The sequence below is a fragment of the Pararhizobium capsulatum DSM 1112 genome, assembly GCF_030814475.1.
In the GTDB taxonomy this organism is placed as follows: domain Bacteria; phylum Pseudomonadota; class Alphaproteobacteria; order Rhizobiales; family Rhizobiaceae; genus Pararhizobium; species Pararhizobium capsulatum.
The window spans coordinates 57,672-519,044 of record NZ_JAUSVF010000003.1; the positions used below are offsets into that span (position 1 = coordinate 57,672).

Consider the following 461,373-nt stretch of genomic DNA (forward strand, 5'->3'; position numbering starts at 1 on the left):
AGACGTCGAAGCGCGGAGGGACAAAGATCAGATCCGGGCATTTGCGCGCCGCTGTCACTGAGGGCATTGCGGAATGGACACCAAACTTTCGGGCCTCGTAGCTAGCAGCCGCGACTACGCCGCGGGCGGCAGCACTGCCAACAGCCAACGGCTTGCCACGGAGCTCCGGATTGTCTCGCTGTTCCACCGACGCGTAGAAAGCATCCATGTCGACGTGTATGATCTTGCGAACGGTTGGTGCGGCGTCATCGCTCATCGGACGCTACTTCCACATGGTACGCATGCGAGCGCCGACATCGATCCTGATCTGACGGGCGCTGCGCTCGCTCGTTTGAGCGGAAACTTTCGGCCAGCTTGTTACTTCAAAAAACTGCAGGAGCGTTGCTGGAATGAATCGTGTCCTCGAGGCATAGACATGCCGATCGCCCTGCGTGTTCTGGCCATAGGTGAAGAACCGTTGCGGTATCACGAGCGTCAAACTGTCCCGTGCCCGCGTCATGCCGACATAGAGCAGTCGGCGCTCTTCCTCAATTTCCGCTGTTGTGCCGACGCCGAGATCAGAGGGAATGCAACCGTCGACCACGTTCAGCATGAACACTGATCGCCACTCCTGGCCTTTGGCAGAATGGATGGTGGACAGGATCAGATAGTCTTCATCCAGCAAGGGAACGCCGGCCTGATCACTGGTCGCATCCGGCGGATCAAGGGTGAGTTCGGTCAGGAAACGTTCTCGGCTCGGGTAGCCGCCGGCAATCTGCTCAAGCTGGAGCAGATCGGCTTTGCGCGTATCGGCATCCTCGTGAATCCTTTCCAGATGAGGCTCATACCAGATGCGGGCCACCTCCAGTTCGCGTGGCCAAGTGCCGCTGCTTTTCAGGAGAGAGGTAAGCAACGTCACGAAGGAGGGCCAATCCTCGCCGGTCTTGGGTGGGGGTGGAATTTCGGCCAGTGACTGAAGAGGCTCCGGATCTGTTGCTATCGTGTCGAGGATCTTTCCAGCCGTCTGTGGTCCAATGCCAGGCAGCATCTGGAGCAGCCGGAAGCCGGCGACCCGATCGCGAGGGTTCTGGGCAAATCTGAGAACAGCCAGGAGATCCTTCACATGCGCGCTGTCGAGGAACTTCAGGCCGCCAAATTTAACGAAAGGGATGTTGCGGCGTGTCAACTCGACTTCCAGCGCTCCGCTATGGCTCGACGCACGAAACAAGACGGCCTGCTGTTTCAGGGGAATGCCAACTTCCCGATTGGCCAAGACCTGTTCGGCGATGTGATTGGCCTGATCGGTTTCATCCTTGACCGTGACCAACCATGGTCGTTGTTCGGAAGCGCGATCTGTCCAGAGGTTCTTGGTGAAGCGTTCGCGCGCGAGATCGATAACGCCATTTGCGGCCGCAAGGATCGGCTGAGTTGAGCGGTAGTTCCTGTCGAGAGTGATGACGTCGGCCGGGATCGGCGAGAATACCTTTGGAAAGTCGAGAATGTTTCGGACTGTGGCCGCGCGAAATGAATAGATGGATTGAGCATCGTCGCCAACAACGGTCAGTCCGCCCCCATCCGGCTTTATTGAAAACAGGATTGATGCCTGGAGTTTGTTGGTATCCTGGTATTCATCGACAAGCACGTGATCGAACCGCTGACCGACATCCGCTGCCAATTCCGGATCGGACATCATCTGCGCCCAATAGAGAAGCAGATCGTCATAATCGAGCACGTTCTGCATCTGCTTCGCCTCGACGTAGGCCGCGAAAAGCTGCTTCAGTTGTTCTTCCCAGCCGGCCACCCAGGGATATGCCGATTTCAGCACCTCGACGATCGAGCTCTCCGAATTGACCACGCGCGAATAGATCGCAAGGCATGTACCCTTTGTCGGGAAACGACCGTCTGTCTTGGACAACCCCAATTCGTGGCGCACGAGGTTCATCAGATCGGCGCTGTCCTCGCGGTCATGGATCGTAAAGTCGACGTTGAGACCGATCTGTTCGGCATAGATTCTCAGCAGACGCGCGCCGATACCGTGGAAGGTTCCGGACCAGGCGAGGGCATCGGTCATGATCGCGGAGTTATCGCCGAGCACCTGCCTGCAGATGCGTTGAACACGACGGGCCATTTCGGATGAAGCTCTGCGTGAGAAGGTCATGAGCAGAATGCGTCGTGGATCAGCACCCTTAACGATCAGATGCGCGACTCGGTGGGCGAGCGTATTTGTTTTGCCTGAGCCGGCGCCCGCGATGATCAGCAACGGCCCGCTGGCTGCGCCTTGCGAGGTGCCAGCACCGTATTCCACTGCTTCTCTTTGGCGGTCATTCAGTTTGTCGAGGTAAGCTGTCATATCGAGGCGCCGTTTGGGCCACCCTCATAGGAGGCGGCCGATCTGTGACTTATATGTGAATGCGAACAAAAAGTGAACTTGCGTCCCGCTTTTTTTTCGAACTCAATTTGAAGTTTGGTCGTTCTCAGGCGGCCACCACTTCCACGACGTCGATGTTCCCATCGGCACACGGTTTCTGCCGAAGCCCTATAGAATAGACGATGTCCTTGATGTGACGTCGGAACTGATCTCCCGTCCGGCCGCGCCTTGGCAAGTCAAAAGCGTAGCCTGACTTGCAACGTGGCAACGGTTACGAACCTGTTTAGAGTGGAGCCGCTGTGAGGAACATGGCAACCGGCAAGCCTAATGCCGAGGCAGTTAAAGCAAGCATCGAGGCCATCTTTATCAATCGCGCTCGCCGCGCTCTTCCGTGATCCCATTCGTACGCCATACAGGTTCCTCCGCCTGGCAATCAACCACCCGAATGAACAGGAGTCGAGTCCAAGAACCTCGAATTTTGGGGAAGCAGACATCGCGACGATCGACGCGACAAAAGACGCTGTTGGGATCGTCCGATCACTAGACTCCTGGTTGCGGGCATGCAAATTTTAGGTGGGGCAGGGCGAATTCCATAGGCATAACCATGGTTCAGGGCTCTTGTTTGTGCGTTTCCGGAGCTGCGGCACCTTCAATGACTTCCACGACTGACTTTATTGCAGAACTCTTCCGTGCCGGAAACGAAGTGGCGAAGCTGAGCCATTCAAAGCGTAAAAGGCTGCTGGAGCGTGCCCTGACCACCGTGAAGGATATGCGCGACATCCTTGGAATTCCGAGCAGCGGGACGGACGCCGATCAACTTGTGCAACTCGCAACTTTCGTCGCAAAACTCGAACATCAGGGTGACAGCGAGGTCGGCCAGGCGTTCCTCACCGCGTCCACCTTGATCCGGGATCTTCGGATTGCCATGGACGAGAAGGTTGAAGTTATGATCAAGGAACTGCGGCTTCCCGAGGAAGCGAAGTGAGGCATTGGCAGCGTTCTAAAGTGTGCCAGCCTCCTGAATGAGCGGCCGGTTTACCGGACCTCTTATCCCTATCTTCAAATCGCCCTCTGTTTCGAATAATGCCCTGACCTGCATGCATCTTTTGGCCTGCAAGCGCGTTTCGGTGGACGCAACCGAAGGAGACAGGCCATGAGCAAGCGTGAGATGATCGATACAGGAACCGACAAGCGTTACGTCCGTCGCGACCAGGACGGTAAGTTCAAGGAGAGCGTCGAGGTGTCCCGATCATTGTCGGCAGATGCCCGCCATGATGCCAAGAACGACGCCAAGCCGGGTCAAGGTGACAAGGGCGACCGAAAGCACTGAGAGCGGTGAAGCTCGCCACATACAATGTCAACGGCATCAATGGCCGTCTCGATGTGTTGCTTCGGTGGCTCGCCGAGGCGAAGCCCGATGTCGTCTGCCTGCAGGAACTGAAGGCGCCGGACGACAAGTTTCCGCAGAGCGAGCTTGAGAAGGCGGGGTACGGGGCAATCTGGCATGGCCAGAAGTCCTGGAACGGCGTGGCAATCCTTGCTCGCGATCAGGAGCCGATTTTAACCCGGCGTGGACTACCGGGAGAGCCCGGCGACAGTCACAGTCGATACATCGAAGCAGCGATTGATGGAATTGTGGTTGGTTGCCTTTACCTTCCCAACGGCAACCCCGCGCCAGGTCCGAAGTTCGACTACAAACTGCGTTGGTTTGAGCGTCTGCATGACTATGCAGCGGAACTGCTCCACTTGGACATTCCCGTCGCCCTTGTCGGTGACTTCAATGTCATGCCGACCGAACTTGACGTCTACAAACCGGAGCGTTGGCGTGATGACGCCCTGTTTCGGCCGGAGGTCAGGGCGGCCTATTCGGAGTTGCTCGAACAGGGGTGGACGGATGCGGTTCGGACGTTACACCCCGACGAACATATCTACACCTTCTGGAAGTATCTCCGGAATGCCTTTGCGCGAGATGCAGGCCTTCGCATCGACCATTTTCTCCTCAGCCCGAGCTTAGCGCCGGTTCTGACACGCGCGGCAGTGGACAAACATGTTCGGGGCTGGGATCACACGAGCGACCACGCCCCAGTCTGGATCGAACTATCGAACGCATAGAGAGCCATACGGCCTGGAGGAACTGATGTCTGAACACCTGCGACAAGAAATGCGAGAACGGCTTGAAGACTTTGTCGATAGTTTCGTGGTGAAGGGTGCAAAGCCGCATGATGTCTTCGATGAGATCACATCCGCGGTGGAAGCGCTTCGTGAAGCCTATGATCGTGATCCCGATCCGATGAACGATACCGTCGTCGCGCCGCTGCTTGAAGAGCCGTCCAACGACTGGCCTGCAGCGGACGGAAAACCTCGGCCTGGCGGCAAGTGACATGGATGGGGTTGATCACTCCGGTGAACTGACGTCGGTGCTTGAGGATGTGGTGGCTCGGGTTCGCAAGGCAGCACCCGGCATCTACGATGAAGCCCTCGAGAAGGCGAAAGCGAGTGGTAAGCCCGCTCCTCGCAAGGGCGACTTCGAGTATTCTGGCATTGCGGTGTTTACGCGCTGTGGCGATGTGGCGTCGGCAGGAAATGCCGGCGTCGGGTTTCCCGTTCAGTCCATCTCGAAAGTGTTCGCCCTTGAGGTCGCGCTGGAAGCCATGGGTGAGAAACTCTGGAAACGGGTCGGCAGGGATCCGTCAGGCGATCCCTTCAACTCGATCATCGATCTCGAACGGGCCAAGGGCATTCCACGCAATCCGTTCATTAACGCAGGCGCGCTAGTCGTTTGCGATATTCTGACCGGAATTGGTGGCCGGTCAGGACCCAACCGGCATGTCGTCGACCTTGTCAAACGGATGCTCGACGGCGATGCTCCGCCACTCGATCAAGATGTGATGGAAAGCGATCGAACCGGGGGAGACCTGAACCGTTCCCTGATGTTCATGGCGCGACACCACGGTAATCTGAAACATCCAGTTGAAAAGGTGATGGACGCCTACATCCATCAATGCGCCATTTCGTTGGACTGCAGAGGCTTGGCAAAAGCCGGGCGGTTCCTGTTGCTCGACGATCCGGACGATGAGGATGGCGTAAAGATCGCGGCGGCGCGGCGGGCGCGACGAATCCTTTCGATTATGATGCTGTGCGGGCAGTACGACGGATCAGGCGATTTCGCCTATCGCGTGGGATTGCCGGCAAAATCCGGTGTTGGCGGCGGCATTCTGGCCATCGCGCCCCATATCGCGTCAATCGCTGTTTGGTCACCCGCGCTCGATCCCATGGGGAACAGTTGGCTCGGAACCTTGGGGCTGGAATTGTTGACATCGAAAACGGACTGGTCCGTGTTTGGGAAGTCCAGACGACTGCTGCGTGATGACGCCCGAAATCAGCGGTGAGCGTCGGCATGGTTGACGCCTTCGGACCTTCCCCTCCGCGAAGGAAAGCCCGGCGCGCGGCCGGGCTTCTAATCCTGATGTTGGAATCTCAGTGATGGTGCTCAGGCATGTCCTTGAGCTGATCCTTGGTCCAGGACGTGACAGCGTGGACGTCGCCATCTTCATCCCGCATGAAATCGAGGTCGCTGAGAGAAACGGCAACCGGCTTTGCCCCGATACCAAGGAACCCGCCGACATCGATAATGGCCTTGGTGCTCGTTCCCGAGCCATGGACATGATCTACGTTTCCGACCTTGTGGTCATCGGCGCCGTAGACGGTTGCGCCCTCCAATACGGCCGGTGTGAGCTCGGTGGTCGCGAGACGAACGTGATTGCTATGATCCATTGATGTTTCCTCCTTGTTTGTGGAGAACGGGAAACCCCGTTGGCGACAAACTGTTCCAACATCCCGCTATCATTGGTTCCGTGATCCCAACCAGATCGTCTTGCGCGACATCAGAGGCTTCCTATCTGTGATGAAATCCGAACTGGAGCAACGCGATGAGCCAACGGCTGACAGAGAGTGCTGGGCCTGAACGCGAGAAAACTTGTTCGGGTGAGACGGCCACATGTGCTTGTTGCCGCAAAGTTCGTTCCGCGTCGAACATGGATGAAGATGGCTGCGGAATTTGCGACGAATGTCTTGCGCCGTGAACAACGACGGCGTGGAGACCGGGCCTCGACCGCCTTCGACGTTCGTGTCCGCTCTTGAAATGATGCTTGAAGGGTATTGCGAGGGCCGCTTTGAAGGCCACCCGTGGAGCGTAACCGTCAAGCGATCGAATGATGGCAAGCGGATATGGCTCTATGGTAAAGAGCTAGGCGGCAAGGATACCGTGAGCTTCAATCTTTACAGGCTGTCGAAGACAGGTCCGCTTCTGAAACCCTGCGAGATGTCATCGTCGAAAGTGATCGACTTCGTCCTCGGTTTCGAGCGGGAGCCGCCGGTCTAAAGAGATCTCGCAGCCGGACCTGACATCGACGAATCCTTCTGCCGCTTTAGCGGGGATATCCACCCAAACCGCCGACCTCGGTATAGCGCGGCAAGACCATCATCTGATCATCGGCGAAGGGGCGCTGAAGCTTCTTGGCGTCCTTCCAGTCGGCCGTCAGCCAAAGTTCGCATTCTTCTCTGGTCGTCAGGAGCACAGGCATGGCCTTGGGATGGACCGGCTTGACGATGCTGTTGGGATTGGTGGTCAGGAAAGCATAGATGTCATGCTCGCCAAGCCTCGGCGCCTTGATCGGGCCGCGGGTACCGTGCCAGCGGGTATGGACACCCGCCAACATGAAGAGCGGCTGATCTTGGCTAAGCGCAAACCACCGCAGCGGCTTTTTGCCTGTCTCTGGATCAGGGTCTTGCTCATATTCGGAGAACGCGGTTGCCGGCACCAGACATCTGTTCTCGGGACCCAGCCACCGCTGCCAGTGGGGCAGCCAAGTCTTGCGGACATTGGTGACGCCCTTGTCGGGCTTGCCGTCGAGATGCTCCTCGGGCGTCGGCATGCCCCACGTCGACATGATCAGTTCGCGTTCACCCTCGGTGTCCATGCGGATGATCGGCCCCTGGCGATCCGGATGCACGGAGATCGACGGCGGCAGGTTACCCTCGCGGTATCGGGTTATGTCGATGAAGTCGCGAATGGCCTGCTGGTTCGATGTCAGATTGTAGAGATTGCACATGTGCAGTCCTCTTCCTCGCAGAAATCAGCCGTACCATCGACAATCTTCAGTTCCAGTTCAAGCTGTCCGATGCGCTCCAGCATGAGGGTCTCAAAGTTCAAGAGCACATCGGCGAGTTGCGCCAAGCCGTGGGTGGTGTCGCCAGCGCCGTTCACGGAATTGACGACCACCATGTCCTCATCAAGTGCCTCGACGTAGGAGCGGACGAGGTCGCATTCCTTTCGATAGAAATCGAGTCGAGACCCGAGGGCGGCTTGTTCAGCTTCATCCGGATACTGGCCGAATATAACCCCACCTTGGAGGGTGCGGTCCAGCGGCAGGATCGCCATGTCCGATTTACAGGTCATCTGAACTGCTCCCTTCAAAAGTCAGGTTTGCCTCAAGAAGGCATGGAAACCGCGTCTGGCACCGATCTTCGCCATCAGCGCAGATCATCTTCTCGCAACCGACAGCCAGGCGACGCCGCAGTTCAACGAAGCGGATGCTCGCGCCGTACTGCCTGACGAGCGTTTTCCGATCTAGCTCGATATATCGGTCGCACGCCCGGCATTCGGCCGTGATGATCGGGCTTCGAAACTCCCGCAACGTCAGCAAGCTCATCGATCAAGCTCCAAAAAAATATGCCCAGGTCTCACCTTCACCTACGGCAGTGATTCCATTTGCTGAATCCCTTGAGCTTCTGGTCCGGACCTCGTACGACGCCTCGCTATCGATCGGGGACCCAGTTGACTCGTTTAGGGCTTAGGAACAAATAGGGAACATATTCGCTTTTTGCCGAATTGGAAAGTGCCTTGACCTGTGACATCCATGCAGCAGACCGCCACCAACGCCACGATCTCGGAGCTTCGCGACCGCATTCAGCATCTCGAAGGCGGCCCGGTGCGTACTCGCAAGATGCTGCCCTTTGGTGTTCCGGCAATCGATGGCGTGCTTCCAGGCGGCGGTCTTGCTTACGGCGCGCTGCATGAGGTGGCGGGCGGGGGAACCGGCACGGTCGATGGCGCGGCCGCCGCCCTGTTCGTCGCCGGCATCGCCGCCAGAACCAGGGGCAAGATCGTCTGGTGCCTGACACGGCCGGACCTGTTCTTTCCGGCGTTGGCGCAAGCCGGTCTTCAAGCCAACCGCGTCGTGTTCGTCGAGTCCGACAAGGAGGAGGACGTGTTGGCAAACATGCAGGAAGCGCTCGGGTACGGCGGCCTCGGCGCTGTCGTCGGGGAGATTGTTCGATTGCCGATGACGGCGTCCAGGCGCCTGCAACTGGCCGCGGAAAAGACCGGAACCATCGGTCTTGCGGTCCGACGATGGCGACGCCAGAGCGAGGCCAACGACTTTGGCCAGCCGACGGCATCGACGACGCGGTGGCGCGTGAGCGTTCTGCCATCCGAAGAACTCCCCGTTCCGGGTGTCGGTCGTCCGCGCTGGTTACTTGAGTTGATGAGATCGCGTGCGGGCGAATGTGCCGAGTTTGCCGTTGGAGCCTGTGATGACAAGGGTCGTATCCATTTATCTGCCGGATCTGCCCACGGATCGCATTCGTCGAGCCGATCCCTCGCTGCCGGCTGACCAGCCAATTGCCGTGATCGCCAGGAGCGGTGCCAAACGATGGGTGTCTTCTGCGGATGTCGCGGCGAGGAAGGCTGGCGTTCGTGTGGGCATGGCGGCGGCCAAGGCTCAGGCCTTGTTCCAGGGTCTAACGATGATCGACGCCGATCCCGTCGCCGATGCTCAGGCGCTGGAGCGCATTACGCTCTGGGCCTTGACCCAATATTCCCCGATCGTCGCCATTGATGCATTGGATGGTATCGTCATGGACACCGAGGGCGCCGATCATCTGCAGGGTGGCGAGGAGTCGATGCTGATCGGGATTGCCAATCGCTTCCGTGGCAAGGCGCTGACGGCGCGGATAGCAATCGCTGACACCTGGGGTGCCGCCCATGCCTGTGCGCGAGCGATCAGACGGGAAACGGTGGTCGTGCCCCGCGGCGAGACTGTCCGCGCTGTGGAACGGCTACCGATCTCGCTGCTGCGGCTCCCCGAGAAGATCGTTGGCGATCTGAGGACACTTGGCTTCCAGAGCATCGGGGAACTGTCAGCGACGCCGCGCGCACCCCTGGCTCTGCGGTTTGGCCCGGAAATCGGGCGTCGTCTCGATCAGATGTTCGCACACCTCGCCGAACCGATCGATCCCATCCGCAGTCTGGAGTTTCTGGAGGTGAGCCGATCCTTTGCAGAACCGATCGGTGCTGCCGAGACCATCGACAAATATGTCGGTCGGCTGGTGGTCCAGCTTTGTGATGCGCTGCAGAGACAAGGCCTCGGAGCCCGCCGCATCGATCTGATCGTCGAGAAGGTCGATGGCACCCGTCAGGCGATCCGGGCAGGGACCGCCAAGCCGGCACGCGATGTTGCCTGGCTGACCAAACTGTTTCGCGACCGAACGGAGAAGATCGAACCGGGCTTTGGTATCGAGAAGCTGTCGCTGGTCGCGGTGATGTCGGAGCCGTTGGCGGAAACCCAGAGATCGTCTTCGCTGATTGAGGAGGATACGAGAGACATCGTCCCCCTCATCGATGTCTTCGGCAATCGAGGCTCGCGCGTCTACCGGGTCGCCCCGGTGGCATCGGATGTGCCCGAGCGCAGCCTCCACCGGATTGCCGCCGCATCAGACGACATCGATGTTTCCTGGTCTCATCACTGGCGTCGGCCAGTAAGATTGCTCCTGCATCCGGAGCTCATCGAGGTCATCGCCCTGTTGCCGGATCATCCGCCGGTCTCAGTCACATGGCGAGGCAAACGCCGCAAAGTGAAGCGGGCCGACGGACCGGAGCGGATTTTTGGCGAGTGGTGGCAGCGGACGTCGGAATGGGTCGCCGTCCGCGACTATTTCGTCATTGAGGACGATACCGGCGAGCGGCTGTGGATTTACCGATCCGGCGACGGTGTCGATGCGGCAACCGGCTCGCACCGCTGGTTCATCCATGGGATTTTCGCATGAGATATGCAGAGCTTCAGGTCACCACCCATTTCTCCTTCCTGCGGGGCGCGTCCTCGGCGCAGGAACTGTTCGCCACCGCCAGAGAGCTTGGCATCGAGGCGCTGGGCGTGGTCGATCGCAACAGCCTGGGGGGGATCGTCCGGGCGCTGGAAGCCTCCCGCGAAACCGGCATCCGTCTTGTCGTCGGCTGTCGTCTCGATCTGCAGGATGGCATGTCGATCCTCGTCTATCCGACAGATCGCACGGCATACTCGCGGCTGACCCGGCTGATCACGCTCGGCAAAAGCCGGGGCGGCAAGGACAACTGTGTTCTGACCTTCGACGACGTCGCGCTCTACGCGGAAGGATTGCTCGCCGTCCTGGTGCCAGATCTGCCGGATGAGACATGCGCAGTTCAGCTTCGCAAGCTGGCCGACGTGTTCGGCGACCGTGCCTATCTTGCGTTATCGCTACGCCGTCGTCCCAACGATCAGATGCGGTTGCATGAACTATCCAACCTGGCCGCCAAATTCCGTGTCCGCACGGTCGTCACCAACGACGTACTGTTCCACGAACCGGGACGCCGGCAGCTCCAGGATATCGTTACCTGCATCCGGACACGAACGACCATCGATGCAGTTGGCTTTGAACGCGAACGGCATGCCGACCGATACCTGAAGCCGCCGGAGGAGATGGAGCGTCTGTTTCCGCGTTATCCGGAGGCGCTGAGACGCACCATGGAGATCGTCGATCGCTGCACATTCTCGCTGGAAGAGCTGAGTTACCAATATCCTGAAGAAGCCATCCTTCCCGGAAAGACGCCGCAGGAATCCTTGGAGCACTATGTCTGGGAATGCGTGCCGAACCGGTATCCCGAAGGATTGCCCGACAATGTCCTGACGACCGTTCGCCACGAACTCGATCTCATACGGTCCATGAAGTATGCGCCGTATTTCCTCACGGTGTTCTCGATCGTTCGTTTCGCCCGATCGCAGGGAATCCTTTGCCAGGGGCGTGGCTCGGCTGCCAACTCGGCGGTTTGCTATATCCTCGGCGTCACCAGCATTGATCCTTCGACCAACGATCTGCTGTTCGAGCGGTTCGTCAGCCAGGAGCGCGATGAACCGCCGGATATCGACGTGGATTTCGAGCACGAACGGCGCGAGGAGGTCATTCAATGGATCTACAAGACCTACGGCAGGGAGAAGGCGGCGCTCTGTGCGACGGTGACACGATACCGGGCGAAGGGCGCCATCCGGGACGTTGGCAAAGCGCTGGGACTTCCGGAGGATCTGATCAAGGCCTTGTCATCCGGAATGTGGGCCTGGTCGGAAGAGGTCAGCGACCGCAACGTCAAGGAATTGAACCTTAACCCCGATGACCGGCGCCTCATTCTGACACTGAACCTGGCACAGCAGCTCATGGGCGCTCCGCGGCACCTTGGTCAGCATCCGGGCGGCTTCGTGCTGACCCATGACCGGCTGGACGATCTCGTGCCGATCGAACCGGCGACCATGGCCGACCGGCAGATCATCGAGTGGGACAAGGATGACGTCGAGGCGCTCAAGATGATGAAGGTCGACGTTCTCGCCTTGGGCATGTTGACCTGCATGTCGAAAGCGTTCGATTTGATACGACAGCACAAGGACGACGATCTCGATCTTGCCAGTATCCGTCAGGAAGACTCGGCCACTTACTCAATGATCCGGAAGGCTGACACGCTCGGGACGTTTCAGATCGAAAGCCGGGCGCAGATGGCAATGCTTCCGAGGCTGAAGCCACGGACATTCTACGATCTCGTCGTTCAGGTGGCGATCGTCCGACCGGGGCCAATCCAGGGCGATATGGTCCATCCCTATCTGCGGCGCCGCGAGGGCAAGGAGGATGTGGAGTATCCGACGCCCGAACTGGAGGCGGTGCTGGGTAAGACGCTCGGCGTTCCGCTGTTCCAGGAGTCGGCGATGCGTGTCGCCATGGTCTGCGCCGGCTTCACCGGCGGCGAGGCCGATCAGCTCCGCAAGAGCATGGCGACGTTCAAGTTTACGGGCGGCGTTTCCCGGTTCAAGCACAAGCTCGTCTCCGGCATGGTTCGCAACGGCTACACCCCGGAATTTGCCGAGAAGACCTTCAGCCAGTTGGAAGGCTTTGGCAGCTATGGCTTCCCTGAAAGCCACGCGGCGTCGTTTGCGCTCATCGCCTATGCGAGCAGCTACATCAAGTGCCACCATCCGGACGTGTTCTGTGCAGCCCTGTTGAACTCGCAGCCGATGGGATTTTACGCCCCTGCCCAGATCGTTGGCGATGCCAGGAACCACGGCGTCGAGATCCGGCCCGTCTGTATCAACAGCTCTCGGTGGGATTGCACGCTGGAACCGGTCGAGGGCAAGGATCGTTATGCGGTTCGGTTGGGTATGCGGATGGTGCGTGGGCTGGCCACCGTTGATGCCGCCCGGATCGTTACGGCACGGATGGAAGACACGTTCTCCTCGGTCGACGACATGTGGCGGCGGTCAGGCGTGCCGGCGGCCTCGCTCGTTGAACTGGCGGAGGCCGACGCCTTCCGACCGTCGTTAAAACTGGAGCGTCGTGATGCTCTCTGGGCAATCAAAGCGTTGAGAGACGAACCGTTGCCGTTGTTTGCGGCGGCGGCCGAGCGTGAGGCGAGAGCGATCCCAGAGCAAAAGGAGCCGGAGGTCGAACTTCGGCAGATGACCGAGGGCCACAATGTCGTGGAGGACTATGGACACACGGGGCTGACGCTCAGACAGCATCCCGTCGCTTTCCTGCGGAAAGACCTGGCAACACGGAGCATCGTCACCTGCGAGGAAGCGATGGCCGCACGCGACGGACGCTGGGTGATAACGGCCGGACTGGTGCTGGTGCGGCAGCGGCCGGGTAGCGCCAAGGGAGTGTTGTTCATCACCATTGAGGATGAGACCGGGCCGGCGAACATCGTCGTGTGGTCGAAGCTGTTCGAGCGACGTCGCCGCATCGTGCTGGGAGCGTCGATGATGGCAATTAACGGTCGTATCCAGCGGGAAGGGGCTGTCGTCCATCTCGTCGCGCAGCAGGTCTTCGATCTCTCCAGCGATCTGTCCGGGCTCGCCGATCGTAATACCGCATTCAGGCTGCAGACTGGGCGAGGCGACGAATTTGCCCATGGTTCTCCGGGAGGTCCAGACTCACGGGACCAGCCGAAGCCTGCCGTCCAGCCGAGAGATATTTTCATCCGGGATCTGCACATCGATACGCTGAAGGTGAAAAGCCGGAATTTTCAGTAGGCAGGATGGCATTTGAGCCTTATGGGAAATGATTTCCGCTTTGCGCCGACCTCTCAGTCGTAGCGGCAGACCTTACCATCGCCCGAGAGCAGACGTCCGATGGTTTGGACAATACTGCGTCTGGACACGATTTGCGGTCATCCAATCGACAGGGAAGGCCGCCCCTTTCCGTGGTAGTCACTCCAATCTCCGCAGGTCTGACTATCGGGCGAGGAGGAGCCACCTCAGAGCGTGACGATAACTCCCCCGGACAACCGCTGCCCCCGCTCCATCCTCGCGCAAGCTATCTAAGTGACTTTGGGTGATAACCCAACGTGTCGTTAACTTCTTGTTAACCATTCCCTCGCTACAGCCGTGCAACGCAAAATTAACAAAGTTGAATGATGTGTTAACCCAACCCCGCCCAATCCGTCTCAAGGGACGATCTTTCCTCGCGCTCGCCTTAAGCCCCGAGATGCCGGTCGATGATTGGCTGGTCCAGTTGGATAATCTCGCGGCCCGATCCGCTGGTTTCTTCCTTCGGAAACCAATCGTACTCGATTTGTCGAGCCTCGACATCGGGCAAGACGAGCTTCGAGATCTCGTGGCAAAGCTCGCGACGAGAAAAGTCCGAATCATGGGCATCGAGGGCGCGAAGGCTTCTTTGCTCGCTCCAGATCTGCCGCCAGCGTTGACCGACGGGAAAGGCACTTCCGACGTTGAAATAACCGCGGTCGAGGAGTCCTCTGCTCCGGCGGCGGCAAATCCCGCACCGACGGTCTCGGCACCATCACGCTCTAGTTCATCATTGATCGTAAGCCAGCCCGTTCGCTCGGGTCAGTCGCTTCACCACGCGGAAGGGGACGTCACTATCGTTGGTTCGGTGGCGTCTGGTTCCGAGGTCGTCGCCGGCGGCTCGATCCACGTCTATGGTGCCCTAAGGGGCCGCGCCATGGCGGGGACGATGGGCAACTCCACGGCACGGATCTTTTGCAGGAAGTTGGAGGCGGAGCTGATCGCGATCGATGGTTTCTATCTGACAGCCGAAGATCTCGAGCCGAGTTTGCGCGGCAAGGCAGTCCAGATTTGGCTTGAAGGCGAAACCATAAAAGTGGCTGCGGTGATCTAAATCGATGAGTTTGGAAAAAATGGAGATGATATGGGCAAGGTCATAGTCGTTACGTCTGGCAAAGGCGGCGTCGGCAAAACGACGTCCACGGCCGCGTTGGGTGCCGCGCTCGCGCAGAATGGCGCGAAGGTCGTGGTTGTGGATTTCGATGTCGGCCTCCGCAATCTCGATCTCGTCATGGGCGCGGAACGACGCGTCGTCTACGATCTCGTGAATGTCATCCAGGGTGAAGCGAAGCTCACGCAGGCCTTGATCCGTGACAAGCGCGTGGAGACACTGTTCCTGCTTCCGGCATCGCAAACCCGCGATAAGGACAACTTGACGCCCGAAGGCGTGGAAAAGGTCATCACTGCCCTTAAGAACGCGTTTGACTGGGTCATTTGCGACAGTCCGGCGGGTATCGAACGCGGAGCGACATTGGCAATGCGCCACGCGGATGTGGCCATCGTCGTCACCAATCCGGAAGTTTCATCGGTTCGTGACTCGGATCGCATCATCGGCTTGTTGGATTCCAAGACGCTGAAGGCGGAGAATGGCGAGACGATGGAGAAGCACCTTCTTTTGACCCGTTATGATTCCGCGCGCGCTGAACGAGGCGACATGCTGAAGGTTGATGATGTGCTAGAAATCCTGTCCATCCCCCTTCTTGGTATCATTCCGGAGAGCATGGACGTACTACGGGCCTCGAACGTTGGTTCTCCCGTGACCCTGGCTGACGGCCGCAGTGCCCCCGCAATCGCATACTTCGAGGCTGCCCGCCGGCTCAACGGCGAGGCGTTGCCGGTCGTTATCCCTGGAGACAAGCGAGGCTTGTTTGGGAAACTTTTCGGTAGGAGAGCTGCATGAATCTTCTGAGAATGTTTTCCCGGCAGCAATCCGGAGCGGCCGCGCGGGAGCGACTTCAAGTACTGCTGGCGCATGACCGCGCCTCCACGGGCGATTCCGAACTTGTAACAAAGTTGCGCGACGAAATACTCCGCGCGATTTCCAAGCATATGGAAGTCGACGCCGATAAGGTCAGCGTGAAATTGGAACGGGGTATCCCGGTGTCCACACTTTTCGTCGACGTCGAAATCCCCCATGATGCGGAAAGGAAGGCGGCCTAAGAGCCGCCCTCACAACGGCAAATTCTCTTTGGCGCCGCGCCAGCGTTTCAACTGATTTTGTCAGGGCCGAGGGACCGAATATGCGTTGAGCGGTAGGTTGTCAGTCCCGGTGCGCATCCCATGTGGAACGTTCGTTGGCGTTTGGCCATTTTGGGCCGTCAATTCAGTCGTAACAACGCTCGAACATATAAAAGCCGATGGTCTATTTTGCCTGTGACGCCAAGGAAGCCCAAGCGCGAGGCATCCTATGGTCACTAGTTCAACGGTCAGCAAGGGGGAGTTGGGGAACAGTTGCAGCCCCTTTTGCGAGATTTCGGCTGATCGCTCGAGGCCCTCTTTCGTGAAAAGGTTAAACTGGCTTTTGGCACGAAGATAATAGTCGTACTCGACCAGCTCGGTGCTGTCTATTCCCCAAGCCCGGCTATAGTCCGCTTTTCGTATGGCTCCCCACTCGCCGGTCATCGCTCAGACAATCTTGCCAGTCAGTTCATCCTGTAACGGGTCTGTCCCACTCTTGTCGAAGCGGTCTGCAATGACCGGCACTACCACGACCCCAGCGATAACGCCACAGCAACCCACCCTTACCCCCACGTTTCACAAATACGTCACATCCGAGGCTAATGGTCCCCGTGCAGTGCAGGTGGTGACCTCGCAGAATGTAGTCCTTACCCAGGATCCCTAACGTTGTCGTCGATCCCGCGGTTATTCTCCCAGGGGAGCGCCTCGCAACCTCGACCTGACGGTGTACGTCGACGAGGTCATCATCCTGGGAGACCTCGTCATGCCCGGGTGCAATCTCTTGGTCGTGACCCGAAAACTCCACATCACTGTGAACCCACAGGTCGCTCCCGGTCCGATACCGGCGGGGCCCATTGCGCAGCACATCCGTCACGCAGTTGGGTCGCACTACTCCTTGGTTTTTCATCCGACTTCCGAGAAGCGATACGTTCTCATATACTCGCGGTTATAAAATGACTAAGGAAGTGCCGCGGGCAGCTCTCGGCTATGCGTGATGGGCTTGGGCAACGCTGAGAACCGGCCAAATTCCAATCAACAAAACTAACCACCTGAGACATCACGATGGTTATATGAAGGCTACTACGTAAGCTTGAATACCCAGGCCAACATCTGCCATACGAGATTGGAAATATCATCCGTCACGACCACTGCTCCGTTCCGGCGCCTAATCTCTTGGTTGTCCCGTCAACAAAATCCATTCACCTTTAAAATCTTATGCGCCTCAATTGAGGCGCGAAGCTCTGCCTCGGAAGTGCGATCACCTTGATTGGCATCGGGATGGTGCATTTTAAGCCTTTCCTTATAGCGCTTCCTGATGTCCTCTGCCGTTGCCTCCGATGACAGACCAAGTGTCTCGAAAGCCTTTGCTTCGAGCACCTTGAGTTTTCGTTTCTGGGGCTCCGCTTTTTGCACCAGACGCTGTGCTGCGGTTTTGCGAGCATTCAAGGACTTTGCGGAGCCGGAGCGGACTGTAAAAGGGATGGGTATTTCAGTGGCTTCGGGGATGATGGTCCCGACAGTTGCGCGAGCACCGCTCGTCGCCTCTTTCTGGTAACGGGCAACGTTTGCGTCGGTTGGCGCGGTCGTGAAGCTATAGCCCTTGTTGTATTCTTTCACGTGCTCAAGGCAGAACAGCAGGTACAGGCCCTCGGCACCCGAACCAACAGGCGCGCGATACGCACCGGAACTGCCGCAGCCGTCCCATTGGCATTTCGGGCCGGCGGGTTCGGACGGGATAGCAGTTTTCCTGCGTGTAGATTTAAGGCCGACGAAAATTTTCTGATCAAGCGTCATGGGCCTATATGGACGGATCGCGATCTCAAGGCAAGGAGCTGAATTCCCGTAACGAATGTCATTGTCGGTGCTGAACTGGATTTGGTAACGATCGACATACCTGATACAAATGGCTGCATCTGCAGCGCAGTGCGAGTGCGTCCACGCATAGTTGGGAGCAGGGGCAGTAGATTCTAGGTTTTGTGATTTGGAACGAGCGGCCGAATGGGAAACATGTCCTCACCATAGTGGTGAAGGCGGGTCTGATGTCTGCGGCACAGCCAGCGGACGTCCAGCGGCTTATCATAGGGTCGTGATGTGCATCGACCGCATCAATACCGCAGACCTCGCAGACCTGCCGTTCCAATTGACCAGCTTTCACCGCTCTCTGAACCGCCAGGGGTCAATTCTTCGCTTCGCTTGACACGTAGCCGTGATTGGTAGCGGGAGTAAGATATTGGATCTCGGTTCGGAACATTCTTGTCGTTTGCGGAATTAAGGCTAGGCCAATGATGTAAGTGATCGCAAAGTTGAGTCTGCTGATCAACGTCTCCGCCGACATTCACAAGGTGATGCGACCACTCCGTGCCACTTCAGTTCTCGCTTTTGCCAACTACACAGGCCCAAATGTCCACAGTCATTTGTGGACAGACTTGTTAGATATTTTATTCGGAGGAATACCCATGCGGAATTTTGGCAGTCTGGTCCTCGTAGCCAGCGTATCCGCAACTTTCGCCGCTGTGCCGATCAGCATGGATTTGAAGAGTCCTTGGACGTTTTCCACGCCGGCTGCGCTCGCCGGCAACGGCAACGGCGGTGGCAAGGGTGGAGGGGGCGGTCACAGCGGCGGAGGTGGCAACGGCGGCGGCAGCGGGAAGAGCGAAACCCACGCGTCTGCGGGACACGAAAAGGCGGGCTCGTCTTCGCGCCACAAGAGCGGGACGAACCAATCCAACGACACGATTGCAACAGCCTTCGGCAAGCTTTTCGGTACGCACAAGGGGGAGGAAAAGCGCGCCGGGTCGAAGAAGTCGCTTTCTCAAACCACCAAGGGCTCGCCCAAAGCAGAGAAATCCATCTTGAAAGTCGCGAAACCCACACCGAGACCAGAGAACCGGGTCCTGGTGACCAAAGCCTACGGGCTAGGGGTGGATGCCTCCGATCTGAATGAAAAGTCCGCACTGCCTGCCAAACTCGGTAGGCTGAACTCGCTCAACCGGAACTACCACGCTTACCTTAACTCCGACGATCCGCACATGGCCGCCATCCGCGACTATGTCGTTGCCTACGCCCAGTTCGAGCTGGACAATGGCCGCCATGCGATCCCGACCGACCCGGCCCTGAGTGATGAGGCTCTGAGCGCGGCGCTGCTGTCGGCAGCCAATAAGGACATTGGTGTTATAGGACAGCCGGGCGACGTGATTGTGGCCGATCCGGAAGTAATGGCATGGGCGAAGACCGTTTTGGGCGTCGGACCTGCTGTTGGCAAGATCGACCAGGTGCGTAACGCGTTGGCAATCGAACAGCCGACGGACCACCCGCCAACGTGGGAGAGTGAAGCCGATCTGGTCAGAGAAGACTACGCGCTTGACGTGGATGCGCCCGATCTAAATGAACAATCCGGACTGGCTGCCAAACTCGGCAGACTAAACTCGCTCAACCGGAACTACCACGCCTACCTTAACTCCAATGATCCGCACATGTCCGCTATCCGCGACTATGTCGTTTCCTACGCCCAGTTCGAGTTGGAAAATGGCGACCAGGCCATCCCGTCCGATCCGGCCCTGAGCGACGACGCGCTGAGCGCGGCACTGCTGTCTGCAGCTAACAAGGACATTGGTACCATAGAGCGCCCCGGCGACGTGGTTGTAGTCGATCCGGAAGTGATTGCATGGGCGAAGGACGTTTTGGGTGTCGGACCGGCTGTTGGCAAGATCGACCAGGTGCGTGATGTCTTGGCAACCGAATAACGTAACCACGAACCGCAGATAGCCCAAGGCGAGGTCGATACGGCACGGGCAGAAACCGAGATGTCAGCAGAACGACCGAGCCACGTACCTGCACTTGAACAAGTAGCGAGATCCCAGCCTGCGGGCGATTTCGTTGAGGCAATCCCAAGCCCTTCCACGCGCGAAACTGTCGTCAGTCAAAAAACCAGCTCCCTTACTGCAGGGGGCCGCTTCATCAAGGGTTTGCCTAGAGGAACGGGGGCCACTAAGCCATTCGCTAGACGATCCAGTCGTTGATCTGGACGCTGTCAACCGACCCGATGCCTATTTCCCACCTTCGTATCCTGATTTGAACTCATCGACTACGGCAGTGATAGGTTTCGTGACGCCGTCCCACCACTCGCTTACCTCGGATGTCGCCTGGCCCACCTCCTCGCCGACAATCCGCACGCTAAGTGGCTTATTCTTCGCCAAATATTCCTCATGCATAGTAATGCGCGCGTGGAAGCGGTCTGCACATTCACGCAACTTGACCTTTGAGTTTGATAAGGTTGCCACTGCTTACAATCAGCACAGGCCTTCCGCCACTTATCATTGATGTCTTGGGTGAAGGTGTCGCTGCCGGTTGAAACCAAGCTGACCTGGTTGAGACAATCTATATCCGCCAACCTTTCAAACACAGTCGATTGGAGGCAGCATTGGGATGCTCGATACACGAGCGATTGCCTGCCTATCAGGCTCACTTGGAACCCGCATACCTGCCAGTTTTGCCATGGGGACACAATGATCGACAATGAACTGCTGCCTCTTCGTTGTCAGAGGCAAATCTGCGTGCCTGTTGCCAGGCCGCTCGAGCACAATCCACCATAGTGTTCTATCCGCTTCAAGAGTATTGAAAATTGCGTCAACCTCCGATCGTCGACAAGCGAGTGTGCACTCGCCCGATCGGCGCCGGCTTGAAGGCATGCCTTCATCGCCAAATCTTCTGCCTCGAGCTGGCCGAGTTCAACCTCTTCCGAAATTCCATTCTCCAGCAACGACATCAATGCCTGGGACTCACCATTGCGCCGACGAGTTTTTGGAATGTTGTTGTTCCGATGTGTTTGCCGGTTTCGTTGGTGACGATTGCGTTTGTTGCGTTGGCTGCGGAGAGGATGCGGACGGCGTCTTCGATGGTTGTGTCTGCTGGGATGACTGGCCCTTGCGGCGTGGTTGCGTCGATCGGATCCATGACGGCTTCGACCTGAATGACGCGGCCGCGGTTTACTTCGCGGACGAAGTTTTCGATGTATTGGTCGGCGGGGCGCAGCACGATGTCCTGGCTGGTGCCCTGCTGGATGACCTCGCCATCGCGCAGGATTGCGATCTGGTCGCCGAGGCGCAGCGCTTCGTCGAGATCGTGGGTGATGAACACCACCGTCTTGCGGATTTCCTTCTGCAGGTCGAGCAGGACGGTTTGCATGTCCATGCGGATGAGCGGATCGAGCGCGGAATAGGCTTCGTCCATCAACAGCACCGGCGCATCGTTGGCCAGCGCCCGGGCCAGGCCGACGCGCTGCTGCATGCCGCCGGAAAGCTGGTTGGGATATTTTTCCTCGAACCCCTTCAAGCCGACGCGCTCCAGCCAGCGCATGGCCGTCTCAATGCTTGCCTGGCGCGGGATGCCCTGGATCTCCAATCCGAAGATGGTGTTATCGAGCACGCTGCGATGGGGAAGCAGCGCGAACTTCTGGAACACCATGGCCGTCTGGTGCCGGCGGAACTCGCGCAGATCGGTCTCGTTCATCTTGACCACATCGACGCCATCGACCAGGACCTCGCCGGCGGTCGGATCGATCAGCCGGTTGATGTGGCGGATGAGGGTCGACTTGCCGGAGCCCGACAAGCCCATGATCACCTGAATCGAGCCGGCCGGCATCTCGATGTTGATATCGCAAAGACCGAGCACATGGCCGTGCTTCTCGTTGAGATTGGCCTTGCTCAGGCCATTCCGGACCGCCTCGATATGGGATGCGGCATTCGGTCCGAAGATCTTGTAGAGGTTGCGGATCTTGATGCCACCGAACAGGTGATCAGGGCGCTGATTAGCCATGGACGATCTCCCGGTGCTTCTGCAGGCGCTGGCCATAGGCCTGGCTCACCCGGTCGAAGATGATGGCGATGCCGACGATGGCAAGGCCATTGAAGATGCCGAGGGTAAAATACTGGTTGGCGATGGCCTTCAGCACCGGCTGTCCCAGCCCCTGCACGCCAATCATCGAGGCGATGACCACCATGGCCAGCGCCATCATGATCGTCTGGTTGATGCCGGCCATGATAGTCGGTAGCGCCAGCGGCAGCTGCACCTTGAACAGCTTCTGGCTTCCATCGGCGCCGAAGGCATCGGCGGCTTCGAGTACGTCGCGGTCGACGAGGCGGATGCCGAGATTGGTGAGGCGGATCATCGGCGGAATGGCATAGATGACGACGGCGATCAGGCCGGGCACCTTGCCGATGCCGAGCAGCATGACGACGGGGATCAGATAGACGAAACTCGGCATGGTCTGCATGACGTCGAGGATCGGGTTAACGATCTTCTGGGCTCGGTTGGAGCGCGACATCAGGATGCCGATGGGAAGGCCGATGGCGATCGACATCACGGTGCAGACGAAGATCATCGAGATCGTCCGCATGGTGTCGTCCCACATGTCGAAGTAGCCGATCAGGAGCAGCGTCACAAGACAGCCGGCAACGATGCGCAGGTTGCGGGTGGCGGCAAAAGCGATGGCAAGGATGATAAGCGTGATGATCGGCCAGGGCGTCTTCAGCATAAAACGCTCAGCATAGATCAGAAACTGCTGCAGCGGATAAAAGAAGCCTTCGATGATATCGCCGTAAGTGCGTGTGAACCCGCGAAAACCTTCGTCGATCGCCTTCTTGAGATTGCGAAGGTTGTCATCGTCCATATGCGGAAATTTGAAAAACCAGTCCATTCTGTTCCCCATCTGCAAAGAGCCGATCTGTTTTTTCTTGTTTCGGCGGTGAATGGTGCGATGCGCCGAAGGCGCATCGCATGATGTCGGTCGGTTCAGATCAGAGCGACCGTTCGATCTTCTCGGCGGCTTCTGGTGTCACCCAGGTCTTCCAGACGTCCTTGTTCTCTTCGAGGAAGTGCTTGGCGCCATCTTCGCCGCTTGCCTGGTTGTCGGTCATCCAGGACATCAGCTGGCCGAGCGTGTGGTTGCTCCAGGAGCGCTTGCCGAGATAGTCCATGACTTCGGGGCCGGCCTTCTCTGAGAAGGGCTTGGCCACCAGCGTTACGATGGTATCGATCGGCCAGGCATTCGGCTTGGGATCGGTGCAATCGGCAACGGTGTTGCAGCGCTTCCATTCGTCCGGATTGGCCTCGACGCCGTATTCGAGTTTGACCATCTCGTATTTGCCGAGCAGCGCCGTCGGCGCCCAGTAGTAGCCGACCCAGCCTTCCTTGCGCTCGTAGGCCTTGGCGATCGAGCCATCGAGCCCGGCCGCGGAGCCGGTATCGACCAGTGTGAAGCCGGCCTTCTCGGCCTCGAAGGCCTTGTAGAACTGTGCGGTGACGACCGTGCCGCCCCAGCCTTGAGGACCGTTATAGATCGCGCCCTTGGACGGATCTTCCGGATCGGGGAACAGTTCGGGATGCTTCAGCGCGTCGCCGATAGTCTTGATATCGGGATGGGCGTCAGCGAGATACTTCGGGATCCACCAGCCCTGGACGCCGCCATCGGGCAGCGGCGAGCCGACCTTGACGATGCGGCCTTCGTCCGTACCCTTCTTGACCACATCCGGAAGAAGGTCGACCCAGGCTTCCGGTGCGATATCCGGCTCGCCCTTCTCGGCCATTGAGGTGATGGTCGGAACCGTGTCGCCCACGGTGATCTCGGCGCTGCAGCCGTAACCTTCGTTCAGTATGATCTTGTCAAGATTGGAGATCACCTCTGCACTCTGCCAGTTCATGCTGGCAATCGTGATACTGCCGCACTCGGCAGCACTCGCAAACGAAACTCCGGAAAATACCCCAAATATAAGCGCACTCGATGCTAGCAACCTCTTCATTGTCGTTCCCTTTTCTTGTGCGGCTTTTCGAGGGACGGGGCGCCGCAAAACCCGCCTTTGACGGAGCTAGGAGGTTTCTCCCATGCTGACCGTTTTCTGGAATGCCGCCGTCAACCCTCGCGATACCGCAGTGTCGAGGCCGGCTTCACGCATTTCTTCGATCGCTGCCGCTGTGGTGCCGCGGTAATCGAGAAAGGTCTGGACCGTATCGGTGGGACAGTCGTCCCGCTGTTCCAGTAGCCTCCCGGCGCCGATGATCAACGTGTTGACGGCGCGCTGGGCCACCTGCCGGTCTAGGCCATGCCTCATGGCATCGAGCATCATTGCTTCGGCGAGCAGGGCGGGAAAGGCGGGGCCGGAGCCGGTGAGGCCTGTGAGATAATCGATATCGGCTTCGGTTCGAACCTCCTCCTGAACGCCGCACGTATCAAAGATCGCGCCAACGAGGTCTTTATCCGCAGCCTCGACGCCGTCTGCCGCAATCCAGGGCGTGTAGGACCGGCGAACTTCAGCGGCGGCATTGGGCAGCGTGCGAACCGCGCGTGTGGTTTGGTGACGGTCACAAAGCGCACTCAGGCGGATGCCCGCCATGAGGGAGATGACAAGCTTGCCTTCGGCATTCACCTTCAGGCCCGTCCAGTCGGCAGGACGAACCGAGAGAATGACAACGTCCGAGCGGTCGGTGAGGGCCTGATTGTCCGTGGTCCAGAAGGAGGCAGGAGAATGGTCAGGACGGCGACTGCGGTAGGACAGCGAGAGATTTTGGGGCTCGACGACGCCAGCATCCAGCATGGCACCGGCAAGGGCACCACCAAGCCAGCCCGCGCCACCGATCACGCCAATCCTCAAGCCAGTCCCTGTACCCACTTTGCCCTCATTCCGGGTTGTATCCATGCCGTGCGAAGAAGCGATCGAGTTCTCTCTGCTGGGGAATCTGGCCGGTATAAATCGCGATGTATTCGGGAATTCGCTTCATGCGCAGCGCGAGATCTTCGCTGGATTGCATGGAGATGTAGCCGATCTGCACCAGATAGGTCGTCCGTGCGCGAACATCTGCAGAGCTTTCGTCATGACCGAACCGCATGAACATGCGGCCGAGTGCTTCCATTCTCGTCTGGTCTGCTGCCTGCACTTCGGCGAGAATGTCAGACGATTGCAGGGCCCAGCTGCGCACTGCAAATTCGAATTGGGAATCGAACAATTGCCGGCTCACCCAGCAGTCGAAGACGTTCAGCATCGCCTCGGCAAGAGACTCCGCATAGGCTTCGGACTGTTTCACGAGGTTGCCGGTGTTCTTTTCCCTCCAGCGCGCGACGAGCGCGCCCAACAATTCCTCGCGATCCTTGAAGAACCAATAGAAGCTGGTGCGGGAGAGATTGAGCCGCTTGGCCAGCGGAAGGATTTTGACCGAATCCACGCCGGAATCGAGCAAGGAATCGTAGGCAGCTTCCAGCCACCCTTCCTGGGAACCACGCCAGCCGCTTTCACTTATCGCCTGTTCCATGATTGCCTCCTAACAAATGGATGGATGCGTGACAAGGGAAATGTACAGATATGTCCATATTCAAGACTGTTGTGTTTTGATCGTTGACACTTATGTACATTTTCTCTTACGCTTCTCACTAAAGCCCTTAAACCGGAGCCGTGGCATGTCGAACGATCCTCTCCTTCAGCCCTACCAGCTAAAGCATCTGACCCTTCGTAACCGTATTATCGTCACGTCGCACGAACCGGCCTATCCCGAAGATGGAATGCCGAAGGGCCGTTACCGCGCCTATACGGTGGAGCGGGCAAAAGGCGGCGTGGCGATGACGATGACGGCGGGTTCTGCTGCCGTTTCGAAGGACAGCCCTCCGGTCTTCAACAACCTGCTCGCCTACAAGGACGAGATCGTGCCGTGGATCCGGGAAATGACGGATGCAGTGCATGAAGAGGGTGCAGCGATCATGATCCAGCTCACCCATCTTGGCCGGCGCACGCGCTGGGACAAGGGCGATTGGCTGCCGGTTCTGGCGCCGTCTCATCATCGCGAGGCGGCGCACCGGGCGTTTCCCAAGAAGATTGAAGACTGGGACATCGAGCGCATCATCAAGGATTTTGCCGATGCGGCCGAGCGCATGAAGGCGGGCGGCATGGATGGCGTCGAGCTCGAAGCCTACGGCCACCTGATCGACCAGTTCACCTCGCCGCTCACCAACGAACTTGATGGCCCCTATGGCGGTTCGCTCGACAATCGCCTGCGCTTCTGTCTTGACGTCTTCAAGGCGATGCGCGAACGGGTTGGCGACGATTTCATCCTGGGTGTTCGTTATACGGCGGATGAATGTCTTCCCGGCGGGACGGACAAGGCCGAGGGTCTGGAACTCTCCCGTCGCCTGAAGGAAAGCGGCCTCATCGATTATCTCAACGTCATCCGCGGTCATATCGACACGGATCCGGGCCTGACCGACGTCATTCCGATCCAGGGCATGGCAAGCGCACCGCATCTGGATTTCGCCGGCGATATCCGCGCCGCCACCAAATTCCCGACCTTCCACGCGGCGAAAATTCAGGATGTCGCCACTGCCCGTCATGCGATCGCCGCCGGCAAGGTCGACATGATCGGCATGACACGCGCCCACATGACCGACCCGCATATCCTCCGCAAGATCATCGAGAAGCGCGAGGACGACATCCGCCCCTGCGTCGGCGCAAACTACTGCCTCGATCGAATCTATCAGGGCGGTCTCGCTTTTTGCATCCACAATGCGGCCACCGGCCGCGAAGAAACGATGCCACACCAGATTCCGAAGGCGGATGTACGCAAGAAGGTGGTGATCGTCGGTGCAGGCCCGGCCGGACTCGAAGCTGCCCGCGTGTCCGCGGAACGTGGGCATGAGGTCGTGGTCTTCGAGGCCCAGAACAGTGCTGGCGGCCAAATCCGTCTGACGGCGCAAAGCGAGCGTCGGCGCGAGATGATCGGCATTATCGACTGGCGCATGAGCCAGTGTGAAAAACGCGGCGTAACCTTCCACTTTAACACGTGGGCGGAGGCAGACACGATCGCCGCTGAAAAGCCGGATGTCGTCATCATCGCCACCGGCGGCCTGCCGCACACGGATGTGCTCACGAACGGTAATGAGCTTGTCGTCTCGTCCTGGGATATCATCTCCGGCGACGTGAAGCCCGGGACCAACGTGCTGATCTTCGACGATGCTGGCGACCATGCCGGCCTGCAGGCTGCAGAGTTTATCGCCAAAGCTGGCGCCAAGGTCGAGATCATGACCCCGGATCGCTCCTTTGCTCCGGAAGTCATGGCGATGAACCTCGTGCCTTATATGCGCTCGCTGCAGAAGCTCGATACCACCTTCACCGTCACATACCGGCTGGAAGCGGCGGAAAAGAGCGGCAATCAGATCATAGCTCATATCGGCAGCGAGTATGGCGGCGTTGAAAAGCAGCGGGTGGTCGATCAGATCGTCATCAATCATGGCACCATCCCGCTGGACGATCTGTACTTCGAACTGAAGCCCGGTTCAAAAAACCTCGGCGAAGTTTCCTATGATCATCTCATCAGCGGCGCACCGCAGACGGTGGAGCGCAACGCGGAAGGCACCTATCAGTTGTTCCGCATTGGCGATGCGGTTGCGGCCCGCAACACGCATGCGGCGATCTATGATGCGCTGCGTCTGGCCAAGGATATCTGAAGATGGCCGTGCGCCCACGCATTGCACAAACAATAACGCGGCCCGACAACTCTTGGGCCGCGGTGGTGTTGATCCCGTTTGCTAGCGATCGATGACCAGATCGCTCAACGGCTTCGAACAGCAGGGCAGGAAAAGACCGGCATCGATTTCCCGCTGCCGGATGCCGCCATTGTGGTTCATGTCCACCGTGCCGGAAAGCAACTTTGATTTGCAGGTTCCGCACACGCCATTCGAGCAGGAGGAGGGCAGCTTTACGCCCGATTTCTTCGCGCAGGCGAGCACGGTCTGCTCGCCGGAAACCTCTATCTTACGAGACTGTTTGGAAAACTCGACCTGGAAAGTACGCGTCTTGGCCTCTTCGGCAACCGGGAGGTCGATGTCGTCGATAACAGCCGCATCGAAGCTCTCCTCGATATAGTTCGATGGCGGCACACCGAGGTCGGCCGTGATTGCGCGGGCTGCGGCCATGAAGGGTGCGGGGCCGCAACAAAGGACTACGCGTTCGGCAATATCGGGCACGGCAAGCCGCATGTAGTCGCCGGATAGGCGCCCCGTCAGGCCGGACCACTGGGGTTCGCCGGAGACGGATTCCGGCAGAAACTGCAGGCGAAGGCCTTTCATCCGGCTAGCGAGGCCGGACAGCTCCTCGCGGAAAACCAGATCTTTCGGCGTCCGTGCTGCATGCAGGAAGATAACATCGACGGGTTCACACGTATCCGCCAGTTCCCTGACCATCGACATGACCGGCGTGATGCCCGAGCCACCCGACAGGAGCAAGTATTTCTTTGCCGCCGGTCGGATGAAGTGGCCGAGAGGGCCGTTTGCCTTCAGCCTGGAATTGACTGCAAGGTTGTCGTGAAGCCAGGTCGAAATCCTACCGCCGGCAACGCGTTTGACCGTCACCGAAAATGCCTGGGCCCGACAGGGGGAGGACGAGATGCTGTAGCAGCGGCTTTCCGGCTCACCGCCGATATCCAGATCGAACAGGAAGTATTGGCCGGCCCAGAATGCGAAGCGCTTTCCCTCCGGGGAAGCGAAGGTGAACGTCTTCACGTCATGGGTTTCCTGATGGATATCGACACAGATTAGATCTTCATCGATATCGCGGTTCCAGAGGGCCGCAAGCTTTCCGGCGGCAGGAAAAGCGCTTTTTTTAGTATCCATGGGCGCGCATCCGGTCGATGTACCATGTCGCGAACTTGTCGAGGTTGGTTTCGGTGAAGGGCGAATAGGGACCGGGAATGTAGGCTGGGTCCTCGACGCCGGCATGGTTGCGGGCAACAAGTTCGGCATCCTGGTCGGTGGTCGCCACCCAGACGCTGGTCAGTTTCTCAAGATCGTAGTCTACGCCCTCGACGGCATCCTTGTGGACCAGCCATTTGGTTCGCACAAGTGTCGTGTCCGCCGAAAGTGGAATGATGGTCGAGACGACGGCGTGATCGCCCATGAAATGCTTCCAGCTGTTGTGGCCCCACAGATGGGTGTCGCCAAGATCCTTCCGGGTTATAGAGCCCAGCAGTTTCGCCGAGGCTGCGGTGGCATCCGGTGTCTGGGATTCGCCTGCGCCGGAAATAATCAGCCGCTGCGTGCGAAAGTTTGTCGAGCAAAAGACCAGCTGCTCGACAGCTGCCGACGGGTAGCCGTCGTTTTCCCATTGCTCCGTCCGCTTGGCGTAGAGCTCAAAATGTTCTTCCGCTTGGGCGCGATCGTCGGGGCTCAGCGTCTCAGGATCGAAGCCGAAATCGAGATCGACGAAGGAAACGCAAAGTTCGGGATGGTTGGCGGAACAGTGGTAGCATTCCCGGTTGTTCTCGATCGTGAGCTTCCAGTTGCCATGCTCGATCACGTCGGTTTCGTAGGCAACCTTGGCATTGCGGACGTCATAGGGCGCAAGTCGCTCTGCCATGACATGCTCGAGGTGCCCGATGTCTTCCGGCGGATGTTCGGACAGGCAGATGTAGATCAGGCCGCCGATCGACTTTAACGTCACCGGCTTGAGGCTTCGACATTCCTTGTCGAAGCCCTTGCCCATGTGCGGTGCATGGCTGAGTTCGCCCGTCAGCTCATAGGTCCACGTGTGGTAGGGACAGACGAGCTTGGACACGATCGTCTTTCCCGCATCCAGCAGTCGCGAGCCGCGGTGACGACAGACATTGTGCACAACCCGGATCTGCCCGTCATCGTCGCGCAGAAGTATAAGGCTCGTCTTGCCGATGTCGATCACCGTCGCGTCACCCGCTTCGGGCACGTCGCACTCAAGACCGATGCAGATCCAGTGCCGGCGGAAGAACACGTCAAGATCGGCCTCGAAAACGTCTTCCCTGGTATAAAGGCCCGCCGGGAGTGAGTGCCCCAGAGCTCTCGCGTCCAAAAGCGACGAGATCGAAGACGCGAATGTCTGCAGCATGATTCCACCTTATGTTTTCGTCGGAATTCGAGGTTATTGCAGGGCAGTGTATTGCAGCGACACCGGCGTTCAACGGCACAAATATACATGTTTGACATTACCCAAAGTAATGCGAATATGATTGGAAGATAAGTGAGATCGCGTTGGCAAATCTAAGAAAAAAGCTCCCGCCTTTGACAGCGCTGACGGCATTCGAAGCAGCCGCCCGTTTATCCAGCTTCACGCGGGCGGCTGCCGAACTTGGCGTAACCCAGGCGGCCGTCAGTCGACAAATCCATCTGTTGGAGGAGGATTTCGGCTTCCCCCTGTTTCATCGGCTTCATCGCAGGATCGAACTGACGGAAAAGGGCAGGCTGCTTTCGACAGCAACGGGCGAAGCATTCAACCTCATTGCCGACACGGTAACGGAGCTGAATGCCGAAGGTCCGGATGACGAACTGGCGATTTCGGCCACGATTTCGTTTTCGCACTTCTGGCTGATGCCAAGAATTGCGGCATTCGCTCGGGCCCATCCTGCCGTCAAGCTTCGCATCATCACGCAGGACGCGAGAACGCGCCTCGATGTAAACGATGTGGATTTGGCCATCCGCTATGGAATGGGAACATGGTCGGACGGTCAGGCCGAACTGCTCTTTGACGATGAGGTTTTTCCGATCTGCAGCGCGGAATACGCGCTTGCGAATTCTCCGGTTGTTGTGCCAGATGATCTTGTCAGCCATCCGCTGATTTCGAGCGACACGGACGATCCCACGTGGACAGGCTGGGAGGAATGGCTCGCAGCCTTCTCTGTCAAGGTTCCCAAGAAAGGCCGTGGTCTTCGATGCAGTTTCTACACCGAGGCTATATATGCCGCGATGAACGGCCAGGGCGTCGCGCTTGGATGGAGCCGCCTCGTCGGCGACCTGCTTCAGCAAAATCGGCTGGTGCGCCTTGCTGATGTGTCCATCCGCCCCCGCGCTGCCTATTTTGTAGTTGTGCCGACCCGCAAACGCCAGAAGGAGACTGTTCAATTCTTCATAGAGTGGCTTCGTGCTGTTGCTGTTTGATAGCCTGAGTGGTCGAAACTACACGACCATGCCCCAACCTTTTGTAACGTTCTACGAGAACCACATCGATTTTCTAAATATTGGTTTTTACTACATCAACTGGATCGTAGGTTCGATACCTTTCAAGGCGCGAGACCTTCAGATGCTCATTTTGCCATCGCAATTTTCATCTCATCTGACCAGATTCTTGGCCGATAGTCTTCTAAGCTAATATGGACAAGGGTGAGCCTCGCTTCCAAGCGAACTTCGTCGTTACTCTCTGCATTGATCAGAAGTGTGACGCTGGTTTTTCCAATCCGGTCCACCGCAAGCGCGAAGCTCAATATTTCGCCAAGTCGACTGACCTGACGAAAATCGATGGAAAGAGAAACAACGGGGATCGCCGTTCTGTTTGTCACATGGATTTCAGCGAAACTTGTGCCGACCACCTTTGCAAACCAATCCTCGACGGTCGCGTTTAGCATCTCAACATAGCGGGGATAGGAAACAATTCCAGCAGGATCGCAGAGCGGTCACGGCCTAAGAGTATTGGCTCCATATCGCTTCGTTCTGGTAACGCTGCCGATGAGCCATTGGTAATCCCGAACTACCATGGTGACGAATACGATCGGAGAATGTCGCTGACGTCGATCGAGACGACACGCGAGATCCTCTCGCAGTCAGCCATAGCGAAGTATATCAAAATTGAGCGTCTGCCGGCCAGATGCGAAGTCCAAAGAGGATATCATGGCTTATATTCGCCAATATGCCTGCTGTGACTATCATCCGGTCGGGACGTGCAAAATGGGCGTTGATGAAGAGGCAGTGGTCGATCCGCAACTCCGCGTCAGAGGCGTACGCGGCTTGCGCGTCGCCGACTCATCTATCATGCCTGTCCTTTTAAGTGGCAATACGAACGGTCCAAGTATGATGATCGGAGAGAAGGCAGCCGATCTGATTAGGGACAATGTTTCGCGGACTGTCGTACAGGATCATCGGATTATGACTTAGCATTTGGCGCTAGATTATCAGTGCTGCAGGTTCGGTTCCCATCAAGGTGAAGACGACCGGCAGTGCCTATGCAGATGCGGAGATTGTTTACGCATCTTCATAGGCGATGTAGATCAGCTATTCATCCGACCGGCTATGCAGCTTGCCAAACCTGATTGAGGATTTTCGCCGCAAGCGCCGCTTTGTCCTGCGGCAGGAAACGACCGTAGTGCTGCTGAACGACATCCGGTGTGTCCTGGATGGCATTACTGGCTTGCTCGTACGACCCCGTCTGCTTAAGGATACGCGTTGCCAGAATATCCCGAAGATTATGCGGTCCGTGCGGCAGCAACCCCTTGATGGCGCCGCGCCCGGTATGGGGATTGTAGATCCCATAGCGTTGGATCACGGTTCGCCAAGCCTCATAGAATTTCGTCGAGTCGTACGCTGCGTCCAGACTGGTCGTCTTCACTGTCTTGACGAACAGGGTGCCAGGATCCTTTGCCGGACCAAGCAGCACACCGCGATGGCGATCGATATAGGCCTCGAGGTATTTGTAGAGGTCGAGCAGGTCCGGTAGGATCAGCCGGAACGGCTTTTGCCCGAAGAAGGATGAGGCTGAGTTCTTGAAGGCGACCGACGGGATGAGGACCTCCCATCCGTTCTCTCGATCGCTCCAGCGCAGCTCGCCGCATTTCATGTCTTCAAGCCGTCGCTCTGATGTCGGAAAATGCCCGCGTGGGCACAAGCGAAGCTGTCGAAGGTTCTTCTGGCGAAGTCCCAGATGCAGGCCGAGGCGAAGCAGCAGAAACGAACGGACAGCCTCTGCGGCCGGTCGGGGATAACGGTTTTCGTCCGGCATGCGCTTCAGGATCTCGTCTGTTATCTTCCGATATTCCGCGAGCGGGCTATCGGCTTCTAGGATCACCATGATCGGCTCGAACGGGTCGCGATGCACACGCATGACCCGCTGGATTTCCTTCGTGCGATTGGCGGCATGCCGGTGGAATGCATCGCATGCGCCGTGCCAGTCGCGCGCCGCAAACTCTATCTCCTCCGGCGCGATCAGCCCTTCGATTGGCTGAACCTTCTTCAACAATTCTGGATGCTGGCGTATCCAGCCGACTTCGGCACGGGTCAGCGCCATTGCCACCATCAGCATGTCTTCTTCCCACTTTGTATAAAAGCACGCCGCTGCTCGCGCCATTGCAGGTACCAATCCCAGAAGCCGGGAAAGATCAGTAGGCCAAAGGTCAGTTGACTGAGAGGAACGCCGCGTCCTTTGACAACGCCGGCGGGCGAGGCGGCGAGCGCCCCGAACATCAGCCCGAGATGCTCGATCTTCTGCGATGCCGTTTCCTCGCCCCATACGCCGTTGCGTTGAAATCCGATCGCCGTCAGCGTCGATGTCTTGAAGCGGATCAGATCGGCCATCTCCATAGCCAGCCGCGGCGGCGCATCGACGACGCCTGACAGAAGACTAGGATCTTCAAAGGTTTCCGTATTGTGGCTCGTGCTGTCTGGAATGATTTGCGATCGGGGTGACAGGGCTCCTCCGCCATATATGACGCCTGGAAACCGAATTGCATAACGCTGTTTGATCGCCGCCGCCTGGTAGCGGCGATAGTCGGTTGAGCCCGAGATGATCATGCGGCGCACCCATTCGATGATTTCCTCCCGCTTGGAGAATGGCAGGCTGCTGAAATCGTCCGGAAGATGCCAAGCGAGTCGTCGACGTTCCGCGGCACTGATGTCACCCATATCATGGCCGTAAAGGGAGCGGGATTGGTGCGGCAACTTCGCCTTGAAATAGCCTTGCACCAATTGATATCGCCGCTCGATGCGGGACAGGATCTCGAAGCTCTTCAGAGATCGGGGCACGCGCTCGCCCTGAACCCATGACAGCAGAGTTTATGGAATGGCCCGCCCCTTTCCCCAGCGTCTGTTATGATGCTGGCGTGTGAAAGGAAGAAAGGAACGGGCCAATGAACATAATGATCCTCGGAATTGATCTGGGCAAGAGCTCTTGCAGCGTAGTTGGTGTCGACGCAACCGGCGCGGTAGTCACTCGTCGGACGTTGCGTCGCCAGACACTGATTGATTACGTAGCGAAGCTCCCGGTTTGCGTGGTCGCAATGGAAGCATGCTGCGGTGCCCATCATCTGGGCCGCCTGTTTGCGAGACAAGGCCACGAGGTCCGGTTGATGTCGCCGGAGTACGTTCGCCCGTATATCAAAGCCCAGAAGAACGACGACCGGGATGCTGAGGGTATTGCCGAAGCTGCATCTCGACCAACCATGCGTTTTGTCGATCTTAAGAGCGAGGAGCAACTCGACATCCAGACGCTGCATCGCGTGCGTTCTCGCCTTGTGACCGAACGAACGACCCTCATCAATCAGCTTCGCGCGATCCTGCTGGAGCGTGGGGTAATCTTTCCGGTTGGGAGGCGAAAACTCGAGCTTGGCGTGGATGACATGCTTGCAGGGAGCAATGAGGTATTGTCGTCGCGACTGTGCCAGCTGGTTGGCGAGTTGCGTGCAGAATGGAACGAACTCGACACGAAGATCGCAGCCTTGAATACCGAATTTATTCAGTTGGCTCGCGATGATGCCGCTATGCGCAGGCTGACATCTATCCCTGGAATCGGTGTGCTCAATGCAACGGCCCTGGTCGCTGCGGTGGGTGATGCGAGCAGCTTCACCAAAGCTCGGGATCTGGGTGCTTGGCTCGGATTGGTCCCCAGACAGTACAGTACCGGCGGTAAACCCCGACTGCTTGGGATATCAAAACGGGGCAACACCTATTTACGCACTCTGCTCATTCATGGTGCTCGCGCGGCATTACCGTCGCTTTCAACGAGTGACACGCCTCTCGGGCGATGGCTGAAGGCCATGATAGAGCGAGGCGTACACCGTAACGCTGTGATTGTAGCGCTGGCAAACAAGCTGGCAAGGATAGCGTGGGCCGCCTTGCGCAAAGAAACAGCTTTTGACCGCAGTTACCCGATAGCTGCGTAATCGGATCGGCTACGCACTATGAAACGCGTAGCCCAACGAGGTTTGCAGGAAGGATCGTGAAGATGGCCTGACAGTCGAACGGCGTTTGGAAAGCCCGGTTGAAAAAATGGCACTGGGTGCCGAAGTGTTTATTGGGGCTCTGAACGTGCGGATGTCCATCTTGGCCATGAGCTTACTCATGAGACCGTATACGTTGACGCAGACTGATCAGCAAATCGTAGAATCCTCTTGCAAGCGGGGCGGGCCATACGTTTTTCATCGAAAGTCTCGCCCAGGCGAACGACGGCGCGGTAAAGTTGCCAATAGCTCTCGCCGAACCGGCGCATCTGATAAATGAGCGCATCCTGAAAGCTGGCCGGATCATCGATCGTATCGAACAATGGCTCAGGAAAAGGATTGATCGGTCTCGGTTGTGGCCCTTTGGGCACTGACGGAGATGGAGCCGGTGTCTTGTCGGAGAAATTTTGCCGCGGCCTGGAGCGCGTGGTGGTTTCCGACTTGCGTGGAACGGTAATGTGCGATTTTGCACGTGGTTTTTTGGACCGTATGTCCTCGGTGGCAGGTGCCGCTCCGAGCCAGCGGATAATCGCATCCAAACCTGGATGCAGCTGCTTCTTCAACTCTGCCGTCAATTCGCCTTCAATCCCGCATGCCTGGCCAATGGCCGTCCAGTCCATGCGACCATTCACGATCGGTGGTGGCTGGCGGTGGATGACAAGACCGATGAGATAGGGCCGAATGTTTTCCAGCACCCGCTTTGGGGCGATGGGCGCAATGCGCACCTCGCAGAAGTCCGAGATTTTTTGTTGAAAGTGATGAATTGAAAGATCGTGTTTTGCCATGCTCTTATTCCGTGCTCTCGGCCCCAGTGCCGAGAGCGGGCGGGAATAGGAGCGGACATTTAACAAAAGGTTTTTCGGCGGCTGTGAGCAGTTCCGCGCAGGTGTTCAAGAGCAGTTAAAACGAGACGAGAAATGGCGAAGACCAGCCCTACAAGCTATGGCATTTGTCATTCATTTGCATTATGATCCAGCGAAAGTGGAGATCGATATGGCTGCAAATGCACTAGTACAAACTCGTATTGATGCCGAGGTTCGGGATCGTGCCTCAGCAGTGCTGGGAAATATGGGGCTTACGGTATCGGACGCGGTCCGTATCTTACTCACCCGGACCGCCAACGAGGGCGCGCTGCCGCTGGAGCTTCTTTCAGGCAGCGAGGCTCATGACGCTTGGTTTCGCACCAAGGTACTTGAAGCGTTGAACGATACTCGGCCGGACGTCTCGGATGATGAAGTTGAGGCACTTTTTGCTGAACGTCGAGCGGCGGCCCGTCTTAACGTGGATGCTCGCAAGTCGTGAAGCTTACCTGGTCCGCCTTCGCGTTATCGGATCGCGACGCTATCTTCACATATATAGAAGCAGAAAATCCGTCAGCCGCCATTCTGGTTGACGAACGGATCGTTGCTGCCGTCCGCCGCTTGATAGATTTCCCCGCGAGCGGTCGTGTTGGCAGAATTGCCGGCACGCGCGAACTGGTCATTAACGGCACGCCGTACGTCGCGGCCTATGCAATTACCGAAACAACGGTCCGTATTCTTCGCGTCCTACATGGCGCGCAGGAATGGCCAGACACCTTGCCAACGAGCTAGACTTTGTTCTCGGTGCTGAGAAACAACAAGTCGTTGGTTCGAATCAAATCAAGGCGTGAAAAGCTTCTTATCAGTTTCCGGAATTTGTCCGCCCACCGGCGCTGAAATCCCCGCGAAGGTGCAATAGGTGGCGTCGCCTGCCGATACGGGTGGCTGATGCGTTCCGGGGCGCCAGCGGACGCAACTTACCCCAGCATTGAAATGTACAGTTCTTAGCGGAGATCAGCACACAGAGGTCCATATCCCATCAAGGCGTGAAAATTAGGACTTGAACCCCGTCGCTTGGTTCTCAGCCGTTGAAAAACGGCGAGGTCTTTGACCGCGGTCAGTCTTCGGTAGCTAGGGAAGGTGACAGCCCGTTGCCGAACACAAATTTGCGGGGGAAGCGCTCTGATAGGCCCCAATGACCTTGTCATCGCACAGCATCAGGGAAACTGACATGCAAACCCTACTCCAAACTGCCTGGTGTCGCCGAATTACTATTTCTATTAAACGGCCCTGACGATCATCTCGTTTAATAGCATGCCGGTGGGACTGGTGGGAAGTCCGAGGTCACGCACGCTGCTCATATGGTTGGCACCAATAATCGACCTCTTGGACACCGCCTGACCCTGCATCTCCAGCACCATCACAAAATCACTCGCCTGCTTGTGAAATGGAGGAGTTTCGTCCGCACCAACCGCGACTGTCACGCGACAGTCCCGGTCAAAGGTCTGTAACATCGGCGAAAAGGCCAAGACTTCCTCATCCGTGATGCCGATTTCGTCAGCCAAGAATGATTTCTGAAGCGGCTTGAGATCATAAAGGCCACCTAACAAAAACGCCGCAGCGAAACCTGACCGCTCTTCCTGCCTGTTGAACAGGAAGGTTGCGAGGTGAGCTCCGGCCGAGTGTCCGCTAACGGTCAGACGTGACGTATCGCCACCGTACGTGTGTATGGTGTCGACCACCCATCGCTTCGCGCGGCGCACCTGGTCAACCAAAACAGACATACGGACACTTGGCATCAGGGCGTAGTCGACGATGACAGCGATAGCCCCGGCATTCGTCACGGTGTTGGCAACGTAGGAATAGTCTCGTTTCGAGAACATTCTCCAGTAGCCCCCGTGAATAAACATATGGACGGGCAGATTTTCCCGTGAGCCTTCCGGGAAGAATATGTCGATGGTCTCGGAGGGACCGTCCCCATATTGAACGTCCGCTGCCATAGGTACCCTGTCGCGGGTTCGGGCGCTCGACGCGACAGTCTCCTCGACGATCGCGTCGAACTCGGCGACATGTGCTCGAATGCGGAACGGGTCATTTTCCAAAGTTTCCGCTCCTCGCGTTTTTAAAAGCTGGTAGCGATATATTTTGCTTCCATGAATTCGGCAATGCCGTGGTGCTGCCCGCCTTCGCGTCCGAGACCGCTCTGCTTGACGCCGCCGAAGGGTGCCGCGGGGTCCGAAACCAATCCTCTGTTTAGAGCGATCATCCCTGCTTCCAGGGCAGAGGCGACACGAAGTCCGCGACCCACGTCACGCGTATAGACGTAGGCGGCTAGACCATATTCTGTATCGTTGGCGCGGCGGACAGCTTCTTCCTCGCTCTCGAAACGATAGAGGGGTGCGACCGGACCAAAAATTTCCTCGTGTGCCATCTCGGAAGTGGTTGGAACATCGACAAGAACAGTTGGCGGGTAGAAGAAACCGGGACCTTCGGGTGGTTCCCCGCCGCACAGAACGCGCGCACCTTTCGTTTTCGAATCCTCGACCAGGCGGCCGATCTTTTCGACGGCTTTGCGTGTGATCATCGGCCCGCATTCGGTTATCCCTTCGATGCCCGCGCCGACCTTCATGGCGGCCATGCGTTTCGACAAGCCATCGGCAAAAGCGTCGTATATTCCGGACTGGACATAGAATCGGTTGGCGGCGGTGCAGGCTTCCCCGGCATTGCGCATTTTCGCAATCATCGCCCCTTCCAGCGAGGCTTCCAGGTCCGCATCGTCAAACACGAGAAATGGCGCATTCCCGCCGAGTTCCATGGAACAGGAGATCACGTGCCTTGCCGCTTCAGAAAGCAGATGGCGACCCACACCCGTCGAGCCCGTGAACGAAAGCTTTTTGACACGTGGGTCCGCCAATATCTCGGCGGTAACAAGACCTGGTGTGCTGGTCGTGATCACATTGACGACGCCCGGAGGAACCCCCGCTTCTTCATAGATCGCCGCAAGCGCATAGGCTGTCAGCGGCGTTTCACTGGCAGGCTTGAGGATGACAGTGCATCCGGCGGCGAGGGCAGGAGCAATTTTCCGGGTTGCCATAGCTGCAGGAAAATTCCAGGGGGTTATAAGCAGGCAAATGCCGATCGGCTGGTAGTCCACGATAATGCGGTTTGTCCCGGCGGGTGCGATCCCGAATTCCCCGGTAATGCGAACGGCTTCTTCCGCGTTCCATCGGAAGAATTCGGCAGCATAAGCGACCTCGCCACGTGCGTCGCGCAGGGCCTTGCCGTTTTCCATCGAAATCAAGGTCGCGAGCATCTCCGAGCGTTCGACCATAAGTTCGAAACAACGGCGCAGGATTTCGGAACGCTTGCGGGGAGGGGTCGCGCGCCACGAAGGTCCTGCGCCTGCCGCAGCGTCAACGCAGAGCCGCGCATCTTCGACCGTCGCGTCGGGGACTGCGGCGAGGCGTTCGCCAGTAGACGGATCGATAACATCGATTTCGAGGCCGTTGCCCGATGGCTGCCAGGCTCCGTTGATATACAGGCCGCGTGAAGCGGCAGAGATATCTGGCATGTGATGGGTCTGGGGTGTTTTCTGTGCGATGGTCATGTCGTTCCTCGATAATCAAATGGCGGAGGCGGCGAGATCGCCGTCATAGGCAGCACGAACAAGACGTTTCATCGCGTCAAGATCGAAAGGGCGGGGATTGTTCTTTATCAGCCTGTCGATGCCGAAGGCCTGCTCTGCGGTCCAATCGATCTTGTCGACCGGAAGACCCAGGTCAGCCAGTGTCCGGGTGATCCCAATCGCTGCGAATAGCCTACGTATCTCTTCGATCGCCGCTTTTGCCTGATCTTCAACGCTTCCGGAGGTATCAAGACCAAGAGCATTTCCGACCTCAGCCATTTCGACAGCAGAGACGGACCGGTTATAGTTCATCACATATGGCATCATGGTTGCCACGCCCAGGCCATGCGCCGTGTGCGTGAGGGCTCCCGCTGGGTATTGAATGGCGTGCGCTGCGGCCGTGCCGGCCGTGCCAAATGCACAGCCTGCAGCCAATGCCCCCATCATGACGTCGGCTCTGGCGTCCTCATCTGTCCCGTCCTTGCAAGCTTTCTCAAGGCTTCGCCCAAGAAGTTTGATCGCGAGAAGCGCAAAGTGGTCGGTGAGAGCACTTTTGCCGATGAATACATGTTTTTGTGCTAGCTCGTGGCCGTTGCCACGTCGCGCTGCGGTATACGCTTCGATCGCATGGGTAAGAGCGTCCGCGCCGGCGATGGCAGTCAACCGTCGCGGGCAGGTCATGGTGAGTTCCGGGTCGCAAATCGCTGACGTCGCTATCAGGTACGGGCTCGAAATACCGACCTTCAGTGTCCGCTCGGAATCGGAAATCACGGCAACGGGCGTCACTTCGGATCCAGTTCCAGCCGTGGTAGGAACGGCAATGATGGGAAGGATTGGCCCTGGAACTTTAAATTCGCCGTAGTAGTCCTGAAGGCGTCCGCCATGGCTTAGCAACAATGCCGCGCATTTCGCCATGTCCAAACAGCTCCCCCCGCCAATCCCAATCACCATATCGGGACTAAATGCTCTCGCCTGGTCGACGCAAACGGCCACCGTGTCTTGGGGTACGTCTGGCTCCACTGCATCGTAGACCACGACTTCGACAGATGCCGACTTCAACCCTGCAACCATCTCGGCGAAGATGGCCGTTGACGCAAACCGCTCGTCGGTACAGATGAGAGCCCTTTTCCCGAGCTTTGCAGCAACGGCCGGCAACGCGCCCCTTTGGCCCTTTCCGAACAGAATTTCGTGTGGAAGCCGGATGGCGGCGAAAAGTGTCATCTTGCATGTCCTTTGGAGAGCGCATCGCTAGAATAAGAGAGGTCGATCAGTTCCTGCCAGAGGCGGGGCGCGATCTCGAAGCCGTTAAGTAGAACGTCTCGACGCCTTGCCGCGGAACGATCGCCGGGCACCGTGACCGGAACAGTTGGATCTGCGGGTATCGAGGCGCGGACGAGGTCGAGAAAGGACGACAATCGAAGCAGCAGGTCCGGTTGGCTACCGATGTCGATCGCAATGAAGACATCCCCCTTGTTGCAGATGGCGGCTGCATCAAGGGTTCCGCGGACGTCAGGTGACAGCGCCGACCCCGCCAATGCGGCGACCATCAGCTCCAGCGCCATTCCCAGAGCGTAGCCCTTGGCGTCGCCAAATGGCGCAATCGCGCCCTTCTTAGCCTGCCGTGCGTCGGTTGTAGGCTGGCCGAATTCATCTCGCGCCCAACCCAAGGGGATCGACATCCCGTTGGCGGCGTGATGGTGGATTTTTCCCATGGAGACGATGCCTGTCGCAAGATCGACCACCATCGGCCGACCTGCCGTTGGAACAGCGATCGCCAGGGGATTGGTTCCGAGAACGGCGCGGGTACCGCCGTGGGGATGAACAAGCGCTTCGCTAGAGGAAAGAGCCAGGCCGATTTGGCCATGTGCAGCGATACTTTCAACGTAATGCGCCAGCATTCCCAAATGGTTCGAATTTCGAATGCCGCACACCGCGATCCCCGAGCTTCGAGCTTTATTGGTCAACTGTCGCAGGGCAGAGGTGGCCACCACCGGACCAAGTCCCTTAAGTCCATCAACCTCTAGGAATGATGGCGAGCGCCAACTTGCGTATCCTTCTGTTCGAGGATCGATAAGGCCGCGTTCGATGCGCGTCAGGATTCGAGGCAGCCGTTGGAGCCCATGGGAGGGATGGCCCTTCAACTCCGCCTCTACAAGGGTTTCAGCTTGTATTTCAGCTTTCGCAGAGGGCGTGCGACGTTCTTCCAAAAGCTTGGTCGCCAACCCCATCGCTTCGACGTGTGATACCCTCATAAACGCTCCGATATAAAATCCTATAGGATATGGGATTGCATATACGGCACCATCGTGCTAGCTGTTGGTCATGTCAAGAGGCAAGATATGCAAAGCAGAAATTCGATGAGCCTGACCGAAACGCCTGACCACAGTGGCTTTATCCAGCGTAGCAACAGCTTGGCTGGGAGCGTCTATGAGGCGATTTTCGCCCAATTGATGTCACTGAAAATTGCACCCGGCGCCCGGATCACTGTCGATAATATGGTGCGGGAGCTAAACGTCTCTCAGACACCGATCAGAGAGGCGCTCGGAAGGCTTGAGGGCGAGGGGTTGGTAGTCAAGACCCATCTGATCGGATATAGCGCCGCGCCACAAATTACCCGCCGAAGGTTCGATGAACTCTACGTGCTGCGTCTTCTGCTTGAGCCTGACAGCGCAGCAAGGGCTGCGGCGGCAATGGATGAGGCAAAGCTGGCGGTACTGCGAGAAGCTGCAGGCGTCATGGGTCGCCGCGAAGGCGCCGACGAGCGTATCCGCTACTCGACGTTCGCCCGTCAGGACGCCATCTTCCATGACAAGATCCTTGAGCTCGCCGGGAATGAACTCATCCGCGAAACGTTGAACCATCAGCATACCCATTTCCATATTTTCCGTCTGATGTTTCATTCAAGAGTGACCGAAGAGGCACTCGATGAGCACGAGGCCTTGCTGGCAGCGTTTGCTGCGGGCGACGCGTCAGCAGCAGAAAAAGCGATGCGGATCCACTTGGAGCATTCGCGCGACCGCCTGCTTCCGGCCTTCGAGTGAGGGCCACCATGTCGGCTGTTTTAAGTTTCCAACGGGACAAAGGCGACGTGTCGAACGGCGATCGCCCGCTGCTTCAGCCCGCCTTGCAGGCAGAGAGAATGTCAAAGAACTACGGCCCGGTGACAGTCCTTTCCGACGTTTCGCTTGATGTCTTTCCAGGCGAAATTCACGCCATCATCGGCGAGAACGGCGCGGGCAAGTCGACCTTTATGCGGCTACTGTCAGGTTACGCGGAACCGACGTCCGGAAAAATAACGGTCGAAGGTCAAGAGGCAGATTTCACAAAACCAGAACACGCACAGCAGGCCGGTATTGTCCTTGTGCACCAGGAAATTCTCCTCGCGGATGGACTGACTGTAGCAGAAAACCTTTTTCTCGGACGCGAACTCATGCGCAACGGGATGGTCGATGACCGGGCTATGCGACGAATTGCCATCGAGAAGCTCAGCGAGCTGGGCTGCAAGGTCTCCCCGAACGCATTGGTTCGCAACATTGCGCTTGCCGATCGGCAGCTCGTGCAAATCGCCCGCGCACTTCTCGATGACTACAAGGTCGTCATCTTCGATGAGCCGACCGCCGTTTTGACGGGCGACGAAGTCGAGCGGCTTCTTGGGATCATTTTGCAACTCAGGGAGCAGGGTGCCGCCGTACTCTACATCAGCCACCGTCTGGACGAGGTACAGCGCCTTGCCGACAAGGTGAGCGTGCTTCGGGATGGCAAGCTCGTGGGAACGTATCCTGGCACTGGCCTCACGCAAATGGACATGGCCCGCCTCATGGTCGGCCGTGATCTTGCTGCCCTTTACCCAGAGAAGCGCAATATAGCATCGGGATCCCCAGCGCTGGAGGTGCGAGGCTTGGTCGTGCCTGGCTACGCCAAAGACATATCGTTCAACGCGCGGAAGGGAGAAATCCTCGGGTTTGCAGGTATGATCGGTGCGGGTCGAACCGAGGTGTTCGAAGGCATCATGGGCCTGAGAGCCGCCAGTGGATCGGTCTCCCTCGACGGTAAGTCCATCGACATCCGCTCGCCCCGAGCAGCCATGGATGCCGGAATCGGCTACCTTACAGAAGACCGTAAAGGAAAGGGCCTTCTGCTTCACGAGCGGCTTGCGCCTAATCTCACACTTTCAGCGCTGTCGCGGTTCCATCCGGGCCTAGTGATGCGACGGGCTCGCGAGCAGACCGCGCTCGTTGACGCCGTGAACGAGTACGACATCCGACTGAAGACGCTCGGTGTGAAGGCGGGTCAGCTTTCGGGTGGCAACCAGCAGAAACTCCTGCTGGCTAAAGTTCTCATGACCAGTCCATCGCTCGTCGTCATTGATGAGCCCACACGTGGCATCGACATCGCCAACAAGGCGCAGATCTACGCCTTCATCCACCGCCTGGTCGGGGAGGGCAGGACCTGCATCGTCATCTCATCGGAAATGCAGGAGCTGATCGGCATCTGCGATCGAATCCTAGTGATGCGCGAGGGGCGTATCACAGGCGAGGTAACCGGAGCCCGCATGACTGAACACGAGATTGCGCTCCTGGCGACCAGCAATATGACGACAGCAGAGAGTCAGGGAGGAAAGACATGAGTGCGATTGTAGGATCGACGCGGCTTCGACAGGAACGGGAATGGAACATCGGCTGGGCAGATGTGGGACCGTTTCTGGCGCTGCTGGCACTACTGGTCATAGGCTTCGTCATCAATCCGGATTTTCTTTCAGCGACCAATCTTGGAAATGTAATCACCCGAAGCGCGTTCATCGCCATCATAGCCGTTGGCGCAACGTTCGTTATCTCGTCGGGGGGACTGGATCTCTCCGTTGGTTCGATGGCGGCCTTCATCACGGGCATCACCATCCTTTTCATGAACAGTATGGCACCCGAGTGGGGTCTCTCGGCAATTCCAGCCGGGATGGTCGTGGCGATCGTGGTTGGCACCGCTTGCGGTCTTATGAACGGTCTGATCGTCACTGTCGGCAAGATCGAGCCATTCATTGCGACGCTTGGGACAATGGGCATCTTCCGGGCCCTGATCACCTACATGTCGGACGGTGGCACGATCCCGATCGACCGCAGCCTGCGTGAGGCCTATCGCCCCGTCTACTTCGGTACAGTTGGTGGAGTGCCGCTTCCAATCCTGATCTCGATTGCGGTCGCAGCCGTTGCCTCATTCGCTCTCTACAAGATGAAGTACGGGAGAAAGTGTGCGGCGGTCGGGGCAAACGAAGATGTCGCCCGCTACTCCGGTATATCGATCATCAAAACCCGCACCATTGCCTATGCGATCCAGGGCGCTTGCGTCGCGATTGCTGCGATCTGCTACGTTCCCCGCCTGGGAGCAGCGACGCCCACAACCGGTGTCCTGTGGGAACTCCAGGTCATCACCGCCGTCGTTATCGGCGGCACGGCACTCCGCGGTGGCAAAGGTCATGTCTGGGGTACGGTAGCGGGTGCCGTCATTCTCGAGCTGATTGCCAACCTGATGGTCCTGTCGGATTTCGTCTCGGAGTACCTCGTAGCAGGGGTGCAAGGGGTCATCATCATCATCGCTATGCTCATTCAAAGATTTTCGAAATAATCCGTGTCCGGACCGCATGGGTGCTTAATTTTGGGTCCAATTCTGGGAGGAATGTATGTTTAAGAGTAAATTGATTGCGGCCGCGGCCATTGGCACCGTTTTAGTTGCGAGCCACGCGTTCGCAGCAGATAAAAAGGTGGTCGCCGTATCGATCCCGGCAGCCGATCACGGCTGGACCGCAGGCGTTGTCTACCATGCGCAGGCTGCCGCTAAGGAAATAAACGCTGCCTTTCCGGATGTTGAAGTGGTCGTAAAAACATCACCATCCGCAACGGCTCAGGTGAGCGCTTTGGAGGATCTCTCTGCGGGCCGCAAACTCGACGCCCTCGTTATCCTGCCATATTCCTCTGAGGAGCTGACGACCCCGGTCAAGGCCGTCAAAGACGCCGGAACCTTTATCACGGTCGTCGATCGTGGTCTGAGCGACGCCTCGATCCAGGACCTGTACCTTGCGGGTGACAACATCGCGGTCGGTCGCAATACTGCCAAGTACATGATCGATAAACTGGGCGGCAAGGGCAACCTCGTCGTTCTGCGCGGCATCCCGACCGTCATCGACGACGAGCGCATCAAGGGTTTCAACGACGCCATCCAAGGCACCGAACTGAAAGTCCTGGATATCCAATATGCGAACTGGAACAGCGACGAAGCCTTCAAACTGATGCAGGACTACCTCGCGAAGTATCCGCAGATCGACGCGGTCTGGGCCAATGATGACGACATGCTTCTCGGCGTACTCGAAGCTGTCAAGGAGTCTGGCCGTAAGGACATCAAGCTCGCGCTCGGCGGCAATGGCATGAAGGACATCGTCAAGAAAGTCATCGACGGCGACGCGATGACCCCGGTCGAGACGCCCTATCCGCCCGCAATGATCAAGACGGCAATCTACATGACCGTCGCAAATCTGATTGGCCAAGCGCCAGTACGCGGAACAGTCAAGCTCGACGCACCACTGATCACCCAGGAAAATGCGCAGGAATACTATTTCCCCGATTCCCCGTTCTAACCACTACCCTAAACCGGGGCGGCCCATGCCGCCCCACTGCATGCAGCAAGAGGAGCAGATAATGCCAGGCAAGAAAATACTGATGCTGACAGGTGAATTCACCGAGGAATATGAGATCTTCGTGTTCCAGCAGGCGATGGAAGCGATCGGACATACCGTCCACGTCATCTGCCCGGACAAGAACGCGGGTGACCTGATCAAGACGTCATTGCACGATTTTGAGGGCGACCAGACATACACCGAAAAGCTCGGCCACTTCTTCACTATCAACAAGACGTTCTCGGAAGTGGAAAAACAGCTGGACCAGTATCACGCGGTTTATGCCGCAGGCGGCCGCGGCCCGGAATACATCCGCACCGACAAGCGCGTTCAGGCTATTGTCCGGCACTTCCACGAGACAAAGAAGCCGATTTTCACGATCTGCCACGGTGTTCAAATTCTGATCGCCGTCGACGGCGTTGTGCGCGGCAAGAAGGTGGCGGCACTTGGGGCCTGCGAGCCTGAGGTGACGCTGGCCGGCGGTACCTATGTCGATCTCTCGCCGACTGAGGCCTATGTCGATGGCACCATGGTATCGGCGAAAGGATGGACTGCATTGGCCGCGTTCATCAGGGAATGTCTGAAGGTTCTTGGAACGGAAATCCGCCATAGCGAAGATGTGGCCAAGGCCGCCTGAGGCAACTCAGCAGACAATGTCTGATCATGAAATGGCCGCCGAGAAGGCGGCCATTTGATTTTACAATAGCCTCGATCATTCTGCCTGCGTTCTATTAAATATCATGCGTCTTGATCAATGATTGTGTCGTGGCAACTTTTCCGCAAGCTTGCGGAATTCCGGGGCGCCTTCGATGACGGCGCCATCGGACAATTGCGTCACGGTGCGACGATACAACATCTGCCAGGGCGTGGCATCGGCCGGAACGGCGGGAATGCCGTCTGCCTTACGCCGCCCGATCTCTTCCGGCTCGACCAGCATGTCGCAACGGCCCTGGTTGAAATCGATGCGGATGATGTCGCCGCTGCGCACATAGGCAAGGCCGCCGCCGGCAGTACTTTCCGGGGAGGCGTTCAAGATAGACGGGCTATCAGCCGTGCCGGACTGGCGACCGTCGCCGATGGTCGGTAGGCTGAGGACACCTTTCTTGATAAGATGATCGGGCGGCTGCATGTTGACGACTTCGGCCGATCCCGGCCAGCCGAGCGGACCGGCGCCGCGGATGACGAGGATCGTCCGCTCATCGATATTCAAGTCCGGATCGTTGATGCGCTTGTGATAATCCTCGGAGCCATCGAAGACCACCGCCTTGCCCTCAAAGACGCCTTCCTTACCGGGTTCGCTCAGATAGCGTTCGCGAAAACCGGCCGAGATAACACTCATCTTCATGATGGCGAATTCGAACAGATTGCCCTTCAACACCAGGAAACCAGCGCGCTCTTTCAGCGGGGCGTCGAAAGGCAGGATGACCTCGCGGTCGGTTGCCTCGCGGTCTTTCAGGTTTTCCGCCATGGTTTTGCCGGTCACCGTCGGACAGCCGCCTTCAAGCTTACCGACTTGCAATAGCTCCCACATGATTGCTGGAACACCGCCGGCCCGGTGGAACCGCTCGCCAAGATAAGCGCCTGCCGGTTGCACGTTGGCCAGCAACGGAATGTCAAAACCATGCGTCTGCCAGTCGTGGATGTGCAATTCGACACCGGCATGCTTTGCCATGGCGGATAGATGCGGCTGCGCATTGGTCGAACCGCCAATCGCGGAATTCACCCGGATCGCATTCAGGAACGCCTCGCGCGTCAGGATATCTGATGGCTTGATATTTTGGAGCACCAATTCCACAGCTCGACGCCCGGTGCGATAGGCCATCTGGCCGCGTTCGCGATAGGCAGCCGGAATGGCGGCGCATCCGGTGAGAGACATGCCGAGCGCTTCGGCCATGGCATTCATCGTCGAGGCTGTGCCCATGGTGTTGCAATGACCGATCGACGGCGCAGAATCGAGTGCCGACTGCAGGAATTCCTCGCGGGTGATCTCGCCAGCCGCATATTTGCGCCGCGACCGCCAGATGACGGTACCGGAGCCGACCAGATCGCTGTCGTGCCATCCGTCGAGCATTGGGCCGCCGGAAAAGACGATAGCCGGAATATCAACGGTCGAGGCAGCCATCAGCGCCGAAGGCGTGGTCTTGTCGCAGCCGGTCGTCAGCACCACGCCGTCGAGCGGATAGCCGTAAAGGATTTCCACCAGGCCGAGATAGGCAAGGTTCCGGTCGAGTGCGGCTGTCGGTCGCTTGCAGTTTTCAAACAGCGGATGGGTCGGAAACTCGATCGGGATACCGCCTGCATCGCGAATGCCGTCGCGGATGCGCTTTGCAAGTTCGAGATGGTGGCGGTTGCAGGGGTTGATATCGCTGCCTGACTGGGCGATGCCGATGATCGGCTTTCCGGAACGCAGCTCTTCCGGCGTCGTGCCGTAATTCATGAAGCGCTCGAGATAGAGCGCCGTCATATCGAGATGATCCGGATTGTCGAACCAATCCTGCGAGCGCAGGCGACGCGATGTCTTGTTTTCCTCAGCCATTCTCTTCCCTTCCGCCCTTGGCAGTATTCATCGCTTCCAGATGCAGCAGCAGCCCGCTGTGATCGGTGTCACCGCCACCACCCGCGACGAAGTCGAAAAGGAACCCCTTAAAACGCGTTGCGGATACCAGCGAAATCGCTGGCGTCGTCTCCCATCTTGCAAGTCCGGCATCATCCTACATGACCGGGACAAGCTTGACGATCGATGGCGGTTACACGCTTTGATGAAAATGAAAGTCCACTAGCGGGCAACGTCGGCCACGTAGAAATGACTGACGAAAAAAATCACGATAGGGAGTCGTGAGTCCAAATCCCTTCAAGCTGTCAGCGCCGATCAACGATCCAACTTCCAACCGGCGGGAACAGTTCGTTTCCGCAACGTGCGTCAACATTCCCATTGATTATGCGCTGCCGTTTTCCGCTTCGCAAATAAGCCCATACGGGTCGACACCGGTTCCTCTCTTGATCCGTCCGTATTCAGCGGGGTCCAGCCGCCATGCTCATCGAGGACTAAGACCACACGGAGTATCGCTTCGAGCCCATCCCGTCAGCTTCCTACGCGAGGATCCCATCCGCTGAAACATCGTCCGGATTGGCCCATCGTGTGTTCGGCACCGTTGAAAACCACCCCGGGCGCGAGGGATCGCGGTCGTAGAGATATCCACCGAGTGTTTTGAAAAGATCGGCATAAGTGCCGAGCTTTTCCCGGTCGATCTCGACGCCAAGGCCAGGTCCTGTGGGAACGGCGATCTTGCCGCCCATGTACTTCATCGGCCCCCCAATGATGATATCGTCGACAAGCTGGTGGTAATGCGCATCCGCCGTAAAAACGAGGTTTGGCAAGACGGCGCCGAGATGCAGCATCGTCGCGAGCTGAATACCGAGTTCGCCCGAGGAATGCACAGCGATTCCGAGCTGGAAAGTCTCGCAGACGGCGGCAGCCTTCACGCAGGCCCGAATGCCGCCCCAGAAGGTCGTGTCGAGCAAGATCACGTCGCAGGAAGGGCTCAGAATATTGGTCGCGAGCTGCTCGAAATTGACCACGACGGTATTGGTCGCAAGCGGCATATGGGTGTTCTCGCGCACCCGCCGCATGCCGTTCAGCCCCCAGGTCGGGTCCTCGAAATAGTCGTTGTTGAGATCCTCGATGCCCTTGGCAAAGCGGACAGCTTCCTCGACGGTGAAAGCGGCGTTCGGATCGTAGCGCACGCTGTCCGTTCCAACGGCCTTCGCCAGCTCTCGATAGACCTCAAGCTCGTAGCCCGGCGGAAAAACTCCGCCCTTCAATTTATGCGCGGTAAAGCCGTGCGTCTTCTTCAGGCTGAGCGCCTGTTCAATTAGCTGGTCGGCCGTGCGGACTTCGCCAGCGCCGGTATCCTTGTTTGGCAACCTGAAAAACAGGTAGCTGGCGAAGCCCACCTCGTCGCGCATCTTGCCGCCAATGATGTCGTAGGCCGGAATGCCAAGAAATTTTCCGATGATATCGATACAGGCGAATTCAATGGCCGCGTGCATCTGGGTGCGATTGTTATAAAGGCTGGCCGTCGGGTTGCAGATCTTGAAGCGGAGCTGCTCCAGCTCGAACGGATCATGGCCGACAAGGTAGGATTTGAGAGCGGCGAAAGCGGCCTCGGCGCTCTCGCCCCCACCGCCCATCTCGCCAAGGCCGATGATGCCGACGTCCGTCTCGACCTCGACAATGGTACGCACGAAACGGCCCCAATGGGCACCGTTGGAATGGCGAAGCGGCGCTTCGAGCGGCACCGTCACGGTGGTGGCGCGAATATCGGTGATGATGGGCCGCTTCATGTCTGGTCTCCTTTGAGAATGCTCATTCGGGAAGCACGATCCCAAGCTTGGCCATCGTGCCGCCGTCGATCTTGATATCTGCGCCAGTGATAAACCGCGCCTGGTCGCTGGCCAGGAAGGCGACGAGGTCTGCAATCTCGGAGGCCTTGCCTACACGCCCCAGCGGGTGGCCCTTGCCCCAGAGCGCAATCATCTCGTCCTGGCTGCGATCGCCCTTCCACTGGTCTGCCGCCCAACGGAGCATCGGCGTATCGACCGAGGCGGGGCAAACGGCGTTGACCGTAATGTTGTCGGCGGCATGGTCGAGGGCCATGGCGCGAACCAACGCATTGATCGCACCCTTGCTGGCGGTGTAGGCCGCTACTCCGGCCTGCGACGCAAAGGCCTGAACGGATGAGATAGCGACGATCGCACCGCCGCCACGCTTTTTCATCTCCGGTATTGCAAAGCGCGAGGCGAGATAGATGCCCTTGAGATTGACGTCGAAGACATCATCCCAGACATCCTCCGGCGTATCGACTACCGTGCCGTAACGCTGGATGCCGGCGCAGCACGCGAGAATGTCGAGGCCTCCATGCCGTGCGACGGCTTCGGAAACAGCCCGTTCCATGTCAGCAGCGGAGCGAACGTCACCCACAAGTCCCCAGGCATTTGCCCCGATTGCGGCTACGGTCTCGGCAACCGATGCGGCATCATTCGAGACCACCAGCACCTTGCCGCCGCCTTCGGCAAAACGCGCGGAACAAGCTCGGCCCATCCCGAGACTACCGCCGGTGACGACGATGCTCTTGCCGGAAAACCCCATTGAACCGCTCCTCGCCATGAACATCCCTCAACTAACATTCTACCATACCAGTAAGTCAATCGAATTTCGGAATTTTCGTCAACCGGCGAATTTCGGCTCGGGAATACCGAGGCCGGCGTCGGCGACGGCAATCAGGCTGCCTTCCACCGGGTGGGCGGCCAGATGATGCGGCGTCATGGTAAAGCGCGCTGAGGTCACGTAGAGCGTCGTCAGATCAGGCCCGCCAAAGGTGCAACTCGTCGGCCAGGAAACGGGAAGCTCGACAAGTGCGAGCAGTTCGCCTTGAGATGTAAAGCGGGCAACCGAGGCGCCGCCAACGACACGGCAATTCCAGAGCGTATCATCAGCATCCATGCAGGAACCATCAGGGAGCCCTCGTCCGAACCCTTGGACGATCGTCCGGCGATCGGACAGGCGCTTTGTCTGCGGATCGTAGGCAAAGGAATAGATCTCGTTCTCCAGTGTGTCGGCGAAGAGGAAGCGGTTATCTGTCGTCCAGCCCATGGTGTTGGTGATCCCGTATTCGCGCGGAGTGAGTTGCATCACGGTGCCGTGTACATCGATACGATAGATGGCGCCGGACTTGCCGGTCATGTCGCGTGGTGAGCCGTCGGGATGGAGATTGTTCTCCATGGTGGAGACCCAGAAGGAACCGTCAGGGGCAACACATCCCTCGTTCAGCCTGTTATTGGGCAAATCGGGCTCGGGAATGACGAAGGGCTCGAACGCGCCGCCCGGACGCCAGAAGCAGAGCTCCCTGGAGAGGCCGAGAATAAAGCCACCCTTTGCCCGCAGACCGATCGACGTCGGAAAATCGGGGGCCTGCCACGCGTCATGCTGACCGCTTTCCGGTTCCAGCCGGTGAATGCGCCTTCCACCGATATCGACCCAATACAACGCCTGCTCCTGCGCTGCCCAGATGATGCTTTCGCCGACAATATCCTGCGCGGTGAACTGAATACTCGTCTGCATGACCCCTCCCAAGGCGTCGAATAATTGCGATTGACAATAGCCAAGGCTCATCATAAATCAAGGATATGCCAAACCTATATGATAGGTGGGAGTTGAGCTTGATAGATTTGATGCCTGGTGCTGGTGACGGGTCGCTCGATAAATCGGCAGGCGAGGGGCTTCTGGGCGGCGTGATGAATGCCGTGAAGCTCTATATTCGCGAGCACGGCCTGCAGGTCGGCGATGAACTGCCAAGCGAGGGGGCGTTTGCCGAGCAGACCGGCGTCTCCCGCACCATCGTCCGCGAAGCCTACCGATCGCTGGCGGCGCTGACGCTGATCGATATCGGCAATGGCCGCCGGGCGCGGGTGGCCGCCCCCAAAGCGGATGTGCTGGCGATGATCACAGATCACGCCGTTCACACCGACCAGGCGACGATCCAGCAAATTTTCGACGTTCGCCGCACGATCGAGCGCAGGACCGTGGCGCTTGCAGCGCTGCGTCGCACAGACAAGGAGGCGGCGGAGATCGTCGGCCTTGTCGATGCAATGCAGCGCGACTTTGGCGATCCGCAAAAGGTGATGGAGCATGACATCGCCTTCCACGAGGCAATCGGCATTGCATCGCGTAATCCGATGTTTGCCCTGCTCGTGGGGTCCTTCCACCTCTTGACGCGTCACACCTGGCCGATCGGCTGGGCGAGCCGCGGCAGCAACGAAACGAGGCAGGAAAGTATCGACGGACACATGATCATTGCCCAGGCGATCGCAAACGGTGATCCGGCAAAGGGCGAGCAGGCCATGGTTGACCATTTTGACTTGACGGTGAAGGCGCTTCTGGCGGCCGGGGTGTATTGATCAATGAAAATTACGGCATTTGAAACCGTCCGCGTCCACGAATTCCCAAACATCCTCTGGGTCCAGATCCACACTGACGAGGGACTTGTGGGTCTTGGCGAAACATTCTTCATGGCTCAGACGGTCGAGGCCTACATCCACGAGGTTGTTGCCCCGAAACTTCTGGGCCGTGATCCATTGGAGATCGACCGGATTTCCAAGGACCTGACCGGTTATCTCGGCTTCCGCTCGACCGGCGCCGAGATGCGCGGGAATTCGGCCGTTGATATCGGCCTCTGGGATCTGTTCGGCAAGTCCACCAACCTGCCCATCGCCCAGCTGCTCGGTGGTTTTTCGCGCCGCGAGATCCGTACCTACAACACCTGCGCCGGCAACACCTATATGCGCGACGCCAAGGGGCAGCAGACCGCAAATTACGGCATCGGCGGTCCACGAAAGGACTATGACGATCTCAACGGTTTTCTGGAGCGGGCTGACGAGCTTGCCGAGGACCTTCTTGCCGACGGCATCACCGCCATGAAAATCTGGCCGTTCGATATCGCGGCAGAGAAATCCGGCGGGCAGTACATTTCCGGCCCGGATTTGCGCCAGGCGCTCGAACCTTTCGAGAAGATCCGCAAGCGCGTAGGCGATCGCATCGACATCATGGTCGAATTTCATTCCATGTGGCAATTGACGCCGGCCATTCAAATTGCCCGAGCGCTCGAACCCTATTCAACGTTCTGGCACGAGGATCCGATCAAGATGGATTCGCTCTCGAGCCTGAAACGCTATGCCGCTGCCAGCCGGGCGCCGTTGTGCGCGTCGGAGACGCTCGCCACACGCTGGGCCTTCCGTGATCTCCTGGAAACGGATTCCGCCGGTGTCGTCATGCTCGATCTGTCGTGGTGCGGCGGCATATCGGAGGCGAAAAAGATCGCCACGATGGCCGAGGCCTGGCATTTGCCCGTGGCCCCGCATGACTGCACCGGACCCGTGGTGCTTTCCGCCTCGACCCATCTGTCGCTGAACGTGCCCAACGCGCTCGTTCAGGAGAGCGTGCGCGCCTATTACAAGACCTGGTACGCCGATCTCACCAACCAGCTTCCTACCGTGACGAACGGGATGATCACCGTCCCGCCCGGTCCCGGCCATGGTGTTGATCTTGCACCCGATCTCGATCGCAAATTCAGCGTCAGCCGCCGGGTGTCGAAGCCTGACGTTTGAGGGCGGCATTGGTGCTATTGACTTGTATGGTAGTATGCTAGTAGCTTTTGAAGCAGATTGAACGAGGGGAGGCTGAGGATGGACAACGCAAAGCCGCTTCGGGTTCTGTCGGCGACAGGAGCCGTTGGGCCCCAAGTTTATCGCATACTGCGGGAGCAGATCATCCAGGCCGAGCTTTTACCGGGAGAGCGGATTTCCGAATCGGAGATCGCAAAGACCCTGTCGATCAGCCGTCAGCCGGTTCGCGAGGCTTTCATCAAGCTGTCGGAAGAAGGCCTCGTTCAGGTCCTCCCGCAACGCGGCACCTATGTCACCAAGATTTCCACGGCCTCGGTCATGGATGTCCGCTTTGTTCGCGAAGCAATCGAAGCCGACATTGTCCGTCATCTTGCCGCAGATCATGCGGCTGCGACCATCACAGAACTGCGCAGCCAGATCAGCCGGCAAAAACAGGTGCGGCAGAACGATCGTGCCGCGTTTCTGCGCCTCGATGAACTGTTTCATCATACGCTCGCCGCCGCCGCCGGCAAGGCCTATGCCTGGAGCGTCGTCGAAAGCGTCAAGGCGCAGATGGACCGCGTCCGGTTCCTCAGCGTCGATGACATGCAAATCGGCCGTCTGATCGAACAGCACGAGCGGATCGTCGATGCCATCGCAGCCGGCGACGTCGCGCAAGCCGAGGACGCCGTGCGGACACACCTGCGCGAAATCTTGAAATCGCTGCCGGAGATTGCCCGGTCACGGGCCGAATTCTTCGATGCGCCGGAGTGATCGGCGCCAGCAACCATTTTGATGTCACAACGGGAGGAAAAACATCATGATCCGCAAACTGATAGCAGGCACAGCCCTCGGGCTGACAATGATGGCGTCCGGCGCAAGCGCCGAGGGCCTCAACATCGCGTTCATCAGCCATTCGTCGGCCTCGAACACCTTCTGGCAGTCGGTCAAGAAGGGTTATGACGATGCCTGTGAAAAGATTGGTGCCAATTGCCAATTGATTCTTACCCAGACCGAGGGCTCCGTCGAACAGGCAGTCGCCAATCTGCAGGCGGCGATCGCTTCCAAGCCGGATGCAATCTTCGTCGCAATCGTCGACAACAAGGCCTATGACGCTGTCATCCAGGAGGCGGTCGATGCCGGTATTCTGGTGTTGGCGGTCAATGTCGATGACAGCGAAGGCGCCAAGGGCAATGCGCGCAAGGCCTTCATCGGTCAGGGCTTTACCGCCGCGGGCTATTCGCTCGCAAAGGCCCAGTCGGAGAACTTCCCGAAGGAAGGGCCGCTGAACCTGCTCGTCGGCGTCAATGCTCCGGGTCAGACCTGGTCTGAGCAGCGGGCCGGTGGCGTGACGAAATTCCTTGAGGAATACAAGGCCGAACACAAGGATCGGGAAATCAACATCACGCGTATCGATGCAGCGACGGACCTTGCCTTGACGGCGGACCGCATCGGTTCCTATTTGAACGCCAACCCCAGCACTACGGCCTATTTCGATACCGGTTACTGGCATGCCGGTGTTGCCAAGGTGCTGAAGGACCGCGGGATCGAGCCGGGTAAAGTCCTCCTCGGCGGCTTTGACCTGGTGCCGGAAGTGCTCCAGCAGATGCAAGCCGGTTATGTGCAGGTGCAGGTCGACCAACAGCCTTACATGCAAGGGTTCATGCCGGTCATGGAAACCTACCTCTACAAGACCGCCGGCCTGACGCCATCCGACATCGACACCGGGCAGGGCATTGTCACGCCCAAGGACGTGCCGACTATCCTTGACATGGCGAAGAAGGGCCTGCGCTGATTTCCGATTGTCTTTTGAAACAAACCAGCGACTTGTCTCTCCGGAGACAAGTCGCTGAACGATGAGTAGCAGCCCATGAAGCGGTTTTTGAAAATCTATCTGGATAAGCCGGAACTCGCCGGCCTCGCCCTTTTGATCATCCTGATGGTTATCTTCCAGGTGAAATCGAACAGCATCCTTCTGTCATTCGAGAACGTGCGCGGCATCATGGGCCTGCTGCCCGAAATGGCGCTCGTTGCAATTGGCGTTACCATCCTGATGATTTGCGGCGAGTTCGATCTTTCGGTCGGCTCGGTCTTCGCGCTGATGCCGATGACGATGGCGGTTGCCCTCACGTCCGGTGTACCGTTTACCGCGGCGGTGCTCATGGGTTTGCTACTGTGCGCCCTGATCGGCTTTATCAACGGCTACATCACCCTGCAGTTCACCATTCCGAGTTTTATCACAACGCTCGGCATGCTCTTCATTGCCCGCTCGCTGACCATCGTCATTTCCGGCGGATTCCCGCCCTTGCTTCCCGATGATCTGCCGACCTGGCTGTTCACCGACTATATTTGGCAGGGTGCCATCGTCCGAATGTCCTTCATCTGGTTCCTGGCAATCGCGTTGCTTGCCGCCGGCCTGCTGTCGCTGACGAATTTCGGCAACTGGATCCGCGCCACCGGCGGTTTCAACGAAGCGGCCGCGTCGATGGGTATCCCAGTCAAACGCGTCAAGATCATCTGCTTCATGCTGTGCTCGGTTCTCGCAGGGTTTGCCGGCCTGTTGCAGGTGCTACGTCTCGGTTCGCCGCTTCCGTCAATAGGGGAGGGGCTGGAGCTTCAGGCCGTTGCCGCAGCGGTCATCGGCGGTACGTCGCTTGCGGGCGGTATAGGTACCGTGTTTGGCGCGGTCATCGGCACCCTCTTGATCCGCACCATCGACAACGGCCTTGTTCTGTCCCGCGTCGATGCCAACTGGTTCAAGTTCGCAATCGGCGTGCTCACCATGTTCGCCGTCATTGCCAATGCCTGGATGGGCAAGATGTCCCGCAAGATCAAGGTGGAGGCGCACAAGTGACAGTCCCGATCATTGAATGCCGCAACCTGCAGAAATGGTACAGCGGTGTCCACGCCCTGAAGAACATCAACCTGACGATCAATCCAGGGGAATCGGTTGGCCTCGTCGGCGACAACGGCGCCGGCAAGTCGACGCTGATCAAGATCCTCTCCGGCGTCCATCATCAGGATTCGGGCGACATCCTCATCGAGGGTAAGAAGGTCGAGATCCGCAACCCGAAAGAGGCGATGCGCCACGGGCTTGAGACCATCTACCAGTACAATTCCATGGTCCCGACCATGTCGATCGCCCGCAATCTTTTTATTGGCCGCGAGCCGATAAAATGGTCTATCGGCGGCTTCGGCATCATGGACCAGAAGCGCATGCGTGATGAAAGCGTCCAGGCCATCGCCGATGTCGATCTGCATCTGCGTTCACCCGACGCCCTGGTCGGCGAGCTTTCCGGCGGACAGCGGCAGGGCGTCGCCATCGCCCGTGCCATGCATTTCAAGTCGAAGGTGCTGATCCTCGACGAACCGACCAATCATCTTTCGGTCAAGGAGACCAACAAGGTGATCGGCTTCGTGCGCGGACTGAAGGCACAGGGTCTCACGGGTATCTTCATCTCCCACAATATGCAGCACGTGTTCCAGTCCTGCGACCGCATCGTTGCCATGGCGCGCGGCGAAATCGTATTCGACCGGCCGACCGCGGCAACGTCGATCGATGAAGTCCACGAACTTCTGTGAGGTAGATATGACCGACCTGTCTGGTAAAACTGTTCTGTTGACCGGCGCTTTGGGGACCCTCGGCCGCGCCCAGGCCGAGCGTCTTGCCCGCAGCGGCACAACGCTGCTGCTGCTCGATCGGCCAGGTGCCGAGTCTGGAGAGGCCTTCGCAGCGCAAATTGCCACCATTCATGGCGTCAAGGCAATCTATGTCGGCGAGGACCTGAACAAGCTTGCATCCGCCGAGAAGCGGGTGGCTGAGCTGTCGGCGACCACCGGCGGCATCGATATCCTGATCAACAATGCCGCGCTGATCATCAACAAGCCGTTCGAGGAATTCTCCCTGGAGGAATACGAGGACCAGGTTCGGGTCAATTCTTCCGCAGCCTTCGCGCTGACCCGCGCTGTGGCATCGGCGATGAAAGTGAAGGGCTATGGCAAGATCGTCAACTTCTGCTCGCTGACGCTCAACGGGCGCTGGGACGGTTATGTGCCTTATGTCGCCTCAAAAGGCGCGATGCTCGGTTTGACAAAGTCATTGGCGCGAGAACTCGGACCGCATGGCATCCGCGTCAATGCCGTCTCGCCGGGTGCCGTCGTTTCCGAGGCTGAGGAGCGCGTCTTTGCCGACCGGCTGCAGCAATACAACGATTGGATACTTGAAAACCAATCCTTAAAAGCGCGAATTCAGCCGGAGCATGTCGCCAATCTTGTGCATTTCCTTGTCTCGCCCGTCTCTGACATGATCTCCGGCCAGAATATCGCCATCGACGGCGGTTGGTGATGACATCCATCAACCTCTCTAACGGTAGCGCCCGGATCACTGTCCGCCCCGACCTCGGCGCCGGTCTCAGTTGTTATGACGTGTTTGCCGGCAATGCGTGGCAACCGATCTTCCGCACTGCCGACCCGGCAACCCAGCATCCATTTCATCTGTCCAACATTCTACTGATCCCTTTTTCCGGGCGTGTTTCTGGCGGCGGCTTTATGTTCGACGGAACATTCCACCCGATAGACCGCAACATGGAATCGGAGAAATATCCAATCCACGGCAACGGTTTTTCCTCGGTCTGGATCGTGGATGAACAGGCTGACAACCATGTTATTTTGTCGCTTTCGGCAAAGGGGCCCGGCCCGTTTTGCTATGATGCATCGATGACTTACCGGTTGGACGGTATGGCACTCATCATGGAGTTGACCATCACCAGCCGCGCCAGCATCCGTCTGCCTTTTGGCGCTGGTTTTCATCCTTGGTTCGTGCGTGACCGCGAAACCTTCCTGACGGCTTCGGCTGACGGCGTCTGGCTGGAACGGGCCGATCACCTGCCGGAAATGTTCGACGCGGTTTCGAACCACGCAGATATGGATTTTAAAACGCGCCTCCGTCTGCCAGAGCGCTGGATCAACAACTGGTTCACCGGCTGGAATGGAAAAGCCCAGATCGACTGGCCTGCGCGTGGCATTGCCGCCGAAATTGAGGCCGGCGAAGGCCTCAACCAATATGTCGTGTTTTCTCCGTCCGCTGAGGCCGACTTTGTCTGTTTTGAACCAGTCTCTCATCCGGTGGATGCGTTTAATTTGCCTGGAGGCGGGCAAGCACATGGCATGATCGTACTCGAGCCTTCCGAGATCCTGACTGTGTCAAATGCGACAAGGCCTTTTTACCTTTCACGAGAATTGCACGCACCCATTGAGCCCAGAGCACACTTGGCGAAACGCAGAAAGGATCGCGTGCCCCTTGAGAGTGCGCCGCGGGCGTAATCAAAAAGTTTGGCGTTGAGTGAAGTGGGCATCGGGGACGGAGCATGCCGAGGTTCCAGTCTTAACCCTCCATTGCGTCCTTTCACTGAGGAATGTGGATTGTAAGACGTAATCACTTCCCATGCGGATCGGCGGAACGATTTCATTTCGCGCGCGATGCGCTCCAGAACTGTCGCAGCCGTCCCATTGGCATTTCGGCCGACAGGTTGGGACGAGGTAGCGGTTTTCCTGCGTGCAGATTTTAGGCCGACGAATATTTTCTGATCTAGCGTCATCGCGCCTATATGGACGGATAGCGATCTCAAGGCAACGAAGTGGAGTTCCCCGTAACGATTGTCATTGTCGGTGCTCAATTGAATGTGTCAACGATCGACATACCTGAAAGGCCGCAACAGCAGCGCCGGGCGAATGTCCCCCCATGCTCGGGAGCAGGGGCTGTGGATTCTAGGTTTCGCGATTTTGAGCGAGCGGCCGAACGGGAAACATGTCTTCGCCGTAATGGTGAAGGCGGGTGTGATGTCTTCGGCACAGCCAGCGGACGTCCAGTGGCTTCTCGTAGTGATCATGATGCGCATCGACTGCGTCAATGCCGCAGACCTCGCAGGCCTGTCGTTCCAATTGGCCAGCTTTCAGTGCCCGCTGGACCGCCAAATGGGCGCCATATTTTGCCGGATTTGCCCGACGCCAATCCGCCTGCCGGGTCTCACTTTCGATCATGATGTTGGCCCAGCCAAATTGTTACCCGTCGTACGTTGGCCGTTCCTTCGCTTCAGACCGAGGAATTGGAGCGTCCGAATGCACTATAGCGGCGACACGGTGAGGGGCAAGGCACCAGGACACTGATCGCCGACGCCGTCAAGGCGCAAATCGATGCCATCATAATCGGGATTTGCTCGACCGTCTGGACTGTGGGCGGGAAAATCGCTATTGGCGGGTACTTGATGCTGTGTTGAGCACATTGCTGAAGCAGCGGCGCGGACACCCCAAGGCTTTTCAACGTGAAAAAAATCCAACGCAGTTTTGCAGTCGAGTATAAATCCGGTCGGCGAAAACCCATTCGCAATACAAACTCAATCTGGGGTAACTTGGATCTCAAGTCCGTTGCGCAAGATGTGCAGGACGAGACAACCCCGTTCCCTGTTTTGAAACTGCAAGATAATAAATCCGGCGGCGAATTAACTTTACCTGAAACAGATCCTGCCGGGTCGTTGACACGGCCGATCGGGCAGCAGACAAATACTTCAGTTCCACGGGAGACGATCATGGCCGACGAATTCAGTACGACAACCAACTCTGAGGCTCCGGCCGTTGTCGAAGCACCGATTGCAGCGAAGAAACAGCGCAAACCCCGCGCCAAGAAGGTTGCCGCCGAAACGGTGGCCGTCGAGGCTGCTGCGGAACCAGTAGCTGTATCGACCAGCGCACCAGTCAAGCAGAAGCGGGGACGCAAGGCCAAGGCAATTGGAACTGCTGCAAGCAGTGCCAAGCCTGCGCCGGTCAAACGTGCTCCGAAGACGGCGCCAGCAGCGACTGCGGCCCCAACGGCGGCAATCGATGAAATCGCGGATCTTCTCCAGTTGGAAGAAGAGAACCAGAGACTGCGCAAGCTGCTTTCTGAAAAGCTTCGGGCAGAAAACGCCGATCTGCGCAAGCGGCTCAAGCTCGATTGAGCCGTAGCCGGCAACCAATTGCCGGCGGCATTACTCTGCTTGTCGAGATGTACACTTTGGTGGCGGTGGCTGCGGCCGCCAAAGTCGGCACTCGCAGTCAATATGCGGGAGCGAACGCGAGGTCGAAGAGATGGCGTCACCCTGGAAATTTCTTGCGCGACTTGTATCACCGCGACGGGAGCGACAAGAAGAAAACGGCACACACGACACCGTCAAGCCGGAGGTGTCGACCAGCAGCGAGCCACCAGAGACGGTCGACCCTAGCGGGCTGAACTCCGGGGATCAGCCCGCCAGCCAACAACCGCAATCGCACAGCCAATCCGATGTGGTTTCCACAGAGCCGAAGCTCGCCGCGGACACGGCAAGCCGTCTTCAGAACACTGGCGGCAGTGAACGCACCAAAACCATCGAGGTTGCTGAACCAGCTTCTTCGGAGAAAGGCGACTTCGGTGTCAAGGCAATACAGGACGCCTCGACGTCATCGCCCACTGGCGCAGTCACAAAGCGCAAGCTGAGCAAGCGTCGCAAACGAGCGGAAACAGTGGCTGTCGTTGCCTCCCCGGTCGTTCCCACTTTCTCCGACGACGCGATGGGCCTGGATGACGAGATCCGGTTGCTGCGGGACCAGCTGATAACAAAGCTTCGTCAGCAGAATGCCCAACTCAAGAAAATGCTCGGGCGGTTCGAACGCTGAATATGTTGAGAGCGTTGATCGTGCCTCGATCGGAAGCGCTGCGATCGGTATTCTCGGCGGTGGCTCGCGGCGGATCTCAACATTCGGCCGAGGAGGATTGGCGGGGAGGAATCTTGGGAAGCCGTCACCGGTTGATCAGATTTGTCCGTATTTAATCGGAATATAGCCTCGCACGCGCTTGGTGCGAGCCAGTGTGAGGAAATGGACAGCAGCATCTCGTTCTGTCCGGAACACATCACGCTTCTCACCACCCCGCTTTCCGATCCGCCCCCAGTAGCGAACAACCACGGCTTCGCCGAAGAGTGTCTGCTCGATCGCGAGTGAATAATACCGCGCCATGTTTCTGGTGTGGTCGATACGCTGACAGTAAAGACGAAACGGGTAGAGACCCAGCGTCGTCGGCGGTGGGCGGCGTCCGAAATCCGGAAGTCTCTCTACAGGCGGAAGACTCCGTCAGGATTGCGTTCCGTGGATATTTCCCAAGACCTTCATGAGTTCTTCGGGATGGTGACCAAAAGCGCGCGCCAAGAATGCCATTCCAGGACGAGGCAACAAATCAAGTCCTGCTCGCAACCCCTCTTGCCACGACGGCCCTCTTTGCCAGGCTTCCTCGAAGGCGTCGACAAGGATGGCCTGCTGGCGGGTCTCCACCAGCGCTTCGAAGAGCAGAGAGGTTTGGTATAGGTCCTTGTCTCGCTTTGCCCGTCCAACTGCGTCCGTGAGCCGCCTGGACGCCACGATAAGCTTGTGAACCGCATATCTCTCGGGAGCGGGGACGAGCACGCTCACGCCTTCTCTATGGAGGAGCACAGTTCGCACCGGCTCGTAAATAAGGTAATCGAGAAACCGCAGGTTCTCCGCGGACGCACCGCCCAGCGCGGGCATAGGCGATGGCTTGCCGATGTGATCGTCCGACCCCCGGTTTCCTGTGAGAAATTCGACCCGGTAGTTCGCTTTATTCACGAATGCTACCACTCTCGCTTTGTCGGCTTGGTGAGGGACCGCACGAAATGTGGGATCGACGGACTGCAGGACTTCCAGAATGGGCGGCAGGCTATCATCGACTTCCGCCGAGATCGCGAAGTCTTGCGCGTAGTCCGCATCAGCCGTTTGAAGTGAAGAGTTGGGGAGACGGATACCCAGAAGACCCGAGTAGCAGCCGAAAGCCACCGAGCCGATGAGAACGGCCCGCAGACGGAAAAGCCCCGCGTCCGCGAGCGCTTTTGTTACGTCGCCCGCAAACCGATCAGGGCCAGCCATGCCACTCCGTTTCAATGTCCCCACGAGCCGCCGGCGTTCCCGAATATCGTCCTTGATGTCCTTATGGGCCTGGACGCGGTTTGTGATTTCCTTGTCGAGTTCAGGGCCAACGTATCGCCGTTTGTCGCCATCGGGAGTGGGGAACTCGAAATACCAATATTTCTTGCCCTTGACGGGAACAGACACGAACCTGCCATCCAGAGGGAAATCAGCCTCGAACTGAGCGTCGAACGTTTTCGATGCCAGGTCAGCGAACATTGTTCGATATGTGAGTTCGATCTCTTTCATCCGACGACATCCTGCCGCTATAAGGTCCTCGCAAAAACCTTATAACACAAAAATTCGCTGCCGACATCACTCCGTTATAAGGACTTTTCAAACTCCTTATAACCTCGATCCTCCACCTAGGAACGACGAATATCTTCCAGGTTGTTTCACCCAAAACGAACCAAACTTAATGCCCGCCGCCGCAGTGCCGGCGAACTTGCCAGGCACAGCGGTATATCTCGCTCAGGTTTCGCCCGGCGGTTCGCCACAACGCACGACGGTGATGCGGTCATCCAGTCCAGGATAGGTGGTGAATTGAACGGCGATAGCTGTTGTGCCTCCAGCAGCGATACACCAAACCAATTCGCCATCCGGCGGGCCCGCGGGCCATGCTCTTTCTTGACTCTGAATGATTTGCGGCTCGAAATTGATCACCCCCGATAAGGGATACTTATCGGATGCCAAGCGCCCCGATCCTTCGAATATGTTATTGACGAAAAAGAACTCCCCCACTCCACCACGACAGGCCCGGCGAACTTCGTCTACCGTTCGAGCCAAAACTTCGGCGATTGGCTTGAAGCCGCCGCTCAAACCCAATATTCCGTAATTCATGACACCTTGGACTAATGGTAATGGATGAATCGATTTCGTTTCCGGCAGCACGTGACGGCCGCGACGCCGATCGCGCATTTGATGCCATTCTGAAGGAGATCCTCTCTGGCACGCTTCCGGCCGGCATGAAGCTGAACGAACCCGACCTTTCGCGGCGTCACGGGGTCAAACGCGGCCCATTACGCGAGGCAATGAGACGACTTCAGGGCCGCAATCTAGTGAGTTACACGCCGAATGCCGGCGCACGGATCGTCAAGCACTCGGCAGAAGACATCCTCCAAATATATCAGGTTCGCGAAGGACTGGAGAGCATGGCCGCTCGCCTCTGTGCCGAACATCTCACGGACGTGCAGATAGGGGACCTACGTGTCGCCGCCGCTGAGGGTCCCTTTCCCGAGGGACTGCGCCCCCGCAACCTCGAGGATCGCCAGAGTTTCCACCAGCAACTCGTGTCGCGTTGTGGAAATGCGATGATCGCCCGGGTTCTCGATGAAAGTTTCTTTCAGCTTTTGCGATTATGGAGGAGCAACCACTCATGGCTGCGCCATAGCGACGAAAATAGCCGTGCGGATCACATGCGCATCGCGGAGGCGATTTTCTATCGGGACGGAGATAGCGCTGAACTATTGATGCGCAACCATCTACGACGCCTGCGCCTGATCCTTGTCGAGAGGGTGCGAAACGGTAACGGTTTGGATTGAGGGGTCTCAGGGGCTTTCAAGCAGGATAGTCCGCAGGATGAGGAACAGGACGCCTCCGGCGGCCAGGAGGGAAAGCGGGCCGGAGCGCGTCTTCCATGACAGCACTGCGATGACCAGAGCCACAAACCACGCGAGATGTTGCCCCGCCGCATCGCGCAGCAGAACACCCGTGCTGCTGATGATCAGGCCGGCAGCGATTGGCGCCAACCCCGCAGCCAACGCCTTTGTCCATACCGCTGAACGATTGGAGTGCCAAAGGCGCGCAACGCCATAAGTCAACAGGCTCGATGGCAAGAAGATGGCGAGCGAGGCTGCAACTGCACCGGCGAGGCCGGCCACGTGCCAGCCGATCAATGTCACGACCAGCGTTGCCGGGCCGGGCGCCACCCTAGAAAGGGCGAATATCTCATTGAAACCCTCGGCGGTGAACCATCCATATTCAAGGCTCAGACGCTGAAGGTCGCCGATGATGCTCAAGCCGCCGCCGATGGTCATCATGGACAGTGGAGCGATTCGAGTCATGAGGAGGAAAACGCTTTCATCTTTTTCCATGGCGTAGCCTCCAATAGGCGAGCCCGATGCTGACCGGCCCCATGGCCCCGACGATAAGGACCAGCGGCACGTGCAAAAAGGCCCCGATCACCGTCAGCGTGAACACAAGTAATGATGCGACGTCAACGAGCGCATGGCGGGCAGCTCGAATACCCATGTTGATTGAAAAGCCTAGAGCGGCGGCAGCTACGCCGGCGAGGAACTGCGCCACCAGCGGCGCGTCGGCGGCTTTATGAATGAAGGAGCCGGCCGTCACGATGAGGACGGCCGGCGGCAGGATCGTTCCGAACACCGCGACGAGAGCGCCGATGGTGCCACGCAGGCTATATCCGAGCCAAAGCGTAAGGTTCACGACATTGACGCCGGGCAGTGCTTGAGAGAGCGCCAGCTTTTCGTGAAATTCCACCTCCGTTATCCACCGCTTCGAGACGACGAACTCGACTCGGATGAGGGAACTGACGCTGCCGCCGAAACTGGATGTGCTAATCTTGGCGCATGCACAGAAGAGCTGCCACAGGCTCGGTGGCGGAGTTTGGTCTTCTACAAGGAGCGGCAAGTCAAATCTTTCACTGTTTCAACTCGATAGCGCTGCGACCGGTGATAAAGCGCAGCATGACCAGCGCTGCGATACTCAGGGCCACGATGAGGAGCGCCATGGCGGCGGCGAGCTCGACCGCTCCTGTTTCTATATATTCCATGACCTTCGTCGACATGATCTGCGTGGTTGGCTGGGTCAGGATTGCCGACATGGACAACTCGCGCAGCGCCACGGCGAACACCAGAAGCGCCGCCGCCCACGCACTCGTCTTCATCAGCGGCACGCTGATATGCAGGAGGGTGCGCGCCCATCCGGATCCGAGCACCCGCGCCACTTCTTCCAGGTCTGTGGAAAGCTGCTTCAGCGCGGAGCGGAAAAGGACAAAGGAGACTGGTAGCATTTTCGCCACGTAGGCGATTCCGAGTATAGTAAAGGTACCATACAAAACATCGACGTACCCGAGCAGGACGGCGACAGCGAAGGCTATCGACGGAAAGCCGTAGGTGATCATAATGATCGCCGTGACGGCGCCGCGTCCGGATGCGGACGTCCGCTCGACAAACCAGGCGCTAAGAAACCCGACGACCATGCAAATGAAGGCGGTCGCTGCCGCGAGCACGAGGCTGTGCCATACTGTCGGGAATACCGATCTGCTGGGGTTAGCGATGATCTCAAAATTGCGTAGCGTCAGATTGGCAGCAACCAGCTCCAGGCCAAAAGCCTTGAGCAGCGAAAGCGCGGCAAGTGCCATGAGCGGCAGTACCCCGCTGGCGAAGATGACGGTAACACAGAACAGGAAAGCCGGAATGCGCAGGCGGCCTAGACGTTCGAGCCCGGCCGCGCCCTGTTTGCCCGTAAGCGTGCGATAACGGTTCAAGCCTGTCATACGCCGCTGCAACGCCAGACAAAAAAGAGTGATCAGGACAATCGGCAGCGAAGCTGCCGCTGCCAGTTCCAGCCGCGGGGGGAAAGAAATCATTGCATAGATTTTCGTCGTCAGCACCGAAAAATTCGCCATGGTACCGATCACCGCCGGCGCGCCGAAGGAGGAAATAACGTCGAGGAAGACTAGCATCGTGCCAGAGACGATGGCAGGTGCGACCAGCGGAAACGTAATGGTCGCGGCGACGCGCAGTTTGCCAGCACCCAGCACCCGTGCTGCCTGTTCTTGGCTGAGGTCGATGTTCGAAAGGGCTGCGGAAACGATGAAGAAGATCAGCGGGAAGAGGTGCGATACCTCGATGAAGACCAGCCCGCCGAAGCTCACCACGTTGAATAGGGGGCCTTCAATACCGAGGAGCCAGCGGGCTGCCTTGTTCAAGTATCCTGCGTTCGGCGAGGCGAGGAATATCCAGGCGATCACCGTGATGAAGGATGGAATCACGAAAGCGAGCGTCGCGCCGACGCGGATGAGCGACTTGAAGGGCATGTCGCTGCGTGCGACGAGCCAGGCGAGTGGCAGGGCGAGTATATTGGCGCCAACGGTTACGAGAAGGGCAAGCAGCGCGGTGTTGACGCTGGCTTTGACCATACCCGGCTGACGGAAGGCTTCGAATATAGTGTGTGGCGAAAATGCCCCCACCTTGTCCGTCAGGCTGAATTTCAAGAGCAATGAGACCGGATAAACGATCAAGGCGAATAGGACGACAATTACGGCGAGCAGCACGACGAGCTTGACTGGTTCGCCGCATTGCCGGCGAAGTTTATCCAATAGAAGAGGGTGGGGAGCGGGCAGGCGCAGGACATCCGTGGTCATGGCACAGCCCATACCGCTTCGGGATCGGGTATGACTACGACCTTGCCGTCACGAATGTCGGGGCGTTTGCGGGGCCTGGCGCGTAAGTGCGTCCCATTGGTCTCGACGCTCACCTCGTAACTATCGCCGAGAAAGGTCAGTTCCTTCACAGTAGCGGTTAGGCCCTGTCCCGCCGGCGCGAGGTTCAGATCCTCCGGCCGAATGACGACGGCGGCGGTATCGCCGATCCTGCTCGCGGCGATGAATTCGGAATGGGCACGTGCGATGAAGGTACCGCAGCGCTTAGTTTCGATACGCAGCCGGTTCTCTCCGACGTCCTTGCCGGTAATGTGGCCTTCAAGGAGGTTAGTCGCGCCAACAAAGGAGGCGACGAAGCGCGTCTCCGGCCAGCGGTAGATTTTCTCCGGAGTATCGAACTGCTCAATTCTTCCTTCGTTCATGACAGCGATGCGATCGGCCAGCGCCAGTGCTTCTTGCTGGTCGTGGGTCACGTACAGCATGGTTATGCCCTTTTCTGCATGCAGTCTCTGCAATTCCCGGCGCAGTTCCTCGCGTAAGCTTGCATCGAGGTTAGACAGTGGCTCGTCGAAAAGCAGAAGGCCCGGCTCCATGACAATTGCTCGCGCCAGCGCGACGCGCTGTTGCTGGCCGCCGCTCAGATCACCCGGAAACCGGTTCGCGTGCGCACTGAGTTGTACCAGTTCTAACACTTGATCTACTTTTTTGCGGATCGCTGCGCGATCGATGCCCGCGATCTTCAACCCGAACGCGACGTTTTCGAAGACCGACTTGTGCGGCCAGATGGCATAGCTCTGGAAGACCATGCCGAGCTGCCGCCGTTCGGTGGGAACGAAAACGCCGTTCCCCGCCACGGGCTTCCCCTTGATGACAATCCCGCCCTCATCCGGGTCGATGAAGCCTGCCACCATGCGCAGTGTGGTGGTCTTGCCGCATCCGCTCGGTCCCAGCAGTACGACGCATTCGCCGGGATCGATCGAGAGGTCGATCCCGGAAACGACGGCCTTGCCACCGAGCTGCTTGAAAAGTCCGTTTAAGACTAGGCGGGGAACGGAATGACGCTGCGCATGATTCGAAGGCGATAGCATATCAATCGCGCCCGAAGGTGCTCGCGAAGCGCTGGATGAACTCGTCGGCGCTTTTATCGTCGGAGAGGTCGTGCAGTTCGACACTGAAGGGATTGAAGCTGGCAAGTTCCGGTAGCCCTTCGATCGTCTTAGCCGTCGCGTTTGTTGGCCAATATTTCCCGGCGTCGGCCTGGATCGCCTGGCCCTCGGCGCTAGTCAGCACCTCGAGAAGAAGCTTTGCGGCGATGGGATGCGGCGCACCCGCGAGAATACCACTCGGCTGTTCGGCCAGCAGGGTGCCGTCGTTCAGACCGTAGAAATCGACAGACTGGCCTTTTTCCTTCGATACAAAAATGTTGAAGGAGGAAATCGTCGGGGCAACCACGCGCTCGCCGGAAGCAAGTGCGCGCACTACCTCCGAATTACCGCGTACGAAGAGGACGTCTTGGGTCGCAAGCTTTGCCAGATAGTCCCATGTGATCTCGCCATTCTGCAACAAAGCGAGGAAGAAGGTAAGGGTGTTGCCCGCTGTAGCCGGATCGGCAAGGACGATCTTGCCCTTCCATTTCGGGTCCAGGAAATCGGCAAGACTTGCCGGCAGCTCGCTGCGGTCGGTTATGGCTGTACTGTTGTAAGCTGCGGGAAGGAGGTAGACGCCCGTGGAGTAGTACGCGCCATCCTTGTCTGCATATCCGCCGAGCTGGGTGAAAGAGCTGACCTTATAGGGCGCGAAGCGGCCTTCGGCTTTCCACTTGGCGGCGACAAAGGGCTGGGTCGTTGTTACGACATCCGCGCGCACCACGCCGGCAGCTTTTTCCGCCTCAACCTGCGTAATGATGTCAGGCGCTTTTTTGGCGACGATAGTAAGGGTGATGTCGGGGAAGTTTTCGGCCCACAGAGCGTTGAGCCGTTCAGCTTCCTCGGTCCTCGCCGGGAAGTAGTAAACAACCTCGGTGTCTTTGGCGGCTTTTGCTTCCTGGTAAAGCGTCTCGAAGATCGGGGCTTCGAGTTTTACATCCTGAGCCTGGACGTGGCTGGCGCACATCAGGATTCCCGCGAACATGGCGGAGAAAGTGACTGGTCTCATCGGTGAAAATACCTCTCATAAACAATGCGCTAATGATCAATTTAAAAGCTACTAAGTCAATAGATTTTCTTACCAAATATTCAAAGATCGTTGACACATTGTTCCGCATTTTCTCGTTGTTGCGCATATTCTAGAACATTATTCAACTGTTACGGTAGAATGACCAGAAAGTGTTGACACATTTCCGCGTTCTCCCTATGGGATAGAGAACTAGCCGCCGCTCGGCGGCGTTCCAGAAAGCCAGATTGGAGTGTCGCATAATGTTGTCTGATGCAGTGACCCGAAACGAGCGGCCGGAAATTTCTGTCTATTGGAAGCCGGGATGTTCAAGCTGCCTCAAAACGAAAGAATTCGTTGAGGAGCAGGGTGTTGATTTCGAATCTGTAAATGTCCTGGAAGACGAGGACGCCATGCAGGAAATCTTTGCTTCGGGACTTCGAAGCATCCCTGCTGTCCGTTTCCGCGACAAATACGTCTACGCACAGAACCTTGATGACATCGCTGCGCTCCTCGGCGTTTCACGCAGCCACAAGAGGCTGGAGAATGCCGCTCTCTTCGAGCGGTGGGACGTACTCTTGATAAAGCTGCGCCGGATCGTCGGCAAATTCGACGAGGCGCACCTGCAGGAAAGAGTAATCCCCTTCCGAGATCGCTCCGTACGTGAATTAGCGATCCATGTCGGACAGATTGTGCATGCCTTTGTTGGGCAGATGGTGGAAGAGCTCATTGAGATCAAACCAGTCCACGGCTACGTCGATCCGGACATCGTCACGAAGGCGGACATTCTCGCCCATCTCGAAAGGACACACCGCGCGTTACAGGCGTGGCGTGAGAAGGGCGGGGACCAATCTCTACCCGAACGGATGCAGACCTATTACGGCAACCAACCCACAAGCCAGGTCATCGAGCGCGGCGTCTGGCACTGCGCTCAGCATGCGCGGCAGCTCGACATCATCACCGCAGGGCGACTCGGCGCCGAACTTGAGATCGGGCCGGAACTCTATGCCGGTCTTCCGCTGCCAAAGCGCCTTTGGGTCTGACCTCACAGAACTGAAAGCCCGCCATGTTGTACCTCTCTAACGATGACGTCGCTGTGCTTCTTAGCATGGACGAATGCATCGAAAGTTTCGAGCATGCCTATCGCGCAGCTTTCGAGCGGAGCGCCGTCAACGGCCGCCGTTCGGACATGATCGTTGGTACGGGCAACAAGGACACCGTTTATTCGCTGAAAATGGTCGGTGGCGTCGTCCCGAGTGCGGGAATCGGGGCCGTTCGAATCAATTCCGACATACTGAGCTTTCCGGAAACCGGCGGCCAGAGGCGCAAGGTTAAGGTGCCCGCCGCGGGCGGGCGCTGGGTTGGACTGCTTCTCCTGTTCAGCACGGAAACTGGCGAGCCTTTAGCGATCCTGCCCGACGGCGTACTGCAACGAATGCGCGTCGGCGCCTCCAGCGGACTCGCCATGCGCTATTTGGCGCGACCGGAGACAACTGTGGTCACCGTTCTGGGATCCGGCTGGCAGGCCTATGCACAGGTGCTGGCGGCTGCAGCCGTCAGGCCACTGCGTGAGATTCGCGTTTTCAGTCCCAACCACGACAATGCCCGCACATTCGCGGCCAATGTCGAGAACAAGCTGGAAATTCCCGTGAAGGCCTTCATTGCGCCGGAAATCGCTGTGCGTGGCGCCGATGCTGTTTTATGCGCCACCAATAGCATGCAGGCCGTCCTCCAGGAGGAGTGGGTGGAACCAGGCATGCACCTCGGGTCAATTCGCGACGGGGAAATCTCTCCGACTGCCTTGCTAAATGCCGACAGAATTGTCGTGCACGATCCTGGTAACATGGGCAGTGACCATCTCGTGGTCGCAAGCGGGATCGAGCACCAGGAAGGCCGGAAAGAGATCGCCACGGACCCGCGTCTTGCCTCCATCGCCGGAGCGCCGTCGCTGGCGGGGCTCGTTGCAAATGCGACGCCCGGGCGGAAGGGGCAGACCGAGGTCACCTGCTTCCTGAATTTTCACGGCCTCGGATACCAATTCGCCGCCGCCGGCGCGACGCTGCTCAAAAAAGCCCATTCGACGGGCCTGGGGCGAACGTTGCCGTTGGAATGGTTCACCCAGAACGTTCATTCCTGATCCTACATGCTTAAAGGTGTCCTTTGCTAGAAAACGATACTGGTTCGATCGCGCCGGGGGCTGCGCTCGCTGAGCGCATCGCCGACGTGCTGGCCGTGCTTCGGCTCGACAATATCCCCATGGAGGCGCGGGAGATCGCGGTTAACGATCTCATCGACATGGCGGGCCTTTGCGTCGCCACCCGTGACGCCGATTACATCCGTGTGCTGATAGAGGCGAGCGATGATGCAGGCAAATGCACCGCCATCGGTCATGCTCGCGGTTTCGACGCGGCCACCGCCGCCCTCATCAACGGCACCGCCACACATGGGGAGGATTTCGATGATACTCTGGAAGGTGCACCTATCCGCGTCGGCGCGATGGTGCTGCCCGCCGTTCTCGCTGCCGCGCAGCGCTTCGAACGAAGCGGCGCCGACACGCTAAAAGGAATTGTCGCCGGCCTCGAAATGGTCTGCCGCTTCAATACCATTGTGCCCGGCGCGATCCACAAGGCGGGTTTCCATCCGGTTGGGATTATCGGCGCGCTGGGCGCGACAGCTGGGGTAGGGGTCACACTTGGGCTCGACCGCAAACAACTGACGGACGCCTTTGGCATCGCCGGCAGCTTCGCTTCCGGAATTGGCGAATTCCTTACGGAGGGTGCATGGACCAAGCGTCTTCATCCCGGGTGGGCCGCCCAGTCCGGCTATCGTGCAGCGTTGCTCGGTAGGGCCGGTTTTTTCGGGCCTCGCACGGTTTTCGACGGACCGCGCAACGTCTTCAAGGTGTTCAGTCAGTCGGCGCCTGCCGACCGACACGCGGTCATCGCAGGTTTGGGCGAGAAATGGCTAATGCAGGCCATCGCCTTCAAACCATATGCTTGCGGCACGATGATCCACCCTTTTATAGATTGCATGTTGCGGTTGCGCGAAACCGGTATCGACGCGGATTCAATCGTCTCGATCGAATCCGAAACAAGTGAGGGTCTTGTGGACCGCCTTTGGGAGCCATTGGCGGCGAAGTATCGGCCTCCTTCCGGCTACGCAGCAAAATTCAGCATGCCCTTTTGCATGGCGGTGGCGTTCTTGGAAGGTGACGCGGGGCTTGAACAGTTCAGTGACGCCAAGGCGGCTGATTCCCGGGTACTCGAGCTCGCTGGCAAGATCCGCTACGTCATCGACTCCGCAAACGAATATCCGAAAAACTATACTGGCCATATCCGCGCCAGTCTTCGGGACGGCACTGAAATCGAATTTCGCCAGCCACACTTTCGGGGCGGCGTGCGCGAACCGTTGACACGTGACCAGTTGATCGGAAAGTTCCGTGGAAATATTGCCCATGGCCGCGGTTCTATCGAATACGGACAGGCACTGCTTGATTTCTGCCTGAATATCGCGAAGCATAAAGACCTGTCTGTGGGTCTTGCAGGGATCGGTCTGTGTGGAGAATCCGCTTGATAGGGCTACATCGTCAGCAGTATTTCAGCAATTTTAAGAGAGAAAATTCAACATCATGACCAACGATCTCATTCGTCCGGCCGATGATCTGCACGAAATTGTCGAGCGGAAACTCGTGGCCCTTGTCAGCTAAATGGAAAATGCAGACTGGAACGCCCTTGATGTCGCGCATGCAATCAACAACATCATTCAAAGCAAGTGGCTCCATCAGGCGGAGCGTCTTCAAGCAGCCCAGGATGCTTTGTCGGAAAATTTCGTGTCGGATGGAAATGAAGGTTAGCAGCACCGCCGTTGCCACAAGGGAAAATCTGATGATTGCTACGTTTCAGGTCATTGCTCTGAGTTCACTCGATCCACAGGGTGAGGATACCCGCGACGAGCCAAGGCTCAATTTCGCAGATGCTGTAATGGCTGCGCAGGAGTTGAAGGCGCAGGGGAAGGCGTTTCGTGTTGTTGTGGATGGCGAGAAAAGCGATCAACAAATGCAGACTTTTCGCGACCTCGGTGCACTTTCGTAATCAGTACAGTTTGTGTCGTGGCCATCTTCGCGATTCAAGATGTGTAATGACGGTTATGGGCGTGATGCCGAACTGTGTCGGTGGTTCGTTTCCCTTCAAGGCGAAGTAAGTGCATGGCAATGGCAGCTGTGCGCCGTCATTCACGCCGCAGGCGTCGCTTCTTTAAAACCGTCAGTCCGCTTGAAGGGGACCATGGTACCTGCCATCCCTTTGTCATGTGGCAGTGGGCAGCTGACCATATCGTTGCAGCGCGCGCCGCTCACGTTGAGGCAGTTGCCGTATACCACGATAGGCTCGCAGTTGTGGCCAAGGAACGAGACCGCGGCAACTTCGCCATGCGCCCCCGGACATAGAATATCAAGCCATGGAGAAGGCTCAGAGCAAAGGCACAAGACATGCCCGAGCCTCGCTTACGCCGCCCTCAAGCCGCAGGGGACAGAATGACCGGCCTAATGGCACGTCGGTGTGGAACCACTTTGGCCTCCGTCGTCGACCGCCACGTTGGGTGAGAAGTTCAGCGCAGGCGCAACCGATACCTTTGCCAGCACCGGTGATGATTATCGTTTTTCCTTTAAAGTCCGACACGAATGATCCTTCCGATACCTATTGCTCAGAACGCGATTCTTTGGTCGGTTTGCTTGTCGAACACATGAGCCGCGGCAGGATCGACGTCGAGCCGTATCGTGTCGCCTGGCTTCAGCGCGTGGCGCTCGCGAAAGGCGCACAAGACCCGTTTGCCCGCCAATTGGGCTGCCAGGAGAATTTCTGCCCCCGTCGGCTCGATCAACTCGACAGTCGCCGGCACGCCCCGATCGCCATGCGACATGATCCACTGGTCAGGACGAACCCCGTATATCACCTCCTGGCCGGTCGTCGCTCGCGTGCCGTGTGGAAGGGGAAGGGCCGACCCGTCAGCGAGCCGCGCTGAGTTCACAGAGAGATCGATTGTGGCCGGCAGCATGTTCATTGCCGGCGATCCGATGAAACCGGCGACGAAGGTGTTTGCGGGTCTGTCGTAAAGCTCCAGTGGCGCGCCGATCTGCTCCACCTTGCCGTCGCGAAGCACGACGATGCGGTCCGCCATTGTCATGGCTTCAATCTGGTCATGGGTGACATACACTGAAGTAGCGCCAAGGCGCTGGTGAAGAGCTTTGATCTCCGAACGCATATCTACGCGCAATGCGGCGTCCAGGTTCGAAAGCGGCTCGTCGAAAAAGAACGCCCTTGGGTTTCGAACCATTGCGCGCCCCATGGCGACACGCTGCCGCTGGCCTCCGGAGAGAGCTTTCGGATATCGGTCGAGATAGGGCGTAAGCCGCAACATATCGGCAGCCTTGTCAACCTTGGCGTTGCGATCCGCAAGGTTTTCGCCTCGCAATTTCAGTGCGAAGGCCATGTTCTCCCGAACAGTCATATGCGGATAGAGAGCGTAGTTCTGGAACACCATCGCCACGTCACGGTCCTTGGCGGCGATGTTGTCGACGCGATGTCCGCCCAGCTTGATCGTGCCGCCGGTGATGTCCTCAAGCCCCGCAAGTGATCGCAGCAGCGTGGATTTGCCGCAGCCGGAGGGTCCGACCAGGACGACGAACTCGCCGTCGGCTATATCGAACGAGATATTGCGCAGGGCGTGATAGGCGCCGTAATGCTTGTCGACCTGGTCAAGCTCGATCGTTGCCATGTGTCAATCCTTAGTCAGTTGTGGCGGCATGGCCGCAGATCATTCGAGATGGGTGCGAAGGCAGCTTCACCATGAGGTGTATCCTGCATCCGCAACGACGATGCTGCCGGTCATCAGGCTGGCGGCATCGGAGGCCAGGAACAGAACGACAGACGCAATTTCCTCGACCTCGCCCATGCGCTTCATCGGCGTCATGTCCATCCACTCCCTGTCCCATCCGGTTGTCTCCACGGCGGTCCTCGTCATGTCGGTCGCGATATAGGTTGGCGCGACGGCGTTGACGCGGACGCCTCGCTCGGCCCATTCGGCTGCAAGGGACTTCGTCAGCATGTGAACGGCACCCTTTGAGGCGTTGTAACCGGCCTGCGGCTGCGGCCGGTTGGCGATAATGCCAGACATCGAACCGATATTGACGATCGAGCCCTTGCCCGCCTTCAGCATCAGGTTTCCGAAGGCGCGATTGCTCCAGAACACACCGTTAAGGTTCACGTTTGCGACCCTCAGCCAGTCCGCATCGGACATCTCCTCCGCCGGGCTGTGCGCAGCGATGCCGGCATTGGCCACCAGGATGTCCACGCGACCAAGCTTGGTCGCGATCGCCGCCGCGACGCGGTCGGTTTCTCCGGAATCGGTTACGTCGAGACGAACGAATTCGGCCTTTCGCCCCATCGCGGCGAGCTTAGAGACGGCCGATTGACCGAGCTCTTCGTCAACATCAGTCAATACGAGATGTGCGCCGGCTTCCGATAGGGCATCGGCGCAGGCATAGCCGATGTTGCGCCCCGCGCCGGTGACGACCGCGACCCTTCCGCTGAGATCCAACTTGCGCAGGTACATGCTACGTCCCAAGCTCGATCTGGATTTTTACGGAAGACGGCTTCGGTCTCACGGCGTAATCGAATGCTTCGATAGAATCCTCGAAGGCGTAGGTATCGGTGATCAGCGCATCGACATTGATCTGGTTCGATCCCAAGAGCGCGACGATGCGCGGGTAGACATGGGCGTAGCGGAACACGTGTTCGATGCGCAGTTCCTTCGTCTGGGCGATGACGATATCGAGCGGGACCGGCTTCAGGGGCATGCCGACAAAGACGACGGCTCCGCCGGGGCAACTGTGGTGCAACGTGTCTGCGATCACCTCGGCCGCGCCGGAGCATTCGAAAACGACATCGACGCCCCAGCCGTCGGTTTCGCGGGCGATCACACTCTTCAGGTCCTGTGATCGGACATTGACGGTCATGACGGCAGGCCCGAGTTTGCGCGCTACGGCGAGCTTTTCGTCGACAACATCGGTAACGATGACTTTGGCGCAACCGGCCGACAACGCCGCGATCGCGGTCACCATGCCAATCGGCCCGGCACCCGTGACCAGCGCGATCGCGCCAGGTGTCAGCTTTGCCTTGGAGACTGCATGAAAGCCCACAGCCAGCGGCTCGACCATGGCGCCAGCGGCATAGGAAACATTGTCCGGAAGCTTGAAGGTGAAGGCCGCCGGGTGGACCACGCTCGGTCTCAGCACGCCATGCACGGGCGGCGTCGCCCAGAAGCGCACCGCGGGATCGAGATTGTAGAGACCTAGCCGCGACGCGCGGCTTTGCGAGTCGGGAATGCCGGGCTCCATGCAGACGCGGTCGCCCACTTTCAGGTTCTGGACAGCGCTGCCGACCTCTTCGATGATGCCGGCGGCTTCATGGCCGAGGATCATCGGCTCACGTACAACGAAGGGGCCGATCGCGCCGTGGGTGTAGTAGTGAACGTCCGATCCACAGACGCCCACTGTCTTGATGGCAATGCGCACGTCGGTGGGACCGAGCGCCTCCTTCGGGTCCAGGTCGCGAATGCGCAGTTCGTCTTTGCGTTCGAGAACGAGCGATCTCATGTCTTCAGCCCTTTCGGATTATGAATACGGCCAGCGCCAGGCAGAGCACCGTCGCCACCCATAGCGGCAACAGACCCTCTAGGAAACGCATCCAGAGAAGATGCACCAGGATCAGGATCACGACCGAGATGAAACCCCTGTCGAAGCCGTTCGTTCGGATCGGCAGGAACCCGTCGCGTTGGGTTTTTCGGGGTTGAGACCCAGCCATTATCTTACCCTTTCAATGCGCCAAACGTCAGGCCGGTGACGATGTGCTTCTGGACGAAGCCGAGCACGATCAGGGCCGGGAGCGTGGTCAGGAACGCCATCGCCGCCATCTCGCCCCAGTTCGTTCCGGTGACCGAGACATATTCCGCGAGCGCTGTCGTAACCGTCCTGGCGCCAGCCGACGACGTCAGGGTTGCTGCGAACAGGTACTCGTTCCAGGCGAAAATCCAGGTCAGGATGAAGGTGACGGCCAACCCCGGCCGAGCCAGCGGCAGGATGACGTGCAACAGCACCTGGCTGGTTGTCGCACCGTCCACCCGCGCCGCTTCGTCCAGCTCCAGCGGAATCCCGTCGAGCATGCCTTTCAAGAGCCAGATGGCGAAGGGCAGGTTGAAGACGCAATAGAGCAGGATGAGGCCGATCTTCGTGTCGAACAGCATGAAATCGCCGAACACGAACCACTTGGTGAACAGCAGGAAGAGCGGCAGCAGAAACACGGCTGGCGGCGCCATGCGGTTGGTGATCAACCAAAAAAACACGTTGTCACCGCCGCTGATCTTGTAACGCGACAGTCCGAACGCCGCGAGCAGGCCGAGGGCACACACCATCGCTGCGTTCGATGTCGCCACGATCATCGAATTCCAGAGATACTGCAAGAAGGTCGAGCTGTTCAGCACCGCCAGGAAATTATCCCAGTAAAGATCGTCGATGAGGAATGACTTGGAATAAAGCTTCACGCGAGGGCGCATCGAAACGACCAGCATCCACCAGACCGGAAGCAACGTCAGAATCGTCAGACATATCCAAAGGACGAAAGAGGCTATACCGGAGCGTCTCATTGTGCCCCTCCTTTGCGGCCGGTCATGGCGACGAACAGCAGCCAGCTCAGAACGATCGTGACGTAAAGCGTTAGAAGGGACATGGCCGCGCCGTAGCCGTAATCGGTCTTCGGAAAGACGTTGATCCAGATATGAAGGCCGATGAAGCGGGTCGCCTCGGCCGGACCGCCCTTGGTCAACATCCAGATTTCGTCGACAGAGCGCAACGCGTCCATCAGCCGGATGAAGACGGTTGTCAGCAGCACCGGCTTCAACATCGGCACGATCACGTACCAGAAAATCTGCAGTTTGTTGCCGCCGTCGATCTGTGCCTGTTCGAGCGGCTCTTTCGGTAAGGCGGTCAATCCAGCCATGAGCGACAGCGTGACGAACGGCGTCCAGTGCCACAGGTCCATGACGATCGCTGTGGCGAAGGCATGATAGGAATTAGTCGCGATGTTGTAGTCGATGCCGAACCACAGTTTCAGGTAGTAGGGCACGATGCCGAAGCCCGGAACGCAAAGCAGCCGCCAGGTAGCACCGACTGCAATGGGTGCGACGACGATCGGCAGTGTGTGGATCGTGCGAAAGAACTGCCGGCCCCACAGACGGTCTGCCATCAGCGCGCGGGCCAGGACGTAACCTAACAAAAGTTCGCTCACAACGACGAAGAAGGCAAAAACCAGCGTGCGGGTAAGCGAGTTCAGGAAGGTCGTGTCAAAAACCAGGCTACGATAATTCTGAAGGCCGGCCCAGCGCAGGGTTGGATCGACTGCGTTGGTATTCCAGTCGAAGAAGCCGACATAGAGAATGTAGATGAAGGGAATGAACCCGATAACGAACAGGATTAGCGTGGCTGGTGCTAGAAACAGCCATCCGATGTTGGATTGTCTCATCCTGAGCTCCGTCAGATCGTGCTTGAGTTTTATTCGCCCGACGACCAGCGTCGCGGGCAGGCCCGGCAAACCGTAGTCAGGACAGAAGGCGGCCACCTTACTGGCGACCGCCAACCGCCGGGAGGTGCGGTTTTACTTGCGGTAGCCGAGCTTCACAAGTTCAGCTTCGGCGGCGGTCGCGGCCTGGTCCAGCGCATCGTCCGGCTTGATCTCACCGACGATCGCTTTGTAGATGAACGGCGCGGCCACCTGCAGAACTTGCGAGTGGAACGGGAACGGCGGAGCACCCGCGAACAGCTTTCCATCCTCACGCATCAGCGTGTAATAGCCGTTCATCTTCTTGTCCTGATCGACGATCTTTGGATCATCGTAGGTCGAGTTCATGACGATGCGGGAGCCGGCCAGCGCCCAGTCGGTCTGCACGGAAGCCTGCCCGATATACTGCAGGAAGAGCAGCGAGGCGTCCTTGTTCTTGGACGAATGCGGGATGCCGAAAGCGCCACCATCGTAGTAGCCGATATAACCCTTGCCGGCTTCGGCTGCTTCCATGACACCCGCCTCGACCGGAGGCAGTGCCACGCCAACCTTACCGACGACGGTCGATTTGGTTTCGTCGGTCGCAATCCAGGCAGCGTTTTCACCGTAGACGAGACCTTGGGCCGCGCGGCCTGCGGCAAACGTCCCGGCAACCTCATCCCAAGTGGACGACGTCGATTCCGGCGGTGCATATTTCAGCAGATCGATCCAGTAGTTAAGCGCCTTTTTCGCGGCGGCGGAGTTCATCTGGCCGCCGTTCGCTTCGGTGGCCGCGAAGGTGGTGCCATCGATGCCCCAGTTGTAAACGCCGAAGGTTGGCGCTACCGACTCGAAGAATTCGTAGAAGGCGGCGGGATGGCTCGACGAGGCCTGTACGGTGGTCCCCCAGAGCTCCTTGTCTGCGCCGTATTCGGTAAAGAACTTAGCGACCTGGGTATACTCTTCATGCGTCGTTGCAGGCTTCAGATCCGCACCGGTGGAATCCTTGTAGGCTTTCTGGATCGCCGGATCATCGAAGAGATCCTTGCGGTAGAGGTAAGGCTTGATGAATGCTTCCATGGGAACACCCATCACATCGCCCGACTTCGGATCCTTGAAATAGTTCAGGAACGTGGTGAAATTCTCTGGCTTGAAGTCCGGCGAAGCGATCTTTGCATTTTCGGCGAGCGACTTGGTGATATCGACGAGGAAGTTGCGGGCCAGATACGTATATACGATGTCCTGCTCGATATAGACGAAGTCATAGATGCCGGTATTGGCTTCCATATCCTTGATCGCCTTGTCGTACATCTGGTCCCAAGATGTTGCCTCAAATTCGACCTTGATGCCGGTCTCTTCTGTGAATTTCGGACCGAGCACCTGCTCGACATATTTCGACGCTGGGGTCGATTCCGAGACGCCCCGGATGATCGCGCCCTGATAGGGTTGAGCGGCAGTCTTCCACCAGGAATCCTGCGCAAGAGCGGTCGAGCTCCAAAGGCCAAGCGAGATGATGCCGACGCCCACGGCTTTGACGAAACTGTTCATTGTTCTCCTCCATTTGGATCGCAAAATCGGTCCGGTTGTGCGTGCTTAACTCTCCTCCGACACGCTCAACGGACCTCAATATTTGTGGAAAGAAAGAGTAGACACAAGCGCGGCCGTTGCGCGATACTGATACTCTCATGCGCAACATACCGAAAATATCCATGAAATCTTGTGTGCATTGCACAATCTAATATTGATTGCCGACGCAACGAGCATAGTGGGAAGACCGGAAGGGGTCTGCAATGTCAGTTATTTCACCGACGGTCGCGAGATTTGAATATGTCCTGACGGGCGCGGACGAGTCCTTCCTGTGGCGCCGCGACGACTATCCATGGGAACGCAACGTCTGGAATTTCCACCCAGAGGTGGAGATCCACTATATTCCCAACGCCAGCGGCGTCCTGCTTGCAGGGGATCATGTCGGCGCGTTCACGCCAGGCCATATTTCCGTTATCGGCAGCAACCTACCGCACGACTGGGTGACGCCGCTCGGACCGGATGAGCGCATTCCAGGACGCGACATCGTCATCCAGTTTCTGCCGGCCAAACTTGAGCAGGCTTCGACCTTCCTGCCGGAGCTGGCGGGGTTGCATGACTTTCTCAGCCGCGCGCAGCGGGGGCTCTCCTTCAAGGGGCAGGCGCGGGAACAGGCGGAGGGGCTGATACTCGACATGGAGTTCCAGACCGGCTCCGTGCGGCTTTCGACCTTCTTGTCATTGCTCTCGCTGCTGCGGGACACTGACGAGTCCGATACCTTATCTTCAGAGGCTTATGTGCCAGACCTGAGCTATGGCTCGCTCGAAGCCCTGCAGCAGGTCTTCGCGTATCTCTTTGCCAATCTGTCGGAGGACATCCGGTTGCCGGACGTAGCTCGCATGGTTGGCATGAGTGACAGCGCTTTCTCGCGATTTTTCAAGAAAAACAGTGGCCACAGCTTCACCGACCACGTCAACAAGCTTCGTATCTGGAAGGCGGGTCAGCTGTTGACCGATACCTCTATGCCGATAACGGACATCTGCTTCGAGGTGGGCTATCGTAATCTTTCCAATTTCAATCGGGTGTTTCTGCGCCACCACAACTTAACACCGACACGATACCGAAAACTCTCCACCAACCGCAGAACCGTTCCGTTCCTCCAGACAGCGACAGACCATATGCGTGTGCGGTGAATGCGGAAAGATAGATTTTAGAGTTCTCGTCCGCTTGTGCATCGTTGTCGCCTGAAAATTGCCATTCCGCTTTCGTGAAGAGTTTCGGGCGCCGCGAGGCGTACGAAAGTCCCCGAGGAAGGAACCCGCGGACCCTAGTTGAGAAGCCTATGGAGATTTCAATCTGCGGCTCATGTGGGCGGTTGCAGGATCGCAGTCGGGGAGTGGAATGATGGATGGCGGCAGGTCGCTTCTTTGCGCACCCGTGCGGCTTTCCGAGCCTGGCCCAGGCTCGCCGCGACCCCTGTCTGATGCCATGATCGCCACGGTCGCATGCGGGTCGCTTGTCGGAGGCGTGAAGCCTGCGACTGAAATCTGGACCATGCCATGCCGGGTCATGAAGCCGTCTCCCGGTTCGTCGCCGTCGCATCCGGCGGTCCGCGCGGCTGCTTCCAGCGTTCGAACATCTCGATGACGATCATTCGTCCGCCGCAGGGCGGTGTTGTTGAGTTTTGCGTGCCCGAGCAGGACCTGGATGATCCGAATGTCCGTGCCGTCCTCCAGCAGGTGGGTGGCGAAGCTGTGGCGCAGCGTATGCGGCCCCACCCGCTTGGCGATGTCGGCGGCCTGGGCGGCCTCAACGACGATGCGATAGAGCTGCCGCGTGCTGATCGGCTTCATGGCGTGCTGTCCGGGGAACCGCCAGCCGTCGCGGTCCATCACGCCCTGCTGCCGCCCCACCTTCCACTACTGGCGCAGCAGGGTGAGCAGGTCCTCCGAAAGCATGGCATTGCGATAGCGCCCGCCTTTGCCACGTTCGACGCGCAGCAGCATCCGCTCGCTGTCGACGTCGGCGACCTTCCATGGAGACCTCTGCAACACGTAGGCCGGCGCCATAGGCGACCGACAATGCTGCCTGGTGCTTGAGGCAGGTGGTGGCATTGAGGAACCGGGTAACCTCGTCGCGGCTCAATACCACAGGCAGGTTCCGAGGAAGCGCCAGCCGGACGAGCCTGCGCGCCAAGTCCGGGCGGTCGAGGGTCTGGGTGAAGAAGAACCGTAGCGCCGACACGATGCTGTTCTTTGTTGGAACGGGAACGCCGTCCTCCTGCTGCTCGATCTGGAACCGGCGCAGGTCGTCGGCGGTCGCCGTGTCTGGTGAACGCCCGAGGAAGGTTGCCAGGCGACCGATGTCGCGGAGATAGTTGCGCTGCGTTTCGCGTGACAAACGCCGCATGTTCAGGTCGTCGATCAGCCGCTGGCGCAGCGGGCTGACGGGCGTGTCGAGACGGGGGTACTGCATGGTCAGGTTCCTTTGTTGAAGAAGCTCGTCATGCTCCGCCTCTGCCGGACGACGTTCAACCCAGGCCCAACCTCCAGCCTTTGCCCTCTATTTCAACCGCAGGCGCCCTCCCGCGCAGCGGGTTCGTTCACCGGCCCCCAATCAGTCATTCCCGAAAGCAAGTAGTTGCCTGGATTGGAATATTTTACTCAAAACATTGTCACCGAACGGCGGGTCGCCCCTTCGTATCCCATCAAGGCGGCCGTATGATTAATGTCACACGGCCGCCAGTGTCGTTTCCTTTCAAGCGAGCCCGGTGCTCAGCGGCTGAATACCGACTCGATAGCGCCGGCGGCCGCCTTGACCACGATGTCGGCTTCAGCGCGGGTGAGGCAGAGCGGCGGGGCAAAGCCGAGGATATCGCCCTGCGGCATGGCGCGGCCGATGACGCCGCGTTCGAGGAGGGCGGCCGAAACCTGCGGCCCGATCTTCCGGGAAGAGTCGAAGAACTCGCGATCGTCCTTGTCCTCGACGAACTCTACCGCTGCCATCAACCCGTCGCCGCGCACGTCACCGACGTTTTTGTGGCCGGCGACGGCCTTGGCGAGTTCGGCGCGGAAATAGGCGCCGGTGGAGCCGGCATTCTCGACCAGACCGAGTTCGTCGACCAGTTCGAGGTTGGCGATGCCGGCGGCGGCGCAGATTGGGTGGGCGGAATAGGTCCAGCCGTGGCCGATGGCGCCCATCTTGTCGGAGCCTTCGACCAGCACCTGCCACATTTTGTGCGAGACGATCGAACCGGACAGCGGCGCATAGGCCGAGGTCAGGCCCTTGGCGATGGTGATCAGGTCCGGCTTGATGCCATAGTGATCGGAGCCGAACATCGAGCCAAGGCGGCCGAAACCAGTGACGACCTCGTCGGCGACCAGCAGGATGTCGTATTTTTCAAGCACCGCCTGTATCTTCTGCCAGTAGCCGTCCGGTGGCGGAACGATGCCGCCGGTGCCGAGGATCGGCTCGCCGATGAAAGCGGCTATCGTGTCCGGCCCTTCCGCCAGGATCATCTCCTCCAGCTTGTCGGCACAATATTGCGAGAACTGTTCCTCGCTCATCGAGCGGTCCAGACGGCGGAAATAATAAGGGGCTTCCGTGTGCAAGATCGGCGCGCGCGGCAGGTCGAACAGGTTGTGGAAGAGTTCAAGCCCGGTCAGCGAGCCGGTCATGACGCCGGAGCCGTGGTAGCCACGCCAGCGCGAAATGATCTTCTTCTTTTCCGGGCGGCCGAGGATGTTGTTGTAGTACCAGATCAGCTTGATGTTGGTCTCGTTGGCGTCCGAACCGGAGAGACCGAAATAGACCCGGGACATGCCCTTTGGCGCCCGGTCGATAATCATATTCGACAGTGTGATCGAGGCTTCCGTGCCATGGCCGACATAGGCGTGATAATAAGCAAGGTTTTTCGCCTGCGCGGCGATTGCGTCCGAAATCTTCTGGCGACCGTAGCCGACATTGACGCAATAGAGCCCGGCAAAAGCGTCGAGGCTGGTGCGGCCGTTGGTGTCGGTGATGTAGGCGCCTTCGCCGCGGGCGATGATGCGCGTCGGCGTCTCGCCGCGCGCGTGCATGCCCATGTGGGTGGACGGGTGGAAGAAGTGGTCGCGGTCCCAGGCGGTCAATTCGTTGCTGTGTTCGGACATGGTCTTTTCCTTTGCTCGGTGTTCGGGGGGCGTCGACGAGCCTCAGGCGGCCGTGTCGATGCAGAGATATTTGAGTTCGGTGAAGGCCTCGAGGCCGTGGCGGGAGCCTTCGCGGCCGATACCGGACTGTTTCCAGCCGCCGAAGGGGATCGGGCCGCCGGTGATCTTCACCCGGTTGATCGCCACCATGCCATATTCGAGAGCCCGGCCGAGCCGCATCTGGCGCGCGCCATTCTCCGTGACGACATAGGCGACCAAGCCGTATTCGGTATCGTTGGCGCGGGCGATGACTTCGGCCTCGCTGTCGAAGGCGGAGACTGCCGCGACCGGCCCGAATGTTTCCTCATGCATGATCAGCGCATCGGCGGGCACGTCGGCGAGAAGTGTCGGCGTGTAGAACAACGGCCCGGCCTTGTGGCGCGCGCCGCCGGTCAGGAGGGTGCCGCCGCGGGCAAGCGCGTCGGAAACCTGTTCCTCGACCTTGGCAATTGCCCGCTCATGAATCAGCGGGCCGATCTCGATGCCTGCCTCCAGCCCCGTGCCGACTTTCAAGGCTTCGATACGGGTCTTGAAGGCAGCGTTGAAGGCTGATAGCGCCGGGCGCTCGACATAGATGCGGTTGGCGGCAAGGCAATCCTGGCCGGAGGTCGCGAACTTGGCATTGACGGCGATATCCACCGCCTTGTCGACATCGGCATCGGCAAAGACGATCAGCGGCGCATGGCCGCCGAGTTCCATCACCAGCCGCTTCATTGTCGGCGCGCACTGTCCGGCAATCAGCTTGCCGATCTCCGTCGACCCGGTGAAGCTCATCGCACGTACCCGGGCATCGCTGCTCATACGGCCGACGATGGTTGCGGCGTCGCCGGTGGCGACGTTGAACACGCCGGCCGGAATGCCGGCCCGCTCCCCAAGCTCGGCCAGTGCCAGCGCGGACAAGGGTGTTTCGGAGGAGGGGTGAACGACGACCGTGCAGCCGGCTGCCAGCGCCGCCGCTGCCTTGCGGGTAATCATCGCGCAGGGAAAGTTCCAGGGCGTGACGATGCCGACGACACCGAGCGCCTCGCGGCGCACGATCATTTCGGCTCCTGCCAGGTGGCTGGTGACGCTCTCGGCATTCAGCCGCTTGCCTTCCTCGGCATACCATTCGACGAAGGAGGCGGCGTAGTCGATTTCGCCTTCGGATTCCGTCAGCGGCTTTCCCTGTTCCAGAGTCATGATCAGCGCCAGGTCATCCTTGGCGGCGAGCATCAACTCGTACCAGCGGCGGAGAATTTTGGCACGGTCCTGCGGCAGCAGCGCCCGCCATTTCGGGAACGCGGACGCTGCCGCGCCGATGGCCGTGGTGGTCTCGTCCGCATCCAGGGCGGATACCCAGGCGAGCGGTGCGGCGGAGGCGGGATCGCGCACCTCGAGCGTGCGGTTCGCCCCATTGGCAATCCAGCGGCCGCCGACATAGGCCAGCGATTTCAGCAGATGCTTGTCCTTCAGGCGCTCTAGCGCCTCATGACAGGTGGGGCGTGCGAATACGGCGTTCATCTCCGGCTCCTCGTGTTTGCAAGTTGCCGGAAGTCTGGCAGCTTTCACGCGAGGAATGGTCTGTTGAGCCGGATGATAAGAGAGGATTGGTCCAAAGAAGGCAGCTGCCGCAGAGGAATCCTCTAGCTGTTCGGTGCTTCCGGCGCGGCCAAAAGCACCGACAGCGGCAACGCAGTTTCCTCCTTCACCGTCTTGGTGACGATGTAGGTGAAATAGCGGGCGATGCCGATTTCGCGGTCGAGCAGGCCGTCGACCAGACGCTGGTAGGCGTCGATATCGGCAGCCATGATCCTCAGGATATAATCGACCCCGCCGCCGACCGACCAGCAGGCGGTGATTTCGGGAATGGCGGCAACAGCGCGTTCGAAGCGATCGAAATCCGCCTGCCGGTGGTTTTCGAGGGTGACTTCCATCATGACGCTGGCGACTGGCGCCAGGCGACGGACCGCGACGCGGGCGTGGTAGCCCGAGACGATGCCGGCTTTTTCCAACTTGCGCAGCCGCATCCAGCAGGGGGTTGGCGACAGGCCGACTTCTTCTGCCAGCGCCACCTTGGTGATGCGGCCGTCACGCTGGACGGCCTCAAGGATGCGCAGGTCGATCGCGTCAAGTTTCATGCGCCTTCATATCCTGCCGGTGATGCAACAGCAATCATCCCTGATACCGCTCGTTGATGATCAAGCGGCGAAACTGGCGCTCACGCGTGCATTTCGGCTTCCATCTCCGCCATGTCCTGGAAACGGTCGGCGATGCGGGCATGCGCCCGACCGCTATCGCAGGTGCCGATCGCGACGACGATTTCGTCGGGTCCCGGCGCATCGGCGATCTGGAAGCTCGCGGTGAGGAAGTGCGAGCGCTTGCCGGATTCGGTCTTGTGCGTCATCGGCAACGACAGGAGCGCGCCGGGAGCCGCGCGCGTGTTGGTGAATTCCAGGTAGGAGGTACCGTGGACGGCGTCGCGGAAGACGTTTCCGAAGCGCAGAGTATGGATCAGGGCCGAGCCGTGCTCGATTTCTCCATTGACGCCGACGGCGGCGGTCTTGCCGAACGCCTCGACCTTTTCGGCTGGCATCAGAGCCAACAGGCGGCGTGTCAGTTCCTGGCCGAGCACCGGCGCCACGCGCAGGATTTCCGGCCGCAGGTTTTCGACGAAACCCCGTCCGGCCCAGGGATTACGCAGGATGGCCGCGACAACCACCATGGTGATGGGCCGTTCCGCATCCCTGCCGCCTTCGATGACGGTCTCCTCGATGAACGTGGCAATTTTCCTGACGCCGATATCCATGGTCGCGATCTTTCCGTTGATGATGTCGGCGAAACTAGTGAGCAGCGAGCCTAGAAATCTTCCTGCTTTTCGCAGGAACGGATGACTGCATTCTGCTCTGGAAAAGAGTAGAATGAAGGCTGAGTAACGGTGCAGACTTCAGCCTGCCCAGGGAGTACATGCGCAGCGTGGACCAGAAATCGCAGATCCTGTCATTGAGGGATGTCGCCAGCCAGATCAACAGTGGGGGCGATCTCACGGCTGTACTGCGCGACCTGATTATTGCCGCCTGCCGCCATGCGCATTGGGCATTGGGCTCGATCATGGCGATCGATGCGGCCCATGGTTATGCCCATGTCGTCGTGCGGCATGATCCGACGCTGATCCAACGGCAACTGCCGGACAAGTGGGAACTGGCGACAAGCCCCTCGCTGATTGCGCTTCAGCGCAACGAGCCTGTCTATATCCGCGATGCGCGAGAATCCGAGGAGTTTCCCGGCTATCGGCGCGAGGCGTTCGAGCGTGATTACCGCACGGTTCTGGTCATGCCGATGAACTGTGCCGATAGCGAGGGCCGGCCGATGGTGCTGAGCGTGATCGCGCGCCAGATCACCGAAGTCTCCGAAGACGATCTCGCATTCCTTGGCATGATCGTGCATCTGGGAGCGATTGCCGTCGAGCGGCAGCACCGGCTGGAGGCGGAGAAGCGCTCGTCCGACCGTCTGCAGAAAGCCTTGCAGGCGCATACGTCGCTATTGGAACATGTGCTGACCGACGGATCGGTCGCCTCGCTGTCGAGCATGATCGGCGCCCTCTTACCCAATCCGCTTGTTGTCATCGATTTCACCACCAACCAGGTGATACCTGGCCACTCTCCCAATCTTGGCCAGTTCGAGGATGCCGCCTGGCAGGAGGCGGCAGCGACGTCGCTGCGCCGGCCATTGATGCGCGCCGCGCGCGATGCGATCGATCGCGGCAGCAGCGAGACGGCCAATCTGTTTCTCGATGACGGAACGCGCCGGTTCACGATTTCGGCACGGATCGAGCCGCTGAATGTCGATGCCCAGCTGGTCGGTGCGCTGATCATCTTTCCGTCGTCGCGCGAATTCGGCGATTTGGACCTGCTGATGCTCGATAGCGCCAAGTATGCGCTCAATGTCCAGATGATGCGCAGTTTCATCCGCTTCCGGTTCGAGACCCGCACCCAGACGGAACTGTTTTTCGAAGTCGTCGAGCAGCGCTGGCGCAATGCCGGGGACCTGCTGCAGCGGGCGCAACGCCTCGGGCTCAATTTTGCAACTGCGCAGCAGATGATCGTCGTCGACTTTCCGGACCGCACGAAAAACCTTGGTGGCATCTCGATCGATGTCGAGCACAGCGTCGCACGCATATTGCAGCAGGCGACGATACCGGCGAACGTGATTGCCACCGACGGCGGGCTGGTCTGCCTCGTGCCCTTCGATGCCAGCAAGCGGCAGGAAAAGCTCAATAAGGTGATGCGCCGTGTCGCCGAGGATCTCGGGCGGTCCTTCGAGGAAGAACCGGTTGTCGTCGCTAGCAATCGCTGCAACGGCCTTGCGGATTATCCCGCAGCCTGGGAGCGATGCAGCCGCACGATCCGCATTGGCCGTTCCTTCGGTCGCACCGGCGCGCTGTCCGGGCAGGATTTCGGGCCGCTGCCTTTGCTGGTCGCGGCGTCCGATGCCGGCGATATCCGCGGGTTTGTCCATGACAGCGTCGGCGCCATCGCCGAGCATGACCGCGACAACGGCACGCCCTATCTCGAAACGCTATCGACCTATTTGCAGGAAGGCTGCCGCAGCCAGGCCTGCGCGGATACGATGGGCCTGCATGTGACGACGCTGCGATACCGCCTGTCGCGTATCCAGGAGCTGTTCGGCATCGATGTGGAGACGCCGGAAAAACGCTTTGCCGTCGAATTGGCGTTACGACTGCATGCCGTAATCGCCAATCGCAGCCCCGCCGAAAACTAGCCCTTACCACTGAATTCCTGCAGAGGCGTTCCGCGCATGCGGTCGCGAAAGCGTGCGTCTCGGTCCATTTTCTGCGTACTGCGGATCGGAGCAAGAGATTTCCATCCCTTCCTGCGGACAGGAGGAAGAACGTCCGATCCCTAGCAGCTAGCCTCCTCTCATCGAACTGGAATAAGGATGGCAGGAACGATGGCTGAGACAGCGGCAAGACCCGATACGGCAATCGACCCCATCGCCCTGCGCCGCGCTTTCGGCACGTTCGTCACCGGCGTCACTGTGATCACGACGCTAGACGAGGACGGCACGCCCCGCGGCATGACCGCCAATTCCTTCACCTCTGTATCGCTCGATCCGCCGCTGCTGCTCGTCTGCGTCGGGAAATCCGCGTCGAGTTTTCCGGCCTTCACGGCGGCCGCGGCCTTTGCCGTCAATCTCCTGCATGAAGGCCAGGTCGACGTCTCGGCAGCGTTCGCGTCGAAATCACCAGACAAGTTTCAGTCGGTCAATTATGACCGGGTGCACACCGGATCGCCGATCCTGACCGACAGCCTGACCTGGTTCGATTGCACGGTTCATACCCGCATCGATGCCGGCGATCACGTCATCCTCGTCGGCCAGGTGCAGGCCTTCGGCACCAGTCCTTCGGCGCCGCTCGGCTTTTGCCGCGGCCGCTATGCCAGCGTCAAGGATCCGCTGCCCGCCGGTTGGCTTGCCTCGCACGGCATGATTATCGGCTATCTCATCGAAGCGGAGGACAACTTGCTGCTGCGCTCAGACGGGAAGGGCGGCTGGGTCCTGCCGACGGCAAGACGGCGTAAGGCCGACAGCCGCCTGATGATCGACGATGGCGATGCGCTGAGCCTCGTTTCGGAAGACACGTTTCTCTATTCGGTCTTCGACGTCGCCGACAGCGACCCGGGTTACCTGATCTATCGCGCCCGGCTAGCGGCCGACGCGGCTGCTGCAGACTTGCCGGCCGGGCTGCAGTTCTTCCCGATCGACACTTTGCCCTACGACCTGATCCCCACCCACGAACTGCGCTCGATGCTGCGCCGCTACGTGCGCGAGCGGCAGGAAAAGCGCTTCGGCATCTACATGGACACGGGCGACGGCGGCCGGGTGGCGATGATCGACGGGCAGGCCCGCGCCTGGATAGCGTTCGCCCAGGATTAGCTCGCCCGCCAAGTCGCCGAGAATGAATTTGAAAGGCAGGACAGTTGATATGAAGACGACAGTCAAAACCATCGAAGGGTCGCGCCAGGGCCTGTTCATCGGCGGCCAGTTCGTGGCGCCGATGAATGGCCGCTATATCGACAGCTTCGACCCGACCACCGGCGAGCGCTGGTACGAACTCGCCGAAGCCGAAGCCGATGACGTCGGTGCTGCCGTTTCGTCCGCACAGGCCGCCTTTCGCAATCCCGCCTGGCGGCGAATGACGCAAACCGACCGTGGCCGACTGGTGCGCCGGCTGGCCGATCTGGTGCTGGAGCACGCCGACGAACTGGCCGATATCGAGACGCGCGACAATGGTAAGCTTCTCAAGGAAACACGGGCGCAGATGCGCGCCATGCCGGATGCCTACCACTATTTTGCCGGGATGGCGGACAAGCTGCAGGGCGAGACGATCCCGGTCAACAAGCTCGACATGCTCAACTTCAACCTGCGCGAACCGATCGGCGTCGTGGGCATGATCACGCCGTGGAATTCGCCCCTGATGCTTCTGACCGGCACGCTGGCGCCGTGCCTTGCCATCGGCAATACCGTCGTCATCAAGCCGTCCGAACACGCGACCGCCTCGACGCTGGCGCTTGCGGAACTGATTGCCGAAGCAGGTTTTCCCGCCGGCGTCGTCAACGTGGTCACCGGCACCGGAACGAGTGCGGGCGAAGCGCTGACGCGGCATCCGGGCATCGCCAAATACGTCTTCACCGGCAGCACCGCGACTGGCCGGCGGATTGCCGCAAACGCAGCGGAAAACCTCATTCCCTGCTCGATGGAGCTGGGTGGCAAATCCCCGCATGTCGTCTTTGCCGATGTCGATATCGAGCATGCAGTCAACGGCGTCGTCTCCGGGGTGTTTGCAGCAGCCGGGCAAACCTGCGTTGCCGGATCGCGGTGCTTTGTCGAAGCAAGCGTCTACGACCGTTTCGTCGAGGCGCTGGTTGACCGCACGCAACGCATCAGGGTCGGCCATCCGACTGTCGACGAGACCGATATCGGTCCGCTTGCCCTGGCCGACCAGCTTTCAAAGGTCGAGGGCTATGTCGCTTCCGGCGTGAAGGAAGGGGCAAGGGTCGCGGTCGGCGGCAAGCGTCCGCAATCGGGCGAGCTTGGGCGCGGCTGGTATTTCGAGCCGACGGTCATGACCGATGCGCAGAACGACATGACCTTCATGCGCGACGAACTGTTCGGCCCGGTCGTAGGCGTCATGCCCTTCTCGTCGGAAGAGCAGATGATCGAACTTGCCAACGACACCCGCTATGGCCTGGCCTCCGGCATATGGACCAAGGACATCGACCGCGCGCTACGCTTCGCCAACCAGATCGAGGCGGGAACGGTGTGGATCAACACCTATCGCTCGTCGTCCTTCATGTCCGCCAATGGCGGCTTCAAGGAGAGCGGCTACGGCCGGCGTGGCGGCTTCGAGGTGATGCGCGAGTTCTCGCGGCTGAAGAACGTCATCATCGATTATTCCGGCGCCATGCAGGACCCTTTCGTCATTCGCCTGAAGTGACCGGGCACACGAAACCCTAGGCCCGCGAGGGAGGAAAATTCTCATGAAATTCGCAGTCTCACTCACCATGGAACGTTTCTCGCCGGACGCGCCGATGTCCAGGGTCAAGAGCAACCTGCTCGAGCTTGCCCGGATAGCGGACGGAGGCGGCTTTGAAACATTGTGGACCGCAGAGCACCACACGATCGAATGCACCATTTCGCCCAATCCGTTCCAGACGCTGACCTGGCTGGGACAGCATACCGAGCAGATCCGGCTTGGCACCTCGACGCTGGTTGCGCCCTATTGGAGCCCGATCCGGCTTGCCGGCGAGGCAGCACTTTGCGACCACTTGACGGATGGCCGGCTGGAATTCGGCATTGCCCGCGGCTCCTATCAATATGAATTCGACCGCATGGCCGGCGGCATGCCGCAGCAGGAAGGCGTCGCCTATCTCAAGGAACTGGTGCCGGCCGTCCGGAAACTGTGGCAGGGCGATTATACGCATGACGGCCATTACTGGAAATTTCCGCTGGCGACTGCAGTGCCAAAGCCTCTGCAGCAGCCGCATCCGCCAATCTGGGTCGCGGCGCGCGATCCCGGCACGTTCGATTGGGCTATCAGCATCGGCGCCAATATCCTGTCGACACCGCTGTCTGCACCAGCAGCCGAAATCCAGGTTCTCGCCGACAAGTTCGAAAAGGCCGTCGCCGATCATCCGGAAGTTCCGCGGCCGCGCTTCATGATGCAGCGCCGGACCTGTGTCTACGACAAGACGGAAGACTGGCAGCTCGCCGTCCAACACAGCATGGACTACGGCCGGACCTTCGAGAATCTCATGCAGAATATCGGCGCGGTCCGGGATGGTTTTCCGGAAGCGGTTCCGTTCGAGAGCGTTAGGGGCAAGGACAACTACAATCCGGACAATATCTGCAAGAACCTGATGTTCGGCACGCCGGACGAAGTGATCGAGAAGCTTCTCGCCTATGAGGCGGCTGGCGTCGATCAATACTGCCTGGGCCTCACCTTCAACCTGCCGTTCGAACTGCAGAAGAAGACGCTGCGGCTGTTCGTCGATGAAGTCATGCCTTTCTTCGCTGCCCGTGAGCGGGACCGCCAGCGCGCAGTGGTTTCGGGACGCTGAGATGACGGAGCTTCGGCAACATACCGTCGGCGACGTGACGCTCAACTACCGTATCGACGGCGACGGTCCGGAGCCGCTGGTCTGCATCCACGGCGTCGGGTCCTCCCTGGAGGCATGGGGCGGCGTTGTGGCTGAACTCAAGGATCGCTTTACGATCCTGACCTTTGACCTGCGCGGCCACGGGGGCTCGACACGCATCAAGGGCCGATACGAAATCGACGATTTCGTCGATGAGGCGCTGGCGCTGGCGGCGCATGCCGGCTTCGAAACCTTCCATCTGGCGGGGTTCTCGCTCGGCGGGCTGATCGCGCAGCGACTGGCGCTCACCCATCAGGTGCGGTTGAGAAAACTTGTGCTTCTCTCCACAGTCGCCGGCCGCACGCCGGAGGAGCGCGAACGGGTTCTGACCCGGCTTGCAGCCCTCAGGATCGGAAATCCCGGCGCCCATCATGACGCCTCGCTATCGCGCTGGCTGACGGAAGCGTTTCAGGAGCGCAATCCGGAGATCATCGAGAGACTGCGCGCGCGGGATTCCGAGAACGATCCAGAATGTTATGCCTCGGCCTATCGTGTTCTGGCGGAAACGGATTTCGGCGGTTTTCTCGACCAGATCCGCTGCCCGACGCTGATTGCGACGGGCGAAGAGGATGCCGGCTCGAACCCGCGCATGGCGACCTACATGCACGATCGCATCCCCGGTTCGACGCTCGCGATCCTGCCGGGTCTGCGCCACTCCATTCTCATTGAAGACCCGGTGATGGTAGCGCGCCTGATGGGAGATTTCCTGACCGCAGAAGAGGTGATCCATGGATGATTCGCTACGACAGGCCGGCGAGGCCGTGCGACGCAAGGTGCTCGGGGACGATTATGTCGATCGTGCTCTCGGCAATGCCGACGATTTCTCCCGGCCTTTCCAGGATGTTCTTAACGAATATTGCTGGGGTGCGGCCTGGACCGACGACGGCCTCGACCTCAAGCAGCGCAGCCTTCTCAACCTTGGAATGCTGGCCGCCCTCAACCGCATGCACGAGTTCGGCATCCATGTCCGCGGTGCGATCCGCAATGGCATGAGCGACGACGAACTGCGCGCCGCACTCGTCCAGATCGCCGTCTATTGCGGCATTCCCGCAGGCGTCGAGGCTTTCCGCGTGGCAGGCAATGTCCGCGCTGAGATGCGCGAGAAGGGTGAGCTTTGATTTCCGCCGTTTCAAGCAAGCGGCAGCACAAACATGCTCCGGATCACCGGAAGACCGGGTGCATCCGGTGATGACTAGATGACGACCATGGCGGCGAGACCGGGAGGGTCGAGCCACAGAACCTATCAACAACAAAGGGAACAGACAGCATGAGACATCTCACCAGACTGACAGCGCTTGCAGCTTCGCTTGCCTTTACATTGTCGGCACTTCCGGCCAATGCCGGGGCGGTGCTGGACCGCGTTCTGGCGGCCAAGACGCTCAAGGTTGCGACGGATGCCAACTGGGCACCGCAATCCTTCATGAACGACAAGAACGAACTCGACGGCTTCGACGTCGATGTCGCCAAGGATATCGGCAAGCGCCTGGGTGTCAGCGTCGAATTCGTCACCCCCGGTTGGGATATCATCACCGCCGGCAACTGGTCGGGTCGCTGGGACATGCATGTCGGCTCGATGACACCCACTAAGGCGAGAGCGGAGATCTTCGATTTCCCCGGCATCTACTATTACACCCCGGCCGCCGTTGCCGTTCACAAGGACAGCAAGGCCGCGACGCTCGCCGATCTCAACGACAAGGCCGTGGGCACGACGGCGACGTCCACCTTCGAGGCCTATGCCAAGCAGGACCTGACGCTGGACGCCGCAGGCGCACCGGCCTTCAAATACGAGTTCAAGCCGAAGGACGTGAAGTCCTACAGCAATTCGACGACGGCGTTCGACGACCTGCGCCTGGGTGACGGCACCCGTCTCGATGCGGTCGTCTCGTCGCTGCCGAGCATCATCGATGCGGAAAAGGCGGGATATCCGATCAAGCAGCTCGGCGAACCCGTGTTCTACGAGCCGCTGGCCGTCGCAACCGAGCATGGCGATGCGGAGTTCGATGCGAAGATATCCGAGGCGGTGAAGGACATGCAGAGCGACGGCACACTCAGCAAGCTTTCGGTTAAGTGGTACGGCGTCGATTACACCGTCGTAAAATAACCACCCTCTCTGGCGGTCCGCAACCACGGGCCGCCAAACCGTCCGAAGGACAAGAGATGCTCTATCCTGATACAGTTGAAGCGGAAGTTCTCGTGCACAAGCCGTGGTTCGTCGCCATGATGTTCGCGATCATTCTGGCCGTCTTCCTCGCATTCAACCTGACTGGCACGGTGATGGGCGAGTTGATGCGCCCGGTGATCGGCGATCCCTTGCAAAGCGGGCTCTACGGACGTTTTGCCGTGGCCTTCGTCGTTGCGGTGATCTTTTCGCTGAACGTGGTGCTGATCGGCTTCGCACCGCTCAAGGTTCAAGTTGCCATCGTCTGGCTGGAGCTGCTGGGGCTGTTTCTCGCCTTCTTCGAGACCTTTCATCTCAGCTTGCCGTTCATCTGGCAAAAGCTGCCGTTCCTAATCACGCAGGGTGCCGTGACGACGCTCTATGTGTCCGCGATCTCGATCGTCATCGCTTCCGTCATTGCCATCCTTGGCGCCGTAGCGAAGCTCTCGACCAACGGCTTTGCCTATGCGATCGCTAGTTTCTACACATCCTTTTTCCGCGGCCTGCCGCTCCTGATGCAGGTCTATCTGATCTATCTCGGCCTGCCGCAACTCGGCTTCGTCATCGACGCGGTTCCCGCCGGCATTCTGGCGCTGTCGCTTTGCTACGGCGCCTACATGACCGAGATCTTCCGCTCCGGTATCCAGAGCATCGACCGCGGTCAGTGGGAAGCCTCGCGCTCGATCGGCTTCGGCTTCGGAATTACCATGCGTCGGATCATCCTGCCGCAGGCTCTTCCCGTCATCATTCCGCCGACCGGCAACCAGTTCATTTCTATGCTCAAGGACAGTTCTCTGGTGTCCGTCATCGGCGTCTGGGAGCTGATGTTCCTGGCCCGCACGCTTGGCCAGAAGACTTTTCAGCATATGGAAATGCTGATTTCGACCGCGATGATCTACTGGATCATGTCGATCTGCCTCGAACTCATCCAGTCCCGCATCGAGCGTCACTACGCCAGGAGTAAAGTCAGATGAGCATGGACCTGATCATCGAGGCTAAGGACGTCGCCAAATGGTATGGCGCGTTCCAGGTGCTGAAGGACATCAATCTGACTGTGAGGAAAGGCGAGCGTATCGTCGTGTGTGGACCGTCGGGCTCCGGAAAGTCGACGCTTATCCGTTGCTTCAACCGGCTCGAAGCCCATCAGCAGGGCGAGATCATCGTCAACGGCATCACCCTGCACGACAAGATGCGCAACGTTGCCGAGGTCCGCAAGAATGTCGGCATGGTGTTCCAGCACTTCAACCTGTTTCCCCACATGACGGTGCTGATGAACTGCATGGTCGGGCCGATGTGGATAAAGGGCCTGTCGGCCGCAGAAGCCGAGAAAACGGCCCTGCGGTTCCTGGAGCGCGTCCGTATCCCCGAGCAGGCCAACAAATATCCGGTCCAGCTTTCCGGCGGCCAGCAACAACGCGTCGCGATCGCCCGCAGCCTGTGCATGGAACCGGCCATCATGCTGTTCGACGAGCCGACCTCGGCCCTAGACCCGGAAATGGTCTCAGAGGTTCTCGACACGATGACGAGCCTTGCCAAGGATGGAATGACAATGGTCTGCGTCACTCATGAAATGGGCTTTGCTCGCGCGGTTGCCGACCGCGTCATCTTCATGAACTCGGGCCAGATCGTTGAGGAGGGCAACCCGCAGGCGTTCTTCACCAATCCCAAGCATGAGCGCACGAGGCTCTTTCTCAGCCAGATCCTTAAGCATTAGATGCGCAAGCGATTCGGTAGGGGATCAAAGGGTAAACGCCTGGTCCCTCTGCCGAGTATTGCGCACGTTTGTGAGTGCGGTGACGAATGCCCCAACAAGGCTCGCCTTCTGCATATCCGGCCGAAACAACAGACTGCCAAACGAACTTCTCTTAGATTCTGCGCTTGGGCCGGGCGAGCAATTTCTCTTCATCGGCTGGCATTCGCCTTTAGGGCCAACAAATCGATTGCGGCTTCGGCGCGGGCATCCTCCTTCGCATCCCATAGATGTCGCCATGTCAATCGGCGATTTTAAGGAAGGCGTTCAGGCTGCGGCGAGACTGCAAATCCTTATTGCAACAGCGAGCGAGCGTTCGAAGGCCGGCACAGGTAGAAACTCGAAACGGGAATGGAAGTTGTAGGCTCCGGTGAAGAAGTTTGGCGTCGGGATTCCGCGGGCTGACAAGACTGCGCCGTCGGTCCCACCCCGCATCGGGGTAATTTTCTTTTCGATTCCGAGTTGGTCCATCGCCTCGAACAGAAGAGCCGCGGCACGATTGTCTCCTGCAAGATGACTCAAGATATTGCGATAGGTGTCGGTGATGCGGCTACGGATGTCCCCGCCTGGATATCGCCATTGAATCAATTCGGCGACCTCTCTGATCCGAGCCTTTCGCCAATCGAAGCCCGCGTTGTCAAAGTCGCGGATCAGCGCGGTCAGCGTCGCTTCGGTATCGTTCGCCACCAAGTCCTTGAACCAGAAAAAACCTTCGCGGCCCTCGGTGTGTTCGGGCATATCGCCGCGGTCGAATTGTGAGATGAAATCGACTGCCATGAGCAGCGGGTTCACCAGGTTTCCCCTTGCCGACATGGGATGAGCGCTGATTCCTTTGAAGACAATCTCGCAGGACGCAGCATTGAAGGTCTCCAGCACGACCTCGCCGAGTTCGCAGCAATCGATCGTATAGGCGAACGCGCAGGGAAAGCGTGCCAGGTCAATTGCCTTGGAGCCGCGCAAGCCAATCTCTTCGTCCGGCACGAAGGCGATGAAAACGTCGCCGTGGCCGTCCAGCTGATCGAGCTGGCCGATCAGCGTCATGATGATAGCGATTGCGGCTTTGTTGTCGGCGCCGAGCACGCTGGTGCCGTCGCTGACGATGATGTCCTCCCCCTTCCAGGGAGTAAGCGCCGGATGCTCCGCGGCCCTGAGCCAGATATTCTCTCGGTGGTTGAGGCAAAGGTCGCTGCCTTCGAAGCGAAGGAGTTGGGGTTGGATAAAGGGCGAGAGGCCGACATCGACAGTGTCGAGATGGGCGATAAAGCCGATCGGGACCGCGTCACGTCTGGTGCCGCGTTTTACAGCCGTCACGATGGCATTTTCGTCCGCGATAACATCACTCAAGCCGAGTGTGCGCATCTCGTCCGCCAGCAAGTCGGCAAGGACCGCCTGTCCGGGCGAGGATGGCAAAGATTGGGAGCGCGCGTTGCTCTGGCTTTCTATTGCGGCATATCGAAAAAACCGGCTAATCAGTTCTTCGCGAAGGTCCATGATCGTGATTCCTGTCGATTGAGCTTGGCGGACCGCCGTCGGGCCTGTTTCGGGCGTTGCCGGGCCGGCCTGCAGTGTTGTGGCAGGAATACCGCAGGCGATAACCTGACCGGGGTCCGTCGGAAGGCTGCGTGCGTTCCAGCTATACCCGTAGGGTACCGATGTCTCCGGTGATGGAGATCTCGACGCCCAGTCTGGCAGAGTGTTCGGACAACCGGTGCAGGATGCGTTCCGCGCTCTTCCCAGTCGCCAGATGGGGTGCCAAGCGTTGCTCGAGTACCTTGCTGTACAACGCTTCGGCGCCACCGATAATGATCGGATGGAGTGTGATCTCGACGAGCTCATTATTAGCGCCAAACGAGCATTGTCCAATGACGCTTTCCCAAACCTCCGGTGCCGTCCAGGTCGAGTTTTCCGAGCGGACATGGAAAATGAAATTGCCAAGACTGTAGAATATCGGGCGGCCCCGATAGATGTCGATTGGTTGAAGGACCGGCGCCCCATGGCTGACGAACATGGCCGCACCCGCGTCGATACATTGCCGCGCAACACCGCTCACCCAATCCGGGACTTCGTGCCAGTTCGAGGCCCAGTGATGATGGTGCAGATAGGCAATTACCAGGCTCCCGTACGCTGCTGCAGTTGTAATCGCAGAGAGGTTTCTCTGAAGATCGGCCTCATTGATCTTGACACCGCGCCCAAATTTCTCCGAGCACTTGAACACCGCCCGCGAAATCGCGAGCTCATGCCGTGGCACAAGGCGTGGGGCATCGTCCGGCTGGCTATCATTGGCAAGATCGATGGCCGTATAACCGACCTTGTTGCGAATGGCTTCAAGCTGTGCAAACGCCGATGGGTCGACCTCGATCACTTGAGACAAGCCAAGGCGGTTGACGCCCGGCCGTGCTGGGCGATTCTGCTCCGCATTAGCGGCATACATGAAGTCCGGACCCGGGCCGCCATCCATGGCGACGATCGCAACTCGCCTCCCGCCGATCGTTGCGGTGCTAGCTTTCGAAACGTCCGTGAGGTCACGCCCGAGGCCTGCGTGCAGGAAACCACGCTTTTCCACCTCTTCCAGGGTCGACAGGACACCGGACGGGCCAAGGTCGAAAGCATGATTGTTCGACAGGGAAAGCCCCTGAAACCCCATGAAGCGCAGCGTATCGAGAACAGCCGCGTCACTTGCACCGAAGAAGGAACCCTTTAGTGGCCAGCCGCCGTGTTTTCCCATGATCGTGCCCTCGAAATTGGTGAAGGCGAGATCCATTCCCTGAAGCAGCGACTGAACCTGAAGAAACGCCGGATCGGACAGGGGGCGCATGTCCTGCTTGATGAGTGATTGGCCCGTGACGGCCAAAGTGAACCTGTCATTCATTGAATAGACTTTCTGCGGCAGTGATGCCGGCTGTTTCGAAATTTCGTCCAGTTCGAGCCGGGGACCGGCAGCGGGTCGGCCACCTCAGCAGGTGAAGCGGCGGGGTCGTGCGTTGATGAGCGCGCGTGTGTAGGGATTGTCCGATCGTGCGAAGATGAAATCGGCGGTTCCGAAGTCCTCGATCCGGCCGTCCTTGAAGATGTAGACTGAGCTGCACATCTCCTGGACGACGGCGAGGTCGTGCGAGATGAACACCATCGTTACCGCCTCCTCGGAAATAGTGTCTTTCAGCAGCCGGACGATCTCGGCCTGCACCGACACATCGAGCGCCGACGTTGGTTCGTCGGCGACAATGATCTCCGGTCTTGCGAGCAACGCGCGCGCAATGCACACGCGTTGCTTCTGACCGCCGGAAAGCTGATGGGGATGGCGGCTGAGCAGCCTGCGGGCAAGGCCAAGCCGATCCATCATTCGGGCTGCGCCATCGCGACTGTCATCCGGGCGCATCCTGGCGCCGAAGCGGATGCTCTCGTTGAGCGTTTCGGCAACGGTCATCCTGGGGTTCAACGACATCGAGGGATCCTGAAAGATCATTTGCACGCGACCGAGAAGACCGCTCCGCCGGCCGTTCCTTGAAACGTCAAAGATTTTATCGCCGATCGTGATCCTGCCACTGGGCGCCGTGTCGAGGCCGGCCATGATGCGGCCGAATGTTGTCTTTCCGCTGCCGCTCTCCCCGACGATCCCGGTGACGGTGCCGCGGGGCAGCCGCATCGCGATATTGCTAAGCGCGAACCCAGGCTTGCCTGCGCCGAGGCACCACCCAAAGCCGCCTGCGGAGAACTGCTTCGAGACGTCCTTGGCGATAAGGAACTGTTCGTGCGTGGCAGGTTGCTCGGAGCGATCGCTGTCGGGCAAGCCGTCGCCAGAATTCACGGATACTGCCGGTATGTGCAGCCTTGGGACAGCGGCAAGCAGCTTCCTCGTATAGTCATGGACGGGAGCATTAAGGACGCTTGCCGTATCGTCCTGTTCGACCATCTCGCCATGGCGCATGACGAGAACGCGGTCAGTGATCTCGGAGACCACGCCCATGTCATGGGTGATGAGAATGATCGAGATGCCGGTTTCGTCGACGAGGGCTCTCAAGAGTTGCAGGATCTGTTTCTGGACAGTCGCGTCGAGTGCCGACGTGGGCTCGTCGGCGATGATGATGTCAGGGGCAGCGGCCAGCGCGATGGCAATTACGATACGTTGCCTCTGGCCGCCCGAGAACTGATGCGGGTAGTTGCGATACCGTCGGTCGGGCTCGGCAATCCCGACGCGTCCCATCAGGTCGAGCACCTTGGCGCGGGCCTGGCGCTTCGAGAGTGCGGGGCTGGCCGAGAGGATCGTTTCCTCCACCTGTGCGCCAACGCTCATCAACGGATCGAGCGAGGCCGTGTGATCCTGGAAGATCGCGGAGATCCTCCGCCCTCGCAGGGCTTCCCGTTCGGCGGCCGTCATCGCGCTGAGCGACTTTCCCTCGACGGCGATTGTTCCGGACGTTAGCTGGAATTCCGGCGCAAGTAGACCGAGAAGGGCATTGCCGATAGTCGATTTTCCGGCACCCGACTCTCCGATGATACCAAGGATCTCACCGCGCTTAAGCTCGAAGGTGACGTCGGTGAGGATTGCCGTTGAACCCGGCGCCGATCGAAGGCAAAGGCTCAGGTTCTCGACCCGTAATAGCGGGGCAGTCTGTGTCTGGGCGATCATCGCGATTGGTTCCTTGGATCGAGGCTGCGGCGAATGTCTTCGCCCACCAGGTTGATGCTTACGATCAGGCCGAAAAGCGCTAGACCGGGAAACAGGCTGATCCAGTACTGGCCCGTCAGCAGATACTGGAAGCCGTTTGCGACGGCGGATCCCAGCGACGGCCTGTCGATCGGGACACCCAAACCGAGGAAGGAGAGGGTTGCCTCAAGCGCCACCGCGTGACCGACTTCGATCGGGATCAGGGTGATGGCCGGGCCAAGGCTGTTGGGGAGCAGGTGGCGCAAGATGATCCGGGCGGTCGGCATCCGCAGTAATCGGGCCGCATCCATGTACGACTTGCTGGCTTCGCTCAGTGCAACGCTGCGGGCGATCCGCGCATAGGTCGCCCATTGCGCGATGATCAAAGCCAAGATGATCCGGTCAACCCCGGGTCCGAGCGTCACGATGGCGATCAGGGCAATCAGGATTGTCGGCAGGCTGAGCTGCAGGTCGACGAGCCGCATGATGATGGCATCGACCCATTTCCCGAAATAAGCCGCGCTGACGCCGGCGGTCAGCCCGATTAGCGCGGCGATCGCAGCGCTCGTGAGCGAGACGACCAGGCTTATCCGAAGGCCGTAGAGGATCGTGCTGGCAATATCTCTGCCCAGCCCATCCGTCCCGAACAGGTAGGGAAACCCGCCGCTTCCAACCGTGCCGGGTGGCGAGGAGGCCTCCCATCCGTAGATCTGCAACGGATCGTAGGGATTTTGCGGCGCAATTGCGGGTGCTGCGACGGCAAGCAGGATGTAACTGGCAAGCAGGACCTTGGATGTGCTCAGAGCCGGACGTGACGGGCGTATCCGGAGCACCCTAAGAATGTGAGCTTTCATAACGATTCACCTTTGCGAGGAGAGGCGCACGCGCGGATCGAGCACGGCGTGGAAGAGATCGACGAGTGCGTTCAGCACAACAAATGCGACCGCGATGAAGGTAAGCGTCGCCATCACCACGGGCCGGTCGAGGAGTTGGATAGAGTCAATGAGAAGCTTGCCGACGCCTGGCCAGGAGAAGATCGATTCAACCACCACCGCGAAGGCGAGCATGGCGCCGAATTGTAGGCCGATGATCGTCACGATCGGCATGCTGATGTTCGGTAGCGTATGGCGCAGCAGGATCCGCCGGGGGGACAGCCCCTTGGCGCGGCAGAACCGCGTGAAATCGAGGTTTTCGACTTCAATCGTGCCGGACCGGGAAAGTCTGGCGATCAAAGCAATGTTGGGGATCGCCAGCGTCAGGGCCGGGAGTGCGAGGTGCCACGCGCCGCTACGGGTGATCAGGCTCCATTCCTGCCCGGCAAAGGCCGCCGTCGCACCCCTGCCGCCCGACGGAAACCAACCGGTCAGGATGGCGCCCACAAGGATTAGCATCATCGCCAGCCAGAAGGATGGGATGCTCAGCGCCGACACACTCGCCTTCAGCACCGCCCGGTCAAACAGCGTCCCGGGACGGCGGCCGGCGATGAGACCAAGTGCCGTTCCCAATGGAGCCGCGACCAGCATCGCAACGCAGGCAAGTTCCAGCGTTGCCGGCAGCTTGCTTATCATCAGCGTGAACGCGGGCTGGTGATAGATGTAGGAGGTGCCGAAGTTTCCCGCGACGACGTTGCCGATGAACACAAGGTATTGGCGCCAGATCGGTTGATCCAGTCCAAGCGCGATCGTCGCCAGGCGAATGTCTTCCGGCGTGGCGGTCTCAATGTTGACGACGTTGAAGACCGGATTGCCGACACTGTGAATGCCGATGAAGCCGATCAGCGACATGGCAAGAAGGAGGAGGAACGCCTGTGATAGCCTTCCCAGTGCAACGGTAACCAGGGCCATCATCAATTCTCCGTCGCCGTAAGCGTCTGCATCGCGGTCGTCCAGCCGCGCGGATGCATGACGTAGGAGCCGACCCGCGGGCCGAAGCCAACGATGTGATGGAAGTGGTAGAGCGGGATAATCGGCTGGTCGGCCATAACGAGCTCTGTGGCTTCAGCCAGTCCTGCGTTTCGCTCTGACCCCACCGCAATGCCCTCCGCCTCTGCGAGTTTCTTATCGAAGGCCTCATTGCGGTACTTTCCGAAATTGAGGGCACCGGTCCCGCGGGCCAGGTCCGGTGAGGCGAGCAGCGTATGCAGGATGATATCAACCGCTTCCCCGGACGTGCCGCCATACCAGACGGCATACTCGCCGGCGGCTCGCTTCGTATTGAAGACAGAGAAGGGGGCCGCCGCCGGCTGAGCAATAACGCCAATGCGTGCCCAGCTCTGCGCTATGGCTTGAAGGCTCTCGGCGTCGCCAGGATAGCGGCCGGCGGGTCCGGCCAGTGTGAGATTAAAGCCGTCTGGAAAACCGGCCTTGGCAAGAAGCGCCTTTGCTTCTTCGTAATCTGGCTCTCGCGGCTGGAGGTTTTCCGAGGTCCCGGGCAATCCAGCGGGGAAGACTTGGGATGCGGCGGTGCCATAGCCGGCCAGGATCTTGTCGACGAGAATGCCGCGGTCGAGGCCATGCGAAAGTGCACGGCGCACAAGCGGGTTCTTGAAGGGATTGGCGATCGCTTCACCCGACGTCGCCGTCACGCCGGGAAGGGTGTCCCGTGCGACATCAAACTGCACGAAGTTGATACGGGCAGCGCCAATGCTGGCAATCCTGGCGCCGCGCTGCTTGAGCCCCGCGACGTCACGCGCCGGAATGGCGTCGGCTACGTCGACTTCCCCTGTGCTGAGTGCTGCAACGCGCGCGGAAGGGTTCTCGATCACCCGAAATGTGACGTCGGCCCAAGCGGGCTTGGGTCCCCAATAGTGGTCGTTGCGGCTGAGTTTCAAATTCTCGCCGGAACTCCAGCTTTCAAACCGGTAAGGCCCAGTGCCGAGCGGAGGCACGTCGGCATTAAGTTGTTCCGTGGTCTGGAAACCCTGGGACGGACGGCGCATCACGAAAAGCGAGGAGAAAGACAGAGGCAGGGTTGGAACCTTGCCGTTTGTCTCGACGACGATCGTCAGGGGATCCGGTGCCGTAACGCTCTTGATGCCGCTTACATAGGACTTGAAGCCGCCGCTTGGAGTTTTGAGAACATCCCTGATACGCTCGATCGTGTAGATGACGTCGTTGGCGGTAAAGGGCGAGCCATCATGAAAGCGGACGTTGTCCCGCAACTTGAATTCCCATTGTGTGTCGGATAGGGCGCGCCAGGAAACAGCGAGACCGGGTTTTAGCTCAAGCCTCTCGTCCTGATAGACCAGCCGCTCGTAGATATGGGAGAGCAGCGAGGTATTCTCGTTGAGATTGGCGTAATGCGGATCGAGCGTCATCAGCTTGTAGGACGTGGCGATGCGAAGCCCTTTCGGCTCCTGTGCCTGCGCTTGCATCGATGAGGCACCCGAGAGCCCGATCGAGATCATCAATGTTGAAAGCAGCAGCCGAAATGATGGTCCCAGTTTCATTCGTCGTTCCTTTTTTTGAATATTGAGAGGGTCGGACCCGACGCGGCGAAGGTCTCTTCTCCGCATCGAATGGTGGTGGCGATTGATGGGAAATCGCGATCCGCGGGCCGCCTCGAAGGACTGCGCGGTGGCGTGTCGCCCGAAGGCGACCCGCGTGGTTGCCCGGTCAGCTCTTCTGAGGTGCAGGTTGGCTTCCGGGCGCAGGCAGATGGCTTGCACCCTGCGCCTGCTTGATGTTCAGGAGGTCGGTGATGACGCTGCGGATTTGCGGCCAGGGTTCTTCAAGGCTGACGGGGGAGGGCGCCCACTTGCTGGCGACGGCCAGGAGCTTGGCGCTAACACCGACAATTGACGCAGCTTGCGTGTTCCAAAGGGCGTCTGCCGCCCACTCCTCCAGGATTGACGCACGATCCTCTGCCTCGAGGGCATCGCTGTACTGCCGCGGCGTTGCGATTGGCACGGAACCATTGGCAGCATTGAGACGCGGTGAGCCGGCGGAAATGTACGATTTCTCGAGGAGCTGCTGCAATAAAGTTGCTTCGCTCAAACGCTGCCAGGACACGCACCACTGGCGCCATGCGAGAAGTGCCGGATCCGTGAAGGCCCCGTTACACGACGTTGCAAGCATTTCAAATGTGGGTAAGTCCACCGCCAGAAGGGATTGCACGTCATCCCAGGTGACCGTAGGCAAAGTTCTGCTATTGTCGGAATCAGCCATGATCCGAGCTCCTGACAGCTTAGGTTGTGGTCAGATCGAGCAGGTGTTGTCGCACCTGTTCGTTCACTCGGGCAATTTTTCCTACAAAATGATAGAAGTCAATCAGAAAGTTTATCTTGAGTAACGATCTTCTCACCGTGGAACAATGCCGAGGGGCACGAGCTATGCTTGGTTGGAGCCAAGCAGAGCTCGCTAAAGCAGCAAACGTATCTCGCCAGACTATTGCCGATTTTGAGCGGGGAGCTCACGTGCCAATAAGCAATAACTTAGCTGGTATCGTCTCAGCTTTTGGAACGGCAGGAATAGAATTCATCCCGGAAAATGGCGGTGGTGCCGGAGTTCGTTTCAAGAAGACAAACACCTGAAGCGTCAGGACCATTCGACAGTTTAACCGGTTTGGGGCCGACAGCGGACTGGAAGCTTCAAGAATGGTTAACCAAGATAGCGGACCCGCGAGCAACGGCAGCACAATACGCTGAGATGCCCGGATCTGTGGGAGAGTGTAGATCGCCTCCGTTTTCGTTGCTCGATATTGATCCGCTCGATCCAACCGGAAGGTTTTCTTGAACCCTTATGCTTGTGAGCATCATCCAAATTGGCGGGGTGCGGATAGACGTCACGGACGGCGCGAAGCGCTACGACATGATGGCCCACTTGTGGGACCGGTCCGAAATATCTGAAACCCACCGAAGTGGCCGCAGGATAATGACTTGAATTAATGGGGCTATGGTAGCCTTGCTCTCCTGAGAAGACGGTATTCAGGACGCCTTTTGTTCGACGAGAATTTTGGCGAGCGAGAGAAACTTTCCTTCCGGATATTGCTCGATATAAGCACGGATCATCGCTACATTCTCGCTGTCACGAACGCTTTCCCAGAACGTAACCTCGACTGCCGGGTCATCGACGGGCGTAGGCTCGCGATCAAGACGCGCCACGGCAAGATCGGAAAAGGTGCCGTTCGGGTAGCGTTCGAGGTAGAGACGCAACTCAGTGCCATCGTCATCCTCGCGGATGGACTCCCAGAAAGCGACCTCCGTCGGGTCATTCTCTGCAACCAAGGTGATATCGGTGCCTGGCGTATCGATTTGCCTGGCGGCAGATAAAATCGGATGATAACTCTCGTCGAACACAACTTTGAACACACGCACCGGGCGAGCGATGTTCTTGACGCTGTGCTCTCCCATATCCTCGAATATCACTTCGACACGATCACGAATGTGATCTCGAACGCCACGCGTCACGCAAATGCCGCCGATGTCGGAGAGCGTTTCAAGACGGGCTGCTATATTGACACCGTCGCCAAAAATATCGCCATTTTTGACCATCACATCGCCAACGTTGATGCCCATTCGAAATGTCATCCTGTTCTCCACAGGAATATTAACGTTCGCGCGCGCAATGGCGATCTGAATGGCGATCGCGCAGTTAACGGCTTGAACGACGCTTGGAAACTCTGCCAGCACGCTGTCACCTGCCGTTCCAAAGATTTTGCCATCAGCGCTTTCGATCAACGCATCGACGATGGTTCGATGACTTGTCAGCATCGCCAACGTCCGCTCTTCATCGATGTGCATAAGACGTGAATAGCCTTCTACGTCGGCAGCGAGGATAGCGGCGAGCTTGCGTTGAAGAGGAGGCGCTTCCAAATCCGTTCCAATCGAATCTCGACACTGCTTATCCCCATTAAGGGCTAACTACTCCAGTTGTTCCAGAGCATCTTTGTCGCTCTCGCCTGCTTGCCAAACCCTGATAAATTTGAGGCACATAAGCGCCCAAAAACGCCGTCATTTTCGTCCATAATGAGCAGCCAGGCTGGGGCCGACTGGGCGGCTTTGCGCATCGTTCCAGCAAAACAGCGGATTTGAGGATTGCTAGGCAGACTGCTGACCCCACGGAACTAAACCCTTCCGTCCTCGTTCTCTGTTCACGGGCGCGTGATCGTGCTCGTGAACAGAGGTATTCCCGATTTCCTCATAAAACGCCGCAACGTCGCCGACGGCCCGACCGCTTCACCTCAGCCGTGTCGCGCAATATCCATGTCAATAAACAACCCAAGGAGCCTATCATGGCCAAGAAGCCCAAGACGCTCGACGTCCTCTTCCACGACACCCTGAAGGACGTCTATTTCGCCGAGAACAAGATCGTCGCCACTCTCCCCAAGATGCACGACGCCGCCACGAGCAAGCAGTTCAAGGACGCCTTCACCAAGCACCTTGCCGAAACCAAGGTGCACGTCGAGCGCCTTGAGGAAGTCTTCAAGATCATCGGCGAGAAGCCTGAGCAGAAAACGTGCGACGCTATCATGGGCATCGTCAAGGAAGGCGCCGAGATCATGGACGAATATAAGGGCACCCCTGCCCTCGATGCTGGCCTCCTCGCCGCCGCGCAGGCCGTCGAACACTACGAGATGTCCCGCTACGGCACCTTGCGCACGTGGGCACTCGAACTCGGCATGAAAGATGCGGGCAAGCTCCTGCAGACCACGCTCGATGAAGAGCAGGCGACCGACCTAGCTCTGACCTCGATCGCGACGAAGGTCGTGAACCAGAACGCCGAAAAGGCCGCCTGACGAATCCGTCCGGTCAGCTTCGGCTGAGCGAATCTTTCTGCTTCGGTAATCGGTGGTTCGTCGATGCCGGTCCCATATCTGATTAAATCAGGATTCATATCGAATGACCGATTTCCAGGACATCAGAATTGTCGAGCTCGACGATGCCGCATCCGGGCCTTCCGAAAGCGGCCCGTTGATGAACATGGTGCTGAAGCTCTCGGCCGACGTCCCGAGCGACTGGAGGGAGAAGTTTACGGAGACGTGGGGACAAGGTGCCCTCGCGATGAGGCGAGCCGCGCTCGTTCAAGGCGACACTCTTACCTCGACCTGCATGGCCTACGAACTCCAGGATCAGATCGACCAGTTGAACGAAGTCATATCTGCGACCAACGACATCTATCGTGGGATTCTGGCCGAGGCGACTGCACGGCAAGATGCCGAACTCGGAGACTTGAAGGCCAACCTACGCTATGAATGAGGGTCGGCGACTGGATCATCGACCTTTATTTTTGGCATATCGGTGTGGTTCCTTATTTCGGGGGTGGTTGTGAGCGGTGAAGTACTTTCAACGACCAGGCCGGCAGGCGTTGTGAGCTATCAAACGCCGGAAAGCGATTTTCGTAACAGGATCTCCGGGCGAACGATTCTGATCTTGATCGGCGTCGCCGTCGTTCTTCGCCTCGGGCAGGAGATTTTCGTCCCGCTCGCCCTGTCCCTGCTTCTGGCTTTCACGCTAGCGCCCATCGTCTCTTTTCTTCGCAAGCGTTCCGTGCCGAAGATCGCGGCGGTCCTTCTCGCTGTCGTTTCGGCATTCTGCGCAATCGCCATGTTCAGCATCGTCGTGGCGACGCAGGTGGCCAATCTCGCCGAGAACATACCCACCTATCAAAGAAACCTCGTAGACAAGGTGCATTCCCTGGCTCAAGCGGGCGCGGGCAACGGCGTACTGGACCACCTCAGTAAAGCTGTGGAGCGCGTCGGGGCGGAGATACAGACGCGGGCAGTCGAGAGCCAGAACCCGACAGACCCGACGTCCACGGTGAGAGAACCCCTTCCTGTCGAGATCGTGACTCGTTCGGATCCTATTCAGACGCTCGGCAATCTCCTCCTCCCACTTATCAGTCCATTCGCCACAGCCGGCCTGATCGTGGTGCTGGTAATCTTCATGCTTCTCGAGCGGGAAGACCTACGCGATCGTTTCATCCGCTTGGTCGGCTTGGGAGACCTCCACCGGACTACCGCCGCCCTCCAGGACGCCGGCAAGCGGGTTGGAAAATACCTGCTTATGCAGTTGGTAGTGAACACACTTTATGCTGTGCCGATCTCCATTGGCCTCTGGGCGCTTGGAATACCCAACGCGATCCTCTGGGGCTTGCTGACGCTGGTACTGCGATTTGTGCCGTATATCGGCGCAATCATTGGGATGGTCCTCCCACTGTTCCTCGCGCTCGCCATCGCCCCTGGCTGGTCGCTGGTGATTTGGGTCGGCGTGCTCTACCTGGTGACCGAGCTGGTCAGCAACAACGTGGTGGAACCGTGGCTTTATGGCGCGCATACCGGACTATCGCCGCTTGCGATCATCATCTCGGCGATCTTCTGGTCATGGCTTTGGGGTCCGCTGGGCCTGATGCTCTCGACGCCGCTTACCGTCTGCCTTGTGGTTCTTGGACGACATGTGCCTCAGTTCGGCTTCCTCGACGTGCTGCTTGGCAACGAGCCGGTCCTTGAACCGCATGAGAAGCTCTATCAGCGCCTCCTGTCCGGCGATCCCAACGAGGCCTCCGACAACGCCGAGGAATTCCTCGAAGAGGACTATCTCGTCGACTACTACGACAAGGTAGGCATGCCTGCGCTTTTGCTGGGGGAATCCGACCGTCAACGCGGCGTCATGACGGAGACGCAGATCGCCTTGGTCGCGTCCAGTTCTCTGGCGCTGGTTGAGAACCTGTCGGATATTGCGGTCCAAGAAGAGAACGAGGAGGAAGAGGCCTCTGAAGATCCTTCCAAGTCATCGACCGTCCCCGAAACGGATCTTCCAGACGGAGAAGGTCGATCCGCGCTTTGCATCGGCGGCCGGGGTGGATTGGACGACGCCGCCGCCGCGATGCTTTCACAGGTCTTGGAGGTGCAAGGTGCTGTGGCGAGGGTGGCGTTCCATTCCGAACTGGTCGCCAGAGGCGCCTTGGCACTTCCTCTTGAGGGCGTCGACACCGTGATCGTAACGTTCCTGAACGGAAATTCCAAATCGCGCGCCCGCCAGATCGTCCGTCGTCTTAAACGGTTGAAGCCGTCTCTCCGCGTCGGGATTCTCATTCCCACCGCGAACGGCCAGGACTATCCTCTTATCGAGCCGTCGGAAATCGACGCCGATTTCGTATCCTCTTCGATCACTCAGGCCGCCGAGTTCGCCCTGACCCCCTCCGCACCGGTCAGCGTCAAGGTCGTGGCGCGGAAGATCGCCCGGAAGCGGTCGCCCCTTAGCAAGCCGTCCGAAGCGATATCAAAATGATGGTTTTGTCGTCTCTCGTCAGCAGGCGATTTGAAGCGTGTCATAGTTGATTGAAACAAATTGAACTTCGAGGAGGTGACGCAAGTTGTCCCCCGACCGGAGGTTTGTTGATGGCCAAAAAGCCCACGACGATGTCGCCTCCCGACATCGCGACGATCACGAACAAAAACTGCATCGGGCAAAGGCGGCGAACTTCCTCACCTTGTAGAAGACGGTGCGCCCGTCCTGACACTGCCAGGACGGACCGGTTGCTGACGATCAGAATAACCTTCGTGTCGGCGCTTCCCTTCGTGCAAATGAACGACAGCTTGCCTCGCGAGAGGCGGTATGCGCGACCTCGGACCAACGGCTTTGGCTTCCCTAAAGATCGATGAGTTGGTTCGGGTTTCCGTCCCTCATCGCTCAGGCGGGGGCTATCCGCCATCGCCCCCTGTCGGTTCCAGGTTAGACGAGAACTCGGCAGCGATACGCTTCGGAACCCGCTTCAAAACCGGGGAGGCTTGACGAAGGTTCGAGGAAACGACTCAAAAGTTTGGGGCGCAGGCAACGGCTTGGGATTGACGGACCTGAAATCAAGGTTGAGGAGATATCTCTTTCTAAGACAAATCGAGCCTGCAGTTTGAGGCTTTCAACATGGATAAAATGACTTCATGCGCTATCTCTTTGAGAAAGCGGAGCATTATATGAACGAAAGAAAACTTCACGACTTAGTCGCCACCTATAGAGCCGTGGTTGGCCAGCGGAGGTCGCGGGAAAGGGATGGCATTTTCATATGCGTGCCGTCGCCAATCGAACCACCAAACGCAGAGGGGTATTGGCAACGCAATATCCAGTCACTGCCAGCCGACGAGCTTCAAATGATATTTAAGTTTTTACCGCGGCTTTCATGAGGAAAAAGCGTCACGCTCTCAAGGTGCGGTCGCTTGGCGAAACTGAGAAAGCGGCAAATCAATATCGCTGGATAGCCCGGAAGGAAGCCAGTTCAGCAGTATGTCACCTTTAAGCTGCTCGACTACCGCCATCTTGATCAGTCTGTTTCCGAACCCGGTTCTCGACGGGGGCACCGTTTCAGGTCCGCCGGACTCGATCCAGGACAGGCGGACCCGATCGTTTTCGACTGCAGGAGGCCCAATGGTTCCGGAAACCGTTTCGAACGGTGTTGAAGTTTGAGAAAAATGAGATCCGAGATAGGGATCTCCGCGACATCAAATATTCATAGCGCCTCGACCGGCGGAGAAAGCAAGAGTGCCTAGTTTACGAAGTCTGCTCGTGATGCATTCCAGAAAAGCAGAATGACGGCTTGCAGGAACTAGAGCATCTAGTGCGAATGACCGAAACGACGGCGCGAAGCGGCCACACTCGTCAGTGTCTCCTACCCGCACCCCGTTTCGCTGAATAGGGACGATCGCGTCAACTAAACGGCCATCTAGATGTGCGCGGTGTTGGAAGCCAGGGGGGGATACACCAGCCGCACCCCTCACAGTCGCCTTCGTGGCAGCGGTCATTCAAAACAGAGATTCCAGCTCATCGACAATGCCAGGCTCGCTCTCCAACGCGATGCTCATAAGCACTTCATCACTGCCTACGCCGTCGTGCAGGAAGCCACAGCGTACTCGGCCGACCGTTTCGAAGCCGTGGCGGCGGTAGAACCGGATTGCGGCTGAGTTTTCGGCATTCAAGCCAAGCTCTAATTGTCGCACTCCACGCCCTTGCGCATGATTTGCGACGGCAATGAAAAGATCCGTGGCGATCCCTTTCCCGCGTTCTGCCCTGCGCACATAGACACTGGTGAGCGTCGCACGATGCCTCATTTTCCTCGGTTGATGAAACCTGAGCGCCATCATGCCGCAAGGCTCACCCTTCAAGAGTGCTACAAACACAGTCTGATCCAGCCGGCGGCGCCATTCTTCTTCGGGCAGATTGTTCCAGTCCTCGTGCAGACTCGCGAATGACGAAGGTTCGCGTAAAAGTGCCTCCAGGCGAATGGATCGGAACAATCCGACATCATCTACGGTGAGGCGTCTGATTGTTGCCTCGCTGATTGTTGCAGACACCGGCGCCTCCAATAAAACTCTGTTGCTGTCAGGATCTACGATCGTCTGATACGGCTTGCTGTTCCGGCAAACTTCCATTCTGGCGAGCCGGCGTGCACGGTTCCGTCTGCAATCTGCTGAGCCAGCGTTTCCCAAAGCGGATCGCCGACAAAGCTTTTAAGACCGCCGCACGCTTGTTCCAGTGGTTGGCTGCCGTAAAAACTGAGAAGATGGGGCAGGGGGCTGCTCTCCAGTTCCCGAAACGGCGACGGAGTGCCTGGCTTCAAAACACGATGCCCCCACACACCCGGGCAGTCATCGGCATTAATGGTTGCCAATAAATCCTGGGGGCCGATTTGCCTAAGCGCGCTTGAAAAGACATGGCGCATGAGCGGGTAGTAGACGGTCTGTTGGCATCCGCCGAGAACACGGATGCCGGGAAGAATCGAAGTCACCAGAAATGTTATGAACAGGTTCGGGACGATCTCTCGCCCGCGAAGTGCAGCAGCGAGCGCCACTGGTTCGAAACGCAGCTCTACCTCTTTACCGGGGCCAGCCGTGAGCATCCGGTTCCCCAGCCGCAACGGGAAAAGCTTTCCATTCGCGAGGCCCCAGAAAAAGTCCGTGGTGCTGCGCATCCATCCGGCCCAGGGACCGGCGTTGAGTTGGTCGATGGCCTCGATGATGGCGCCTGCTAGCATGCCATTTCCAAACAGCTGCCGCGACAGCCACGACCCAGGGTTTTCGAGATGATCGGCGACGAGGTCAGCCATGTCGGTGTCGTCCAGTTGAAGGAGTCGAGGCTGCGCCGGGAAAGCCCAATTCCAGAATGCCTGATTTCCAGCCTTGATTGCATCTGCCGCAGACGCGAACTCTCCTTGCGGCAATAGCGCCTTCAAGCGCACGGCGGACGGGTTTGCCGGGGTGCCCTTGGTGTTTCCCGTCAATTTGAAACTGTAATGGGCATTTAGTCCGCAGATGCTGTATGAATCCATCAGCCGTCTTGGCAGTCCGAAGACGTTGACCGGCTCGCCCTCAAGCAACAGCCATCCCGGACCCTTCTTCGGTTTTTCAATGAACTTTACCGTCGAGGCGCTGTACCAGATATGCCATGGCAGGTGATTCGCGGTTAATCCCAGCAGGCTGAAGAGGTGTGTGTAGAACGCATCCGGCTCGACCAGCAGATGGCAATGGGGACCGGTTTGAATAACAGGGGCCGCCACCAATTGTTGGGAGCATTGCTTTGCCTCCCGCGAGGTGGCTCCCGTACGCAGCGCAGCCCGTTCGATACAGTTCTGAAGGAAGACCATGGCCTCGTCGCGAGCAGAACAGCCCGTTCGATGACCGCCGAGGCGATAGACCGCCGAGGCGTAGGCGTCGAGCGGCTTGGCCCAATGTTGGTCCACCTGAGGAAAGAGATGCGACAACGTCTTCTTCAGGCTTGCCACGGTCACATCGGTTCGGTGGGATTGAGGCGCAGGTGGACTAGTATCCATGAATCCGCTTTCCTGTGTTCGTGGTGGCGTCAAGGCTAATGGACGGTCAACTGAAAGCCGGGCGCGAAGGCCGCCACTCCCATCGCTCACTTGTTGGTGTTTCTTGGGCAAACCGAATAGGCAGTTGTTCGTAGCAATATTCGGGTGGAATTGCTGGCTTCAGCATAGACTCCGTGAAGGCTTTGAGCGCGGTCGGCGAATTGGATGAGACGATCGTGTAGAAGTTGCCACTGTTCCAGGTCACAATGGAGTGACGGAAAAAGAGGCTCAGCGCAGTAATGGTGCTTTTCAGGTCAACCTGGAGCTTCCGCATCGTGTCGAGAACATCGCGCTGCTTGGCGAGGATATCGGCCTCGGAAAAGTAACGCGTTTTGAACTGCGCGTCTTTCTGGTGTTCGCGCAGCAAATAGGTTTCGCTATCCGGATGTGCAATCTTTTGCACTTGAACGAGCAACCCATCTTCCCGGATCCGCGGTGCGATGAATCCGAGCTGAGTTTCCCGATCAGGACCGTACATTTGAAAGGTGGTGTCCTCGAGCAGGATATCAAAGCCGTCCCTGAACGCGTGCAGGCTTTGATCGGAGGCGTAGCGTTGCGCATCCAGTTCGAAGAAAGGGCCGTGGAAAAAATGTGCGTGTTTACTTGCCCGTTTCGAGAAGAAACAGGCGCGGTTGCCGTCGGTCGGGCTGCAGCACAGGGTCTCCAGCCGGCCATCGCCAAGTCTGGCAAGAGCCCTCGCGAGTGTTCCTGCACCGGCGCCAAGTGAATAGAATGTTGCGGTACGACCGCTATGTCCCCACACATGCAGGCAATGGGCAAGTATGGCTGTGCCAAGCCGACATTCCTCTTCAAGCCGATAAGGGATGCTAGCAAATTATGCTTGTCGAAATGTCCCCACAGTCGCCGGTGCGTGTCCCAGAACGTCATGCATTTCAGATCGTACTCCAGAAGGTGCATGTCGGGCACTGGGATGTCTCTATCCGGCATTGCGCCGAGGCCGCTTGCCGTCCGCTCGAAGAACGGAGCGAAAGCATTGAGCCGCGGCGCATTGCGCCAGGCATTGACGGTCTGAATATCCACCATTGTGCAATCCTTTCCTGACTGAGGAAACAGCCGCCTCCACACTCATCAACGCATGACATGCCGGCATCCCGTTCGACTGCGAACAGTGACGACAGGACGATGGCCCTTTTGATCAGAGTTCCTCGAAGTGGAAATTGTCGCAATCTGGCGATTTCGGGAGATTGACGCGTACAGCGGGCGAGGGACGGTAGGCTGCTGGTCAGATACAGATTTTCTCCAGGAAGCTTGCCTTGGCGATCGTTTGATAGAGAGTGGTCGCTCCAAGTTTACCTCTCGCCGAACGCAAATAAAGGCGCACCGCGCTTTCGGAGATGCCGAGATCTGACGCGACGCGCTTGATAAGCCTGCCTTGCGCGAGAAGCTCAAGACATTGCTTTTCCCGCCTCGAAAGTGTCCTGTACGCGCAGCCAGAGCGGCGATTGGAGAGAAAGATTGCCTTCTCATGCAGACAATGGGCGAGGACGTGCAGATCGTGAATCCTGGAATTGCGTATCCGGGACCAAGCCGTTCCATCCGCATTGGAGGTTACCGATAATATGCTGCGTTCGCCGTTTGGCCCTCTTACCGGCAAACTCAAACCGTGTCGGCCTATTCCCCACGATCGTGCTTGCTTGAAGAAGACTTGCGCTTCAGCAGACCTCCGCTTGAGTTCTGACCAGTCGACCGGGAGAAACCCTGTCCGGCTGAGTTCGGTGACGGGGTCGACGACAAAATAGTTCCTGCTCAGGTAAATGTCGGTCCACTCAGGGGGATATGTGGTGCAGTAAAACGGGAAGGTGCGGGGACTGATCCCGTCGTTGACGATGAGGAATGTCATGTGGTCTAGCAGATATTGGCTGCGTATTTTGTCGAGAACCACGGCAAAGTGCTCGCTGCTTCCTATGCTTCGCAGGGCTCTCAGTGCCGAAGATATTTGGGGCATTTCCTGTCCGCTCTTGTTCAACTTGTGCTGTCACCGATGTTTCATTCGAAGCCCGATGCGAGCTGTCATCGCGGCGGTAATTTGACGAGATAGATTGGGGAACCGCGCTGTCCTGGCATGCAGTGACGCAGGTATCGACCAGATTTTCAATTCTCGCCAATTCTGGAGGTGAGCAGCTTGGTGGACAAGTTGGTGAATGCTACAAGCAATTCGCTAATGTTGATTGAGCGGTCCAGTACACCCGACGACGCGACCGTGCGTTGAACTACCGCACCCCGGATACAGGCGTTGTCTCCGACCTTCTTGCCGGCCCATCAAGGTGTAGGCGATCCCGAGGGGGCGCTACGCTCGTTTTGCGTTTCAGAATCAATGACTGAGATTGGCAGGGAATAATCGCCAAAAACATCGCCATCAATTGGGTTCTCCCTTGCTTCCGGCTCGATTTGCGTTACCGACGCAGGAAGCGCAACAGTAAGGAAGAAAAACCAGATGGAGTCCGGGCGGTCGAAGTCGATAGGTCACCAGATTAACTGGACAGCGCGTCTTTTCGCCAGAGAAATGGATCGGCGGGTAAAATCAATCGGACTTTCTTCAAGTCAACTCCCGGTCTTGCTTGCCCTCGCCGACGCTGAAATCCTCTCCCAGAAGGCTCTGGTTGCGCGCTCCGCCGTTGAGCAACCTGCGATGGCGCGGATGCTTGATCGGATGGAAAAAGAAGGCCTTGTGCGCAAGAAGCCTGACCCTTTCGACGGTCGTGGCTTCCTGTACAGCCTGACCGAAAAGTCTCGCCTGAAACTCCCCGTGGTCTTTAACGAAATGGTGGTGGGCAACGAAAAGGCGCTTCGTGGGATCAGCGAGGCCCAGGTCGAGTTGTTGTTGCAGACCCTGGTTCGTATGAACCTCAACCTCGCAGATCCGGATGTGACCCCGCCCGTGCCCGAAAAGAGTTAGTGTTCTTCCAGAGACGGTAGAGCACGCCTGATGACGCCCCTACCGTCAACACTGCCCCTATAATACGAGTTTGGCTACCTTTCTCAGTACGTCGCTCAGGTTTTCGGAGACCGCAGAGGGCGTGAGCTGCGTGCGCCAACAAACGAGCCCATCAGGACGAACGAGAGCTGCGCCCTCGACTCCAACACCGAAAGCATCCGCGAAGGAGATGGTATCGTTGATCAGGATGTCGCGTCCAATCCGAATGATCGCAAAAGTGAAACCCGTTTCATCGCTGGCCGCCTGTGCCGCACTCTCCCAGAGCGCATCCTCTGTGATGAAGACAAAGCCGCGTGTGAACAAGTCAATTGTCGATTGGCGGCGATGTGCATCGATCCAGAGATGAGGCGCACGCGTCCCGGGCTGCCCCGCCCATTCATCGGGATGCGCCGCAGCAGGAAGGCTACTGGCAGCATCGATGATAATGTCCGACCGATGAAGCTGTCCCAGTTCCATCGCCTTGTCGTCGTAGACCGTCTCGTTCGACAGGGTGTTGCCAACGTAGCGTGCATAGTCCGGCCGTGCGAACGTCTGTTGATGGCGTAGCCATCCCACTGGCTGCCGCTCCGCAGAGTACGTGTCGAGAAGCGTTGGTTTCGATGTGCCATCGAGGACGAGATCGAGCTTCCACGCGAGGTTCCAGACGTCGTCTATTCCTGTATTGGCACCGTAGCCACCGCGAGTCGGCGGAAGCTGATGCGCTGCATCTCCGGCAAGGAAAACGCGGCCCTTCGAATAGACATCAGCAATCCGTCCCGCCATCTCCCAGGCGCCTGATGTAATGATCTCGAAGGGCAGGTCGGCACCGAGCGCTCGGCGGATGTCAGACGCATATTCCCTGGAGCGCTTTACTTCGCCGCCGTAGAACATCAATACCCACCGACTGTCACCATATGTGGTGAGGAACGCCTTGAAGCCCTCCTGCTCTATCTCGAACTGCTGGAAACCCCGCTCGAGAAACTTATCGGCCGCCGGGCATTGGAACAGAACTGACCGGATGTTCATGATGTGGCCGACGCCATGCAGCTCGACCCCCAGCTCCTCCCGAACCGCGCTTCCAGCGCCATCTGCCGCGATCATGTAGTTCGCGCACAGTGAGTAGATGCGGTCGTTCTCCCGGTTTCGAACCGTCGCGACGATACCGTCGCTCCTGTCCTCGAAAGACAGAAGCTCCGTGCCCAGAAGAAGCTCAGCGCCCAACTCACCGGCGCGTTCCCGCAAGATCGGCTCCAGCTTGTCCTGGGCGAAACCCGCCATGCCGGCGGGCGATAATGCTCTTTCTTGTCGGGCTGGAATTGGCCCGCTGGAGGGCGTCCATCGGGCTTCATTCTTCACCTCGCCGACAAGGCTAGTGACAGTTGCCCGCCGCAGACGGAAGCTTGGGTCGGCGATGGGAATCCGGTCAGCTATGCCAATCGCTCGGTAGAATTCGAGGGTGTGCTCGGTGAAGCCCGTTGCTCGGGGATGAAGGGCGCTGCCGCCGTGCTTTTCAACGACGATTGTCTTTATGCCGCGCCAGGCAAGAAATGCCGCCGCGGAGAGACCCACAAGACTGCCGCCGATAATAATAACCTGGGTATCGTGGTGCATCTGTCTTCCTTTTGGAATGGCTTTGGGGCCACGTTGCCAAGGACGGCTGCACTGCTTCGATGGAAGTCGATTATGGACATGCCAACGGAGCGGACGCAGTACGTCCGGTTTCCGTCGTGGTCCGCGGCCCGAGGGCTGGATTTGGGCCACTGGCAATCTGCCAGCGACTGACCGGGGCTCACCAATAAACCGGTCCACCATTTTCGACTGCTTTGATCTACGGCGCTGCTCGGTCGTCGTCAAGTGCGGATACCACCGGTGGTGGATCGTCATCGATCGGATCTGCGCAGGTGACTGACACACCATGACAGCAAACAGACCGACTTCTAAGGTGCGACGACTCGCATGCACGACCATCGACTTATCTGGCGGATGCAAGCGGCTGGTGATCGGCAAAAGGCTTGCGAAACTTACATCCCTGGCTCAAGCGGATTGGATATTTTTGCGGGCACGGGAGAACCGACTCCTCCGGAGGGCCATCGATAAAAGATCGGCATCGCATTCAGCATGACTGATGCAGCCACCAAATATTCACCTGCCCGGCGGAAATATTAAATGTTTATTATGTATATTACATATCATATAACTCCATGCCCGAGATGTTGGTCGGAGCCCCTCGCTGACACTGCTGACATGACGTCGTGGTTGTTTGCCTTTTTGCACGGCTATTCAGGAGGCCACGAATGTCCCGCCCTAAGATCAAAACCGCACTCACGTCCGTATTGGCACTCGTTGCCTGCGTCTTTGTCATGTTCGCCTGTTTTGCCATAAACAGCATGAACACCGTGAACAACAACGTCGCGGAGCTCGCGATGGGATGGCTGCCCGGAATCGCGATTTCAAATGAAATGAACATTGCCCTATCTACGATGCGCCGCGATTACCTCAACCACATCATGGCGCTTGACGATGCCAGCCGTGGAGAAGCCGAATCAGCGATTAATAGCGGCGCAAGTCATTTCCTTGCGGAACTGGCCAAGAATGAGGAGCTATCGCATAACGACGCGGAGCGTGCGGCAGCCAACGACATCCGCACAAAGTTCAGCGCATTGCAGCAGCTCTCGGCGCCCATGCTGGCATTGTCCCAGGCAGGCAAGTTCAATGACGCCAAGATCTACCAACAAACGAGAGTGCGGCCCGCCGCATCCGAGCTGACCGAAGCGATCGATCAAATAGTCAAGATCAAATTCGCGGGAGCCGGGGAATCGTATGAAACAAGTAAGTGGGTGTTCCGAAGGACAATGAGCCTAACCCTTATCGCAGTAGCTATTGGCCTGGCGATCATCGCAGGAGGGGTGTATTTCAGTCGACGGGGTATCGCAATGCCGATAGAGGCCATCACGGTCTCTATGAAGGCGCTCGCAACCGGCAATACAGAAACTCCCATCCCCTATGAAGGACGAGCGGACGAGATTGGTGACATGGCCGCGGCGGTCGCGGTTTTCAAAGCGAACGCGCTTGAAACCACGATGCTTGAAACACAGGCGGCGCGCGAGCGCGCTTTGGCGGAGAAAGAGCGCGAACAGAATGCCGATAGCCAGCGCGTAAAAGCTGAGGAAATGCGACTTGCCACGGACGGCCTGGCACTGGGTTTGTCTCATCTGGCCAAGGGTAACTTGTCTTTTCAGCTAACCAGCGACTTCGCCCCCGATTTCGAAGCCTTGCGTGACAACTTCAATGCTTCAGCACTTCAATTGGCGGACACACTTCAGTCCGTTGCGGCGGCTGCATCATCGATCGACAGTGGATCTCGAGAAATCAGCCGTAGCTCAAACGATCTTTCAGGAAGGACAGAGCATCAAGCGGCCTCGCTCGAGGAGACAGCGGCAGCTCTCGACCAGATAACGACCAATGTCTCTAACTCTTCCCAACGCGCCGAGGAGGCGCGGCAAATCGCCGGCCAGGCCAATGCCAGCGCCATGCAGTCAAGTCTGGTCGTGGCGAACGCAATCAACGCAATGGAGCGCATCGAACAGTCCTCGAGGCAGATTTCAAACATCATCTCCGTGATCGATGAGATCGCTTTTCAAACGAATTTGCTCGCCCTCAATGCGGGCGTGGAGGCAGCGCGTGCCGGCGAGGCGGGCAAGGGGTTTGCGGTGGTCGCCCAGGAGGTGCGAGAACTGGCACAGCGCTCCGCTCTCGCTGCCAAAGAGATCAAGGATCTGATCCGCAATTCTTCCATTGAAGTTGAGGGCGGCGTCAAATTCGTTCGTGACACCGGCGATGCGTTAAACGTTATTGGAGACTATGTTGGCGCAATCAATCAACATATGGAGTCAATCGCCGTATCAGCGCGAGAGCAGTCTATTGGACTCGTTGAAGTCAACTCTGCCGTTAATCAAATGGACCAGGTTACGCAGCAAAACGCTGCGATGGTTGAGGAGATGAATGCCGCGAGTGCGACGCTCGCGCAGGAATCCAATCGCCTGAAGGCGCTTACATCTCAGTTCGTATTCACCCGGTTGGACGAGTCGAGACGGGCGCTTTCCGGACTGCGGGCCGCATAGTGAAAGCTGAGGGTGACAAGGGTTGATCGCTTCACAAGTTCCTACTGGCTACTGACGAACGGCGCATTGGCGCGATCTGCTCGATTGCGAAAGCCCAACTCGAACGACTGCTGCAGGCCTTGGATCATACGATCCCTCCACCTTGCAGATGCTGACGTCAATCCGCCTGTGCGGTAACTGGCGATGGTGTCTTCGGACACCACTCGCAAAATAATCACGGAACAGGCGGACGACACCTAGAAAGTTTTTTGGTTATATAGATTACATGTAATTGTAAGTTCAACCGAATGGGAGTATTACGTGAATACGATGGTCGTGTCCCGCAAGTGCGCAGCAAGGATCTACATCAACGGCAGCGGCCGACGACGTGACGAAACTCCAGCAGGATCTTGCCAGGAAAAAGGGACGAGGGACAGAACACAGAGGACGACGACAAAAAGGCGATCCTCCAAAAGGCAATCGCCGACCTTGAGGTGAAAATCGAGAAGGCGACCGCTGAGCAAGCCCGAGGCTCAGCGAGCAGCAAAAGCCGAATGAGGATCCGTCCGTGCAATCAAAAATTGCAGACGAGAGTGAGAGAATCGGGACGGTTAATTATGATGCGAAAACAGAATTCGGCGGGAGGGTTGCATTTGTGTGAGGGCGATGCAGATCGCGCTTACCTCTGCAGACCTGTGGTCAAATTGTGTTGATTCAATTGGGGGCTGGTGAAATGGTCAAGCGCATCGAAAAAAGTCAACTTCGCGCCGGCATGTTCGTTGAAGCGGTGGAAGGTTTCCAACGTGACACCCCATTCAGCGACCGTCGTTTCATGCTGACCCTTCCGTCCGATGTTGAGGCTATAAAAAGCAGCAATATAACCGGAGTCTTTATAAATCCGACGAAGGGTGCGGATCTAGGCGTCGCTGACGAGCCATGCGCTAACCCCATCGGTGTCAAAGGACTGCGTAAGCACAGACGCCAGGCTATGCCAACATCCCAAAAAATTGCTTTCAACGCGATCATGGAAACAACGGCTGCGTTGACAACCGTGTTCCGTGATGCCGTATCGGGCAGGGCGATGACGCATGAAATGGTCGTTCCGATCGTCGAGCAGGTCATCAACTCTATTGATGTTGATCCCTCCGTGCTGATCGCAATGACGCGACTAAAATCTCGGGACCAGACGACCGTCCTGCATTCGATAGCAGTGTGTGCACTCATGGTGAGGTTCGCACAGAGTTTAGACAGTGACAAGCCGACCGTCCTTACGCTGGGAATGAGCGGATTGCTTCACGATATCGGGAAGCTCCGCATTCCATTGAAAGTGCTCAACAAGGCCGGTCGGCTTTCAGAGGTAGAGATGACAATGATAAAACGGCATCCCTCGATTGGGTACGAGATGCTGTCACGCAAGCCAGGAATGCCCGTCGCCGTGCTGGATGTATGTCTACATCATCACGAGCGGATGGATGGAAAAGGGTATCCGGAAGGAAAGTCGGCTCGTGAGATCAGCGGGGCCGCCCGCATGAGTGCAATTTGCGATGTTTACGATGCTTTGACCTCGGCAAGACCGTATCGCGACCCGTGGGCGCCGGAACAGGCAGTTGCTTGGATGAAGGGAACAGATGGGATGTTTGACCGCTCCCTTTTATCCAAGTTCTTCGAGAATGTGGCAGGCATGTGAGTACTTTCTCAGTCTGGCGCCATCAGCTTAACATCGAGCTGCTGCTGCGCATGAATTGCATCAATAGACAGTGACAGGAATAGAGAAGTTCCATAAGCTATCTTATCTGATACGATATAACATAACGTTCAAACACTGGCGAAGAGATATCGAGCTCCCCAGCCTCCTCCCCGAGGCACCTTGGCTGCCGTCGGACAGGTCTCGGCGGCAGCCTCTTTTCTCGTGGGTATCGCTGTCTTCGTTTCTACCGAGACGTCAATGCTGACATTTGGCAGGACACTCGCTGACCGAGGTGCAACCTTACGCGAAGTTTGTCATGAAGGAATGGATACATTCGCCGCTTGAAAAGACCTGCCTCCGGTGGATTGCCCGAGGCAGGACCGTCGCCGAAATCGCTTCGATTGAGGGCAAAAGCGTCGCCGACATCGAGAGCTGCCTGCTAGGTGTGTTAGTCGCATTGAAGGCAAAATCAATAAAGGAGGCGCTTCAGAAAGCGGACCTCTGTGAGCCTGATTGACTTTATAGCTTCTACAGGCGCTCTTGCCACCGGCTCGAAAACGGAATCGACCTTTCTGCCGTGAGCGGCGGGAAGCAACTGGCACAAGCGTGAATTCGTGCGCAGAAGTGCGTCACCCGATGAAGGATCCCGCTGTCTTTTGATGGCCTCCTGGCACAGCGCCGGATCTTCCACGATCAACTCGTAAAGGGTCCGCTAGCAAGCTGCGGCCGCGTCAGCTTCGCCTCGCGGTAATCGCGCCCGTCGCCGGGCCTTTTGAGGAGCCATCGAGCGGGAGTTGGCCCGCTCCGGATGGAGCCGCTCAAATACGGCAAGCCGCAAAAGTCGGACCATACCGCCATGTATCTCGACCGCAACGGCAAGGTGCAGACGGCGCATTTCCGGATGCCCGAAGCAAAGAACCCGAAGGGCACGGCCGGTGCGGCCGCTGGCGGCTCGAACGAGGTGGATGACGGACCGATCGTCACGTCGAAGCCCCGGCCGGAAGTGACCCAGAAGGGCCACGACATGATCGGAGATTTCCGCACCGACGCGCTTCATGATGCACTCGCACGGGCGCCGATCGAAGACGACATATTGATGGCGCTGCTGGTGCTCGCTTTCGCGGAGGTGAACGTCCGAGTCGATTCCGGTGTGAACGACCCCGTGTTCGGGACAAAGCGGTTCTCGCGCCATGCCGTCCGACTGTCGACACGAATGGTAAGCTGGCCTTCGATATGGATACAGTACGTGTGACGGCCCGTTTCGCATTGATCGACGTCCTGTCTTGCCGCCGGGGCATGTCCAACAGTGGGCTCGTTTCCCGCATCGCCGGCAACGCGATCGGCGCGGATGCCTATCTGCCGAACATGGGCACGGAGGACTTTTTATTTTGCCTGTCACGGCAGTCTTTGGAAGCTTCGTGCAAGGAAACGTTCATCCTGCCGTGCTCGCGTGTCCGGGAGACGCGCGCGGCGCTGGTCGATCACTATAAGGACGGGCATTTCGTGCATCCGACAGCGCTTTTTGCGTCGGACGCGAAGGAACTCGCGGACCTCCTCAAGCAGGGCGAGATCGTGGAAGACGGCGGTACAGAGATCGAAGAGGCGTCCGGCGTCCCAAGTGAGACCGAGCAGCCGGATGGTGATGCGATCGGCGAAGAGCACGGTGATGATCCCGACACCGGAGGCGGAGATGAGACCTCTGACGAGGAGGTCACCGCCTACGGGGTCGCGGCGGAATAGTCGCCCTTTCTCCCCCGATCGAAGCCACCGCCGCCGGCCATCACCGGCAGCGGTCTTGTTTCCACACATTGTCATCACGGAGGGCACATCCACTAGCCCACGCCTGCTGCTTGCGACCATGGAGGCGGCCCATCGTCAGGCCCACCAGGAGCTCGAAGTCGTGCATCGGCAGATTGCCAACCGGGCCGAACGACTGACCATCACGCGGAAGGCGAAACCCTGGTCGCGTTGCAGAGACTGGTCCAACGGGACACGCTCCGACGAGCGGATGTTCCACGATCACCTCGATCGCCTGATCTTCGAACGTTGTGGCTAGATCGACGCCCTATCACGCAAGTTGGCCCGGCAGGAGGCGGACGCTGTTGAAGGTTCGCAAGAAGCTCGGCGTCGATGCAGCCCGCTAGGTTTTGTGAGCCGGATCATTTCGAGGGTCCCGTCCGGGATCCAGTCGCAGCAAACTTCGTGATGGTCGGCGGAGGTGGCGGGGTTCCCATGCATCCGATTTGCGGTTGGTTGCCCACCCCTTGTCGGAACGCCCTTCGGTTTGTCACGGCCGTAAGCCGGCGGCCGGTCGTTTCAAGGCCGCTTGCGCGCCGCGGAGCGGCCTCTTCCCCCTCCCTTCGCAAGCCGGCCCCGCGTCCTTCGCAGGGTCTTGACCCTGCTTGTCCGCAAGGCCGCCTCGCTCGCTCAGGGGCTTCGGACCTGTGAAAGCGCCCGCCTTTCGCCGGCTTTTCTCGACCGTACCGAAGGGCGCTCCGGCAAGGGGCCAGCGCGAGCCTTTGGAGAAAACCGGAAAGGAAACCTGATATGGCCAAGCCCGCAACCAATCGCCAGTCGCCCCGCGTCGTCCAGCTCCGCAAGGGCGCCACAATCGAAATGGTCCGGCTCACTTGCCCGGATGCCACGCAGGCGATGCGGATCGCTGAGAGCTATGGAACCGCGGTCGTCGACAGCGACTGCATACGCGACCTGCATGAGCGACTGATCATCGAGACCGCTGATAGCCTGTCTGATGGGCTCGGCGAAAGGGCGATGCAGATCCATCTTCAGCGCATGGTCGGCGCCTTCGTCGGATCGGCCCATGGCGCCGGGCAGTTCTACTCCCGCGCCGTCACCGAGGCGCGTGACGCGACCGCGAAGGCGGCCAACGATGCCCGCGACGAGGATCTCGACGGTCCCGTCGGCTACGATAGCGCAGCTCAGCGCAAGCGCGAGTTCGCCGCTGACATGGGTGTGCAGGCTCACGCGCTCCGAATGGCAGCCGAGGCTGCAGTCGCCGCCTATAGCCAAGTCGTCGGCGAGGCTTGGAGGCCCTTCGACCGCCCGGTCGACAATCCCGGCCAGGCACTCGACCGCAAGGCGGCCGAAGCGCAGCTGGCGGCTCTCGGTTGAGCCGTTGATAGAGCGGGGCTTCGTCCCCGCCGACATCGCCACTTCGATGTAGGTGGTCGGCCCCCATTTTTGGGCGCCGGCCTCTTCCCGTGTCGTGGCGAAAGGGAAGAAGAAGGGAGTGAATAGACGGTTGGCCATCGCGACCCCGCCCGGCTTCGGTCCTGCCGGGGCCGGGAAATCTGCGCAAGGGCTTGAGCCCTCCTCCACTTCGTTCCGGCGCGTACCGCGTGCGTGTCCCCCTGATGCCCCGGCTTTCGGACCGCCGTACGGGGTCGCGATTGGCGCGACCTCAGGAACGGAGGTCAGAAAAATGAGCAGGAAACAAGAAGGCCAGCGCGTCGACATCTACACTCGGATCACGGAGAGGATCGTCGAGGATCTTGCCAAGGGCGTCCGCCCCTGGATGAAACCCTGGAACGCCGCGAACGCATACAATCGGATCACCCGCCCACTTCGCCACAACGGTCAGCCCTATACGGGAATGAACACCCTCCTCCTCTGGTCGGAGGGTGTGGCGCGCGGCTTTTCGTCACCAATGTGGATGACGTTCAAGCAGGCACTGGAACTAGGCGCGGCAGTCCGCAAGGGCGAAAGCGGTGCCACCGTCGTATTCGCCAGCCGCTTCACCAAATCGGAGGACGATGGTCGGGGCGGCGAAGTCGAGCGGGAAGTCCCGTTTTTGAAGGCCTACACGGTGTTCAACATCGAACAAATCGACGGGCTTCCCGATCATTATCACCACCGGGCGGCGCCATTCCTCGATCCTGTTGAGCGGATCGAGCATGCCGATCGCTTCTTCCGCAATACCGGCGTGGTGATCCGGCATGGTGGCGGTCAGGCCTACTTCTCGCCGGCCGGCGACCTTATCCAGATGCCGAACTTCGAGATGTTTCGGGATGCGGCGAGTTACTATGCCACGCTCAGCCATGAGAGTGTCCATTGGGCAGGCGCACCGGATCGGCTGAACAGGGATCTCAGGCGTTATCACAAGGATCGATCAGAACGCGCTCGCGAAGAGCTGATCGCCGAGCTTGGCAGTTGCTTCCTTTGCGCGGATCTGGGGATCGTCCCGGAACTCGAGCCTCGGCCGGATCACGCCTCCTACCTTCAATCCTGGCTGAAGGTCCTTTCCGATGACCGGCGCGCGATCTTCCAGGCGGCCGCTCATGCGCAACGCGCGGCCAACTATCTGCACGGACTTCAGCCGGTCGTCGATGAAGAGCGAGAGGCCGCGTAATTGTCTTCTAGCCAAGGTACCCGGTGGGGCGGGAGAGCCCCGCCTTGCTGTGGGCACCCTTGTCACAACAGCGTTCGACGTGGCCAGGGAGGATCGGGTCATCGGAATGGTCCAGCCATCACGTCGATGCGGTGCAGATCCGGTCAAAATAGAATGCCTGCACAGTCAGCGAGGCATGTTGCTCCTCAGAGGCGATCCGCGCGAGGCCGTTGGGCTTACCCCTATGGTCGGGGATGATGGCGAGTGGCGAAACTTGCTTGACCAGTGCAAGACGACCCTTATGGCGGAGATGGCGAGAAGCGGCTGGCCGACCGTATTGCAGTAGGAGAGGCGGCAAACCTCCGACGATGACGGCCCGCCATCTCTGAAATCCTACCGATTTGGTCATTCCGGCGCGGCCACCACGTCCTCGATGTGGCATGTCTGATCGGAGAGCGGCTACGCCTCGATCGTGCTGCCGCAACGCCCGTCCGCAACTTTTTCCCCTGCGAAACCAGGTTCGCATTCCTCGCGCAGCAAGAAAGCCGCTTCCGACCGTCCTCCATTGCATTGCGGCCCCAAGGGGTGCGGTCCCGTTCGTCCCCGATCCTTTCGACAGCCATCGAGGTCGCGGTGGTCGCGACCCGAACAAACGGGAAGGATTTCAGAAATGGCTATCATCGGCAACTTCACCACCAACGGCAACGCAATCGTCGGCTCCGTTCGCACCTTGACCGTCGCGATGAAGGCTCGCCTCAACCCGATCGAACGCACCTCCACCGAAGCACCCGACTTCCGCATCACGGCGGGCCAAGCCGAAGTCGGCGCAGCGTGGAAGGCTGTCTCCAACGACGGGGAGGAATACATCTCGGTCAAGCTCGACGATCCAAGCTTCCCGGCCCCGATCAACGCCGCCCTGTGGCGGGCCGAAGTCGACGGCGACTACGTCCTCGTCTGGAACCGCCCGAAGCGCGAGGCCTGACCGGGACCGCCCCGCCGCAAGGCGGGGCTCACCCGTCAGCTGAAAGCGTTATCGGGCATCGAGCCGGGTTCCGCTTTCGGGTGCCACACTCAAGGGGGAATATCTGCTCAGTCCGCCCGAGCGTGCGCTCGTCTTTCACAAACGTCAAGGAGACGACGATGACTAACGAACTCGACCGCACGATCCTCGAACTCAAGGCGAGCTGCGCAACGCCCATCCGGACGAACGCCGCGAGATTGAAGCCGAACTCGAACTGGCAAAGGCTGAACGGTAGGTTATCGTAGCCGAGATGGAAGGCAGGGCATCGGCCGAGCCTCCGTTCTAACGGAGGCTCGGCCGCATTCTCCTTTCGGTCCCCTGCCATCGACATCGGGGATGTTGCCGCCCGGCTTGGCGCCCGCAACCCGCGGCCGCCAGAATTTTTCCCGCCGCCACGCGGCTCCTCGCGCATCAAAATTCACACTGCGGCAGGTCCTCCGCATCGCGGCCGTTCCGGTGCATCGCTCCTTTCCGGTCAGTGCCCGATCCCCACAATGACGCGTATCGAACGGATAAACATCATGCGCCAACTCGCCCAGTTCCTTGTTGCCACTGGCCGCCGTCCTCGCGCCCTTGGCAAAGTGGTCAGCCACTTCTTCCGCAGAGGCAAGCTCGGTCTAAAACTCGCGATCAAGATCCCGTTCTTCATCGAGATCGATGCTTCGTTCGAGACCGATTAGAACCGGCGCGAATGACACGCCGGAGGCCGCCTCAGTAGCCCTTTCTCTGCCAGCTGGAACGCGGAAAACAATCATAGTCAGCTCCGCAAATATCGGAGCGCTATTTTTGGGAGATAGCCGCGAGCGCGCTTTTGCTTCAACAGCTCAAGGAACAGCAGAACCGCTTCCTCTTCTCGTTCGAAAACATTCTTTTTCTCCTGCCCATGTTTGCCGATCCGTCCCCAACGCCGGGTCAGGCAGACCTCTCCGAAGATAGTCTGCTCGATCTCCATGGCATAGTACCGCGCCATGTTCTTGGCTGGGTCCGTCCGTTCGACATAGAGCTGATAGCGTTGCGAAATCATGTCCGGCATGATCCTCACACAGAGCCGCCACGTCCAACGACATATGTGAATCCTACAGGTGCGACCGATTCATTTTCGTGAAGAATGGCGATCGGGCGAGGTGCCGACGGGGCACAGCTCTAGTCGCGCTGCGACCGGAGCCCCCAAGCGTTCTCCGCCCAGTCGGGTCACGATCCTCTCACAAATAGAAGCATGCTCGCTGTCAACTGCCCTGGAAAGATCCGCGTCGGGCACCATCCCATGATCGGGCGAGCCCTTGATCGATCATGACATCGCCCAGTGAATTGCCCGCGTGAGACACGGTCCGAAGTTTCCGTCCATATCTGTCCTCGTCACGGAGCCCGGCCGACATCGAGAATTTCCCCGCGCGAGGGCTGATGAAGACATTCGGCCTCGTCGTACCCAAAGGCGCAGGACGCGTATCCGAGGACCATGTGCGCAACCTGCTGGCGACGAATGCCGGGCTCGAACAGATTATCAGGCCCTTGCTCGATGCCTGGAGAGGCATGCGTGCCCGCGCTGCCGAGTTGAGCAAACAGCTTGTCGACTCGGCCCGCGCGAGTGAGCAATGCCGGCTGCTTGCGTCAATTCCGGGTGTCGGCGCGGTGACGGCTTCCTCCTTCGTGGCAGCGATCGAGGATCCGGAAAACTTCAGAAAGTCGCGCGTTCGGTTGGCGCCTGGATCGGCCTGACCACCAGGCGCTATCAATCTGGAGAAGTCGATTACGATGGTCATATATCCCGCCGGGGCGACAAACATTTACGCGGACTGCTGTATGACGCGGCAACCGTGATCCTCACGCGCACCAGATCCGACAGCGCGTTACGTGTATGGGGCGTGAAGCTCAAGGAGAAGATCGGGTTCAAGCGAGCAGCCGTTGCGGTCGCGCGAAAGCTGGCCGTGATCATGCATGCAATGCTCCGAACGGGCGAGCTCTTCGAGCGCTCTAACTCTGCTGAGGCCTAACATGCACACAAGATACCAGGGCAGTGCCCCTGTGATCTGACTATTCCATGCTTTGCGTCCACGCTTTGGACGCGACGATCGTCCCTGTCGGGACGCGGACAGGATTATTCCGCTTAGAAGAGTTGCACCTGCTGTCATTCTGGCAGCTGAGTGCGTCCGATACATTGGAAGATCCGTTCCAAGAAGAACCATCCTGCGGCGGGTCGTCTCGACCGCGTAAACGACTCTGTATCCGACAAACGACATCGTCGCATTTCAAAGGCAAGACATATTCACCGAATGAAAGCATAGAACAAAACAAGCTTGACGGAGGTGCGATTAAACGACTCTTCATTTTCCTGGATCAGCCTTGCTCAGTTGCATTGCGCGCCGGCTTGGATCATGCAGGCTTTGGCGTATCCCCGATCATGTGAAACCTGTTCGTGCCGACGCATGCCTTCATGTCGTCGCGCCGGAACCAGATGGCGCGGCCGCATCGCAGCGGCGCATTGCCGGCCGTGAAGACGATCTGTTCGTCGGCGCGCATGCGCAGAACTTCATGAGGTTGAATCAATGGTCGAGCAGCGAGCTGTTTCGATCGCGTTCGAGATGATCCCTTTGCCTGAAAACTGCGGCTCACCTGGTCGATCTCGACCGTTGTCATGCCGCAGCGTCGGGAGATGTAGTCGGCGGTCTCGGGATCGTTGATCGCGGCGAACGAAATCCAGCTGGCGCTCTCGAACCACTTGCTTGCCGCGTCGCGACCGCCATAGGTCTCGCGCATCTGGCCAATCGACTGATAGATCATCGTGAGCGTGATCCCGTATTTGCGACCGGCGTCGCGTGCGGTTTCTATGATCCGCATATAGCCGAGGCGCGCGACCTCATCGAGGAGAAACAAGGCGCGCCCCTTGATCTGTCCATCGCGATTGTAGATCGCGTTAAGAAGCGAGCCGATGATGACTCTCGCAAGACCCGAATGGGTCTCCAATGTCTTGAGGTCAATGTTGATGAAGATATCCGTATTTCCTGCCGCGATGTCGCTGGTCGAGAACTTCCTCCCGGACACGAGTGCTGCGTAGTTCGGATAGGAGAGCCAGTGTGTTTCCTTGACTGCATTGGCATATACGCCAGAGAAGGTTTCCGGCGTCATGTTGACGAAGGCTGCGACGTTTTCCTTCACGAAATCCGAGCCCGAATTGTCGTAGATGTCTTGCAGCCGCTTGCGTAATGTCGGCTCAGGCTCGGAGAGGTTCATGCGTACCTGCCGAAGTGTCTGGTCTTTTTCCTCCGTGTGACCGGACAGGCAGACATCGGCGATGAGTGCCGTCAGCAGCTGGAGCGCCGATGCGCGAAAGAAGTCATCACGGACACCACGCGCGCCGCCGCTGTCGCTCATGATCCATGAGGCGACCGAGGCAATATCCTCTTCCTTGGTTCCGCCGAAACGTCCGACCCAATCAAGGACGTTAAAGCCAGTGTCCGGCTTCCTCGGATCGAGAATGAACACGTCCCTTCCCGCTCCGCCCCGATGCCAGGAGACCATCGGTGCGACCTCGTTCGATGGATCCAGCACGATCAGCGTACCGCCCCATTTGAGTGCCGTCGGGATCGTCACGGACGTCGTCTTGAAACCGCCGGAACCGGCAAAGACGATCCCATGCGACGAGCCGAACGAGCCATCGAAGCACAGCAGCGACGACTTGCCACCGACGCCCCAGGTCTCGGCGCTATCGGCTCGAAACGATTGGCTCCCGACGCTGTCTTTGTCGACCCGATAGCGCTCTCCGATGACGATGCCACCGGCATCGGGAAACAACTTTGCCGCCTCTGTGAGCTTCATCCAACCCGCTTCGCCGTGGAGTGCTCGCTTGCCCTGAATACGTTTCGGCTCGGCCCTTGCGAATGCCGCATTGCCGATGAGCGCGACGCGGAGCGCGAAGCAGGCGCATAGTAGCGCCGCACTCGCTCCGATCGACGTTGCAAGATCGAGAAAGGCCAAGACCGTGTTGTCGGCCGGTACCGACTTCATGAAAGAGGAAAGGCGCATTGTTTCGCGGACTGCTGCGACCAGGATTGTCCCACTCGATCCCGCGACGACGCCCCAACCTGCCTGCTTGATGTTGATCGAGCCGGCACTCGCGAACAGCAACAGAACTCCGATCGCCGCACTGGCTACATAGGGCAAGGCGATCCCCGCCCGCCCCCATGCCAGCCGCGCGGCCTCGGTCTTACCGAAGCCGGAAAGCCACTGCTCGATCCCGGTCATTCCGATGACGACCGGGATCATCAACGCCGCTGGCACGATGACGAGCGCAATCCTATTGATCGTCATTGCCGAAGGCCTCCACGCCGAGTCCGGTGAGCCTGGATCGCTCGCCATCATCGCCCTTGATGCGGCGGGCGGCATCGATGAGCGCGCCCAGCAACAGCGCTCGCTTCTCGTAGCGCAGCCCTGCCTTGACGATCAGGCCACCGAGCTCAATCTTTTCGCGCGTGTCCTTCTTGCGGGCGTCGGATGTCATCGTCCTCGCCATGCGCTCAAGCCTCGCCAGCACCGCCCGCATTCGGGCCAGACGCGACTGCCGCGATCGACGTTGCGCCGCTGCTAACGCTTGCACCATTTTTCCCTCCGGTCGTAGTACCCTGCCCTCCGCGAAACCGTTTGGTCAGTTGCTCAAACGCAGCCTGAAGTTCCGCCTCGTCGATCTCGATTTCGCCCAGTCCTGCCCTGAGTGCAATCCGTCCGATGCGTTCCGCTTCCCTTGTCTCGGCGATCTTGAGCTGTTCCTGTAGCTTGGCGATTTCGTCGCGGATTTTCGAGGATGGCTTCTTCATTCCGATTGTCTCCCTGGCTGAGAAAGCGTGTCTTTCGAAGCCAGTTTTTCGGAACAGCGTGCGGAACGCACTACTGTGAATCCTACAATCGCCAACGGCGATGCTTTCGGAAATGATCCCGGCCGTTCCGAAGGAGCGGCTTCCAAGGGCGCAATTATACGTCGCTGGCGCGACGTGTTGCTGAGAGAGAATGTTGGGGTCGCCGCTCCCGACGATCCCTTTGATTTCGTTCGCAACCGGGAGAGAACTCCGCCGTGGCCGTCCCTCACTTCTCCGTCAGCGTCGTCGCACGTGGCTCCGGCCGCAGCGCCGTCCTGTCGGCGGCCTACCGGCATTGCGCCAAGATGGAGTTCGAGCGGGAAGCCCGGACGATCGACTACACGCGGAAACAGGGGCTCCTGCACGAGGAGTTCGTGGTCCCTGCCGACGCGCCGGAATGGGTGCGCAGCATGATTGCCGATCGCTCGGTCGCCAGCACCTCCAAGGCTTTCTGGAACAAGGTGGAGGGCTTCGAGAAGCGATCCGACGCGCAGCTCGCCAAGGACGTCACCATAGCCCTGCCGCTCGAGCTGACGGCCGAGCAGAACATCTCGCTCATGCGCGACTTTGTGGAGCGCCACATCACCGCGCAGGGCATGGTCGCGGACTGGGTCTACCACGACGCCCCCGGCAATCCTCACGTCCACCTCATGACCACATTGCGGCCGCTCACCGAAGACGGTTTCGGTTCGAAGAAGGTCGCGGTGCTCGGCCCGGATGGCAAGCCAATCCGAAATGACGCCGGCAAGATCGTCTACCAGCTGTGGGCCGGTAGCACTAAGGATTTCAATGCGTTTCGCGACGGCTGGTTTGCCTGCCAGAACAGACATCTGGCGCTTGCCGGCCTCGATATCCGCATCGATGGCCGTTCCTACGAAAAGCAGGGAATAGAGCTTGAGCCAACCATTCACCTCGGGGTCGGCACCAAGGCTATCGAGCGCAAGGCGGAGCAATCCGACCACAAGTCGCAGACCTCGACTCCTAAACTCGAACGCATCGAGCTCCAGGAGCAGCGCCGCTGGGAGAACGCCCGCCGCATCCAGCGCCGTCCTGAGATCGTGCTCGACCTGATCACGCGGGAGAAGAGCGTTTTCGACGAACGCGATGTTGCGAAGGTGTTATATCGCTATATCGACGATGTCGCTCTGTTCCAAAGTCTGATGGTCCGGATTCTGCAAAGTCCGGAAGCGCTCCGGCTCGAACGCGAGCGGATCAACTTTGCGACAGGTATTCGGACATCCGCGAAGTACACCACGCGCGAGATGATCCGGCTTGAAGCCGAGATGGCCAATCACGCGATCTGGCTGTCCGGCAGCACCTCCCATTGCGTCCGTGAGCCGGTGCTGCAGGCGACCTTTGCGCGCCATTCCCGTCTGTCGGATGAGCAGCGAACGGCGATCAAACATGTGGCTGGCGGCGAACGGATCGCCGCCGTCATCGGCCGCGCCGGCGCCGGCAAGACGACGATGATGAATGCGGCGCGCGAAGCCTGGGAAACTGCCGGCTATCGTGTCGTCGGTGGTGCGCTTGCCGGCAAAGCAGCCGAAGGTTTGGAGAAGGAAGCTGGCATCGTTTCCCGCACGCTGTCGTTGTGGGAGCTTCGCTGGAACCAGGGTCGCAACCAGCTCGACGATAAGACCGTCTTCGTACTCGACGAGGCCGGCATGGTGTCGTCGCAACAGATGGCGCTCATCGTCGAAGCAGTCACCAAGGCCGGTGCCAAACTCGTCCTTGTCGGCGATCCGGAACAGCTTCAACCGATAGAAGCGGGCGCTGCGTTCCGCGCCATTGCCGATCGCATCGGCTATGCCGAACTCGAAACAATCTATCGTCAGCGCCAGCAATGGATGCGCGACGCCTCGCTCGACCTAGCGCGCGGTAACGTCGGCAACGCAGTCGATGCCTATTGCGCACATGGGCAAGTGAGGGGATCGGACCTCAAGGCACAGGCGGTCGAAAGCCTGATCGCCGATTGGGATCGCGACCACGATCCTTCGAAGACCAGCCTGATCCTCGCCCACCTTCGTCGCGATGTCCGGATATTGAACGAGATGGCCCGCGCCAGGCTTGTCGAGCGTGGCGTCATTGCAGACGGATTCGCGTTCAAGACAGAAGAAGGATCCCGCATGTTCGCGACCGGCGACCAGATCGTGTTCCTCAAGAACGAGGGCAGCCTTGGCGTCAAGAACGGCATGCTCGCAAGGGTGCTTGAGGCTGCACCCGGCCGGATTGTCGTCGAGATCGGCGAACGGGAACATCGTCGCCAGGTCACGGTTGAGCAGCGCTTCTACAACAACCTCGATCATGGCTATGCGACGACGATTCACAAAGCCCAAGGCGCCACCGTCGACCAGGTGAAGGTGCTTGCTTCCCTCTCGTTGGACCGGCATCTCACCTATGTGGCCATGACCCGCCATCGCGAGGATCTCGCCGTCTACTACGGCAGTCGCTCCTTCGCGAAAACCGGAGGGCTCATCCCGATCCTGTCGCGCCGGAACGCCAAGGAGACGACCCTCGATTACGAGAAGGCGTCGTTCTACGGCCAAGCGCTGCGCTTCGCGGAAGCGCGGGGCCTTCATCTTGTCAATGTCGCCCGCACGATCGCACAGGATCGCCTCCAATGGGCCGTCCGGCAAAAACAGAAACTCGCCTACCTCGGCGCCCGTCTAGCCGCCATCGGTGCGGCGCTCGGACTGGTCCGCGGCAGCAACAAGCACTCCATATCGGACACAATCAAGGAGGCCAAGCCCATGGTATCAGGCATCACCACCTTTCCGAAATCGCTCGACCAGGCTGTCGAAGACAAGCTCGCCGCCGATCCCGGGCTTAAGAAGCAATGGGAGGACGTCTCGACCCGCTTCCAGCTCGTCTACGCGAAGCCGGAAGCTGCCTTCAAGGCGATCTATGTCGATACCATGTTGAAGGACCAGTCGGTCTCGCAGTCCACCCTGGCAAGGATTGCCGGCGAGCCAGAGAGCTTTGGCGCGCTCAAGGGCAAGACCGGTTTTCTCGCGAGCCGTGGCGACAAGCAGGACCGGGAAAAAGCGCTCGCCAATGTGCCCGCACTTGCCCGAAATCTTGAACGTTATCTTCGTGAGCGGGCCGAGGCCGAATTCAAACATAAGACGGAGGAGCGCGCGGTCCGGCTCAAGGTTTCGGTCGACATCCCGGCGTTCTCTCCAGCCGCCAAGCAAACGCTCGAACGCGTGCGCGATGCGATCGATCGCAACGATCTTCCGGCTGGCCTCGAATACGCGCTCGCCGACAAAATGGTGAAAGCAGAACTCGAAGGTTTTGCCAGGGCGGTTTCCGAACGTTTCGGGGAACGGACCTTCCTGCCATTGGCTGCGAAAGACACTGATGGCAAGACCTTCGAGACCGTCACAGCAGGAATGACGGCCGGCCAGAAGGCGGAGGTCCAGTCCGCGTGGAACTCCATGCGGACGGTCCAGCAGCTTGCGGCTCATGAACGAACGACGGAAGCGCTCAAGCAGGCCGAGACTGTGCGGCAGACGAAGAGCCAGGGGCTCTCCCTGAAATGACCGAGGCTGCAACCCGCCGGTCGATGACCACGCAGCAACGACGAGCCATTGTGGTTCTGTCGATGGCGGCGGTGGCCGCCATCCTGCTGGCGGTGACTGCCATCGCCGGCGGGTACCGCATCAATCTGACACCGAGCGAGCCGCTCGGCCTGTGGCGCATCATCCCCCTTCATCGACCGGCTGCAGTCGACGACCTCCTGTTCATCTGCCCGCCGGAAACGGCGGCGATGCGGGCAGCGAGGGTACGAGGCTATCTCCGTTCTGGTTCCTGCCCGGGCGGCGTCGCACCGTTGATCAAGACAGTGATCGCCGTTGCAGGACAGCATGTCCAAATCGGCGTCAGCGTGAGCGTGGATGGGCGGGGGGTTTCCTCTTCCAGTCTCGCAATACGAGATGGAAAAGGCCGGCCGTTGACGCCCGTTCCGAGCGGCATCGTACCGCCAGGATATGTCTTCCTGCATTCCGCGTTCCCCGGCTCCTATGACTCCCGATATTTTGGCCCGGTGCCGATCTCCGGCATTCTCGGGATGGCGCAGGAGGTGTTCACCTATGTGCCGTGATTACCTTCGGCCGGCGCTGCTGATATTCGCTTCGATCGCGATTGGCGTGGTGGGCTGGAGCGGCCATGTGTTGCTTCTACCCGTCGCGCTTGGGTTTCCAGTTCTTTGGTCGATCGCGCGAACGAGATCGGTGGCGGCACTTGTCTCCGCCGGATATTTCCTGGCCGCATCACGTGGTTTGCCGCAAGGCGTGGCCGCCTTTTACTCGTCGGATATCTGGCCGGGCCTTTTGCTCTGGCTAGGTGCGTCTATGAGTTTCGTTGCTGTGCATTCGGCCCTCTGGACGAAGAACAGCGGAGCTCGTCCGCGTCGCTATCTCCTCGCGGCCGTCATCATGTCCGTCCCGCCCTTCGGTATCACGGGTTGGGCGCATCCTGTCACGGCGGCGGGTGTTCTGTTCCCAGGATGGGGATGGTGGGGAGTTGGCTTTATGACAGCCGGCCTTGCGAGCCTCGTAACCCGCATTTGGCCAGCTGTCGCCATCGCCGTTGCGGGCCTTTGGCTGTGGTCCGCCGCGATCTGGACCGATACTAAGCTACCGGAAGGCTGGCGCGGCGTCGACCTCGAATTGGGCGCTTCGCTCGGCCGTGAGGCCGGTCTTCACCGCCACCGTGACATCATCGCAACGGTGCGGAATGCGGCCAGTGATGGCGCACGCTTTGTGGTGCTGCCGGAAACTGCGCTCGGTTTCTGGACACCGACCGTGGCGCGGCTTTGGACGAGCGCGTCCGGCGATACCGATGTGACGGTCATCGCCGGCGCCACGGTGCTCGATGCCACCGGCTATGACAATGTCCTCGTCTCGATCGACAGGAATGGCGGAAGCATCCTCTATCGCGAACGCATGCCGGTTCCCGGCTCGATGTGGCAGCCGGGGCGTTTCTTGTTCGGGGAGAGTGGCGGTGCCAGGGCGGATTTTTTTGCGAACCCGGTCGTCGCGATCGGTGCCAGCCGGGCAGCACCGGTGATCTGCTACGAGGAACTGATCGTTTGGCCCGTCCTCCAATCCATGCTGCACGATCCTGACTTTATCATTGCCGTTGGAAACGGCTGGTGGACCGAAGGGACGTCGATCGTCGCCATCCAGCGCGCCGCTGCCACGGCATGGGCAAAGCTCTTCGCAAAACCGCTTGTTATTGCCTTCAACACCTGAGCGCAGAGGAGAAACAATGCTCGACGCCGCCCTGATAAAAGAATGCGCAGACCCTTCCCTCAAGCCTGCGATCGTCGAGCAGTTCGTGATGGCAGCGGGCTCGGGTGATCCCCTCGCCATTACCGTCAAATCGGGCGGCCGATTGATCCTCGTTCCGAAAGCGGCATCGGCCGAGCAGGCGATGGCGATCGTACGGCAATATGCTGGTCAGGCAGTCGTTCGCGTTGGGCTGACCCAGTTCCCCGCTGGCGTGGGAGTGAAGGAACCGACGGATCTGAAACCCGAGCTTGTCGATGCTTGCCAAAACCTTCGTAAAGGCACGGCGATGTTTGCCAAGGTCCTTAGGATCGTTGCGAAATGGTATGGCAACCCCATGAGCAAAGACGTCTTTCCGCAGATTTTTGAGGATGCGGTTTACGCATGGAAGACCGGTGAGTTCGAGGGCGTGAGTGTCTTTCAGGCGGAGGACCCTGGTGGGTCTAGTCCAATCAACCATGCGGACACCGTGGATAAGGTCCCAGGTGGTCCCGAGCGTTCCGATGCCGACGCTGATCTGAGTCAGGTGCCCAACGGCGATCTTGGCACCGCAGGGATACGGATCGATCTATCTCGCATAGCCGGCGCAAAATGAAATCCGTAAATTGGAACTGCGGTGCAATTGAGCCTGGGCTAGCTCGCGCTGCGAATGTAAAAAATCGCCGCGGCCTCGGCGCTGAAAGTCGTCTCAGGGTAGGTGGTTTCAGTGATATTGATGCAAAGAACACTGCAGTCATCATACCCATGCATGCTTTCGCACCGATGGCCGTCCAAATAGGACATCTGGTCGGCTTGCGATAGTTCCGCCCAGAACCCATCGGTCGCGGCCAACAGCGTATCCGCCGTCAGATCGACGTTCGTGACTTCCGGCGCAATGAACCCCCTGGAACGGAAGCTGCGGATGAGACGGTGGCGTGCGGGAAGTTTGGCGAGTTCAGGCAACGGCACCTTTGCCAAGGCATTCGCAAGCGTATGGGGTTCTGTTTGCCACTGAATTTCGGACCTGTCCGCTACTTTGCCGAAAAGAGAGTCACCAGCATGCAGGACCAGAACGGATTGGCTCTCGGCGGCATGCAGAATGACATAACTGGCGGAGCCTCTTGGAAAGTCCCCTATCAGACCTTGTTGGATCATACGCAACCGCTCGACCAAGCCATCGGGTGTCACGCCCACCGTTGTTCCGGCAAACCAATCCACCACTGCTCGGATGATGGCGCAGGCGTATTCGCCATTGCTTTGGCCAGTGGTGGAACCATCAGCGACAATTCCAAGAAATCCCGGCCGGGTCGATGCCTGCATGATCGCGGTTGTCAGGGGTCTTCGTGCCCTGACGGCTACGCCATTGAGCGTCAATGTGTATCGGGTCCACCGTTTCCGCAGCGGCTGATAGCAATGAAGCGCTCCCGAACAATATCCACGCGGCCGGTTGGTCCTCTGATATTACCCTCAAGGAAATCGTCAAAGTCGGGTAGCGCGATCAAGGCGGTAAAGCGCTCCGTTATATAGGTGCGGACGTCCTCACGAGTGCCCGAAATTTCCTCCAGAAGCGCTTCTCGTCCGTCGACGACGAGCAGGATATCTTCAGCGTCACGACTGAATAGCAGGTCATCATTTCCGCGACCTGCAAATGCTTCGAGCTTCGTGGCGACGAACAGGCCGGCGTCAAAACCTGTATTTCCAGACCTTTCGCGAGCGGATACGTCGTCGCGGTTTTGATGCCTTGAGCATCCCAACGATTGCTGAAACCAAGCATAGCTTCGTCGTCCGGCATGAAATCGACGTTAAGCGGCCCAAGCCGCATACGGCAGATCACCGTTTCATCGGCGCCTCGAAAAAGCCCTTCATCCGAAGCAGCTCCAATAACTGAGCCCATTCAGCAAATCCTGCCAAATCGACGATAAGGTCAATATCGTCGGTGGCACGAACGTCTTTAAGCGTCACCGGGTCAGTGATGAAAAGCGCGGTCGTGCATCCGCCCACAAAGACAAGCCGACCGCGCAGGTCATCGCCAAGCGCGATTGCCACAGTTCTTAGCATTTCGAGGGCTGGCCGCGTACAGTGATCATTTGGCGAGAAGCCTCGATTTTAACCGGTCACTAGCCAGTTCTGTTTCTCGTTGGTTTCCCAATCTGATTGCATCGACAAGTGCGAGATATTCGTAAAGCCGTTCGTCTTTCAAAACGGCTTCTGGAACGCTTCTGAACAGCGGATCGATGGATTGTCCCATCTCCTGAGCGCTGGCATATGGCCAGACGTAATTGTAGCTACCGGCGCTCATCAACAGGCTTTCGAGCATCGGCGCTGCGAAAGCCGTTGGGATGCCTCGCTGCATCGCTCCAGGATGTGCAGGAAAGACGAACTTCAGCCCATTGGTAATGAAATTGACAAGATTTCTGCGACGCGGTCGTGGTTCGTTTGACTTACTGTCTTTCCGTGCAATTCCAGAGGAAATGCTCCGATTGATCGACTGACCGACTTCGGTCTTGCTAATGCCGAGCAGAGCTTCCAGATTTCGAACGGAATAAGGATCGCCGCCCAGCGATTCCGATCGCAATTGGTCGGTGCCTTTTTCCAACTCTTGGTCCTGCAGGCTGATGAGCTTGAGGAGTACGACGATATCTTGGCTTTTCATTTTAACTGTCCGCTGTCCTAGGACTGAGGACAGTAAGCCACACCCCGTGCCGGTTGTCAAAACGACTGAAAACTGAGAGTAAGCCCGTCAGCGAGATTTTGTCACAAGCTCGGCGGGGTCAACACCCAGCGCCTCGGCTATCTGACCAAGGACGGTAACACTGGCGGAAACATCGGCGCGCTCAATCGCACCGATATAGCGCGCGCTGAGGCTGGAACGGTCCGCCAGTTCTTCCTGCGTCAATTTCTTGCCATGACGTATCCGACGCAAGTTGATCGCCATGATCTCCTTGAGATCCATGACGTAAGCGAGACCTGAATAGGAATAATCGTTCCAGGAACGATAGTTCCGATTCCGTGCGCCATGTGATATTGCTCCCCTGAGTCGATCATCCACTCCCTCCGGATATAATGTGTATGGTCTGCAAGACAGGCCGTGCACTTATGGCCAAAACTCTATAACGCGGACGAAGGCGTTGTTTCGCCCGGTCAGGAAATGAAGTTGAGGAGAAGCGGATGAACGATCTAAGCTCATCCGATGCAAGCGGCGAGAGAAACGAAAGCGAACCTCGCTACAGTTCGATGCAAAAGCCGGAACTGGAGGCACTGGCCGTCTCTGCGATCCTGGAACACCGCCGCCTTCTTGCGGCCGACGAAGCCGTATATGAGGAATGGACCCGCGCCAGCGCCGATCCGTCGGTTTCCGCCGCCGTTCTAAAGAGCCTGCAGGATGAGTATGTCGCGCGTCAGAAAAAATCCGAGGCCCAACAGGAGGTGCTGTCGGAAATCATCGATGCGCTCGGCTACGTCCCTGAGGTTGCCTCCGACGTCGATGATTGACGCTATAGTAGGCCGTGGTCCTTGGCGATCGCAACGAGGTGGGGCACGGTCGCCGCTTCGAGCTTCTCTCGCGCCTTATCCAGATAGTGTTGCACTGTCCTTGGATTGATCCCCGTAAGGATCGCGGTTTCGGGTGCGGTTTTTCCTTTCGCCGCCCATTTTAGGCACATTGCCTCTCTTGGTGAAAGCAACCGCTTCGGCGGAACAATTGTGGTCGCAGCAAGCATTTTGAGGCGGTAATGGATCGCCAGAACGGCGCGGATCGCTTTCTGGCAATCTTGAAGTTTTGACATGTCAGCCGTCTGCGCAGAGGATGCAAACGTCAGCATCATCGTGGAGCCGAAACTTCCTTCGACGGGTATCGTCACTCCACTGCGAATGCCGTGACCGATCGCCTGATCCCGAAAGCGCCTGAGTTCGGAGGCCCCCCGAGCGGGCCAATCGTCGGCCGTCCACGAAAAGATTTCCATGCGAGTCTTCGCTTCCCACACGACCGGGTCGATCCGGGAATACTGGCTTTCGAGGTAAACGCCCTGCCATTCCTCCGGATAGGAATTGAATGTGCGGATTTCCAATCCTTCAGTCTGCAGATATGCAAAACGCTCGAAGCCACATGCATGCGCAAATGTCTTCAGAGCACTTTTGATCATACGTTCGTCGTGCGCGGCTTCTGTCATATCGATGAGAGAGCGAAGGTCACTGTCCACTGACTTTTCTCCTGTCTTCTAGCGCAACTGCGGCCTCCCACGCGTCTCGCCACACTGGCGCCGCGAGTTACAGGGTGCCACGTTCGGCCAAACCGGGCCGTTTGGGACATCGCGGACCATGCTGCGAATTCTCTGTTCCCATTCGTTTCCGACGAAAACGCAGTTGCCTTCGATGCGAAGCACATCCACGGTCGTTGCAGATCATAGGTCTACTCAGCTTTTCCGAGTATTCAAGTCCTCACGAGCTATAACTTGATAATTGCAGCAGAGATTTTAGGCGCACGTTTTTTTGCTGCGCGGAATAGCGCTCCAGCGCGCTGAAATAGCGGGAGTCTGATGTTCCTGAGCTGGTTACCGGCCACTGTAGGTAGACGGAAAAATAACATCCTGATCGACCAGGACGTTGAACTTGTAGCCCGGCCGGATGCGGATCGTCGGCTGAACGTTCAGGTTCTTCGAGATCGTCTCTTCTGCTACCCGGCCGAAAGACTCGGCAAAATTCCGTCGTGCTGCATCCGATGCTGTATCCTGTGTCGCGAGGGTCGAACTCTCGGGCATCGACATATCTATCCCTGTTCCGATCAATGCCACCAGAGCTGCCGAGCCGAAAGTCTTCCACAGGTGGCGGTCGACCTTGTCCCGTAATCCGCCATATCCTTCGGCATCCGTGCCGGCCATGCCGCCGATTTGCAGGGTAGACCCATTCGGAAAAATGAGATCCGTCCAGACGACAAGAACCCGTTCTTGGCCGAAGGACACCTTCGAATCGTAGCGACCGAAGAGCTTTGCGCCCTGCGGAATAAGGAGGCGATAGCCGGTCGCGCTGTCGTAGACATTCTGGCTGACCTGAGCGGTAATGCGCCCCGGCAGGTCGGATATGAGGCCGGTGATCAATGTCGCCGGGATGACCGAACCGCGCTTCAATTCATTGGGTGATATCTGTGGCACGACCTGGTTGGGCAGGTAGCCGAGATCCTTGATGTCCTGATTGAAGAAGTCCTCCTTGGATGTCTGCCCGTTCTGATCGACGTTCTGTCCCATCAGACCGGATTTCATGGCGACGGCATAAAGGTCGGATGCACTGTTTGCCGCGACATTTGTCTGCTGACGGCCGGTCTCGTTGGTGGAGTTTGCGGCATTCTCGACGTCGGAGACGTCTACCTTCAGCGGCGAATCGAGCGCCGTGGCACGGGCCTGAAGACGCGCCATCCGTTGGCGCTGGGCCTCGCGTATGTATTGTTCATCCTGCTCTCGCTTCAGGCGAGCCTTCCACTCCTCTTCGGATTCGAGCCCTTGCCGGCGGTCTTGACGCTCAACCGACTGGCGCTCGACGACCGGTTCCTGCTTTTCCTTTTTCTCGACCACGACGGGTGTCGGCTGAAACAATTCCTGCTTTTCAGGCTCACCGATAATGCCATCCGTGACACCTCGCTTAAGCTGGTCGCCGAAATTGGTCGCAGGGCTGTTGGAAGCACTCTCGATGTCGCTACGGTTGAAGGAAAGCCCGCGCAGGGACAGACCAATCATGACGACGGCGACGAACAGCACGATGACGATGATGGCGACGATGATCGGAAGGCGGTTGAGGCGCCGCATGCCCTGCTGATCGGCGGCTTGGCTCGACGTGCCAAGCTGGAGCGACTGGACCATGGTAATCTCCGTCAATTGCGCTGCATAATCGAAAGCGGACTGGCCGGCACAGCACCCGCCGCTGTCGGGGTGTATGCGCGACCCAGAGCGATGGAAGGCGTCGAGATCTGCGCCAGCACCTGTCCGTCGAAGCCGTCGATTGCATGGGCAAGCTCGACCGGCTTGACGTCTTTGACGACTTTGCCGTCCGTGACGACCGTGTAGCCCCACCCCTTCAGGGCCGCCTCGAGGGCGGATGCGAACTCCGATGTGTTCGTCTCCATTTTGATCGTGGTCGCAGCACCGGCCGAGCCGATCTGTTCAGCCAGACGACTTGCCATGTCACCGGCGATGGCGCTTGCAGCCGGTCCGGTGACGGCCACAGGCGTGGAACTGATGGTCAATGCGTCGTCCGCCGATTGGCAACCGGAGAGCAGCGCGACCGCGATCAAGAATGCGAATAACTTCCGCATGGTTCAGCCTCCCCGCCGGATGGTGATCTTCTGCTGCCGCCAGCCGACACCGGAAACTAGGATCGCCTTGTCGATCGCATAGTCGACGGTCATCATGTCGTTCTTCATCCGGTAATTGACGATTCGATTTTGACCGCCGGATACGACGAAGAGCACCGGCGCGTCCTGGCCGGAGATCGATCTCGGGAATTGGATGTAGGTCTTCACCCCGTCCGAATAGATCCGCTTCGGTTTCCACGAAGCACCGCCGCTGATTGAATAGGAAAAGTTCAGCTTGTCCGGCGCGGTGCCCGGGATGCCGCCCGTTTCGAGACGGGCGTTGATGTCGGCGAGCTTGGTCGACACGTCTTCCGGATATTCGAAACCAATGCGCGCCATGTACTGGCTCGGATGGGACTTGAGCTGGATATGATAGGTGCGCCGCGATGTCGTAACGACCATTGAAGTGAGAAGGCCCGGCTCGGATGGTTTGACTATGAGATGGATCGCCTGCCCGCCTGTGGCCCCCGAGGTGGCCGGCTCTACCTTCCAGCGCACGGTGTCACCGACGAGGACGTCGCGAACGATCTCGCCCCCCTGAAGTTCGATGTCGCAGACCTGGAGGGGAGAGCAGACGACCGACGGCTGGGTCTCGCCGAACAGGAAGATGACCTTTCCGTCCGGACCTGTCGTGACCAGTCCCGGCGTGCCGCGCCATTTCCTGGAAAGATTTGTTCCCTTCACCTCGTTGCTCGTCATGCTTTGCGCCTGTGCGCCCGCCGCAAGCAAGAGTTCAGCCATGCAGCCGGCGGCTGCGATCAATCCCGTTTTTTTCATTGAAAGAATCCCTGCCCTTAAAGCTGCGCCGTCCAGTCGAAATCCCGGACGTAGAGGCCGATCGGATTAAGGCGGATCGTCGCCTCATCCTGCGGCGCCGTGAGCGTCACCGTTGCGATGCCGCGAAAACGGCTTGTACCGATCTCCTTGCCCTTGCGATCCCGCTCGTATTCCGTCCAGTCGATCTGATAGGTCTGGTTCGAAAGCGCCACGATGTTGTTGACCTCGACGGCAACTGTCGAGGACTTCGCCTTCTCGAATGGAGAGTTGCCTCGAAACCAGCCGTTGACCTTCTCGGTCGACGGATCGGACGTGCGAAGAAGGGCGTAGGTGCGGTCGATATATTGCTTCTGCACCACTGCATCCGGAGTGATCGAGCGAAAGCTCGTGACGAAGTTGCCGAGGGTGGCGCGCAGCACGCGGACATCGGCGTACTCGATTTGCTCGGGGAAGCCTGCCGTGACGGCAGTTCCGAGCTTGTCGACCTCGACGATGTAGGGCACCAGCCTCACCTGCGTGCTCAGATACATCGCGTAGCTGAAGCCGATGACGGCGATGACCAAGCCGATGACACCAACAATACGCCATGCGGCGGCGGCCTTTACATAGGAGCCGTAGCGTTCGCTCCATTCCTGGCGGGCGGCAAGATACGGGTTTTCCGAGGCGCGATTTACGGCCATTTCTTTTCCCTTGTTTTGATTACGGTTTGTAGTTGCGTTCGGTAAGAGGTTTTGGTCCGCTGTCACCGCCACGCTGTTCATCGAGCTTCGCGTTGGCCAACCCGAGAATGGACCCTGCATAGGCGCCGGGAGAACCGATCGCTTTTTCCTTCGCGGCTGATCCCGCAGCCTTTGCGCCGGAAGTGAAGCTCGCGCCGATGCCGCTCAGAGCAGCGCCACCGACCGAAGAGCCACCAGCGCGTGCGGCTTGTGCCGCCGCAAACCCCGCGCCGGCAGCGCCGGCGGCGAGGAAGCCAGCACCCGCGGCGAAAGACGCCGCTTGCCCACCGTGTCGGATTGCCTCCATACCACCGGAGACAGATGCGCCCTGCACAACACCCTGCATGATGCTCGGGACGTACATCGCGATAATGAAAACGACTACGGCAATTCCAGCGATGGCGAGAGCGGTTTGAAACTGGTCGCCGATATCGGGCTGGTTGGCGAGGCCGATCAGCACTTCGGAGCCGATGCGGGAGATCATGACGAGCGCCATGAGCTTCATCCCGACGGAGAAAGCATAGATCAGGTAGCGGACTGCAAAGTCCTTGGTATAGGACGAACCGCCAAGGCCGAGCATGATCATGCCCGCCAGAAGCCCGATATACATTTCGACCATGACAGACACGAAAATCGCTGCAACCAGAGAAAATGCGATGACCGTCACGACCATCGCGAACGCCGCCGAGATCGCCAGCGCATTGTCCTCGAAGAGACCGAACCGGACCTTCTCCGACATTTTCGTTGCCACTGCGAGACCGGCGTTGAACACGTCAGCTGGTGACGCCGTCCCTCCCCCTGCGCCGATCTGGAAGAGGCTATCAACAACCGCCTTGGCGAAGGCGGGTCCTTGCGCGAGCACGAAGGCAAAGAAACCAACAAACATGATCCGCCGCACCAGTTCGGCGAACCAGCTATCCAACGAGGCGGACTGGATTGCCAGCCAGACGGCGGCGATTCCGATCTCGATCGTTGCGAGGATCCAGAACAAAGATCTCGCAGCGTCCATCACGGTGGTTTCCCACCCCTTCGCTGCAGTCGTGATCTGGCTCTGGAGCGACGTCAATACCGACCCTTCCTGCGCAAGGGCCGGCTGGGCCGCGACCGTGGTAAAGGCGGCAAAGAGCACCGCGCCCCGTAGTTGATGAAGTTTCGTCGTAGCGCTCATTCTCTCACCATTCGACTTTCATCTTTTCGCCGCCGGCTGTCGGGTGGTCGCTCGACGAGCCGAAGAACTTTGCCCTGCGTTATTGAGCTTCGTGCTTTTCGGTGATCAAGATCCAAATGCCGGCGCTTGAGGCGGCCAGTATCGTTGCGATCGCAATCAGAATTGCTTTCGTTCTCACCATTCCACCTTCATTTTCTCGCCGCCTGAGGTGGAGGGAGCCGTCGCACTGAAGAATTTTTCCCGCCTCGCCTGTGCCAGATCCTTGTCGGTCTGTTCCGTCTGAAGCCATGTTCCCAACATTGTCATCTGTTGAGAGACGAGGCCGCGAAGCTTCTGCATCTGGGCAACCTGCTGAGCGGCGATCTCGTGGCCGACCTGCAAAGCCTTCATCTGGCCGTCCGCCGTCTCGGACATCGACCGCAGCGAGGACATCGTATCTTCCTCACTGTCGAACTGGTCGGCCGTGAGGCTCGCCGCCTTCAGCGAACTGGCGATAGTGTCACGGTTGGTGTTCGACCAGGATTGGTAAGTCGTGGAGAAGGTCGCGTTGTCTGGCAAATTCGTCTTGAGATCGGCATAGCTCTGAAAGCGCTGCTGAAGAACGTCGTCAGAGTTGCTCATCGAAAAGGCGATACCCTGCCCCTGGTCGACAATACTGCGCAGTTGATTGAGGTCGCTTTCAATCTGCCCCCAGACATGATCAGGAAGCTGCGCTGTGTTCTGCAGCATGTTCTCGTAAATTTTCAGCTGGTTCTGGATCTGCTCTGCAAGCTGGCTGATCTGGGTCAGCTGATTGTCGACCTGAATGCCGGAGCTTTTCATGAGGTCCACGAGCTGCGCATTGTTGGCGAGCTGCGTCCATTCGGTCGCTGCGCCGGTCGCCGTGCCGGCTTGCACTGAGCATGCGGCTCCGATCGTGAGAGCGGCGGCCGCCAAGCAAGTGAGCCATCTATTTGAGTAGCGATGCGGCATCGTGAACACCTTTCGTTTCAAGCCAGTGGATCGGCCAGTCGTGGCCATGTTCGGATTTCAATGTGCGGATGCGCTTGAGGTCCTCTTTGCCCGACGCGCCGACAAAGCTCAGCGCGACTGGCCCAAGTGACATGTTGAAGAGCCGCCGGCCTTCCGGCGTGGCGACGTAGCATTCGCGCTTCGGAGTCGCGGTTGCGACGATTTCGATCTGCCGCTCGTTGAAGCCGATGCGCTCGTAGAATTCTCGCGTGCCAGACTCGCGAGCGGCGCCATTCGGAAGGCAAATCTTGGTTGGGCAGGATTCCTTCAGCACGTCGATGATCCCGGATCGTTCGGCATCGGAGATCGACTGGGTAGCGAGAACGACTGCGCAATTCGCCTTGCGCAACACCTTGAGCCACTCGCGAATCTTGTCGCGGAATACAGGGTGGCCGAGCATCAGCCAGGCCTCGTCGAGCACGATCAGACTTGGGGACCCATCCAGACGCTTCTCAATCCTGCGGAACAGGTAGGTCAGCACTGGCACGAGATTGCGTTCGCCCATATTCATCAGCTGCTCGATCTCGAAAGTCTGGAAGGCGCCGAGTGTGAGGCCGTCCTCTTCCGCATCGAGGAGCTGGCCCATCGGGCCATCGACTGTGTATTGATGCAATGCGTCCTTGATTTCGCGCAGTTGCACGCCGCTGACGAAATCCGAGAGCGAGCGACCGGATGCACTCGCCATCAGTCCGACCTGCCGAGAGATGGCGTTGCGATGATCGGGTGTGATTGTGACACCCTGCAGACCGACCAACATCTCGATCCATTCCGTCGCCCAAGCCCGGTCGGCGTCACTTTTGAGATCGGAGAGCGGGCAGAAGGCCAATGCTCTCCCCTCTTCCGCATTGTCGCCACCAATCTCATAGTGATTGCCGCCGGCTGCGAGCGTCAGGGGCAGAAGCGAACTGCCTTTGTCAAAGGCGAAGATTTGCGCATGTTCGTAGCGGCGAAACTGTGCGGCGATCAGGGCGAGCAACGTCGACTTGCCAGAACCGGTCGGCCCGAAGATCAGCGTGTGGCCGACATCATCAACGTGCAGGTTCAGACGGAATGCTGTCGAGCCGCTCGCAACCTGCATCAAGGGCGGGGAACTCGGTGCGTAAAAGGGGCATGGCGCAACCGGGTTCCCGGACCAGACCGAGTTCAGCGGGATCAAGTCGGCGAGATTGCTGGTGTTGATCAGCGGCTCACGGATGTTGCAATACCAGTTGCCAGGCAAGCTACCCAGATAGGCGTCGGTGGCGTTAAGTGTTTCGATCCGAGCGCCGAAACCTTCCGCCTGGATCAGCCGCCGGATCGCTTCGGCCTTCTCCTGGAGTGCTTCGCGATCGCTGTCGAATAGCACGACCACGGGTGTGTAATAGCCATAGGCAACCAGCTGCGACGAGGCCTGCGCGATGGCGTCCTCGGTCTCGGCCACCATAGTCATCGCGTCTTGGTCGACGGATCGACTTTGTGTCTGGAATATCTGGTCGAAGAACGGCCGAACTTTCTGCTGCCATTTCTTGCGTGTGCGTTCGAGCTTTTGCCGGGCCTCCTCGGCATCAAGGAAAATGAAGCGCGATGACCATCGATAGGTCAGCGGCATCAGGTCTAGGCTGTTCAGAATGCCCGGCCAACTTTCGGCTGGCAGACCGTCGATTGCGACGACGCCCAGGAAACGGTTTTCGACCTTTGGCGTCAGTCCGTGCTCAAGTTCCGCGGTTGCGATCCAGTCGAGATACATGGGAACGTCGGGAAGCCGGATTGGATGGCTTTCCCCGGTGGTGCAGAACCGCGCGAACTGCAGCAGCTCGTCGTATCGGGCAATTCGCTCCCCTCCCCTTTCGACCGTTTGACGGGTTTCCATTCGCCGGATCGAAAGTGTGTTGGCAAAATACTGCTCAAGCTCGCGCACCGCGTTCTTGAACACAAAGAGCACCGTGTCCGCGTAGGACTTCTTCCGGCTTTCCTCATCCGAATAGATGTATTTGCTGAGAGCAGTCTTCTTGGTCTCCAGCGGCCGGTAGGTGAGGATCAGCGCATGCTTGCTCTCAAAATGCCCCTGCTCGCGTGCGAAATGCGCCCGACGCTCGGCATCGACCGCGCGGGTCACCGGGTCGGGGAAATGGCAGCGGTCTTCTGAAGGATAGTCGACTGTCGGAATACGGATGGCCTCGACCTGGATCATCCAGCCGCTTCCGAGCCGCGACAGAACGGCATTGATCTGCCTCGACAGCTCGTTGCGCTCGAGGTCGGTCGCGCTGTCGCAGTCCGGGCCAGCGAAGTACCAGCCGGCCATCAGGCTTCCGTCCTTCAGGAGGAGGACACCATTGTCGACCAGGCCCGCATAAGGAACGAGATCGGCGAAGGACGGGCCGGTCACCCGGAACCGTTTGAGAGCTACCATGGCCGCCTCCTCAGTACCGTCGCCACGGCGAAGTGGTCGCCTTGTAATAGGGCTTGTAGGAAATGTGCCTGATATAGACTTGTCGCATGAGCGGGTCGGACTTCGCTATCATCCTGAGCAGCCCGACGATCACGAACCAGACAGCGACGCCGAAAAGCGCCGAATAGACCGTCAGTACGACGAAGATCAGGATCACCGCCGCAAGACCGGTGATCAGCACCAGCTCCCGGTCGGCTCCCATGAGCAGGTTCGGGCGGGAGAGAGCGCGATGGATGCGGTTACGCCGCAGGCCGGACAGGGACTCAGCCATGATCGCCCTCCCCCTCTTCGTTCGAACCCGTTGAGTTGAACTGCTCGTTCGTCAGCCCGATCGAAGCGCCGGTCGCACCGAAAAGGCCGACAATGTTGGTGGCGCCGAGCAGGATGCCGGCGACGAGGACGACGTAGACAAGGCGCCGCGCAAAATCGTTGAGCTCCCCACCAAAGATGAGCATGCCGCCGGCGATCGCCACGGCTGCAAGCGCGATCGCACCCGCAACAGGGCCGGTGATCGACTCCTGGATCTGCTGCAAAGGACCTTCCCACGGGAGGCCGCCGCCAGAACTGGCGAGCGCCGGCGCGACAGAGGCAAGAACGATAGGTGCCACCAGGAGCATGATGGCGATGAATGGCTTGTTACGCGACATGGCGCGCCTCCTGTTTTTCGCTGAACTGATCGGATTCGATCTCGTACCGTCCGTTGATGAACCGCTCGACTTGGATGATGTCGCGAACAAGTCGGGCGCGCTGCGTTCGCTCGATCGAGATGACTAGGTCGACGGCCTCTCCGATCACCTCGTGCATCGGCTGCTGACTTGCCTCCGCCGTGAGTTGTTCAAGACGGCGCAGCGCCGACATGGCAGTGTTTGAGTGAATCGTTGCCACACCGCCAGGGTGGCCAGTGTTCCAGGCCTTGAGCAGTGTCAGGGCTGCGCCGTCGCGGACTTCGCCAACGACGATCCGGTCGGGGCGCAAGCGCATAGTGCTCTTCAAGAGCCGCGCCATGTCAATCGTATCGCTGGTATGCAGAAGAACGGCGTTTTCGGCCGCGCACTGAATTTCCGCAGTGTCCTCGAGAATGACGAGACGGTCCTCGGGCGCGGATTTGACGATCTCGTCGATCACAGCGTTCGCAAGGGTCGTCTTGCCCGAACCGGTTCCCCCGGAAATGATGATGTTGAGCCTCGCAGAAATAGCGCTGCGGATTGTCGACGCCTGGTAATCGGTCATTGCGCCAGTACGCACGTAGTCTTCGAGCGGAATGAGGCGCGATGCCCGGCGTCGAATCGTGAAGGCAGGCTTGGCTACAACGGGGGGCAATAGTCCCTCGAAACGGTGGCCGCCGATCGGCAGCTCACCGGAGATGATCGGCTGTGCGGTATCCACTTCGGACTGAAGTGCGTGCGCGACGGTGCCGATGACCATTTCCGCCGCGGCCGAGGACATTTCCCCGGCGGGCGCAACGCCGTGACCGAGGCGTTCGATGAACAGCTTTCCGTCCGGATTGAGCATGATCTCGACGACGGTCGCGTCGTCCAGGGCAACGCAAAGCTGATCGCCGAGCGCCTCCTGAAGTTTGCGGACAAGCCGAGGGTGAGAGCGAAGCTGGTTCATGGATTTCTCCTTACGCTGCTTGGCCGAGAGGGGTGAGTTCAGAACGGTAGTTGGAAGGACGGAGCCTGAGGAACGTCTCCGCATTGGCGGGCAGCGTGCCCGCCACGGCCATCGTCACGCCGATCTTCCTTGGCTCGCCCAAACGCTGCAGCGGCCATCCGACGCGAGCAAGGATGCGCTCGAATCGGAGATCGGTCACCGTAACAATCTCGGTGTAGCCATTCGCGAAGCACCATTCGTTGATGCCGGCGAACATGGTCAGCGTGGCCTCATGGATGGAACCGTCGCCCCTCCCCTCCGCGAGAGCCGTGTCGACGCAGAAGCGAGAACTCTCGATCATCGCGGCATGACCTTTGAGTTGACCACCGGGGAGAAGCGACGGGAAAACGTCGGCCACCATCGTCGGACCAAGAGTAGGAAGGAGCCTCGCGCATCCCGCCAGTTGGCCGCTCTCTGCGATGGCGAGAACATAGGTCGGCTGAAGGGCGTCGAAACCATCCGCCTCGCACCCCGCCGTTACGTCTACTTCCCAACCCAGGCGATCGGCAAAGACCCGGGCACGAAGCTGGTAGTGGACATGAAGGAGGTGCGCCTCTGGGATCGTCCGAGGCGTTGATAGCGCGAGAACCTGCATGATTTTCTCCGTCGTTGTTAGACGGCTGGAAATCAGCACAGATTTTGACACGTCGGCAGTTGTATAATCCTACAAGGCGCACTGGCGTGAGTCGGCCAGGACAAGCGACAAAGAGCGATCAAGCACGGCGTTGTGCGCACACATAAAGGCGGGCGAATTGTAGGAGCCACAGTAAAACAGAGCAGGAACGCGGCAGGCCATTTCGCTTGCTAAATACATGAAAACGCAAGAAAAAGAATTTTCAAACTTCCAACAGGCCGATTTTGCGTTAACCCTTTGTTAACCTTAAATCTCTTGCGGCTATGCGAGAATCGGGAGATCTCCCGGGGAATAGTTTGCAAAATGAGCCATTCGCAGCCCAACCGATTTGATATCGAGATTGCCCAGCAAGGGGCAAAGATCTCAAATGCGTTGCATATGCTCCGCAGCCAGCAATATCCCCCCGATGCTCGCAAGGGATTGCGCAAATTTCAACTGGGGGAAGTCGCCGACTTCATCGGCGTCACCCAAAGCCATCTTCGACAAATTCATTCGGAGGGGAAGGGCCCCGAGATCGAATCGGTCAGTGGACGGCGCTATTATACGGCTGACCGGATGTTGGAGCTTCGCCGGCTTGTCGCAAAGTCAGGTTCGGCCCGCAGTTCGACCCTGAATGGGGTGCGCTTCATGCTTTGTTAACTTTTTGAAGTCCGAAGAGGCGCGCGAGCAGGTCGTTCTGATCGTTGACAGTCCAAGCGCCAGTGAAGCCGAAGCCCTTTCTCAGCCTAAGCATCGCCTCGAAACCCGCGATCGTTCGGCGCGCCGTATTGAAGGATTGGAAACCGCCGATTTTCGGCATGTTCCTCTTCACTCGAAAGTGGTCACTCTCGATGGCTTGCTGGAGATGCTTGGTAACATAGTGAACCGGGTCTGGATGCAGGAGCCCGTCATCGACGGCAGTCTTGATCGTTGAGGGGAAGGTGTTGGCGCCGTCGCTGCCGATCTTTGCCGGTGACAACAAGGGCTCGTCCTTCAGCATCTTGCGGAAGAAGCGCTTGGCGGCATCGAGATCACGCTTCGCGGTGAGCAGGAAGTCAATCGGGTTTCCGTGCTTATCGATGGCGCGGTACAGGTAACGCCACTTGCCGCGGATCTTGACGTAGGTCTCGTCAATCCGGACTGAGCCACAATGCGGTCGGCGGAACTGGCGCAGCCGCTTATCGATCATCGGTTCACAAGCCAGAACCCAGCGATTGATCGTGCTGTGGTCCACTTCAAAGCCGCGCTCCTGGAACATCTCCTCGAGATCTCGGTAGCTGAGCGGGTAGCGCAGGTCACCGCCTGCACGATCAGCCATGCCTCGAAATGCCGCCCTTTGAAATCATCTTTCGACTGGCGCTTCAGCTTCTCGGCAATGGCATTCAGAATCATTTGTACGCTCCACAACATTGGAGCGGGAACTTCCTCGCCGACGGTGAACAGCTCGTTAACCACGAAAATTTGCGACGGGCCCCCTCTGGCTGGTTGTGGCGCGCAGATGAAACTGCCTACTTATATTAGGTGCGACCCGTCACTGCCGGTCAGCTTCAGCAACGAAGGTGCAAAGCTGCCGTCCAACGCACTGAGTGGAGGTCTTTAAGGGCGAGGCGTTCGGAGCATAGGTGCGAACGCCGTTGTTTGCTTAGCATCATTCCAACGTCGCGAGGTGGAGTACGTTGCAGCACTCCACCCGCATGGTGCCCTTCTTACGAAATCGGAGACCTATTACATCATACCGCCCATGCCGCCCATGTCAGGCATGCCGCCGCCGGCCGAATCCTTCTTCGGCAGTTCGGCAATCATGGCTTCCGTGGTGATCAGCAGCGAAGCAACCGAAGCTGCGTTCTGCAGAGCCGTACGGACAACCTTGACAGGATCGACGATACCCATGGCGATCATGTCGCCGAATTCGCCGGTCTGGGCGTTGTAGCCGAAGTTGTCGGTGTTGCTTTCGAGGATCTTGCCAACGATGATCGAGCCTTCGTCGCCTGCGTTTTCCGCGATCTGGCGAACCAGCGACTGAAGTGCCTTGCGGATGATCGAGATACCGGCGGTCTGATCGTCGTTTGCGCCCTTGAGGTCGAGAACGATCGAGGCGCGGAGCAGAGCCGTACCACCACCAGGAACGATACCTTCCTGAACGGCAGCGCGCGTTGCGTTCAGCGCGTCGTCGATACGGTCCTTCTTTTCCTTGACTTCGGTTTCAGTCACACCACCGACGCGGATGACGGCAACGCCGCCCGAAAGCTTGGCCATGCGTTCCTGCAGCTTTTCCTTGTCGTAGTCGGAGGTTGTTTCTTCGATCTGAGCCTTGATCTGGGCCACGCGGCCGTCGATTTCCGCCTTCTTACCGGCACCATCGACGAGAATGGTATTCTCTTTCGTAATGGTCACCTTCTTGACGCGGCCGAGCATTTCGAGCGTGACGTTTTCCAGCTTGATGCCGATGTCTTCGGAGATGACCTGGCCACCGGTCAGGATCGCGATGTCTTCGAGCATGGCCTTGCGGCGATCGCCGAAGCCCGGAGCCTTGACGGCAGCGATCTTCAGGCCGCCACGCAGCTTGTTGACGACGAGGGTCGCAAGAGCTTCGCCTTCGACGTCTTCCGAGATGATGAGGAGCGGCTTGCCGGTCTGAACAACGGCTTCGAGAACCGGAAGCATTGCCTGCAGGTTGGAAAGCTTCTTCTCATGGAGAAGGATGTAAGCGTCTTCCAGTTCGGCAACCATCTTTTCAGGGTTGGTCACGAAGTAGGGCGACAGGTAGCCGCGGTCGAACTGCATGCCTTCGACGACTTCGAGTTCGGTTTCGGCGGTCTTGGCTTCTTCAACCGTGATGACGCCTTCATTGCCGACCTTCTGCATCGCTTCAGCGATGTACTGGCCGATTTCCTTTTCGCCGTTGGCGGAGATCGTGCCGACCTGAGCCACTTCTTCCGACGTGCTGATCTTCTTTGCCTTGGCCACCAAACCCTTGACCACCTCGGCCACAGCAAGATCGATACCGCGCTTCAGGTCCATCGGGTTCATGCCGGCTGCAACGGCCTTGCCGCCTTCGCGGACGATGGCCTGGGCGAGAACGGTTGCGGTCGTGGTGCCGTCGCCGGCGATGTCGTTGGTCTTCGAAGCAACTTCGCGGACCATCTGGGCGCCCATGTTCTCGAACTTGTCTTCCAGTTCGATTTCCTTGGCAACAGCCACACCGTCCTTGGTGATGCGCGGTGCGCCGTAGGACTTGTCGATGATGACGTTGCGGCCCTTAGGACCCAGCGTTATCTTGACGGCGTCAGCGAGGATATCGACGCCGCGCAGCATCTTTTCGCGCGCGGTACGGCCGAACTTAATTTCTTTGGCTGCCATGATAAAAACTCCCGGGCTGATGCCCAATTGGTTTTATGGAATGTGGAAGGTGATAACCGGCTCAGATCAGCCGATAACGCCCATGATGTCGGCTTCCTTCATGATCAGAAGGTCTTCGCCGTTGAGCTTGACTTCGGTGCCCGACCACTTGCCGAACAGGACACGGTCGCCGCCCTTGACGTCGAGCGCGATGAGCGTGCCCTTGTCGTCACGGGTGCCGGTGCCGACAGCGACGATTTCGCCTTCCTGCGGCTTTTCCTTGGCGGTATCAGGAATGATGATGCCGCCCTTGGTCTTTGCTTCAGCCTCAATACGGCGCACGACGACGCGATCGTGCAGCGGACGAAAATTGGTCCCAGTCATTTTTGGATTCCTTGATGGGATCACAGCCGAATGGCTTCTCCCGAAGCGCGATCTTAGCACTCTCCACCATTGAGTGCTAGCCATTCTTCTGCAATCGTGTATTATTATAAATCCTTGCGCCTAAAGAAATAAAATATTCTCGGCATGCTTTTTGGTGATTCTTAGCAAATCATCTGATTGTCAGAAATAATAATTACCGCAATTCAATTGCAAACCGTCGGGTTTTGACCGTTCTACAATTTAAAGTTCTTCTTCGTTCTCAGCGTTGTGTTATGCATGACTTTATGTTGCGGACAAATCTTTGCTCTCGATTGCTGAGGGTGAATTACCCATCCGCAAAAAAGGTACACCGACATGATCAGGTTTCGCCCAAAGACTGAGGCAGAATTGGCAAAAGAAGCGACGGCTACTGCCTCAGCGTCGAGCATCGTCAAACCGATAAAACCGCCCGCTACAAAGACGCCCGTAAGCGGGTGATGCCCGCCCCAACTGACGAACGGGCACCTGGCCAGTCGTTGGATGGCTCCCCAAGGGCGCTGTTCGAACCATCGTCCGCCAGATCGCGGTCACGGGCGAGCGCCTCGCGAAGTCCTTGTAGCTCATCGGAGATGGCATGGAATACTTCTTGCTGCCGAACCCCCTTGACTACAAACGTATCAACGAGAGCCTCAAGCCGGTGATATCATAATCGCCGCCGGCAATTCCGCCATCCCCGATGCGCTTGCTGCGGAGGTAGTTGGCGCTATTCGTGAAGTGGGAGACCGTGAAGAGTTCATCAAACGGCATAGGCGGAGAGCGACAACTTTCAGGACTTACTTACGGTCATCGAATGTCAGAGATCACGGCGCAAACGGAATGACAACTACCGCGAGATCGTCACGACTACTGAAAAGACGTCAATGGCACTTGCACCGGGCGACGTCTACGACCTGACGGCGATCTGGGCCAGCACCGCATTCATGACGCAGTCGGAACCCCGGCAATAGCCTCGGCCGCCTGTCTCGGTGAAATAGCCGGACGCTTTCTTGGCAGATATCTCCACGGCTTTCAATGGGGATACGGGGAGCTTGAAAACACAGGCTCCCCGCCCGCGACTATAGGACGAAGTCGCTGGCCTGGAAGGCGATGGCGTCGTCGAAATGGATACTGAAATCCGCCAACTTGTCACCGTTGGAGTCGCCGTAAACATATGTGTCAGATGCCTGCTTGTCGAAACGAAGCTCGCCGTGACCGCCGCTGAAGGCGGCAGACCCTTTGAAGATGAATGCCTGATCACGGCCCATCCTGTCGAAAAACTCGGTTTCAGGGCCCTGGTGGTCAACAGCGGCGAAGCGGCGAAAATTCGTCTCAAACAAGCCAGTTTGTCGGTCGAAGCGATCCTTTGCGACATCCGCATGCCTGATGGGGACGGACCAGCGTTCTTTGACTGGCTCCGCCAATCCCTTCCGACGCTGGCAGGACGCATCGGCTTCATCACCGGAGACACGTTGGGACCTGCCGCCGGCCGTTTCCTGGCGCGCTCCGAATGCCCCGTGATCGAAAAGCCATTCACACCGGAAGACATAAGGCGCGTCCTTGGCTCGTTAGTAAAACCCACCTTGCGTTCTGAAACAATCGAAACAAAGCTCGATTGAGGGCGAATTCTGCCGGAAACATTGCACTGTTAAAGTCACCTTTCGAAACAACTCTGGAGCTGATATTATGCAGGAAACCGAAATTGTGTTGCTTGAAGACAGCTTCGCTGAAGTCCGCGCGGCAGGAGAACAAGCTGCTGCACTATTTTACGCACGGCTTTTCGTTCACGATCCTTCTTTGAGGATCATGTTTACGAGCACCGATATGAAAGAGCAGGGCCGCAAGTCCCTGGTCATCAAATCCTTGCGTAGACTTGATTCCGTCGTTCCGGCACTGGAACAACTCGCGGTAAAGCATGTCGGTTACGGCGTCCGAGATGAACATTATACCGTGGTGGGAAAGGCCCTGATGGAAACCCTGTCCGTGTTCTTCGCCAAACGATTTACACTCGAATATCGCGCGGCATGAACATCGGCCTATGAAACGGTTGCCACCGTGATGATAGCAGCGGCAAATTCAAGCCGGGTAAGCGAGCTTCACCAACGTTGATACTGATGGAAAAGATTTGTTGTGTCAGCATCGCCCAGAATGCAGCCCGTTTTTTCCGGTTCGCTTGTCGCGCTTGGGGTACCTGCTTCCGCGCATGCGTACTCAAGGGTGAATGGATGGGTCCGTGAGATCTCCGCGCTGGAGAGGACGCTCACATTCTGAAGGACAACAGGTGAGCTATGAAATAGACCAGGACCGAAAAACTGGAAAGGCAAGTGCTGAAAACGTGCGCCGTTTGACAACGTTACAGGTACCGTTGCAGCGTGTCAGTACTTTCGAGGAATTGCGATTGCACACATTAAGAGCGTCCCTGATATTGCCTACTTTCACAAAGATCGCCCCGACCGTGAAACAACAGCCGGGGCTTTTTGTTTTCGCCAATGCAACAATTCGGAAAGCGCTGAGATCATTCCTACTGTCTCGTCGCACCCGCGGATAATGGAAGTCTTGGCTTCCATATTTTCAGCAGCTCCCAAGACAACAAATATTTTCGAGCGTACTGTATCTCCATTGTTTAATGGGAGATTGCAGGAATGGCCTTGCAGATATTTGGATTTAATAGCATTGGCACGGGTCTTCGTGCCGACCTGACCACAGCAGACAGCGTTTTTGTCGCCGTAGGTATTACGGTGGGATCGAACGACAATAGTTCAATTAGCGGAACGGGAAGCTATCACACAGCCAATATTCAGGGGACGGTTGTCGGAGGAAGCAACGGTATCCTTCTCGGCGATGATGGATCAGCGGACAGCAATCAGCATTTGATCGTAGGGGAAAACGGCTATATCGGGGCATTTGCCAATTGGGGCGCTACGCTCAGAGGCTTTGATTCCCTTGTAGAAAATGACGGCACGATCTTCAGTTCTTTTGTGGCCCTACTTATCGACGGCACAAACGCAGCCTCACAATCGACAGTAATCAACACCGGCCTCATCGATGGGGGACTTTATGGCATCTTTCATTCAGGCAGCGAAACTCTGAACGTCGAAAACAACGGTACGATCAAATCGGGCCACTTTGCCTATGTCAGCACAAACGCAAGCGCCATCGACCAGATCACGAACACCGGTAAGATGGATGGCACGCTTTTTCTTGGCGGCGGCAATGACGTTTTCGACTCTCGGCTTGGGACGCTGTCAGGCACGGTAAATGCGGATGCGGGCTCCGACAAGCTCTACGGTAGCGCACTTGCGGACACGTTCTACGGCGGCGACGATGGGGATACCATCTCCGGCTATGCCGGCAACGACAAGTTGTATGGCGACAATGGGAATGACGCCTTGGTGGGCGGTGCGGGTGCCGACGCACTCAGCGGCGGGGCTGGAACGGATCGCGCGTACTATTCAGGGGCGACAACCGGGGTTGTCGTCAGCCTGCTGACCCCGTCTCTCAATACGGGTGAGGCCAAAGGCGACACCTTCAGTTCGATCGAAAACCTGACCGGCTCCAAGTACAACGATAGCCTCTTCGGGAACGCAGGGGCAAACTCGATCAGCGGCGGCGCGGGAAACGATATCATCAAAGGCTATGCCGGCAAGGATGCACTCGCAGGCGGTTCGGGCAACGACACATTTGTGTTCGACACCGCGCTCAGCGCCGCCACCAATGTCGATACCATCAGCGACTACAATGTCGCTGCCGATACGATCAGGCTGGAAAACGCCATATTCACCAAACTGACGGCGACCGGCGTTCTCGACGCAACTGCCTTTGTCAAGAACACGACGGGTGTGGCTGCCGACGCATCCGACCGGATCGTCTATGAAACCGATACCGGCAAACTGCTTTACGACCGGGATGGAAACGGTGCATCCTATGCCGGCGTCCAGTTCGCGAAGCTGGCGGCGGGACTGGCAATTACCAGCACCGATTTCTTTATCATTTGAGGCGAATGCCCAAAATCGTAAACGTCGAGACTGCCCGGCGTTCGCTCTGCGACGGGGGGGATCACCCTGCGAACGCGGGGCCGACGAATAATCGGCTACATGGCCTGTGGCCGCACCTCATGTCCTAGAGCGACGAATAGCCGACCAAGGTGGTGAGCGCCGCAACGCGCGTCCACAACAATGATACACGTCGGCACCTTGTGGCAAACTCAATGAGGGTCTGCCGCCGCATCGTTCGGCGGACAATCACGGCGCGTTTGTCGTCAATCCCAACAACGCTGCAGCTATTCTTTCCTACATCGGTGCTCAGGATCGAAATCGTCATCGATCGGCTCCTCTTCCTTCAACGAAGGCACATCACATTAGATGCGTTCGGAGGGCGGACCATCATAGTCAACACTGGGGGCCGTCACGAAGAACGTGACGTGCAATGAATGCAGAGAACGCTTCCATCTGCTGAACGACAAGGTCCTTGGTCGGCGATGTCACGTTATCAGCAGCCTAACGGTTGATGGATAATTCGGCTGAGAGGAACTCGCCGCCTCTCAGTTACAAGAACCACCGCTTTCCACCGCAGATCATCGCCCATGCGATCTGGCTGTATTTCCGGTTCCCTTTGAGCCTGCGGCTGGTCGAGGAATAGCTGCTGGAGCGCGGCGTTGTCGTGTCTTACGAAACGATACGGCGATGGAGCCGCAAATTCGGGGCCGCTTACGTGAAGCCGCTGCGCAGAAAGAAGCCGCCGCGAAAAGATATCTGGCATTTGGACGAGGTCGTGATTTCCATGGGTGGCCGAAAACACCGGCTTTGGCGTGCCGTTGACCAGGACGGTTACGTCCTCGACGAGAAAGCAAGGCCTGACGCCGAACGCATCGCTAGCGACAAGCTGCGCTCGTAGGGAGGGGCAAAAACGGACGTGATGCCGCAGTCGAACATCGATCACGCAAGGGCCTAAACAATCATGCGGAGAATTCTCACGTGCCACTTCGAATAAGAGAACGGATGATGCAGGGATTTCGATCTGTCGGCGGCTTGCAACGTTTCATCTCGGTCTTCTCAGCAGTCCGCAATCTATTCGTCGCGCTGCAACGGAAACGCTTAGCCCTAGCCACCCACATTCATCGGATCCGCGCAATGGCGCAGTGGAAAGCCGTGACCGCCGCAGGTGCCGGAGTTGACAGATAAGCGCCTTGTCCGGGCGTCAAGGAAACAACGTGACATCGCCCCAAACTGGCGACCACTGGGTTTGGCGCGATCAGGTTGGCTGATCGCGTTCAAGCTGCTAAGTCGCATCTGATCTCAAGTACGAGGAAAGATTTAATGTTCGCCGATCTCGATCAGCTCCTGCTTGTGTTCACCGCATATATCATAGGAGCCGCAAGTCCTGGGCCAAGCAATATGCGGATCATGGGCGTCGCAATGGATCAGGGCCGTAAAGCAGCGTTGATAATCGCCGCCGGTGTGATCAGTGGCTCGTTCTTCTGGGGAACAATGGCGGCAACCGGCGTGTCCGCGATCCTGGCCCAATATGCGGAGGCTCTGGTTATCCTCAAAATATTCGGCGGGCTGTATCTCCTCTATCTGGCCTTCAAGGCCGGAAGCTCGGCGCTGACCTCCGATGACAAACTCAGTCTCCAACTGGAGGCGCGGCAAATAGTTACCGGGTTCGGGCTCTATCGTCGCGGACTACTCATGCATCTTATGAACCCGAAAGCTGTATTGGGTTGGATTGCCACGATGACGCTTGGCCTTGGACCGGACGCCACAACGGCGACCGTGGTCATTATCCTCGCAGGGTGCGCCGTCCTTAGCGTGACGATCTTCGGCGGTTACGCTTTGCTGTTCTCGACCGCGCCGATGATCCGTATCTACCGTCGCGCCCGTCGCTGGATCGCGGGCACCCTCGCAGGCGTGTATGGAGCGGGAGGCATGAAGCTTCTGCTTTCGCGCTCATAAACGAAGGAAATCTGATGACCCTATTTCAAGGCCTGTCGGCGTTCCCCATCACTCCCACTAACCAGGCTGGCGTTGTCGATACGTCGGCATTGGCGATCATCCTGAACCGTATCCGGGAAGCGGGCGCAGATTCCATCGGACTGCTCGGCAGCACGGGGGGATACGCCTTCTTGTCTCGTGATCAAAGACGTCGCGCCTTGGAAACCACGATGGCGACGGTCGGTGGCAAGATACCCGTCATCGTCGGGGTCGGTGCGCTTCGAACGGATGAGGCTGAGGCGTTGGCTAGGGATGCCAGAGAAGCGGGGGCCGACGGCCTACTCCTTGCTCCCGTGTCTTACACGCCTCTTACCGAGCAGGAGGTCTACGAGCACTACGCGGCAGTCACCGATGTGGGACAGCTTCCCCTATGCGTCTACAGCAACCCCAGCACAACGAGATTCACGTTCAGCGTTGAACTGATCGAACGGCTCGCCAAGGTTCGAAACATCGTAGCCATAAAAATGCCACTGCCTGCCGACGGGGACTACTCTTCCGAGATGGCCACTATCCGACGTCACACAGCGTCTACTTTTGCGACTGGCTATAGCGGGGATTGGGGTGCGGCTGACGCGCTGCTGGCAGGAGCCGACGCCTGGTACAGCGTTGTCGCAGGGCTGTTACCATCCGAGGCCCTGGCGCTCGCCAGAGCGGCTCGATCTGGAGACGCCGAGCTTGCAGCGCGCCTCAACAAAGCGTTCGAACCGCTGTGGTCGCTGTTCAAGGAGTTCGGAAGCTTCCGCGTTATGTTCGCAGTCGCGGATATTATCGGGATCGGAGCTTTCGAGCCGCCCCGTCCAGTTCTGGGGCTTCATCCGGAGGCACGCGCTCGGGTGGCGGAGGCAATCTATGGACTTCGTACCGCGACTCATCGGCTCACCATTAGGATGGTGCCATGACGGCTTTCGGCCGATACTGTTGAAAAACTAACCGTTGTCGGCATTGGGATGTCATGATTCAATCGTCGCATTGATTTGCGGGGGATTGAGTGATGATGGGATGCCAGACAGCTCCAGCGCAGCTCTTCTACGACTTCTGCCTTGATGATCACGTTCCTGCCGACCACATGCTGCGCGGGATCGACCGCCATCTCGAACTCGACAGCGTACGAGCGCACTTGAAGCCTTTCTACAGCGCCACGGGTCGCCCCTCGATTGATCCCGAGCTTATGATGCGAATGCTGATCATCGGCTATTCCATGGGCATTCGCTCGGAGCGACGGCTTTGCGAAGAGGTCCACCTCAATCTCGCCTATCGCTGGTTCTGCCGCCTCGGTCTGGACGGCAAGGTCCCTGATCACTCAAGCTTCTCGAAGAACCGCCATGGCCGGTTCCGGCAAAGCGACATCCTGCGGCATATGTTCGAAACGGTAGTGGAGCGCTGCCTCTCTCAAGGGTTGGTTGGTACGGAAGGATTTGCAGTCGATGCCAGCTTGATCGCGGCGGATGCAAACAAGCAGCGCTCGGTACCAGGATCGGAATGGGAAGCCAAAGAAGATGCGGGACGCTCGGTACAGGAATATCTGGCTGTTCTCGATGATGCTGCTTTCGGCGCTGCCTCGCCGGTCACGCCGAAGTTCATCTCCTCGTCTGATCCGGCCGCCCAATGGACCGGTGCCCACAAAGGCCACGCCTTCTTCGCCTATGCGACCAACTATCTGATCGATACAGACCACGGCGTCATTCTGGATGTGGAGGCGACACGGGCGATCCGCCAGGCGGAGGTCGGTGCATCCCGCACAATGCTCGGCAGGACCGAGAACCGCTTCGGCTTGCGGCCCGATTACCTCGCGGCCGACAGTGCCTACGGTTCTGCCGACAACCTCGCCTGGTTGGTCAACGAGAAGGAGATCGCGCCGCACATTCCGGTCTTCGACAAGTCGAAGCGGACGGATGGCACCTTCTCGCGTTCCGACTTCACCTGGGAAGCCGAGAAGGAGCAATACCTTTGCCCTGCCGGAAAGGAGCTGAAACAATTCCAACGCACTTACGACCCACCCAGATCGGGGATCACGGCCGAGGGAACCCGGCTTTATCGTGCCAGCAAGAAGGACTGTGATCAGTGTGAACTGAAGCCTCGATGCTGCCCGAACATGCCTATGCGCAAAGTACCGCGCGATCTCAACGAGGATGCACGCGATGTCGCCCGAGCGATTGCCAAGACACCGGAGTATGAGCAGTCACGGCATCGTCGAAAGAAGGTCGAAATGCTCTTCGCTCACCTCAAGCGCATACTACGGATGGCACGTTTAAGGCTTCGAGGGCCGTGTGGTGCGAGAGACGAATTCCTGCTTGCCGCAACCGCACAGAACCTGAGGAGGCTGGCCAAACTCAGGCCTCAGATGCCGCCATGCGGTGCCATCGCCGCTTGAGGGCGGCATCGACCGATACCCTGCGCTAAGGCGTGGGCAGATCGCAGCATAGTGCACCGCCCAAAAGACCGAAAAGGGCGTGTGAGCGGATAATCCGTCGAGTTTTTCAACGATATCCGCCCAAGTCAATCATACTGTCTGATTTAACAGGCGGCCTCTTCCAGAGGGTTCAAAAAAAGACTGAATGTCCCCAATGAAGGAGCATAGGCCGACTGCTCGAACTGCTAGCCGTCACACCGGGCCCGGATGTAATTATGCGCCAGCCAGAGCAATCAGCTAGGCGAGCAATGAGCGGGGGATGGCAGCTTTCAGTACTTTCTCTGTGACCATCGAACGAACGAAATGAAGGCGCATTCCTGACCGCCAACCACCTCTTGCCAAAGTCGCAAACAACTAGCCGTCGCAGCTTTGAAAACCTACAGCACGGATCTCTAACTCACATGGAAGCCTTCATTAGCGATAACGCCTCAACAGCAAGTTTCGGTGCAGTAATCCATACGACGCCGAGACCCACATGCAGCGCTCCGATTGTCATTAAGATGCTGCGGAACGGCTCCTTGCGCGTTTTGTGACGAAGTACTTGCTGTGCGGTAAGGGCTCCGAGGCTTCCACCGGCAATAGCCAGCCAAAGCAGCGTGCTCTCGCGAACGCGCCAAGCACCCTCTATCGCAGCTTGCTTGTCCCACCAATAGACGCAGTAGACCACGACGTTGACGAGGAGGTAAATTAGAAGGAGTGTGAACGTTGTCGAAAGGTGCATGGTCGGATTTTTGCACGCAGGCGTTAATCTCCGACTAACCTACAGTTCGATGATCGTCGCGTTGATCTATGCGGCGCCGGAACCGGCGCGTGAAGACTTCCAATCGCGCAAGCCTCCGCTTTCGATGAACCTGCCGAGCCAGCTTCCGCGACTCATCGGGGAACATTTACCGCACCGCCCGATTTTCCGATAATCCTGGAGGTAAGTCTAGTCATGCGCGTTCACCACATTGCGGTTCCGTTGATACTGGCCCTGATTTTTCCGTCAGATGGTTTCCCGCGCGATTTCTTTACCGACCTATCAGGAAAATGGTCAGGAACGGGCCAAGCATATCTGAGAAGGCTGGGAGATGTTACGGCGGGGTGCTCGCTCTCGGTCAACGGCTCCCCTAGAAATGCCGCAATGAATGGAACCTGCAGGTTCCTTCTGTTTCGCCAATCGCTCGGGCTGACGTTGGCGAAGGCTGCCAATAACCGGGTGACGGGAACGTATACTGGCGCCAAGACCGGACCTGCCCAACTCAGCGGAACGGTCCGCGGTGATATAGTCCTCAATGTCAACTGGGGAGCGCCGGTCAACGGGGATCGCATTGCGCAGATGGTGATAAGGCGAACGGGCGAAAACAGCTTCGAGCAGACGGTGATCGACAAGGTCGACGGCAAGACCAGGACAACGTCGCGATTTTCGTTCGAGCGGAAGTAGCCTCAGGCCCTACCTCAGTGAAAGCCGGATGCTTTTTGGCAGATATCTCTACGACCGCTCCAAGACCGACCCAAGAGGCTGGAAGCTCCACCTGCTTGACTCTCCAACCTCGTTCATCGCCAGATTGCGATCGTTGCACTCAAAAACCCGCAATTCGACAGGGCGCGATAAAATGTTTTCTGAGCAACCATGAATCACCTCAAACCGCAGCGCGACCCCAACCGCTGCGGTTTTTTCTGCGCGGTCGCGGCTGCCTGTTCGGTTCTTAACTGCACCCGCCTTCGATGAATTCGACGCTGCACGGTGCTCATGCGCAGGTCGGTAGCGCCACTCGATGCCCATCTCCGACACCTTCGCCGCCCGGCAAGATCCTTTTGCTTTCAATTCAGAAGGGCGCGGTCTGTCTAGTCGGGTCTTTGCGTTCGGCGGTTTGGAACTCTGGGGCGTAAGGCGATTTTTGGAACATAGTTGGCCCGCAGGAGTAACCGCCCCTTCTCGCCGTCATACCACGACGCGTTCTGGGCTCTAGTCTCCCGTTTGGCTCTCGACATCTCGCACGCCCGGCCGAAATGCAACTGACGCGCTCTCAAAGCGCGGCATAAGGCACAACCGGCATCAATGCGTCCGCATTCACCACCGCCAACGATGCCGTAGTTCCTCATTGAACCACACTTCAACATCATGATCTGCGCCACCCGCGGAGTGGAAGTCGAGGTTATGGCCGTATCCGTGCTGTCGAAGCCAGTCTTTGAACGATCTAAAGCTCGGATGATCCATTTCTCTATCTGTCAGTGTTCGAAACCATGTCGTGCTGAGAGAGCGGATGGCTTTCTCGGCCTCATATTTTTCCATGGTTGTACCCGCAGGAGAATCGAAGTCGGCCGGAACGTTCGTTTTGCGGTCGTCGACAACACCACTTAAAATACCCACTGGTCACCCCGATATTGGACAAACAATCGCTTCACCAAACCCTAAGGCGCAAGGCTAGGAGTCTATTTTTTGGTCGCGCAGGCCGCCTACCGCACGAACATTAGCAGCGGCAAGCTGCATGCCGCAAAAGTCAGCCCCGCAGCCGCACCGACGCGGAGCCCATTCACCAGTCGAGTGCGACGGCCGTTCCAATCGTATGCCATATGATTCCCCATATCTGCCGCAACCATTCTGGCACTAGGGAGGCTATTTCCAACTCCCAGAATTTAGGGGTCAACCTGCCCAGAAAAGTTGCCAACGGCGCGATAATCCCGGATTGAAGCGTGCGTCGGTCAATTACCTCGCTAAACGATAAAAAAATCGCCAGCCGACAATGACGTTCCAACAGTCATCATCGCGAACTTCACTGCCGCATGGATGAAACGGATTGTGGATCTTGGCTTACGAGACGTCCCCTCTCGAATTTGAGAACATCAGAATATCGGCAGATTATTTAGTGATAGATTTTATAGATTATATCTCGCGGCTACGGAGAAATATTCTTCCGTCTCATGCATTCAGCCTGGGCAAGCAATGCTCAAGCGCGCGTGTACACGGACATCAAGCGAAAAAGAGAGGTATGGAACCCATAATGGACATATCAAGCCAACCGGGGACCGACACGATCCAGCGTAGTCAAACCATCTCCCCCCACTCCATGCCATTAGCATTGCGTCGTAGCGGGGCCCTCTGACAAGGATTTTCACATCCTGTGCATTTAATAATATATAATTTCTATAGACTAATCCATGTTTCTGCCAAGCTGGGACGTCATCAACAAGGAGCGTCCCCATGGGAGTGATCGACCAGCAGGCCATAGACTACACGGTGCATCCGCGCGTGAATTCCAGCGATCCTGTTCCTCCTCGCCCCCGACCGCAGACGCCGGCGCATGTTATCACCAGCGACGACGAGGCAATCGCTATCGCCCAGCGCCTCGCTGGTGAGTTCGCCGTTGGTGCTGCCCTGCGTGATCGTGAAGGCCTGTTGCCGCTGGCGGAGGTCGATGCTTATTCCCAGAGCGGGCTCTGGGGCATCAACATTCCCAAAGCCTATGGCGGACCGGGAGTATCCTACAAGACGCTGGCTCGGGTGATCGCCATCCTCGCGGCGGCGGACCCTTCGATTGCCCAGATCACCCAGAACCATCTGGCCATCAATGGTCATATCGATCTCGATGGCACCGAAGAACAGAAGAAGGAATTTTTTGGCTGGGTTCTTTCCGGCCTGCGCTTCGGCAATGCCTTCTCAGAATTGAACAGCAAGACGGTGGCCGCTTTCGAGACCCGCGTCACCTATGACGTTGACCATGTCATCGTGAACGGCGAGAAGTTCTACACGACGGGCGCCCTGCTCTCGCATATCATTCCGATCGTCGCCGTCGATGAGGATGGCAAAGGCTTCCTCGTCTTTACCGATCGCGACGCGCCGGGCATTACCGTCACCAACAACTGGTCCAGCTTCGGCCAACGCACGACGGCTTCGGGTTCGGTGAAGATCGAAAACGTAAGGGTTCCGAAGAGCCGGCTTCTTCCCGTCGCCGCCTTCGATCGGCCGACGGTCGCTGGACCTGTTTCGCAGATCATCCAGGCGGCTGTCGACGCCGGGATCGCGCGCGGTGCAATCGAGGACACGATCGCCTTTATCAAGACGCAGAGCCGCCCCTGGATCGACAGCGGCAAGGAAACGGCCGGCGAAGACCCCTTCACGATCGCTGCGATCGGCGACCTGAAGATCAGGCTGCATGCGGCTGAAGCATTGCTCGGGATTGCGGCCGAAGCGATCGATCGTGGTGTCGAAAATCCGACGGAAGAGGTGATCGCAGATGCCACGATCAAGACCGCCGAAGCCAAGGTGCTGACAACCGAGATTGCCATCCTCGCGACAAACAAGCTGTTCGAACTCGCAGGCACAAGATCGACCCTCGCCAAGCACAATCTCGACCGGCATTGGCGCAATGCCCGGGCGCACACGCTGCATGATCCGGTGCGCTGGAAGTTCTTCCATGTCGGAAACTTCTACCTGAACGACATCGATCCTCCCCGTCATCCCTGGAGCTGATGGATATGGGGCGCCGTTCTCCTCGGTTCGGCGCCCCACAATCATGCCGATTTGAGAGGAGCAACGATGCCGGCGCCACGCCGTTTTTTCGTTTCCAACGCCGCACCGCCGCCGCAAAGTGCCCGTTATGCCCATGCTGTTGAATTTGGCGGCCTGCTGCATGTGACGGGGCAACTGCCGGTGGACCCGGATGCGACTGAAGCACCGCTTCCTGAATCAATCGAAGCGCAAACCGAACTGGTCTTCAAAAACCTGCACCGCATCGTTGATGCTGCAACCTATCATCTTGAGAACACGGTCTTTGCTCGCATCTACCTGTCGGATTTCGAAAGGGACTATGCCGGTTTCAACACGGTTTATCATCAGCACTTCAAGAACGAGCAGTCCCTTCCGGGCCGCACGACTGTTGGTGTTGCGAAACTGGGCCGCGGCGCGCTGGTGGAGATAGATCTTGTCGTCGCGAAGGCCGGGGACGATTAGGCGAGAAGAACGGATCGTAGAGCGGGCGAGCATTGAAGTGCTTTACGTGGCACTCGAAAGCTCTCGTCGCGCGTTGGCCAGAAGGTCGATGCGCGGCGCCGTCACCCTGTACCGGGCAATGAGCCGATGCTCTTCCTGCGAACTGAGGCGAAAGCGGCGGGCAAATTCGTGGACATTTTGCATGTCGCCAGGTTCGCTTTCGGTTGACGCCTGTTTGGCAGGTCCCATTTTTGCATCCTCCGTTCGGGAAAGCTGGCCGTGTCGGTCGACGGCGGCCAGTCCCGGTGAATTTATTCCGCAGCCGCGGCAGTCTCTCCGGTGCCGGGCGTCGCGACAGGCACGCCGATCGACCAGTTGATTGGCGGTGCCGTGCCGTTGATGTGCCAGTCGCCGATGATCCGTTCCTTGTTGATCACCGGATTGTGCGACGAGATGGTCCGGGCATTGCGCCAGTGACGATCAAGCGCATGGGTCTCGCGGGCAGCGGAGGCGCTGAGCGCGTTGAACAGCAGGCTGCCGGCGCGCTGGGTGAATTCCGTGACGATGATCTGTGCCGAATAGACCTCGACATGGGCGGCATCGTTTGCCGCCTTAACGGCATCCGGCCCGGCGACCTTGGCGTCAAAAACGCGTTGGATGGCGGCAGCGGCACGAATAGTGCTTGCTTCCGTCGCATAGGCGAGCCCCGCAAGTTGGCCGACGACCTGCTGGATCTGCGGGTCTTGCCGGTCGGAAGGACCGCTGCCGGTGCTGTAGACGCGCGTGCGGTTGCGTATCTGTTCAGCCGTGTCGCGCACAATGGCGCGGCCGATGCCGGCAAGGCTTGCAAGCAGAACAAGCTGGTAAAGCGCATGTTGATAGGGAACGCGGTCGTCAAAGAGAAGAACGTTCTGCGGCTCGACAACAACCGACTGGAACACCGCCGCCCCACTGCCCGTCGTGCGCTGGCCGAAGCCGTCCCAGTCGTCGCTGACAGTCACGCCGTCTGAGTCTTTTCGCACCAGCGCGACTACATCAACGCCATCCTCACGGCGCGCGAGCACGTCGATCCAGTCGGCGAAGATGCTGCCGGTCGTGTAGAACTTGCGGCCGTCGAGGCGCAGCGTATCGCCGTCCTTCTTGACGCTTGTCGCCGTCTGCCAGAGACCCACGGTGCCGATCTCGGTCCAGGCATTGCCGGCGATCTCGCCTTCGGCAAACCGCTTCAGCCAGATGTCGCGATCCAGGCTCGGTTCGGCAAACAGCCGGTCTTCGGAAAAGACGACATGGCCGCGCAGAGCCTGGGGGATGTTGGGATCGGCTTCGGCAAGCGCAATCAGCAAAGCCGCCAGATCGACGATCGAGCCGCCGTCGCCACCCTGCTCGCGCGGAACGCGGACAGCGGGAAAGCCTGCTTCCTTCAGCCACTTTATCTGCTCATGCGGCAGGATGCGGTTGCGCTCACGATCAACCGTCCCCTCCGCGATGCGACGAAAGACCGGTCCGTATTTTTCCAGAAGATCCGGCCGAAGAGCCTCGATATTTTCCCTGTAGACGAAGGTCATGACGGTTTCCTGTTCATCAAAAATCAGTGCGGAACGGCGGACTTCGCGCCGCCCAGATAAAAATCATGCACATCGTCGCGGGCGCGCAGTTCCTCGGCCGTACCGGAAAGAGCGACCCGGCCTGTTTCGAGGATGTAGGCATAGTCGGCATATTTCAGCGCCAGGTTGGCGTTTTGCTCAGCAAGCAGGAAACTCACGCCGGATTCTTTGTTCAAGGCCCGGACGATCTCGAAGATTTCCTGCACGATGATCGGCGCAAGCCCCATCGAGGGTTCATCGAGCAGCACGAGCTTGGGCTTCGTCATCAAGGCGCGCCCGATCGCCACCATCTGCTGCTCGCCGCCGGAAGTGAGGCCGGCCTTGGTCCTGCGCTTCTGCTGCAGGCGGGGAAACCAGGTGTAGATCTGCTCTAGGCTATCGTTCAGAGCCTTGCGCGACGGCCTGCCGACGAATCCGCCGGAGATGATATTTTCCTCCACGGTCAGTTGCGGAAAGACGTGCCGCCCTTCCAGCACCTGCACGATGCCACGGGCAACGAGCTTGGACGCAGAGAGATCACTGATCGGCTCTTCACGCCACCGGATATCGCCCTTGCTGACGCGCCCGCGCGCCGGGCCGAGCAGGTTGGAGATCGCCTTCAGCGTCGTGGTCTTTCCCGCGCCGTTGGCGCCGAGGAGGGCAACGATGCTGCCCTCCTCTATTCTGAGCGACACGTCTCTGACGGCCAGGATCGCTTGCCCATAGAGTGCTTCCACATTGCGGACCTCGAGGAATCCGGCTGTCGTCTGGTCAGTCATGGTCGGCTATCCCTGCCTGTCGGTTCAGTTGCTGGCTGCTTCGCGCGGCGTAATGCCCTTTTCGGCAGCGTAAGCCGCGGCTTTCTCCTTGATCACATCAGCAAAGAGCGTGGAATCCGCCTTGATCCAGTCGGTCTTGGTGTCCCAGCTCTCGCCGTTCCACTGGATGATCTTGGCCGCGATGGTCTCGCCCTTATGGTTGTCGATGGAGGTCTTCAGCGGGCTGATCAGGCCCTCGGCACCCAGTTCCTTGATGCGGTTCTGGCCGATATTGAGGTTTTCAAGCGCCCACTGGCCCTCTTCGGCGTTGAGCGGCTTGTTGCCAAACTTCTTCTGCCCGGTGCGCAGAGCTTCGACGAAGGTGATGGCTTCGATCACGCCGTAATTGTAGTAGACCGTGCCGAACTTGCTGTTGTCCTTGAGGTCAGACTTGCCCTTGTCGAGGACGTTTTCCTTCAACGTCTTCAGGATACCGTAGTCCGTGCCCGGAGGGAAAACCGAGACCGCGAGGTAGCCCTTGGCGGCAGCGCCTGCCGGGCGGGCATCGTCTTCCGAGCCGCTCCAAATATCCCCGATGATGTGGTCAACCGGGAAGCCGACGCGGGCGGCGGTCTTGATCGCGACCGGCGTCATGACGCCCCAGCCGCGCAGGAACACCCAGTCAGCACCGGCACGGCGGATCTGCTGCCACTGCGCCTGCTGCTGTTCACCCGGATGTGGAACGGGGATTTGGATATCCTCGAAGCCGTATTTCTTGGCGAGAATGCCGAGCGGTTCGATCGTATCGCGGCCATAGCCCGAGTCATGATAGAGCGTCGCGATCTTCACGCCCTTCAGCTTGTCGTAGCCGCCGGCCTGCTGGGCGATGTAATCGACGATGATCTGGGCTTCGCTCCAGTAATCGAAGATCAGCGGATACTGGTAGGGGAACACGCGACCGTCGGTCGCTATGTTCTGGCCGCCGCCGGGGCTGACGATCGAGACCTTGTCGATGCGCGCCTTGTCGGTGAGCGCCACGTCGAGACCGCTCGAATGCGGATAGATCGCAGCCGTCAGCGCGCCGTTATAGCCATCCTTGTAGCGCTCGTAGCACTCGATGCCGCGCTCGATCGTATAGGCGGTTTCGCATTCCTGAATCAGGATCTTAACGCCGTTGACGCCGCCTTCGACCTCGTTCACGTAACGCAGATAGTCGATATTGCCGGCGCCGAACGGGATGAAGGACGGCGCGTAGGGTCCGGTGCGGTAGGTGAAGAGCGGATAGAGCTGCTGCCCGGCGCCGTCCTCGGCCTGCGCCGGCACGATCAGGCTTGCAGCCGCCACGATGGCGCCCGCCGCAAGCGCGATGGATTTTGAGAGTATCGACATGGTGTCCCCTTTGTCGGTTAAAGAATGGGTGTCGCTTGAAGGATGGCGCCGAAAGTTTTGAAACGAGCGGAAGATCCGGCGCCATGCCCGATCCGCACGCGGAACTGGGTGGCTAGCTTCTGAAACGCGTCTGAAGCGCCTCCACGCCGCGCCGGATCCAGGCGGAAAGCCCGTCCGGTTCCTTGATCAGGATGAAGATGATGATCACGCCAAAGATGACGCGCTGGAGATTGGTGATGGCACCTTGGTCGCTGAGATAGGCGACGTTGGCGGCGAGCACGAGATGATCGAGCAGGATCGGCGTGAGCACGATAAAGGCGGCGCCGAGGAAATTGCCGAAGATCGTCGCCGTTCCGCCAATGAGTACGATGAACAGGACCTGGAACGACTTGTCGAGATTATAGGTATAGGCATCGGCCGTGCCGAGATAGGCGAAGCCCCAGAGCACGCCGGTGATGCCGAGGAAAAACGAGCTGACCGCATAGGCCTGCAGCTTGCGACGAGCAACGCGGATGCCCAGCACGGACGCCGCTGTCTCCATGTCGCGGATAGCCATCCATTCGCGCCCGAGGCGGCTTTTGACCACCAGAAAAGCAAGACCGATCAACAGGGCCGTGACGGTCGCAACCAGCAGATACCGCCCGACGGGGGACTGCAGGTCGTAGCCAAAAACCACCAGACGCGGAGCGGAGATGGTGAGCGACTGGCTTTCGTTCGAAAACCACGGATAGTTGGTGAACAGCCATTGGAAGAAGAACTGCGCACCGAGTGTCGAGGCACCAAGGTAGAAGCCTTTGATCCTGAGTGCCGGCAGGCCGAAGAAGATGCCGACGGCGGCCGTGATCAGGCCGGCCAGCAAGAGGACCACCGGGAGCGGCAGCCCCGGCACGCGAAGAATCAGGTTATAGGCCGAGAACACGCCGACCGACATGAAGGCGGCAGACCCCAGCGAAACCAGCCCGGCATAACCCTGCAGAAGGTTGAGCGAGATACCCGCCAGCCCCATGACGATGGTGGGAATGATGATCGAGCTTAGCCAGTAGTCCGTGGCGATCGCCGGCACGACGCCGAAGGCGATGGCAAGGCCTGCCACGATGACGGCAATCCGCAGAAGCGTCGAGCCGGATGGGATGGAGGCGGCAGGGCCGGTAGCCAGGATATCGTCCTGAATAGTGGTCATGGGTCAGACCCTTTCGATGTCGCGATCGCCGAACAGGCCGGCGGGACGGATGAGGAGAAATGCGACGGCAAGGATGTAGGCAAACCACGTCGAGACGCTGCCATTGACGAGCGGCCCGAGATAGATATCGGCCAGAGCCTCGCTGGCGCCGACAATGAGCCCCCCGACGATAGCACCGGGGATCGAGGAGAAACCGCCGATGATCAGCACCGGCAACGCCTTCAGCGTGATGAGCGACAGCGAATACTGCACGCCCTGCCGCGCGCCCCAGAGCAGGCCCGCGATCAGCGCGACGATACCTGCGACGCTCCAGACGATGCGCCAGATGACGGGAAGACGGATGCCGATCGACTGAGCCGCCAGCGTATCGTCGGCCACGGCCCTGAGCGACACGCCCATGCGCGTCTTGCTGAAGACGAGCGCAAGCACGACAACGAGGGCAATGACGATCAGTGAGGCGACGATATCGAACCAGCTGATGAACAATCCGCCGTAATCCTGGGCGATATCCTCGATGCCGAGATCGAGCATGTGCACGTCGGTTCCGAGGAAAAACTGCGCGGCACCGTCGATGACGAAGGAGAGCCCTAGGGTGGCCATAAACAGGGTCAGCGGATCGCGGTTGCGCAGCGGCCGCAGGACGAGCGCCTCGATCACGACAGCCGTCAGGACCATCAGCGCGGAGGTCGCAGCAAACGCGACCCAGAAATTGATGCCACGCTCGACCAGTGTCACAAACACCAGCGCCGCCAGAAAAACCATCGCTCCTTGAGCGAAGTTGAAGACACCGGACGCCTTGTAGATCAGCACGAAGCCGATCGCGACGAGGCCATACATCAGACCGGCGAAAAGCCCGGCAATCAGAGTTTCGAGAAAATAGGCCACGCCCGTCCCCTTAGTGAACTGTGCCGAGATAGGCGGCGATGACATCCGGATCGTTGCGCACCGCATCCGGCGCGCCATCGGCGACCGTGCGCCCGTAATCGAGCACGACGATGTGGCTGGCGAGCCCGAGAACGATGCCGACATCATGCTCGATCAGCACGATGGTCGTGCCGAAGGTGCGGTTGACCTCGCGGATGATGCGGCTCATGGCCTGCTTTTCATCCTGGTTCATACCGGCCATCGGCTCGTCGAGCAGCAGGAGCTTGGGTTCTGAGACTAGCGCGCGGGCGAGATCGACCCGCTTCTGGATGCCGTAGGGCAACGTCGAGACGATCGTCTCGCTGTAGGTTTCCAATCCGAGGAAAGCGATCACCTGATCGGCCCGCGCGCCGAAATCGCTGCGCTCTTTCCTGTCGCGGCCGAAGCGAAAGACGTTCTCGAGGAAGCTCGCCTCGCCACGGCGGGAAAGACCGGCCAGCACATTCTCCCGCACGCTCAACCGACGGAACAACGCGTTGTGCTGGAAGGTGCGCCCGATGCCGAGACGGGCCGCTTTACCCGGCCGGATCGCTCCGAAATGGCTGCGGTCGAAAACGATATCGCCAGAATCCGCGCTGTAGACACCGTTGATGACATTCAGAAGCGAACTTTTTCCGGCTCCATTGGGCCCGATGAGAGCAAAGATCTCACCCTGCGCAACCGTAAAGCTCAGGGAGTTCAGCGCCTTCACGCCTTTGAAGGATAGCGAGACGTCGTTCAGTTCAAGCAGGTTTGTCATGGAGTTTAGCCCTTCGCGCTCTTGAGAGCTGTCACGGCTGCATCTGCCTCACGCCGCTTCACGGCTTCGATATCGCGATATCCGGCGCCCGGATGGCTGGCGGGAAGGTAAGGCCCATCACCGAAGAGCTTTTCGCGCAGCGTGCCCGGCTTATAGGCTGTCGGATAAGCGCCGCGCTTCTGCAGCTCCGGCACGATAAAATTGACGACATCCTCGAAGCTGTCGGGCGTCACCGCATAGGCGAGATTGAAGCCGTCGACGCCGGTATCCTCGACCCATTCCTGCAGGATATCAGCGATGCGTTCGGGCGAACCGACAATGACCGGGCCTAGCCCACCAATGCCGCCGAACTGGGCAAGTTCGTCGATCGTCCACGACTTTTCGCCACCAGCCAGATGTTCCACCACCGACTGGATCGCATTGGTTTCGACCTTCTTGACGAGGTCGGTCGGCGCGTACTGGCCGAAATCGATGCCGCTCCAGCCGGACATGAAGACGAGCGAGCCGTCATAGGAGACGTAGGACTTATACTCCTCAAACTTCTTCTGCGCCTTTGCTTCGGTCTCGTCGGTGATGATCGTCAGCAGGGTATAGATATAGACCTTGCTCGGATCGCGCCCCGCCGCCGCCGCGCGCTGCCGGATCTCCGCGACATAGGCCTTGAGTACCGACTTGGTCGGCGCTGCGACGAAAACACACTCGGCATGCTGGCCCGCGAACGACTTGCCGGGTCCCGATGCGCCGGCTTGATAGAGAACCGGCGTGCGCTGCGGCGATGGCTCGGTCAGGCTGTAGCCCGGGACGTCGAAATACTTGCCCTTGTGGCCGATCTCGTGAACCTTTGAAGGATCGGTGAAGATGCGTTTATTGCCGTCGCGCACCACCGCTCCTTCTTCCCAGGACCCTTCCAGCAGCTTGTAGAGGACTTCGACATACTCATTCGCGACATCGTAACGATTGTCATGGCGGCGCAGCCCGCCTTCACCGATGTTTTTGGCACCGCTCTCCAGATAGGAGGTGACGATATTCCAGCCGACGCGGCCTTTTGAATGATGGTCGGCGGTCGCGATGCGACGCGCGAAGGTATAGGGGTGCTCGAAGGAGGTAGAGGCTGTGATGCCGATGCCGAGATGCTCGGTCGCAAGCGCGATCGGGGCTGCAAGCTGCAACGGATCGTTGACCGGGATTTGCGCGGCTTGATGGATGGCGTGATAGTTGGAGCCTTTGTAGACATCGTAATAACCGATGACATCGGCAATGAAGATGCCGTCGAAAATGCCGCGCTCCAGCGTGCGGGCGAGGTCCTGCCAGTAATCCAGATCCTTGTATTTCCACGATTTGTCGCGCGGATGGGCCCAAAGTCCCGGGGATTGATGGCCCACGCAATTCATATCGAAAGCGTTGAAACGGATTGCCTTGGTCATTAATCGGCCCCTTATTTGCAGATGGGGGGAGACTAGTTTGCGGCAACGTCAAAATACAGACAATCTATAGTTTTTATATATTATTTTTGGTAAAATCGTTCTCTTGGTTGATCCGCGATTAGCAAAAGCCAATTCGGAGCGTTTCGTCGAAGAAGGACAACAACAGCAACCGCTAACTGGCTTGATGAACGTTCCTAACATCAACGGTTTTGAGTGGGAACTAACCCAGCCGGCCATCTCAGGAGAGTGAGACCAGTGCTTATGGCGCACGGCTTGCGCCACATTCACATCCAGCCTTTCGGCAACGTGCAACTGGCATGCTCAGCCTTAAAACAAGAACGTGCATTCTCATATCCAGGAATGCAGCGGCGGTTGCACGCCGTTCAGATAATACTGGCCAATCGCATGGAATTTCCAGCGCACGGGATCATGAAGCGTGTGCGTGCGCGCATCGCGCCAGAACCGATCGAGATTGTGGACACCGAGCGTCGAGCGCGTGCCGGCAAGCTCGGACAGCTTGTTGGCGGCGGCAAGTGCTACCTCGGTCGTCAGCACCTTTGCCTCGGCGACCGCGATCTTGGCCTTTGCTATCGTTTCGTCGTTGACATCGGCAATGGTCTCATCGAGCTGCCGCCCTGCCCGTTCCAGCAGAGCTTCCGCCGCATGCAGGCGGATCTTCAGGTCGCCGATGGCGGCAATCGTATAGGGATCGTCGCCTGCTTTGTCCGAACCGCTGTCGATCCACGGGCGGGCATGGTTGCGCACGAGATCGATGGTCGCCTCGATCGCGCCGCGGGCAATACCGGCGTCTATCGCCGCGTGGATCAACTGACTCTGCGGCCCGACGGCGCTCTGGTTCTCGTAGACGATGTGGGCCGGCAGGACTCGAGCTTCCGGGATCGCCACCGCGTCCAGGGTCACCGTTCCGCTTGCCGTCGTGCGCTGGCCGAAGGCCGACCAGTCGTTGACGACCTCAAGCCCTGCAGCGTCACGATCCGCCACTGCGACGACGACATGGCCTTCCTTGTCAAGGGCGACGACCGGCACCAGATGCGCAAAGAGCGCGCCGGTGGAATAGAACTTGCGACCTGAGACCGTGAAGTGATCTCCGCTGCGCACCAGCTTCGTCTCGAAAGCCTCGACATTCTTGCCGCCGAATTCGGAGAAGGCGTTGCCGAGCCGCTTACCCGCCAGCACTGCGCCGAACAGGTCGCGTTTCTGCTCCTCGCTTCCCGTCTGGCGGATGACGTCGATGATCTCGAAGCTGTTCTGGGCGATCTGGGTCAGCGATGGATCGCCCGCAGCAAGCGTCCCGAAAACCTTGGCAAGCGTGACCTGGGAGACCCCGGCGCCGCCATAGGCCTTGGGGATGGTGATACCCCAAAGACCGCTTTGCGAGAATAGATCGACTTCCGCAAACGGCAGGCGCCGCTCCCTGTCGCGTTCCTTCACCTCCGCCGCAAAGAGCGGTCTCAGGCGTTCGGCGACCGCAAGGGCCTCGGCATCATCGGCAATCACATGCGCCGGGGACGATGGCGGTTCCGGCAACCAGCCGGGTTCACCGGGAGCGGGGCTTGAAGGAAGGCTGGTCGCAGTGATCGGCGTCATGATCATCTTCTCTCATTTGGAAAAACAAACGGCCGGGCCACATCCTAAGATGATGGTCCGGCCAGCCTTGGGAGGCTATTCTTTAGGACCAATCGTCATTCGTGCCGAGCGGAAAATAGTGTTTTTCCTCGACCCGGAGCGCAGCGTACTTAACTACCTGAGCACCGGAAGCGCGGGAAAGCGCCATTTACAGGCCCGCATGGGCTGAAGGGCGATTGGTCCTAGAAGGCGGCAGCAACCTGACCCTTGTAACGGTCCTCGATAAACTGGCGGGTTTCGGGGCTGTTCAGCGCCTTGGCGAGCCTGGCGACACGCGGATCGGCCTTGTTTTCGGGACGGGTCACGAGGTACTCGCTCCAGACGTTGTAACCATCCTGGCCACGATCGATCAGCAGCGACTTGGTAATGTCGAGCTTGGCCTCAAAGACGTAGTTGCCGTTCAGCGCCGCCAGATCGACTTCGCCCAGCGCACGCGGCAGAAGCGCCGATTCCAGTTCGATAATCTTCAGGTTCTTCGGGTTCTCGACCACGTCCTTGATGGTCGGCAGCGGATCGTCCGGCGAGGTCAGTTCCGGCTTGCCGGAAACCTTGATCAGGCCGAGCTTCTGCAGAAGAAGCAGCCCGCGCCCGCCGTTAACCGGATCATTCGGAATAGCGACGGTCGCGCCGTCCTCCAGCTTGTCGACCGAGTCGATCTTGGTCGAATAGGCGACGAAGGGCTCGATATGCACGGGGACAATCGGAACGAGATCGGTGCCGCGCTGCTTGTTGTAATCGTTGAGGAACGGCCGGTACTGGTAGTAGTTGGCGTCGAGTTCGCCATCTACCAGCTGGGCGTTCGGCTGGATGTAGTCGGTAAACACGCGGATATCGAGATCGAGCCCGTCCTTGGCAAGGATCGGCTTCAGGAATTCGAGGATTTCCGCATGTGGGATCGCGGTCGCCCCGACGACGAGGGTTTCGTTGGCCTTGGCCGAGCCAATGGCGGCGAGTGCCAGTCCGGCTGCGATGGTCAGTGATTTCAGGATGCGCATGTGGTCCTCCTAGCGCTGGTCATTTGCGGGAAAAACGGGTGACGAGGCGGTTTCCGCCTGCCTGGATAAGCTGGACGAAGACGATCAGGATCGCGACGCAGACCAGCATGATTTCGGTCTGGAAACGGTGGTAGCCGTAGCGGATGGCAAGATCACCGAGCCCGCCGCCGCCGATTGCGCCGGACATGGCGGTGTAATCGACGAGCACGATCGCCGTGACGGTGATCGCAGCCAGCAGGCTCGGCAAAGCTTCGGGAAGGACGGCGCGCAGGATGGTCTGCGACGTGGAGGCCCCCATGGCGAGGCTCGCCTCGATAATGCCGCGATCGACTTCCCGCAGCGCCGTTTCTACGAGGCGAGCGAAGAAGGGAGAGGTGCCGACGACAAGCGGGAAGATGACGCCGCGAATACCGAGCGATGTGCCGGTGACGATGACCGTGATCGGCATCAGCACGATCAGCAGGATGATGAACGGCACCGAACGGATGATGTTCAGGACGAAGGACAGGCTGCCATAGGCGACCGGCGCGTGAAACAGCTGCTGGCGCCCGGTGAGGTAAAGCAGGATACCAAGCGGCAGGCCGACGGCGACAGTCAGCAGCAACGCACCGCCGACCATGGCAAGCGTCTGGCCAAGCGCCGCACCGATATCGCCCCAATAAAGATTTTCAAACGACATGGAGCGCCCTTTCCGAAAGCTGCATGCCAACGGGCGGGAACTCATCCGCGTCCCTCTGCAGCTCCACATCGACGCCGCTGGCGCGCAGGCCGGCAATCGCGCCCGCCACGTCGCGGCCGCTTAGGGACACGATGAACTGGGCGTAAGGCGTTTCGCGGATATGTCCGACGCGGCCGGCGAGGATACCGTAGTCCACCAGGTTTTCGCGGGCGATGCGCCCGAGGATCGGCTTGTGGGCCGTCGGGCCGGTAAAGGTCAGCCGCGCGGTACGTCCCCCGAGATCGGCGGCTGCCGCGGTCTCCAGCCATCCGCCGTCGGGCTCGGCTTCGCGCACGAGCTTCAGTGTCGCCGGATGGCGCGGGTGGAGGAAGACATCAACGACCGTACCCTGCTCGACAACCGTGCCGCGATCGAGCACGGCCACTCGATCGCAGGTGCGGCGGATGACGTCCATCTCATGGGTGATGAGCACGATGGTCACGCCGAGATCGCGGTTGATCTCGCGCAGCAGATCGAGCACCGAGCCGGTGGTCTGTGGATCGAGCGCGCTGGTCGCCTCGTCGCAGAGCACCACCTGCGGCTCGCAGGCCAGCGCCCGGGCAATGCCGACCCGCTGCTTCTGGCCGCCGGAAAGTTGGCGCGGGTATTTGTCAGCATACTCGGTCAGGCCGACGCGGGCCAGCAATTGCGAGACCCGTTCGGCAATCTCATATTTGCCGTACTGCCCCGTCAGCTCCAGCGGATAGGCAACGTTGCCGGCGACCGTGCGGGCGCTCAGCAAGTTGAAATGCTGGAACACCATGCCGATCGACCGGCGCAGGTTGCGCAGCCGCTCGCCCTTCGCATCGGTTACCCGCTCGCCACCGACAAAGACATCGCCGCCGGTCGGGCGTTCCAGCAGGTTGATCAGCCGCACCAGCGTCGACTTGCCGGCACCGGACGAACCGATGATGCCGAAAATCTCGCCCTTGGCGACGGAAAGGTCGATGCCATCCAGCGCTGAAACCGGGCCATCCTTGCCGTCGAAGCTTTTGGTGATGCCTTCGAGCCTGATCATCGGTTCACCCCGCACTCGCGCCGATGCGCCACTGATAGGGCGGCGGCGTGCCGTTGACGGCGAAATCGCCGATGATGCGATGCTTGTAGATGCGCGGATTGTGGGAGGCAAGCGTGCGGGCATTGCGCCAGTGCCGGTCGAGACCGGCCGGCTTCTTCGTCGCGGATGCGCCAAGTGCATCGAAGAGCAGTGTCGAGGCATCGAGGATCAGATCGGAGACGACCGTCTGGGCCTGCGCCGTCTCAAGCTCGGCAAGGGCATTCGCGACCTCCTCAGCTTCGGGAGATCCGGCAAAATGCGCTTCGAAAGCACGCTCCAGACTATTTGCCGCCTGAAGCACGATCGCCCCGGACGCATAGGCCGCAGCCCGGATGCGCCCGACCACCTGCAGCACCTGCGGGTCCTGGCTGGAGCGGGATGCAGCGGCGTGGGTATAGGTGCGCTTGCGCTCGGCGACAGCCCTGGCCACATCATTGGTGATCGCACGCCCGATCCCGGCCAGCGTCGCCAGATGCACAAGCTGGTAGAAGGCGGCGCCGTATTTGAAGCGCTCGTCATCGACGATGACCTGATCCGGCAGGACGGCAACATCGCGGAACGTCGCCGTGCCGCTGGCGGTGAGCACCTGCCCGAAGCCATCCCAGTCGTCGATCACCTCCACGCCATCGGCATCGCGCCTGACAGCGATTGCAACACCCTCTCCCGCAGAATTAGATGCCCCGACATCGATCCAGTCGGCAAACAGCGAACCGGTCGTGTAATATTTCGCCCCATTGAGGAAAAGTTTGCCGTCTTTCTCCATGACCTCCGTGGAAAAACGATCGAGACCTGCGCCCGCGCCAACTTCGCTCCAGGCGCTGCCGACGATTTCGCCGCGCGCGATGCGCTCGAACCAAGTGGCGCGCCGCTCCGGAGATTTCGAATTCAGGATGTCTTCGGTGAAGCCGAAATGGGCACGCAGAGCCTGCGTCACATTGGAATCGGCTTCGGACAACTCGATCAGCACGCTGAAGAACTGCGGCAGCGACGCTCCTCGTCCGCCCTGTTCGCGCGGCAGTCGCACGGCGCCGAAACCCGCTTCCTTCAATCTTTGGATCGCGGCATGCGGAAGATCCCGCTCATGATCCCGTCGCGTGGCCTCCTTGGCTATCTCGGCAAAAATCGGCCGAAAAGGCGCCACCAGGGCATCATAGTCTTCTCCCGGGGTTGCACCCCAGGCGTATGTCAGCTGCGTCATTCGTTCATGTGCCTGTTCACTTGCGACGAAGCATGTAACCCTGTCGCATCCGATGTTGGCCCTCATCGTAAGCGGCGGCGAGCATAAATACAGAAATTCTATGATTTATATGTACTATTTTCCGGAATGATCTTCCGATTTTCATCCAAGCGGAGCCGTTTTCGTTTGGCCTGCCAGCCGCGCTGTGACCATCGATCCGTACAGGGAAGGTCGATGCCGAGGCCTCGCTGGGAATCGAGCCCCTAGGTCACACGTACCTGGCAGGCTGCCGATGCGAGGTACGGGCCGGTCAACCCCGGCCCGTAGGCGATGTCACACGAGCTCTGCCAGTTCGCCAGCGCTGAAGCCTTTCAGGTTCGCTGTGTCGCCCTGGTGGATTTTGTTTGTCCAATCGGGGTTGCTGATCAGGGCGCGTCCGACAGCGATCAGGTCGAACTCATTCCGCTCCATGCGGGTCAGCAACGTATCGATCCCGACAGTGGTCGAGCTTTCGCCCGCAAAAGCTTTCAGAAATTCTCCGGAGAGACCAACCGATCCGACGCTGATGGTTGCGGCACCCGTCAGCTTTTTTGCCCAGCCAGCAAAGTTGAGACCGTTCTCGCCATCGATGTCGGGAAACTCGGGCTCCCAGAAGCGGCGCTGCGAGCAATGCAGAATATCGACGCCAGCATCGACCAGCGGCTGGAGCCAATCGGCCATAAGGTCCGGCGTTTCCGCCAGACGCGTCGAGTAATCCTGCTGTTTCCACTGGCTAACGCGCAGGATGATCGGAAATTCCGTGCCAACGGCAGCGCGGATCGCACCTACGACTTCCGCCGCAAAGCGCGAACGTTCCTTGATGGATGCTCCACCCCAACGATCGCCTCGCCGATTCGTGCCGCTCCAGAAAAATTCGTCGATGAGGTAACCATGCGCGCCATGAATTTCGATGGTGTCGAAGCCCAGTCGCTTGGCGTCGGCAGCAGCCTGAGCAAACGCAGCGATTGTATCAGCAATAGCCTCGTCGGACATTTCGATCCCGCGCGGCTGGTCGGGAGCCAAAAGACCAGATGGGCTTTCAACTGGTTTGGCCGGCTGCCAGCCACTCATGCCGACAGTCGATCCCGTATGCCAGAGCTGAGGTCCCATTCGGCCACCGGCCTGATGAACCGCATCAATAACATGCTTCCAGCCCGAAAGTGCCGCATCGCCATGAAAAAAAGGAATGCCTGGCTCGTTTCGCGAAGACGGGCGGTTGACCACCGTACCTTCCGACAGGATCAGCCCGACACCACCTTCGGCCCGGCGGCGATAATAGGCTGCATTCGCAGTCCCCGGAATGCCTTCCGGTGCAAACGTGCGCGTCATCGGCGCCATGACGATGCGATTGGGAAGCGCAAGCGACTTCACGCGGAAGGGCTCAAACAGGACATCGGTGGAAGTGTGCATTCGTCGCTCCATTGTCGTTGATCCGGATTAGGTATAAACTAGATACCTAGGCGTCAAGAAGGTACTTCAAGTCGCCCAGGTATCTTTGAGGAAACCATCATGTGCGCCGCTACCCCGGACTTTCATGTCAACTGCCCAAGCCGCCTTATCTTCGAACAGATCGCTGACAAGTGGTCTATGATGATCATTACCGTGCTTAATTCCGGCCCCGTGCGCTTCAATGGCATCAAGCGGCAGCTTGAAGGCGTCACGCAGAAGTCGTTAACGCAATGCCTGAGACGTCTGGAGCGTAATGGTCTGATCGAACGGCGGGTCATTCCGGTGTCACCGGTGGCCGTGGAGTACGAGCTTACGGACCTCGGTCGCTCCCTCCAGCCTCGGCTTTTGTCCGTCTACTCCTGGACGCTTGAAAAAATGCAGGAAATTGAGGCCGCACGACAGCAATTCGATCAAAAGGCCGCAGCCTGACTGGTCAGGGCGCAACCGATTGCTGAGAGGTGCACCAGATATACATCGCTCCTCCTCGTGCCGTTGATTGCGAGATATCCAGGTGCCGCAAACGAAAACAGGGCTATCCCGATCAGCTGTCTAGCTTTGCTCGACCGGCGTATCCGACCGGCCGCCCCACTCCGTCCAAGACCCGTCGTACAACGCTCCGACAGGCAGATCGGCAAGACGAAGTCCCAGCGTTAGAATGGCCGCAGACACTCCGCTGCCGCAGGTGGTGACAACGGGCTGCGAGCCATCGACACCAACCGTGGCGAAGCGCTCCCGCAGCGTGGCGGGACTGGGAAAGGTGGCATCCTGATTGAGCAGTTTGGTATAAGGCAGGCTCCGACTGCCGGGAATATGGCCGGACCGGATGCCGGGTCTCGGCTCGGCGCCCTGACCGGCAAAGCGACCGGCCGGTCGGGCATCTAGCACCAGTTCTGCAGCGCTTTCGAGATTGTTGAGCAGATCGCCAACGCCGCGTAGGCGCTTTGCCCTCAAAGCAGGAACGAAGGTTCGAGGGCTGCAAGGGGGCGGGCTCACCTGTCTCGACAGGATGACCATCCAACTGCCATTTCGGCAGACCGCCATCCAAAACGGCCGCATCGTCGAAACCGAACAATCCCAGAAGCCACCACGCTCGAGCAGCCGTCGAAAGCCCTTTGCGATCGTAGAACACCACCCGCACGCCTGGACCGATGCCGAGTCCGCCAGCAGCCGTGGCGAAGTCCTCCGCTGAAGGCACGGTCGACGGCAAGGTGCTGTGAGGGTCGGACACAAGATCCGAGTTCCAGTAACGGGCAGACGGAATGTGCGACTGCAGATAATCGGCGTAGCCGTTGCCGGGTTCGTTCGGCAGGTATTTGGTCGTGTCGAACACAAGGAGATCGGGTTGGCCGAGCGATGCCGTCAGTTCGTCGGTGGATATAATGGGACCGAAACTCATGGACGCTCCTCGGGTTGCGGGATTGGGGTCGTGAAATCAGGGATGTCATAGCCACGGATCACCGCCGGCCTGTCCGCGAGGGCCTGGTACCAGCCAAACCTGTCGAAATCCTTGGGGAAGGTCGCGCGGTTGGCCGACGCTAGGGTCGGCATCGCGAGCAGGATGGTGGCAGAGAAGATGGCCAGGCGGCGGATAACAGACATGGAAAATCCTCTGATCGAAGACAAAGGGGGGGGATACCGAGCGTGTGAAGCGCCCAGTCATGATTCGACAGGAGCGTCGATGCGTGCGGGTTACGTGTCGAGATTAAGCGAACTGGACAGCTGGCGGTGTGCGTCGATCTGCTGCTGTAGCAGGGCGATCTTCTGCTCGATCAGGCCGACCGCATCAGTGCCGGCTGCGAATCGACGCGGCAACTCGGGCAGGTTGACCAAGGTAGTGAGCGCCTTGGCCAGCTTGGCGGGGTCGCCCTGTTGCTGGCCGTTGGCACCCTTCCAGAACGCGATCTGCTGCTCGCGGCGCTCGGCATAGTCCGGCACGGATGCCGGTGCGTATTGCGTCGATTCCTCGGTCAGCAATTCCGTACGGAAGAAGCCGGGATTGACGATCATTGTTTCGATGCCGAAGGGGCCGACTTCGGTCTGCAGCGCTTCCATCCAGCCGTCTAGGCCGAACTTCGACGCCGAGTAGGCCGTGCAGAACTCAAAGCCCATGATACCCGCCGTCGACGAGATCGAGACAATCTTTCCCGCGCCCTGCCTGCGCATGACCGGCAAGACCGCGCGGGTGACGTTCATCGGGCCGACCAGGCTGGTCGCCAGCTGCAGGTCCATCTGCTGCGGCGTCAGTTCCTCGAAGTAGCCCGCATAGAAGCTGGCGGCATTGTTGACCAGGACGTCGATCCGGCCGAAGCGTTCGACGGCCGCCTTGACGGCCGCTTCCGCATCGCCGGGCTTGGTAACGTCGAGGGTAACGACCAGCAGGTTGTCCGACGGGCCGATCGCCTTGGCGACGCGGTTAGGATTGCGGCCAGTGGCCACGAGGTTGTCGCCCGAGGCCAATACGGCCTTTGCGAAATCCAGGCCCATGCCGCGCCCGGCACCAGTGATGATCCAAACTTTTCTCATAGATTTCTCCTTCATTGTGGAAGGAGATTAAGCCGTACCGGATTTGATGATTAGATGGTATTATCTGCAAGGACTGAGAAAACAGGTTTATGAATGCGCCGCGACAACATCAATGATTACCTCGCCTTTATCGCGGTCGCGCGCGAAAAGAGTTTCACCAAGGCAGCCGCCCAGCTGTCCGTCTCGCAGTCCGCATAGAGCTACACGGTCCGGACCCTCGAAGCCCGTCTTGGCATGCGACTGCTGACCCGCACCACACGCAGCGTCTCGCTCACTGAAGCAGGCGAGCGACTGCTTGACCGGATCGGGCCGCACTTCGACGAGATCGAATCCGAGATCGCGGCCCTCAGCGAATTGCGCGACAAGCCCTCTGGAACGGTGCGCATCACCACGGTGGAGCATGCCGCCGAAACCATCCTGTGGCCGGGTCTCCAGCCACTCCTCGTCGAATACCCCGACATCGGTGTGGAGATTATCAGCGACTATGGCCTCAAGGACATCGTGGCCGAACGTTACGACGCCGGCGTTCGTCTGGGCGAACAGGTGGACAAGGACATGATCTCGGTGCCGATCTGCGCGCCGTTCCGCTTCGCAATTGTCGGCGCACTCGACCACGATTGTATCCGGTTACGGTTGCCCACTCATGGCGGTTTCTGGATTTGGGATTTCGCCAAGGACGGCCGTGACATGAAGGCGCGGGTACAGGGGCGCACCGCGTTCAACACGGGGTTCATGATGCGGCAGGCCGCCTTGAGTGGCTTCGGCGTCGCCTACGTGCCCGAAGACACGGTGGAAGCCGAGCTGCGCGATGGCCGATTGCTCCGGGTTCTGGAAGACTGGTGTCCTCTCCGGCCTGCCTATCATCTCTACTATCCAAGCCGTCGTCAGCCGTCGCCGGCCTTCGCCCTGATTGTCGAGACGCTGCGCTATCGACGCGGGAATTGAGAAAATCTCCTTCTAAGCTCATGGAGCTAATAGCGCTCCGGACATTACAAGAATTAAGCCTTGGGTCCGGCTCGGCTCGATCGCAAGAGAATCTGGATCAAAGCCTATCTGGTCAACTACGGCCCCGGCAAGACGATCGATCCGCCGCCGCAATATCTCGTCGTCCCCTGAACCAAGCCTCGCGGGGATCACATGGTCGTTTTCACCTCAATGCAATGAAGGAGAACGTTTCCATGTGTGCAGTCGACAAACCTGAACTGGGATGGAATTGCTGAGGCCCTTAGGAGTGCATTGGACCCACGGACCTGTGTGACCACCGATCCAACTTACTTCTGAAATGGGTAAAACCTACAGCTTCGGCTATGAGATGCATCACCAGGCAAGCTACTAGGCTAGGGCGGCTGCGCTGAAATCCGAATTCCTTTTCGCCTAGCTCCGGACATGAACCCCGTGTACACACGCGACGCAATATACTCCCAGCGATTTAAGGAACACGACAACTGATGAACTCACCCGCTCCTGAGGTGGCTTTTGGCAGCGCCGAAAAGGCTTGGCTGAAGACCCTCTCGAAATACCGTCAACCCTCTCCCCGACGCAGCCTTTTCGAACTTCTAGTCAGCGCCATCCCGTTTGCGTTCTTCTGGTTATCAGCGTGGGCCGCGGTTCATTATGGCTACTGGATTGGACTGATCCTCATCATCCCTGCCGCCGGGTTTCTGCTTCGCCTTTTCATGATCCAGCACGATTGCGGCCACGGTTCGTTTTTCGGCCGACGCAGGTTCGACGACTGGACAGGTCGCGCGATCGGGATACTGACGCTGACACCGTACGACTATTGGAGGCGGGCGCACGCCGAGCACCATGCATCGGCCGGAAACCTGGATGAGCGCGGCATGGGCGACATCACCACACTGACCGTGTCGGAGTACAGGGCGCTGTCAGGTTGGGGCCGTTTCGGCTATCGCCTGTATCGGCATCCGTTGATTATGTTCGGGATAGGGCCAGCGTGGGTATTCCTGATCAAGCAGCGCTTGCCGATTGGAATGATGCGCTCGGGGTCCCTGCCCTGGGTGTCTACGATGGCGACTAACGCTGTGGTGGCAACCATCTCCGTTTTGCTGATCTGGTCGCTCGGCGTCGTTCCGTTTCTGATTGTTCATTTGCCGATCGTGCTTCTTGCAGGCGCTGCGGGAATCTGGCTGTTTTACATCCAGCACCAATTCGAGGAGACGCACTGGTCGAAGCCGCCGGAATGGCAGTTTGCGCACGCCGCGATCCATGGGTCGTCGCACTACGTCTTGCCTTTGCCGCTACGCTGGATCACCGGAAACATTGGTATCCATCATGTGCACCACCTGTCGAGCAAAGTGCCTTTCTACAGGTTGCCGGAAGTTCTGAGAGATCATCCGGAACTGAGCGACATGGGCCGGATAACGATAATGGACAGCCTCCGTGCCGTTAAGCTGGTCCTATGGGACGAGGCTCGGCAACGCCTCATCTCGTTTCGCGATGAGCGTTTAGGTCGAATCTAATCTAGCCTTCAAAGTACGAAGGGCGCTCAATCAACTAGGAGAGCGATTCCCATCCGGGAGAAGAGGTAGCTTATGTACTCGAAGGGACGCTGCAGTACGAACTTGAGGGGCACAAATCGGTGACCCTTTCTGCCGGACAGACGCTCTTCATTCCCGCTGGTGTTGTTCACGCGGCCAAGAATATGGGCACTGGCAGTGCATCGGAGCTGGCGACTTATGTTGTTCGCAAAGGGGAACCGCTCGTTGCGCCTGCGAAATGAGGTGAGGTCGGTCGGGGTTTTCAAACCAGCATCGTCAAATCGCAAATCCCGGCTGGTTGGCCGGGCTCCACGTCCGGGTACGGCTGCTTAGGGCCGAGGCTGTGTGAAAACTCCAGCTTGACCGTCGGGATTTTGCGAGCGAGCGGGATCGGGTGGATTTTGCGCCTATCGTAGGCTGGGAGGCGTCAGAGACGGCCCTGGTGGGTAAGTGGACGGGTTTTGGGGCAAAAGAAGGCGTATTGAGCAGCTCCGTCAAGCTGTTATGGCTCTTAAAAGTGCTTTTGCGCCAATCATATTGATTATCCGTTTGATGTTGTAGGCAAGCACATGCAGCGCCATTTCCGTTCGGACGTTGCTCAGCCTTCGCATCTGGAAATGGGTCGAGCCCATCCACGCCTTGATGGTGCCGAACGGATGCTCGACCGTGCATCTTCGGGTGCGCATGAGGTTGGGGTTCTCTTCCATTCGGGAATAGATAGCGTCGACCAGGTGCTCGTGTTCCCAACGCGTGATCCGACGTTCCGTGCCCGTTGTGCATTGGGCCTTGAGGGGGCATGACGGACAATCGTTGCGCCAGTAGCGGCGTAACATCAGGCCCTTTTCCTCCGTCGTATACCTGTATGCCAGCGCCTTTCCGGCAGGGCAAGCATACGTATCCGCGCTACCGTCGTAGACGAAGTCAGCCTTGACGAACATGCCCTTCTTGCGGTTGTTCGAGGTCTCCGGCCTCGGCACCGTGGCCGTGATCCCGGCCTCATGGCAGCTAAGAAGTTCAGCTCCGTTGAAGTAACCGCGGTCGGCGATGGCATCCAGCCTATCGGCTTTGAGTGTTTCCATTGCTGCCTTGGCCATCGGAGCCAATTGCGACCGATCGTTGCCGATATTGGTGACCTCGTGCGTGACAATCAGGTGCGTCTCGACATCAACCGCCGTCTGCACGTTGTAGCCTACCAGGCCCGTGCCTTTGCCATATGTCGCCATTGAGCGAGCGTCTGGATCGGTCAGGGAAATCTGTCCGTCGGGTGCATCCTTCAGCGCTTCTGCTATTCCTGCCAGCCGTCGAACTTCCTGACGCACACGAACAAGCTTCTCCTTCAGCCGCGTGACCTTGCGAAGCGTCACCTCGGATTGCTCCACGGTGTCGGCTCTGCCCATTTCCTCTAAATATCGCGACGCGCTTGCTTCGAGGTGGCTGATCCGCAATTCGATCTTGCCGGAGGTGAAGTTGCGATCCCTGTTGTTGACGGCTTTGAACTTACTCCCGTCGATCGCGACACTGCCGCCGCTCAACACGCCGATCTGGCGGCACAGCTCGACAAATCTGGCGCAGGTTTACGGATTGCAGGGCCATTGTCTTTGCGGAAATCGGCTATGGTTTTGTGATCCGGAACCAGTCGTCCGGTCAGCCATCGCTTCAACATTGCGCCCGGCTTCACGTTCAAGCCGTCGGCTTGAGGGAATGCGGTCGCGCATCAGGTTGATGGACTGCTGGCTGCTCAAGGTGGTTTCGAAGATGAAGGATGTCCGGGTGTCGATCATGTCGGCAATCCTCCGGATGGCCGCCCTGCCCGCTGCCATGGCAGCCGCCCTGTCGTCTCCGGTCCCGGTCAATTCCTTCGCTATCTCATCGGCATTGATCCACACGCCGTCGAGCTGAAGTTTCGCATAAGCCGACGACTTGCCAGACCCATTCGGGCCGCCGAGTATGATGCACGATGGTTGCAAGCTGTTACTGCCTCATGGCAGCAGGAATGCGCTTTTCCTGTTCGCGTTCGGCGCGATCCTTGGCCTCGTTCTCGAGGTCCTCGGCGGAGATCGGCACCGCGGCTCACCCTGCGGGGTCCTTTTTGCCGCGTAAGCCGATCCTTAAGTCGGTCGGCGGCAGTCCCTCGATCGGCTCCTCCAACTCGTCTTCTTCGTCCGCGAACGCGCCCGGTGGCAATTCTGCGGCCATTCGGTTGGCCGACATCCGGATGAGAACAGCGTTTTCCTTGAGCGCAAGCTGCCTGACGATTTCGTGCAGCTTCGCATGATCCTCAGATCCTTCCTCGGCCGAGTGCAGCTCCCGGACAAGATCTAGGATCGGTTCGGGTATAAGTTCAACCGACAAGCTTTCGCAGCTCGGCAGCAAATTGCTCGACCGTCTCTACCGGAACATCGAGCTGCTCGGCGATCAATCCGGGGCGGAAGCCGTGTTCGGTCAGCATCCTGCGGATTGTCGATGCCTTCACCTTCGTCATCTTCCCGCCCAAGACCGTCGTTCCCGGAAGCTTTTCGCTAGTCTATCTTGTATACAACACAATTTCGAACTTGCTGACTCAAGCGGAGCAAGTCCGCTGCTTTTGTAACGCAGCGCTCCATCTTCGATCTGGCGGTCGTTTCGTTGTGGAGCTATGGGTGCCCGAGCTTCGCAAGTTGACACCGGGCGAACAAGCAGTGGTCGGGCATTCGGAACCTGGCTATATTGGCCTCGACACCTACGATGTGGTGCTTCAGCAGGTCATTTCGCACCATTTCCGATTTGACGACACCAAGCAGGCACAGGTTTTCCGGTCTCCTCACCGCTACATTTGGCCAGCAGAACTAGACCTAATGGGCCAACTTGCAGGATTCGAACTCGAGTGTCGGCACGCTGATTGGAGGGGGACACCATTCACGTCCGAGTCACGCTCTCACGTCTCAGTCTTTCGCCTTGCCGATTATTAACCAGCAGCCTACTTCAGAAGATGCAGGCGAGCGAGCACATGATTGGCATCGTTGACCATCTCGCGCACGACGTCGCCAGCCGGACGGACCCGATTGATTGCCCCGCATAGCTGGCCAGAATAGAGTGCCAGGGCTTCCAAGTCGCCAGTCATGTTCTGCAGGGGAGAATAGGTGCTGAAGCGACAGACCGCCTCGTCTCCATCCTGAGCAATGACGTCAAGTTCGAAGTCATCTGGTCCGTGCCCTGACAAGTTGTCAGAGTAAAGTCTGGTGACGCTGTTTTCTATCGTCCGGACAGGCGATTGCGGTGGCCAGCCTATGGCAAACACGTCGGAGTAGACCGTATCCTCCGAACTGGCGTCGACAATTCGTTGTTTGTGATACTCATGCGCATAGGACTCGTTTGTCGCCAGGAACGCCGTTCCGCAATGAATCCCTTCCGCGCCCAAAGCAAGGGCAGCCACCAAACTTGCCCCGGAGCCGAAACCCCCGGAGCCGATGACCGGAACGCTTACGGCGGCGGCGACCTGAGGCACTAGAACCATTGAGGTGACCTTGCCGCGGATATGGCCGCCAGCTTCGAAGCCTTGGCAAATGATCGCGTCCACGCCCGCCCGCTCGGCAGCAATCGCATCGGCAAGGTTTCCTATTTGATAGATGACGGTGCATCCAGCCCTTCGAGCGCGGTCAATGATGTCCGGGCGCACGTCCCAGAAAAACACCATGACCTTCACCTTCGCCGCGAAGCAGGCTTCCAATTCCTCGTCCAGCAGGATCGGGTCCGTAACGGATGGAACGAGATTTACTCCGAAGGGACGCTCGGTTCTTGCTCTCACAGCTGCGATTTCGGTCCTGATCATCTCCGGTTTTTCTTTGACCATCCCTAAGCAGCCAAAAGCGCCGGCAGCGCTTACAGCAGCGCAGAGCTCGGAGCGACCGGGACCGCCCATGCCAGCTTGGATGATCGGATAATCGCAGCGGAGTAACTCGGTCAGACGCGTATGCAACGGTTGAGATGGATTTCCCATCACGAGCCCTCTTTTGAGAAGTCGCCACGCCGAATATTAGAGCTCGTCTTCTGCATCCTTCGCAAGGGCTTTCGTCGCCGTAGTGTGCAGCTCCCTTGGTCTCAGCTAGGACGGCGGACTTTGGCCGATCTGATTTTCCAGGTCCGCTTTGGGGGCCGAAAGCCGTCCCCTTCTTTCCTGACCATCATACAGAGTATGGTTCTTCCCAACCTTTTTCACGGTGGGTGATCAGCGATTGACCTAACTGGTTCCGGGCACAGCTGTCACGCAGGCGCGCGCGCGCTCCGTTCCCAACCTATCGACGCGATGAGGTGGCCAAGCACGGCTATGACGACGATGATGCCACCAATGAAAGTGAGCGCGTCAATGGTTTCGTTGAAAAACAACCATACCCATAACGGTGAAAGTACAATTTCCAACGTCGCGATGAGCCCGCTCGTCGCAGCCGGTATGTTGCGCGCGCCTCGGATGAACAGGAAGAAACCGAGTACCATGTTGTTGAAGCCGTAGATCGCAAGGACGACACCATTGTGGAGGTCGAGTGTTTCGGTGCGCGCAAAAGGCAGAAAGATCAGAAAGGTACTGACAAGTGTGATCTCCAAAAGTCGCAGCGTGGGGTTGGCCTTCGACATAACGATGATCAGCGCAAAGGAGAGCGTCATGACGAACGCGACGCTATCGCCAAGCAGACTACTGGTTTCTGTGGCTCCGGATACCACAATTGCGATACCGACGATCGACAGGACGACCGCCACCAAGGCGCTACGGGAGATTGTCTCCCCCAGCCACAGCCACGCCAGAATGGCTGCAAGGAAGGGGCATGTCGCATAGATGACGGTGACATGGGCGACACTCGTGAGAAAAAGGCCTGCCGTCGTGGATGCCTGCGCGACCACGCTTAAACCAACCGTTATCCAGCCAACCGAACCCAAGGTCAGAACGCTGCGCAAGACGTTGGAGCGTTCTCGAACCAGGACTGGCACCAAGAGCATCGCGCCACCGGCAAAGGCTCTCCAGCACACCGCCGTCCACACATCGACAGATAACATTCTGGTCAGAAGTCCTGCAAAACTCCAGGCTAGCGTTGCGACGACGACCATTGCGATGCTTCGCGTCACGGCGCGATTTCGCGATGCGATGCGGTTCTGCGTGTCGGAATTGACATCTACCATCGAAATCAGCGGCCTTCTCTTTCAATGAGATCACACCAGGAAAGTCTTGTATCGTGACCCACACAAGCGTCCTGACCGACGTCGCGCCGCAGATGATCACTCGAATTGTGCTTCAGCGTTTCAAGTGCACGGCTTTCTGCAGTAGCGGAAGTCCACGCCGTGATTTTGCTCCAAAGATTTTTCAACGGACCCATCGTGATCTCCATTTTCCAGGAGACATGGCGGCATGTATTGCTATTAATCAAACGAATACATCTAATGACTGCAATGAATAGATTTAATGATGAGAATTTTCGATGCTCGATACAGATCACCTGCGAACATTCGTAGCCGTAGCTGAAACACAAAACTTCACGAAGGCCGGTGAAGTGGTCGGTCGTACGCAATCGGCTGTAAGCATCCAGATGCGAAAGCTTGAGGATAGTCTGGGCGAACCTCTGTTTGAACGATCGTCTCGCGGTGTCGCCTTAACGCATCAAGGGGCCCAACTTTTGATCCGTGCGCGCCGAGTTATAGCCATGCTGAAAGAGGCTGAGGTTAGCGTCAAGGGGTCCCATCTTCGTGGGTTGGTCCGGATTGGTATCCCGGAAGAATACAGCACGTCAGTGCTTCCGACTGCACTGCGCACGTTCGACGCCGTCCATCCAGGAGTCGAAATCATCGTTACATTCGGGCGGTCTTCCTCGAACGCCGCAGCTCTGGCGAAGGGTGATCTCGATATTTGCGTCGTCTACGAAACTGGCGGCATCACGGAACAAGAGGTCCTTCAAACTGACCCGACGGTTTGGGTGACATCAGCCATATATGAACAGCATCTGCTCTCCCCTTTGCCCGTCGCGATGTACACCGGAGAAAGTTGGTGCCGCACGATGGCATTGGATGCCCTGAAGGATCGGGGACTCGACTTTCGCATGTCCTACCTGGGAACGAGCACCGGTGGCCTGATCGCCGGCGTTCTCGCTGGCCTCGCAATTGCGCCACTCTCCCGCAGCAGTGTCCCGAGCAATTGCCGAGAGCTAACTGCGGAAGACGGTTTCCCGGTGATTGACCACTCCAATGTTATCCTCATCGTGTCACAATCTAATCCAAGCGATGCAGTGCAGGGCATGGCGTCGGCCATTCGACAGGCGTTTTTCGCGCAGCGATGAAAACCGTGCTTCGGAATGCGTCTGTTTGGCATGCAAGCCCCTGTGGGGATTCGGCCAGACGGGGCTATTTCGATGCGCTCTGACCAAACTGCATGAAACAAAAGTAGGCTGCGCCCATCAAGACGATTAGGCAAACGAGCGCCGCGCCGGATTTGATGAAGAAGCGCTGGCTTTCCTTGTGCCAGGCGAACATATCCTTCGCCATCTCAAGACGATGTTCGGGCGGTAAATCCCTCAACGATACGCCATTGCCGTCCTTTCCAAACCTCGTTGTAACGGCCGCAATTGTCGCCAAGATAAAAGCCGCCAGAGCCTGCGGTGAATTCACATATTGTATTGCTAGAATTCGATAAGACGCACCTCTTCGTTCCGGGCGAGAGGAAGGCTCGCCGGTCATCTTGCCCACCGTGTTTGAAAATCAACGCACCAACCCCGCAAGCGGGGACAACTTTGGTACAATTCGTTATTTACATCTGTTGGTTCGGCCAGTCGTCCGGAACGCCAACGAGATGGAATATACGCGATTCGACGGCATTCTTCCGCCCCACATCGCACAGCATCAAAGAAGAAAGTCGCCCTTCTCCATCGCAAACGAGCCTTCCAGCTTGATACTGAAGTCAGTCTTCGCGTCTCCGTTCGTGTCGCCGTAAACGTAGGTGTCACCACCGCTTTTCAAATACCGAAGTTCCCCGGCATGGTGAGCGAAGGCAGCCGAACCTATAAAGGTGAACGCCTGATTGCCTGAAGTGGTCGTCCTGGCGTCGATGGAGTGAAGATCAATAAAATCAATATGGTTGAAATCGTAAATGGCATCCCGAACAGTAAGCGTGGATTCGGTCGTTTTTAGATAGACGAACGTGTCAGAATCCGCACCACCATAGAGCTTGTCTGCTCCACCCGCCCCATACATGCGGTCTTTGCCGGCGTCGCCGTGGAGTATATTTGCTTCCTTGCCACCATAGAGTTTGTCAGCGCCTTCCCCCCCCGATACTGCCCCCTTTACCGATCCAGTTCGACCGTCGTAGGTATCCTGGCCAAGTCCGAGATCAACCGTACCAATGACTGTTCCCCTGTTTAGAAACTTATCGACGCCCTGGCCTCCTTGGACAGCCGCTACGCTCTTGATAGTGCCGCTATTGTCAATACGTATCTCTTGCGTACTGCCTCTAAAACTTACTCCAATATAATCCCTTCCGACAATGGAGCCGGAATTGTTGAATGTGGAAAATCCGGTTGTAGATATCGCTTGAAACTCCACCCCAATAAAACCGCCTATAATGACGCCTTCGTTTTGAACATTGCTGGATGCGGCATAGATCGCCGCTCCATACCCGTCGCCGCTGAAAAGCTTTCCCGTTTTGGAAATCTCCAGAAATTGGCCCTTGTCAACTGAACCATTACTCCCGAGCCAAACGGCTTCATAGTAGCCTGCAACCGTACCGTCTATTACTGCGTGATGATTGGAGCCACTTCCGTAGACGCCAATACCCTTTGATGAAGTTATAGCGACCTGCTGCGCAACATAGACGTTGTCAGTTGTCGTGAGATCAATGGTCGTTGTAGTGCTTGTGCTAGATATGGGATATTGCCATGCCATGAAAGTATCCTCCAATGTTTCTGGTGATTCTGTCTAAATGGCGGAACATAAATAAAATCGAACGAACAGAGCATATGCCTCTCGTGCCAAGGACGAATTTGTACTAATTTCTTCTTCCGGCTTACTTGCTGCGATGCGAGAGGCCGGCGCTGATCGCCAGAAAATTTCTCCCCCAATTGGGCGATGCGGCCATAAATCGTTTCGCTAATATAACCCCTCATTCTGGGAGATAGCGAGGCGACCGTGAAACCTAATGTCAACGGATGGGAGGAGACTGTTTTCTTTTACAATCTTTCTCGTCGGACCATGACTATCGTTGTTGACGATATCGTCACGGTGTTAGGCCCCTTCAAAGATGAAGACGACGCATCCACCGCGGCCCTCAAGTTCTGTCTGGCACAGCAAGTGGTTCCTCAAGCGCATTTATGGCTCAAGACATCACGGACGGTACTCCACTGAGCGATCCCACATTCTAGGCACGTGGATTCTGGCGGTGGAGTTTCCAGGCCTGCACCTCCTCGGCGACCTTACTTCTTCTCTCTTAGCGTTTTCGGCCGCTCGACATCTATTTCGCAATGCTCCTAAACTGCGGCGGCCAGAATAACTGCTCGATTATGCGGCGACAAAACCCGCTCGAACCGAGCTTGTCAACGTCAGCTGAGGGCCGACTGCGGCCCCCACGCCCGTTCATCATCCCGGGGGAGAAGTCGCTCGCGCCTCGACCATCATCGCTTCATTGATAAATTGGTATGGCGGAAAACGAAGCGCCTGCGTCATTAGATACCAGGTAACGGCTGTCAGTTCGGGTTTCGGACTGTTTGCGGCTTAACACCTTCCGCTACCCACTCCCCCCGCCCCAGCCGAGGCACGATTTTGTCGCTTGATCGCGGGGGGATATCGCCATACGAACTTACCAAAGGTATTCGTTCGGAGGTCGGTAATGCGGTTTACGGAAAAGAGCCTCACCCTTGGCGTCGACAGCTTGAGCCTCTTTGAGTATCTCGGTCACTTCAAGTGGACCACCAAAGCGATGGTGGATGTTGCCGCGCAGGCATCCGTCAGCCAGGACATACGGGTGGCTTTGGGACTGGTCGAAAACCTCTTTGTCGCAAAATTCTTCTCCTACGATCCAAAAGACGACTACGAACGAGAGGTCACGAAAGGCAACTCGGCGACATTTGAGCGTCCGCTCTATCTGACACGATCTTGCTACGAGTTCCTCGCCAACCCCTATCTCAAGGCCCAGAGTGAAAACCTTAGTGGCCCCGAGCGGGCGATCGATGGGGAGTTGGCCGATCGGTCGCTACCCGTCTTTGAGCAAATCGTGATCGACCAGCCGTTTAACCTCAGCAATGCACGATGGTTGCAAGGTACGATCCAGACAAACGCCCATTTGAAAGGTCGGCTCGCCCCTGGCCTCATACAACCTGCTGAGGTCATGGACAGCGACGAGGACGGCGAGTACGACGACGATCCTCACTATCGGTTCCTGGCGCTTCATCGCATCAAGGTAGTCGTCAACGACGAAGGCCTTGTCAGGAATGTCGCGGCAGACAAGGACGATGCCCCACGCGACGCGGAGCGGGGTGCCAGCCGGTATGATGGTGTCAATCTGTTCGCTATCTCCTATCAAAGCCGCTCCTATGATCATGATTGCCTGATCGAGGTCAGCCGATCCTTCGAAAGCGATGGTTCACTTTGGCGACTGAGCGTCGAAGTCAAATGCGACGCAGATATTCGCGAGTTCAGACCATCCGAGTGCACATTGCTTCAATCAACATTGACGACAGTCATAGGGGCCGATCTTATTCGGTTGGCCTATTTGGCGGTCGAACTTGAAAATCCGCCTTCTATAGAATGCTCCATCCGATTTACCTCCGGAAGTCTCGGTGGGCTCAGGGAGTCCATGGACCGCCTGTCGAAATCTGACGGCTTCTGGAAGCCGATCCCGGAAGAGCAGCGCAATCTGTTCCACATTGCCGTAACCTAGCGGGCAATCCCCAGAGGCTTGTTTGTCCGAAGCGTAGCAAGCTGTTAGGGGACGCTCTGGAACTCGACGGCAATCTCTCAGGCCGAGGAGTGTGCACGCTGATTGAGCGGAAGCACCAGTTCCGTCCGAGTCTCGTTCTCGCGTCTCCGTCTTTCGCCTTTCGGATCATCAACCGGCAGCATGAGCCTATGGGAGTTCTCTGTTGAATCTATCGGTAGAGTAGACGGTGACTTTGTTTCTGAAGGCTATCGTTGGAAGGTGACGTGGATGGTGCCGCTCTCAGCCGTTTCGGCTTTAACTGAGTAGCCAGCTTCGAGGCCGCGCAGATCGTCCCACAGGCGGATGCCGCGCCCGAGCAAAATCGGCGTGATAGCAACATGAAGGCGATCGACAAGGCCGGCCTTGAGATAGTCGCGGACGACGGTAGGACCGCCGCCTATCCTCACATCCTTGCCATTTGCGACCCTTACCGCCTGCTGGAGCGCATCCACCGATGTGCTATTGAGGAAGTGGAAAGTGGTGCCACCGGCCATCTCTATGGAGGGTCGTGGGTTGCGGGTGAGGACAAAGACCGGAACCTGGAAGGGCGGCTCGTCGCCCCACCAGCCACGCCAGTTCGGATCGTCGGGAAAGTTGTGGAGCCCGAACATTCCAGCGCCCATAATCTCGGCACCCACATTCTCGAAATATTCCGTCGCGTATTCGTCGTCCACACCTGTGGTCCCTGCTCCCGTGGTGTCCTTGAACACGCGCTCACGAAACGTTCGTGTTGCAACATATGCGCCGACGAGACGCGGCCAGTCCTCGCCGAACGGGGCTTCGAGCGTCTGGTCCGTCGTTGTCGCGAAACCATCTAGCGAGATCATGAGATCGACACGAACTACCACCGGGGTCCTCCTTGCGCGCGAATGCACCATAACCGCCCCAATGCCCGGGGCTAACCCTAAGGTAAGTGCCTTTATATTCGCAGTCCCATACTAAGGCAAGTGCCTTTTTTAGCCTTGACGGGAGCACCCGCCCACTTTACGGACGCACATGCCTTACCATTCAAATCCGCTCGACCTCGCCTTTCACGCTCTCAGCGACCCGACCCGCCGCGCTGTGGTGTCGCGGCTCGTCGAGGGCGAGTTGCCCGTCAGCACCCTCGCCGAGCCTTTCGACATGGCCCTGCCCTCCTTCGCCCAGCATCTCAAGGTACTGGAAGATTGCGGGCTGATCGTCAGCCAGAAGCGCGGGCGCAGCCGATGGTGCCGGTTGGTGCAGGCGCGCTTCGATGAGGCGGCGGACTGGATGGAAGCAGAGCGCCGGCGCTGGGCCGAGCGGTTGGGTCGACTGGAAACCTACCTGGACAAAACCGAAGAGGATGACGAAGGATATGGCAAACCTGTTTGAGACATGGACGCTTGACCGCGAAATCGTGCTGGTGAAGCTGCTCAACCATCGACGCGAGAAGGTCTTTGCCGCCTGGATGGATCCCAAGGCACTTTCCGAATGGTACGGCCCGGCCGGCCTCAGTATCGAGACCCACGAAGCCGATATTCGCGAGGGCGGGGTCTGGCGGTTCGATATGGTGGGCATATTCGAGGGCCAGCAGCAGCGCTTTCCAAACCTCATGCGCTTTCTGCAGATCGTGCCGAACGAGAGGATCGTCATGGACTATGGCACGCGTGATCCTGACGATCCCGACCGTTTCCGCGTCACGGTGACCTTTGATGAACAGGCCGACGGCAAGACTGTGCTGACCATGCGCCAGCTCCACCCCAGCGCTAAGCGGCGTCAAGAGGTCATCGGCTTCGGTGCGGTCGAATACGGGCTGCAGACGCTGGATAGTCTTGCAGCCTGGCTGGACGGCTGAGCAGTTGCCTATAGTGCCGTGCGCCTATGCATTCTCCGTGTTTCAAATCTCGCCGGTACTGGTATGGGCGTCCTTTAACTCCGATGCCGCCCCAAACAAAACGGTTACGTCTACCGTGGCCCTGGTTGTTGGAGACGGCAACCTCGCGGGTGCCGGAGTTCATCGGTCATTGATGTTCGGCATGATGTGAAACTCGTTCCGAAGAGCTGAGCCGATAATTACATCGCGGCTTCCAATCGGCATCGCCGATGGCAGCCTCGGGCCGACAGGTGACAAACTATGATATTTTTGGACTGCCCATTTCGGGCGAAGAGGCGGGAGGTGTGGCGGAGACTTGGCCATGGACACTGCTATTATTCGTACTCGCCCAGCCACGGGCATGGGCGAGGGCCTCTACAAGCAGCTTGATTTATCAAACCGTGGCCGGTTGTGTCCTGCTTGTATAGGCTCTGAGTTTGGCTATCACGGGCTCCGGACTTGTTGCGGGCTTCGGTACGCTCGGATGCCTTTTGCTTGGCTCGGCTCTGTTGTTGCCGGGGCTGCTTGCCATAAGCTTAGCCTTGACCGAGCGGATGTCCCGAGCGGCGCTCACCCAGTGGTTCTGGGCCGACACGCGCCTACAGGTTCCCGGCCTGTCGCTTGCACTGATGGCACTGCTTCTCGCGCTATCGGCGAATATCGGCGTCGACACCATGGTTTCAAGCTTCCGGCTCACCTTCCTCGGCTGGCTGGACCAACGCCTGGCAGCAGAACTCTGCGTTACCGCCAAGGATGAGGACGAGGCCAAGCGACTTCGAGAATGGCTTCCCCGATATTCAATGGCAGTTCTGCCGATCTGGAGTGTCGAAGGAAATGTTCTGGGTCAGCATCTTCAAATCTTTGGAGTAGCTAACGATCCGACCTATCGAGACCACTGGCCGTTCATCGTTGCGGATCGCGAAGCATGGGACGAGGTTGCTTCGGGGGAAGGTGCTCTGATCAATGAGCAGATGTGGAGACGTGGCGCTGCTTCGCTGGGGAAGACCATCCGAATGCCCGGCGACTGGGACGCCACCGTCGCTGGTGTCTACTCAGACTACGGCAATCCCAAAGGGCAGGTGATCATCGGCATAGCCTCTCTGGTGACGCACTACCCTGATGTCTCGAAGCTTCGTTACGGGATACGCGTCCCACCCGAGCAGGCTTCAAGCCTCAGCCAGCGGCTCGTCACGGAATTTGGTCTGGCGGAAACGGCTATCATCGACCAAGCTTCCCTCAAACGACAATCGAGAGCCGTCTTCGAGCAAACCTTCACCGCAACCGGAGCCCTCAACGTCTTGACGTTGGCCATCGCAGGCTTCGCGATGTTCTCAAGTCTGCTGACGCTTTCAGGTATTCGCCTTCCACAACTCGCACCACTCAGGGCAATGGGAGTCAGACGGCGCGATCTCGCACTCTACGAAGTTGTCCGCACATTGGCACTGTGGCTCGCCACCTTTGTCGCGGCCATTCCTGTCGGACTCGGCCTGGCCTGGGTATTGCTGGCGATTGTCAATGTCGAGGCATTCGGTTGGCGGCTGCCAATGACTGTGTTTCCGTTAGACTGGCTGTGGTTGGGGGCGGTAGCTCTTCTGGCGGCGATTCTGTCGGTTCTCATACCGGTCCGGCGTCTGGCAACCATCAACCCAGCCGACTTGCTGAGGATTTTTGCCGATGAACGCTAAAACACTGCTGGTCGCTTTAATTGCCCTATCGATGACGGTGTCAACCGGGCATAGCCAGTCTCAAGGGTTTGCCGGGCTTGGCTCGGATGCCAAAGGCTTTGCGATGCCCGAGCGAGGCCACCCCTTAGCATTCCCATCCGATCACGGCGCTCATTCGGATTACCGTATCGAATGGTGGTATGTGACAGCCAACCTGCAAGGCGAGGACGGTAAGCGGTACGGGGCACAGTGGACGCTGTTCCGGTCAGCTCTGGGTCCTGGTGTTGCTCAAGGTTTCGCGGACCCGAAGATTTGGCTCGGCCACGCCGCCATAACCACAGAAAACCACCAGTATGTCGCAGAGCGTCTGGCCACAGGAGGCGTCGGGCAGGCAAATGTCACGACCGAACCGTTCGACGGACGATGAAGAGCATCGCACGTGCAGGGGCCGACGAACTCGATGAACTCCTTCTGACCGCGAACGGGCAAGATTTCGGCTACAGCTTGAACTTGAGGTCGACTGGCCCAGTGGTGCTTCAAGGAGATCGCGGGTTCTCCGTGAAATCCTCGAGCGGGCAAGCCTCCTACTACTATTCGCAACCCTTCTACCAGGTGAAGGGCGCGATCAAGGTAGCGGGAGCTAATGTCGCAGTGAGCGGGCAAGCCTGGCTCGACAGAGAGTGGTCTTCCCAGCCACTCGCCGCCAATCAGACGGGCTGGGACTGGTTTTCGCTGCACTTCGATACGGGCGAAAAACTGATGGCATTCAGGCTGCGCGATGACAAAGAGGGTTTCATCTCGGCGAACTGGATTGCGGCTGATGGCAAGTCGACGCTGTTGTCGAAGGAGGACATTCATCTGGAACCTGTACGACAAGCCAAGGTCGACGGGCGAGACATGCCGGTGGCTTGGCGTATCCAGATTCCGGGAAGGTCACTGGACATCACAACCCGACCGTTGTTCGATCAGGCTTGGATGAGCACCAGCACGCCGTATTGGGAAGGGCCGATTGCGTTCCAAGGCTGCGTGTCAGGCGTCGGTTACCTGGAAATGACCGGGAATTAAGTCGGGCGCTGGGTTGGCAGGTTCCAGACCGGGATCGCGTTTCAGGGGGGTGGGATACCGGCTTCGTTTTTGAATTGGGCCATTGTCGCCCCGATGAAGCCACCTGGCTCGCGTACTACCTGCGATTAAAAGTGATGTGATCCCCTTTTGGCGCAAACCTGCGGTTTTCCCGTTACGGTTTACGCCCTCGGCCCCGACCCGACGACTGTCGTGATTCCTTCGCCGAATCCGAAAAACCTGGAGGTTTGCTTTTTACCCAGGCAACGAATGTCTGCACCGCAGGGTCTTCAAGGATGGCCTCGATCGTGGAGTACTTCTTGGCGAGTTGGGCATCAGTAAAAATCGCATGTATCTGGTTGTGGCAGATACGGTGCATGCAAACGGTTTTCTTGCCACCTTTGCTCTTGGGGACGAGATGATGCTCGTCTTTCTGATCATCCGGGATCACGCGCTCGCACATCGGACAAAGCACTGGCTCTGGCACCGCCACGTCCCATGAAGCCATTTCATCTCTGTTCTTGCGGCCCATCGATTCATCATTCTAAGCGCTACCGGCCTTACGTCCATTTTGCTTGGATCGATACAGGCCCTTGTACCCCGCAGATATCGCTTCTCTTCAGGCGGAGCAATGCTGTTCTAAAGCCGTGGCATGATCCGATATTGTCGCCGAAGATGAATAAGCGAGGCGATCGCGTTTCTGCGCGACGACGGCCATCGGCCCTAAACCGAGAACACGGGCGACCACAGTCACATTCGAAACGACGCCCTGTACTCGCGCGGGGTCATGCCCCGAATGGAGCGGAACTGGCGATTGAAGTTGGCGAGACTGTCGTAGCCGACATCCGCGGCGATGTGGGCGATCGGTTGGGTGCTCCCGGACAGCTTGGCGCAGGCGTCGCCGATCCGAAGCGCGGTCACATAGGCTGACACGGTCGTGTTGGTGTGTTTGGTGAACATGCGGTGCAATCCGGATTCGCTCAACGCGGCGAGCTCGGCGAGGTTGTTCATGCGGACCGGACGCACATAGTTCTGGTGCAGATGCTGAAGCACCCGGTCGACACGCGATCGGCTCTTCGTCGTGAGTGGCGGGGCTGCTGACGCGAGCTGCTGGATATCTTTCCATCTTGCCAGATCGAGCAGGATTTCCAGGGCGGACAGCAGGAGGCCACTCGGCTTCGACTCCAGCGTCCGTTTGAAACGTTTGGCAATGGAGTACCCAGCATCGGTGCCGACGACAGGCCCGTTGCCGCCCGGGCGAAGAGTGTGCGGACCGGGGAGAGTTCCACCGCGCTGCCGACGAAGGTGTCGATCCATTCCTGTCGGAACCAGAGCACCAGGGCGACGTGAGGCTGGTCCTCCTTGATCTTCGACCTGGACGACCAGGTGTGCGGGAGATTGGGGCCGACAAGCACCAGGTCGCCATCGTCATATTCGCCGACATGATCTCCAATGAACCGCTGTCCTCGAGAGTTCAGCGTGAGTGTCAGCTCGTATTCGGGATGATGATGCCATTCGAAGGGAATGGCGGCGTCGAGGCGGCGATCCAGGGTCACCAGAGACGAGTCCGGCGATGTCGGCAGTTTCTCCAGATACGGTCTCGACACGCACATGTTTCTCCATGAAGGCCAGAATAGTACCAGTATTTGCCGGGACTCGACAACATGGAGGTCGGGAGATTGCTACGGTCAGTCCATTACCTGATGACCAGGAAGACTTAGATGGGAGAATATCATGCAAGCAGCACAGACCATGGCGCGCGACAGCCATCCCACCACCACAGCCGCGATCCAGCTCAAGGATATCGTCAAGAAGCTCCCGCTCCGGGTTCTCTCAAAGGAGGATTGGCAGCACTGGATCACCAAGGGATATGTCATTGTCCGTCAGGCGGTGCCTGCGGCAAATGTGGAGCGCCTTGTCGAGCTGCTCTGGCGATTTGACGAGAAGGACCCGAACGATCAGTCAACCTGGTACGCGCCGCAGCGCCGCGAGCACAAAATGAAGGAATTGAACAACACCGGGATGCTGGAAATCTACAACCACCAGTATCTCTGGGACAATCGAATGGAAGGCCGCATCTACGATGCATTCGTCGACATCTGGGATCGCGAGGAACTCTGGGTCACCATCGACCGTGCCAATCTCAACCCGCCCAAGAAGGTGAAGGGCACTCCGAACGGATTCATCTATTGGGACGTCGATACCTCGATCCGGCCGCTGCCTATCGGCGTCCAGGGCGTGCTGAGCCTCAAGAAACAAGACGGCAATGTAGGAGGCTTTCAGTGCGTGCCGAGTCTCTTCGAGCATTTCGAGAAATGGGAGAGGACCCAGCCTGAAGATCGCGACCCGATGCACCCCGACATGGCGGGCCAGAGCACTGTCAACATCGACATGGAGCCCGGTGACCTGATGATCTTTAACTCATTGCTCGCCCATGGCGTCAGGCCGAACCATTCCGACGACAGGGTCCGAATGGCCCAATATGTCTCCATGCATCCGGCGGAGTTCGACAATGAAGCGGAACGCCAGGAGCGCATTCGGCTTTGGCGTGAACTCGATTATCCACAACGTGATGCCTTTCCCGGCGATCCGCGGGAATGGGAGAAGAAGAATACCTCCACCGCCAAACTCACCGACCTCGGTGAAAGGCTCCTCGGCCTGAAACCTTGGTGAAATTAACCGACAGCCAGTCTCCCGGAGCCGATCGCGAGCGATGCGGTCGGCTTTTCCATCGGCGGTTCGGCGAAGGGGCGGATGTCTGGGGCATGGGTCAATTCGTGTTTGAAAGTGGCATCTTGAGCTATCTGGTCAGGGCCGACATTGCCATGTTGCTCGGCAACAAAGAAGTCACTGGCGGCCGCAAATCCCCAAGCGAGCGCCACCGGCATCAACGTTTAGAAGGGGTTTGCTGTATGCGCCCAACGGTCGACACTGCCTATTGGGCTGTGCCTGCTGGCGCTGCTTCGTCAGATTGCGGATCGCAGGAGGCGGCGTAATGTTCCGCAGTCTCCGCAATGCCAACATTCCTGGTTGGCAAGCAATCCCGCTTGGGAGAAGCGCCTGGTTCAACCATTTCAGCTTGCGGTGGAGGCGTTACATCAACGAGGTCAGCAGCAGCCCCACTCGTGGCGATCAAGGCAATAATCCAGACGGCTGGGCCAACAATTCGATTCATGATCTAACCTGGTGTCCTTGCGGTTTCAATTTTTACTGGCGGTCCACCACCAGCGAGTAGGCCATTGCCTGCGTTTCAAAGGCCGTCGCTGGGCTTTCCAGTTAAAGATTGAGTTACGAGGCTTTCAATAGTTCCACCGACTGATCTGACGACCTGGACGGAGTACTCACGGTCCGGTGCAAATGCGACCTGCGACCGTTTTTACGACAGCGATACGCAGGCCACGATTTTTGTTGCCGAATACGACAAGAGCATGGCATGCAAAGATTGTAGTAGAGGTCGGTTTCGACTGAGCGGTGCAGTTGGATATGGCTAATGAGAAAATCAGACCACGACTGACGCCGTGACGCACCAGAGGCTGACTTGACCGCAACCAAGACTTCTATGGTGTCCGATCGAACGGCGTACAGGACTCCACGCCTTCCTCGTCGTGCTTCAGTTCGGAATCTCTGTGAACATGAATGACGTACTTTTGCATGATCAAGATTACCTCCGCGCCGTCAACAAGATCTGTTGGGGGTGCTGATCGCAATGTGGCGCCACTGCGTTCCGCAACATATGTATCTTTCCGGAACCAAGTCATTCGCTAACGATTAGGAGACGTATCACAAGGTTCAGGGGAACACGAATGATGAGAAATGTACTTTCGATGATCGCCATTTCGCTCGTGATGGTGTCCGTGCCGGCGCTAGCTGCTTCGCTTGAGCCCATCCCCGGAAGCATCACGTATAAGGGGCAGCCACGAACGAAACTGACCAAGTCTCCAATCGGAAGCACGTTCAATCACTACTTCACGGTCGGAGGATACGACTATGCCGAGACCTATCGAATCCTACCAGACCGTTCCTTGGAAATTATTTCTCGCCGCCGAAGTGACATGTTTAATTTTGGCGGACGCGGACGATAGGCCGCGCCGAGCGATCGCCAAATGTTGCCCTTAGATATGCAACCACTCATCTACTGTTCAGTTTGCCGCTTTGGGAGGCGGCCATGAAAGATCCTCTCATGTCTAATGACGTGAATGCATCGATCATGACGGGACTTGCGAGTTTGGCGCACCTGTTCGTTGAACGCGCGTCGCGTTCCTCCTGCGGTTCTCGACACGCCGGACAAAGGACTACCAACCATTGAAACAACAACGCGAGTTTTAATCGATCATCCGTTTTAGGCCGAATCATCTCGCTAATTCAATAGATTAGCAAAAAATGCGTAATGTGAATTATGGAACTTTTGGCTTATGTTCGCTAGGCAAGGCCTCTCGCTTTACACGCAGGATGAACAGGTCCTCCGGGTCAAGCAGTCGATGATCCGCATCGCCCGCAAGAGGATCCTCCTCGTGGACGAAAGCAAGTTCCATTTTTCGGCGCTGAACCACGTTGCCGATCTCTCGGTGTTCGACGTCGTTATTATCCCCCAGACTGTCGATGAACGGATCATCCAATACCTACAGCAGAACGGGATAAACCTCGAACTCGTCTAGCTAGGGCTTTTTTAGCTTTGCCTGTTCCAGAGACCAGTATTCCATATCGAAAAGATCGCTCTCGCTGATTGGCGTGAAGCGACCATAGTCCTCAGCCGCATTGATGGCCCGGGTCGCCTGTTCACAAAGATCGCCACCGATTTTGGCAGTCTTCTCATTGATGCCAAGTGCCAGCATTCCCTGGCCTCGCACGATGATGACGCGCGGATAGGCATCGAGAATGGTCTTAGGTTCATCCGCACGGTCGGCATTGCGCTGAAAATACTCTCTGTAGCGCTGCGCGTATGCCGCCAACGCGCTTTCAATCCGTTCTACATCAGCATCGGCGTCGACGATCAACGGCCACGGCTTGATGCGGATGACATGGTCAGGCGTTACCGTTCCGCGAAGGGTGACTTCCTCGACGTCGTCGCGGCTGACGTAGCGTTGGATCGCTGGTGTCGAGCGATAATCCAAAGATAGCCCTTTGGCGAACGGTGATCCTGCGCGGGACAGAGCCTCGACTAGGTGAGTTTCAAGGACCGGATCCAGCCTCGCCGCATTCCCCTGTGGCCCCGACAGAACAACCCCTTTCCGGCTGAGCTCCTCTTCCGCCACCGTGACGAATTCGATCATAAGGTCATAAGAGCGGCGGGCGGTTTCCGCGAAGGTGAAGAGACCATGGTTTTCGAGCCATAGTCCTTCGCAACCAGGATTTGCGCGATTAATCTTATCACCTTCGATGGAGAGATCGAAACCCGGCATGACGTAGGGCACAAAAGCCACCCTGCCTCCGTAGATACGCTTGACGGTTTCGCGCATGTCGGGTTGGTCCGCGAGTGCCAGGATGGCCGTGGCGTGGGTATGATCGACGAAGGCAAAAGGCAGGAACGCGTGCAACAATGCTTCAACTGAAGGATTCGGTGCATTCGGGTCAATCAGGCTTGAACGAAGCAAAGCCACCATCTCCGGATCGGAAAGTCTTTTGCCGTCGCGGATGGCAAGCAATGGCTGTAGTCGGACAGCGGGAAGCCCTGGTGCTTCGATCGTATCGAGGTCCCAGCCGCTCCCCTTGATGTGCATCAGGTCGGAACCGTCCTTGCCCCTCACCTTTACGGATGTGTTGCCGCCGCCGTGCAAAACGAGATCGGGGTCGCCACCGATGATGCGCGAGGTATAGATGCGAAGGCCAAGGGCTTCGCTATGCCCGGCAGCTAGCGCTGCATCCACATATCGTTGTGCATCGTTGTCGTTCCAGCGGCTTTGCATCGTGAGATCCATTTCTGTTCGAATAGAAGCGGGCGGCCGCGGATTGCGGCCGCCCGGTAGTCAGGCTGTGAGATCAGAAATCGAAATTACCAATATTGTCCTTGGTGAAGACGGTGCGCTCGGGAAGCAGGATAATGCCGTTACCATCAGCCTCGTAGTCATAGCCCTGCACCTTGTTGGCCGAGACTTCGACGGTTCCAACACCCGGGATATCGAGCTTGTCGCCGACTTTCATCGGGCCGTTCTTCAGAACATGATCCGCCACAAAAACCGAGATCTTGCCCTGCTGGGTCACATCCCAGAGTCCAAAGCGCTTTATGGTGCCGCGTTCGATATAGGGGCGCATGACGTTCGGCGTCGAGAAGCCAACGATAGTAACGCCATCAGCACGCTTCAGGTTTTCGGCAGCCTGGGCTGCAGCTGGAAGTGCATTTGCGTCAGGCGCGATGATCGCGTCGAGATCCGGATAGGTCTGCAGAATGCTTTCGGCCGTCTGCAGTGACTTCTGGGCGTCGTTGTAACCATACTGGGTCGTGACGATTTCCCAGCCGGGATGCTCCTTGGATATTTTCGCCTTGGCAGCTTCCGCCCAGGCGTTCTGGTCGGTGACGGTGGGGCTTGAATAGAAGAATGCGACCTTGGCTTTCTCCTTGGTTACACCTTCGGATGCCATGTCGACCAACAGACCGCCGAGCTGGTCAGGCGTACCCTGATTGATGTAGTAGCTGCGGCAATCCGGGTTGACGTCGCTATCCCAGGTCATGACCAGAACGCCGCGTTCCATGGCGCGCTTCAGGGCGGGGCACAGGCCATCCGGAGAGACAGACGACACGATGATCGCATTGTAACCCTGATTGACGTAGTTGTTAATGAACTGCACCTGGCCGGAGACGCTGGGCTCGGTCGGGCCGTCGTAGGTCACCTTTGCGCCGACCTCCTCGCCCGCTTTGACTGCGCCCGCACCGCCACTGGTAAAGAAGCCGACACCGACAAGTTTGGGGATAAAGGCGATCTGGGATTCCGCCTGCGCTGTTCCTGATGCCAGCACCGTGCCGGCAAGAAGGCCTGCTGCCAATACCGTGGATTTCATGATGGTCTTGATCATTCTACTCTCCTCCTGAAGTAACGACCGTCTGGCTCTTCCTCAGCCTGCTGACGGCGATGAAATCGGCAAGCAAGGCGCTTCCGTGGCGCAATGCGACCGCTATAACCAGCAACCCTCCCGAAAGTGCGCTGGATATCTGGCTTGAAACACCGCTTGCCTGCAGGCCCTGCTGCAGGTAGCCGATGACGAAGGTGGCAATCAGCGTACCGAGGATCGACCCCTGCCCGCCATAGATGGATGCGCCGCCAAGCACCGCAGCGGTAACCGCCGGCAGCAGCGTTGCCGCGCCAAGATCGACGCGTGCCGATCCGAAATAGGCAGACATGGCAAGGCCGGCGATCGCGGCGCAGAGGCCAGTAACCACATAGGTGATGGTTTGTACTTTGCCGATAGGAATACCGGCGAACCGTGCCGCGCTCTCCGACTGGCCGACAAGAAAAACGGCGCGGCCAAAGCGCGTGAAATGCAGAAGTCCGACAAGCACGACGGCTAGTATCAGAAACAGTGCGAGTGTCGCCGGCAGACCAAGGATCTGGGCGTAACCAAAGGCATTGAACGCCTCCGGAAAATTACCTATCCCTTCATACCCGCCGGCACCGACAAGACCAGATGCAACTGTTGCCGTCCCCTGGAAGAGATAAAGGCTGCCAAGCGTGACGACAAGCGGCTGGATCTTCGAAAGGTGGATCACAGCTGCATTGAAAACGCCGCAGAGCCCGCCAGTGACGAGCGCCAGGCCCATCGAAAGCGGCAGCGGCACTGCGTAAAACGTCGCCACGCCGAAAACGATGGCTGCGAGCCCGATGGTAGACGCGAACGACACGTCGATACCGCCTGCAATAATCACCAGCGTCAACGGCAAGGCAACGACACCGATCTGCACGAAATCCGACGTGCCGTAGATCAGGTTGCCAAAGTTGAGAAAGCGCGGATTGAGGATGCCGAAGATCGCAAGTTCGATCGCCAGCATTGCAAGAAGTGCGGTTTCCCAACGGAAGAACAGCTTCTTCATCGGCTAACCTCCACCAATTTGGATGTTGCTTTGAGATTTTGACCGATTGCCGCACGGTCGTGGACAGCGTATCGGCGTGCGCGGATGCGCCGATGTATGACCTGGCGAATGCGGCCATCGAGAAGCAGCACGGACAGAAGCAGGGCGCCGGCGATGAAATCGTTCCAGTAGGCGGGGATCTTCAGGAAGACGAGGGCACTATCGATCGAGGTGATGAAGATCACAGCGGCGACAACGCCGGCAACGGAACCGGTGCCACCGAGAAGGCTGACCCCGCCCAGCACATTGACCGCGATCGCCTTCAGTTCAATGCCGTTGCCGGCCTGGTTGGGTATGAAGCCAATCTGCGCGGAGAAGACAATGCCGGCAAGAGCTGCACACAGACCAGTGGCGACAAAGGCGAAAAACTGTACACGGCGAACCGGCACGCCGAGATGATGCGCCGCCGCCTTGTTGTCGCCGACTGCATAGAAGAAGCGGCCAAAACGGGTCCGACGTAGAAAGAGCCAAAGTCCTACGATCAGCACTACAACAACTACGGTCAGCGCGGAGAAGCCGAAGCCGAGGTTGCCGGCGAGCGCCTTCAGCCCCTGGGGCAAGTCTTCGATCCAGCGTCCGCCGGTCATCACCAGCATGATCCCACGGTAGAGGCCGAGCGTTCCAAGTGTGGCGACGATCGATGGGATGCCGAGGTAGGCAACCATCAGACCGTTGAAAGCACCCGCTGCTACACCTGTGAACAGGCAAAGCGCGATTGCCATCGGCAGGCCAACGCCGGCATTCACCGACAAGCCGAGCACCGCCGCGCTCAATCCCAGTACCGAGCCGCTTGAGACGTCAATATTGCGGGTAAGGATTACGACCATTGTCCCGAGCGAAATCAGCATCAAAACGAGACTGCTCGACAGCACCGTCGAAGCCGTGGCTCCTGAAAGGTAACCAGGCGCAGTAGCGCCGATTGCGACATAGGCAACGACAAGGATGAGAAGCAAGGTCACGACACGGTTGCGAGCAAAAAGCGATCAGCTTCTTCGTTGGCGTGGTCATGCGCTGGTTCCGGGACAGCTTTGGCGCGGAGGAGGTGGCCAAGGCTAAAAGGACCGGCGGCGATGCCTACAGTTTGCTGGAGGAAAAGGCCGCAAATGTGCCGCCGGGTGCCTACGGCATCATTCCCGTCTTCTCCGACGTCATGCACTACGGAAAATGGTACCACGCGGCACCGTCGCTTCTGAACCTCTCGATCGATCCCGAAAAATCCGGCAAAGCCGCAATCTTCCGGGCCCTTCAGGAGAATGCGGCAATTGTCGCGGCTCGCAATCTTGCGGCCATCTTCAAGCTCTCCGGCAAGACCCCGGACAAGATCGTCTTTGCGGCTGGCGCCGCGAAGTCCGCCCATTGGGCGCAAATCCTATCCGACGCCACCGGACTTCCCGTTGTTACACCGGTCGTCAAGGAAGCAACGGCACTCGGCTGTGCCGCGGCAGCCGGTATTGGCGCGGGTCTTCATCACGATTTCGTGGGCACCGCCACCCATTGGGTCAAATGGGATCGGCACTTCGAACCGAACGCCACGCATAAGGCGATCTATGACGCGGCCGGCGAACGTTGGGCCCGCGCATATGAACTGCAAAGGCAACTTGTCGACGAGGGCGTCACAACCGCCCTTTGGAAGGCTCCAGGCCTCTGATCCACAAATCCATCGCGCCGAGGCGCAACCGTCAATATTCAGTGGGAACAAACGATATGCTCATTCAGATGGTCAACATCCACGTCAAGGAAGGTCACACAGTCGAATTCCTGGAGGCGTTTCGCATTAACTACGAGGGCACGCGACAGGAGCCCGGCAATCTTCGCTTTGATGTTCTGCGAGACCCGAACGACGAAAATGTCTTTCTGATCTATGAAGTCTTTGTTTCCGCCGATGCGCTTGAGGATCACCGCCGAACTCCGCACTACCAGGAATGCGTCCGCCGGATCGATCCGATCCTTGCAGGCCCGCGCACGAAGGTATTTTTCAACGCTGAGATGGCCGATTTCCTCGAAAGCGGGCCGGCTTAACGGAGCCCGAAATAAGCTCAGGCGCTCGCTGATTGAGAGACTCTGTGTCGTGGGGGTCTACGTTTGCAGGGCAAAACCGGGACAGAACTCCTGGTAGGCGCAGCAGCAATCGCCGAACATCAAGGTGTACTGGGGAACCGCCAGAGTCCTCGGCATGTACGGCGAGGTGGGCGGAGGGTTCCCGCCAATCCTTCCACGACAAAATGTGATGGGTCTCACCTGCGCTGGGCGCAACGCGAGCGTACTTACCCCACGATAGTTCCACCAGCAGCGATGATGGCATCCGGCGTGTCGAGATCGAGATGGGCTGCAGAGCCGATTTCAATATCAATGACCGACAATCCAGAGGCTTCGATGAGATGACGCGCACCGACATCTCCCTCCTCTGCTTCCTCATTCGTCCGTCCTTCGTCAGGCCGTACTCTAATCAGTCCGGATTTTACTCCGCCCCTACGGCGAGATTATCGCGCCGTTACCGTGGCCGACTTTTGCACCGCCGCTCTCATCGCTCGCCGTCGCCAGCTTCGATTTTGCGGCAACGGGCCGCACGCACATTGGCGTTCCGACGGGAATAGATTTTTCGGTCGCAACGAGCGTGCCATAGACGGGATTCCGGGAAAAAATAGAAATCAGATCGCTATTCTGATTGGCGCAAAACAGATGTTTGCCGGAGGGGCTCAATGCCAGGTTCCTTGGCGTGGAGCCGCCACAAGGCACGCTCTGAATGTGGTCGAGCTTGCCCGATTGCTGATCGACCTTGAAAACCGCAATGCTGTCATGCCCGCGGTTCGAGGCGTAGAGAAATTGGCCATCGTCGGATATTTGAACATCGGCGCAGTGGTTGCCCTCCAGTGCATCCGTCGTCACCGTCAGCTTCGAATCCAGTTGCACGAGCGTTCCCGCGCTCTGGTCTATCGCAAAGCTGGCCAGCGTCGAATCGAGTTCGTTGAGAACAAACAACAGCCGGCCTTTCGGATTCATCGCCATATGGCGGGGTCCGGCACCGGCTCTTGTTTTGGAGACCGCCTGCAGCGTCAGTTCCCCACCGCTTTCAATCCTGTAGCTTGTCAGACTATCGCACCCCAGATCCGCGACGACCAGCAGGTTGTCCGCTATTTCAATCACGCTGTGCGCATGGCTCCGCTCCTGGCGGATTGTGTTCGGACCCGTTCCCGTCTGCCTGACGCTTGCCACCGGCGGCGTTAGTCCACCGTCGTTTCGAATGCCGTAGACAACAAGGGATTGGTCCGGCCCCCCTTCGCCCAAACCGTAATTGACGACGAAAAGCTTGGTGCCATCGCGCGAAATCAAATTGTGGGCTGTTATGCTGCCAAGCGACGGCTGCATGTTAATATGGGCAAAGGTTGCTGTCTGGGGATCGAACGCGAGCGCAGTTACCAAACCCTCGTTCCACCCGAAGATTTCCGAGTTGGCATAGACAACCTGCCGTCTCGCATCGATCGACATAAAGGTCGGATTTTCGATCGTTTCATGCGCGGCCAGAGCCTCGACGGCAAGTGTCTCTTCATCGAAACTGAAAACCGTGATCCCTTTGCCGCGCGCACCTTGGAAGTATGGCGCTTCCCGATTGAGGGTGCCCGCAAAGACCAGACATGTCTCACCCATCCTTTCACTCCTCCCCGAGGCGTCAATATCAATCGCTGCTTTCATGCGTTCAATCAGTTCAGAGAATGCTGGATAGGCCTTGCAAAATCAATCCATATGTGAAAAATCTCTTCACATAAGAAAACTTGGGAGGGTGTTCATGGGAAATTCTACGCCGACGGTTGGCGTGTCATCGACCTTGCTATCCGATATGCCCGCCAATCACGCGGCGTTGCCAGTGTGGAATGCCGAGAACTGGTTTCATGAGGATTGGCCGGTCGGACAGAAAATCCGGTCGCTGCGCCGCACGCTGGGCGAAACTGCAGCACGATCTTCAATATGCTCCTGACCTTATGTCCAGGAAGCGATGTTTGCCGAGAGTGAAGGTATGACCTTGGTGCCGCGCGGCATCAGCGGTAAGGGCAGCCTTGTCGAAACCAGCCTTCTGAAGGCCTTGGTCGATTTTCAGTTCGAGGTGCTGACGAGCTGCGTGGGTGCCGCGCCACGATAGCTACAGGGCTTTCCAGCAGGCGCCGTCCGACCGGATCAATGAAGGTCTTCTGGCAAAGCAGCCATCGCCTGGGGTCATCAACGATCTCAACAGACTGTTCGTGGAGCTTCAAAACACCGTAACCGCCGGCGGAGGAGCCGGCTATCAAAGGGAGGAAATGATATGAAGACAATAACACGCGGCCTGCTGGCCGCGACAGCGCTTCTGACCGCGACAACGGTCGTCCAGGCGCAGGATGCCGTGGCGACGGTCGTCCAAGGCCTGCCCGATATTCTGAAAGCCCAGTACGAGGGCGCCCCGCAGAAGGTGCTGCCATCCGCTTGGAACGATTTCAAGGCGCCGGCAAAGCCGTGGAAATGGTGCCACTCGGAATCCTATCAGGGCAATCCGTGGCGGGTCACGGTCACCACCGAACTGAAGCGTCTAGTCGACGGGCTGATCGCCGATGGCACAGTTGAAAGTTTCGAGGTTTCCGATTCCAATAATGATGCCAGCCAGCAGATCAACCAAATCCGCGCCTTCATCGACAAGGGCTGCTCGATCATCACATCGATCCCTGGTTCCGCGACGGCGCTTGACGATGCGATCGATGCTGCGGCCAAAGCCGGAATTCCCTTCCTGACCGCTGCCGGTTCGGTCACCAGCCCGAATGCGATCAATGTCGATTCAAACTATGCGCGGTGGGGCTACGACATGATGAGCGCCATTGGCAAGGAATTGCCCGATGGCGGCAGCGTGCTTCTGGTCGAGGGCATTGCCGGTCATCCGATCGTCGTGCAGGAGCGCGAGGGCGGCGACAAGGCTCTGGCCGAGAATGCAAAGCTAAAAGTGGCGCGCAGCGTCAACGGCAACTGGACGGCGAACGTCACCAAGACGGTGGTCTTCCAAGCGATCGCCACCAATCCTGCGCCGATCGATGCCGTCTGGACCACGGGCAGCGAAAGCCGCGTGGTTGCCGAAGCCTTCGCGGAGGCCGGCCGCCCGGCCCCGATCATCACCGGTTCGCTGACCGGCGATGCCCTGGGATACTGGAAGGCCAATCCGGACAAGTACCGTTTCGAGGGCCATGCGCTCTTGCCGCATTGGACGGCACAGACGTTGTTTCGCATCGGTGCGCGCATCCTCGACGGGCAGACGCCGAAGCTGAACACGCTGATGATCCCGATCCCCACCATCCACAATGCCGATCTGGGAAGCTGGTACAAGGACTGCATGACGCCGGATTCGGTATCGGTATTCCCGATTCCGCCAAAGGATCCGATGCCCGAAGAGTGGTTGGACGCCTATTTCAACGGCGCCAAGCCGACGCCGGGCTGGGATTATGCAAAGGTGCCCGACGCCTGCGCTAAATAGCCGGCTATGGAATGGGCGACCCTTGAGATCAGGTGCGGTTGCAGCTTCGTCCTTCTCCCCGCTACGGGGAGAAGGTGCCCGAAAGGGCGGATGAGGGGCCGCCCTGCACTCTCAGAATGGTCGTCCCTTCGAGCCGTTCGACTTCCATTTCACCTCAGAGACTGACAATGCTCGAAATCAACACTTTGTCGAAAAGATACGGCGAGACGGTGGCCCTTGCGGGCGCAACGATCGCGTTTCGGGCCGGTACGATCCACACGATTCTGGGTGAGAACGGCTCCGGCAAGAGCACGCTTGTCAAGCTCCTGTCCGGCATCGTTCAGCCGGACGGCGGCACAATGACGCTCGACGGGCATGCGTTTTCCGGTGCGCGGCCAGCCGATTTCCAGTCCGCTGGTTTCGCGACGGTGTTTCAGGAGGTGCTGATCGCGCCGGACCGCAGCGTCACCGACAATATTCTTCTGGGGCTCGACGGCCTCATTCACCGCAGGATTCCCCGCGACAGGCGGCGCGAAACCGCAGCCGCCGCTTTGGCGCGATTTGCGGTGAGCGAGGTGCCGCTGGATATCCCCGCCGGCAAACTGCCTTTGGCAACGCAGCAACTCGTCGTGCTTGCGCGCGCCCTTGTGCGCCGGCCACGGGTGCTGATCCTCGACGAGGTGACGGCGGCGCTGGACTATGCTGACCGCGAATCGGTGTTTTCGCTGATGCGCCAGCTGGCCGACGAGGGTTCCCTGCTGCTCTTCATCACCCACCGGATGGACGAGGTGATGGCCTTGTCCGACCGCGTCTCCATCCTGCGCAGCGGGCGCGTCGTTGCAACTGAGGAACGCGGCATCTCGACGCCCTCCGAACTCCTGCGGGCCATGGCGCCCCAGACGGCAGCGGAGCTTCATTATGCCTGACCATTCGACGCTCTCGTCTCTTTTGCTGCATTCGCGCGACCTCGCGTTGCGGCATGATGCGCACCCCTTTTCGCAAACCATACGCCCCGGTGAAATCGTCGGCCTTGCCGGTCTCGACGGTCATGGGCAGGAACGGTTTCTCGAAATCATGGCAGGGCTGAAAAAGCCGGCCCAAGGCACGATCTGCCTCGGTGGACCTAACGCGGAAATCCGGATCAGCGACTTCCGCATGGCGGTCGCCAACGGCATCGCCTATCTGCCGCGCGACCGGCGGGCGACCGGCATTTTCCCGATGCAGTCCGTTCTCGACAATTTCGCCATTTCGACGGTCGGGCGCGATGCGCGCTTCGGCCTCATCAGCGCCGCCAGCCGGTTGCGGCGCTATCAGTCCTATCGCGACAGGCTGTCGATTTCGGCGCCCCGGCCGGATGCGGCAATCACCACCTTGTCGGGCGGCAACCAGCAGAAGGTGCTTCTCGCCCGGGCCTTAGCGCTCGAGCCGCGTCTGCTTCTGCTAAACGACCCCACCCGCGGCGTCGATGTCGCCACACGCCATGTTCTCTACGACGTGTTTCGCGGGTTGGCCGCAGAAGGAATGGCGCTGGTGGTCCTCTCCAGCGAAATCGAGGAAATCCTGCTCCTCTGCCACCGCGTGCTAGTGTTTAGGGATCATGGGTTGACGGCGGAAATGACGGGGGCGGCGATGAATACAGAGAGTGTGATCTCAGCGATGTTCGGACGTGCGGCATGAGCGGCGCGGGCATGTCTTCCAGGCTCGGCGGACTGTTTCGCAACACCGGGTTTGCGATCGTTTTGCTGATCGTTCTCCTGGTCGTCAATCTCGTTCTCAGTCCGGCCCGGTTCCATCCAGCGGCCTGGGGCGCCCTGATCGGACTATCCGCCCCCCTGATCGGCGCTGCGGCCGCGTCGGCGCCGGTCATTATCGCCGGTCGCGGCGGCATCGATATTTCCGTCGGGCCGCTGATGGGCTTCGTCAACGCGATGGTCATCCAGGTTCTGTTCCTGAAAGCGGGAGTCTCCTCGCCCATTTTTCTCGTTCCGGCCGCATTGCTGATCGGCGGGGCCGTCGGCGCGGTCAATGGTTTCCTTGCGACGATCGTTCGCATCCAGCCAATCGTGGCGACGCTCGGAACCTATCTCGTCCTGACCGGCGTGACGCTTACGATCCTGCCGGCGCCGATCGGGCCCGCGCCTGGCTGGCTGAAGGCGATGGCCGGCACATGGTCGGCACTGCCCCTGATCGCACTGTTTGCGGCTTGGTGGATCATCCGGCGTTTGCCCTATTACGACCAGTTAATGGCGATCGGCAGCGACGACCGCGCGGCCTATACCGCCGGCATCGACGTGACGAAAGTCCGGTTCATCGCCTATGTGATGACAGGCTTGTTCGCCGCCGTCGCCGGCCTGATGCTGACGGCGCTCATCGGTTCTGCCGATCCCAACATCGGGCAGGCCTATACGCTGATCGCAATTGCCGCCGTCGCGCTGGGTGGGGTCAGCCTGGCCGGGGGACGCGGCGGACTTGTTGGGGCCGCCATCGGCGCTATCGACATTTTCCTGCTGCAAAGCGTGCTGACATCTTTCAATGTTTCGACCTACGTGCTGCAGATCACCTATGGCGCCATTCTGGTCGCGGCGGTGATCCTGACGGCCGTGCAGGAACGGTCCTTCAGACCCGAGGAGATTTGACATGGAGATCATGCCGCGACTGTTTGCCAGCACCAATGGCCGCGTCCTGGCCGCCTTCCTGATCGCGGCCGTTCTGCACCTGATCGGAACGCTGACAATTCCCGGCTATTCCTCTCCCTTCGCCATCCGGGCGATGCTGGTCATTGCCTCGCTGCTTGCCGTCGCCTCGATCGGGCAGACTTTGGTCGTCATTCTGGGCGGTATCGACCTGTCGATCCCGTTTATCATCGGTTTCGCCAACGTGGTGGCGGCCCAACTTTACGGCAACGGATGGAATTTCGCAGTCGTCTGCCTGTTCGTTCTGGTCCTTGCCATGCTGGTCGGGGCCCTCAATGGCTATATCGCGCGGCGACTCGATATCCATCCGCTGATCGTAACGCTCGGCACGGGCATGATCGTGCAGGGATGCGTGTTGCTCTGGACGAAGGGGTTTCCTTCGGGGTCGGCGCCCCCCGAGGTCTCGGCCTTCGTGTCCATCGGCGGCTCGGTCGGGCCGTTTCCGTTTCCCTGGGTGGTTCCCAGTCTCGTTGTCCTATCTGCGATGATCATTCTGCTTCTGGCCCGAACGCCTTATGGGCGAAGACTTTACGCGCTCGGCAGCAATCCGGGTGCGGCACCGCTGGCGCTGATCAACCCGGTGAAGATGTGGATGCTGACATTTTCGCTGAGCGCACTGTCTGCCGCCGTCACGGGCATCCTGCTACTCGGCTTTACCGGTTCGGCGTATGGCGATGTCGGGCAACCCTACCTATTCCAGACGATTGCGGCGGTCGTGGTTGGCGGCGCGGCGCTGGTCGGCGGTCGGGGCAGCTACCTCGGCACCCTGGCCGGCGTGCTGGTCCTAACCGAGATCAACACGTTGCTGATCGGGCTAGGCTTTCAACCGGCCGCCGTACAAGCGTCGCTCGGAGTCATCATCGTGCTGCTCGTTTCCATTTACGGCCGCGAGCGCCATGTGAGCGCCACTATTTAGGCAGTCGGAAGATTCCGGAGCCTGATTGCCTTGCCGGAAAGCAGGGAATTGCGCTCATCGAGGCTGCTGCCGGCCAGAAGCAAATGCGTCGCGGCGACCAAGGTCGTGAGGCCTCCGCCCAGCGTACAGTTCGGCCAGTCGCTGCCCCAGACCACGCGGTTCCGCCGAAGGCACCGGTCGTGTGTTTACTCATTAGGACGGATGGTCTCCGTCGTCCAGGTTTGCGAACCAGCATAGGCGACGACGTCGGAGATCTTGGCGACCAGATTCGGCCGCCCGGACAAGGCGCTTATCTGTCAACTCAGGCACCTGCGCCGGTCACGGCTTTCCACTGCGCCATTGCTGTCAAGCGAAGCAAAGAATTGACCCCTTGGAAGTGCGGCCGAATTGAAGAACTGACCCCGACATTGATTTGCGGTTTCGTTTGTTTCAAGAGCCGCTGCGGAGTGCTGAGAAGACCGAGATGAAACCTTGCAAGCCGCCGACAGATCGAAATCCCTGCATCATCCGTTCTCTTATTCGAAGTGGCACGAGAGAATTCTCCGCATGATTGTTTGGGCCCTTGCGTGATCGATGTTCGACTGCGGCATCACGTCCGTTTTTGCCCCTCCCTACGAGCGCAGTTTGTCGGTAGCGATGCGTTCGGCGTCAGGCCTTGCTTCTTCAACAGTCTGACCAGCAATCGCTTGGCACCTTTGGTATCGCGGCGGGCTTGAACGATCTCGTCGAGGACGTAACCGTCCTGGCCAACGGCACGCCAAAGCCAGCGCTTTCGGCCACCGATGGAAATCACGACCTCGTCCAAATGCCAGATATCCTTTCGCGACTGCTTCTTTCTGCGCAACGATCACGAAAGCCGCCCCATGGTTTGCAGACCAAAAATGTAATGGCTCAATGGCTCAATGGCTCAACGCTATGAAACCGCACTCGCCGCCTGGATGCTTCACAATTCCTCGTGCTCCCTTCCCTGACGTCGAGTTCGCGCGCAACGCCTGTTGCAGTTCAAGCTGACGCGTCGCGGACGAAATCCACTTAGGGTGTGGGTTTTAGACGGAGTCGGAAGGGCGCGCAGCGTTGCTTTTGCGGAGTTTACTCCCACATTCGGTCGGACTTGCCACGGGTTGCATGCCTTAACGAGGAACGAACTGCAGACCCGCGAACTCAATCGGTGTGGTCATAACGACCAATTATGGAACTTTGGCGCAGTCGCAGCAACGTTGAAGATCTTGTTTGTCGTGGAATCGCGACGCCCCACTCTGCATAAATGAAACTGCGGGAGATTGCAGTCAGTCGGCATAACGCCTGGGCGCATCATCACGATTCCTGTTTCGGCAAGTAAACTGAGCCAGCCAAAATGAGGGGCAAAGTCGGGCTGGCCCTGCTGTCGGATGAACGCTGCGACCCAATATCAACATTCTGTTGCAATCAAAACATTATGTTGATATTCCATCGGCGTTGGAGAGATCATCCGGGGGAGTGAATAATGAAGTTCTCTATAATGGGCCTCGTGACCGCGGCCTTTATGGCTAGCGCAAGCGTAGCCTCGGCGGAGGAGACACTAGCGTTGACATCGAAGACGCTCGATGCCGTCAAGGCGCGAGGTCAGCTGTCCTGCGGCGTCATCGGCGTTAGCCCAGGTTTCTCGCTGCCCGATAGCCAGGGTGTGATGCGCGGCATCGATGCCGATCAGTGCAGAGCGGTCGCCGCGGCCACGCTCGGTGATGCCGAGAAGGTCAAATGGGTCGTACTTACCCCGCAACAGCGTTTCACTGCGCTCCAGTCCGGCGAAGTCGACGTGGTCTACGCGAACGTGACGTGGACGATGACCCGGGAAAGCCAGCTCGGCCTCCAATTCCCGAATATCTACTACTACGATGGCATCGGCTTCATGGTGAAGAAGTCGCTCGGCGTCACAAATGCATCCGGACTCGATGGCGGCAGCCTCTGCATGCTGACGGGCGGCACGACCGAACTTTCGGTGCAGGAATATTTCTCGCTTCACAAGCTAACCTACACGCCCGTCCTGTTCTCGGAAGGCGAAGAGGCCCGCAAGGCACTGCTTGCAGACCGCTGTGATGCCTATGTCTCGGATGTCTCTGACCTCGCGGCTTCGAAGGCAGCGCGTGGCGATGCTGGAAACGACCTGCTCATTCTACCGGAACGCATCACTGCAGAGCCTTTGGGCGGTGTCGTGCGTAAGGGCGACCAAAGATGGTTCGACATCGTTCGCTGGACGCATTACACGATGGTAAATGCCGAAGTGCTGGGTATCGACAGCAAGAACCTCGAAAAGGCGCTTGCGTCGGAAAATCCCGCCGTCCAACGCTTCCTCGGCCTTGAGGGAGAACTCGGCCAAACGCTAGGCCTGGCGAATGATTTCACCCAGAAGGTGATCAAGCAGGTCGGCAACTTCGGCGAGGTCTGGGACCGCAACATCGTGGGCGTCGATCGAGGCATGAACAACGTCTGGACCAAGGGCGGTCTACAGTATTCACCGCCATTTCGTTGAGTTGAATGGGTGGCGCGGCCTTCGCCGCGCCACCACCTTTTCCGATCCACCGAAGCTGGCGACATGAAATACACGGGCCGTGAAGCAGTGAGTTCGATCGCCGTCCAGATGCTCCTGATCCTGGCGGTCGGGGGTTTGGGTTGGTTCCTTGTCGCGACAACGCTTGAGAACCTTGAGTTCCGAGGGGTGTCGACCGGATTTTCCTTCCTGTGGCGCGTCGTCAGCATGCCGATCGCCAATAGCTGGATCGAATTCGTTCCGGGCCTGCATACCTACGCCCGCGCGCTTCTCGTCGGACTCTTAAATACGCTCTCCGTATCGGGCGTCGTGATTGTCGCGTCCACGATTGTGGGCAGCGTCATCGGGATCTCTCGCCTGTCGCCCAATCTGCTGCTTTCGAAGACCTGCGGCGCCTATGTCGAAGCCGTGCGCAATGTTCCAGTGCTGCTGCAACTCGTTTTCTGGTACCAATTGATCCTCGAGCTACCCGCACCGCGTTCGGCCTTCAAGCTTGCGGAAGGCATTTTCATTTCAAATCGCGGCATACGTTATCCGGCGCTCGGGGACGAGACGGCAGTCGTTATCGCCGTGTCGACGATTGCGGTCCTCATCATCGCCTTCGTCTTCGCCGCAGGGCTGCAGCGCAAGGGCAGAGTCCGGCTGGGTAGATGGCTGTCTCTGCCTGCATTCCTAACCCTTGCCATTTTCTTGCCAATCGCTGCGATCCACTTCTCCGGACACCTCAGGACTCCCGACGTACCGGTTCTGAAAGGCCTGAATTTCCGGGGCGGCGCCACATTGACGCCTGAATTGTCGGCGTTGACAATAGGCCTCTCGATCTACACCTCAGCCTTTATCGCAGAAATCGTCCGAGCCGGCGTTGTCGGCGTTCCCGCCGGCCAGCGTGAAGCAGCGATGGCCTTGGGCATAGGCCCGTTTGTGACACTGCGCAAGGTCATCATTCCGCAGGCCCTGAGGATCGTCATTCCACCGCTAAGCGGCGAATATCTCGGCGTGATCAAGAACAGCTCGCTTGCCGTGGCGGTCGGCTATCCTGACCTCTTCGCCATCGTCAACTCGATGATCAGTGACACGGGTCAGGCGGTTGAGGGCGTCACCATCATCATCCTGGCCTTCCTGACGATGAGCCTTGCCATCAGCACATTGATGAACTGGTGCAATCGTTGCGTCGCCCTGGTGACGCGATGAGCTCTTGGATCTCGACTGTAGAAAAACCCAGTCTTCCGAGTCCGGTTGAGCCGTCTTCGCATGGTGTTTTCGGCTTGCTGAGGCAGAACCTCTTCAGTTCTTGGCTGTCGACTGTGATCACGATTGTCATGATCCTCCTGCTGGGTAAGCTTGCCTGGTGGTTTCTGGATTGGGCGGTGTTCCGCGCGGTCTGGTCGGTGCCATCGACGCCGTCTCCGGATACGCAGGCCTGCCGCACCGCCGATGCCGGCGCGTGCTGGGCGCTGATACGCGAAAAGTACCGATTCATCCTTTTCGGCCTCTATCCGCATCCGGAACAATGGCGGGCCGCTCTAAGCGTTTTGATTTTCCTCTCGCTTTATCCACTCTCCGCTGATCGGCGGCTGTGGGGATGGAAGCTGGTAATACTCTGGGTCGCCGGGTTGGCGGCCGTCTTCGTCCTGATGTATGGCGGCGTAATGGGCCTTGCCTATGTCCCAGAAGATCAATGGGGCGGGCTTCCGGTCACGCTGATGCTTGCCACCTTCGGTATCGCGCTCGCGCTGCCCCTTGCGGTCGTCGTGGCGTTGGGGCGCTCATCCAACAACCCGACAGTCAGAACGATGTGCGTGATCTATGTGGAACTAATCCGCGGCATACCGCTGATTAGCGTGCTGTTCATGGCCAGCGTCATGTTTCCGCTTTTCCTTCCCGACGGTATGAACTTCTCCAAGCTGCTGCGTGCCCAGCTCGGCATCGTCCTGTTCACGGGCGCCTATCTGTCGGAGACGATCCGTGGCGGATTGCAGGCCGTGCCGGCGGGACAATCCGAGGCCGCGCATGCGCTCGGTCTGGGATACTGGAAGACGATGTATTTCGTCGTCATGCCGCAGGCGCTCACGCTTGTTCTGCCGGCGATAGTCAGCCTCTGCATCGGCCTGTTCAAAAGCACCTCACTCGTTATGATTATTGGCATCTTCGATCTGCTCAATGCGGGTAAGCGCGCAATCGCCGAACCGGCATGGCAGGGCTTCGGCGCCGAGGCCTATTTTTTCGTCGGCGCCATCTATTTTGCCTTCTGCTTCTCGATGGCGCGCTTCGGCGCCGGCTTGGAAAAGAGGCTTCGTCGGGACAGATGAGAGCATTGGGCATGGATGAAACGACAGTTTTGGACATTGACGCGGTGAGGTCGGATTTCCCCTACCTGCGGCAGCGGGTTTACCTCAACACTGCTGCTACCGGCATCATGCCTCTCGGCGCCGGTGAGGCTGTCGGGCGCAGGCTCGATAGTATGTTCAGCCGTGGCTATGACGCCGCGGAGGAATGGCAGAGCATAACCGCGAGTGTAAAGGCACGACTAGCGGGGCTTACAGGCGTGGAGGCCCAGGATATCAGCTTCGCGTCGAGCACATCGGAAGTGTTGAACCTCGTCGCGTGGTCCGTCCCCGTTCGCCCCGGCGATCAGGTCGTTGTTTGCGAGGACGAATTCCCGACCGTGCGCGCCGTGGCCAATTCGCTTAGTGGACGGGGCGCGACATTGGTGACTGTCGCGGTGGATGCGGAAGCAAACCGGACAGCGGCCCTTGCCGCTTCCATCAAACGTGGCGGCGTTGTGCTGGTGTCGCATGTTCATTGGGAAACCGGAACGCAGGTCGATCTGCAGACCCTCTCCGAGACATGTCGGGCCAAGGGCGCATTGCTCGTCGTGGACGGGATTCACGCCCTCGGTGCTGTCCCCGTATCGGCACAGCTCACCGACGTTTACGCGGCATCGACCTTCAAATGGCTTCTCTCCGGCTTTGGCCTCGCGATCTCGATCACCAGCCCACGATTCAGGCAGTCGCTCGAACCGGTTTTCCGGGGATACTCGAATCCTCAGCCGTCGAGGGAGTTGCAATACAGCCATTCCAACTATCCCGGCCTCACAACGCTTGATTTCGGGCTGACCTATCTGGAACGTCTCGGCTGGGACAACATCTTCCGTCGCAATCGGTCGCTCTGTACGCGACTGTCAGATGGGCTCTCAGCCCTTGGCCTTCCGCTCGTGAGCCCACCAGGCGCGGCTCCGATCGTGAGCTTTCATTCGGAGGATGCCAAGCGTCTGGTCGAGGCAATGGACGCAGAAGGCGTGAGTGTCGCCGCCCGAGGCGCCAATGTGCGCGTATCCCCGCATTTCTACAATGCCGAAGCCGATATCGATGCCTTCATCGATAGTCTTAAAAACCTGGAAAGGGATTGAATTCATGTCCGTCGCAGCACGACTTGCTGAACTTGGTATCACGCTGCCGGATGAGTTCGGACCGCTTGCATCCTACGTTCCGTCCCGACGCTCCGGAAACCTCGTCTTCATTGCAGGGCAAGGCCCGGTTGCCGGCGGCAAGGCCGTGATGCGCGGCAAGCTTGGCCGTGAATTCAACGTCGCGGAGGGCATAGAGGCGGCCAGAATGTCCGTCGTCAATGGGCTTGCGGTTGTTAGGCGCGAGATCGGCGATCTCGAACGGGTCTCGCAGATCGTGAAACTCAATGGTTATGTCAATTCCACCGACGATTTCGAAGACCAGCATCTGGTCATTAATGGCGCGTCGGATCTGTTGGTCGCGATCTTCGGCGAGGCCGGCAAGCATGCCCGCGCCGCCGTCGGAACGAACACACTTCCCTTCGGCATCCCCGTCGAGATCGAAATGGTGGTGGAAGTAAAGCTGTGATCCGTGCCGCGTACGGCTGAATTATTATTGCACGCGCCGGAGAACCGGCTAGACAGATTTTTTTGCTTATCGCGGGAAGATGGCATTCGATGGCAATTGAACGGACACGGCCTTCTACCCACGCCGAACGCAGGCTCGTGATCGACGCGCTCGCAAGCGTCGTCGCAGGTCTCGCCAAATGCTTCGGCGCAAACACTGAGATCGTGTTGCATGATCTCGCCAAGCCCGAGGAATCGATCGTCGCCATTGCCAATGGCAAGCTGAGCGGCCGCACCATCGGGAGTTCCATCATCAGCGGCCCGTTCGGCGATGTCGGTCTAAAGAAGCTGATCGCCGGCGACATGAACGAGGCCAACGATCCTCTGACGATCGTGGATGGCTACAAGACCCGGACGCGGACAGGACTAGAACTCGAATCCACAAGTATCCTCTTGAGAGACAGCGAGGGCACGGCTTATGCGGCGATCTGTGTCAACGCGGACCGAAGCAAGATGCGGGAGCTCAAGGCGATGATCCTGGAACTTGCCAACGAGCCGGAGCAAGAACAGGCGGCTGACGTCGCCGAGGGTGGCGCGCTTTCAGTCGAGGAAATCGTCACCGAGATCATCGACACCAGCATCAAGGCGACTGGCAAAACCGTCCTCCAGATGCAGAAGGAAGAAAAGATGGAGGCGGTCCGCAACATGAACGTTCGTGGCCTGTTCATGATCCGCTCGAGCGTCGATGTCGCCGCCGCCAGCCTCGGGATATCGAGGTTCACCGTTTATAGCTACCTCGAACAGCTCAAATCTGTTCCCAGGTAGGCCGAGTCTATAGCGATCGGCAGTCTCATCTGCACTCGCTTGCCTCATCGAGACTTTGCCTCCATACGGCGCCATGACGCTTGATCAAAAAATATTTGTCGGCCTTACATCTGCACGCAAAAAGTCGGCCGCATTAAGCGAACTCACAGGTTGCTGGCATGACCGTCCTGATGTCCTAAGTGATCTGGTTTTGCATGACGGGAATTTGGCGGCCGCCGAAGCCATCAACCTCTCAATTGTACGTGAGACGCACTGCGTTCATCGACGTTGCTTTAACGTCTCGAGGTGAACACCTATACTTCTGCGCGCGAAACGCCTCGCAGCATGCGGATGATGGCGTGATCGACCACGGCATCGACGGGCAACGCCTGAGATCCATTGCCCGTGAATCCCGATAGCAGCAAGCTCCCCCGGCCGGTCTCAGCATGAGCATCTGGCGGTCTCAGTTCTACTTGCGGACTCATCTGGACTTCGTCTTCCACTGCCTTCACGCTGCCGGCGTTCGTGGCCCAACCAAAGGAATTGACGGATGACGGACTTTGCGAAGGCGATAGAAGCTCTTGCTGACAACCGGGCTCGCTTCCTGTCGGCAGACAAGACGCGGGTCGAGTGGAATACCTCGCTGGCGTTGGAAGCGATTGCCGAAGACCTTGATCGCCGTCTGCTGGCAATCGAATTCAAGCAGGATAGGATCCTTCAATTGCTGCAACGGCTGCGATAATTTCACGGACTGGAATTTCCGCATCCAGTCGGACCGACCCTCGCTTGCGGTCACTCCCATCTGGACCGAACCCCGACCGAAGTCACGCACCCTTGAAGATTTTCCGTCGAGTGTTCTCAGGGCGGGGTGCAATTCCCCAACGGCGGAATTAAGGCAGCCGGAAACCCGCCAGCGCCCCCACCTTGCGTGGGGTGTCAGGAGATATGGTGAGATTCCAGAGCCGACAGTCATAGTTCGGCGTACAGACTTAGGAATTTCGAACCGAATGCGTGCCGGATCAGTTACATTTATAGGACAAAAGATAGAATTTGCTCTCGAGCGGCGGTTCAAGTACCCAAACGGCATTCGGTCTCGGCGCTCTCCGCCGCAAGCATGGTCGGGGCCGAACTTCTTTGCCCAGCATCGGATCGTCTCATAGGAAACGACGATGCCGCGTTCCAACAGCATTTCCTCCACCAGGCGCAGGCTCAATGGAAATCTGAAATACAGCCAGACCCCATGAGCGATCACAGACGGCGGGAAGCGATGGCGTTGTAGCTGACCGGGCTCTGGCTCATCCCGGCGACATAGCCGAGAATCTTTCAGCTGGAGTTAACCTGACATCACCCATTGCGAAGAACAAGCTTTAACCCTTCAGCATTGTCGCCCCGCCCGCCGCTTGAACGGCAAGCGTACCCATGGCGATGGCGTCGAAGAGGCAGTTCTCGTCGTCATGTCCATCGAGCCAACTGTGGATAAAGCCGGCATTGAAGGCATCACCTGCCCCAGTGGTGTCGATGACTTGGACGGGGTTTGCGCCACGGTGCAGCACATTTCCGCAGTTGGCGAGATATGCCCCCTTTGAACCGGCCTTCAACGCAATCACCGGAAACACCTTGGCAAGCCTGTCCAGCGCCTTTAATGGCTCCGTCTCGCCGGTGATCGCTGCAGCCTCCTCGACATTCGGCAGGAAGACATCGATGCCTTCGCATGTCGCCAGGAAATCCGTGCCGAAGATCAAGGTTTCGTCCCAGCTCGGATCGAGCGACACGGTGAGGCCCTTTGCCTTCGCGGCGGCAACAAGTCCCGGAATTTCGACAAGAGTGGCAAATTCGGCGATATGCAGGTGGCGCGCATCGGACCATTCGAGAGCCGCCGACAGTGTCGCCGGTTCGGCAGGACCGGCGCGGCGTGAGAGAAATGCCCGCTCCTGGTTGTTGATGATAGCGACGGTAACTTGCGGTCCGGCATCGGCGGCGCGGTCAAGAAACCGCAGATCGACGCTGCTGTCTGTAAGCTGTCCTTCCAGGCCCATTGACAACGCATCAGTACCCAAGCGGGAAAGGAGCGCCGTCTTGCGGCCCGCATGGGCACAATAGGCAGCCATGATGAAGGCGCCGCCACCGGCGGCGATATACATGTTCTCGGCAAAAATCTCGCGACCGAGCAACGGCATGCCTTGCAATCCGGTGAAAATCAGGTCGCAATAAACGCGGCCGATACTCAGCACGGCCGATCTTGTCTCGTTCTCAAGCGTCATTGGCGGCCGAGTGCCTTTTCCGTCTTGGCATCGAAAAGATAGAGCGAGCCAGGTTTGGCATGGGCGCTGATCGAACTGCCGACCGCCGGAAGCAGTTTTGCTGGAGCCGTTGCAATGACCGATGTGCCGGCTGCATCGAAATGCACAAGCGTTTCCGAGCCGAGCGGCTCGACTGCCGTGACCGCCCCCGTGAGATTGAACCCGGTGCCCCGCAGTTCGCCGACCAGCAAATCATGCGGCCTGACGCCGATCAGATGTGCCCCATCCGGCCCGATCCGCACACTATCATCCGTAAAAGTGCCTGGAACGAGGTTCATCGACGGACTGCCGATGAATTTGGCGGTGAAAACATCGAGGGGATTTTCGTAGATATCCATTGGCGTCCCCGCCTGCAAAATATGACCATCCCGCATGACGACGATCCGGTCGGCCATGGTCATCGCCTCGATCTGATCGTGCGTGACGTAGACGATCGTTGTGCCGAGCTTTTGATGCAGGCGCTTTATCTCGATACGCATCTGGGCGCGCAACTGCGCATCCAAATTGGAAAGCGGCTCATCGAACAGGAAGGCAGACGGGTTACGCACCATGGCGCGACCGATTGCGACACGCTGGCGCTGACCGCCGGAAAGCGCGGCTGGACGCCGGGAAAGATATTCGGTCAACCCAAGCACCTTGGCCGTTTCGTCGATCCGTTCGTTCTTGTCGGCCTTAGAGATTTTTGACGTATAGAGCCCGAAACCGATATTCTGCCGCACGCTCATATGCGGGTAGATCGCATAATTCTGAAACACCATGGCGATGTTGCGCTGTTTTGGTTCGCGCTCATTGACGACTTCACCGCCGATACGCAGCGTTCCGCCGGAAATGTCTTCCAGTCCGGCGATCATCCGCAACGTCGTTGACTTTCCGCAGCCGGACGGGCCGACGAAAACCACGAATTCGCCATCGGCAATAGCAAGATCGATGCCGTGGACGACATCCATTTTGCCATAGCGCTTGACCAGCCCCTGCAATTCTATGTTTGCCATCAGGCTGCTCCCATCAATGCTTTGAATTTCGTGTCAAGTTCAATTGCTGCCTTGGCTTCCCGCACCGTGTTTTCCTGGGCCTCAGCGGAAAAAGCTGCTGAGGTCTTGCGGTAAGTGTTCAGCGCATCCGCCATCGGCTCCGGTGCGGGGCCGCCGAAACGGGCGCGCACGGCAACGAAGTACTCCGGCGAGACGATTTCGGCGAACTGGCCCTTGCCAACGGAAGGCTTGCGGCCCGCAGACAATTCGAATGCAACCAGAAACGGCGCGTATCCGTCGTCCTCAAGTCCACCACCGCTGGCCACGACCGAGCGCGCGACAGATGCCGCGATCTCGTGCGCCTGACGAAAGGACAGACCTTCGATCCGGACCAGAGAATCCGCAAGCTCGGTAATGGTGATGCAGGAGCAGCGGATGTTGCTGGCAACCTTTACGGGATCGATCCGGATAGCCCCAACGAAAGAGGACATCAGATCCAGCACGCGGCCGCCAGCATGGAATGCTTCATAACCAACCGATTGCGTTTCACCCTCGCTGTCATTCATATCAGTGAAGGGAGTATTGTGCATGATATCGAGCATCGTCCGGGCCCGGCCGAACGTCTGGCTGGCGAGAAGTCTCATGTGCTCGATCGCCACCGGATTGCGCTTCTGCGGCATGATCGAAGAGATCTGTACCAGCGCATTCGGCACATAGATCTGGCCGACTTCGAAACTCGTCCAGAACTGAAAGTCCTGAATAAGCCGGCCCATATGCAGGAACATCAGTTCGATGGCGCTATAGGTGCAGGTGATATAATCGACGGCTGCAATGCAGCTGTAAGAGTTCTGCAAGGCTGCACGAAAACCCAGCAATTCAGCCACTCTTGCCCGGTCGATCGGAAAGCCCGACGTTGTAATGGCAGCAGCCCCCATGGGGCTGAGATCGACGATCCGGCGCGCTTCAAACAAGCGTTGGATATCGCGGATGAACACCTCGATTGCCCCCGAAAGGTAGTGGCCGAACGTCGTCGGCTGAGCTGGCTGGCCGTGTGTATACGCAACAATCAACGTCGCCTTCTCACGATCGGCGGCCTCGATGAGGGTAGAGAGCAGGGCCTGCGCCTTGACCATCAGCGCATCGATCCTCTCCTTGATGCCAAGCTTGAACAGCGTGTGGTCTATATCGTTGCGCGAGCGCGCGGTGTGCAGACGCCCGGCAATATCAGGGCCGATGCGGGCTTTCAGCTCCTTTTCGATCAGGAAAAAGAAGTCCTCGACCTCGCCAGTATAAACGAGTTGAGCCGGATCGATATTGCGATCGATCGCCTCCAGCGCGCCGGCGATCTCGACTGCCTGCGCTCTGTCAAGGATGCCGGTTTCAACCAGCATAACCAGATGCGCCCGGTCGATACGTCGAAAGCCCTCGACATGATGGGTCTTGGCACCATCGAAAAGCGGACGCAGCACCGTTTCCTTGTAGGCGGGGTCGGGGAAGACGGTCTTGTCGTTCAGGCGTGGATTGGTATCGGGCACTGTCTTATCCTTTCAGACCGGCCAGCATGACGCCGCGCACGATGTAGCGCTGCAGCACTAGGAAGACGAGCAGCGTCGGCAGGGTTGCAAGCGCGGCACCCGTCATGATCATTTCCCATTGAATGGATTGCTCGACGGCAAAGCTCGAAAGCCCGACCGGCAGCGTGTAAAGTTCACGACTCGTCACCACGATCAGCGGCCAGAAGAAGGCGGTCCAATTGCCAAGGAAAGTGAAGATCGCAAGAGCAGACAGAGCCGGTGTCACCAGCGGCATCGCAACCTTCCACCAGATCTGGAATTCGTTGAGGCCATCGATACGAGCAGCCTCCAGAAAGTCGTTCGGCACCGTCTCGAAGAACTGTTTCATCAGAAAAGTGCCGAAAGCTGTCATCATGCCGGGGAACATGATGCCCCAATAGCTATCCAGCCAGCCCAGTTGGCTCGACATCAGGTACCAGGGAATAACTAGCATTTCCGTCGGGATCATCAGGGTCGACAGAATTGCCAGGAAAATCAGCTGGCGGCCGCGAAATGCGAACTTCGCCAGCGTGTAGCCAACGAGACTGTCGAAAAACACGTTCGACAGCGTCACCGTGCAGGCAACGATCGTGGAATTCAGGAACCACCGCATGAACCGGCCATCAGAAAGTACTGTGATATAGTTCTGCAGCGTCGGCGCTGACGGGATCAGGCGCAGATCGTAGACCTCGCTTGCGGTCTTCAGTGAAGTCGAGAACATGAAGAGCAGCGGCGTGATCATAATCAGTCCGCCAACGAACAACAGTGTCCAGACGATGATACGGCCGGGGCGGATATTACCCTTGGCGAGCGGTGCTTTCTTCAGGGCAAGTGCCGTCATTTGCGTTCCCTCAGAATCCAGAGCTGCAAAAGCGATACAGCCAGTAGGATGGCGAACAGAACAACCGTCTGCGCTGCTGCATAGCCCATGTTGTAGGACGAAAAAGCCGTCTGATAGATCATCAGCACCAGCGGCTTGGTGGAGCCAAGCGGCCCCCCTGGATCATTGGTCGTCATGTTGTAGACCTGATCGAATATCCGCAGAAAGCCGATCGAGGAAAACACAACGAGGAAGACAGTGGTGGGCTTCAGAAGTGGCAGGGTTATCTTCCACAGGGTCGGCCACTCGCCAAGCCCATCAATTTTCGCCGCCTCGTAATAGGTCGAGGGGATCGCGCGAAGGCCAGCCATGAAGATAATGATTTGAAAGCCGAGGCCTGCCCAGATCGAAGTCACCATGATCGACGGCAAAGCCTGATCGACGGAGCGGATGAAGGGCTGTTGCCGCAGTCCAATCAGGCCCAGCACGTCGTTGATGACGCCGATTGGTGCCGGCTGGTAGAACCAGCGCCAGACCCAAGCCATGGCGGCAGCCGTCGTTAGAAACGGCAGGAAATAGAGCGCCCGGATCAGTCCGTGCAGAATGCGCACCCGATCAAGATAGAAAGAGATTACGAAGGAAATCAGCAGGCTGAGCGGCGTGCCGATAATCAGATAGGTGAAGGTGTTGCGAAAGACCTTCCAGAACTGCGGATCGTTGTAGAGCTTCACGTAATTGGCAAAGCCGATAAATTTCGGCGGCTTCATCAGGTTCCAATTGGTAAAGGACAGATAGAAGGCCTGCAGTGTCGGGTAGAACCGGATGATGCAGTAAAACAGGATCGGCAGGGCCAGGAAGGTCCAGACCCAGATAAGGCGCTTGTGACGCATCGATAGCCGATCCCAAAGGGATGTGGTGGGGCGGCGTGAAGCCGTCCCATCCCTCTTCGCAGGTGCGGAGCTCATGGCTTGCCCTTATTGGTTCTTTGCGGCGTTGATGATGTCCTGCTCGGCGGTTGCCGCTTGAGCAATCGAATCCTCGGGAGACTGTTTTTCGAGAAGGACGCGATTGACCATGTCCATCGCTGTCTGGCGTTGAGCGGCTTCGTCCACGAACAGGGATGTGTGGGCGTAGTCCAGTGCCTTCAGGAATGGCGAATAGATCGGGTCGGTCAGATTGGCCTCGGTCAGTGCGGCAGAGCGGCGGGCCGGCAGTTCGCCGACCGTATCAAGCCATACCTTCATCGCTTCCGGCGAAGTAATGTAGGCAAGGAACTTTTTCGAAGCTTCCAGCTTCTCGCCGCTTACCTTGGCACCGATGCCATTGGCGAAATAACTGGCATAGTTGGAGCGTACGCCCGCAGCATTGGCCGGCAGTTCGGTGACGCCCCACTCGAAATCCTTGATGCTCTTGAAGGAGCCAAGACGGAAGGTGCCGTCGATGGTCATCGCCGCGCGGCCGGCGCGGAAGGCAGCCTGTCCTTCGTCCATGAAGCCGACCTGGCCGACCTTCTTTTCTGTTTGCAGATCTGTGTAGAATTTCAGCGCCTTGAGACCTGCATCGCTATTGTAGGTAACTTTGGAGTAATCGGCCGTGTACGGCTCACCGCCATTCTGGCGGATTAACACCTCACGCCACCACTGGTGATCCTGCCCAGCCATATCGAGTGTCGTACCGGCCACGGTCATGTTGCCGTTGGCATCATGCTTCACTGTTTTTTCAGCGGCAGCGACGAATTCGTCGAGCGTCTTTGGCGGGGTCATAGGATCAAGACCCGCTTCCTGGAACAGCTTCTTGTTATAGAACAGGGCCAGAGAACGAACCGCCGTTGGCAGGCCGTAATAGTTATCGCCACGCTTCATGGCGGAAACGATCGGGAAGAATTCGCTTTCGATCTTGTCGTGCGGAAAGGTATCCACAGGCAACGGCTGAACGAGATCTCCAGCGATGAACTGGTCAAGCCAGCCATAGAAAAGCTGCATTACATCGGGGCCATCGCCGGACATGTTGGCGGCGACGACGCGGGTCTGGTAGTCGGCATAAGGGAATGTCGTTTGCTTGACGGTAATATCCGGATTGGCCTTCTCGAAATTCTCGATCAGTTGATCCATCGCCTTGACGCGGGTTTCGTAGACATACTGCCAATATTCGATCTCAACAGCGTGGGCACTGTTGACGGCAAAGACGCTGATACTCGTAAAAAGACCAGCTAGTAGAATTCCGCGACGCATAGTAAGCCTCCTTATGTCGAGTCGGTGATGATCCCGCTCGCACTCATCTGGTTCCCCAAAGCCACCTGCAAATGTTTTGCTCAGCGCTTCGATTTGCTTGTCGGGAAGGATCTGCAAAACGCCCAAAGGCCACCCATCCCCTTTTTCATGATCGCAGGTTCGCGATCTCATTAGGCTCATCCGGGCGGCGGGTTTTGTCAATAAGATAATTTAGTTTACTTATTCTATTGCGGTCTGCCGTACGCTGAGGCTATCCCTATGTCGCAGAGACAGAGGTGGTCGAAATGGCGCAATTAGGCAAGCAACAGATCGCGATCGGGAAAAACCCGGAACGCAGCCGGGACCATAACCGACGTGTCGTGCTGGATGTCGTGCGCATGCACGGCTCTCTCGGGCGCATGCACATTGCCAAGCTCACGCAACTGACGGCCCAGGCCGTGGCCAATATCGTCGATGAACTCGTCGGTGAAGACCTGCTGATGGAAATCGGCCGCCTGCGATCGGGCCGAGGCCAGCCACCAATCCAGTTTGCCGTCAATCCGGACGGGGCGGTCACCATCGGCATCGAAATCGCTGCCGATCACATGGTGACCACAGTCCTCGATCTCTCCGGACAGGTTCGTTCGAAATTGATCGTCGCCGTGCAGGATACAAGGCCGGAATTCATCGTTCCGTTTTTTGCGCGGCAAGTCGAAACCGTCCGCGCGCAGTTTCCCTCGAAGTTGCTGGGCATCGGCGTCGTCATGCCCGGCCCATTCGAGATCGAAGGCATGAGTTACGTTGGTCCGACCACGCTGCCGGGCTGGGGATCGATCGATGCGGTAGCGGTTCTGAGTGCGGCCAGTGGCGAAACTGTCATCGTCGAAAACGATGCGAATGCGGCGGCCGTTAGCGAGCGCCTGTTCGGCGCCGGACGGGCCATCTCGAATTTCGGCATGATCTATTTCGGCGTCGGCGTCGGGCTCGGGCTTATCCATGACGGCGCACCGTTTCGCGGTGCGTTCGGCAATGCCGGCGAAATCGGCCATGTTGTCGTCGCTCCGCGCGGCCGTCCTTGCGCCTGCGGCCAGAATGGTTGCCTGGAGCGCTATGTCTCGGTCTACGCGCTGAAGGAAAAGCTCGCAGCAGCTGGCTGCGAGAGTTCCGATTTCGAAGCCATCGAGGTTATGCACAAAGAGGGAAATCCGGTCGTCCGGGAATGGATTACGGAGACGGCGGAATATCTGTCGCCGATGGTCGCGATGCTCGAAAATGTGCTCGATCCGGAGACGCTCATTCTGGGCGGTGCGCTGCCGGATGCAGTTATCGACGACATCATAGACGCCCTGCAGGCACTGCCTGTATCGGTAGCGAGCCGCGGTACGCGCGCCCTGCCCCGCGTCATTCGCGGCCAGACCGGCCAGTTGACGGCAGCCCTCGGTGCTGCCGCGCTGCCGCTTTTCGAAGCCGTGACGCCGAAGATGGAGACGTCGCCAACAGCCATCACGGACAAAGTGGTCTGAATCAAGGGCGAAGCCACCAAACATGAAGAGGTTGGAGGAAGACATGCTGACCGATCGCGAGCGTATCGAGAAACAAAAACAGAACCCTTCGTTGATCGGCCTGCATCGGGCTCTTTCGCGGCTGAATTCCTCCGTCACCATCATGAACACCGGCGCTCATCCGGACGACGAGCATAACAGCCTGCTTGCTTACCTTCGGTTGGCGCTCGGCATGCGCGTTGTCGTTGCCTGTTCCACGCGCGGCGAAGGCGGCCAAAGTGCCATAGGCCCGGAACGTCTTGGCGCTCTTGGCATCGTGCGCAGCCGCGAAATGGAGGAGGCAGCGCGCGAACTCGACGCCGATATCCACTGGCTGGGGCACGGGCCGGAGGATCCGGTTCATGATTTCGGATTCTCCAAGGATGGCGACCAGACCTTCGCCCATTGGGGCGAAGAGCGAACGGTCGAGCGACTGGTGCGCGCCTATCGAACGGAGCGGCCGGATATCGTGCTGCCGACATTTCTCGACGTCCCGGGCCAGCATGGTCACCACCGGGCGATGACGCGAGCGGCCGAGACAGCTATTCGGCTGGCGGCTGATCCGGCAGCCTTTCCCGAACATATGTCCGAAGGTTTGAAGCCCTGGGCAGTTTCTAAATTCTATCTGCCGGCCTGGTCCGGAGGCGGCGAGACCTATGATGACGAGGTGCCCCCGCCCCCCGTCACGCTTCTGATCGAGGCGGCCGGGCTAGAACCGGCGACAGGTGCCAGCTATGATCATATCGGCGAGTGGTCGCGCTATTATCACGCCTCCCAAGGCATGGGCCGCTGGCGCGACTGGCCGCGCGAGGCCTGGCCACTGCATCTCAGATACGCCATGGCCGGCGTTGGAGACGAGGCTTCGATTTTCGATGCCCTGCCCAGCACGCTTGCCCAGCTTGGCGATCAGGCAGGCGAGTCGCAGCGTGTTGTCGATGCGCTGGCGACAGCTGATGCCTGCATCGCCAAGGCCATCGCCAGTTTCCCTGACCTCTCCCGCATCGCTGACGCGCTACTTAAGGCGGCACGCGCGATCGATGAGGCCATTGCGGCCAGTGGCGCATCCCTGCTGGAACTGCATGGACATCGGTTCGATCGTAAGCTTTCGCAGATCGATACTGCGATCTTTCTGACACAGGGCATCACCGTCAGGTCTGTCGCGACCCCGTCAACGCTGTCGCCCGGCAATCAAGGCCTATTGACGCTGCATATCAACGGCTGCTTCAGCAATACGTCCCTGAAAACCGATCTCCATCTGCCTGCGGGCGTGTCGGGTTCTCGGCAGAAAGGCACTGACGATGAGATCGTCTTTGCCCTGACCGTCGCCGCCGACGCGCCGCTGTCCCCGCAATACGATCCAGCTTGGTCAAGAATGGGCGGCAATGGCCGCGCGTTTGTTGAAATCTCTATCGAAGTTGGCGGACGGGCGGTTAAGACCCGCGTTGATACTGAAGAGCCGCTGTCCATCGCACCGGCGCATTCCCTGGTTTTGTCGCCAAATGCCATCATTGTGCCGTTTGATACCAAGCTCCGTCAGTGGGAGGTGAAAGCGCAAGGCACCGAGGCTAATATCACGTTCGCGGTGCCGGATGGCTGGTCGGTAGACAGGCAGATTGGCGGTCTCCAAGTCACTGCGCCGGCGTCCATATCACCCGGCTTGAGCGTGCTCACACCGCATATCGATGGCCACCCTGCGATGCGCGTTACGCAGATTGCCTATCCCCATATAGGGCGAACCGCATTTCGTGAACCGGAGACCTTGCGCATTCTGGCGCTCGATCTGAAGCTCCCGGAAAACGCCCGGGTGGGGTATGTCGGTGGCGGAGCCGATCGGGTCGGCCTGTGGTTGCAGCGCATGCGCATTGATGTCACCGAACTCGACGCCCCATCATTGGCTGGCGATCTCTCGGCGTTCACGACGATCGTTGTCGGCATTTTCGCCTTCGGTATCCGCAAGGATCTTGCAGCGGCCGCCCCGCGGCTGCATCGTTTCGTAGAGAATGGCGGGCATCTCGTTACGCTTTATCATCGGCCGTCGGATGGCTGGAACCCGGACAAGACGCCGCCGCTTCGCATAGAGATCGGCACACCCTCGGTGCGCTGGCGGGTCACCGATCCGGCAGCGATTGTCGATGTCCTGAGGCCTGACCACCCCTTGATGATCGGCCCGAACCGGGTCGAGGCCAGCGATTGGCAGGGATGGGACAAGGAACGCGGGCTTTATTTCGCGGCACGATGGCACAAGGCCTATCAGCCTCTGCTATCAATGAGCGATCCCGGTGAAAGCCCACTGGAAGGCTCACTTATCTCGGCTGAGATCGGCAGGGGGCGGCACACCCACGTCAGTCTCGTTTTGCACCACCAACTTGACAAGCTCGTTCCTGGCGCTTTCAAGATGATGGCCAATCTTGTCCAGCCCGTGGGCCGCTAGCCGCGGTTCCTTCAGGGGGTTTGCAGTCGTTAGTTATCGAGGAACGCAAAAACATGGTCGCCTTGATGAAAATCGAACCTTTGGCCCATCTATTTCTCATGAACTGAGAGGCAAAGGATCAGTGCCTTCGCCTAGAATTGCAAGGTATCGTCGATAGCTGAACACGCGGCCACGCTTGCGGCCGGTCACCTCATCAACAATGCCCAATCGCTCCAGATCGGCGAGTGCGGCGTTCACGGTTGGTGCGGACAGACCTGTTATCTGAACAATCTGGTTCGCTGTGTGAAAAGGATTCTGCTGGAACAGCTCGTGAATACGAAGGGCCGACCCTGCTCTATCGCTCTCCACCGTGATCCGCTCCCGATCTTCCTTGAAAAGATCGACGATCTGGGTCGCAGCCTCAAACGCTTGATTGGCAGTGTCGGCAACGCCGGCCAGGAAAAAGTCCAGCCAAGCTTCCCAGTTTCCATGCTCACGGACCTCTTGCAATAACCGATAATATTCTCTCCGATGGGACTTTAAATAGAGGCTGAGATAGAGAAGCGGCTTCCGCAAAACCCCGTTCACACAAAGGTACAGGGTTACAAGCAGGCGACCAATACGGCCGTTGCCATCGAGAAACGGATGGATCGTTTCAAACTGCACATGCAGCAGGCCAGCTTTGATCAGCGCCGGGAGCCGAGATTGGTCGTCATGCATGAAGCGCTCGAATGCGTCCAGGCAACCAGCCATTTCAGTGACGGGTGGCGGTACAAAGAGTGCGTTACCGGGGCGCGTGCCACCAATCCGGTGGCAATGGCGGCGGGACGAACGCCCGCACTGTTTCATTGGCGGCGACCGTCTCGACGAAACGACCCAGGCGGTTTTTGGATTGGGAATCAGACATAACCAAATATCAGCCGCGCCCGTTATTTAAGCAAGACGCCTTTCATTTAATTAATCGACAGACTTAGATAAGCGCGCTTAATTAACGCGCCGCTGGAGCGATCGCGACCATGGGTGGGAGGTCCTTATCCCGTCGGTCGCATTCAAAAACTCCGGTTCATCCTTCTTTGGACAGAAACCGTTTCAGCTGATCCTGCCGGACCTGCTCGACCTCTACGAATATCTCGATGCCTTTATCGACCGTCATAGTGGTGTCCTGCTTGGCGGCGCCAAAGACCCCAGAACCCTGTTCGTCAAAACGGTGAAGACCACCAGCATCGACGCGGCTTACAACTCGACCACGTTCTACGAAGCTTGGAGAACCGTCATCCAACGCTATGGAATTTTTAACCCTTACACCGGACGAGGTGCCATCAAAGGCTTGTTGCCGCATGGACCCCATAACCTGCGGGACATTCTCGCGACGCATATTCTGAAGCAGACCGGATCCTACGAGCAGGCGAGCTACGCAATCCAGGATACACCCGATGTCGTGCAGCAGCACTACGGTCGCTTCCTTCCGCAAGACAAGGCTGCACTGGCCGCAAAGATCCTCAATCACGTTTGGGAAGCTGCGTAAGGTCGAATGAGATGCTCGGCTCGGATACTCAGAACATGTTGTATCTGGGCCGAGCGTCCTCGTCTCCGCCTTGAACCAATTCGAACCTAAGGAACACCAAAACCCACAGCTTCATCCGTGGCGCTACATTGAAATATTTGCCCAATCTTCATGCCCGTGGCGGATTCGCACTACGAAAATTTTCTCATCGTCTTCAACCCGATAGACGATGAGATGTGCTTTGAAGGTATGAATTCTGACGGGCGGTTCGATCTCATTGCGTTCGCGTGCGATGCGTGGATTAGCAGCGATCAGATCAATAGTGCGAAAAGTTCATCGTGGTAGCGTTTTGCCTGGTCTACTCCGAACATACGGGCACCCTGCTCGGCGATCGCAATGATGTCTTCTTCCGCCTCGACAGAAAGCCTAAAACTCATGACTTGCTGGCACGAGCCATCGCCTCAGCAAAGAGCTCATCCTTTGATCGAATGCCAACGCCACTTTGGAGCCCCGCCTCGACGAAATTTTGCATGGCGGCAATCTTGTCGTTTCGTGTCTGGTCGCGTCGGATCAGGTCGCGCACGTAGTCGCTAGCGTTCGAATATCGCCCAGTCCTGGCCTGCGCCTCCACCCAATCCTTCATCGGATCTGGAAGAGATACGTTCATTGTCGCCATCGGAACCTCCATTTGAAAGGATCATATTCGATTTTGGCAAAGTTTGTCAAAAGTTCCCCCATCTGCATGGGATCAGAACCGTCCACCATTCTCGTTGCCGATGGGATAACGACCAATTATGGAACCTTGAAACGTCACTGAAGGCCTAGCTGGCGTATTTCCACGTTCGGTTTGTCTCACTTAGGCTATGTGGCGTAGAAGGGTTAAATGTTGCTCGTTATGCGAATGGAATATCCATATCCAGGGCAGCGGCGATGAAGGCGCGCCGGGCGTCCTCGGTAGACTGGCCCTTCTCCAAGGCAGCATGGCAACTATCTCTCGCTCGTTCGTAGAACCATCCTTCGCGGCATAACCAACGATCCAGGCTCTGCAACGCCTCCGCAGGCCCCGGAATGACGTGTTCACGTCCATCACAGGACGCGACCTTGACGGGCTTCTTCCAGTGAAATTTTGTCATTGTAGTGTACCCTTGTCAAACCAGCCATTGTGCACTGCAGCATAACACTGACTTGCTTAAATGCGAGCTCTCCAAATTTCGGTACGGCAAAGGTGTCATTCGCAAGGCGGCCTCGCGACGGAGGTGAACGGCGTTGGCCAGCGCCTCGGGACCATAGCACCCCCCGCTCCACTCCAACCAAAGTCGACTGATCGACCAGCTTCTTTGAGACAATCATCTGTCTTAAAGTCCTCGATATTATCGAAAATCTATAATCGCCAACCAACATCAAGCCGCCCGTTTCGACTTCGGTGCCTCAGGCAGCTAAGGCTCATTCTTGAGCGACGCGCCTTTCACGCCACCACAATCGGGACTTTGGTCGGCGACGCCTTGACCCGGTTGTAGAGGTCGATGACGTCCTGGTTGATCATGCGTACGCAACCGGAAGATGCCTGAGTGCCGATGGTCCACCATTCGGGTGAGCCGTGCACGCGATAGCCAGTGTCGTGGCCGTCCTTGTAGATATAGTGAGCGCGGGCGCCGAGCGGGTTGTCGAGGCTACCCGGCTGACCGGCCGTCCATTTCACCAGTTCCGGTTTGCGCGCGATCATCTCTTTGGGCGGCGTCCAAGTCGGCCATTCCTTGGTGTACTGGATCTCCGCGCGGCCGTTCCATTCGAAGCCGGCCTTGCCGATGCCGACGCCGTAACGGATCGCTTCGCCGCCTTCCTGCACCCAATACAGATGCCGCTCGTTGAGCCGCACCACGATCGTGCCCGGCGCCTCGCCGGTCGGATCGACAACGATCTGACGCCGGAATTCCGGCCTGACCTTCTGGAATGGGATTGCCGGGATCACAAAGCCGTTGTCGGTCAACGCGGCATACATCGTGCCATTGTCGGTGATGTTCCTGTCGACGCTGATTGATGGGATCGGGCCGATCGAACCGGTCGGCATATGGTCAACGCCCACAGGCGGCATACCACCGGACGGCTCGATTGGTCCCAGCGCCGGGAGTTCGAGCGTCTGCGAGCAGCCGGAGGCGCCAAGCAGGGTCATGGCGCCGAGGCCCGAAAGCACGGCGCGGCGGGAGACGATGTAGCCGGACTCCGGGATGGCGGCGCCGGAGGACCGCGTCTGATCTTGCGGCTTACGCATGCACTCTTACCCCAAACGAGCGGTCGGCATCACACCCCCACCGGATGGGTCGTATTTTCACAACACGTGGTTAAAAAAGCGTAAAACCACATGCACGATCATGACGGGAGTTTCGACGATTTCGGCGAGGCTGATGGCGCGATGGGTTGCTTCGCGCTCGACGGCGACCGGGCGTGACGCACCGTGATAGCCGGGCGCGGTTTTGCCTCGCGTTCGAGCCGCTCGGACAGGAAACGGATGGAACCGTAGCCCTCGGCATGGACCATGACCAGCGCCTCGTGCTCGCGGGCGACATCGAGGACCTCGAGGATTTCCCGATCGGCGAGCCTCATGTCGTCAAAGGTCATGAAGATCTTGATCGAGGTAGACCCCTCCGCGATCAGTGCCGGCAATTCCTGGCCAAGCACCTGCGGCGTCGGATCAGTAACGATCAGATGGAATGCAACATCGACATAGCAATGATCTTGGGCACGCTCGGTATAGTCCTTGATCGCCTCGCGCAGTGTCTGGCCCTTCTGCTGCAGGCAAAGGGCAGCACCGTCGTATTGCCGCCGACGGCTGCCGAACGCGTGCCGGTCTCGAACGTGTCAGCCATGATAATGCCGGGCGAGCCGAGCTGCTCGAGATGGACATGGCTGTCGATGCCGCCGGGCATCACCAACAAGCCCGTGGCATCGATGATCTCGCCGGCATCGTGGAGATCTTGGGCCAGAGCCACGATCTTATCATCCCGAATGCCCAAGTCGGCGAGGAAAGTGTCGGCGGCGGTGACCACCGTGCCGCCCTTGATGATTGTGTCGAACCTCATGCCACCATTCCCTGTTCTTCCACAAAATGTCCCGGCGCGACCTCGACAAGCGGTCTCCAGTCACGCTCGGAGTTTTTCAAGCCGATCCTGTGGCCGCGCGACGCCGGAAGTGCTCCCACTTCACCACCTTGCGCCGCGGCAATCAATGCACGTGTATAGCCATGGCGCGGCGCGGCCAGCACCGAGGCCGTCGGGCCGATTTCCACCATACGTCCGAAGCGCATGACAGCAACACGATGGGCGATCCGGGTCACGACGGCAAAATCATGCGTAATGAACAGGATCGGCAACCTCGTCTCGGCCTGAATCTGTTCAAAGAGCTCGAGCACCTGCAGCCGGGTCGTCGCATCCAGCGCCGAGACGGCCTCGTCGGCTATGACGAGATCAGGCTCGACGCTGAGCGCGCGAGCGATGCCCAGCCGCTGGCGCTGGCCGCCCGACAGCTCATGCGGATAGCGATCGAGATAGCGCGCATCCAGCCCGACCTTTGCCATCAGGTTCTCTGCCTTGTCGCACAGCAACGCCCTGTCCCTCTCTCCGCCGAGCATGAGCGGCTCGATGACCGAGCGCCAGGCACGATATCTCGGGTCGAGCGACAATTGCGGGTCCTGGAAGACGAACTGAACACGGTCCCGCGTTCTGCCGCCCGCTGTGTTGACATCCTGGCCCTTGAGCAAAACGCGACCATTATCGGGTTCGGTGAGCCCTAGAATGGCGCGAGCGATGGTTGTCTTGCCGCTGCCGCTTTCACCAACCAGAGCCACGGTCTCTCCCTCCGACACGGTCAGACTGACGCCATCGACGGCAAATAGCCGATCCTGCGGTTTGAACGACATCATGGATTGCGTGCGCGGAAAGGATACGATCAGGTCCTCAATCACCAGTGGCGGAGCTGAGACGGTATCCGATGAGGGGGCCGGTGGCTTTGGCGTTGCCGGCGACGTCGCCTTGATCAACAGCCTGGTATAGTCATGGCTCGGCCGATCGAGTGTTTCTGCGCGACTTCCTGACTCGACGGCGCGCCCTGCCTGCATTACCAGGATGCGGTCGGCGATGTGGCGCACGACACCCATGTCATGGGTGATGAAGATGACGCCGCAGCCGACGTCCTTCTGCAATTCGCGGATCAGGGCCAGGATTTCGGCCTGCACCGTGGCGTCGAGCGCCGTCGTCGGCTCGTCGGCAATGACAAGCGATGGTTTGCAGGCAAGCGCCGCCGCGATCACCACGCGCTGGCACATGCCGCCGGAAAGCGCGCTCGGATGCAGCTTGGCGCGCCCCGCCGCGTCGGGGATACGCACCCGCTCGAGCAGCCGCAGCGTCTCTGCCCGCGCCGCGCTCCATCCCATCTCGCGATGCGTGACTAGTGCCTCGGCAATCTGATCACCGACGGCCATCATCGGGTTCAGCGCCGCCATCGGCTCCTGGAAGATCATGCCGATGCGGTTTCCCCGCAGCGTTCGCAGCTCGGCCGGCGGCATGGCCAACAAATTGCGACCCTCGAACAGCGCTTGGCCCGCGACGACCTTTGCGGGCGGGCTCGGCATCAGGCCCATGATCGATTGCGTTGCGACACTCTTGCCGGAACCGGATTCGCCGATGATCGCGAGTATCTCGTTGTCGTCGACGTCGAAGCTGAGGCCATCGACGACTGTGCGGGGGCCTGTGGCGGTCAAAATTTTCGTGGTCAATCCGCGAACGGAAAGCAAGGGCTGGCCGGTTCTCATGCGGCCCGCTCCGCCGTGATCACCGATCCCTGACCGATCAATGCACTTGCGGCGTGTTCACCCAGAGGACTCGCGCCAGGACCGTGCCCGTGTTGTGGTAGCGATTGGTCAAATGGTTCTTGAAGAAGAAGGAATCGCCGCTCGCCAGCTTGTAGGTGCTGTTTTCGATGGTCAACTCCAGCTCTCCGTCGATCACATAGCCGACGGTCTCTCCCTGGTGGGTTATTTGGTCGATCTTCTCGGCACCCGGCTCGATACGATGGATATTGCCTTCCAGCAGATTGCCCGCAGCAAAGGGCACCAGCCGTTCGTAGCTGACGCCCTCGCCGCCCCGGATCGCATCGGTGGTCGAAATCGGCCGTTCGCCTGCCTTCTGTACCAGGCCGGGCGAATTGATATCGGCACCAAAGAACGAGGAGAGATCGCGGTTGAGCGCTTCCACCAGCCGCTGCAGCATGGCCAATGATGGCGCCACCTTGCCGTTTTCGATCTTGGAGATCATGCTTTCGGCACAACCCACGCGTTCGGCCAGCTCCCGGATACGAATGCCTTCCAGAAGCCGGGCGTGTTTCAGCCTCGCCCCGACCTGTAACTCGTCCCTCTTCGCGCTGGACTCTTCCATGATTTTTCTTTCTACCTGAAGGCAACGACCGCAAGAATTCACTCCTGCGACCATTTGCGTGAGCGACAGTAAAGTTACAATAGCCGAAGTAAACCGACGAGAAATGCCTTTCGAAACTCGTCATGCCGTTTTTCTCGGGTGGCTCGCGGCCGGCCAGGTGTGCTGCCAGGGCCTGACGCGTTCGAAAGCAGCGGCAGCGCGCAAGACCCCGATATCGTCTTGATGTCGGCCGATGATCTGCAGCCCGACCGGGCGGCTGTCCCGTGTAAACCCAGCCGGTACGCTCGCCGCCGGCTGGCCCGTCAGGTTGGCCAAGGCCGAGAAGGGCGTCCAGGCAGATGGCAACACGGCGTATCCCGCGATCGATGTCGGGCCATCCCTGTCGAGCGGGAAAGCGGCAGTAGCCGCCGTCGGCGTCAGCAACAGATCATAGCGTGCCATGAACCGCCACATCACATTGGCGATCCGTTTGCGATCCATGATGGCATTGGTGAAATGATCGGCGGTCCATTCCGTCCGGAGCAATGTGCCGAGCACACCTCCGAAGGCATAGCTCTGTCTGTCTGCCATCGTCCGCAGACCCGCGCGATCGGTGTCGAGCGCCACCAGCGCCTCGAAGGTCGCCTGCGTATCGCCGACCTCCGGAAATGCGTCGTGTACGACACAGCCGAGTTCGGTGGCGAAGACCTGGGCGGCTCCGGCTGCGATCGCCGCAACCTCCGGATCCACATGCGCAAAGCCTAGATCGGCGGAAAACGCGATCCTTCGACCGGGCGCCGACGCCGCATCAATGTCCATCCAGTCGATCTGTTCGTGGGGCAGCGAATGCCGATCCTTAGGCGAAGGGCCGGAGAGGACCGACAATGCCATTGCTGCGTCCGCGACAGTACGGGTCAGCGGGCCGATATGTTCGAGCGTTTCCCAGCCTGAAGCGCCAGGGGCCTTCTCGTCACGACAGCCAGGATAGACGGGCACCCGGCCCCAGCTGGGCTTGATGCCGAATATGCCATTGAGGGAAGCCGGGATGCGGATCGAGCCGCCGCCATCGCTGCCGAGTGCCAGCGGCACCATGCCGGTTGCCACGGCCACAGACGAACCCGCACTCGAACCACCCGGCGTCAGCTCGGTATTCCAGGGATTGCGGGTCGGCGGAAAAAGCGGGTTTCGACCAATCGGACCATAGCCGAATTCCGAGGTATTGGTTTTGCCCACCATGATGGCGCCCGCCGCCCGGAGGCGTTCGACGACGATATCGTCCTCATCGGGCACATTGTCGGCGTAGAGCGGCGAACCGAATGTCGTACGCACACCCGATGTCGAGATCAGGTCCTTGACCGCGAACGGCACGCCTGCCAGCGGCCCGACGGCTTCACCGGCCGCGATGCGGCGATCGACGGCTTGTGCCTCACGTCGTGCCGGGTCGGCCGTTACGGAACAGAATGCGCAAAGCGCGTCGTCCAGCGCTGCGATGCGGGTAAGCGACATCTCGACCACAGCAAGCGCCGACGTCTCGCCGACGGTGATCCGCCTTGCGAGCTCGATCGCCGATGGCAAGGGATCGGTCCGCGCCGTCATCGACTGTATGGAGTCATCCATGAACCTTCTCCGGATGCGATCCCCTGATAATGCCTGTGTCCTCGGCGCCCATCGGCTTGAAGTCGAGAAACATGTCAGCGCCCGGAATGGCCGCAGCACCAGCGCGTGCCACAGCAAGATCCTGCGTGCCTGTGCCGGAACCGGCCGCCACTGCGCCGAGTACGAAACCATCGACACGGATCGGGATGCCACCGACGAGGTTGGTCCACTTGTTTTCCTGGGCCAGTGTCACCTGCAGCTCGACATCGGCATGCGCGCCACCGGTGGGTTCGTTGGACAGGGCGGACGTTATGGCCTTGTTGCGAGTTGAAATGACGGACAGCGCCTTGGAACCATCCATCCGGCCGAAGGCCAGCAGATTGCCACCGGTATCGACCACCGAAATGCACATCGGCTGACCGATCTTTTCGGCCTCGGCGATCGCCGCCTTCAACACGGCCAGCCCGCCAGCCAGCGTCAGCGTCTTGGTATCCTTGACATAGGTCATGCAGAAAAACTCCTTATTGGGATCGCAGCCGCGGATCGAGCAGCAGGGCGATGAAATCGACGATGAGATGCACCAGAAGCGAGACGACGGCAGCTGCGAGGATGAAACCGAGCGAGGCGTTGATGTCTGCGTTCAGCACCGCAGAAACCGCATATTGCCCAATGCCGCCCCAGGCGAAGACCACTTCGACCAGCACGACGCTGCCGACCAGCGTGCTATAGAGAATGCCAATGACCGTCACGACAGACGGCATCGCGTTTCGCAGCACATGGCGCGAGACCCGCGACGGGCTCAGGCCCTTGGCATCGGCGAAGCGAACGAAATCACTGTCGTTGAGGCGCGAGACTGTGGTGCGTGTCATCGTCAGGACCGGCACGGAATAGATCAGTCCGAGGGTGGCCACCGGCAGGATCAACTGTCCGGCGGCGGCCTTGAAAGTCGCGAAATCTCCCGACAGCATCGCATCGATGACATATGAGCCGGTGATTGCGGTTGGGGGAAACACGGCGAAGTCCAGCCGTCCGATAGGTGGCGGCACGATGTTGAAAATGCTGTAGAAGATGAAGATCAGCACCAGTGCCAGCCAGAAGTCGGGTAACGCGCCCGCGACAACCGAGAAAACGTCGGCAAACCGCGCCGATATTCCATCGGACTTTCGCCCCGCAAGCAGGCCGAGCGGTAGGCCGATGGCGAGTGCCAGGACCAGCGAGAGGGTCACCAGTTCAAGCGTTGCCGGAAGGCGCTGGGCGATATCGATGAGGACCGGGTTGGTCGTCTGCCACGACGTGCCGAGATCACCATGCGCCAGCCGGCCGAGATAGGCGAGAAACTGCGTCGGCAGCGGCTGATCAAGGCCCATTTCGACGCGCAGCTTGGTGACAGCCTCCTGGGTGGCAAGCGGGCCGAGCATCATCGGCGCGGGATCGCCGGGAATGAGCTTAAGCAGGAAGAAAGCAACAGCCGCGATCCCCAGCAATTGGGGAACGGCAAACAGAAGCCGGACGGAGAGATAGCGCAGGATTTGCATCAGCTGGTACCCTCGGCAGGCGCATGCGTGGCAAGAAATGCCTTCCAGCGTCGGCGCGAGGGCCGCAATCGCTCGCGCGGATTGGACCATGCCTGGATCGAGGCGCCGATGCGGCCCAGCCCAAACACCGTCAGCGCCAGCGCCAGGCCAGGAAAAATTGATGGCCACCATTGGCCGGTGACGATGTTCTGGAAGCCCATGGCGATCATCGAACCCCATTCCGGCGTCGGTGCACGCACCCCGGCGCCGAGGAAGGACAGTCCGGCCGCCAGCAGCACGGCAACGCCGGTATTGATCGTCATCTGCGCCAGAAGGGGCGCGACGGCGTTGGGGGCGATATGCCGGCTGAGCAGATAGAAATCGCCGGCGCCGGCAATATGGGCCGCCTCGACATAGCCCTTGTTACGAATATTGAGGACTTCGCCGCGCATCAGCCGCAGATAGATCGGAATATTGACCACGCCAATAGCGACGACGATGGAGCTCACGCCCTGCCCCAGCACTGCCACCAGAACCAGCGCCAGTGCAAAAACGGGAAAGGCCTGCAGGACATCGGTGATGCGCAGGATCAACAGTGCCGCCATGCCTTTGATCCGGCGCTTCCTGTGCCATAGGCCAGTCACGGCGCCCAGCGAGCCCCCCACCGCCGCTGCCCAGAGCGTCGAAACCAGTGCGATGAAAAGATCGATCCGCGGCGCGTGCAGGACACGGGAGAAGATATCGAGGCCGGCGGCATCGGTTCCCATTGGATGGGTCCAGCTTGGTGCCAGCAGGTAGACAGTCGCATCGGCGTCGACTGGCGAATGAAGCGGCATCAGAGGTGCAATCAGACCGTTCAGGGCCGTGAGAATGACGATGATATAACCTGCCGCAAAGCTCTTGCGACTGCCGAGAAAGTTGAGAAATTCCCGTGTCGTGCCCAGCGTGGGGCCAGCGGCGGGTATCGGCCCGCCTCTGGCTTCCACGTTAGGTTCGACTTGTCGATAGACAGCCGGTTCGGGCACCATGTCAGACACGCTTGTAATCCTGGAAATTCAGCCGGTTAGACGTATAATAAACAATACCGCCGACATCTTTTCCATGGGCAAGATGAAAGCCGGGATTGGCGATCAGGGCCCAGGGCGCGTCATCATTGATGATCTTCTGGGCGTCCTTGGTGGCAGACATGCGCGCCTTCTCGTCCAGCGTCGACAGCGACTGCTTGATCAGCGTATCGGCCTTCTCGTTCTTGTAGTTGGAGAAATCGAGGAAGGAGGCCGAATGGAAATAGAGATTGAGCGAGAAGCCAGGATCGGGGGTGAACGGCGCGTCGAGATTGAAGATCATCGGTTCGGTGCGCTTGACGAGACTGTCGAAGAAGGTGCCTGCGGGCAGCTTCTTGAGCTCTATGGTCACACCGATCTTCCTTAGCGCCGTCTGGTACATGATGGCGATCGGTTCTTCGATCGGATCGCCGGCATTGTAGGCGAGCGTGGTCGCGAAGCCATCGGCAAAACCGGCTTCTGCCAGCAGCGCCTTGGCCTTGTCGATGTCGAAGTCATAGCCGTAGAATTCGCTGGTCGCACCGGGATAGAAATCCGGCATGAAAGCAGTCTGTTTCTTGCCAAAGCCCTGCAGGATGGTCTTGACGATTTCATCCTTCGGCATAGCGAAGTTCAGCGCCTGGCGCACCTTGGGATTGTCGAGCGGCTTGAAGGCCGTATTGAGCTCTATCCACAGCATCTGCGACGCCTCGATCGAGGTCACCTCGGCCTTGGGGCTGGCAGAAAGGCTTTTCATCTCGGTTGGCGCCAGAGCCTGCGCGATATCCACAGCGCCGCCGTTCAAAAGCTGCAGGCGGGTGGCAGAGGCCGGCACTTCTCGGAAGACGACGGTCTCGAAGAACGGCTTCTCGTCGTAATAGTCAGGCCGCGCGGTGGCGACCATCTGCTGGCCGCGCACAATGGTCTTGAGATTGTAGGGGCCGAAGCCCGCGACATTGGTGTCGAGGAACTTGCGTGCCCACGGATCGTCGGCGGTCGCCATTTCCTGGCATTTCACGGAGTCGAAGATCGGGTTGGCCAGATGGCCGCAGACGATCATCAGGATCGGATTGGGATTTTCGAGATGGAAGGAAACGACATGTTCGTCCTCGACCACGACCGCGTCCTTGTTGGGCAGCCCCATGACGAACGTCATGAAGGCGCCCGCGCCCTTGACCTCAAACTTGCGGTCGAACGTGTATTTCACATCCTTGGCAGTCAGCGGATTGCCCCAGTTGCTGACCACGCCCTTGCGCAGCACGAAGCGCACAGACTTGCCGTCGGGTGCGAACTCCCAGCTCTCGGCGAGCTTGCCCTTGAGATTGTAGCCGCCCGGTAGCGCCGCGTTCGGCGCCAGATCCTCGCGCATGACGCCCGGTACTTTCGGGTCTGGCACTTTGTTGAACTCGATCAGGTAATCATAGAAGGCGGCCACCGTATCGATCGTGCCCAGCGACAGTGAATTCTCGACGTCGAGGCTAAGGGGCGTCGCGGGAGCGGCGATGACGAGCGTCTTGGCGCGATCCTGCGCGAAAGCCGAACCGATGAAGCCTGGCGCCAACGCAGTCGCGCCGCCAACCGCACCCGCCTTTAGCAGCGAGCGCCGGGAGATCATTGTAAGGTCTCTAAAATCCATTGCCATTGAATGCTCCGTGATTAATGCCGAAAGACCACCAGTCAGCTTACTTTACTGATAATCAATTATCGTGCCAGATCGCTACTGCTGAAACGTGCGGCCGCTAGCGAGATGTAAACACTACCATTTTCAAATTTCGAAGCGAGCGAATCACATTCTTGGCTGGAAACTTTATTCATAGTCATGTAGAATTATTAGTCATCACTGGATATGATTTTTGATCGGTTTGCCGGAATCTTGGGCAATGTGCAAACTTGCGCAATGCGCCGCTGATAAATCACCGCTTCTTACAGCGCGACGACGGCGTTACCGAACTGACTGTTTCCTTCGAGATACAGGTGGGCAGCAACGATGTCGTCGAATGTGAACTGCTTATCGAGCAACGGCTTCAGCTTGCCTTGGCGAAGACCTTCCGTGATGAAATCGACAGCTATCTTCTGGAGGGTCGGGTCGTCGCTCGTATGCCAGATGTTATGGCCTTTGACCGTCTGCAGATTTGCGATGAATTCGATACCGGGCAGTGGCGTGACCTGTTCACGGAGGGCGCCATACAGGTAGGCTGTGGCCTCCCCGCAAGTGCTTCCATCACTACGCGTCGGTCATCGGCGCAATGACGATGCCTTTTCATGGCACAGCGTGTTGATGCGTGAGGTAGAATCCAGCGTTTTGGGCATGTCCTGGGCGCCCGCCGGCCCCTCGCGGCGCACAATCACCATGTTGTGGTTCTGAAAGAGCTCAGAGGTCCCGAATTGATTTCCCGCACCAGTTTGCTATGAGTTCAATAATTTCAAAATTGAAAATGTAGTGCCATGCAGACGATGTCCACATTGCCTTTGGGCGAGCGTATTCTCGACGCCTATGACGACCTGACGAAAAGCGAGCGCCGGCTTGCGGATGTGCTGCTGAAGAACCAGGACGCACTCGTGCTCTATTCAGCCAGCGAGCTGTCGGAGCGCGCGCGCACATCCAAGGCGACGACCGCGCGTTTTTTTCAGCGGATGGGCTTCCCCAGTTTCAAAACTGCTCAAAAGGATGCGCGAAGCACCGTACCCGTCGTCCCCAGCGAGGCGGACAGGTTCACCCGTTCGAGCTTGGGAAAGGCCGATTTGAGCGAGCATCTGGCAACCGACATGCAGAACCTAGTTCGATCGGTCGAGCAACTGCGATCGGACGAGCTCTCTCAGGCGGTCCAACTGATGGCGCGCGCTGAAAAACTTTGGATCGTGGGCTTTGGCGACAATTACGCACTGGCGCACTTCGCGCGCGCACTGCTGATCAGGGTCAAACCCGACATAAGGATGATTCCGATCGGCGGCTTTTCGGTGCCGGAAGAGTTCGCCTCTATCGCACGGACCGATGCGATGCTGGCGCTCGGCGTGGGAAGAAGAACCCGCAGCCTACGTTCGATCATGCGCTCCGGGGTCAATGCCGGTGCGCAGGTGGTTCTGGTCACGGATCAGAATGTGCGAGCGGGCAATGAAGTCGCCAGCGTGACGCTGCGCTGCCGAACGAAAGGCACGGGCGTCTTCGACAGCGTCGTGGCGCCGGTGTCGTTGATCACCTTTCTCTGCAACGCGCTGGCGCTGCGGATCGGCCAGTCCGCAATCGAGCGGCTGCAGTTCATTGACAGTATTCACGAGGAGTGGGGCGACGTTCTTTCCGGCGATCTTTGAGACAGAAACGATGCAAAATCCAAGTGGATTCTACAATTTTTCTGCATTAATGAAAATAATAGTTTCAGGAATGAAATTTAGTTGACGGACGTTTTGTTCGCCTGCATGTTCACCTCGAAAACAGCCGTCGGCCGGGCATATTGCCGCCCGGCACAGCCACTTTCGTGAAAAGCAGATCGCTATTGCCCGCACGCAACGCTGGATTGCCGAATCGTGCCCAATCGTCAACAGGGGAAGCAAAATGAAGTTTATAGGAAAGGCCATGTTGGCAGCCATCGCTGCATCGGCACTTGCCGCAGTTGCGACGCCCGCCATGTCGAAGGACATCGTTTGGGCACGTTACGGCGATATCGACACGCTCGATCCGCACCGCGCCACCAGCACCTTGTCGCTCCAGGTCTGGAGCCTCATTTACGACAGTTTGCTGGCCACGGATGCCAACGGCAAACCGGTGCCACATATCGCCGAGAGCTGGGCATCCGACCCGGCTGGTCTCGAATATACGTTCAAGCTCCACAGTGGAGTGACCTGCCACGATGGTACGCCGCTCGATGCCAATGACGTGAAATACACAGTCGATCGCGCGTTCGACGACGCCAACCCAAGTGTCACCAAGTCGAGTTGGGGGCCGATCACATCGGCAGAAGTCGTCGACCCGTTAACGGTGAAGCTGACGCTCGACAGGCCTTTTGTTGCGCTGATCCCGTTCCTGGCTGACAGTTTCTCGTCGATCATCTGCGACAGCAACAAGGATGCGGCGGGCTTCGGGATCTCCACCGCAATCGGCTCTGGTCCATGGAAGCTCACATCCTGGACCAAGGGCGACAAGATCGTACTGGCCAAGAACGAAAAGTACCAGAACTTCGGCAAGCTGGCCGAAAACAAGGGCGGCCCCTATATGGACGGCCTGGTGATTACCACTGTTCCTGAACCACAGGCGCGCCTCGCCGGCCTCAAGACCGGCGCCATTCAGATCGCTGAGCCGCCGCTCGACGACGTCGCCGACCTCAAGAAAAGTGGCGAGATGAAGATCGTCATCGCGGAGAATACCGGACAGAATGTGTTCTGGGAATTTGCCGCGCATCGCCCACCCTTCAACGACGAACGCGCCCGCCGAGCTGTCGCTTACGCCACGGATGCGGCAGCCGCGATCGAGTTGGTCTATGGTGATCTCTCGATCCCGGAGAAATGCCCGATCTCGCGAGGCGTCTTCGGCAACGATCAGGACTTTTGCACCAAGCACGGCCAGGCCTATGATCCTGACAAAGCCAAGGCGCTGCTTGCCGAACTCGGCTATGGCCCCGACAAGCCACTTGAGGTCACCATGATCGCCTGGACCGGCGGCAAGCGCGACAAACTGGCCGAAGTTTTCCAGAGCCAACTCGCGGAAGTCGGCATTACCGCCAAGATCGAGATCATGGACATCGGTACGATGAACGCCCGCGTTCGGCAGGAAAACGAGAAGACGGACGGCGTCGGCACAATGGATATGATGACGTGGTCCTGGTACGATCCGGATATCCTCTATGCTCTCTGGCATTCGCCGGGCGCCTATCGCGGCTTTACGTCGCCGGAACTCGACGCCATGCTGGACAAGACACGCGTGCTGACCGGTGAGGCCGAGCGCAAGGCCGCGGTGCAGGACGTGATGGCCTTTCTGCTGGAAAAGGCGATCCACGTGCCGCTCTATACGCCGGGCTGGGAATGGGTATTCGCGACCCGGCCTGAAGTTGAAGGCTTCAAGGTGGCACCTTTCGTCTATCCCATCTTCAGTGACGTGAAATTCTAGTTCACCCGCCTCTCATGCGCTGGGCCCGCGGACGGGCCCAGCCTTTCCATCGGAGTTCCCATGTGGTCTTTTCTCGGCAAGCGTATCGCCTTCGGTATCCTGACGATCTTTGTCACCACCGTGGCCGTGACGCTGCTCATCCATCTTGTGCCCGGCGATCCGGTGCAGATCATGTATGCCCAGAGCCAGGGAACCACGCCAGAGCAGCTCGAACAAATCCGTCATTCACTTGGCCTCGACCGGCCGATCATCGAGCAATATGTCATGTTTGTCGAACGGCTGGCACAGGGGGACATGGGTGTCACGGTCAGAGGTCGACAGCCGGTCGCCGATCTGCTGCTGCAGCGATTGCCCAATACGCTGGCGCTTGCCACACTCTCAATGCTGATCGCATTCGCTATCGGAATTCCGGTCGGCTTCGTCGCTGCCTACAAGCGCAGAACGGCTTGGGATACGATCCTGATGACGCTGGCCCTGACCGGCGTATCGATCCCGCATTTCTGGCTCGGACTGATGCTGCTCTTCTTGTTCGCTGTCAATCTGCAATGGCTGCCTGTCGCGGGAACCGGCCCGCTCAATATCGTGCTGCCTGCGCTCACGCTCGGCCTCTCCAACGCCGCCATCATTGCCCGGATGACGCGGGCCTCGATGATCGACGTGATGAACCAGGATTTCGTGCGCACCGCGCGGGCCAAGGGCCTGTATCAGACCACGGTGCTGCGCCGGCATGTACTGCGCGCCGGGCTGGTGCCGATCCTCACCATGGCCGGCATGCAGTTCGCCGCGATGTTAGGCGGCGCGATCGTCGTCGAGAACATCTTTGCCTGGAACGGCATCGGCCGGCTTGCGATCGAAGCCATCTTCCAACGCGATTATCCATTGATCCAAGGCTTCATTCTGGTCTTCGCGGCGGTTGTGGTGGTGGTCTCGATCGCGCTCGATGTCGTCTACGCGTTCGCCGATCCCCGCGTGCGGAGAGCCTGACATGCTGGGCACCAAAACAGAGACCGTGATCGAAGCCCACAACGCGCCGGTCCATAATCCCAGGTCTCCCGCATTCATCCGCCTGATCAGCACGCCAAGTGGCGCTATCGGCCTTGCCATCCTGCTGATCTTACTGATCGCGTCTGCATTCCCGGATCTGATCTCGCCGTATGCGCCGACCAAAATAGGTGCGGGCCGGAAATTGCTGGCGCCGGGCTTTAGATATCTCGCGGGCACCGACGAGTTCGGCCGTGACATGTTCTCTCGCCTTGTCCATGGCGCTCGGTTGACGCTGGAAATCGGCATAATCGCCGTCAGCATCTCGCTCGTCTCCGGCACATTGCTCGGCCTCGCCGCCGCATATGCGCGCGGCTTTCTGGAAGTCATTCTAATGCGACTTTCCGACGTCCTCTTCTCCTTCACCGAAACGCTGATCGCATTGGCCTGTGTCGCCGTCCTGGGTCCGAGCCTTGAAAATGCGATGATAGCCGTCGGACTTGCGGGCATTCCCTACTACGCCCGCACATCCTATGCCGCCGCCTTGGTGGAAACGTCCAAACCGTATTTCGAGGCCTCCATCGCCGCAGGGGCCGGCCATCTGCGTCTGATATTCGTGCATCTCCTGCCGAATATTCTCCCCATCATGATAGTCGTCGCCACGCTCGGTCTGTCCTCGGCGATCCTGGCCGCAGCTGGCCTCAGCTTCCTCGGCCTTGGCGCACAACCGCCGGCACCAGAATGGGGCGCAATGTTGTCGTCGGGCCGCGACTTCTTCAACAAGGCGCCATGGCTGATGATTTATCCAGGCCTCGCCATAGCCATCGTCGTGCTCGCCTTCAACCTGCTCGGGGATGCGATACGCGAGGTCGTCGACCCCATGGAGGCCGAGCGATGAGCACGACGCCCCTACTTGTGGTGAAGAACCTTTCGGTCACATTCGGCCGCCAAGCCCCTTCCACCGTCGTGTCCGGACTCGGTTTCGAAGTCATGCGCGGCGAGGCAGTGGCGATTGTCGGTGAAAGCGGATCTGGAAAGAGCGTTACCGCGCTTTCGATCATGGGCCTGCTGCCGGAGGCAAGTGCTAACATTTCGAGCGGCGAGATCACCTTCGAAGGTTGCGATCTCCTTCGTCTTGAACCAAACCAGCGCCGGGCGCTGCGCGGGCTGAAGATTGGCATGATCTTCCAGGAGCCGACGACCTCGCTCAATCCGGTGCTGACCATCGGTCGCCAGATGACCGAGGCGCTACAGCAGCATCTCGGTATCAATCGTCACGAAGCCGATGGTCGGGCAATCGATATGCTAGACCGCGTCGGGATCAAATCCGCCCGCCAACAACTCCCACGCTATCCGCACGAATTCTCGGGCGGCATGCGCCAGCGGGTGATGATCGCGGCAGCGATGATGATGCAGCCAAGGCTGCTGATCGCCGACGAGCCCACGACAGCGCTCGACGTGACGGCTCAAGCTCAGGTCATGCGCCTGATGCGGGAACTGGTCAGCGAAAGTGGCGCCAGCCTGTTACTAATCACTCACGATATGGGCGTGGTGGCGGAGAACGCGGATCGCGTGGTGGTTATGAAAAGGGGTGTGGGCGTCGAGACCGCACCGGCTGGAAGCCTGTTCGCCAATCCGGGCTGTGACTACACGAGGCGATTGCTGGCTGCGGTGCCCAATGTTCTTGACAAGACCACACGCCTCGATTTCAGGCACAGCCCCAAAACTGCCCTCAAACTCACACGCATCACCAAATCATTTGGCAGCAACGGATGGTTTTCCCCCCGCAGGTCGCCCAAAGTGCTCGACGATGTTTCACTGACCATCGCCAAGGGCGAGACACTGGCGCTTGTTGGCGAAAGCGGCTCGGGCAAGTCAACGCTCGGCCGCATCGCCTGCCGGCTGCTGGCAAGCGATTTCGGTGAAGTCGAAGTGGACGGCGAAACCATCACGCATCTTGGCGGGAGCAGCCTTCGCAACGCCCGTAGCCGCATCCAGATGATCTTTCAAGACCCCTACGCCTCGCTTGATCCGCGCCGCACCATCGGCCAGACGCTTGCCGAGCCGCTCGCTATCCAAGGCAGGCTCGGCACACAAGAGATCGACGTCGAGGTGGGGCGGTTGCTCGACCTGGTCCAGCTCGGCTCGTCGGTTACCGGACGCTTTCCCCATCAGTTTTCTGGCGGCCAGCGCCAGCGCATTGCCATCGCGCGGGCACTCGCCGTCAATCCGTCCGTCATCGTCGCCGACGAGCCGACATCTGCGCTCGATGTATCGATCCAGGCCGGTATTCTCGACCTGCTGGGCGATATCCAGAGGGAGAACAACCTTGCTCTCCTGTTCATCACCCACGACCTGGCGGTGGTTCGGAAAATCGCCCATCGCGTCGCCGTGATGAGGACGGGCAGGATCGTCGAACTTGGCACGACCGGCCATGTACTCGATGCGCCGGCGCATGCCTATACTCGGCTCCTGCTCTCCTCGGTTCCGGTTCCTGACCCTGCTTTTCGAGGCAAGCGGCTCGCCATGCCGGATGGTGAGTTGGACATGCCGATAGGAAGCCTGCGGATGGTCGCGTCGGGCCATTGGGTGGCGTCATGACGATCGGCATTGCAACTTACGGCCCGAATGCCGGCCTTGCGGCAATCGAGGCACTCGCCGCCGTTGAGAAAATCGGCTCGGGTGCTATCGGCGGCTTCGTCAGTTTTGCAGTGATGGATATCGATGGCACGATCCACAGGGCCGAAACTCAGACTGGTGGCACCGGTAATCTTCCGATTGACGCAATTCGAGAAGCGATTCAACGCGCCCGCATCGCCGTATTGATGTCGAGCGGACCTAATCGCCCATCACCCTTGTCACAGTTCACACCAGGCATGAAAGACATCGGCCTTGTCACCGGCCACCGGCTGCCCAATGTCCGGGGCACTAGGGCTTCCGCCCTCAATATGGACGTGCTGCAAGCCATTAATTCCGGCGCTGCGGTGGAACAAGCGGTCCGAACGGTGCTGGATGAAAACCCCGTTGCCGATGCAGGCATCATCGCGATCTCCGCAGCCGGAGACCTCGCTATGGGAAACACGGACTATGTCGAACGGTTCTTCGATGCCGGTTCCGCGATGCTACAATCGGCATTCGATCCCGACATCAGGGCGGGTGTGCTGCACAATGCGATCCATCCGCATCGCGGTCTGGCGCTGATGGCCGCGCAGTTCGCAATCAATATCATGGACCCGCCGGATCGGGCAGATTCCACGGTCACTATTGCGGCGGGTACGCCACTGGTGGTCGGGCCGCGAAACGAGATCCGCCTCAAAAGCCACGGTGTCGAGATCGCGATAGAAAATCCCCTTTACCTGACGGGATCATGGGATTTGGGTCTCGGCCCGCGCGTACCGGTCGTCGAGGCGGGAACCGACGTCGCCGTGGCCGTCTATGAGCCGTACTTGAGGGCAGCAAATGGTCTGATACAAACGATCGATGGACAGTCAGCATTCGAGGTGCCGGTGCGGACGATGACCGTCGATCAAGTCTCAGAAGTGGCGGTACAAGTTTAGCCCAGCTTCAGGTTGGGTCATGAACTTTTGAACGGAAACGCTTTCAGAATCGATATCACTCTCGCAAACTAGAACGGAGCACACGACGGGTATGAGCTCAATAAGAAATCCTCTGGACATATTTATCGTGTCAGCAATAGTTTTTATGCCTTCAGCTCTCTGAAGAGGACTCGACCCAGAGCGCGGCGTAGTTGGCATACGGGAGCACCGGAGGTGCGCAAAAATGCAGTTTGCATGCCGGTGTGGGCTGAATTTCGAACGGTCCTATCCTTTGGAACCATAAGACAGCACCGTGGAGGTCCCTTTGATTTCAGGCCGCCGTACTCTTCCCACGCTGACGTTGTATCGGCCCGACGGGCATTGGCACTGGGTCTGGCAGTCAACCATCTCATGACGAAACCGTCATTCATGAGAATTCGTTTCGGAGAGCTGTCGCAGTTATTGGCTGGGATTGTTAATCGCGATCACTACTTTTTCGTGGTCGATCAGACTCATCAAATTCAAGGGTTTGCGGGTTGGGCGCTGACCAGCCGTAGCAATGCAGAAAACTGGCTTAGTGGGCGCTTCGGACTGAGGTCCAAGGATTGCATCGCGGGTGAATGCATTGTCATGAACGCCTGGTCAGGGTTACGAGATCACGAGCGAGACCCTGCCTAAGTCAACCACCTACTTCTTCCCGACAGCAATGTCGGAGGCCGACCAATTTGGGCTAATGAAAGCCAATCATGAGCAAGCTGAAGCTGCACAATTGAAGTTGATCAGCGAAAAGCGGTGGGAGAGATTTATCGACGCAATCAAAGTTGCGCTGTCGCCTCCCATCGTCCTTCTGCTGATCGGGTTGGTAATCCGCTGGGGTGATCACAGGCCTCCGCAGACAAGCGCCCCCAGAGCCCTGACACTCAACACTCCCCGACCACGCTAGAATTCGAGGGACACCCAATCGCCGTCCCGTTATCCTGACGTCCTGACGTCCTGCCTGCAGTAGAACTGGCCGTCGCTGCGTTGGAAAACTACACAGCCCGGATCTCTAACTCACATGGAAGCCTTCATTCGCGATAACGCCTCGACAAGGTTCGGTGCAGCAATCCATAAGATGCCGAGACCCACATGCAGCACTCCGATTGTCATCAGGATGCTGCGGAACGGCTCCTTGCGCGTTTTGTGACGAAGTACTTGCTGTGCCGTAAGGGCTCCGAGACTTCCACCGGCAATAGCCAGCCAGAGCAGCGTGCTCTCCCTCACGCGCCACGCACCCTCTATCGTGGCTTGCTTGTCCCATCAATAGACGCAGTAGACCACGACGTTGACGAGGAGATAAATTAGAAGGAGTGTGAACGGTGTCGAAAGGTGCATGGTCGGATTTTTGCACGCACGCAGGCGTTAATCTCCGGTTAACCTACAGTTCGATGATCGTCGCGTTGATCTATGCGACGCCGCCTGCTGCGACCTTAAACGAACGGCGGCTTATGGAATTTGGTGCCCTATCCACTTAACGTCTGGAACGCAGGCGCAAAGCTGCCGATTGTTTGATTTGTGATACCAAATGAGGGGGATGGACGCAGCACTGACCTTAGCGCGGACCAGCGGGCGACGACGCGAGGACGCGGGCTGGACAAACGCACAATCGATCGCGATCATCGTAAGGGCGGCAGTGGTGCAGCCTTCGAGGGTCACATTCTCGAAACTGTAGCGGCGCAAAGCCGTCGATATTCAATGCGGGCCGAGGGGCGTTCCTGCGATTTTCACGCAATCGAATCGCACAGTTCCGTTGTCTTCCGGGCAATGAGAATGAATGACGTTTATCTGAACGCAACGTTCTTGAGGTCCTGGTGATGGCTGTATCCTTCGACTATCGCGCGTCCCTCTGCTCCAGTGGGCCGATCGTTTCGGAGCCTTTCGCGCGCAGCTACGGGACGCGTACTTGTCAGCGTCATGACCGATTTCGGACACCTGGATGCCGGGCGCACCCCTCCCTCACCCCAAAGGTGACACGTCCTTCCGCATTGCTTCCAGAAGCCGCAAATCCTTGCCTAAATTCTGCCGCCACAAACAACATGAATTTCGGTCCGCGCCAGAACGCGCCGACCGAGACCCGCGCGATCACATGTTGTAGTAGCAACTCAGCCGAACGAAGAGGCTTGGGTTGAGCAGGGAAGACAGAGCGGACTCAGGGACCGTGTGGCGTTCCAATGTGAGGTCTCACGCTGTCCGGACCGGGAACATGTCCCCACCATAATCATGCAGGCGTGTGTGATGACAGTGGCAGAGCCAGCGGACGTCGACAGGTTCGTCGTAATGGTCATGATTGCTGTCGGCATCAAAACCGGATGACGTAGCGGCCCTTGGCGTTGCCTTTTTCCAACGAAGCAAGCGCTTCGGAGGCGCGATCGAGTGAGATTTCCTCAATCTCTGCTTCGAATGGTTTTTGCGCATGCATGGCGACAACCTCACGCATTTCCTGCGCCGTGCCGACGCTGGTGCCTGTAATGGTGACGCCGGTGCCGGTCAGCCATTCCTGGCTAATCTCGACGGGTTGGGACACTAGCGCTGCGGCGATGATGCGACCGCGCGGGCGGATGGCCGATATAATGGCATGCCAGGTTTTCGGCGTCGGCGCGAAATTGATGCAGGCGTGGAATTTCTGACCGCGTGCGCCAAGTCTGTCAGCGAGGCCTTCGTCGGCGATCTCGGTTTCGACGGCGCCGAGTCGCAAAGCATTTTCCAGTTTTGCCGGGCTGCGATCGACGGCAAGGACTCTTACGCCGAGGCGGGTGGCAATCTGGACAGCGTAGAGGCCGAGGCCACCGCAGCCGAAGATAGCGCATGTCTCGCCTGCCTTCAGGCCTGCACGGCGGATGGCGCCATAGGCGGTGACGCCTGCACACATGACGGGTGCGGTGGTAAGCGGGTCCATTTCCGGAATGAGCCTTACGGCAAAGCGCGCATCGACCACGACATAGTCGGCGAAAGCGCCGGGGACATTGAGGCCATGAGCACGCTGTTGTTGGCAGAAAGACTCTTCGCCGGCCAGGCATTCATCGCATTGCATGCAGGTATCATGCAGCCATGGAACGCCGATCGCGTCGCCTGGGGTCCAGTCTTCAACCCCGGGTCCGAGCGCTTCGATAGTACCGACGCCCTCATGGCCGAGAATAAATAACGAGGGGACAGGGGTCGCTGTCACGTCGCCCTTCCAGATATGGACATCGGAATGGCAAACGCCGCAGGCCTTGAGCCGGACCAGTATCTGGCCGGGTCCCGGCGTGGGGATAGCTTCGCAACGGATGGTCAACGGCGATCCCGGTGTGGTGAGCACCGCCGCATTCATGGTGTTTTCACTAAGCACTTACTTCAATCCCAGTTCGGCTTTGATGGTTTCCAGACCCGACTTGCCATCGATTGTCGTGACGCCGTCTAGCCAGGCGACGACTTTCTCTGGATGTTCGATCATCATTTTCTTCGCCGTAACTGGCACTTCGACACCGTCGGTCATGATCATGTTCATCCCCGCATTTTCGTAGTTTATGTCAAACTTCAGGTTGGAGAAGAATTTTGTGACGTTGGGGCAGGCTTCTGGATAGCCGTTGCGAACCAGAGTGCGCACGGTGGCGCCACCGAAGTCTGGGCCGAATTCAGTATCACCGCCGGAGAGATAGGTCAGTTCCATATTGACGTTCATTGGGTGCGGCTGCCAGCCGAGGAAGATGATCCAGTCTTTCTTCTCGACTGCGCGCTTGACCTGCGCCAGCATACCGGCCTCGCTAGATTCCACCAGTTCCCAATCACCGGAAAGGTCGTGAGCCTTGGCGGCCAGCATGTCCTCGATCGGTTTGTTGGAGCCAGGTTCGATGCCGTAAATCTTGTAGTCGAATTTAGCACCGTGGGCGGCGAGATCGTCGAAACTCCTGACGCCGGCGTCCGCGACATATTTCGGCACAGCGAGAGTATACTTCGCCCCTTCGAGATTGGTGCCTACTGCTATCACCGAGCCATCGTCGAAATATGACTTGAAGTCGATGTCCTGCACCGGCCGCCAATTGCCCTGGAACACATCCATGTCGTTGTTTTTCAGTGCCTCAAACGTCACATTGAGCCCGAGAATGGTCGAGTTTGGATCGTAGCCCAATGCCTTCAACAGAATTTCCGCCGTGGCATTGGTCAGTGCGATGTCCGTCCAGCCGAGGTCCGCCATGCGCACGGCCCTGCACTCCTCTTTGTCTAGCGCAAATGCAGTCATCGGCAGGCACGCAGAGGCGATGGCGACCGCGGCTACTTTCATGGATCTATGCATGGAATTCCCCTTTTTTGTTAGATGGGCGTAATGTATGGCGGCTAGTTTATATGGCAAGATAAAAAATTGTTAGTGCGCACAAAAATTTTAAAGCCTATGGAAAATCATGATGGCACCACGCAAGAAGCAAAAGACCCGGATCGAAGACATCAGGCGCGTCGAGCTGATCGAGGCAGCGCATCGGATTTTTCTGCGGGAGGGACTCAAAGGTCTGACGACGACTAAGATTTGCCACGAGGCAGGCATGTCGCAGGGCATCCTGACTTATTATTTCAAGGATAAGGAACAAGTTCTGTTCGAAATGGTGCGCGTGGCCAATCGCGTGCTGATGGAGCAGGTCGTTTCCAATCTTCGCCGCGCCACAACACGCTGGCAGCGATTGCTGGCGATCATCGATGGCAATTTTCCGGCGAACCGCTATGATCGCAGCACCGCTAATGCTTGGATTTCGCTCGTCGCGGAAACGGCGCATAATGCCCGCTATGCGCGATTGCAACGGCCATTCTACAGCCGGCTGCGTTCCAATATCGCCTCTGCGCTGGCGCCATCGTTGTCGCGGGACGAAATCGATCACTTCGTGCGTGGTTTCGCAGCCATGATCGATGGCCTGTGGCTGCGCCGCGGTCATTCCGAGACCGATATGTGGCTTGAAGAAGCCAAATTGCTGTTGACCGAATATACCGAAAAGATGCTGGGCGACAAGCTTGTGGAGACTCTCAAGCAGGATGACGCCTTGTTTCTGATTTCTACGTAGGGTTGACCATACTTGAGCCCAGTGCGGCTCGCTTAAGCTCGGCGAATTGCTGGGGTTGGATAGTTCTGGCTGCCAGCGCGCGGGTATCGCTGTGGCGGATCGAGCATCGAGCGCGACTGGTTGTCGTAGACGGTGAACGACCAGAATTTTTCCGCTGGAATGTTTGCTGGCAGAGACACGTTGTAGGTCTTGCTACCGCCGAAAAACGCGCCCTTGGAATCGACGGTCTGCACAAGGTACTGCGAACCGATCTCCGTGAGCCGCATGATCATCGCCGGAGTGATGAACGTGTAGCCGAAGAACATGGTCGTCCGGACGTTCAACGTACGCGCGCCAGTCCGCTGTATGAATGTCTGCAACCCGCCCGACAGCTGTCGAACTGACCTGGCCTGGGTGCGCTACGGGCACACATCGTGTCTGCGCTCGTTACGCTGACCAGCATGGCTTCGATCGCCGCGCCCGGCGGCAGCGCGTTGGGCGACCACGCGGAATGTTGGCCTTGAGGCGATTTCCGGTGCCACCGTGCGTGGTCGTGCAGTTCCCCATATGCTGCTTCGGGTACGCCCGCCTGCCAGCGGCATCATCGCTGCGACGCTCAAAACAGCGGCTGCCATACGCAATCTGCAATCGCGTTTTCACACGACCTCGGTCCAACCCGGACATCATGTTGCCGGAGCCGACTGTCTGCTTTCGGGAAACGACGAAGGGATCTCAATCGCGGACATGGTGAAGGGTTTCGGGTGCCGTCAGGCGTACGAAAACCTCTCATGCAGGAACCCGCGGTCGGCATTCTCTGAGCTATGGGGTTTTGTGGATTGTCGCTTCCAGCGGGCGGCCGATCGCAGCGACAGTTGTCAGTCCCGGCGCTCCGAGGGTGGGGTTTGCAGGGGTAGTTCTCCGGATTTTCGGAGTGAATGAGAGCACGTTTGCCCCGCTGAATGCCCTCGCCATAGGGACTGGCACAGACCTCCCCGTTGGCCAGCTCTGCGGTGAGTAGACCATATGAATGGATCTGCCATGCCGGGTCATGACGCACTCTCCCGGTTCGTCGTAGCCTCGTCCGGCGGTCCACGCGGCTGCCGCCAGCGTTCGAACACCTTGATGACGATCATGCGTCCGCCGCAGCATGGGCATGGCGGCGGTGGCAGGAGTCATTAAAAACAGACAAGGCCTTCCGGTTGGCACCTGTGGAGGTGTGTCAAAGCGTTGCAATTTTCTACTGGTGCCAGAACACATTTCGATAGTTGTTTCAGTATTTTAGAGAAAACATTGATAAGGCGATTTATGGAACTTGTTTGATGTCGTCCCGAACGGCACCGGCTGGATTGGCAATGGCCACATACTGCACAATGCAGGGAAGTACACTATCCTGGCTGTCGCTTAGCCATATCGGCGGCATCCGCAATAACTGATCCGACAGCTCGATCGATGTCGTCCTTTTCGTTACACTGCAGTCAGCAGCGTGGCTCCTTCAAGCCTACCCTGGTTGATCCGCAATATCGATATCTCAGTCAGCGCCAAGGCCATGCTGGGCGCCATCAACCTGGCTCTCTGTCTGGTACCGCCCCACGCCAGATGAGACTGCGGAGCCAGACCTTAGCGTCTCGCTAATGGCGGGGAAGTCCTTTCCGCCTTTGCCCAGCTTTTCGAAGAGACCTTGGGCCTGCGCTACTTCACCACAAAGAAGCGTAGGCGCCGTTGCGATACTTTCTGCTGGGAGAGCTTCAGATCTTTCAGCATCAGGGCGGCTCCATTGCTGCACGGCGAATAGTCGGCAAGAAGCAGCTCCGCGATTGCCTTTTGCGTGCCGTAACTCCGGAGCGGCGTCGTGAACAATTCGTCGTCACTCGTCTTGAGAGTTCGCATTTTCACTTAGGGATTGTATCGGCATCGATAGCCGCCGCAAACGTCACGCAGAAGTCGTGTGCTGCCGTCGCCGCCTCGTACTCATCCCTAAATGGCCCCAGAACAGTGATGAAGCCATCAACATTCACGGTAATCGTGTTGGACTTGGGATCGAAGATAAAGGCCCCGCTCAATGGATTTGCGTCGCACATTGTCACCGGAAGCCTCCAGCTTCGTTCTGATGTGGCCGTTTCGCTATAGTTCAAGGGATGAGGGCTTGCGACGCGCGTCGTATAAAATCGTCGGTCTTGGAAAACCGTTCAGCGCTCGACAACCTCACAACTCCGCTCCATGAGTTCACCGACGAACGCGGTGTTAAAGTTGCTCGATTGAAATTTCGGATGGCTCAAGACCATTTTGTGAAAGCCGGCGGTGGTGGTTACTCCCTCAATCACAACTTCATCAAGAGCTCTGCGCATCCTCGCAATAGCCTCATCGCGATCCCTCCCCCAGCATACGAGCTTGCCCACCATGGAATCGTAGAACGGCGGGATCACGTAGCCGGTCTCGATGTGGGTTTCCATCCTGACGCCAAACCCGCCCGGTGGATGATAGCGAGTGACTTTTCCCGGACTGGGCGCAAAATCCCGCTCTGGATTTTCCGCGTTAATGCGGCATTCAATTGCATGCCCCGAAATGCGGACGTCTTCCTGACGTAACCTGATCGGCATTCCGCTGGCGATTTCGAGCTGCATCTTAATCAGATCGATACCCGTCACCATTTCCGAGACCGGATGCTCGACCTGAATGCGGGTGTTCATTTCAATGAAGTAAAATTTCCGTTCGCTGTTATCAAAGACAAACTCCACCGTGCCGGCGTTCTTGTATTGCACAGCATTGCAAAGCGCGATTGCTGCCTCCGCAAGCGCGTCCCGCAGGGTCTGGTCGAGAACGGGCGAAGGCGCTTCCTCGATGAGTTTTTGATTGCGTCTTTGCGCAGAGCAGTCACGCTCCCCCAGATGGAGCGTCCGGTTACCGTCGGAGATAACCTGAATTTCGATGTGCCTGATATCGGTCAGGTAACGCTCGATATAGACGGCAGCATCGCCGAAGGCGACCTCCGCTTCGGACATGATTTCCGACAGATCACGTTCGAGGGTTTCGCGCCGCTGCACGACACGCATGCCACGTCCGCCACCGCCTGCTGCTGCTTTGATCAGCAGGGGGAAGCCGACCTCGTCTGCAACAGCAAGTGCTTCCGCAGCGTCAGAAATGGAACCGATTGAGCCAGGAACATTTGGAACCCCCGCCTTACGGGCGATTTTCTTGGCCTCGATCTTGTCGCCCATCTGGCGAATGACATGCCCGGGAGGGCCAACAAAGATGAGGCCTTCCTTTTCACACGTCTCGGCGAATTCTGAATTCTCGGCCAGAAAACCGTAGCCGGGATGGATGGCCTCCACCTTGAAGGCCAGAGCCGCGCCAATAATAGCCTGCTGATTGCGATAGCTGAACTTCGCCTGGGCAGGTCCGATGCAGATGGACTGATCGGCAAGCCTCACCGGCAGAGAGTCTGCATCCGCCTCAGAATAGGCAATCACGCTGCGGATACCAAGTTCCTTGCATGCCCGGATGATCCGCAGAGCGATTTCACCGCGATTGGCGATCAGAACACTCTTAATGAGTTCTGGCATTGTTCGTCTCCCGATTTCCGCTCTATCAGTGCTTCTTGATGATCATCAGCGGCTGGCCGTATTCGACAGGTTGTTCATTATCGACAAAGATCCTGGCGACGGTTCCCGCGACCCCGGCCTCGATGTTGTTCATCAGCTTCATAACTTCGACAATGCACAGGACGGTTTGCAAACCGACAGCGTCGCCGACCTTCACAAAATTCGGGGCTCCGGGTTTAGGCCCTGCATAGAAGGTCCCGACCATTGGCGCCTTGATAAGGACCTCGTCTATGGCAAGTTCACTTGAGGCAGCAGCGGGTGCAGGCGCGACCACAACTGCCGGCGTATCGGTTACGGCGCGCGTTGAAGACGATATTGCAAGGGAGGCAGGAACAACGGGCTCGGGAGTAACACCCTGCTTGTTGCGCGAGATGAACAGTTCCAGCTCGCCGAACTTCAGTGAGAATTCACGCACATCCTCCGTAACATTCACCCAGTCAACGATCGCCTTCACTTCTTTCAGATCGATATCTTTAAGCGACATTTTCACTCTCTCCCTTTTCGAGGCTGATGCGTACATCCGCGGTTTTCAAGACGATGGTTCCGCGACTTTTTTTCTGGTGAAGACCCTTGATCACATCCAGAAGCGAAGATGGTGCATCGTCAGCCCTGCCGCCGGATGCCACGGCTTTCTGCATTTCATCGACCTGTGTGCCGGCGAACATCGCACGCAGCAGCACATGATCGATGCTGTCGTCGGGATGGCGCGCATGAATGTCCGGCAGCATCGGCGCGATCGTTGTCGGCTCAAGCGCGATGTTGGACGCCCCATTGGCAATGATCCGGTCATGCAACTCGGGCGCAATCGGGGCCAGTAGCTTGCCATAATAACCGAGCGCATATTTCTTGATCTCGTTCGGTACGACACCGTACCGGTCACCTGAAATCATGTTCATGACTGCCTGGGTTCCGACGAACTGGGCAAAAGGCGTGATCATGATCGGAAAAGCGAGCTCAGCGCGCACGCGAGCAACCTCGTAAAGGAGCTCATCGAACCGGTGCGAGAGACCCGCCGTTTCCAGTTGCGACCGGAAATTCGAGAGCATTCCGCCGGGGAGCTGGTGCATGTAGTGGAGGCCGTCATATTCCACCGGGATACCCAGTGGCTTGCCCTCGTCCTCCGCAATTTTTTTCAGCTTCTGCGAAATGGCGTCGATTGCGTCGTCGTTGACGTTCACCGTGTACCCAAGAGCCCGCAAATCACGCACGATACGTTGTGTCGATGGCTGGCCGGCACCATTGGCCAGCGGCGCGATCGATGTGTGCAGTGCATCGCAACCAAGTTCGACCGCCTCCAGATAAACCAGTGGCGCCAAGGCTGTCAGGCAATGACTGTGAAGCTCGAGCGGGCGGTCGCCGATTACATTCTTGATGGCCGGAACTAGGGTTCGGATCCGTTCAGGCGTCAACAGACCACCCGCGTCCTTGAGCATGATGGCATCGACATCGGTCTTGTCGATCAGTTCACGTGCCTTAGAGATATAGAGCTCGTCCGTGTGCACCGGGCTTTCGCAAAACGACAGAGCGCCGAAAGTGGAGGCCCCGAGTTCCTTGGCCCTGACGAGACCGGGCGCGATATTGTCGATGTCATTCAGGCCGTCGAACGAGCCTATAACGCGGAATCCGTTCGCATAAAGTCTTTCGACCCAAGCCTTGATGACGTCGTCAGCCAAAAAATCGAACGAAGCAATGTTCTTTGAACGGACCAACGCCCGAAACAGGGTATTCGGCGCGGCCTTGTGGGCCAGTCTTACCCGCTCCCAGGGGTCTTCCTTGAGATAGCGAACCGCGACATCGAACTGGATCGGCGCCATCAGGTCGACCTGTTCGAACCCGCCATGATCGAACTCATCCGCCATGGAAAGAATGTGTTCTGTGCGCATGCGTGTCGCCCACAGGCTCTGGTGCGCGTCCCGCAGGGTCGTGTCGATGATCTTGATCTCGCGCCGACTGTTTGGCGGGCGGCCGCCCATGCTCATGATGCTGGCGATCGTTTGCTTGTCTTCTATCGTCATCTCATCGGTCTCCCGTCATTGTTTTCCAAGTTGCATCCGACATCGCCTGCAAGTCCCAGAGGCGGAATTCCCGGTGCCTCCGAAAGGATCACGCGGCCAACCTCTCGACGCGACGGATCGCAGCAGCGACATCGACGGCGGTGATCGAGAATGGCAGGTTGTTGAGATGCGGCGCGGTCATTGTCCAATCGGCGATTTCGGCAATTTCCGCTCCAGTAGCGTCCTCCATGCCGAGTTGCTGTAGGGTCGTGGCAAGTTCGATGGAGCGGTGAAATGCGATTATGTCCGCAAGCTCAGCATCAGAGCGACCCTCCGCGGCAAGCTGGACCAAAACACCCCAGGCGACGTGCTGACCATGAATCGCATTTTTCGCACCCCGCGCCTTGACCAGGCCGCGCGTCAGCGAATGGGACAGCGATAATCCCCCATTTTCGAAACCAAGGCCGCTCATCAAGATCACCGCCTCGATGGTAGCCTCGAGGGCGTCGCTGACTTCACCGAGCTCCACTGACTGCAGTGCGGCTTCGGAATGCTCTCGCAGGACGCGGTAACAAGCATCGGCGATGACGATAGCGGTAAGCAATGGCCGAGTGCCGAAGGGGGTTATGCCATTGCCGGCAAGGCATCCGTCCGCCTCGAATTTTTTCGAGATCGCGTCGCCTATCCCGGCGCGCAAAAATAGCGCCGGCGCAGCCGCAATCAATTTCGTATCGACGATCACCGCCTGCGGGCTGCGCTTCAAACGGTCGACTGAGATCATTACGTGATGGTCGTCATACATCGCGATCGAAGCGCTAGTCGGGCTGTCGTTGGAGGCAATGGTCGGAACGGTGATCACATCGATGCCAAGCTTTAGAGCCAGCCCCTTCGATGCATCCAGCGATTTGCCGCCGCCAATGCCGATGGCGACACTAGGAACGATGCCGCCCAACGTGGCAATGACCGCATCAATGGCTGCATAGGTGATCTCGCCGTCAAACGCACATATGATCGGCGTAAGCCCAGCATCCCTCAGGATGGCTTCGATGCGGGGGCCCATCTTTTCGAGAATGAACGCATCGGCGATCACCGCCGGTGACGGGCCGAAGGCAGCAGCCACCTGGCCAAGTTCATCCAGCGCGTCTGGTCCCTGGATATAACGATGGGGCGCGCCAAAAATTTTTCGAATACTCGTCATCGGGTGATCCTCTCGGCATAATCGGCACCTAAACCAATTGCCTCGTAGTGGCGGCGGACCATTGCCAGCTTTGTAAACACATCCTCGTAGCCGAGCGCCACACCGTTCGGATCGACATAGACGTAGCCACCGGTGACGTGGAACAAGGTGATCATTTCCGGAACGTCGTCTGGAACCACTAGAGTGTGCGTTTCGCCAGGAGGCTCGAAGGCATAACTCTGCGGCACGGCTTCCCAGTCATGCTCAAGGTATGACCAGCGGCCGCGAAGGGTAAAGGCGTGTACCGGGCCAGCATGCCGGTGTCTCGACAGGACACCGGAATTGCGAACCCTCAACAAATTGACATAGTAACCTTGGCTCACGCAGAGCACGAGCGGCTTGAACCACACGCCATCTGCCTGTGGCACCCACAACTCCTCGCCCGCATCGAGATCAATGGCTCCCGCCATAAAGATATCCGGCATCATGCCGAAGGGCTGCGGTCCGCGATAGGCAATTTTGGAGTGGTCGCGGCGATCCGGAACAGTCTCGCGGCCGGTTTCATCGAGCATGATGTCCTCCTGTTTTCTGTCAATCCAATGGGAACGCGTCGCTGGGCGCCCCCCAGGAGCAGTAGCCTCCGTCCACCGGCAGCGTGATGGCGGTGATAAACTTCGCCTTGTCCGAGGCCAGGAACACCATCGCCTCGGCGATGTCCTCGGCCGAACCAAGCTTGCCCATCGGCGTGCGCCGGCGGATGCGCTTCTCGTCGATCTTGCCCTCGGCGATCAGCTTTTCGGTGAGCGGCGTCAGCATATAGCCGGGGGCCACCGCATTGACGCGGACATTGTGGGGACCCCATTCGCAGCCGAGTACCTGGGTAAGCATACCGATGCCGGCCTTGGCGGCGCTGTAGGCGGTGCGGACCGGCAGGCCGAGCAGGCCGGCGATCGAGTTGAGATTGAGGATGACCCCGGATTTCTGCGCAATCATCGAGGGCGCTACGGTTTTCGACACCAGATAGGTGCCGGTCAGATGCACATCGAGCAGGCGCTGCCAATGGGTGAGCGTTTGCTCGACCGTTGGCGTGAAGCTGTCGGGCATGCCGGCATTGTTGACGAGGATGTCGATGCGGCCGAAGCGTTCCAGCACAGTCTTGACCATGGCCTCGACATCGGCCTCGCTGGAGACGTCGCCGCCGACAGAGAAATGTTTATCCCCGAGCCGGGCGGCCGCCTCCCGGGCGGCGTCGGCCCGCAGGTCGTTGATGACCACGGTTGCGCCCTCGCGGGCAAAGGCGGTGGCGGTGGCATAGCCCAGCCCGCTCGCGCCGCCGGTGACGAGCGCAATCCTGTCTTGCAGAAGCATGGTTCTCTCCTATTGACCGTCGACGATGGCACGCAGGAAGCGTGGCGTGTCGACGCCGTATTTTGCTTCGAGATATTCCTGCGACCCGCATTCGAAGAAGCTGTCGACGAGCCCGATCTTGATCATCGGCTTGACGATGCCGGCATCATAGAGCGCCTCAACTACCAGCGAGGCGAGACCGCCGGAGGTCTTGTGGTTTTCGGCGACGATGACGCGGTCGAACCGCTTTGCGAATTCGATCACCGATTTTGCGTCGAACGGCTTGATGGTGCCGACATGCAGGACACCGGCGTCGACGCCCCGGTCCTTCGCCGCCTTGGCGGCGTCGAGCGCCCGTGCCGTCATGTAACCGGCAGAGATGATGCCAACCTCGCGGCCCGGCCTCAGCACTTTCGCCTTGCCGACCTCGAAGACGTAGTCCGGTCCAAGCTCGACCGGCACCTTACCGCGCAGGTTGCGGACATAGACGGTACCGGGGATATCGGCGACGGCGCGCACCACCTGCTTCAGTTCGGTGGCGTCGCAGGGATCGATGATGGTGAGATCGGCAATGCCGCGCATCATGTTGAGGTCTTCGGTCGCCTGGTGTGTGGCGCCATAGCCGTTGACCAGCCCTGGCATGCCGGCGAAGATCTTCACATTGGCCATAGAATGGGCACAGGCGAGCGCGACGAAGTCATAGGCACGCCTGGTGATGAACACCGAATAGGTGGTGCAGTAGGCGATCTTGCCAGTCTTGGCGAGGCCGGCGGCGGTCATAATCAAGTTCTGCTCGGCCATGCCGACATTGAAGAAGCGGGTCGGGTGGGCATCTCGGAACGGCAGGATGTCGCTATAGCGGCCCATGTCGGCAGTCAGCCCGACGATTTCCGGCCGCTCGCTGGCAAGAGCTGCCAGTGTGTGGCCGAAGGGAGCGATCTCGGTGACCTTGCCGGCGATGTCGATCAGTTCGCCCATGCCGCGGGTGCGGCCGGACACCGATGCAGTGGTGGCGGGGGTATCAGCCATTATGGGTCTCCAGTTCCTCGATGAGCGCGGTCCATTCGGAATTGTCGATGCGCACGAAATGGGCGCGGTCGCGGGCCATAACGGTGGGAATGCCGAAGCCGGGCGTGGTGCGCATAACGATGGCCTTCGGTTTTCCGTTTGGATTACGCGATGATGCCAACGCCTGCACGAGTTCCTCGATGCTGTTGCCGTTGATCTCGACGGTCTCCCAGCCGAAGGCGGTGAGCTTGTCGGCTACCGGCTCGATCTTCACCGTCACCGGACCATCGGCCTGGATGCCGTTGCAGTCGATCAGCGCGACAAGATTGTCGCATTTGAAGGTGGCGCCGCCCATGGCGGCCTCCCAGGTCGAGCCCTCCTGCAGTTCGCCGTCGGAAAATTCGCAGAAGACGCGAGCCGGCGAACCGTCGAGCCTGAGACCCATGGCCATGCCGACCGCCTGGCCGAGGCCGTGGCCGAGCGAGCCGCCAACCATCTCGACGCCGGGCGTGTCGTCAAAGGTGCTCATCGGCAGGCGCGAGCCGTTGAGGCCATAGCTCGAAAGTTCGTCCTCGCGGATGATGCCGGCTTCGGCGAGCACCGCATACATCGCGATCGAATAATGACCGGTCGACAAAACGAAACGGTCGCGGCCCTTCCACTCGGGATCCTGCGGATCGTAGCGCATCTCGTGGAAATACAGCGTCGCCAGGCAATCGGCCATGCCGAGCCCCTGGGCGATGTAGCCCTCGCCCTTGCCGCTCGCCATGTTCATCATCTTGCGGCGCAGGTTGAGGGCCCGGCTGGCAAGCGCCGTCAGGTCCGGCGACGAGGGAGGATGGTTGAGAATGGTCATGATACAAAACTCCTCATGCAATGACTAAAACAGGTGGGTCGGGTCATACCGGCAGACCGGGGCGAGCCCAGTCCATCGACACCAGTCGGCCGCTGCCTGACAGGGTAACAAAGGCGGTCTTCATCTCGGGACCGCCGAAGCACAGATTGGTGGTGTAGGGGTCGGGGGTGCGGATGCGCTCGACCTCGGTTCCATTCGGGGAGACCACGACGATGCCGCCGAGCCGCAGCGTGGCGATGCAGATATTGCCGCCGGCTTCGACGGCGAGCGAATCGTAGCGCTGGAAGCCCGGCAGGCCGGCTGCGAGATCGCCACCGGTCGGCGACGGCCAGTCGACCTTTGCCAGGACCCCGGGTGCGTCGATCTTCCACGACCACAGCCGGCCTGACGAAGTTTCGGCGACATAGAGAATGCGGCCGTCCGGCGACAGGCCGATGCCGTTGGGACCGACCAGCGGATAGGCGACCTCCTGGATGAAGCTGCCATCGGCCCTGGCATAGTAGACGGCACCGAAATCGACCTTGCGACCCTCGCGGTGGCCGTGATCGGTGAAATAGAAACCGCCATGGCTGTCGAAGACGATGTCGTTGGGGGCCGACAGCGGGATAGCGCCGCAGCGGTCATAAAGTATTTCGACCTTGCCGGTTTCCGGGTCTACGCGTTGGATACTGCCGCCCGTATTGTCAGGTGCCTTGCCGACCGGGCGCCAGCCGGCCGGGCCGCGATCCCAGCTGAAGCCGCCATTGTTGCAGACATAGATATGACCGTCCGGCCCCATGGCTAGGCCATTGGGGCCACCGCCGGTGTCGGCGACCAGCGACTTGTTCCCATCGGGCGTGATCCGGGTCAGCTGACCGCGGCCGATTTCGCCGAGCACGATACTGCCATCCGGCACTAGCACCGGACCTTCCGGGAAGGCCAGATCGCCGGTGATTTCGATAAAATCCCTCATTGTGATGCCCTGGACATATGCGCGACGCCGAGGGCGGCCGCGAGGCCGGCTACGTTGTCGACTAAAACCGTTGGGGTATGGGTAGCCAGCAGCGAGCCGTCATAAAACCCGTAGCTCACAGCGACGCAGTCCATGCCGGCGGCGCGGGCGGCGAGAATGTCCTGCGGCCCGTCACCGACATAGACAGCATCGCCGACATTGGCCCCCGCGCGCTCGAGCCCGAGCAGGATCGGCGCCGGATGCGGCTTGCGATCGACAGTGTCCTCGGCGGTTACGATGGCGGCAAAGACTTCCGGTGCGATGTTCGCGACCTGGAGGTCGATCAACGTGCGCTCAAGCCCCTTGTTGGTGACGACGCTCGGCTTGCGGCCGGCGCTGGCCAGGTCGAGGATCAGTTCGCGGATGCCAGCAAAGACTTTGATCAGCGCCGTGCATTGCGGGTAGGTGTCGCGATAGGCAGCGTGCAGCTCGTCGATCCGGTCCGGCGCGACGACGGCAAACACTTCCGCCGGGCGCATGGCGAACAGGTCGGCGATCGGAAATTCTTCCGGCGGAAAGTTGCTGTCGAGCTTGCTGCGAAAGACGCGGGTGTAGCATTCGACGACGGCGCCGCGGGTGTCGACCAGGGTGCCGTCTAGGTCAAACAACACGTGCATCTTCTGTTTTGGATTGGGAGATGCGAGCGTCATGGCGCGTCCTTTGTGTGGTCAGTGCGCTCCAGGAGTGCAGCACGAAGTTTCCAGAGAGGGGCCAAATCGCGGCCGAGGTCGCGAAACAGCGGATAGGCAGCGGCATAACGGACGGCTAGCTGCGGATCGGGTTCGACGGTCGCGGCAATGCGGACCATGGCGGCGGCGGCGGCGGTCAGGCTGTCGTAAAAGCCGGCCGCCCTGGCGGCGAGCAGAGCGACGCCGAGCGCGCCGGTCTCCTCCGCCTCCGGCACCAACAGCGTCCGGTTCATCGCCGCGGCGCAGATCTCCCGCCACAACGGCGAACGCGCACCGCCACCGGTGATGCAGATGGTGTCGACCGGCGCGTTTAGCGCGCCGTAACAATCGATCATCGAGAAGGCGACGCCTTCCATCACCGCGCGGATCAGCGCCATCGGCGAGGTCGCCATGTCGAGGCCGAAGATCGAACCGCGGGCCAGCGGCTCGTGGCGCGGCGCGGTCATGCCGGAGGTGTTGAAATAGGGATGGATGACCAGGCCGTTGCTGAGCGGCGCAATCGCCCGCGCCTCGGTCTCGATGCGGGTGAACAGGTCGTCGTCGCCGCCGAAGGCTTTGGCGCCAAAGGCTTCGACGATCCAGTCGAGGCAGAGCGAGCCGCCGCCGGTGTTGGACATCAGCCGCTGCCAGCGGCCGTCCGGCATCAGGAACAGGAAACCGACGCCCTCCGGCTCCAGAAGCGGCTGGTCGACGGTGAGATTGTTCATGAAGCTGGTACCGATCACCGTTACCGCCTGGCCGCTAGCGAGCGCGCCGACGCCAATCGCGGCGGCCACCGCATCGCCGGCGCCGGTCACGACCAGCGTGCCTTCCGTCAGCCCGGTCTCGGCGGCGGCCACAGCCGTCACCCGGCCGACGACGGCGCCGATCTCCAGCACTGGGGCTAGTTTTTCCCGCATCTCGGGAATGCCGGCGAGCGCGAACAGATCGTCGGAAGGTTTGCGGCTGCGGATATCACAGGGAAACAGCGACAGATCGGATTCATCTGTGGCGATGTTTCCGGTCAGGCGGTAATTGACATAGTCCTTGGCGAGAAAGACGGTCTCGATGCGGTTATAGAAACTGCGGTCATTGTCCTTCAGCCAGGCGAGCAGCACCAGCGGCAGGCCGGGAATGGGCGCGTTACCGGAAATCTCGAACAGCTTTTTCACCCGGCATTCGTCGCGCCAACGCTCAAGAAGCGCCGAGGCCCGTGCATCCGGCCAAGCGATGGCAGGACCGGCCGGCCGGCCTTGCGCGTCGAGCGACCAGAGGCCGCCCATATGGCCGCTGACACCGACGGCGGCGATCTCGCTAGCCGCGATGCCGGCACGGTCGATCGCCTCGCGGATGGCAGCGGCCACACCAGCATAGGTGCCGTCCATGTCTTCCTCGTGCCAGTCCGGATGCGGCCGGAAGCTCTTGGTCGGGCGGCGGGCGGTGGCCAGCACCCGGCCATCGGCGGTGTTGAAGATCGCCGCCTTGGTGGTGGTGGTGCCCTTGTCGATGCCCAGCACATAGCTCATGCCGCCATCTCCGGAACCAGGCGCAGATCGGCGCGGGCCGTCGAGTAGCTGCGATAGACATCGCGGGTCCGGCGGTAGAGATCGAACCAGCCGTCATAGTCGCGCGCCGCGTGCGGGTCCGGCCGGTAACAGGCGACGATCCGGGTGGTTCTTGCTGCCGCAGTCTCCAGGTCGGGCCACAAGCCGACGGCGACACCGGCCAGCAGTGCAACGCCCAGGGCACCGGATTCCTCCGTGGCGACGATCTCGATCGGCAGGCCGCAGACATCAGCGAACAACTGCGACCAGAAGGCGCTCTTGGCGCCGCCGCCAGTGAGGATCAGCGATTGCGGCCGGGTGCTCATCGCCGCAAAACAGTCGCGGGTGGCAAAGCACAGGGCCTCGTAGACGGCGCGCAGCAGGTGATCATAGCTGGTATGGCTGCCGACCCCGAAAAAGTTGCCGCGGGCCAGCGTGTCGTAGAACGGCGCCAGCACGCCGCTGCCGTTGACATAGGGAATGAAGGTAACACCACCGGCGCCGCGGGCGATGCCGGACGCCTTCACCTCGAGGGCTGTAAAGTCCGGCGTTCCGTCGGGCATCAGGGGCGCGCCGAACCGTTCCAAAAACCAGTCGAAGGCGATGGTGCCGGAGGTATTGGGCAGGATTCGTAGGTATCGGTCGAGCGGCATCGAGAACAGGAAACCGAGGCCCTCCGGCTCCCTGCCGGGAGCGCCCAGCACCTGGCTGTTGAGGCAGCTGGTGCCAAGCACCGTCAAAGCAGCGCCGGGGCGGATCGCGCCGACGCCAAGGGCATTGGCGCAGGCATCGCCAAGACCGGTGACGACGGGCGTGCCTTCGCGCAGGCCGGTTTCAGCTGCAGATGCTGCAGAAATGATGCCGGCAATGGCGCCGGACGGCAGGATAGTTGGCAGCTTGTCCATCCAGGCGGAGGCACCGCAAAGCTCCATCACCCGCGCCGAATGCGCGCGTCCTTCGATATCGCCGGGCACGAAGGAGACGTCGGAGGGATCGGTGGCGATCTCTCCGGTCAGCCGGAAGCGTAAGAAATCCTTGGCGCAGAGCACGGCACGGGTTCGCGTCACCGTTTCCGGCTCGTGGCGGGCGAGCCAGCCGAGCAGCATAGCGGTGATGCCAGGCATCAGGCCGTTGCCGGAGATGGCGAAGACTTCAGTCAAAAGGCCGGTCTTTTCCATGGCGATCTGGTCGGCTTGGGCGCGCTCGTCCGGCCAGCAGATGGCGTTGCGCACCGTTGCCCCATCGGAATCGATCAGCCAGGCGCCGCCCATATGGCCGGCAATGCCGATCGCGGCGATATCGGCACCAGTGAGGCCGGCCTTGGTCAACGCCTCACGGATCGTCTCGGCGCACAGCGCCCAAGTGGCCTCCGGTGCTTCCTCGTGCCAGCCGGGCTTGGGCTGCAGCACCTGGACGCGGCGCTGCGACACGCCGACGGTCTCCCCTTCCGTGTCGAAAACCACCGCCTTGATAACAGACGTGCCCTTGTCGATGCCGAGCAGATACACCATGCCCCTGCCTCAGCCGTACGAGGCCATGCGGTCGACCTGCGGCGCAGACTGACCGGATGCAAATCGCAGCGTGCGCTGATCGTCGCCATCGAACACATAGAGCGCGTCCTCGCGGATCACGACATCTACCGGCTCGTCTATCCCAAAGCGATACTGCGGTGATGTCATCGCCTGGATAGTCGTATCACCGGCCTGAACCGTGACAAGGATCGCATCGCCAAGTTGCTCGGCGACATAGACGCGGCCCGACAGCCTCAATGCAGCGCCATCACGCGGTGCTTCTCCTTGTTTGTAGACCGAGACGCCTCCCGGCCGGCTGCCGACCTGAACTTTTCGACCTTGCGCACTCACATGCGGCTTGACGCAATCGGGCAAAATGACTTTCTGCTGTCCACATTGGCCGACAAGCTCCGGCGTTTCGTGCACGTCGCAGATAGTGAAGACGTTCATCGAATGCAGACCGAAAAACTGTGCCACGAACGCGTTTACGGGGCGCATGTAAATCTCGTCGGCAGTGCCGATCTGCTGCATCAGGCCGTCCCGCATCACAGCGATGCGATCGGTCATGGTCATGGCCTCGATCGGGTCATGGGTTACGATCACCGAAGTGGTGCCGAGCGCCCGCTGCAATCGCTTCAACTCGCCGCGCAGGCGGGCGCGCAATAGCGTATCGAGATGGGCGATCGGCTCGTCGAGGCAAAGTAGATTGGGACGACGGACCAGGGCGCGGGCGATGGCGACCCGCTGCTGCTGACCTCCGGACATCTGCGAGGCGCGGCGGTCGATCAAATGACCGATATTAAGAAGCGCAGCGACTTCTGCCACCTTCGTCTCGATCTCGGACTTGGAAAGACCGCGGATTTTGAGGGGATAGCTGATGTTCTGACGCGCGCTCATATGCGGATAAAGCGCATTCTGCTCGAATACCATCGCGACATTGCGGTCCTGCGGTGTTTTCGCCTCGACGGAGGTGCCGTCGAAAGAGATCGTTCCGGAGGTTGGACGCTCCAGTCCCGCAAGCATTCGCAGCACGGACGTCTTGCCGGAACCTGAGGGACCGAGCAGGCCAAAAAACTCGCCGTCCTCTATCTTGAACGAGATATCGCGAACTGCATGAACCGCGCCGCCATACCATTTGTTGATCCCGGAGAGGGTGACTGATGCCATGACTGATCTCCTTACCGTCCGCCGCTGCCGACGGAAAAACTGCGAATGAGGAAGCGCTGCATGTAGTATGAAAGGACGAGCAGCGGTGCGATTGCGACAATGCCGATGGCGCCGAGCTGGCCCCAGTTCGGTTGCTGGAACAGGAAGAAGCTGGCCAGTGCCTTCGGCAGGGTAATAACCTTTTCCCCGGTAAGGACGAGCGCGAATAGGAACTCGTTCCAGGCAAAGATCATGGCCAGAATACCGGCCGTGAGGATGCCCGGCGCCGAGAGCGGAAGCAGGACATCCCAGAATAGGCGATACCAGGGCGCTCCGTCGATGCGAGCAGCTTCCTCGTAGGTCTTTGGAATCTGGCGGATGAACTCTGCCAGAAGCCAGATGACCAACGGCAGGTTCATGAACGTGTAGACCACGATCAGTCCCGTATAGGTATCGAACAGCGACAATTCCTGGAACAGGAGGTAGAAACCGATGACAGGGACGATGGGGGGCATCATCCGAAGGGAGAGGATGGTGAAACTGAGCTGACCGTGTGCCGAGAACCACCGCGCTAGCGCGTAGGCAGCGGGATAGCCAAGGATAAGGCAAAGCACCGTTGAGATCGAGGCTACGAACAAGCTGTCACCGATCCCCTTGCCACCACCGATTGCCCAGCCTTCGGTGAAATTGACCAACGTGCCGTTGATCGGCAGCACCGACGGCGGGCTGGTGAACAGCTCCGCATAGGGCTTGAATGCCGTGAGAAGCAGCCAGGCGAGCGGTAGCAGGAAAAGTACGAGTACCATGATCAGTACCACATGCTTGACCACGACGGACAGACGCACCGCCAACGTCACATTTTCAGCCGCGGAGACGTCGGCGTAGGGTGTTGAAACCGACATGGTCATGGGTTTTCTCCCTGAAATGTATGCGCAGAGGCGTTGAACACCGTAGGCGGCAGCGGGGAATCGGAAACCGGCCCCTTTTCGCGGCTTTTCGCAAAGCTCAGGATCGCCATCGTGCCGCCGGTCAGAAGCACCAGCTGGATGATGCTGAGTGCACCGGCGATCGAAAATTCGAACCGCCCGAAACCCATGTCGTACGTGTAGTAGGCGAGGTTCTGGGTTGCAGTGCCGGGACCGCCACGCGTCAGAATATAAATGATATCGAACACTCGGAAACTGTCGATGAAGCGCAGCACGAAGGCTACCATCATGTAGGGAAACAACATCGGCAGCACGATGTGGACAAAGGTCTGCCAGCGATTGGAGCCGTCGACCCTGGCCGCCTCGTAGACCCGCTGCGGGATCGAGTTAAGACCGGCCAGAAGCACGATCATCACGAATGGCGTCCACTGCCAGGTGTCGACGACCACCAGCGTCGGCAAAGCCCAATCGGGAGACTGCGCCCAGGCCGGCGGGTCGAAACCGATGGCTTTCAACAGGTTGTTGAGCGGCCCGTAGATAGGATTCAGGAAAAGATTCCATGAAAAGCCGACAACGATCGGCGCCACCATCATTGGGATCAGGAACAGTGATGCATAAAATTCACGCCCGCGGGTCACACCGTTTAAAAGAAGTGCCATGCTGAGGCCGGCCACGATCTGCAGCGGCACAGCGACAAGCGCAAAAATTCCGGTAATGCCAAGGCTGCTCCAAAAACGCGGATTCGTCATCATCCTGGTGAAATTGTCGACGCCGACCCATTCGATCGGAATCGGAATTGCAAGCTGATAGGACGTAAAGGACGCGTAGATGAGGTAGACGAACGGCCAGACCGATAGAACCGCCAGAAAAGTCAGCGCCGGTCCGAGGAGAAACAGCGTCGCCCGCCGCTCTCGCCTGTTATCACTGGTTTTCGTTGCAGGTGGCAATGCTGTGCCCTGAACGGGTATCGTGGTCATCATGACATCCGAATTCTGTGTAGAAGCTGATGGATCGAGCCGGAGCGCGTCTCCGCCGACGATCTGTCGCCGCCGGAAATCCCGGCGGCGACAGCGGGGAGGATCAGGACCAGTAGCCCTGCTTGATCATCCGCTGACGGTATTCGTCATAATGCGCGATTTGGCGGTCACGACCGTACGTCTCGGTTGTTTCCTCGAACTCGGCCGTCATCGCCTCCAATGCTTCTTTCGGCGTTGCCTGGCCGGTGATCGCACGCGGAACATGCTGCATGATTGAACTGAGATAGCGGTTGGTGCCAGGGATCGAGATGTCGAGATATGCCTTGGGCGCTGCCAGAAGTTCCTTGCTCACGCTTGCGAAATTGTCCGCAAAACCGGATTCCGCCTGAAGCGGGAAGGTGCTCTTCGGATCGTCGAACATGCTGTTGCGCCACGGGTCCATCAGCGATTGCTCGAAGGTCTCGGCAACCCATCGATTGGCATTCGCCGATTGCTGCATCCAGGCAATGACCTTGAACGCACCTTCCTTGTTCGCCGAGTTGCCGGCAATGCCCATCGCACGACCGTAGGGAAGGACAGTTACGTCGCCGAAACTGCGGGCGCACTTGATCTTATTGGCCACCTTAGAGATCTTCGGATCGGCAGCGCCCTTCGGCATGTCTGTCCACCAATTGGCCTGGGCCACGCGACCGTCGAAAAATATCTGCCGCCCGACATCCCACGGCATCGCTTGGGCGAGATCCTTCGGCATGAAGGCGGACATTTCGGTGTAGCGACGGATGGCCTCCTCGCCGATTTCATTGACAAGCTTAGGCTTCATCTGTTCATCGAAAAGTTCGCCGTAGCGCACGCCTTTTTCCGAACCCAATTGGACCAACTGGTTAATGAAGAAAGCATAGACGAAGAAGCTTGTTACCTCGACGTGGCCGTAGAGATTCTGATCGGGTCGGGTGAAGAATTCCGCGGTATCGCGATATTCCTTGTAACCCTTGGGGGGCGCCAGATCGTACCCATATTTCGTCTTGAAAGTCTGCATCTCCTGTTCGTTTTCGAACAGGTCGGTCCGGTAGGTATTGATGAACATATCGCCATCAATCATGACGCCGACAACTTTGTTCTCATAGATGTTTAATTGTTGGAACGGCTTGGCGATGTCGGAGAAATTGAGTTCCTCGAGCGTGCCGACCTCTTCGAGCGGCGTCAGGAACGGGCCGAAGTCACCCACGAAATTTGGCCAGAAATCAAAGACGTCAAAGCGGGCTGTGCCCTGCCGCAGGGCCAGCAGGTTCTGGTCGTACATATTGCCGAGCGGATAGGATGCAAACTCGACATCGATACCAGTAGCTGCCTTAAACTCCGGGGCAAAGTTTTTGAGGATTGGTGTGAACGCCCCGCTGTCGAGACCGACCACGACCTTGCCGCTGCCGTCCTGACCTGCAGCCGATAGAACACCTCCGAAGGTTGACAGGGTGGCAGCAGCACCAAACATTGCGCTGCGACGCATGAGTTCACGCCGCGATATCAGGCCGTGGGTATCCATGCTGGATAGAATGTCGAGATCGCGCTCGACGGCTTTCGGACGTCTGTTAAACAGATGCATTGTGGTTGTCTCCTCCCAGATGACGCTCTCCCGCTCAACGTGTCACTTGCTCCACCAGAGTCTCCATTTCTCTCCGGTGGACAAATTGAGCTTTCGAAAAGAACCTAAGCATGTTATTGAAATATGACAATCGAAATATTGATATACAGATATGCTGAACAATGTGATACAATTTCCTGATAAACCGGGGTATGCGGCGATTGTATCGACGATCGTCGATGGAATTGCCCGGCGTATTCTCGTCGCTGGCGAACGAATGCCGCCACAGCGTGAGCTTGCACACCAGCTTGGGGTGGCGATCGCAACGGTCGGGCGCGCATACTCTCAGCTGGAGCTTCAGGGCTTTGTTGAAAGCCATGTCGGCCGAGGGACGTACATTGCCGGCGGGCGTGGAAGGGCCGACACCCTGAGCGACCCCGCGGATACGGAAACCATTGATCTCTCGATCTACCGGATCCCGGTGCCGGATTTGGACAGTAAACTGTCGGACACGCTGAAAACGATCATTGCCGAACACCATCCCCAGCAAATTCTGGGTTCTTCGCCCGCTGCCGGTCAACTTAGCCACCGGCAGGCCATAGCTGGATGGTTGCAACGTTATGGTGTGGACGCGTCAGCAGGACAAATCATTATCACCAATGGCGGGCAGCATGCCGCCATGGCGGCAATCTCGACATTGACACATGCTGGCGAGACGATCGCAACGGAAGAATTCACAGATCCGAAGATGAAATCCGTCGCAAGCTATCTCGACAGAAAGCTCGTCGGCGTCGAGATGGACGAGGACGGCATGATCCCGTCGTCGCTCGAAGTGCTCTGCCAAAGACAATCGATTGGCGCCATCTATGTCACGACCCGAGGACAAAATCCGACCAATGCAACACTGCCGTTGCTCCGCAGGAAGGAGATTGCCGAAATTGCGCGGCGTCACGACCTACCGATCATCGAAAGTGATATCTACGGCACGACCATGGCTGATCCACAGCCACCAATTTTCTCTATCGCTCCTGAGAGAACACATTTCCTAACCAGCTTCGGACGGATCATCGGACCTGGCATCAAGGTCGGGTGCCTGGTTTCACCTCCTGCCGACGTCCCAACGACGCAAGCCGGCGTGGGCATGTCTACGGGGTCCGCGACATTGATCGCTGCTGAAATCGTAGCGCGCTGGATCACCGGCAACCAACTTGAAGGCATGATCCGCTGGCAACAGGCAGAGAATATTCGACGGCTTTCCCTGTTGACCACATATCCTCTGCTTGGGACTGCCCGAACCGATGTAACCAGTCCCCACGTCTGGCTTCCTCTGCCCGAGCAATGGCGCGCCGAGGATTTCGTCGATGCGGCAGCCGCACAGCACATCACGATCGCGCCAACCCACAGTTTTGTGGTCGGGCGTCGCTCGATGCCGCACGCAGTGCGCCTGTGCATCGGCTCGCCGTCGTCTGTCGAAGCCCTCCAGATTGCCTGCGAACGACTTGAACGTCTGCTGAATTCGCAACCGAAGAGTAGTTTCGAGACCTAACTGGGAGAGATGGCATTGTATCAGGATGGCGGAGGATCCGTCCTCATCGTCGGCGCAACGGGTGTGGTGGGCCGCGCTGCGTTGGAAATCTACGAGTCCGACGACAGCTGGGATGTCAGCGTTCTTTCGCGCAAGAAGCCGAGCTCTGCAACAGCCGCCAAGTGGCTTGGAGCCGATCTTGAAGATATGGATGCGCTGACGCATGCCCTCATAGGCGCCGGTCCGTTCACGCATATCGTCTATGCAGCGCTGCAGGAAGAAGCAGCACTGGTCGATGGCTGGACTTCCGTTTCCCAGATCAGCCGCAACGCCGGTATGCTACAGAATCTCCTCGAGGCGTTGTCTGTGTGCGGTTTGCGTTTCTCGCATCTGACCTTGTTGCAAGGCACGAAGGCCTACGGCGTTCACCATGGTCCCTATAAGATGCCGGCGAAGGAAAGTGATCCCCGCTTCATCGCGTCGAACTTCTACTATGATCAGGAGGACATCGCTCTCGCTAAGGCAAAGGAGCATGGGTTTCACATCACGATCCTGCGCCCGCAGATTGTTTGCGGTTTTGCGCTGGGCAATCCGATGAATGCGGTGACCGCCATCGGGGTTTACGGGGCGATCTGCAGAGAGCTTGATCAACCTTTCCGTTTTCCAGGCGGCCATACTTGCTTACAGGAAGCCGTCGATGCGCGCCTGCTTGGTCGAGCGATAAAATGGGCGGGCAGTGAAACGCTCTGTCGCGGAGAAACTTATAACATCGCGAATGGAGACTGCTTTTCCTGGCCGACCCTTTGGCCGGAGTTTGCCCGGCAATTGGGCGTCGAGGCGGGTATAGCGCATTCGTTTTCCCTGGCGGAAGTCATGAGTGACAAGCAGCCTGTCTGGGACAAGATTGTACGAAAACATGCGCTCGTTCCGCACACATATGACGAAATCGTTTCTTCATGGCAGTTCATGGATTACCTGCTCCGCCACGGCAAAGCATATCCACATCACTCCATCGTCTCCACGATTAAGGCCCGCAAGCATGGCTTTCACGATTGTGTCGACACGGAGGAGATGTTTCGAACCCTGTTCGCAGAGCTTCAGTCATCAAAAATATTGCCGGCACGATAAGATGTTCCGAGGATTGCTCAGTAGGGGCGATCAGGGCGGGTAGATTTGCCGGTTGAACGGAGCAGCGAAGCTCAGCGCGTCGGCCCCTCACCCGCACTGACGCGTACGACTGAAGGCGCGCTGTCAGAAGGGGAAGCGTTGGCCAAGTCGCCTGAGATTCATCATTCGTTCATGTCTACCGTATGATTTCGAGCAGTTCTTGTTCCGACCCCGAATATGCGTAGACCGAGCGAACCCACCCGCCGACCATCTGGTCAAACAAACCCAACTGCAACCACGCGGATACGTGGACGAAAGTCTGACAAGGGCATCGCCCGGCATCTACTGGCACACAATTTGTCTGTGATGGACGGTGTGCTTTGTTAGGACACACCGCCCGGCGTTGTCAGCTTGGAAGGGCGCCGGATTTCTTTGCAACCCAGGTTGCAACGTAGTCCATCAGTCCCGGCGACAGGCAATCATAGGGCTCGAGACCAACCTCCCGCAGCCGCGACCGTATGCCATCCATCTGGCCCGGATCGACGCCGGATTCGATAATCGAGGACACGAAGGCCGCGAAACCCGGAGGCGCCCAGCCCCCCTCCTGGAAACGCTCGGGATGGATGAAATCCAGTCCCTGGAAGGCATGTTCGCGTTCGACCGGTCCATACATGTGAACGCCGCACTCCTTGCAGGCATGGCGCTGGATCAGCGCGGACGGATCCACCACCTGCAGCTTGTCGCCGTTCTCGAGCACCGTCACCTTGTCATGCGGGACGACGGCGACGATGGAAAAATGGGTCCCCGCCGGCTTCCAGCATTTGGTGCAACCGCATGCGTGGTTGTGGGCAACCTGTCCTTCGATCCGCACCTTCACCGGTTTGTCGGCACAGGCACAGACCAGCGTTCCACCGCCGAAGTTCGGATCGGCCGATTTCAGACCTGCGTCCACCGCCGGATGAATATGAGCTGTATTTGCCATTGCATTACTCCTCCCTGTCGATCTCATCTGAAAACCTTGGCGCGCCAGATAGTTTGGGAGCGCCGTCACGCAAACGACTGTCCTTCCTCCCTCAGTAAATCACGACCGAACGAATGCTTTCGCCGGCATGCATGAGGTCGAAGCCGTTGTTGATGTCTTCGAGCGGCATAGTGTGGGTGATCATCGGATCGATCTGGATCTTTCCCTCCATGTACCACTCGACGATCTTCGGCACGTCTGTGCGGCCGCGCGCGCCGCCAAAGGCGGTGCCCATCCAGTTGCGGCCGGTGACCAGCTGGAACGGACGGGTGGAAATCTCCTGGCCGGCGCCGGCGACGCCGATGATGACCGACTTGCCCCAGCCGCGGTGCGATGATTCGAGCGCCTGGCGCATGACCTTGGTGTTGCCGGTGCAGTCGAAGGTGTAGTCAGCACCGCCGATCGTATCGCCGTTGCGCTTGGTTATGTTGACGAGGTAGGGCACGATATCGTCGCCCACTTCCTTCGGATTGACGAAATGCGTCATGCCGAACTTTTCGCCCCATGCCTTGCGGTCATTGTTGATGTCGACGCCGATGATCATGTCGGCGCCGGCAAGGCGAAGGCCCTGGATGACGTTGAGGCCGATGCCGCCGAGACCGAAGACGATGGCTGTCGAACCGATCTCGACCTTGGCCGTGTTGATGACTGCGCCGATGCCGGTGGTCACGCCGCAGCCGATATAGCAGATCTTGTCGAAGGGGGCGTCGGGGTTGACGTTGGCAAGCGCGATCTCGGGCAGGACGGTGAAGTTCGCGAAGGTCGAGCAGCCCATGTAATGGAAGATCTTGTCCTTGCCGATCGAGAAGCGCGAGGTGCCGTCCGGCATCAGGCCTTGCCCTTGCGTGGCGCGGATCGAGGTGCACAGGTTCGTCTTGCGCGACAGGCAGGAATAGCACTCGCGGCATTCCGGCGTGTAGAGCGGAATGACATGGTCACCCTTCTTGAGCGAGGTGACGCCCGGTCCGACATCGACGACGATGCCGGCGCCTTCATGACCGAGAATGGCCGGAAACAGGCCTTCCGGATCGGCGCCGGAAAGCGTGAATTCGTCCGTGTGGCAGATACCGGTTGCCTTGACCTCGATCAGCACTTCTCCGGCGCGCGGGCCTTCGAGCTGAACGGTCATGATTTCCAGCGGCTTTCCTGCCTGAACGGCGACGGCTGCGCGTACGTCCATGGGTCACTCCCCCTTCTTCGACATCGTTTCCCTCATGCCGGTGATGAAACGTCACGTATATCCGCTCATTGGGTAATGCTGGCATCGTGTTCATCCAGCAGCGGCACGCCATAGTCGAGCAGCAGCTTGTTGATTTCCGGCTGATTGTCTCTGATGAATGCATTGAGCGTGCGTTTCCAATGCTGGTCAGACGGCCTGACGCCCATGGTGATCCGATAGATCATGCGCTGGCCGCCCTTTTCCTTGGTCAGGGGAACGACTGCCAGATCCAAACCGGATTTTCTCGCGTAGTAGCCCGCCATTGGTCCCCATGCCACGGCCGCATCGATCACGCCCGCCTGCATGTCCTTGATCATGAGCTCCGCCATTGATGGCATCACCCGCGTATCGACCATTAGGGGATAGACCTTGGCGTTTCGCATGAGCTTTGCCGCTGCCATGTTCGCGCTCGGAGGCGTTCCCTCCACGACCCCAATCTTCTTGCCAGCTAGCCTGGGATCGACCAGCGTTTCTACCCCCGTTAGATCACTGTTCTTTTTGTAGAGCAGGACATAAGAGGATCTGTAATAAGCATTTGTATTCTGCACGAGTTCGTCGCCCTGAGCGTATCCCATGATAATGTCACAGCGGTTGGCCCCGAGCGTATTGCGCACGAAGCCCGTGACTGACGGAAACCAGGTATAGGCAACGGCGCTTCGTCCGGTCTCGGTTGCGACCATCTTGGCAAGCTTGTCCTCGAAGCCCTCGCCGCCCTGGTCGGAGAAAGGTAAGTTGGATGGGTCGGCGCAGACCCGCAACGTGGTGGGGTCCACCAGTTCTCCAGCCGCACCAAGACCGGCATTGGGGGCGGTGCTCTGGGCGCAGACAGGTGAAGACAAAGCGGTGACTATGGCCAGGACGACCAGGCCGCTTCTCTTCATTCCATGCATACGACGCAGCATGTCATCCCCCCATGCAGGAGGCTTCGTGGACCTTTGCCGCTTCGGGCTTGTCGGCCTTCTTTGGCGGACGTCCCCGGGGAGCGGCACCAACGGCACGAGCCCGCAGATAGACATAGATGTCGTCCAGGTAGCAGTAGACATTCTTGTTGTCGCCGAATGCCGGCATGACGTTTTCTTTGCCGCCGCCCACGTTCTTTCGGCCTTCGGCGACGATCGAGATGAAAGTCGGATAGTCCAGGTTCTTCATGCTTTCGACCAGACGGGGCGCATAACTCGAACCCATGCCGTCCGGCCCGTGACAGACGTGACAGTCCGAATGGTAACGGCGGTAGCCGCTGAACGTGTACCAATCGACGGTGCCGTTTTCGATCTTGAACGTCGGATTTCCATCCGCGTCGAAATACTTTCCGTCTTCTTCCGACGCCACCGCCGCTTTTTTCTCGTCATCCGCGGCTGTGGCAATTCCATGTATTGAGATCGCGAAGAAAGCGCTGAGCGCAAGTCGTGTTATGCGAAAAGCCATAAAAAAACCTCATCGGAAATAAGCTTGCATCTTCGAAAATCTGGGTGAGGCATTGGTGTGCTGCCCTGTCTAAAAATGGCCAAGACACAACGCCCAGCCTCGCAGCAGGCTTCCTCGTTCATCGTGACGAAACCGACAGGGCGTGCAAAAAGCCGCCCTGTCGTAAATGCTATCAGTCGGGAAGACCGAAGACGGTCAGTTGCCCGCCAAGCGTCGTATAGTCAGCCAGCGCGGCATAGCCGCCGACTGCACCTAGACCCGCGGTCCCAACGACCGCGGCCGTGTCGCCTTGCGCGCGCCCCTGATCGACGGCACCATGCCATGCGGCCGCATTATCGGGTGAAAGCAACCCGCCGGCGAGGCCAATGCCGGCCCATCCGCCGACACCCGACAGGACGGCGATATACTGCTTGCCGCCATGCTCGAACGTGTTGATATTGCCGATAATGCCAGACGGCGTCTTGAACTTGTAGAGTTCCTTGCCGTTGAGATCCACCGCCTTGATGTAGCCTTCGAGGGTCCCGTAGAAGACCACGTCACCCTCAGTTGCCAGAGCGCCTGACCAGACCGAGAACTGCTCAGGTTTCGACCAGACAATCTCACCCTTTGCTGCGTCCCATGCGATGAAGTTGCCCATGCCGCCATGACTGTCCGGCGCGGGATACATCGACACCGTCGCTCCGACGTAGGGCTGACCGGCGGTGTAGCTGACCTTGTAGGGCTCGTAATCCATGCAGACATGGTTGGTGGGCACGTAGAACAGACCCGTTTTCGGCGAATAGGCTGCCGGCTGCTGGTCTTTGGTGCCAAGCGCTGCCGGGCATACGCCGGATGTATTCGCGTCCTCGCCGTTCTGCTGGGTGGAGTATTGCGCTACCACCTGCGGTCGACCATATTGGGCGCTTGAAGGGTCCATGACAACTTCCGTGGCCCAGTTGACCTTCGGATCATATTTTTTCGCGACCAGCAGCTCGCCTGTGCCCCTATCAAGCGTATAGGCGAAGCCGTTGCGGTCGAAATGCACCAACACATCGCGGGGCTTGCCGTTGATTTGCATCGCATCGACCAGAATGCTCTCGTTGACGCCGTCATAGTCCCACTCGTCATGCGGGGTCATCTGATAAAGCCACTTGGCTGCACCAGTATCAGCATCACGCGCCATCAGGGTCATCGACCACCTGTTGTCGCCGGGCCGTTGCACCGGATTCCAGGTCGAAGGATTGCCCGTACCATAGAAGACCAGGTTGGTTTTGGGATCATAGGAGAACCAACCCCACGTCGTACCGCCGCCGGTCTTCCACTGCTCGCCTTCCCAGGTGTTGATACCGGAGTCGGGGCCGACCGGTTTGCCAAGGTGAGTTGTCTTTTCCGGATCGATGAGGGTCTCGGCGTCCGGGCCAGTGGAATAGGCCTTCCAGGCGAGCGAGCCGTCCTTCAGATTGTAGGCGGCCGTCCAGCCGCGCACACCGAATTCGGCGCCTGACACGCCGATAATCACCTTGTCCTTGACGATCATCGGGGCCGCTGTGCCGGACTCGCCTTTGCCACCATCTGTCTGATCGCCATTCTTCACCGACCAGACGACTTTGCCGGTCTTGGCATCGAGGGCAACAACAGTCGTGTCGGCCTGGTTGAGAATGATCTTGCCATCACCATAGGCGACGCCGCGATTGACCGTGTCACAACACATGATGGCGATGACGTTCGGATCCTGTCGTGGTTCGTATTTCCAGAGGATCTTGCCGTCGTTCTTCAGATCGAGTGCATAGACGATGTTGGGGAACGGCGTGTGGATATACATGACATCGCCAATCACGAGAGGTCCCCCTTCATGGCCGCGCAATACGCCGGTCGAGAAGGTCCATTTGACCTGGAGGTCCTTGACGTTGTCCTTGGTGATCTGGTTCAGCTTTGAATAACGGTGGTTGGCATAGTCGCCCGTGGGCATCGCCCAATTCTTGGAGTCTGCCGAAAGAGCCGTCAGTTCATCGTTTGCTAAGACATGGCCGGCAAATGCCGCCGTCAGAAATCCGGCGGCGGTCAATGACGGATAGATTATTCTGGCGAGCACGTTCATGTAAATTCCTCCCGATGCAGTTGTTCATCCGAGGTTCGTCATCATGACGCAAACGACTCCGTTATCGGTCGAAGCAACTCATGAGCGACGCATGCTTTTTAAGGGATTACGCTTCCGTCAGCGTGTCACAGCCAGGGTTGGACAGAGGGGGCACCGATACTGCCTTCCTCCTGGCCTACGAAGCTCCGCCTCTCCCGTCGGCAAAGCCTTGAAGCCGGAAACTTATGAATAGATATTATAGTTTATCAATATAGGCAATGACGACATTGTTTTTTGGCACTGCGAAAATATTGTTGCGGCGCAATACGCAATTATTACTTCCTATTGGAATTTTATGTTTTCTCAAAATTCATATTTGTTATTCTGCATCAAGACTATGGAGTCCGCTTATGGATTTTACATCGAAGATTACCTCAGGATTGGCGATAGCCGGCCGGGGAGGACTTGTCAGCGCGGCCTTTCTCATGGGCGTTGGCGCAGCACAGGGCGCCGGAAGCTACCCGACAGTTGCCATCGTCGATTACGTGTATGGGTGCATGAAGGCAAACGGCGAAACGCCCGCCGCCCTCGCAAACTGTTCTTGCTCCATTGACGTCATTGCCTCGATCGTTCCCTACGAGCGGTATGAAACGGCTGAAACTTTCAGGAGCCTCGGGCTGCAGACAGGGGAGCGAGGCGTGCTGTTCCGGCAAAGCGCGCCCGCCAAATCCGCCGTCTCGGAGCTGAAACGCGCGCAGGCAGAAGCGGAAGTCCGATGCTTCTGAGGGACCATCGGGCCGTACTCGAGCTTCAGACCACAGGAAGCGCGGGAGCCCGATGGACGTTCGTCCGCGCATCATCCCTTTGCAAGGAAAGTTGCCTCCAGAAAAAACGTGCACTGATAGGTTCATAGTGCCAGTTTCTCGAAGATCCACAGCAATGTCAGATTTCCCGACTCCCGTCCGGGAATATGCATTTCCATCGCATTATTTTCAACGCCGGATGCCGCTCAGACCACTTCGCTATCTCTGTGGGGGCCAGCATCATGCATTGGAAAAGCGAGCCGCGGCTCTCGAAGTACAGATGCTCGGTGCGGCAACTCGTTGGATTGGCCAGCAAGCAGACGGTCAGGACAAGGTCGACAAAATTCAATTGAGCACCTCTCCCCGCGCGATTGCCCGGAATATCTGGGTGACAACATGCTCCGCATCCTTACCAAACCGACGGCCTTGCAAGACGCCCGATGGAAGACCGGAAACTACGATACGCGCGCGGGAAATATGCGTCAACTACTCCAAGAAATAGTCTGTCAAAGGAACCTTGTTGACACGCATAGCCTCTAGCCTAACTTGTATATTGGAGCGTCTTTCTGGGCGATGTTTCGGGGTTGCACGGGAAAGTACAAGAATTTCAGGAGGAGCAACATGAAAATTACTATGTGGATCGGCGCTATCGGCATGATGCTTGCGGCCAAAGGGCACTGTCTCGCGCAGGACGCCACCGCCGGCGAGAAGGTTTTCGCCAAGTGCAAGGTCTGCCACATCGTGGACGCGGACAAGAACAAGATCGGTCCGTCGCTGATGGGTGTGATCGGCCGGACTGCCGGCACCCACGCCGGGTTCCGGTATTCCACGGCCATGGTCGATGCCGGAAAATCAGGAATTATCTGGGACGAGACGACGCTGAACACCTATCTCCGCAACCCAAAGGCGTTCGTCAAGGGTACGAAGATGGCCTTCGCCGGCCTGAAGACGGACGATGATATCGCCAACGTCATTGCCTATCTCAAGCAGTTCCCAAAGTAGGCCACCACCGAGTGGGTCGTCGAGCCTACTTTGCTTCCAGAACTTCTGTGATCGTCCGAACCAGCGCATAGAGGCGCTGCTCGATGAGCGTCGGCACTTCACAGACATACGTCAGGGATTGAGCCCGTTCCTGGAAGATGCGCGTGCGAAAAATCAGGGTTTCGTTGCGCCGATCAAGAGCAAGCTGATCAGCATCTGGCTTGGCTCGCAATGCATCCACCTCTGAAGCCTCGTGCCTGAGAAACGCCGCCATGTCCCTCTGGCCGCGGGCGTAGCGGCCGATACCGGAAATGACCTGCGAGCGCTCGCCATTCATATGATCGAACAATCCCTCGACCAGCATCGCCATGCGCTCTTTCCGCTCGCCTTCCGACAGGGTCGCCGCAAACAAACGGATTTTCTGCTGCGCCTCCGGCAACGGCAGGCGACGGGCCGCCAGCTCCGGGACCAGCGCATGGAGCGTGGCATCCTTCGCCCAGTCAGCGGCCGCTTCAGGCAGCGCGGGGCCATTCCATATCTGACCAAGCGACAGCTCCGGCACCTTGCGCTGGATGCATGGCCAATTGGGGTCGTCACCCTGTGCGGCAAGCATCGGGCCGCCAAGATTGGCCGTGATCGTCAGAGCGACAATGAAAAGGGCTGTCCATCTCATCAGGCATTTCCTCCGGGATCTTGCCTGCGGCCGAGCAAACCGCTGGAGGGATCGTAGGCGAGAATTGCACCGCCAAGAAACAGCATGGCACACGCCACGACCACCGCCAGAGATTCCCAGTCGATCTGCCCGTACAGAGCAAATCGGACAAGTTCCACCGCGTAGGTAAACGGATTGGCAAGACAGATCTTGTGGAGCAACGGGCTCGATTCCTGGATACGCCAGAGCGGGTAAAGAGCCGAAGAGGCAAAATACATTGGGAAGATCACGAAATTCATGATCCCCGCGAAATTCTCCAGTTGCTTGATTATCGAGGACAGCAGCAGGCCGAGGGCGCACAGCATCAATCCCGACAAAAACAATGCGGGCATCGCCATGAGGTAGCCTGCAAATGACGGCCTGACGCCCCAGAACCACGCAACAGCTAAGAAGACATAGACCTGGAGGATAGAGATCGCCACACCGGCGAGCAATTTTGAAACCAGCAGGAACCAGCGCGGAAACGGGCTGACAAGAAGTGTCCGCATATTCCCCATTTCCCTGTCATAGACCATGGAGAGCGACGACTGCATGCCACTGAACAACAGGATCATGCCGCACAGGCCTGGCGTGATGTACACCTCGTACAACACATAGGTCTTATAGGGCGGGATGATGGAAACGCCGAGAACCTGGCGAAATCCCGCGGCAAAGACGAAAAGCCACAGAAGCGGCCGGACCAGCGAGGAGATAAAACGTTCGCGCTGGTTGAGGAAGCGAAGCCCCTCGCGGACAAGGATTCCTCCGAGGCAGACGAGATATTGGTGGAATCTGAAACCAGGTAGCGATCCGGCCAGCGGGGCCTGAACGGTCGCCTGCGCATGGTGCCCCATCACGCCGTCCCCTTCCCGGCGGAGACCGGAGCCAGCCCGACCAATGCGGCAAATGCCTCGCGGATGCTGGTTGCCCCCGCTGAACGGACGACCTCGTCCACCCTGTCATTTGCAAGGACCCTGCCTTTGTCCAGAATGACGACATGATCGCTGTCACCGACTTCATCGATCAAGTGGGTGGCCCAGAGAACGCCGATACCGTCGGTGACCACCAGCTTGCGAATGATCGCCAGGATTTCTGCGCGCGACTGGATGTCCAGCCCGACTGTTGCCTCGTCGAGCAGAAGCATTGGCGGCCGATGCAGCAGCGCCCGGGCAATCTCAATCCGCCGCATCTGGCCGCCTGAAAGACCGCGGGCCTTGTCGTGCACACGGTCGGACATGTCGACCTGCGCGAGCAGCGTTTCGATGCGGGCACGGGCGGCGGCACGGCCGATACCATGCAGCGCGGCATGGTAGGACAGGTTCTGGTAGACACTGAGGTCGAGATCGAGCGTGCGCGCCTGGAAAACGATGCCCAGGCGACGCAGCGCTTCACCAGGCGCGCGGCCGATATCGTTGCCGAAGATGCGGATCGAGCCATGGCGCATGCCGTAGAGATGACTGATCAACGAAAACAGCGTGGTCTTGCCGGCGCCGTTGAGGCCGAGCAGCACTGTAAACCGGCCCGCAGCAACCGAAAACGAGACCTCGGACAAGGCCTGTTTACGGCCATAGGCGTGACTGACACCCGCCACGTCAAGTGCTGCCGGCAGGCGCATTCCCTCTTCGGATTTCACATGCTGCATGGCGTCCTGTCCTCCCAAGATCGCTAAGATTACCGATATTCCAGCCCATTTCCGGGTTCTATTTGATCGTGATCGTGCCCTTCATGCCCTTGTCGGCAAGATCGGGGACCGACCACGTGTAGACACCTGGGCGGACCGTCGTGAACTGCACTTGTATCGTGCCTTCTGAATCGAATTCGAGCCAGGCCGGCGCGCCGTTCATATGGACTTCAAGATCGTTGATGACGATCTGGTTCATCCAGACATTACGAAACAGGTCGGTGGCAAACTTGTACTCAAGCCCTGCCGCCGAGGTAATCTTCCAGCGGTAACCCTGCCCGGCGATCAGCTTGAAGTCTTTCTGGTTGACCGTAAAACTGTCTTCGGCGGATCCGAGCATCAATTCGGGCACGTCCTTGCTGGCGCGTGCGACCTGCTCGGCAACGGCGGCGGGGGCGGGGTCACCGTCATCGTCGTCCGCCTGCTGAGCAAAACCAGGGCTTACAAACAGCGGCGATCCAACGAGAATTGCAAATACCAGAGACCTACATCCATGCATGCTACTCACCTCCCTATGGTTTCAAAATTCTCTTGCCCGAGCCCTCAATTTGGAGACACCACAACTCCCCAAGGCATGGCACCAACTGTTACCGACTGGACTGGTTCGTCGGTTGCAACATCAATGAAGGTGATGTCGTTGGAAACACCATTGGTGCTGATGATCGTCTTCTGGTCGGGCGTAAATGCAAGTTGCCAGACGCGCTGGCCGACAAGAACATAACTTTCGACTTCGTAGCTCTCTGCATTGACCACCGCCACCCGATTGGCTGGCCCCAACGCGATATAAGCCTTCTTGCCGTCCGCGGTGATGCGAATTCCAACCGGCTGGATCGCTTCCGCCCGCAGACCGGGGATCGCGAACGTGATCTTGTGCTTCACTTCGCGCGTCGCGTTGTCGATCACCGTAACGGTACCGCCGATCTCGGCACTGACCCATATTTCAGAATTGTCGGGCTTGAACTCGGCGAACCGAGGGCGGGAATCCACGAGCACATTGTCAGTTATCTCGTTGGTCGCCGTGTCGATGAAATGGGCCATGTTGGTGGTCTCTGAGGTATTGACCAGAGATTTCCCGTCCGGGCTGATCCCCATACCTTCGGGCTCGACGCCAACCGGCACCTCCGCCTTCACGTGCTTGCTTTCCAGATCTATGACGGTCACGAGATTGTCGTCCTCGTTGGCGACGTAGAGCGTTGTTCCATCCGGCGAGAGCACGAACAATTCAGGATCAGGTCCCGATGGCAGCGACCCAACGATCGCGTGGGTTGCGGTGTCGATGATCTCGATCGTGTCGTCGTCACTCGCACACAGATAGACGAACTTGCCGTCGTGGGAGATCGTTATGCCGCGCGGCCGCTGGCCGACTTCGATGGTGCGGACGACCTCCTTCGTGTCCGAATCGACCACCGTTACCGTATTGTCCTTCTCGTTGGAGACGTAGACCATGTATGCTGCGGCGGGAGTTGGCTGCAACCCGGTTGCGGCAAAACCGGCCAATAGAACAAACAATCCTCGTCGCATCCGGCTTCTCCTATTTTGTCTGGCTCGGCCAAGCTATTTCAGTACGCATTTCGTCTCAGGCTGATCGACGCCCAGAGTATCCAGCTCGGACACCTGGTGAAGGAATCCTTCCTGCGGCGACGTCGATACGACCGAGCGGCCATCGCCCAGGAAAATCGGCTGGCGCAACTGCCAGTTCCATTTCCGGAAGGTCAACTTCTGCCCTTTGAACGCCGCGATGGAAAAATCATCCGAACGGATGAAGGCGGCGATCTTGCCGGGGTCCGCGCTATGGGTCCGGGTGGCAGCCTCCCCGACTATTCTTGCAGCCGTCCAGGCCGCCATATCCTTTGACAGCATCCGCCTGCCATTGGCCTTGAGGAAACGGTTCTGGATTTGCGTGCCACCCCATTGCTCGCTGGCCGGGTGCCATGCGGAGGGAACAAGACCGGCGGATCCCGCCACGGGTCGCGGGATCCAGGTCCGGAACGGCAGGTAGGTCCCGAAGACTTCGCTTTCGTCCGCGACAAGCAGCACATCATACTCTGGAAGGTCCTGCGTGAAGACAGGCATTTGCCGCTGAATCTGGACGATGCCGGAATCCGTCCGCCGCGCTGAGCCGGTGTCCTTGAACTCCTTTTCGGCAACGATCTCGCCACCGAAACGCGTGGCGGCACGGCGGAGCGCATCGGCAAAAAGCCGGTCGCCCTCATGGGAACCGTATACCAACGCCCACCGACGCCACTGTTTCCAAATGAGGTACTGCGCAAGACCGTCAGCCAACATCGAGCGGGTGGGTGCGGTGTGGAAGATGTTGGCCCTGCATTCCTCTTCGCGCAAGCTGTCGTCGGTAGCGCCAACATTGAAGATCAGCACATCCCGGTCGCGGGCAAGATCGGCGATTGACAGAAGCTGTGCGGCCGAGAGATCCGCCAGCAGGTAACGGGCGCCCTTGGATACCATGTCGTTGAAGGCGGGAACGACATCCGAATTCGGCTTCACCTCAATCACGTCAAGCGTAAAGCGCTGATTTAGGAAGGTCCCCGTGGTGTTATTGTCGCCAATGGCGGTGTTTGCGCCGGCAATCCCGTCATCACGGGGCGGCACATCCAGGACGGAGAGCGCCAGCTCAGGAGCATAGGCTCGAAGATACCCGATTCTGATTTCCGAGACGTGTTGTTCAGCCCGCGCCGGCTTGGCCGGCTGGGAAGTTTCCTGGGCAGAGACCCCTGAGAAGGGCAACGCCACGAGACAGGCTGGAATGAACAAGAACAGGAAAAAGCGCACCGCATATCCCACATATTCGACAAAAAACGTCCATCTCCGACGCTGATCGGATACGTCAAAATTATCGGTGCCGTGGGCACCTTAGCTCAGAAACACTGGATTACAACCGAAAATAAGAGTGTGGCGGCCAAGAATTTATGAACATCCCGGGGGTTGGATACGGCGCAATTGCGCGTATGATGGGGATGGCCGAGATGGCCCTTTGTGAGGAGGAACTTATGAAGAAGACGTGGACGAAACCGGCTATGTGCACTGTTGCCGTTGGGATGGAAATGTCACGTTACTTTCCGGCTCAGCTACCTGCAAAAAAATAATCCGCCTGTACCGCCTCATCCGGACCCCGGATGAGGCACCCCTCGGACACACTCAAGGGCCGCGGCGTGCGGTACGCTTCGGCGGGGGAAACGTACCATGCGCGTGAAGATTGTGGGATCAGCCGCCGGAGGCGGCTTTCCTCAATGGAACTGTAATTTCCATTTGAGCCGGGCAGCGCGAAAGGGCGTGTCAACCGTCCGTCCGAGAACCCAGTCAAGCCTAGCCGCAAGCGCCAACGGAACGGACTGGATCCTTTTCAATGCGTCTCCCGATATTCGCGAACAGATAGCCGCCACACCGGAACTGCAACCTTCCGAAAGCGGTCCCTTACGCTCCAGTCCGATCTCCGCCGTGATTCTGACAAACGCCGATGTGGATCACATCGCCGGTCTCCTGAGTCTGCGGGAACGAGAGCGCTTCGTCATCTATGCCACCGGTCGCGTGCTTGCCGTGCTGGAAAAGAACGCGATCTTCAACGTGATCGATCCCGCATTGGTCGAGCGCCGCGAGCTTGCCATCAACAGAGTTTCACCTGTTCTCAACTGGCGACGGGAGCCCACGGGGATCACCGTCGAAGCTTTCCCGGTTCCGGCCAAGATCGCTCTTTTCCTGGAGGACGAGACGAAGGCCGACAGCGGCTTCGGGACGGAAGAAGGTGATACGATCGGCCTGAAGATCACGTCGGAGACCGGCGGGGTCGCCCTTTTCTACATTCCCGGCTGCGCCCACATCGACAAAGGGCTGAAAGCGCGGCTGCGCCAGGCCCCATGCCTTCTCTTCGATGGGACAGTCTATACCGACGATGAAATGATCACGTCAGGCGTCGGTTTCAAGACGGGCAAGCGGATGGGACACCTGCACATCTCCGGCCCCGACGGTTCGATGGCATCGCTGGCCGACCTCGCGATCAGGCGCAATATCTATGTTCATATCAATAACACCAATCCCATCCTGGACGAGCAATCGCCAGAAGCAGCGGCGGTGAGGCAGAACGGCTGGGAGATCGGCTATGACGGCATGGAGATCCAGTTGTGAACGAGTATGCAGACGCAGCACAAGGTGGGCTTGCTCCCGATACGCTGGAGACGGTCCTGCGCGACATCGGCGCTTCCCGTTATCATAATCGCCATCCTCTCCACCGCATGATGACCTCCGGCTCGCTCTCGAAGGAGCAATTGCAGGCCTGGGCATTAAACCGCTACTGCTACCAGGCCGTTATTCCGCGCAAGGATGCGATGATCCTGGCGCGTGCCGAGGACCCCGCCTTTCGCGCGGAGTGGCGAAAGCGGATCGAGGATCACGACGGCAGCGACGGATGGAACGGAGGAATTGCCCGTTGGCTTAAGCTTGCAACGGGTCTTGGGCTTGCCCCCGAACTGGTGGTCAGCGAGCGAGGCGCGCTGCCTGCTACACGGTTTGCCGTTGGCGCCTATCTTTCCTTCTGCACCAACAGAAGCCTGCTGGAGGCGGTTGCCTCCTCGCTCACCGAGCTTTTCTCGCCCATGATCATCAGCGAGCGCGTGCCGGCAATGCTTGCGAAATACGACTACGTGACCGAGGATATTCTCGAATATTTCCGCCCCCGCCCCGCGCAGGCATCGCGCGATGCGGATTTCGCCCTGTCCTATGTTGTCCGGCATGCCGACACGCCCGAAAGACAACAGGCGGTGATCGACGCGCTCGTCTTCAAATGCGACGTGCTCTGGGCTATGCTGGATGCCTTGGAACAGGCGTATGGCGATCACGGCCACATTCCGCCAGGCGCCTTCGACCCGAAGCGATCACCATGAGGCAAGAACGCACACGCACCATGCTTTCATCTGGATCTGCCCCGGTCCTGAAGCCGCATGTTCGCCTGCAATACGATCCAGTCCGGCAGGCTTGGGCTGTGCTTTCCCCTGAGAAGGTCTTCTGGCCGGATGAGGTCAGCCTCGACATTCTGAGGCTATGCGACGGCAGACATTCGGTGACGCAGATCCTGGAGGACCTTGCTGTACGATACGACGCGCCTCATGACGAAATGGAAGCCGACGTGGAAGCCTTTCTGCAGGAATGGTCCGATCGATTTCTGGTGGCGCTATGAGCGGCCCCCTGCTTCCGCCGATCGGCATGCTGGCCGAACTCACGCATCGATGTCCTCTGCAATGCCCCTATTGCTCGAACCCGGTCGAGCTTCTGAAGGCAAACCGCGAAATGACGACGGAGAGCTGGCTTGCCCTATTTGACCAGGCGGCCGATCTCGGTGTCCTGCAAATCCACCTTTCCGGCGGCGAACCGACGCTGCGGACGGACCTCGAAGTACTGGTCGGCCGGCTTGCGGACCGTGGCGTCTATACCAACCTCATCACCGCCGGCGTCGGGATTCCCGAAGGGCGTATCGATGCGTTGGCCGAGGCCGGATTAAATCACGTACAGATCAGCTTCCAGGGTGCTTTCGCCGTAACCACGGAAAAAATCGGCAATCATCGCGGCGCCCATGAGAAGAAAGTCGAGACCGCGGGTCGCGTGCGGGCAGCCCGCCTGCCGCTGACCATCAACGCTCCTATCCATCGCCACAATATCCAGGAGGTACCTGCCTTTATCGACCTTGCCCTGGAGCTTGGCGCAGAGAGACTGGAGATCGCCAACGTGCAGTATGCCGGTTGGGCGCTTCTCAACCGCAACGCCCTGATGCCCGACCGCGCGGCGGTAGAGCGCCAGGTGGAGGTGGTCCGCCAGGCCCAGGAGAAGCTATACGGTATTCTCACCATCGATTTCGTCACGCCCGACTATTTTGCGATCTATCCTAAACCCTGCATGGGAGGATGGGCCCGCGACGCATTTGTGGTTGCGCCGGACGGATCCGTTCTTCCTTGCCACGCAGCAAGGACAATCCCGAACCTGGCTTTCGAACGCTTTGGAGAGAAAGACCTCGCCGCAATCTGGCATCATTCCCCGGCATTCAACGCCTTTCGCGGCACGGACTGGATGCTCGAACCATGCAAGAGTTGTGATCGGAAGGAGATCGATTGGGGCGGATGCCGCTGCCAGGCCATGGCCATCGCCGGCAGCCCGCACGCCACCGATCCCGCCTGCATCAAATCGCCTGTCCACGCCCGGATGGCGACCCTGATCGAAGAAGCCACAACCGTCGCTGACAGTTCCGATTTTCAATACCGGCGCATCGGTGGTCGCGCATCCGGCCCCGAGCATGTCGCCCCTGCTGTGATCGCCGATCTCCTACCGTGACATGCTGAGATTTAAGTCGGGCCCCTGAAAGGCTCTAACCCCGAACCACGGAAACGCTCGGCGGGAACGCTCGCGAACCCCAGCGTTGAGCTAACTCCAGGCACTCCCGCCAGGAAACGATCGCGCCAGTGGTCGAAACGCTGCGAAGCGAAACAGCCGCACAGCCGTGGTCAATGCGCAGGCTGTCCTCTGTACTCCAGCTTTCGTGAATGCCGTAAAGCATGCCCGCGGCAAACGCATCGCCGGCACCGTTTGCGCCCATGATTTCCGATTCCGGGATCGCGATCGAAGGCAGGACCGTCCTTTCGCCATCGCGGGTCAAGACCAGTGCGGAGGATGGGCAGTGCACGACGACCAGCTTCATCGCGCCTTCTTCGAGTACGACCCGCGCAGCACGTTCGCAGGCATCGATTAGCAGTCCGACCCGGTCATGGGCATGCCAGCCGCGAAAGACGTCCTCAATCTCCGCAGGTTTATCTTTGATCCGAACAGGCAATGCATGCTGCGGGCCGCAGCCTTTCCGACGTGGTGCAGATTCAGGCCTATCTGATCGACAAGACGGATGCAGCCGGCTTCAACCGCGTCTACCGCGAATTCTTCCGCGCGCCCTACCCCGTACCGGCCACCGTGGTCGTGGACCTGCTCTCGACCGACATTCGCCTGGAGATCATGGCAACGGCGGTAGTTTAGGGGTGTGGTGAAAAGTTGTCGCTATACAGTATCTTGTGACGAGCTGGCGGGCTTGTTCTGGTATTGTGCCGGTCTTCGCCAAGAGCGCAGCTTCGAGTAAATATTTTATGGGGAATCTTGATACCAAAGGGCGATCTCATCGGGCGAGCAGCCATCATGCCAAGGTGCTCGCCTTGAAGGGAAACGAACCACCGACACTGTTCGGCATCAGGCCCATAACCGTCATTACAAATCTTGAATGGCGAAGATGGCCACGACACAAACTGTACTGATTACGAAAGTGCACCGAGGTCGCGGAAAGTCTGCATTTGTTGATCGCTTTTCTCGCCATCCACAACAACACGAAACGCCTTCCCCTGCGCCTTCAACTCCTGCGCAGCCATTACAGCATCAGCGAAATTGAGCCTTGGCTCGTCGCGGGTATCCTCACCCTGTGGATCGAGTGAACTCAGAGCAATGACCTGAAACGTAGCAATCATCAGATTTTCCCTTGTGGCAACGGCGGTGCTGCTAACCTTCATTTCCATCCGACACGAAATTTTCCGACAAAGCATCCTGGGCTGCTTGAAGACGCTCCGCCTGATGGAGCCACTTGCTTTGAATGATGTTGTTGATTGCATGCGCGACATCAAGGGCGTTCCAGTCTGCATTTTCCATTTCGCTGACAAGGGCCACGAGTTTCCGCTCGACAATTTCGTGCAGATCATCGGCCGGACTAATGAGATCGTTCGTCATGATGTGTTCCCTCTGTTGTCAATGGGAAACGGTCTTACTCGCCGTGAGTTCCCAGTCGAATGCGGCAGGTAAGCCAACATCGAAACGAATTGCGTTCTATCGAAAATACAACCAAATTATTGAAGATCTTTCTGTCTGGTTGCGTGAAGGTGTCTTGATGGAAGCTTGGTTGAAGATGATGATCATGGATGCCGAAACTGGCGCACGGCTACTCGGCATAACGGATCAACAGATGGCCCATTGCCTTACTGGCTCGATCCCGCGCCACATCGCGCTCGCCTGTTCGGCGCTCTATCATCGGCTCGACCCTGGGAACAATCTGCGCCTGGTAAACGAGCTATCAAGGTTCTCCAGAGGCAAACGAAATTGGCTCTAAGCTAGATCACCGCCAGTTGATATTTGGAAATTCCGGCTTTTCACCTTCAGCGTATCGATGTGCCCCTGATAGTCATCGCACCCATGATACGCTTGTCATCGATGCGCCGGAAATGATCAACAATCGGCTGGTCGTCATAAATCATGGCAGCGCTCAAAACGCCTTCGAAGGAAACAGTGCGCGAAGAGGACACTTGACCTCGCGCGCAGAGGCCACGCTGAAGATATGAGAACAGATGGCGCGGGACAGCTAGCCTGCCAAGGCTGGAAAAACGCAATGCCAGACGAAGAGGAATTTTCGCCGGATCGATCGCGACGAGCGGCTTTTCGCCAGAGCGAAACAGCAAGGCGTCTGCCCGAAGATCCGCAGTGAACCGCTTGCCGAACCAACCGAGGTTTTCAAGCACGCCGTCAAACGGATGATCAGACGGAATGCCTCGTCCTTTCCAGAGGCCGATCAAGGCTGCCGGTTCCACCGATGGGAGGCGGCAAAACTGTTCAAGGACCGTCTGTTGATCGTTCACCGGATGACGTTGCTCCGTCCCGCCGTTGTCTGGACTTCCTCTTCGATCTTGCATCTCGACGGGCGTCGCGCAACGCATCAAGAGTTGGTATCCACCAGCCACGTTTGCGTTCCGTGTCACATGGCGGCAGTCGCGCCGGCCAGGTCGTCACCAATTCCTCGAGCGAGCCCTGCCTCCATGATGCCCAGGTGTAAACATCATCATTCTCGGTATCGAAGTAGAAGGCGCGGACAGTTTCCGCGTCTGCGAGCTCTCCATCCGTGCCGATGAAGAACACAATACCGATGTGCGTGCCGATCGCGTGATCGAAGGGCGGAACATTATTCACAGGAACCGGGTATCGCTTCCGCCGCCTTTCTCTGGCTTTTGCCTTGGAGGCGGCATCTTCGTCTGTCCCTTTGATCGCGGCTTGCCGTGCTTTCCTGGCTTCCGGTTCACCTCGCTCGGCTGCAGCCTCAATCTTTGGCCAGCGCCGACGCAAATCCTCGAAGGAGCGATATGGCACCGTCCACAGCCGCCGATCGGCGTCCCATCGTGCGTAAGGGATCTCCCGTATCTCGTGGACAAGAGTCTTTGAAAAGGGCGTGCGGATCTGCAATGTCGCAGCCGCAGCCTTGAGATAACGGCTTTCAATTGGATCGAAGGCAAAGGCATCCCTGCCCTTCTCGTCGGCAAACGCATCAGCCTCCGCCTCCATCTCGGCAAGCCAGCGTCCAATGCGTTTCTGCGCCGTTTGGCCGGGAACGAACCACGCTTTTAGGTCGTCGTTCCATCTGGCACGGGGAAAGGTCGCCCGGAACCGCTCGACAGTCATCCGGTCGTGCGGAAGGTCGGTTGTCGCTCCGACGACAGTCGAAGGTATTTCCTGGTCTGCCTTCTCCATAGTCTCCGCCTCTACGCAGCCCTGTTTTTGGCTTTGCTCAAGCGTTTTATCGCCTGCTCCAATGGCCGCTGACCGTCGCCGTAATCCTGCCAAGCGGTGCTTTTCTCCAACAGGCCTGGCACAGTGCGGATCGTAAATCGCTTGGGATCGAGACCGGCTTTCACCTGGCTCCAGTTGAGCGGCATAGACACGGTCGCACCTGGGCGGGCGCGGGGGGATAACGGGGCAACCGCCGTCGACATACGATCGTTGCGCAAGTAGTCGAGAAAGATCCTCCCCTCTCGCTGCGCCTTGGCCATCTTGATCAGGTAGAGTTCCGGATTGTCCCGCGCCATCTCCCGACAGACGTCGTGGGCAAAAGCCTTCGCCTCATCCCAACCGAGCTTTTTGCCCTTTGATATAGAAAGCGGCGTCACGACGTGGAGCCCCTTGCCGCCGGTTGTTTTGCAGAAACTGACAAGACCAAGCTCCTCAAGCCGGTCGCGGATCTCGCGAGCGGCTTCGCTGACGGTGGTAAATTCGACGTCAGGTCCTGGGTCGAGGTCGAAGACCAGTCGACCCGGCACCTCCGGCTGCCCAGGCTCACAGTTCCAGGGATGCAATTCGACGCCGCCAAGCTGGGCAATCGCGGCCAGTCCTTCCACGCGATCGATTTGCAAATACGGCTTCTTGTCGCCAAATACCGTCACCAGCTCAAGCAGGTTGGATGTGCCGGGCATGGCGTGGCGTTGGAAGAACTGCTCACCATCAATGCCGTCCGGGGTGCGAATAATCGAGCATGGCCGACCCTTGATGTGATCGATCAGCCAAGAACCGACTGCTTGGTAGTAACGGGCAAGCTCGACCTTTGTTACCGGCTCCCCGTCACCGTCATCCGGCCATAGTTGCTTGTCAGGACTGGAGATCATAACGCCCATGACCTCCTCTTTCCCTTGTCGGCGAGGCCGCGTCCTTGCTGGCGTGGTCGGCTCGGGATCGGAAACGTCTGTCTTCGACGGCGAGGCCGGCATCTCAGCCTCGACCTCCTCGGCCGGCTTATCCTCACGCAATCCTTTGAAGGCGGCCTGGCGAACCTGGCCATCTGCCGTCCAGCCCGCGAATTCGATTTCCGCGACGAGTTCCGGCTTTAGCCAGACAATATCGGCAGACTTCTTCGGGGCACCAATTCCAGTGAACGGCGATTTGGTTGCCTCCATCTCCCGTAGCCTTGGCAGCAGCTTCTCGACAGTCTTGGCGCCGTAACCCGTGCCAACACGGCCGACATAGACGAAATGGTTGCCTCTGAAGACACCGACCAACAGCGATCGGAACTTGCCGTTGGTCGTGGCGTAAGCGCCGATGACGACCTCGTGACCGGCCCGGCATTTCGATTTCGCCCAGGTGTTGCTTCGACCGGACTTATAGGGTGCATCCGCCTGTTTGGAGATGATGCCCTCGAGTGACAGGCGGCAGGCCGATTTCAGCACCGCGTCACCGCCGGTCTCGAAGTGCTCGACGTATCGCAGACGCGGATCGTCGCCGCTCTCGGACAGAAGGCCGTCCAGCCTCTGTTTGCGCTCGATCAACGGCAACGCTCGCAGATCCTCATCACCCGCGAACAGAAGATCGAAAGCGAAATAGGTTAGATTATCTGTCTTGCCTTCCGAGAGAGCCGCCTGAAGTGCGGCAAAATCGGGCGCGCCTTTTTCGTCGAGCGCGCAAATCTCACCGTCAATGATACAATCGGGAAGCGCTGACGCTGATTTTGCGATCGCTCCATACTTTGCGGTCCAGTCGAGGCCCTTGCGGGTCTTCAGCGAAACTTCTCCGTCTTCAACGCGCATCTGGATGCGGTATCCGTCAAACTTAATCTCGTGGATCCAACCGGTTGCCGACGGCGGGCGTGCCAAACTCTCGCAGAGCTGCGGCGCGATAAAGTCTGGCATTTCGGATTTCGTGCGCTTGGTTTTCGTGTGCTGCTTCGCAGACTTTGTAGCCGTCTTGGTTCCTGCCTTGCGCTCCTCGGCAGCAAGCCCGTGGGTGCTATCCCAGACAGCATCGGCTTCGACGTCGCCACCTTGGATCATGAATGGTTTCGGCTTTTTTCCCTTGCCGGCGGCAATCGCATCCATCGGACGTCCTGATGCAACAGACGTTTCGTTATCCTCCAGAACCACGGCGCCGTTTTCCTCGACCGAAAAGTCATCGTGATGTTTGATCAACAGCCAGTTCGTGCGTTTGCCGCCATCGCGATCATGTCGCATCCGGACGAGGACGAAACTGCCATGCAGCCTGTCGCCCTCCAAGGTGAACTTGAAGTCGCCTTTGGCCAGAGCTTCTTCCGGCGTGCGGTTGCCCTCGGGTTCCCAGTAGCCGCGGTCCCAGAGCATGACTGTGCCGCCGCCGTACTGGCCTTTCGGGATGGTCCCTTCGAAATCACCGTAGTCAAGTGGATGATCTTCAACCTCAACGGCAAGACGCTTATCATGCGGATCGAGCGAAGGGCCCTTGGTCACAGCCCAGGATTTGAAGACACCGTCGAGCTCAAGGCGCAGGTCATAGTGCAATCGCGTGGCATCGTGCTTCTGGATCACGAAGCGCCGACGGTTCGAAGCAACGAGTTTGCCTGACCCACTTGGTTCCCGCGTGAGCTTGAAGTCGCGCTTCGCTTTGTATTTGGAAAGCTTGTCGTCTGCCATCGGAACCTCGGACACCTTCGACGTTGATTGGCCATAACGCCCAGTTTCAACAAAAGATGCGTCTAACGGAAGCCAAGCCGAATTGATTGGTGCGAAAGCTGCAAACGTTGAAGAGCAACGCTCGCATTGCCGAAACTGGAACCTTCAATCTGATCGTCCGTTTGAAACGAAACAATCGGCGCGACACGCACAAAATGATCAATTCCCACGAGCTGTTCGTTTGGAATCATTGTCATACTAAGGGATAGCGAAAATGCAGATCGATACCATCGAACATCTGGCGGCAAAGTACCTGGAGGTAGGACTGGACGGCCATCAAATCTTCGTTCGGCAGCTTGAAGATGAGACCGAGGAAGCCACTTTCCTTTGGCAGGAGGAGGTGGAAGGTCTGGTCGGGGATGATCGCCGCGAGTTTGAGTTGCTGGTCGATGAACTCCGTCTGGCGACAAATTAACTACTACGCGCGCTGCTGCGGTTAAGGTAGATTCTTGATTCAAGGAAGGCGCCCTGCTCGTCGGCTACCAATGAGGAACAATCCCGCGCCGCGCCCGTTTCCGCAGGATTCCCACGGAGTAAATCGAATGGCACCTCGCTCGTTCTGGAAGGGCTATCTCAAGCTTTCTCTCGTCAACTGCGCAGTTTCGATGGTTCCGGCGACTACCGAGAGCGAAAAGGTTCGCTTTCATACACTGAACCGCGCGACAGAAAACCGGGTAGTCAGCCGCTATGTCGACTCCGTTACGGGGCGCGAGGTCGATGAGGACGATGAGGTCAAAGGATTTGAGCGAGGCGAAAATGAGTATGTCATGCTTGAGGACGACGAAATCGACGCGGTCGCGCTGGAAAGTACCCGCACGATAAACGTCGAGACATTTGTACCCAAGGACGACATCGAGTGGATCTGGTACGACACTCCGCACTACCTCACACCATCCGATAAAGTCGGTCAGGAGGCCTTCGCTGTCATCCGCGAGGCGATGGCAAGCCGTGAGGTAGTCGGCATTTCGAAGCTTGTGATGTACCGAAGAGAGCGGGCCGTGATGCTGGAGCCCCGAGATAACGGCATCATTCTCTGGACGCTTCGATACGGCGATGAGGTGCGGGATCCTAAGGAATTCTTCAGCTCTATAAGTTCGGAGAAATCTGAGTCAGGCTATATGCAGCTTATGGAAAAGTTCATCGAGGCTCGCTCCACACCGTGGGACCCCTCGATCGTCGATGATCCTGTCCAGGACCGGATCCTCGATATGATCGCGAAACGGAAAAAAACGAAGCCAAGGAAGAAGGCTCCAGCGAAAGTGGAAACAAAGAGGCCGAGCAATGTTATCGACATAATGGACGCACTTAAGAAAAGCCTTGAAGCATCGAAGAAATAGCCGCTAGCCCGCCTTCCTTGTCGGTGTTTTCTTTTGCGGCTGTGTCGCAGATCTCTTTGCAGTCTTTGCCTTCGATTTCTTCTCGCCAGACTTCATACCGGCACTTTGGCGCAAGGCCTCCATAAGGTCGACTACCTTCGTGGGCTCCGGAACGGGTTGGGGCTTAATCTTCCTGCCTTCGATCTTGGCTTTGACGACTTCAGTCAGAGCATCCTCATATCGATCTTCGAATTTGCTGGGATCAAACTTCCCAATTTTTCCACCGATAATGTGATTGGCGAGCTCGAGCATCTCCGCTTCGATTTTCAAATTCGGAGTATCGCTGAAGGCATCCTTAGCCGAGCGGACCTCGTACTCAAAGTTTAGCGTCGATGCGACAAGGCCCCTGTCGTAGGGCCGGATAAGCAGTTTGCGGACACGTCGAAACAAAACGGTCTCTGCTATGGCTGCTACCTTTCTCTTCTTGAGACCGTTCCTGATAAGGTTGAAGACCTCGTTGCTCTGCTTATCGGCAGGCGCGAGGTAATAGGGCTTGTCGAAATAGACGTCGTCAATCTCGTCGCAACTGATAAAACTTTCGGCGTCCAGCATTTTGTCGGCGTCTGGAACGGCGGCGGCAATCTCGTCCGGCTCGAAGACGATGTAGCGACCGTTTGAATCCTCATATCCTTTTACCTGATCATCTCGCTCTACGGTCTTGCCCGTCTCGCTGTCGACAAACTCGCGTCGCACACGGTTTCCGGTCTTGCGATTGAGAGTGTGAAAGGAAATTCGCTCTGAGGTCGATGCGGCCGTGTACAGCGCAACAGCGCAGGTGAGCTCTCCGACTTTAAGGAAGCCCTTCCAATTTGCGCGTGGTGCCATTGTGCCTCTCCTTGTGTTCCTCGGAAATGCGGGCGCGCACGGTTGGTTCCGTGCTTCTCCAGCCAAGAAGCAAGCTCGGTGCCCCCCGCTTCAAAGTCAACGAAGGTCAGGCGTTTATCGATGGCCCTTCAAGCTGGCTTCATCGCCTGGGAACTTAGCAAGTTCTCAGAAGTTCGGTCTTACAGCTTCAACGAGTAACTCGATGTCTGACATTTCACGACCCATGCCTCCTCAGCCGAAACAGGAACAGAAGCCACCAGGCGAAACCAAGCTGATGAAACCTGTGCCTGACCATGGCGAAGATTCTTACAAGGGTTTCGGACGCCTTTCCGGAAAGGTGGCGCTCATCACAGGAGGAGATTCTGGCATCGGTCGTGCGGTTGCAATTGCGTTTGCGCGAGAAGGCGCAGACATCCTCATTTCCTATCTCAGTGAGCACGATGATGCCGAGGAAACAGCTCGTTGGATTGAGGCCGCGGGACAGAAAGCCATATTGGCGTCCGGCGATATCAAAAGCGAATCCTTCTGCGTCGCTTTGGTTGAGAAAGCCGTCGACGAACTCGGAGGCATCGACATCCTTGTCAACAGTGCCGCGTTACAACGCACCTACTCATCCATCGCGGATATCGACGATGCAGAATGGGATGAAACGTTCCGGACCAACATCTACGCCCCATTCTATCTGTCCAAAGCTGCGATCCCACACATGAAGCCTGGCAGTTCAATAATTAACACCACGTCGATCCAATCCCGCCAGCCATCGTCTCACCTGCTTGCCTATGCATCGACGAAAGGAGCCATATCCAACTTTACGGCGGGGCTTGCCGAAATGGTGGCGGACAAGGGAATCCGCGTTAATGCCGTAGCGCCCGGACCCATCTGGACCCCGTTAATCCCTTCCACGATGCCTTCAGACAAGACCGAATCCTTTGGAAAGCAGACGTTGATCGGACGTGCCGGCCAGCCGGCAGAACTAGCAGGTGCATATGTTCTCCTGGCCTCAAACGAAGGTAGCTACATCACCGGAGCGGTAATTCCCGTCACTGGCGGTGAGATCATGATTTAGCAGGTTGCGGAAATAGCGCTAATTTTTCTACCGATCCTCGCTAGACGGTTCGAAGACGAGCGGGGATGAGGCTTTTTCAGCGGCCTTTTCGGCCATTTTGTCGTCATCCGCCGTGTCTCGGCGGATTGCGGGCGCGATTATGCCGTCGTCAGCAGCTTTGGCAGCCTCACCAGATTATAAGCCGTCGCTGTCAGGGTGAACATCCAACCGACGCGATCCTTTCCGCGATGGCGGGTCTTGCGCATTCCGCCGCTGGTCTTGGCCCAGCCGAATACCTCTTCGATGCGTTTTCGGATGCGCTGACTGACAGCGTAGCCGGGGTGATGGGTGGTACGACCATCGATGGCTGAGCGTCGGTTCGCCGTGTTCTGAGCAACGTGTGGCGTCACCTTGATATCCCGCAAGGCGGCAACGAAGTCTGCCGTATCGTAGGCTTTGTCTGCAGCCAATGTGATGCGATGACGACCATCCATGCGGCCCACCATATCCAGTGCAGCCTCGCGCTCTGCGGTTCCTGTCGCATGGGTCAGCGTGGCGTCGACAACCAGCCCGTTGCGGTTTTCCAGGGTGACGTGGCCCATGTGGCAAAGCTTGGCCGCCTGCCCACGGGCCTTCTTGTAAAGCCTGGCATCCGGGTCGGTGGTCGACGCGTGAGTTGCGTTGCTGCGCTTCTCGCCGTGGAAATCCCGCTCAGGGTTGCGTGCCGTAGCCTTTGCGGGCTTGTTCGCGTCAGCGCCGGAGCCGTTGTTGTCATCACCGTCACCATCAGTCTCGTCCTTGGGCTTGAAGCTCTTCATGCTGGCCCAGGCTTCGATCAAGGTGCCGTCCACCGAGAAGTGCTCGTCTGACAAGAGAGCCTTAACTCGCGGCTGGCTCAGCAATGCGGCCAGGAACTTGGCGGCGATGTCGCCAGCCAGGAGTCGCTCACGGTTCTTGGTGAACACGGTGACGTCCCAGATCGGCGCGTCCATCGACAAGCCGACGAACCATCGGAACAACAGATTGTAGTCCATCTGCTCCATGAGCTGGCGCTCCGAGCGGATCGTGTAGAAAGCCTGCAACAACAGGGCGCGCAGAAGCTTCTCCGGCGGGATCGACGGGCGGCCGATCGCTGAATACATCGCCTCGAAATCAGGCGACAGAACTTCCAGTGCCTCGTCGACAATCGCGCGGATTGCCCGCAGCGGATGGCTTGTCGGAACGCGTGCTTCGCAGCTCACATAAGAAAACAGACCCGCCGTCTGGATATCACTGCCCCGCATGTCCTGCTCCTGCCGGCCAATCACTCGGGCAGGGAATCACGCCAGTCCGCTCGCAGCAAGCGCCTTTTTCCGCATCCTGTTAAACGAACGGCGGCTTATGGATTTTGGTGCCCTATCCACTTAGCGTCTGGAACGAAGGCGCGTTGCGGACCGCTGCTCAAGCCAAGATCGTCGATAAGTTTTGGCGTCGTCTTCGGACCATCTGTTCTTGGAGTGCCAATGAGAAAGCTGCAATGCGCCCGACTGGGCGACGATCGATGAATAGAGTCCTCTTCCTATGTGTTTCCTGTCCAAGGTGATCAATGCTCACCCTCCGGCTGAAATCTTCTTCGGCTTTGCGCCGAGACAGACCTATCCGTCCACGGCGGACCTTGCCTTACCGCGTGGTGGTTACATATCTGACCGAGAACGAGGAATTTTCGATGTCGCCCAGGATCATGATCGCAAGTGTGTTCGTCCTCATTTCGAGCGCGGCGATAGGCGCCGATCCAGTTGTCGGTACTTGGAAAACACAGACTGGTGAGATATCGGTCATCGATCGTTGCGGCTCGCAATACTGTATCGTCGCAAAATCAGGACAATATGCGGGCCAAAAGTTGGGGTTATTTCAGGCGGATGGAGACTCGTACAAGGGTCGGATTACTGACCCTCGAAACAAAGCGACCTACAGCGGCAAACTGACAGTGTCAGGCGACAACTTGAAACTTCAAGGCTGTGCGACGAACGTCCTTTGCAAAACGCAGACCTGGACCCGCGCTAGCCAATAATCGCTCCACGCCGAGCCGTGCTCCTGGCCCCGCAGCGAGGCATCAAGACAGTCTTCATTTCAATTTATCAAGACCACCGATTTTTGAATTGTTGTGACCCGTCACGAAACTAAATCTCCCTTTGAATCGTTATAAATACGGCTTGGACCGGCTCGGCGAAGGCTTTCGCACTCGAAATTGAGAGTTTTCCATGCCCGAAACTGTTAAGCTGATTTCCATCGGAACAGCTGTTCCTCCTCACATCATCGATCAGCATGATGCCGCCGTCGCTTCACATACGGCTTTTGCGTCTCGCTTCAGCGATTTCGATCGTCTCTCGAAAGTATTCGAGAGCGCAGGCATCAAACGCCGCTACGGGGTTCGGCCGATAGAATGGTATCTGAAAACGTCCGGTTGGCAGGACAGAAACGCGGCCTACATCGAAGGTGCCAGCGAGCTGTTCGTTGACGCGGCCGGCAAGGCCTTAGAGGCAGCAGGGCTGTCGGCTTCGCAGGTCGATGTTGTCGTCACCGTCTCATCAACCGGCATTGCCACACCCAGCCTCGATGCACGGGTAAGCAGGAGGCTCGGTTTCCGTGATGACATACTGCGGGTGCCGGTATTCGGATTGGGCTGCGCTGGTGGGGTATCCGGTTTTGCGATCGCAGCGAAGCTGGCGTCTTCAAGGCCGGGCTGCATCGTCCTGCTGGTTGCCGTCGAGACCTGCACGCTCGCTTTTCGTATGGATAAGTTGACCAAGGCAAATATCGTGGCGACCGCTCTTTTCGGTGATGGCGCCGCAGCATGTGTCATCAGCGCCATCAGCGACGGTATCGCCGAGGTCGAGATGAGTGGGCAGCACACCTGGCCTGACACGCTCGACATCATGGGTTGGAGTGTGGACCCTGAGGGCCTGGGCGTCGTCTTCGACCGCGCCATACCGCCCTTCGCCGAGACCCATATCAAGCCGACCATCAAAGCCATTCTTGCTCGATTTGGCCTACTGCTGACGGATATTGATCGCTTCGCCTGCCATCCAGGGGGCGCTAAAGTAATTGATGCCCTGGAATCGGCGCTTGATCTGGGCCAGGGAACGCTCAATCATGAACGCGAGGTCCTCTCTGACTACGGCAACATGTCCGCCCCCACGGCCCTCTTTGTCCTAGACCGCTTGATTACCGCCGGTTTGCCCGCTCGGACACTGATGACAGCTATGGGCCCGGGGTTCACGGCAAGCTGCGTCTCATTGAAGGCGGCCGCATGATCTTCTCCATCCTTCTGCTGGCAGCGGTCACGTTTGAGCGCCTCGGTGAATTATGGGTAGCGAGGCGCAATACACGTCAGCTGTTGGCAAAAGGCGCCAGGGAGGTAGCAGGAGACCACTACCCGCTGATTGTCCTCCTCCACGGACTTTGGCTTGGCGGATTGTGGATGCTTGCGTGGAATGCGCCCGTATCCTTGGTCTGGTTGGGCATTTTTGGCGGTTTGCAGCTCTTTCGATTTTGGACACTTGCAACGCTCGGACGCCGATGGACCACGCGTATCATCATCGTACCGGGAGAACAGCTCCGAGCCGCGGGACCATATCGCTTCCTGCGACACCCAAACTACGTCGTTGTAATTGGCGAAATTGCAGTCTTGCCTCTGTGTTTCGGCATGCCGCTTTACGCAATGTTATTTTCGATCGCGAACGCAATCATTCTGACCATTCGCATCAAGGCGGAAAATATCGCTCTCGCAGGGTCTCGCCGTGCCAATGCGATCGACACCGATCCCATCCAAGCTCGCCCGCACCTAGTTTGGACGGGGTTCATCGCCATGTGCCTGGGCATGTTTATGGCCATCCTCGACGTGCAGGTCGTAGCGACTTCATTGCCGACCATCCAGTCTGCGCTCGACATTGATCCGGATCAGATGAGTTGGATCCAGACGGCCTATCTCATTGCGGAGGTCATCGCGATCCCGTTGACCGGCTTCCTGACCCGGGTCCTGACCATGCGTTGGTTGTTCGTAGTTTCGCTGGTGGTCTTCGTGATTGCCTCGGCAGGATGTGCGGCGAGCGGCAGCTTTGGTCAACTCGTCGGCTGGCGCGTTCTGCAGGGCTTTGCGGGCGGTACGCTCATCCCGTCTGTCTTCTCCGCGGTGTTTCTTTTGTTCCCGGAAAACAAACAGGCACTCGCGACGACTATTGCAGGCGTCTTGGCCGTGTTGGCACCCACCGTGGGGCCAATTGTTGGAGGCTGGCTGACCGAGACCTATTCCTGGCACTGGCTTTTCCTGATCAACGTCATCCCCGGCATTCTCGCTGCTGGGGTGGCCGCAAGATCACTTCCCCGCCAGCCTATATCTCTCTCCAGACTGAGAGGCATCGATGTCGCGGGACTGGCAGCAATGTCTATTTCCCTTGTTTGCCTGGAGATTGGGCTGAAGGAAGCGCCGACGAGCGGATGGCTTTCAACCATCAGCGGCGGACTGTTTGTCGTCGCTGCAGTTTCCGCTGCTTTTTTTATATGGAGGTCGCTCCGCATTGCCTCTCCCCTGGTAGACCTGCGGAATTTTCGGGACCGAAATTTTTTGGTTGGTTCCACACTGAGCTTTGTGCTTGGCATCGGCCTATTTGGATCCGTGTATCTGATGCCTGTCTTTCTTGCCTTCGTCCGAGGACACAATGCTCTGGATATTGGCATGACGATGCTGGTGACCGGAATCGCGCAGCTCTGCACTGCCCCGATCGCTGTTGCTCTAGAAAAACGAATGGATCCGCGGTTGCTTTCCGCTGCAGGCTTCACACTCTTTGCAGTTGGAATAGGCATGAGCGCATGGCAAGATCCGGAAACAGACTTTGATGCGATGTTCTGGCCCCAGATTATCCGGGGAATTTCCATCATGTTTTGCCTCTTACCGCCAACCCGGCTGGCACTCGGCAATCTCTCGGCGGATCGTGTCCCCGATGCCAGTGGTCTCTTCAACCTTATGCGGAACCTTGGCGGTGCGCTCGGTATCGCGCTGATCGACACTATCATCTACACCCGATCAGAACCGCTCGGTCAGAAGCTCTGGAGCGGTCTTCAGCAAGGAAATCTCGACATTGCAAAATTCATCGGAGTACCGACTGCGATGGTGGTGGGCCGCAGCGGGTCTTTCGACGAACAGGCGACAGCGACGCTCGACCCACTTGTTCAAACGGCCGCGACGGTCCAGGCGCTCAACGAAGCCTGGTTAATCGTCGCGGTGATAACCGTTCTAGCTGTGCTGTGCTTACCTTTTGCGAATATCGTCCCAAAGGTGGGTTCGTAGGTGCGGCGATTCTCGCGGTGCTTCGCGGCTTTCTGACAAACTCTATTCCCTGAGACATGATGTCCTCCATTGTTGCAGCGAGGATCAGATTCGACGGCTGGCGACCGCGCCTAACGCGGCGGAGCCGAAAAGAAGCACCGCAGCCAGAAGGAAGGCGCTCCACCATCCCGCCATATCGAAGAGAATGCCCCCTGCGAAAGCTCCGCCCGCGATGCTCAACTGGATCAGGGCCACCTGGAGACCACCCGCCGCTTCGAGTTCGCCGGGCACCAGCCTTGCCATCCAGGTGTTCCATGCGACCGGTACGGGGGTCGAAAAGAAGCCCCACAAAACGAGAAGAACTGCCGTGGCCCAAGGAGAGGCTCCGAGCGCGATGAGAAGCATCGCGATCAAGGCGACCACGCCGGGCATGCCGACAAGCGCCATAGCGACAACGAAGCCGCTGAAACAACGCCAGATTTGGGCGATCCGCTTCTTCCTTGATAGGGAGGGACGCATGAGAGATCGTGCGTTGTTTGATCTCGCAATCGACAGCAAGCTTCGTGGTTGCGATCTTGTGAAAATGAAAATCGGGACACTCGTAGCGGGAACGCAAATTCGAACTCGAGCCATTGTCATCCAGCAGAAAACCGGGCGTCCGGTTCAGTTCGAAATCACTGCGGAAGTGAGGGCAAGCTTGCTTGCCTGGCTTGAACGGCGAGGTGGGACAATCGACGATTACGCTTTTCCAAGCCGCGTCGACCGCACGGATCATCTGAGTACTCGCCAGTATGCCCAATTGGTAGATGAATGGGTGACCGCAATCGGGCTCCGATGCGAAGATTATGGCACGCACTCGCTTCGCCGCACCAACGCCGCGATAATCTACAAAGCAACAGGCAATCTCGCGCGATCCAGATGCTGTTGGGGCACACCAAGATCGAAAATACGGCGACCTGACCACTGTCTGGCGATCTTGCAACTTCTGTCAACGGCGGAGCAAAAGCAGGCCAGTGCGGCGGAGTAAAACCAGGCCAGCGGCAGGGCTGTGTTGCCGACATGGAAATGGCCCCGATCGGGGCCATTTCCATGTCGGCGGCGGTGATTTCGATCAGGGTGTGAGGATTTCGCCGGTATCGGGGTCGACGGTTTGGGTGGCCTGGTTTTGCTCCGCCCCTGATGACGGATTGCGGCGGCGGGCGGCGGACTGTTTCAGCCGGTAGCTGTCACCATTCATGGTTAGGATGCTGACGTGGTGGGTCAGCCTGTCGAGCAACGCACCGGTCAGCCGCTCGGACCCTAGCACCGACGTCCAGTCCTCAAACGGCAGATTGGACGTGACGATCGTCGAGCCGCGTTCGTAGCGTTGCGAGAAGGTCTCGAACAACAGCTCCGCTCCGGTCGATGACAAGGGGACATAGCCGAGTTCATCGATGATCAGCAGTTTTACCGAAGCCAGATCGCGCTGCAGCTTGAGAAGCCGCCGCTCGTCACGCGCCTCCAGGAGCTGACTGACCAACGAGGCTGCAGTGGTGAACGTGACGGTGAAGCCTTTCTGGCAGGCGGCGAGGCCCAGAGCGAGCGCGACATGGGTCTTGCCGGTGCCACTGTTGCCGAGAGCGATGATGTTGTCGCGCCGCAGGATGTATTCGCAACGGGCAAGCTCCAGGACAAGCATCTTGTTCAAGCCGGGTATGGCCGTGAAGTCGAAGGTGTCGAAGCTTTTGACCGCCGGGAAGCGAGCCGCGCGAATGCGCCGTTCGACTGTCCGGCGTTCCCGGTCGATCAGTTCCAATTCAATCAGGCGCAACAGATAGCGGGGATGGTCGACGCCGCTCTCGGCGCATTCCCGTGCTACCTTCTCATACTCGCGCAACACCGTCGGCAGTTTTAATTGCTTGAGATGGTGGGACAGAAGGATTTGCGGGGTTCCACCCGTTGTGCCTGATGGCATCGTGTCGCTTGCTGTGCGGGTCATGCTGCCAACACCGAATAGTCTGCCGCCAAGGTAATCTTCACATCCATCTTCGGCAGATGCGGATAGGCAGCAAGATCAAGTCGGGCTGGACGACGTTCGATACGTGCCAGTGCAATCAGTTTGACCGCATCGAAGCCGGCTGCGCCCAGATGGATCGCTTCGGTCACAGCAAAGGTGACGACGTCCTTTGGCATTGCCTCCAGAAGCCGCAGCACCTGGATGAACTCACGCTTACCCCGATTGCCCATTCGCGCTTCCAGCAAATGGCGCAGATGCTGGAACACCTCCGGCAGGTCCCACCCCTGCAAGGCGGCTGCCTGGTCGCGCGCATTGGGCTTCATCTCGATCAGCGCCAGATAATGCAGCGGATTGGAGACGAATACGCCTTCGCCATAGGACCGTGGGTGGCGTGCGATCTCCTGGCCTCTACACAGGATGACGACCTCCTCGACAAAGCCCTTCACCACAATATCCTGGAAGCCGTAGGCGGTCGGCACTGAATAGTCGTTGGTGCGATAGCGCACCAACGACATTGATGAGACACGACCGGCACGCTTCTCGCAGGGTTCAAGCGGCACGGCCGGGAGGCGGCGCAGTGCCGCGGTATCGGCCACCAGACGTTCACCAATGGTCTCGGTGTGCCGACCGGCGCATTCACTCTGGCGGCCCCGACAACGGTCTTCGAGCATTGCGTTCAACGCCTCGAAGCTTGCCACCTGCGGGATCGGCACCATGAAGTTGGCACGCGAGAACTTCACCAGCCCCTCGACCTTGCCCTTGTCGTTGCCCTTGGCCGGTCGCCCGAACCGGTCCCGGAACAGGTAGTGACTGACGAGTTCGGTGAAGGCACGGGTTCGATCGCGTTTGCCGTCGCCGCAGATTTTGGCCACCGCGATCTTGAGGTTGTCGTAGAGGATCGAAAGCGGCACGCCGCCAAAGAATGCAAAGGCCGAGACATGCCCATCGAGGAATGCCTCCGTCGTCTCGCGCGGATAGGCCTTCACGAAACACGCATCCGACTGCGGGATATCCATGCAGAAGAAATGTATCTTCTGGCGCACACCGCCGATGATGGCGATCGCCTCGCCAAAGTCGACCTGTGCATGTCCCGGCGGATGCGATAGCGGCACGAACGTCTCTCGACCCTTGGATCGGCAAATCCTGACGTAGTCCTTCACCACCGTGTAGCCACCGCCAAAGCCATGTTCGTCACGCAACCGTTCGAATATCCGCTTGGCACTGTGTCGTTGCTTCACCGGCCCGGCCTGATCCGACTGCAAAATCTCATCGATGACTGGAAGCAAACATTCCAAGCTTTGGCTTGCCTACAGGCTTCGTGCGCGTATAGCCCGGTGGAAGCGAGAATCGGCACATCTTCGAAACCGTCTCACGGCTTAAACCGAAGACCCGAGAGGCCTCGCGGCGGCTGTGACCCTCAACGAAAACAAACCGGCGAACGGCGGCGTAACTCTCCACGACAAACATCCCCGGCCGCCCTCAAAAAGAGGACAGCCTACCACTGGCTGGATTTTACTCCGCCCCGCCAGGCAATATGCCGGCGTTCACTGGTAGACTTTGTCACCGCCCTGCCCAAACTTCGCCTTCCCGTCCGCCGCATCGAAAGCCTGGTTGAGTTCGCAGTCGCCCCAATCTCTCTTCCTGACCGCCGACCCGCTCCTACCTGCAAACGACGTTGGTGAAAATCATGCGTCTTCCCCCCATTACTTCCTATAACGGCGTTTGCAGGGGAATCGGTGTTCGGGAGCGTGAATTCGAGATCGGGGGCATGCATGCCATGGGCCACTGAAGTCGAACAGCAATCACGCCGGGAAATCCGGGAATGACCAAAAGACAGACAGCGGCAGCGCGAACAGGTTTCGCCCAAAGCTCAGCACCCTGTCTCCCATATAGATGACGACGCCGATGACGGTCCAGCTTCTGCCCGGGCCCTCATCTTGAAACCACTGCAAGTGCTGAAAGTCACTTGCATCGACAGTGGTGGACGTCTTCATCTCGAAGCCCACAAGTGTTCTGTCCGCTTCAGCAACAATATCGATCTCGCGTCCCCTTTGATGTCGCCAATGATAGAGGCGCCAATCACGCTTCTGATAGGGAAGAGATTTCCAAAGCTCGTTATGCACGAAATTTTCGAACAGTCCGCCGAGTGCTGTCGGGTTCGCATCGATGTTGAAGGTTTCGGTGCTCATACTTCTCAAGGCAGCCACCAGCCCGGTATCGACGAGGTGTATCTTGGGCTGGCGAATGTCACGCCCGTTCTCACCAGAGGTCCAGGCCGGCAGCCTCTTCAGGAGGGAGAGTTTGGTCAGGATATCGAGATAGGTTTCTGTCGTATTCCGTTGAATGCCGATCTTCCCGCCAAGGTCGTCTACGTTCAGCTCATTTCCGACGCGGACCGCCAGTTGCTCGATCATTCGCCGCATCGCGTCTGATTTTCGGATCTTGAGAATAGAGGCAACGTCACGTTCGACAACGCTGTCCACATAGTCCCGATACCGGCGGCGTCGGCGATGGTCTCCCAGGCTTCGTATTTCAGGAAAACCTCCAGCGAGTATCAACTCGATGTACTGCGCCCTGGACACGACCTCCGCCTTCGGCAACTCTGTTGGATCAGGCCCGCCGTCAGCCGATGCCCAGTCAAGTATTCTTGCAGGCCCCATACGCTTCGTTTCCGCAACGCTCATGGGAAGCATTGTCATGGTTTGAACTCTGCCCGCCAATGAGTCCGCCACATGCGAGGACGTGAATATGTTGGAAGAGCCAGTCAGGACGAACTGACCCATCTTGCGGTTCTCGTCCACGGTCCTCTTCAAGGCCAAAGCGAGATTGGTCGATCGTTGGGCTTCATCGATGATAAGGGGACCGGCTTGTACTTCAGCTATCAAGGCATCCAGTTGTCCCTTTGGATCGGCATCGAGTGCTGCAAGGATACCCGGGTCATCCAACGTGATGAATTTGCCAATGGTCATCAGGTCTCGGACAAGTGTCGTTTTTCCGACCTGCCGAGGGCCGATAATGTTCACGACGCGTGCCGACGCAAGCGCGTCCTTCAGTTCCGTCTCCAAATGACGCGGCAGCAGCGGGTCGTTCATCGTAACTCACTCCGAATTTATAGAAGAACGAGTACCTTGCCGACGGAGAAAGTGTCAATAGAGAGCTGGGGAAAGCTTCAATAGATATCCGGGGAAAGTTTCATTAGGGTTTGACAGATGCCTGGTTTAGCTGCCATTCGTCTGCCTACCTTAGGCGGAAATCACGTCCGCAGAGGGCTGGGGCAACACAGGAAGTTCATGCTGCATACTGATATCGTACATCATTGGCGGAAGGCCCGGCAGCAACTTGCCACAGACGTAAACAATTATAGTCATGGTTCGCAAATATCGCTCTGCCAGGCTAGTGCGGGTCGGCTGCTGGCGGACGCTCAGAACTAGTTTCGTCTCACAGATGCCGTGTCTGATGACAGTATCTATCGCTTTCAGCAGTCATCCAAAGACAGCAATGACAAGCAACTGACGATCTCCAGGAACGGCCGCTCGAAGATGACGCAAGGTTGGCAAGGCATATCAACCCAGCACAGCTTGCCAAGACGTGCCGAAACCTTTTTGCGCCTTGCCGACACATCAGCTCAAAGCATCTCAATTTAACCTGACCCGATTCCGAACACGAAAACCGCGATTCTGAGCACGGTATTGTCGAGTCCAATCTGCGATGTTGCGATTCCGCTGCAAACGACGTGACGTTGGGGAGAGCCTCGAACATGCGGACGCAGACGATGTCGACGCCACGACGGAGTAGGGCGCTTGATGAGCCGTTAACAGGTCCTGGTTATCACAGGCATCGAACGACGTTCCGGATTGTCAACATTGCCATGACCCGGGGTGTTGTTTGCAGCGCCAGCGATGACGGAGCCCAAACTCATGCCCACGAAATCAAAGAGCCAGCGCAACGCCGAGCAGCGGCTCCGGCAGAAGAGCGTTCGGAAAAAAGCGAAGGAGACACGCAGGCCCTCACGGGACGATATCGCCCGCATGTTCCTGTGGCAGGTGATCTCGGATGCATTGAAAGACGCGATGACGGGCGTCAGCTCATAGCCAAGATGGCCGACAAGATCGTTGATGGCCTGGTGGGCCAGGGTTTTGATGATCGGGAAAGCTACGACGTGTTCGATGACCTGGTGCGCAAATACTCTGATGGCCTGTTTCCGTTCCGGCCAAAACGCCATCTCGGCGACGCACAGGGACCGGCGACCTGACCACTGTCTGGCGATCTTGCAACTTCGCCTTCCCGTCCGCCACATCGAAAGCCTGGTTGAGTTCCCAGTCGCCCAATCCCTCTTCCTGACCGCCGACCCGCTCCTACCTGCAAACGACGTTGGTGAAAATCATGCGTCTTCCCCCCATTACTTCCTATAACGGCGTTTGCAGGGGAATCGGTTTTCGGGAGATTGAATTTCAGATCGGGGGCAGCCCTACCCAGAGGCTAGCCGCGGAAGCCCCCTCGGGATAGCTGCCTTATTGGGTCAACACTCCCGGACCGCGACTGAGGATACAGGCACTGAGTTTTGTGAATCCAACGAGCTCAATCGATTCAGAACTGTGATGGATTGCCGTCCAGATGGAGGGCCTCGATGAAAGTCGGGGTCCTAAAGGGGATGATTCGATTGGCGATATGCGTAGCTCCTAAACTTACTTCACGACGCCTGAACGGCCAGTGTTACCGCACGCAAGGCGTGTCTTTTCCGCAACTGTCGTTGCGGAAAGCATCCCAGAATGGTCAGCCCGTGGAAGTTTGCGGCTGAAGACAAGATATCTGGGCTTTCCAGCAGAAGCGAATGTCGAAAAGGTGCACTATGCTGGTCTGGAGGGGGCATCGATGCATTGCATTCTAAGGGTTATCACGGTTGTGATACCTATCGCCGCCGGCACCCTCGCGATACCTGCTGCGGCCGCAGACATTGATTCCGCGATTGCACCCACATCAACCTGGTCCGGCTGCTATATCGGTGCCAACACCGGCTATATGCGCGCGGACGCAGACGCGACGGACATGCCGTTCCGTGAAGGCCCATTCGCCGGTTCGGGCAGCGCCTGGAATGACCCCGCCTATGAAACGATCGGCATGGCCGGCAACGGGCTGACAGGTGGCGTCGAGACCGGGTGCGATCAGCAGTTCGATCTGGGCGACAAAACTTTCGTGGTCGGGGGGGTCCTCGATTTCTCGCTGATGAACCTCGGCGCGACCGGGACTTCGGCAATCCAGAGCGATACCCATACAAGCTTCGACATGGACTGGGCGGCAAGCGCGCGGTTGCGCGCTGGTGTAACGGCGTCCGATGTCCTGTTCTACGTCACCGGCGGCGTGGCGTTTGCCGATATCAATGTGCGCGCCTTTGACAGGCACGAAGTCCCGACGCAGGGGCTGATGGACGTGTCGGGCGGAGGTACGGAAACCGGTTGGGTGGCAGGCGGCGGTGTCGAATGGCGCTTCCAGCCGAACTGGTCGGTCGGCCTGGAATATCTGCATTACGATTTCGGCTCGGTGACTGCCACGGGCGCGGCCATTGAACCAGTGGGCGCGTTCCCACGATTTGAGAGCGATATTGACGCCGATGTCATCCGCGTCGGACTGAAATGGCGGATGTAAGTACCCGCCGCTGACTGACGGGACCGCCTGACGAGCCCCGTGAAAGTCGAGCGCCGATGAACATTTGGCTTCGCTGGACATGATGTCCGAAAATTCAGGCTGAACAACGAAGGTTTCGACCGGCAACCACCGGGCGACCATCCGGCGCAAACACTTTTTTGGGGGAACCATGACCGAAACTGCCGTTACACCCGCTATTGCAATAGAGATCGGAAGCCACCGCCAGGTGGTGTTCATCGACGCAGGTCTCGCCGATACGCGGGCCCTGGCAGCAGGGGTGCCTCCGGGAGCCGAAATCGTCTGGGTCGGCCAGGCTGCGCCTGCCATTGCGCAGATGGCCGGCTGGGCGGTGGGCAAGTGGGGTTATGAGGCAATCCACATTCTCTCCCACGGCGAAGCCGGTGTGCTTCTGCTCGGTAACGCGCGGATCGATGCGGCGGCGCTGAGGGCTCACCGCACCGAACTTGCCACCTTGGGCAAAGCGCTCTGCGCTTCCGGCGACATCCTGCTCTATGGCTGCGATGTGGCGACCGGCTCGAAGGGAGCGAGGTTCGTTGACCTGATGGCTCTATATTCGGGCGCCGATGTCGCAGCGTCAGTCGACGCGACCGGTGCGGCGGATCTGGGAGGCAACTGGACCCTTGCATATCGGACAGGCCCTATCGATACACCCACCCTGGGTGCCGACGGTTCGATTGCCTATGGCGGGCTGCTGGCGGCCCCAGTTTCGGAAAATTTCGATGGCGTGGCTGTCGATGGATTCGGATGGAGCCAGAGCACCCAGGGCCAGCCCAGGACAATCAACGGCTGGACGTTTAACCTGCTGGATGGGGTCGGGAACACCGACCCCACGGGTACGGTCGATATCACCTACCTCACCGATCAAACGTCGCTGGCGAACGGCAGTACCGACAAGGCGGCCTATATCAACAGTTATTTTGCCGCCGGAACCGGAACAGACGCGGCAGCGGTGTTTCAGGCAAAGGATGGCGATGCATTCTCCTTCACATCGGTTCGGGTCGAAGTCGGCGGCTCTAACGGGAGCGACTACCGTCTGGTCGGGTATCTCGATGGTGTGGCGGTTGCTGGCGCATCGCAGGATTTCGTTGCCGGTGCGTTTGGGTCGGGGGGCACGCTGGTCAGCGTGACAGATCCCGCGTGGCGATTTGTGGATGAGGTTCGCATCGTCCGCCAGAACGGCGAAGTCGACATTTCCGTCTTCATCGACGACATCGTCGCAACCGCGGCGGATACGACGCCTCCGACGGCCTCGATCGTTGTTGCCGACAGCGCACTGGCAATTGGCGAAACCGCGCTTGTGACCATCACTTTCAGCGAAGCCGTGACCGGCTTCAGCAACGCCGATCTGACGGCCACCAACGGCACATTGAGCGCGGTCAGTTCAGCCGACGGCGGCATCACCTGGACGGCGACGCTCACGCCAAGCGCCAGCATCACCGACACGACCAACCTCATCACGCTGGACAATACCGGCGTTCAGGATGGGGCGGGCAATGCCGGAACGGGAATCACCACCTCCAACAACTACGCCGTCGACACCCAGCGTCCGACCGCTACCATCGTCGTTGCCGACAGCGCGCTGGCAATTGGCGAAACCGCGCTGGTGACCATCACTTTCAGCGAGGCCGTGACGGGCTTCACCAGCGCCGATCTCTCGGTTGCCAACGGCACAGTGGGCTCGGTCAGTTCGGCCGACGGCGGCATCACCTGGACGGCGACACTCACGCCCACCGCCAGCATCACCGACGCGACCAACCTTATTACGCTGGACAATACTGGCGTTGCGAATGCCGCAGGCAATACCGGAACTGGAACCACCTCCTCCAACAACTTCGCTATCGACACGGCCCGTCCGACGGCCTCGATCGTCGTTGCCGACAGCGCACTGGCAATTGGCGAAACCTCACTGGTGACCATCACCTTCAGCGAGGCCGTGACCGGCTTCAGCAACGCCGATCTGACGGCCACCAACGGCACATTGAGCGCGGTCAGTTCAGCCGACGGCGGCATCACCTGGACGGCGACGTTCACGCCCACCGCCAGCATCACCGACGCGACCAACCTCATCACGCTGGACGATACCGGTGTTCAAGACGGGGCGGGCAATACCGGCAGCGGCACCACCTCCTCCAACAACTACGCCGTCGACACGACCCGTCCGACGGCTTCCATCGTCGTCGCCGACAGCGCACTGGCGATTGGCGAAACCGCGCTTGTGACCATCACTTTCAGCGAGGCCGTGACGGGCTTCACCAGCGCCGATCTCTCGGTTGCCAACGGCACAGTGGGCTCGGTCAGTTCAGCCGACGGCGGCATCACCTGGACGGCGACGTTCACGCCCACCGCCAGCATCACCGACACGACCAACCTCATCACGCTGGCCAATACCGGTGTGGCAGATTTGGCCGGCAATGCCGGAACGGGAACCACCACCTCCAACAACTACGCCGTCGACAGCCAGCGTCCGACCGCTACCATCTTTGTCAGCGATACCGCCTTGCTTGCTGGTGAGACCGCGCTGATGACCGTCACCTTCAGCGAGGCCGTGACCGGCTTCACCAGCGCCGATCTGACGGTTGCCAACGGCACAGTGGGCTCGATCAGTTCGGCCGACGGCGGCATCACCTGGACGGCGACGTTCACGCCCACCGCCAGCGTCACCGACACGACCAACCTCATCACGCTGGACAATACCGGTGTGGCAGATTTGGCCGGCAATGCCGGAACGGGAACCACCAATTCCAACAACTACACCATCGACACCCAGCGTCCGACGGCCTCGATCGTCGTTGCCGACAGTGCGCTGGCAATTGGCGAAACCGCGCTGGTGACCATCACCTTCAGCGAAGCCGTAACCGGCTTCACCAACGCCGATCTCGCGGTTGTCAACGGCACATTGGGCGCTGTCGCTTCCTTCGACGGCGGGATCACCTGGACGGCGACATTCACACCCAGCGCAAGTATCACCGACGCGACCAACCTCATCACGCTGGACAATACCGGCGTTGCGAATGCCGCAGGCAATACCGGAACTGGAACCACCTCCTCCAACAACTACGCCGTCGACACGACCCGTCCGACGGCTTCCATCGTCGTTGCCGACAGTGCACTGGCGATTGGCGAAACCTCGCTTGTGACTATCACCTTCAGCGAAGCCGTGACGGGCTTCACCAGCGCCGATCTGACGGTTGCCAACGGCACAGTGGGCTCGGTCAGTTCGGCCGACGGCGGCATCACCTGGACGGCGACGTTCACGCCCACCGCCAGCATCACCGACACGACCAACCTCATCACGCTGGACAATACCGGCGTTCAGGATGGGGCGGGCAATACCGGTAGCGGCACCACCACCTCCAACAACTACGCCGTCGACAGCCAGCGTCCGACCGCTACCATCGTTGTCAGCGATACCGCCTTGCTTGCTGGTGAGACCGCGCTGGTGACCGTCACCTTCAGCGAGGCCGTGACCGGCTTCACCAGCGCCGATCTGACGGTTGCCAACGGCACAGTGGGCTCGATCAGTTCGGCCGACGGCGGCATCACCTGGACGGCGACGTTCACGCCCACCGCCAGCGTCACCGACACGACCAACCTCATCACGCTGGACAATACCGGCGTTCAGGATGGGGCAGGCAATGCCGGAACGGGAACCACCACCTCCAACAACTACGCCGTCGACACCCAGCGTCCGACCGCTACCATCGTTGTCAGCGATACCGCCTTGCTTGCAGGTGAGACCGCGCTGGTAACCGTCACCTTCAGCGAGGCCGTGACCGGCTTCACCAGCGCCGATCTCTCGGTTGCCAACGGCACAGTGGGCCCGGTCAGTTCGGCCGACGGCGGGATCACCTGGACGGCGACACTCACGCCCACCGCCAGCATCACCGACGCGACCAACCTTATTACGCTGGACAATACTGGCGTTGCGCATGCCGCAGGCAATACCGGAACTGGAACCACCTCCTCCAACAACTTCGCTATCGACACGGCCCGTCCGACGGCCTCGATCGTCGTTGCCGACAGCGCACTGGCAATTGGCGAAACCTCACTGGTGACCATCACCTTCAGCGAGGCCGTGACCGGCTTCAGCAACGCCGATCTGACGGCCACCAACGGCACATTGAGCGCGGTCAGTTCAGCCGACGGCGGCATCACCTGGACGGCGACGCTCACGCCAAGCGCCAGCATCACCGACACGACCAACCTCATCACGCTGGACAATACCGGCGTTCAGGATGGGGCGGGCAATGCCGGAACGGGAACCACCACCTCCAACAACTACGCCGTCGACACCCAGCGTCCGACCGCTACCATCGTCGTTGCCGACGGCGCGCTGGCAATTGGCGAAACCTCGCTGGTGACCATCACCTTCAACGAAGCCGTAACCGGCTTCACCAACGCCGATCTCTCGGTTGCCAACGGCATATTGGGCGCTGTCGGTTCGTCCGACGGCGGGATCACCTGGACTGCGACATTCACGCCCAGCGCAAGTATCACCGACGCGACCAACCTCATCACGCTGGCCAATACCGGTGTGGCAGATTTGGCCGGCAATGCCGGAACGGGAACCACCAGTTCCAACAACTACACCATCGACACCCAGCGTCCGACGGCCTCGATCGTCGTTGCCGACAGTGCGCTGGCAATTGGCGAAACCTCGCTGGTGACCATCACCTTCAGCGAGGCCGTGACGGGCTTCAGCAATGCCGATCTGACGGTTGCCAACGGCACAGTGGGCTCGGTCAGTTCGTCCGACGGCGGGATCACCTGGACGGCGACACTCACGCCCGCCAGCAACGTCAACGACATGAGCAATCTCATCAAGCTGAACAATAGTGGCGTGCAGGATGGGGCGGGCAATACCGGCAGCGGCACCACCACCTCCAACAACTACGCCGTCGACAGCCAGCGTCCGACGGCCTCCATCGTCGTCGCCGACAGCGCACTGGCGATTGGCGAAACCGCGCTTGTGACTATCACCTTCAGCGAAGCCGTGACGGGCTTCAGCAACGCCGATCTGACGGTTGCCAACGGCACAGTGGACGCTGTCGGTTCGTCCGACGGCGGGATCACCTGGACGGCGACGCTCACGCCGAGCGCCCGCATCACCGACAGAACCAACCTCATCACGCTGGACAATACGGGCGTTCAGGATGGGGCGGGCAATGCCGGAACGGGAACCACCACCTCCAACAACTACGCTGTCGATCAACGCGCGCCGGGCATTTCGTCGATCCTTCGCGTTGGGGGCGAAAAAACCAATGCCAGCAGCGTTCAATTCACCGTGACCTTCACCGAAGCCGTATCCCGCGTGGATGCTTCCGACTTCTCGCTCGCCACCACCGGCACGACGGCCGGCAGGATTACAGGCGTCACGCGGATCGATGGGAGCACCTATGCCGTCACCGTCGACAATCTTGCCGGCAATGGCACCGTGCGGCTCGATCTCAAGGCGACTGGCACTGCCATCGCGGATGCAACCGGAAACGCCATCTCCGCCGGATATGGCGCAGGACAGAGCTATCAGGTCGATCACACCGCCCCTGCTGTCACGTCAGTCGCAGTGCCGCGCAACGCGACCTACAAGACCGGCCAGGCCCTCGAATTCATCGTCAAGCTGAACAGTGCGGCAATGGTGGACACAAGTGGTGGAACCCCGAAAATTGCCGTAAAGCTGGATAATGGTCTCACCGCCTACGCAGACTATGAGAGCGGCAGCGGGACGTCGGCCCTGGTGTTCCACTTGCCCGTGATTGCAAGTCAGAAGGACCTGACCGGAATCGTTCTTGGAGACGCCATAGTGCTCGGCGGCGGCACGATCCGCGATCTGTTCGGCAATAATCTGGTGCCCAAGCTGAACGGTATCCCATCGACGTCGGGGATCCTGATCGGCAATGACGCGCCTACCCTCAACGTGACACAGACCCTCAAGGCTTTGCCTGAGAATGCCTCGACGACGGTCGGCCTCAAGGTGGCAAGCCTCGCCATTATCGACGCGGACGGCGGCGGCAACACGCTGTCGCTGGCGGGCGCGGATGCGAAACTGTTCGAGATCAAGAATGGCGCATTGTGGCTGAAGGCCGGCACCAAACTCGATTTCGAGACTAATCCAGTTCTCGATGTTAGCGTGCGGCTCGATGATCCGACGATTGGCACGAGTTTCGAGACCTCCAAAGCGCTCAAGCTTAACATCACCGACGTAATTGAGACGGTGTCGGGCACGTCAGGGAGCAATACGCTGACGGGCACGGGAGGCCACGACATTCTCGACGGCAAGGATGGCAACGATATTCTCAAAGGAGGCGCCGGCAATGACAGGCTCATCGGCGGCACCGGCGTCGATAAGCTCTACGGCGGGGCGGGTAGTGATGTATTCGTGTTCATGACTCCACAGGATTCCGCCCCCGGCTTCACGGGCTTTGTTAACAACGGCTCGTTGAGCCAGCTCTCAGGCGCGGACAAACGCGACATCGTCGCCGATTTTGTGCGTGGGGAGGACCGGCTCGATCTGTCGAAGATTGACGCCAACATCAAGGTCGTCGGCGACCAGAGCTTCGTCTGGAATGGAACGGGGAATTTTTCGGGGAAGTCGGGTGAGCTGATCTACCGCACCTTCGACGTTGCCGGAACAGCCGAGGACAAGACAATCGTCTATGGCGACGTCAACCTCGATGGCCGCGCCGATTTTCAGATCGAACTGACCGGCATCCTTCATCTTGCCAAGGGGGATTTTATTCTCTGAAGCGGCTTACGGGCATCTTTCCTCGCCCCACCAGCGGACGCTGCGAAACAAGATCACGTCAACATCTGGCGGGGGTCGTAAGCGACTGACCCCGGCAAAACGACGGCTTGACTGCGGTCGGTGCGGGACTGACCCTGGTTGCCGATTTGTTCACTCTAGGACGGCCGAATGCCCGGTAGTCGAGTCTACGCGGATTTGACTATCGCAAGAACTGGCCTGCCAACGTTGATGTTCGCTTGCGAAATGGAGCGCGGACGAAGGGCCGGTTCGCGACGTGGGCGCATCAACTTACCGTCGAAGAAAGGTTGTTTTTTGCAGATTTTTCCGTACCTTAGAAAAAAATGCGTAAGACTAATTATGGAACTTTTGGCTTATGTTCGATAGGCTCACTCGAATGCTAATACTCTCGGACACCGGCGGCGGCGCAACCTAAAATTCTAGCAAAGGAACAGATTGCTGGAGATGCGGTAGTGATTTATCGCAGCCGTAGCAGCGGATGCCCAGCGTTCGCTATCTATCTGGACATCGCCGTCCTATCTCCAGCGGTGGATTCGTTTTTTCGCCTCTACCTGCGAAAAAGCGACCTTCGATACTTCCGGGCTTTCAAATCAGTTGCGCGAGCGTGCAACATTGCGTGGATAGAGAAAGGATGCGAATTGGCCGCCATGCATTTAACGCCAGGCGCCGCACTTCGGCCCTTAGATTGCGTAGCCGATGACGCATCAGGATGAAATAGCCGTTGCCAAGGCTAGCCCATAAAGGATGGCAGTCATGAGAGCGCTCAATAGCATGCCGCAGCTGGCAAGCGAGACATGATCCGGTGAGACTGCCAGCGTTCGGGCAATCCCCATGGCATGCGAAGAAAGACCGAGCGAGAAGGCGCGCTCCTCCGGGCCGCTCTCCGGGACAACGTTTTTCCAGAGCGCGCTCGAAATGAACGAGCCTCCGACGCCGTTACACATGACGCAGAGTATAGCGAGATTGTCCCACCCGCCCGTAAGGCGAGACAGAGGGAGCGCGACTGCGAGCGTCGTCATCTTGGGTCCCATGCTTGCGATGTCCGGCTGGTCAAGGCCGAACAGCCAGCCTAGCGCGACGGCGGCGAGAATACCTGTAACTGTTGATACCAGCGTCGATAGAAGCATCGCCCGCGCGTTTGCGTGGATGAGCATCCTTTGCTGCCAGAGCGGCAGGGCTAACGCCACGGTCGCCAGACCAATCAGGAATGTCAAAGGCCGGACATAGGCGAGATAGTCGCTTGGAGCTAGGCCAACGCCCGGCAGAAGAATGCAGAGCACAATGATGGCGAAGAAAAGCGGATTTCGGAGCGAGGAGATGCGGAGTTTCTCCGTCAAACGTCGACTGATCAGCCAGATCAGGAACGTCGCCGTCAGCCAGACCAGTGTTGGAATGATGTCATCCATGCTTGTTCTTGAAAATGCGGAAAACTTGGACGCCAACGAGAAGTGAAAAGACTAGCGAGACGAAGACCGTCACCAGAATTTTCAGGATAACCATCGCACCGACATCATGCAGGGTAAGAAACCCAGCACCCAATGGATAAAGGAACAACGGGAAGTGGCGCAGAAGTGTCTGTGCGGCCGGTTCGGTAACGCTTACCAGCGGTGGCGCCAGGCAAAAGCCTAGGAAAAGCAGCGCCAGCCCAATAAGCGCGGCCGGCACCGGGAGGTTAAAACCTGCCGCAAGCCCCTCGCCCGCCGCCCATGCCGCGAAAATAACGGCAAGGGCACCGATCCAGCGCCCGGCCGCCCGAAACCGATCAAGGTTCATGCGTGCTCCGGCAGCGGGATTTCGGGATGGACCAGACCTTCAGCGCGCAAATCAGACCAGAAGCCGGCCGGAATGACGGCTGAAAAGTGGGCTACATTCGCTTCGATTTCAGCGGGTTTGACCGCTCCGAAGACGACAGAGGCGACCACCGACGATGCCAAGGGAAATTGAAGTGCCGCGGCCGGAAGAGAAACGCCATGCGCGTGAGCGACGGCCGTTAGTTTCCTGACCCGCTCGATGATCGAATCCGAGGCAGCACCATACTCGTATTTCGCACCTTCGACGGGCCCCGTCGCCAGGATACCAGAGCTGAACACGCCGCCGACAACAAGGCTCGCACCCCGTTTTCCGGCGCGGGCGACCTCGTCAAAATAGATGTCATGCTCCAGCAGCGTGTAGCGCGAGGCAATAAGGAAGACATCGAGATCAAAGCGATCAAGAAAGCGGTCGATCATGCCCCGCTCGTTCACACCGGCACCGATGGCCTTGATCTCCCCGCTCCGCTTCAATTCTTCCAGCGCGCGATAGCCACCTTTTTCCAGATCGCCAAGGCGGGCGTTCAACTCTTCTTTGCTGCGGAAATAGCCGCTGTCGAGGTCATGGATGTAGAGCCCATCCATCTGGTTGACTCCGAGACGCTGCAGGCTGTCCTCATAAGAACGCATGATGGCGTCGTAGGTAAAGACGTGATGATGCTCGAAGGGCAGCGCTCCGGCCCAGTTTACGGACTTGAAGGAGTCACGGTCGCGCGGTGCCTTCAGCAGCCGACCAACCTTGGTCGTGAGAACATAGGAACCACGCTCCTTTTCATAGAGCGCGCGCCCCGTTCGATGTTCGGCTTGGCCAAGACCATACCAGGGCGCGGTATCGTACAGGCGGAGGCCAGAGTTCCAGGCCGCTTCGAAGGTTGCGCGGGCAGTCGGTTCGTCGATTGCTTCATAAACGCCACCGAGCGGGCAGGTTCCAAGCCCCAGAACGGGAATATGAAGGTCGGTTTGGCCAACGCGCCTGGATGTATCGGGCTGCATGATTTGTGTCCTAGAGAGTTCTGGCGTCGACGACGCGGCCCGTTTCTGCGGACCGATAGGCCGCTTCCGCCAGGGCATAGGTTTTGAGGCTGTCTTCGGCGGAGGTCTCGAAATCACCCCCGTGGCGAAGCGTGTCTATGAAGTGCTGCTGAGTACGCGGCACGCTATCCTGGATCTGTGTCCATGGCGAAGATGTCCAGCTGCGACTATCGTTTTGGATTATCTCGCGTCTCTGCTGACCGTCCGAATGGACCTGCAGGACCTCGCCTTCCAGGATCTGGATCGTGCCAAACCGCCCCTCGATTTCACCGAGCGTCTGGGGAAAAGGGTTTGGAAATCGGTGAGAGGCGTAGCTGACATCGACGATCGAGGTCGCGTGATTGTGGTGGCGCAGAAGGATTGTTGCCGCGTCCTCGCCGGCCAGCCCTTCCTTGACCGACTGGGCAAAGCACGAAACGTCGCCGGCATCACCGAACAGGAAGCGTGCAAGATCCAGCATGTGGATGCCTACATCCATGATTATGAAGCGCTTGGTTTGCAGGAGATAGGGTTGGTTCGAATAGACATCAATAGCGTTGCGCCAGGAAAGGCGGCCGAAGGTCACGTCGCCAATTTCCCCGCTGTCCAGAATTCCACGGATGCGCTGAAAGATCTTCTGAAACCGGAAGTTCTCGTGCACCATCACCGGCACTTTCGCTTCCGCTGCATTGGCGACGATGCGACGGCACGTATCGATATCAGGCGCAAACGGCTTCTGAACGATGACCGGCACGCGATGCCTTACCGCCAGTGCAACCAGTTCCTCGTGCGTCTCCATCGTGGTGCAGATATCGACAAAGTCGAAGGCGCCGGACGACAGGATTTCCGCGGTATCGTGCCAGGCGGGAATGGAAAATTCAGCGGCATAGCTGCGTGCCCGCTCTGCATCGCGATCACAGACCGCAACGATTTCGGCTCCGGCCGTTTCCGACCACGCGTGAAGCTGGTTACGAGCGAAGAAGCCGCAGCCGATGAGCAATCCCTTGAGGGGTTTAGTCATTGGGTCTTTCCATAATCGAGATGAAGAACGCCGTAAGCCCCCATGTGAACAGCGTCGGCAAAAGGCTGTGGTGTGTGGAATGCGCCGCGGTCAAGCGCTGCGACTTCGAAACTTTCCTCGTCCATCAAGTAGCCCGTGACTTTGGTTTTGCCGGAGAGAGCGATGGCAACGGGCTCAGCCGAAAGATTGGCGAAGAGAGCTTTCCTGTAGCCATCTTTTTCCCACGTTACGTGCGCCAGATGGCCGTCGATGCCGGCTGACACCACCTTCCCTCCTGCGGCCTCGGAGATCCAGCGCGCGACGTGATAGAGCGGATAGATCGCGCCATCTGGCCTGTGGTCCCAGTCCTCGCGCGCAAAGGACTGACGCGATGACACTAGCCCAAACGGACCTGTTGGCGCGCCGAAAGCGAAGCGATCGATGCCCCAAGGGGCAATCTGCGCGAGATAGCCCACATGCCAGGCCGCTGCGAAAAGGCCACGCTGGCGCGGATCCTGCGCTGCCATGCCAGCACGCTCGTCCGGCCGGTTATCGACTGGCGCGGGACCGTAAGGGCTGAGTCGCGCACCGATGCCGACTGGCCCGACGGCCAGTGGCAGGCCATTCGCAAGCCGCCCGGCGGAATGAAGGATATGCGGCAGCGACTGCAATGTCTCGACAACCGATGCATCATCGGCTGCATGCACGACTGGGGTCGTCGCGAAGGTGAGGTATTGGGCTCGTTCCGGGTTCGGGCGCTTGCGGTTGAACTCTGTGAAGAAGGCTGGCGTGCCACCGCCGCGTCTGCTTTCCGGAAACGTAGCATCAAGCGCGGTTGCAAGCTGTTCTTCAGTCAGGTGCGGTGGGCGTGGCTCTCCTGGCTGGAAGGACTGTTCGTCGATCTTGGCAAAGGCCGCAATGTCCGAGACGGCAATACCTGCGTCCTTGAAGGTCTGCGCAAGCCTCTCCAGCTCTGAGCCGGCCGCAGCAGGATCGTCGCCGCTGAGAATGACCTGCACGTCGAGTGAAGCACCTGTCCGTCGCAGCAGTTCTTTGAGGTCGGCAGCCGCCGCGACCGTATCACCGCGCGCCGCGTCGTAGCGAAGCAGAAGGCGGGCCGGCCTCAGCTCAACCAGTGCATCGGCAAATCGAAGCGCATCCCGCGCGTCGTCCAAATAATCGAGTGGAAGCGCATAATCCGGCAGCAGCTGGCCTTCGAAAGCCGGCACGGAAACGGGGGTGGCCACAGCAGCGTTCATGCCAGCGTCTGCGATTGCGACGGTGACCGACTGCCGCGCCGGGACTGCGGGATTAAGCAGATACGGATAGGGCAATCCGATGGGGCGGCTGTAGGTCTTGAACGAGGCGTCAGACCAGTTGCGGTGATCCTCCATCTCAAAGATGTCTCCTGCAAAGCGCGCAGAAACGCGCAGCCCCGCATGTGGCCAATGCGCAATCGCCTGGATATCCAGGACCGGCTGGCCGGGGCTGATCTCCAGCGGGATGTTTAGCTTTCTTACAAGGCCGGATGCATGCTCGACCTCAATCTGCGTGCCGGCAAAACCGAGCAGAGGATGCAGGATGACAAAACCAGTCCTGTTGGTACTGAACGCTGCATCCGCGCGGATGTCAGCAGCTGCCTCGAGATGGCCTTCGGCGCGCGCCGTGAAGCTGATCTTCGCCAGAACGCCTTCTCCGGCCTCACCAAAATAAGCGTCGTAGCGCACATGAAGACCAGCGTCCTGCTCGTCGAAGTGCAAATCCGAGATAACCGGCAGCGGCGTGCCCCAGCCGGGCGTGCGCACGAGGAAACTGATACCGCGGAGAATTTCCACGCCGTTCCAGCGTATCCACCGCAACGCTCCCGCATCGAATGTCGCTTCGAGCGCACCGGCCTTGAGAACCCGCTTTGCCGGTTCCTCTCTGGCCGTGCCAGTCAGGATGATGGAGGGCTTCATCGGGATTGCCTTTTCACGAAACTGTCGAAAGCGACGGCAGCGACGATAATCAGACCGACCAAGATTTGCTGCACGTAGGGGGAGACGTTGAGGATGACCAGACCGTTGAGAAGGACGCCGGTCAGCAAGGCGCCGATGACAGTGCCGAAGATGGAACCGGTGCCACCCTGCAGGCTCGTTCCGCCGATCACGACAGCGGCGATCGCCGTCAGTTCGTAACCCGAACCCGCTACCGCCTCTGCCGAATTCAGCCGGGACGCGAGCACGAAGCCGCCAAGGCCCGAGCAGAAGCCGATAACGGCGTAGACGGCAGTCGTCACACGCGCCGTATTGATGCCGGAAAGCCGCGCCGCATCCGGGTTTGATCCCACCGCATAGACCGCGCGACCAAAGCGGGTCTGCGTCAGCACGAAATGCGCGAGCAGCGCCACGACGAGAAAGATGATGACGGGAACCGGGACCGGTCCAATCATGCCGCGCCCCCACCAGCCGAATGCCTCGTCAAAACCGGAAATCGGCCCGCCATTGCCGATGGTGAGTGCAACCCCGCGAAACACCGTCATCCCACCCAGGGTGACGACGAAGGCCGGGACGGAGAGGCGCGCGACCGCAAGCCCTTGCAGATATCCGGCAAGCGTTCCCGCCGCGATCGCCGCGATGGCAGCACAAGGCCATGCGAAGCCAGAGCCATCAGCACTGGGCAGGAACCGCCCCTCAACGCCACCCTTAGCGACAACGGCCGCCACGAGCCCGGCCATTGCTACGATCGAACCGACCGACAGGTCTATCCCGCGCGCCAGGATGACGAAGGTCATGCCCACGGCAATAATGCCGTAGATCGACACTTGCCTCAGGATGTTGAACAGATTGAGGGGCATGAGAAAGCGCGGCTGAAGAGCGGCAAAGAGTAACACCAGCCCCAAAAGGAAGATGAGCGGTGCGATCCTGCCGAGAATGGCAAACGTCTGCGCGCGGTGCGTCATGGCAAGGGAGATGCTAGACATTGAAATTTCCTTGGAGGTTACTCAGCCGTGCCGGGTCATCTTTGTCATCAGCTCTTCCGCCGAGGCCGATGCGCCGGCGGTCTCGAAGACGGAGCGGCCTTCGCGCAGAACGACGATCCGGTCCGCAAGCGCCATCAGCTCCGGCAGATCAGAGGAGATGACAAGGACGGCAACACCTTGCCCGGCGATATCGCGCAGGAGCGCATGAACGTCCTCTTTTGCACCGACATCGATGCCGCGCGTCGGCTCGTCGACGATCAGCACCTTTGGCTGGCGCGCAATCCACCGGGACAGGATGACCTTTTGCTGGTTTCCGCCGGAAAGCGTTGCGATAGGAGCAGTGAGCGAGCTTGCGCGGATGCCAAGCCGCTCAACGTAACCGCGGAAGAGATCCCTTTCTGCTGCCCGGTCGTTGAGCCAGCGATACCGGGGAGGACTGGCACCCGCGAGGGCGAAATTCTCGACCACGGCACGCTGCGGCAGGATCGCCTGCCCCTTTCGATCTTCCGGCACAAGGCCGATACCGGCGCGAATAGCCTCTGTCGTGGAAGACGGCGAGAACCGTTGCCCGCCCAGATGGATTTGGCCCGCCCCAATCGGATCAATGCCGAAAATCATCCGGGCTGTCTCAGACCGTCCCGCACCAACAATGCCGGCAAGGCCGACAATCTCGCACGCACGCAGGTCGAAACTGACATCCGTTACGCGAGCCGGGGCGCGTCCCAATGCCTGCGCCGCCAGATTGCGTACCTCAAGAACGACCTCACCCAGCGCAGCCGACTGCCGCCTGCCACCGATCTGGATGTCGCGACCAGCCATCGCACGGATCAACTGCGCATTGCTGACAGCGGCGACATCGCCCTCTTCAACCATTCGTCCGTCCCGCAGAACGGTATAACTCTTGCAGAAAGCTCTGATTTCATCGAGCCGATGGCTCACATAGAGTATTGCGACACCTTCGCGCGACAAGTGCCCGATGATCTCGCCAAGATGGCCGACCTCTTCCGGAGAAAGCGAAGCCGTCGGCTCATCCATGATGACCAGTTGCGACTTTCTGGTCAGCGCGCGGGCAATTTCGACCATCTGCTGCTGCGCGATCGAAAGGCTGGCAACAGGCTGGCGCACATCGAGTGAGGATATGCCGAGTTGGGAGAGCGCATCACGCGATGCCTGCCGGACACGCGTCCAGTCAACCGTTCCAAAACGTGTAACCGGCAGGTGGCCGGCAAAGATTGCCTCGGCAACGGATAAATCGGGAAAGAGTGAAAGCTCCTGGCGGATGACACTGATGCCGGCCTTGTCGGCAGCACGTGGCTCATCAAAAACGGCAGCGGCGCCATTGACCTCTATCGTCCCGGAATCTGCAGGAAAGACGCCTGACAAAAGGTTGATGACGGTGGATTTTCCAGCGCCGTTTTCGCCAAGTAAAGCGCGCACCTCGCCTGCCCTTAGAGACAACGAGATACCGTCGAGGACCGTTACCCCGAAAAAGCGTTTGACGAGATTGACCGCGACCACAAAAGGTACGGGGCGCTCAGCGCGCCCCGACGTCTCGACGTCCACGGAATCCGGACGTGGGTGTATCGTCATCAGTTGATGAGCCCTACGCGCTCAGCCTGCTCAAGATTTGCAGGTGTAATGGCGACAGGGGCAACCAGAACGTTGTTGGTGTCCGGCTTCTTGCCTTCGCGAATAAAGTCGACGATCGTGCGGATGGCAACGCGGCCCTGCTGTCCCGGGAACTGATCTACAGTGCCCGCGAGGCTACCGTCCTTTACGCTCTTCAGGGCATCTTCCGAACCGTCATAACCGTAAATCTTGATCTTGCCCTTCAAACCACGGGCTTCAACGGCCTGTGCCGCACCCAGCGCCATGTCGTCATTGCCAGCGACGATGACATCCGGAACCTCGGAGAGGCCGGTCAGGATGTTCTCCGTGACAGCCAGTCCCTTGTCCCGAGAGAAGTTTGCTGTCTGCTCGGAGACGAACGTGTACTTGCCACCGGCTGCATCAAGCACCTTGTGAACACCGCCACTACGGTCATTGGCAGTCTTGTCGCCCGGAATGCCCTGCAGGTTGACGACCTTGGCACCCTTAGGGAAATCCTTCACGACCGCCTCGCCCTGGGATTCGGCGCCCTTGAAGTTGTCGGCGGCGACGTTGGCGAGGACTTCCGGAACACCATTGACGGGGCGATCCACGGTGACAACCGTAATGCCTGCTGCGATTGCTTCCTTGACGACGGGCGCAAGCGCATCGGCTTCCACCGGCGCCAGAATGATGCCGTCGACACCCTGCACGATGGCTGCCTCAAGATCAGCGATCTGCTTAGGCGCAGACAACTGAGCGTCCGCCTTCACGATGGTGACCCCACCAATCTTCTTCGCTTCATCTTCCAGCTGGTCGGTCAGGAAGACGAAATGCGTGAAGGCGAAGGTCAGCGGCGAAACGAATACCGTCACTTCGGCATCCTTGCCTTTGGGCTCTGCATGAAGCGACGAAACGCTGGCGGCGAATAACGCGAGGCCAGAGGCGACGGTCAGGATTGACTTGCGAAACATGTGTTGGGCTTCCTTGTTTTGATGCCGAGAGGCTAGCGAGACAGTCCGCCCATTCCAAAGCCGAAATCACCAAATTCAGTGACAAAGCAGGAATTTAAATATGATTATTCGCGTGCGATTAGTAAAATTAATCTACTCTCTTTATAGGCATAGTGTATTTTTGGGCCGCGCTTCGCCTTTTCCAATTATATCAGAAACTTACAACCGGGCGGCTCATATCGCCGGCAGCCGACGAGGTCTTTGAAAGGAACGCATGTCCCAATATCTCTCTTCTCTCTTTTCGCTTGCAGGCAAAACGGCGCTGATAGCGGGCGGAGCTGGTGCCATTGGCTCGGCGATTTCCGAAGCCTTCGCCAAGGCGGGCGCGCGCGTGATTGTTCATGACCTGTCAAACGAGCGCCTTGCGGGCTTGCAAGCCCGTTTCGAGGCCGAAAACCTGCTTTTCGATGGTATTCAGGTCGATCTCGACTCTGCGGTTGCCTGCAACAATCTTGTCGAGAAGGCACTGCAGGTGACGGGGCGGATCGATATTCTCGTCAATCTGCAGGGCATCAACCGCCGCAAACCGATCGTAGACGTAACCCAGGACGATTTTGACATCATTACATCGGTCAACTTCCGAAGCGTCTACTTTCTGTCACGGGCCGTGCAGCCCGTCATGAAGGCGCAGGGCGGTGGCAAAATCCTACATTTCAGCTCGTTGTCGGCAAACATCTCCTTCGACACCATCTCGGTCTATGCGGCCACAAAAGCTGCGGTCACATCCTTGACCCGATCGATGGCGCACGAATGGGCCGGCGACAATATTCAGGTCAACGCCATCGAGCCAGGTTTTGTCCAGACCGAATTCACGCGCCCGCTCTGGGATGATGAATACCGCAGCCGTTGGTTTGCCGACTACATTCCCGCCGGACGCCTCGCCGTACCGGAAGACTTGATCACAACGTCGCTCAGCCTCGTGGCACCGGCTTCGTGCTACATTACCGGCCGAAGCGTCGTGGTAGACGGCGGTGTGCTTTCCGGAGACTCTTGGGTTGAGAAGCAAGACTGACCGGCCGTCTATGCCTGACCGGCTCCCCTCCCCACGCACAAGACTTGCAGAGAAAGACCGCTATGACCAACTGGCTCATTCAAACCGAAGAACTCTCCACTCTCCTGGAAAACAGGCCCGGCAATGTCGTCGTCCTGGATTGCTCCTGGTATCTGCCCGAAGCCGGCAAACACGCCAGGGATGACTTCTTTGCGGGTCACATTCCCGGCGCACGCTTCATCGACCTTGGCGACATATCGGATCCGAACTCTCCCTATGTAAACATGTTACCCGCTGCAGATCTCTTCGCGGCTCAGGTGGGTCTGCTTGGGATCGGCAATGAGACGGAGGTCATCGTCTACGATGCAGGCTACGTTTCTTGCCGCCTTTGGTGGATGTTCCGTACTTTCGGCCACGACCGCGTCCGCATTCTGAATGGTGGCTGGCGGAAATGGAAGGCGGAAGGCCGACCGGTCGAAACCGGCGAAAGCCGGCCGATCGAAGCGCGTTCTTTCAGCGCCCGCCTGGCTGTCGGCAAAGTCGCGACCGTTGATGAGGTACACGCTGCCGTCGACACGGGCGGTACGACAATTGTGGATGCACGAACAGCAGCGCGTTTCAACGGGCTAGAAGGCTCCGGCTATCCCGGTGTCGCTTCCGGCTACATGCCGAGCGCGACCAACACGCCCTGGGCCCGTTTCTTCGATCCCGACAGGAACTTCGAATTCGTAACGCCCGAAAAAGCCCGCACCATCTTCGAGGAAGCGAACGCCGACATTTCCGGCGATGTCATCACCACCTGCGGCTCTGGCGTTACAGCCTGCATCCTGGGCTTCATGATCGAGCAATTAGGTAATCCGGATTGGCGTCTTTACGACGGCTCCTGGCATGAGTGGGGTCAACGCGAAGACTTACCGAAGCTCATCAAACAATCGGGGTATTGAAGACAACCGAACCACAGATCCGCGAATTCGTCGTCGTGTCGTGTCGGTGCGGCATAACGACCAATTATGGAACCCGCGGAGGCTGTGTTTGAGGATGGGCGCCTCCAAGATCAATCACTGGACAGGTTTGGCTTCGTCTAACTAGTCCAGGCAAGCCACTTAGCGAGGCCAAAACCTGCCGTCGAATATTAACTTTTAGTTAACTAAGTCGGCGCAACTTTCTTCACAACGCAGCCACGCCATTTGCAATTGCTGCGTCGATCGGCGGTCTACCTCCCAGGCTGCGGTTGTTATTAGACGGCCTGTCCTTCTCATTCGGCAGGCCGTTTTTTTGTTTGCTAAACCACTCCTCCCCAATAAGGGGATAGCTCCCGCGCGCTCCTTGAAGGGTTACTTGCCGAAATTCGCAGCTATGAACCCGTTGGAGAGTTTACCTTTGAATGTCTTGGTCATCCGAACAAGGCGGCGGATACATTCGCCGGAATTTAAATCGCCGAAATCCTCAAGCGGACTGAGCGAATGTTTTGGCGTCCGCGACGGGAGACAGTCCGAAATGATCCCGTAGTGTGGTGCCTTGATATTCGTTCCGGAATAGCCCTCGCTTCTGAAGGATAGGTACCACCTCCTGGGCGAATAGCTCCAGTTGGCTGTTGATGATCGGCGGCATGATGTTGAAACCGTCCGCAGCACCCGACGCGAACCAGTCTTCCACGATATCGGCAATTTCCTCCGGGGTGCCCGCGACCGCAAAATGCCCTCGCGCGCCTGCGAGCTTCCGCAAAAGCTGTCTGAGCGATAATCCCTCTCGCAGTGTCATGTCCACGTAGCCGATCACTCTGCTTTTCGACGCCTCGACCTGGTTAGGATCAGGAAAATCATCCCGCGTTAGTGGACGATCAAGCGGAAGTCCTGTGAAGTCGTGCCCCCCAAATCTGGCAGACAAACGCGCCAGCCCGACATCGGTGCTCGTGAGGGCGTCGAGCTCTTCCCAGACCAGCTCGGCTTCACGTTTTGTCGATCCGATTGCTGCGCTGATACCTGGCAGAACCACGATGTCCTCCGGTCGACGCCCATAAGCCACGCTGCGGTTCTTGATGTCGGAATAGAACGTCTGCGCGGACTCCTTTGTCATATGCGCGGTGAAGATCGCCTCGGCCCGCCGTGCAGCAAAGGATCGTCCGGCATCGGACTGGCCTGCCTGGATATAAACAGGCCGTCCTTGGGGACTGCCAGGCACATTCAGTGGACCCTTGGTGCGGTAGTGCTGACCCTCGAAATTCACGGGGCGAACCCGGTCGGTGTCCAGATATTGGCCGCCCTCGCGGTCATCCAGAACGGCGTCAGCCGGAAAGCTTCGCCAAAGCGCATCGACGGCCTCGACGAATTCTTCGGCGAGCTTGTAGCGGTCTCCATGTTCGATGTTCTGCTGCAAGCCGTAGTTTGCACCGGCTTCAGCCGCCCACGATGTGACGATGTTCCAGCCCGCCCTACCGCCTGACAGGTGATCGAGCGTCGCGAACTGCCGTGCCAGGGTGTACGGCAGACTGTATGTCGTGGACGCCGTTCCGATCAGTCCGATTTTTTGAGTTTTCGCAGACAGAAGCGACAGAAGGACGATCGGCTCGAGCGAGCCGGATGCCGCCAATCCGCTGCTGTTGGGAGCAACAAGCGTGTCTGCGAGAAAGACGGCATCGAATTTCGCGGCTTCCGCGATCTGAGCCGCCTCGACGTATAAGTCGATGTCGGTGAGCGGCTTGTGGTTGGATGCCGGATGTCGCCATGCGCCTTCATGGTGGCCGCGTGACATCAAGAACAGATTGAGGTGCAACTGTCGCGACATGACGGTTCCTTTCAAACAGCATCCGCCTCGATGCCAAGACTTTTTAACAGCTTAGCGCGGAGGGCTGAGATTTCACTTTGGTGACTGCGCCGCGGGTGCGGCAGAGAGACAAGATGATCCTCGGCGATCCCACCGTCTTTCAGCACCAGGATGCGGTCCGAAAGCAAAAGTGCCTCATCGACATCGTGCGTAACCAAAATGATTGTGGGCCGGCGGCGCTCAACGAGTTTCAACAGAAGGTTCTGCATGCGCAGCCGCGTTAGGGCATCCAGTGCCCCGAAAGGCTCGTCGGCGAGCAACAGCTCTGGTTCACGAAGAAGAGATCGTGCCAGAGATGCACGCTGCTTTTGTCCACCGGACAATGTTGATGGCCAGACGTCCACCTTCTCGGCGAGACCGACCAGGCCCAACATATTCACTGCCGCCGATCTCGCATCTGGCCGACGCAGACCAAGAGTTACATTGTCGATCACATTCTTCCAGGGCAGAAGCCGCGAATCCTGAAACAGAACCGATGTGCTGTCCGGCTTCGTGAAGCTGCCTTGTGTCTCGGCGTCGTCGTCCAGTCCAGCGAGCGCGCGCAACAGCGTTGTTTTACCGGACCCCGACTCGCCAAGCAGTGCGACAAACTGGCCGTGCGGTATTTCGAGCGAAATCCGGTCGAGGACCATCGTTCCCTTAAAGCTGCGGGACAAGTCCCGCAAAACGACCGAAGGCGAATAGGGGCGATAAACGTTCATGATCCGAGCGCCCTCCGATATGAAAGCGCCCGTGTCTCGATTGCCCTGACGATGGCATCCGACACAAGACCGAGCACGGCGTAGATGATGATACCCACCACGATAATCTCAGTCTGACCCCAGTCCCGTGCCCGGTTCATCAGGTAGCCAATCCCTGTCTGGGTATTGATAAGCTCAAGGACGACGAGTGCGGTCCAGCACAAGGCCACAGCAAGCCTCAGCGCGACGAAGAACCCGGGCAGTGCTCCTGGCAACGCAACGTGGCGCACGAATTCGCTGCGGGTCAGCCCAAGCGTTCTAGCCAGTTCGACGTGACCGATGTCGATGCTTCGGAGCGCAGCATGCGTGTTGATGTATACAGGGACCAGGACCGCCGTGAAAATCAGAAAGATCTTCATCGCTTCGCCGATCCCGAGCCAGATGATCACCAGCGGGATGAGAGCGAGCGTGGGGACAGCCCTTTTGACTTGAACTAGACCGTCGATGAGCGCCTCGCCGCTTCTAGTCAAACCTGCGAGTAACGCGAGCACGACGCCGACGACTATCCCAAGGAAAAGTCCTGCATAGGCGCGCCCTGCTGATGCGAGCAGATGAGGCAAGAGGCTGCCATCCGCAAACATCTCGTATCCGGTTTTCAACGCAGTCGACGGTGCCGCCAGCGTTGCGGGCGACAGGTACCCGAGGCGCGACGCAGCCTCCCAAGCAAGAAGTACCAACACGGGTCCAAGCAATCTGACGCCTGCCGGAAGCCGCTTCGGTGTAAGACGGGTTTCCTTGCTGGCCCGCACGGGTTCCGGCGTCCTGACAGCCCTGTCCCAATGTTTGGCAGACGACCTTATGAAGTCCTGATTTGTCGCGTCCGTCATATCAGCTCCTGAAGTAGGTCTGGAGGTTACCTGGCGTCCAGAACGACCTGATCGAAATCACTCACGAATGATTGTTTCGCGTCGAACTGCTCCTTGATCGAGCCAGCCTTGTAGAGAATATCGATGAGCTTTTGATGATGCGGGATCGCCTCGATAGAGGTCTGGAACACCAGAGGCGACTGTCCCTCGAGAATAGCTGCCGTGTCCTCGGGCGACACGCGCTGGAAGTCGGTGTAGTAAAACTTCGACCAGGCGGCCTCGTTATCGTTGCTCCATTTCCCGGCGCGAACAAATGCTCCAAGGAAGGCCTTGATCGCTTCAGCCTTCTGTGGATCAGCGAGCACCTCTGGCCGTGCGTAGAAGTATGAGGTGCTCGGCAAAAGCTTCCGCTCCTCCGGATCGAGGACGGGGGACGCGCCGACCTGCTTGACCAGTCGGGTCACATGCGGTTCTTGAAGCACCGCGACATCTACCGCACTTGCCCGGATAGCATCGGGTAGATCGGCGACGCGCAGCTTGACAAGCTCGACGTCATTCAACGTCAGTCCAGCACGGTTCAATGCCTCGATCAGGAAAACCTGCCGCCCTGATCCCTCAATGTAGCTCACCTTCTTGCCCTTGAGCTCGGAAAGCTTGTTGATGGTCAATCCGGGGCGCGTGGTGAGACGATATTGCGCGACGTCGCGCGTAAACGTGCCGACGATCGGAAGCAGTGTACCAGCCGCGCGTGCTTGGATCGGCGGCGTGTCGCCGACATAAGCAATATCGAGAGCCCCTGCTCTGATCGCTTCATAGATCGCTGGTCCGCCAGCGAAATTTGGAAACTCAATTTGGAAGGTCAGCTTCTCGCGTTCACCACTTGCCTCCAGCAGATTGCGAACAAATTCGCTCTGGTCGGCGACGATCAGCTTGGTGTTCGGGTCGACCGCCTCGGCGGCGATGGCCATATGCACTGTCGTCGCGAAGAAGCCGATTGACGCAAGTAAGTGGAAGAAAATTCTACGTTTCATGTCATCAGCCCATTTGATTTCCGCATTTCTGCCAAAACCATATAAGTTGCGAAATTAAATTTCAATGTCTATAATCGCTATAGAAAACATTTAGGTTGGCGTGCTCGAAACTGCGGAATTGACAGTAGATTATTTCCTCAGCGATGGGCGGCTCGGATACCAAGTTCCAAATTCGATCGTCGAAGCGCCACACGCCCCTGAGATTTCCGTTTCCATTAAAAGGTCTGCCAACTACGCGTCGCCTTTACGCGATTGCCTTTCTCCGCCCCCGCAATTGTTCAAGGTTGCGCGAAAGACCAGGACGAAGGCGCGACGGAATGACCGTACGGCGGGAATGCTCCTGCCGGTCCGCTAATAATATCGTTTAGCGATTCATATCCATCATCGGGGGAAGACAACGCCGTCAAAGAGCTTCCGCGCCGTCCGCACAGTTCCGGCCCCTTGATGTCTCCCTCATCATCGAGATCGAGGAACACCTCCATGTTACCGGTGGGGTGCTCGATGATGTAGCGGCCATCAGCCGGAGGGCGGGCGAGGATGGCAGCGGGACTCCCGGCAAGTCTCGTCGCCGTCGCAACGGTGATAGCGGCCAGCACGCCGATCGAGGCATGCACGAGATGCGGAATGAAGCTGCCGCCCGAGACCTTATTGAACAGGAATTGGCGATGGATGAGGTTGTGAGGGCTGGACATGGGTGACCATTGTTGTTCCCAGCATTTTGAGCGGCCCAGGCACCCGGAAACCGAGCCGGCGGCCGTCAAATCCCGCAGCAAAATCGGCCCGCGCGTCCGCAGGATTTCGCGCCTCTCGTTTTGTCGCACGGAATTGTATAAAAAACCATCACCGAGCGTTTCTTCTCAGTCCTGATACTTCTATTGAGGTTCGATTTGTACGGCAGGTGAAGAAGGACTGTGTCTCACGGTCGAGATACGTCTATTAAGGCTATTGTTGCAGCCGAGGTTTTTCGCCGATCCAAGGGCTGGAATGGATACCCCCCGTGGATACTGGGCCTAACCTCAAGAACACCCGATCGAGTCCCTCTGAACCTCCGAGGGCGGCAAGCCGGCATCGCAAGCCGACAGCCTCAGCAAGGGTTACCTCCATCGCCAAAAGGCTAAATTGAATGTTCTCGCGTCATTGGCTCTACTCGCCATTGTCGCGGTCCCCGAACTTGTCCCCACTGTATCGGGAAAGCACCATCGCGATCCGTGAGCGAAAGGCCCTTTAGTTGGCTCCCGCCGAGCTATCCAGGGGGTCTTTCGTTTGATCGCGTCCTGCAATCTTTACGCCCGAGGCAATAAGGCAGAGCTATCTCAATGTTCTGTGATATCTCTATCCCGCCATCAGCCGTTCAAGAGCACTGATGCTTGAGAGATGCGTGCGCTCTCGCTCCACTGGAGACGAAAAGCATGCTGGACACACCATCCCCGCGCGACAAGCCCACTGTCGGAGTTTCTATCTGTACCCAGGGAGGGATTTGGATCGCGTCGATTGTTTGTAAGCGCAATTTTCGATGCACCTTGACGGCTGCTGCAGCGCTGAACCGCAATCACACCGCGCATATCCAGCTCTATTGCGCCGCGGTGGTCGTGGCGTAATTGAACGGCAGCAGGTCGTCGATTTTGGCCGCTTCGTCCCGCTGCGGCAACTCAGTGAGCACATGGCGCAGCCAGGTGAGTGGGTCGACGCCACAGGCGCGGCAAGTCAGCATCAGACTGTAGATCACGGCGCTGGCCCTGGCTCCGTCAGCGGTGTCGCTGAACAGCCACGATTTTCTTCCGGTCGCAAAAACTCTGATGTCGCGTTCCAGAATGTTGTTATCGATCGGCATCCTGCCGTCGCTGATGTAGCGCGTCAGATAATCCCATTGGTTTAGGGTGTAGGACACGGCATCGCCGAGCTTGGTATCCGGCACGACCTTAGGCGCGATATTGTCGAGCCACGACTTGAGTGCGTTTAGGACAGGCAAGCTGTGCTGGTGCCGGAAGCGACGAATGCAGTCTGCTTTCGTCTCGCCGGCATCCGGGGTCTTATCTTTTGCCTGCTTTTCGATCCGGTAGAGCTGCTCGAAGAACCGGAGTGCCTGTTCCGGCGGCCCGCCTCCGTTCTTCCTGGTTTTGAGGGCCTCGACAAAGCGCCGCCTGGAATGGGCCATGCATCCGATATGTGTCGCGCCGTCCAATGTGCGCCAGGCTATGTAGCCATCAGTCATGAGTATGCCGCGGTATTTGCCAAGGAAGGTCTGTGGGTGAATCTGACCGCGGCCGGGCTGGTAGTCGAGAAGCACGATCGGCTCCTCACTATTCTCGCCGCTGCGATAGGCCCACATATACGACGTGCTGGTGGCTTCCTTGTCCTTTTCCTTCAGCACTTGAACTGTCGTCTCATCGCCATGAATGAGAGGCTGCGACTGAAGCCGCAATCTCAGCGCATCGTAGATGCGATGCAAATGCCTCTCGCTCGAGCCGATCACCCAGTGCGCGAGAGCGCCCCGGCTGATCGGAACGCCTGCCCGTTCGAATGTTTGCGCCACGCGGTAGAGCGGCGTGCCGTCGACGTATTTGTGAACGAGTGCGAAGGCCAGCGTCGAGGCGGTGGCAATGCTGCCCGGCAATGGTTGCGGCGGCATCGGTGCGATCACGACAGGCGTGTTGATGCCGGTGCGGTCGCAATGGCGGCAGGCGTATTTGAACCGCACATTCTGCAGGACCTTTGCCTTGACCTCGATATGGAGCTGTTCGGTAACGGCCTCGCCCATGCGATGCATTTGACTGTCACAGCAAGGGCAAGCTTTCTGATCGTCGGGAAGGTCATATTCGACACGCTCGCGCGGCAGGTCTTCCGGCAAGGGTCTGCGTCCACGCTTCTTTCCCGCCGCGCCATCGAACACCGGCAGGCCTGTATCCGGCAGATCGACGACATGACCGTCGTCACGATCGCCTGCAGCCTCTTCGGCCTCGTTGAAGATGCGATCGATGTGCTTTTCGCTGCGGGGTGCAAAGCGATGCAGCCTTGCGAGCGCCAGTTCTTCTTCCAGCTTGACGACCCGCCGTGACAGCGCTTCCTTCTCCGCTTTGAGCGCAGCGATTTCGGCGGCACTTGCCGCCAATTGCGCCATCAGCTCTGCAACATCAGGTTCGCCGGTTTGGGTCATCCCAGTCTTGAATCTGAGCCGCGTCGCCGCGTCAACCGATCAATACGCTACCTCAGCCGGCGATCTGATATTGCCGCACGGGATGGCGCACCATCGCATCAATATCGATCCCGTCGAGAATCCAGTGCAGTTGCTCGGTCGTCAGTGTAACCACCGGCACCTCTCGGCGCGGCCATCGGAACTTGTCTTCCGTCAACCGCTTCAGGATCAGCACAAAGCCCGAGCGATCGAAGAACAGAAACTTTACCCGGTCACGCCGACGATTGCAGAAGGCAAGGAGCAAACGGGTCCAGCGCCATCGTCTCCTGGACCAGGACCGCGAGGCTGTTGATGCCCGCGCGGAAATCAATCGGTTCGCGATGCAGGTAGACCTTGAGATCAGCGCCCAGTCTGAACATGACCCAACGCTCCGATTATCGCCGTCAATCCGCTGAGATCATTGCACTCCAGCGTCAGTCTCACACCATTGGGCAGTGACGCGCTCACCTTCGCTGGAGAGGTCAGCGGGCCGCCCCTCTCCGCCGTCGACAATCGCTCTTCGCGATCCGCGGCAGGCATCTCGATGTCGATCTTGTTGCTCGAAGCCGTGATCTGGACTGGAATAAACGCAGATGCCGAAGACGGCGATAACGGATGTGCCTGGGTGTGTTTCCTGATCCACTTCCAAACGAGGTTCGCGTTGACCCCGTGTTCTCGCGCAAGTTTCGATACCGATGCGCCGGGTTCAAGGCAGGCCGCAACGAGGCGATCTTTCGATCCTTGATCGAAGCGGCGTCTTCCATTTCGACCAACCAGCCGCACGGCGAGTTTTTGACCTTCATCCATAACTTGGTGTCCACCTCTTTTTGGTGGACACCTAATGCCAAAGCTCACCCAACTTCAGAAGGTGCGGTGAAATTCGCGCTTACGATTGTTTCCCTCGGAGTTTGCGAGCATCACGGATTTCGCACCGAGCAACAGGCCAGACTGTACGCAGCGCATCGCGCCGAAGTTTTGCGCGGGTAGTTGAACGGGGCGGGCCGGGAAAAGCTTAAACCCGGGTCGCAGTTGCCCGCTCCCGATCTGCGCGCGGTATCTCAGTGAAGGGTGATCCCACGTTGCTTTCCTGCAAAAGCATTGAGAAGCGGAAAACCGCGTCCCAGACTTTACCGCCGACATTCTCAAAATTGACGTCGATGCCCTGAGGGCAGGCCTTGGCGAGTTCATTCTTCCGATCGGGGCTGCGGTGGTCTATGGCTGCGCCAAAGCCAAGTTCGTCCTGCAGGAACGCGCCCTTTTCCGCCCCGACGGCGCGCCGTCAGTCGGGCGATCTACCCAACGACCGAACCGACCGCGCCGCTGGCCGTTTGCGACGACGAAGCGCTGATCCGATGGACTGACCGCGAGGGCGCGCCATTCCTCCCGATGCCTTGACGAAATCAACGCGCACTTCGTCTCGCTAAGCTTGGCCCAGGCGGTACGATCTGCTTTGAGCGATGCCGCACCGGTTGCGCTCAAAACCACTGTCAGGCCGTTGCTGCATCCCCGCCCTCGGCCAAACGCGACTTTGGTGGCGTAATCCCGCATCCCGACCTTCGCCAACCGCACCTAAAGGACGTCGTAACGTCGTTAGACACGTGTCATAGGCCATCACGACGCTACGCGGCACGCGGTATCAATCGGGCGAATACGAATAAACTTCCTTTGGCAACGCTAGTGGCGCATAGTGCGTTGTCGCTGCCATTTCACGGGTACTAGCGCTTGGGAGATTATAGTGCTTTCACCCGAATTGGAGTGAAATGCCATGTCCCTTTACGGAGATTCCATCGGCGAAGAATCGCTCGTGATGATGAGACGTCTTCACATCGAAGAATGCGCACGTCGCGAGATTGACCCCAATGGGGGGCAGGGCCAGGATTTAGCTCTAGTCGTCATGCACGCATTTCGAAGTGGAATGACGGATGAGAAGGAACTCGTCGTATTCGTTCGAAACTTGACCGACGAGGTCATTTAAAATTGGGCACCTCCGTGCTGAGTACGGGGTTATGAGGCGCGTCATATAAGGTGCTACGCACGAGCGTCGTTTTTGTTTCCCGTGCGAGTTATTTTTCGTCGAACGCGCCAGGTCGCGTATGCAAGGAGAATTCCGATGATGGCCGATGTAAGCTTTTCAGTTCCGCTTCAAGTGAGCTTCGCAAACGGGCTGACCCGCACTTTCGAGAGCCTGCACGACACCTCAGACTTTTTGGAAAGAGAATGGCCGCTGCGGCACGGCGACCGCTACAAGCGTGCGTGCGAAAAATGCCGCGCTGCTCTTTTGCGACAGGCCTCTGTCACTGTAGCTCGCGAGGCATTTATCGCCGCGTGCGTAGAGGCCGGGTTGGCTGTTCAAGTACTGCCGGCGGCATGGCGCCGTTCCGCATCGCCTTCACCGCCGCGTATTGGTACTTAATGGCAAGGCTGCTCCTTGATATGTAGCAAGGCCTCGTCGGCTTCGGGGCGTAGGGGCCTTGCCATGAAAAGGGTTTCGTCCATTTGCACGACGGTGTTCACGGGCAAACTCTGCACTGTCAGACGCAACCTTTGAGCGCGGTGATCCGCGCCTACTCATCCATTTCGGCCGTCGAACACCCCTGGCCCGACCGCCAGTTCGGTTTGCCACGTTGTTTTTCAACCCTCTACCATCGTGACGATTTCTTACCCAGGACCACGTCGGCTGGAGTTTTGATTGACCACCGATGATCAAGATCGTAGACCCAACTCTGAGCCGCACGTCCGGGCTTGCTCAATTCAAAGGTACAAACTATGGACGTCAAATATCCGAACGCCCGAGCGCACCTGTTCGATGCTGTCCGAGCCCTTTCCACTTCGCCTGACAGTATTCAAGTCAGGTTGGCTGACGCGACCGAAAGTTTACTGGCTGTGACACTCGATGAGTTCGCGAGTGACACTGAATTGACGATCAAGTTTGCGAGAATTCTCGACCTGATTGCCGTCGATCGCGACGACGCCTCAGCAATTGCAATTGAGACGGCTGCATATTTAACCGATGTGGAAGCCGGCGTGCTTGCTGCCCTGATCTTCGACCTTCTCTACGAAGTCGCCTGAGGCGGCGGGTCTTCTTGAAGTTTCCCCCGCCCTTAGTCCTCATCAAAGGTCGGAACCAGACGGCTTGCGAAGGATCGCCCTGCTATTCACGCGTCCGAAAGGGGGGGCTGGCTTGCCCGGGATGGCACCGCTAGCTTGTCGCCGCCATTGCCGTGATTGTGCTGACAATCTGGGAATGGTTGTACGGCTTGCTGAAAAATCGACCTTCGACTGGCAGCGCTTGATCGTTCAAATAATGATGACCTGAGGTGACGATGATTTTGACGGGCGGCCACCTGTCGCGCACTGCTGAGGCAAGCTTCAGACCGTCCATGCTACCCGGCATATCGATATCGGTAAACATGACCTGGATTTCAGGATGCGCATTCAAAATGTCGATCGCTTCATCCGCATTGGAGGCCTCAAACACCCTGAATCCCTCGTCCTCGAGCGACATCACGATTGCCATTCGGACGAGTAACTCATCCTCGACGACAAGAACCACGGTCCCGCTGTATGCCATCCCTCACCACCCATTGCTTCTGCCGGACATTTCTTCTTTTAGAGGCGCGAGAAGGAGTAACCCTTGGACGGGATGAATGATCCATCGCGGATCAGGTAAAACTTCATCGATGACCGTCGTCCAACAGTACTGCCCTTAAATTCTATCCGGAGCGCCGCGCGCAAAGCTATCAATCCCGCGGCGTCAACCGCGACAACGGGCCGCCCACCCTGCAGCGAAAGCCAGTAGGCGCAAAGACGATTTCGGGAGCACTACCAAACAGCGATCCGAGTGCCGAGCGTACGTATCGGCTGCCATAGCCGTAACGGGTCGGCTCTCGTACCGTTGGTCCCCCAACCTCGCACCATTCGAGTGAAAGGAAAGGCTCACCGAGTTTTCCAAGATCCCAAGCGATGGTGACGTTTCCTGCAGGGACGGAAAGAGCGCCATATTTGATGGCGTTGGTTATGAGCTCGTGCAGACACAGTGCGATCGTTGTGCCGGCTTCGCGGCTGACGACGATCTCCGCACCCCTAACGTCGATGCGGCTGGCGCCGCTGCGGTTATAAGGCGATACTGTCAGGCCCACGACGGCATATAGAGATACCTCCTCTCCCCCGGCCTCGACGACGGCGGTATGGACGTTGGAGAGCGCCTGAAGCCGCCCTGTGAACTCGGTGTCCAGGTCTTCCAGCGATGTGGCTCCGCGTTTCGTCATCTGAAAAATCGACGTCACGCTCGCCAGAATGTTCTTCACCCGGTGATTGAGCTCGAGCCGCAGTTCTTTTTCTCGCTCGATGGAATCCCGAACCTGCCGTTGGCGCAGCCGCACGATGAGGTTTGATTGAATCGCATTGACAAGCTCCAGCGCCGCAATGGGGCGCATATGAAACATCAGCCGTGACCCCGGCCAGGAGGACTGCAACTGGGTGCGAATTCTGGCAATCGGAGCGGCGCGTTCCAGCAAGACAATGACGGGCACTTCTGACCAGTCGGCCTGCTTTGCCAGGTGCTCGGCAATTTTTGCGACGACATCCGGTTTGAGCGCTTCGTGCGTGATGACGATAACGCCCGGAGCCAGATCGAGGTGCTGGATCAGATCGTCATCGGCCTTCGCCGCACGAACCTCAACCTCCTGTTCACGGAGGAAAGCGGCGATGTAGTCAGCATCCTTGCGAAACGGGGCAAGGATGAGCACCCAGTCTAGCTCGCTTTCGACCGGAACTTCGTTCATTTCGGATCGGGCAAAGGATTATAGGCGACAACGCTGACGCTCCCACTTTCAATCAGCAATTCGCGAACATTGAGGTCGTGCGGGCCATGGCGCTTCTTCACGACGGTGATGTTTCGCCGCAAGCGCCCTTCGTGCTCCATGATCCGGAGCAGAAGCACCGTGTCTCCGAGGAAGCTGACATCGACATCGATGCCGACGTTCTGGCCAAGCAACCCGTGCTGGGCAACGATCAGCATGGTGAGCACACCGGAGCGGGCGAGGTATTTCAGCAGCGACTGGATATCGCGGACGGCTTTGTCCCGATGTGGTAGGGAGTTGAGGTAGCCTGTGAGACTATCAATCACGACAACGCGCGACTTGCTCTGCGTCACTGCGTCCTGGACGATCTGGCCGAACTCACCTGGCGAGATTTCGTTGGGATTGAAATCGCGCAGGATCAGCTTGCCGTCCTTGTGGAACTGGCGCAGTTCCATACCCAATCCCTCCGAGCGGCGAAAGAACGTTTCCAATCGCTCTTCAAACAAAAACAACGCGACATTTTCGCCGCGCTCAAGTGCTGCCGTCGCGTAGAGCGATGACATCGTCGATTTGCCTGTGCCAGACTGCCCGATGACCAGTGTCGTGGTGCCGGCCTCCTGACCCCCACCGAACATTTCGTCGAGCTCGGCAACGCCGGACTTGATCATGTGTGGTTTAGCGGTGTCGGAGGCGGTACTCGGCATGATGCGCGGGAAAACGACGACGCCCAACCCTTCCCGAATGGCCATATCGTGATAGCCGTCGGCGATCGGCACCCCGCGCATCTTGGAGATCTCGATCCGGCGGCGGATGCCGCCATATTCTTCTAGCGACTTGTCGAAACGAATGACGCCGTGAGCGAGGCCCTCGACTTCCTCGCCGCTGCGCTCGACGCCAGCAGTCTGCGTGTCGAGTAAAAGCGCCACAACGTTCTGTTTGGCAAGGAATGACTTGAATCCAATCAGTTCGCGGCGGAAGCGAGGAGAGTCGCCCGTGATCAGGCGAATTTCAAGAAGGGAGTCGTAGACGAGACGCCGGGGTTTGTGTTCCTCGATGGCGGCTTCGATCGCCTTTCGGGTCTCATCCAGGCGAAGGTCCGAAGTCATGAAGATGCTCTGATCATCAGGCTCGTTGACTGTTCCGGAGGTCGAAAGCTCTTCGACACGGATGCCGTCGAGCGTCCAGCCGTGGGATACTGCGATCGCCTCCAGTTCCGCAGCTGTCTGTGAAAGTGTGACGTAAATACAGCTTTCACCCGCCTCAACACCAGCACGTAAGAACTGCAGCGCCGCCGTCGTTTTGCCCGATCCCGGAGCGCCCTGCAGCATATACAGGTTGGACGCTGGAAGCCCGCCCCGCAAAATTTCGTCAAGTCCTGCAATTCCCGTGCTGACCACGGAAGGCTTTTTCAGTTTGGGCATCTTCACCTTCTGATTCGAGGCGCAAAAAACGTTGAGGTAAGTTGGGTGCATCTTCTGGAAAGAGACGCGCGTAATGATGTATCCCCCAATATCAAAACATCAACACACTGACTGCAAATCAAATTGGAGCCGCTCCCTGCCACCCCCGCTTGAGGCAAGCCTAACACGGCACTCGTATCCTCGCCCATACAGTCCCCTGACAAAGGACCGAAGCTACACCCGGTCGTATGTAAATGAAGTCAGTAGCGTGGTGACGAAGTTGCTCGCTCTCTCCTTGATGAGTACCTCGGTCCATTCATCCGTTCCTCGCAGCCTCAAGTCTGTATGGATGCTGTCGACTGCGGCCTCTTCTATACGCTTGATCTGCGTCTGGAACGCGACCTCTCCACCGACGTGGTACATATCCCTGATCACCATTCGTAGAATTTCCTGGATGGCGATCTGCCAAGCAGTGTTGATTGCTTGCAAGTCTTTGGTTTCCTGTAACATAAATGCTCCTATGTTGCGTGCGGCGTGACAAGCAGCGCGTCACGTTGTCTGCGAAATGTTGGATGTCGATGACGCGATTTCTCGCCAACGGCTTGTTATAGGCAAGGCTGTGATGTTCCGGACGGGCGACGCCAGCGGACATCAGGCCGGAGTGCTGTCCGCATGAGAGGACCCGATTGCCGGTGCGTCATCTTGGTTGCGGGCATTCGGCGGCGAGCACAGTGCTGACTGCAGCTGGGCAGCACGTTCCTTGGTCAGCCCCGCCTTCCGAAGCCGGATCGCCTTAGCGTCTTGGGACTGGCATTCAGTGCCAGTTCCTCGATTGCCGTGTGTTCGCGAAGGATTGCGTCTCCACGTTGCCAAAGCCAATCTCAGCAGGCTGGCGAGATTTTTCTAGAATACCCGCTTTGAAAAAGCCGTGGGAGAAGCGTCAGCCCGAGCAAAAAAAAGGCCAGGCAGTTTTGCCTGACCTCGTCTTGGGATTTCGCTCTCGCAGTGCCAGTTCATCCGTGGTCAAAGGAAAGCAGATATCAGATTATGCTGCCTGGAGATTGCAAGCCGACATCTTGCCAGACTTGTTATCTCGCTCCAGGTCGAAGCCGATCTTCTGACCTTCGACGAGTTCGCGCATACCGGCGCGCTCTACGGCAGAGATGTGAACGAAGGCGTCCGCGCCACCGTTGTCGGGCTGAATGAAGCCGAAGCCCTTGGTGGAATTAAACCATTTAACTGTGCCAGTGGTCATGATGAACCCTTTCATAGCAATATAGATGACCGCCACGCCAAAGCGGTGCGGATGATGATAGCGATTGTTTTAAAGGGAGGGTTCGTTCAAAACGCGGTGCCAATCGCGCGGTAACCAAAGCTCAGCAAGAAAATATCGATAAACCTTTGATAGTGGCTCTCGGCCAGACTGTCAACTTTTAGTTTTCCTGTGTTTCGTCAAAGTTCCCCTCCGCATATTCCCACGATGAGCGCCGCCTTCATAAGGATATGCGGACCTTGTATGGCGGGAACCACTCCGTTGCATTCCCCTGCACCCAAACGCTACGGTTTCCGGACGTCTAGTATGGTCGCGAGAGCGTCGTTCAGCTGCGACTGCATGAAGGGCTTAGACAATCTTTGAAGCCCCGTGCCGACGCCATCAGGCAATTCTGCATACCCGGTTGCAAGCAGGATCGGAACGTCGGGAAAGAGCTCGGCCACGTGTGCGGCCAGTTCAACGCCCGTCATGTCCGGCATCGCGTGGTCCGTGATGATCACGTCTGGAACTGAGCCGCTTTCCAGAATTCGGAGAGCGTCCTTTCCGGAATGCGCTTCGATTGCAACGTGACCAAGATCTTCCAGCATCAATGCAGTATTCATGAGAACGAGGGCATCGTCATCGACGGCGAGTACGGTCAACGATCGCTCCAGGAACGGCGTGGAAGCGGCCTTTTCCGGTGTACCTGCCGTTTCCGTCTTTTCCGGCTCGGCGATAGGAAGCCATAACTCAGCTCTCGTTCCCTCCCCCTTGCGCGACTGCAGCACGAGGGCGCCGCCGGACTGCGCCATAATGCCCTGAACCATCGGCAGTCCTAAGCCAGTACCTTTCCCGACGCCCTTCGTGGTAAAGAACGGCGTCGCCGCTTTCTCGAGCGTATCCACGTCCATCCCCTCGCCCTCGTCGGTGACGGAGAGGACGATGTAGTGGCCAGTGGAAAGTTCTTTGATCTGTCCCGCACCCACCGTTTGGCGTCGGGCTTCAATGGAGATGCACCCACCGCCTTGCATTGCATCGCGAGCATTGACCACCAGGTTGAGCAGTGCACTCTCGAGCTGGTTCGGGTCGGACAGGACCGGCGGCATCACAAGCGGGAACGTCGTGGCGATTTCGATGCCGGGACCGATGGTGCGTTCGATGAGCGACGCCATTTCCCGCACAAGCTCTGCAAGATTGACCCTTTCCAGCTTGAGATCCTGTTTCCGCGAAAACGCAAGTAGACGTTGGGTCAGCGAAGCGCCTCGTTTCGCCCCCTGAATGGCGTTGTTGATGAGATCAGCATTGTTCTGGCCTAACACCGCACGCTTCTTGGCGATCTCCAAACTGCCGAGGATGGCTGTCAGAAGATTATTGAAGTCATGCGCAATGCCGCCAGTGAGCTGGCCTACCGCTTCCATCTTCTGTGCTTGAAAGAGGTCCTGCTGTGCGCGGTCAAGTGCTTCCTGAGCCTGTCGCTTCTCGGTGACGTCGCGCGTCACCTTCGCAAAGCCGATGAGCGACCCGTCCTCAGCATGAATCGCATCGATGATGACGCTCGCCCAAAAACGCGTTCCATCTTTCCGGACACGCCAGCCTTCCTTCTCGAACCGACCTTCGGTCGCGGCGATCTCGAGCGCCTTTCGCGGAAGCTCGGCAGCACGATCCTCCTCGGTGTAGAACCGCGAGAAATGTTGCCCGATGATCTCGCTTGGCTCGTAGCCCTTGATGCGCTGTGCGCCTGCGTTCCAACTCGACACGTTGCCTTCGGGTGTGAGCATGTAAATCGCGTAGTCCGTGACACCTTCGACCAGCAGACGGAACTGCTCCTCGCTACGCCTAAGCTCCTGTTCTGCCAGCTTTCGCTCTGACAGGTCGCGGGTGATCTTTGCGAACCCGATAAGCTGGCCTCCGGGGTCGCGCATGGCATCGATCACGACGTGCGCCCAAAAGCGCGCGCCATCCTTTCGGATGCGCCAGCCCTCAGCCTCAAATCGACCATCGGCCGCAGCAGTTGCCAGAGCCTGCTGCGGGATGCCGGCCTGCCGATCCTCAGGTGTATAGAAACGCGAGAAGTGCTCACCCAGGATCTCTGCCTCTGTATAACCCTTGAACCGTTTGGCACCTGAGTTCCAGCTACTGACGTGTCCATCCGGATCGAGCATATAGACGGCATAGTCCGTGATGGCATCGACCAGCAACCGGTAGCGGCCATCCAGCGCCTCGGCCTGGAACGTGGTCACGTCTGCACTCATGTCATTACCCCCCCTATGACGGTTGGACCGTCGTGCGAACTTAGGCTGGCCTGCCGCACCGACAAGCCCCGGGTGGCGCGGCTTTTACCGACTTTCTTGACGGATTTCTTGACGACGTCCGTGTTTGACCGGTCGTCGCCATTCTTGCCCGCGTCAAAATGCTCGCCGCGACCAGACGCCACCGGTGTCACCACCGCAAAAATGGCGTCCACATTCACCACCGCCAACGCTGCCGTAGCTCTTCATTGAACCACACTCCAGCATCATGGTCAGCGCCCCCTGCGGAGTGGAAGTGAAGGAAGTGGCCGTGTCGGTTCTGTCGAAGCCAGATCTTGAACGATCTATAGCTTGGATGGTCCATTTCTTTATCTGTCAGGGTTCGAAACCATATTCTACTCAGGGAGCGAATAGCGTTCTCGGCTTCAGGTTTTTCCATGGCTCATGCGCCCCATGTAAATCGAAGTTGGTCCAATGGTTCGTTTTGCGGTTGCGTGGAAAACACCTTCTGGCAAAGATAGTGACCGGGAAGCTTCGGGAAGCACCGTTTGATAGGTCGGGTGCCCGCGTCGGCATCCTTGCTGCAAACGATCTCGTCTTGACGAAGGTGAACTAAGGATTTGCACTTCACGATGGCTTCATGCCGGTGTCTATTAATGCCGCAAACGTCACGCAGAAATCATGTGCCGCCGCCGCCGCCTCATTCTCATTGTTAAACGGACCGAGAACAGTGACGAAGCCCTCAACATTGACTGAAATCGTTTTGGTGTCTGGATCGAAGCTAAAGGCCCCGTTCAACGGACTTGTCTCACGCCTGTTCATCGGAAACCTCCAGGTTCGCTCTGATGAGGCCGTTTCCCTAGAGTCCAAGGGATGAGGGCTTCAGTGGATGGTCTGTCTGAAATCGTGTAGGCGCGTCCTCGATGCCCCGTTCAATCATCGAGCCGGCGAAGCCGATGCCACACGCCTTAGTCGCTTTATTGAGACACCTCATCGAGGATACGGCGGGCGCGGGCAACAATTGGCGCGTCCACCATGGTGCCGTCCAGTACAAACGCACCCCGCCCTCCCGCCTCCGCGGCCGCGGCGGCCTCGACCACAGTACGGGCCCAAGCAATTCTTTCGACGCTCGGAGAAAAAGCCGCGTTCAGAATGGAAACCGCGGACGGATGAATGCAGCTTGCGCCATCAAAGCCATGCGCTTTTGCTTCGCGCGCAGCGGCCCCAACTGACTCGAGATTGCTATAGTCCGCTATCGTGCTCAGCGTGCCGAACGATAGCTTCCCTTCGGCCTTGGCTGCGAGGTGCACCATAAGTTTCGGAAGCCGTAATACTTCAGGAAGTGGCTCCGCACCCATACCAGCTGCGAGATCCTCACCGCCCGTCGCAAGGCCGACCACGCGTCGAAAGCGGGCAATCGCTCGCGCTTCGAGAACTGCTCCGGCATCTTCCAGTAGCGGCACGAAGCTGATCTCGTCCCTTCCGATCTGTCGTTCTATTGGCTCGACGTGGGAAGCAAGAATGTGGAGTTGGTCCGGTGATTGTGTCTTTGCGATGTAAAGACCGAAGGCACCGGCTTGGCAGGCGGCCAGAGCGTCCGCCTTCTGTAGCCCCGGCTCGGAATTGATCCGCACGAAGACCTTGGCGCCGTTGCGCCCAGCCATGGGAACAGCGTCCAAAAGCCTTTCGCGCGCAGCCTGCTTCTCGGCTGGGACCACGGAATCTTCCAGATCGAGGATGATCGCGTCTGCACCGCGCTCATGAGCCTTGGCGATGAAACGTTCGGAAGAGGCTGGGACATAGAGCAAGGAGCGGAACCTCATGACTGTTCCCCCAGGATGATTTCGATCATTGCTGACTCCAGCCCCGCCTCGGCCAGCACTTCGGCGGTGTGTTCGCCGAGCGAGGGGGCGGGCTTGCGCCAGACACCTGGCGTTTGGGAGAGCCGGGGAACGATGTTGTGCATCGGCAGGCTACCGAATTCGGAGTCTTCGGCATTGACGATGATCTCGCGGTCGGCAAAGTGCGGGTCCCGCGTAGCATCGGCAACATTATAGATCGGCCCGACGGTTGCGCCTGCATTGCGCATGATCTCTAGCGCCTCGTCGTGATCATGCTCGGCGAACCAACCGCCGACAACCTCATCCACCAGCGCCCGGTTCTTGACACGATCCGAATTGGTCGCAAAGCGTGGATCATCGTTCATGTCGGCGCGGCCGATGATCTCAAAGATGCGCCGGGCCACCTGCGGCGTCGAGCCGGAGAGCGCGACATATTTGCCGTCTCGACATTTGTAGACATTGCGCGGAGCTGCAGTATTTGAGGCGCTGCCGACGCGCTCCTTGATCACCCCTGTCACTTTGTAAATCGCGGATTCCGGGCCGAGCACGGAGAAAATCGGTTCCAGCAGCGAGAGATCGATGACCTGTCCCCTTGCAAGACCACGATCGCGGGCAAGCAGCGCCGTGACAGTCGCCGAACTGCCATAGACGCCGGCAATCATGTCCGCCAGTGCGAGTGGTGGCAGGACCGGTTCGCGATCGGGAAAGCCAGTGCGGTAGGCAAAGCCGCTCATGCCCTCGACGATCGTGCCGAAGCCGGGCAATTGCGCGTAGGGTCCTGTCTGGCCGAAACCCGAAATGCGTACGATGATGAGATCCGGATTGCGTGCATGCAACACGTCCGGCGCTAACCCCATCTGCTCCAGCGTGCCCGGCCGGAAGTTCTCGATAAACACATCAGCTCTCTCAATGAGCGACCAGAGCGCGTCCATGTCGGCCTTCCGGCGGAGATTCAAGACGACCGAGCGCTTGTTGCGGCTGTACGTCTTCCAATAGAGCGAGTGACCGTCATCCTTCCAGTCGCGCAGTGGGTCGCCGGAGGGTGACTCGATCTTAACGACATCGGCGCCGAAATCGGCGAGTTGCAGCGACAGCATGTTCCCGGCTACTAGCCGCGAAAGATCGAGCACCTTGATGCCCTCCAAGGGACCTTTAGCACTTGGATCCCAATGTCTACGCGAATAGCCGGTCATTGGAGGCGCTCTCCGGAAGCTTCATCGAACAGGAGTACATTGGCGGGGTCGATACCGATCCTGACCTGCGCACCTGGCAGGAGTGGCGGGTCGTCACCCAGCACCATAGTGATGTCGGCCGCAGCCAGCCGGAGAGTGACTTCCTGTGTATCACCTGTTGGTTCGACCAGTGCGATCCCAGCGGCGATGCCCTCATCGCTGAGACGGATATGCTGCGGGCGGATGCCATAGACAACACTACGACCCTGAACCGGATGGGTGCCGGACGGCAGCGGTAGCCTGGTGCCATCGGCAAGCCGCAGCATCCCTCCGTCGACCACGCCTTTCAGGAGGTTGATTTCCGGCGATCCGATGAACCCAGCGACGAAGAGGTTGCGCGGATTTCTGTAGAGTTCCAGAGGCGGTCCCATCTGTTCGATCTTGCCGCCGTTCAGCACTACGATCGTGTCGGCCATGGTCATGGCTTCGGTTTGATCGTGGGTGACGTAAATCGTCGTCTTGCCCAGGCGTTGATGCAGTTTCTTGATCTCGCCGCGCATCTTGACGCGCAGCTTGGCATCGAGATTGGACAGAGGCTCATCAAACAGGAAGGCGCGCGGATCGCGCACGATGGCGCGTCCCATGGCAACGCGCTGGCGCTGTCCACCGGAAAGCTCGCGGGGAAGCCGGCCGAGAAGGTGCTCAAGGCCGAGGATTTCAGCAGCGTCCGTGACGCGACGGCTGATCTCAGCCTTTGAAACCCCGGCGAGCTTCAGCGCGAAGCTCATATTGTCGGCGACCTTCATATGCGGATAGAGCGCATAGCTCTGGAACACCATCGCAAGATCGCGTTCCTTTGCCGGCATGTCGTTGACAATCTTGCCGCCGATGGTGATCTCACCGGCGGTGATATCCTCCAGTCCGGCAATCATCCGTAACAGCGTGGACTTTCCGCAGCCCGACGGACCGACCAGTACCACAAATTCGCCGCTGCTCATATCCAGCGAGATATCGTTGAGCACGGATAGGCTGCCATAGCTCTTGCCGACGTTCCTGAGTTCGATCTCAGACATGCATGTTCCTCCCGATTGATCCGGCAATACTGCCTTCGCCCCACCCTACTCTGTGTTGAGAAGTGGACAGAAGGGGCTCAGCTTTCTCAGGCGGCCTCGACGATCTCGACCGTGCCCACGCTCATGCGCCCCAATGCACCGAGGCGGAGGCCGGCCATGCCATGGATGTATTGGTCGTCGTTTGCCTCGATCAGCGTTTTGCCGTCGACCGAGAACGACAAGGCATCGCCTAGTACCGAAAATCCGAATGCATAGTTGCGGCCAAACTCGCGCTTGAACGGCGCCCGTGCCAAAACCGTAGTGCCGAAATCCTCCTTCAGGATCACGACATCGTCGCCATCGAACCCGGCGGCGTAGAACTGGCTGGTCCCTCGAACGCGCGCGGTGACAAGTTGCGACTCGCCTGCCAGAGGTTGGATATCAGCGAGAACAGTAACTGCGCGAGCATAGTAGTGCCCCGTCCAGATATCGGCATCGCTGGCCGTATGGGCGTGAATGCGGCCATTTTGCAGGGACCAGTGGCCGCGGTTCCAGGTGAAGCGCGAAATTGCGCCCCATTCCTGCACTTCAGTGCACGGATCGATAACGGTGTGGCCTGCACCCTCGACCTTGAAATCGGCCAGGAATAGGCGGCCGAGGAATTTTAACCTGCCGAAATATTCGACCTGGATACCGATCTCGTCGATGGCTTCTCGACCTTCCGGGATGGTGAACGCATAATCCTGCCAGCCCTGATGATCCGGCACATGCCAGCCTCCGACTTCCTCAATCGTTCCGGACATGGCGCGACGAACATAAGGGACGACACGCAGATTCCCGTCGCCGTTCCATGGATCGAGCCAGAGCTTGAACGAGACCTTCTGTCCTGCATCGACCAACGGCGTGAACATCGGACGATAACGCTCGTCGTCAAAATCCTCGCGCCGATAAAACGGCTTCCAAAAGATGCGGCCGCCATGCCCGCGTTCCAACCGGTCGAGCTGGATTTCAAGCGAGCCGCGAGAGCCTTCCACATGCTTTTCGGTAGATGCCTTGACGCTGACCTGGTTGAAGCCAGCGGTACGGAAGCCATGAGTAGAACCAGGCAGATCGAAGTCAAAGCGGATGCCGCGCCGGGTGAAATCCTCAAGCCAGAGAGCCGGCACCTCATCGCCGCGAAGCTGGAGCGCCAGCACCGTCAGTTCTCGCGCAAAGGACGGAATATCGACAATGTTGATCGAGCCGACAACGCCGGATGCGACGACGAAATCGTTGATCGGGGTCCTGTAGCGATCCCAGTCCGGTTGCACACCCTGGAACGTACCGACGATGGCACCGGCGTTTCCCGCATTGCAGTCGGTATCCCAGCCGGCCATCGTGGCGATCTCGGCGGTGCGCGGCAGATCGCCGCCACCGTAAAGGATCGCCATCACAGTGACGCCGGCGTTCGGTATGATGTGGCAAACGCCGGGATAACGGTCGTAGCCCCATTCGGCTGTGAGCATGTCGCGGCAGGCGCGCCAGTTGCCGGGATTGGCCTTGTGGAAATCGATGACCGCCTCGGCGACGCGGGCATAGGTGGATTTTGCATCGATGGTCGCCATAGCGGCCGTGAGGATTTCGGCGATCGATGTCGCCTCGAATGCCTTGGCAATGGCAGCGGCACAGAAACGTGCACCGTTCAAACCTTCCCCGTCATGGGCAACGCTGGCCGCGCGGGCTGAGGCGTCAGCGGCTTTCTGCGGCTCGCCGGGATGCACCCAGCCCCAACTATCGATGAAGATCTGCCCGCCGATCTGCTCGGCAACGGCTGCGCCGTTCTGGGCGATTGAGCCGGACAAGGGTGCCGGAATACCGGCGCGCAAGTTGCGATAGGCCGTGTGTTCGGTCGATACGCCGAATCCGCCCCACCAGTACATGCCGTGCTCTTCGGCGGCATAGTTCACCCAGGTCCGGCCGACATCGGCAGCGCTCGCCTTCAAGCCGTAGTCGCGCAGTGCACGAATGAAATAGACCGGGCCGTTGGTATCGTCATCGGCGGCGAAATTTTTGAAGTCGCGCAGATATCGCGTGACTTCGCCATAGGTTTTCTGGATGCGCTCATAGCTCCAGATCGTCGGCTCGACCGGGGCGCCGAGACGAACACCAATGGCCTTGCCGATAAACCCGGCATAGATCTTCTCGTAAATCATCTCTTTGGTCAGCTTGGACATGATGCGTCTTTCTTTGCAGTACTAAATCAGGAGAGCAGCGCGGCTTATGGCGCGGCTGTCAGTGGCAGCCTGGTCGGCTGCAAGGATGGATTTGACGGTTTCGGTAAACGCATCCGCCGATGCGATGAGGTCGAGCCGGTTTGCCTCGTCGAGCAATTGGCAATCGGCCTTGCCGATAACCTCTTCGCCATGCATGGCGCCGAGGATGGCACCGGCCATCACGCCGATTGAGTCGGTATCGCGGCCGGAATTGATCCCGTCCTCGATCGAGCGGCGGAAATCGCCGTCATTGACGAGGCAGAAGCCCAGCGCCAGCGGCAGTTCCTCGATCGATCCCAGGCGGTGCGGCTGATAGGCACCCGTCAACCGGCCGGCCTTGGCGGGCGTGTGGTTGACGTCATCGCCCATTGGCGAATAGGGGGCGATGATCCTGTGGAACTCGGCGACGACATTTGCATGGTCCGCACCCTGTGCCTTGAGCTGGCGGGCACTCTGTACGATATCGGCGATGGCGTTGCGGGTGCCGTCCTTTGCAAGTGCCAGCGCCGCTTCGACGACAGCATCAATGGTCGTGCCGGGAACGAAGGCTGCAGCGACCGCTGCTGCAAACACACCTGCCGCTTCCAGGCCGTAGCTTTCCTGATGCCCGCAGGCAAACGCGATCGCCTCGTCATAGGCGGCCTTCGGATCACAGGCGTTGACCACTCCGATCGGCGCCACGTACATGGCCGCACCGCAATTGACCATGTTGCCGATGCCACCTTGCCGGGGATCGCAGGAGGCCAGCTGGTGGCGCTGGAATATCCATTTCTCCGGGTAGAACAGTCGCTCGATCAACATCGCCTCACGCCGCAATTCCGGCACATAGCGCGGAATCCAGGCGATCTGACGCACCATTCCGTCGGCCATGTCCCAAGCGTCCAGATGCCTTCCGACCTCGGCATAGATATCCATCAGGCACAGCGTCATCAGCGTATCGTCGGTGACGATGCCGTTGCCGCGCACCCTCCCGTTGCGCGCCGTAGCGTCGAGCGACATCTTGTGCCATTGCATGTTGAGCGAAGAAACCCGCCCGTAACGCGCCAGTATATCGGCTGCCGATAGTTTTTCGACTGGAGCCCCCATGGCGTCGCCTAGAGCGACGCCATGAATGAGCGCGCGGACTCTCCCTTTTAGAGAGAGTCCGGAAGCACTATTTTTTTGCATCGAGAACAGTCCTTGCATAGTCGTTGAGACGTGTGCCGCCAGCGGCTTCCCATTCGGCGACATATTGATCCCACTGGTCCATTTTCGCCGTGCCGGAAATGAACTTGTAGACCCAGGAGCGGTAGACACTTTCAGTGGCATCAAGATCGGCGGCATAATCGGCCGGCCAGAGGAACGTGTTATCCGGCTTGAAGTCCTTCTGGATCGTCGCCAGTGACTGCTGGGCGGCTTCCGATTGCCACACCACCGGTGGCGTCCAGTTCGCCGCTACCATGAAGCGCGCATACCAGGTGGCGATCTTGTCAGTCACTTTGTATGTATCGCCATCCTTGGTAAACTCCTGGCCTTCAAAGCCCAGACGGTCGAACATCTGTCCCTGCGGACTTGCCATGAAGTCCAGCAACTTCATCACCTCTGCCTTGTGCTCGGAGGTTGTGGAGATGGCAAAGCCACGCGATTCCTTTGACACGTCGACGGCAGAAAGGCCTTGGCCGGCCGGGCCCTTCGGCGGCGGCAGCAGAACGAGTTCGGTACCCGGATGAACCTGCCGCATCTTGCCACCGTAGATGTCGATCACCTCACCGGAAGACCCGAAGATCACACCGGCCTTGCCGGTGTAAAACTTGTCTTCCTTCAAATCGAACTTGGTGGTGATGTATTCCGGATCGTAGAGGCCCTGCGCCCGCAGCGAGGCGTAGAAGGCGATTTTGTCCTTCTCCTGGCTGGTGATCCTGGCGCTGACCCATTCGCCAGCCGGGTTCTTCATCCACGTGCCGGTGATCCCGAACGCCTGGTTGAAAATCGAATCCAGCTCGTTGGTATTGTCGGCCGTGGTTACCCCATAGGTATCGGCGACACCATTGCCGTCGAAATCGCCGTCCTTGATCGCCTTGAACAGGGTCACATAGTCCTCGACGGTTTCGGGTGCCTTGAGGCCGGTCTTTTCCAACCAATCCTTGCGGATCACCGGCTGCGGACCGCGAACCGGATAGACATAGAGAAGATAAGGATAATTCTTCAACCGCTCGACATTGTGTGGCCAGAGCGCATCCTTGAGATAGGTCGTGTCGGCAATCATCGGCCCCAGATCTTCCAGCACGCCCTGTTCGACCATCTTGGCATCCCCACCCTGGAAATAGATCAGGTCCGGGATATCGCCCGACAGCAACATGACCGAAAGCTTGTCGGCATAGCCAGACGATGGCAGGTCCACGAGTTCAATATCGAGGTCGGTACCCTGCGCCTTCAGCGCTTCCTCAATCCGCTGAACATGTTTGACGTCATCCGGGTTGGTAGGACTGAAATCCTTGGATACGACCCGAATCTTGATCGGGTCGGCCATGGCAGGCACGGTGATGCCGAGGCACAGCGCCAGGGCAGTCGAGGTCGTCAGAACCAGTTTTCTAAGCATTTCGTCTCCTCCGTTAGATTTGCTTTATTTGGTTGTTGCGTCGTCACGATCAGCCTTTGAGCGCGCCGCTCATGGTGCCCTTCGTGAAGAATTTCAGGATCAGCGGATAGATCGCCAGGATCGGTACGATGGTCAGAAGGATCATGCCGGCCTTGAGTGCCCGCAGGTTGAGCTGCCCCGCACCCGTGTTGTTGTTGGCGCTGTCGACCCCGACGATCGCGATCTTATCGCCATCAATGACGAACTGACGCAGCACCACCTGCAACGGCCATTTCCCCTGGTCGTTGAGATAGATCATTGACCGGAAGAACTCATTCCAGTGAAAGACCAGGTAAAACAGCGAGATCGTTGCCAGCGCCGGCTTGGCGAGAGGCAGTACCAAATGCCAGAAGACCTGGAAGGGGTTGGCACCATCGAGTTCGGCCGCTTCCAGCAACTCCTTCGGGATCTCTTCGAAGAAGCGGATGAGGATGATCAGATACCAGGCATTGACCGCCTTGTAGAGGATCACCGACCAGTAGCTGTCGAGCAGTCCAAGCCGCTTGTTGACGAAATAATCTGGAATGATGCCGGGCTCAAAGACGATGGTGACGAGTACGAGGATGAACAATGCCTTGCGTCCCGGCAGGTTCGGCCGTGAAAGCGCCCAGGCCATCAGTGCCGTCCCCACCACGCCGATCAGCGTGCTGACGCCGGTGATGAAGATCGAGTTGACGATGCCACGTTGAACATTGGGGTGCTGGAGCAAGACGCTCCACACCTCGAACGAAAAGCCTTGGGGCAGGATGGCCAGTCCGTTCATACCCGGCACCTTGGACGGCTCGGACAGCGAAATCGCCAGAAGGTTCAGGATCGGCTGAACAGTGACGACCACAAGCAGCAGGAGCGTTGAAACGATGATGGCGTATTCGATGCGTTCAATCGGGGTCTTGCGCGACAGGGCCATTACCAGACTCCCTTTCCGGTCAGGCGTTTGGATACGAAATGCGCGATAATGATCATCATCGTCCCCAGTACAGCCTTGAACAGGCCGGCCGCCGTCGCCAGCGAATACTCGCCGGTCTGAAGTCCGATCCGGTAGACATAGGTATCGACGATATCGATCTTGCTGCGGACCACGTCGTTGGACAGGTTGATGACCTGATTAAGGTCGGCATTGAGGAACATCCCGGCATTCAGGATGAACAGGGTAGCTATCGTCGGAACGATGCCGGGCAATGTGACGTGCCAGATTTTCTGCCAGCGGTTGGCGCCATCGACCTCGGCCGCATCATAGAGCTGCTGGTCGATGGCGATGATAGCGGCCAGATAAAGCAGGCTGTCCCACCCCGCCGAACGCCAGATTTCCGTGAACACCAGCACCCAGCGGATGGCACCCGTGTCGGTCATGAACGACCGTGGCGCGATGCCGGCCATGCCAAGCAGATTGTTGACAGCGCCGTCCGTGGGCGACAGGGCGGCAATGAAGATGCCGGCGATCACCACCCAGGACAGGAAATGCGGCAGGTAAATCGCCGACTGGATGAACTTGCGCAGCGAACCGCCCCGCACCTCGTTCAGCAGCAGCGCCACGACGATGGGCACCGGCAGGAAGAACGCCATCTTCATCGTCGAAATGATCAGCGTGTTGGCGAGCACCTGCCAGAAGACCGAAGACGAGAACAACACCTGGAAATGCTTGAGCCCTACCCAGACATTAGGCGGCACAATACGCACCTGCTCGAAGGCGATCCGGGTCTCCCAGATGGGTAGGTAATGGAATATTAGAAAGAACAGGATCCCCGGCGCCATCATGACGTAATACGGCCACCAGCGACGCCAGCCATCGGCCAACGAAGAGGTCCGTCCCGGCTTGCCGCGGATTGCATTTATGGGAACGTTCCCAATATTTGGTGAAGTCAAAACGTGTTGACGGTCAGTCATGAATTATCCCCTCCCGGCTCCGGCTGTGCGCCTGGGCTGGTCTACCGACAGGTCGGCCAGCGAGCCACGCTCGACCAACCGGCACGGCATGAACACCCGGCCATGTTCGGGACGGCCGGCGATCTCGTCGAACAGGCAGTCGACCGCACGCATGCCGATCTCGCGGCCCGGCTTGGCGACCGTCGTCAATCCCGGCCATGAAAACGCGCCAGCCGGCACGCCATCAAAACCGAGAATAGAGACATCCTCCGGGCATCGAAGCCCCGCCTCGCGCACGGCGACCATGGCGCCGAGCGCCATCATGTCGTTGGCTGCAAATACGGCCAGATGGCGGGCGCGGCCCCGCGCCAGCAGCCGCTTCATCGCAGCATGCCCGCCTTCGACAGTATAGTCTCCATCTTCCATTGGCAGGGCCGACGGGTCGACATCGCGCTCGACACAATGCTCGTGGAAGGTTCGCAGGAAGCGTGCCCGCGCAATACGCGACTTGGGTCCAAGGATGAGTGCTGGAGCATGGTGCCCTTTGGCCACCAGATAATCCATGCCGATCCGTACTGCCTGGGCGATATCGGAGCCGACGCTGGAGGTGGCAGGGAAACGCTCGGCGCTTGAGCCGATCAGCACGAAAGGCAGCCCGAACCGGTCGAGATCGTCGAAATTATCACCCACTGGATTGATGATCGCGCCATCGACGCGTGCCTGGCGCAGAGCACGCAGATGGCTGGCTTCGCGACCGTGATCCCAATCGGATGAAAAGACCAGAAGAGACATACTATTCTGGGCGGCGCGATCCTGCGCACCGCGAGCTACCTCTGCCCAGAACGGGTTGGTAATGTCTGGAATGACGAGACCGAGCAGCCCGGTCCGTCCGGAGCGCATGCCGACTGCAAGATCATTGCGCTCGTAGCCCACAACCCTTGCGGCATCCAGCACTCGCTCACGCGCCTCGTCCGTCACATTGGAGGCGCCCGACAACGCGCGAGCGGCCGTGCTCTTCGACACGCCGGCCTTTTGCGCAACATCAATAATGGTTGGCCGCCGCCTTTGCATCAAAATCCGCCCTCCTCAGCATGATTTCGTGGGAACGTTACCACGAAATGTCTCGGTGCGCAAGGGGCGTTTCTTCGCGCATCAGAGTCATCTACCCTGGCCTGACATTAGGCCCAAGTCGTTTGCTCATGCGGAAGACCTGGTTGCCTCGCCAAAGCATCGTTGCACCATCATCCATATAGCCGGCGGAAATATAGAAACCATGGGCGGTGGCGGTGCTCATCAAATGGCTAACTGTTCTTCCATTCGCCATGAGATAGCGCTCGAGCTCAAACAAGATGGCCTTGCTCACGCCTCGAATTCGCAGGTCTGGACGGATGTAGTTCAGGCAGATTTCCCCATTCTTATTTGCAGCCCCAACGCCTGCAATGCGGTCCCCGATGAGGGCGACCAATACCGTTTGATTGGGATCTGCAATCCACATCTCCACGTGGTCGGGTGTTTTATTGCAAAGCCAGCCGCACAACGCTTCATGTCTGTTTTGGTGATCGAGTTCGCACAGTTCCGTAATCGAGCGGCGAAGGACCCTACAAATCTCACTGGCCTCAGCGATAGCCGCAGATCGTATTATCATGGATAACTCTCCGACAGAGCAGTGAACGCAATCGATTTAGAGTGACACGTGCTGTGGCCAGTGCCGTGTCCGAACCGACATGGCGCGGCACAGGCATTTCGGAGCTTCGCGACGTTGAACAGATCCGTCCGGTGCTCACTGCCCACGCGCTTTCATTTCTACTTGCGTCCTCCGAAATTCGATGCAGGCACCGAATTGAGGGTTTGAATTGCAATATGTCTCCAGCCGTTGGAGATTTGTCGCCATTATTCCGGGGACGTACTGTTGGAAATCCTGCATGCGTCGCCTTGTCAACGGCGGAGCAAAAGCAGGCCAGTGCGGCGGAGTAAAACCAGGCCAGCGGCAGGGCTGTGTTGCCGACATGGAAATGGCCCCGATCGGGGCCATTTCCATGTCGGCGGCGGTGATTTCGATCAGGGTGTGAGGATTTCGCCGGTATCGGGGTCGACGGTTTGGGTGGCCTGGTTTTGCTCCGCCCCTGATGACGGATTGCGGCGGCGGGCGGCGGACTGTTTCAGCCGGTAGCTGTCACCATTCATGGTTAGGATGCTGACGTGGTGGGTCAGCCTGTCGAGCAACGCACCGGTCAGCCGCTCGGACCCTAGCACCGACGTCCAGTCCTCAAACGGCAGATTGGACGTGACGATCGTCGAGCCGCGTTCGTAGCGTTGCGAGAAGGTCTCGAACAACAGCTCCGCTCCGGTCGATGACAAGGGGACATAGCCGAGTTCATCGATGATCAGCAGTTTTACCGAAGCCAGATCGCGCTGCAGCTTGAGAAGCCGCCGCTCGTCACGCGCCTCCAGGAGCTGACTGACCAACGAGGCTGCAGTGGTGAACGTGACGGTGAAGCCTTTCTGGCAGGCGGCGAGGCCCAGAGCGAGCGCGACATGGGTCTTGCCGGTGCCACTGTTGCCGAGAGCGATGATGTTGTCGCGCCGCAGGATGTATTCGCAACGGGCAAGCTCCAGGACAAGCATCTTGTTCAAGCCGGGTATGGCCGTGAAGTCGAAGGTGTCGAAGCTTTTGACCGCCGGGAAGCGAGCCGCGCGAATGCGCCGTTCGACTGTCCGGCGTTCCCGGTCGATCAGTTCCAATTCAATCAGGCGCAACAGATAGCGGGGATGGTCGACGCCGCTCTCGGCGCATTCCCGTGCTACCTTCTCATACTCGCGCAACACCGTCGGCAGTTTTAATTGCTTGAGATGGTGGGACAGAAGGATTTGCGGGGTTCCACCCGTTGTGCCTGATGGCATCGTGTCGCTTGCTGTGCGGGTCAGGATAACCTCAGCAACCATTGATCGTCGATCAACCGGGGATGTGCGATCGGCACTGCTCTTGAGCGCCGATATGATCCGAAGCCTGAAGATCGCGTTGGATGCGAAAGATCAGGTTTTGAGGGACGGATGAGGAATTCGAGCGATGACGAGCAGAAACCCGGAGAACCGCTACAAAATGTGCAAGAACGAGGGCGACGAGTTCTGGACCGTTTATGACATCTTCACTGGAGAGCCGGCCGAGATGAGCGGAACGTGGCTGACTGCCTGCGAGATGGACGAAGCCAACGACCTCGTTGACCTCCTGAACCTCGAATATATCAACCGCCGCAAGGGACGACACATTGAGTGACGGCAAGATTTACCAGTTCAGGGAGGGGCCGACCTATCAGGCCGCAACCAGGGAAGAGCAATGGCAAACCGCCCTGAGGATGGACGCCGAACGGCAAGTTCAGCACGACACAGCCGCCTGGCTCATCGTAGCGCTAATCAGCACCGCTCTGTTCGTGACGTTTATCCGGTTCGTATGGCTGAGGAAGCCTTCGTCTTAGGGCGATTGCCTACCGTTGGCATTCAGCATGAGGCCGTGTTCTAGGGGCGCTATGGCACGAGACGAACTGCCCCGAAAGAGCTCCGCAACGCGAGAACACCACAGTGCGTGTTCCCAGCAGACGCCAGCGGAACATCGTTTCTATCCGAGCTCGCTCGCTTGCGGATGCTTCTTTCGACCGCCCTTTTCGTGCCGACCCAGCCAGCCGACCTCGATTTTCGGAACAGCATTTACAAGCCGCTCCGTATAGGGATCGAACGGTGGAGACAGCACCTCTTCAGTCTCACCCCAACGCACCACCTTGCCTACGTGTAAGATCGTTACACGCGTGGCAATAGACCTGACAATGTTCAGATCATGGGTGATGAACAGATACGCAATTCCGCTCTCACGCTGGAGCCGGAGAAGCAAAGCCAAAATATCTTTGGCAACCAAGGGATCCAGCGCGGACGTTGGTTCATCGCAGATGATCAGGTGTGGCCGTGCAGCAAGGGCACGAGCAATGCAGACCCGTTGTTTCTGGCCACCGGAAAGTGAGCGAGGATACCGGTTTGCCAACGATGGATCGAGCTCCACCTGAGCCAGCAACTCATTTACCCGCCGTCGCCTGGAATCGCCCCGCAGCCCCTCGTAGAGAGTGACTGGCCGCCCCACAATCTCTTCGACCGAATGGCGTGGATTGAGAGCTGTATCTGGCATCTGGTGGATCGTCTGTAGTAGTCGGCGTTGCTCAAATGAGCGTTTGGCCGTTCGCGCGTGGACGTGTTCGCCCTTGAAGCGAACAGTGCCCTTCAAAGGCGGCAACAGACCATTGATCACGCGGCCAAGGGTCGATTTTCCTGAACCGGATTCGCCGACCAGCGCGGCAGTCTCCCCGACTCGGATTTCAAGGGATATATCCGTTAGGACCGGCCTGCCGTCTGCGTAGGCGGCCGTAATGCCCGAAACTGCCAACACGCTCGCGTCCAGACCCGGCTGAGACTGTCTCTCAAGTCGACTGGCGGCGACGAGCTTGCGGGTGTATTCGTGCGCGGGTTCTTGGACAATGCCCGCGACGGGTCCGTGTTCGACTGATTTGCCATGCCGCAATACCATGATTTCGTCTGCGATCTGCGTAACGACTGCCAGATCATGACTGATATAGAGGGCCGCGGCCCCGGCGTAGTTGATCGCATCGCGAATGGCCTTCAGAACCTCGATCTGGGTCGTCACATCAAGCGCAGTGGTCGGCTCGTCAAGGACGACGAGATCGGGACTTGAACATAAGGCCATCGCAGTCATGGCGCGCTGAAGCTGGCCGCCGGAGACCTGGTGAGGAAATTTATCGCCGAAGCGTATTGGGTCCGGCAGGCCGAGAAGGTGCATCAACTCGTTGGCGCGCGCATTCGCCTGATCGGGGGACGCAAGACCAGACCGAATGGACGATTCAGTTATTTGTTCTCGCAGACGGTAGGCTGGATTGAAAGACGCGCCCGCTGATTGGGCCACGTAGGTGATACGGTTTCCCCGCAACCGCCGGCGGTCGTCATCGCTGAGTGAAAGAAGACTCACTCCGTCAAACAGAATGGCTCCGGATTTTATGGCTAGACCGGGCCGGACATAACCGAGCGCAGCCAGCCCCAGCGTAGATTTTCCGGCGCCGGATTCACCGATGAGCCCAAGTACCTTGCCCTTCTCCAGCGAGAAAGAAATGTCCGCCACAATCGAGGAAGCCCCTGAGGTGTTGGTGCTCCCAATACTAAGATTCTGGATTTCTAGAAGTGGCTTTGTCATTCGTTCTCCAGGCCAGCGTCGGCATCGAGAATCCAATCGACAACCATGTTTACTGAGACGGCGAGTAGCGCAATCGCCGCTCCGGGTATCAGGGCCGCTCCCACTCCGAACAGAAGGCCATCCTTGTTCTCCTTGATCAAGCTACCCCAATCCGTGATCGGTGGCTGTATTCCGAGGCCAAGAAAGGACAGGGTCGACAGGAACAATACCGCAAAAATGAACCGCAGCCCTGTTTCGGCGACCAACGGTGCAAGCGCATTGGGGAGGATTTCGCGATAAACGATCCAAAGCCTCGTCTCTCCCCGCAATATTGCCGTTTCAATGTAATCGAGTGCCGCGATATCGGAGGCCACAGAACGGCTCAGCCGGAAAAAGCGGGTGCTCTCCAGGAGTGCAATGATGCCCACAATAAAGATGATCGACCTCGGCAGAACCGTCAACAGCACAAGGGCAAAAATCAGCGTCGGAATTGCCATCAACAGATCGACCAAACGGGACAGAATCGCATCCAACCAGTCGTTTCGCAGCCCCGCCAGCAGGCCAAGACTCGTTCCGACAGCCGCCGCAATCCCGGTTGCCGCTGCCGCTGTAAAAATGGTTACCCGTGCACCCCAAATGAAGCGTGACAACAGGTCCCTTCCTAGCATGTCGGTACCAAGCGGTGTGTTTAGCGACGGATAGTCCCATATCGATCCGACGATGTCGTTGACACCGTAGGGAGCGATATAGGGCGCAAACAACGCAACAAGGAGAAACGCTGCGACAAAACCGAGGCCGACACAGGCCGAAATGGTAAGGTGGTTGACCATTATTTTGGATATCTCAACCGCGGATTGGCAAGTATCGAGACGACATCCGCAAGCAGATTGAGACCAATGTAGACACCCGCAAAAAGCAGGCAGCATGCCTGAACGACGGGGATGTCGCGGTTGACGACACTGTCCACCATGAACTGCCCCATCCCTGGATAGACGAAGATGACTTCGACCACCACCACGCCGGCGACCAGATAGGCTAAGTTCAGAATGACCACGTTTGTGATGGCAGCGAGCGCATTGGGAAATGCGTGGTGCCAGATGATGAATGAGCGCGATGCTCCCTTCAGAATCGCCATTTCGATGTAGGGCAAAGCTAGAGTGTTCAGGAGCGCCGCCCGCGTCATGGTCGTAATATGACCGGTGACAGCCAAGGTAAGTGTAAGGCAGGGCAGGATCATCGCCAAGACCCGGTCGCCGAGGCCCATTGTCTCGAAGACCGTGGCACTGCTTGCAAGCCATCCGAGCGTAATGGAAAAAACGAAGATCAACAGATAGCCTACAAAGAACTCTGGCAGCGCGACGATCCCGCGCGTTAATGCGGAAATCGAGCGATCAAGAACAGTGCCCCGATAGCGGACAGACAGGATACCGAGAAACACGGAGAGCGGAACGGAGACCAGCGCGGCGGCGGCGGCAAGAAAGAGAGTGTTACCCAGGCGAAGACCAAGGCTTGAAGTTACGCTACGGCCATTCATCAGGCTGACGCCAAAATCACCTTGCAGTACGTTGGCAAGCCATACCAGATAACGCTCCACAAGCGGTCGATCGAGCCCCAGCCGCACGCGCAATTCGGCGAGCGCAGCCGGCGTAGCAGAGCGCCCGAGAAGCGCCGTTGCGGCATCCCCCGGTAGAATTTCTGTGCCGATGAAGATCAGCGTCGAAATCACGAACAACAGGACAAGGCCAATCAGGAAACGTCGGGCAATCAACCGAGCGATGCGGTGATCTTGAAATCGAGGCCGCAGTCCTGGTTCGATCGTGTCTACAAGCGCCATGGTTACCTCTTAGATCCATCGGACACTACCCAGCCGGTCCCTCCGGGTAGTGTCCATTGCGATCCTAGCTTTCCAGCCAGACCTTCTCGGCAGTTCTCGGGCCGTTTTGTCCGGGGATAGCCTTGTAACCTTTGAGCTTGCTGCTCGATGCACTGATTTGAGCTGAATAAGCCGGTATAACCGAGCTGTTTTCGTCGATGATCAGCACCTGTGCATCATGATAGAGTTGTTTGCGCTTTGTTTCGTCGAGTTCCCCGCGGGCCGCCAGTACAAGCTGATCGAAATTCTTGTTCTTCCAACCGGTCTCGTTCCAAGGAGCTTCTGACAGGTAGATCAGCGAAAGCATGGCATCGGCCGTCGGGCGCGCGCCCCAGCCGGACGCGACAAAGGGTTGCTTCAGCCATACGTCGGTCCAGTATCCATCCGCAGGCACACGGTTGACTTCGAAGGGGATACCTGCCGCCGTCGCCGATTGCTGGTAGAGTTGCGCAGCATCAAGTGCACCGGAGAAGCTGGCACCATCTGACGCCGAGAGTACCACGTTGCCGTCGTAGCCGGATTTCTTCCAGTGGAACGCCGCCTTCTCCGGATCGTAGGCGCGCTTCGGCACGTCGGTGGCGAAATACCGGTTTGAAGGAAAGATCGGGTTGTCATTCGACACCGTGCCGGCACCACTGAGAATGGAGGTCACGATCTGCTCTCGATCGATTGCATATTTGAGAGCAAGGCGCACATCCAGATTGTCGAATGGCGCACTGTCGGCGCGCCCCGCGAAAAGTACGATGGAGCTGTCATCTTCCTGGTGAAGGGCGAGTGCCTTGTTCGCTGCAAGTCTTTGTGCGACCCGTGGCTCTACATTGTTGATAAAATGCACGGAATTGCTGATCAGCGCGGCGACGCGTGCAGACTTGTCGTTATAGGCAACGGTTTCAACTGAATCCACATGGCCGCGCTCGGGGTCCCAATAGTTCGGATTGCGCCTAACCAAAGTCCGGACGCCGGGCTGGAAATTCTCAAGAATGAAGGCTCCGGTTCCGATACCGTCATCAAAGTTGGCACCGTCTGGTGTAATTCCAAAATGCACGTCACCAAGCAGGTATGGGAAATCGGCGTTCGGTCCGGAGAGCTGGAACGTGACCTCGTGATCCGCGGACTTGACGATATCGGCAACACTGAGGAGATACCCCTTGCCCGCCGACTCCGACTTTTCGCCTCGATGATGGTTTAGCGAGTAGATTACGTCCTCGGGTGTCAGTTCCTTGCCGTTGTGGAACTGGACGCCTTTCCGCAGCTTGAAAATCCATTGGCTGCCGCTGGCAGCCGGCTCCCAGGACTCGGCGAGGCCGGCACGAAGACTGCCATCGTCGTTAAGGTCCGTCAGCGTGTTGAAAAGCTGCAGCCCGACATTGTAGGCATATGCCTCGAAGTAGAACGCAGGATCGAGCCGGTCTGTGCTGGATGCGTTGTCGATGCCAAGAATGAGGTGGCCGCCTTTTTGCGGTTGCTGGGCGCGTGCGAAACCTGGCAAAAGGAGTGAGCCTGCAGCCAAAGCCCCAGTCGCCTTCAACAGAGTGCGTCGATTAATCCCGCCGGCATTTGTTTCGTTTTGAAATGTCATGGTCTTTGTCCGAGGGTTTCGCGCTGGTTCAGGCAGCGACAGGTTCCGGTTTGAATGTTGTCTTGATTTCTGAGATATGCTCGGGGCCAATACCGCAGCAGCCCCCGACGATCGATGCACCCGCATCGACCCAACGGCGGGCGAAGGTCAGGTAACCCGGCGGGTCAAGATCTTCACGCAGGCTACCGAGGCCCGAATTGGCCTTGATCTCTTCCGTGCTTTCAGGCCGCGGAACGAAGGCATTGGCGTAGACGCCGATCGCGGCATGGAGGGACGATTCCTGGAGGGATATGCGCGCCGCATTAATCGCAGCCTCCATGATTTCGGCCTGACTGCAGTTGAAGAGCAACGCGCTCGCACCGAGTTCAACGGCTTTCGCTGCAGCCTCGGCAACCGTCTCGCCGGAACGCAAGCGAGGCGCCCATTTTCCCGCGATCACATCCCTGACACCGTTTCGGTCATCGAGGGTATAGGAAAGCCAGAGTGGTCGCTGGTCATCACCCAAAGCGCGCCGGATAGCTTCGACCTCAATCAGTGATCCTTGCGTTTCGGCAAGCCAAAAATCGACATGCGGAGACAATCCCTGAACCAAAACAGAGAGGATCTCCGGCGCCTTTTCCCCATCGAACAGGTCAGGTCGATATGAGCCAAAAACCGGAGGCAGGGAGCCTGCCACTAAAACCCTTCCGCCTGCCCTTCCCGCAGCGGATCGCGCCAGCTTTCCGGAAAGATCGACCAGCTCGAGGCCACGCTCTGCGAAGCGTTCGTCACCTATATGAAAGGGAACGACCGCGTAGCTGTTGGTGGTGATCACCTCGGCCCCGGCGGCGATGAATGCGTCATGCGCCCGCTCAACATATTCGGGAGCTTCGATCAATGCCAAGGCCGACCATTCTGGCTGCTTAAAGGGTGCGCCACTTTTAAGCAGCTCGCGACCCATGCCGCCATCAAGCACTGTGATTTCCCTGGACACCGGTGCCCTCCTACCAAATTATAAGTTTATCAGATGTTTGTTTCGCCGTTATGGCCGGAGCAGCGATAGGAGAGGTATAGGCGGTCGCTCGATTTCTTCACAAGCATACATTTTCTATAGTTTTTATGAATTAAAGAAATTCCTGCCCGGCATGATCCGTCCAGAAGGGCTATCTACACGCTCAATGCAAATGCATTTTGGAGTGGTGGACTGCTGCCATCGCAGAGAACTGTGTTGTCTATGACGAAGAAAATTCATATTTACGCGTTCGACATGAACTGTGTCAGCCACATCAATCATGGCCTGTGGACGCATCCACGAGATCAATCGACATCTTATACGAGCCTGGAATACTGGGCGAATCTCGCGCGTACTGCCGAGCGGGGCAAGCTCGATGGCATCTTTCTCGCCGATATCGTCGGTGTTTACGATGTGTATAAGGGTAGCCCGGCAACGGCGATTGCCACCGGTGCACAGACGCCCGTCAACGATCCACTGCTTGTCGTTCCGGTCATGGCTTATGTCACCCAACATCTGGGGTTCGGCGTTACGGTCAACACAACCTATGAGCCGCCTTATCTGCTTGCGCGACGGCTTTCGACCCTCGATCACCTCACCAATGGCCGCGTCGGATGGAACATCGTCACCGGTTATCTAGATAGCGCCGCCCGGGCCATGGGCTTTTCCGAGCAGCCCGACCACGATCACCGCTATGACGTCGCGGACGAATATATGGAGGTTCTCTACAAACTCTGGGAAGGCAGCTGGGATAGCGATGCGGTGGTTAGAGATCGAACGTCCGGCCGCTACGCCGATCCCGATAAAGTTCGTGCTATCAAGCATAGAGGCCAGCACTACCAACTGGACGCCATTCACCTGAGCGAGCCATCGCTTCAGCGAACGCCGGTTCTCTACCAGGCCGGGTCGTCGACCCGCGGACGCAAATTTGCGGCTGAGCATGCCGAGTGCGCCTTTATCGGTGGCAATAAACCAGAGGCTGCTGCATCCATAGTCTCCGATATCCGCCAACGAGCGGTCGCGAACGGACGCAGTGCCGATGCGGTCAAGTTGTTTACCAGTCTTAGCGTTGTCGTCGGCAGGACAGAGGCCGAAGCCGAAGAGAAACTTGAGGACTATCGCCGCCATGCCATTACCGAGGCAGCTCTTGCTCATTATTCAAGTTCTATAGGAATAGACCTGGCTCGCTATGATCTGGACGAGCCGATCGTCTACCAGAAAACCAATGCGAACAATTCGGCGTTAGAAGCAATCACGACAAGAAGTCCAGACAAAATCTGGACCCGGCGCGAGATCGTCGATCAGATGGTTCTCGGAAGTCGCCAAAAGCCGGTCGTCGGGACGCCGCAACAGATTGCTGATCATATGCAGGCATGGATCGACATTGGCGACATCGACGGGTTCAATCTCCCGCGAACGGTGGCCCCAGAAAGTCTGGAAGATTTCGTCGATCTTGTTGTTCCTATCCTGCAGGAGCGCGGCATGTTCAAGGCCGACTACTCGGAAGGAACGTTGCGCGAAAAATTGTTTGGGAGCGGGCACGCGCACCTTCCCGCTAACCACCCTGGGTCCCGGTTCCGGCATCCGGCGGCGAACCCGTGAACACCACCGGCGAAACGACGAAATCTAGTACGGCAGCAGCCACAGCTCTCAGTGACCGAGCCCAAACAGGACATGATGACAATGCCTTCCTCTGAGCAAACCACATTCCTACCGATCGCTGCAAAAGCCGTATCACGGGAACGCGCCAAGATCATTGCCAGCGATGCCGAGGCCATCGCAGTTGCCAGCGCCCTGGCAGAAAAGTTTGCCCTGAACGCTGCTGAGCGGGATCGAGAAAGGTCCCTGCCCTTTGAAGAGATCGATACCTATTCCAGCAGCGGATTATGGGCGATTACCATTCCACGCGAGTTTGGCGGTGCTGGCGTCTCCTACAAGACGCTCGCGCAGGTGATCAGCATCGTGTCTGCAGCGGACGGCAGCCTTGGACAAATTCCGCAGAACCACTTTTTTCTACTCGAGGCGCTACGCTGGGCGGGAACGCGACAGCAGAAAGATTTTCTTTTCGCGAGAGTTCTGGCCGGAGACCGGTTAGGCAACGCACTTGCCGAACTTGGCACCCCCAACGCCAACGCAACCAAGAGCGCCATCCGCAAAGACGGCGAGAACTACCGGCTCGATGGACGGAAATTCTATTGCTCCGGCGTGATATTCGCCGATTGGATCGTACCATCGGTTGCAGACGAGAATGATGGACGCGCTTTCGTGTTCCTTGCTTCTGACACGCCCGGCGTCACTGTCGTTGATGATTGGAATGGCTTCGGTCAGCGAACCACGGCCAGCGGCACCACAGTTTTCGAGAACGTCGCAGTTCATCAAGCGGCGGTTGTCCCCACTCATCCGCCCTCTGGATTGTCACTTAGCAACCCAGTGGCCCACATCATGCATGCAGCGATTGATGTTGGCACAGCAAGGGCAGCTGTCGACACGACGATCAGCTTCATTCGCGACAAGGCCCGCCCCTGGGCGGACAGCGGTATCAAGAATGCGTGGGAGGACCCCCATACCATCCTGCAGGTCGGTGAGGCCAAAATGCGCCTCCACGCGGCTGAGGCCCTCGTTGAGCGGGCGGGCGGCATACTTGACGCAGTGGCTAGATGCCCGGATGGCGATGGCTGGGCTCATGCATCCATCGCCGTCTCGGAAGCGAAAATGGCAGCCGCTGACATCGCCCTTACCGCGTCGAGCAAGCTGATAGAACTTGGAGGGGCAAGTGCTACCCGGGGCGAACTCAACTTCGATCGCTTTTGGCGCAACGCTCGCACACATACGGTCCACGACCCCATTCGCTGGCGCGCGCATGAAGTTGGAAACTATTGGTTGAACGGCGAAGCACCGCCAAATCATGCTGTGAAATCCCGGGGGATTGTGGTCAAGAGCGGAGATCTGGGAGCATGACACAAACGGCAGCATCGACCATTGCGATCAGCACAGATCCATCACCCAAAACATTGAAGAATGCTCTTGGCAGCGACAACGACTGGCAATCCATAGGAAGAGAAATTGCAAACGAACTCAGGCTCACCGTCGTTGAACGGGAACGATCGGGCGCTCCGCCGGTCGCAGAGTTCAAGCTGCTGCGTGATGCCGGGCTCTTGACCCTGATCCAGCCACTTGAGCTAGACGGCGGCGGGTGTGAATGGACCGACGCATTGCGCATCGTTCGCACGGTCTCCGGCGCCAACACTTCGGTTGGGCAGCTCCTTGGCTACCACTACGTTGCCAGCCTCACACCTGGATTCTTCGATCTGGACCGCTCGGACGAACAACTGAGACGCCGATCCATTTCGGAGCGCTGGCATTGGGCAGGGTCGGGCAACCCGCGAGATCCAAACTTGACGCTGGAGCCGTCGGGTACCGGCTACACTCTGAACGGCCGCAAGAGCTTTTCATCTGGCGCTAGCATAGCTGATCAACTCTCAATTTTCCCGGAGCTCAATGGTAAGGGTGTGGTCGCCGCAATTCCGCGACGCCGCGAGGGCATCGTCGCCATCGACGACTGGAACCACATGGGCCAGCGTCAAAGTGAGAGCGGTACCATAGAGTTTCACAATGTCCGTGTTGAACTCGACGAGGTTTTGGCGTTCATGCCCCCGCCGGATGAACAGCCGGCATGGATGACCACTCGAATTCCTATGATGCAGTTGACGTTCGTCAACGTCTATCTTGGCGCGGCCGTGGGTGCACTCGACGCGGCTCGTGAATACGTTCAGACGGCCACGCGCCCTTGGCAGTCCTCCAACGTCGAAAAAGCGACGGACGATCCCTATATCCTCGAACATTTCGGATTGCTTCATTCGGACCTTGCTGCGTCGCTTGCTCTCGCAGACCAAGCGGGCGAAGAACTCAGCACTGCGCTCCGGCGCGGATACTCCCTGACGAAAGAAGAGCGCACAAGAGCTGCGTCTGTCGTCTACGCCGCCAAGGTGAACAGCACCCGTGTGGCACTCGAGGTCACAGCGAAAGTCTTCGATCTGATGGGCGCACGCGCCACGTCGAACATTCACGGTTTTGATCGCTTTTGGCGCGATGTACGAACCCATAGTCTCCACGACCCAGTTGCCTACAAGGCACGTGAGGTCGGCAACTACCTTCTGAATGGCGTTATTACGCCGGTAAGAGGCTATACCTGAGTTTCTCAAAATGACGATAGACCAATCGAATGACAGCAATCGGGACGACAGGAAATCAGGTGCACAAGCCCGCAGAAAACTCACGTCAGATGATACTTTTACTCTTCCTGGCGCCAGTCGGGTACCACACAACGGCGTGGCGTCACCAAACCAGTCGGGTTGAAGATTTATACGGATTGGCGTTACCCGCCGATATAGCGAAACGGGCGGAAGCGGCCAAGGTCCATGCGTTGTTCCTAGCAAACTGGTTGTCTTTCGGGGAAACGGGAAGAAATCCTCACTTGGTCGGCTACGAGCCGTTCACCACAATGGGAGCCTTGTCCGCCGTGACCGAACATATCGGCCTGGTAGGCACAGCGGCTACAACTTTTACAGAGCCGTACAATCTTGCCCGTTATTTTTCCCAATTGGACTGGCTGTCCAACGGTAGAATCGGATGGAACATCGTCACCGCAACGACGGGGCAGGAAAATTTCAGCGTTACGCTGCCTCCAAGAAATGAACGCTACGCTCAGGCGTACGAATATATGGACGTAGTCACGGGACTTTGGGATGCCTGGGATGACGACGCGGTCGTCAACGATCGAGCCGGAGGCGTATGGGCGGACCGGAGCCGTATCACCCCACTGAACCACGAGGGGCCGCGCTACAATGTCGAGGGACCTCTGCTTATACCCCGCTCGCCACAAGGCTGGCCGGTGCTTGTCCAGGCCGGCGCGAGCGATACGGGCAAGGACTTTGCCGCGAAGTATGCCGAAGTAGTGTTCACTGTTACCCCGACTTTCCCCCTGGCACAGGATTTCTACCGTGATCTGAAAGCGAGAGTGGTACTAAATGGCCGAGCCGAGGATTCCGTAAAAATCCATCCGGGCCTCATGCCCATTGTTGGCGACGATGACGCGGATGCACAAAGGATTCACGACGAACTACTGGGTCTGATTGATGAGGCCGAGGGATTTGGAAGGCTGAGCGCTATGCTTGAAGGAGCCGATCTAAGTGGATTGAGTGGAGACGACATCATTCCGCCCGATCGTCTGGTCGATCCGATTATCGCCGTTCGCGAAAAAGATGCGACCACGCGCTATCCTTATTTTTATGATCTTGCGGTGGCAAAGAAGTATACAATTCGGGCACTGCTCGGCGAGGTGATGAAGGCTGCCGGACACAGCGTTGTCGTCGGATCCGCGGTACACATTGCCGACCATATGCAGCTTTGGTTCGAGAGTGGTGCTGCGGATGGGTTCGCAATCCTTCCTCCAACTGTACCTCTGGGGCTCAACCGCTTTCTCGACGAAGTCGTTCCCATACTTCAGGAAAGAGGACTTTTCCGGACAGAGTATGTCCAAGGTACGCTACGCGACAACCTCGGCTTAGAGCGCCCTCGAGGACGGTACGCCCATCAATCGCTAGAGTGAAATTCCAATGACCACGCTAGCGGCAAACATTCGCGCGGATCGTGAGGTGGTCCCCGCAGAGGCATTGATTTAGCAGGCACATGTTCTGCTGGTTGGTTGATCCATTGCGGTGAAGAGAATTTAACCGCAGACCGACGCGCTCATCGACGACGGCGCGGCATAACGATGATTTATGGAACTTCGAACACCAGATTTTGTTGAACGTTTCTACAGATATTTCCATGCCACGTCCGCGCTCGCTAAATACTCGGATATCGAATGTGTAAGTGTCTACAAGCAATTTCATGCTACCCCGTGTCCGTGCAAGGCGACGCTTGCCTAGGCTTTTAGAGATGCTCCGGCGAGCCTTGGGATTGAGGTGACCGGCGATAGTGACCGCAAGGCGCAAGAAAATGGTGGGTCGAAGCAAACTTGGCAGCGACATGCAGTGGGGAACCTGTCCTTGCAGGTCGGTCGGAGTCCGCCTCACACTAGGGCAGCTTGCCGCGCGACGGCCCTGGGAACGCCTTAGTTGACGGCGACGAAGAAATTCCCCGGCAACTGCGCAAGGTGTAGCTACAGCTCGGCGTAAAGCGTCCGCATTTGAGCCAGTTTCTCGTCCATACCGGCGCTTGAAAGAATCAAACCGTGCGAACGGCTTGAAATGCAGTACTGTCGGTGACCCGAGGGCACCGAAGGGGAACGGCGACGATTTCAGTGCTCCCGCTCAATGTAATTCAATCCTTTGTTGATCATGCTTCATCTTCCATACTGACGTGGCCGTGGTCGATGTCCCACTTCAGGTCACGCTGACGGCCGCCCTTGGCAAAGAATTCCTTGTCCGTCAGACCGGGAAATCCATGACGATTTGCATGGATTTCCGTCCAAGCACGTTGTCGCGACGCGGATTTTCATCCGAAGCGGGTTACCCTCCCATTCCTTCGCGCCGACATAGGAGGCCGTCAGACTTGCCGACAGGTCTTTGATATGCCTTGCGAGTTTCAGTCGATCTTCTTCAATAGCAATCATAATGTTCTCCCGTTGGGCTTCGATCGGTCGTAATTGCGGGAGTCGGTTCGGCGCCAGTGTATACTTCGAGCGCGGAGATTAGTTCCTCTGTCGCGATGGCACCCCAAATTTGTCTCAGGAGTTTACGGACGGTCTCGGCCACCTGTCTCATCGAGCTTTGCCGGAGGGGTGAGCGATTGTTGACTTGGCGACGATCGAAAAATCCGGGCATTCGCGCCCGGTTAGCTCATGGCGGACGTTTAAACATTTACGTCATGAAAATTACTTCACGCGATCGGAGCCCTCCTTCGACCACTGCCGCCTTCAGGTCGCCCTGATGTAAACCCACATCGGGGAAACTGCGAACAATTGCAAGACGGCAAGGAGCTGTTCACGACCTTTGGCAGAAAGGCGCAAAACAATGGCAATGGAGAACAAATTCGCCGGATCGGACCGGCCCAATTTCCCCCACCGCGGACGCCTCCCCGTGCTGTGGGGCAATGTGACCCTGCACGTCTGACTTCAGTAGGGGGCGCTGGCCGTTCCGCGCTCGGTTGTTCGTTGGCATTATTCTTACGGATCACTGGCGGCAATGAGCAAACAGTTGGCACAGAAGCGCAAATATCGGGCGTTGTCGATGCTGGGCCAATCGCTACATATATTGCGACGCAATGCGACAGCTGTTCAGCTCTGAATCTCCCGTGTGATGCGGCATGTCGTGCTAGGCGGCGCGGCGCCCACGATTGGCAGCGTCGAGCAAGTTTCCGTTGAGGAAAACACCTACATCACAGACTCATCAGGAACCGCAAGCCCGGTCAACTCTTGAAAGAATTGGAAATCGTCTCGTGGCAACTATCACAGCCTACGCCAGCATGGATGTGCGGAATTTCGATTTTAGCAGCCTATACAACTACAGCAATTACCAAGCCGGATCGAACCTAGCCCAGTTTTGGTATGACAACGGATTCATGGATGAATTTCGCGGAAGCGGGTTTACTAACGATTACTACGGTACGCCTAATGGCGGCACCGTGAAAAGCTACGCGACATATTACGACGGCTATCGCATGGGAGTTATCGACGGCATCAGCGTTCCTGTTACAAAGATAGCAGACGCCGCTGCAACCTATTCGACGTCTGACGATCAAACCATCATCAGGTCTGCCCTGGCTGGGGCTGACAAGTTTACGGGCAGCGAGTACGCGGACTACTTCGACGGCTTTTCCGGCAACGACACCCTCTACGGCAACGGCGGAAACGACACGCTTTTTGGCAATTCGGGTAACGACTACCTGAATGGCGGCGTGGGAATAGACGATTTGCGTGGCGGCGCGGGCAACGATGTATATGTCGTCGACAATGTGTTTGACACCGTCAACGAGAGCGTCACTGGATCGACAGGCATCGACACAGTCCATTCATCGATAAGCTTCAACCTGGCCAACACGCCGCGCGTTCTTGGCTCGGTCGAGAACCTGACACTGTTGGGGTCCGGCAAAATCAACGGTACTGGAAATTCCCTCAACAACGTTGTCACTGGCAATAATAGCGCCAATATGCTGAATGGTGCGGCTGGTAACGACACGATCAATGGCGGCGGCGGCAATGATTTTCTGTACGGGGGAGCCGGGAACGACAAGCTGACTGGCGGTGCGGGCAACGATACCTTCGTCTTCAACACGAAGATCAGCGCCGCATCGAACGTTGACACCATCACGGACTTCAACGTCATGAACGACACCATTTGGCTCGACAACGCAGTCATGTCGGCTCTCGGCAGCGCGATTGAGTCCGGTGAGTTCTGGAAAAGCGCCTCCGGCACTGCCCACGACAAGAGCGATCACATCATTTACGAAACCGATACCGGTTGGCTGAACTACGACAGTAACGGCAGCCTTGCGGGCGGCTCGGTCCACATCGCCAAGCTAGACTCGAACCTCGAGCTTAAATATGGGGATTTCTTGGTGATCTAGTAGCCGGCGGTGCAATCGCAGCCATCAGGCGTTGGTGCTCTTGAGCGCCATCGCCTCGGCAGAACCAGGCCCGGCCAGACCCCGGAATGCGGGTCCAGCTTCAACTCGGTCTGCACCATCAAAGCCAGCGCCTGATGCCCACAGCGGAAGTCAACCGGACGCGTTGCGATCAGGATCGGCAGTCGTTGGCCCGCGACGATCATGACGCTCCTCGCACAGCGCGAACCAGAGCGGCGACCCGTTCAACGGGCACATCATTAGGAACCCGCATCACAACGTCTGAGCCAATCTGCAACGTCAAAACCTGCACCCTCGGCCCGTCGGAGGCCAGCTTCGGCAGCGGCAAACGATTGACAGGCTCAGGCGGCTCCGCAGCGATTGCCACAGGAACGAATGCCGGCTCGATACCATCGTGCTCCGACGGCGTCGTTGCCGCCGCAAACGGCAGCACCAGAATGCCGTCGTGCACTTGACGTCGCCAATCGGAAAGCTGGTTTGCTATAACGCCGTCACGGCGCGCGACATCCACAACACGAACACCAGGCTCAAAGCTTTCCGCCACGATCCGCGCCTTCACATCATCCGGCCAACGCCGGTTTCCGCGCCGCGGCTCGACAACTTCGTAGCGACCAACAAATCCATCATCTGCCATGCAAATCTCCAGATAAAACTGGAAACCTTCTCGCATACGCAGCAAGCCTCAAAATACACCCAATCCAATGGGGCGGAGACGGCGCTTACACTGGACGCGCGAATTCCTGACAGGATTCAGCCACTTTACGGCCAAGGCAAGCCGTTCCTTCAAGGGGATTGATGCCGATCCTCGATGGGGAGCTGGACTTAGCCCGGCTCCCCATTTTCGGACTGCGGGAGTGTTAAGCCGCCTTTGCCTGGGCAGTTGTTTTGTTGATCGAGGTCACGGCCAGATTGGTCAACTTGTTGTTCGTGGCCTTTTCCTGGTCGAGAATTTCGCTCAGGATCTTATGAGCCTCGTCATGTCCGAGATCTTTGGCCCATTCACGGAGCGAGCCGTAGCGCGCGATCTCGTAATGCTCAACAGCCTGACACGCTGCAAGCAGGCCGGCATCAAGCGCAGTGCCTTCGGCTTCTTCCATGAGACCATCTGCCTCTTTGATCAGCCCTTCAATCGCATCGCACTTTTCGCCCGACGCCTTTTTGCCGATCGACTTAAAGACGAGCTCAAGCTTCTTAATCTGGTCCTTTGTTTCCGCCAGATGATCCTCGGCAGCCTTTTTCAGCTCCGCACTCTTGGCAGCCTTGGCTACCTTGGGCAGCGCTTTGGTGATCGCGTTCTCGGCGTAATAAACGTCCTGCAATGTATGCTCAAAAATATCAGACAGGGTTTTCATGGTGTTTTCTCCTCAACGGGCTGAATGCCGACTGAGAAATTGATGAGCCGCGGATTCGTTCCACGAGGATGAGTTTGAGCTGAAATCCGCAATGCAGTTCCAAATTCTTAGCGTGCCGCGATCCCGTAAGTGTCGGCCCGATCAAGTAACGAGAATGACCATTATCGCTGTTCATTCGCCACGTTAGATCGCCTCTGGTAGCTGATATTCGTTCGCCACATCCAGCGAGAGCAGTGTCGCTCTACGCCTAGCCAGGGTCTCGCGATAGTCCTGAGCCTCGACGTCTTTAAAGAAAGGCGCGTCTGGCGCTAGGTTTTCCCCAATATCGGGCGTCCTGCATGCCGAATTTACAGCGCATCGTAAACCTACATGACGCGGGCGAGCTCGGATTTCGAGATTGACCCGGCGGCGGCTATTCGTCGTAGGTCGCGTTCCGAGCACGTGCGGTCCCTCAATAGATTGTCGATGGATGTTCGTTAGTTCGGTTTCTCATTGAAAGAGCAACCGTCCACAATCCCCCATGAATCGCCATCAAGTCGACTTGAGCAGACCGTCTGCGTTTAGGGAATCTGGATTCGGTCTGAACGAGCGAATTCAAGGTGCGATCCCGCCATGACGGTTGCATGTGACGAGGCCGCATACTGCGAGCCTGCCTCGGGTAGCTTAGCTCCCCTTTAACACCGCGGGTGGGGTCCATTCGCCATTGGTCGTTGCCGGCTTTGGCCAATAGGCGCGAACATAGAGGGAGAAGTCTCCGGACTTTGGGGCAGGCAGCCAGTTGTCTTTGAACGCCTCCGCAGGCTCGTCCGCCTGAACGTAGATCGTCAGCGACCCATCCTCATTGTATTTCAAGGATTTGTTCTTAGTGCCGACCGAGTAGCGCTTCAACGCGTTCGGCTCGAAGAAATGATGTTCGTTGTAGAGGGTTAGTGACCAGAAGCCGTGCACGGGTGGGGTTTGCCCCTTTGCGAAGGTCACGGTGTAAGGCGTCGAGCCGTTCAGGCGCGTGCCGGTCTCATCCAGATCCTGATAGAAATATTTCGTCTCGTTCGGCGCATTGACGAAGATGTTGGATTTGGCGACGGCGGCGCGGGTGAAATAATCAGTTCCGAAAGCCGCGTTGTTGGAGGTGGTCGTCCAGTTGTGCGGCAAGGGCAGGCCGTAGTTGCGGAACTGGAAGAGTGGCTCGATCAGATGGTCGTTGGCGTCGGCTGCCGCCTTGTCCACGGCCTTGCGAATTTCCGGATCGGCTTTTGCCGCTGCAATGACACTCATGACCTGCGCGTATCTTGCTTCTTCACCCGCCATCGGTGGAGCGTCTGCAAGGGCGACCGGCAGTGAATCGAAGAAGGTCTCCGGCGGGACCCAGGGTGTCTCGCTGTTGCCATTCCCTTGCGCTGGTAGCTGCTTGATACCAGCCCAGTCTCGGGTCTTCATCGATCCGTCGAATTGATCGAGCGGGTACATCATGATGCCGCTCAAAACCGACTCGATGGCTTTCCGATCTTCGGCAGTGTCATCCTGGAAGACGCGCGGGATGACGTTGCCAGTGTTGGTCGATGACCGGAAAACCTTGGTCACGCCTTTCGGTGTCTCACCCTTCCAGTTCGGACCGACCAGCATGTAGAAGCCCGGTTGCGTCCCGTACATCTTGCCCAACTGGGCAAAGCTGTCCGTCCTCAGATCAACAACCTGATAGACCCAGAAACGATCGCCGAAATCAGGCACCTGGATGATGACAGGGGATTTGTCGAGGGCGACGAGCCCCGCGCCATAGACCACGTCCTGATTGGGGCATGCGACCGCGCGTTCATCGGGCTCGATATAGTCGGTCAGCATCGTCAACTGGTTGAGCGGTGCCAGCGGCGCGCCGCCGGAGATGACGTTTTCCGGCAGTTGCGCAAACTTGATCCGCCTGTTGGTGACATTCACCAGGGGCCACGCCCACAGAAAGGCATCGCGGGTGACGAGTTCCGCATACTCCGGCGTGATCCGGGTTCCCGCAACGGGACCGGCCGGCATGGATGCGGCCCAACCGGGCGAGAGGTCGACAGGCTGGGCGATAACGCTCGCGGTCGACCAGAAAAAGGCCGAAATGGTCAACGCGATCTGGCCACGTGTTGTTATCTTGGTGAACACTTTTGTCTCCATCGCCTTTAGCAAACTTTGAATTGCGGGGGCCTGATGTGCAGTCAGCACGAGGCAGAGCTTTCAGGCCGGGGTTACTTCACGGAGCTTTGATCTTGACGATATCGTCCGGCTTCCAGGTTTTGTCGAAGAACGCCTTTGTCGGGCCATAGAGGCGAAGGGTCGTGAACCAGCCCTTGCCAGGGATGGTGGCAATCCAGTTCTTGTCGGGTCCAGGTGATGTCGGTCCGAAATAGATATCGGTCGATCCGTCGGCGTTCTGCTTCGGTTTGTCCATCGTATTGAGCGACGGGAACGGCTGCCCGTTGTCGAGCCCGGAGCCAGTAACCGGGTCGTAGACCGTGACTGACCAGAAGATTTTGGCGGGGATGTCCTTGGGCAACACCAGCTTGTAGCTGATATCGCCAGAGAGATAGTCGCCGTCCACATCCTTGAATGCATTGGGATATTTGGCTCCGACATTTTCCATGCTCATCGCCATGCCGGGGCTGGCCGAATAGGCATAGGTGAAGAAGCTCGAGCGCTCGTCAAGCTGATTGAAGGTCTCGGCGGCAAAATTGGCGTTCGTCGGAAACGGATTGATCCACTGTCTGTCATCGTAATATTTGGTGGACATCGGCCCGTAGGCAAAGGCATGTCCCATCCGCGAGGCCGTCTTTGCCGCCCTGTCGAGCATCGATTTCATCGTCTCATCCGGCGTGAACGGCTGGCCCTTGACGATGCCGAGATCGGCCGCCATGCCCCGCATCTCGAAATCCTTCGGATCGGCATATTCGCTGTCAATGAAGCGCGACAGCATGTCGAACGCGGTTCCGTCCTGCGGATACAGCATGTTGACGGCAACGCCGGACGCGTCCGGGAACTCCATCTTCTTTGCGGTGGCCTCTTGGCCGAGCGGATAGATCTTGGTTTCTTCGATGACCTTGACGGGCGCGTCGAGTTTTTGCGGGTCGGTGAAGAACCCGCGCCAGAAAACAAAGACCCCGTAGGTTCCAGAACGATAGGTAAGATAGCCATCCGGAATGTCGCCCGTATAATCCGGCGGAAGGATCAGATACTTGCCGCCCTTGCCCTTGTCGGGGCCGGGCAGACCGACATCGCCCGCCCATTGGCGGCCATCGATTTTGCCTTCGGAAGAGATGGGTCGCTGGAAGAAATCATCGAGAATGCCCTGAAGGCCAGGCGGCACTTCAATCACCATCGGCCCGTCTTGCTTCAAGTCGAGATAGCCGAGGGCATAGATGACGTCAGAGTTCGGCGTCGTGATCAGCGTCTTGGCGTTGAGGCGCTTTTTGAAGACCGGCAGCACGTTATAGCCCTTGCCAAATTTCGCCTCGGAGCCTTCTTTCATGGCGTACATGTTGAGTGCAGGCAGCGCCCAGAGATAGGTCTGCACCGCCCGCTGGAATAGAAGTTCATCACCAAGCTTGGCGACGTCGTCCTGGGCCAGGTAGCCTTTGGTGTAGGGAGCGTCCGCGACCATGTCGGCGGCGCTGGCAGCCACTGGCAACGCTATGGAAATACCGAAAGCGACGGTTGCAATCAGGCTCAGTCTAGGCATTTGCTCTCTCCGTCATGAACGTACTGCAGCCTAGAAATCACACGGTCAGCGAAAACGGAAGTACGAAACCGAGCAGATGGATCTCTTGCTTAACGTATCGGTCAGCTTCAATCATTTCCTGAGATACAGGCTACTCGGTTAAAGTCGTTCCGGTTTGCCGCTCTCATCGGCCAGACCGCGTTTCTCCGTATGCCCTCATCCGAGCGTTGAAGTTTGCGTTCCTGACTGGCCGCCTAACGATCCAGGTGTAGCGGGTTGCAAGATGACCGAAACAAAGGCGTGGATTGAACGTCAACGCACTGATAGCGGACTGACCGCTTCCAAGAACCAAAACGTGTGGCGTGAACGACCGATTCGAAGGCGCAAAGCTGCCGAATCTTTGTCGCCCAGTGGCCCGCTGGCGCGTATCCGCGTAAAGGGGTGTATCGTTGCATTGTCTGGTATGCCGAGAAACGCGTGCCTCGCGTCAATGGTTGGCTCTGGCAGGAGTGCCCCGCTGAGTCAGCGGTAAGGACACCAAGATCAGGCAACAACCCCGATCAATTCTGCGACTGAATACGGTGTCCGGAGGTTGCGGTTAGGCCATGCGAAATCTATTCTGCCTGCAGCAGCACCGCCTGCACAGGAAACAGGGATTCAAAATGGCGACTGGTACCGTAAAATTCTTCAACGAAGACAAGGGATTTGGATTCATCACACCCGAGAATGGCGGTACCGATGTATTCGTCCATGTGTCTGCACTTCAGAGCGGCGGCTCGCTACGCGAAGGGCAACGAGTGAATTACGACGTCGGGCAGGATCGCAAGACGGGTAAATCCAAAGCTGAAAACGTCCGCCCAATTTAACCAAGTGAGGTGTGAATGCGCGAATTTGCGTCTTCACACCTCCACAACCGTATTGGAGGTCGCGGCGGGGAACCCCGCCGATCTCTCAGTACCTCCGGCAGCTTTCTTGCATCATTTAGCTCGCGGCCTATCAGTTCACTCAAGCGACTGCTTTGGCACACCCTTCACAAAGGAGAATGTCAAAAGTTGAAAAGAGCGGAACCCACGAAAATTCCTACCCATGCGCCAACTGGAACACAAAGGGCAGCGGCAAAAAATCCCCCGAGATAAAATCCAATTCCACCAGCCGCCAACAAGCCACTGATGCTAGTCATCGTAACTACTGCATTCCGAAACTTTTTCATTCCCTGAAATATCCAAGCACGGTGCCAAAAACTTTGAGGTTCGCCGGGACTAGCGACCGGCTCTGCGCCATCCAGAAGCACGGGTGTTAGCTTCTTGCAAACCAACGCTCACCGTATTCAAACCGGATTACCGTATCGAGGTAATTTTCCTGTCCCGCAACGTGGTAGATGCTTTTCTCCACTGTTGATGGAGATTTATATTCGCCCTGGATGTCGCAAGAGCTGTCATAGATCTCTCTAGGTACCAAAACATAACCACCCGCCCCCAGGAAGGAGGCGTCGGACAAGCCAACGACGAGAAGCGCGAAGTTGCTCATAGGTGGCGATAACACCTGAAGATCTAAGCCGGGAACGCCAGCGGAAACACCCGGAAGAGGTGGCGATCCATAGTCAGAACCGCCACCGTTACTAGTTACTTTTTGGACAAGCCATTGGCATTGCCGTTCATTACCCCAGCCGCCACTTTGGCTTCAGCGCGCGATGCCGGAGAAGTAGTCTGGTCAACGCCGCTGGTGCCGTTACCGCCGATGTAGTCGCCGTTACCGGTGTAGGACGACGAGGACTCGCCCGTAGCGGAGCCGTTCGATTTACTTTCCCTGCCTTCGAGTGTGGCGCCACCGGCGAACGCTGCCGTTGCGAGCAGCGAAAGAGCCGCTGCCAAAATCATCTTCTTCATATTGTTTCTTCCCTGTTCGGCAGGGACATTCCTGCCACCAGACACATAAGAGAAAGGCTGAAGCGCTGTTTAGTTCGCAATGCCATTCTTTTACTCTCAGCCGCCAATTTTTCCCCGATACAGAGACCGCCGCCTGCGGGATATTTCTGATCTCGTTCTAATTGTATGTATTCGCCTAAGCAGCCCGAAACTGGTCTCGTAGTAGAACGCCAATAGGTGAATACGGGGGCTGGGTTAAGATGTCAAAAATCAGTAAATATGCACATGATCTCCTGTCTGATGTGCACAAGGAAGTTAAGCAAAGAATTAGTCCTAAATTTAATATAGCAAAAAGCATGGGAATGGTCGCTCTCGTCGTTGCCGTCTCATCCTGTACAACGACACCAACCAAAATCGCGACAAAGGAATCCCATTACATAGCGGTAGGTTATCCAAACCCTGTAAAGCAAAAGGTATCCACGACGAAAATGGTTAACGGTACCAAAGTGGTGTCCCAGACCGCAATAACGGTGACCTACCTTGGCCGGGCACCCTATATTTGCACGCCAAGCGGATTTGGGCGAAAATCAAGTTGCTTTGCAAGGCCCTTCACAACCGCGCATAAGTAGACCGACAATATCGCCGGTCTCTCCTGGCCAGCTTAAACGGACTTTCGCGGGCCGTCCCGTATGCTTACCTTGCTGAGGCTAGCTTCTTCCGCATGTGATTGTACCGCGACGTCACGTAGTCACCCCGTTTTATCTTGTTATATTCGTCGCTTGGCTTTGCGGGTACCGTTTTGAAAGCATACCACTCGCCATCCGGTTCCCGTTTTTGGAATACGACGTTCCCCTTCCTTCGATGACTGAAACAGGTGAGCGCCGGGGCCTTTCCGGAATTTGCGTACCACGTTGCTTGGAAGCAGAGCTTTCCAGCCGCTGTGACAAACCAGTGTCCCACCCCGTACGAGCCGCCTTTGTCGCCGGTCCAAGCGGTAAACCCACGCATTTTCACCGCAAAATAACCGGCGCCGGTCTTCCATATCCAAGAACGGTTGGCATAGAGCTTGTACACCTCGTCGCTCGACAACGGATTTGACATTGCTGGGGGCGCGGCGATCTTGGTAGATGTGGCGGCCTTTCTGGGCGTGGCAGCCTCAGCAACAGTGACGCTCATAGTCCCGGCAATCGCGGCGAACAGAAAGAGCATTCGAATTCTATTCATTTCTTTTCCTTGCGGGGCCTTGAAGCCCCTTGCTGTACTGTGCGTTCTTCAAACCTGCAAAGGACGCATTCACACGTTGAGTTATGCTGGTCCATTCCGAAAATCGGTTTGGATCTACGGGGCATTCGCTAGTTTTATTGCGTCGTCGCTAACCACTCGCCAGTAAGGAAGGCCATAGAGGCCCGGCCATGGATAGACTTCCTTATCGTTGAAGTAGACGACGGCAGTCAGGTCCGGAAATTGCGGATGTTTTTTTGCGGCCTCGGCTGCCCAAGCGCGGACGTAGTCGGTACCACCTGCATAGCCCAACTCAGCCACCATGATTGGTTTGTTGAAAGCTTGAACCAGTTCATATCCCGGCGCCAGAGCCTGCGCAAAGGTTCGCGGTCCCCCGAAATGGTCTATGTCGTACTGCTCCAATCCGAATACCGAAAGGCCGACAACATCCACCACATCGTTTCCGGGATAGAACTTAGCCAGACCGGGCTTGCCCTTGGGGGACCACATATAGGTGGCACTCTTGTTGTGCTTCCGACAAATCGTAACCATCCGGCGATAAGCCGCCACATAGTCCGCGGAACTCCAATGGGCCCAAGTGAACCGGTTCTCCGGTTCGTCCATTTCCTGCGCCCAGCGGATGGTAACTTTACTCTTGAATCCTGAAGTCATGGAGCAAATGGCCGCCATATTGGCATCGTAATCGCCGGCCAGAATCTCCCCGATCAATTTCTCGGGAGTCGAGCGCCAGTCGGTGGACCACGACCATGGCTCCACCGATATGAGAAGATCGCGACCCCGTTGTTGCGCGTAATTGTCGGCGTCCGTCAGCGATGAAAGATCGACGTCTTCCCAGGGGAGGAAGAGGTTCTCGATCTTTGAGTTGGAGTCATTGCCAAAATCGCCGTGCGGATCGTATGCGCCAAAGGTCACCGAACCGTCGCCGATGATCGGCCGCTTGTCGGAGTGCTGACCGCCCTGGGGATTTCCATTGGGAATTCCCCGGATGGTGCTCGCCGCCAAAACCGTTCCGGTCAGCACCAGGGTAACAATCGACAACGCGATCGCCATGCGTGATCTGTTATTTTTCATTGGTTTTTCCTTTTGCCACATCACTCCGCAGCTTTTGATCCTCCGCAGTCAAAACGAGATCTTCCGCGACCGATGTATTGAACTCCCCGACTTTCATTGTTCAGCCTCCTGCAAGCCTTCGGAGGCTATAGATGGTGTTGGTAGCAACCTCGGCTTGAATGTCATCGTGCGCAGGTCGCGCCCACCAAACCCTGCCCCCGCCACCCGGTATTTGGTTTCGAAAAGGCTCAGCCGGCTGGAGGACCATGCAAGGGACTCCAGCCCCTCCTTGCCGCGCTCATAGGTCGCCAAAACCGGGAGCATGACGAGCACGAGGAGACTCGCAGCCATGGCCGGGCGGTAAGTTGCCGTGCGAATTCTGACGACATTTTCGCGCGCATGCTGAACGAGAATAATCAGCAATAGCAGTGTGTAGAGTGCCGCGTTGAAAATTGCGAAGATGTAGAACCCACGTGTTTCCGTCGCATCCTCAATAAGAAGCACCGGCAGTACCGAGGCGACGGCCAGCAAGACGTAGGGGACGAGAACACGCAGCGGCAGCGGGTCCACTTCCGATGACCCTTTGGGTGTAATGCGAAAATCCACGTGCGAGCCTGTAATAAAGTCGCGGACCGCAGCAATGCAGCCGGCCAATGCCCACGGCCAGCGTGCGAAGAGGAAAAACATGGTTTCCCAGCTCAGGATCTTTGCGTCAAACGGACGGAATGAGCCGGTTGCCCGCCAACGATACGCCAGCAGCAACAAAGCAATTGAAAGCGGTGCAAAATGGGCAAGAAAATCAGGATAGCTCACGGCGACGAAATTCTCGTTGCGCAAAAGGGCCGCGACCGGCATCAGGAACATCAGGGCCATCAGAAACGCAAAAAGCGGATACCACAATTGCGAGAATAAGAACTGTGCCTTCAGTTTCCCCGGCAAACGTGAAACGTAGACCGGCGAGTATTGAAGCAGTAGCGTGACAAGACTACGCGACCACTGGAACTCCTGTGTTACAAGGTCCGCAAACGTCTTCGGTCCATCGCCATGGGCGATGGCTTCAAGCGCGTGTGCTCCGCGCCAGCCATGGGCGTTCATGATCAAAGTCGTCGAATGATCTTCGGCGAGTTCCGGCCCGAGCCCTCCTATTTCACGAAGAGCGACAGTTCGAACCGCATAGTGCGAGCCGATGCAAAGCGGTGCAAGGCCGTTGTTATAACCTGCCTGAAGCGAGCCGTGCATGCTGGCTTCCGCGTAAAGGCGTCCGCGAGCCGACCAGCTCTCCGAAGCATTTCTGTCGCAAATGCTTGGCGCCGAAACGTAGCCAACGCTCTCGTCCGCAAACGGACGCAACATCTCTACGAGATAGCCGGGCTCTGGGACGTGGTCGGCATCGAGTTGCACAACGAAATCATAGCTGTCGTAGCCGAATTGGTCATAGAAGAAGGCAAGGTTGCCCTCCTTGCAGCGGGTGCGCCGCGGCCAGGCTGAGCGGTGGTAGTCCGCCCTGTTCTTTCTTGTCGAGACGAAGACATTGTTCTGTTTGCACCAGTTCAATGTTTCCGGGCTGGGGTCTTCGTCTGCGAGCCAGGTATCGTGCGGAAACTGCTGGTCGAGCATCGCCCTCAGTGTCAGGGCAACGATGGAAAAGGGCTCTGAGGGCGCTTTCGTCACAACCATCGCGACCCGTCTTCCGGCGGGAAGTTCGCATAGCGGGTTCGGCTGCTGCGCGCGGTAGAATATGGCGATGAAGTAGGCAGGCAGAAGCGTCACCCAGGCAAGGATCAGGGATACCAGGGAAAAGCTCCAGAAGCCCATATAGTGCTCCGGCCGGAACCACCAGCTCCAGAAATAGACAAGCAATGCCAGCCAGATCACCGCGCCGAAGCAATATTCCACCCGGCGATAGCCGGTGAGTACAGGCACCCGATATGCTTCGCTTGGCGTCGTGAGCTTGGTGGGACCTTCAGCTGTCATGCTCGCGACTCCAGGCCGAAGAAGGGTGCCGCGGTCCTGATGATCGTGTCCAGATCGGAGTACACAGGCGAAAATCCAAGCGACTCAAGTGCAAACGCTGGGTCGGCAAAGAGGACCGGCGGGTCGCCCGCCCTTTTGGGATGCATTTCGACTGGAACCTCGCGTTCGGTGAGACGGCCGATTGTGCGAATGATTTCGCCTATGGAGGAGCCTGTCCCCGTGCCGAGATTGACCGAAAGATTCCGTCCGCCCCTAACAAGATGATCGAGGGCGAGGACATGGGCTCGCGCCAAATCGGTGACATGAATATAGTCGCGAATGCACGTACCGTCTTCAGTTTCGTAATCGTCCCCGTAGACCGACAAGTGCGAGATTTTCCCGCTCGCCGCGAGCAATGCCCTTGGGATCAGATGCGTTTCGGGTTCATGCCATTCGCCCAGTTCACCGTCCGGGTCGGCGCCGCAAGCATTGAAGTACCGCAGAGCGACGTATCTCAGCTGATATGCCGCTGCATAGTCCTGCAATATCTGTTCAGCGATGAGCTTGGTCCGCCCGTATGGATTGATAGGCTGTTGCGGCGTTGCTTCGCTGATCGGTAAAACCTCCGGAACCCCATACGTGGCGCAGCTTGACGAAAAAATCACCTTGCCTATATCGGCATGGCGACAGGCGTCCAAAAGGGACAGTGTCCCAGCAACGTTGTTGCGATAGTATTTCGCCGGTTCCTCGACGGACTCTCCGACATAGGCGGATGCGGCAAAGTGCACGACTGCATCCGGCCTATATTCTGCGAGGGTTTTGCTCAGGTGGCCAATGTCGAGGATATCGCCATGGACGAACGGTCCCCACCGCACCGAGCAACGGTGTCCGGTCACCAGGTTGTCATAGACGACGGGCTCGATACCCCGTGCATGGAGCAATTTTGCGGTGTGGCTACCGATGTAGCCAGCACCGCCAGCTACGAGAACCCGTCGTTGCATCACGCGATCTCCGCAAATTCATGGGTTTCTTCGGTCAACAGGCGGTCAAAGTAGGAGATTGTCTTCTCCAGCCCTGTCGCAAGAGGTACCACCGGCTTCCATCCCAGCCTGTGCTGAGCAAGGGAGATGTCGGGGCGTCGCTGACGCGGATCATCGGTGGGCAGCGGGTTCCGTACGGTCTTGGAGCGCGAGCCTGTAAGCTTAATGACCAGTTCGGCAAGTTCGAGAACTGTGAACTCAACCGGATTTCCGAGGTTTACCGGGCCAATAAAGGACGCGTCGGCCGCCATCAATTGCTGAAAGCCCTCGATGAGATCGCTGACAAAGCAGAACGAGCGCGTCTGCGAACCGTCGCCATAGACTGTTATGTCCTGGCCTCTCAAAGCCTGCACGATGAAATTGGATACAACGCGTCCGTCATCCGGACGCATGTTCGGCCCATAGGTGTTGAATATCCGACCGATCTTGACTTCAACGCCGTGCCCCTTGTGAAAGTCAAAGAACAGAGTCTCGGCGCTGCGCTTGCCCTCATCGTAGCAAGAGCGCGGACCGAACGAATTAACATTTCCCCAATAGCTCTCGACCTGAGGATGAACCAACGGATCGCCATATATTTCCGAGGTGGAAGCCTGAAAGATGCGGGCCCCAGTGCGGACCGCCAAATCCAGCGTATTGAGGGCACCCAGCACGCATGTCTTCATGGTGTGCACGGGATCGGCCTGGTAGTGCGGGGGAGATGCCGGGCAAGCAAGGTTGTAGATTTCATCCACTTCGATGTCGATCGGATCGATGACATCGTGCTTTATGACGTTGAAACCCTCAAAGTTTCGAAGATGACGAATGTTCCGCTCGAGACCGGTCGAAAAGTTGTCAAGACAAGTGACGGTATGGCCTGCGTTCAAAAGACGCTCGCAAAGATGCGATCCAAGAAAGCCGGCCCCGCCGGTAACAAGAATACGCCGAACCCGCTTCGAGTGGATAAGTCTGACATCGGCAAAGTCATTGTTGACGTTATGGCGGACTGGAATTGCAGAGATGCTGTTCAATGTATCGCTCCTTGCGTGGCAATCGGTCGGATGGGCACAGCCATTACCCAGCCATCTTGATCGTGCTGGTATTCTGAGGTGCCTTTGTACTTGCTGTCGCGATACGATTAGTTGTGGTCCCGGTGCCATTCGGGGGGCTCTAACGGTGGTCACGAGGGCTTCTTACAAGTTATAATTTGGTCTGCTATGCAGTGAGCGTCGTGACCCCGTGAACGCTGCTCGGCGTTTCGACGCTGGTATTGGCGCGGTTCAAAACCCGACCGAAACCTCATCGGAGCGCCTGTGCGCACCCGTGCCAGTCGAGAGATCTGGAAGGAATTTGGTCACACCTATTGCTCGCAGCGACACATGATGTTTCCATGCTGGATCGGCAAGAGCACTGGCTGCCAAGCACAAAACCTTGGCAGCGACGAGCAACATTCGGTGCCCCTCAAACTACGAATCACGTCGAATCAGGCCATATTTCGCCAGCTCGGTTGATTGCCTAGCTCATCACATCTCAACGCAATGTTTGGATGTGGCGAAGTTCAGACGGCTTTTTTCCTGTCCAACGACGGCAAGCGTGGGTAAACGAACTGTTTTGAGAGAACCCCAGCATCCACGTGATTTGGGATGCCTGCAGGCCGTCCTGAAGGTAGCTCACGGCAAGCTCACGCCTCAGGTCGTCCAATATTCCACCAAAGCTCATACCCTCCGAAGCCAGGCGCCGGGCGAATGTCCGCTCGCTTAGGCCAATCTTGCGGGCGACATTTTTGGCGCTGGCTTCGCCATGCGGCAAAAGCGGGGCAACCGTATTTTCAACCAGCGCCCGAAGTGGGCTGACGTTTGAGGTCCGGGTCGCGATGGCCTCCTCGCAAAGCTTGACCATCAGGTCGTTGAGGTAGGGATCACCATCAAAGACCGGAAGGTCAAGCAGCGCTGCGTCAAAACTCAATTTGTCACGAAGGGCATCGAACTGCACATCACAGCCAAACAGCGATCGGATTTGGGCTGCATTGCCGGAGCGATGATGTACGAAGGTTGCGGCGATAGGGACGATCCGACGTCCGATGAGTTTGCGGAATATGCGAAGGAGCACCAAAGCCACAAACTCAGCCTGATGGCGATCTGTATGTCGAGAAAACCCCCTGTAGAATATTTCCAGGTGCGCTGTAACGCCTCGCGAGTCGATGCGAAGTTCCCATGCCTCGCTGACAACTGTGCCGTATCGCACAATGCGGCGAAGAGCGTCGCCAAATGAATTCGCCGCCGCCGCCACATAGTAGATCATACCTATCTCTCGTAGGTCGAACCGCTGCGCCAGGGTGAGGCCGAGCCAATCGTCGTTGAGGACACGGGACGCCTCGCCGAGGAAGTTTATCTGCGACGCGATACTGATGCGTTTTCGTTCGTCCAGCGCAGCCTGCGTCAAGTTGGTTCGTTTGAGCAGCGGCAGCGGATCGATGTTTTCCTGTTTAATCCGGGAGAGCGCCAGGCGAGAAGCCAGCCCAAGGGCTGTTGGCGGGGCAGCAAGCCTTTGAAAGGCGGTTGCGAGCATTTCAGCCATCGTTCCAACTCTACGTAAATTGCCCCATCATAATTTTTCACTTGGCAGTCGGAACATACTTGGCAGTCAAGCGCAAATGTTTGTCTGCCTCATCGTACTCATCGCGCATGTGTGAAGTTGCCGCTACTCCGAAGATGGTCGGGCAGTTCAGAGCAATAGCGCGCCCGTCGCCTATTCCAGATCGACGCGCGCGCTCACCTCGCTCAAGGCCCGCCCGCGAGTCGCCCGCAATCAAACCAACTCTGCTGATGCAATTCTTGCGGTGCGCCGCGCCTTGTCAAAACAGACTGGTTGCTTAATCGGCGCACGTCAATATTAGCATCGCCCTAACTCGAAGGTTTCCTCAGCCATACGAACCGGATAAACGTCACGAACAGAGCGGTGCTGATTAGCGCTACGATGAGCCAGGCGGCTGTGTCGTGCTGAACTTGCCGTTCGGCGTCCATCCTCAGGGCGGTTTGCCATTGCTCTTCCCTGGTTGCGGCCTGATAGGTCGGCCCCTCCCTGAACTGGTAAATCTTGCCGTCACTCAATGTGTCGTCCCTTGCGGCGGTTGATATATTCGAGGTTCAGGAGGTCAACGAGGTCGTTGGCTTCGTCCATCTCGCAGGCAGTCAGCCACGTTCCGCTCATCTCGGCCGGCTCTCCAGTGAAGATGTCATAAACGGTCCAGAACTCGTCGCCCTCGTTCTTGCACATTTTGTAGCGGTTCTCCGGGTTTCTGCTCGTCATCGCTCGAATTCCTCATCCGTCCCTCAAAACCTGATCTTTCGCATCCAACGCGATCTTCAGGCTTCGGATCATATCGGCGCTCAAGAGCAGTGCCGATCGCACATCCCCGGTTGATCGACGATCAAGGGTTGCTGAGGTGATCCTGATGCGATCCGCAGCGTCCGCCAGTCCCTTGCCCGGCACCATCCCTGCCTTGTCGCGCAAATCGTAGATCGTGCGCATCGCCCGCTCAAGCAGCCGCCTCTTCTCGAATGCTGTGATCTTCTCGGCCTCGTTCGCCGCTCGAAACAATTCAGCGATGAAATCGGTGGTGTGGGTCATGGCAGTTCGATGCTCCCTCTCATGCGTACGATCCACTCACCATGCTTCGGATGCAGCGACTGTTCCAACACGTCATTTACCTGGGCAAGATCCTCAAGCACCTTGATCCGCAGTTGGTCGTTATGGGGCGTCGAAAAATACAAAATCACACCCTCGCTAGAGTCGTGATAGTAGGCGACCTGCGCCATGTTCACCCTCAATACGAGCCCACCTGATTTGGTCAGACTTACCCACGTTTCACCCCCCGGCAGGTTGCAATTCATGTCGCGTGGACAGCCGAGTGTGACGGGATGGGCGCACGTGTCAAGGATCAACAGGGAGATGGGGCGGCACGCACAGTGAGAATAGCGCATCCCACGATATTCAAGCAGCGCCAGGCCTTGGCCAGTTTGGTCGACGGGGAGCGACGGGGCTGCACCTGAACAATTGAGTACAACTATCAGCCAAAAGGCGTAGCATACCCGTTCGCAGAGACTAGCCTGGCCGTCGAGATTCTCGGCCCACGCACGGCCATAAACGCCATTGCCGTGCTCCAGGCTGCACCCTCTTCGGTACTGGCTTTTGCCACGCAGATGACGGAAAATACCGGTGGGACCGGTAGTCGCAGCCCTGCCATGCGGAACAGCATAACTGAGGCGGGTGTCGACGGAATGACTGACGCGCCGGGCTGGCAATGACACCATCCATTCAAGGAGGTTGAAAATGGCTATCGTCCAGTGCCTCGAAGCGACCAACTGGAACGACGTTCGGGATGTGCCAGGCCCCCCTTTGCAGACGACTACCAACACGTCCATTTCGTTCGATCTTTTGTCCCTCAATCCCGCAACGATGTTTGCCGCCAACGGCACCTTCGACGGCGCTGGCAATGGTGTCATCAGCGAAATTGCATTCGATACCAGTGACCCGGGCCTTTTCACGAACCTCTACATCACCACGTCGTTCAACGTGGACACCGGCTTTTTGGTGACCGTGGGACTTGGCGGCTTCGCCTATGCCATCCAGCGCCTGCTCGAGGGCGCGGACACGTTCTACGGTTCTCGAGGGGCAGATTTCCTGAAAGGCTTCGGCGGCGACGACGTGTTCATGACGAGCGGCGGGGCCGATACATTCGATGGAGGGACGGGCAACAACACGGTCAACTATTCGACAGGCGCGCCCGGCCTGGTCGTGGAACTCGAAGCGCCGGGCTACAATAAGGGTTCCGCCGCCGGCGACACCTACATCGACATCGACAACGTCGTGGGGACCCGCTACGCCGACTACATCTATGGCAATGGCTTCAGGAACACGTTGGAGGGCGGCGACGGAAATGACACGTTGGTCGGCAAGGCGGGAGGTGACATACTCAACGGTGGAGCCGGCAGCGACACCGCGTCGTATGATGCGAGTACATTCGGCGTGACCGCGAGCCTCCTTACCCCGTCGATCAACAAAGGACAGGCGAACCTCGACGTCTATATCTCGATCGAGAACCTCGCGGGCGGCAGCTTCGACGACATCCTGCAAGGCGACAACCTTGCCAACACGATCGAGGGAAACGACTATCCCCAATTCACGTCGGTCGTCGACGACGACCAGTTGTTCGGCTTTGGCGGCAATGACAGGCTGTTCGGCTATCGCGGCAACGACACCCTCACCGGCGGCCTCGGCACCGACATTCTCGACGGCGGCCTCGGCAACGATCTCTATATTCTCGAAAACGGCTTTGACACCGTCGTCGACGCGGGCGGCCTCGACAGCGCCACATCGACGATCAGCCGTTCGCTCGCGACCGGTGGCCTCATTGCAGTCGAAAACCTGACGCTGGTCAATGTCGCGACCGCGCTCAACGGCACCGGCAACAACCTCAACAATGTTCTCACCGGCAACACCTTCAACAATGCTCTGTCCGGCGGCAACGGCAACGACACCCTCGTCGGTGGCCGTGGTGCCGACGCTCTCAATGGCGGAAGCGGTACAGACCGCGCGTCATATTCCACGGCGACTACCGGTGTCGTTGCCAATCTCACGTCACCGTCGATCAACAACGGTGACGCCAAGGGCGACACCTACGTGTCGATCGAGAACCTCTCCGGTTCAAACTTCAATGACGTCCTCTACGGCAGCACTGGTGCCAACGCGATCAGCGGAGGCAATGGCAACGACATCCTCATCGGCTATGGCGGCAATGATACGCTGACTGGCGGCGCCGGCGCGGACCGGTTTGACTTCAAATCGGCGCTAAGCGCGATTGACAAGATCACCGACTACAACGTCGCCGCCGACACCATCCGCCTTGAGAACGCCATCTTCACGGCACTGGCTGCGGTGGGGACACTTGCATCCGGTGCCTTCGCGTCGAATTCGACCGGCTTTGCTGGCGATAGCAGCGACCGCATCATCTACGAGAAGGACACAGGCGAACTCTACTATGATGCCAATGGCAGCATCGCTGGTGGGGGCATCCACTTCGCCACGATGAGCGCCAATCTGACACTCACCAACGCGGATTTCTTCGTGATCTAGTGATGAGACAGTTTCTCCGGTTTCGACGAGCAGTCCCGCTCGGGAATAGAACTTCGCGTCTGGCGTCTTGTCTCACGGGATTGGACAAGAACCTGTCAATGCGAGTTTTCCACCTAGCCGCCGGCCGAATTTATGTGCCCTGCCCGCTCGAGAATGCAAGCAAGCGCGACCGCAGCATTCTCCGGTCGGACGGCTTCGCAGGCCTCCTCATAGGCCGACGGACTGCCCCCCGGCAACCACAACGGCGGCGGTTCGCATGTGGGGCCAGTTCTCGTTCATTGTCGCTCAGCGAGACCAGCCCGACAACGGAACAGCGCCCTCCCCTTGTGCAAAAATTGAATCACGCAGAGTTGGGACCGCTACTAGGTGGTAGAGTTGACCACACAAAAACGAGACAATAAACCCGCGTGGACGATGGGCGTACAAGGCGGTTAGGCCAAATCGCCGCGTCAACCTTCCCGGTCGGTCAGTGCTTTGGTTCGCTTTTTGCTGTAGTCCTCTGCTTCGTCTTTTGTGCGAAATGCTCGGTGTTCATCGGCGCCATTGTGAAAGATCGAAGCCACCCATACGCCCTGAAATTTTTTGATAACAATTTTCCGCTCGCTCAAAACAACCCTCTCTATGCATTTCGAATAGATACATCTTAGGGTGTATTTTGCGATTTAACACTCACTAAATCGGTAGAGTGCATGAACTAATCCTGAACGCGTACCCCCGATCCATGAACGAGCAGGGAACAGATTTGGGCACCGCCCAACTCAATTCCAGGGCATCGGATAGGCGATTTAGTTTCCGACGTCAGTTCCTGGGGTGACAGGGGACGTCGCGTTGTCGAGGTACTCTGAAACGATAATGAGTGCGCACATTCAGAGTGACGGTGATATTGCCTACGTGTTTCACAAAGGATGCCCCGGCCGCTCATTCGCGGTTGGGGCTTTTTTATGCCTTCCAACTATTCATCCTACCCAGGTGATAGTCTGCTGCACATCGCCGCCGCTCGACAATGCCACGTCGACAGGGTGCCAATATCCGCGTCACGACGAACGTCGCTTCTCCGGCGGAAGGCTTATGAAAGGAACAAGGCGATATCGAGCGTGACCGCATCGTCGTCGCCGAAGTCATGCTGCTGAGCTCGACCGACTTTGGTGGTCCTCCTCCCGTAAGGAATTGGAATCTCGCTTTGGTCAGGACCTACGTGTTGAAGCAGGCGACCGAAATGCCCGTCCTGACCGAGGATCAGGACCACCGCCTATTTACTTGTTTCCGACGACCAGGGAAAGTTTATGTACTGGTCCCTCGTATCGAACAGATGTTGCCGTACATCCTGAGATATTTGGATCTCCGGATCGGATCGACGTAGACAGCTGCAGGATTGAGGAGATCGGCCTCGTACTGGGCAAGGTTGGCGCGCGTGAGTGCGATGGGCAGAATGTCCATCGCCTGGGGGATACTCTTGCCATCCAACCAGTCGGCGGCGAATTGGCCCATTGCGTAGCCGAATACAGGCGAGGACAAAGAAATACTTGCCTTGAACGGGCTACCAGTTTTCTTGATCTCCGATACAGCTTCCGGCTCACCATCTATGCCCCCCAGAAACTGGTCGGGTCGATCTTTGCCGGCAGCACGCAATGCCGCCAGCGCACCGAGCACCACTGCATCGCCACCAATGACAACGTCGATATCCGGGTTAGCCGAGAGAACAGTAGTCATGGTCGCGAAGCCGCTTCCTCTGGTGACGGGGCTGGGCGCGATATCAGCGACGATCGTAACGCCAGGCAACTTTGCGAAGGCGTCCCGCATCGCCTCAAACCTGGGCGTTAGATACTGCATTGTATCCTGGGTTAGCAGCACCACATTGGCTTTGCCGCTGAGCTTTGCGTTGATGTGCACTATTGCGGCCTCTGCCAACGCCCTTCCCGTCGCGTACTGCGGCGCATTGAGCAGCAAGGTTGTCGGGGGTGGTACGATGGTGCCAGCAAAGGCTCCCGACCAGATCGTCTGTTGGAGACTTTGGCTGACAGCGGTCGGGTCTGAGGATGTGGCCACCAACGCCGACTTTGGCGGCCCGGAAAGCCTCTATCTCCGCGATAGCCCGAGGGACATCGTTTTCTACAACACTACGACAATACTGAACACCGCGGTGAAGGCGCCGAGCGCCAGGTTGGTGACGGTGACGCCGTAAGTGAGACCATTGGCGAGGTGGTCAGCGTCGTCAACGCCGGAACGAGAGATCTTGGGCAGGAACAGATATTCGCCTATGGGATGCGGGCCGGTATCTGGCGCATTATCGACGAGTTGGACGAGTTCACGGTCCCGACAACGTTCTTCTTTTGCGGGAGGGCCGTAGAGAGATCGCCCCACCTCGCGCGGATCGTTGTCGAGCGTGGGCATGAAGCGGCCGTTCATGGGTGGTTGTGGAGACCCCATTCCGATTACCGTGACAGGGATAGCGAAGCAGCGGACTTGGACCGTTGCATAGCAACGTTGGAAAAGCACTGCGGGGTCAGACCGCGCGGCTTTTTCTGCAGAGGCAGCGAAAGTGTCTGGACGAGAGACCTTCTTGTGGAACGCGGGTTCACATACACATCGAACGCATTCGACGACGATCTTCCGTATTGGTCTCGCGAGGAGCAAGGTCTTGTCGTCGTGCCCTATTCCCTGGACACAAATGATATGAAGTTCTTCCATCCGAACGGTTTTGTAAATTCCGAGGAAATGGTGACATACGTAAGAGATGCCTTTGAAACGCTCCAGCGAGAGGCACAGAGGGGGAAAACGCGGCTGCTGAACATAGGATTTCATTTGAGGATCGCCGGTCGCCCCGCTCGGTTTCAGGCCTTCCGTAACATCCTTGCCTTCCTCTCAGAGCGTCGGAATGAAATCTATCTCGCGACTAGGCAGGACATCGCATGTGCGTTCGCAGATGCCGTCCCTAACATGGCATGAAATACCACTGATATGGAGCGCGGCTGGATCGTTGCCATCTGCAATTCGACGCTCGGAGCGCCTAGAAGTTCTACCAATGCGAAGAGGAGCGTTAGCCCAGCGCTCCCTTCAAGAGGTGAAGGCAGTATGGCGGTCTTGAACGGCATCGACCGACCTGTGAGCTAGGGCGCCATAACGATGTTTTTATGGAACTGAACAACGAGGCCGTCATCCTTGGCGAAGGTTGGATTTAGTGAGCGAGCGGATTTCGTTGTGCTTAGTCTCGGCTAAGGCCCTGTGGAACTTCGGCTGTATTTTCAGAAAAACCGACCGGGAAGCCCAAAGACCCACCCTTACTCTCGATTCGGTATCGAGCTTAGATCAGCGGTATAAATTTTGGGGGTAAACTGTGAGTTGGTCTCGGGTTTCTTTCGTGGGTGGATTGCGGTTACGGCGATTTGAAGCCGCCCCAGTTGAGATCCGGTAGCATCTGGAAAATCAGCGCCGAGGTGTTGGCTGCGTTGGCGATCGCGTCGCTTTCTCTCGAGAGAAGTGCGTGCAGCTGGGAACCGAGCTCATGATAGAAATCCGGCTTGCCGGTGTCGGCAATGGCCTTTGCGTCAAACATGCTCATCTCCCCGGATGATGAAATCATGCGGTCCTGATATCACGGCTTGCCATCCGCGGTAACCGCGATCGACGACCGTAACCCATCGACATGAACAAGGGCCGATCAAGCAACACATTAGAGACGGCGACATTTGTCGTACAGACAGCCGGCTCAGCGGATTAATGATAATCTCGCTCAAGCGGTTTAACAGGATGCGGAAAAAGGCGCTTGCTGCGAGCGGACTGCCGTGATTGCATGCCCGAGTGATTGGCCGGCAGGAGCAGGACATGCGGGGCAGTGATATCCAGACGGCGGGTCTGTTTTCTTATGTGAGCTGCGAAGCACGCGTTCCGACAAGCCATCCGCTGCGGGCAATCCGCGCGATTGTCGACGAGGCACTGGAAGTTCTGTCGCCTGATTTCGAGGCGATGTATTCAGCGATCGGCCGCCCGTCGATCCCGCCGGAGAAGCTTCTGCGCGCCCTGTTGTTGCAGGTTTTCTACACGATCCGCTCGGAGCGCCAGCTCATGGAGCAGATGGACTACAATCTGTTGTTCCGATGGTTCGTCGGCTTGTCGATGGACGCGCCGATCTGGGACGTCACCGTGTTCACCAAGAACCGTGAGCGGCTCCTGGCTGGCGACATCGCCGCCAAGTTCCTGGCCGCATTGCTGAGCCAGCCGCGAGTTAAGGCTCTCTTGTCAGACGAGCACTTCTCGGTGGACGGCACCTTGATCGAAGCCTGGGCCAGCATGAAGAGCTTCAAGCCCAAGGACGAGACTGATGGTGACGGTGATGACAACAACGGCTCCGGCGCTGACGCGAACAAGCCCGCAAAGGCTACGGCACGCAACCCTGAGCGGGATTTCCACGGCGAGAAGCGCAGCAACGCAACTCACGCGTCGACCACCGACCCGGATGCCAGGCTTTACAAGAAGGCCCGTGGGCAGGCGGCCAAGCTTTGCCACATGGGCCACGTCACCATGGAAAACCGCAACGGGCTGGTTGTCGACGCCACGCTGACCCATGCGACAGGAACCGCAGAGCGCGAGGCTGCACTGGATATGGTGGGCCGCATGGATGGTCGTCATCGCATCACATTGGCTGCAGACAAAGCCTACGATACGGCAGACTTCGTTGCCGCCTTGCGGGATATCAAGGTGACGCCACACGTTGCTCAGAACACGGCGAACCGACGCTCAGCCATCGATGGTCGTACCACCCATCACCCCGGCTACGCTGTCAGTCAGCGCATCCGAAAACGCATCGAAGAGGTATTCGGCTGGGCCAAGACCAGCGGCGGAATGCGCAAGACCCGCCATCGCGGAAAGGATCGCGTCGGTTGGATGTTCACCCTGACAGCGACGGCTTATAATCTGGTGAGGCTGCCAAAGCTGCTGACGACGGCATAATCGCGCCCGCAATCCGCCGAGACAGGGCGGATGACGACAAAAGGGCCGAAAAGGCCGCTGAAAAAGCCTCATCCCCGCTCGTCTTCGAACCGTCTAGCGAGGATCGGTAGAAAAATTAGCGCTATTTCCGCAACCTGCTAATACGTCTTCACCGGTCGCATTCAAGATACCAACACCGACGCCATGTGCATGGTGAAATTGCCACGCCACTTATTTGCCGCGGATTGAGTTTCTCCAGACTAAATCAGCATGCAGGCGCACGGAGGTGATTTGATTAGACGAGAGCATGTCGGCTTCCAGCCAACCGACCGCCTGGCGTGCAATTTCGTCGACGGGTTGCGAGAATGTCGTCAATTCATATGAACTCCACGAAGCCTGTTCGATATCATCGAAGCCGGCCACACAAAGCTCGTCAGGAATAGTCACGGAGAATTGATGGCGTGCTGCATCCATAAAGCCGCACGCCAGAAGATCCGTGGCACAAAAAACCGCGTCAGGCCGATCAGGCCGCGTCAGGAGCTGTTGTGCCATAGCACGCCCGCTCTGATATCCCGTTGGGCCATTATGAACGACGGCGACATCCAGCCCCAAGGCGTTCGCCGCATTCACAAATCCGCGCTCGCGTGCCATCAGGCTTGGCGTCCCGGCCTGCGAGTTTACGAAAGCGAGCTTGCGGCATCCCGCTCGGTGAAACGCTGTGGCAATGCAGGCCGCCGCTTCCTCATCGTCTAGATTGATCCGGAAAGCCCCTTTACGGTCATCGTCACGATTGATGAGGACAAGTCTCTGTCCGTTTTTCAGGCAGAGATCGGTGATGGATTTATCGGGCAGCCCGGACAGGATGATGGACGCATCAGCGCGATAGTGAATGGCCTGCTTGAGGGCCAGATCGACACTACCGTCGGAACGATCCGTATTGATCAGCATCGCGATCTTACCGGAATTCTGCAATTGCTGAGTCAAAGCTCGTAGGAGCTCCGAACGGTAGGGCGTACCCATATCCGAAACAATCAGGCAGACGATGCCGCTCTCGTTGAGCATCAGGCCCCGCGCCAGATGATTCACGTGGTAGCCGAGCGCCTCCGCGGCTTCCATCACCTTTTGACGTGTTTTCGGCGATACACTTGCTCCCGCCGTGAACGTCCGCGACACCGCCGAACGCGATACACCAGCTTTCTGGGCAACCTCCTGCGCGCTAACAAAAACTTTCTGCGACATCAGTTCCTCCACCAGGTCTCCATCTTTGCACGACTTTGCAATAGTGTGCAACAGAATGGTCCTGATCGCGTGGCGACAGAGTCGAGAAGAAATCATTTGACACCCATGCCGACGTCATGCAGCATTTGCACGCGCTTGCAAAAAGCGAATGGCGTGGAGGCGTCATTTCAACTGGAGGAGAAATTCATGAGTGTGTCTCGTATGTGGACTGCATTGCTCGCCGCAGGAATATCCAGCATCGCAATTTCGGCACAGGCCGCCGGCGACCTCAATCTCATCTGCTCGGCAGATGTCGTCATCTGCGAGCAGATGACGGGCGATTTCGAAAAGGCTCATGGCGATATCAAGGTCAACATGGTGCGCCTGTCTTCGGGCGAAACCTATGCCAAGATCCGCGCGGAAGCTCGCAATCCGAAAACTGATATTTGGTGGGCCGGCACGGGCGATCCGCACCTCCAGGCTGCATCAGAGAACCTGACGTTGGAGTACAAGTCACCGCTTCTTGACCAACTGCAGGACTGGGCGAAGAAGCAGGCCGAAAGTTCAGGCTACAAAACCGTTGGTGTTTATGCGGGCGCACTCGGGTGGGGTTACAACACCGAAATTTTCAAGGCCAAGGGTTTTACGGAACCAAAGTGCTGGGCCGATCTACTGAACCCTGCGTTCAAGGGCGAAATCCAGATTGCCAATCCGAATTCCTCGGGCACCGCCTACACCGCGCTGGCCTCGCTCGTGCAAATCATGGGTGAAGACAAGGCCTTTGACTATCTAAAGCAGCTCAATGCCAATGTTTCGCAGTATACCAAATCAGGCTCTGCACCCGTGAAAGCGGCAGCGCGCGGCGAGACGGCCATCGGTATTGTCTTCATGCACGATGCAGTGGCAATGACGGCCGAAGGTTTTCCGGTCAAGTCGGTCGCTCCCTGTGAGGGAACCGGTTACGAAATCGGCTCGATGTCGATCATCAAGGGCGCAAAAAATCTCGAAAACGCCAAAACGTGGTACGATTGGGCACTGACGCCCGAGGTCCAATCCCGCATGAAGGATGCCAAATCCTTCCAGCTTCCGTCCAACAAGAGCGCGGAAATTCCCAAGGAAGCCCCGCGTTTCGAAGATATCAAGCTGATCGACTACGACTTCAAGACCTACGGCGATCCGGCCAAGCGAAAGGAACTGCTTGAGCGTTGGGATCGCGAAATCAGCGCCAATGCCAACTAGGGATTTTTGATTTCTCCACGGCCGGAAATCTCATCCAATCCCTCCTCCAAAGATAAGGATCGGTTTCCGGCCAGCTATCGCACCATTGCCGATATCATGGATAAGGCGCGAGGATCGCATGGACCATCGCAACCGAAGACTCGACCTTGCCCTACTGCTCGGGATCGCTGCATTTGCAATCGTTCCGTGGTACAGGATCGAGGGCGGCTTTCTTGGTTTTAGCTGGTTGTCGGATTTCCCGATGGAAGCCACTGTCGCCCCGGGCATCGTACAGAGTGTATTTTATGGTCGTTGGTGGCTGGCTGTCGCCGCAATTCTAATCGCTGCTGGTACCTGTGCACGCTTCGTGTCCGACCCGATGCGGCGCGGCACTCTACTTGTCTGGTCGGGAGGTCTCGGCATCACGTTTCTTGCGCTGCAAGGTCTTGCCATCGGCTTCTCGGGTTGGACCTGGTCAATCAGCGAGACCTTGTTTGGCGCCATGACGGATGGCCAACCCTCAATGGGCGCCGGTGCCATAATGGCCTCTCTTTGTTTTCTTCTTCTCTTTTCCTTTGGCCTTGCAGAACGCGGTGTGATGAAGGGTGATGCCTTCGTCGTCACCTCCATTACCATGCTGATCGTTCTCGTCACCATTTTCGTCTTCTACCCTGTTGGCAGCATGTTGGTGGGTGCCTTTCAGGATTTCGATGGCTCATTCAACCCAGACGGCTTTACTCGCAATATCCAAGACAATTCGATCTGGAGCCTCGGCTGCCTTGGTGGAGGCGAACGCTGCGGTGTCGCGTGGCGCACGCTCTGGCTGGCGATCTTGACTGCTGGCGGCTCAACCCTCATGGGCCTAGCTTTCGCGCTGGTGGCCACCCGCACGAAATTTCCCTTCAAGAAGGGGCTGCGGCTTTTAACCGTGCTGCCGATCATTACACCCCCATTCGTCATCGGCCTTGCCCTGACGCTTCTGTTCGGCCGCGCCGGTGTCATTACCCAGAGCTTGTCGAGCCTCTTTGAACTCGAGCCCGGCCGCTGGCTCTATGGTCTTACGGGGATTTGGGTAGCGCAGGTCCTCTCGTTCACGCCCATCTCCTTCCTTGTCTTGATCGGCGTTGTCGAAGGCGTTAGTCCTTCGATGGAGGAAGCATCACAGACACTGCGGGCTGACCGTTGGCGCACCTTCTGGCGCGTATCGCTGCCGTTGATGAAGCCCGGGCTTGCCAATGCCTTCCTGATCGGTTTCATCGAAAGCATGGCGGATTTTGGCAATCCACTGGTTCTGGGCGGCAGTCATGGTGTGCTTTCCACGGAAGTATTTTTCGCGGTTGTTGGTTCGCAGAACGATCCGTCACGCGCTGCCGTGCTTGCCATCATCCTGTTGTGCTTCACGCTGACGGCTTTTCTCGCCCAACGCTTCTGGCTGGCCGGTAAGAACTTTGCCACTGTCACCGGCAAGGGTGACAGTGGATCGCATATCGCCCTTCCCCGCCCCCTATCGATTGGCGTCCACGCACTGGTCATCCCATGGATGATCTTCACCATCGTCATCTATGGGATGATTGTGTTCGGAGGGTTCGTGAAGACCTGGGGTCTCGATAACTCTTTGACGTTAGAGCACTACGAACGCGCATTCTCCGTTTCGATCGAGAACGGTGTCGTCGCCTGGACGGGGGTGGCTTGGAATTCCTTCTGGACGACCATGGAGATTGCACTAATTTCGGCGCCCCTGACAGCGGCGGTCGGGCTTCTGACCGCCTACCTGATCGTTCGTCAGAAGTTCGCCGGACGTAATATCTTCGAGTTCGCGCTGATGATGAGCTTTGCTATTCCCGGTACCGTCATCGGTATCAGTTACATTATGGCCTTCAACCTGCCACCCCTGGAGATGACCGGAACGGCCCTGATTCTGATCGCCTGCTTCGTCTTCCGGAACATGCCGGTCGGCGTGCGCGGGGGAGTGGCGGCCATGAGCCAGCTCGACAAGAGCCTTGATGAAGCATCTCTGACCTTGCGGGCGAATAGTTTCCGCACGATCCGCAAGGTTATTCTTCCATTGTTGCGGCCGGCGATTACGGCCGCTCTGGTCTATTCGTTCGTGCGGGCTATCACTTCAATCAGCGCTGTCATCTTTCTGGTCAGCGCCCAGTACAACATGGCTACCTCCTATATCGTCGGGCTCGTCGAAAATGGCGAGTTTGGCGTGGCTATCGCTTATTCCTCCATGCTGATTGTCGTGATGGTCGTGGTTATCACGGGCTTCCAGTTGCTTGTCGGCGAACGCCGTCTGCGACGAGAAAATCGCGTTGCCGGTGTGACCCCGGCCCCGGCTCGTCCTCTTCGTCAGGAGAAAACCGTATGATCAAGTCCCGTGCCGGCTCTGTCGTCTTCCAGGGCATCAAGAAGCAGTTCGGCGCCTTCACCGCTATCCACGATCTGTCGTTGACCATAGAGCCCGGCACACTGGTAACGCTGCTGGGTCCCTCTGGCTGCGGCAAAACCACGACCTTACGGATGTTGGCCGGGCTCGAGCATCCAACCTCTGGTAAGATCCTGATTGGCGGTGCTGATGTGACCATGTTGCCAGCCAACGAACGCGACGTCTCCATGGTGTTCCAGTCCTATGCGCTCTTTCCGCATATGAGTTCACTGGACAATGTCGCCTATGGCCTCGAATCGTCCGGCATGAAACACAAGGAGGCGCGCGAACGCGCCCAAGAAGGACTGAAGCTCGTAGGTCTCGCCGGCATGGGAGACCGCTTGCCTGCGGAGCTCTCGGGCGGCCAGCAACAACGCGTCGCTGTGGCCCGCGCCCTCATTCTGGAGCCGCAGGTACTGTTGCTCGACGAGCCTCTGTCAAACCTCGACGCACGTCTGCGCCGGCGGGTTAGGACCGAGATCCGCGAGTTGCAGCAGCGGCTCGGCTTTACAGCCGTCTACGTCACCCACGATCAGGATGAAGCTCTGGCCGTCTCGGACAGAATCATCATCATGAAGGATGGCGGGATTGCACAGGAAGGTTCGCCACGCGATCTCTACGAGGCTCCCGCTTCCGCCTTCATTGCCGATTTTATGGGCGAGGCAAACGTGGTGCCCTGTGACGTCGTCCGCGTCGAAGGCGCGGATGCCACGATCCGCATCGGTTTGCTCGAACACCGCGTTCCTAGCCGCAACGCGCGTCTCGGCCCGGCTAATCTGGCCGTGCGGCCGAATTCAATTACTCTCGAACCCGCCTCCGGCGCGGCTTTCCCGGGCCAGATCACCCATTCCGCTTATCTCGGCGATCACGTGGAGTACGAGGTTGAAACCAGCACCGGCACATTGTTCGTCGTGGATCCTGCGGTCGAACGGGCAATGGCGCCCAAAACCGAAGTTTCCGTTGGCTTCAAAGGCCGCGGCATCGCCATCATCAATGGCTGAGACAGATATTGTAAGGGACCACAAAATGGCATCTCAGACTTCACGCCTCGATATGAGATTCATACTCGCGCAAGCTATGGCGAAAGAGGCCGGCAAAGTCGCTCTCGACTATTTCAATCGGCGCGAAACACTTGTCATCGAAACGAAACGCGACCTGCAGGATGTTGTGTCCGTCGCCGATAGGGAAGTGGAAAACCTCATTCGCGCCCGTGTAGCGGAGGCTAATCCTCACGACGGCTTTCTCGGTGAGGAATACGGTCTGATGGAGGGCACGTCGGGCTATACATGGGTGGTCGATCCGATCGATGGAACGAGTCCCTTCGTCAACGGCATGCCCAACTGGTGCGTGTCCATTGCGGTGCTTCATGGCGGGAGGCCGGTCATCGGGGTAATCTACGCCCCGTGCTTCAACGAGCTTTATGCCGCCGCATCTGGAAAAGGTGCGACCCTTGATGGCAAGGCTCTATCGCTCGATCCGGCCCGCACCATTCACAATTCCGTCACCGGTATTGGGGCCAACAACTATGTCACCCCTGCGTTCGTTGGAAAAATGGTCGAAGACCTGCTCGAGGCCGGAGGTAACTTCATTCGCAACGGCTCCGGCGCACTGATGCTGGCCTATGTCGCAGCAGGCCGTCTGGTCGGTTACTACGAGCCCTATATGCACGCTTGGGATTGCATGGCCGGTTTCTGCCTTATCGAAGAATCGGGCGGATATTATCACCCCTTCGATGTCTCGGGCGACAATCTGACGAAGGGCGCACCGGTTTTGGCTACTGGGCCTGGCGCGAAGGACGATCTCATAAAGATTGCGGGTCTTTAGCAGGTTGCGGAAATAGCGCTAATTTTTCTACCGATCCTCGCTAGACGGTTCGAAGACGAGCGGGGATGAGGCTTTTTCAGCGGCCTTTTCGGCCATTTTGTCGTCATCCGCCGTGTCTCGGCGGATTGCGGGCGCGATTATGCCGTCGTCAGCAGCTTTGGCAGCCTCACCAGATTATAAGCCGTCGCTGTCAGGGTGAACATCCAACCGACGCGATCCTTTCCGCGATGGCGGGTCTTGCGCATTCCGCCGCTGGTCTTGGCCCAGCCGAATACCTCTTCGATGCGTTTTCGGATGCGCTGACTGACAGCGTAGCCGGGGTGATGGGTGGTACGACCATCGATGGCTGAGCGTCGGTTCGCCGTGTTCTGAGCAACGTGTGGCGTCACCTTGATATCCCGCAAGGCGGCAACGAAGTCTGCCGTATCGTAGGCTTTGTCTGCAGCCAATGTGATGCGATGACGACCATCCATGCGGCCCACCATATCCAGTGCAGCCTCGCGCTCTGCGGTTCCTGTCGCATGGGTCAGCGTGGCGTCGACAACCAGCCCGTTGCGGTTTTCCAGGGTGACGTGGCCCATGTGGCAAAGCTTGGCCGCCTGCCCACGGGCCTTCTTGTAAAGCCTGGCATCCGGGTCGGTGGTCGACGCGTGAGTTGCGTTGCTGCGCTTCTCGCCGTGGAAATCCCGCTCAGGGTTGCGTGCCGTAGCCTTTGCGGGCTTGTTCGCGTCAGCGCCGGAGCCGTTGTTGTCATCACCGTCACCATCAGTCTCGTCCTTGGGCTTGAAGCTCTTCATGCTGGCCCAGGCTTCGATCAAGGTGCCGTCCACCGAGAAGTGCTCGTCTGACAAGAGAGCCTTAACTCGCGGCTGGCTCAGCAATGCGGCCAGGAACTTGGCGGCGATGTCGCCAGCCAGGAGTCGCTCACGGTTCTTGGTGAACACGGTGACGTCCCAGATCGGCGCGTCCATCGACAAGCCGACGAACCATCGGAACAACAGATTGTAGTCCATCTGCTCCATGAGCTGGCGCTCCGAGCGGATCGTGTAGAAAGCCTGCAACAACAGGGCGCGCAGAAGCTTCTCCGGCGGGATCGACGGGCGGCCGATCGCTGAATACATCGCCTCGAAATCAGGCGACAGAACTTCCAGTGCCTCGTCGACAATCGCGCGGATTGCCCGCAGCGGATGGCTTGTCGGAACGCGTGCTTCGCAGCTCACATAAGAAAACAGACCCGCCGTCTGGATATCACTGCCCCGCATGTCCTGCTCCTGCCGGCCAATCACTCGGGCATGGAATCACGCCAGTCCGCTCGCAGCAAGCGCCTTTTTCCGCATCCTGTTAGGCGGGCTGGACAAACGCGTCTCCCGGTCTATTTACCGGCTCGGGAGCACGAAAGATGGATCAGGCTTCAAATGAGCCTGATGCTGGAACTTCGGCAGCGGTCGAGGAGGACCGGTCCTGGAGTTCGCAAATATGCAACGTACCTAGTTTTGTCAGTACAGGGAGGAAATCATGTTCAAGCATCCTTTGGCCGCATCGGCTACCCTTTTTGCCATATTACTTGCATTGCCAGCCAGCGCTGCCACCGATCTACAATGGTGGCATGCGATGACGGGCGCCAACAATGAAGTCGTCAACCAACTTGCCAAGGAATTCAACGCGAGCCAAAGCGACTATACGATCACGCCAGTGTTTAAGGGAACTTATCCCGAAACATTGAATGCAGGGATCGCCGCGTTCCGTTCTAAACAGGCCCCTGCGATCATACAAGTTTTCGACGCGGGAAGCGGCGTAATGATGGGGGCCGAGGGTGCCATCCTCCCGGCTGCGGAGGTGCTACAGAAAGGCGGCTTCACTTTCGACAAGTCGCAATATCTTGCCGGAATCGTCGCTTACTACTCAAAGCCCGACGGTACCATGCTGTCTTTCCCCTACAATTCCTCTTCTCCGATCCTCTACTACAACAAGGATATTTTTGCCAAAGCCGGACTCGACGCGGAAAACCCGCCAAAGACATGGCCCGAGGTGTTCGAAGCCGCCAAGAAGATCAAGACGGGTGGCGCGGCCCCGTGCGGTCTCACGTCCACATGGCTAACCTGGATTCAGACGGAAAACCTTGCGGCCTGGAACAACGTCGCCTATGGCACCAATCAGAACGGTCTGGGTGGAAATGACGTCAAACTCGAGTTCAACACGCCACTCTTTGTTCAACATTTCCAATCGATCGCCGATCTCGCGAAGGACGGCACGTTCCGCTATGGCGGACGGACGTCGGAGGCCAAACAGCTGTTCATGTCGGGCGAGTGCGCAATCCTGACGGAATCGTCCGGAGGACTCGGCGATATAATCAAGTCCGGTGTCAAGTATGGCATCGGCCAGCTGCCGTACTACGAAGGACACGGTCCGCAGAACACGATTCCGGGCGGTGCTAGCCTATGGGTCTTCGGCGGCAAGAGTGACGAGGAATACAAGGGGGTTGCCCAGTTCTTTAATTTCCTCTCCCAGACTAAGATCCAGGCCCTCCTGCATCAAGTCTCGGGCTACATGCCGGTCACCAACGCAGCCTATGAGGAGACCAAGAAATCCGGTTTCTACGACAAGAACCCAGGCCGCGAAACGCCGATCCTGCAGATGATGGGCAAGGCGCCGACCGACAACTCCAAGGGGGTGCGCCTCGTTAATCTTCCTCAAGTACGGGATATCATGAACGAAGAATTCGAGGCGATGCTTGCCGGCAAGCAAGATGCAAAAGCCGCCCTCGATAAGGCCGTCGAGCGCGGCAATGCGGCGATCGCCGAAGCGATCGGCAACTAGAACTGTCATCGGATGCCGTGCGCAGACGATGCGCACGGCATTGTGGCGTACTCACACTTTTCCGCCGCTTCGGGAGAAATCCGTGCACACTGTCGCGTTTCCGAACAAGGTCCTCCCTTTTCTGCTGGTAGCGCCGCAGATCATTTTGACATTGATCTTTTTTTTCTGGCCAGCCAGCCAAGCGCTCTACCAGTCGATGGTACGCCAAGACCCATTCGGCCTCAAAAGCGCCTTCGTCGGCCTCGCCAATTTCAGGAATGTGCTCTCTGATCCGAACTACCTCCATGCCCTTCAGGTCACAGTCGTCTTCAGCCTGCTAACAGCCGCGCTCTCGATGGGTGTCGCGCTTCTCCTGGCAACGGCAGCCGACAAAGTCGTGCGCGGTCAAAGCTTCTACCGCACACTACTGATCTGGCCATATGCGGTGGCCCCGGCAGTCGCAGGTATGCTTTGGCTATTCATGTTCAATCCAGCCATGGGCACGCTGGCCTATCTCGTGCGGCGAAACGGGATTGCCTGGGACCCGCTTCTGAATGGCGAACAGGCCATGACACTCGTTGTCGTTGCCGCGGCGTGGAAACAGATCAGCTATAATTTCCTCTTCTTTATCGCCGGCCTGCAGGCCATACCAAAATCGCTGATTGAAGCGGCTGCGATCGACGGTGCACGGGGAAACCGTCGCTTTTGGACGATCGTCTTTCCGCTTCTTGCGCCCACGACGTTCTTCCTGCTGGTGGTCAACACCGTCTACGCGTTCTTCGACACATTCGGCATCATCCATTCGGTGACAGGAGGCGGCCCGGCTCAAGCAACGGAAACTCTGGTTTATAAAGTCTATAACGACGGCTTCGTAAATCTGAACCTGGGCTCTTCGGCGGCGCAGTCGGTCATCCTCATGGTGATCGTCATTGCGTTGACCGCGTTCCAGTTCCGCTTTGTCGAGAAACGGGTCCACTATGGTTGAGGACCTGACATGATAGAAAGACGCCCCATCGCCAGCCTTTTTGGCCACTTCATTCTGATAATCGGGGTCATCGTCGTCGCCTTCCCCATCTATTATACGTTCATTGCTTCGACGGCGACTTCGGAGGCGATCCTGCGACCTCCCATGTCGCTGCTGCCTGGCGGTCACATGACGGAAAATTACGCCGAGGCGATGTCAGGTGGTGTCGAGCGGGTTGTCGGCGTCAGCCTTGAACGCCTGTTGCTCAATTCCCTCATCGTGGCGCTGGCGATTGCGGGAGGGAAAATTGTAATTTCCTTTCTTTCGGCCTTCGCCATCGTCTTCTTCCGATTTCCCTTTCGCATGGCATTCTTTTGGATGATCTTCGTTACGCTGATGCTGCCCGTGGAGGTTCGCATCCTTCCCACCTACAAGGTGATTGTCGACCTCGGCCTGATCGATACCTATGCGGGACTAACACTGCCGCTGATGGCATCGGCCACGGCGACCTTTCTGTTTCGCCAGTTTTTTCTGACAATACCCGGTGAACTGGTGGAGGCCGCGCGCATCGACAATGCAGGGCCATTCCGCTTCATGCGTGATATCTTGTTGCCGCTGTCCAGCACCAACATCGCAGCCCTGTTCGTCATCCTGTTCATCTATGGCTGGACGCAATACCTCTGGCCGCTTCTCGTCACCAACGACGCGAAAATGAACACAATCATCATAGGCCTGAGGCGTATGGTGGATTTCACGGATGCATCGACACCGTGGAACTACGTCATGGTCACGGCGATCCTCGCCATCATTCCACCCATTCTCGTCGTCGTGCTGATGCAGCGATGGTTCGTCAAAGGTCTCGTGGAGACAGAGAAATAATGGCCAATATTATCCTGGAAGATGTCCGCAAAACCTACGGTACGGTGGAGGCGGTCAAGGGCATATCCCTCGAGATCGTCGATGGCGAACTGGTTGTCCTGGTCGGCCCGTCCGGCTGCGGAAAGTCGACGTTATTGCGGATGATTGCCGGCCTAGAAAGTATAACTGCCGGAACGATCGCGATCGGCGACAGGATCGTCAATGATCTGGAGCCGTCCGATCGCGATATTGCCATGGTATTTCAAAACTACGCGCTTTACCCACACATGACCGTTCGTCAGAACCTCGCCTATGGGTTGAAGAACCGAAACACGCCGAGGGACGAAATTGATCGACGCATTTCCGATGCTGCCAAGGCGCTCGAAATCGAATCCTATCTCGATCGCAAACCGGGACAACTCTCTGGCGGGCAGCGCCAACGCGTCGCCATGGGCCGTGCGATCGTTCGCGAACCGGTGGCCTTCCTTTTCGACGAACCGCTTTCGAACCTCGACGCAAAACTCCGCGTCCAGATGCGGGTCGAGATCAAGCGGCTACAGAGGTCGCTGTCGACCACCAGTGTTTACGTCACGCACGATCAGATGGAAGCCATGACGCTGGCCGACAGACTTGTCGTCCTGAATGCTGGGCGGATCGAACAGGTCGGCACCCCGATCGAACTTTACGACCGACCGGAGACCACCTTCGTGGCGACGTTCATAGGGTCACCTTCCATGAACCTTTTCTCGATGGAGAACTTGAATGTCTTGTCTGGCGGACAGAAACTGACAATCCCTGCGGGTACAGCCACAGTCGGTATCCGCCCCGAAGATATGTATCTAGCGGAACACGACGTTCAGGGGGATGGGTTCCAAACCAGGATTGGAGTTGTCGCCGTGGAACTCGTCGGCGCCGAGAGCTACGTGCATGGACTCCTTTCCAACGAGCAACCGGTTGTATTTAGAGTGTCCGGACGATCCCGCATCAAGGTCGATGAAATCCTGACTGTTCAGGCCGGATACGAAAAACTTCACTTCTTCGATCAAGCGGGCCGACGGCTGAATTAATGCTGGTTGGTCCGAACGCGACGAATTCTGTACGCCCTCTGAAGACGCGCAGAACGCGGGCGTCAAAGCTTTAGGACCGACCGATGCGCGACTTTAGTCATTCCATCACACGGAGACATGAATGGTTGATTTCCAGGGATTTGAGAGCCAATTTTGATAAACAGAAACGGCGCTGTTCATGATGACGAATGTCACTATGAGCGCGGCATTGGCAGCGGGAGCGGATGCGAAATTGCTGCTTCAGCATCTCCTGCAACACGAGAAGAACTTCACCAAGATCGGACAGAAGAATGCGGTGCACCTGTTTGCGGCCGCTGCCTTTTTGATGGAGAACACTTCCGGCATCAAGCCCTACGGCACCTAAGTCACCTTGATCGCCGACTGGTCCGCCTGCACCGTCATTGGCTCACCGCCTTCACCAGCCTCGACGACCTTAATGACGGTACCCGCGAAGGCCGGGGTTTGTGATGTACAGGCCGGATCCGGTGTAGAAATATCGGTAACCGTCGAATGCGGTAACCAAATTATCACCGTCGTTGCCGTAGTAAGCAGCCACAATACTGATGACGATCATGATCAAAGCGCCGACGGCAAGGACGAGCGAAATGACGCCGGCAGCAAGAAGCACGCGCTCAGCCGCCGAGGTCTATTCTCCGGTCGCCTGTTCAGCGCCGCCGTTATTAAACGAATTGATCTCGTTCACCGAGACTGCAGTCTCGTCGGCGACCTTAAACATTTCTCCCTTGATAACCGCCTTAGCCGCTTTACCGGTGCGCCACGCGCACCGGTGATCAGCCAGGACGTCACATGGACTTGAACCCTGCAGAAACGACATCCTTCATGGCAGCGTCCGCACCTTCAAGCGCCCTGTCAATGTCGGCCGGCTGATGCGCGGCGGACAGAAACATATTATGCTTGGGATGAAGATAGAGGCCATGGCGGAGCGCGGCCGCACAGAAAGCGTTGGCGATCTGCAGCTCCTTGTCGTTTTCAAAGCGCATGATTGGCATTTGCGCCGGCCCTGTCTGATGCAGGACGAATCCGTGCCGCTGAGCAATCGATGCAAGCCCTTCCCGCAGCCGGACGCCCATTGCTTGCATATGCGGGAGGGCATCGGTGTTTTTCAGAATATTGATGGTCTTGATGCTGGCAGCCATTGCGGCCGAACCATACCAGAAGGAGCCTGTGGTGAAGATTTTCGACGCGCCTTCCAGCATACGGCGGCTTCCCGCCACAGCGGCCAGCGGCCAGCCATTGGCGATGGCTTTCGAGTAAGCGCCGAGATCGGGCTTGATCCCATGCATGGCCCAACTGCCCCGGACATCCAGCCGGAAACCGGCCCGAACGTCGTCGAGAATCAAAGCCGCACCGGTTTTGTCGCAAATGGCGCGTGCATGTTTCAAGAATGCCGGTTCCGGCATTTCCTGGTCGCGGTTCAAATCGTGGCGGAATGCTGTGAGCACGATACCAGCGAGGTCGTGGCCGGCGGCAGCCACGGCTTCGTCGAGGCTCTGAATGTCGTTGTATTCAAACAGAATGAGGTGGGCGCGGTCTTCCGAGGTAACGCCGACCACCGATGGCGAGCACCACGGAACCGCGCCATGATAGGATCCGCGCGCGACCAGTATCTTGCGCTTTCCGGTGTTGGCGCGTGCGACGGTCACGCAAGTCGTCGTGGCATCGGTACCGTTTTTCTGGAACAGCGCCCAATCGGCATAATCGAGCGTATCGACAAACAGCTCGGCGAGTTCGACCATCACTTCTGTCGGACCGTTGTTGATGTCGCCTTTGGCGATCTCGGCGAGCGCTGCGGCATCGACCTCAGGGCGCTTGTAGCCAAGGATGTTAGGCCCCCAGGCGCACATGAAATCGATGTATTCTTTTCCATCCACGTCCCACACACGGCATCCATCGGATTTCGAAAAGAACTGCGGATAGCCCGGACCTATCGCGCGGGTCGCCATATGCCCCCATACGCCACTTGGAACGACCTTGTTTGCCCGCGCGAGAAGGTCGCGGTCCCTGCTGTTGACCATGCTGTGTTCCATCGCATTCTCCTATAATATCAAGCTAGCGCTGAGGCGCCCGTTCGTGCGGAACTGTGAGACAGTCAAATTTTTCTGCCGCTAGTGTCCACGATAGATTGCGATCCGGAGCCCTGAGGTTCAGGGCGTTGGATCAGGTTTTTCAATTTTCCGGCGTCGCTCCCGAGGAGTTTTGTTTGCCGTATGTCTTGTAGCGTTCGTTGACCTCCACCAGATCGCCTTCTGTCAGCAGAACGGGCTTTGAGAATGCGCGGCACAGAATGTATTGGCGGGCGAGCGTCTCAAGTTTCAATGTACGGCTGAATGCCTCAGTGACAGTGCTACCGACCGCGACCATTCCATGATTGGCGAGCAAACAGGCGGTGCGTCCCTCGATAGCCTCAACAGTAACATCAGCGAGTTCAGCAGAGCCGAAAGTTGCATATCTGGAGCATCTGACGTCGTCGCCGCCGAAGCCTGCGACCATGTAATGAAACGCAGGAATTGACACGCGCGCGCAGGACAACGCTACGCAGTGGTCCGGATGGGCGTGCACAATTGCCTGGATTTCCGGGCGCGACTTGTAAATCGCGGCATGCAAGCCCCACTCGCTGGAAGGTGTTGTGTCACCTGACCAGCCACCATCGAGATCCATCGCGACGATCAGGTCTGGCCGGAGCAATTTTGACGGTATGCCGGTTGGCGTGATCAGCATGCCACCGACGGTTCTGACGCTGATGTTGCCGGATGTGCCAACATTAAGCCTGAACGCCTCGGCTTCGCGCGAGGCATCGATCAAGGACTGTCTATCTTGTTCGGTATCGGTATTCATGGATCAGCCTTTCGGGGGCCAGCGGTTTAAAAGAGGGCCCTCGGCAATGGGCTTGCGCATGTCTTCCAAAGCCGTGGCGAAGAGATCGATGCTGCCGAGCTTGCCGGATTTCAGCATGAGCGCTATCGGAAAGGGCTCCGTGGCAATCGCCCGCGAAAAGCCCGGCTCGCGATACGGCCCCGGTTGCAGATCCGCGATACCAAGTGCCCTGACGATGGACCCCGATGTTTCGCCGCCAGCAACAACCAGACGCCGAACACCAAGTTCCAGCACGATGGCTCTGGCGATTTCAGACAGGATCTTCTCGGCCCGCGCCGCGACTTCGAGTCGTCCATGCGCCGCTTGAAGATCATCGATGCGATCCTGCGGCAGGGCCGTACTGATGGCAAAGTACTTTCCCTCTGCTATGGCTCGGGCGGCAAACTGCCGCGCCTCCTCGACAAGATCGTCGCCAGCATAGGCGCGTGCGATGTCGATTGTGCAAACCGGATTTGCTTCGCCGAACCGTTCCAACTGGGCCGCAGTCTGCGGAGCGACGCTTCCCACCAACACGGCGCCCGGTCCCTCTACCCCAGCAAGCGCGATGTCCGAGGAGTGCTCAACCAGGCCACGCTCAAGCCATATCGGAGGCAGATGGGCGGCAACCGATGAATTGCCCGTCAGCAGGCGCATTCCGGCCGCAGCATTCGCGAGAGCGGAAAAATGATGTTCGTATAGCGAGTCCGCGATGAACAGCGACTTTCCAGCCCGTTCCGCTTGATCCGTCACGCTCTGGCGTATGGCCTCCGGGCCGTTGTCGATCACTGTGTAATCGATCAGTCCAACTGACCTCAGGCTTTGCGCCTGCAGCACACGGACCAGGTTGGAATCCGTCATCGGCGTCAGTGGGTCAAATCGCTTCAGCGATTCCCCAAGAAGTTCCGCCCCGCCAAACATGTGGCCCTGGAATACGGTTCTGCGGGTTTCGCAAAGCCCCGGCACGAACAGCACCTGCTCGGCCCCCAGCCGGTCCATCAGGGCTTCTGCACACGGCCCGATGTTGCCCTTCGGTGTTGAATCGAATGTCGCACAATATTTGAAAAACGCCTGCCTCACACCGTGCTCCATCAGCAGGTCCAATGCGGCAAGCGTTGACTGCACTGCCTGTTCGGCTGGCGCAACCCGCGACTTGAGAGCAATGACGTGGGCCCTTTGCACGCGCTTCGGCGCTGCTGTTCCCACCGACAACGATGTGGGAATGCCACGTGCGACCAACATGGAGGCCAGCTCGAGGCCGCCAGTCAGGTCGTCGGCTATTGCTCCAAATACCAAGCGGGTGTCGATATTGGCGTCCATTCAGGCCACCTTCCCCGTAACAGTTTCGGGAACCGAAACCGCCCAGCAATGTGTGTTCGCAAAGTAATTTTTCCGATATTCTGACTGCATGTCGCACTCCCGTTCTGCCAGTAAAGGTTCCATGCACCGTGATCTTGCTTGCCGTGCGGCATCTCCGTCACGGAAGGAGAAGGCGGCCTTGTTTCTTTGCCGCCTTCCCAACTCTATCGCTTAACTCTGGGACACGAATCTCCGCCGCTGTTTCTGACCAGCCGCGACGGATCCCGGACCTGTGGCCCGCTTACTGCTGGGGGGCCAGCCAGACATTCTCCAGATGGTCAGACCCCAACGCATCGACCTTAGCGCCGCAGACATTTTGTGCGTGAGCGCTGATGAACGGCAGGTTCATGATGTTAATCACTGGGGAAATGTCCAGCATCTGCTGCTGGATCTGCGGCCACAACTCGGCCCGTTCCTTTTCATCCGTCGACGTCCCGAATTTCTGCACCGTCTGCCAGACTGCATCATCGTGCCACCACGAGAAGAAGCCATTGAGTCCGTTGCTGGGATCGTTCAGCAAATACGCGTACTCATCGGGTATGACGACGTCGCTGGTGAACTGAGCGTAAGGAAACGTCAGATCGTAATCACCCTGGTAGTAACGATCCGACACGGTCGCCTGGTCTTGTTCCACGAGCTCAAGATCGATGCCGATCTTCTTCCAGGCCTGCTTCAGATAAAGGCCAAGTTGCTTGTAGTCCTCAAACCCTGCCGGATATTGCAGCGTTATGCTGAAACCCTCTGGATGCTTGGACTTGGCCATAAGTTCCTTGGCCTTATCAAGATCATAAGCGTAAGGCGCAACCTTGTCGGCTGCCGCATCGAATTTCAGATGTGGTAGTACGCTGTTGGGGATGGTACCAAACCCACCATAGATCGCAGCGTTGATCGTGTTGCGGTCGAGCGCGTACTGCATTGCCTGCCGCACAGCGTTGTCTTGCAGTATCTCTTTCTGATGGTTCAGCCACAGGCCGGCAAAGAGCGGCACGGAATCGGTCTGCAATACCAGGGCGCTGTCGCTCTGCAAAGATGAGGCCAGCGAATAGGGAACACCATCGGCCATATGCGCTCCGCCGCTCTTCAACTGAAGTATCCGGCTGTTGTCGTCTGCGGCAAAATTGAACCGGACTTCGTCGAGATAGGGCTTACCCGTTTCCCAATAATTCCGATTGGCCTCAAAGGCGATGTATGAGCCATGCGCCAGTTCTTTGATTTTGAACGGCCCCGTTCCGACTGGCGCATCCCAGAATTTCTCTCCCTGGGCTTCCACTAGTTTCTTGGGAACGATGTACGCTGGAAAGATGCTGATGTTGTAAAGGAACCCGGCAACCGGGGTGCTGAGCTGCACTTTGATTGTCTGCGGGTCGACAACCTCGGATGCTTTATAGCCGACGGCGGCAACGCTTAGCACCTGGTTGAGCTTGGGATCGGCGAAGCGGTCAAGCGAGAACTTCACATCGTCGGCGGTGACCGGGGTTCCGTCGGAGAACTTGATGCCCTTGCGAATATGGAATGTATAGGTCAAGCCGTCGCTTGAAACATCCCAGCTTTCGGCGATGGCCGGCTGAATGTCGAACCCCCCCTGAGGGTCCGACCGCACCAGGCCCTGCAGCGTTTGATTGATGGCGAAGATGTCGCCGTTGCCGTTGCGGATCTGCAGCGGGTTAAGCTCTTGAGTCTGGGCGCGGCGCGCATAGACGAGCGTTCCACCCGATTGTGGCGCCGCTGCGCAAATCGTGTCGCTCGTGCCGGCCATGCTTGAGGTTGCATACATGGCTGATCCTGCTCCAAGGATCATGGCCAATGATAGTGCCACTTTGGATCGATATTTGTGCATAGTTTTGCCTCCCGTTTTTTGAACTCAGTTGAAACTCAAGTTGAAATAACTTCGAGTTTTTTCAGCTCAGCCTCCATAAGCTTCCTAATACGCTCGCGTGTGAGCCGTTGTGGATAAAGGAGCGCATGAAGGCTAAAGCCGTCGATGCTGGCGTGCACGTGTTCGGCAATATCTTCTGCCGATTCGTCGTCGCGAATTTCTTTAAGCTGCTGGCCTTCGCGGACCAGAGTAATGAGGCGGTCGATGAGTTTCGGTCCCTTGCGCCATTGGGAACTCACGACGCTCTCTTGCATCACTGCCCGGCTCCAATAGGCAACCGAAAGGCGCGTTTCCAGGTCGCGGTCCTCATCGAGTGGGAGATTGTCGAGGACAAGCTCGCGCAGCGCATTCAATCCTTTGAGGCCGCTCAGCTTTTCCTCCCAGCGCGCAGCAATTCGCTCATGCGAGAGTTGCAGCGCGGAAACGAGCACGTCGTCCTTGTCCGTGAAGTAATGCGCGAGCGTACCGACCGAGCGACCGGTCTCTCGGGCAATTGTGCGCACGGTTGCCTTGTCCAGCCCAACTCTGGCGATCACATTCCAGACCGCAACCAGCAGATCAGCTCGGCGTTCGTCCATATTCGCATTTTTAGCCATTGGCCGTTCCTCGCTTTTCTCTTCCACCGCTAAGCCCCGGCCCGCTTCACGGTGGCCCTGGGCGCCATGACAATCCTGCTCAGGGATTGGGCTCACGGTCGATGGTCAGCCATCGCCTGGGATTTTCAACAGTCATCAAATGCCAGGTGGCCTCGTCCAAACCCGCCTCGCGCAAGGACGGCAGAAAGCGCTTGGCAAGGTACGCCAAACCCCGCCCACCGCGACAGCCGAGCTCGGGCATCTGTCCCATATCGTGGGACAGAAGCACCTGACGGGCGTAACCGCGCTCAACCAGCTCAAGCAGTAGTTGCTTGACGGCATCTTCGTGTCCTGGGAGATCGTTGCCGATATTGTCGAGAGACACATAGGCACCTCGGCTGGCGATGCTTTCGCAATAAGCGCGGCTTGGAAACGTATCGCAGTGGCCGATGGAGATCCGGTCGGGAGAGACCCCTTCTTCGATGAAAATATCCAACTGCTGATGGCCGGCCGTATGATAGAGCGTGTGGGTGGCCAGAGGCAGCCCAGATGCGCGCTGGGCGCGAGCTGCAGCGCGATGAACGCGCTCTTCCAAAGGCGAGACCCATCCCTGGCTCGTGCCGATCTCGCCGATGAGGCCCGGCTTTATCCCGGTGCCAGCGATGCCATGTTGAATTTCGTCGAGGAAGAGCTTGGTAACCTGGTCCACCGAGCGCCGATGAAGTGCGTCCTCGGGTGGGTAATATGACTCGTGATAATAGCCGGTCGAGCAAACGATCTCGATGCCGGTTACCTTGGACAATTCCTGCAATCGCTCCGGCTGGCGTCCACAGCCACGGGGGGTCTGGTCGACGAGGCAAGAGCCGCCAACGGCTTTGAACGCGTTGAGCTCTGCGGCAAAGATTTCGTCGTCATCAATCTGACCGATGCGGCCATCACCGCTCGTATGCCACATATCCAGATGCAAGTGCTCATGCACCAGCGTGAAATCGATTGTCTCTGGCGCGATCGGCCCCCGAACAGTCTGGATATAGCTCATGCGAACTCCTTATTCCGGCGTGAAGGATCAGGATCTGGATGGGCGGCGAGCAATTCGCGCGTATAGGCATCCTGTGGATTGGTAAAGACATCCGTGGTGGTGCCGATTTCGACAATTCTGCCGCGGTTCATGATAGCAACACGGTCACAGACCTCAGCCAGCACAGCAAGCTGGTGGGAGATGAACAGGATGGAAAGACCCAACTGGTCCCGCAGATCGACAAACAGGTTGAGCAATTGCACCTGCACCGAAACATCGAGCGCGCTGACCGCCTCATCCGCGATCAGGATGTCGGGACCAACGGCCAACGAGCGGGCGATGGCGACACGCTGCCGTTGTCCGCCTGACAGCTCGCGCGGGCGCCGCAGGGCCGTGCCGGCGGGCAGACCAACCTGCTCCAGCAGGCCGGAAACGAATGCCTGGGGATGCTCGCTACCGGGCTGGCGGTGAACCTGGCCGGCTTCAAGGATCGCGGCACCCACGGTCATGCGCGGGTTTAGCGAGGTGTAGGGGTCCTGGTAAATCATCTGCATGCGACGGCGTGCCTCGCGCAGGCTTGCCCCGCCGACAGCCCTGATGTCTTCCCCGTCAAGGTTGATCATGCCGGAATCTGGTGTGACGAGCCTGGTCAGGCAGCGGGCGACTGTGGACTTGCCGCTTCCTGACTGGCCGGCGAGTCCGAGGATTTCCCCTCGATTGAGCGAAAAGGAAACGTTGTCGATAGCGACATGCGTCTTGGGCGGCACACCGCGCAAACTGTCCAGCATCGAATGCCGCAGATGGAAGCGCTTGACCAGTCCTTCAACCGCAATGATGGGTGTTGCACCTGAAGTACTCATTGTGCTCCCTCCACTGTGGCTTCCAACCGCTGCTCGCCGCCGGCGCGGACGAACGGGCACGCCGTGTATTGATTAGAGGCGGCTGGCTCGAGCTTCATGTCGACGCTTTTGCAGGCCTCTCGCGCATAGGCGCAGCGGGGTTCAAAAATACAGCCCGGCAGCACTTCGCCCGACTCCGGTGGTCTACCGTCGATCGATTTGCGACGCCGGCGAGGGCCAGTCGTGTGCATCTGCGGGATCGAGGCTAGCAAGGCCCGCGTGTAGGGGTGTTGCGGCGTTCTATAGACGGCCTCGATATCCGCCTTTTCGACAACGTGACCGCCATACATCACCAAAACGCGGTCGCATGTCTCGGCGATCACGCCAAAGTCGTGAGATACTAAAAGCACGGCAACGCCGTGTTCTTCGCGGAAACGACGCAGCAGTTTCAGGATCTGTGCTTGCGTTGTCACGTCCAGTGCAGTTGTCGGCTCGTCAGCAATCAGCAATTTCGGTTTGCTGGCCAAGGCCAAGGCGATCATTACGCGTTGCCGCATGCCGCCACTGAGCTCATGGGGGAAAGCGGCAAACCAACGCTCGGCGTCGGGAATTCCGGCCTCCGTGAAAAGACGGATGGTTTCGCGTTTGGCTTGCGCGGCGGTCAGTTCGAGATTAACGCGAAGGGTCTCGGCGACTTGGGCGCCGACCCGAAACACCGGGTTCAAGGAAGTGAAAGGATCCTGGAAGATCATACCCACTTCGCGGGCCCGAAGGTTGCGCAACTCACGATGCCCCATGCGGGTTACATCGCGGCCCTCGAACATGACGCTACCGGCAGCAATGCGTGCATTGTGGGGCAGCAAGCGGATAGCGGCGCGGCAAGTCAAGCTTTTGCCACAGCCGGATTCGCCAACAAGACCAACCATCTCGCCGGCCGCTATCTCAAACGACACGTTGCGAACGGCTACGGCGGCTTGCTCGCCTACACCAAAAACGATCTTCAAATCGGATATCTGCAGAAGCGGCTGGGTCATAGTTATCCTCCCGCCAATAGATCGCGGTCTGAAAGACCATCGCCGATAAGGCCAATGCCGACACCCAGAGCGACCAAGGTGAGACCCGGAAAAGTGGCTATCCACCAGGCATTCAAAAGATAGGCCTGACCATCCGCGATCACGGCTCCAAGTTCGGGATCTGGCGGTTGTTGACCAAGACCGAGATAGGAAAGCCCTGAGATCAAGAGCAAATTGACGATCATATCCACGGTTGAATAACTGAGGCTGGTGCGCATGATGGTGGGCACTGCGTGCCGGAAAATCGAACGGGCGTCCGTATAGCCAAGCGTCTTGGTGGCAAGCATATAATTTTGTTCACGAACAACGAGCATCTCGGCACGCGCCATTCTGGCATAGAGCGCCCAGCCAGCCAGCGGGATGCCGATCATCACCCCGTTCAATCCTGGACCGACAATGGCAACAACTGCCATCACCAGAATCAGGAATGGAAAAGCGATCAATGTATCGGCCACGCGCGAAATCACCGCATCGACCCAGCCGCCATAATAGCCAGCGATTGCGCCCAGCAGAACGCCGACAGGCAGCGGCAGAAGGGTTACGAGCAGCATAACGCCGATGTCGAGACGCACGCCGAACAACACTCGTGAGAAAATATCACGCCCGGCGCTGTCGGTGCCCATCCAGTGTTCGAATGACGGCGGCTGCCGCAGGTTCATGAAATCGGCTTCGGTGGGATCGTACGGTGCAATCCAGGGCGCCAGCACGGCACACAAAACGATCACCCCAACGATCACAATACCGACGATTGTAGAGGGTTTGAGCTTCCTGAACGAAGCCAAGCGCGAATAAGAAGCGGTCATAAGCTGGTCCATCGTTACGCCATCCGTACGCGCGGATCGAGAATGAACAAAAGCAGATCAGCCAGAAGACCGACAAGCACGACGGCCGCACCCGACAATACGGCGATGATCTCCACCAGCGGATAATCTCGCCGAAGAATGGATTCCAATAGAAGCGACCCGATACCGGGTATCTGAAACACATGTTCGATCACGACCGTGCCACCGATCAGGAAGCCAATTTGTACTGAAAGCAAGGTCAAGGTGGTCATGAAGGCATTGCGCATGGCATGTTTGCCGACAACCCGCATTTCGCTCAAGCCCCGTGCACGAGCGGCCTCGATGTATTCACTGCCCAGAACGTCAAGCAGACGGGCGCGCAAGGTGCGCACCACCATTGCGACCAAGGAGAGGCCCAAGGTGAAAGCCGGCAGCGTCAAGGTCTGCAAGATGCCGCCAATGCCGCCCTCGTAGCCGGATACCGGAAACATGTTCAGAAAGAGACCGAACACTAGGGCAAGGACAAGTCCAAGCCAGAACTGCGGCATGGCGAAGGTGAACGTCGTCATCACCAGGACAGCGTTATCGATGACACTTTGAGGCCTCAAGGCCGAAAGGATGGCCAGCGGAATGCCGATCACAAGCGCGATCAAAACACCGTAGATGATCAGTATGACGCTCGGCATCACCCGATTCCCGATTAACGAACTGATTGGCGCTCCAAGGCTGAGCGAGTCGCCGAAATCACCGGTGAACGTTTTGAAGAGGAAGTGAGCGAATTGTTGCGGCAGAGCCTGGTCAAGACCAAGCACATGCCTGGTCTTTTCGATCATTTCCGGGTTTGCGCTACTGCCCAGCATCTGGCGAACAGGATCACCAGGAACAAAATGGATGATGAAGAAACTTGCAGTCGCCAAGGCAAACAGAACCAGCAAGCTCGTTGCCAATCGTTTGAGTATGTAATCCCCCATTGCAAACTCACCACCCAGTTATTCAGTTGACTATCCCAGTTGTTACATTACGAACGTTCGAAATGTCAAGTGTGGCCCAGGGCAAATTTCGGTTCGGCGTTTTCCAGCCATGTGAACTGCTCCGGATTTGTGAGCTAGCAGGAGATTGCCGAGCTTGACGGTATGTTGACCGTCGGCATAAGCGGCGAGCGGCGCGATTGTCTTTATGTTGCGGCAACTGAAGATGCACGGCATGGCGACAGGCTGTCGGCGAGCTAACCGTGTCCGACATCAGCGCCCATTAGACAGAACGGTTTAGATGAGAAGAAACCTGTGAATCCGCGATGGCCTCCTTCACGGTGTTGATCGCCCCCCCCGGCACGCCAGCGCCTTCCAATGCGAAGAAGAGGTCCTGTTTGGTACGCAGACGTGTTTTTTCGGAAATAATCCCCTCCAGTGTCTTGCGATTGCCCCCACGGGCGGGGTTGGTGGCGTAGGTCGGATCGCCGGCGATGGCGCCCAGCCCCAGCACAGTGCAGACGCTCGCAAACTGGCGGTCATTGCCGCAGGCGATGATGATGGTGCCGTCAGCTGCCGGAAATACCTGGTAAGGCACGATATTAGGATGTGCATTCCCCATTCGGTGCGGCACCAGGCCACCGGCAAGGAAGTTCATTCCCTGGTTGGCCAGAGCCGACACCCCGAAATCGAAAAGTGAGAGATCGACATGTTGGCCGTGTCCGGAGCGCTCCCGTTCCGCAAGAGCCGCTTGGATGCCGATGACGCCATAGAGGCCGGTTAAAATATCGATCCAAGCGACGCCGACTTTCTGGGGTTCTCCGTCCGGCTCGCCGGTTAGGTCCATGATGCCGCGGATTTTTGGCGCGAGGTCCGTCCTGACCGAAGCCCGTTACGGAGGCATATACTAGGCGCGGGTTGAGGGCGGCGACGGTTTCATAGTCAAGACCGAATTTCCTGAGACCCCGACCTTAAAGTTTTCGATTACAACATCCATGGCCGCGATCAGCGCCTTGACGCGACCAAGATCGTCTGCCTTCGAGAAATCGCAGATAACCGAGGTCTTAACCCCGATTGGCGGCGTGGAAATAGGCTGCGACGGTCTCCGTGCCGCCTTTGCCGTGGGGGGCCCGATGAAGGGGGGCCCCAGCTGCGGTTATCGTCGCCGGCCGGGCTTTAGACCTTGATGACCTCCGCGCCGAGATCGGCGAGCGTCTGGGCCCGGCGAGAATCCGGGCCAGCTCCACGACCTTCAGCCCGGTCATCGGGGCTGTGTTGCCAGCGTCCATCAGAAGAACGCCTGAAGGCCCGTCTGGGCCCGGCCGAGAATCAGCGCGTGGACATCATGCGTGCCCTCGTAGGTGTTGACCGTTTCGAGGTTCTGCGCGTGGCGCATAACATGATATTCGATCTGGATGCCGTTGCCGCCATGCATGTCGCGCGCTTGGCGGGCGATCTCCAGCGCCTTGCCGCAATTATTGCGCTTGATCATGGAGATCATTTCCGGCGCGAATTTGTGCTCATCCATCAGACGGCCGACGCGCAGGCTGCCTTGCAGGCCGAACGCGATCTCCGTCTGCATATCGGCGAGCTTCTTCTGGTAAAGCTGCATGCCGGCGAGTGGCTTGCCAAACTGCTTGCGATCCAGCCCGTAGCCAGCAATCCTCCGCCGCTCCAAGTACGCCCCAGGAAATTCCGTAGCGGGCGCGGTTGAGGCAGCCAAACGGGCCGGCAAGACCTGAAACGCCGGGCAACAGCGCATCTTCGCCGACCTCAACGCCATCCATCACGATCTCGCCCGTGATCGACGCACGCAGGGAAAGCTTGCCGCCGATCTTCGGCGCGGAGAGGCCCTTCATGCCCTTTTCGAGGATGAAGCCCCGGATGTTGCCGTCATGCGCGTCCGATTTCGCCCACACGACGAAGACATCGGCGATCGGTGCATTAGAGATCCACATTTTCGCGCCGCGCAGGCGATAGCCTCCCTCGATCTTTTCCGCGCGAGTCTTCATGCCACCTGGATCAGAGCCGGCGTCTGGTTCCGTCAGGCCGAAACAGCCAATCAACTCACCGGACACGAGACGGGGCAGATAACGGTCGCGCTGCGCTTCGGAGCCGTAGGCGAAGATTGGGAAGATCACCAAGGAAGACTGCACGCTCATCATCGAGCGATAGCCAGAGTCCACGCGCTCGATCTCCCGTGCCACGAGGCCGTAGGAAACATAGTTGGCATCGGCGGCGCCGTATTTTTCCGGAAGTGTGACGCCGAGCAGTCCCGCTTGACCCATCAGTCGGAAAAGCCCGGTATCCGTGTGCTCGTCGAGATAGGCCTCCTTCACGCGAGGAAGCAGTTCGTTTTCGGCGAATGCCGCCGCCGCGTCCCGAATCATGCGCTCTTCCTCTGACAACTGATCGTCGAGCAGGAAGGGATCGTTCCATGCAAACGGGCCGCCCTTCGAGGCTTGGTTGCTATGATCGCTGGCAAACACTTTTCTCTCCTTCAAGCTGCACGTTGTTCCTTTGATGCTGAACTATGTATCTACAGGTTGAGGTAGGCTCGAAATAACGCTATTTACGCCTATCATAATTCATAAAATGAATAGGAGGAGACATGCACCGGCGTCGTTTCTTACCCTCACTCAGCCTCCTCTCCGCCTTCGAGGCGGTGTTGCGCACGGGGTCGACGGCCGCCGCTGCGAGGGAGTTGCACCTCACGCAAAGCACAGTCAGCCGACTGGTGCAGACTTTGGAGACACAGCTCGGCCGCGCCCTTTTCGAGCGGCACCGCCAACGGCTCGTGCCGACCGATGCCGCGACGGCTTACGGCAAGGATATTTCCCGCGCTTTAAATTTAATTCAGCGTTCGAGCATGGAATTCAGCGCCAATCCTGGCGGCGGCACACTGTCCCTCGCTATTTTGCCGGCATTCGGGACGCGCTGGCTTGCCCCACGGCTGGGTGATTTTCTAAACGAATATCCGGGCATCACAGTCAACCTCGCCACTCGGCTGAGGCGGTTCAATTTCGCAGCTGAAAGCTTCGATGCCGCGATCCACTACGGCATAGACGACTGGCGCGACGCCGGCCATATGAAACTGTTCGACGAGCACTTGACGGCCTGCATTGCGCCGTCCCTGCTGGATCGCTATCCCGTCACTTCCGCCACCGACGTCCTCCGCTGGCCCCTCCTGCAACTCGAAACAAGGCCGAGCGCGTGGCGGATGTGGTTTGAGGCGCAGGGCGCCGACGTTCCAGTTACCACCGGTATGTTGTTCGATCAGTTCGCCACCATGACACAGGCAGCGATTTCCGGGCTGGGCGTGGCACTGCTACCGCACTATTTAGCGGAGATGGAATTCCGCGAAAAGCGCCTTGCTCCGCTTTTGCAGATGTCCGTTAGAGGGGGTAGCTACTGGCTGGTCTGGCCACAGGACCGGGCTCACTACCCCCCGCTGCAAGCATTCCGCAAATGGCTAGAACAAGTGGTGTCACGTGACAGCATCAACCATTCGAGCACAAGAACGATTGGATGCTAGCTGTGTCTATTCCCAATCGGAAGCAAATTTTCGCGGCACGAAGGCTTCTTGCGCCGTCGAACTCAATCGGGGTGATACACGCGTGTTCCCCGAGCCATTAGAGCGCATGCTCTTGCCCGAGAGGCCGCAGTCGCCTGCATACGCGCTCGCGGGGCCGGACGGCATGGGAGACTTACCTGCTGTGCCGTGTGGCCGTGATGCGGGCGTTTCGGCGCCAAGGTCTGGCGAGCCCGATCCATCGCCGGTGTCTGCATCGGCGCAGGTTCGCCCTCGCTTGCGATTTCCGTTTCTCGGCACCCGTGGCGGAAGGGTTGATTAGCCCTTGCGTGTGACCAGACGCGTATCGAGATAGGCGTCCAGCGCCTCGGATCCGCCTTCTGTGCCGTAGCCTGAATCCTTAATGCCGCCGAAAGGGACCTCGGGAAGAGCCAGTCCCAGGTGGTTGATGGAGATCATTCCCGCCTCTATCTCGTTACCAAGCCGTGTCGCAGTGGCGCTGCTTCTGGTAAAGGCGAAAGCGGCAAGCCCGTAGGGCAAGCGATTGGCCTCGGTAATCGCCTCGTCGAGATCGCCGAACCGATTGATCACTGCAACAGGCCCGAAGGGCTCCTCATTCATGATGCGGGCGGAGAGCGGCACATCGGCCAAAACTGTCGGCTCGAAGAACCACCCCTCGTTGCCGATGCGGCGCCCGCCGGTCGTCAACCGCGCGCCGTGCTCGACAGCGTCAGTGATCAGGCTTTCCAGCGCCGGTATGCGGCGGTCGTTTGCAAGCGGCCCCATCTCGATGCCGGCATCAAGCCCGTTTCCGACCCGTATCGCCGTGGCGCCAGCGGTAAACCGATCAGTGAACGCGTGGGCGATCCGCTCCTGCACGAAGAAGCGCGTCGGAGACACGCAGACCTGCCCGGCATTGCGGAACTTGCTGGCCACCATGAGGTCAACGGCAAGATCGAGATCGGCATCCTCGGCGACGATGACCGGCGCATGCCCGCCGAGCTCCATGGTGGCACGCTTCATATGCGCGCCGGCAAGTCCAGCCAGCTGCTTGCCGACAGGGGTCGAACCCGTGAAGCTGATCTTGCGGATAACAGGATGCGGGATAAGATACTCCGAAATCTCCGCCGGAACGCCATAGACGAGGTTGATGACGCCAGCCGGAACCCCCGCATCGGCAAAGGCGCGGATGAGGGCTGCCGGGGAGGCCGGCGTTTCCTCCGGCGCCTTGACGATAATCGTGCATCCCGCGGCAATCGCCGCCGAGAGCTTGCGCACGACCTGGTTAATCGGAAAATTCCAGGGCGTGAAGGCGGCGACCGGCCCGACCGGCTTTTTCAGGGTAATTTGCAGCACATCAGGTGCTCGGGAGGGGATGACTTGGCCGTAGGCGCGTTGCGCCTCGCCGGCAAACCAGTCGATGATATCGGCGCCGGCCAAGGTTTCTAGGCGCGACTGCGACACGGGTTTACCCTGCTCCATCGTCATCATGACTGAGATCTCATCGGCCCGCTCGCGCAGGAGATCGGCGGCGCGGCGCATCAGCTTGGCGCGATCGTAGGACGATGCGGCACTCCATGACGCGAAGGCCCGGTCCGCCGCAGCCAGTGCTTGGTCCAGATCCGAGCGATCCGCCCAGGCAACGCTGCCAATCGGCTGCGCCGTCGCCGGGTTGACGACCGGAATGGTCCTGCCGCCGGCGCCCGGGCGCCAGGCGCCGTCTATGAAAAGCAATGTGTCAGGATAAATCGTCATCATAGGGTCCTCGTTATGGTCATGTCTTGCCTGCTTGCCTGAAACATCGGCCCGCCGCGCCTTCGCGGAAAGCCATAACCGTGAACTTCGACGAGGTCGATATCGGCGGCGCTTGCCACAATGCCTTCATCCAGGATCGTCCGGCCTTCGTCCGCCATGGCCGTCATCAGCCGCGCGACAATTTCCTCGCCCGCCATCTCCTTTTTCGCCCCAACAAGTGGCGCGATGATCCGCTCAGCCTCAGGCGACCTTATTGGGCGGCGGTTGCCGTCGATGTAGTCATACCAGCCGCCGCCGGACTTCTGCCCCTTGCGGCCGACGCGCACCAGAAGATCGCCCGGCATGTCCGGCACGGGTTCCCCACGGGAGCGGGCCGCCTCACGGTAGAGGAACGCGATGTCGAGACCCGCCATGTCCTGCATTTCGAAAGGTCCCATGGCAAAGCCGAAGGCGCGCATGGCCGCGTCCACGGCGGCAATGCCCACGCCTGCTCGCACCAGAACCTCCGCTTCTGTCCGATAGCGGCGCAGAATGCGATTGCCGATGAAGCCATCGCAGATACCCGACCGCACGGGAACCTTGCCGAGACGACGGGCGAGATCATAACCGGTCGCAAGCACGTCCGGCGCTGTTTGGGGCGTCGGAATGATCTCCAGCAGTTTCATGACGTGCGCCGGACTAAAAAAATGCAACCCGAGAAAACGCTCCGGCCCAAGCAACCCCTCGGCGATCAACCGCGGATCGATGTAGGACGTGTTTGTCGCAAGAACTGTACCGGGCCGGCAGACGCGACCGAGTTCGGCGAAGACGGCACGTTTAACGGCGAGATCCTCAAACACCGCTTCGATCACCAGCTCGCATCGCTCGACGGTGCCATACCCGATAGTCGTTTCCAGCCGATCCATCCAGCCGGAGGCATCGCCGCCGGCCCCAAATAAGCCTCGGCGACGGGACGACTCGAAAAGTTTCGCAAGCGTCGAGCGCGCGCGAAAAACGCCCTCCTCGTCCTGTTCGATCAGGACGACGGACAACCCGCCATTGAGGAGGGCTGCTGCAATGCCGCTTCCCATCGTCCCGCCCCCGACGACGCCGACAGTCTCCACTGACCGAGGACTCTGCAACCGCATGTCCGCCGGTCGCAGAGCGGCGCGTTCGGCAAAGAACAGATGGCGCAATGCCGCCGCCTCTTCCGTGGAACGAAGCGCAAGGAAGGTCTTTCGCTCCAGCGCGAGACCGGCCTCGGCACCGTAGTCGATCCCGTGGCGCAGAGCTTGCAGTGCCTGCAGTGGCGCAGTGGCTCCCTTGGCATCGGCAACCACCCGGCCTTCCGCCTCTGCCCACACGTCTGAAGCAGGTGCAGAAACGCCCCGATTGAGAGACCGCGGCGGCAACGCTCGTCCGAGAGCCGCCCGCGCGAAGGAGACAGCGCCCGGCACCAGCGGTTCTTCCATCAGGGTATCCACCAGGCCAAGCCGCAGGGCCTCGGCACCGACAGGTGTATAGTTCTCCGCAACAATCCGAGCCGCCTCGGCAACGCCGACGACTCGTGGCAGGCGCTGTGTTCCACCGGCGCCGGGAATGATGCCGAGGTTGATTTCCGGCAGGGCGAAACGGGCATTCGCCGTCGCGACCCGGAAGCGACAGCCAAGTGCCAGTTCGAGGCCGCCGCCGAGCGCTGCGCCACGGATCGCCGCGATCCAAGGTTTTGCCGCCGCTTCAATGCGGGCGATGACCTCCGGGAGGAATGGTGGCTCTGGCGGTCGGTCGAATTCCACAATATCCGCGCCTGCGACGAAGAGCCTACCGGCACCGGTCAGTACGACCGCCCGGATATTCGCATCACCATCGAGTAACTCAACCAGTGTCAGAAGGCGTTCTCGCACCGCCCCACTCAGTGCATTGACCGGCGGATTTTCAATCGTGACGATCGCAATCTCACCATCGATTTCGACGTTGACGGTCATCATCATTTCCTGTTCGGGTCCGAGTTCCGGTCTACGCGACTGCGCCTTGGGCCAAGGGCAAGGTTAGCGCACCTGGAACATCGTGACAGGCGACGACACCGGCAAGAGCGAGGTTTTCGATCCGCGCATCGTCGAGGCCGAGTACATCGCGCAGTACGCTCCGCGTATCCTCGCCGAGAAGCGGCGGCGCCTTAGCATCTGCGTTGGCTTGAGCGGCAAGGCCGTGGGCCGGGCGGATCAACGCGACCGTGCCAAGTTCCGGATGTTCTAAGTGTTGAACGACACCACGTTCCGTCACGCTAGGGCTCTTCAGCGCTTCGGAGACCGTTTTGACCTGACCAGCCGGCACGCTTGCTGCAAGGCAGGCAGCAAGCCAGTGAGCGCAGGTGTCCTGCCGCACGACCTCGGCCAAGAGAGGAAGCAACTCTTCGCGATGCACGGCGCGCTTGTGGGAGGTGACGAACCGCGGATCGCGCCCAAGCTCGGGACGCTTGATGACGTGCTCGCAGAAATCAACGAACATTCGGTCGTTGCCGACGGCAAGAGCGAACGTGCCGTCGCTTGCATCAAAAATCTGGTAGGGCACGACAGTCGGGTGCGCATTGCCGTAGCGCGCCGGCTCGGCGCCGGCATTCAGAAATCCGGTCCCGACATTTATCAGCAGGTTCAGCGTGGCATCCAACAGCGCAACATCAATATATTGCCCGATTCCTGTATCCCGGCGCTGGTAGAGCGCCGCCAGGATTGACTGGGTAGCGATCATGCCGGCGACGACATCGGTGAAAGCGACCCCAAGTCGGTTTGGCGGACCGTCCACCTGACCGGTGATGGACATCAGCCCACTCTCGGCCTGCATGATGAAGTCGTAGCCTGGGCGGTCACGTTCCGGCCCCGTCTGTCCGTAGCCGGAAATCGCGCAGTAGATGATGCCGGGATTGATCGCCTTGATATCCTCGTAGCCGATACCGAGGCGCTCCACCGTGCCGGCACGGAAATTCTCGACGACGACATCGGCCTTGGCGGCGAGATCGAGTACGATCTGCCGGCCTTCCGCCGACTTGAGGTCGAGCGCTATGCTCTGCTTGCCGCGATTGGCGCAGAGATAATAAGTGCTAAGCCCCTTGAAGTTGGGGAAGGACCAGGCGCGCGTGTCGTCGCCGCCCTTGATGTTCTCGATCTTCCAGACCTCGGCGCCAAGATCCCCCAGGCTCATGGTGGCCCAAGGTCCCGCCAGAACGCGCGTCAAGTCGAGCACACGAATGCCATCGAGCGGCAGTTTCAATTCCGTCATTCCATTCCTCCAGGCCCGCGGCGCTCGCGGCTCGACAATCCTGTCTCCATGGCGCTCGGGAAGTGGCAGGCAACCGAATGGCCGTCTTCTCGCTCGGCGAGCGGAGGTTCGACCTCCCCGCAGAGCGGCTGGGCAATCGGGCACCTTGTCCTAAAGCGACAGCCGGACGGCGGGTTCAACGGGCTCGGCAGGTCGCCCTTCAGCACGATGCGCGACCTGCTGCGCTCAAGCTTAGGACTTGCGAGCGGCACGGCGGACATCAATGCCTGGGTGTAGGGATGCAGCGGCGCCCGATAGAGCCGGTGTTTTTCGGCGATTTCGACGATCTTGCCGAGATACATGACTGCCACCCGCTCGGAGATGTGCTGCACCACCGAAAGATCATGCGCAATGAAAACATAGGCCGTGCCGAAATCCCGCTGGATGTCCTTCAGAAGATTGAGCACACCTGCCTGCACCGAGACGTCGAGCGCAGAGACCGGCTCGTCGAGGACCAGTAGCTCCGGTTTCAGCGCAAGCGCACGGGCAATCACCACACGTTGGCGCTGCCCCCCGGAGAGTTCGTGTGGATAGCGTTGCCCGTGCTCCGGGTTGAGCCGGACGAGGTCGAGCATTTCCGCGACCCGCTCCTTGCGTTGCACGGCTGAAAGGTCGCTGATGCGCAGCGGCTCGGCGATGTTTTCGGCCACGCGCATGCGCGGATGCAGGGAGGCGTAGGGGTCTTGGAAGACCAACTGCATCTTACGACGTAACGCGCGCATTTCGGCGAGATTTGCCTCATTGATGTTGCGGCCCCGAAACAGAGTCTGCCCGCTGGTGGGCTCGATTAGTCGCAGGATGCAGCGACCGAGCGTAGACTTCCCGCAGCCGGATTCCCCGACAAGCCCTAGCGTCTCTCCAGGCTTGACGTCGAAGGAGACGTCGCTCACGGCATTGACCCGGGCGATTTCGCGCTCGAACAGCACGCCGCCGGTTACGACAAAGCGTTTCGAAAGCCCGCGGACCGAGAGTATGGGTTCCGGCTGGCTCATGCGGCGCTCCCAATGGGCAGGGTGGCGAAATGACAGGCCGCCGTGTGCTCGCCGTGAGCGCGAACGGGGGGCGGTGCGTGGCGGCAGATCTCCTGCATTTGCAGGCAACGTGGATGGAAGGCGCAACCTCCCGGCAGCTTGCCGAGCGGCGGTGGCGAACCGTCGATCGAAAACAGCCGCTCCTTCTCCTCCGCCATGTTGGGAATCGAGGCGATGAGCCCCCGGGTATAGGGATGCGCCGGGCGCTCGAAGAGATCGTCCACGCCGGCCTGCTCCACCACTTCGCCGGAATAGACCACCGCGACCCGGTCGGCATGCCCTGCAAGGACCCCAAGATCGTGCGTAATGAGGATCAGCCCAAGATTCAACCGCCGCCGCAGGTCCGCCAGCACATCCATGATCTGCGCCTGCACGGTGACGTCGAGTGCGGTCGTCGGCTCGTCCGCGATCAGCAGGTCCGGATCGTTGGCGACCGCCATCGCGATCATGACGCGCTGGCGCATACCACCTGAAAATTCATGCGGGAACTGGTGTATGCGCCGGTCCGGCTCGGGTATCGCAACGAGCGCGAGAAGCTCGGCGGCACGCTCCATTGCCGCCCTTTTCGAGACACCCGCATTGTGTAGTCTAATCGTTTCGGCGATCTGCGCGCCGACCGTCATGACCGGGTTGAGCGAGGACAGCGGGTCTTGGAAGATCATGGCGATGCGGGAGCCCCGCAGTGTTCGCAACTCGCTCCTCGGCATCCCCACGAGCTCCCGCCCCTTGAACTTTGCCGAGCCGCTGACAGACGCGGTCTTCGGGTGGAGCCCGAGGGCCGACAACATGCCGACCGACTTGCCGGAGCCGGATTCGCCGACGATACCAAGCACCTCGCCATGATCAACATGCAGATTGATGCCCCGCACGGCTTCGAAGGATTGGCCCTCACGAGTGAACGAGACACGGAGGTCCTTGACGGAGAAAAGCGGTTCCTGTTGCATCATGCCCCTCATTTCGACTTCGGATCGAAGTAATCGTGCAGGCCGTCACCGATGAAGTTGAAGCCCAGCACGATGGTGAGGATCGCAAGGCCCGGGCCGAAGGCGACCCACCAGGAATAGAACTGCGACGCGCCATCCGAGATCATCGAACCCCATTCCGGCGACGGCGGCGTTGCGCCGAGCCCGATGAAGCTGAGCGAGGCGGCCAGCAGGATGACCTGGCCGAGATCCATCGTCGCACTGATCAGGACGGGCGTCCAACAGAGCGGCAGGATATGCTTGAACAGGATGCGCGGTCTGTTCGCACCGGCCGCGATCGCCGCCTCGACATGCTCGCGCTCGCGGATTTCGAGTACCTGCGCGCGCATCAGGCGGGCATAGACGGGCCACCAGACGATCACCATGGCGACTGTCGCATTTTCAAGCCCCGGCCCAAGCGATGCCGCAACAGCCATGGCAAGAAGCATCGGTGGAAACGACAAGGTGACATCGACCAGCCGCATGATCGAAGAACCGAGCAGCCCCCCTGCATAGCCGGAAATCGCCCCCAGCATCGCGCCGATCGCCACCGACAGTGTCACGACGACGACGGCGATGGGGATCGAATATTGTGCGCCGTATAAGGTTCGGCTTAGCACGTCGCGTCCGAGCGCATCTGTTCCGAGCCAGTGGCTCCAGCTCGGCGCCTGCAGCCTGCGCCCCACCATGTCGAGGGGCGCATAGGGGCTCATGAGCGGCGCCAGCACCGTGACGGTCAGCCAGAACAGCACGATGGCGACACCGATGGCGAGGGGAACAGACAGCCATGACGGACGCCTAAAGGTGGTGAGGGCTATTGCGGTCATGATCTCATCCCAGACGCACGCGCGGATTGGCAATGACATAGGCGATGTCGGTGATGAGATTCGTCAGGAGAAAGACGACGCCCCCCACGATGGTGACCCCGATGATGGCGGGAAAATCAAGGCCACGCGCCGCCTCGACCGCATAGGAGCCCATGCCCGGCCAGGAAAAGATCGTCTCCGTCAGCACCGCGCCGGTGAGCAGATAGGCGAAGGAATAGCCGATAACCGTCAGCGTCGGCACGAGAGTGTTTCGCAGCGCGTGACCGACCACGACGCGAAGCTCCCCCGCCCCCTTGGCGCGCGCCGTCAGGATAAACTCGCGATCAAGCACCTCCAGCATGTTTGCGCGCACCAGCCTGGAGATAGTGCCGGCAACAGCCCAGCCGAGGACGAAGGCCGGGAGGATCAGGTGCCACAGCGCATCGAGGAAGAGCTTCAAGTTGCCGGCCAGCAACGAATCTATCGTCATGAACCCCGTGATGGAGAGAGGCGGCGTCACACGCGGATCCAGCCGGCCGGGGCCGGGCAGCACGCCCCATTTGACAGAGAAGACATAGAGCAGCGCAAGCCCCAGCCAGAAGACCGGTATGGACGAGCCGAAAAGCGCGAAGAAGCGCGCAGCATGGTCGATAGCCGTGTTGCGGAAGTAGGCAGCAAGTACGCCCAGCGTAATGCCGATCGTTGAGCCGATAACCATCGCGGCAAGCACCAGCTCCATCGTCGCCGGCAGGCGGAAGAACACGTCCTGCGCGACGGGCCGGCGCGTGATGAAGGATGTTCCCATGTCGCCGGTCAGGAGATTGCCGACATAGATCACGTATCGCTCCGGCAGGCTGCGATCGAGACCCCAGCGCGCTTTCGCGGCGGCGACGGCTGCGGGATCGTTCATCTGGCGGTCCGACACGATCGCCGTCAGCGGATCGCCCTTCGTGACCGTCGTGAGCAGGAAAGCGAGCGTCACGATGCCGAGCACCAGGAAGGGCATCGCGAACAGGCGTCGCAGTATATATCGTGTCACAAATGGCGTCCTTTGATCCGTGTGCCGCCCGAAACGGCCGGGGAGATCGATACAGGCATTATTGACAAGAGGCAGCGCCGACGTCAACATAAATGAAATTATATTCCAGTTACGAAATAGCAGTAGATGCCCGGATGTCGGTGAGGCGCCGGAAGGGAAAGCGGAAAATGCGCAAGCGGACCAAGCCGGCAGACGGAAGCGACGGCGCGGAGGGCGGCAATTCGGCAGCATCGCTGACGCGCGGGCTTGAAATCCTGCGCGCCTTTACCGCCGACGACGCCACGCTCGGCAACCAGGACCTGATCGAGCGGACGGGCCTGCCAAAGGCGACGGTTTCGCGTCTGACCTCGACTTTGGTCGGCCTTGGCTACCTCCATTATGACGAGATGCTCGGCCGCTACAGCATCGGGCCTGCGACAGTGTCGCTCGGCTATTCAGCACTGAGTTCCAGCGCGGTTATCCACATGGTGCGGCCCCTGATGCAGGAACTGGCGGACCAGACCGGCGCCGCCGTGGCGCTGGGCACACGTGATGGGTTGGAAATGGTCTATCTCGCCAATTGCCGCTCGATGAGCCCGGTGTCACTGCGGCTGAACGTTGGTTCGCGATTGCCAATCTATCGGACGGCGATGGGGCTTGCCTATCTCGTGGAAATGAAGCCGGAAATCCGCAAGTCCCTCCTCGAGCAGCTCGTTGCGGCAGAACCCGAGAAGGCTGGGGACCTCGGACGCCTCATCGAGAATGCGACCGAGGACCACCGACGTGACGGCTTCATCAGCGTCTTCGGCAGTTGGCACAGCTATATCAACGCCGTCGGTGTCGCCTTTCGCCCGACGGACGGCTCGCCCCTCGTCGCGCTGACCTGCGGCGGGATCGTTGATCTGCTGTCTCGCAACCATTGCCGGGAATTCGTAGGCCCGGAACTCGTCCGGCTAACCCACCGCCTTCGCGCGCGGCTTGCCGGGGTGCACGATGCGCTCACTCCCCCTCCGCGCACCCCCACCTGGAAAACCTCGGCCGAATAAGGCTCAAGCCTGCAAGGATCCCACATGCCCATCCATGTCGTCTATCCGAAGGTCAGCCTCGAACTATCGAGCGGCCGCATCGCCCGTTGGCTTGTCGCCGAGGGGGAACCCGTCCGGCAAGGACAGGTGTTGTTCGAGATCGACAACGACAAGGCTGCTGTCGAGGTCGAATCGCCGGCCGATGGCGTCATCCGCGAGTTAATCGGCAGCGAAATCGAGGTCGACGTCGGTGACAACGTGGCGCGCATTTACGCCGACGCGGAGGCCCATGGCGACAGTAAGGTAACGGCCGCACTCCAGGCCCCTGCTGCCGAGATGAAGGTGCCGAGGGCCGCAACAATGCCCGAAACACGGGAAAGCGGCCATCGCGCGCACCCGAATCCAACCCCCCTCGCCCGCCGCATCGTGAAGGAAAACGGCATTGTGCTCGACGCCCTCCACGGCACAGGCCCAGGTGGCCGGATACAGAAGACAGACGTCGTCGCTAAAATCGGCAGCGCCGGGCATACTCAGTCTGTGACGATCGAATCCGCTGCAAGCCCGGTGGCCCAAAGTGACCCAAGCCACGCGCTCCTCCACACCGTCTGGCTGCGCCGGGGTGAAGGCATTCCCGTCATTTTACTCCACGGCTTCAGCGCGGATCTCAACAACTGGCGGGGCATGCTGGCGGGCGCCCGCCCCGACTGGCCAGCGCTGGCGATCGATCTTCCGGCGCATGGACGCTCTCCGCGCGATGTCCCGGAAGACCTCAATCGGATGGCCGAACAGGTCGAGGCGACGATCGCTTCCGAGCAGGTCGGTCCGCTCGTGATCGCGGGCCATTCCTTCGGCGGCGCGCTTGCGGCGCGGCTGGCGAGCCGCGGCCAGCTGGACATACGTGGGCTGTGCCTCTTTGCGCCGGCCGGTCTTGGTCCGGAGATCAACGCAGCCTTCGTCGACGGCGTGTTGCGCGCACAGCGAAGCGACAGCCTCAGGCCCTGGCTCGACCTGTTGGCCCACGACCCCGCCACCATCTCGCCGGCCTTTCTGGAGGCTGTCGTCCAGCAGCGTGACGACGGGGGTCTGACGGCGGCGATGCGCGCCTTTGCGGAGCGGTTTTTGCCCGACGGAACGCAGGCGATCTCGATACGAGGCGATCTCGCTCGTCTGCTGTCCCCCGTGCGCGTCGTCTTCGGCCGGCAGGATCGTATCCTGCCGTTCAGTGGGGCCACCGGTTTGCCCGGCAATGTCGGCATGCATGCCGTCGACATGTGTGGTCACATGCCGCATCTCGAATATCCAGTGTTGGCGATGAAAATCCTCGACGAAGTCAGGCGAAGCAGCTGAGGATCGGCGCGCCGCCTGCTGGCCGTAAGTGCCATAGCGGGTGCGCACGTCCACCAGTTCCTCCGGCGTTAAAGTACCGGCTGGCCGACCGAACGGGCGAGCACATACTGGCGCGCCAGCATTTCCGCCCGGGCAAGCGCAATGCTGACATCGGGACCGATCGTCACCACGCCATGGTTGGCCATCAGACAGGCGGTATAGGTCGTGCCCATAGCGGCGATCACGGTTTCCGACAGCGCCTCGCTGCCGAAGCAGGCATAGTCGGCGCATGATATCTCGCCACCACCGAAGCTGGCGACCATGTAGTGGAACAGCGGGATGGGCTGGCGCAGCGCCGCAAGCGCGACGCAATGGTCGGGATGGGCGTGCACGACGGCGCCTGCCGTCGTCGTGGCATAGAGCCGGGCGTGGATCGCCCATTCCGAAGATGGCCGCCAGTCGCCCACCCAATGCCCCGCGAGATCCATCGCTACGATCTGTTCCGCCGAAAGGCCCTCCGGCGCAATGCCGGTCGGCGTGATCAGCATGCCCTCCCATGCCGGACACTAAAATTGCCCACCGTGCCGCTGTTGAGGCCGATTGTCACCGACCGTCGGCTGGCCTCGACCAGCGCCTCTCTGAGTGCCAGTTCTTGCATCATTGTCTCCACTATTCGTCCATTGCCTCGACTGCCCACAACAGGATGTCGTCAGCGCCTAGTTTGCCCGGTTTGAGATACAGCGACAGCGGTCCCGGCCCGGATGAGACGCAGAAGCCGGTGCCAAGCTTACCCTCGGGCAGGGCGCGGACTGCCGTAATGCCGAGCGCATCGACGACCGCACCGGACGTCTCGCCGCCGGCCACAACGAACCGGCGCACACCGCGATCGCGCAAGCCCTTGGCAATAGCGCCAAGAATACGTTCGGCACGCCGCGCTGCCGCGAACGGCCCAAATGCCGCTTGCACTGCAGCGACTTCTTCCGGCCCAGCTGCAGTCGAAATGGCAAAAGGACTGGCGCCGATTCGACTATTCGCCCAGTCAAGCGCATGGGAAACCAACCCGTCCTCCCCCGCCGGGTCCATGATGTCCAGCGTCAGCACGGGGTAACGTTCCGAAAAAGCTGAAAGCTGCGCCAGCACGACCGGTCCGACGCTGCCGGCCAGGACCGCTGTGAGACCGTCCACATGCCGCCGCCACGCAACGACCTCCGACTGCTGGGCCTGCCCAAGACGGGTGGCATAGGCGAGGATCAGCGGATCGCTGGCGACGATGACACACGGCATGGCCGCGGCGATGGAAGCGGATACCACGACGTCGCCATCGTCCGTCATATCGAGGAAGACATGGCCGACACCTTCGGCAGCATAGGCCTGAATGGCGGCGATGGCAGTCTTATCCCCTTCAGGAGCGTCGCATGGTTGAGAAGAGCGACTTTGTGCGGCGTCTGGCGACCCAGGAAACGCAGGAGATCGGGGTCGGACATGGGGGTCAGCGGGTCGAACCGCTTGATCGATTCGGAGACGAGGCGACCGCGATAGAACATGTAGCCCTGATGCACTGTCGTGCCGAAGCGCGGAAAGCCGGCACTCATCAACACCGACCGCATGCCCGCACGATCGGCGAGATAGTCGCCGCCGGGCCGATATTGCCGTCCGCCGTGGAATCGAACGAGGCGCAGGCCTTGTAAGCTAGGCGCTTGCAGCCGGCCCAGGTGAACGCATCGGCAAAGCGCGCGAGTTCCGCGAGTGCATCGGCGACGGGCACGGTGCGCGTGCGCGTGCCGGCGATCACCACGGGCGAAGGCGGAATATCCGCGCCTTAATCGTACAGCACGGGACGATGCACGCCCGCACTCTCGAGATAACCGGCAACCATCAAGGCGCCGGTAAAGTCATCCGCGATAATTCCAAGGGCTCGCTGCATCAATCCTGCCTTAGGCGTTAAGCATTTCGCGTGCGATGATGATCTGCTGAATCTGCGACGTGCCCTCGTAGAGCCGGAACAGCCGGACATCGCGGTAAAAGCGCTCCACCGCATATTCCTGCATGTAGCCGGCGCCCCCGTGGATCTGCACCGCACGATCGGCGACGCGCCCCACCATTTCCGAACAAAACAGTTTTGCACTGGCCGCCTGCTGGATGAGGCGCTCCCCCCTGTCGAACTGTCGTGCGGCCTCCAGCACCATGGCGCGTCCGGCAAAGGCCTCCGTCGAACTGTCGGCAAGCATGGCCTGAATGAGCTGGTGTTCCGCGATGGGTTTGCCGAACTGCACGCGCTCGCGCGCAAAACGCACGGCCTCATCGCACAATCGTTCCGCAGCCCCTACACAGACGGCAGAGATATGCAGGCGGCCGCGATTGAGCACCTTCATCGCCGTCTTGAAGCCCACGCCCTCCGAGCCGCCGATCACGCTGTCGGCTGCAATCCTGCAATTGTCGAAAATCACGTCGCAGGTGCGGGTTCCGCGCTGCCCCATCTTCTTATCGATCGGGCCAAGGCTGAGACCAGGGCTATCCTTTGGGACGAGGAAGGCAGTAACGCCCGCTGCACCAGGCCCCCCGGTGCGCGCCATGACGGTGAAGACATCGGCCACTGGAGCGTTGGTGATATAGCGTTTCGTGCCGTTGAGCACGTAGTGCTCGCCGTCTCGCCGGGCCGTCGTTTTCACGGACCCCGCGTCCGAACCAATATCCGGCTCGGTCAGCGCGAAAGAGCCGATGATCTCTCCCGTCGCCATCAGCGGCAACCAATATTGCTTCTGCTCTTCGGTGCCATCGACGATGATGCCCTGCGAGCCGATGCCGTTGTTGGTGCCGATGACGGAGCGGAAGGCCGGAGAGGCATAGCCGAGCTCGAAGGCGACGTGCACCTCCTCCTCCATTGTCAATCCGAGCCCGCCATAGTCTTCTGGAATCGACATGCCGAACAGGCCGAGCTCGCGCATTTCTTCGATGATCTCCGGGGGAATGGTGTTTTCGTCTTCCACACGCGCCTCTGCCGGCAGCAGGCGTTCACGCGCGAACCGGCGAACTACCTCAACCAGGGCGTTTAGCACTTCGGCGTCCCGGATCATCTCAATTCTTCCTCGTTCGCGGCTTACGAAAATTTCTGTTGCATCTAAAGGCTGGCACAGCTTAGTGTGCCGTTCAACAGAAATCGGAATTTATTTCCATAAACGATAAGTCGGCGCTGAAACCCGAGATGCCGCTCCACTGTGAACCCGAGGATACGAATGGCACGCCAGATACCGCTCGCACCGTCCGCGCCCTGGTTCCGGCTGGAACTCGAGGAAGCGGACTGGAGCGAGGAGAAGGCCCAAGACCTTGTCCACTGGTACGGCCAGATGCTGCTCATCCGCCGGTTCGAGGAAAAGCTGCTTGATCTGGAGAAGGCCGGTCTGATTCATGGTCCGGCGCATGCCAGCATCGGGCAGGAAGCCGGCGCTGTCGGCGCCATGTCGGCGCTTGACACCCACGACAAGATCAACGGCACGCACCGCGCCCACCATCAGGTGTTGCTGAAGCTGCTCAATCCGTCGGTTCCGGGAGGCTTCGACATCCGCAAGGATGCCTTCACGCCCGGCATGGATGACGCGATCTATCGCTTCATGGCGGAAATCATGGGCCTGACCCCCGGCTATTGCGGCGGACGCGGCGGCTCCATGCACATGCGGTTCGCCGGCGCCGGCGTTGTCGGGACGTCAGCCATCGTCGGCGGCAACCCGCCCCATGCTGCGGGCTACGCACTCGCTGACAAGATGCTTGGCCGCGACCACATCTCCGTCGCCTTCTTCGGCGATGGTGCCGCCCAGAACGGCGCCAGCTACGAGGCGATGAACATCGCTGCCGCCCAAAACCTGCCGGTGATCTTCTTCATCGAGAATAATCTCTACGGCGTCGCCACCCATATTTCCGACGTGACGCGGGAGACGCGGCTGTCGTCGCGCGGCGCCATGCTCGGCATCGCCGCGATTGAATGCGACGGCATGGACGTTGTCGCCGTGCACCGGGCGATGGTCGAGGCCCGCCGCATCATCCGCGAAACCGGCGGCCCGGTAGTGGTGGAAGCGCTCTGCTACCGTCATTTCCACCAATCCGGTTCCCGCACCGGCAGCGACTTCGGCTACCGCACGAAAGAAGAAGAAGCCAGTTGGCGCGAGCGGGACCCGATCACCCTTGCCGAAGCCCGTCTGGTGGCGCTTGGCCTCCTCTCCGCAGAACAGCTTGCGCATATCGACGCGCTTGTGAGCGACCGCGTTGCTTCCGCCGCCGCACGGTTGACCGAACCGGTCCCCGGCGGCAATGCGCTCAGGATCCCCCATGGGCTCTGGCCGGACCCCGCAACGCGTGATCACGGCATTCTTGGCAATCTCTCGGAACTTGCCTGCAAGCGTATGCTCGACCACGGCGACATGCGGCCCGATGCAATGGAGAAGGTTAAATTTGTAACGGCAGCATCCGAGACCCTAGCAGCCGCCATGGCGCGCGATCCTCGTATCATCGTCATGGGCGAGGATGCCCACCAGATGCGCGGCGGCGTCAGCGGCTTTACCAAGGGAGCGCTGGAGCGCTGGCCGGAGCGCGTCCTACCCATGTCCATCGCGGAGAACGGTTTTACCGGCGTGGCACTTGGCGCGGCGCTCAACGGATTGCGCCCCATCGTTGAAATCATGTTCGGAGATTTCTGTTTCACCGCCGCCGACCAGGTCGCCAATGGCGTCGGCAAGGTGCGCCACATGTTCGGCGACGGCTTTCCCGTGCCGATCGTCCTGCGCGTGCGCATCTCGCCGCACACCGGCTACGGCTCCCAGCATTCCGGAGATCCATCGGCACTGTTCGGCATGTTCCCCGGCTGGCGTATCGTGACGCCGTCGAACGCCTTCGACTATATCGGCCTGATGAACTCCGCGCTCGCCTGCGACGATCCGGTCGTCGTGTTCGAGCACACGGAGCTTTATCAGAAGGAATTCGACGTTCCGATCGGCGACCGCGAGTTCTGTATTCCCTTCGGCTCGGCGCGCATCGTGCGTCCGGGGAGCGCCTGCACGGTCCTCGCGACCTCGGTCATGGTCCAGAACGCAGTCAAGGCCGCGGAAGAAGCCGGGGTCGACGCCGAAGTCATCGACCTGCGCAATATCGACCACCACGGCATCGATTGGGCGCTGATCGGCCACTCCATCGACAAGACCGGCCGGGTTGTCATTGCCGAACAGACTGCACGCAGCCTGTCGATGGGCGGGACCTGGGCAGCCGAGATCCAGGAACGCTTCTTCGACTGTCTCGATCACGAAATCCTGCGCGTGACCGGGGGGCTTGCCGCTCCCACGGTTTCGGCCGCCCTCAATCGCGCAGCGTTGGCGACGGTTGCGGATGTCAGGGACACATTGCTGAGGATTGCGGAAAAATAGTGGAACGGGCATCCGCGGCCCATCAAACTGGAGGTATCAACCCATGAAACGACTTCTTCTGCCGAAATCCGCCTTTGTCGCGCTTGCACTGTCGGCCACCGCACTTGGCGGCCTTGTGCATCCCGCGGCCGCCGAGGAGCATGCGCTCGTCATCGCCCGCGACATGGATGTCAACTCGCTCGATCCGGCGCGCGCCTGGTGCGACACCTGCCAGATCTACAACACCTCCGTTTACGAGCAGCTCGTCACGCTCGACAAGGACAACAAGGTTCAGCCGCTGATCGCCTCGAGCTGGGAGGTCAACAAGGAACAGACCGAGCTGACGTTCAAGCTCGACCCGGCGGCGAAATTCTCCGACGGTACGCCGGTCGAGGCGAAGGATGTGAAATGGTCGTTCGAACGGCTGAAGAACATCAAGGGCAACGGCGCCTTCATCGCCGACCCCATCAGTTCGATCGAAATTCCCGATACGCAGACAGTCATCATCAAGCTCGCCGCGCCGAACTCTGAATTCCTCAACCAGGCGGCCGCCGGCTTCCTCGGCGTGATCAACAGCGACGTTGCGAGCGCAAATGGCGCTCTCTCGGATGCAACGGCCGTCGACAAGGACACGTCGGAAAACTGGTTCCTCGCCAATTCCGCCGGCAGTGGACCGTTCGTGCTTGAATCCTACGAGCCCAATGCCGAACTGCGCCTGAAGCGCAACGAAAACTACTGGCGCAAGGCGCCGGCGATCCCGCAGGTTGTCTTCCGCCAGGTCAAGGACGCCGTGGCGCAGGCGCAGATGCTACAGTCCGGCTCGGCCGACATTGCCATGCAGATCGACCCAGAAACCGCCAAGACGCTCGAAGGCAGCGACATTGTGGTGGACAAGGTACCGTCTTACAACTTCGTCTACATCTCGCTTTCGCCGGGCGCCAAAGCCAACACCGTCAAACTGACGCCCGAGGTTCGCGAAGCAATCTCTATCGCCATCGACCGCACGTCGCTGATCGACTTCACCGTTGGCGGCGCCGGCCGTCCGATCGCAAGCCCCATTCCGCTCGGCTTCCCTGGCGGCGATGGCCATGAGATCCCCGGCTACAACCCGGACCGTGCCAAGGAACTGCTTGCCGCGGCAGGCGTGGGTGACGGCTTCACGCTCAAGTCGATCTATCCGGATATGAACGTCTACGGCGTAGACTTCTCGCTGATGATGCAGAAGATCCAGCAGGACCTGTCAAAGGTCGGCATCACGGTGGAACTTTCGCCGGTTCCCTTCGCAAACTGGCGTGAAGCGGCCAACGGCGATCACATACCGCTGACGGCCGTGTTCTTCGCGCCCGACTTCTTCGGCACCTCGCAATATGTCGACGTCTTCGGCCTATCAGAAGGCTCCACCTGGGCGAAACGTGCCGGCGGGGAAAACGATCCGTCGATCATCAACACGGAAACCGGCAAGCTACGCGAACAGGCACTCGCCGCCGCCACCCCGGAAGAGGCTGAAAAACTGTGGTTCGAGGCTGGCGACCAGATGGCCAAGGCCCGGATCATCATTCCGATGGTCAGCCCGGATCTCATCATGGCACACAGCCCGAGTGTTAAGGGCGTTCGTTACAGCGCCTGCTGCAACCTGCCGCTCGCCGAAATCTCGAACTGATCGGCCTATCGGGAGAGGCGCACTGCCTCTCCCACCAAGAAGGAACGCCATATGACAGCGAGACTGTTAAACAGCCGCGATACGGAACTTCTGGAACGCGCCCGGCGTGTCGTACCGAATGGCGTCTGGGGCCATATGGCGACCCGGGCGATCGCGCCCGGGTATCCGCAATTCTTCTCGCGCTCGGAAGGCTGCCGGGTTTGGGATGCCGACGGCAACGAATATATCGATTTCATGTGCGCTTGGGGTCCGAACGTGCTTGGCTATCGCCACCCCGAAGTAGAGGCCGCCGCCCTCGCACGCATCGATCAGGGCGACATCGGCAACGGCCCGACAGACACGATGGTCGAGCTCGCCGAACTGCTCGTCGACACGCTCGACCACGCCGACTGGACGCTCTTCCAAAAGAACGGCACGGA

413 protein-coding genes and 41 pseudogenes (2 of these 454 running past the window's edge) are annotated in these 461,373 nt (G+C 58.5%); 177 read left to right on the forward strand and 277 right to left on the reverse strand.

What is annotated here, in order from left to right:
• A protein-coding gene (gene dinB / locus QO002_RS25370; RefSeq protein WP_307235207.1) for a DNA polymerase IV crosses the window boundary here: on the reverse strand, positions 1-256 show its beginning. Its footprint begins 833 nt before the window's first position; 256 of the gene's 1,089 nt are visible here — the first part of the coding sequence; it begins with the start codon at positions 254-256; the stop codon falls past the left edge of the window.
• Positions 257-262: 6 nt separating this feature from the next.
• The gene (locus QO002_RS25375) at positions 263-2,329 is read right to left on the reverse strand and encodes an ATP-dependent helicase (RefSeq protein ID WP_307235210.1); all 2,067 of its coding nucleotides are present in this window, start codon (positions 2,327-2,329) and stop codon (positions 263-265) included.
• Positions 2,330-2,951: 622 nt separating this feature from the next.
• Between QO002_RS25375 and QO002_RS25380 the strand changes: the two genes are divergently transcribed.
• The 5 genes from QO002_RS25380 (at position 2,952) to glsA (ending at position 5,736) form a co-directional block, all read left to right on the forward strand.
• Positions 2,952-3,332, forward strand: coding sequence for a hypothetical protein (locus QO002_RS25380; protein ID WP_307235212.1), 381 nt, complete (start codon positions 2,952-2,954; stop codon positions 3,330-3,332).
• Between the two features lie 168 nt (positions 3,333-3,500).
• Positions 3,501-3,677, forward strand: a complete 177-nt coding sequence (locus QO002_RS25385) for a hypothetical protein (RefSeq protein ID WP_307235213.1) — start codon at positions 3,501-3,503, stop codon at positions 3,675-3,677.
• A 5-nt stretch (positions 3,678-3,682) separates the two neighbouring features.
• Positions 3,683-4,459 (forward strand): exodeoxyribonuclease III, encoded by a 777-nt coding sequence (xth, locus tag QO002_RS25390; protein WP_307235215.1) that lies wholly within the window; start codon positions 3,683-3,685, stop codon positions 4,457-4,459.
• A gap of 25 nt (positions 4,460-4,484) precedes the next feature.
• Positions 4,485-4,727 carry a hypothetical protein gene (locus QO002_RS25395; protein WP_307235218.1) on the forward strand — a complete coding sequence of 81 codons (243 nt, stop codon included), beginning with the start codon at positions 4,485-4,487 and terminating at the stop codon, positions 4,725-4,727.
• A 1-nt stretch (position 4,728) separates the two neighbouring features.
• Positions 4,729-5,736, forward strand: coding sequence for a glutaminase A (gene glsA / locus QO002_RS25400; RefSeq protein WP_307235219.1), 1,008 nt, complete (start codon positions 4,729-4,731; stop codon positions 5,734-5,736).
• Between the two features lie 88 nt (positions 5,737-5,824).
• Here glsA and QO002_RS25405 read toward each other — a convergent pair whose 3' ends face one another.
• Positions 5,825-6,121 (reverse strand): PRC-barrel domain-containing protein, encoded by a 297-nt coding sequence (locus QO002_RS25405; RefSeq protein WP_307235222.1) that lies wholly within the window; start codon positions 6,119-6,121, stop codon positions 5,825-5,827.
• 292 nt (positions 6,122-6,413) lie between these two features.
• Here QO002_RS25405 and QO002_RS25410 point away from each other — a divergent pair, with 292 nt between their 5' ends.
• On the forward strand, positions 6,414-6,728 hold the full coding sequence (locus tag QO002_RS25410) for a hypothetical protein (protein WP_307235224.1): 315 nt from the start codon (positions 6,414-6,416) through the stop codon (positions 6,726-6,728).
• A gap of 46 nt (positions 6,729-6,774) precedes the next feature.
• Here the strand turns inward: QO002_RS25410 and QO002_RS25415 are convergent, their stop codons facing one another.
• A complete protein-coding gene (locus QO002_RS25415; protein ID WP_307235226.1) occupies positions 6,775-7,458 on the reverse strand; it encodes an SOS response-associated peptidase in 684 nt (227 codons plus the stop codon).
• Positions 7,437-7,805: a hypothetical protein gene (locus tag QO002_RS25420; protein WP_307235228.1), complete on the reverse strand. Its 369-nt coding sequence runs from the start codon at positions 7,803-7,805 to the stop codon at positions 7,437-7,439. The genes QO002_RS25415 and QO002_RS25420 overlap by 22 nt, the downstream gene beginning before the upstream one ends.
• Positions 7,806-8,265: 460 nt before the next feature.
• Between QO002_RS25420 and QO002_RS25425 the strand changes: the two genes are divergently transcribed.
• The 6 genes from QO002_RS25425 (at position 8,266) to minE (ending at position 15,927) form a co-directional block, all read left to right on the forward strand.
• Complete coding sequence (locus QO002_RS25425) at positions 8,266-9,021, forward strand: ImuA family protein (RefSeq protein ID WP_307235230.1); 756 nt, start codon at positions 8,266-8,268, stop codon at positions 9,019-9,021.
• Positions 8,942-10,453: a Y-family DNA polymerase gene (locus tag QO002_RS25430; protein ID WP_307235232.1), complete on the forward strand. Its 1,512-nt coding sequence runs from the start codon at positions 8,942-8,944 to the stop codon at positions 10,451-10,453. The genes QO002_RS25425 and QO002_RS25430 overlap by 80 nt, the downstream gene beginning before the upstream one ends.
• Complete coding sequence (locus tag QO002_RS25435) at positions 10,450-13,713, forward strand: error-prone DNA polymerase (RefSeq protein WP_307235234.1); 3,264 nt, start codon at positions 10,450-10,452, stop codon at positions 13,711-13,713. The genes QO002_RS25430 and QO002_RS25435 overlap by 4 nt, the downstream gene beginning before the upstream one ends.
• Positions 13,714-14,089: 376 nt before the next feature.
• Positions 14,090-14,821 carry a septum site-determining protein MinC gene (minC, locus tag QO002_RS25440; protein WP_307236240.1) on the forward strand — a complete coding sequence of 244 codons (732 nt, stop codon included), beginning with the start codon at positions 14,090-14,092 and terminating at the stop codon, positions 14,819-14,821.
• 30 nt (positions 14,822-14,851) lie between these two features.
• On the forward strand, positions 14,852-15,667 hold the full coding sequence (gene minD / locus QO002_RS25445; RefSeq protein WP_307235236.1) for a septum site-determining protein MinD: 816 nt from the start codon (positions 14,852-14,854) through the stop codon (positions 15,665-15,667).
• A complete protein-coding gene (minE, locus tag QO002_RS25450; RefSeq protein WP_056331628.1) occupies positions 15,664-15,927 on the forward strand; it encodes a cell division topological specificity factor MinE in 264 nt (87 codons plus the stop codon). The genes minD and minE overlap by 4 nt, the downstream gene beginning before the upstream one ends.
• 225 nt (positions 15,928-16,152) lie before the next feature.
• On the opposite strand, the pseudogene QO002_RS25455 reads toward minE, so the two are convergent.
• The 3 genes and pseudogenes from QO002_RS25455 to QO002_RS25465 all read right to left on the reverse strand — a co-directional run.
• Positions 16,153-16,464, reverse strand: a pseudogene (locus QO002_RS25455) (adenylate/guanylate cyclase domain-containing protein); the annotation flags it as partial.
• Positions 16,465-17,130: 666 nt separating this feature from the next.
• On the reverse strand, positions 17,131-17,739 hold the full coding sequence (locus QO002_RS25460; RefSeq protein ID WP_307235239.1) for a J domain-containing protein: 609 nt from the start codon (positions 17,737-17,739) through the stop codon (positions 17,131-17,133).
• A 173-nt stretch (positions 17,740-17,912) separates the two neighbouring features.
• Positions 17,913-18,118: pseudogene (locus QO002_RS25465) on the reverse strand (hypothetical protein); the annotation flags it as partial.
• A 118-nt stretch (positions 18,119-18,236) separates the two neighbouring features.
• Here QO002_RS25465 and QO002_RS25470 point away from each other — a divergent pair.
• A complete protein-coding gene (locus QO002_RS25470) occupies positions 18,237-19,688 on the forward strand; it encodes a hypothetical protein (protein ID WP_307235241.1) in 1,452 nt (483 codons plus the stop codon).
• 1,021 nt (positions 19,689-20,709) lie between these two features.
• Here QO002_RS25470 and QO002_RS25475 read toward each other — a convergent pair.
• From QO002_RS25475 to QO002_RS25495, 5 genes are all read right to left on the reverse strand, one after another.
• On the reverse strand, positions 20,710-21,759 hold the full coding sequence (locus tag QO002_RS25475) for a quaternary amine ABC transporter ATP-binding protein (RefSeq protein ID WP_307235243.1): 1,050 nt from the start codon (positions 21,757-21,759) through the stop codon (positions 20,710-20,712).
• Positions 21,752-22,639: an ABC transporter permease gene (locus QO002_RS25480; protein WP_307235245.1), complete on the reverse strand. Its 888-nt coding sequence runs from the start codon at positions 22,637-22,639 to the stop codon at positions 21,752-21,754. Before QO002_RS25480 ends, QO002_RS25475 begins: the two co-directional genes overlap by 8 nt.
• A gap of 100 nt (positions 22,640-22,739) precedes the next feature.
• The gene (locus tag QO002_RS25485) at positions 22,740-23,741 is read right to left on the reverse strand and encodes an ABC transporter substrate-binding protein (RefSeq protein WP_307235247.1); all 1,002 of its coding nucleotides are present in this window, start codon (positions 23,739-23,741) and stop codon (positions 22,740-22,742) included.
• 66 nt (positions 23,742-23,807) lie between these two features.
• Positions 23,808-24,635 carry a pyrroline-5-carboxylate reductase family protein gene (locus tag QO002_RS25490; RefSeq protein WP_307235250.1) on the reverse strand — a complete coding sequence of 276 codons (828 nt, stop codon included), beginning with the start codon at positions 24,633-24,635 and terminating at the stop codon, positions 23,808-23,810.
• The gene (locus QO002_RS25495) at positions 24,616-25,245 is read right to left on the reverse strand and encodes a TetR/AcrR family transcriptional regulator (protein ID WP_307235252.1); all 630 of its coding nucleotides are present in this window, start codon (positions 25,243-25,245) and stop codon (positions 24,616-24,618) included. Before QO002_RS25495 ends, QO002_RS25490 begins: the two co-directional genes overlap by 20 nt.
• A 145-nt stretch (positions 25,246-25,390) precedes the next feature.
• Here QO002_RS25495 and QO002_RS25500 point away from each other — a divergent pair, with 145 nt between their 5' ends.
• Positions 25,391-27,427: an NADH:flavin oxidoreductase gene (locus QO002_RS25500; RefSeq protein WP_307235254.1), complete on the forward strand. Its 2,037-nt coding sequence runs from the start codon at positions 25,391-25,393 to the stop codon at positions 27,425-27,427.
• 81 nt (positions 27,428-27,508) lie between these two features.
• Here the strand turns inward: QO002_RS25500 and QO002_RS25505 are convergent, their stop codons facing one another.
• Positions 27,509-28,591: an FAD-binding oxidoreductase gene (locus QO002_RS25505; protein WP_307235256.1), complete on the reverse strand. Its 1,083-nt coding sequence runs from the start codon at positions 28,589-28,591 to the stop codon at positions 27,509-27,511.
• A complete protein-coding gene (locus tag QO002_RS25510; protein ID WP_307235258.1) occupies positions 28,581-29,834 on the reverse strand; it encodes an aromatic ring-hydroxylating oxygenase subunit alpha in 1,254 nt (417 codons plus the stop codon). The genes QO002_RS25505 and QO002_RS25510 overlap by 11 nt, the downstream gene beginning before the upstream one ends.
• A 143-nt stretch (positions 29,835-29,977) precedes the next feature.
• Here QO002_RS25510 and QO002_RS25515 point away from each other — a divergent pair, with 143 nt between their 5' ends.
• A complete protein-coding gene (locus QO002_RS25515; RefSeq protein ID WP_307235260.1) occupies positions 29,978-30,880 on the forward strand; it encodes a LysR substrate-binding domain-containing protein in 903 nt (300 codons plus the stop codon).
• Between the two features lie 146 nt (positions 30,881-31,026).
• Here QO002_RS25515 and QO002_RS25520 read toward each other — a convergent pair.
• Positions 31,027-31,374 (reverse strand): annotated as a pseudogene (locus QO002_RS25520) (acyl-CoA thioesterase); the annotation flags it as partial.
• Positions 31,375-31,452: 78 nt separating this feature from the next.
• Between QO002_RS25520 and QO002_RS30965 the strand changes: the two are divergent.
• Positions 31,453-31,638, forward strand: coding sequence for a hypothetical protein (locus QO002_RS30965; RefSeq protein WP_370878595.1), 186 nt, complete (start codon positions 31,453-31,455; stop codon positions 31,636-31,638).
• Positions 31,607-31,870 carry a GMC oxidoreductase gene (locus tag QO002_RS30970; protein WP_370878596.1) on the forward strand — a complete coding sequence of 88 codons (264 nt, stop codon included), beginning with the start codon at positions 31,607-31,609 and terminating at the stop codon, positions 31,868-31,870. The genes QO002_RS30965 and QO002_RS30970 overlap by 32 nt, the downstream gene beginning before the upstream one ends.
• 133 nt (positions 31,871-32,003) lie before the next feature.
• Here QO002_RS30970 and QO002_RS25530 read toward each other — a convergent pair.
• Positions 32,004-33,760 (reverse strand): annotated as a pseudogene (locus tag QO002_RS25530) (hypothetical protein); the annotation flags it as partial.
• A gap of 74 nt (positions 33,761-33,834) precedes the next feature.
• Here QO002_RS25530 and QO002_RS25535 point away from each other — a divergent pair.
• Positions 33,835-34,866, forward strand: a complete 1,032-nt coding sequence (locus QO002_RS25535; protein WP_307235262.1) for an IS110 family RNA-guided transposase — start codon at positions 33,835-33,837, stop codon at positions 34,864-34,866.
• A 245-nt stretch (positions 34,867-35,111) separates the two neighbouring features.
• Here the strand turns inward: QO002_RS25535 and QO002_RS25540 are convergent.
• A pseudogene (locus tag QO002_RS25540) lies at positions 35,112-35,708 on the reverse strand (hypothetical protein); the annotation flags it as partial.
• A 208-nt stretch (positions 35,709-35,916) separates the two neighbouring features.
• Between QO002_RS25540 and QO002_RS25545 the strand changes: the two are divergent.
• Together QO002_RS25545 and QO002_RS25550 are read left to right on the forward strand one after the other, a co-directional pair.
• Positions 35,917-36,225, forward strand: a complete 309-nt coding sequence (locus QO002_RS25545) for a type II toxin-antitoxin system RelB/DinJ family antitoxin (protein WP_307235266.1) — start codon at positions 35,917-35,919, stop codon at positions 36,223-36,225.
• Positions 36,222-36,515 (forward strand): type II toxin-antitoxin system RelE/ParE family toxin, encoded by a 294-nt coding sequence (locus tag QO002_RS25550; protein WP_307235268.1) that lies wholly within the window; start codon positions 36,222-36,224, stop codon positions 36,513-36,515. Before QO002_RS25545 ends, QO002_RS25550 begins: the two co-directional genes overlap by 4 nt.
• A gap of 488 nt (positions 36,516-37,003) precedes the next feature.
• Here the strand turns inward: QO002_RS25550 and QO002_RS25555 are convergent, their stop codons facing one another.
• Genes QO002_RS25555 through QO002_RS25570 form a run of 4 tightly spaced genes read right to left on the reverse strand, consistent with a single transcriptional unit; the run spans position 37,004 to position 41,600 of the window.
• Complete coding sequence (locus QO002_RS25555) at positions 37,004-37,825, reverse strand: alpha/beta hydrolase (protein ID WP_307235270.1); 822 nt, start codon at positions 37,823-37,825, stop codon at positions 37,004-37,006.
• Between the two features lie 20 nt (positions 37,826-37,845).
• Positions 37,846-39,294 carry an NAD-dependent succinate-semialdehyde dehydrogenase gene (locus QO002_RS25560; protein ID WP_370878611.1) on the reverse strand — a complete coding sequence of 483 codons (1,449 nt, stop codon included), beginning with the start codon at positions 39,292-39,294 and terminating at the stop codon, positions 37,846-37,848.
• Positions 39,295-39,345: 51 nt separating this feature from the next.
• A complete protein-coding gene (locus QO002_RS25565; RefSeq protein ID WP_307235275.1) occupies positions 39,346-40,569 on the reverse strand; it encodes an iron-containing alcohol dehydrogenase in 1,224 nt (407 codons plus the stop codon).
• Positions 40,566-41,600 (reverse strand): Ldh family oxidoreductase, encoded by a 1,035-nt coding sequence (locus QO002_RS25570; protein ID WP_307235277.1) that lies wholly within the window; start codon positions 41,598-41,600, stop codon positions 40,566-40,568. Before QO002_RS25570 ends, QO002_RS25565 begins: the two co-directional genes overlap by 4 nt.
• Before the next feature lie 105 nt (positions 41,601-41,705).
• Here QO002_RS25570 and QO002_RS25575 point away from each other — a divergent pair, with 105 nt between their 5' ends.
• The 5 genes from QO002_RS25575 (at position 41,706) to QO002_RS25595 (ending at position 46,646) form a co-directional block, all read left to right on the forward strand.
• Positions 41,706-42,389, forward strand: a complete 684-nt coding sequence (locus QO002_RS25575) for a GntR family transcriptional regulator (protein ID WP_307235279.1) — start codon at positions 41,706-41,708, stop codon at positions 42,387-42,389.
• A gap of 98 nt (positions 42,390-42,487) precedes the next feature.
• Positions 42,488-43,975, forward strand: coding sequence for a sugar ABC transporter ATP-binding protein (locus QO002_RS25580; RefSeq protein WP_307235282.1), 1,488 nt, complete (start codon positions 42,488-42,490; stop codon positions 43,973-43,975).
• Positions 43,972-44,964 (forward strand): ABC transporter permease, encoded by a 993-nt coding sequence (locus tag QO002_RS25585; protein WP_307235284.1) that lies wholly within the window; start codon positions 43,972-43,974, stop codon positions 44,962-44,964. The genes QO002_RS25580 and QO002_RS25585 overlap by 4 nt, the downstream gene beginning before the upstream one ends.
• Positions 44,965-45,019: 55 nt before the next feature.
• On the forward strand, positions 45,020-45,970 hold the full coding sequence (locus QO002_RS25590) for a substrate-binding domain-containing protein (RefSeq protein ID WP_307235286.1): 951 nt from the start codon (positions 45,020-45,022) through the stop codon (positions 45,968-45,970).
• A gap of 61 nt (positions 45,971-46,031) precedes the next feature.
• Positions 46,032-46,646, forward strand: a complete 615-nt coding sequence (locus tag QO002_RS25595; protein WP_307235288.1) for a DJ-1/PfpI family protein — start codon at positions 46,032-46,034, stop codon at positions 46,644-46,646.
• A gap of 114 nt (positions 46,647-46,760) precedes the next feature.
• Here QO002_RS25595 and QO002_RS25600 read toward each other — a convergent pair whose 3' ends face one another.
• The gene (locus QO002_RS25600; protein ID WP_307235290.1) at positions 46,761-48,545 is read right to left on the reverse strand and encodes an IlvD/Edd family dehydratase; all 1,785 of its coding nucleotides are present in this window, start codon (positions 48,543-48,545) and stop codon (positions 46,761-46,763) included.
• A 65-nt stretch (positions 48,546-48,610) separates the two neighbouring features.
• Here QO002_RS25600 and QO002_RS25605 point away from each other — a divergent pair, with 65 nt between their 5' ends.
• Positions 48,611-48,769: an SDR family oxidoreductase gene (locus QO002_RS25605; protein WP_307235293.1), complete on the forward strand. Its 159-nt coding sequence runs from the start codon at positions 48,611-48,613 to the stop codon at positions 48,767-48,769.
• A 330-nt stretch (positions 48,770-49,099) separates the two neighbouring features.
• Here QO002_RS25605 and QO002_RS25610 read toward each other — a convergent pair whose 3' ends face one another.
• From QO002_RS25610 to QO002_RS25620, 3 genes are all read right to left on the reverse strand, one after another.
• Complete coding sequence (locus tag QO002_RS25610) at positions 49,100-50,353, reverse strand: enolase C-terminal domain-like protein (protein ID WP_307235295.1); 1,254 nt, start codon at positions 50,351-50,353, stop codon at positions 49,100-49,102.
• Positions 50,354-50,375: 22 nt separating this feature from the next.
• Complete coding sequence (locus tag QO002_RS25615; RefSeq protein ID WP_307235297.1) at positions 50,376-51,158, reverse strand: SDR family NAD(P)-dependent oxidoreductase; 783 nt, start codon at positions 51,156-51,158, stop codon at positions 50,376-50,378.
• Positions 51,159-51,236: 78 nt separating this feature from the next.
• Complete coding sequence (locus QO002_RS25620) at positions 51,237-52,130, reverse strand: SMP-30/gluconolactonase/LRE family protein (RefSeq protein WP_307235299.1); 894 nt, start codon at positions 52,128-52,130, stop codon at positions 51,237-51,239.
• A gap of 173 nt (positions 52,131-52,303) precedes the next feature.
• On the opposite strand from QO002_RS25620, the gene QO002_RS25625 reads away from it, so the two are divergent.
• The 8 genes from QO002_RS25625 (at position 52,304) to QO002_RS25660 (ending at position 59,491) form a co-directional block, all read left to right on the forward strand.
• Positions 52,304-52,966, forward strand: coding sequence for a FadR/GntR family transcriptional regulator (locus tag QO002_RS25625; protein WP_307236244.1), 663 nt, complete (start codon positions 52,304-52,306; stop codon positions 52,964-52,966).
• A 3-nt stretch (positions 52,967-52,969) separates the two neighbouring features.
• Positions 52,970-54,172 (forward strand): mandelate racemase/muconate lactonizing enzyme family protein, encoded by a 1,203-nt coding sequence (locus tag QO002_RS25630; RefSeq protein WP_307235301.1) that lies wholly within the window; start codon positions 52,970-52,972, stop codon positions 54,170-54,172.
• A 78-nt stretch (positions 54,173-54,250) separates the two neighbouring features.
• Positions 54,251-54,943, forward strand: coding sequence for a GntR family transcriptional regulator (locus tag QO002_RS25635; RefSeq protein WP_307235303.1), 693 nt, complete (start codon positions 54,251-54,253; stop codon positions 54,941-54,943).
• Positions 54,944-54,989: 46 nt separating this feature from the next.
• The gene (locus tag QO002_RS25640) at positions 54,990-55,964 is read left to right on the forward strand and encodes a sugar ABC transporter substrate-binding protein (RefSeq protein WP_307235305.1); all 975 of its coding nucleotides are present in this window, start codon (positions 54,990-54,992) and stop codon (positions 55,962-55,964) included.
• A gap of 75 nt (positions 55,965-56,039) precedes the next feature.
• The gene (locus tag QO002_RS25645) at positions 56,040-57,023 is read left to right on the forward strand and encodes an ABC transporter permease (protein ID WP_307235307.1); all 984 of its coding nucleotides are present in this window, start codon (positions 56,040-56,042) and stop codon (positions 57,021-57,023) included.
• Positions 57,020-57,751 carry an ATP-binding cassette domain-containing protein gene (locus QO002_RS25650; RefSeq protein WP_307235309.1) on the forward strand — a complete coding sequence of 244 codons (732 nt, stop codon included), beginning with the start codon at positions 57,020-57,022 and terminating at the stop codon, positions 57,749-57,751. Before QO002_RS25645 ends, QO002_RS25650 begins: the two co-directional genes overlap by 4 nt.
• Before the next feature lie 7 nt (positions 57,752-57,758).
• The gene (locus QO002_RS25655; protein WP_307235312.1) at positions 57,759-58,514 is read left to right on the forward strand and encodes an SDR family oxidoreductase; all 756 of its coding nucleotides are present in this window, start codon (positions 57,759-57,761) and stop codon (positions 58,512-58,514) included.
• A complete protein-coding gene (locus QO002_RS25660) occupies positions 58,514-59,491 on the forward strand; it encodes an aldose 1-epimerase (protein ID WP_307235314.1) in 978 nt (325 codons plus the stop codon). Before QO002_RS25655 ends, QO002_RS25660 begins: the two co-directional genes overlap by 1 nt.
• A 444-nt stretch (positions 59,492-59,935) precedes the next feature.
• Here QO002_RS25660 and QO002_RS25665 read toward each other — a convergent pair whose 3' ends face one another.
• Positions 59,936-60,208 (reverse strand): hypothetical protein, encoded by a 273-nt coding sequence (locus tag QO002_RS25665; protein WP_307235316.1) that lies wholly within the window; start codon positions 60,206-60,208, stop codon positions 59,936-59,938.
• A gap of 281 nt (positions 60,209-60,489) precedes the next feature.
• Here QO002_RS25665 and QO002_RS25670 point away from each other — a divergent pair, with 281 nt between their 5' ends.
• Entirely contained in the window at positions 60,490-61,161 is a 672-nt protein-coding gene (locus tag QO002_RS25670; protein ID WP_307235318.1) for a transcriptional regulator, read from the forward strand.
• Between the two features lie 130 nt (positions 61,162-61,291).
• Positions 61,292-61,855: a hypothetical protein gene (locus QO002_RS25675; RefSeq protein WP_307235321.1), complete on the forward strand. Its 564-nt coding sequence runs from the start codon at positions 61,292-61,294 to the stop codon at positions 61,853-61,855.
• 135 nt (positions 61,856-61,990) lie between these two features.
• Here the strand turns inward: QO002_RS25675 and QO002_RS25680 are convergent, their stop codons facing one another.
• The 3 genes from QO002_RS25680 to QO002_RS25690 all read right to left on the reverse strand — a co-directional run bounded on the left by QO002_RS25680 (position 61,991) and on the right by QO002_RS25690 (position 63,994).
• Positions 61,991-62,248, reverse strand: coding sequence for a WGR domain-containing protein (locus QO002_RS25680; RefSeq protein WP_307236246.1), 258 nt, complete (start codon positions 62,246-62,248; stop codon positions 61,991-61,993).
• Positions 62,249-62,308: 60 nt separating this feature from the next.
• Entirely contained in the window at positions 62,309-63,403 is a 1,095-nt protein-coding gene (locus QO002_RS25685; protein ID WP_307235323.1) for a nucleotidyltransferase family protein, read from the reverse strand.
• A 222-nt stretch (positions 63,404-63,625) separates the two neighbouring features.
• Positions 63,626-63,994, reverse strand: a complete 369-nt coding sequence (locus tag QO002_RS25690; protein WP_307235325.1) for a hypothetical protein — start codon at positions 63,992-63,994, stop codon at positions 63,626-63,628.
• 20 nt (positions 63,995-64,014) lie between these two features.
• Between QO002_RS25690 and QO002_RS25695 the strand changes: the two genes are divergently transcribed.
• Positions 64,015-64,695 carry a GntR family transcriptional regulator gene (locus QO002_RS25695; RefSeq protein WP_307235328.1) on the forward strand — a complete coding sequence of 227 codons (681 nt, stop codon included), beginning with the start codon at positions 64,015-64,017 and terminating at the stop codon, positions 64,693-64,695.
• A 6-nt stretch (positions 64,696-64,701) separates the two neighbouring features.
• Here QO002_RS25695 and QO002_RS25700 read toward each other — a convergent pair whose 3' ends face one another.
• The 5 genes from QO002_RS25700 to QO002_RS25720 are packed head-to-tail and all read right to left on the reverse strand — an operon-like array spanning position 64,702 to position 69,713.
• Positions 64,702-65,247, reverse strand: a complete 546-nt coding sequence (locus QO002_RS25700; protein WP_307235330.1) for a chromate transporter — start codon at positions 65,245-65,247, stop codon at positions 64,702-64,704.
• Positions 65,234-65,803, reverse strand: a complete 570-nt coding sequence (locus QO002_RS25705) for a chromate transporter (RefSeq protein ID WP_307235332.1) — start codon at positions 65,801-65,803, stop codon at positions 65,234-65,236. Before QO002_RS25705 ends, QO002_RS25700 begins: the two co-directional genes overlap by 14 nt.
• A 10-nt stretch (positions 65,804-65,813) precedes the next feature.
• Entirely contained in the window at positions 65,814-67,541 is a 1,728-nt protein-coding gene (locus QO002_RS25710; protein ID WP_307235334.1) for an ABC transporter permease, read from the reverse strand.
• Positions 67,538-68,647: an ABC transporter ATP-binding protein gene (locus tag QO002_RS25715; RefSeq protein WP_307235336.1), complete on the reverse strand. Its 1,110-nt coding sequence runs from the start codon at positions 68,645-68,647 to the stop codon at positions 67,538-67,540. Before QO002_RS25715 ends, QO002_RS25710 begins: the two co-directional genes overlap by 4 nt.
• Position 68,648: 1 nt before the next feature.
• On the reverse strand, positions 68,649-69,713 hold the full coding sequence (locus tag QO002_RS25720; protein WP_307235339.1) for an ABC transporter substrate-binding protein: 1,065 nt from the start codon (positions 69,711-69,713) through the stop codon (positions 68,649-68,651).
• 260 nt (positions 69,714-69,973) lie between these two features.
• On the opposite strand from QO002_RS25720, the gene QO002_RS25725 reads away from it, so the two are divergent.
• The 3 genes from QO002_RS25725 (at position 69,974) to QO002_RS25735 (ending at position 73,283) form a co-directional block, all read left to right on the forward strand.
• A complete protein-coding gene (locus tag QO002_RS25725; RefSeq protein WP_307235341.1) occupies positions 69,974-70,753 on the forward strand; it encodes a glutaredoxin domain-containing protein in 780 nt (259 codons plus the stop codon).
• 65 nt (positions 70,754-70,818) lie between these two features.
• Positions 70,819-71,847 (forward strand): hypothetical protein, encoded by a 1,029-nt coding sequence (locus tag QO002_RS25730; protein WP_307235342.1) that lies wholly within the window; start codon positions 70,819-70,821, stop codon positions 71,845-71,847.
• Between the two features lie 23 nt (positions 71,848-71,870).
• On the forward strand, positions 71,871-73,283 hold the full coding sequence (locus QO002_RS25735) for an MmgE/PrpD family protein (RefSeq protein ID WP_307235344.1): 1,413 nt from the start codon (positions 71,871-71,873) through the stop codon (positions 73,281-73,283).
• A 13-nt stretch (positions 73,284-73,296) separates the two neighbouring features.
• Here the strand turns inward: QO002_RS25735 and QO002_RS25740 are convergent, their stop codons facing one another.
• Positions 73,297-73,581, reverse strand: coding sequence for a hypothetical protein (locus tag QO002_RS25740; protein WP_307235346.1), 285 nt, complete (start codon positions 73,579-73,581; stop codon positions 73,297-73,299).
• 13 nt (positions 73,582-73,594) lie between these two features.
• On the opposite strand from QO002_RS25740, the gene QO002_RS25745 reads away from it, so the two are divergent.
• On the forward strand, positions 73,595-73,801 hold the full coding sequence (locus QO002_RS25745) for a hypothetical protein (protein ID WP_307235348.1): 207 nt from the start codon (positions 73,595-73,597) through the stop codon (positions 73,799-73,801).
• Between the two features lie 610 nt (positions 73,802-74,411).
• Here the strand turns inward: QO002_RS25745 and QO002_RS25750 are convergent.
• From QO002_RS25750 to QO002_RS25780, 7 genes are all read right to left on the reverse strand, one after another.
• Positions 74,412-75,482, reverse strand: a complete 1,071-nt coding sequence (locus QO002_RS25750; RefSeq protein WP_307235351.1) for an ABC transporter ATP-binding protein — start codon at positions 75,480-75,482, stop codon at positions 74,412-74,414.
• A gap of 66 nt (positions 75,483-75,548) precedes the next feature.
• The gene (locus QO002_RS25755) at positions 75,549-76,319 is read right to left on the reverse strand and encodes an SDR family NAD(P)-dependent oxidoreductase (RefSeq protein WP_307235353.1); all 771 of its coding nucleotides are present in this window, start codon (positions 76,317-76,319) and stop codon (positions 75,549-75,551) included.
• Position 76,320: 1 nt separating this feature from the next.
• A complete protein-coding gene (locus QO002_RS25760; RefSeq protein WP_307235354.1) occupies positions 76,321-77,361 on the reverse strand; it encodes an NAD(P)-dependent alcohol dehydrogenase in 1,041 nt (346 codons plus the stop codon).
• 4 nt (positions 77,362-77,365) lie between these two features.
• The gene (locus QO002_RS25765; RefSeq protein ID WP_307235356.1) at positions 77,366-77,569 is read right to left on the reverse strand and encodes a DUF2160 family membrane protein; all 204 of its coding nucleotides are present in this window, start codon (positions 77,567-77,569) and stop codon (positions 77,366-77,368) included.
• A 4-nt stretch (positions 77,570-77,573) separates the two neighbouring features.
• A complete protein-coding gene (locus QO002_RS25770) occupies positions 77,574-78,407 on the reverse strand; it encodes a carbohydrate ABC transporter permease (protein ID WP_307235358.1) in 834 nt (277 codons plus the stop codon).
• The gene (locus QO002_RS25775) at positions 78,404-79,282 is read right to left on the reverse strand and encodes a carbohydrate ABC transporter permease (protein WP_307235360.1); all 879 of its coding nucleotides are present in this window, start codon (positions 79,280-79,282) and stop codon (positions 78,404-78,406) included. Before QO002_RS25775 ends, QO002_RS25770 begins: the two co-directional genes overlap by 4 nt.
• Before the next feature lie 132 nt (positions 79,283-79,414).
• The gene (locus QO002_RS25780; protein WP_307235363.1) at positions 79,415-80,845 is read right to left on the reverse strand and encodes an extracellular solute-binding protein; all 1,431 of its coding nucleotides are present in this window, start codon (positions 80,843-80,845) and stop codon (positions 79,415-79,417) included.
• A 242-nt stretch (positions 80,846-81,087) separates the two neighbouring features.
• Between QO002_RS25780 and QO002_RS25785 the strand changes: the two genes are divergently transcribed.
• Positions 81,088-82,014, forward strand: a complete 927-nt coding sequence (locus QO002_RS25785; RefSeq protein WP_307235365.1) for an AraC family transcriptional regulator — start codon at positions 81,088-81,090, stop codon at positions 82,012-82,014.
• A gap of 471 nt (positions 82,015-82,485) precedes the next feature.
• Here the strand turns inward: QO002_RS25785 and QO002_RS25790 are convergent.
• The 5 genes and pseudogenes from QO002_RS25790 to QO002_RS25810 all read right to left on the reverse strand — a co-directional run.
• A pseudogene (locus tag QO002_RS25790) lies at positions 82,486-83,296 on the reverse strand (tyrosine-type recombinase/integrase); the annotation flags it as partial.
• 299 nt (positions 83,297-83,595) lie between these two features.
• The gene (locus QO002_RS25795) at positions 83,596-84,972 is read right to left on the reverse strand and encodes an aspartate aminotransferase family protein (protein ID WP_307235368.1); all 1,377 of its coding nucleotides are present in this window, start codon (positions 84,970-84,972) and stop codon (positions 83,596-83,598) included.
• A gap of 42 nt (positions 84,973-85,014) precedes the next feature.
• Positions 85,015-86,511 carry an NAD-dependent succinate-semialdehyde dehydrogenase gene (locus tag QO002_RS25800; RefSeq protein WP_307235370.1) on the reverse strand — a complete coding sequence of 499 codons (1,497 nt, stop codon included), beginning with the start codon at positions 86,509-86,511 and terminating at the stop codon, positions 85,015-85,017.
• 122 nt (positions 86,512-86,633) lie between these two features.
• Positions 86,634-87,128: an Lrp/AsnC family transcriptional regulator gene (locus tag QO002_RS25805; protein ID WP_307235372.1), complete on the reverse strand. Its 495-nt coding sequence runs from the start codon at positions 87,126-87,128 to the stop codon at positions 86,634-86,636.
• An 80-nt stretch (positions 87,129-87,208) separates the two neighbouring features.
• Positions 87,209-87,796, reverse strand: coding sequence for an amino acid synthesis family protein (locus tag QO002_RS25810; RefSeq protein ID WP_307235374.1), 588 nt, complete (start codon positions 87,794-87,796; stop codon positions 87,209-87,211).
• A 167-nt stretch (positions 87,797-87,963) separates the two neighbouring features.
• Between QO002_RS25810 and QO002_RS25815 the strand changes: the two genes are divergently transcribed.
• The 9 genes from QO002_RS25815 to QO002_RS25855 all read left to right on the forward strand — a co-directional run bounded on the left by QO002_RS25815 (position 87,964) and on the right by QO002_RS25855 (position 97,576).
• Entirely contained in the window at positions 87,964-89,769 is a 1,806-nt protein-coding gene (locus QO002_RS25815; RefSeq protein WP_307236248.1) for a helix-turn-helix domain-containing protein, read from the forward strand.
• A gap of 189 nt (positions 89,770-89,958) precedes the next feature.
• The gene (locus tag QO002_RS25820; RefSeq protein WP_307235376.1) at positions 89,959-90,942 is read left to right on the forward strand and encodes a flavin reductase family protein; all 984 of its coding nucleotides are present in this window, start codon (positions 89,959-89,961) and stop codon (positions 90,940-90,942) included.
• A 49-nt stretch (positions 90,943-90,991) separates the two neighbouring features.
• Positions 90,992-92,503, forward strand: coding sequence for an aldehyde dehydrogenase (locus QO002_RS25825; RefSeq protein ID WP_307235378.1), 1,512 nt, complete (start codon positions 90,992-90,994; stop codon positions 92,501-92,503).
• Positions 92,504-92,546: 43 nt separating this feature from the next.
• A complete protein-coding gene (locus QO002_RS25830; protein WP_307235380.1) occupies positions 92,547-93,626 on the forward strand; it encodes an LLM class flavin-dependent oxidoreductase in 1,080 nt (359 codons plus the stop codon).
• Between the two features lies 1 nt (position 93,627).
• Entirely contained in the window at positions 93,628-94,440 is an 813-nt protein-coding gene (locus QO002_RS25835; protein WP_307235382.1) for an alpha/beta fold hydrolase, read from the forward strand.
• Positions 94,433-94,822, forward strand: a complete 390-nt coding sequence (locus QO002_RS25840) for a carboxymuconolactone decarboxylase family protein (RefSeq protein WP_307235385.1) — start codon at positions 94,433-94,435, stop codon at positions 94,820-94,822. Before QO002_RS25835 ends, QO002_RS25840 begins: the two co-directional genes overlap by 8 nt.
• A 149-nt stretch (positions 94,823-94,971) precedes the next feature.
• Positions 94,972-95,805: a transporter substrate-binding domain-containing protein gene (locus tag QO002_RS25845; RefSeq protein WP_307235387.1), complete on the forward strand. Its 834-nt coding sequence runs from the start codon at positions 94,972-94,974 to the stop codon at positions 95,803-95,805.
• A gap of 56 nt (positions 95,806-95,861) precedes the next feature.
• Positions 95,862-96,836, forward strand: coding sequence for an amino acid ABC transporter permease (locus QO002_RS25850; protein ID WP_307235389.1), 975 nt, complete (start codon positions 95,862-95,864; stop codon positions 96,834-96,836).
• A complete protein-coding gene (locus QO002_RS25855; protein WP_307235392.1) occupies positions 96,833-97,576 on the forward strand; it encodes an amino acid ABC transporter ATP-binding protein in 744 nt (247 codons plus the stop codon). Before QO002_RS25850 ends, QO002_RS25855 begins: the two co-directional genes overlap by 4 nt.
• 303 nt (positions 97,577-97,879) lie before the next feature.
• Here QO002_RS25855 and pepT read toward each other — a convergent pair whose 3' ends face one another.
• The 7 genes from pepT to QO002_RS25890 form a co-directional block, all read right to left on the reverse strand.
• Positions 97,880-99,103, reverse strand: coding sequence for a peptidase T (pepT, locus tag QO002_RS25860; RefSeq protein ID WP_307236250.1), 1,224 nt, complete (start codon positions 99,101-99,103; stop codon positions 97,880-97,882).
• A gap of 142 nt (positions 99,104-99,245) precedes the next feature.
• Positions 99,246-100,481, reverse strand: coding sequence for a CapA family protein (locus QO002_RS25865; RefSeq protein ID WP_307235393.1), 1,236 nt, complete (start codon positions 100,479-100,481; stop codon positions 99,246-99,248).
• Positions 100,482-100,565: 84 nt separating this feature from the next.
• The gene (locus QO002_RS25870) at positions 100,566-102,239 is read right to left on the reverse strand and encodes a dipeptide ABC transporter ATP-binding protein (RefSeq protein WP_307235395.1); all 1,674 of its coding nucleotides are present in this window, start codon (positions 102,237-102,239) and stop codon (positions 100,566-100,568) included.
• Entirely contained in the window at positions 102,236-103,111 is an 876-nt protein-coding gene (locus tag QO002_RS25875) for an ABC transporter permease (protein ID WP_307235397.1), read from the reverse strand. The genes QO002_RS25870 and QO002_RS25875 overlap by 4 nt, the downstream gene beginning before the upstream one ends.
• Before the next feature lie 6 nt (positions 103,112-103,117).
• Positions 103,118-104,101, reverse strand: a complete 984-nt coding sequence (locus QO002_RS25880; protein ID WP_307236252.1) for an ABC transporter permease — start codon at positions 104,099-104,101, stop codon at positions 103,118-103,120.
• A 2-nt stretch (positions 104,102-104,103) separates the two neighbouring features.
• Positions 104,104-105,705, reverse strand: a complete 1,602-nt coding sequence (locus tag QO002_RS25885; protein WP_307235399.1) for an ABC transporter substrate-binding protein — start codon at positions 105,703-105,705, stop codon at positions 104,104-104,106.
• Positions 105,706-105,871: 166 nt separating this feature from the next.
• Positions 105,872-106,423, reverse strand: a complete 552-nt coding sequence (locus QO002_RS25890) for a hypothetical protein (RefSeq protein ID WP_307235402.1) — start codon at positions 106,421-106,423, stop codon at positions 105,872-105,874.
• 116 nt (positions 106,424-106,539) lie between these two features.
• On the opposite strand from QO002_RS25890, the gene QO002_RS25895 reads away from it, so the two are divergent.
• The gene (locus QO002_RS25895; RefSeq protein WP_370878597.1) at positions 106,540-106,788 is read left to right on the forward strand and encodes a helix-turn-helix transcriptional regulator; all 249 of its coding nucleotides are present in this window, start codon (positions 106,540-106,542) and stop codon (positions 106,786-106,788) included.
• A 393-nt stretch (positions 106,789-107,181) separates the two neighbouring features.
• Here QO002_RS25895 and QO002_RS25900 read toward each other — a convergent pair whose 3' ends face one another.
• Positions 107,182-108,069, reverse strand: a complete 888-nt coding sequence (locus QO002_RS25900; RefSeq protein WP_307235403.1) for an adenylate/guanylate cyclase domain-containing protein — start codon at positions 108,067-108,069, stop codon at positions 107,182-107,184.
• A gap of 419 nt (positions 108,070-108,488) precedes the next feature.
• Between QO002_RS25900 and QO002_RS25905 the strand changes: the two genes are divergently transcribed.
• The 3 genes from QO002_RS25905 (at position 108,489) to QO002_RS25915 (ending at position 111,483) form a co-directional block, all read left to right on the forward strand.
• Entirely contained in the window at positions 108,489-108,992 is a 504-nt protein-coding gene (locus QO002_RS25905) for a YciE/YciF ferroxidase family protein (protein WP_307235405.1), read from the forward strand.
• Positions 108,993-109,095: 103 nt separating this feature from the next.
• On the forward strand, positions 109,096-109,452 hold the full coding sequence (locus tag QO002_RS25910; RefSeq protein WP_307235407.1) for a hypothetical protein: 357 nt from the start codon (positions 109,096-109,098) through the stop codon (positions 109,450-109,452).
• 111 nt (positions 109,453-109,563) lie between these two features.
• The gene (locus QO002_RS25915) at positions 109,564-111,483 is read left to right on the forward strand and encodes an AI-2E family transporter (RefSeq protein ID WP_307235409.1); all 1,920 of its coding nucleotides are present in this window, start codon (positions 109,564-109,566) and stop codon (positions 111,481-111,483) included.
• A gap of 1,505 nt (positions 111,484-112,988) precedes the next feature.
• Here QO002_RS25915 and QO002_RS25920 read toward each other — a convergent pair.
• The 4 genes and pseudogenes from QO002_RS25920 to QO002_RS25935 form a co-directional block, all read right to left on the reverse strand.
• Positions 112,989-113,537: a GNAT family N-acetyltransferase gene (locus tag QO002_RS25920; protein ID WP_307235411.1), complete on the reverse strand. Its 549-nt coding sequence runs from the start codon at positions 113,535-113,537 to the stop codon at positions 112,989-112,991.
• Positions 113,538-113,572: 35 nt separating this feature from the next.
• Positions 113,573-115,012, reverse strand: a complete 1,440-nt coding sequence (locus QO002_RS25925; protein ID WP_307235413.1) for a hypothetical protein — start codon at positions 115,010-115,012, stop codon at positions 113,573-113,575.
• Between the two features lie 46 nt (positions 115,013-115,058).
• A pseudogene (locus tag QO002_RS25930) lies at positions 115,059-116,095 on the reverse strand (class I SAM-dependent methyltransferase).
• Positions 116,096-116,294: 199 nt separating this feature from the next.
• A complete protein-coding gene (locus QO002_RS25935; protein ID WP_307235414.1) occupies positions 116,295-117,038 on the reverse strand; it encodes a helix-turn-helix transcriptional regulator in 744 nt (247 codons plus the stop codon).
• A gap of 468 nt (positions 117,039-117,506) precedes the next feature.
• On the opposite strand from QO002_RS25935, the gene QO002_RS25940 reads away from it, so the two are divergent.
• Positions 117,507-117,968 (forward strand): MarR family winged helix-turn-helix transcriptional regulator, encoded by a 462-nt coding sequence (locus tag QO002_RS25940; protein WP_307235417.1) that lies wholly within the window; start codon positions 117,507-117,509, stop codon positions 117,966-117,968.
• A 57-nt stretch (positions 117,969-118,025) separates the two neighbouring features.
• Here QO002_RS25940 and QO002_RS25945 read toward each other — a convergent pair whose 3' ends face one another.
• On the reverse strand, positions 118,026-119,597 hold the full coding sequence (locus QO002_RS25945) for an FAD-dependent monooxygenase (protein WP_307235419.1): 1,572 nt from the start codon (positions 119,595-119,597) through the stop codon (positions 118,026-118,028).
• 683 nt (positions 119,598-120,280) lie between these two features.
• On the opposite strand from QO002_RS25945, the gene QO002_RS25950 reads away from it, so the two are divergent.
• From QO002_RS25950 to QO002_RS25995, 10 genes and pseudogenes are all read left to right on the forward strand, one after another.
• The gene (locus tag QO002_RS25950; RefSeq protein WP_307235422.1) at positions 120,281-122,107 is read left to right on the forward strand and encodes a methyl-accepting chemotaxis protein; all 1,827 of its coding nucleotides are present in this window, start codon (positions 120,281-120,283) and stop codon (positions 122,105-122,107) included.
• Positions 122,108-122,819: 712 nt separating this feature from the next.
• Positions 122,820-123,773, forward strand: a complete 954-nt coding sequence (locus QO002_RS25955) for a cyclic di-GMP phosphodiesterase (protein ID WP_307235425.1) — start codon at positions 122,820-122,822, stop codon at positions 123,771-123,773.
• A 316-nt stretch (positions 123,774-124,089) separates the two neighbouring features.
• Positions 124,090-124,290: a helix-turn-helix domain-containing protein gene (locus QO002_RS25960; RefSeq protein WP_307235427.1), complete on the forward strand. Its 201-nt coding sequence runs from the start codon at positions 124,090-124,092 to the stop codon at positions 124,288-124,290.
• Positions 124,291-124,596: 306 nt separating this feature from the next.
• Positions 124,597-125,513: pseudogene (locus tag QO002_RS25965) on the forward strand (plasmid partitioning protein); the annotation flags it as partial.
• A 55-nt stretch (positions 125,514-125,568) separates the two neighbouring features.
• On the forward strand, positions 125,569-125,829 hold the full coding sequence (locus QO002_RS25970; protein WP_307235429.1) for a hypothetical protein: 261 nt from the start codon (positions 125,569-125,571) through the stop codon (positions 125,827-125,829).
• Positions 125,830-126,320: 491 nt separating this feature from the next.
• The gene (locus tag QO002_RS25975; protein ID WP_307235431.1) at positions 126,321-126,905 is read left to right on the forward strand and encodes a hypothetical protein; all 585 of its coding nucleotides are present in this window, start codon (positions 126,321-126,323) and stop codon (positions 126,903-126,905) included.
• 310 nt (positions 126,906-127,215) lie between these two features.
• A complete protein-coding gene (locus QO002_RS25980) occupies positions 127,216-128,142 on the forward strand; it encodes an ArdC family protein (RefSeq protein ID WP_307235433.1) in 927 nt (308 codons plus the stop codon).
• Positions 128,143-128,791: 649 nt separating this feature from the next.
• On the forward strand, positions 128,792-129,103 hold the full coding sequence (locus QO002_RS25985) for a DUF736 domain-containing protein (RefSeq protein ID WP_307235435.1): 312 nt from the start codon (positions 128,792-128,794) through the stop codon (positions 129,101-129,103).
• 158 nt (positions 129,104-129,261) lie between these two features.
• Positions 129,262-129,387 carry a hypothetical protein gene (locus tag QO002_RS25990; RefSeq protein WP_307235437.1) on the forward strand — a complete coding sequence of 42 codons (126 nt, stop codon included), beginning with the start codon at positions 129,262-129,264 and terminating at the stop codon, positions 129,385-129,387.
• 276 nt (positions 129,388-129,663) lie between these two features.
• The gene (locus QO002_RS25995) at positions 129,664-129,822 is read left to right on the forward strand and encodes a hypothetical protein (protein ID WP_307235439.1); all 159 of its coding nucleotides are present in this window, start codon (positions 129,664-129,666) and stop codon (positions 129,820-129,822) included.
• A gap of 77 nt (positions 129,823-129,899) precedes the next feature.
• Here the strand turns inward: QO002_RS25995 and QO002_RS26000 are convergent.
• Both QO002_RS26000 and QO002_RS26005 read right to left on the reverse strand, forming a co-directional pair.
• A pseudogene (locus tag QO002_RS26000) lies at positions 129,900-130,209 on the reverse strand (WGR domain-containing protein).
• A 159-nt stretch (positions 130,210-130,368) separates the two neighbouring features.
• Positions 130,369-130,533: pseudogene (locus QO002_RS26005) on the reverse strand (thermonuclease family protein); the annotation flags it as partial.
• Between the two features lies 1 nt (position 130,534).
• Between QO002_RS26005 and QO002_RS26010 the strand changes: the two are divergent.
• Positions 130,535-131,133 (forward strand): annotated as a pseudogene (locus tag QO002_RS26010) (IS110 family RNA-guided transposase); the annotation flags it as partial.
• A gap of 379 nt (positions 131,134-131,512) precedes the next feature.
• Here QO002_RS26010 and traG read toward each other — a convergent pair.
• From traG to traC, 3 genes are read right to left on the reverse strand one after another with little or no spacing between them, the layout of a single operon-like run.
• A complete protein-coding gene (gene traG, locus QO002_RS26015) occupies positions 131,513-133,447 on the reverse strand; it encodes a Ti-type conjugative transfer system protein TraG (RefSeq protein ID WP_307235443.1) in 1,935 nt (644 codons plus the stop codon).
• Complete coding sequence (gene traD, locus QO002_RS26020) at positions 133,434-133,649, reverse strand: type IV conjugative transfer system coupling protein TraD (protein WP_307235445.1); 216 nt, start codon at positions 133,647-133,649, stop codon at positions 133,434-133,436. Before traD ends, traG begins: the two co-directional genes overlap by 14 nt.
• 4 nt (positions 133,650-133,653) lie before the next feature.
• Positions 133,654-133,950 (reverse strand): conjugal transfer protein TraC, encoded by a 297-nt coding sequence (traC, locus tag QO002_RS26025; protein WP_307235447.1) that lies wholly within the window; start codon positions 133,948-133,950, stop codon positions 133,654-133,656.
• A 254-nt stretch (positions 133,951-134,204) separates the two neighbouring features.
• On the opposite strand from traC, the gene traA reads away from it, so the two are divergent.
• The 4 genes from traA to QO002_RS26045 are packed head-to-tail and all read left to right on the forward strand — an operon-like array spanning position 134,205 to position 139,875.
• Complete coding sequence (traA, locus tag QO002_RS26030; protein ID WP_307235449.1) at positions 134,205-137,531, forward strand: Ti-type conjugative transfer relaxase TraA; 3,327 nt, start codon at positions 134,205-134,207, stop codon at positions 137,529-137,531.
• Positions 137,528-138,091, forward strand: a complete 564-nt coding sequence (traF, locus tag QO002_RS26035; RefSeq protein ID WP_307235451.1) for a conjugative transfer signal peptidase TraF — start codon at positions 137,528-137,530, stop codon at positions 138,089-138,091. Before traA ends, traF begins: the two co-directional genes overlap by 4 nt.
• Positions 138,081-139,244: a conjugal transfer protein TraB gene (locus tag QO002_RS26040; RefSeq protein ID WP_307235453.1), complete on the forward strand. Its 1,164-nt coding sequence runs from the start codon at positions 138,081-138,083 to the stop codon at positions 139,242-139,244. The genes traF and QO002_RS26040 overlap by 11 nt, the downstream gene beginning before the upstream one ends.
• A gap of 16 nt (positions 139,245-139,260) precedes the next feature.
• Entirely contained in the window at positions 139,261-139,875 is a 615-nt protein-coding gene (locus tag QO002_RS26045; RefSeq protein ID WP_307235455.1) for a TraH family protein, read from the forward strand.
• 38 nt (positions 139,876-139,913) lie between these two features.
• Here QO002_RS26045 and QO002_RS26050 read toward each other — a convergent pair whose 3' ends face one another.
• The 5 genes from QO002_RS26050 to QO002_RS26070 form a co-directional block, all read right to left on the reverse strand.
• Positions 139,914-140,579 (reverse strand): hypothetical protein, encoded by a 666-nt coding sequence (locus tag QO002_RS26050; RefSeq protein WP_307235458.1) that lies wholly within the window; start codon positions 140,577-140,579, stop codon positions 139,914-139,916.
• 50 nt (positions 140,580-140,629) lie between these two features.
• Entirely contained in the window at positions 140,630-141,013 is a 384-nt protein-coding gene (locus QO002_RS26055) for a hypothetical protein (RefSeq protein WP_307235461.1), read from the reverse strand.
• Positions 141,014-141,089: 76 nt separating this feature from the next.
• Positions 141,090-141,305 carry a hypothetical protein gene (locus QO002_RS26060; RefSeq protein WP_307235463.1) on the reverse strand — a complete coding sequence of 72 codons (216 nt, stop codon included), beginning with the start codon at positions 141,303-141,305 and terminating at the stop codon, positions 141,090-141,092.
• Positions 141,306-141,342: 37 nt separating this feature from the next.
• A complete protein-coding gene (locus QO002_RS26065; RefSeq protein ID WP_307235465.1) occupies positions 141,343-141,912 on the reverse strand; it encodes a hypothetical protein in 570 nt (189 codons plus the stop codon).
• Positions 141,913-141,999: 87 nt separating this feature from the next.
• Positions 142,000-142,212: a helix-turn-helix domain-containing protein gene (locus tag QO002_RS26070; RefSeq protein WP_171520581.1), complete on the reverse strand. Its 213-nt coding sequence runs from the start codon at positions 142,210-142,212 to the stop codon at positions 142,000-142,002.
• 215 nt (positions 142,213-142,427) lie between these two features.
• Between QO002_RS26070 and QO002_RS26075 the strand changes: the two genes are divergently transcribed.
• Entirely contained in the window at positions 142,428-142,751 is a 324-nt protein-coding gene (locus QO002_RS26075; RefSeq protein ID WP_307235469.1) for a transcriptional repressor TraM, read from the forward strand.
• Positions 142,752-142,753: 2 nt separating this feature from the next.
• On the opposite strand, the gene QO002_RS26080 is transcribed toward QO002_RS26075, so the two are convergent.
• The 12 genes from QO002_RS26080 to traI form a co-directional block, all read right to left on the reverse strand.
• The gene (locus tag QO002_RS26080) at positions 142,754-143,458 is read right to left on the reverse strand and encodes an autoinducer binding domain-containing protein (protein WP_307235471.1); all 705 of its coding nucleotides are present in this window, start codon (positions 143,456-143,458) and stop codon (positions 142,754-142,756) included.
• Between the two features lie 351 nt (positions 143,459-143,809).
• Positions 143,810-145,108: an IncP-type conjugal transfer protein TrbI gene (gene trbI / locus QO002_RS26085; RefSeq protein ID WP_307235474.1), complete on the reverse strand. Its 1,299-nt coding sequence runs from the start codon at positions 145,106-145,108 to the stop codon at positions 143,810-143,812.
• A gap of 11 nt (positions 145,109-145,119) precedes the next feature.
• Positions 145,120-145,560, reverse strand: coding sequence for a conjugal transfer protein TrbH (trbH, locus tag QO002_RS26090; protein WP_307235476.1), 441 nt, complete (start codon positions 145,558-145,560; stop codon positions 145,120-145,122).
• A 3-nt stretch (positions 145,561-145,563) separates the two neighbouring features.
• Positions 145,564-146,376, reverse strand: a complete 813-nt coding sequence (gene trbG / locus QO002_RS26095; RefSeq protein WP_307235478.1) for a P-type conjugative transfer protein TrbG — start codon at positions 146,374-146,376, stop codon at positions 145,564-145,566.
• A gap of 17 nt (positions 146,377-146,393) precedes the next feature.
• Positions 146,394-147,056 carry a conjugal transfer protein TrbF gene (locus QO002_RS26100; protein ID WP_307235480.1) on the reverse strand — a complete coding sequence of 221 codons (663 nt, stop codon included), beginning with the start codon at positions 147,054-147,056 and terminating at the stop codon, positions 146,394-146,396.
• A gap of 19 nt (positions 147,057-147,075) precedes the next feature.
• Positions 147,076-148,263 carry a P-type conjugative transfer protein TrbL gene (gene trbL, locus QO002_RS26105; protein WP_307235483.1) on the reverse strand — a complete coding sequence of 396 codons (1,188 nt, stop codon included), beginning with the start codon at positions 148,261-148,263 and terminating at the stop codon, positions 147,076-147,078.
• A gap of 174 nt (positions 148,264-148,437) precedes the next feature.
• Complete coding sequence (gene trbJ / locus QO002_RS26110) at positions 148,438-149,235, reverse strand: P-type conjugative transfer protein TrbJ (protein ID WP_307235485.1); 798 nt, start codon at positions 149,233-149,235, stop codon at positions 148,438-148,440.
• Entirely contained in the window at positions 149,213-151,663 is a 2,451-nt protein-coding gene (locus QO002_RS26115) for a conjugal transfer protein TrbE (protein ID WP_307235487.1), read from the reverse strand. Before QO002_RS26115 ends, trbJ begins: the two co-directional genes overlap by 23 nt.
• Positions 151,664-151,673: 10 nt before the next feature.
• A complete protein-coding gene (locus tag QO002_RS26120; RefSeq protein ID WP_307235489.1) occupies positions 151,674-151,973 on the reverse strand; it encodes a conjugal transfer protein TrbD in 300 nt (99 codons plus the stop codon).
• On the reverse strand, positions 151,966-152,349 hold the full coding sequence (locus QO002_RS26125) for a TrbC/VirB2 family protein (RefSeq protein WP_307235491.1): 384 nt from the start codon (positions 152,347-152,349) through the stop codon (positions 151,966-151,968). The genes QO002_RS26120 and QO002_RS26125 overlap by 8 nt, the downstream gene beginning before the upstream one ends.
• Positions 152,339-153,316, reverse strand: coding sequence for a P-type conjugative transfer ATPase TrbB (gene trbB / locus QO002_RS26130; RefSeq protein WP_307235493.1), 978 nt, complete (start codon positions 153,314-153,316; stop codon positions 152,339-152,341). Before trbB ends, QO002_RS26125 begins: the two co-directional genes overlap by 11 nt.
• A 10-nt stretch (positions 153,317-153,326) precedes the next feature.
• Entirely contained in the window at positions 153,327-153,950 is a 624-nt protein-coding gene (gene traI, locus QO002_RS26135) for an acyl-homoserine-lactone synthase (protein ID WP_307235495.1), read from the reverse strand.
• A gap of 342 nt (positions 153,951-154,292) precedes the next feature.
• Between traI and QO002_RS26140 the strand changes: the two are divergent.
• Positions 154,293-154,559, forward strand: a pseudogene (locus tag QO002_RS26140) (plasmid partitioning protein RepA); the annotation flags it as partial.
• Between the two features lie 55 nt (positions 154,560-154,614).
• On the opposite strand, the pseudogene QO002_RS26145 reads toward QO002_RS26140, so the two are convergent.
• The 3 genes and pseudogenes from QO002_RS26145 to groES all read right to left on the reverse strand — a co-directional run bounded on the left by QO002_RS26145 (position 154,615) and on the right by groES (position 157,691).
• Positions 154,615-155,360 (reverse strand): annotated as a pseudogene (locus tag QO002_RS26145) (IS6 family transposase).
• Between the two features lie 333 nt (positions 155,361-155,693).
• Positions 155,694-157,328, reverse strand: coding sequence for a chaperonin GroEL (gene groL, locus QO002_RS26150; RefSeq protein WP_307235497.1), 1,635 nt, complete (start codon positions 157,326-157,328; stop codon positions 155,694-155,696).
• A gap of 66 nt (positions 157,329-157,394) precedes the next feature.
• Complete coding sequence (groES, locus tag QO002_RS26155) at positions 157,395-157,691, reverse strand: co-chaperone GroES (protein WP_307235499.1); 297 nt, start codon at positions 157,689-157,691, stop codon at positions 157,395-157,397.
• Between the two features lie 1,139 nt (positions 157,692-158,830).
• On the opposite strand from groES, the gene QO002_RS26165 reads away from it, so the two are divergent.
• The 4 genes and pseudogenes from QO002_RS26165 to QO002_RS26180 all read left to right on the forward strand — a co-directional run bounded on the left by QO002_RS26165 (position 158,831) and on the right by QO002_RS26180 (position 161,701).
• Positions 158,831-159,325: a response regulator gene (locus tag QO002_RS26165; protein WP_307235501.1), complete on the forward strand. Its 495-nt coding sequence runs from the start codon at positions 158,831-158,833 to the stop codon at positions 159,323-159,325.
• A 67-nt stretch (positions 159,326-159,392) separates the two neighbouring features.
• Positions 159,393-159,734: a globin domain-containing protein gene (locus QO002_RS26170; protein ID WP_307235503.1), complete on the forward strand. Its 342-nt coding sequence runs from the start codon at positions 159,393-159,395 to the stop codon at positions 159,732-159,734.
• Positions 159,735-159,957: 223 nt separating this feature from the next.
• A pseudogene (locus QO002_RS26175) lies at positions 159,958-160,044 on the forward strand (cold-shock protein); the annotation flags it as partial.
• Between the two features lie 304 nt (positions 160,045-160,348).
• The gene (locus QO002_RS26180; RefSeq protein WP_307235505.1) at positions 160,349-161,701 is read left to right on the forward strand and encodes a calcium-binding protein; all 1,353 of its coding nucleotides are present in this window, start codon (positions 160,349-160,351) and stop codon (positions 161,699-161,701) included.
• A 124-nt stretch (positions 161,702-161,825) separates the two neighbouring features.
• On the opposite strand, the gene QO002_RS26185 is transcribed toward QO002_RS26180, so the two are convergent.
• Entirely contained in the window at positions 161,826-162,026 is a 201-nt protein-coding gene (locus QO002_RS26185; protein ID WP_307235507.1) for a hypothetical protein, read from the reverse strand.
• Between the two features lie 186 nt (positions 162,027-162,212).
• Between QO002_RS26185 and QO002_RS26190 the strand changes: the two are divergent.
• From QO002_RS26190 to QO002_RS26205, 4 genes and pseudogenes are all read left to right on the forward strand, one after another.
• Positions 162,213-162,886: pseudogene (locus QO002_RS26190) on the forward strand (IS6 family transposase).
• 135 nt (positions 162,887-163,021) lie between these two features.
• Complete coding sequence (locus tag QO002_RS26195) at positions 163,022-163,657, forward strand: LysE family translocator (protein ID WP_307236256.1); 636 nt, start codon at positions 163,022-163,024, stop codon at positions 163,655-163,657.
• Between the two features lie 14 nt (positions 163,658-163,671).
• Positions 163,672-164,595 carry a dihydrodipicolinate synthase family protein gene (locus tag QO002_RS26200; RefSeq protein ID WP_307235509.1) on the forward strand — a complete coding sequence of 308 codons (924 nt, stop codon included), beginning with the start codon at positions 163,672-163,674 and terminating at the stop codon, positions 164,593-164,595.
• A 92-nt stretch (positions 164,596-164,687) separates the two neighbouring features.
• The gene (locus QO002_RS26205) at positions 164,688-166,067 is read left to right on the forward strand and encodes a transposase (RefSeq protein WP_307227588.1); all 1,380 of its coding nucleotides are present in this window, start codon (positions 164,688-164,690) and stop codon (positions 166,065-166,067) included.
• 436 nt (positions 166,068-166,503) lie between these two features.
• Here the strand turns inward: QO002_RS26205 and QO002_RS26210 are convergent, their stop codons facing one another.
• Positions 166,504-166,827 carry a DUF1294 domain-containing protein gene (locus QO002_RS26210; RefSeq protein WP_307235511.1) on the reverse strand — a complete coding sequence of 108 codons (324 nt, stop codon included), beginning with the start codon at positions 166,825-166,827 and terminating at the stop codon, positions 166,504-166,506.
• 402 nt (positions 166,828-167,229) lie between these two features.
• On the opposite strand from QO002_RS26210, the gene QO002_RS26215 reads away from it, so the two are divergent.
• Positions 167,230-167,529 carry a hypothetical protein gene (locus QO002_RS26215; protein WP_307235513.1) on the forward strand — a complete coding sequence of 100 codons (300 nt, stop codon included), beginning with the start codon at positions 167,230-167,232 and terminating at the stop codon, positions 167,527-167,529.
• A gap of 630 nt (positions 167,530-168,159) precedes the next feature.
• Here QO002_RS26215 and QO002_RS26220 read toward each other — a convergent pair.
• Positions 168,160-168,459, reverse strand: a complete 300-nt coding sequence (locus QO002_RS26220) for a hypothetical protein (RefSeq protein ID WP_307235515.1) — start codon at positions 168,457-168,459, stop codon at positions 168,160-168,162.
• Between the two features lie 831 nt (positions 168,460-169,290).
• On the opposite strand from QO002_RS26220, the gene QO002_RS26225 reads away from it, so the two are divergent.
• On the forward strand, positions 169,291-170,559 hold the full coding sequence (locus QO002_RS26225; protein ID WP_307235517.1) for an SfnB family sulfur acquisition oxidoreductase: 1,269 nt from the start codon (positions 169,291-169,293) through the stop codon (positions 170,557-170,559).
• Positions 170,560-170,625: 66 nt separating this feature from the next.
• On the forward strand, positions 170,626-171,039 hold the full coding sequence (locus tag QO002_RS26230; RefSeq protein WP_307235519.1) for a RidA family protein: 414 nt from the start codon (positions 170,626-170,628) through the stop codon (positions 171,037-171,039).
• Between the two features lie 42 nt (positions 171,040-171,081).
• Here QO002_RS26230 and QO002_RS26235 read toward each other — a convergent pair whose 3' ends face one another.
• The 9 genes from QO002_RS26235 to QO002_RS26275 form a co-directional block, all read right to left on the reverse strand.
• Entirely contained in the window at positions 171,082-171,267 is a 186-nt protein-coding gene (locus QO002_RS26235; protein WP_307235521.1) for a hypothetical protein, read from the reverse strand.
• A 62-nt stretch (positions 171,268-171,329) separates the two neighbouring features.
• Positions 171,330-172,583 (reverse strand): acyl-CoA dehydrogenase family protein, encoded by a 1,254-nt coding sequence (locus QO002_RS26240; protein ID WP_307235523.1) that lies wholly within the window; start codon positions 172,581-172,583, stop codon positions 171,330-171,332.
• Between the two features lie 23 nt (positions 172,584-172,606).
• Positions 172,607-173,380: an ABC transporter ATP-binding protein gene (locus QO002_RS26245; RefSeq protein ID WP_307235525.1), complete on the reverse strand. Its 774-nt coding sequence runs from the start codon at positions 173,378-173,380 to the stop codon at positions 172,607-172,609.
• A 24-nt stretch (positions 173,381-173,404) separates the two neighbouring features.
• Positions 173,405-174,748 carry an ABC transporter substrate-binding protein gene (locus QO002_RS26250; RefSeq protein WP_307235527.1) on the reverse strand — a complete coding sequence of 448 codons (1,344 nt, stop codon included), beginning with the start codon at positions 174,746-174,748 and terminating at the stop codon, positions 173,405-173,407.
• A 112-nt stretch (positions 174,749-174,860) separates the two neighbouring features.
• On the reverse strand, positions 174,861-175,928 hold the full coding sequence (locus QO002_RS26255) for a branched-chain amino acid ABC transporter permease (protein WP_307235529.1): 1,068 nt from the start codon (positions 175,926-175,928) through the stop codon (positions 174,861-174,863).
• 3 nt (positions 175,929-175,931) lie between these two features.
• Positions 175,932-176,813 (reverse strand): branched-chain amino acid ABC transporter permease, encoded by an 882-nt coding sequence (locus QO002_RS26260; RefSeq protein ID WP_307235531.1) that lies wholly within the window; start codon positions 176,811-176,813, stop codon positions 175,932-175,934.
• Between the two features lie 10 nt (positions 176,814-176,823).
• A complete protein-coding gene (locus QO002_RS26265; protein ID WP_307235533.1) occupies positions 176,824-177,591 on the reverse strand; it encodes an ABC transporter ATP-binding protein in 768 nt (255 codons plus the stop codon).
• A gap of 5 nt (positions 177,592-177,596) precedes the next feature.
• Positions 177,597-179,015, reverse strand: a complete 1,419-nt coding sequence (locus QO002_RS26270; RefSeq protein WP_307235536.1) for an LLM class flavin-dependent oxidoreductase — start codon at positions 179,013-179,015, stop codon at positions 177,597-177,599.
• A 348-nt stretch (positions 179,016-179,363) separates the two neighbouring features.
• Positions 179,364-180,623, reverse strand: coding sequence for an SfnB family sulfur acquisition oxidoreductase (locus QO002_RS26275; protein ID WP_307235538.1), 1,260 nt, complete (start codon positions 180,621-180,623; stop codon positions 179,364-179,366).
• Here QO002_RS26275 and QO002_RS26280 point away from each other — a divergent pair.
• Positions 180,610-180,831 (forward strand): hypothetical protein, encoded by a 222-nt coding sequence (locus QO002_RS26280; RefSeq protein WP_307235540.1) that lies wholly within the window; start codon positions 180,610-180,612, stop codon positions 180,829-180,831. The two genes, QO002_RS26275 and QO002_RS26280, sit on opposite strands and share 14 nt — an antisense overlap.
• Positions 180,832-180,844: 13 nt before the next feature.
• Here the strand turns inward: QO002_RS26280 and QO002_RS26285 are convergent, their stop codons facing one another.
• From QO002_RS26285 to QO002_RS26305, 5 genes are all read right to left on the reverse strand, one after another.
• Entirely contained in the window at positions 180,845-181,657 is an 813-nt protein-coding gene (locus tag QO002_RS26285; RefSeq protein WP_307235542.1) for a MetQ/NlpA family ABC transporter substrate-binding protein, read from the reverse strand.
• Between the two features lie 19 nt (positions 181,658-181,676).
• Positions 181,677-182,336, reverse strand: coding sequence for a methionine ABC transporter permease (locus tag QO002_RS26290; protein ID WP_307235545.1), 660 nt, complete (start codon positions 182,334-182,336; stop codon positions 181,677-181,679).
• Positions 182,326-183,393, reverse strand: coding sequence for a methionine ABC transporter ATP-binding protein (locus QO002_RS26295; protein WP_307235547.1), 1,068 nt, complete (start codon positions 183,391-183,393; stop codon positions 182,326-182,328). The genes QO002_RS26290 and QO002_RS26295 overlap by 11 nt, the downstream gene beginning before the upstream one ends.
• A gap of 4 nt (positions 183,394-183,397) precedes the next feature.
• Positions 183,398-184,630, reverse strand: coding sequence for an acyl-CoA dehydrogenase family protein (locus QO002_RS26300; RefSeq protein WP_307235549.1), 1,233 nt, complete (start codon positions 184,628-184,630; stop codon positions 183,398-183,400).
• 312 nt (positions 184,631-184,942) lie between these two features.
• Positions 184,943-186,058, reverse strand: a complete 1,116-nt coding sequence (locus QO002_RS26305; RefSeq protein ID WP_307235552.1) for an NADH:flavin oxidoreductase — start codon at positions 186,056-186,058, stop codon at positions 184,943-184,945.
• A 99-nt stretch (positions 186,059-186,157) separates the two neighbouring features.
• On the opposite strand from QO002_RS26305, the gene QO002_RS26310 reads away from it, so the two are divergent.
• Entirely contained in the window at positions 186,158-186,526 is a 369-nt protein-coding gene (locus QO002_RS26310; RefSeq protein ID WP_307235554.1) for a winged helix-turn-helix transcriptional regulator, read from the forward strand.
• Between the two features lie 120 nt (positions 186,527-186,646).
• On the opposite strand, the gene QO002_RS26315 is transcribed toward QO002_RS26310, so the two are convergent.
• The 4 genes and pseudogenes from QO002_RS26315 to QO002_RS26325 form a co-directional block, all read right to left on the reverse strand.
• Entirely contained in the window at positions 186,647-187,138 is a 492-nt protein-coding gene (locus QO002_RS26315) for a sulfurtransferase (RefSeq protein ID WP_307235555.1), read from the reverse strand.
• A gap of 37 nt (positions 187,139-187,175) precedes the next feature.
• Positions 187,176-187,493, reverse strand: a pseudogene (locus tag QO002_RS30975) (rhodanese-like domain-containing protein); the annotation flags it as partial.
• On the reverse strand, positions 187,490-187,696 hold the full coding sequence (locus QO002_RS26320) for a hypothetical protein (RefSeq protein ID WP_307235557.1): 207 nt from the start codon (positions 187,694-187,696) through the stop codon (positions 187,490-187,492). The pseudogene QO002_RS30975 and the gene QO002_RS26320, both read right to left, overlap by 4 nt.
• Before the next feature lie 90 nt (positions 187,697-187,786).
• The gene (locus QO002_RS26325; RefSeq protein ID WP_307235558.1) at positions 187,787-188,620 is read right to left on the reverse strand and encodes an SDR family oxidoreductase; all 834 of its coding nucleotides are present in this window, start codon (positions 188,618-188,620) and stop codon (positions 187,787-187,789) included.
• Between the two features lie 93 nt (positions 188,621-188,713).
• Between QO002_RS26325 and QO002_RS26330 the strand changes: the two are divergent.
• The 3 genes and pseudogenes from QO002_RS26330 to QO002_RS26340 all read left to right on the forward strand — a co-directional run.
• A pseudogene (locus tag QO002_RS26330) lies at positions 188,714-189,565 on the forward strand (LysR family transcriptional regulator).
• Between the two features lie 503 nt (positions 189,566-190,068).
• On the forward strand, positions 190,069-191,097 hold the full coding sequence (locus QO002_RS26335; protein ID WP_307229877.1) for a fatty acid desaturase: 1,029 nt from the start codon (positions 190,069-190,071) through the stop codon (positions 191,095-191,097).
• 41 nt (positions 191,098-191,138) lie between these two features.
• A pseudogene (locus QO002_RS26340) lies at positions 191,139-191,357 on the forward strand (cupin domain-containing protein); the annotation flags it as partial.
• Positions 191,358-191,609: 252 nt separating this feature from the next.
• On the opposite strand, the pseudogene QO002_RS26345 reads toward QO002_RS26340, so the two are convergent.
• The 6 genes and pseudogenes from QO002_RS26345 to QO002_RS26370 form a co-directional block, all read right to left on the reverse strand.
• A pseudogene (locus QO002_RS26345) lies at positions 191,610-192,824 on the reverse strand (IS1182 family transposase); the annotation flags it as partial.
• Positions 192,825-192,884: 60 nt separating this feature from the next.
• Positions 192,885-193,082, reverse strand: a pseudogene (locus QO002_RS26350) (AAA family ATPase); the annotation flags it as partial.
• Positions 193,083-193,185: 103 nt separating this feature from the next.
• On the reverse strand, positions 193,186-193,467 hold the full coding sequence (locus QO002_RS26355) for a hypothetical protein (RefSeq protein WP_307235561.1): 282 nt from the start codon (positions 193,465-193,467) through the stop codon (positions 193,186-193,188).
• Positions 193,457-193,597, reverse strand: coding sequence for a hypothetical protein (locus QO002_RS26360; RefSeq protein ID WP_307235563.1), 141 nt, complete (start codon positions 193,595-193,597; stop codon positions 193,457-193,459). Before QO002_RS26360 ends, QO002_RS26355 begins: the two co-directional genes overlap by 11 nt.
• Before the next feature lie 474 nt (positions 193,598-194,071).
• Complete coding sequence (locus QO002_RS26365) at positions 194,072-195,091, reverse strand: NAD(P)H-dependent flavin oxidoreductase (RefSeq protein WP_307235564.1); 1,020 nt, start codon at positions 195,089-195,091, stop codon at positions 194,072-194,074.
• A 263-nt stretch (positions 195,092-195,354) separates the two neighbouring features.
• Positions 195,355-196,191, reverse strand: coding sequence for a DMT family transporter (locus QO002_RS26370; RefSeq protein WP_307235566.1), 837 nt, complete (start codon positions 196,189-196,191; stop codon positions 195,355-195,357).
• A 368-nt stretch (positions 196,192-196,559) separates the two neighbouring features.
• Here QO002_RS26370 and QO002_RS26375 point away from each other — a divergent pair, with 368 nt between their 5' ends.
• Entirely contained in the window at positions 196,560-197,411 is an 852-nt protein-coding gene (locus QO002_RS26375) for a LysR family transcriptional regulator (protein WP_307235568.1), read from the forward strand.
• A gap of 64 nt (positions 197,412-197,475) precedes the next feature.
• Here the strand turns inward: QO002_RS26375 and QO002_RS26380 are convergent, their stop codons facing one another.
• Entirely contained in the window at positions 197,476-197,808 is a 333-nt protein-coding gene (locus tag QO002_RS26380; RefSeq protein WP_307235571.1) for a hypothetical protein, read from the reverse strand.
• Between the two features lie 162 nt (positions 197,809-197,970).
• Positions 197,971-199,008: a calcium-binding protein gene (locus QO002_RS26385; protein WP_307235573.1), complete on the reverse strand. Its 1,038-nt coding sequence runs from the start codon at positions 199,006-199,008 to the stop codon at positions 197,971-197,973.
• Between the two features lie 940 nt (positions 199,009-199,948).
• Between QO002_RS26385 and QO002_RS26390 the strand changes: the two genes are divergently transcribed.
• Positions 199,949-200,998: a hypothetical protein gene (locus tag QO002_RS26390; protein WP_307235576.1), complete on the forward strand. Its 1,050-nt coding sequence runs from the start codon at positions 199,949-199,951 to the stop codon at positions 200,996-200,998.
• A gap of 245 nt (positions 200,999-201,243) precedes the next feature.
• On the opposite strand, the gene QO002_RS26395 is transcribed toward QO002_RS26390, so the two are convergent.
• The gene (locus QO002_RS26395) at positions 201,244-201,885 is read right to left on the reverse strand and encodes a dihydrofolate reductase family protein (RefSeq protein ID WP_307235578.1); all 642 of its coding nucleotides are present in this window, start codon (positions 201,883-201,885) and stop codon (positions 201,244-201,246) included.
• A gap of 148 nt (positions 201,886-202,033) precedes the next feature.
• Here QO002_RS26395 and QO002_RS26400 point away from each other — a divergent pair, with 148 nt between their 5' ends.
• The 4 genes and pseudogenes from QO002_RS26400 to QO002_RS26415 all read left to right on the forward strand — a co-directional run bounded on the left by QO002_RS26400 (position 202,034) and on the right by QO002_RS26415 (position 205,600).
• Complete coding sequence (locus QO002_RS26400) at positions 202,034-202,390, forward strand: ArsR/SmtB family transcription factor (protein ID WP_307235580.1); 357 nt, start codon at positions 202,034-202,036, stop codon at positions 202,388-202,390.
• A complete protein-coding gene (locus QO002_RS26405) occupies positions 202,374-202,853 on the forward strand; it encodes an SRPBCC family protein (RefSeq protein WP_307235582.1) in 480 nt (159 codons plus the stop codon). Before QO002_RS26400 ends, QO002_RS26405 begins: the two co-directional genes overlap by 17 nt.
• Positions 202,854-203,215: 362 nt before the next feature.
• Positions 203,216-204,556: pseudogene (locus QO002_RS26410) on the forward strand (ABC transporter permease); the annotation flags it as partial.
• Positions 204,546-205,600, forward strand: a pseudogene (locus QO002_RS26415) (lipocalin-like domain-containing protein). The pseudogenes QO002_RS26410 and QO002_RS26415, both read left to right, overlap by 11 nt.
• A gap of 172 nt (positions 205,601-205,772) precedes the next feature.
• Here QO002_RS26415 and QO002_RS26420 read toward each other — a convergent pair.
• Both QO002_RS26420 and QO002_RS26425 read right to left on the reverse strand, forming a co-directional pair.
• Entirely contained in the window at positions 205,773-206,129 is a 357-nt protein-coding gene (locus QO002_RS26420; RefSeq protein ID WP_307235584.1) for an HNH endonuclease, read from the reverse strand.
• Positions 206,130-206,347: 218 nt separating this feature from the next.
• Positions 206,348-206,914 (reverse strand): helix-turn-helix domain-containing protein, encoded by a 567-nt coding sequence (locus tag QO002_RS26425; protein ID WP_307235586.1) that lies wholly within the window; start codon positions 206,912-206,914, stop codon positions 206,348-206,350.
• Positions 206,915-207,331: 417 nt separating this feature from the next.
• On the opposite strand from QO002_RS26425, the gene QO002_RS26430 reads away from it, so the two are divergent.
• Positions 207,332-208,270, forward strand: a complete 939-nt coding sequence (locus QO002_RS26430) for a phytanoyl-CoA dioxygenase family protein (RefSeq protein ID WP_307235588.1) — start codon at positions 207,332-207,334, stop codon at positions 208,268-208,270.
• A gap of 2 nt (positions 208,271-208,272) precedes the next feature.
• Here the strand turns inward: QO002_RS26430 and QO002_RS26435 are convergent, their stop codons facing one another.
• Positions 208,273-208,485: a hypothetical protein gene (locus QO002_RS26435; RefSeq protein WP_307235590.1), complete on the reverse strand. Its 213-nt coding sequence runs from the start codon at positions 208,483-208,485 to the stop codon at positions 208,273-208,275.
• Between the two features lie 918 nt (positions 208,486-209,403).
• Between QO002_RS26435 and QO002_RS26440 the strand changes: the two genes are divergently transcribed.
• Complete coding sequence (locus QO002_RS26440) at positions 209,404-209,679, forward strand: hypothetical protein (protein ID WP_307236258.1); 276 nt, start codon at positions 209,404-209,406, stop codon at positions 209,677-209,679.
• A gap of 330 nt (positions 209,680-210,009) precedes the next feature.
• The gene (locus QO002_RS26445) at positions 210,010-210,252 is read left to right on the forward strand and encodes a DeoR/GlpR family DNA-binding transcription regulator (protein WP_307235592.1); all 243 of its coding nucleotides are present in this window, start codon (positions 210,010-210,012) and stop codon (positions 210,250-210,252) included.
• On the opposite strand, the gene QO002_RS26450 is transcribed toward QO002_RS26445, so the two are convergent.
• From QO002_RS26450 to QO002_RS26465, 4 genes are all read right to left on the reverse strand, one after another.
• Positions 210,253-211,500: a class II aldolase gene (locus QO002_RS26450; protein ID WP_307235594.1), complete on the reverse strand. Its 1,248-nt coding sequence runs from the start codon at positions 211,498-211,500 to the stop codon at positions 210,253-210,255.
• A gap of 73 nt (positions 211,501-211,573) precedes the next feature.
• The gene (lsrB, locus tag QO002_RS26455; RefSeq protein ID WP_307235596.1) at positions 211,574-212,605 is read right to left on the reverse strand and encodes an autoinducer 2 ABC transporter substrate-binding protein LsrB; all 1,032 of its coding nucleotides are present in this window, start codon (positions 212,603-212,605) and stop codon (positions 211,574-211,576) included.
• 1 nt (position 212,606) lies between these two features.
• Positions 212,607-213,617: an ABC transporter permease subunit gene (locus QO002_RS26460; protein WP_307235598.1), complete on the reverse strand. Its 1,011-nt coding sequence runs from the start codon at positions 213,615-213,617 to the stop codon at positions 212,607-212,609.
• Positions 213,614-214,615, reverse strand: a complete 1,002-nt coding sequence (locus QO002_RS26465; RefSeq protein WP_307235600.1) for an ABC transporter permease subunit — start codon at positions 214,613-214,615, stop codon at positions 213,614-213,616. The genes QO002_RS26460 and QO002_RS26465 overlap by 4 nt, the downstream gene beginning before the upstream one ends.
• Positions 214,616-214,626: 11 nt before the next feature.
• On the opposite strand from QO002_RS26465, the pseudogene QO002_RS26470 reads away from it, so the two are divergent.
• A pseudogene (locus QO002_RS26470) lies at positions 214,627-215,304 on the forward strand (FGGY-family carbohydrate kinase); the annotation flags it as partial.
• A gap of 56 nt (positions 215,305-215,360) precedes the next feature.
• Positions 215,361-215,675: an antibiotic biosynthesis monooxygenase gene (locus QO002_RS26475; protein ID WP_307235602.1), complete on the forward strand. Its 315-nt coding sequence runs from the start codon at positions 215,361-215,363 to the stop codon at positions 215,673-215,675.
• Positions 215,676-216,125: 450 nt separating this feature from the next.
• Here QO002_RS26475 and QO002_RS26485 read toward each other — a convergent pair whose 3' ends face one another.
• Positions 216,126-217,301 carry a lactonase family protein gene (locus QO002_RS26485; RefSeq protein ID WP_307235604.1) on the reverse strand — a complete coding sequence of 392 codons (1,176 nt, stop codon included), beginning with the start codon at positions 217,299-217,301 and terminating at the stop codon, positions 216,126-216,128.
• Positions 217,302-217,440: 139 nt separating this feature from the next.
• Here QO002_RS26485 and QO002_RS26490 point away from each other — a divergent pair.
• The 8 genes and pseudogenes from QO002_RS26490 to QO002_RS26525 all read left to right on the forward strand — a co-directional run.
• Positions 217,441-217,671: pseudogene (locus tag QO002_RS26490) on the forward strand (amine oxidase); the annotation flags it as partial.
• The gene (locus QO002_RS26495) at positions 217,648-217,791 is read left to right on the forward strand and encodes a hypothetical protein (RefSeq protein WP_307236297.1); all 144 of its coding nucleotides are present in this window, start codon (positions 217,648-217,650) and stop codon (positions 217,789-217,791) included. The pseudogene QO002_RS26490 and the gene QO002_RS26495, both read left to right, overlap by 24 nt.
• Positions 217,775-217,957, forward strand: coding sequence for a hypothetical protein (locus QO002_RS26500; RefSeq protein ID WP_307235607.1), 183 nt, complete (start codon positions 217,775-217,777; stop codon positions 217,955-217,957). Before QO002_RS26495 ends, QO002_RS26500 begins: the two co-directional genes overlap by 17 nt.
• On the forward strand, positions 217,954-219,144 hold the full coding sequence (locus tag QO002_RS26505) for a substrate-binding domain-containing protein (RefSeq protein ID WP_307235609.1): 1,191 nt from the start codon (positions 217,954-217,956) through the stop codon (positions 219,142-219,144). Before QO002_RS26500 ends, QO002_RS26505 begins: the two co-directional genes overlap by 4 nt.
• Before the next feature lie 167 nt (positions 219,145-219,311).
• Positions 219,312-220,049 carry an ATP-binding cassette domain-containing protein gene (locus tag QO002_RS26510; RefSeq protein WP_307235611.1) on the forward strand — a complete coding sequence of 246 codons (738 nt, stop codon included), beginning with the start codon at positions 219,312-219,314 and terminating at the stop codon, positions 220,047-220,049.
• Positions 220,042-220,800, forward strand: coding sequence for an ATP-binding cassette domain-containing protein (locus tag QO002_RS26515; RefSeq protein ID WP_307235613.1), 759 nt, complete (start codon positions 220,042-220,044; stop codon positions 220,798-220,800). Before QO002_RS26510 ends, QO002_RS26515 begins: the two co-directional genes overlap by 8 nt.
• Positions 220,797-221,759 carry an ABC transporter permease gene (locus QO002_RS26520; protein ID WP_307235615.1) on the forward strand — a complete coding sequence of 321 codons (963 nt, stop codon included), beginning with the start codon at positions 220,797-220,799 and terminating at the stop codon, positions 221,757-221,759. Before QO002_RS26515 ends, QO002_RS26520 begins: the two co-directional genes overlap by 4 nt.
• A gap of 1 nt (position 221,760) precedes the next feature.
• A complete protein-coding gene (locus QO002_RS26525; protein WP_307235617.1) occupies positions 221,761-222,732 on the forward strand; it encodes an ABC transporter permease in 972 nt (323 codons plus the stop codon).
• Here QO002_RS26525 and QO002_RS30980 read toward each other — a convergent pair.
• On the reverse strand, positions 222,729-222,887 hold the full coding sequence (locus QO002_RS30980; protein ID WP_370878598.1) for an amidohydrolase family protein: 159 nt from the start codon (positions 222,885-222,887) through the stop codon (positions 222,729-222,731). The genes QO002_RS26525 and QO002_RS30980 overlap by 4 nt on opposite strands.
• A 146-nt stretch (positions 222,888-223,033) precedes the next feature.
• A pseudogene (locus QO002_RS26530) lies at positions 223,034-223,601 on the reverse strand (IS6 family transposase); the annotation flags it as partial.
• 614 nt (positions 223,602-224,215) lie between these two features.
• Between QO002_RS26530 and QO002_RS26535 the strand changes: the two are divergent.
• The 7 genes from QO002_RS26535 (at position 224,216) to QO002_RS26565 (ending at position 230,658) form a co-directional block, all read left to right on the forward strand.
• Positions 224,216-225,241: an amino acid ABC transporter substrate-binding protein gene (locus tag QO002_RS26535; RefSeq protein WP_307235619.1), complete on the forward strand. Its 1,026-nt coding sequence runs from the start codon at positions 224,216-224,218 to the stop codon at positions 225,239-225,241.
• A gap of 63 nt (positions 225,242-225,304) precedes the next feature.
• On the forward strand, positions 225,305-226,450 hold the full coding sequence (locus QO002_RS26540) for an amino acid ABC transporter permease (protein ID WP_307235621.1): 1,146 nt from the start codon (positions 225,305-225,307) through the stop codon (positions 226,448-226,450).
• Between the two features lie 113 nt (positions 226,451-226,563).
• Entirely contained in the window at positions 226,564-227,568 is a 1,005-nt protein-coding gene (locus tag QO002_RS26545; RefSeq protein ID WP_307235623.1) for an amino acid ABC transporter permease, read from the forward strand.
• 11 nt (positions 227,569-227,579) lie between these two features.
• A complete protein-coding gene (locus QO002_RS26550; RefSeq protein WP_307235625.1) occupies positions 227,580-228,668 on the forward strand; it encodes an aminotransferase class V-fold PLP-dependent enzyme in 1,089 nt (362 codons plus the stop codon).
• A gap of 4 nt (positions 228,669-228,672) precedes the next feature.
• A complete protein-coding gene (locus QO002_RS26555; protein WP_307235627.1) occupies positions 228,673-229,134 on the forward strand; it encodes a RidA family protein in 462 nt (153 codons plus the stop codon).
• Positions 229,135-229,223: 89 nt separating this feature from the next.
• Positions 229,224-229,937, forward strand: coding sequence for a helix-turn-helix transcriptional regulator (locus QO002_RS26560; RefSeq protein ID WP_307235628.1), 714 nt, complete (start codon positions 229,224-229,226; stop codon positions 229,935-229,937).
• A gap of 529 nt (positions 229,938-230,466) precedes the next feature.
• A complete protein-coding gene (locus tag QO002_RS26565; RefSeq protein ID WP_307236299.1) occupies positions 230,467-230,658 on the forward strand; it encodes a hypothetical protein in 192 nt (63 codons plus the stop codon).
• Between the two features lie 378 nt (positions 230,659-231,036).
• On the opposite strand, the pseudogene QO002_RS30985 reads toward QO002_RS26565, so the two are convergent.
• From QO002_RS30985 to QO002_RS26600, 7 genes and pseudogenes are all read right to left on the reverse strand, one after another.
• Positions 231,037-231,243 (reverse strand): annotated as a pseudogene (locus QO002_RS30985) (IS6 family transposase); the annotation flags it as partial.
• Between the two features lie 40 nt (positions 231,244-231,283).
• The gene (locus QO002_RS26575) at positions 231,284-232,177 is read right to left on the reverse strand and encodes a carbohydrate kinase family protein (protein WP_307235630.1); all 894 of its coding nucleotides are present in this window, start codon (positions 232,175-232,177) and stop codon (positions 231,284-231,286) included.
• Complete coding sequence (locus QO002_RS26580) at positions 232,174-233,208, reverse strand: ABC transporter ATP-binding protein (RefSeq protein ID WP_307235633.1); 1,035 nt, start codon at positions 233,206-233,208, stop codon at positions 232,174-232,176. The genes QO002_RS26575 and QO002_RS26580 overlap by 4 nt, the downstream gene beginning before the upstream one ends.
• Entirely contained in the window at positions 233,208-234,722 is a 1,515-nt protein-coding gene (gene argH / locus QO002_RS26585) for an argininosuccinate lyase (protein ID WP_307235635.1), read from the reverse strand. Before argH ends, QO002_RS26580 begins: the two co-directional genes overlap by 1 nt.
• Before the next feature lie 4 nt (positions 234,723-234,726).
• Complete coding sequence (locus QO002_RS26590) at positions 234,727-235,581, reverse strand: carbohydrate ABC transporter permease (protein WP_307235637.1); 855 nt, start codon at positions 235,579-235,581, stop codon at positions 234,727-234,729.
• Positions 235,578-236,450, reverse strand: coding sequence for a carbohydrate ABC transporter permease (locus QO002_RS26595; RefSeq protein WP_370878599.1), 873 nt, complete (start codon positions 236,448-236,450; stop codon positions 235,578-235,580). The genes QO002_RS26590 and QO002_RS26595 overlap by 4 nt, the downstream gene beginning before the upstream one ends.
• A gap of 84 nt (positions 236,451-236,534) precedes the next feature.
• Positions 236,535-237,791 carry a sugar ABC transporter substrate-binding protein gene (locus QO002_RS26600; RefSeq protein WP_307236260.1) on the reverse strand — a complete coding sequence of 419 codons (1,257 nt, stop codon included), beginning with the start codon at positions 237,789-237,791 and terminating at the stop codon, positions 236,535-236,537.
• A 284-nt stretch (positions 237,792-238,075) separates the two neighbouring features.
• On the opposite strand from QO002_RS26600, the gene QO002_RS26605 reads away from it, so the two are divergent.
• Positions 238,076-239,293, forward strand: a complete 1,218-nt coding sequence (locus QO002_RS26605) for an ROK family protein (protein WP_307235641.1) — start codon at positions 238,076-238,078, stop codon at positions 239,291-239,293.
• Between the two features lie 43 nt (positions 239,294-239,336).
• A complete protein-coding gene (locus tag QO002_RS26610) occupies positions 239,337-241,742 on the forward strand; it encodes a PIG-L family deacetylase (protein ID WP_307235643.1) in 2,406 nt (801 codons plus the stop codon).
• Positions 241,743-241,838: 96 nt separating this feature from the next.
• Here QO002_RS26610 and QO002_RS26615 read toward each other — a convergent pair.
• Positions 241,839-242,546: pseudogene (locus QO002_RS26615) on the reverse strand (Fic family protein); the annotation flags it as partial.
• Positions 242,547-242,718: 172 nt separating this feature from the next.
• Here QO002_RS26615 and QO002_RS26620 point away from each other — a divergent pair.
• Positions 242,719-243,246: pseudogene (locus tag QO002_RS26620) on the forward strand (hypothetical protein); the annotation flags it as partial.
• Positions 243,247-243,369: 123 nt separating this feature from the next.
• On the opposite strand, the pseudogene QO002_RS26625 reads toward QO002_RS26620, so the two are convergent.
• The 12 genes and pseudogenes from QO002_RS26625 to QO002_RS26680 form a co-directional block, all read right to left on the reverse strand.
• A pseudogene (locus tag QO002_RS26625) lies at positions 243,370-243,662 on the reverse strand (type II toxin-antitoxin system RelE/ParE family toxin).
• Positions 243,659-243,901, reverse strand: coding sequence for a type II toxin-antitoxin system ParD family antitoxin (locus tag QO002_RS26630; protein WP_307235645.1), 243 nt, complete (start codon positions 243,899-243,901; stop codon positions 243,659-243,661). The pseudogene QO002_RS26625 and the gene QO002_RS26630 overlap by 4 nt, the downstream one beginning before the upstream one ends.
• Before the next feature lie 217 nt (positions 243,902-244,118).
• Complete coding sequence (locus tag QO002_RS26635; protein ID WP_307235647.1) at positions 244,119-244,358, reverse strand: DUF982 domain-containing protein; 240 nt, start codon at positions 244,356-244,358, stop codon at positions 244,119-244,121.
• Between the two features lie 332 nt (positions 244,359-244,690).
• Positions 244,691-245,494: a L,D-transpeptidase gene (locus tag QO002_RS26640; RefSeq protein ID WP_307235650.1), complete on the reverse strand. Its 804-nt coding sequence runs from the start codon at positions 245,492-245,494 to the stop codon at positions 244,691-244,693.
• 87 nt (positions 245,495-245,581) lie between these two features.
• Positions 245,582-246,302 (reverse strand): annotated as a pseudogene (locus tag QO002_RS26645) (amidohydrolase family protein); the annotation flags it as partial.
• The gene (locus tag QO002_RS26650; protein ID WP_307235652.1) at positions 246,299-248,029 is read right to left on the reverse strand and encodes a dipeptide ABC transporter ATP-binding protein; all 1,731 of its coding nucleotides are present in this window, start codon (positions 248,027-248,029) and stop codon (positions 246,299-246,301) included. The pseudogene QO002_RS26645 and the gene QO002_RS26650, both read right to left, overlap by 4 nt.
• A 37-nt stretch (positions 248,030-248,066) precedes the next feature.
• Complete coding sequence (locus tag QO002_RS26655; RefSeq protein WP_307235654.1) at positions 248,067-248,651, reverse strand: cupin domain-containing protein; 585 nt, start codon at positions 248,649-248,651, stop codon at positions 248,067-248,069.
• Positions 248,652-248,771: 120 nt separating this feature from the next.
• The gene (locus tag QO002_RS26660) at positions 248,772-250,247 is read right to left on the reverse strand and encodes an amidase (RefSeq protein WP_307235658.1); all 1,476 of its coding nucleotides are present in this window, start codon (positions 250,245-250,247) and stop codon (positions 248,772-248,774) included.
• The gene (locus QO002_RS26665; RefSeq protein WP_307235660.1) at positions 250,240-250,734 is read right to left on the reverse strand and encodes a GlcG/HbpS family heme-binding protein; all 495 of its coding nucleotides are present in this window, start codon (positions 250,732-250,734) and stop codon (positions 250,240-250,242) included. The genes QO002_RS26660 and QO002_RS26665 overlap by 8 nt, the downstream gene beginning before the upstream one ends.
• 13 nt (positions 250,735-250,747) lie before the next feature.
• Complete coding sequence (locus tag QO002_RS26670) at positions 250,748-251,761, reverse strand: ABC transporter permease (protein WP_307235662.1); 1,014 nt, start codon at positions 251,759-251,761, stop codon at positions 250,748-250,750.
• Positions 251,761-252,768, reverse strand: a complete 1,008-nt coding sequence (locus QO002_RS26675; protein ID WP_307236262.1) for an ABC transporter permease — start codon at positions 252,766-252,768, stop codon at positions 251,761-251,763. The genes QO002_RS26670 and QO002_RS26675 overlap by 1 nt, the downstream gene beginning before the upstream one ends.
• A gap of 1 nt (position 252,769) precedes the next feature.
• On the reverse strand, positions 252,770-254,425 hold the full coding sequence (locus tag QO002_RS26680; protein WP_307235664.1) for an ABC transporter substrate-binding protein: 1,656 nt from the start codon (positions 254,423-254,425) through the stop codon (positions 252,770-252,772).
• Positions 254,426-254,673: 248 nt separating this feature from the next.
• Between QO002_RS26680 and QO002_RS31155 the strand changes: the two genes are divergently transcribed.
• The 7 genes from QO002_RS31155 (at position 254,674) to QO002_RS26715 (ending at position 262,419) form a co-directional block, all read left to right on the forward strand.
• The gene (locus QO002_RS31155; protein WP_307235666.1) at positions 254,674-255,033 is read left to right on the forward strand and encodes a hypothetical protein; all 360 of its coding nucleotides are present in this window, start codon (positions 254,674-254,676) and stop codon (positions 255,031-255,033) included.
• Between the two features lie 195 nt (positions 255,034-255,228).
• Positions 255,229-256,092, forward strand: a complete 864-nt coding sequence (locus tag QO002_RS26690) for a MurR/RpiR family transcriptional regulator (protein ID WP_307235668.1) — start codon at positions 255,229-255,231, stop codon at positions 256,090-256,092.
• A gap of 262 nt (positions 256,093-256,354) precedes the next feature.
• Positions 256,355-257,881, forward strand: coding sequence for an ABC transporter substrate-binding protein (locus tag QO002_RS26695; protein WP_307235670.1), 1,527 nt, complete (start codon positions 256,355-256,357; stop codon positions 257,879-257,881).
• Positions 257,882-257,941: 60 nt separating this feature from the next.
• Entirely contained in the window at positions 257,942-258,865 is a 924-nt protein-coding gene (locus tag QO002_RS26700; protein ID WP_307235672.1) for an ABC transporter permease, read from the forward strand.
• Position 258,866: 1 nt separating this feature from the next.
• Positions 258,867-259,760 carry an ABC transporter permease gene (locus tag QO002_RS26705; protein WP_307235674.1) on the forward strand — a complete coding sequence of 298 codons (894 nt, stop codon included), beginning with the start codon at positions 258,867-258,869 and terminating at the stop codon, positions 259,758-259,760.
• Positions 259,757-261,463, forward strand: a complete 1,707-nt coding sequence (locus QO002_RS26710; RefSeq protein ID WP_307235676.1) for a dipeptide ABC transporter ATP-binding protein — start codon at positions 259,757-259,759, stop codon at positions 261,461-261,463. The genes QO002_RS26705 and QO002_RS26710 overlap by 4 nt, the downstream gene beginning before the upstream one ends.
• Positions 261,460-262,419, forward strand: coding sequence for a DUF6963 family protein (locus QO002_RS26715; protein ID WP_307235678.1), 960 nt, complete (start codon positions 261,460-261,462; stop codon positions 262,417-262,419). Before QO002_RS26710 ends, QO002_RS26715 begins: the two co-directional genes overlap by 4 nt.
• Positions 262,420-263,451: 1,032 nt before the next feature.
• Here QO002_RS26715 and QO002_RS26720 read toward each other — a convergent pair.
• From QO002_RS26720 to choX, 4 genes and pseudogenes are all read right to left on the reverse strand, one after another.
• Positions 263,452-263,685 (reverse strand): annotated as a pseudogene (locus QO002_RS26720) (DUF1294 domain-containing protein); the annotation flags it as partial.
• Between the two features lie 933 nt (positions 263,686-264,618).
• Positions 264,619-264,825: a hypothetical protein gene (locus QO002_RS30995; protein ID WP_370878601.1), complete on the reverse strand. Its 207-nt coding sequence runs from the start codon at positions 264,823-264,825 to the stop codon at positions 264,619-264,621.
• Complete coding sequence (locus tag QO002_RS26725; protein WP_307235680.1) at positions 264,737-265,747, reverse strand: alcohol dehydrogenase catalytic domain-containing protein; 1,011 nt, start codon at positions 265,745-265,747, stop codon at positions 264,737-264,739. The genes QO002_RS30995 and QO002_RS26725 overlap by 89 nt, the downstream gene beginning before the upstream one ends.
• A gap of 18 nt (positions 265,748-265,765) precedes the next feature.
• The gene (choX, locus tag QO002_RS26730; protein WP_307236264.1) at positions 265,766-266,710 is read right to left on the reverse strand and encodes a choline ABC transporter substrate-binding protein; all 945 of its coding nucleotides are present in this window, start codon (positions 266,708-266,710) and stop codon (positions 265,766-265,768) included.
• 106 nt (positions 266,711-266,816) lie between these two features.
• Here choX and betI point away from each other — a divergent pair, with 106 nt between their 5' ends.
• Complete coding sequence (betI, locus tag QO002_RS26735) at positions 266,817-267,464, forward strand: transcriptional regulator BetI (RefSeq protein WP_307235682.1); 648 nt, start codon at positions 266,817-266,819, stop codon at positions 267,462-267,464.
• 32 nt (positions 267,465-267,496) lie between these two features.
• Here betI and QO002_RS26740 read toward each other — a convergent pair whose 3' ends face one another.
• The 18 genes from QO002_RS26740 to QO002_RS26825 all read right to left on the reverse strand — a co-directional run bounded on the left by QO002_RS26740 (position 267,497) and on the right by QO002_RS26825 (position 286,787).
• Positions 267,497-267,769: a DUF1214 domain-containing protein gene (locus QO002_RS26740; protein ID WP_307235684.1), complete on the reverse strand. Its 273-nt coding sequence runs from the start codon at positions 267,767-267,769 to the stop codon at positions 267,497-267,499.
• A gap of 1,563 nt (positions 267,770-269,332) precedes the next feature.
• Positions 269,333-269,527 carry a hypothetical protein gene (locus QO002_RS26745; protein WP_307235686.1) on the reverse strand — a complete coding sequence of 65 codons (195 nt, stop codon included), beginning with the start codon at positions 269,525-269,527 and terminating at the stop codon, positions 269,333-269,335.
• Between the two features lie 102 nt (positions 269,528-269,629).
• Positions 269,630-271,003 carry an acetyl-CoA carboxylase biotin carboxylase subunit gene (accC, locus tag QO002_RS26750; protein ID WP_307235688.1) on the reverse strand — a complete coding sequence of 458 codons (1,374 nt, stop codon included), beginning with the start codon at positions 271,001-271,003 and terminating at the stop codon, positions 269,630-269,632.
• 25 nt (positions 271,004-271,028) lie between these two features.
• Positions 271,029-271,526 carry an acetyl-CoA carboxylase biotin carboxyl carrier protein gene (gene accB, locus QO002_RS26755; protein ID WP_307235690.1) on the reverse strand — a complete coding sequence of 166 codons (498 nt, stop codon included), beginning with the start codon at positions 271,524-271,526 and terminating at the stop codon, positions 271,029-271,031.
• Positions 271,516-273,057, reverse strand: a complete 1,542-nt coding sequence (locus QO002_RS26760; RefSeq protein WP_307235692.1) for a pyruvate carboxylase subunit B — start codon at positions 273,055-273,057, stop codon at positions 271,516-271,518. The genes accB and QO002_RS26760 overlap by 11 nt, the downstream gene beginning before the upstream one ends.
• An 88-nt stretch (positions 273,058-273,145) precedes the next feature.
• Positions 273,146-274,234, reverse strand: coding sequence for a glycerol dehydrogenase (locus QO002_RS26765; RefSeq protein WP_307235694.1), 1,089 nt, complete (start codon positions 274,232-274,234; stop codon positions 273,146-273,148).
• The gene (locus QO002_RS26770) at positions 274,231-274,785 is read right to left on the reverse strand and encodes a 2,4'-dihydroxyacetophenone dioxygenase family protein (protein WP_370878602.1); all 555 of its coding nucleotides are present in this window, start codon (positions 274,783-274,785) and stop codon (positions 274,231-274,233) included. The genes QO002_RS26765 and QO002_RS26770 overlap by 4 nt, the downstream gene beginning before the upstream one ends.
• Before the next feature lie 19 nt (positions 274,786-274,804).
• Positions 274,805-275,581, reverse strand: a complete 777-nt coding sequence (locus QO002_RS26775) for an SDR family NAD(P)-dependent oxidoreductase (RefSeq protein ID WP_307235697.1) — start codon at positions 275,579-275,581, stop codon at positions 274,805-274,807.
• A gap of 9 nt (positions 275,582-275,590) precedes the next feature.
• Positions 275,591-276,589, reverse strand: a complete 999-nt coding sequence (locus tag QO002_RS26780; RefSeq protein ID WP_307235699.1) for a transketolase family protein — start codon at positions 276,587-276,589, stop codon at positions 275,591-275,593.
• Positions 276,582-277,424: a transketolase gene (locus tag QO002_RS26785; protein ID WP_307235701.1), complete on the reverse strand. Its 843-nt coding sequence runs from the start codon at positions 277,422-277,424 to the stop codon at positions 276,582-276,584. Before QO002_RS26785 ends, QO002_RS26780 begins: the two co-directional genes overlap by 8 nt.
• Before the next feature lie 43 nt (positions 277,425-277,467).
• Entirely contained in the window at positions 277,468-278,376 is a 909-nt protein-coding gene (locus tag QO002_RS26790) for an SMP-30/gluconolactonase/LRE family protein (RefSeq protein WP_307235703.1), read from the reverse strand.
• Positions 278,373-279,065 carry an HAD family hydrolase gene (locus QO002_RS26795; RefSeq protein ID WP_307235705.1) on the reverse strand — a complete coding sequence of 231 codons (693 nt, stop codon included), beginning with the start codon at positions 279,063-279,065 and terminating at the stop codon, positions 278,373-278,375. Before QO002_RS26795 ends, QO002_RS26790 begins: the two co-directional genes overlap by 4 nt.
• The gene (locus QO002_RS26800) at positions 279,062-280,609 is read right to left on the reverse strand and encodes an FGGY-family carbohydrate kinase (protein ID WP_307235707.1); all 1,548 of its coding nucleotides are present in this window, start codon (positions 280,607-280,609) and stop codon (positions 279,062-279,064) included. Before QO002_RS26800 ends, QO002_RS26795 begins: the two co-directional genes overlap by 4 nt.
• The gene (locus QO002_RS26805; RefSeq protein ID WP_307235710.1) at positions 280,606-282,138 is read right to left on the reverse strand and encodes an FGGY-family carbohydrate kinase; all 1,533 of its coding nucleotides are present in this window, start codon (positions 282,136-282,138) and stop codon (positions 280,606-280,608) included. The genes QO002_RS26800 and QO002_RS26805 overlap by 4 nt, the downstream gene beginning before the upstream one ends.
• A 9-nt stretch (positions 282,139-282,147) precedes the next feature.
• Positions 282,148-283,305 carry an ABC transporter ATP-binding protein gene (locus tag QO002_RS26810; protein WP_307235712.1) on the reverse strand — a complete coding sequence of 386 codons (1,158 nt, stop codon included), beginning with the start codon at positions 283,303-283,305 and terminating at the stop codon, positions 282,148-282,150.
• An 11-nt stretch (positions 283,306-283,316) separates the two neighbouring features.
• Positions 283,317-284,192, reverse strand: a complete 876-nt coding sequence (locus QO002_RS26815) for a carbohydrate ABC transporter permease (RefSeq protein WP_307235714.1) — start codon at positions 284,190-284,192, stop codon at positions 283,317-283,319.
• Positions 284,189-285,187 (reverse strand): carbohydrate ABC transporter permease, encoded by a 999-nt coding sequence (locus QO002_RS26820; protein WP_307235716.1) that lies wholly within the window; start codon positions 285,185-285,187, stop codon positions 284,189-284,191. Before QO002_RS26820 ends, QO002_RS26815 begins: the two co-directional genes overlap by 4 nt.
• A 103-nt stretch (positions 285,188-285,290) precedes the next feature.
• Entirely contained in the window at positions 285,291-286,787 is a 1,497-nt protein-coding gene (locus tag QO002_RS26825; protein WP_307235718.1) for an ABC transporter substrate-binding protein, read from the reverse strand.
• Between the two features lie 151 nt (positions 286,788-286,938).
• Between QO002_RS26825 and QO002_RS26830 the strand changes: the two genes are divergently transcribed.
• Both QO002_RS26830 and QO002_RS26835 read left to right on the forward strand, forming a co-directional pair.
• Positions 286,939-288,312, forward strand: a complete 1,374-nt coding sequence (locus QO002_RS26830; protein ID WP_307235721.1) for an aminotransferase-like domain-containing protein — start codon at positions 286,939-286,941, stop codon at positions 288,310-288,312.
• Between the two features lie 9 nt (positions 288,313-288,321).
• Entirely contained in the window at positions 288,322-289,419 is a 1,098-nt protein-coding gene (locus QO002_RS26835) for an NAD-dependent epimerase/dehydratase family protein (protein WP_307235723.1), read from the forward strand.
• Positions 289,420-289,804: 385 nt separating this feature from the next.
• Here QO002_RS26835 and gfa read toward each other — a convergent pair whose 3' ends face one another.
• The 5 genes from gfa to QO002_RS26860 form a co-directional block, all read right to left on the reverse strand.
• On the reverse strand, positions 289,805-290,380 hold the full coding sequence (gene gfa / locus QO002_RS26840) for an S-(hydroxymethyl)glutathione synthase (protein WP_307235725.1): 576 nt from the start codon (positions 290,378-290,380) through the stop codon (positions 289,805-289,807).
• A 91-nt stretch (positions 290,381-290,471) separates the two neighbouring features.
• Positions 290,472-291,599 (reverse strand): S-(hydroxymethyl)glutathione dehydrogenase/class III alcohol dehydrogenase, encoded by a 1,128-nt coding sequence (locus QO002_RS26845; RefSeq protein ID WP_307235727.1) that lies wholly within the window; start codon positions 291,597-291,599, stop codon positions 290,472-290,474.
• Positions 291,600-291,664: 65 nt separating this feature from the next.
• Positions 291,665-292,540: a substrate-binding domain-containing protein gene (locus QO002_RS26850; RefSeq protein WP_307235729.1), complete on the reverse strand. Its 876-nt coding sequence runs from the start codon at positions 292,538-292,540 to the stop codon at positions 291,665-291,667.
• A 1-nt stretch (position 292,541) separates the two neighbouring features.
• Complete coding sequence (locus QO002_RS26855) at positions 292,542-293,063, reverse strand: c-type cytochrome, methanol metabolism-related (RefSeq protein ID WP_307235731.1); 522 nt, start codon at positions 293,061-293,063, stop codon at positions 292,542-292,544.
• Between the two features lie 172 nt (positions 293,064-293,235).
• Positions 293,236-295,140 (reverse strand): methanol/ethanol family PQQ-dependent dehydrogenase, encoded by a 1,905-nt coding sequence (locus QO002_RS26860; protein ID WP_370878603.1) that lies wholly within the window; start codon positions 295,138-295,140, stop codon positions 293,236-293,238.
• A 464-nt stretch (positions 295,141-295,604) separates the two neighbouring features.
• On the opposite strand from QO002_RS26860, the gene QO002_RS26865 reads away from it, so the two are divergent.
• Entirely contained in the window at positions 295,605-295,904 is a 300-nt protein-coding gene (locus QO002_RS26865; protein ID WP_307236270.1) for a hypothetical protein, read from the forward strand.
• Positions 295,905-296,555: 651 nt separating this feature from the next.
• Positions 296,556-296,924: a c-type cytochrome gene (locus QO002_RS26870; protein WP_307236272.1), complete on the forward strand. Its 369-nt coding sequence runs from the start codon at positions 296,556-296,558 to the stop codon at positions 296,922-296,924.
• Positions 296,925-296,949: 25 nt separating this feature from the next.
• On the opposite strand, the gene QO002_RS26875 is transcribed toward QO002_RS26870, so the two are convergent.
• Genes QO002_RS26875 through QO002_RS26900 form a run of 6 tightly spaced genes read right to left on the reverse strand, consistent with a single transcriptional unit; the run spans position 296,950 to position 302,062 of the window.
• Positions 296,950-297,576: a hypothetical protein gene (locus QO002_RS26875; protein WP_307235733.1), complete on the reverse strand. Its 627-nt coding sequence runs from the start codon at positions 297,574-297,576 to the stop codon at positions 296,950-296,952.
• On the reverse strand, positions 297,576-298,448 hold the full coding sequence (locus QO002_RS26880; protein ID WP_307235735.1) for a lanthanide ABC transporter permease protein PedC: 873 nt from the start codon (positions 298,446-298,448) through the stop codon (positions 297,576-297,578). The genes QO002_RS26875 and QO002_RS26880 overlap by 1 nt, the downstream gene beginning before the upstream one ends.
• Positions 298,448-299,236 carry a lanthanide ABC transporter ATP-binding protein PedB/LutE gene (locus QO002_RS26885; protein ID WP_307235737.1) on the reverse strand — a complete coding sequence of 263 codons (789 nt, stop codon included), beginning with the start codon at positions 299,234-299,236 and terminating at the stop codon, positions 298,448-298,450. The genes QO002_RS26880 and QO002_RS26885 overlap by 1 nt, the downstream gene beginning before the upstream one ends.
• Before the next feature lie 58 nt (positions 299,237-299,294).
• On the reverse strand, positions 299,295-299,774 hold the full coding sequence (locus tag QO002_RS26890; protein ID WP_307235739.1) for a cupredoxin domain-containing protein: 480 nt from the start codon (positions 299,772-299,774) through the stop codon (positions 299,295-299,297).
• A 44-nt stretch (positions 299,775-299,818) separates the two neighbouring features.
• Positions 299,819-300,796, reverse strand: a complete 978-nt coding sequence (locus tag QO002_RS26895) for a YVTN family beta-propeller repeat protein (protein WP_307235741.1) — start codon at positions 300,794-300,796, stop codon at positions 299,819-299,821.
• Positions 300,797-300,829: 33 nt separating this feature from the next.
• Entirely contained in the window at positions 300,830-302,062 is a 1,233-nt protein-coding gene (locus tag QO002_RS26900) for a lanthanide ABC transporter ABC transporter substrate-binding protein PedA1 (protein ID WP_370878604.1), read from the reverse strand.
• 411 nt (positions 302,063-302,473) lie between these two features.
• Here QO002_RS26900 and pqqB point away from each other — a divergent pair, with 411 nt between their 5' ends.
• From pqqB to pqqE, 4 genes are read left to right on the forward strand one after another with little or no spacing between them, the layout of a single operon-like run.
• On the forward strand, positions 302,474-303,412 hold the full coding sequence (gene pqqB / locus QO002_RS26905) for a pyrroloquinoline quinone biosynthesis protein PqqB (RefSeq protein ID WP_307235743.1): 939 nt from the start codon (positions 302,474-302,476) through the stop codon (positions 303,410-303,412).
• The gene (gene pqqC, locus QO002_RS26910; RefSeq protein WP_307235745.1) at positions 303,409-304,167 is read left to right on the forward strand and encodes a pyrroloquinoline-quinone synthase PqqC; all 759 of its coding nucleotides are present in this window, start codon (positions 303,409-303,411) and stop codon (positions 304,165-304,167) included. The genes pqqB and pqqC overlap by 4 nt, the downstream gene beginning before the upstream one ends.
• Positions 304,164-304,460 (forward strand): pyrroloquinoline quinone biosynthesis peptide chaperone PqqD, encoded by a 297-nt coding sequence (gene pqqD / locus QO002_RS26915; protein ID WP_307235748.1) that lies wholly within the window; start codon positions 304,164-304,166, stop codon positions 304,458-304,460. Before pqqC ends, pqqD begins: the two co-directional genes overlap by 4 nt.
• Positions 304,457-305,605 carry a pyrroloquinoline quinone biosynthesis protein PqqE gene (gene pqqE, locus QO002_RS26920; protein WP_307235750.1) on the forward strand — a complete coding sequence of 383 codons (1,149 nt, stop codon included), beginning with the start codon at positions 304,457-304,459 and terminating at the stop codon, positions 305,603-305,605. Before pqqD ends, pqqE begins: the two co-directional genes overlap by 4 nt.
• Positions 305,606-305,639: 34 nt before the next feature.
• Here the strand turns inward: pqqE and QO002_RS26925 are convergent, their stop codons facing one another.
• Positions 305,640-306,101: a PfkB family carbohydrate kinase gene (locus QO002_RS26925; RefSeq protein WP_307235752.1), complete on the reverse strand. Its 462-nt coding sequence runs from the start codon at positions 306,099-306,101 to the stop codon at positions 305,640-305,642.
• On the opposite strand from QO002_RS26925, the gene QO002_RS26930 reads away from it, so the two are divergent.
• Complete coding sequence (locus QO002_RS26930; protein ID WP_307235754.1) at positions 306,101-306,295, forward strand: RidA family protein; 195 nt, start codon at positions 306,101-306,103, stop codon at positions 306,293-306,295. The two genes, QO002_RS26925 and QO002_RS26930, sit on opposite strands and share 1 nt — an antisense overlap.
• 272 nt (positions 306,296-306,567) lie before the next feature.
• On the opposite strand, the gene QO002_RS26935 is transcribed toward QO002_RS26930, so the two are convergent.
• Both QO002_RS26935 and QO002_RS26940 read right to left on the reverse strand, forming a co-directional pair.
• Positions 306,568-306,822, reverse strand: a complete 255-nt coding sequence (locus QO002_RS26935; protein WP_307235756.1) for a hypothetical protein — start codon at positions 306,820-306,822, stop codon at positions 306,568-306,570.
• Positions 306,806-307,030 (reverse strand): hypothetical protein, encoded by a 225-nt coding sequence (locus QO002_RS26940; protein WP_307235761.1) that lies wholly within the window; start codon positions 307,028-307,030, stop codon positions 306,806-306,808. Before QO002_RS26940 ends, QO002_RS26935 begins: the two co-directional genes overlap by 17 nt.
• A 43-nt stretch (positions 307,031-307,073) precedes the next feature.
• Here QO002_RS26940 and QO002_RS26945 point away from each other — a divergent pair, with 43 nt between their 5' ends.
• A complete protein-coding gene (locus QO002_RS26945) occupies positions 307,074-307,406 on the forward strand; it encodes a hypothetical protein (protein WP_307235763.1) in 333 nt (110 codons plus the stop codon).
• 46 nt (positions 307,407-307,452) lie between these two features.
• On the opposite strand, the gene QO002_RS26950 is transcribed toward QO002_RS26945, so the two are convergent.
• The 3 genes from QO002_RS26950 to ligD are packed head-to-tail and all read right to left on the reverse strand — an operon-like array spanning position 307,453 to position 311,490.
• Positions 307,453-307,983, reverse strand: coding sequence for a DUF4334 domain-containing protein (locus QO002_RS26950; RefSeq protein WP_307235765.1), 531 nt, complete (start codon positions 307,981-307,983; stop codon positions 307,453-307,455).
• Positions 307,904-308,812, reverse strand: coding sequence for a hypothetical protein (locus QO002_RS26955; RefSeq protein ID WP_307235767.1), 909 nt, complete (start codon positions 308,810-308,812; stop codon positions 307,904-307,906). The genes QO002_RS26950 and QO002_RS26955 overlap by 80 nt, the downstream gene beginning before the upstream one ends.
• Positions 308,813-308,823: 11 nt before the next feature.
• Entirely contained in the window at positions 308,824-311,490 is a 2,667-nt protein-coding gene (gene ligD, locus QO002_RS26960) for a DNA ligase D (RefSeq protein WP_307235769.1), read from the reverse strand.
• A 253-nt stretch (positions 311,491-311,743) separates the two neighbouring features.
• Here ligD and QO002_RS26965 point away from each other — a divergent pair, with 253 nt between their 5' ends.
• Together QO002_RS26965 and ku (QO002_RS26970) are read left to right on the forward strand one after the other, a co-directional pair.
• On the forward strand, positions 311,744-311,944 hold the full coding sequence (locus tag QO002_RS26965) for a hypothetical protein (protein WP_307235771.1): 201 nt from the start codon (positions 311,744-311,746) through the stop codon (positions 311,942-311,944).
• 127 nt (positions 311,945-312,071) lie between these two features.
• Positions 312,072-312,866 (forward strand): non-homologous end joining protein Ku, encoded by a 795-nt coding sequence (gene ku, locus QO002_RS26970; RefSeq protein WP_307235773.1) that lies wholly within the window; start codon positions 312,072-312,074, stop codon positions 312,864-312,866.
• 3 nt (positions 312,867-312,869) lie between these two features.
• Here ku (QO002_RS26970) and ku (QO002_RS26975) read toward each other — a convergent pair whose 3' ends face one another.
• Complete coding sequence (gene ku / locus QO002_RS26975) at positions 312,870-313,730, reverse strand: non-homologous end joining protein Ku (RefSeq protein WP_307235775.1); 861 nt, start codon at positions 313,728-313,730, stop codon at positions 312,870-312,872.
• A gap of 202 nt (positions 313,731-313,932) precedes the next feature.
• Here ku (QO002_RS26975) and QO002_RS26980 point away from each other — a divergent pair, with 202 nt between their 5' ends.
• A complete protein-coding gene (locus QO002_RS26980; protein WP_307235777.1) occupies positions 313,933-314,796 on the forward strand; it encodes an SDR family oxidoreductase in 864 nt (287 codons plus the stop codon).
• Between the two features lie 137 nt (positions 314,797-314,933).
• On the opposite strand, the gene QO002_RS26985 is transcribed toward QO002_RS26980, so the two are convergent.
• Positions 314,934-316,058 (reverse strand): IS5 family transposase, encoded by a 1,125-nt coding sequence (locus QO002_RS26985; protein WP_307228028.1) that lies wholly within the window; start codon positions 316,056-316,058, stop codon positions 314,934-314,936.
• A 437-nt stretch (positions 316,059-316,495) separates the two neighbouring features.
• Between QO002_RS26985 and QO002_RS26990 the strand changes: the two genes are divergently transcribed.
• The 3 genes from QO002_RS26990 to QO002_RS27000 all read left to right on the forward strand — a co-directional run bounded on the left by QO002_RS26990 (position 316,496) and on the right by QO002_RS27000 (position 320,101).
• On the forward strand, positions 316,496-316,825 hold the full coding sequence (locus QO002_RS26990) for a DUF2147 domain-containing protein (RefSeq protein WP_307236276.1): 330 nt from the start codon (positions 316,496-316,498) through the stop codon (positions 316,823-316,825).
• Between the two features lie 190 nt (positions 316,826-317,015).
• Positions 317,016-318,068, forward strand: a complete 1,053-nt coding sequence (locus QO002_RS26995) for a type III polyketide synthase (RefSeq protein WP_307235779.1) — start codon at positions 317,016-317,018, stop codon at positions 318,066-318,068.
• Positions 318,069-318,235: 167 nt separating this feature from the next.
• Positions 318,236-320,101: a DHA2 family efflux MFS transporter permease subunit gene (locus QO002_RS27000; RefSeq protein ID WP_307236278.1), complete on the forward strand. Its 1,866-nt coding sequence runs from the start codon at positions 318,236-318,238 to the stop codon at positions 320,099-320,101.
• An 84-nt stretch (positions 320,102-320,185) separates the two neighbouring features.
• Here QO002_RS27000 and QO002_RS27005 read toward each other — a convergent pair.
• Positions 320,186-320,542, reverse strand: a pseudogene (locus QO002_RS27005) (MFS transporter); the annotation flags it as partial.
• Between QO002_RS27005 and QO002_RS27010 the strand changes: the two are divergent.
• A pseudogene (locus QO002_RS27010) lies at positions 320,511-321,040 on the forward strand (tyrosine-type recombinase/integrase). The pseudogenes QO002_RS27005 and QO002_RS27010 sit on opposite strands and share 32 nt — an antisense overlap.
• Positions 321,041-321,191: 151 nt before the next feature.
• On the opposite strand, the gene istB (QO002_RS27015) reads toward QO002_RS27010, so the two are convergent.
• The 3 genes and pseudogenes from istB (QO002_RS27015) to QO002_RS27025 all read right to left on the reverse strand — a co-directional run bounded on the left by istB (QO002_RS27015) (position 321,192) and on the right by QO002_RS27025 (position 325,168).
• Positions 321,192-322,058: an IS21-like element helper ATPase IstB gene (istB, locus tag QO002_RS27015; RefSeq protein ID WP_307225648.1), complete on the reverse strand. Its 867-nt coding sequence runs from the start codon at positions 322,056-322,058 to the stop codon at positions 321,192-321,194.
• A pseudogene (gene istA, locus QO002_RS27020) lies at positions 322,055-323,543 on the reverse strand (IS21 family transposase). Before istA ends, istB (QO002_RS27015) begins: the two are co-directional and overlap by 4 nt.
• Positions 323,544-323,878: 335 nt before the next feature.
• Positions 323,879-325,168 (reverse strand): ATP-binding protein, encoded by a 1,290-nt coding sequence (locus QO002_RS27025; RefSeq protein ID WP_307235781.1) that lies wholly within the window; start codon positions 325,166-325,168, stop codon positions 323,879-323,881.
• A 665-nt stretch (positions 325,169-325,833) separates the two neighbouring features.
• Here QO002_RS27025 and QO002_RS27030 point away from each other — a divergent pair.
• From QO002_RS27030 to QO002_RS27040, 3 genes are all read left to right on the forward strand, one after another.
• The gene (locus tag QO002_RS27030) at positions 325,834-326,328 is read left to right on the forward strand and encodes a hypothetical protein (RefSeq protein WP_307235783.1); all 495 of its coding nucleotides are present in this window, start codon (positions 325,834-325,836) and stop codon (positions 326,326-326,328) included.
• A 620-nt stretch (positions 326,329-326,948) separates the two neighbouring features.
• Positions 326,949-327,719 (forward strand): outer membrane protein, encoded by a 771-nt coding sequence (locus tag QO002_RS27035; RefSeq protein WP_307235785.1) that lies wholly within the window; start codon positions 326,949-326,951, stop codon positions 327,717-327,719.
• A 169-nt stretch (positions 327,720-327,888) separates the two neighbouring features.
• Positions 327,889-334,482: an Ig-like domain-containing protein gene (locus QO002_RS27040; protein WP_307235787.1), complete on the forward strand. Its 6,594-nt coding sequence runs from the start codon at positions 327,889-327,891 to the stop codon at positions 334,480-334,482.
• Positions 334,483-335,204: 722 nt separating this feature from the next.
• On the opposite strand, the gene QO002_RS27045 is transcribed toward QO002_RS27040, so the two are convergent.
• From QO002_RS27045 to QO002_RS27080, 8 genes are read right to left on the reverse strand one after another with little or no spacing between them, the layout of a single operon-like run.
• Positions 335,205-335,906, reverse strand: a complete 702-nt coding sequence (locus QO002_RS27045) for an LrgB family protein (protein ID WP_307235789.1) — start codon at positions 335,904-335,906, stop codon at positions 335,205-335,207.
• A complete protein-coding gene (locus QO002_RS27050) occupies positions 335,899-336,273 on the reverse strand; it encodes a CidA/LrgA family protein (protein WP_307235791.1) in 375 nt (124 codons plus the stop codon). Before QO002_RS27050 ends, QO002_RS27045 begins: the two co-directional genes overlap by 8 nt.
• Positions 336,270-337,301, reverse strand: a complete 1,032-nt coding sequence (locus QO002_RS27055) for an aldo/keto reductase (RefSeq protein ID WP_307235793.1) — start codon at positions 337,299-337,301, stop codon at positions 336,270-336,272. Before QO002_RS27055 ends, QO002_RS27050 begins: the two co-directional genes overlap by 4 nt.
• Before the next feature lie 10 nt (positions 337,302-337,311).
• Positions 337,312-338,340: a Gfo/Idh/MocA family protein gene (locus QO002_RS27060; protein WP_307235795.1), complete on the reverse strand. Its 1,029-nt coding sequence runs from the start codon at positions 338,338-338,340 to the stop codon at positions 337,312-337,314.
• Positions 338,337-340,277 carry a D-apionate lactonase family protein gene (locus tag QO002_RS27065; RefSeq protein WP_307235799.1) on the reverse strand — a complete coding sequence of 647 codons (1,941 nt, stop codon included), beginning with the start codon at positions 340,275-340,277 and terminating at the stop codon, positions 338,337-338,339. The genes QO002_RS27060 and QO002_RS27065 overlap by 4 nt, the downstream gene beginning before the upstream one ends.
• Positions 340,274-341,281 (reverse strand): ABC transporter permease, encoded by a 1,008-nt coding sequence (locus QO002_RS27070; protein ID WP_307235800.1) that lies wholly within the window; start codon positions 341,279-341,281, stop codon positions 340,274-340,276. Before QO002_RS27070 ends, QO002_RS27065 begins: the two co-directional genes overlap by 4 nt.
• Before the next feature lie 21 nt (positions 341,282-341,302).
• Positions 341,303-342,871 carry a sugar ABC transporter ATP-binding protein gene (locus QO002_RS27075; protein WP_307235803.1) on the reverse strand — a complete coding sequence of 523 codons (1,569 nt, stop codon included), beginning with the start codon at positions 342,869-342,871 and terminating at the stop codon, positions 341,303-341,305.
• Positions 342,871-343,842 (reverse strand): substrate-binding domain-containing protein, encoded by a 972-nt coding sequence (locus QO002_RS27080; RefSeq protein ID WP_307235805.1) that lies wholly within the window; start codon positions 343,840-343,842, stop codon positions 342,871-342,873. The genes QO002_RS27075 and QO002_RS27080 overlap by 1 nt, the downstream gene beginning before the upstream one ends.
• Positions 343,843-344,095: 253 nt before the next feature.
• On the opposite strand from QO002_RS27080, the gene QO002_RS27085 reads away from it, so the two are divergent.
• Positions 344,096-344,893, forward strand: a complete 798-nt coding sequence (locus QO002_RS27085) for an SDR family NAD(P)-dependent oxidoreductase (protein ID WP_307235807.1) — start codon at positions 344,096-344,098, stop codon at positions 344,891-344,893.
• A 62-nt stretch (positions 344,894-344,955) separates the two neighbouring features.
• A complete protein-coding gene (locus QO002_RS27090; protein ID WP_307235809.1) occupies positions 344,956-345,816 on the forward strand; it encodes a sulfurtransferase in 861 nt (286 codons plus the stop codon).
• 502 nt (positions 345,817-346,318) lie between these two features.
• Here the strand turns inward: QO002_RS27090 and QO002_RS27095 are convergent.
• From QO002_RS27095 to QO002_RS27140, 9 genes and pseudogenes are all read right to left on the reverse strand, one after another.
• Positions 346,319-347,656: an LLM class flavin-dependent oxidoreductase gene (locus QO002_RS27095; RefSeq protein ID WP_307235811.1), complete on the reverse strand. Its 1,338-nt coding sequence runs from the start codon at positions 347,654-347,656 to the stop codon at positions 346,319-346,321.
• An 11-nt stretch (positions 347,657-347,667) separates the two neighbouring features.
• Positions 347,668-348,396, reverse strand: coding sequence for an ABC transporter ATP-binding protein (locus QO002_RS27100; RefSeq protein WP_307235813.1), 729 nt, complete (start codon positions 348,394-348,396; stop codon positions 347,668-347,670).
• Positions 348,393-349,262, reverse strand: coding sequence for an ABC transporter permease (locus QO002_RS27105; RefSeq protein WP_307235815.1), 870 nt, complete (start codon positions 349,260-349,262; stop codon positions 348,393-348,395). Before QO002_RS27105 ends, QO002_RS27100 begins: the two co-directional genes overlap by 4 nt.
• 26 nt (positions 349,263-349,288) lie before the next feature.
• Positions 349,289-350,272 (reverse strand): ABC transporter substrate-binding protein, encoded by a 984-nt coding sequence (locus QO002_RS27110; protein ID WP_307235817.1) that lies wholly within the window; start codon positions 350,270-350,272, stop codon positions 349,289-349,291.
• 278 nt (positions 350,273-350,550) lie between these two features.
• On the reverse strand, positions 350,551-350,964 hold the full coding sequence (locus QO002_RS27115) for a hypothetical protein (RefSeq protein ID WP_307235819.1): 414 nt from the start codon (positions 350,962-350,964) through the stop codon (positions 350,551-350,553).
• A gap of 878 nt (positions 350,965-351,842) precedes the next feature.
• Entirely contained in the window at positions 351,843-353,426 is a 1,584-nt protein-coding gene (gene tnpC, locus QO002_RS27120; protein WP_307235821.1) for an IS66 family transposase, read from the reverse strand.
• Between the two features lie 52 nt (positions 353,427-353,478).
• Positions 353,479-353,824: pseudogene (gene tnpB / locus QO002_RS27125) on the reverse strand (IS66 family insertion sequence element accessory protein TnpB).
• Entirely contained in the window at positions 353,805-354,251 is a 447-nt protein-coding gene (gene tnpA / locus QO002_RS27135) for an IS66-like element accessory protein TnpA (RefSeq protein ID WP_307235827.1), read from the reverse strand. The pseudogene tnpB (QO002_RS27125) and the gene tnpA (QO002_RS27135) overlap by 20 nt, the downstream one beginning before the upstream one ends.
• Before the next feature lie 281 nt (positions 354,252-354,532).
• Positions 354,533-354,717: pseudogene (locus tag QO002_RS27140) on the reverse strand (NADP-dependent oxidoreductase); the annotation flags it as partial.
• An 837-nt stretch (positions 354,718-355,554) separates the two neighbouring features.
• On the opposite strand from QO002_RS27140, the gene QO002_RS27145 reads away from it, so the two are divergent.
• Both QO002_RS27145 and QO002_RS27150 read left to right on the forward strand, forming a co-directional pair.
• Positions 355,555-355,857: a DUF982 domain-containing protein gene (locus QO002_RS27145; RefSeq protein ID WP_307235829.1), complete on the forward strand. Its 303-nt coding sequence runs from the start codon at positions 355,555-355,557 to the stop codon at positions 355,855-355,857.
• Between the two features lie 353 nt (positions 355,858-356,210).
• Positions 356,211-356,513, forward strand: a complete 303-nt coding sequence (locus tag QO002_RS27150; RefSeq protein WP_307235831.1) for a hypothetical protein — start codon at positions 356,211-356,213, stop codon at positions 356,511-356,513.
• Between the two features lie 130 nt (positions 356,514-356,643).
• On the opposite strand, the gene QO002_RS27155 is transcribed toward QO002_RS27150, so the two are convergent.
• The 18 genes from QO002_RS27155 to QO002_RS27240 form a co-directional block, all read right to left on the reverse strand.
• Positions 356,644-357,015 (reverse strand): response regulator, encoded by a 372-nt coding sequence (locus QO002_RS27155; RefSeq protein ID WP_307235833.1) that lies wholly within the window; start codon positions 357,013-357,015, stop codon positions 356,644-356,646.
• 169 nt (positions 357,016-357,184) lie between these two features.
• Positions 357,185-358,228: a sensor histidine kinase gene (locus QO002_RS27160; protein ID WP_307235835.1), complete on the reverse strand. Its 1,044-nt coding sequence runs from the start codon at positions 358,226-358,228 to the stop codon at positions 357,185-357,187.
• Positions 358,225-359,667, reverse strand: coding sequence for a DUF7125 family protein (locus QO002_RS27165; protein ID WP_307235838.1), 1,443 nt, complete (start codon positions 359,665-359,667; stop codon positions 358,225-358,227). The genes QO002_RS27160 and QO002_RS27165 overlap by 4 nt, the downstream gene beginning before the upstream one ends.
• A 213-nt stretch (positions 359,668-359,880) precedes the next feature.
• The gene (locus tag QO002_RS27170) at positions 359,881-360,156 is read right to left on the reverse strand and encodes a hypothetical protein (RefSeq protein ID WP_307235840.1); all 276 of its coding nucleotides are present in this window, start codon (positions 360,154-360,156) and stop codon (positions 359,881-359,883) included.
• Between the two features lie 535 nt (positions 360,157-360,691).
• The gene (locus tag QO002_RS27175; RefSeq protein WP_045016315.1) at positions 360,692-360,901 is read right to left on the reverse strand and encodes a cold-shock protein; all 210 of its coding nucleotides are present in this window, start codon (positions 360,899-360,901) and stop codon (positions 360,692-360,694) included.
• A 302-nt stretch (positions 360,902-361,203) separates the two neighbouring features.
• Positions 361,204-363,150, reverse strand: a complete 1,947-nt coding sequence (locus QO002_RS27180; RefSeq protein ID WP_307235843.1) for a hybrid sensor histidine kinase/response regulator — start codon at positions 363,148-363,150, stop codon at positions 361,204-361,206.
• The gene (locus QO002_RS27185; protein ID WP_307235845.1) at positions 363,147-363,377 is read right to left on the reverse strand and encodes a hypothetical protein; all 231 of its coding nucleotides are present in this window, start codon (positions 363,375-363,377) and stop codon (positions 363,147-363,149) included. The genes QO002_RS27180 and QO002_RS27185 overlap by 4 nt, the downstream gene beginning before the upstream one ends.
• A gap of 397 nt (positions 363,378-363,774) precedes the next feature.
• On the reverse strand, positions 363,775-363,969 hold the full coding sequence (locus tag QO002_RS27190; RefSeq protein ID WP_307235847.1) for a hypothetical protein: 195 nt from the start codon (positions 363,967-363,969) through the stop codon (positions 363,775-363,777).
• Positions 363,970-364,124: 155 nt separating this feature from the next.
• Positions 364,125-364,970: an HpcH/HpaI aldolase/citrate lyase family protein gene (locus QO002_RS27195; protein ID WP_307235850.1), complete on the reverse strand. Its 846-nt coding sequence runs from the start codon at positions 364,968-364,970 to the stop codon at positions 364,125-364,127.
• Positions 364,967-366,181: a CaiB/BaiF CoA transferase family protein gene (locus tag QO002_RS27200; RefSeq protein WP_307235852.1), complete on the reverse strand. Its 1,215-nt coding sequence runs from the start codon at positions 366,179-366,181 to the stop codon at positions 364,967-364,969. The genes QO002_RS27195 and QO002_RS27200 overlap by 4 nt, the downstream gene beginning before the upstream one ends.
• Positions 366,178-367,233: an ABC transporter ATP-binding protein gene (locus QO002_RS27205; protein WP_307235854.1), complete on the reverse strand. Its 1,056-nt coding sequence runs from the start codon at positions 367,231-367,233 to the stop codon at positions 366,178-366,180. The genes QO002_RS27200 and QO002_RS27205 overlap by 4 nt, the downstream gene beginning before the upstream one ends.
• 86 nt (positions 367,234-367,319) lie before the next feature.
• Positions 367,320-369,425 (reverse strand): ADP-ribosylglycohydrolase family protein, encoded by a 2,106-nt coding sequence (locus QO002_RS27210; protein WP_307235856.1) that lies wholly within the window; start codon positions 369,423-369,425, stop codon positions 367,320-367,322.
• A 21-nt stretch (positions 369,426-369,446) separates the two neighbouring features.
• On the reverse strand, positions 369,447-370,649 hold the full coding sequence (locus QO002_RS27215) for an ADP-ribosylglycohydrolase family protein (protein ID WP_307235858.1): 1,203 nt from the start codon (positions 370,647-370,649) through the stop codon (positions 369,447-369,449).
• On the reverse strand, positions 370,618-372,042 hold the full coding sequence (locus QO002_RS27220) for an extracellular solute-binding protein (protein WP_307235860.1): 1,425 nt from the start codon (positions 372,040-372,042) through the stop codon (positions 370,618-370,620). The genes QO002_RS27215 and QO002_RS27220 overlap by 32 nt, the downstream gene beginning before the upstream one ends.
• A 49-nt stretch (positions 372,043-372,091) precedes the next feature.
• Entirely contained in the window at positions 372,092-372,988 is an 897-nt protein-coding gene (locus QO002_RS27225; RefSeq protein ID WP_307235862.1) for a carbohydrate ABC transporter permease, read from the reverse strand.
• Entirely contained in the window at positions 372,988-373,875 is an 888-nt protein-coding gene (locus QO002_RS27230; protein ID WP_307235864.1) for an ABC transporter permease, read from the reverse strand. The genes QO002_RS27225 and QO002_RS27230 overlap by 1 nt, the downstream gene beginning before the upstream one ends.
• A 93-nt stretch (positions 373,876-373,968) precedes the next feature.
• A complete protein-coding gene (locus tag QO002_RS27235; RefSeq protein WP_307235866.1) occupies positions 373,969-375,015 on the reverse strand; it encodes a LacI family DNA-binding transcriptional regulator in 1,047 nt (348 codons plus the stop codon).
• A gap of 91 nt (positions 375,016-375,106) precedes the next feature.
• A complete protein-coding gene (locus tag QO002_RS27240; RefSeq protein ID WP_307235868.1) occupies positions 375,107-375,589 on the reverse strand; it encodes a GNAT family N-acetyltransferase in 483 nt (160 codons plus the stop codon).
• Positions 375,590-375,866: 277 nt separating this feature from the next.
• Here QO002_RS27240 and QO002_RS27245 point away from each other — a divergent pair, with 277 nt between their 5' ends.
• Complete coding sequence (locus QO002_RS27245; RefSeq protein WP_307235870.1) at positions 375,867-376,013, forward strand: hypothetical protein; 147 nt, start codon at positions 375,867-375,869, stop codon at positions 376,011-376,013.
• Here QO002_RS27245 and istB (QO002_RS27250) read toward each other — a convergent pair.
• A complete protein-coding gene (istB, locus tag QO002_RS27250; RefSeq protein ID WP_307236279.1) occupies positions 376,003-376,845 on the reverse strand; it encodes an IS21-like element helper ATPase IstB in 843 nt (280 codons plus the stop codon). The genes QO002_RS27245 and istB (QO002_RS27250) overlap by 11 nt on opposite strands.
• Positions 376,846-377,011: 166 nt before the next feature.
• On the opposite strand from istB (QO002_RS27250), the gene QO002_RS27255 reads away from it, so the two are divergent.
• Positions 377,012-377,218 carry a hypothetical protein gene (locus QO002_RS27255; protein ID WP_307235872.1) on the forward strand — a complete coding sequence of 69 codons (207 nt, stop codon included), beginning with the start codon at positions 377,012-377,014 and terminating at the stop codon, positions 377,216-377,218.
• Between the two features lie 339 nt (positions 377,219-377,557).
• Here the strand turns inward: QO002_RS27255 and QO002_RS27260 are convergent, their stop codons facing one another.
• The 5 genes from QO002_RS27260 to QO002_RS27280 all read right to left on the reverse strand — a co-directional run bounded on the left by QO002_RS27260 (position 377,558) and on the right by QO002_RS27280 (position 383,593).
• Positions 377,558-379,189, reverse strand: coding sequence for an ABC transporter ATP-binding protein (locus QO002_RS27260; protein WP_307235874.1), 1,632 nt, complete (start codon positions 379,187-379,189; stop codon positions 377,558-377,560).
• The gene (locus tag QO002_RS27265) at positions 379,186-380,001 is read right to left on the reverse strand and encodes an ABC transporter permease (protein WP_307236282.1); all 816 of its coding nucleotides are present in this window, start codon (positions 379,999-380,001) and stop codon (positions 379,186-379,188) included. The genes QO002_RS27260 and QO002_RS27265 overlap by 4 nt, the downstream gene beginning before the upstream one ends.
• Positions 379,998-381,002 carry an ABC transporter permease gene (locus QO002_RS27270; protein ID WP_307235876.1) on the reverse strand — a complete coding sequence of 335 codons (1,005 nt, stop codon included), beginning with the start codon at positions 381,000-381,002 and terminating at the stop codon, positions 379,998-380,000. The genes QO002_RS27265 and QO002_RS27270 overlap by 4 nt, the downstream gene beginning before the upstream one ends.
• Positions 381,003-381,066: 64 nt before the next feature.
• Positions 381,067-382,620 carry an ABC transporter substrate-binding protein gene (locus QO002_RS27275; protein ID WP_307235878.1) on the reverse strand — a complete coding sequence of 518 codons (1,554 nt, stop codon included), beginning with the start codon at positions 382,618-382,620 and terminating at the stop codon, positions 381,067-381,069.
• Between the two features lie 28 nt (positions 382,621-382,648).
• Complete coding sequence (locus QO002_RS27280) at positions 382,649-383,593, reverse strand: homocysteine S-methyltransferase family protein (RefSeq protein WP_307235880.1); 945 nt, start codon at positions 383,591-383,593, stop codon at positions 382,649-382,651.
• Between the two features lie 240 nt (positions 383,594-383,833).
• Here QO002_RS27280 and QO002_RS27285 point away from each other — a divergent pair, with 240 nt between their 5' ends.
• The 5 genes from QO002_RS27285 to QO002_RS27305 all read left to right on the forward strand — a co-directional run bounded on the left by QO002_RS27285 (position 383,834) and on the right by QO002_RS27305 (position 392,179).
• Positions 383,834-385,213: an LLM class flavin-dependent oxidoreductase gene (locus QO002_RS27285; RefSeq protein ID WP_307235882.1), complete on the forward strand. Its 1,380-nt coding sequence runs from the start codon at positions 383,834-383,836 to the stop codon at positions 385,211-385,213.
• 51 nt (positions 385,214-385,264) lie between these two features.
• Positions 385,265-386,569: an SfnB family sulfur acquisition oxidoreductase gene (locus tag QO002_RS27290; RefSeq protein ID WP_307235884.1), complete on the forward strand. Its 1,305-nt coding sequence runs from the start codon at positions 385,265-385,267 to the stop codon at positions 386,567-386,569.
• Positions 386,566-387,804, forward strand: coding sequence for an acyl-CoA dehydrogenase family protein (locus tag QO002_RS27295; protein ID WP_307235886.1), 1,239 nt, complete (start codon positions 386,566-386,568; stop codon positions 387,802-387,804). The genes QO002_RS27290 and QO002_RS27295 overlap by 4 nt, the downstream gene beginning before the upstream one ends.
• 29 nt (positions 387,805-387,833) lie before the next feature.
• Complete coding sequence (locus tag QO002_RS27300) at positions 387,834-389,219, forward strand: NtaA/DmoA family FMN-dependent monooxygenase (protein WP_307235888.1); 1,386 nt, start codon at positions 387,834-387,836, stop codon at positions 389,217-389,219.
• Between the two features lie 1,832 nt (positions 389,220-391,051).
• Entirely contained in the window at positions 391,052-392,179 is a 1,128-nt protein-coding gene (locus QO002_RS27305) for a calcium-binding protein (RefSeq protein WP_307235890.1), read from the forward strand.
• Here the strand turns inward: QO002_RS27305 and tnpB (QO002_RS31000) are convergent.
• From tnpB (QO002_RS31000) to QO002_RS27325, 5 genes are all read right to left on the reverse strand, one after another.
• Positions 392,176-392,382, reverse strand: a complete 207-nt coding sequence (tnpB, locus tag QO002_RS31000; protein ID WP_370878605.1) for an IS66 family insertion sequence element accessory protein TnpB — start codon at positions 392,380-392,382, stop codon at positions 392,176-392,178. The two genes, QO002_RS27305 and tnpB (QO002_RS31000), sit on opposite strands and share 4 nt — an antisense overlap.
• On the reverse strand, positions 392,379-392,831 hold the full coding sequence (gene tnpA / locus QO002_RS27310) for an IS66-like element accessory protein TnpA (protein ID WP_307235892.1): 453 nt from the start codon (positions 392,829-392,831) through the stop codon (positions 392,379-392,381). The genes tnpB (QO002_RS31000) and tnpA (QO002_RS27310) overlap by 4 nt, the downstream gene beginning before the upstream one ends.
• A gap of 223 nt (positions 392,832-393,054) precedes the next feature.
• Positions 393,055-393,549 carry a YciE/YciF ferroxidase family protein gene (locus QO002_RS27315; RefSeq protein ID WP_307235894.1) on the reverse strand — a complete coding sequence of 165 codons (495 nt, stop codon included), beginning with the start codon at positions 393,547-393,549 and terminating at the stop codon, positions 393,055-393,057.
• A 663-nt stretch (positions 393,550-394,212) separates the two neighbouring features.
• Positions 394,213-395,688, reverse strand: a complete 1,476-nt coding sequence (locus tag QO002_RS27320; RefSeq protein WP_307235896.1) for a DUF1254 domain-containing protein — start codon at positions 395,686-395,688, stop codon at positions 394,213-394,215.
• 88 nt (positions 395,689-395,776) lie between these two features.
• Positions 395,777-397,258 (reverse strand): DUF1254 domain-containing protein, encoded by a 1,482-nt coding sequence (locus tag QO002_RS27325; protein WP_307235898.1) that lies wholly within the window; start codon positions 397,256-397,258, stop codon positions 395,777-395,779.
• A 641-nt stretch (positions 397,259-397,899) separates the two neighbouring features.
• On the opposite strand from QO002_RS27325, the gene QO002_RS27330 reads away from it, so the two are divergent.
• Positions 397,900-398,103 carry a cold-shock protein gene (locus QO002_RS27330; protein WP_307235900.1) on the forward strand — a complete coding sequence of 68 codons (204 nt, stop codon included), beginning with the start codon at positions 397,900-397,902 and terminating at the stop codon, positions 398,101-398,103.
• Positions 398,104-398,533: 430 nt separating this feature from the next.
• Here QO002_RS27330 and QO002_RS27335 read toward each other — a convergent pair whose 3' ends face one another.
• From QO002_RS27335 to QO002_RS27385, 11 genes are all read right to left on the reverse strand, one after another.
• Positions 398,534-398,764 carry a hypothetical protein gene (locus QO002_RS27335; protein WP_307235902.1) on the reverse strand — a complete coding sequence of 77 codons (231 nt, stop codon included), beginning with the start codon at positions 398,762-398,764 and terminating at the stop codon, positions 398,534-398,536.
• A gap of 95 nt (positions 398,765-398,859) precedes the next feature.
• Positions 398,860-399,123, reverse strand: a complete 264-nt coding sequence (locus QO002_RS27340; RefSeq protein WP_307235904.1) for a hypothetical protein — start codon at positions 399,121-399,123, stop codon at positions 398,860-398,862.
• Positions 399,124-399,795: 672 nt separating this feature from the next.
• Positions 399,796-400,326, reverse strand: a complete 531-nt coding sequence (locus QO002_RS27345) for a DUF995 domain-containing protein (protein WP_307235906.1) — start codon at positions 400,324-400,326, stop codon at positions 399,796-399,798.
• 114 nt (positions 400,327-400,440) lie between these two features.
• Complete coding sequence (locus QO002_RS27350; RefSeq protein ID WP_307235908.1) at positions 400,441-401,415, reverse strand: glycoside hydrolase family 26 protein; 975 nt, start codon at positions 401,413-401,415, stop codon at positions 400,441-400,443.
• A 93-nt stretch (positions 401,416-401,508) separates the two neighbouring features.
• A complete protein-coding gene (locus QO002_RS27355; RefSeq protein ID WP_307235910.1) occupies positions 401,509-403,368 on the reverse strand; it encodes a glycosyltransferase family 2 protein in 1,860 nt (619 codons plus the stop codon).
• On the reverse strand, positions 403,365-404,348 hold the full coding sequence (galE, locus tag QO002_RS27360) for a UDP-glucose 4-epimerase GalE (protein WP_370878606.1): 984 nt from the start codon (positions 404,346-404,348) through the stop codon (positions 403,365-403,367). The genes QO002_RS27355 and galE overlap by 4 nt, the downstream gene beginning before the upstream one ends.
• Positions 404,348-405,328, reverse strand: a complete 981-nt coding sequence (locus QO002_RS27365) for a UDP-glucuronic acid decarboxylase family protein (protein ID WP_307236284.1) — start codon at positions 405,326-405,328, stop codon at positions 404,348-404,350. The genes galE and QO002_RS27365 overlap by 1 nt, the downstream gene beginning before the upstream one ends.
• A 565-nt stretch (positions 405,329-405,893) precedes the next feature.
• Positions 405,894-406,940 carry an AraC family transcriptional regulator gene (locus tag QO002_RS27370; protein WP_307235913.1) on the reverse strand — a complete coding sequence of 349 codons (1,047 nt, stop codon included), beginning with the start codon at positions 406,938-406,940 and terminating at the stop codon, positions 405,894-405,896.
• A 525-nt stretch (positions 406,941-407,465) separates the two neighbouring features.
• Positions 407,466-407,672: a hypothetical protein gene (locus tag QO002_RS27375; RefSeq protein ID WP_307235872.1), complete on the reverse strand. Its 207-nt coding sequence runs from the start codon at positions 407,670-407,672 to the stop codon at positions 407,466-407,468.
• 12 nt (positions 407,673-407,684) lie between these two features.
• The gene (locus QO002_RS27380; RefSeq protein WP_307235915.1) at positions 407,685-407,993 is read right to left on the reverse strand and encodes a hypothetical protein; all 309 of its coding nucleotides are present in this window, start codon (positions 407,991-407,993) and stop codon (positions 407,685-407,687) included.
• Entirely contained in the window at positions 407,990-408,181 is a 192-nt protein-coding gene (locus QO002_RS27385; RefSeq protein ID WP_307235917.1) for a hypothetical protein, read from the reverse strand. Before QO002_RS27385 ends, QO002_RS27380 begins: the two co-directional genes overlap by 4 nt.
• Before the next feature lie 514 nt (positions 408,182-408,695).
• Here QO002_RS27385 and QO002_RS27390 point away from each other — a divergent pair.
• The gene (locus QO002_RS27390; RefSeq protein WP_307235919.1) at positions 408,696-410,498 is read left to right on the forward strand and encodes a calcium-binding protein; all 1,803 of its coding nucleotides are present in this window, start codon (positions 408,696-408,698) and stop codon (positions 410,496-410,498) included.
• Positions 410,499-410,614: 116 nt separating this feature from the next.
• Here QO002_RS27390 and repC read toward each other — a convergent pair.
• From repC to QO002_RS27405, 3 genes and pseudogenes are all read right to left on the reverse strand, one after another.
• Positions 410,615-410,728: pseudogene (gene repC, locus QO002_RS27395) on the reverse strand (replication initiation protein RepC); the annotation flags it as partial.
• 219 nt (positions 410,729-410,947) lie between these two features.
• On the reverse strand, positions 410,948-411,106 hold the full coding sequence (locus tag QO002_RS27400; RefSeq protein WP_307235921.1) for a hypothetical protein: 159 nt from the start codon (positions 411,104-411,106) through the stop codon (positions 410,948-410,950).
• A 673-nt stretch (positions 411,107-411,779) separates the two neighbouring features.
• Entirely contained in the window at positions 411,780-412,544 is a 765-nt protein-coding gene (locus QO002_RS27405; protein WP_370878612.1) for a sugar ABC transporter substrate-binding protein, read from the reverse strand.
• Between the two features lie 216 nt (positions 412,545-412,760).
• Between QO002_RS27405 and QO002_RS31005 the strand changes: the two genes are divergently transcribed.
• Positions 412,761-413,444 carry a polysaccharide deacetylase family protein gene (locus tag QO002_RS31005; RefSeq protein ID WP_370878613.1) on the forward strand — a complete coding sequence of 228 codons (684 nt, stop codon included), beginning with the start codon at positions 412,761-412,763 and terminating at the stop codon, positions 413,442-413,444.
• A gap of 439 nt (positions 413,445-413,883) precedes the next feature.
• Here the strand turns inward: QO002_RS31005 and QO002_RS27415 are convergent.
• A pseudogene (locus QO002_RS27415) lies at positions 413,884-414,051 on the reverse strand (GAF domain-containing protein); the annotation flags it as partial.
• A gap of 269 nt (positions 414,052-414,320) precedes the next feature.
• On the opposite strand from QO002_RS27415, the gene QO002_RS27420 reads away from it, so the two are divergent.
• Positions 414,321-415,445 carry an IS5 family transposase gene (locus QO002_RS27420; protein ID WP_307235926.1) on the forward strand — a complete coding sequence of 375 codons (1,125 nt, stop codon included), beginning with the start codon at positions 414,321-414,323 and terminating at the stop codon, positions 415,443-415,445.
• Between the two features lie 210 nt (positions 415,446-415,655).
• On the opposite strand, the gene QO002_RS27425 is transcribed toward QO002_RS27420, so the two are convergent.
• The gene (locus QO002_RS27425) at positions 415,656-416,663 is read right to left on the reverse strand and encodes a LacI family DNA-binding transcriptional regulator (protein ID WP_307235928.1); all 1,008 of its coding nucleotides are present in this window, start codon (positions 416,661-416,663) and stop codon (positions 415,656-415,658) included.
• Between the two features lie 201 nt (positions 416,664-416,864).
• Here QO002_RS27425 and QO002_RS27430 point away from each other — a divergent pair, with 201 nt between their 5' ends.
• The 4 genes from QO002_RS27430 to QO002_RS27445 all read left to right on the forward strand — a co-directional run bounded on the left by QO002_RS27430 (position 416,865) and on the right by QO002_RS27445 (position 422,112).
• Positions 416,865-417,881, forward strand: a complete 1,017-nt coding sequence (locus tag QO002_RS27430; protein WP_503128904.1) for an ABC transporter substrate-binding protein — start codon at positions 416,865-416,867, stop codon at positions 417,879-417,881.
• A gap of 118 nt (positions 417,882-417,999) precedes the next feature.
• Positions 418,000-420,231, forward strand: coding sequence for an ABC transporter permease (locus tag QO002_RS27435; protein WP_307235932.1), 2,232 nt, complete (start codon positions 418,000-418,002; stop codon positions 420,229-420,231).
• A complete protein-coding gene (locus QO002_RS27440) occupies positions 420,228-421,289 on the forward strand; it encodes an ABC transporter ATP-binding protein (protein WP_307235934.1) in 1,062 nt (353 codons plus the stop codon). The genes QO002_RS27435 and QO002_RS27440 overlap by 4 nt, the downstream gene beginning before the upstream one ends.
• A gap of 25 nt (positions 421,290-421,314) precedes the next feature.
• A complete protein-coding gene (locus QO002_RS27445) occupies positions 421,315-422,112 on the forward strand; it encodes an inositol monophosphatase family protein (protein ID WP_307235936.1) in 798 nt (265 codons plus the stop codon).
• Positions 422,113-422,249: 137 nt separating this feature from the next.
• On the opposite strand, the gene QO002_RS27450 is transcribed toward QO002_RS27445, so the two are convergent.
• Entirely contained in the window at positions 422,250-423,374 is a 1,125-nt protein-coding gene (locus QO002_RS27450; protein WP_307228028.1) for an IS5 family transposase, read from the reverse strand.
• 253 nt (positions 423,375-423,627) lie between these two features.
• Between QO002_RS27450 and ugpB the strand changes: the two genes are divergently transcribed.
• The 6 genes from ugpB to QO002_RS27480 all read left to right on the forward strand — a co-directional run bounded on the left by ugpB (position 423,628) and on the right by QO002_RS27480 (position 428,614).
• Positions 423,628-424,929: a sn-glycerol-3-phosphate ABC transporter substrate-binding protein UgpB gene (ugpB, locus tag QO002_RS27455; RefSeq protein ID WP_307235937.1), complete on the forward strand. Its 1,302-nt coding sequence runs from the start codon at positions 423,628-423,630 to the stop codon at positions 424,927-424,929.
• Between the two features lie 82 nt (positions 424,930-425,011).
• A complete protein-coding gene (ugpA, locus tag QO002_RS27460) occupies positions 425,012-425,893 on the forward strand; it encodes a sn-glycerol-3-phosphate ABC transporter permease UgpA (protein ID WP_307235942.1) in 882 nt (293 codons plus the stop codon).
• A 9-nt stretch (positions 425,894-425,902) separates the two neighbouring features.
• On the forward strand, positions 425,903-426,751 hold the full coding sequence (ugpE, locus tag QO002_RS27465) for a sn-glycerol-3-phosphate ABC transporter permease UgpE (protein WP_307235945.1): 849 nt from the start codon (positions 425,903-425,905) through the stop codon (positions 426,749-426,751).
• Complete coding sequence (locus QO002_RS27470) at positions 426,751-427,797, forward strand: sn-glycerol-3-phosphate import ATP-binding protein UgpC (RefSeq protein ID WP_307235946.1); 1,047 nt, start codon at positions 426,751-426,753, stop codon at positions 427,795-427,797. Before ugpE ends, QO002_RS27470 begins: the two co-directional genes overlap by 1 nt.
• Positions 427,798-427,975: 178 nt before the next feature.
• Positions 427,976-428,161, forward strand: coding sequence for a hypothetical protein (locus QO002_RS27475; RefSeq protein WP_307235947.1), 186 nt, complete (start codon positions 427,976-427,978; stop codon positions 428,159-428,161).
• 72 nt (positions 428,162-428,233) lie between these two features.
• The gene (locus QO002_RS27480) at positions 428,234-428,614 is read left to right on the forward strand and encodes a hypothetical protein (RefSeq protein ID WP_307235948.1); all 381 of its coding nucleotides are present in this window, start codon (positions 428,234-428,236) and stop codon (positions 428,612-428,614) included.
• On the opposite strand, the gene QO002_RS27485 is transcribed toward QO002_RS27480, so the two are convergent.
• The 12 genes and pseudogenes from QO002_RS27485 to QO002_RS27540 form a co-directional block, all read right to left on the reverse strand.
• Positions 428,601-429,845 (reverse strand): aminotransferase class III-fold pyridoxal phosphate-dependent enzyme, encoded by a 1,245-nt coding sequence (locus QO002_RS27485; RefSeq protein WP_307235949.1) that lies wholly within the window; start codon positions 429,843-429,845, stop codon positions 428,601-428,603. The genes QO002_RS27480 and QO002_RS27485 overlap by 14 nt on opposite strands.
• A 139-nt stretch (positions 429,846-429,984) precedes the next feature.
• Entirely contained in the window at positions 429,985-430,653 is a 669-nt protein-coding gene (locus QO002_RS27490) for a class II aldolase/adducin family protein (RefSeq protein ID WP_307235950.1), read from the reverse strand.
• 3 nt (positions 430,654-430,656) lie between these two features.
• A complete protein-coding gene (otnK, locus tag QO002_RS27495) occupies positions 430,657-431,988 on the reverse strand; it encodes a 3-oxo-tetronate kinase (protein ID WP_307235951.1) in 1,332 nt (443 codons plus the stop codon).
• 280 nt (positions 431,989-432,268) lie between these two features.
• Positions 432,269-433,801 carry an ABC transporter substrate-binding protein gene (locus QO002_RS27500; protein ID WP_307235953.1) on the reverse strand — a complete coding sequence of 511 codons (1,533 nt, stop codon included), beginning with the start codon at positions 433,799-433,801 and terminating at the stop codon, positions 432,269-432,271.
• A gap of 98 nt (positions 433,802-433,899) precedes the next feature.
• Complete coding sequence (locus QO002_RS27505; RefSeq protein ID WP_307235955.1) at positions 433,900-434,499, reverse strand: TetR/AcrR family transcriptional regulator; 600 nt, start codon at positions 434,497-434,499, stop codon at positions 433,900-433,902.
• A gap of 79 nt (positions 434,500-434,578) precedes the next feature.
• The gene (locus tag QO002_RS27510; protein WP_307235957.1) at positions 434,579-435,517 is read right to left on the reverse strand and encodes a phosphotriesterase family protein; all 939 of its coding nucleotides are present in this window, start codon (positions 435,515-435,517) and stop codon (positions 434,579-434,581) included.
• A complete protein-coding gene (locus QO002_RS27515; protein ID WP_307235959.1) occupies positions 435,514-436,356 on the reverse strand; it encodes an ABC transporter ATP-binding protein in 843 nt (280 codons plus the stop codon). The genes QO002_RS27510 and QO002_RS27515 overlap by 4 nt, the downstream gene beginning before the upstream one ends.
• Complete coding sequence (locus QO002_RS27520) at positions 436,353-437,369, reverse strand: ABC transporter ATP-binding protein (RefSeq protein WP_307235962.1); 1,017 nt, start codon at positions 437,367-437,369, stop codon at positions 436,353-436,355. Before QO002_RS27520 ends, QO002_RS27515 begins: the two co-directional genes overlap by 4 nt.
• Before the next feature lie 2 nt (positions 437,370-437,371).
• Positions 437,372-438,223 carry an ABC transporter permease gene (locus tag QO002_RS27525; protein ID WP_307235964.1) on the reverse strand — a complete coding sequence of 284 codons (852 nt, stop codon included), beginning with the start codon at positions 438,221-438,223 and terminating at the stop codon, positions 437,372-437,374.
• Positions 438,224-438,225: 2 nt separating this feature from the next.
• The gene (locus QO002_RS27530; protein ID WP_307235967.1) at positions 438,226-439,161 is read right to left on the reverse strand and encodes an ABC transporter permease; all 936 of its coding nucleotides are present in this window, start codon (positions 439,159-439,161) and stop codon (positions 438,226-438,228) included.
• A 280-nt stretch (positions 439,162-439,441) separates the two neighbouring features.
• Positions 439,442-440,060: pseudogene (locus QO002_RS27535) on the reverse strand (CaiB/BaiF CoA transferase family protein); the annotation flags it as partial.
• Positions 440,061-440,446: 386 nt separating this feature from the next.
• Positions 440,447-441,548, reverse strand: a pseudogene (locus tag QO002_RS27540) (acyl-CoA dehydrogenase).
• Between the two features lie 221 nt (positions 441,549-441,769).
• Here QO002_RS27540 and QO002_RS27545 point away from each other — a divergent pair.
• Positions 441,770-442,693 (forward strand): LysR family transcriptional regulator, encoded by a 924-nt coding sequence (locus tag QO002_RS27545; protein ID WP_307235969.1) that lies wholly within the window; start codon positions 441,770-441,772, stop codon positions 442,691-442,693.
• Positions 442,694-443,008: 315 nt separating this feature from the next.
• Here the strand turns inward: QO002_RS27545 and QO002_RS27550 are convergent, their stop codons facing one another.
• From QO002_RS27550 to QO002_RS27580, 7 genes are read right to left on the reverse strand one after another with little or no spacing between them, the layout of a single operon-like run.
• Positions 443,009-444,445: an NAD-dependent succinate-semialdehyde dehydrogenase gene (locus QO002_RS27550; protein ID WP_307236286.1), complete on the reverse strand. Its 1,437-nt coding sequence runs from the start codon at positions 444,443-444,445 to the stop codon at positions 443,009-443,011.
• Positions 444,445-446,409: a 3-hydroxyacyl-CoA dehydrogenase NAD-binding domain-containing protein gene (locus QO002_RS27555; RefSeq protein ID WP_307235971.1), complete on the reverse strand. Its 1,965-nt coding sequence runs from the start codon at positions 446,407-446,409 to the stop codon at positions 444,445-444,447. Before QO002_RS27555 ends, QO002_RS27550 begins: the two co-directional genes overlap by 1 nt.
• A 31-nt stretch (positions 446,410-446,440) precedes the next feature.
• Positions 446,441-447,700, reverse strand: a complete 1,260-nt coding sequence (locus tag QO002_RS27560; RefSeq protein ID WP_307235973.1) for a CaiB/BaiF CoA transferase family protein — start codon at positions 447,698-447,700, stop codon at positions 446,441-446,443.
• Positions 447,697-448,731, reverse strand: coding sequence for an ABC transporter ATP-binding protein (locus QO002_RS27565; protein ID WP_307235975.1), 1,035 nt, complete (start codon positions 448,729-448,731; stop codon positions 447,697-447,699). The genes QO002_RS27560 and QO002_RS27565 overlap by 4 nt, the downstream gene beginning before the upstream one ends.
• The gene (locus tag QO002_RS27570) at positions 448,728-449,726 is read right to left on the reverse strand and encodes an ABC transporter ATP-binding protein (protein WP_307235977.1); all 999 of its coding nucleotides are present in this window, start codon (positions 449,724-449,726) and stop codon (positions 448,728-448,730) included. Before QO002_RS27570 ends, QO002_RS27565 begins: the two co-directional genes overlap by 4 nt.
• Positions 449,723-450,559 (reverse strand): ABC transporter permease, encoded by an 837-nt coding sequence (locus QO002_RS27575; RefSeq protein ID WP_307235979.1) that lies wholly within the window; start codon positions 450,557-450,559, stop codon positions 449,723-449,725. Before QO002_RS27575 ends, QO002_RS27570 begins: the two co-directional genes overlap by 4 nt.
• A gap of 4 nt (positions 450,560-450,563) precedes the next feature.
• Complete coding sequence (locus QO002_RS27580; RefSeq protein WP_307235981.1) at positions 450,564-451,577, reverse strand: ABC transporter permease; 1,014 nt, start codon at positions 451,575-451,577, stop codon at positions 450,564-450,566.
• 167 nt (positions 451,578-451,744) lie between these two features.
• Between QO002_RS27580 and QO002_RS27585 the strand changes: the two genes are divergently transcribed.
• Both QO002_RS27585 and QO002_RS27590 read left to right on the forward strand, forming a co-directional pair.
• Positions 451,745-452,602, forward strand: a complete 858-nt coding sequence (locus tag QO002_RS27585) for an IclR family transcriptional regulator (protein WP_307235983.1) — start codon at positions 451,745-451,747, stop codon at positions 452,600-452,602.
• A gap of 24 nt (positions 452,603-452,626) precedes the next feature.
• Entirely contained in the window at positions 452,627-453,928 is a 1,302-nt protein-coding gene (locus QO002_RS27590) for an acetoin dehydrogenase dihydrolipoyllysine-residue acetyltransferase subunit (RefSeq protein WP_307235985.1), read from the forward strand.
• 68 nt (positions 453,929-453,996) lie between these two features.
• On the opposite strand, the gene QO002_RS27595 is transcribed toward QO002_RS27590, so the two are convergent.
• The 4 genes and pseudogenes from QO002_RS27595 to QO002_RS27610 all read right to left on the reverse strand — a co-directional run bounded on the left by QO002_RS27595 (position 453,997) and on the right by QO002_RS27610 (position 456,981).
• Positions 453,997-454,455, reverse strand: a complete 459-nt coding sequence (locus QO002_RS27595) for a class II aldolase/adducin family protein (RefSeq protein WP_307235987.1) — start codon at positions 454,453-454,455, stop codon at positions 453,997-453,999.
• Between the two features lie 121 nt (positions 454,456-454,576).
• Positions 454,577-455,239, reverse strand: a complete 663-nt coding sequence (locus QO002_RS27600; RefSeq protein ID WP_307235990.1) for a nucleotide-binding domain containing protein — start codon at positions 455,237-455,239, stop codon at positions 454,577-454,579.
• Positions 455,236-455,702: pseudogene (locus QO002_RS27605) on the reverse strand (four-carbon acid sugar kinase family protein). The gene QO002_RS27600 and the pseudogene QO002_RS27605 overlap by 4 nt, the downstream one beginning before the upstream one ends.
• A gap of 139 nt (positions 455,703-455,841) precedes the next feature.
• On the reverse strand, positions 455,842-456,981 hold the full coding sequence (locus tag QO002_RS27610) for an acyl-CoA dehydrogenase family protein (protein ID WP_307235992.1): 1,140 nt from the start codon (positions 456,979-456,981) through the stop codon (positions 455,842-455,844).
• Between the two features lie 159 nt (positions 456,982-457,140).
• Here QO002_RS27610 and QO002_RS27615 point away from each other — a divergent pair, with 159 nt between their 5' ends.
• The 3 genes in view from QO002_RS27615 to QO002_RS27625 are tightly spaced (at most 51 nt apart) and all read left to right on the forward strand, a layout consistent with a single transcriptional unit that may run on beyond the window.
• Positions 457,141-459,315, forward strand: coding sequence for an alpha-ketoacid dehydrogenase subunit alpha/beta (locus tag QO002_RS27615; RefSeq protein ID WP_307235994.1), 2,175 nt, complete (start codon positions 457,141-457,143; stop codon positions 459,313-459,315).
• A 43-nt stretch (positions 459,316-459,358) separates the two neighbouring features.
• The gene (locus QO002_RS27620) at positions 459,359-460,954 is read left to right on the forward strand and encodes an ABC transporter substrate-binding protein (RefSeq protein WP_307235996.1); all 1,596 of its coding nucleotides are present in this window, start codon (positions 459,359-459,361) and stop codon (positions 460,952-460,954) included.
• Positions 460,955-461,005: 51 nt separating this feature from the next.
• A protein-coding gene (locus QO002_RS27625) for an aminotransferase class III-fold pyridoxal phosphate-dependent enzyme (RefSeq protein ID WP_307235999.1) crosses the window boundary here: on the forward strand, positions 461,006-461,373 show its 5' end (the start). 877 nt of this gene lie beyond the right edge of the window; only the first 368 of its 1,245 coding nucleotides appear in the window; the start codon lies at positions 461,006-461,008; its stop codon lies beyond the right edge, outside the window.

Excerpts from the sequence above, each read along its gene's own strand:
- QO002_RS25375 (WP_307235210.1), bottom strand. The coding sequence starts at position 2,329 with ATGACAGCTTACCTCGACAAACTGAATGACCGCCAAAGAGAAGCAGTG.
- QO002_RS25380 (WP_307235212.1), top strand. The coding sequence starts at position 2,952 with ATGGTTCAGGGCTCTTGTTTGTGCGTTTCCGGAGCTGCGGCACCTTCA.
- QO002_RS25385 (WP_307235213.1), top strand. The coding sequence starts at position 3,501 with ATGAGCAAGCGTGAGATGATCGATACAGGAACCGACAAGCGTTACGTC.
- QO002_RS25395 (WP_307235218.1), top strand. The coding sequence starts at position 4,485 with ATGTCTGAACACCTGCGACAAGAAATGCGAGAACGGCTTGAAGACTTT.
- glsA (WP_307235219.1), top strand. The coding sequence starts at position 4,729 with ATGGATGGGGTTGATCACTCCGGTGAACTGACGTCGGTGCTTGAGGAT.
- QO002_RS25405 (WP_307235222.1), bottom strand. The coding sequence starts at position 6,121 with ATGGATCATAGCAATCACGTTCGTCTCGCGACCACCGAGCTCACACCG.
- QO002_RS25410 (WP_307235224.1), top strand. The coding sequence starts at position 6,414 with ATGTCTTGCGCCGTGAACAACGACGGCGTGGAGACCGGGCCTCGACCG.
- QO002_RS25415 (WP_307235226.1), bottom strand. The coding sequence starts at position 7,458 with ATGTGCAATCTCTACAATCTGACATCGAACCAGCAGGCCATTCGCGAC.
- QO002_RS25420 (WP_307235228.1), bottom strand. The coding sequence starts at position 7,805 with ATGACCTGTAAATCGGACATGGCGATCCTGCCGCTGGACCGCACCCTC.
- QO002_RS25425 (WP_307235230.1), top strand. The coding sequence starts at position 8,266 with ATGCAGCAGACCGCCACCAACGCCACGATCTCGGAGCTTCGCGACCGC.
- QO002_RS25430 (WP_307235232.1), top strand. The coding sequence starts at position 8,942 with ATGACAAGGGTCGTATCCATTTATCTGCCGGATCTGCCCACGGATCGC.
- QO002_RS25435 (WP_307235234.1), top strand. The coding sequence starts at position 10,450 with ATGAGATATGCAGAGCTTCAGGTCACCACCCATTTCTCCTTCCTGCGG.
- minD (WP_307235236.1), top strand. The coding sequence starts at position 14,852 with ATGGGCAAGGTCATAGTCGTTACGTCTGGCAAAGGCGGCGTCGGCAAA.
- minE (WP_056331628.1), top strand. The coding sequence starts at position 15,664 with ATGAATCTTCTGAGAATGTTTTCCCGGCAGCAATCCGGAGCGGCCGCG.
- QO002_RS25460 (WP_307235239.1), bottom strand. The coding sequence starts at position 17,739 with ATGACGCTTGATCAGAAAATTTTCGTCGGCCTTAAATCTACACGCAGG.
- QO002_RS25475 (WP_307235243.1), bottom strand. The coding sequence starts at position 21,759 with ATGGCTAATCAGCGCCCTGATCACCTGTTCGGTGGCATCAAGATCCGC.
- QO002_RS25480 (WP_307235245.1), bottom strand. The coding sequence starts at position 22,639 with ATGGACTGGTTTTTCAAATTTCCGCATATGGACGATGACAACCTTCGC.
- QO002_RS25485 (WP_307235247.1), bottom strand. The coding sequence starts at position 23,741 with ATGAAGAGGTTGCTAGCATCGAGTGCGCTTATATTTGGGGTATTTTCC.
- QO002_RS25490 (WP_307235250.1), bottom strand. The coding sequence starts at position 24,635 with ATGGATACAACCCGGAATGAGGGCAAAGTGGGTACAGGGACTGGCTTG.
- QO002_RS25495 (WP_307235252.1), bottom strand. The coding sequence starts at position 25,245 with ATGGAACAGGCGATAAGTGAAAGCGGCTGGCGTGGTTCCCAGGAAGGG.
- QO002_RS25500 (WP_307235254.1), top strand. The coding sequence starts at position 25,391 with ATGTCGAACGATCCTCTCCTTCAGCCCTACCAGCTAAAGCATCTGACC.
- QO002_RS25505 (WP_307235256.1), bottom strand. The coding sequence starts at position 28,591 with ATGGATACTAAAAAAAGCGCTTTTCCTGCCGCCGGAAAGCTTGCGGCC.
- QO002_RS25510 (WP_307235258.1), bottom strand. The coding sequence starts at position 29,834 with ATGCTGCAGACATTCGCGTCTTCGATCTCGTCGCTTTTGGACGCGAGA.
- QO002_RS30970 (WP_370878596.1), top strand. The coding sequence starts at position 31,607 with ATGGCTTATATTCGCCAATATGCCTGCTGTGACTATCATCCGGTCGGG.
- QO002_RS25535 (WP_307235262.1), top strand. The coding sequence starts at position 33,835 with ATGAACATAATGATCCTCGGAATTGATCTGGGCAAGAGCTCTTGCAGC.
- QO002_RS25545 (WP_307235266.1), top strand. The coding sequence starts at position 35,917 with ATGGCTGCAAATGCACTAGTACAAACTCGTATTGATGCCGAGGTTCGG.
- QO002_RS25560 (WP_370878611.1), bottom strand. The coding sequence starts at position 39,294 with ATGCCAGATATCTCTGCCGCTTCACGCGGCCTGTATATCAACGGAGCC.
- QO002_RS25565 (WP_307235275.1), bottom strand. The coding sequence starts at position 40,569 with ATGACACTTTTCGCCGCCATCCGGCTTCCACACGAAATTCTGTTCGGA.
- QO002_RS25570 (WP_307235277.1), bottom strand. The coding sequence starts at position 41,600 with ATGAGGGTATCACACGTCGAAGCGATGGGGTTGGCGACCAAGCTTTTG.
- QO002_RS25575 (WP_307235279.1), top strand. The coding sequence starts at position 41,706 with ATGAGCCTGACCGAAACGCCTGACCACAGTGGCTTTATCCAGCGTAGC.
- QO002_RS25580 (WP_307235282.1), top strand. The coding sequence starts at position 42,488 with ATGTCAAAGAACTACGGCCCGGTGACAGTCCTTTCCGACGTTTCGCTT.
- QO002_RS25585 (WP_307235284.1), top strand. The coding sequence starts at position 43,972 with ATGAGTGCGATTGTAGGATCGACGCGGCTTCGACAGGAACGGGAATGG.
- QO002_RS25590 (WP_307235286.1), top strand. The coding sequence starts at position 45,020 with ATGTTTAAGAGTAAATTGATTGCGGCCGCGGCCATTGGCACCGTTTTA.
- QO002_RS25595 (WP_307235288.1), top strand. The coding sequence starts at position 46,032 with ATGCCAGGCAAGAAAATACTGATGCTGACAGGTGAATTCACCGAGGAA.
- QO002_RS25600 (WP_307235290.1), bottom strand. The coding sequence starts at position 48,545 with ATGGCTGAGGAAAACAAGACATCGCGTCGCCTGCGCTCGCAGGATTGG.
- QO002_RS25610 (WP_307235295.1), bottom strand. The coding sequence starts at position 50,353 with ATGAAGCGGCCCATCATCACCGATATTCGCGCCACCACCGTGACGGTG.
- QO002_RS25615 (WP_307235297.1), bottom strand. The coding sequence starts at position 51,158 with ATGGGGTTTTCCGGCAAGAGCATCGTCGTCACCGGCGGTAGTCTCGGG.
- QO002_RS25620 (WP_307235299.1), bottom strand. The coding sequence starts at position 52,130 with ATGCAGACGAGTATTCAGTTCACCGCGCAGGATATTGTCGGCGAAAGC.
- QO002_RS25625 (WP_307236244.1), top strand. The coding sequence starts at position 52,304 with ATGAATGCCGTGAAGCTCTATATTCGCGAGCACGGCCTGCAGGTCGGC.
- QO002_RS25630 (WP_307235301.1), top strand. The coding sequence starts at position 52,970 with ATGAAAATTACGGCATTTGAAACCGTCCGCGTCCACGAATTCCCAAAC.
- QO002_RS25635 (WP_307235303.1), top strand. The coding sequence starts at position 54,251 with ATGGACAACGCAAAGCCGCTTCGGGTTCTGTCGGCGACAGGAGCCGTT.
- QO002_RS25640 (WP_307235305.1), top strand. The coding sequence starts at position 54,990 with ATGATCCGCAAACTGATAGCAGGCACAGCCCTCGGGCTGACAATGATG.
- QO002_RS25645 (WP_307235307.1), top strand. The coding sequence starts at position 56,040 with ATGAAGCGGTTTTTGAAAATCTATCTGGATAAGCCGGAACTCGCCGGC.
- QO002_RS25655 (WP_307235312.1), top strand. The coding sequence starts at position 57,759 with ATGACCGACCTGTCTGGTAAAACTGTTCTGTTGACCGGCGCTTTGGGG.
- QO002_RS25660 (WP_307235314.1), top strand. The coding sequence starts at position 58,514 with ATGACATCCATCAACCTCTCTAACGGTAGCGCCCGGATCACTGTCCGC.
- QO002_RS25665 (WP_307235316.1), bottom strand. The coding sequence starts at position 60,208 with ATGATCGAAAGTGAGACCCGGCAGGCGGATTGGCGTCGGGCAAATCCG.
- QO002_RS25675 (WP_307235321.1), top strand. The coding sequence starts at position 61,292 with ATGGCGTCACCCTGGAAATTTCTTGCGCGACTTGTATCACCGCGACGG.
- QO002_RS25685 (WP_307235323.1), bottom strand. The coding sequence starts at position 63,403 with ATGAAAGAGATCGAACTCACATATCGAACAATGTTCGCTGACCTGGCA.
- QO002_RS25690 (WP_307235325.1), bottom strand. The coding sequence starts at position 63,994 with ATGAATTACGGAATATTGGGTTTGAGCGGCGGCTTCAAGCCAATCGCC.
- QO002_RS25695 (WP_307235328.1), top strand. The coding sequence starts at position 64,015 with ATGGATGAATCGATTTCGTTTCCGGCAGCACGTGACGGCCGCGACGCC.
- QO002_RS25700 (WP_307235330.1), bottom strand. The coding sequence starts at position 65,247 with ATGGAAAAAGATGAAAGCGTTTTCCTCCTCATGACTCGAATCGCTCCA.
- QO002_RS25710 (WP_307235334.1), bottom strand. The coding sequence starts at position 67,541 with ATGACCACGGATGTCCTGCGCCTGCCCGCTCCCCACCCTCTTCTATTG.
- QO002_RS25715 (WP_307235336.1), bottom strand. The coding sequence starts at position 68,647 with ATGCTATCGCCTTCGAATCATGCGCAGCGTCATTCCGTTCCCCGCCTA.
- QO002_RS25720 (WP_307235339.1), bottom strand. The coding sequence starts at position 69,713 with ATGAGACCAGTCACTTTCTCCGCCATGTTCGCGGGAATCCTGATGTGC.
- QO002_RS25725 (WP_307235341.1), top strand. The coding sequence starts at position 69,974 with ATGTTGTCTGATGCAGTGACCCGAAACGAGCGGCCGGAAATTTCTGTC.
- QO002_RS25730 (WP_307235342.1), top strand. The coding sequence starts at position 70,819 with ATGGACGAATGCATCGAAAGTTTCGAGCATGCCTATCGCGCAGCTTTC.
- QO002_RS25745 (WP_307235348.1), top strand. The coding sequence starts at position 73,595 with ATGATTGCTACGTTTCAGGTCATTGCTCTGAGTTCACTCGATCCACAG.
- QO002_RS25750 (WP_307235351.1), bottom strand. The coding sequence starts at position 75,482 with ATGGCAACGATCGAGCTTGACCAGGTCGACAAGCATTACGGCGCCTAT.
- QO002_RS25755 (WP_307235353.1), bottom strand. The coding sequence starts at position 76,319 with ATGTACCTGCGCAAGTTGGATCTCAGCGGAAGGGTCGCGGTCGTCACC.
- QO002_RS25760 (WP_307235354.1), bottom strand. The coding sequence starts at position 77,361 with ATGAGATCGCTCGTTCTCGAACGCAAAGACGAACTGCGCATTCGCGAC.
- QO002_RS25765 (WP_307235356.1), bottom strand. The coding sequence starts at position 77,569 with ATGGCTGGGTCTCAACCCCGAAAAACCCAACGCGACGGGTTCCTGCCG.
- QO002_RS25770 (WP_307235358.1), bottom strand. The coding sequence starts at position 78,407 with ATGAGACGCTCCGGTATAGCCTCTTTCGTCCTTTGGATATGTCTGACG.
- QO002_RS25775 (WP_307235360.1), bottom strand. The coding sequence starts at position 79,282 with ATGAGACAATCCAACATCGGATGGCTGTTTCTAGCACCAGCCACGCTA.
- QO002_RS25780 (WP_307235363.1), bottom strand. The coding sequence starts at position 80,845 with ATGAACAGTTTCGTCAAAGCCGTGGGCGTCGGCATCATCTCGCTTGGC.
- QO002_RS25785 (WP_307235365.1), top strand. The coding sequence starts at position 81,088 with ATGTCAGTTATTTCACCGACGGTCGCGAGATTTGAATATGTCCTGACG.
- QO002_RS25795 (WP_307235368.1), bottom strand. The coding sequence starts at position 84,972 with ATGTCCGAACACAGCAACGAATTGACCGCCTGGGACCGCGACCACTTC.
- QO002_RS25800 (WP_307235370.1), bottom strand. The coding sequence starts at position 86,511 with ATGAACGCCGTATTCGCACGCCCCACCTGTCATGAGGCGCTAGAGCGC.
- QO002_RS25805 (WP_307235372.1), bottom strand. The coding sequence starts at position 87,128 with ATGAAACTTGACGCGATCGACCTGCGCATCCTTGAGGCCGTCCAGCGT.
- QO002_RS25810 (WP_307235374.1), bottom strand. The coding sequence starts at position 87,796 with ATGGATATCGGCGTCAGGAAAATTGCCACGTTCATCGAGGAGACCGTC.
- QO002_RS25820 (WP_307235376.1), top strand. The coding sequence starts at position 89,959 with ATGGCTGAGACAGCGGCAAGACCCGATACGGCAATCGACCCCATCGCC.
- QO002_RS25825 (WP_307235378.1), top strand. The coding sequence starts at position 90,992 with ATGAAGACGACAGTCAAAACCATCGAAGGGTCGCGCCAGGGCCTGTTC.
- QO002_RS25830 (WP_307235380.1), top strand. The coding sequence starts at position 92,547 with ATGAAATTCGCAGTCTCACTCACCATGGAACGTTTCTCGCCGGACGCG.
- QO002_RS25835 (WP_307235382.1), top strand. The coding sequence starts at position 93,628 with ATGACGGAGCTTCGGCAACATACCGTCGGCGACGTGACGCTCAACTAC.
- QO002_RS25840 (WP_307235385.1), top strand. The coding sequence starts at position 94,433 with ATGGATGATTCGCTACGACAGGCCGGCGAGGCCGTGCGACGCAAGGTG.
- QO002_RS25845 (WP_307235387.1), top strand. The coding sequence starts at position 94,972 with ATGAGACATCTCACCAGACTGACAGCGCTTGCAGCTTCGCTTGCCTTT.
- QO002_RS25850 (WP_307235389.1), top strand. The coding sequence starts at position 95,862 with ATGCTCTATCCTGATACAGTTGAAGCGGAAGTTCTCGTGCACAAGCCG.
- QO002_RS25855 (WP_307235392.1), top strand. The coding sequence starts at position 96,833 with ATGAGCATGGACCTGATCATCGAGGCTAAGGACGTCGCCAAATGGTAT.
- pepT (WP_307236250.1), bottom strand. The coding sequence starts at position 99,103 with ATGGACCTTCGCGAAGAACTGATTAGCCGGTTTTTTCGATATGCCGCA.
- QO002_RS25865 (WP_307235393.1), bottom strand. The coding sequence starts at position 100,481 with ATGAATGACAGGTTCACTTTGGCCGTCACGGGCCAATCACTCATCAAG.
- QO002_RS25870 (WP_307235395.1), bottom strand. The coding sequence starts at position 102,239 with ATGATCGCCCAGACACAGACTGCCCCGCTATTACGGGTCGAGAACCTG.
- QO002_RS25875 (WP_307235397.1), bottom strand. The coding sequence starts at position 103,111 with ATGAAAGCTCACATTCTTAGGGTGCTCCGGATACGCCCGTCACGTCCG.
- QO002_RS25880 (WP_307236252.1), bottom strand. The coding sequence starts at position 104,101 with ATGGCCCTGGTTACCGTTGCACTGGGAAGGCTATCACAGGCGTTCCTC.
- QO002_RS25885 (WP_307235399.1), bottom strand. The coding sequence starts at position 105,705 with ATGAAACTGGGACCATCATTTCGGCTGCTGCTTTCAACATTGATGATC.
- QO002_RS25890 (WP_307235402.1), bottom strand. The coding sequence starts at position 106,423 with ATGGCTGATTCCGACAATAGCAGAACTTTGCCTACGGTCACCTGGGAT.
- QO002_RS25905 (WP_307235405.1), top strand. The coding sequence starts at position 108,489 with ATGGCCAAGAAGCCCAAGACGCTCGACGTCCTCTTCCACGACACCCTG.
- QO002_RS25910 (WP_307235407.1), top strand. The coding sequence starts at position 109,096 with ATGACCGATTTCCAGGACATCAGAATTGTCGAGCTCGACGATGCCGCA.
- QO002_RS25925 (WP_307235413.1), bottom strand. The coding sequence starts at position 115,012 with ATGGATACTAGTCCACCTGCGCCTCAATCCCACCGAACCGATGTGACC.
- QO002_RS25940 (WP_307235417.1), top strand. The coding sequence starts at position 117,507 with ATGGAGTCCGGGCGGTCGAAGTCGATAGGTCACCAGATTAACTGGACA.
- QO002_RS25945 (WP_307235419.1), bottom strand. The coding sequence starts at position 119,597 with ATGCACCACGATACCCAGGTTATTATTATCGGCGGCAGTCTTGTGGGT.
- QO002_RS25950 (WP_307235422.1), top strand. The coding sequence starts at position 120,281 with ATGTCCCGCCCTAAGATCAAAACCGCACTCACGTCCGTATTGGCACTC.
- QO002_RS25955 (WP_307235425.1), top strand. The coding sequence starts at position 122,820 with ATGGTCAAGCGCATCGAAAAAAGTCAACTTCGCGCCGGCATGTTCGTT.
- QO002_RS25960 (WP_307235427.1), top strand. The coding sequence starts at position 124,090 with ATGAAGGAATGGATACATTCGCCGCTTGAAAAGACCTGCCTCCGGTGG.
- QO002_RS25975 (WP_307235431.1), top strand. The coding sequence starts at position 126,321 with ATGGCCAAGCCCGCAACCAATCGCCAGTCGCCCCGCGTCGTCCAGCTC.
- QO002_RS25980 (WP_307235433.1), top strand. The coding sequence starts at position 127,216 with ATGAGCAGGAAACAAGAAGGCCAGCGCGTCGACATCTACACTCGGATC.
- QO002_RS25985 (WP_307235435.1), top strand. The coding sequence starts at position 128,792 with ATGGCTATCATCGGCAACTTCACCACCAACGGCAACGCAATCGTCGGC.
- QO002_RS25990 (WP_307235437.1), top strand. The coding sequence starts at position 129,262 with ATGACTAACGAACTCGACCGCACGATCCTCGAACTCAAGGCGAGCTGC.
- QO002_RS25995 (WP_307235439.1), top strand. The coding sequence starts at position 129,664 with ATGCGCCAACTCGCCCAGTTCCTTGTTGCCACTGGCCGCCGTCCTCGC.
- traG (WP_307235443.1), bottom strand. The coding sequence starts at position 133,447 with ATGACGATCAATAGGATTGCGCTCGTCATCGTGCCAGCGGCGTTGATG.
- traD (WP_307235445.1), bottom strand. The coding sequence starts at position 133,649 with ATGGCGAGGACGATGACATCCGACGCCCGCAAGAAGGACACGCGCGAA.
- traC (WP_307235447.1), bottom strand. The coding sequence starts at position 133,950 with ATGAAGAAGCCATCCTCGAAAATCCGCGACGAAATCGCCAAGCTACAG.
- traF (WP_307235451.1), top strand. The coding sequence starts at position 137,528 with ATGACCGAGGCTGCAACCCGCCGGTCGATGACCACGCAGCAACGACGA.
- QO002_RS26040 (WP_307235453.1), top strand. The coding sequence starts at position 138,081 with ATGTGCCGTGATTACCTTCGGCCGGCGCTGCTGATATTCGCTTCGATC.
- QO002_RS26045 (WP_307235455.1), top strand. The coding sequence starts at position 139,261 with ATGCTCGACGCCGCCCTGATAAAAGAATGCGCAGACCCTTCCCTCAAG.
- QO002_RS26050 (WP_307235458.1), bottom strand. The coding sequence starts at position 140,579 with ATGCAGGCATCGACCCGGCCGGGATTTCTTGGAATTGTCGCTGATGGT.
- QO002_RS26065 (WP_307235465.1), bottom strand. The coding sequence starts at position 141,912 with ATGAAAAGCCAAGATATCGTCGTACTCCTCAAGCTCATCAGCCTGCAG.
- QO002_RS26070 (WP_171520581.1), bottom strand. The coding sequence starts at position 142,212 with ATGGATCTCAAGGAGATCATGGCGATCAACTTGCGTCGGATACGTCAT.
- QO002_RS26075 (WP_307235469.1), top strand. The coding sequence starts at position 142,428 with ATGAACGATCTAAGCTCATCCGATGCAAGCGGCGAGAGAAACGAAAGC.
- trbI (WP_307235474.1), bottom strand. The coding sequence starts at position 145,108 with ATGGTCCAGTCGCTCCAGCTTGGCACGTCGAGCCAAGCCGCCGATCAG.
- trbH (WP_307235476.1), bottom strand. The coding sequence starts at position 145,560 with ATGCGGAAGTTATTCGCATTCTTGATCGCGGTCGCGCTGCTCTCCGGT.
- trbG (WP_307235478.1), bottom strand. The coding sequence starts at position 146,376 with ATGAAAAAAACGGGATTGATCGCAGCCGCCGGCTGCATGGCTGAACTC.
- QO002_RS26100 (WP_307235480.1), bottom strand. The coding sequence starts at position 147,056 with ATGGCCGTAAATCGCGCCTCGGAAAACCCGTATCTTGCCGCCCGCCAG.
- trbL (WP_307235483.1), bottom strand. The coding sequence starts at position 148,263 with ATGAGCGCTACGACGAAACTTCATCAACTACGGGGCGCGGTGCTCTTT.
- trbJ (WP_307235485.1), bottom strand. The coding sequence starts at position 149,235 with ATGCCGCATCGCTACTCAAATAGATGGCTCACTTGCTTGGCGGCCGCC.
- QO002_RS26115 (WP_307235487.1), bottom strand. The coding sequence starts at position 151,663 with ATGGTAGCTCTCAAACGGTTCCGGGTGACCGGCCCGTCCTTCGCCGAT.
- QO002_RS26120 (WP_307235489.1), bottom strand. The coding sequence starts at position 151,973 with ATGGCTGAGTCCCTGTCCGGCCTGCGGCGTAACCGCATCCATCGCGCT.
- QO002_RS26125 (WP_307235491.1), bottom strand. The coding sequence starts at position 152,349 with ATGTCGCGTAACAAGCCATTCATCGCCATCATGCTCCTGGTGGCACCT.
- trbB (WP_307235493.1), bottom strand. The coding sequence starts at position 153,316 with ATGAACCAGCTTCGCTCTCACCCTCGGCTTGTCCGCAAACTTCAGGAG.
- traI (WP_307235495.1), bottom strand. The coding sequence starts at position 153,950 with ATGCAGGTTCTCGCGCTATCAACGCCTCGGACGATCCCAGAGGCGCAC.
- groL (WP_307235497.1), bottom strand. The coding sequence starts at position 157,328 with ATGGCAGCCAAAGAAATTAAGTTCGGCCGTACCGCGCGCGAAAAGATG.
- groES (WP_307235499.1), bottom strand. The coding sequence starts at position 157,691 with ATGACTGGGACCAATTTTCGTCCGCTGCACGATCGCGTCGTCGTGCGC.
- QO002_RS26165 (WP_307235501.1), top strand. The coding sequence starts at position 158,831 with ATGGATACTGAAATCCGCCAACTTGTCACCGTTGGAGTCGCCGTAAAC.
- QO002_RS26170 (WP_307235503.1), top strand. The coding sequence starts at position 159,393 with ATGCAGGAAACCGAAATTGTGTTGCTTGAAGACAGCTTCGCTGAAGTC.
- QO002_RS26180 (WP_307235505.1), top strand. The coding sequence starts at position 160,349 with ATGGCCTTGCAGATATTTGGATTTAATAGCATTGGCACGGGTCTTCGT.
- QO002_RS26185 (WP_307235507.1), bottom strand. The coding sequence starts at position 162,026 with ATGACGATTTCGATCCTGAGCACCGATGTAGGAAAGAATAGCTGCAGC.
- QO002_RS26195 (WP_307236256.1), top strand. The coding sequence starts at position 163,022 with ATGTTCGCCGATCTCGATCAGCTCCTGCTTGTGTTCACCGCATATATC.
- QO002_RS26200 (WP_307235509.1), top strand. The coding sequence starts at position 163,672 with ATGACCCTATTTCAAGGCCTGTCGGCGTTCCCCATCACTCCCACTAAC.
- QO002_RS26205 (WP_307227588.1), top strand. The coding sequence starts at position 164,688 with ATGATGGGATGCCAGACAGCTCCAGCGCAGCTCTTCTACGACTTCTGC.
- QO002_RS26210 (WP_307235511.1), bottom strand. The coding sequence starts at position 166,827 with ATGCACCTTTCGACAACGTTCACACTCCTTCTAATTTACCTCCTCGTC.
- QO002_RS26215 (WP_307235513.1), top strand. The coding sequence starts at position 167,230 with ATGAATGGAACCTGCAGGTTCCTTCTGTTTCGCCAATCGCTCGGGCTG.
- QO002_RS26225 (WP_307235517.1), top strand. The coding sequence starts at position 169,291 with ATGGGAGTGATCGACCAGCAGGCCATAGACTACACGGTGCATCCGCGC.
- QO002_RS26230 (WP_307235519.1), top strand. The coding sequence starts at position 170,626 with ATGCCGGCGCCACGCCGTTTTTTCGTTTCCAACGCCGCACCGCCGCCG.
- QO002_RS26235 (WP_307235521.1), bottom strand. The coding sequence starts at position 171,267 with ATGGGACCTGCCAAACAGGCGTCAACCGAAAGCGAACCTGGCGACATG.
- QO002_RS26240 (WP_307235523.1), bottom strand. The coding sequence starts at position 172,583 with ATGACCTTCGTCTACAGGGAAAATATCGAGGCTCTTCGGCCGGATCTT.
- QO002_RS26245 (WP_307235525.1), bottom strand. The coding sequence starts at position 173,380 with ATGACTGACCAGACGACAGCCGGATTCCTCGAGGTCCGCAATGTGGAA.
- QO002_RS26250 (WP_307235527.1), bottom strand. The coding sequence starts at position 174,748 with ATGTCGATACTCTCAAAATCCATCGCGCTTGCGGCGGGCGCCATCGTG.
- QO002_RS26255 (WP_307235529.1), bottom strand. The coding sequence starts at position 175,928 with ATGACCACTATTCAGGACGATATCCTGGCTACCGGCCCTGCCGCCTCC.
- QO002_RS26265 (WP_307235533.1), bottom strand. The coding sequence starts at position 177,591 with ATGACAAACCTGCTTGAACTGAACGACGTCTCGCTATCCTTCAAAGGC.
- QO002_RS26270 (WP_307235536.1), bottom strand. The coding sequence starts at position 179,015 with ATGACCAAGGCAATCCGTTTCAACGCTTTCGATATGAATTGCGTGGGC.
- QO002_RS26275 (WP_307235538.1), bottom strand. The coding sequence starts at position 180,623 with ATGACGCCGATCACTGCGACCAGCCTTCCTTCAAGCCCCGCTCCCGGT.
- QO002_RS26285 (WP_307235542.1), bottom strand. The coding sequence starts at position 181,657 with ATGCGCATCCTGAAATCACTGACCATCGCAGCCGGACTGGCACTCGCC.
- QO002_RS26290 (WP_307235545.1), bottom strand. The coding sequence starts at position 182,336 with ATGTCGTTTGAAAATCTTTATTGGGGCGATATCGGTGCGGCGCTTGGC.
- QO002_RS26295 (WP_307235547.1), bottom strand. The coding sequence starts at position 183,393 with ATGATCAGGCTCGAAGGCATCACCAAAAGCTTCGACGGCAAGGATGGC.
- QO002_RS26300 (WP_307235549.1), bottom strand. The coding sequence starts at position 184,630 with ATGACGCAGCTGACATACGCCTGGGGTGCAACCCCGGGAGAAGACTAT.
- QO002_RS26305 (WP_307235552.1), bottom strand. The coding sequence starts at position 186,058 with ATGCACACTTCCACCGATGTCCTGTTTGAGCCCTTCCGCGTGAAGTCG.
- QO002_RS26310 (WP_307235554.1), top strand. The coding sequence starts at position 186,158 with ATGTGCGCCGCTACCCCGGACTTTCATGTCAACTGCCCAAGCCGCCTT.
- QO002_RS26315 (WP_307235555.1), bottom strand. The coding sequence starts at position 187,138 with ATGGCGGTCTGCCGAAATGGCAGTTGGATGGTCATCCTGTCGAGACAG.
- QO002_RS26320 (WP_307235557.1), bottom strand. The coding sequence starts at position 187,696 with ATGTCTGTTATCCGCCGCCTGGCCATCTTCTCTGCCACCATCCTGCTC.
- QO002_RS26325 (WP_307235558.1), bottom strand. The coding sequence starts at position 188,620 with ATGAGAAAAGTTTGGATCATCACTGGTGCCGGGCGCGGCATGGGCCTG.
- QO002_RS26335 (WP_307229877.1), top strand. The coding sequence starts at position 190,069 with ATGAACTCACCCGCTCCTGAGGTGGCTTTTGGCAGCGCCGAAAAGGCT.
- QO002_RS26360 (WP_307235563.1), bottom strand. The coding sequence starts at position 193,597 with ATGACGAAGGTGAAGGCATCGACAATCCGCAGGATGCTGACCGAACAC.
- QO002_RS26365 (WP_307235564.1), bottom strand. The coding sequence starts at position 195,091 with ATGGGAAATCCATCTCAACCGTTGCATACGCGTCTGACCGAGTTACTC.
- QO002_RS26370 (WP_307235566.1), bottom strand. The coding sequence starts at position 196,191 with ATGGTCGTCGTCGCAACGCTAGCCTGGAGTTTTGCAGGACTTCTGACC.
- QO002_RS26375 (WP_307235568.1), top strand. The coding sequence starts at position 196,560 with ATGCTCGATACAGATCACCTGCGAACATTCGTAGCCGTAGCTGAAACA.
- QO002_RS26380 (WP_307235571.1), bottom strand. The coding sequence starts at position 197,808 with ATGACCGGCGAGCCTTCCTCTCGCCCGGAACGAAGAGGTGCGTCTTAT.
- QO002_RS26385 (WP_307235573.1), bottom strand. The coding sequence starts at position 199,008 with ATGGCATGGCAATATCCCATATCTAGCACAAGCACTACAACGACCATT.
- QO002_RS26390 (WP_307235576.1), top strand. The coding sequence starts at position 199,949 with ATGCGGTTTACGGAAAAGAGCCTCACCCTTGGCGTCGACAGCTTGAGC.
- QO002_RS26400 (WP_307235580.1), top strand. The coding sequence starts at position 202,034 with ATGCCTTACCATTCAAATCCGCTCGACCTCGCCTTTCACGCTCTCAGC.
- QO002_RS26405 (WP_307235582.1), top strand. The coding sequence starts at position 202,374 with ATGGCAAACCTGTTTGAGACATGGACGCTTGACCGCGAAATCGTGCTG.
- QO002_RS26420 (WP_307235584.1), bottom strand. The coding sequence starts at position 206,129 with ATGGGCCGCAAGAACAGAGATGAAATGGCTTCATGGGACGTGGCGGTG.
- QO002_RS26425 (WP_307235586.1), bottom strand. The coding sequence starts at position 206,914 with ATGGATCGACACCTTCGTCGGCAGCGCGGTGGAACTCTCCCCGGTCCG.
- QO002_RS26430 (WP_307235588.1), top strand. The coding sequence starts at position 207,332 with ATGCAAGCAGCACAGACCATGGCGCGCGACAGCCATCCCACCACCACA.
- QO002_RS26435 (WP_307235590.1), bottom strand. The coding sequence starts at position 208,485 with ATGCCGGTGGCGCTCGCTTGGGGATTTGCGGCCGCCAGTGACTTCTTT.
- QO002_RS26440 (WP_307236258.1), top strand. The coding sequence starts at position 209,404 with ATGAGAAATGTACTTTCGATGATCGCCATTTCGCTCGTGATGGTGTCC.
- QO002_RS26445 (WP_307235592.1), top strand. The coding sequence starts at position 210,010 with ATGTTCGCTAGGCAAGGCCTCTCGCTTTACACGCAGGATGAACAGGTC.
- QO002_RS26450 (WP_307235594.1), bottom strand. The coding sequence starts at position 211,500 with ATGCAAAGCCGCTGGAACGACAACGATGCACAACGATATGTGGATGCA.
- lsrB (WP_307235596.1), bottom strand. The coding sequence starts at position 212,605 with ATGATCAAGACCATCATGAAATCCACGGTATTGGCAGCAGGCCTTCTT.
- QO002_RS26460 (WP_307235598.1), bottom strand. The coding sequence starts at position 213,617 with ATGAAGAAGCTGTTCTTCCGTTGGGAAACCGCACTTCTTGCAATGCTG.
- QO002_RS26475 (WP_307235602.1), top strand. The coding sequence starts at position 215,361 with ATGCTCATTCAGATGGTCAACATCCACGTCAAGGAAGGTCACACAGTC.
- QO002_RS26485 (WP_307235604.1), bottom strand. The coding sequence starts at position 217,301 with ATGGGTGAGACATGTCTGGTCTTTGCGGGCACCCTCAATCGGGAAGCG.
- QO002_RS26495 (WP_307236297.1), top strand. The coding sequence starts at position 217,648 with ATGTTTGCCGAGAGTGAAGGTATGACCTTGGTGCCGCGCGGCATCAGC.
- QO002_RS26505 (WP_307235609.1), top strand. The coding sequence starts at position 217,954 with ATGAAGACAATAACACGCGGCCTGCTGGCCGCGACAGCGCTTCTGACC.
- QO002_RS26510 (WP_307235611.1), top strand. The coding sequence starts at position 219,312 with ATGCTCGAAATCAACACTTTGTCGAAAAGATACGGCGAGACGGTGGCC.
- QO002_RS26515 (WP_307235613.1), top strand. The coding sequence starts at position 220,042 with ATGCCTGACCATTCGACGCTCTCGTCTCTTTTGCTGCATTCGCGCGAC.
- QO002_RS26520 (WP_307235615.1), top strand. The coding sequence starts at position 220,797 with ATGAGCGGCGCGGGCATGTCTTCCAGGCTCGGCGGACTGTTTCGCAAC.
- QO002_RS26525 (WP_307235617.1), top strand. The coding sequence starts at position 221,761 with ATGGAGATCATGCCGCGACTGTTTGCCAGCACCAATGGCCGCGTCCTG.
- QO002_RS26535 (WP_307235619.1), top strand. The coding sequence starts at position 224,216 with ATGAAGTTCTCTATAATGGGCCTCGTGACCGCGGCCTTTATGGCTAGC.
- QO002_RS26540 (WP_307235621.1), top strand. The coding sequence starts at position 225,305 with ATGAAATACACGGGCCGTGAAGCAGTGAGTTCGATCGCCGTCCAGATG.
- QO002_RS26550 (WP_307235625.1), top strand. The coding sequence starts at position 227,580 with ATGGATGAAACGACAGTTTTGGACATTGACGCGGTGAGGTCGGATTTC.
- QO002_RS26555 (WP_307235627.1), top strand. The coding sequence starts at position 228,673 with ATGTCCGTCGCAGCACGACTTGCTGAACTTGGTATCACGCTGCCGGAT.
- QO002_RS26560 (WP_307235628.1), top strand. The coding sequence starts at position 229,224 with ATGGCAATTGAACGGACACGGCCTTCTACCCACGCCGAACGCAGGCTC.
- QO002_RS26565 (WP_307236299.1), top strand. The coding sequence starts at position 230,467 with ATGACGGACTTTGCGAAGGCGATAGAAGCTCTTGCTGACAACCGGGCT.
- QO002_RS26575 (WP_307235630.1), bottom strand. The coding sequence starts at position 232,177 with ATGACGCTTGAGAACGAGACAAGATCGGCCGTGCTGAGTATCGGCCGC.
- QO002_RS26580 (WP_307235633.1), bottom strand. The coding sequence starts at position 233,208 with ATGGCAAACATAGAATTGCAGGGGCTGGTCAAGCGCTATGGCAAAATG.
- QO002_RS26590 (WP_307235637.1), bottom strand. The coding sequence starts at position 235,581 with ATGACGGCACTTGCCCTGAAGAAAGCACCGCTCGCCAAGGGTAATATC.
- QO002_RS26595 (WP_370878599.1), bottom strand. The coding sequence starts at position 236,450 with ATGCGTCACAAGCGCCTTATCTGGGTCTGGACCTTCCTGGCCCTGCCG.
- QO002_RS26600 (WP_307236260.1), bottom strand. The coding sequence starts at position 237,791 with ATGCGTCGCGGAATTCTACTAGCTGGTCTTTTTACGAGTATCAGCGTC.
- QO002_RS26605 (WP_307235641.1), top strand. The coding sequence starts at position 238,076 with ATGGCGCAATTAGGCAAGCAACAGATCGCGATCGGGAAAAACCCGGAA.
- QO002_RS26610 (WP_307235643.1), top strand. The coding sequence starts at position 239,337 with ATGCTGACCGATCGCGAGCGTATCGAGAAACAAAAACAGAACCCTTCG.
- QO002_RS26630 (WP_307235645.1), bottom strand. The coding sequence starts at position 243,901 with ATGGCGACAATGAACGTATCTCTTCCAGATCCGATGAAGGATTGGGTG.
- QO002_RS26635 (WP_307235647.1), bottom strand. The coding sequence starts at position 244,358 with ATGACAAAATTTCACTGGAAGAAGCCCGTCAAGGTCGCGTCCTGTGAT.
- QO002_RS26640 (WP_307235650.1), bottom strand. The coding sequence starts at position 245,494 with ATGCGTAAGCCGCAAGATCAGACGCGGTCCTCCGGCGCCGCCATCCCG.
- QO002_RS26650 (WP_307235652.1), bottom strand. The coding sequence starts at position 248,029 with ATGAGAACCGGCCAGCCCTTGCTTTCCGTTCGCGGATTGACCACGAAA.
- QO002_RS26655 (WP_307235654.1), bottom strand. The coding sequence starts at position 248,651 with ATGGAAGAGTCCAGCGCGAAGAGGGACGAGTTACAGGTCGGGGCGAGG.
- QO002_RS26660 (WP_307235658.1), bottom strand. The coding sequence starts at position 250,247 with ATGGATGACTCCATACAGTCGATGACGGCGCGGACCGATCCCTTGCCA.
- QO002_RS26665 (WP_307235660.1), bottom strand. The coding sequence starts at position 250,734 with ATGACCTATGTCAAGGATACCAAGACGCTGACGCTGGCTGGCGGGCTG.
- QO002_RS26670 (WP_307235662.1), bottom strand. The coding sequence starts at position 251,761 with ATGCAAATCCTGCGCTATCTCTCCGTCCGGCTTCTGTTTGCCGTTCCC.
- QO002_RS26675 (WP_307236262.1), bottom strand. The coding sequence starts at position 252,768 with ATGGTGCCCGAACCGGCTGTCTATCGACAAGTCGAACCTAACGTGGAA.
- QO002_RS26680 (WP_307235664.1), bottom strand. The coding sequence starts at position 254,425 with ATGGCAATGGATTTTAGAGACCTTACAATGATCTCCCGGCGCTCGCTG.
- QO002_RS26690 (WP_307235668.1), top strand. The coding sequence starts at position 255,229 with ATGCAGACGATGTCCACATTGCCTTTGGGCGAGCGTATTCTCGACGCC.
- QO002_RS26695 (WP_307235670.1), top strand. The coding sequence starts at position 256,355 with ATGTTGGCAGCCATCGCTGCATCGGCACTTGCCGCAGTTGCGACGCCC.
- QO002_RS26700 (WP_307235672.1), top strand. The coding sequence starts at position 257,942 with ATGTGGTCTTTTCTCGGCAAGCGTATCGCCTTCGGTATCCTGACGATC.
- QO002_RS26705 (WP_307235674.1), top strand. The coding sequence starts at position 258,867 with ATGCTGGGCACCAAAACAGAGACCGTGATCGAAGCCCACAACGCGCCG.
- QO002_RS26710 (WP_307235676.1), top strand. The coding sequence starts at position 259,757 with ATGAGCACGACGCCCCTACTTGTGGTGAAGAACCTTTCGGTCACATTC.
- QO002_RS26715 (WP_307235678.1), top strand. The coding sequence starts at position 261,460 with ATGACGATCGGCATTGCAACTTACGGCCCGAATGCCGGCCTTGCGGCA.
- QO002_RS26725 (WP_307235680.1), bottom strand. The coding sequence starts at position 265,747 with ATGAATGCGGCGGTGCTCACCACACCGGGATCGCCGTTGACCATCCGT.
- choX (WP_307236264.1), bottom strand. The coding sequence starts at position 266,710 with ATGCATAGATCCATGAAAGTAGCCGCGGTCGCCATCGCCTCTGCGTGC.
- betI (WP_307235682.1), top strand. The coding sequence starts at position 266,817 with ATGATGGCACCACGCAAGAAGCAAAAGACCCGGATCGAAGACATCAGG.
- QO002_RS26740 (WP_307235684.1), bottom strand. The coding sequence starts at position 267,769 with ATGTTCTTCGGCTACACGTTCATCACTCCGGCGATGATCATGCGGCTC.
- accC (WP_307235688.1), bottom strand. The coding sequence starts at position 271,003 with ATGCCAGAACTCATTAAGAGTGTTCTGATCGCCAATCGCGGTGAAATC.
- accB (WP_307235690.1), bottom strand. The coding sequence starts at position 271,526 with ATGTCGCTTAAAGATATCGATCTGAAAGAAGTGAAGGCGATCGTTGAC.
- QO002_RS26760 (WP_307235692.1), bottom strand. The coding sequence starts at position 273,057 with ATGACGATAGAAGACAAGCAAACGATCGCCAGCATCATGAGCATGGGC.
- QO002_RS26765 (WP_307235694.1), bottom strand. The coding sequence starts at position 274,234 with ATGACGAGTATTCGAAAAATTTTTGGCGCGCCCCATCGTTATATCCAG.
- QO002_RS26770 (WP_370878602.1), bottom strand. The coding sequence starts at position 274,785 with ATGCTCGATGAAACCGGCCGCGAGACTGTTCCGGATCGCCGCGACCAC.
- QO002_RS26775 (WP_307235697.1), bottom strand. The coding sequence starts at position 275,581 with ATGCTTCTGCAAGACAGGATTGCGCTCGTCACCGGCGGCGCGAGCGGG.
- QO002_RS26780 (WP_307235699.1), bottom strand. The coding sequence starts at position 276,589 with ATGGCTGATACCCCCGCCACCACTGCATCGGTGTCCGGCCGCACCCGC.
- QO002_RS26785 (WP_307235701.1), bottom strand. The coding sequence starts at position 277,424 with ATGACCATTCTCAACCATCCTCCCTCGTCGCCGGACCTGACGGCGCTT.
- QO002_RS26790 (WP_307235703.1), bottom strand. The coding sequence starts at position 278,376 with ATGAGGGATTTTATCGAAATCACCGGCGATCTGGCCTTCCCGGAAGGT.
- QO002_RS26795 (WP_307235705.1), bottom strand. The coding sequence starts at position 279,065 with ATGACGCTCGCATCTCCCAATCCAAAACAGAAGATGCACGTGTTGTTT.
- QO002_RS26800 (WP_307235707.1), bottom strand. The coding sequence starts at position 280,609 with ATGAGCTATGTGCTGGGCATCGACAAGGGCACCACCACCACCAAGGCG.
- QO002_RS26805 (WP_307235710.1), bottom strand. The coding sequence starts at position 282,138 with ATGGTGTATCTGCTCGGCATCGACAAGGGCACGTCTGTTATCAAGGCG.
- QO002_RS26810 (WP_307235712.1), bottom strand. The coding sequence starts at position 283,305 with ATGGCATCAGTCACCCTCTCCGGGATCAACAAATGGTATGGCGGCGCG.
- QO002_RS26815 (WP_307235714.1), bottom strand. The coding sequence starts at position 284,192 with ATGACCATGTCGGTTTCAACACCCTACGCCGACGTCTCCGCGGCTGAA.
- QO002_RS26820 (WP_307235716.1), bottom strand. The coding sequence starts at position 285,187 with ATGACCACGATACCCGTTCAGGGCACAGCATTGCCACCTGCAACGAAA.
- QO002_RS26825 (WP_307235718.1), bottom strand. The coding sequence starts at position 286,787 with ATGCATCTGTTTAACAGACGTCCGAAAGCCGTCGAGCGCGATCTCGAC.
- QO002_RS26830 (WP_307235721.1), top strand. The coding sequence starts at position 286,939 with ATGCTGAACAATGTGATACAATTTCCTGATAAACCGGGGTATGCGGCG.
- QO002_RS26835 (WP_307235723.1), top strand. The coding sequence starts at position 288,322 with ATGGCATTGTATCAGGATGGCGGAGGATCCGTCCTCATCGTCGGCGCA.
- gfa (WP_307235725.1), bottom strand. The coding sequence starts at position 290,380 with ATGGCAAATACAGCTCATATTCATCCGGCGGTGGACGCAGGTCTGAAA.
- QO002_RS26845 (WP_307235727.1), bottom strand. The coding sequence starts at position 291,599 with ATGGACGTACGCGCAGCCGTCGCCGTTCAGGCAGGAAAGCCGCTGGAA.
- QO002_RS26850 (WP_307235729.1), bottom strand. The coding sequence starts at position 292,540 with ATGCTGCGTCGTATGCATGGAATGAAGAGAAGCGGCCTGGTCGTCCTG.
- QO002_RS26855 (WP_307235731.1), bottom strand. The coding sequence starts at position 293,063 with ATGGCTTTTCGCATAACACGACTTGCGCTCAGCGCTTTCTTCGCGATC.
- QO002_RS26860 (WP_370878603.1), bottom strand. The coding sequence starts at position 295,140 with ATGAACGTGCTCGCCAGAATAATCTATCCGTCATTGACCGCCGCCGGA.
- QO002_RS26865 (WP_307236270.1), top strand. The coding sequence starts at position 295,605 with ATGGGCGTTGGCGCAGCACAGGGCGCCGGAAGCTACCCGACAGTTGCC.
- QO002_RS26870 (WP_307236272.1), top strand. The coding sequence starts at position 296,556 with ATGTGGATCGGCGCTATCGGCATGATGCTTGCGGCCAAAGGGCACTGT.
- QO002_RS26875 (WP_307235733.1), bottom strand. The coding sequence starts at position 297,576 with ATGAGATGGACAGCCCTTTTCATTGTCGCTCTGACGATCACGGCCAAT.
- QO002_RS26880 (WP_307235735.1), bottom strand. The coding sequence starts at position 298,448 with ATGGGGCACCATGCGCAGGCGACCGTTCAGGCCCCGCTGGCCGGATCG.
- QO002_RS26885 (WP_307235737.1), bottom strand. The coding sequence starts at position 299,236 with ATGCAGCATGTGAAATCCGAAGAGGGAATGCGCCTGCCGGCAGCACTT.
- QO002_RS26890 (WP_307235739.1), bottom strand. The coding sequence starts at position 299,774 with ATGCATGGATGTAGGTCTCTGGTATTTGCAATTCTCGTTGGATCGCCG.
- QO002_RS26895 (WP_307235741.1), bottom strand. The coding sequence starts at position 300,796 with ATGCGACGAGGATTGTTTGTTCTATTGGCCGGTTTTGCCGCAACCGGG.
- pqqB (WP_307235743.1), top strand. The coding sequence starts at position 302,474 with ATGCGCGTGAAGATTGTGGGATCAGCCGCCGGAGGCGGCTTTCCTCAA.
- pqqD (WP_307235748.1), top strand. The coding sequence starts at position 304,164 with ATGAGGCAAGAACGCACACGCACCATGCTTTCATCTGGATCTGCCCCG.
- pqqE (WP_307235750.1), top strand. The coding sequence starts at position 304,457 with ATGAGCGGCCCCCTGCTTCCGCCGATCGGCATGCTGGCCGAACTCACG.
- QO002_RS26930 (WP_307235754.1), top strand. The coding sequence starts at position 306,101 with ATGCATGCTGCGGGCCGCAGCCTTTCCGACGTGGTGCAGATTCAGGCC.
- QO002_RS26935 (WP_307235756.1), bottom strand. The coding sequence starts at position 306,822 with ATGGAAATGAAGGTTAGCAGCACCGCCGTTGCCACAAGGGAAAATCTG.
- QO002_RS26940 (WP_307235761.1), bottom strand. The coding sequence starts at position 307,030 with ATGACGAACGATCTCATTAGTCCGGCCGATGATCTGCACGAAATTGTC.
- QO002_RS26950 (WP_307235765.1), bottom strand. The coding sequence starts at position 307,983 with ATGCAAGATCGAAGAGGAAGTCCAGACAACGGCGGGACGGAGCAACGT.
- QO002_RS26955 (WP_307235767.1), bottom strand. The coding sequence starts at position 308,812 with ATGGAGAAGGCAGACCAGGAAATACCTTCGACTGTCGTCGGAGCGACA.
- ligD (WP_307235769.1), bottom strand. The coding sequence starts at position 311,490 with ATGGCAGACGACAAGCTTTCCAAATACAAAGCGAAGCGCGACTTCAAG.
- QO002_RS26965 (WP_307235771.1), top strand. The coding sequence starts at position 311,744 with ATGCAGATCGATACCATCGAACATCTGGCGGCAAAGTACCTGGAGGTA.
- ku (WP_307235773.1), top strand. The coding sequence starts at position 312,072 with ATGGCACCTCGCTCGTTCTGGAAGGGCTATCTCAAGCTTTCTCTCGTC.
- ku (WP_307235775.1), bottom strand. The coding sequence starts at position 313,730 with ATGGCACCACGCGCAAATTGGAAGGGCTTCCTTAAAGTCGGAGAGCTC.
- QO002_RS26980 (WP_307235777.1), top strand. The coding sequence starts at position 313,933 with ATGTCTGACATTTCACGACCCATGCCTCCTCAGCCGAAACAGGAACAG.
- QO002_RS26985 (WP_307228028.1), bottom strand. The coding sequence starts at position 316,058 with ATGCGGGGCAGTGATATCCAGACGGCGGGTCTGTTTTCTTATGTGAGC.
- QO002_RS26990 (WP_307236276.1), top strand. The coding sequence starts at position 316,496 with ATGATCGCAAGTGTGTTCGTCCTCATTTCGAGCGCGGCGATAGGCGCC.
- QO002_RS26995 (WP_307235779.1), top strand. The coding sequence starts at position 317,016 with ATGCCCGAAACTGTTAAGCTGATTTCCATCGGAACAGCTGTTCCTCCT.
- QO002_RS27000 (WP_307236278.1), top strand. The coding sequence starts at position 318,236 with ATGCTTGCGTGGAATGCGCCCGTATCCTTGGTCTGGTTGGGCATTTTT.
- istB (WP_307225648.1), bottom strand. The coding sequence starts at position 322,058 with ATGACCCGCACAGCAAGCGACACGATGCCATCAGGCACAACGGGTGGA.
- QO002_RS27025 (WP_307235781.1), bottom strand. The coding sequence starts at position 325,168 with ATGAACGACCCGCTGCTGCCGCGTCATTTGGAGACGGAACTGAAGGAC.
- QO002_RS27030 (WP_307235783.1), top strand. The coding sequence starts at position 325,834 with ATGCGGACGCAGACGATGTCGACGCCACGACGGAGTAGGGCGCTTGAT.
- QO002_RS27035 (WP_307235785.1), top strand. The coding sequence starts at position 326,949 with ATGCATTGCATTCTAAGGGTTATCACGGTTGTGATACCTATCGCCGCC.
- QO002_RS27040 (WP_307235787.1), top strand. The coding sequence starts at position 327,889 with ATGACCGAAACTGCCGTTACACCCGCTATTGCAATAGAGATCGGAAGC.
- QO002_RS27045 (WP_307235789.1), bottom strand. The coding sequence starts at position 335,906 with ATGGATGACATCATTCCAACACTGGTCTGGCTGACGGCGACGTTCCTG.
- QO002_RS27050 (WP_307235791.1), bottom strand. The coding sequence starts at position 336,273 with ATGAACCTTGATCGGTTTCGGGCGGCCGGGCGCTGGATCGGTGCCCTT.
- QO002_RS27055 (WP_307235793.1), bottom strand. The coding sequence starts at position 337,301 with ATGCAGCCCGATACATCCAGGCGCGTTGGCCAAACCGACCTTCATATT.
- QO002_RS27060 (WP_307235795.1), bottom strand. The coding sequence starts at position 338,340 with ATGACTAAACCCCTCAAGGGATTGCTCATCGGCTGCGGCTTCTTCGCT.
- QO002_RS27065 (WP_307235799.1), bottom strand. The coding sequence starts at position 340,277 with ATGAAGCCCTCCATCATCCTGACTGGCACGGCCAGAGAGGAACCGGCA.
- QO002_RS27070 (WP_307235800.1), bottom strand. The coding sequence starts at position 341,281 with ATGTCTAGCATCTCCCTTGCCATGACGCACCGCGCGCAGACGTTTGCC.
- QO002_RS27075 (WP_307235803.1), bottom strand. The coding sequence starts at position 342,871 with ATGACGATACACCCACGTCCGGATTCCGTGGACGTCGAGACGTCGGGG.
- QO002_RS27080 (WP_307235805.1), bottom strand. The coding sequence starts at position 343,842 with ATGTTTCGCAAGTCAATCCTGACCGTCGCCTCTGGCCTCGCGTTATTC.
- QO002_RS27085 (WP_307235807.1), top strand. The coding sequence starts at position 344,096 with ATGTCCCAATATCTCTCTTCTCTCTTTTCGCTTGCAGGCAAAACGGCG.
- QO002_RS27090 (WP_307235809.1), top strand. The coding sequence starts at position 344,956 with ATGACCAACTGGCTCATTCAAACCGAAGAACTCTCCACTCTCCTGGAA.
- QO002_RS27095 (WP_307235811.1), bottom strand. The coding sequence starts at position 347,656 with ATGTCGCGACAGTTGCACCTCAATCTGTTCTTGATGTCACGCGGCCAC.
- QO002_RS27100 (WP_307235813.1), bottom strand. The coding sequence starts at position 348,396 with ATGAACGTTTATCGCCCCTATTCGCCTTCGGTCGTTTTGCGGGACTTG.
- QO002_RS27105 (WP_307235815.1), bottom strand. The coding sequence starts at position 349,262 with ATGACGGACGCGACAAATCAGGACTTCATAAGGTCGTCTGCCAAACAT.
- QO002_RS27110 (WP_307235817.1), bottom strand. The coding sequence starts at position 350,272 with ATGAAACGTAGAATTTTCTTCCACTTACTTGCGTCAATCGGCTTCTTC.
- QO002_RS27115 (WP_307235819.1), bottom strand. The coding sequence starts at position 350,964 with ATGTCCAGCCCTCACAACCTCATCCATCGCCAATTCCTGTTCAATAAG.
- tnpC (WP_307235821.1), bottom strand. The coding sequence starts at position 353,426 with ATGACCCAAACCGGCGAACCTGATGTTGCAGAGCTGATGGCGCAATTG.
- tnpA (WP_307235827.1), bottom strand. The coding sequence starts at position 354,251 with ATGGATGAAGGTCAAAAACTCGCCGTGCGGCTGGTTGGTCGAAATGGA.
- QO002_RS27145 (WP_307235829.1), top strand. The coding sequence starts at position 355,555 with ATGATGGCCGATGTAAGCTTTTCAGTTCCGCTTCAAGTGAGCTTCGCA.
- QO002_RS27150 (WP_307235831.1), top strand. The coding sequence starts at position 356,211 with ATGGACGTCAAATATCCGAACGCCCGAGCGCACCTGTTCGATGCTGTC.
- QO002_RS27155 (WP_307235833.1), bottom strand. The coding sequence starts at position 357,015 with ATGGCATACAGCGGGACCGTGGTTCTTGTCGTCGAGGATGAGTTACTC.
- QO002_RS27160 (WP_307235835.1), bottom strand. The coding sequence starts at position 358,228 with ATGAACGAAGTTCCGGTCGAAAGCGAGCTAGACTGGGTGCTCATCCTT.
- QO002_RS27165 (WP_307235838.1), bottom strand. The coding sequence starts at position 359,667 with ATGCCCAAACTGAAAAAGCCTTCCGTGGTCAGCACGGGAATTGCAGGA.
- QO002_RS27170 (WP_307235840.1), bottom strand. The coding sequence starts at position 360,156 with ATGTTACAGGAAACCAAAGACTTGCAAGCAATCAACACTGCTTGGCAG.
- QO002_RS27175 (WP_045016315.1), bottom strand. The coding sequence starts at position 360,901 with ATGACCACTGGCACAGTTAAATGGTTTAATTCCACCAAGGGCTTCGGC.
- QO002_RS27180 (WP_307235843.1), bottom strand. The coding sequence starts at position 363,150 with ATGAGTGCAGACGTGACCACGTTCCAGGCCGAGGCGCTGGATGGCCGC.
- QO002_RS27190 (WP_307235847.1), bottom strand. The coding sequence starts at position 363,969 with ATGAACAGGCGTGAGACAAGTCCGTTGAACGGGGCCTTTAGCTTCGAT.
- QO002_RS27195 (WP_307235850.1), bottom strand. The coding sequence starts at position 364,970 with ATGAGGTTCCGCTCCTTGCTCTATGTCCCAGCCTCTTCCGAACGTTTC.
- QO002_RS27200 (WP_307235852.1), bottom strand. The coding sequence starts at position 366,181 with ATGACCGGCTATTCGCGTAGACATTGGGATCCAAGTGCTAAAGGTCCC.
- QO002_RS27205 (WP_307235854.1), bottom strand. The coding sequence starts at position 367,233 with ATGTCTGAGATCGAACTCAGGAACGTCGGCAAGAGCTATGGCAGCCTA.
- QO002_RS27210 (WP_307235856.1), bottom strand. The coding sequence starts at position 369,425 with ATGTCCAAGCTGACCAAAGAGATGATTTACGAGAAGATCTATGCCGGG.
- QO002_RS27215 (WP_307235858.1), bottom strand. The coding sequence starts at position 370,649 with ATGCAAGGACTGTTCTCGATGCAAAAAAATAGTGCTTCCGGACTCTCT.
- QO002_RS27220 (WP_307235860.1), bottom strand. The coding sequence starts at position 372,042 with ATGCTTAGAAAACTGGTTCTGACGACCTCGACTGCCCTGGCGCTGTGC.
- QO002_RS27225 (WP_307235862.1), bottom strand. The coding sequence starts at position 372,988 with ATGGCCCTGTCGCGCAAGACCCCGATTGAACGCATCGAATACGCCATC.
- QO002_RS27235 (WP_307235866.1), bottom strand. The coding sequence starts at position 375,015 with ATGCAAAGGCGGCGGCCAACCATTATTGATGTTGCGCAAAAGGCCGGC.
- QO002_RS27240 (WP_307235868.1), bottom strand. The coding sequence starts at position 375,589 with ATGATAATACGATCTGCGGCTATCGCTGAGGCCAGTGAGATTTGTAGG.
- QO002_RS27245 (WP_307235870.1), top strand. The coding sequence starts at position 375,867 with ATGCGTCGCCTTGTCAACGGCGGAGCAAAAGCAGGCCAGTGCGGCGGA.
- istB (WP_307236279.1), bottom strand. The coding sequence starts at position 376,845 with ATGCCATCAGGCACAACGGGTGGAACCCCGCAAATCCTTCTGTCCCAC.
- QO002_RS27255 (WP_307235872.1), top strand. The coding sequence starts at position 377,012 with ATGACGAGCAGAAACCCGGAGAACCGCTACAAAATGTGCAAGAACGAG.
- QO002_RS27260 (WP_307235874.1), bottom strand. The coding sequence starts at position 379,189 with ATGACAAAGCCACTTCTAGAAATCCAGAATCTTAGTATTGGGAGCACC.
- QO002_RS27270 (WP_307235876.1), bottom strand. The coding sequence starts at position 381,002 with ATGGCGCTTGTAGACACGATCGAACCAGGACTGCGGCCTCGATTTCAA.
- QO002_RS27275 (WP_307235878.1), bottom strand. The coding sequence starts at position 382,620 with ATGACATTTCAAAACGAAACAAATGCCGGCGGGATTAATCGACGCACT.
- QO002_RS27285 (WP_307235882.1), top strand. The coding sequence starts at position 383,834 with ATGACGAAGAAAATTCATATTTACGCGTTCGACATGAACTGTGTCAGC.
- QO002_RS27295 (WP_307235886.1), top strand. The coding sequence starts at position 386,566 with ATGACACAAACGGCAGCATCGACCATTGCGATCAGCACAGATCCATCA.
- QO002_RS27300 (WP_307235888.1), top strand. The coding sequence starts at position 387,834 with ATGACAGCAATCGGGACGACAGGAAATCAGGTGCACAAGCCCGCAGAA.
- tnpB (WP_370878605.1), bottom strand. The coding sequence starts at position 392,382 with ATGATCGTCGCGGGCCAACGACTGCCGATCCTGATCGCAACGCGTCCG.
- tnpA (WP_307235892.1), bottom strand. The coding sequence starts at position 392,831 with ATGGCAGATGATGGATTTGTTGGTCGCTACGAAGTTGTCGAGCCGCGG.
- QO002_RS27315 (WP_307235894.1), bottom strand. The coding sequence starts at position 393,549 with ATGAAAACCCTGTCTGATATTTTTGAGCATACATTGCAGGACGTTTAT.
- QO002_RS27325 (WP_307235898.1), bottom strand. The coding sequence starts at position 397,258 with ATGCCTAGACTGAGCCTGATTGCAACCGTCGCTTTCGGTATTTCCATA.
- QO002_RS27330 (WP_307235900.1), top strand. The coding sequence starts at position 397,900 with ATGGCGACTGGTACCGTAAAATTCTTCAACGAAGACAAGGGATTTGGA.
- QO002_RS27335 (WP_307235902.1), bottom strand. The coding sequence starts at position 398,764 with ATGAGCAACTTCGCGCTTCTCGTCGTTGGCTTGTCCGACGCCTCCTTC.
- QO002_RS27340 (WP_307235904.1), bottom strand. The coding sequence starts at position 399,123 with ATGAAGAAGATGATTTTGGCAGCGGCTCTTTCGCTGCTCGCAACGGCA.
- QO002_RS27345 (WP_307235906.1), bottom strand. The coding sequence starts at position 400,326 with ATGAATAGAATTCGAATGCTCTTTCTGTTCGCCGCGATTGCCGGGACT.
- QO002_RS27350 (WP_307235908.1), bottom strand. The coding sequence starts at position 401,415 with ATGAAAAATAACAGATCACGCATGGCGATCGCGTTGTCGATTGTTACC.
- QO002_RS27355 (WP_307235910.1), bottom strand. The coding sequence starts at position 403,368 with ATGACAGCTGAAGGTCCCACCAAGCTCACGACGCCAAGCGAAGCATAT.
- galE (WP_370878606.1), bottom strand. The coding sequence starts at position 404,348 with ATGCAACGACGGGTTCTCGTAGCTGGCGGTGCTGGCTACATCGGTAGC.
- QO002_RS27370 (WP_307235913.1), bottom strand. The coding sequence starts at position 406,940 with ATGGCTGAAATGCTCGCAACCGCCTTTCAAAGGCTTGCTGCCCCGCCA.
- QO002_RS27375 (WP_307235872.1), bottom strand. The coding sequence starts at position 407,672 with ATGACGAGCAGAAACCCGGAGAACCGCTACAAAATGTGCAAGAACGAG.
- QO002_RS27380 (WP_307235915.1), bottom strand. The coding sequence starts at position 407,993 with ATGACCCACACCACCGATTTCATCGCTGAATTGTTTCGAGCGGCGAAC.
- QO002_RS27385 (WP_307235917.1), bottom strand. The coding sequence starts at position 408,181 with ATGGCGCAGGTCGCCTACTATCACGACTCTAGCGAGGGTGTGATTTTG.
- QO002_RS27390 (WP_307235919.1), top strand. The coding sequence starts at position 408,696 with ATGGCTATCGTCCAGTGCCTCGAAGCGACCAACTGGAACGACGTTCGG.
- QO002_RS31005 (WP_370878613.1), top strand. The coding sequence starts at position 412,761 with ATGCGGGCCGGTATCTGGCGCATTATCGACGAGTTGGACGAGTTCACG.
- QO002_RS27420 (WP_307235926.1), top strand. The coding sequence starts at position 414,321 with ATGCGGGGCAGTGATATCCAGACGGCGGGTCTGTTTTCTTATGTGAGC.
- QO002_RS27425 (WP_307235928.1), bottom strand. The coding sequence starts at position 416,663 with ATGTCGCAGAAAGTTTTTGTTAGCGCGCAGGAGGTTGCCCAGAAAGCT.
- QO002_RS27430 (WP_503128904.1), top strand. The coding sequence starts at position 416,865 with ATGTGGACTGCATTGCTCGCCGCAGGAATATCCAGCATCGCAATTTCG.
- QO002_RS27435 (WP_307235932.1), top strand. The coding sequence starts at position 418,000 with ATGGACCATCGCAACCGAAGACTCGACCTTGCCCTACTGCTCGGGATC.
- QO002_RS27440 (WP_307235934.1), top strand. The coding sequence starts at position 420,228 with ATGATCAAGTCCCGTGCCGGCTCTGTCGTCTTCCAGGGCATCAAGAAG.
- QO002_RS27445 (WP_307235936.1), top strand. The coding sequence starts at position 421,315 with ATGGCATCTCAGACTTCACGCCTCGATATGAGATTCATACTCGCGCAA.
- QO002_RS27450 (WP_307228028.1), bottom strand. The coding sequence starts at position 423,374 with ATGCGGGGCAGTGATATCCAGACGGCGGGTCTGTTTTCTTATGTGAGC.
- ugpB (WP_307235937.1), top strand. The coding sequence starts at position 423,628 with ATGTTCAAGCATCCTTTGGCCGCATCGGCTACCCTTTTTGCCATATTA.
- ugpE (WP_307235945.1), top strand. The coding sequence starts at position 425,903 with ATGATAGAAAGACGCCCCATCGCCAGCCTTTTTGGCCACTTCATTCTG.
- QO002_RS27470 (WP_307235946.1), top strand. The coding sequence starts at position 426,751 with ATGGCCAATATTATCCTGGAAGATGTCCGCAAAACCTACGGTACGGTG.
- QO002_RS27475 (WP_307235947.1), top strand. The coding sequence starts at position 427,976 with ATGATGACGAATGTCACTATGAGCGCGGCATTGGCAGCGGGAGCGGAT.
- QO002_RS27480 (WP_307235948.1), top strand. The coding sequence starts at position 428,234 with ATGACGGTACCCGCGAAGGCCGGGGTTTGTGATGTACAGGCCGGATCC.
- QO002_RS27485 (WP_307235949.1), bottom strand. The coding sequence starts at position 429,845 with ATGGAACACAGCATGGTCAACAGCAGGGACCGCGACCTTCTCGCGCGG.
- QO002_RS27490 (WP_307235950.1), bottom strand. The coding sequence starts at position 430,653 with ATGAATACCGATACCGAACAAGATAGACAGTCCTTGATCGATGCCTCG.
- otnK (WP_307235951.1), bottom strand. The coding sequence starts at position 431,988 with ATGGACGCCAATATCGACACCCGCTTGGTATTTGGAGCAATAGCCGAC.
- QO002_RS27500 (WP_307235953.1), bottom strand. The coding sequence starts at position 433,801 with ATGTATGCAACCTCAAGCATGGCCGGCACGAGCGACACGATTTGCGCA.
- QO002_RS27505 (WP_307235955.1), bottom strand. The coding sequence starts at position 434,499 with ATGGCTAAAAATGCGAATATGGACGAACGCCGAGCTGATCTGCTGGTT.
- QO002_RS27510 (WP_307235957.1), bottom strand. The coding sequence starts at position 435,517 with ATGAGCTATATCCAGACTGTTCGGGGGCCGATCGCGCCAGAGACAATC.
- QO002_RS27515 (WP_307235959.1), bottom strand. The coding sequence starts at position 436,356 with ATGAGTACTTCAGGTGCAACACCCATCATTGCGGTTGAAGGACTGGTC.
- QO002_RS27520 (WP_307235962.1), bottom strand. The coding sequence starts at position 437,369 with ATGACCCAGCCGCTTCTGCAGATATCCGATTTGAAGATCGTTTTTGGT.
- QO002_RS27525 (WP_307235964.1), bottom strand. The coding sequence starts at position 438,223 with ATGGACCAGCTTATGACCGCTTCTTATTCGCGCTTGGCTTCGTTCAGG.
- QO002_RS27530 (WP_307235967.1), bottom strand. The coding sequence starts at position 439,161 with ATGGGGGATTACATACTCAAACGATTGGCAACGAGCTTGCTGGTTCTG.
- QO002_RS27545 (WP_307235969.1), top strand. The coding sequence starts at position 441,770 with ATGCACCGGCGTCGTTTCTTACCCTCACTCAGCCTCCTCTCCGCCTTC.
- QO002_RS27550 (WP_307236286.1), bottom strand. The coding sequence starts at position 444,445 with ATGACGATTTATCCTGACACATTGCTTTTCATAGACGGCGCCTGGCGC.
- QO002_RS27555 (WP_307235971.1), bottom strand. The coding sequence starts at position 446,409 with ATGACCGTCAACGTCGAAATCGATGGTGAGATTGCGATCGTCACGATT.
- QO002_RS27560 (WP_307235973.1), bottom strand. The coding sequence starts at position 447,700 with ATGACGGAATTGAAACTGCCGCTCGATGGCATTCGTGTGCTCGACTTG.
- QO002_RS27565 (WP_307235975.1), bottom strand. The coding sequence starts at position 448,731 with ATGAGCCAGCCGGAACCCATACTCTCGGTCCGCGGGCTTTCGAAACGC.
- QO002_RS27570 (WP_307235977.1), bottom strand. The coding sequence starts at position 449,726 with ATGAGGGGCATGATGCAACAGGAACCGCTTTTCTCCGTCAAGGACCTC.
- QO002_RS27575 (WP_307235979.1), bottom strand. The coding sequence starts at position 450,559 with ATGACCGCAATAGCCCTCACCACCTTTAGGCGTCCGTCATGGCTGTCT.
- QO002_RS27585 (WP_307235983.1), top strand. The coding sequence starts at position 451,745 with ATGCGCAAGCGGACCAAGCCGGCAGACGGAAGCGACGGCGCGGAGGGC.
- QO002_RS27590 (WP_307235985.1), top strand. The coding sequence starts at position 452,627 with ATGCCCATCCATGTCGTCTATCCGAAGGTCAGCCTCGAACTATCGAGC.
- QO002_RS27595 (WP_307235987.1), bottom strand. The coding sequence starts at position 454,455 with ATGCTGATCACGCCGACCGGCATTGCGCCGGAGGGCCTTTCGGCGGAA.
- QO002_RS27600 (WP_307235990.1), bottom strand. The coding sequence starts at position 455,239 with ATGACGGACGATGGCGACGTCGTGGTATCCGCTTCCATCGCCGCGGCC.
- QO002_RS27610 (WP_307235992.1), bottom strand. The coding sequence starts at position 456,981 with ATGATCCGGGACGCCGAAGTGCTAAACGCCCTGGTTGAGGTAGTTCGC.
- QO002_RS27615 (WP_307235994.1), top strand. The coding sequence starts at position 457,141 with ATGGCACGCCAGATACCGCTCGCACCGTCCGCGCCCTGGTTCCGGCTG.
- QO002_RS27620 (WP_307235996.1), top strand. The coding sequence starts at position 459,359 with ATGAAACGACTTCTTCTGCCGAAATCCGCCTTTGTCGCGCTTGCACTG.